This is a genomic window from Citrobacter sp. Ce129 (genome assembly GCF_030334545.1).
GTDB lineage: Bacteria > Pseudomonadota > Gammaproteobacteria > Enterobacterales > Enterobacteriaceae > Citrobacter > Citrobacter europaeus.
On record NZ_JAOWDS010000065.1, the window covers coordinates 56348 to 517720 of the forward strand.

Genomic DNA, 461373 nt, shown 5'->3' on the forward strand with positions numbered 1-461373 from the left:
CTACGCGGAACTGGATCACGCGCTCCGGTTCAACCAGACGTTCCAGCAATGACATCTGACGATAACGTGGGTTTTGTTCGAGGAAGGGCCACAGTGTCGTCATTACCTCACGAACGGCTTGCGCGAACTCGGTCTGATTCGGGTCGCGCTTTTGCACATGGTTAAGGAATGACTCCAGAGAACATGTCTGATCCATAGATATAAGAACCTCTTATGTATTGATATGGTTATATTTTTGATTTTTGTGTTAAGTGTTTTGCAGTTTTTGACTATAACATCAGCAGTGTGACGGGACGCAAGAAAAAATTAACCCCGCTAAGTAAATTAATATTGCGCCGCGGGTCATAACCAAAAACGATGACGGAAGGGGCTAAAGTTTCTGCCGATTTATACCGTTATACTGAGCATAACTGTCAGTCAAAAAGGAAAGAATATGCGCCGTTTAATCGTGGCAGGAGCGTTGGCAATAATGTCCAGCGCGACGCTGGCAAATCAGCTTTATCGCCCGGACGTGCAGGTGAATGTGCCGCCGGAAGTATTCAGTTCCAGCGGTCAGCGGGCGCAACCCTGTAGTCAGTGCTGTATTTATCAGGATCAAAACTACTCAGAAGGGGCGGTGATTAAGGCGGATGGCGTTCTGTTGCAGTGCCAGCGTGATGATAAAACGATCAGCACGAATCCGCTGGTCTGGCGGCGCGTAAAAGGATAAACGCTTTTAACAACGGGATATCGGCAGGCGCCAGCGGATAACGCAGCGCCTCTTCGGGCGAACACCAGACGATATCCTGATGCTCATACGCCTTCAGTTCTCCCTGATATGACGGCACATGCCAGGCATGTAAGTGAATCAGTCGGCCTGAAACCTCGCGTTGATGGCTGGCAATGTAGCGCCCAACGACCGCCTCGATGCCCAACTCTTCACGCAGTTCACGGACCAGCGCCTCAGGCTGACTTTCGCCAGACTCAACCTTACCGCCGGCAAACTCCCACATACCTGACTGATCCGCATGCTGCGGACGTTGAGCCAGTAAAATTTTGCCATCACGTTCTATGATAGCGGCGACCACGTCGAGGGTTTTCATTATATTCATCAAGATCTAACGGCAGAAAGTGACATACTATCGTTATCTTCGTTTTATCTAAAGTATTCAGGAGCAACAGTTGAACGATCCTCAGTCGTGGGTAAAACCGTTAACGCGTATCCCTTTCAGTTTAAACCCGCTCGTTGCGACGCAGAAAAAGCATTATGGCGATGTGCTGCATCCCACGCGCTGGTGGGGGCGGATGCCATTTCTGTTCTGGCTGGTAGCGCTGTTTGTTGGATTTCTGGAGCGTAAAAAGGCGCGCTTAACCCCGGTGATGCGCGCATTGCTAATGACCCGCGTATCTCAGGTGTGCCACTGCGCTTTCTGCGTTGATGCCAACAGTTTACGGCTGGCTGAACGCTGCGGCGCGCTGGATAAAGTCTTGCAGGTTGCCAACTGGCAAGAATCGACGCTGTTCAGTGCAGAAGAGCGCGTAGCGCTGGCCTATGCGGATGCGGTGACCGCAACGCCTCCACAGGTTGACGATGCGCTGAAAGCGCAGATGAAGCAGTATTTTACCGATACCGCCATTACTGAAATGACCGCGCTGATTGCGTTTCAAAATCTCTCGGCGCGTTTTAATGCCGCACTCGATATCCCCTCCCAGGGACTGTGCGACAGTTATAAAGGACGCCCGCATGCTTGACCGTCATCTTCACCCGCGATTAAAACCGCTTTTGCATCGCTGCGTGGGGGTCATTGATAAACCCGCGATTACTCCGGACGGACTTACGCTTGTCGGTTTTGCCATTGGTGTGCTGGCGTTGCCATTTCTGGCGCTAGGCTGGTATCTGGCGGCGCTGGTGGCCATTGTGCTCAATCGGCTGTTTGATGGGCTGGATGGGGCGCTGGCTCGGCGTAGAGGGCTTACCGATGCGGGAGGATTTCTCGATATCTCGCTTGATTTTCTGTTTTACGCTTTAGTGCCGTTTGGTTTTATTCTTGCCGCACCGGCGCAAAATGCGCTGGCAGGCGGCTGGCTGCTGTTCGCGTTTATTGGCACCGGCAGCAGCTTTCTCGCCTTCGCCGCGCTGGCGGCTAAGCATCAGATAGATAACCCTGGCTACGCGCATAAATCGTTTTATTATCTGGGTGGGCTGACCGAAGGAACCGAGACGATTTTGCTGTTTGTGTTGGGATGTCTGTTCCCGGAATATTTCGCTGTGATGGCGTGGGTCTTTGGCGCGCTGTGCTGGATGACGACGTTCACCCGGATCTGGAGCGGATATCTGACGCTGAAAGCGGTTCAGCGTCAGGCGTAATGTATTGCGTTGCCGGATGCGCTTATCCGGCAATCGTGACCATTTTACTTGCTGGCGTCCGGACCCCGTTCACCGCGGGCAACCGGGTTTTTCGGATTGCTGCTCCACTCATACCAGCCGCCGTCGTAAACAGAGACGTTTTTCCAGCCCATCGCGCGGGCATACATAAACGTTTCTGAAGCACGCCAGCCGGTGCCGCAGTAGAAAGAAACCTGCTGGTCTGGCGTGATATTCCACTGTTTCCACATGGCGGCGATGTCATCCGCGCTGCGCATGGTGCCATCCGGATTATGGAAATCTTCCATATGCGTGGAATCGCTGCCTGCGTGGCCCCAGCGTGCGCCTGCGATCTCACCTTTTGGCTTGATGTAGCTATAGCCGCTGGTAGTACCGATAAACTCCGGCCATGAACGAATGCTCACCAACGACGCATCCTGGCGATGCAGCAGGCCGCGAGCCTGTTCCATATTCAGCATCAACTGCGGCTGGGCAGGAATTTTTACGCCGAAATCAGGTTCTGGCTTCACCGTCGGCGGAGTACCACGTTTGACCGGTAAACCTGAGTCGGACCAGGTTTGCCAGCCGCCGTCGAGCAGACGAACATCTTTCACGCCTGCATACAGCATAATTTGCGCCACGCGCGCGGCGGCATAAACATCGCGGCCATATAAAATCACCGTAGTGTCGTGGCGAACACCGTGTTTCGCCAGCATCGCTTTGAGCTGCTCGTCGGAAACTTTATTCCACAGTGGTTCGCTTTCGACTTCGTTGGTATCAATATAGCCCGCACCGGGGATATGGCTCAGCAGATACAACTTCGGCGCGCCCCAGGCGGCTTCAATCACTTTCCAGTCACCGGTCGGTTTAGCAGTCACGTCTTTACCCTGCTGCAGGTCGTGCAGCCACTGCGGGTAAACCAGTTGTTCGAAGTGCGGCAGACGTTGCAGACGGGCAGGGTCCGTAAGCGCATCGCTGAGGGTTGAGATATGGCTAAAGCCGACTTTCTGCAGGCGAGATTTGACGGCCTGCATGTCGCTATCGCTGCCATACAGCGCCACCGGCGCGTCGGTTTTCAGCTGATGTGACTTAACCCAGGCGCTGAGTTGTGCATCATTCATCGTGTCGAGCCAGGCGGCAGACAGGTTCAGCGCGGAAGGTTCGTGTCCTGAAGGACCATTGAGCGACTGCGGCCAGCCGTTGTAAAAAGCGCTCTGACGGGTATCGATCGCCGCGCCTTGCTTTTGCTGTAACTGGTTGAGGGTGAGCGTTTGTGCTGTTTCAGCAGCCCAGGATGAAGCGCAAGCGAGCCCTAAAGCCAGTGCCAGCGCGGTCATTTGAGAAACACGTTTCATCGAATAGCCCGACGTTGAAAAAAGAGGACGACATTCTGTGCCGCCAGTGAAGTAAAAACCTTGCGTTAACGCAGCATATCGCTACATTCACGCCCAGCTTTCCATCTGTAATACACGGCCTGCGGGCGGAACGTCCTGCGCGTCATGGGTAACCTGGACCACCGGTATACCCAGCTTACGGACTTCAGTGAAGACCCACTGGCGAAAGGTATCGCGCAGTGACGCATCCAGCCTGCTAAAGGGTTCATCGAGTAACAGCGCCTGAGGCTGCGCCAGCAGCGCGCGAAGCAGGGCGACCCGCGAACGCTGCCCACCGGAGAGCGAAGCCGGATCGCGTGAATAAAATCCTGCCAGGTCCGCGCGCGCGAGGGCGCTTTCTACCTCATGACGCCTGGCGGGACCTTGCAGACTGGCGGGTAAGGCCAGCAGTAAATTCTGCCCAACGCTGAAATGGTCAAACAGCAGCGCATCCTGGAACAGGATGCCAATCTGGCGCTGCGCGGTAGGCAGGGTGTCAATGCGTCGTTCGTTGAGCCACAGTTCGCCTGACGCCTGAAACTGAGGAGACAGCGCTCCGATCATCCACGAAAATAGCGAAGACTTTCCGCTGCCGGAAGGCCCCATAATAGTGACAATGTCACTTTTATTTGCCTGAAAATTAACGTCCTTCACCAGCGCTGTCGCGCCCTGGTACAACGAAACGTCTCGTACGGTAAGCATTAGCGGAGTCCTTGTCGAAAGCGGCCAATCCACGCAGCGAGAAACGCCGTGAGTGCGAAAACTAACAGTGGTAACAGAAGCTGCCATAATGCCTGGGTAGCCAGAATCGCGGTGCTACCACCGCTGCTTAATGCCACCGCTTCGGTGGTCAGCGTCGGATAGCGTCCGGCACCTAACCACAGCGTCGGCATATACTGGGCAATACTGACAGAGAATCCAACCGCGAAGGCAATCAGCGCCGGGCGCACTAGCAGTGGGCATTTCACCTGCCAGAATATCCGCCCCCGCGTCCAGCCCAGCGTTTGTGCAATCAAAATCAATCGCGGATCAATACGTTGCCACGCCGGTTTGAGAACAAACAGCATCCATGGCATCACCCACAGCAGGTGGCCCCAGATAATGGTCGTCATCAACCCATCCTGTCCGCCATATAATGCCAACAGGTACTGTCCGGTCACCAGCGGCAGCGCAGGCAAAATGAGCGGTAGCCAGACCCAGCGGTGTCCGGTTTGTGGACCCCATTCCAGCCAGGCAAACAGTATCAGCAGCGCCAGCACGCTGGAAAGGAGTCCCAGTTGCAGGCTGTTGCTGAGCGCCTCGCTGTTTAGCGAGGAATAGTTGGCGAGAAGGGCCAGCACCAGCGCACATACCACACCGCTCACGGGTAAAAGCTGTACCAGCGGGCGTGCAGTCGTAGCGGATGGAAAACGCAGGCGTTCACCGTTGACTGCCGGAATAGTGCGTCGCCAGATGCGCCAGAACAGATAACCCACCAGCGCGATAATAAGGAGCAACAACACCAGCAGCAGGCTGGCGAGCGCACCTTTAGCCTGCTGTTCGACATCGCCCTGACTGAGCCATTGCCAGCTCAATACGGCAAGCGTTGGCGGATTGCCTGGGCCAAGAACGATTGCCACATCCACAACGGAGAGTGACCAGGCGACAATCGCCAGCATAGCTTTGCCCAACGCCGGGGCGATAGCGGGCAGAACCAGCCACTTCAGGCATTGCAGTCGGCTGTAACCCAGCGAATCCAGCACGATAACCTGCTGCGAAAGTTGTTTTTCACTTAGCAGGGCCGAGAGGATCCATAACAAAAAGGCGCTCTCTTTCACGGCCAGCGTCACGCCAAGTCCAATGCCGTAGCGATCCGGCTGGGGGCTGAAAAACGCAAGCCATTGCCAGAGCAGGCCGCCTTCGGCAAAAACTAACAGCACGCTGGTGGCAAAGGCAACGTGCGGAATTGCCAGCAGCCAGGGAAGACGCGTATACAGACGTACCCAGCCAGCGCCGGGCCACAGGGCGAGGATTGCCAGCAGAGCGATGAGCAGCGCGCCGCCAGCCGCGAGGATTACGGAAACCAGCGTTGCCAGTAACGCCTGCGGGAATTGAGGATCGGTGACTAACGCCAGCCAGTGTGCGGTGCTAAGCGCCGGTGCTATCAGCGACAATGCCGCTGGCGCCAGCGGCAGATAAACTGCCGCCATAATGGCCCAGAGTAGCAGTATTAATGCGTACCGTAGCGGCGTAGCCATTCTTGTTCCAGAGCGTTTACCCAGGCTGCATGCGGTTCTGGCAGTACGGCAGGGAGTCCTTGCGGGATCCGCGCCAGCAACGCATTACGCTGTTCGACAGGTAATTTTTGTGGATCAAGCACCGAAGGATCTCCCCAGACAGTCGGGTCGGCTTTGCGCAGTTGCGCTTCGGGCGAAAGCAGGTAGTTTGCCACGACTTTCGCTCCGGCGCTGGCGCGCGCATTCGCCGGAATGGTGACAAAATGCACGTTGCCGAGCATGCCCTGTGAGAAACCAAAACTATAGCTGCTTTTGGGCAATTCGCCGCTGGCCACTTTTTGCTGTGCGTGGGCAGGGTTAAAGGTTATTGATAAACGCAGAACGCCACTATTAAGCAGCGCATCCATTCGCGCAGGCGTGGGCGGAAAGTCTTTGCCTTCGCGCCAGAGTGCAGGATGCAACGCATCAAGATAGTACCATAACGGGGCAGTAACGTCGGCGAAGGTGGTTGCATCAGGAGCGATTTTCAACGCTTGCGGTTTGGTGGTGAGCGATAGTAACAACTGCTCAAGAAACGCTGTTCCGGTAAAATCTGGCGGGCGCGGATAGGTCACGGTACCGGGGTGCGCCTGCGCGAACTCCAGAAGCGCCTGCGGGGATTGCGGCGGCTGCGCGGTGAGATCGCGCCTGGCAATAAAGGTTAGCTGGGCGCCGCCCCACGGTGATTCAGCCCCCTCCGTTGGAACGGAGAAATCTTCCGTCACCGGTTTTTGGGTATCAACATAGCGCCAGTTAGGCAGCGTTTGCGCCCACTGAGTTTGCAGCAGTCCGGCTTCTTTCAGCGTACGGAAGTTTTCGCCGTTAACCCACAGTAAATCTACAGAGCCACCGGTTTTTCGCCCGGATGTCGCTTCCGTCTGAATGCGTTTTACGGCGTCGGCAGCATCCGCCAGGCGCACGATTTTTAGGTTAATGGCGTAGTGCGTTTTCATCTCACCGCTAACCCAGTCGAGATACTGATTAACTGCATTGTCGCCACCCCAGGCGTTGAACCACACCGTCTGACCGCGGGCATCTTTTTTGATTTGCTGCCAGTTGGCGTCCTGGGCAAACGTCGCCAGCGGGCAGAGCAACAAACTCAGGCACAATAAGCAGTAACGCATAATATCTCCATTGCTAAAAATGGGGGAAGTCTCAGGTTTTTTTCCGTTGATGCTCAAGATAAAGGCTTCTCGCCACGGATATCACTACGCTCAGGGCGAACAGAATGAACAGGCCGGTAACAAACCAAAATGTGCCGCCGGTTAACAGGCTACCCGCCCACGAATAGACGATAGTGGCAGGTAATTGTCCGATGCCGGTGGCGATGAAAAAATGGCGAAAGCGAATCGAGGTCAGGCCTGCTGCATAACTTACCGGGTCGAAGGGCACAAAAGGTAACAGGCGACAGATCAGAATTGTGTGCTTGCCATAGCGCTCGAAAAAAGCGTCCATGCTGTTTAGCACCGTTTTTCCGGTCAGTTTCTCCACCGCGCCGCGACCTAAAACGCGGGCAATAAAAAAGCACAGCGCCGCACCCACCATCGCGCTGCTCCAGGACAGTACGCCGCCCCAAAATGCGCCAAACAGTGAGGCATTGGCAAACGTAATAACAAAGGCAGGAAGGGGCGCGACGATGGCCTGCAGGATCATCAGGAAGAACGACACCACCGCGGCCTGGGTTCCGTAAGAACGAATGAAGTTCTCAACAGCATGCTGATCGAGCGTAGCAAACGCCGCCAGGCTGGCGTGGAGAAAGTCGCTCACGCCTGGTATCCACGCCCATGCGATTAGCGCGAGCAGCAGCAGAGCAAGCAAGCTTACCCGGTAATAGCGTGTCAGCCGCGGTGTATTCATTTTGAACATTTACCCGTGCACTCATGACGGGACGATGGATCGATATGCTTATACCTGGCCCAGGCTTTGGCGGCCTGAACGAGGGCGAATAACACCAGCCCCGCAATGCTGAGCGTACCGATAAATGCCCAGCTAATCCCTTCGCTGGCCAGTTCGTGCGACATCAGCGTATAAATGAAGATGCCGGGCAAGGTGGTTACCACAGATACCACGGTAAATGACCAGAACGGAATCGCCGTCAGCCCATAAGCGTAGTTTTGAATGTTATAGGGGAACAGCGGCACGAGCCGAGTCAGGATCAGAAAGTCTACTCCGCTATGCGCAATGCCTTTTTCGATAGCCTGAAACGTCGCTGTGTGCCCAACGTATTTTTGCAGTAGATCCCGACCAAGCCAGCGAGCCAGCAAAAACGACAGCGCCGAGGCAACGGTTGCCGCCACTAACGAGATGAGCGTTCCTGTCACGGGACCAAATAGCACCCCGCCGACGATCACCAGGATACTGCCTGGGATCAGACACAGCGCAGCAACAATAAACAACAGGATATAAAGCGTATAGCCGAACATACCGCTTTGGCGGATGACGTCTCGTAAATGATGGAAATTGGTTATCAGGTCGGTCAGACCATAATGATGGAAAACTCCCGCCAGAACGCAGAACAGGACCGCGACAATCAGCAGCCGGTATTCTGCTTTATGCGAACTTCTTTTTCATGGGGGTTCTCCTGTAAAACCGAGTGCAATGCAGCATTTTCGTCAGCGAAAAGTGCGCGGGAAGATATAATAAATTCCCGGCCGTAACAATGTATTACCGTCGCTTTATTGATTTTGCACAGAATAAACAGACTCTCCAGGCCGGGCCCGGAGAGTGAAAAGACGCAGAAGGTCAGACGCGGAATTTAGCCCATACAGGCGCATGATCGGACGGTTTTTCCATGCTGCGAATTTCATAGTCGATGCCGGTTTCTTCGCAGCGCTCCGCCAGTGGGTTGCTCGCCAGCAGAAGATCGATACGCAGGCCACGGTTATCGTCAAAGCCTTTTGAGCGGTAATCAAACCACGAGAACTGGTCGTTCTTTTCAGGATAAGCGTGGCGATAGGTATCTACCAGACCCCAGCCCAGCAGGCGCTCCATCCACTCGCGCTCTTCCGGCAGGAAGGAACATTTACCGGTCCGCAGCCAGCGTTTACGGTTCTCTTCGCCGATGCCGATATCGAGGTCGGTAGGGCTGATATTCATATCGCCCATGATCAACACCGGATTGTCGCGTTTCAGTTCTGTCTCCAGATAGTTTTGTAGGTTCTGATAAAACGCGGCTTTGGCCGGGAATTTAGTTTCATGGTCACGGCTTTCGCCCTGCGGGAAATAGCCGTTGATCACCGTGATGCTGCCCAGCGGGGATGGAATTTCCGCCATGATGATACGACGCTGCGCTTCCTCGCCATCGCCCGGGAAGCCACGACGCACCGCGATTGGCGTTTCTTTCGTTAACAGCGCCACGCCGTAATGACCTTTCTGTCCATGATAAAAGACGTTGTAACCGAGCTTTGCTACCTCTTCGAGAGGGAACATATCGTCGTGGACCTTTGTCTCCTGTAAGCCAATAACATCCGGTTGGTGTTTTTCGACAATGGCTGCCAGTTGATGGGGACGGGCGCGCAGGCCGTTGATATTAAAAGAGACAAATTTCATAGTCGCTGCCACTTTGCAAGATGAATAGTGCAAGGATGGTAGCAGAATTTCCGCAGGCTGACTGCTTCTTGTCACCTGATTCCAACAATGATTGCTAATGGCGTTAACGATGGAGCAAAAACTGCACCGTTTTGGCGCGAAGCGCGTCGGAATAGGGCAATAATTTCCGATAAATTTCGTATACGATCACAATTTCAGAATTATATTTGGCGACTGAATAAAACTGCGTTTTTTCCTCTGTTTAGTCGCCGGATGCGCAAACATATTCACTTTATATGCACATATAGTGAATATCGCCACGTTGTAACCTGTTGATATTCCGTTACCAACCTCTGTTTATGCACTTTTTTCGCTGGCTGGCACGAACCCTGCAATCTACATTTACACCGCAAACACTATATTTATTAACATACAGATAACTTTTTATTTACCGTTGAGGTCGCTATGTCTCTGTCAATTACGCGTGAAAATTTTGATGAATGGATGATGCCCGTATACGCTCCGGCCCCTTTTATTCCGGTGCGTGGTGAAGGTTCACGTCTGTGGGACCAGCAGGGCAAAGAGTATATCGATTTCGCGGGAGGCATTGCGGTTAACGCGCTGGGTCACGCCCATCCGGCATTGCGCGATGCATTAAACGACCAGGCGAGCAAATTCTGGCATACGGGAAATGGCTACACCAACGAGCCGGTGCTGCGTCTGGCGAAAAAGTTAATTGACGCCACCTTCGCCGAGCGCATTTTCTTCTGTAACTCTGGCGCAGAGGCCAATGAAGCGGCACTAAAACTGGCGCGTAAATATGCTCACGATCGTTTTGGCAGCCAGAAGAGCGGCATTGTAGCGTTTAAAAATGCTTTCCATGGCCGCACGCTCTTTACCGTCAGCGCCGGAGGACAGCCTGCCTATTCACAGGATTTCGCACCGCTGCCGCCGGATATCCGTCATGCCGTATACAACGATCTCGACTCTGCCAGCCAACTGATTGATGACACCACCTGCGCGGTTATCGTGGAGCCGGTGCAGGGTGAAGGCGGCGTGGTGCCGGCAACGAATGCCTTTTTACAGGGGCTGCGTGAATTATGCGATCGCCATAATGCACTGCTGATATTTGATGAAGTTCAGACCGGCGTTGGCCGTACCGGAGAACTGTATGCCTATATGCACTATGGCGTTACGCCGGATCTACTGACGACAGCAAAAGCGTTGGGCGGTGGCTTTCCCATCGGCGCACTGCTGGCGACAGAGCATTGTGCCAGCGTGATGACGGTCGGTACGCACGGTACAACGTACGGCGGAAACCCGCTGGCCACGGCGGTGGCGGGCAAACTGCTGGAAATTGTTAACACGCCGGAAGTGCTCAACGGAGTGAAACAGCGCCACGACTGGTTTGTGGAGCGTATTAACGCCATTAACGAACCTTTTGGACTGTTTAGTGAAATTCGTGGACTCGGACTGCTGATCGGCTGCGTGCTGAACGCGGAATTTGCCGGGAAAGCGAAACTTATCTCGCAAGAAGCGGCCGTTGCCGGGGTGATGGTACTGATTGCTGGTGCTAACGTGGTGCGTTTTGCCCCTGCGTTAAACGTCAGTGAAGAAGAAGTCGCCACCGGGCTGGATCGCTTTGCGCTGGCCTGCGAACGCATTAAAGCAGGAGGTTCATCATGATGGTGATTCGTCCCATTGAACGCGCGGATATCACTGCGTTGATGCAGCTTGCCAGTAAGACCGGCGGCGGATTGACTTCGCTACCGGCGAATGAAGCTACGCTAATGGCGCGTATCGAACGTTCGCTACAAACCTGGCGCGGTGAGTTGCCAAAAAGTGAGCAAGGATATGTGTTTGTGCTGGAAGACAGCGCCAGCGGAACCGTGGCGGGGATTTGCGCCATCGAGGTGGCGGTGGGGCTTAACGACCCCTGGTACAACTACCGGGTCGGTACTCTGGTGCACGCGTCGAAAGAGCTGAACGTATACAACGCGCTGCCGACGCTGTTTCTGAGTAACGATCATACGGGCAGTAGCGAACTTTGCACTCTGTTTCTCGATCCGGACTGGCGTAAAGAGGGCAACGGTTATTTGCTGTCGAAGTCGCGTTTTATGTTTATGGCGGCCTTTCGCGATCGATTCAATGAGAAAGTCGTGGCCGAGATGCGCGGCGTGATCGATGAGCATGGCTACTCTCCGTTCTGGCAAAGCCTCGGCAAACGATTTTTCTCGATGGAGTTTAGCCGGGCGGATTTTCTCTGCGGAACCGGGCAAAAAGCATTCATTGCTGAACTGATGCCTAAGCATCCGATTTATACCCATTTCTTGTCTGATGAAGCGCAAAGCGTGATTGGTCAGGTACATCCGCAAACGGCTCCTGCTCGGGCAGTGCTGGAGAAAGAAGGGTTTCGCTACCGTAACTATGTCGATATTTTCGACGGCGGGCCGACCCTGGAATGTGATATTGACCGGGTGCGGGCTATCCGTAAAAGCCGACTGGTGGAGGTGGCTGAAGGGCAGCCTGCGCCGGGCGATTATCCAGCTTGTCTGGTTGCCAATGAAAATTATCAAAACTTCCGCGTCATGTTGGTTCGTGCCGACCCGGATACTCAGCGTCTGGTACTGACGGCGGCGCAACTGGACGCCCTGAAATGCCATGCGGGCGACCATGTACGTTTTGTGCGTCTTTGTGCAGAGGAGAAAACAGCATGACATTATGGATAAACGGCGACTGGGTGACCGGGCAGGGTGAGCGTCGGGTGAAAACCAATCCGGTAAGCGGTGATGCGCTGTGGCAGGGCAATGATGCCGATGCAACTCAGGTAGCACAGGCGTGTCGGGCCGCGCGCGCAGCCTTTACCGGTTGGGCTAAACAGCCCTTTAGCGCCCGTCAGACTATTGTTGAAAAGTTTGCTTCATTGCTGGAAAGCAATAAAGCCGAGCTGACCCAGATTATCGCCCGGGAAACCGGTAAACCTCATTGGGAAGCCGCGACTGAATTGACGGCGATGATCAATAAAATAGCTATCTCCGTGAAAGCTTATCATGCCCGTACCGGAGAGCAGCACAGCGAGTTACCGGATGGCGCGGCAACGTTGCGCCATCGCCCGCACGGCGTACTGGCGGTATTTGGCCCGTATAACTTCCCCGGCCATTTACCCAATGGTCATATTGTTCCGGCACTGCTGGCAGGCAATACGTTGATTTTCAAACCCAGCGAGCTGACGCCGTGGACCGGCGAAGCCGTGACAAAGCTGTGGGAGCTGGCGGGATTGCCGCCTGGCGTGCTGAACCTGGTGCAGGGCGGACGCGAAACGGGGCAGGCGCTGAGCGCGCAGGAAGATCTTGATGGTCTGCTGTTTACCGGCAGTGCCAATACCGGTTATCAACTGCATCGACAGCTATCCGGCCAGCCGGAAAAAATCCTTGCCCTGGAAATGGGGGGCAACAACCCGCTGATTATTGAGAATCCGCAAGATATTGATGCCGCGGTGCATCTGACGATTCAATCCGCGTTTGTTACCGCCGGACAGCGTTGTACCTGCGCCCGCCGCCTGTTAGTTAAAAAAGGCGCGCAGGGGGATGCGTTCCTGGCGCGTCTGGTGGAGGTCAGCCAGCGTTTAATGCCCGGCAACTGGGATGCACAACCGCAGCCGTTTCTTGGCGGACTGATTTCCGAACAGGCTGCGCAGCACGTCTATGATGCCTGGCAGCGCCTGGAGTCGTTGGGTGGCCGTACGCTGCTGGCGCCACGTCTGGTGAAAGCCGGAACGTCACTGCTGGCCCCTGGTATTATCGAACTGACCGGGGCAGGAAACGTACCTGATGAAGAGGTTTTTGGTCCGCTGCTCGGCGTCTGGCGTTATGACAGCTTTGATGATGCAATTCGTATGGCGAACAACACCCGTTTTGGGCTGTCATGCGGCCTGGTGTCACCCGATCGCAGCCAGTTTGACCAATTGCTGCTGGAGGCGCGGGCTGGGATCGTCAACTGGAATAAGCCGTTAACTGGCGCGGCGAGCACAGCGCCGTTTGGCGGGGTTGGCGCGTCCGGGAACCATCGCGCGAGCGCGTGGTATGCCGCAGATTATTGCGCCTGGCCGATGGCAAGTCTGGAATCACCTGCCTTAACGCTGCCAACGGCGCTTAGCCCCGGACTGGATTTTTCTCGCGAGGATAAGCTATGAAAGCCCGTGAGGTAAATTTTGATGGTCTGGTGGGACTGACCCACCATTATGCGGGGCTGTCATTTGGTAATGAGGCCTCAACCAAACATCGTTTTCAGGTGTCGAACCCGCGTCTGGCGGCGAAACAGGGTCTGCTAAAGATGAAAGCGCTGGCGGATGCGGGATTTCCCCAGGCGGTGATCCCTCCCCACGAACGGCCTTATATTCCGGTATTGCGTCAGTTGGGGTTTCACGGCAGTGACGAACAGGTGCTGGAGAAGGTGGCGCGTCAGGCGCCTCACTGGCTTTCCTGCGCCAGCTCCGCATCGCCTATGTGGGTGGCGAACGCGGCAACGGTCTGCCCTTCGGCAGATTCGCTGGACGGGAAAGTACATCTGACAGTGGCGAATCTGAATAATAAGTTCCACCGTTCGCTGGAAGCGCCAACTACCGAAGCATTGTTACGGGCAATTTTCCGTGATGAGAATAGCTTTGCGGTCCACGGCGCGTTGCCTCAGGTTGCGCTTTTCGGTGATGAAGGGGCGGCAAACCATAACCGCCTCGGTGGAGATTACGGTGACCCTGGCGTACAGCTATTCGTTTACGGTCGTGAAGAAGGGAATGCCTCCCAGCCGAAGCGCTATCCGGCGAGGCAATCCCGTGAGGCCAGCGAAGCGGTCGCACGACTGAATCAGGTTAACCCGCATCAGCGCATTTTTGCCCAGCAAAACCCGGACGTCATCGATCTTGGCGTGTTTCATAACGATGTGATTGCGGTATCGAATCGTCAGGTGCTGTTTTGTCATCAACAGGCATTTGTCAGACAGCAGGCGTTGTTAGAGCAGTTACGCAGCCAGGTGGCTGGATTTACTCCGCTGGAAGTTCCGGCTGCGGAAGTGTCGGTGCAGGATGCGGTCACTACCTATCTGTTTAACAGTCAGTTACTCAGCCGGGTTGACGGTTCGATGATGCTGGTCCTGCCGCAGGAATGTCGGGAGCATGCGGGCGTGTGGCGGTATTTGAACCGTCTGCTCGAGGAAGACAATCCGATCGATGACCTACGGGTATTCGACCTGCGCGAAAGTATGTCCAACGGCGGCGGTCCGGCATGTTTGCGCCTGAGAGTGGTGCTTACCCCACAAGAGCTGCAGGTGGTGAACCCAGCGGTTATTATGAACGACACGCTGTTTAACACGTTGAATAACTGGGTTGACCGTTACTACCGCGATCGTCTTACCGCCGCGGATCTTGCCGACCCGCAGCTGTTGCGCGAGGGGCGTGAAGCGCTGGATACGCTGACGCAATTGCTCAATCTCGGCTCTGTGTATCCTTTCCAGCAGGAGAGGACCAGTCATGGATAATTTTCTGACCCAAACGCTTAACGGGAAAATCCCCGAGCAAATCCAGGGCACAGCACATGGTTTTACCTGGCAGTGGGTGGGGCGCGGGATTCTGGAACTGACGCCGAATGCACCCGTTGAACAGTCTCTGGTGCTGTCTGCGGGGATCCATGGCAATGAAACGGCCCCGGTAGAGATTCTCGAATCATTGCTTTCCAGGCTGTTTAGCGGCGAGCTGGCACTGACATGGCGACTGCTGGTGATTCTGGGAAACCCGCAGGCGCTGGCAGCGGGAAAACGTTATTGCCATAGTGACCTTAACCGGATGTTTGGCGGTCGTTGGCAGATTTTTGCCGCGAGTGAAGAAACGCACCGCGCCCACGAGCTTGAGCTGTGTCTGGAAGATTTCTATTCGCGGGCAAAAGAGCCAGTACGCTGGCATCTGGATCTGCACACCGCGATCCGCGGGTCACAGCATCTGCGCTTTGGCGTGTTGCCACAACGCAACGTTGCCTGGGACGAAGATTTTCTGGGATGGCTGGGTGATGCAGGGCTGGAGGCGCTGGTTTTCCATCAGAAACCTGGCGGCACGTTTACCCATTTTAGCGCCGAACATTTTGGCGCGCTGGCCTGTACGCTGGAGCTGGGTAAAGCGCTACCGTTTGGACAAAACGATCTGGCCCAGTTTTCGCAGACGTCAGATGCGCTGGCGAAGCTGCTGCGGGGCGAGCGAATGGCTTGCGGAGAAACATCCCCGCTGCGTTACCGCGTGGTGTCGCAAATTACGCGGCGTAGTGATGATTTCATTCTCCATATGGATAACCAGACGCTCAACTTTACCCCTTTTAAAGAGGGAACTTTGCTTGCGCAGGACGGGGATGAACGTTTTATCGTCACCCATGATGTTGAATACGTTCTCTTTCCGAACCCTAACGTGGCCTGTGGCTTACGTGCCGGATTGATGCTGGAAAAATTGTGACGAATATATTTGCCCTGCAGGTTTATCCTTAAGGGCATATTTTGCGTGCTGTTTTTATTTATTACAGATTATTCCTGGTGAATTGCTTTCTTAATAATCAGGGTTCAGGTATAGTTCTTCATAATCCCTTCAAAATCATCCTGTTGTAATTTTTCATTGCAACTCTGCGCAATTAATTCTTTTTTTCTCCATAATTGATGAAAGTTTGTTTTTTACACTTTCACTGTTTTACCGTTGCTCTGATTAATTGACGCTTAAGCCGGTAAAGTTAATCTCGTCAACACGACATCACATTGCATAAGAGTCGCATGAGTGTCGTAAAAATAACTGAAAGAAAGGATAGAAATTATGCGTAAACTGACTGCTCTGTTTGTTGCCTCTACCCTGGCGCTGGGCGCTGCTAACCTGGCACACGCCGCTGACACGACAACAGCTGCGCCAGCGGATGCCAAACCGATGATGCACCACAACGGCAAATTCGCCCCGCATCATGACATGATGTTCAAAGACCTGAACCTGACCGACGCACAGAAACAGCAGATTCGCGAAATCATGAAAGGTCAGCGCGATCAGATGAAACGTCCACCGCTGGAAGAGCGCCGCGCAATGCACGACATCATTGCCAGCGATAGCTTCGATAAAGCAAAAGCAGAAGCGCAAATTGCGAAGATGGAAGAACAGCGCAAAGCCAATATGCTGGCGCATATGGAAACCCAGAACAAGATTTACAACATCCTGACGCCGGAACAGAAAAAGCAGTTTAATGCCAATTTTGAGAAGCGTCTGACAGAACGTGCAGCGCAGAAAGGTAAAATGCCGCAAGCTGCTGAGTAATCGTTCAGCGTCTACACTAAATCATTCACGCTGTGTGTGCTGATTGCCGCGCAGTGTGAAACCAAACTCAAGACCGCCGCTCTTGTCCACAACACGTTTAACGAGGTGGGCAGGATCGGCGGTTTTTTCTTTACCGCCTCTTGCACCGCGCTTGTGACGCGTTATTCTCCTGAAGCCCGCGAAAATTCCACCTGGAAGGCGCTAATTTTTTTGCAAAACACCGGGTTCATCGCTAAGGCAAATCAACTCTGCTGCCGATAACAATAATCTGCAGGGTGAACAAAACAATGATGATTTATGGCTGCCTGTTATGGCGGGCTGCCGTGCTGCGCCTTTCTGGAGGGATGATGGAATACTTTGATATCCGCAAAATGCCGGTCAATCTGTGGCGAAATGGTGCGGGAGAAACGCGTGAAATTTGCTGTTTTCCGCCAGCAACACGAGATTTTCACTGGCGGGCGAGTATCGCCTCCATCGCAGCAAACGGTGAGTTTTCTCTTTTTCCCGGTGTAGAACGCGTGATTACCCTGCTGGAAGGCGGAGAAGTAACCCTGGAAGAGTCGAACACCTTCACGCATACCCTGAAACAGCATCAGCCTTTTACCTTTGCCGGTGACAAGGTGGTAAAAGCGAAGCTGACGGAAGGGCAGATGTCGATGGATTTTAATATCATGACCCGACGGGATGTCTGCCACGCGAAAGTCAGGGTGGCCGATCGCACCTTTACGACCTTTGGTTCGCGCGGCGGTGTGGTGTTCGTTATCAGCGGCGCCTGGCAACTGGGCGATAAGCTGTTGACGGCCGATCAGGGTGCAAGCTGGCACGATGGTAAACACACATTACGACTGCTGGAGCGTGAGGGGAAACTGCTGTTCAGTGAGATTAACTGGATGCCGGGGCATTCTCCGGACGCAGTTCAATAATATCATATTGACCAGACAGAACAGGCCGGCAGAGAATTTTGTAACCATCATGGTCAAAGCCGGCCGGCATACGCGCCAGTGTTGTCGCTTCATCCAGCGTAGAAACGGCCCCCAGCCACAGCCAGTTATTGATGATATGGTACTGCGTCATTTCAGCGCGGGTTTCCTGCAGCGCAATGGCATTGCTCCATGGCCAGCAGATCACGCGCACTCTTTCCAGTGCTTCTACCAGACGCAAATGATGCGCTTCAGGACTTTCCTTCCCACAGCAGGCTCCGGCACAGCGTTTAAGCGCGGAGCGAAAACAGGCGCGCCCGCGACTCAGGGGTTCCAGACCCAACAGGCCGTAGCACAGCTTTTGTTCATCGGCGAGACTTTGCAGCGTCTGTAGCGCCGCGCGGCGATTAGCAAACAGACCAAACAGATTGGGGGCGTGGGAGAAATCAATATCTCGTGCGTAGACAACCTGAACAGTCCGCTCGGTAAGCTGCAAGGCACAAAGTTGACGATTGCGTCGCAGTCGTTTGTTAAACAACGGCTGCTGTTCTTTGATAAGCCTTGCTTCCAGCAGCAGGGCGCCAATTTCTCCGGCCGTACAAATCCAGCTAATGCGTTTGGCCTGACGTAGCATGGCCGCTTCATCTGCGGTACGTAAATGCGCCAGCACGCGGCTGCGAATATTGACACTTTTACCAATATAAAGCGGCATGGTGTCGCTATCACTGTGAAACAGATAGACGCCGGGCGCGGTGGGAAGCTCACTCAAAAATGGGCGCAGGTGTTCGGGATATTCATAGATTGCCGCTGCCTCAAATGACAGGCGAGGGGCTGATTGACGCTGTACCACTGTTCACTCCGGATGCTGGTTATTCATCCAGTGTAGCAGCTTGAAGGCGATTAAAAAAGCGGCATGAGGTCAGCAGGCTAATGCCGGATTTCGTCAATACTGGCGCTATCCGGCATTATGAAGAGAAAAGGGTTACGCTTTTTTCCAGAAATCATCAAACACGGTGATCGGTGGACGGCGTTTGTGCTCAGTTTTTACGTACCAGCCTTCAATCTTTTTCGCGACGTCGGCAGCCAGCGCTTTTCCTTCCAGATAATCGTCGATGTTGTCGTAGGTGACGCCCAAAGCGGCTTCATCTGGCAGAGAAGGACGATCGTCTTCAAGATCGGCGGTTGGCGCTTTCTTATATAAATGCTCCGGGCAGCCCAGCGCCGCAAGCAACTGTTTACCCTGGCGTTTGTTCAGACGGAATAGAGGGTTAATGTCGGTACCGCCATCGCCGTATTTAGTGAAAAATCCGGTGATGGCTTCCGCTGCATGATCGGTACCCACAACAACGCCGCTGGTCATGCCGGCGATGCTGTATTGTGCCTTCATGCGTTCACGGGCTTTTTCATTGCCACGCACAAAATCGCTCAGCTCAATACCCGCCTCACGCAGAGCCTGCTCGCTGGCCAGCACCGCGCCCTTGATATTAACAGTGAGTACGCGGTCCGGTTGAATGAAGGCGATGGCGTCCTGACAGTCCTGTTCATCGGCCTGAACGCCATACGGTAGGCGCACGGCAATAAACTGCAACGCGTCATTCCCCGTTTCGTTGCGAAGCTCGGATATCGCCATTTGACACAGTTTTCCAGCGAGCGTCGAGTCTTGTCCGCCGCTAATTCCCAACACCAGCGATTTCAGAAAGGGGTAGGTCTGCAGATAGGATTTCAGGAAATCCACGCTGCGGCGAATTTCTTCTTCTGCATTGATGTGCGGTTTTGCGCCAAGCGCCTGAATTATCTCTTGCTGCAGAGTCATTTAACCCCCTCCTAAAATAAAAATGATCAAAAAAATGATGTGTTAAAGCTAACGCGTTGAGGCCCAAACGACAAGGGATCCGAGCCTGATATCGCAGGATTTTGTTTTAATATACCCGTCATACTTCAAGTTGCATGTGCGTTGGCTGCGCTCGTTCTCCCCGGTCACTTACTTTAGTAAGCTCCTGGGGATTCACTCCCTTGCCGCCTTCCTGCAACTCGAATTATTTAGGGTATAGAATTTTCCGAAACTACCTAAGTATCATCTGATTGCTTGAAAAATGCGTTGTTGTGCTCCAGGCTTATATAACACGCTGAAATAAAAGAGGACGGAATATGAACAAGAATCTAACAGGAATTCTGAGCGCAGCGGCTGTTTTGACTATGCTGGCAGGGTGTACGGCCTACGACCGTACCAAAGACCAATTTGTTCAGCCCGTGGTGAAAGATGTGAAGAAAGGGATGAGCCGGGCGCAGGTGGCGCAGATTGCCGGTAAACCTTCTTCTGAAGTCAGTATGATCCATGCACGTGGGACATGCCAGACCTACATCCTGGGTCAACGAGATGGTAAAGCTGAAACCTATTTTGTTGCTCTGGACGACACCGGACACGTGATTAACTCTGGTTATCAGACCTGTGCAGAGTACGACACCGACCCGCAGGCGGCGAAGAAGTAACAACTGTTTATTGCCTGAGCACACAGAAGAACCGGCCATCGCGCCGGTTTTTTTGTGCCACACGATCTTATTTATTGCCGCGAATTATTTGCCCGAAATGTGAGGGGGGTCATAACGACAGGTCAAGGAGAGACAATTTAGTTGGTCAAGGAAATACCATCCATCGGTGCAATCCCGTATACTCATTTCAGCCACCTAAAAAAGTAATTTAGCTGACGCAAGTTACCCAGAGCATGGATGCAGGTTATGGCTTGCGGAGTGTCTGGTTGACAGATAATCGCATATGAGGATCGTTTTAATGGAAAAGAAACACATTTATCTGTTTTGTTCTGCGGGCATGTCGACTTCATTGTTGGTTTCGAAGATGCGTGCTCAGGCCGAAAAATACGAAGTACCGGTTATTATTGAAGCGTTTCCTGAGACGCTGGCCGGAGAAAAAGGTCCAGCGGCCGATGTTGTATTATTAGGTCCACAAATTGCTTATATGTTGCCCGAAATTCAGCGCTTGTTACCCAACAAGCCTGTGGAAGTGATTGACTCGCTGCTGTATGGCAAAGTCGATGGTTTAGGCGTGCTTAAGGCTGCAGTTGCAGCAATTAAAAAAGCCGCAGCAAATTAATTATTTTATTTTAATTTTTCCCGTCAAAGAGTTATTTCATTAACATTCACCGTAATTATCAATTGCGGTATTTAAGGGTATTTTTCTATGAGTAACGCTATTGCTTCACTTGAAAAGGTACTCCTTCCTTTTGCTGTAAAAATTGGAAAGCAGCCACACGTTAATGCAATCAAAAACGGCTTTATTCGTTTAATGCCGTTAACCCTCGCAGGGGCCATGTTTGTATTAATCAATAACGTTTTCCTGAGCTTTGGGGAGGGGTCGTTTTTTTATTCAATGGGTATTCGACTTGATGCCTCAACTATTGAAACGCTGAATAGTTTGAAAGGCATTGGTGGAAACGTCTATAACGGTACGCTGGGTATCATGTCCTTGATGGCGCCGTTCTTTATTGGCATGGCGCTGGCAGAAGAACGCAAAGTCGACTCACTGGCAGCCGGGCTGTTATCCGTCGCCGCGTTTATGACCGTAACGCCATATAGCGTGGGTGAAGCCTATGCCGTTGGCGCAAACTGGCTCGGCGGTGCCAATATTATTTCCGGTATTATTATCGGCCTCGCGGTCGCGGAAATGTTTACCTTTGTGGTCCGTCGCAATTGGGTTATTAAATTACCTGATAGCGTACCGACATCCGTATCGCGTTCTTTCTCTGCACTGATTCCTGGCTTCCTCATCCTCTCCATTATGGGGATCATCGCCTGGGCGTTGAACACCTGGGGTACGAACTTCCACCAGATCATCATGGATTCCATTTCAACTCCGCTGGCGTCATTGGGCAGCGTGGTGGGCTGGGCCTACGTGATTTTTGTTCCACTGCTGTGGTTCTTCGGTATTCACGGTTCTCTGGCGCTGACCGCGCTGGACAGCGGAATCATGACGCCATGGGCGCTGGAAAACATCTCCATCTACCAACAGTTTGGTTCCGTAGACGCCGCGCTGGAAGCCGGTAAGACGTTCCACGTCTGGGCGAAACCGATGCTCGACTCCTACATCTTCCTTGGAGGGAGCGGGGCAACGCTGGGTCTGATTATCGCTATCTTCCTGGCATCGCGTCGTCCTGACTATCGTCAGGTTGCTAAACTGGCGCTGCCATCAGGTCTGTTCCAGATTAACGAACCTATCCTGTTCGGTCTGCCGATCATCATGAACCCGGTGATGTTTATCCCATTCATTCTGGTTCAGCCGATTCTGGCGGCGATTACGTTGGCAGCTTATTACTCAGGCATTATTCCACCGATTACCAACATTGCACCGTGGACTATGCCAACCGGTTTGGGCGCGTTCTTTAACACCAACGGTAGCGTCGCTGCTCTGCTGGTCGCGCTGTTCAACCTCGGTATCGCAACGCTGGTTTACCTGCCATTCGTGGTGGTAGCCAATAAAGCGCAGAACGTTATTGATCAAGAAGAAAGCGAAGAAGATATCGCTAACGCATTGAAATTCTAAATTTAATCCGGCATGGCTTCACGGTCATGCCGGACTGAACCAGAGGAAAAAAGTATGTTGGATATCGAAAACATCGTCGACACGCAGTCAGAAGCAGAAGAATTTGAAGAAGTGGTGATGGGCCTCATCATCAATTCCGGTCAGGCGCGTAGCCTGGCGTACGGCGCGCTCAAAATGGCCAAGCAAGGTGATTTCGAGTCGGCTAAGGCCATGATGGACCAGTCTCGCCTGGCGCTGAACGAAGCGCACCTCGTGCAAACGAAACTGATTGAAGGCGATCAGGGCGAAGGTAAAATGAAAGTTAGCCTGGTGCTGGTCCACGCGCAGGACCACCTGATGACATCAATGCTGGCGCGTGAGCTGGTGACTGAACTGATTGAGCTTCACGAAAAGCTGAAATAGCGAGGAGTGCATAATGCAGCTACAGATTAACGCACCGGAAATCAAGACCGTCTATGAGCAGCAGCTATTTAATGGCAAAAATTTCCATGTGTTCATCTATAACAAAACTGAGAGCATCAGCGGGCTGCATCAGCATGACTACTATGAATTCACCCTGGTGTTAACCGGGCGCTATTATCAGGAAATCAACGGCAAACGCGTACTGCTCGAACGTGGAGACTTTGTCTTTATCCCGTTGGGATCGCACCACCAAAGTTTTTATGATTTTGGTGCAACAAGGATCCTTAACGTCGGCATCAGTAAACGTTTTTTTGAACAGCACTATCACCCGCTGCTGCCATTTTGTTTTGTTGCATCGCAGGTCTATCACGCGAATAACGCGTTTCTTACCTATATTGAAACGGTTATTGCATCACTGAACTTTCGTGAGAGCGGACTCGATGAATTTGTAGAAGTGGTCACCTTCTATATTATTAATCGGTTACGCCATCATCGCGAAGAGCAGGTGTTGGATGATATTCCGCAGTGGCTCAAAATAACCGTCGAGACCATGCACGACAAACGGCAGTTTAGCGAGAATGCGCTGGAAAATATGGTACACCTGTCCGCGAAATCCCAGGAGTATCTGACCCGCGCGACCCAGCGTTATTACAGCAAAACGCCGATGCAGATCATCAATGAAATCCGCATTAACTTTGCTAAAAAACAGCTGGAAATGACTAACTACTCTGTAACGGATATTGCTTATGAGTCTGGCTACAGTAGTCCAAGCCTGTTTATTAAAACGTTTAAAAAGCTGACGTCATTTACACCTAATAGCTATCGTAAGAAATTAACTGAATTTAATCAGTAGATATTATTTGCCAATAACCCATTTTTTATAGCTTGCCCAAAATAGCGTCGGGACAGCCACGCTATACCTGACAAACGGGTTGAGCATAATACACGTCAGTGTTTTGACACTGAAGGGAGAAATTATGAGCCAGAAATTAAAAGTCGTCACTATCGGTGGCGGGAGCAGCTACACCCCTGAATTACTTGAAGGCTTTATTAAGCGCTATCATGAATTACCGGTTTCTGAGTTGTGGCTGGTTGATGTCGACGGTGGAAAAGAGAAACTGGACATTATTTTTGACCTTTGCCAGCGAATGATCGACAAAGCGGGTGTGCCGATGAAGTTGTTTAAAACACTGGACCGCCGTGAAGCGCTGAAAGATGCTGATTTCGTTACTACCCAGCTGCGCGTAGGGCAACTAAAAGCCCGTGAAAAGGATGAGCGCATTCCACTGAGTCACGGTTATCTGGGGCAGGAAACTAACGGCGCTGGTGGGTTGTTCAAAGGTTTGCGTACCATTCCGGTTATCTTTGATATTGTGAAAGATGTGGAAGAACTGTGCCCGAATGCGTGGGTGATTAACTTTACTAACCCGGCCGGGATGGTGACTGAAGCGGTCTATCGTCATACGAATTTCAAGAAATTCATCGGCGTGTGTAATATTCCTGTCGGCATGAAAATGTTCATTAGCGATGTGCTGGCGCTTAACGAGAGCGACGACTTATCCATCGATCTGTTTGGTCTCAACCATATGGTCTTTATTAAAGACGTACTGGTGAACGGCGTGTCACGTTTTGATGAGCTGCTGGATGGCGTCGCATCGGGCGAATTGAAAGCGTCTACCGTGAAGAACATCTTTGACCTGCCGTTTAGTGAAGGACTGATTCGTTCGCTGAAACTGCTGCCGTGCTCTTATTTGCTCTACTACTTCAAGCCAAAAGAGATGCTGGCGATTGAAATGGGTGAATACTATAAGGGCGGCGCGCGCGCTCAGGTGGTACAGAAAGTGGAGAAACAACTGTTTGATCTCTACAAAAACCCGGATCTGAACGTGAAGCCGAAAGAACTGGAGCAGCGCGGTGGAGCCTATTACTCCGATGCGGCCTGCGAAGTGATCAACGCCATCTACAACGACAAACAGACCGAGCACTATGTCAACGTTCCGCACCATGGGCATGTTGATAATATCCCTGCGGACTGGGCGGTAGAGATGACCTGCACGCTGGGACGTAACGGGGCTACACCGCATCCACGGATTACCCATTTTGATGAGAAAGTGCTCGGCCTTATCTATACCATTAAAGGCTTCGAGGTCGCGGCGAGCAATGCGGCGTTGAGCGGCGAGCTGAATGATGTGCTGCTGGCATTGAACCTGAGTCCGCTGGTGCACTCCGACAGCGATGCCGAGATCCTGGCGCGTGAGCTGATTCTGGCGCATGAAAAATGGCTGCCAAACTTTGCCGGGTGTATTGAAAAACTCAAAAGCGAACAACACTAACTGAGGTCGGCTATGGAACGCGTACTGATTGTAAATGCGGATGATTTTGGCCTGAGTAAAGGACAAAACTACGGCATTGTTGAAGCCTGCCGCAATGGCGTTGTCACCTCGACGACGGCACTGGTTAACGGCGCGGCAATTGACCATGCGGTACAGCTGAGTCGCGACATACCGGAACTTGCCGTCGGCATGCATTTTGTTCTGACGCTGGGCAGGCCGTTGACGGCAATGCCTGGTCTTACTCGTGACGGATTACTGGGGAAATGGATCTGGCAGATGGCTGAAGAAGACATCTTACCGCTGGATGAAATTTCTCAGGAGCTGGCCGCGCAGTATCAGCGTTTTATTGACCTGTTCGGGCGGGAGCCGACGCATCTGGATAGCCATCATCACGTGCATATGTTCCCGCAGATTTTCCCTATAGTGGCCGGGTTTGCTGCCCAAAAAGGGATTGCGTTACGGATCGATCGTCAGGCGGTATTCCAGGCGTCTGACTTTCCACAGACGTTACGGACTTCCCAGGGATTCAGCAGTGAGTTTTACGGCGAGGCGATTTCTGAAGCCCTGTTTTTGCAAACGCTTGACGCGTCAGCAGACCGGGGAGAGTCCTCGCTGGAAGTGATGTGTCACCCAGCCTTTATCGATGACATTATTCGTCAAAGTGCCTACTGTTACCCCCGCTTAACTGAGCTCGACGTACTGACGTCTTCGTCACTGAAATATGCTATTGCGGAGCGCGGTTATCGTCTTGGCAGTTTTCTGAACGTGTAATTCCTGAGTTTGCGGCGCTTAATGCGCCGCATTTTTTTAGGCAGGAATCGTGTCTATTTTTCCGGCTCGTGACCAGACGCGGTGCGCGGTCATCAGCGTCAGCAGGGTATCCATAAACTGTGCGTTTGCACTGTCCGCTTCAACCACGCCTTCCTCTCCATCATTTTTGATATTCAACGTTGCTTTAAACTGACGAGCATCGCCAGCCAGGGCGATAGGTTTTAAGTGTTTATACGCTTCGAGTAAGTAATATCGGGCATCACCGTTCGTAACGATATCCGCGAGATTGCCACACGGAACGATAACCGCATCGACCGTCAGGGATGGCGAACCCGCAAAAGTACCGGCGATCGTCAGGGCAGAACCATCATCGGCAACCACATTACCCATTCGGGAATAGAGCAATTTGGCATGTACGCCTTTAGCCTGTAGGGCTTGCATGATGGCGAGCAGGTCGCTCGATTTCACCTGGTCATTCAGTAGGATGGCGACCACACGGCCCTTAATCTCTCCCTGCGAACCCGCATATAAACTGAGTGACGGTGCATTTTTCAAACCGTTGACGTTGGGCGGCGGCGCAATGTTGGTCTGTTCCTTGGTTAGCTCAAAACCGAGATTATCGGCAACCGCTTTGGCGAGGGCCGTATCAATATGAGCTAACTGTTCGACCACTCTTTCACGAATATAGGGGCGCGTAACTTTACTGAGTTCAAAACTGAATCCACCGATAATATGCTGCTGTTCAATTGGCGTCTGACTTAGCCAGAACAGGCGAGGCTGCGCATAGTATTCGCCAAAAGAGGGGCAGCGTTCGCGGATTTTGTTTCCTTCAATACGTTCCTGATACGACTCGAATCCACCGCGTTTTGGTCCCGGCGGCGTTTCGCGCGGCCAGTTATCATTGATAGAGTTCGGTTCATAGTTGGCAGGATTGGTATCGATGTCCATACGATGCATGCCGTCACGCTGGAAATTATGGTACGGACAGGTTGGGCGATTGATCGGGATTTCATGGAAGTTTGGCCCGCCAAGGCGACTGATTTGGGTATCGGTATAGGAGAACAAGCGGCCCTGTAGCAGGGGATCGTTGGTAAAGTCGATGCCGGGGACGATGTGTCCGGGATGAAACGCGACTTGCTCATTTTCAGCAAAGAAATTATCCGGATTGCGGTTCAGCACCATTTTACCGACGCGTTGCACCGGAACCAGCTCTTCCGGGATCAGCTTGGTCGGATCGAGCAGGTCAAAATCGAACTTAAATTCGTCTTCTTCGGGAATCAACTGTAGCCCCAGTTCATATTCCGGATAATCGCCCGCTTCGATAGCTTCCCACAGATCGCGACGATGAAAATCGGGATCCCGACCGGTAAGTTTTTGCGCTTCATCCCATACCAGCGACGCTTTGCCTGCCAGCGGTTTCCAGTGGAATCGGACAAAGGTGGCTTTCCCTTGCGCATTGATTAACCGGAATGTGTGGATGCCAAAGCCTTCCATCATGCGATAGCTGCGTGGGATACCCCGGTCGGACATTGCCCACATGACGTTGTGCAACGTTTCCGGCTGTAATGAGACATAATCCCAAAAGGTATCATGCGCGCTTTGGCCCTGTGGGATTGCCCAATGCGGCTCCGGTTTAACCGCATGGACGAAATCCGGGAATTTATGGGCATCCTGAATAAAGAAAACAGGTGTGTTGTTTCCCACCAGATCGAAAATGCCCTCTTCAGTGTAAAACTTGGTCGCAAACCCCCGAATATCTCTGACTGTATCCGCGGAGCCTGCGCCGCCCTGAACCGTAGAAAAACGCACAAAAACCGGTGTGATTTTATTTTCATCACTCAGAAAGTCCGCTTTCGTCGTTGCGCTGAGGCTGGCATAGGGCTGAAAGTAACCGTGAGCGGCAGAACCTCGGGCATGTACGATCCGCTCAGGGATGCGTTCGTGATCAAAGTGGGTGATTTTTTCCCGCAGGATGAAGTCTTCCAGCAGGGTAGGCCCACGGTTTCCGGCGCGCAGAGAGTTTTGATCGTCCGCAATGCGCACGCCCTGATTGGTGGTCAGGGCAAAATCCTCGCTTCCTTTGCGAAAACTCTCCAGCGCGTTGAGTTTGTCACTTGTGACGTCAGGCGCTTTTAAGCTGCCGGACGTAGTGGGCTGCATGCCTGGTGGCGTAGGTTCAGGCGCTGGCCGATGTGAACCGTCTGCTGGCGCCAGTGAGTCAAGTCCTGGCTGGGATTCGCTGGCATCATGAACCGGCGCTGAGTGATGGAGTGGGTGCTTATCATTCTGTGACATTAAACTCTTCTCCTGCTTTCATCGCTTAAAGGGTCGTTGTTGCCGTCAAAAGCTTTAACTATAGACCACTCACTCAGTGGCGCAGGAACAGACCGATGGTGTAAAGCGCGATGAACCAGGCAAACAGCGCACGCAAGGCAGGACGTCAGGAGGCAAAATCGGCTAAGATAGCAGTTTTCTGATTTTTAGAATTTGTCTTTAGTGAAGCAACTGATTATGAAACCTCTTCGCCAACAAAATCGTCCGGTTATCAGCTATGTTCCTCGCGTGGAGCCTGCCCCACCAGAGCATGCGGTTAAAATGGATGCGTTTCGTGACGTATGGATACTGCGCGGAAAATATGTCGCTTTTGTCTTAATGGGGGAGGCGTTTCAACGTTCGCCTGCATTTACGGTCCCGGAATCAGCGCAACGCTGGGCTAATCAGGTTCGTCAGGAAAATGAACTGAGCGATTAATGGATATAAAAAAAACCGCCGGAGCATGACACTCCGGCGGTTTTTTGTTTTTCAACTAACAGGCTTAGCGATGCGCCAGTTCGGCGTTATCGTCGCTGTCCAGAATCGTTTTATCGGTCTGCTTCAGCCATTGGCTGGTCAGCGTACCGGCAGTCATAGACCCGCTTACGTTCAGCGCGGTACGACCCATATCGATCAGCGGTTCAACGGAGATCAGCAGCGCAACCAGCGTGACCGGCAGACCCATAGCAGGCAGGACGATCAGCGCGGCAAACGTTGCTCCGCCACCGACACCCGCAACGCCTGCGGAACTCACGGTCACGATACCGACCAGCGTGGCAATCCACATTGGGTCCAGCGGGTTGATTCCGACGGTCGGCGCGACCATTACTGCCAGCATTGCCGGGTACAGGCCCGCACAACCGTTCTGGCCAATCGTGGCGCCAAAAGAGGCGGCGAAAGAGGCGATAGATTCAGGCACGCCCAGACGACGGGTTTGCGCTTCAACGTTCAACGGAATTGAGGCTGCGCTGGAACGGCTGGTGAAGGCGAAAGTCAGTACCGGCCACACCTTACGGAAGTATTTCAGCGGGCTAACGCCGTTAATACCCAGCAGGATCCCGTGAACCACGAACATAATGCCCAGACCAAGATAAGAGGCCACGACGAAGCTACCCAGCTTAATAATGTCCTGCAGGTTGGAGCCTGCAACCACTTTGGTCATCAGCGCCAGAACGCCGTACGGAGTCAGTTGCATCACCAGACGAACCAGCTTCATCACCCAGCTTTGCAGGGTATCGATAGCGACCAGAACGCGCTCGCCTTTTGGTGCATCATCTTTCAGCAGCTTCAGCGCGGCAACACCCAGGAATGCAGCGAAGATAACCACGCTGATAATCGACGTCGGGTTCGCTCCGGTCAGATCGGCAAACGGGTTTTTCGGGATAAAGGATAACACCAGTTGCGGAACGCTGAGGTCGGCAACTTTACCAACATAATTGGTTTCAATCGCATTCAGGCGAGCGGTTTCGGCGCCACCTTGAACCAGACCTTCGGCGGTCAGGCCGAACAGGTTGGTCACCAGAACCCCTACCAGCGCGGCAATCAGCGTGGTAAACAGCAGGGTGCCGATGGTCAGGAAGCTGATTTTACCTAACTGAGAGGCGTTGTGCAGACGTGCGACGGCGCTGAGAATAGACGCAAACACCAGCGGCATGACAATCATCTGCAGCAGTTGGACATAACCGTTGCCGACAATGTTGAACCACTGTACGGAATCTTTAAGAACCTGGCTGTCGGAGCCATAAATGGTGTGCAGGGCGAGGCCAAACACGACACCCATGACCAGACCGACCAGTACTTTTTTTGCCAGACTCCACTGTTTGTGACGGGCTTGCGCCAGCAGCAACAGCAGCACTACGAACACGATAATGTTCGCGATTAATGGAAAGTTCATCCCCGTTCTCCTGATCTTATTATGCGTATCACCGTTTAAAGGTGATTCTGTTGGCGCAAGATTAGCAGAACTGTGACTTGCCTCTTATATTCAAATGGAATTGTTTATGCCAAAAATGACTTTTTGGCTGATTAATTAGTCAACCTGGTGCGTTATAAAACGATTAAACTGCATTTGCAGCGTATTTATCATCTGTGATGACCAGCGCACCGCACTGTTCTCTTGTACGGTCTGCGGCATCCAGATTGCCCACGCGAACAGCGCCATGCACAGAAACCGCTCCAGTTGATTACCTTTCTGCGGCACGAGGATCGGCAGACGAAAACGCCAGCGGCATGGCCAAAGCAGAGGAACGCCCGCCGGGGTTAGCATATCGGCCAGTATATGGCTGAGATAACCAAGAACCATACCTTGTAAGGCATCTGCCGGTATTATCCACGTGTCCGGGACTTTCAGGTAAAACGTGGCCAGCAGGGCAAAGACTGCCAGCAGGCTATGCGTAAACCCGCGATGACCAAATGCCCGGGCAATGGGTTTTGATATCCACTTCAGACGCTGCCCCAGCAGGGATTTGGGATGATCGATATCCGGCAGCAGGCACGTTAAAATGGCTGAAGGAACAATATGCCACCAGTCACCCTGCGCAAGAACGGGCGTTAGCTCGGCATTCTTGGCAAATACCGCACAGGCAATAGAAAAAAGAAGGTGACCTTCCGCCGTCATGATAAAACCCAATAAACTGTCGATTCATACAGTATAGGGGTTTTATACAGTAGGCGGAAGAGGTGACGTTGTAACCCTTTGTCACAAGTGCGCCTTTACCGCGCCAGCCAACCGCCATCCACGGCCAGCGTATAGCCATGTATATAGTCAGAGGCAGGACTGGCGAGGAAAACGACCGGGCCTTTCAGGTCATCTGGCGTGCCCCAGCGTCCGGCGGGAATACGATCGACAATCTCCTGATTACGCTCACTGTCTTCGCGCAACTGCTGTGTGTTATTGGTCGCCATATAGCCGGGAGCGATGGCATTAACATTAATCCCCAGGGGCGCCCATTCATTAGCCAGCAGGCGGGTGATACCCAGCACGCCGCTTTTTGATGCGGTATAGGATGGTACGCGGATACCGCCCTGAAAAGAGAGCATTGAGGCAATGTTAATGATTTTTCCGCCGTTGCCCTGAGCCAGAAACTGGCGCGCCACGGCTTGTGACAGAAAGAAAACGGATTTAAGGTTGAGGTTCATCACGTCATCCCAATCCTTTTCGCTGAAGTCCAGCGCATCCTGACGGCGGATGGTTCCCGCATTGTTAACCAGAATATCGACCCGGCCAAACGCCGCCACCGCTTGTGTCACAATGTTGGTGAGCGCATCCTGTTGGCTGAGGTCGGCCTGAATGGCCATAAAGCGCCGACCAAGGCCGTTAATTATCTCTGCGGTTTCATGCGGTATTTTACGATTCACGCCGACGATATCGCAGCCCGCTTCTGCCAGCGCCGCTGCCATACCTTGCCCAAGGCCGGTATCACATCCTGTGACGATAGCGATTTTACCCTCGAGACGAAAAGCTTCCTGAATCATGTTTACCTCAACTATATATGCCATTAACGCTTGCTCTGTAGGGCAAGGATAGGAGAGGTTAAACAGAAATACAATTGAAAATGAAACGATGTTTTAAAAAATCAAAAGCAGGGAAGGCGGGCAATCCGAACATTGCCCGTCACAGGATTAGCCGCGCAGATGAAGGGCGGTGAGTTCGGTGAGCGAGGTCAGTTTGACGTCGGCAAGAACGAAGCGAGGATCGTCCTGATTTTCATGCGCCGGCACCACGACGGAACGCATACGGGCGGCTTTCGAAGCAATCATACCGTTTACCGAGTCTTCCAGTGCTACGCAGTTTAAAGGATCGATACCCAGTAGCGCCGCGCAATCGAGATAAACCTGTGGGTGCGGTTTGCTGTAGGGCAGTTTTTCCGCAGAAGCCAGTGCGTCGAAGCTGCTGCGCAGCTCAAACATGGTCAGCACTTTTTCCAGCATATGCAGCGGCGAGGCGGATGCCAGTCCTACTTTGATTCCCTGAGATTTGCACAACGCCACGGCTTCACGCACGCCCGGCAGCAACGGCTTTGTTTCTTCTACTAACGCAATTGCCCGGGTAATGATGCGCTCGGTAACTTCCTGACGTGAGGGACCATTCCATGGTTGCTGCGCAAACCACAAATCAACCACCATGTCGATGCGTAAACCAAGGGTATCGGGAAGTTCATGGCGGCGGGAGATATCAACGCCTAAACTTGCTATCACATCCAGTTCAGCCTGATCCCAAAGCGGTTCAGAATCGACCAGTAATCCATCCATATCGAAAATTGCAGCAAGAATCTGACGCGGGGTTGACATCACAACCTCTCCTGTACGGTGATAAAAGGGATTAAGAGCCAGCCAGAACGGGCTCTAAGCGTTCATTATGGCTAATTCGGCAGTATACCGCCTTTAAAGATCAGGCGAAAACGGTAATCAACGGGTAAACTTAGGCCAAAATGACACGTCTTAATCAAGGGGAACTCATGACGTATCAACAAGCTGGACGCATTGCCATCTTGAAAAGGCTGGTGGGATGGGTGGTTTTCATTCCCGCGCTGATTTCAACGCTGGTTTCAGTACTGAAGTTTATGTATGCGCACAGCGAAAAGCAGGAAGGAATTAACGCAGTCATGCTCGATTTTGCCCATGTGATGATCGACATGATGCGGGTGAACACACCTTTTCTTAACGTGTTTTGGTATAACTCGCCGACGCCCGATTTTCAAAGTGGACTGAATCTCGTCTTTTGGCTGATTTTCATTCTGATTTTTATCGGTCTGGCGTTGCAGGACTCCGGTGCCAGAATGAGTCGTCAGGCGCGTTTTTTACGCGAGGGCGTTGAGGACCAGTTGATTCTGGAACAGGCAAAAGGCAGTGAAGGTTTATCGCGCGCGCAACTTGAGTCGCGTATCGTGGTTCCGCACCATACGATTTTTTTGCAAATATTCCCACTCTATATTTTGCCGGTGATTGTTATCGTGATCGGCTACTTCTTCTTTTCATTGCTGGGCTTTTTGTAAGTGCAGGTCTATCAGGCCTGCCGCGTTGTGAAACGCCAGGCCTGATAAGCAGGCTAAGCCGCCAGTAACCTGTCCAGCGCTTTCTGCGCGACCACCAGATGCTGTCCCCCGAACAAAATTGCCCGATTCAGCAGCGTATAGAGCTGGTAGACAGGCTGCCTGTCGAGAAAATCTAATGGTAGCGGCGAAACAGACTGATAGCCGTCATAGATTTGCGGCGGCTGGTCGGTATGCAACGGCAGCATGGCCAGGTCACACTCTCTGTCCCCCCAGTAGCAGGCAGGGTCGAAGATGTACGGACCGTTTGGACCGAGAGCGCAGTTCCCGGACCACAAATCACCGTGCAGAAGAGACGGCTGCGGTTGATGGGAAGAGAGACGCTGCTGAACATGCTCAACAATGGCGTCTATATTGCCAAACGCAATGCCTTTTTCAGCGGCGAGTTCCAACTGCCAGCCAATACGCTGCTCGGCAAAAAAGGTTGACCAGCGACGTTGCCAGGTGTTGGGCTGGGGTGTGGTAGAGAGCGCATTATCGAAGTCGAGCCCAAACTGCGGCTGATCGCTCCATTCATGCAAATGCGCCAGCTGTTGGCCGAGGATAAAAGCGTTGTGCGCATCAAGCGGACGGGGAGGGAGGAAATCCATCACCAGAAAGCTGTAATCTCTGTCTGCGCCTACCGCCCAGACTTTCGGTACAGATACAGTTTGACTGCGAGAAAGTAGCTCCAACTGATCGGCTTCCGCCGTAAAGCCGGTTAACAGCTCTCTTTCATCGCATTTGACGAAAAAATCGCGCCCCGCATAGCGTAAATGCCATGCGGCGTGGATCTCTCCGCCGGGCAGTTCGTTACGCAGTTCGATTTCGCCTTCACCTAGTTGCTCGCTTAAAAGACGACTGATAGCCTGCCACATGATGTCTCTCCCCATGTTGTCTGCCAGATCATAAGGTTAGCGCAAGAATGCGGTTAAAAAACACGAACTGACGCACACCACTGACGCGTCATCGCTGGAAAGGCACTTAATGTTTGTCGTTCTTCTTCACCTCGCATCGATGTGAAGACGTCCTGTTGCACATGATTCACTTCTTTGTAATCACGTGATTTTTTATCATAGACGTATAACACCCATGCCGACAGTTTTACGGGTAAATCCCCCTGAATCAATACAAGGGGGAAGGTGTCATTACTGAGTAAGATACGAATATATTTTTTGCGTATCGTCTAAGGCGCACAGACGCGTACCCTGATTCAGGGTAGCGGCGCTACCTGCTGCTACACCGTAGCGGACAATATCTTCAAAAGGTACGTTCTCAGCGAGTTTAAGCGTCATGGCGCCGACCATACTGTCGCCCGCGCCTACGGTACTTTGACTTTTCACCGGTGGCGGAACCACCTGGACACAGGTGTCGCGATCAACGCCCAGTGCCCCTTGCGGCCCAAGCGAGACCACTACGCGATGGGCTTTTCCGCTTTGCACGATTTCCTGTGCGGCTTTACGCACGTCATCGGGCTGGGTGAGTTCGCGGTTGACCAGCGCGCTCAGTTCTTTGAGATTAGGTTTGACCAGTTCGATATTGCCGATAGCCAATGCCGCCGCCAGCGCTTCGCCAGAACTATCGACAATACAGCGAATCCCTTGTTTTTGTGCCGTGGTAACGAGACGGGTCAGCTTCTCAAGCTGTACGCCAGGCGGCAAACTGCCACTAATAACCAGCAGCGCGCCAGACTCTATTTCCAGCACCTGATCCTGAAGTTGGTAGAACTCGTCATCGGTCAGCGCAGCACCTGGCATGACGAAGCGATACTGTTCGCCGCTGGACTCAACGTGCACATGGAGATTTTGTCGGGTCCAGTCTTTGGCTTCGACGGTGGATACGGGAACATTTTCGTCGGCGAGCAGAGCGACAAGATGCTCTCCGGTAGCGCCTCCCGCAGGGAAGATAGCCGTCGCGGTTCCGCCAAGATGGGCAATTGCGCGAGCGACGTTGATGCCGCCGCCGCCGGGTTCAAAAACCGGCGAGGTACAGCGAAGTTTACCTTCCGGGTAGATTTGCGGAGTGATTGTTGCGCTATCGAGAGAGGGCGCAAGTGTTAACGTATAGATACGTACCATCTTTACCTCCTGTTAGGCTGTCCTCAGTCTGGCACTTAACCTCGCGAAAGTGAAGTAATTAACAACATGATTTTTAATATCTTTATTTAAAACATTTGCGTCAAAGATATATAAATAAAAAAACGGTTTAGGAACGCTCTTATTCAAAAAATGAAATAAGAATTTATTGCTATGTTATTCGAGTCTTTTTATAATTTGTTACCTTTCAAGGGTCTTTTGTCATTGATCCATATGAAAGTTTCCGAGACCGTAATGGTCTCTTTTTTTGTTGTACGGACTCTTAATAAATGAAGCTTTTGAAGACAGTGCCCGCAGCATTACTGCTGACGGGTGGCCTGCTTGCGTCAATGCATGCTGCCGCCGATGATTCCGTTTTTACTGTCATGGATGACCCTTCCAGCGCGAAAAAACCCTTTGAAGGTAACCTGAACGCGGGATATCTCGCCCAGTCAGGCAACACAAAAAGTTCTTCTTTAACCGCAGACACCACCATGACCTGGTACGGTGAAACCACGGCGTGGTCTCTGTGGGGAAATGCCAGCAATACCTCTTCAAATGATGAGCGTTCATCAGAGAAATATGCCGTAGGTGGTCGTAGTCGTTACAACATGACCGACTATGACTACCTCTTTGGGCAGGCAAGCTGGTTGACCGACCGTTACAACGGCTATCGCGAGCGTGACGTGCTGACCGCCGGTTATGGTCGCCAGTTCCTTAACGGACCAGTACATAGCTTCCGTTTTGAATTCGGTCCTGGCGTGCGCTATGACGAGCATACGGATGGGACCACCGAAACGCAGCCGTTGGGCTATGCGTCCGGGGCCTATGCGTGGCAGATGACGGACAATACTAAATTTACGCAAGGCGTGTCGGTATTCGGTGCTGACGATACAACGCTCAACTCTGAAACGGCCTTGAACGTTGCCATCAACGAACACTTTGGGTTAAAGGTGGCTTACAACGTCACCTGGAACTCTGAACCACCGGCAACAGCGCCGGAACATACCGATCGTCGTACTACTGTTTCACTCGGCTACCGGATGTAATGACAAACCGGGTCAAATAATTGGCCCGGCTTTTATCTATTAAAGTTAAGGTTATTTAATAGTTAATCTGTGTTTTATTTTTAGCACTTATCAATAACGCGCTATTTTTCAGACAAATTCGATTTAATTGATAAATACATCCGAACCGGAACAGCGCGCCAGTATTTTAACCCCAGATCATCGCTGCCCAACGTAGCATTAGCATTGCCGCACAAATAACGAGTAGGATCACCACCATCTTCCAGTGTTTCTTTGCAAAGCGATTTGTTGGCATTGTTCTTTTCCTGCTCAGATTAGATGACTTTCTGCAAGTGTAACAAAGACGTCAGGGTGTCAGTGAATTGATTTACATCATAGAGTACGCGTTGATTGTTGCTTTGATCGGCTCGAAATGCCGTGTACACTGTGAAACGGTGTTATCAAAAAGCGGGTGTAGGTCCAGTGTAGCCATTGAGGCAATCAGTGACATATTTCGCAGAGTGAAGCGGGAATCAGCCCACACCTTTTTGATAATTTTAAATATTGAATCTTTGTATGTGATCTTACGTGTGGGTCACCACTGCAAATAAGGATATAACATGCCTGTTATTACTCTTCCTGATGGCAGCCAACGCCATTACGACCACGCTGTAAGCCCCATGGATGTTGCGCTGGACATCGGTCCAGGTCTGGCGAAAGCCACTATTGCTGGCCGTGTTGACGGTGAGCTGGTAGATGCTTCCGATCTGATTGAGCATGATGCGAAGCTCTCCATCATCACCGCGAAGGATGAAGAAGGTCTGGAGATCATTCGTCACTCCTGTGCGCACCTGTTAGGGCACGCGATCAAACAACTCTGGCCGCACACCAAAATGGCGATCGGACCGGTTGTTGATAACGGTTTTTACTACGATATCGATCTTGACCGTACGTTAACCCAGGAAGACGTCGACGCGCTCGAGAAGCGGATGCACGAGCTCGCTGAGAAAAACTACGATGTCATTAAGAAGAAAGTCAGCTGGTACGAAGCGCGTGAAACCTTCGTGAAGCGTGGCGAGACCTATAAAGTCTCTATTCTTGATGAAAACATCGCCCATGATGACAAGCCTGGCTTGTACCATCATGAAGAATATGTCGATATGTGCCGTGGCCCGCACGTGCCGAACATGCGTTTCTGCCATCACTTCAAACTGATGAAGACCGCTGGGGCATACTGGCGTGGCGACAGCAATAACAAGATGCTGCAGCGTATTTATGGTACTGCATGGGCAGATAAAAAAGCCCTGAATGCCTATCTGCAACGTCTGGAAGAAGCGGCCAAACGCGACCACCGTAAAATCGGCAAGCAGCTTGACCTGTATCACATGCAGGAAGAAGCGCCGGGTATGGTGTTCTGGCATAACGATGGCTGGACTATCTTCCGTGAACTGGAAGTCTTTGTTCGCTCAAAACTGAAAGAATACCAGTATCAGGAAGTTAAAGGTCCGTTCATGATGGACCGCGTGCTGTGGGAAAAAACAGGTCACTGGGATAACTACAAAGATGCAATGTTCACGACCTCCTCTGAGAACCGTGAATACTGCATTAAGCCCATGAACTGCCCAGGCCACGTGCAGATCTTCAATCAGGGTCTGAAATCCTATCGCGATCTGCCGTTGCGTATGGCAGAGTTTGGTAGCTGCCACCGTAATGAGCCGTCAGGCGCGCTGCATGGCCTGATGCGTGTTCGTGGCTTCACTCAGGATGATGCGCATATCTTCTGTACAGAAGAGCAGATCCGTGATGAAGTTAACGCTTGCATTCGTATGGTCTACGATATGTACAGCACCTTTGGCTTCGAGAAAATCGTCGTCAAACTGTCCACTCGCCCCGAAAAACGTATCGGCAGCGATGAAATGTGGGACCGTGCTGAAGCTGACCTGGCCGTTGCGCTGGAAGAAAACAACATCCCGTTTGAGTTCCAACTGGGTGAGGGCGCATTCTACGGTCCGAAAATTGAATTTACCCTGTATGACTGCCTCGATCGTGCATGGCAGTGCGGTACTGTACAGCTGGACTTCTCCCTGCCGTCCCGTTTAAGCGCCTCTTATGTTGGCGAAAATAACGAGCGTCAGGTGCCGGTTATGATTCACCGCGCAATTCTTGGGTCGATGGAACGTTTCATCGGTATCCTGACCGAAGAGTTCGCTGGCTTCTTCCCGACCTGGCTTGCGCCGGTTCAGGTTGTTGTCATGAACATCACCGATTCTCAGTCTGAATACGTTAACGAATTAACGCAGAAACTACAAAATGCGGGTATTCGTGTAAAAGCAGACTTGAGAAATGAGAAGATTGGCTTTAAAATCCGCGAGCACACTTTACGTCGTGTCCCTTACATGTTGGTCTGTGGCGACAAAGAGGTAGAAGCAGGCAAAGTTGCCGTGCGCACCCGTCGTGGCAAAGACTTGGGCAGCCTGGACGTAAATGAAGTGATTGAGAAGCTGCAACAAGAGATTCGCAGCCGCAGTCTTCAACAACTGGAGGAATAAGGTATTAAAGGCGGAAAACGAGTTCAAACGGCACGTCCGAATCGTATCAATGGCGAGATTCGCGCCCTGGAAGTTCGCTTAACAGGTCTGGAAGGCGAAGCTTTGGGTATTGTGAGTCTGAGAGAAGCGATCGAAAAAGCTGAAGAAGCTGGAGTAGATTTAGTTGAAATCAGCCCTAACGCCGAACCGCCAGTTTGTCGTATTATGGACTACGGCAAGTTCCTTTATGAAAAGAGTAAGTCTTCTAAGGAACAGAAGAAAAAGCAAAAAGTTATCCAGGTTAAGGAAATTAAATTCCGTCCTGGTACCGACGATGGCGATTACCAGGTAAAACTCCGCAGCCTGGTACGCTTTCTGGAAGATGGCGATAAGGCTAAGATCACGCTGCGTTTTCGCGGTCGTGAGATGGCCCACCAACAGATCGGTATGGAAGTGCTCAACCGCGTCCGTGACGATCTGAGTGAACTGGCAGTAGTCGAATCCTTCCCTACGAAGATCGAAGGCCGCCAGATGATCATGGTGCTCGCTCCTAAGAAGAAACAGTAAGGCCTTCAAGTAGCAATGTCTGTGGAGCCTGCGGGTTCCACAGCCGTTGTTCGCCTACGTTTCGTTTATTAACAATGCGAAGTGGAAGTTATTAAAATGCCAAAAATTAAGACCGTACGCGGTGCTGCTAAGCGCTTCAAAAAAACCGGTGGTGGTGGATTTAAGCGTAAGCACGCAAACCTGCGTCATATTCTGACCAAAAAATCTACTAAGCGTAAACGTCACCTGCGTCCAAAAGGCCTCGTGTCTAAAGGCGATCTGGGTCTGGTTATCGCGTGCCTGCCGTACGCATAAGCCGTTAACGTTTAATTCATTTTTTTACTAAGAATATAGATACAGGAGAGCACATATGGCTCGCGTAAAACGTGGTGTAGTTGCCCGTGCACGTCACAAGAAAATTTTGAAACAAGCTAAAGGCTACTACGGTGCGCGTTCTCGCGTATACCGCGTTGCCTTCCAGGCTGTTATCAAAGCTGGTCAGTACGCTTATCGTGACCGTCGTCAGAAAAAGCGTCAGTTCCGTCAACTGTGGATTGCGCGTATCAACGCAGCAGCACGTCAGAACGGTATTTCTTACAGCAAATTCATCAACGGCCTGAAAAAAGCCTCTGTTGAAATCGACCGTAAGATCCTGGCTGACATCGCAGTATTCGACAAAGTAGCGTTCACCGCTCTGGTCGAAAAAGCGAAAGCAGCTCTGGCATAAGCCGGTGAAAAGAGGGAGCCTGGCTCCCTCTCTTTTATTTGTAGCGCAATCAATTAGTTGACAATTTATCCGTAAGCCTTTTCAATAACGGTTGTCCGGTTTTTTTACCACACAAGGTAACGCAAGCATGAATGCTGCTATTTTCCGCTTCTTCTTTTACTTTAGCACCTGAACTCAGGAGGCTTGCGCGTGAAAGAAGAAACGGAAAACAGCGCCTAAAAGCCTCCCTGGTGGAGGCTTTTTTTATACGCGTCATCCTTCAAGTTGTCTCTGTATTGGCTGCATTTGCTCTTTTGCCGCGTTGATACAACTTGAATGGTTTTGCGTATAGACGAGCGACTAGTGAATATCGCAACATAACGAGGAAAACCATGTCACATCTCGCAGAGCTGGTTGCCAGTGCAACGGCCGCCATTAACCAGGCTTCAGATGTTGCCGCGTTAGACAATGTCCGCGTCGAATATTTGGGCAAGAAAGGGCACCTGACCCTTCAGATGACTACCCTGCGCGAACTGCCGGCAGAAGAGCGCCCGGCTGCAGGTGCAGTGATAAACGTTGCCAAAGAGCAGGTTCAGCAGGCACTGAACGCGCGTAAAGCCGAATTAGAAAATGCCGCGCTGAATGCCCGTCTGGCTGAAGAAACGATCGATATCTCTTTGCCTGGGCGTCGTATCGAAAACGGCGGTCTGCATCCGGTAACGCGTACTATCGACAGGATTGAAAGTTTCTTCGGTGAGCTGGGCTTTACCGTGGCGACGGGTCCAGAAATCGAAGATGACTATCATAACTTCGATGCGCTGAATATTCCTGGCCATCACCCGGCGCGCGCTGACCACGACACTTTCTGGTTTGACGCGACGCGTCTGCTGCGTACGCAAACTTCTGGCGTGCAGATCCGCACCATGAAGGAAAAACAACCGCCGATCCGTATTATCGCTCCGGGCCGTGTATATCGTAACGATTACGATCAGACGCACACCCCAATGTTCCATCAGATGGAAGGGCTGATTGTTGATACCAACATCAACTTCACCAACCTGAAAGGCACGCTGCACGATTTCCTGCGCAACTTCTTTGAAGAAGACCTGCAGGTTCGTTTCCGTCCGTCCTACTTCCCGTTCACCGAACCTTCTGCGGAAGTGGACGTGATGGGCAAAAACGGTAAATGGCTGGAAGTGCTGGGTTGCGGGATGGTTCACCCGAACGTGTTGCGTAACGTCGGCATCGATCCGGAAATCTACTCTGGCTTTGCATTCGGTATGGGTATGGAGCGTCTGACCATGCTGCGTTACGGCGTTACCGATCTGCGTTCTTTCTTCGAAAACGATCTGCGTTTCCTCAAACAGTTTAAATAAAGGCAGGATAAAACAATGAAATTCAGTGAACTGTGGTTACGCGAATGGGTAAACCCGGCAATTGATAGCGATGCGCTGTCAAACCAAATCACGATGGCGGGTCTGGAAGTTGACGGTGTGGATCCCGTTTCCGGCGCGTTCAATGGCGTTGTGGTGGGCGAAGTGGTTGAGTGCGCTCAGCACCCGAACGCTGACAAACTACGCGTTACCAAAGTGAATGTCGGCGGCGACCGCCTGCTGGATATTGTCTGCGGTGCGCCAAACTGCCGTCAGGGCCTGAAAGTGGCCGTGGCAACCGTGGGTGCCGTTCTGCCGGGCGATTTCAAAATCAAAGCCGCTAAACTGCGCGGTGAGCCGTCTGAAGGCATGCTGTGCTCGTTTTCCGAGCTGGGTATTTCCGACGATCATAACGGTATTATCGAACTGCCAGCCGATGCACCAATTGGCACCGATATCCGTGAGTACCTGAAGCTTGACGACAACACTATCGAAATCAGCGTTACGCCGAACCGCGCCGACTGCTTAGGCATTATCGGTGTGGCACGTGACGTTGCTGTACTGAACAAAGCCCCGCTGGTTGAGCCAGAAATGGCGCCAGTGGCCGCAACCATTAGCGACGTCCTGCCGATTCAGGTCGAAGCGGTGGAAGCCTGCCCACGCTACCTGGGGCGCGTGGTAAAAGGTATCAACGTTAAAGCGCCAACCCCGTTGTGGATGAAAGAAAAACTGCGTCGTTGCGGTATCCGCTCTATCGATGCCGTGGTTGACGTGACTAACTATGTGCTGCTCGAACTGGGCCAGCCGATGCACGCCTTCGACAAAGACCGCATTGAAGGCGGGATTGTTGTCCGTATGGCAAAAGAGGGGGAGACCCTGGTATTGCTGGACGGCAGCGAAGCGAAGCTGAATGCGGATACGCTGGTGATTGCGGACCATAACAAAGCGCTGGCGATGGGCGGCATCTTTGGTGGCGAACACTCCGGTGTGAATGATGAAACGCAAAACGTCCTGCTGGAATGCGCATTCTTTAGCCCGCTGTCTATTACTGGTCGCGCACGTCGTCACGGCCTGCACACCGATGCATCTCACCGCTATGAGCGTGGTGTTGACCCGGCTCTGCAGCATAAAGCCATGGAACGCGCGACACGCCTGCTGATTGATATCTGCGGCGGCGAAGCGGGTCCAATCATTGATGTGACGAACGAAGCTACGCTGCCAAAACGCGCAACCATTACGCTTCGCCGTAGCAAACTGGATCGTCTGATCGGACACCATATCGCGGATGAGCAGGTGAGCGACATTCTGCGTCGTCTGGGATGTGACGTGACGGAAGGGCAGGATGAGTGGAAAGCGGTAGCGCCGAGCTGGCGTTTCGATATGGAAATCGAAGAAGACCTGGTAGAAGAAGTCGCCCGCGTATACGGTTATGACAATATCCCGAACACGCCAATTCAGGCGGGTCTTATCATGGGTACGCATCGTGAAGCGGATTTGTCGCTGAAACGCGTAAAAACCATGCTGAATGACAAAGGCTACCAGGAAGTCATTACCTACAGCTTCGTCGACCCGAAAGTCCAGTCGCTGCTGCATCCGGGTGAAGAAGCGCTGCTGCTGCCAAGCCCAATCTCTATTGATATGTCGGCAATGCGTTTGTCCCTGTGGACTGGCTTGCTGTCTACGGTAGTGTATAACCAGAACCGTCAGCAGAACCGCGTGCGTATTTTCGAAACGGGTTTACGTTTCGTTCCGGATACGCAGGCCAACCTCGGGATCCGTCAGGATCTGATGCTGGCGGGTGTGATCTGCGGCAACCGTCATGATGAACACTGGAACCTGGCAAAAGAGACCGTTGATTTCTATGATCTGAAAGGCGATCTGGAAGCGGTTCTCGACCTGACCGGCAAACTGGCGGACATTCAGTTCAAAGCTGAAGCGAACCCTGCGCTGCATCCGGGGCAGTCTGCGGCGATTTATCTGAAAGGTGAACGCATTGGTTTCATTGGGGTTGTTCATCCTGAACTGGAACGTAAACTGGATCTGAACGGTCGCACTCTGGTGTTTGAACTGGAGTGGAACAAGCTCGCAGACCGCGTGGTGCCTCAGGCGCGTGAAGTTTCTCGCTTCCCGGCGAACCGTCGCGATATCGCGGTCGTTGTGGCAGAAAACGTTCCCGCTGCGGATATTTTATCCGAGTGTAAGAAAGTTGGCGTAAATCAGGTAGTTGGCGTAAACTTATTTGACGTGTACCGCGGTAAGGGTGTTGCGGAGGGTTATAAGAGCCTCGCTATCAGCCTGATCCTTCAGGATACCAGCCGTACACTTGAAGAAGAGGAGATTGCCGCTACCGTCGCCAAATGTGTAGAGGCATTAAAAGAGCGATTCCAGGCATCATTGAGGGATTGAACCTATGGCGCTTACAAAAGCTGAAATGTCAGAATATCTGTTTGATAAGCTTGGGCTTAGCAAGCGGGATGCCAAAGAACTGGTCGAGCTGTTTTTCGAAGAGATCCGTCGTGCTCTGGAAAATGGTGAGCAGGTAAAACTCTCTGGTTTTGGTAACTTCGATCTGCGTGATAAGAATCAACGTCCGGGACGTAACCCGAAAACGGGCGAAGATATTCCCATTACAGCACGGCGCGTGGTGACCTTCAGACCCGGACAGAAGTTAAAAAGCCGGGTCGAAAACGCAACGCCCAAAGAAGAGTGATTTAACGATACGCAGAGTATGACGCGTATAACTAAAAAGGCCGCTATGCGGCCTTTTTCCTTTTCACTACTGAATCAGCACCGTAGAATCACCTCCATCTCTTTTCAGCAGAATGGAAAACATGCTGACTTTCGCCCATCAACAGCAGCGACGTAACGTGCGCTGGATACTGTCACTGTCAGTACTGATGCTACTGGCAACGATTCTAAGCTTGTGCGCAGGAGAACAGTGGATCGCCCCCGGCGACTGGTTCAGCGCCCGCGGCGATCTGTTCGTCTGGCAAATTCGACTTCCCCGTACTCTTGCCGTTTTGCTGGTAGGCGCTGCGTTGGCCTTATCAGGAGCCGTGATGCAAGCTCTATTTGAAAACCCGCTCGCAGAGCCTGGATTACTGGGCGTGTCTAACGGCGCGGGAGTCGGGCTTATCGCAGCGGTGCTGCTGGGGCAGGGTCAACTCCCCGGCTGGGCGTTAGGCTTATGCGCTATCGCTGGGGCGCTGATTATCACGCTTATTCTGCTACGTTTTGCCCGACGTCATTTGTCTACCAGCCGCCTGTTGTTGGCGGGAGTAGCGCTGGGGATTATCTGTAGCGCGTTGATGACATGGGCCATCTACTTCTCCACGTCTTTTGATTTGCGACAGCTGATGTACTGGATGATGGGGGGCTTTGGTGGCGTAGACTGGCATCAGGCCTGGCTCATGGTGGCGTTGATTCCGGTGCTGGTGTGGATCTGCTGTCAGTCGCAGCCGATGAATATGCTGGCGTTGGGGGAGACTTCCGCACGTCAGCTGGGACTGCCCCTGTGGTTCTGGCGCAACCTGCTGGTGGTCGCCACTGGCTGGATGGTTGGCGTAAGCGTGGCTCTGGCCGGAGCGATTGGCTTTATCGGGCTGGTGATCCCACATATTCTGCGGCTGTGCGGCTTAACCGATCACCGCGTGTTGCTGCCGGGCTGCGCGTTGGCTGGTGCAATCGTACTACTGTTTGCTGATGTTGTCGCGCGTCTGGTGCTGGCCTCGGCTGAGCTGCCAATCGGCGTGGTGACGGCCACCATGGGCGCACCGGTATTTATCTGGCTATTGTTAAAAGCCGCGCGCTAGAACGCGTTGGTTCGGTCTATGATTAAAAACTGAAAATTCACCTGTTGTTCTGGAGATGCTATGCAAAACACTATTCTCGATACAGAAGTGACGACCATCGACGGTGAGGCTACCTCACTGCAGCCGTATTCCGGAAATGTGCTGTTAATCGTCAACGTGGCCTCAAAATGTGGACTGACGCCGCAATACGAGCAACTGGAGAATCTGCAGAAAGCCTGGCATCAACAGGGTTTTACTGTCCTTGGGTTCCCTTGTAACCAGTTTCTGGGTCAGGAGCCGGGCAGCGAAGAGGAAATAAAAACGTATTGCAGTACCACCTGGGGGGTTACCTTCCCAATGTTCAGCAAAATTGACGTTAACGGCGAGGGACGCCATCCGCTGTATCAGAAGCTGATTGATGCCGCGCCAACGGCCACTGCGCCTGCGGATAGTGGGTTCTATGAGCGTATGGCGAGTAAAGGTCGGGCACCGCTCTATCCGGACGATATTCTATGGAATTTCGAGAAGTTTTTAGTGGGGCGAGATGGTCAGGTATTGCAACGATTCTCACCCGATATGACGCCTGAGGATCCCATTCTGGTGCAATCTATCAAGAAGGCGCTGGCGAACTAATGTCTCGATTGATGCAGCTACAGGACGTAGCGGAATCGACCCGTCTCGGCCCGCTTTCTGGTGAGATAAAAGCCGGAGAGATCCTGCATTTAGTGGGGCCTAACGGTGCTGGAAAGAGCACGCTGTTGGCACGAATGGCGGGGCTGACGACCGGTGAGGGCAGCATCATCTTTGGTGATATGCCGCTGGACGAATGGCCGTCAGCAAAGCTGGCGCAATACCGCGCCTATCTGGCGCAACAGCAAAACCCGCCGTTTGCGATGCCGGTCTGGCATTTTCTGACGCTGCATCAGCCAGACAAAGCGCGCACCGATCTGTTACAGGAAATCGCTGATGCGCTTGGGCTTGGGGATAAGCTGGGGCGCAGCGTGAATCAGCTCTCCGGCGGTGAGTGGCAGCGCGTGCGTCTGGCTGCGGTTATCCTGCAGATTAGCCCGCAAGCGAATCCATTCGGCCAACTTTTACTGCTGGATGAGCCGATGAACAGCCTGGACGTGGCGCAACAAAACGCGCTGGACCGCTTGTTGAGTCAGCTGTGTCTGCAGGGCATAGCGATTGTCATGAGCAGCCATGACCTTAATCACACCTTACGTCATGCGCATAAGGCCTGGCTCCTCAAACGTGGGAAGTTGCTTGCCAGCGGCGCTCGTGATGCGGTACTCACGCCCGCCAATCTGTCTGCGGCTTATGGCGTGAACTTCCGTCGTTTGGATATTGAAGGCCACAGAATGCTCATATCAACCACTTAAGTTAAATGGGTTCTTGAAAATCATATAATTTCCACGCTAAATTGGCATAAAAATATAATTCAGAGGATTCGTCCTGAATGCGCTTTTGGCTTCTTTTCATCACAGCATTGTTTTTGGCGGGCTGCAGCAGCCATCGTGCTCCTGCGCCAAATGCCCGATTGTCGGATTCTATCGCGGTTATCGCCGGTCTTAATGACCAGCTACAAACCTGGCATGGCACACCCTATCGTTATGGCGGCATGAGCCGTAGCGGGGTGGATTGTTCTGGATTTGTTTTGATGACAATGCGCGATAAATTCGATCTGCAACTCCCGCGTGATACGCGCACGCAATCAAAGATTGGTACCGAAATTGATAAAGACGATTTGCTGCCCGGCGATCTGGTTTTCTTTAAAACCGGGTCTGGAGAAAGTGGTCTGCATGTCGGAATTTACGATACCAATAATCAATTTATTCATGCCTCCACCAGCCGCGGAGTGATGCGCTCGTCCCTGGACAACGTTTACTGGCGTAAAAACTTTTGGCAGGCGCGACGTATTTAATCCTCATTAGTCACAAGGCCGCCCAGGACTGTGCGGCCTCGGCATTTCCATTTGAAAGTCACTTTTTAATTCTACCATCAGCCGGACTATACCCCTGAACAGTAAGAGCGTATCTTGCTAAAAATATGATTTATCCCGAGATATTAAAAAGTGCAAAGCTGGATATTCGCTTATAATCAGGATAAGCTAAAAAAAAGGATTCGATTTACTGGCTATAAAGGGAAAAATGAAAGGGCCTCTACTTGCATCAGCAATAACGTATTTCTCCATCCTTTGCTACAGGATGCCGGATAACACCTATGCAGAGGGGCTGGCGCGATGATTGTTTCACTGGATACTCTTTACCATTCAGAGTTTTCTTTTTTGCCTGCGAGAAGCGAAAAAGGCGATCTTGAATACGTCGATATCATCACCAGTTTCGCCAGCGCGGATGGGGATGTGCGTATACCCACCGAGCTGGTCCTACCTCGGATGTCGGATGAAGAGCAATGTCGCTTATTTACCGAAAAGCTTGAATTAATCGAAACGTGCCAACATTTTTTTATTCAGCGAAATGTCCTGGCCTGGATTAATTTAACGCCGGCAATTGCTAATACTTTATTATCAGATGCTAAATTTGCTTCACAAGTTGAACGATTTTCATTTCTGGAACTGGCTATTAATGAAAACTATCCAGAGTTAAATAATGGAAAAGAGAATCCAACGCTGGCCGCGCTGGCGGCGAGATTTCCATTAGTTCTGACAAACTATGGTGCTGGCGGTATATCCACCCGGGCAATTTTTGATGGGCTGTTCAAACGCGTTGTGTTAGATAAAAACTTTGTTCAACAAAGGATTACACATATTTCGTTTGAGCCGTTTATGCGGGCTATTCTGGCACAGTTATCTCCCAGCAGTGAGTCAATCATCATTAGCGGTATCGATACGCCAGAGATGTTAGCGCGCGTACTGCCTTTGGGATTCAGCGCCATACAGGGCGCGCTGTGGCCCGCCGTGCCACCGGCACAGATAATTTCGTTATCCAGAATATAACCCTTTTATTTGCTGGTGTTTAACAGGCTTTTAACAGTCTACACTAGAGACAGGAGGCCCTATGACCCTGTCTTTTACCACTCGCTGGCGTGATGAATTACCAGCAACCTATACAGCACTTTCGCCGACACCCCTGAAAAACGCACGCCTGATCTGGCATAACGATGCGCTGGCGGAGCTATTAGCTATTCCTGAGTCGCTTTTTGATATTCCGAGCGGAGCGGGTGTTTGGGGTGGCGAATCGCTGCTCCCCGGGATGTCGCCTTTAGCGCAAGTGTATAGCGGACATCAGTTTGGCGTCTGGGCAGGCCAGCTTGGCGATGGCCGCGGGATCCTGCTGGGCGAGCAACGGCTCGCTGATGGCTCCACGTTTGACTGGCACCTGAAAGGCGCCGGACTTACGCCTTATTCCCGTATGGGGGATGGGCGCGCCGTACTGCGCTCAACAATTCGCGAAAGCCTGGCCAGCGAAGCGATGCACTACCTGGGCATACCAACCACGCGGGCATTGTCGATTGTTACCAGCGACACGCCGGTGTATCGCGAAACGGTAGAAGCAGGGGCGATGCTCATTCGCGTGGCGCAAAGCCATATGCGTTTTGGCCATTTTGAACACTTCTACTATCGCCGCGAGCCGGAAAAAGTGCGTCAGTTGGCTGATTTTGCAATTCGCCATTATTGGTCGCAATGGCAGGAAGAAGCCGATAAATACCAGCTGTGGTTTAACGATGTTGTCACGCGTACAGCGACGTTAATCGCTGACTGGCAAGCGGTAGGATTTGCGCATGGAGTCATGAACACGGACAACATGTCGATTCTGGGACTGACGATGGATTACGGTCCATTCGGTTTTCTTGATGACTACGAGCCCGATTTTATCTGCAACCACTCGGACAACCAGGGACGATACAGTTTCGATAATCAACCGGCCGCGGCGCTGTGGAACTTGCAACGTCTGGCGCAAACCCTGTCGCCATTTATCCCGGTCGAGACGCTCAATGATGCGCTGGACGGTTACCAACTGGCGCTGTTAACTCGCTACGGTCAGCGGATGCGGCAAAAGCTCGGCTTCTTTAGCGAGCAGAAAGACGATAACGAATTGCTAAGCGAACTGTTTAGTCTGATGGCGAGGGAAAGAAGTGACTATACGCGAACGTTTCGTATGCTCAGCCAAACGGAACAACACAGTGCGCAATCCCCACTGCGCGATGAGTTTATCGACCGCGCGGCGTTTGACGACTGGTTCACGCGGTATCGCTCGCGTCTGCAGCAAGACAACATTGCTGACGCAGTCAGACAAACGCAGATGAAGGCGGCTAACCCGGCGATGGTATTACGTAACTGGCTGGCGCAACGGGCGATTAGTCAGGCAGAGCAGGGGGATTACGCCGAGCTGCATCGGTTGCACCAGGCGTTGCGTACCCCGTTTACCGATCGTGATGATGACTATGTCAGCCGTCCACCTGACTGGGGTAAACGGCTGGAAGTGAGCTGTTCAAGTTAAGGGGCCAGAAACACCTGCGGAGATCCGTTGGCCGGATGCTGGCCAACGTGTACCTGAGCGCCATACCAGCGCTTCAGGTCATCGGCCTGTAGCACGCTCTCAGGCGTTCCCTGCGATACCAACCTGCCATCGTGCAGCAACACTATTCTGTCCGCCCATAGTGCGGCGAGGTTCAGATCGTGAAGCACAATGCACACATGTAGCTCTCCCGAAGCGGTTAGCGTCTTCAGCAAGCGCAACAGGTGCTGCTGGTGATAAAGATCCAGCGCAGAGGTGGGTTCATCAAGGAATAACCAACCGCGAGGCGCGCCGTGGCACCAAAGTTGCGCCAGTGCACGGGCCAACTGCACTCGCTGTTGCTCGCCGCCGGAAAGTGCGGCGTATTGCCGGCCCGCCAACGGTGTGCACCCGGTCATTTCCATTACCTGAGCGATAAGCCGGGGTTCCTGCTGTTGGGTCCAGGGCGCACGTCCCATCGCGATGACGGCCTCTACCGGCCAGTCAAATCCCAGTTGCGTTTGCTGGCGCATTACCGCCCGATGCCGCGACAACGTTTGGGTAGGCCACTCCTCCAGCGGTTTGTCCGCCAGCACGCAGCGCCCGGTTGCCGGTTTGAGAAAACCGGTCAGCAGGCGCAGCAGGGTGGATTTTCCTGCACCGTTTGGGCCGATGAGCGCCACCAGTTCACCTTTTGCGAGGGCGAGTGATACATCGTCAATTACCGCTCTGCCAGCCACGAGATAATGAAGCCCTTCAGCGATGAAATGTTCAGCCATGCGGTCCTCGCTGACGAAAAATAAGCCATAAAAACCACGGTGCGCCGAGAAGACTGGTCAACAGACCGACCGGCATCTCTGCAGGGGCAACCGCCGTACGGGCCAACGTGTCGGCAATCAGTAACAGAAACGCGCCCGCCAGCACGGATCCCGGAATAACGGCCCGATGATCTGAGCCAAGCCACATGCGCATCAGATGCGGGATAACCAACCCGATAAATCCAATTACGCCGCTTACCGCCACGGCTGCGGCAACCAGCAATGCGCTACAAAGCAGCAAAATACGCTGAACGGTACGAACATCTACGCCGAGATAATGCGCCTCTTCCTCACCCAACTGCAGCAGGTTCAGTGCCGGCGCCAGACGCCAGATAATCAGCACCGTCGGGATAGTCAGCGAGGTTACCGCCAGCAGCGTGGACCATTGCGCAGCCCCCAGACTTCCCATTCCCCATAGCGACAGCTGGCGCAGTTGCGCATCATTACTGACCCACGACAGAACGCCAACCGCCGCCCCGCAAAGTGCGTTGATGGCAATACCGACCAGTAGCAGACGCGAGAGTGATCCGTCGCGCTGTTGGCTGAGGATAAAAATCACCACCGTTGCCGCCAGGGCACCCATAAAAGCGGCCAGCATTGGGGCGTACAGCATCAGCAGCGCGGGCAAAGAGACAGGCAGTACCACCCACAGGGCGACGGCGCAGGCGGCGCCGCTGCTTATCCCCAGTAATCCCGGGTCAGCTAGCGGGTTGCGAAACAGTCCCTGCATCACGCAGCCTGCGAGCGCCAGAGAGCCGCCAATCACCAGCGCCAGCAGGACGCGCGGCAGACGAATTGTGAGCCAGATTTGACGCAGTGCCTCATCGCCATCATGCCAGAGCAGACTTACCGGCAGGCGCAACGCGCCAAAACCGGTAGCCAGGATTGTCATCATGACTAATATGAGTGCGAGCGCCCATAAAGAATAACTGATACGTCGGGACATCAGGGCAATTGCTCTGCTTTAGCGCGAAGCTGCAAAATGGCCTGCGGCGTACGCACGCTGAAGCCGAGTAGCGCCATATCATCCACCTGTAACACCTGTTTATTCCGCCCGGCAGGCGTTAGCGCAAGGCCCGGCAGCGCCCACAGGTTATCTTCGCCACCCATCGCCTTAACGCCGTCCTGTGAAATCACCACCAGATCGGGCTGGCTGGCAATGACGCCTTCCTGTGACAGCGGCTGATAGCGGTTAACGCCCTGCATGGCGTTGTGCAAACCGGCGGCACGAATAGCCGCATCGGCTCCGGTTTGCTGGCCCGCCGCCATTGCAGTCATCCCGCCATGATTAAGAATAAACAGCACGCGTTTATTTAGTTCAGATGACGGCAACGCCGCCATTTCCTGACGTAAGCTGGCGCGCAGCGTTTCGCCTTCGGCCTGCCGATGGGTTGCTTCGGCGATGACGCGAATTTTTTCATCAATCACCTCAAGATCGTTGCTCGCCGGGATCGTAACAACCCTGACGTTGCTCTGCTCAAGCTGTTTTAGCGCCAGAGAGGGCTGTGCCTGCGCGCTGGCAAGGACCAGCGTAGGGCGTGTAGCAAGGATCCCTTCGGCGTTGAGCTGGCGTAAGTAACCAACATCCGGTAGCGCGTTTGCTGCTTCAGGCCACTGGCTGGTGCTGTCTCGCGCCACAAGGGAAGACTGTGCTCCCAATGCGTATACAATCTCGGTAACATCGCCACCGAGTGCAACAACCCGTTCCCCGGCAGCAGCCAGCGCTGCAATGGGCAGCAGCGCGATCAGGACCAGCAGTTTTTTCATGCGGCCAGTCCTTTCGGCGTCAGCGCGTCAATCTGTGCACGCCATTGCGTCTGCTCCGGCTCGCCTTCCGTACGTTGACCGTACAACTGGGCAATTTGCGTGCCGTCGGCAGCAAACAGTTCCAGACTGGTGACGTGTCCATCGGCGGTCGGTTTGCGCGTTACCCATGTTTCTGCCACGCTCTCTTCCAGCAGGTGTAAGGTAAATGCCGGGTTGAATATATTCAGCCAGCCTTTCATCGGTACCAATTTTTCAATCACGCCGGTAAAAATCTGTACGCAGCCGCGATTACCCACAAATATCATGATTTCATTGCCATCCTGACGCGCGGTGTCGAGTAACTGCGCCAGTGCGCTATTAGAAACTTTACAGGCCAGATCGTCGCCCACCAGATTAAACGCCTGTTGGCGGGTGAGATCGTGGCGTTTCAGCAGACCGAAGAACTGATGGACATCGGTCATTGCTCGCCACTCTTGATCAACGGTCTGCGCATCGACCGTGACGACGGCGGGAGCAGAATTGTTGGCGGGTTGCAGCACCAGAGGCGGGTTTTCGGCAAAGATGAATCGGGTCAGCAACGCCGCCCAATCCTCAATGAGGGTATTCTGCGTGGCGTAGACCTTCAGCAGCGCATCTCCCTGATGGTCAAAGAACTGGATGCTCTGACGTTCGCCGTGGGCGGTTGTTTCGCTGATATGAAATACGCTTGCCCACTGATTGAGGAACAGGCGCAGGTCGAGGGCGCGCGGATTAAGAACCAGCCCGGCATGACCGTTGAGGTGCTGATTGGTAAAAGCACCCACCTGCTCATGTACCGCGTATTCGTTGCGGCAAATGCATTTGGTTTCGCCTACGGTTTCCAGTGCGCCGAGGATTTCGCGTACTTCGCCACGTAAGCGCCAGGCGTCATGACCGACGCGGGCGAAGGTCAGTTCGGCTTCGCTAATATTCATCAACCCCGCAATGTCACGTGCGTATTTGCCAGGATTTTCTTTCTTCAGTTCCAGCCAGCGTGTGTAATGATTCATTGTCTCTTCCTTCCAGATTGCTACCCCGGCGAACCGGGGAAAAGTGATTACCACTGATAACTCACGAAAATTTTGCCATTACGACCATCCTGCGGAATGCCTTGCGGCGACCAGTACTCTTTGTCGAAGGCGTTGCCCAGTACCAGTGTGGTGGTCATACCTTTCAGCGCTTGTTGGCCCTGATAGCTCACGTAGAAATCGTTTACCGCATAGCCGGGCTGTTTAGTGTAGCTGCTGCTGATATGCGTTGAACGATCGGCAAATGTCCCTATCCAGCCCACGGAGAATCCGCTGTGCGCAACCGGCACGTTCAGTTTGCTGGTGACCGTATCCGGGTTAATGCTGGAAATGTATTCTCCCGTGTCAGTATCTTTGCCGCGCGTACGGTTATAGGCCATGTCGAGGCTGAACAGATCGGCGGAATATTTCGCCATGACGTCCCAGCCCCAGATTTTGGCGTTGGGGACGTTATAAGACATCGTTGTTGCGGCGGCGAAGTCGACGCTGGTGGAGATGTAATCTTTCGCTTTGGTGTCGAAATAGCTGGCTTTAAATTCGAGCGCATCGCTTGCCATCAGCAGATCGTCAAAGCGCAGACCAAATCCGTATTCCTGCGTTTCGTTGGTTTCCGGACGCAGGTTAGGGTTTGGCACCCAGTAGTTGGTGTAGAAACGGCCAATCGAGAAGTGTTTCGCATCGTTATACATCTCGCCCATAGTCGGTGCACGGAAGGCCTGAGCGTAAGAACCAAACAGCATCAGCCAGTCTGCTGGCGCAACGGTGAGTCCGGCGCGGGACGACCATTTATCGGCATCGACATCTTCATAGCCGTCGCTGCTGCCGCGATAAGAGTCATAACGGGTACCGCCCAGCAGCGTAACCGGCAGATCGCGCAGGGTGATTTCATCCTGTAGCCAGCCGGAGCTGAAATCGATCTTTGCCTCTGGGAAACCGGTGGTTGTGCCACCTGGCTGTTGTTCCTGACGATAGTACTCACCGCCGTAGGTCAGCAGGTGAGATGCGAAAGAGTCGGTAAACAGGCGGGTACGGTTGTCGAGTTTACCGCCTTTGGTCGTCTGCTTGCGAAACTCGCCGGTGTTATCCGTGTTTTGTGCATTAATGCGCGCTTCGGACCAGTAAATACGAGCATCCGCGTTCAGCCAGTCATTGTCCGCCGGGGAGAGCGAGTAGGTCAGTTGCGCATCGCGCTGGATGGTTGAACGGTTGGTCATCGGGTTGCTGGTGGCATCCGCTGCGCTGGTTTGTGGATTTTTAGGTTCACGGGCGTCATTGTTGTAGTAACGCAGCGAACCGGCCAGCGTCTGGGCGCTGTCAATTTTCCAACTGCCTTTCGCCAGCATATTGTTGATCGCTTCGTCGTTTGGCGCTGTTGTACCGTCACTCTGACGCAAATCACCACGATCGCGACTCGACCAGGCAAGCAGTCCGTCCAGCGTATCGGTGCGCCCAAAAGCGCTGGCGCCCATACCGAGGCTGTGATCGCCGGTTGCCGCAGTACCAAACACGCGATAACCGCTGTTTTGTCCGGCTTCCAGCAGATCTTTGGCATCCGCTGTGTCATAGGCGATCACACCGCCCAGCGCACCGCTGCCGTACAGCAGTGCAGAAGGGCCGCGTACGACTTCGATGCGTTTGATAAGCGCCGGGTCGAGGAAGGTACTGTTCAGGTGTCCGGTGTCGGTGCCCTGACGAACGCCGTCAACCAGCACCAGAACGCCGCGTCGATCGTAGCCGCGTAGATTCACGTCCTGGCCATTGGTACGACCTGTGCCATCGAGGGTCAGACCCGGAACCGTCCGCAACAGATCGGCTGCCGAGCTGGCGGTCTGGTTTTCTGGGGCCGTGGCATCAATCACGCTGACCATCATCGGCGCTTCAAAGGCGCTACGGGCATTGCCAGTGGCGGTAACGGTCATATCTTCAACCGCCGCATAAGCGACGGCGGGCAGGTTACTGATAATCGCCAGCGCCAACAGTGATGGACGCAGGGATGCAGTGTGCAGGTGTGGCATAGCAACTCTCCATTAGGAAATCGAAAAGCGCTGGCTGCCTGGGGATTACCTGGGTGGCTGGCGAAAAGTGTTGTTTATTTAGTCAGAATGAGTTTTCCGGCTTGGGTCTGGCGCAGCAGATAGAGCTGACCATCGTGTTCTATGATCACGCGTCCCTCTTTGCCCAATAGACTTTTACTGTCAATTCGACGCTCGTTTGGCGCGACAGCAGGGGGGGCTTTCTCTTTTGCGTGCGTTGTTGTTGTGTTATCCATACGTGAAATAGTTTTTAAAAATAACAATCAATTTAACAATGATAATCATTATCATCAAACTGCAAATTTGCGGCAAGCATTTTTGTGAAATAATTGTGACGAGAATAGATTTTGTACAACAAGGAGGGGAAAAACAAAGGATTAGCACCGGGCAACGTGATGTTACCCGGCGAACAACATTAAAAACGGCTATCAACCGCAGAGGCGAGTTTTTCAACCAACAGTTCAGTATCTTCCCAGTTTAGGCATGGGTCGGTAATGGACTGACCGTAAACCAGCGGCTGGCCGCTAACGATTTTTTGCGTACCTTCACGCAGGAAACTCTCGGCCATAATCCCGGCAATCGCCGTCGAACCGTTGCGAATTTGCTGACACACGTCATCACAAACGTCCAACTGACGACGATGCTGCTTCTGGCAATTGCCGTGGCTAAAATCGACTACCAGATGCTCAGGCAGGGAAAATTCGTGCAGGGTATCGCAGGCGGCGGCAATATCTTCAGCATAATAATTCGGCTTTTTACCGCCGCGCATAATGATATGTCCGTAAGGATTACCGCTGGTTTGATAAATGGTCATCTGGCCGGTTTTATCCGGAGAGAGGAACATGTGGCTGGCGCGGGAGGCGCGGATCGCATCGACAGCGATACGCGTGTTGCCATCCGTGCCGTTTTTAAAGCCGACCGGACAGGAGAGCGCAGACGCCATTTCACGGTGGATTTGGCTTTCGGTGGTGCGCGCGCCAATGGCTCCCCAACTGATTAAATCGGCAATAAACTGACCGGTCACCATGTCGAGGAATTCTGTTGCCGTGGGTACGCCCAGTTCATTGACCTGCAACAGCAGCTTGCGCGCCAGTTCAATGCCGTGGTTCACGCGGTAGCTGCCGTTTAAATCCGGGTCGGAAATTAAGCCTTTCCAGCCCACGACGGTGCGCGGTTTTTCAAAATAGGTGCGCATCACGATTTCCAGGCGCGCCTGATGTTTTTCGCGCAGCCCCTGCAAGCGGGTCGCGTATTCCATGGCGGCATCAAGATCGTGAATCGAGCAGGGACCTACGATCACCAGCAAACGAGCGTCTTCACCATTTAATATTTTTTCTATCCGACGTCGGGATTCCGTGACATGACGGGCGACGGAGGAAGAAACAGGATGCCGTTGCGCAAGCTCTGCTGGAGTGACCAGATTGTCAATACGCGCAGTACGGAGTTCATCGGTTCTGTTCATTACTTGTCTCAGAAATTTGTTGCTTCAACGGCAGGACTACCGGGAAGTGATGTACATCACAATATCACACTCATCCTGCCTGGTGGCGAGCATAATAACAAAAAATCGAACCAATGCACTAGCATTCTAGTACATGCGGCGATTCAGCCCCATTATGTCGAGGATCTTGGTAGCAATCTCTTCTACCGAATAATTGGTACTGTTCAGCCATGGGATCTGATTTTTACGATACAGCGCTTCCACCTCAGCCACCTCCATACGGCACTGGCGCATGGAGGCGTAACGGCTGTTCTCCCGGCGCTCTTCGCGGATGGCCGCCAGGCGCTCAGGGTCGATGGTCAGGCCGAATAATTTATGCTGCAACGGCTTCAGTGACGCTGGCAGCACCAGATTATCCATATCATCGGCAATAAAGGGGTAGTTGGCCGCACGAATACCAAACTGCATCGCCAAATAAAGACTAGTTGGGGTTTTGCCGCAGCGAGAAACGCCGAGCAGGATCACCTGCGCCTGATCGAGGTTGCGCAACGAAATACCGTCGTCATGGGCCAGGGTGTAATCAATGGCGGCAATGCGCGCATCGTACTTGTTGAGGTTGCCGGGATTCAGACCGTGGGTACGATGGGCTATCGGCGTGGGATCGAGCTTCATTTCGTGCTGCAGTGGGGCAACCAATGCCTGCACGATATCCTGACAAAATCCTTCGCTTTGTAGAATGATTGAGCGAATTTCCGGCAAGACGATGGAGTAAAACACCAGAGGGCGCACCCCAGTTTGTTGGTAGATCGCGTCAATCTGGTCTTTGACCGCCCGCGCACGACTCTCATTTTCCACAAACGGCAGCGTAATGCTGCTGATCGTGACCGGAAATTGCGACATTACCGCGTGGCCCAATACCTCGGCGGTGATGGCCGTACCATCAGAAATATAAAATACGTGACGATCAACAGCATTATCCATTTTGCTCATCCTGGGGCTGACATAATTCTCTGAAAGCATAAATTAAAATTCGCCAGAAGCGAATATTGCTGCATCTATTTTATAAAATGAAACGGTATTTTTATATTTAATGAAAAGTACATTTCATTTTTCGGAACAAATGTTTATACCGATAGTTTTTGTGGTGATCCCCTGTGGCTCGCGGGTTTGCGCAAATGCGTAAACAATCTGAAAAAATAAAAAATAAAGTTGCTTGAACGATTCACCGTTTTTTTCGTTGAGGTAAATATGCAAAGATAATTACGCAAAATTGAGTTTCCTAACCTCGTTCATATATAAGGATTGTTCGATGTCCAACAATGGCTCGTCACCGCTGGTGCTTTGGTATAACCAACTCGGCATGAATGATGTAGACAGAGTTGGGGGCAAAAATGCCTCCCTGGGTGAAATGATTACTAACCTTTCCGGTATGGGTGTTTCCGTACCGAATGGTTTTGCAACGACCGCCGATGCGTTTAACCAGTTTCTGGACCAGAGCGGTGTAAACCAGCGCATTTATGAGCTGCTGGACAAAACGGATATTGACGACGTCACCGAGCTTGCGAAAGCCGGTGCACAGATCCGCCAGTGGATTATCGACACTCCTTTCCAGCCGGAGCTGGAAAATGCCGTTCGCGATGCCTACGCGCAGCTTTCAGCGGACGATGCCCATGCTTCTTTTGCTGTGCGCTCTTCCGCTACCGCAGAAGATATGCCAGATGCGTCATTTGCCGGTCAGCAGGAAACCTTCCTCAACGTCCAGGGATTTGATGCCGTACTGGTTGCTATCAAACACGTATTTGCCTCGCTGTTTAACGACCGCGCGATCTCTTATCGTGTTCACCAGGGCTATGACCATCGTGGCGTGGCGCTCTCCGCTGGCGTCCAGCGGATGGTGCGCTCAGACCTCGCGTCTTCTGGCGTAATGTTCTCCATCGATACCGAATCTGGTTTCGATCAGGTGGTGTTTATCACTTCCGCATGGGGCCTGGGTGAAATGGTCGTGCAGGGTGCCGTTAACCCGGATGAATTCTACGTGCACAAACCGACTCTGGCGGCTGACCGTCCGGCGATCGTCCGTCGCACAATGGGTTCGAAAAAAATCCGCATGGTCTACGCGCCAACCCAGGAACACGGTAAGCAGGTAACGATTGAGGATGTACCGCAGGAACAGCGCGACATTTTCTCCCTGACCAACGCAGAAGTGCAGGAGCTGGCGAAGCAGGCGGTACAGATCGAGAAGCACTACGGTCGTCCGATGGACATCGAATGGGCGAAAGACGGTCACACCGGCAAGCTGTTCATTGTGCAGGCGCGCCCGGAAACCGTGCGTTCCCGCGGCCAGGTCATGGAGCGTTATACGCTGCATGCGCAGGGTAAAATTATTGCTGAAGGTCGTGCTATCGGCCATCGCATTGGCGCGGGCCCGGTCAAAGTCATTCATGACATCAGCGAAATGAACCGTATCGAGCCAGGCGACGTACTGGTTACCGACATGACCGACCCGGACTGGGAACCGATCATGAAGAAAGCGGCGGCGATTGTGACCAACCGTGGCGGTCGTACCTGTCACGCGGCGATCATTGCCCGCGAACTGGGGATCCCGGCCGTGGTAGGCTGTGGCGATGCCACCGAGCGCATGAAAGACGGTGAGAAGGTAACCGTTTCCTGTGCCGAAGGGGATACTGGTTATGTTTACGCTGACATGCTCGACTTTAGCGTGAAGAGCTCCAGCGTGGAGACCATGCCGGATCTGCCGTTGAAGGTGATGATGAACGTCGGTAACCCGGATCGGGCTTTCGACTTCGCCTGCCTGCCAAACGAAGGCGTCGGCCTGGCGCGTCTGGAATTTATCATCAACCGTATGATTGGCGTACACCCGCGTGCGTTGCTGGAGTTCGATGATCAGACGCCTGAGCTGCAAAACGAAATCCGCGGCATGATGAAAGGTTTCGATTCCCCACGTGAATTCTACGTCGGTCGTTTGACGGAAGGGATTGCAACGCTGGGGGCGGCGTTTTATCCGAAACGCGTCATCGTGCGTATGTCGGACTTTAAGTCCAATGAATATGCCAACCTCGTTGGTGGTGAGCGTTATGAGCCGCATGAAGAGAACCCGATGCTGGGCTTCCGCGGGGCGGGCCGCTACGTTGCTGATAGCTTCCGCGACTGCTTCGCGCTGGAATGTGATGCAGTGAAACGTGTCCGTAACGATATGGGCCTGACTAACGTTGAAGTGATGGTACCGTTTGTGCGTACCGTTGCTCAGGCGAAAGCGGTAGTAGAAGAGCTGGCGCGTCAGGGTCTGAAACGCGGTGAGAACGGACTGAAGATCATCATGATGTGTGAGATCCCGTCCAACGCCTTGCTGGCCGAGCAGTTCCTTGAGTACTTTGACGGCTTCTCCATCGGCTCAAACGACATGACGCAGTTAGCGCTGGGTCTGGACCGTGACTCTGGTGTGGTTTCTGAACTGTTTGATGAGCGTAACGACGCGGTGAAAGCGTTGCTGTCGATGGCGATTCGCGCAGCTAAGAAACAGGGTAAATACGTGGGTATTTGCGGTCAGGGACCATCCGACCACGAAGACTTCGCGGCCTGGCTGATGGAAGAGGGTATCGACAGCCTGTCGCTGAACCCGGACACCGTCGTGCAGACCTGGCTGAGCCTGGCTGAACTGAACAAGTAACATCATGCCTTATCCGGCCTATTCAATGTAGGCCGGATAAGATGCAAGAGCGTCGCCATCCGGCATTTTATCCTGCAACGATCTCCACACTCTCCACGTTTAAACGCTGAATAATATCCTGACGCAGCTGGTATTTTCGTATCTTACCGGACGCCGTGCGCGGTAACTTCTCGACAATCACGACATGCTCCGGATATTTATACTTTGCCACCCGTTTGCGGCTAAAAAAGGCCACCACTGATTCCAGCGAGAGTGAGTGATGCGGAGGTTTCAGCACCACGTAAGCGCACGACCGTTCACCTAAGCGTTCGTCCGGCATCGCGACAACGCAGGCATCATGAATGCGTGGGTGCTGCATTAAAATGTCCTCAACTTCGCGACTGCTGATGTTTTCCCCTCCGCGCACAATAATATCTTTTTTTCGTCCGGTGATTTTGATGTATCCCGCGTCGTCCATTCGGCATAAATCGCCACTGTAATACCAGCCGTCCTGATCCAGCGCGCGAGCGGTTAGTTCGGGTTCGTCGAGGTAGCCCATAAAAACATTGGGACCACGCGAGGCCTCTTCACCTTCAACTCCTGCGGGCAGGGTATTGCGCGCTTCATCGACGACTTTAATTTCGACGCCTGCGGCAGCATAGCCGTCGGTTGTCATCATGCGGGAGGGTGAATCATCGAGATTGACCAGCGCATGCGGCGAGCTCTCCGTGGAACCATAAATACTTAACAATTTAATGCCTCGCTGTTGGCAGTCACGGGCAATCTTTTGCGGAATAGTGGTGCCTCCGCATAAGAAAAAACGCAGTGAGGTGAGATCGCAGGGCCGTTTTTCCATGCTACATAACATGTCGTAGACGAAGGGCGTAGCCCCGAGCACGCAGGTACAGCGTTGTTGCTCCAGCAGTTCAAGACAAGCTGTTGGGGTGAAAATATCCAACAATACGCTGCGCGCGCCGATTAAAAACGGCGCGGTAACGCCATGCAGAAAACCGGTAGCGTGTCCAAGTGGAGCGGGCATCAAAAACACATCCTGCCAGGTAAGGTTGAGGCGGGCGCAGTAGGCACGCTCGCTGGCAAGGATGTTGTTGTGGGTTAACATGACGCCTTTCGGCATTCCCTCGGTCCCGGAGGTAAACAGCACGGCAGCCAGTTCATCGGCGTGAACGTTAATCATCTGAGTTAACGGTGGCGCTAAAAGCAACTGGCTGAGCGCCAGCGAGGTTGTTGCTGGCGCCAGTTTATCTACGGCGACAATCTGTTGCAGATGCGGCAACTGGTTTTGTAAGGGGAGGATCAGATCGACCGGTCGGGTCTGCTTAAAAAGCGTTGGTGCGAAAAAAATCTTCGCCTGGCATTTGTTCAGTACCCATACCAACTCCGCTTCGCGCCAGGCAGGCAACAGTGGGACGGAAACCGCTCCAGTTTTCAGGCAGGCCAGATAGATAATGGTAAATTCGCACCAGCCCGGCAACTGAAAGGCAATGCGATCGCCGGGTTGAATACCGCAGGCTAAAAACCAGGTTGCCAGACTGCTGGCAGCACCGTCGAGTGCGGCGTAAGTGTACGAAGCGCCATGATTATCAACCACGGCGATTTTATCCGGCATGGCTCTGGCCGTTTGGCACCAGTAGTCGCTAAGCGAAGCATCTCCCCATAAACCCTGTTTTCGCCAGGCTTCGCGGCGTTCGGCGTTAAACGTTAGTGTGATACTCATGAAGTTATTCCCTGGATGATTTCGGCATACATCTGACCGGATGGCCAGCGGGGCCAATCCGGCGGACAACATGCAAAACCCGCTAGCCGTAGCGGAAATCGACGCCAAATGTTCCGAGCGGATATTCCCATTGTGTGAGGATCGTGTCGCCGCACAGCACCCGGCAGGTGCCGCACTCCAGACAGCCTGCGGAGTCAAAATGAATATTGCCACTCTCATCCTGCTTATACAGTCCGGCGGGGCAGGCTTTCAGCAGCTTGCGAAATTCATTAAGGTCGGGGTGCTCAGCCAGGATGATGTGCGGATGACCTTCATCGACATTAAATTTATTGACGCCCAGTTTGACGTCGACGTTAACGTTATTGTCCTGATTCATAGCGCGGTTGCCCCCATGATGCCGTCTTTCAGTAAGTTCATCAGCCCAACTTTTCTGGCATGGGACATGATCATCTTGCGAACCGGCTGATTTGGGCGTCCGTCAACGGTAAACATATCGCTCATAATATCGGCCACCATGCGAGGATACTGGGTGAACAGGCGCGGGTTTTCCATCAGCGCCGGGATCTTGCGAAAATGCTGCAAATCACGCATCACGCAGCCCTGTTCGAGGGCGCGTTTGTAGTCCATCAGGCTAGTGGCTGAGTAATCCTGACGTTCTTTGGCTGCAATGGCTGTCTTGGCGGCGGCTTCTGCGGAGGCTATCGCCAAATCCATGCCACGCACCGTGTAACCCAGATTCAGACAGAAACCAGCGGCATCGCCGACGATCATCACACCGTCATCAACCAGCTTCGGAACCATTGCCAGTCCACCTTCTGGTACCATATGTGCGGAGTACTCCAGCAGTTCGCCGCCGGCAATCAACGGACGAATTGTCGGGTGTTGCTTAAAGTCTTCCAGCATTTGTGGAATGCTTTTCGTCGCATGGGCAATCTCTCCCAGTCCACACACCAGACCCAAAGAGATGGAGTTCTGGTTGGTATACAGAAATCCTCCGCCCATCAGTCCATCTGACGGCGAGCCTGCAAACAGCCAGGCTGCACCTTCGTTGCCTGACAGGTTGAATCGATCCGCAATGACCGCCGACGGTAAGCCGATCAGCTCTTTCACGCCAACGGCATAGTGCTGTGCAGAAGAGGGAGGCACCATCCCCAGTGACCGTCCCAGGATAGAATTGACGCCATCGGCAAGGATAACCATATTGGCTTCCAGGATGTCGTCCCCGGCTTGCACGCCGGTGACTTTATTACCTTCGCGGATTAGTGCGTCGACGCGCACGCCGGGAATGAACTGTACGCCAGCCTGTTCCGCTTTTTCCATAAGCCATGGGTCGAGCCTGTTGCGCAAAACTGTCCAGGAATCCTGCGCTGGCGCGTTGTCTTTCTCACTATGGAAGTCGAGGGTAACGGCGCTTTCTTCGGTCAGAAAGGAGATTTTTTCGCGGGTCACTTTACGTTCGAGCGGTGCTTCCTGCGCAAATCCAGGCATGATGCGCTCAAGGCTGTGCGCGTAGAGTCTCCCACCGGTCATATTTTTACTGCCTGCGCTGTTCCCGCGCTCGATGACCAGTACGTCCAGTCCTGCCTGGGCCATAACGTAGCCTGCAATTGTACCCGCTACGCCAGCACCGACCACAATGGCATCAAATTTTTCATCTGACATGCTTTATGCTCCTTTCCCGCCGCGAGGCAGCGGGAGATGTGCGTTAAAGAGGATTAGCGGCTGAGATGTTCGATAAGCGCTGGAACGACTTTGTAGATGTCGCCTACCAGGCCGTAATCGGCGTAATTGAAAATAGGCGCTTTTTTATCTTTGTTGATGGCGACAATGACTTTCGCGCCGTTACCGCCGACCATATGCTGGATTTGTCCTGAGATGCCTAGCGTGAGGTAAAGGTCCGATTTCAATAACACGCCAGAAACGCCAATATAGCGTTCGCGCTCCATCCAGTTTTCGCCTTCAGCAATGGGGCGTGAACAACCCACTTCAGCACCCAGTACGGATGCCAGTTGGTGCACCATTGCCAGGTCGTTTTGCGCAACCAGGCCGCGACCCACACCCACCACGCGTTTGGCTTTGCTGAGGTCCACGCTGCTCACGGATTTGGCGCGACGCTCCAGGCACATAATTTCATGGTGCGGTGCGATGTAATTTGCTGAGACAACAGGGCAGTTGTGCGAGGCGTTTTCCGCTACGGGTTCAAGCAGGCCAGGGGCAAGCGTGACGATCGCCAGCGTGCTTTTGATTTTTTCTTTGCCAAATGCCAGCCCACCGTACATACGGTGTTCAGCGAACAGTGTGCCTGCATCAAGCGTTACTGATGTGGCATCGTTCACCATCGCGGCGTTGAGCTGAATGCTTAAGCGCGCGCCAAGGGATTTGGCCCGTTTGGTGGCGGGCATCAATAGCAGTCCGGCGTGTTCCTGTATCAGAGCGGCGATGGTTTCGGCATAATTTTCAACACGCTGCAAACCGGAGATTGCTTCGAGCACGACGATTTTATCAGCGCCCAGGGGTTGCAACTGCTTGGCCTGGTCGCTGCCTTGCACAATAAGGTGTACCTGCTCACCCCACTGGCGAGCGCCGGCCATTAATTCTGCATAGCGTTCTACGTTATCGCTGAACACCCAGACGTTGGCTAATTTACTCATGATGATTTCTCTCCGTTGGGCTTAGTTCAGAGCTTTTTTCAGATGTTCAGCCAGTTCGGCAATGGCTTCTGCTGAGTCATTTTCCAGAATGATGTGCTGACGTTCGGTTTGCGGCGGCACGGTGAGACTCACCAGTTCTGCTAACGGTGACGCAGGTATCCAACCAATATCGCTGGCTTGCCACGGAGTGACCGGTTTTTTACCTGCGCCCAGAATCGCTTTCATTGAGGGGATACGCGGTGTGTTGATATCCGACGTCACGCAAAGTACGGCGGGGAGCGGCAGATCAATCACTTCGACTTCATCTTCCAACGTGCGCTCAACCACCAGGCGATCGCCGTTACGTTGGATGCGGCTGACGGCATTAATCACCGGGAGCTGTAATAGTTCACCAACCAGTAAGCCGACCTGCTGCGCGTAGATATCCCCCGATCCTTCACCGAACAACATCAGGTCGACATCCATTTTTTTGGCCGCGCAGGCCAGCGCCTGAGCGGTATCGCGGGGTAATGAGTGCTCCAACTGTGGATCCTGCACCATAAACAAACTGTCCGGCCCGCGGGACAGCACGTCCTTACGCACTTTAGAGTTTTGTAGTAGCGAACCACCCACCGTTAAGGCGACGATTTCATCACCCTCGGCGCTAAGTTGCGCAGCGGCCTCTATCGCATTTAAATCAAACTGACTGATTTTGGCATCGGCCCGGTCAAAGTTAAGCGAGCGCTGTGGGGTAACAACAACGTCCTGTTCTTCAGGCACCAACTTAAAGCAGGTTATTATTTTCATGGCATCTCCAGTGATTCTCGTGTGGATGATGACGTGGCGCGTCATTATCGACAGTAGGGAAAATTGACTGAAAATAGTGTGCGACAGAGGGGACTGCATTTTCGACGGGACAATCTGTTTTCATTGCCAACAATCTTGCAAAAAAAACGACCAGGGATTACCGGGTTTATCAGCAATAATCAGACGTTGCGTACTGCAGGAAAAAGCGGGAAGAAAATGGCAGTGAAAATAATTGCGAAATGCATCATGTTTTTAATCGCTTTCATGCTTGATTTGTTTCTTATATGTAAATTATTAATGCAGGGTTAATAACATTTATTCTTTCTGATTATTATAAAACACAAATAATCAGTGGTGACAATGCACTGGAGCTGCCGGTGTCATCTTGCAGATGGCGCAAATAATTTTGTTTCGCCTGGAAGGAATAACGTTGTATAACGTCATTATCGTTTTTATTTTTTCATATTAATAATTCATAAAATTGCTGCCTTTAGGTGGAGGTTGTCATGTATCAACGCTGCTTTGATAATGCCATGGAGACCCTTTTTGAACAGGGGAAAAACCCGAGGTTTTCGCGATTCGTCATCAGTGATGACCCTAAGTGGGAGTCGGGGCATCATGTTCACGATAATGAAACGGAACTTATTTATGTCAAAAAAGGGGTCGCAAGATTTATTATCGATTCGTCGCTGTATGTCGCGCATGCCGGGGATATCGTGGTGATAGAGCAAGGGCGGCTTCATGCGGTTGCTTCAGATAGCAATGCGCCTGCTACCACATACACCTGTGCGCTCCACGATTTTCGTTTCAACGGTTGGCAGGACAATCAGCTATTACAACTGCACTCGTGTCCGGTCATAAGCGTGACTCAGGGTAAGGAGGTTATTAAGAGTATCTTTAATGAGTTGAGCGTCATGCTCCCCCAGAGCAAAAATAATTTGTCGTCTTCAGCTTACGATGCATTTGCTTATGCACTAACTGTTTTATATTACGAAAATTTTAAAAATGCATATCGTTCTGAGCAAGGTTATATCAAAAAAGATGTTTTAATTAAAGATGTGCTGGTTTATTTGAATAATAACTTCCGCGAAAAAATAACTCTCGATCAGCTCTCCAAAAAATTCCGTGCCAGTGTCAGTTATATCTGTCACGAATTTACTAAAGAGTATCGTATTTCGCCGATAAATTATGTGATTCAGCGACGGATGACCGAGGCAAAATTTGCCCTGACAAATACGGAAGCCTCGTTAGCGGAAATCTCCTGGCGGGTAGGGTATGAAAATGTCGATCACTTTGCCAAACTCTTCCAGCGGCATGTGGGTTGTACACCCAGTGATTATCGTAAGCAGTTTAAAAATAATCTGGCTGAGCAGGAATGCCTGATGCCAGAGGTCTGATTATCCTGGCTTGTGCCGGAAAACGCATTTGCGCTATCCGGCACGTATTACCGCTTATTTGTTCTGATAGTCTTTCAGAATTTGGCGACCAGCGACGTAAATCATAATTTCGTCGGTACCGCCGCCAATACGTTCGCAACGGACATCGCGCCAGAATCGGGAAACGCGAGCTTCATCGGTGTAGCCCAACCCGCCCATGATTTGAATGGCGTCATCAATCACTTCCATTGCCGTACGGGCGCAATACAGTTTTGCCAACGCCGCGCTGGTCCGCAGTGACTGTTCCTGATCGGCCTGCCAGGCAACTTTCAGCACCATGTTGCGCATGTTTTCGATTTTAATCGCCATCAGCGCCAGTTTTTCCTGGATCATCTGGTTATGGCCAATCGGTTTACCAAATGCGATGCGTTGGTTAGCGTAACGGGCGGCATCTTCGAAGGCGCACTCGGCAAAACCGGTACTGCGTGCAGCGTTGATCAACCGTTCCATTTCAAAGTTGTACATGACGTTAAGGAAACCCATGCCTTCTTCGCCGACCCTATCGCTTTCGTCTACTTCAACGTCATCAAGATAGACTTCGCAGGTGCTGAGCATGTGCCAACCAATCTTATGCAGTGGATTAACCTTAATGCCGGGTTTCTTCGAATCCACCCACCACAGCGTAAAGGCTTTTTTCGGATCTTTCGGCTCCGGATCGCGAGCCAGTACCAGCATATACGGGTACTCTTTCGCGCCGGTGATAAAGGTTTTTTGCCCGTTGAGATAGACCTTGCCATTTTTGCGAGTGTAGCTGGTGGTCGCGCTGTTGTTGTCTGAACCCGCTCCCGGCTCGGTTAATGCCAGTGCATAGGCCGGATCGCCCGTTTCCATGGTGCTTTCTGCCGTTTTACGTAACTGCTCGGCGGAGCCAAAACGGCGCATACTATGGATACACTGACCGTTCGTTATTAAAAAAGCGGGTGCGCCGCATTTGGACACTTCCATCAGCGCCAGCATCTGCGTGACGTAATCTGCCGGGATACCGCCGAACTCTTCCGGAACGCCCAGCATCGAAATACCATTGTCGGCAAGGGCGCGCATAAACTCTTTCGGATAGGTAGCTGTCTGATCGCAGGTACGGAAATATTCTTCCGGGAAATTACTGGTAATCAGTTCCCGAATGCTGGCAAGCAGCAGTTCTTGTTCTTCAGTTAATGAAAAATCCATTAGGGTACTCCTTTTAATTGGCAGCATCGGGTAATACAAAACCCATCGAGGTGTCGATAAATAATCTTTCGTCCATCAGTTTCAGCTCGGGGGAAATAACCGGAGAAAAATCCATTTTGTCCAGAATGTCTTCCTGTAAAGAGACTCCTGGGGCAATCTCGATTAAATGAAGGCCATCTTCTTTTAACGTAAATACAGCGCGCTCGGTGATGTAGCGCACATCAAGCCCTCGCTCGAGGGCAATTTTCCCGCTGAAGGTAACTTCAGGTAATTCATTGACGAATTTTTTTACCCGTCCTTCCTGAACGATATTTAATTTGCCATCGGCAACTTCTGTTTTCAGACTTCCGGCAGTTAATGTGCCGCAAAATATTATTTTCTTCGAGGTGGCGCTGATATCGATAAAACCGCCAGTACCCATGATTTTGCCATTGAATTTATGTACGCCGACGTTGCCGTGGCGATCCACCTCAGCAAAGCTTAAATAGCATACATCCAGCCCGCCACCGTGATAGAAGTCAAACTGAGAGGTCATATCCAGAATTGCGCGAGTGTTGACGTTGGCGCCAAAAGCGATGCCCTGAGAGGTAATACCGCCTATCGGGCCAGTCTCAACCGTCAGAATGAAGTCATCAGCGCAGCCTTCTTCGCGCGCGACGAGACCTATACCATCGGCGATACCCACGCCAACGTTGCCGACCGCGCCTTTACGCATTTCGAACAGGGCGCGGCGAGCCACCAGTTTACGCTGATTGAGCGCCAGAGGCGTTTGTTGGCTGTCATCGAGGACAAAATCGCCCGAGATAAAACGGTTAACTGGCGCACCGCCGTACAGTTGAGTTTGATCGGGGTCGATGACCACAATATCGACCAGATAGCCCGGGATACGTACCGCTTTCGGGTGCAGGGTGGCTTTCTTCACCATTTTTTGCACCTGCATCATGACGATGCCGCCGTTGTTGTGTACGGCCTGGGCAATCACCAGCGCATCGAGATACATCACTTCATCTTCAAAGGTGGCGTAGCCTTCGCTGTCGCAGGTGGTGGCACGAATAAAGGCGATGTTTGGCGCAATGGCTTTGTAATAGAGGTACTCTTTGTTATCGATTTCCACCAGCTTGATCAGATCGTCGGTGGTCACTTCATTCAGTTTTCCGCCCTGTTGGCGGGGATCGACAAATGTTCCGATACCAATCTCACTCAGAATGCCAGGCTGGTGGGCTGCCGATGCACGCAGGGTCTGGGTTAATACGCCCTGAGGATAGTTGTAGGCGGCGATTTTATTCTGTTCAGCGAGGTCGGAGATTCGTGGTGATTGTCCCCAGTGGCCGCATAATGCCCATTTGACTAAACCTTCCTGTGCCAGCGGGCTAATTCCACGGTCTGCACGGTCACCCAGTCCCGTAGGGCTAATCAATGATAAGTTTCGCGGTGACTGTTCATTTTTATATTTTTCAGCCAGCGCGTTAATTAATGTCGTTGCTTCGAGGATACCTCCGCCTGCGCCTAAAACACAGAGCGTTGCTTCATCAGGAATGTAATTAATGGCTTCAGCTGCGGATAATACGGGTACCCGACCATCAATGCGTTTTGGTCTTGATAATTTCATGTAAACTCCAGATTATATGCGTGCGACAGCCTGTCGCTATATTCGACAATAATAATTTGAGTTATTTAATAATGTCCGGCCAGCTGCCCGATATTCGTGAATGAGCGAATATCTGGGGCAGGGCATTACTGATATTAATATGAATAAATTTTATTATTACGCCTGATGCAATATGGTCAAAACGGTACGTAGATCGGTGACCGAAATTTGCCCAGGGGCAGAGGCTTTTTTTACCGCGCCAAAGGTTGCCGCTGAACCGAAAACCTCACCGGACAGGCGTGAAATCACCCCTGTTTTGGCCATTGACATGGTAATGATCGGCCGATCGGCATAGCGTTCTTGCATTTCCAGCGTGGCGCCAAGCAGGGTCAATACATCCGATGTGTTCTGCGGCATCAGGGCGATTTTAGGAATATCAGCGCCAAGTTCCTGCATTTTACGCAGACGTTGAATAATCTCTTGTGCGGCTGGCGTCTTATGGAAATCATGATTCGACATAATGACGGCGACATTTTTAGCGTGCGCATGTTCGACGGTGGCTTTAACCAACTCATCACCAGTGAAAAGCTCCAGGTCGATCATATCCACCAGACCGCTATCTACTGCCGCACGGTTTAGCTCGATATAGTTTTCAACAGATAGCGCCTGTTCACCACCTTCTTTAGCGCTACGAAAGGTAAACAGCAGCGGTTTGTCAGTCATTACATCGCGGATGGCGCGTGCAGCTTCCAGCACGCCATCTATGGAGGAGATATCGCTGAAATGGTCAACGCGCCATTCCAGAATATCGAAATCCGCTTCGCGATAGGCCAGCGCTTCACTTTTTACCGTTGCGATGTCTTTACCCATCAGCGAGACAATGATCTTCGGCGCACCCTCGCCAATCACGAGGTTTTTTACGGTTACGGTTTTCATCGATTACCCTATTAATATATTACAAATGCTTGTCCGTCAGGCTGCAAAACCCATAACCTGTTTCACATACTCCAGTGGGAAATCTTTCCCGGTCCAGAGTTTGAACTGTTCAGCCCCTTGCCATAACAACATGCCGTAACCATCAATCGTTTTGCAACCGGCAAGTTGTGCCTGCTGCAATAATTTGGTCATATGCGGGTTGTAGACGCATTCAGTTACCAGCAGGTCCGGTCGCAGCAGGGTAACGTCGGTTACGAGAGAGTCGTTCTCCAGCGGTTTCATGCCCACTTTCGTACCGTTGGTCAAAATATCTGCACTGGCCAGTGCGTCAGCAAAAGCCTGTCGATCGTCGAGATCGATAACGGTGACCACGCAGTCGGTATTCTCATTGACACGTTTAGCGAATTCTTGCGCTTTGGCAAAGAACTCATCCTGGCGGTTGAAGAGTTTGATTTCTTTGATGCCTTCAATCGCTGCCTGGGCGCCAATGGCCGTTGACGCGCCGCCTGCGCCCAACAGTACCATGGTTTTACCTCTGATATCGAAACCGCTTTCCTTGATTGCCCGAATATGACCGGTGCCATCGGTATTGTAGCCGCGCAGGTAACCATCGTCATTGACGATAGTATTGATCGCGCCGACCAGTTTGGCTGCAGGCGTTAATTCATCAACATATTCGCATGCCAGCTGTTTGTTGGGCATAGAGACTCCGGTACCGCGCATCTTTAAGGCTTTCAGCCCGGCAATTGCGTTAGCAAACGTTGAGTTATCAACTTCAAATGCCATGTAAGTAAAAGGCAATCCTGCTTTTTCTAATGCCTTGTTTTGCATTTCAGGCGACAGACTATGTCTGATAGGGTAGGCCATCAGACCAATCAGTTCATATTTTGCAGTTACGTCCATTTGATACTCCTTCTGAATAATTTATTGAAAATAACGTTCGCCCAACCGCACATCATTTTGGGGAATATCAAATACGCGGTAGTAACGAATAAAAACGATGATGGCGGTGACGAAGGCCAGCAAAGCGAATGCGAGGTCCAGCAAAATGATGTACTGCAGGCCAATGTTAGAAAGGTATCCGGTGATTAATGGGATAATAAAGTTGGCGACGCCACCCATCATCATATAAATACTGGTGACTTTGGCTTTGCTCCTGGGAAAAAACTCTGACATCACCGAAACGCCGAGCTGTAAAATCCCCCCTGCTGCAGAGAACCCAATCAGAAATGAACCGGCGTTACACACCAATGGAGATGGATATAAATAGATAATGGCAGCGGTGACGGTTGCCAGTCCGGCGTTAAAGACATTCGCCCAAATAGGTCGAACCATTTTCTTAAGCAGCGCTGCAAAAATAAACACGCAGACCAGCGATCCCATGCTGTAGTAAGAGATGGTTTTTAGCGCGTCGGCTTCTGCCATACCGGCAAATGCCATCGCGTATTTCGGCATCCAGACAACGATGACGTAAAAGGTCGAAAATGCGGCTACCCCGAACATGACGGATGCCACGCCTTCCAGCCAGACCAACGGTTTACTGTTCATCTGGGGGAGTTCTTTTGCAATGCCCGCATCCACCATCTGGCTGGGGAAGCGACTTCTTAGCAGCATTAAGGTGATGATGACAAACAATACGCCCGGGATAATGACCGCATAGCCGTACCAGATATGATTGAGCAGCATGGTGCTGACGACGATGGGGTAGACCATCTGCCCAAACGAGACCATCGCTTTAACCAGGATAACAGCGGATCCAGATGCCTTAGGGAAACACTCCATCAATGCCGGATAGCCGCCTGTATCCAGCGCCGAGTTTGCCACACCGACGCAAACAGCCAGAATAAAGGCAATCATCAGATTCTGGCTGGCGGGAATACCGAAGAAAAACAGCATGTACAGAATCGCACCTAACAGAATGATTGCCCGCCGACCAAATTTGTCTGAGAGCACCCCAAAGAATAAAATACTCACTAATCGACCAAGACCAATGCCGGAAATTAAATAGGCAATCCCGGCATTGTCGGTGGAGAATTTTTCTGCAAGCGAGCTCATATTTTGCGCCAATGTAATGACGCTAATGCCGTGTAAAAAATAACTTAAATAAATACAGCTTATCGCCAAAAGAAATGGCGTAGTAAAGGTCTTGTTTTGAGACATTTTCACAACTCCTTGCGGATTTTAAAATTGTTCTGTGCTCGTCGGTTTAGTTTAAATTGCGGCGACCTTGTGAATAATATACCGGTTGGTAACTATTGGGCCTACATAGCATGGCGTTTAACTTACCAGGGATGTTGCATGTCAAATTGTGAATTTAATACTCTGCGCCGACTTTTTGCTGAAATTTTAAAAATGCAGTCAATTATTTTGCAGGTATGAGGAACAATATTGCATCCGCGCTATTCTGCGACTTGAGTCATTTTTAATTGATGCTTTGATGCGATGTTGCTGCGATAACCAATAAACAGCGCCAACAGAAAACCTACAGCGGCTATGGCGGTATCAAACCACATGATGTGAGCGATGCTAATCTCGGAAAGTTTCGCTGTAATCAACGGGATGGTAAAAGTGGCTATGCTGCCTGCGCTGTAGTAAATCCCGGTGGCTTTGCCCTTTGCCTGCGGAAAGCGTGCCGCCATCAGCGTTAAACCGATTTGCACCACGCCTCCGGCTGAAGAAAAACCGATGACAAACGCGAAGACGATGACCACGTAGGTTGTTGGATGCAGACACACCATGAGCAGGGCGCAAAATGAAATGAACGTGTACAGCATCAATAACGATGTCGCGCGTGCTGCTTTGCGTACCAGTGGTGCAGTAATCAAAACGCACAACAGGGAACCGCAGGTGTAAATGCTTAAGAGTTTGATCGATAACGTATAGGACATCCCGGCGACGAACTGTCCGTATTGTGCCAGCCACTGGCTCACCAGATAAAATGTCGCCATAGCGATATAGCCGTATAAGGTATAACTGGCAAGGTCGAGCAAGGAGCATTGATGTTCAGGCTGTGCGGTTTCTTGTTTTGCAGGTTGTGTTCTGATGACGATATCAGGCCCGGGATGCGGCGGGAACCGGCAGCGAAACAAAAACACACCGTTGAATAACATAATGGCTGCAGCCAGCAGGAAGGACCAGCCAAACCAAAGTTCGGCCCACACCAGTAGACTGATAATCATAGGCAGTAAAAACTGGCCGCTGGAGACGAACGCTTTAATTAAAATATTGGCCGTGCTGGGTGTGCGGGGAAACGCCTCCATCAGGCTGGGGTAAGTACCTGCATCGAGAAAACTGTTTGCCATTCCTGCCAAAAACCCAAATGCATAGGCAATGTAAATACTATGAGTATTGACGATACCGACAAAGAAAATCAGGTAGCAGGTCATGCCGAAAATAATAAACGGTCTGCGGCCATAGCGATCTGAGAGCATGCCTGCCACCAGTAAGACGCTTAAACGGCCAATGCCGAGTGAGGAAATAACAATTGAAACACCCGCGGCATTGGTCTGCCACTGTTGTTCCAGTGCAGACATATTGAGGCTCATCAGAATCACCCCCATGCCGTGTACCAGGTAATTAAAGTACAGCCCTATCGCAGTGGAGAAATAGGTATTTTTCATAATATGTTACTCAGCGAAGAGGCTAAATGAGAGTGGTGTTGCTGTCTCTTAACACAAACGCTCAAGGTCGTGGGCATACAGCTCTGCAGCAGCAGATTGGTAGATTTTCCAGTCAAGAAAATTATCGTGCTGATAAACCGTCTGAAAAGAGATGAAATCGGGGAAAAAACGCATGGTGTTATTACCGATACGATTATTTATTTTGTCGATAATTGCGTTAATTCTTAACTTTCTCATGGCCTTCATTTCTGCACAAATTCGCGTGATGTCTTCCGGGATTTCCCTTTCGCCATTTTCCCATTGATGCCAGGCGGCAACATTATGATCCCGCGAGATATACATAGCGCTTTCTTCTACCGTCATAGCAAAAATATGGCGGATAGCCTGGAGTTCTAATGCGTTCATTATTTGATAACCTCATCAAAGACGGTGGAATAGTAATAACATTGCTGTGGATATTTCGGCTTGAAGAGAGTCACAGTATCTTGTGCAATATTATTTGTTCATCAACGGGGAAGTGGACGTGTAGAGCGGTTAGGTGGGTGGCGAGGCGTGCTAAGGACAAAAAAAAGCCCATCGTGGGAGATGGGCAAAGACTACACACAGCAATTCGTTGTTTCACTCAGGGGATTTCCATGCTTATAAATCAATGTGTTGATCTAAAGCCATGGGCTAATAGTAGGCATACTGGTTTTTTACGTCGATCAGATTCATCTCAATAGTTTAAAAACTGTAAAGAATTTGCGACACAAATGAGTATTTAAAGAGGGTGAGGTTCAGTCCAATACAGTAAGGGAAAGGAACTGATTAGCATTGTTAAACAATCAGGCGGCAGTGCCGCCTGAAGTGGGATTACTTATTGCGTTCCATTTCAGTAATTTCTTCGAGGATTTCATCCGGATTGCTGCCTGGTGCAGGGGCTTCGTTTACCCAGGCTGAGAACAGACGCCAGGAGACGGCCAGTACTACCGGGCCGATGAACAGACCAATCATACCGAAAGCAATCAGTCCGCCGATGACTCCAGAGAGAATCAGGATCAGCGGCAAATCGGCGCCCATGCGAATCAGCATCGGGCGAATAACGTTATCCAGTGTACCGACCACGCCGCTCCACACCAGCAGCACGGTGCCCCAGGTTGAATCCCCCGTCCAGTACAGCCAGATAATGGCCGGCACCAGCACCGGTAACGGCCCCAGTTGGATCAGGCATGACAGGATCATCAATACCGCCAGCAGCGTGGCATACGGCACGCCGGTTACCGCCAGACCAATGCCGCCAAGAACAGCCTGCACCAGGGCGGTGACCACAACACCTAATGCGACGGCGCGAATGGCCTGCGCTGCCAGCAGAATGGCAGCATCGCCGCGTTTGGATGCCAGGCGACAAGCAAAATGGCGAATACCTAACGCCACCTGTTCACCGCGCCAGTACAGCAGGGCGCTGAACAGCAGCATCAGACCACAGTGCATCATAAAGCGACCAATATGCGCAGCCTGTCCGACAAACCAGGTTGTCGTCGTACCAATATAAGGACGAACCTTGGCCATGATGGCCGAGCCGCCCATATCCAGCAGGCTGTGCCATGCGGCATACATTTTGGCACCGACCAACGGAATACTGTTCAACCACGCCAGATCCGGCAACGTCATATCGCCAGCGGTTACGGCATGGATCAACGGCCCGCTGCCATCAACAATGCTATTAACCAGCAGCGCGATAGGAATGATAAACAACAGCACCAGCAGCAGGGTCATTACCAGCACGGCCAGTGAGCGGCGTCCCCAAAGTAATTTTTGTAAGCGTAGCAGGATCGGCCAGGTTGCAATGACCACCGTACCTGCCCATGCAAAACCGAGGATAAAGGGTTGAACAATCCAGAGACAGGCCACAATCATGATGGCTAAAAACAGCACCGATAGCAGCACTTGTGCAATATCCCTGGGCTGACGGAAATTTACCATAAATACTTTTCACCTTTGTCTTTGCGCCAGAACGTTGACGCGACGTGAACACTTAAATGACACCCTGTAATGATGAGCAATTTCAGCGGTTTTGAACAGGCGGATTCTGCCTGTAAATCTGCTGAGCGTATTAGAAAAAAATGTGATACAACAAACAAAGCAACACGCAAACGATTAAATTCACAACACAGACCGCAGGAAAGGGTCACTATAATGATTCCACAAATTTCTCAGGCGCCAGGTGTCGTTCAACTGGTGCTCAATTTTTTGCAGGCGCTGGAGCAGCAAGGATTTACGGGCGATACGGCAACGAGCTATGCCGATCGCCTGACAATGTCGACGGATAACAGTATTTATCAGCTGCTTCCTGATGCTGTTGTTTTCCCGCGTTCAACCGCAGATGTGGCGCTGATCGCCCGTCTGGCGGCGGAACCTCTTTTCTCTTCGCTGATTTTTACCCCGCGCGGCGGCGGCACCGGGACCAACGGTCAGGCGCTGAATCAGGGCATTATTGTTGATATGTCCCGCTATATGAGCCGCATTATAGAAATCAATGTGCAGGAAGGCTGGGTGCGGGTCGAAGCCGGGGTGATTAAAGACCAGCTCAACCAGTTTCTGAAACCTTACGGCTATTTCTTTGCTCCCGAATTATCCACCAGTAACCGGGCAACGTTGGGGGGGATGATCAATACCGACGCATCCGGACAAGGTTCGTTGGTTTACGGTAAAACCTCCGATCACGTGCTGGGTATCCGCGCGGTGCTGATGGGCGGCGATATTCTTGATACTCAGCCAATGCCGGTCGAACTTGCCCAAACGCTGGGTAACAGCAATACCACTATTGGCCGCATCTACAAGACGGTTTATGAGCGTTGCCGCGATAACCGACAGTTGATCATTGATAAATTCCCCAAACTTAATCGCTTCCTGACCGGTTACGATCTACGGCACGTCTTTAACGATGAGATGACCGAATTTGATTTAACCCGCATTCTTACCGGCTCTGAAGGTACGCTGGCGTTTATCACCGAAGCCCGTCTGGACATCACGCCGCTGCCCAAAGTCAGACAACTGGTTAACGTTAAGTACGACTCTTTCGACTCGGCGTTGCGTAATGCCCCGGTGATGGTGGAAGCTCGCGCGCTGTCGGTAGAAACCGTCGACTCTAAAGTGCTTAATCTGGCGCGGGAAGATATCGTCTGGCACTCGGTAAGTGAATTGATTACCGATGTTCCTGATAAAGAGATGCTGGGTCTGAACATTGTGGAGTTTGCCGGTGACGACGAAGCATTGATTGATTCGCAGGTCAGCGCACTGTGTGAACGTCTGGATGGCTTAATCGCTCGTCAGGAAGCGGGCGTCATTGGCTGGCAGCTATGTACCGAACTGGCGGGTGTAGAACGAATTTACGCTATGCGTAAAAAAGCCGTTGGTTTGCTGGGGAATGCTAAAGGTGCCGCGAAGCCGATCCCGTTTGCCGAGGATACGTGCGTCCCGCCTGAACATCTGGCTGACTATATTGCCGAGTTCCGCGCGCTGCTCGATAGCCATGGTCTCAGTTACGGCATGTTTGGTCACGTAGACGCAGGCGTGCTGCACGTCAGACCCGCGCTGGATATGTGCGACCCGCAGCAGGAAGTGCTGATGAAACGCATTTCTGACGATGTCGTCGCGTTGACGGCAAAATATGGCGGACTGCTTTGGGGCGAGCATGGAAAAGGTTTTCGTGCAGAATACAGCCCGGCGTTCTTCGGTGAGGAGCTGTATAGCGAACTGCGTAAAGTAAAATCGGTCTTTGATCCGCAAAACCGACTGAATCCGGGGAAAATCTGTCCACCTGAAGGCGTAGATGCGCCGATGATGAAAGTGGACGCGGTGAAGCGCGGAACGTATGACCGTCAGATCCCGCTGGCCGTACGCCAGGAGTGGCGCGGGGCGATGGAGTGTAACGGTAACGGATTGTGCTTTAACTTCGATGCGAAAAGCCCCATGTGTCCGTCGATGAAAATCAGCCTCAACCGTATTCATTCACCGAAGGGGCGGGCCACGCTGGTGCGTGAATGGCTGCGTCTGCTGGCCGATCGCGGGATTGACCCGGTACAGCTGGAGAAAGAGCTACCGGAAAAACGCGCCAGTTTACGTACGCTGATTGCCCGTACCCGCAACAGCTGGCATGCGCGCAAGGGTGAATACGATTTCTCGCACGAAGTAAAAGAGGCAATGTCCGGCTGTCTGGCGTGTAAAGCCTGTTCCACACAGTGTCCGATTAAAATCGATGTCCCGGAATTCCGCTCGCGTTTCCTGCAAATGTACCACACGCGTTATCTGCGACCGTTGCGCGATCATATGGTGGCGACCGTTGAGAGTTATGCGCCGTTAATGGCGCGGGCGCCCAAAACGTTTAACTTTTTCATCAACCAGCCGCTGGTGCGGAATCTGGCTAAAAAGCACATCGGTATGGTCGATTTACCGCTGCTGTCTGCGCCATCGCTTCAACGTCAGATGGTTGGTCATCGTTCCGCCAATATGACGCTGGAACAGCTCGAGTTGCTCAGCATTGAGCAAAAAGCCCGTACGGTGCTGGTGGTGCAGGACCCGTTCACCAGCTATTACGATGCGCAGGTGGTGGCTGATTTTATACGCCTGGTTGAAAAGTTGGGTCTGCAGCCGGTATTGCTGCCTTTCTCGCCAAACGGCAAAGCTCAGCATATTAAGGGCTTTTTAAACCGTTTTGCCAAAACAGCGAAAAAGACATCCGAGTTTCTCAACCGGGTGGCGAAGCTGAACATTCCGATGGTGGGGGTCGATCCGGCGCTGGTGCTCTGTTATCGCGATGAATACAAGCTGGCGCTCGGGGAACAGCGGGGTGATTTCCATGTGCTGCTGGCTAACGAATGGTTATCGACAGTCCTGGAGTCACAGCCGGCAGTCACAATCGGCGGCGAACCGTGGTACTTCTTTGGACACTGTACTGAGGTGACGGCCCTGCCGGGCGCGCCTGCGCAGTGGGCGGCTATCTTTGCGCGCTTTGGCGCCAGACTGGAGAACGTCAGCGTGGGTTGCTGTGGAATGGCGGGCACTTATGGTCACGAAGTGAAGAATCATCAGAATTCACTGGGGATCTATGAGCTATCATGGCACCAGGCAATGCAACGATTGCCGCGTAACCGTTGCCTGGCTACTGGATACTCCTGTCGCAGCCAGGTCAAACGCGTTGAAGGCACGGGTGTTCGCCATCCATTACAGGCACTGCTGGAGATTATAGGATGATCTGGAAACGTGAAGTTACACTCGAGGCACTCAATGCTATGGGTGAAGGAAACATGGTGGGGCTGCTCGATATTCGTTTTGTGCACATTGGCGATGATACGCTGGAAGCCACGATGCCGGTGGATCACCGTACCAAACAACCTTTTGGTTTGCTGCACGGCGGCGCGTCCGTAGTGCTGGCGGAAAGTATTGGTTCGGTGGCTGGCTACCTGTGTACCCAGGGGGAACAGAAAGTCGTGGGCCTGGAGGTTAACGCCAACCATATTCGCTCCGCGCGGGAAGGGCGCGTCAGAGGGGTATGTCGCGCGGTACATACCGGCTCTCGTCATCAGGTGTGGCAAATCGAAATCTTCGATGAGCAGGGACGATTGTGCTGCACGTCGCGTCTGACAACCGCAATTTTGTGATGCATATTGCTTTTGGTCATTATCTGCACAGGGAATGTGTTATACTGTGCAGGTTTTGAACACAAGCGAGGATGATATGTCTACCCAATTAGACCCGGCCCAACTGGCAATAGAATTTTTACGTCGTGATAAAACCGATCTTTCACCGGCTCAGTACCTGAAAAGACTGAAACAACTTGAGCTGGAGTTTGCTGATCTGTTGGCGCTCTCTTCAACTGAATTGAAAGAAGAGATCTATTTTGCCTGGCGCATGGGCGTTCATTGATTCCGGTATGCTTATCGTAATAAAACCCCGACACGCGTTCGGGGTTATTTTTTGCCTTAGATCTTAATTACCACTTCATCTCACCGCTATTAACCTTCGCACTTAGCTCCAGAGAACTTGCGTCCGCAAGACCCGGCCATGCTGCGGTCATGGTTTTAATCACATAGTCTGAACCTTTCTTCGCCCCCAACGCCTGCTCAAACGACTGTAAATAGTCATGTGTGAAGCGAATGGCCTTATCGCCCGCAGGGCGTTCGCCAATGTAATGGCCCGGAACTACCTGAGTAGGCTGTAAATTCTGCATTTCGCTCAGTACGCTACGCCATGCGCTACGTTGTTCTGCAGATTGTGTATCCGCCGTCCAGACGTGAATCCCGGAAGCCACGCCGGTCCCGCCAATAATGGCACGGTTCGCCGGGATCCAGACATAGGCTGCATAATCGTCAGGATGACGCAGTTCCAGCGTTTCGCCATCAATCGTGAAATGCGTTTGCGTGGTCGCCTGTGGAACGGTGAGCGATGTTGGCGCGCCGTCCTTCATTTGCGGGCCCCAGAACTGCAGCTTAGCCTCTTTGGTGGCGCGGATATGGTCTACTACGTGCGGTGTTGCCAGAACTTTAACCTGCGGGAACGCGTTGACGATGGGCTGCAGACCGAAATAGAAATCCGGATCGCCGGAAGTGATCACGATAGCCTTCAGCGTTTTACCGCTGGCGCGAATCATCTGCACCAGTTGTTCGCCATCTTTGGTGCTGAACTGGGCGTCAAACAAAATCGCCTCTTTGGGGCCAGACACCAGCGTCGAAGAGACTGGGAAAATAGCCTTATCCTGCGGATTATAGACGTCGAGCTGTAGCGGTGCGGCAAAAGCTGAAGACGCAAACAGAGGTAATAACAGGGCCAGAGATTTAACTTTCATACCAGGTAACCTTATGCAGGGAATTGTCTTTTGATAGTCCCCGTATTTTAAGCATATTCGTATCTGTTAGAATTCCCTCATTAGGACATGCTGAGTTTCATAAAACGATCGGATGGGATGCAATGGACAGAGTGATGGCGGCAACGGTATTCAACCATATCTGTGATTTGGGCAGTCTGAGTGCCGCCGCGCGCGCATTGGGGTTGTCGCGCCCGATGGTCAGTCGATATCTCGACGAGATGGAGAAATGGGCGGGGACAAGGCTTATCCATCGTTCGTCGCGCCGTTTGACGATCACGCCAGCGGGTGAAGAGGCATTACTGAAAACACGTTCTCTGGCGCAACTTTCGCTGGATATTGGCGCCGCCAGCGCCGCACAAACGCCGTCCGGCACGTTACGTGTGGCCTGTGCACATTTTACTGCCTTGCATATCTTAGCGCCGGTTCTGCCCGCTTTTCTGGCGAGGTATCCGCAACTGCGTATCGAGGTGGAGATCAATAACCAACCGGTAAGCCTCGTGGGAGAACGTATCGATGTGGCGATCCGTATAACGGAAAACCCCGAGCCAGGGACTATCGCCCGTCGCCTTGGCGACTGTAAATCGGTGCTCTGTGCGTCTGTTGATTATCTGCATCAGCATGGCACTCCAGAGACTATCGATGATCTTACGCAGCATAATTGTCTCTACTACAGCGGTTTTGCTGGAAAATCCTGGCACTTTCTGGATGCCCAGGGCCAGGCTGTCTCTGCTGCAATCAGAGGTAATTTGAGCGCCGGGATCTCTTCGCTACTTTGTGAGTCGGCGTTGGCGGGAATAGGCGTTGCGTTGGTGCCTGAACTGGAGGCGCGGGAAGGGCTGGCACAGAGAAAACTGATTAGACTATTGCCCGAGCTTCAACCTAAATGCCTGCCGATATATGGTTTATACCTTTCTCGAGAGCATCAGCCAGCAGGGTTGCGCCTGTTGCTGGATGCGCTTAGTGAACCAGAGTGCTAACCGGGTGGCTAAACGTGCTTATAAAATAGTCAAACCGCCATTAGTGTTAAAAAAAACTGTTCAGTGTATGAGATTCTTCTTATCGCCCCTTCAAGAGCTAAGCCATCGTGAGTGCCGGAGATAAGCGCCGGATGGGGCCGGAACCCTTAAGCCTGCCAGCAAGCAGACTTAAGGGTTTTTTGTTGTTTGTCGTCGATACCGAAAACAGTAGGACGGAAGTCCTACTGTTAAGTAGGCATTTAATTTTTACATCTTTCCATTATCATTGACACGGATAATATAAAAATCCCGTTCAATAATAATGCGGCTATAAAAATAACAGTCATATGGGTATTGTCCCACGTATTTGGATCCATCTCTTTTATACTAGGGTAGATTAAATCAAATAATTTCTTTTCAGGTAGGTATCTAAATAACAGGAGAAAAAAACAAACCCAAGATATTGCAAATAAATACCAAGTGATGATTTTTTTGATATGCTTCATTAATACACCTGAACAGTGCCGTATGCACGAATGCTGGAGGTAACCAGTATTTGTGGAGTGTTTAAGAGAGCTTGTCTGAGTATGTTATAATGAGCTCTGCTGGGGAGCGTTATGCAACCATTACTGACACCCTTATACCCCGCTGGGTGCAATCTGAAATACCCCCGACTGACCTTACTATAGAACGTAACGTCATCTAATTTTTCATCCTCTCTGAATAATCCGAACCAGATATCGCGGTTTGAACCGCTAATCTCTGACGCAGTATAGTCTTTAATCGCGCTGAAAACCCCGCCTTTCGGACGTGAAACAATATAGTATTTACCAGGGGGAAGCGGACCTATATCCTTAATTGTTACCGAGTCAGGGTTATTTCTATGCTCACCATTGTTACCGGAATATGCAGGGAAGAAGCCAACACCAGGGCAGCTAAGATTCGATAGTTGTCCACCGTTTAAATGAAATGTACAACGAATCACCGCTCACTCCATGAATCAGAAAATATCAAGTTCCCGTCGCAGTGCTTCCAGGTTATTCGCTCATATCTAAGGGCAATGCTTTCAAGGTGATTATGTTTTTCAGTTGCTGCGTTTTTTACGTCGTGCATTAGGGGACAAATTGAAACCACCCTCACTGTTTCGAGTAGCATGTTGAAATATTCAACTTCCTGACCGGCGTCATTGATTTTGTACCATTTGAATTCAGCCTCCTTAAGGGTTTGCCCAGTGGCTACCGCTTTGTAAAGATATGGGCTGGAGCTATCGAACTCCTTTTCGAATACAAGTGCGCTATGCACTCGTGTCCCTGTTATTTTCCCTGTGTTGTTGTCGGTAGGGAGGTGCAGGCCATGACCAAAGCCCAAGATCTCAATGCTCCTCTCACGGTCGCGAACATCTACCGAGCCATTGATATTTGCTCCTCCATCATCTTTTAACCATAAATATGCAGGTATAGCCATTTCTACAATTCCATTTCATATAAGTAAGGAGACTTTAATAAACGACATATTGCATGAGAACACAAGGCAATTAATGCCATACATTTTCAATATATTTTATTTATATTTATGGGGGGGATGGAAAGCTTGAATTTAATATGAGCAGTAATAATAAATATATAAAAATTATTGATATTTTTTGGGGGGCATATAGCTTAATTTTGATGTTGAGAAGAACTTTGTTACGCTATCAAGTAGGAACCTAAAAGTAGCCGCACAAACAGTAACGTGGGTTATGTCTGGAAGGCGATGTGGTGTTTTTTATAAATCACCTCCACAGGAAGCATGAAAAATGGTGCAGCTCGTGAAGAAAAATCGCGCTGAGGGCTCAATTTTGGACGTTAAATAGTCCGTCCTTATCTATCACGAGAAAATACTAGGTTTCTGATTATAAAATAATCGCATGATTTAATTAAATTATCAAAACCTATCCCTTAAATAGACATTTTCTATACATCTTTTGATATTTGACCTGCCTGAACGATTGGATTTTTATAATCCATTGTTAATCAATGTATTGAACAAAAAATTCCATCCCTGTAAACCCACGCTGCAGGGTCTATGCTTAGTAAAAGTAGTCAAAAAGGGCGATTAACCCGAATGCCCCTGCTGTTGAGGGGTTGAAGTGATAATCATTATCACTAACATGGTGTTATAGCTTCAAAGCTAGTGACTCGAGGTAACTCTATGGAATTGCATTCAGGAACATTTAACCCGGACGATTTTGCCTGGCGTGGACTGACGTTAACGCCAGCGGCTGCGGCGCATATCCGTGAGCTGGTAGCAAAGCAACCCGACATGTTGGGCGTGCGTTTAGGCGTGAAGCAAACGGGATGTGCGGGATTCGGCTACGTGCTGGACACCGTCCGCGAGGTCCAAAAAGACGATCTGTTGTTTGAAACGGATGGCGCCAGACTTTATGTGCCGTTACAGGCGATGCCGTTTATCGACGGTACAGAGGTCGATTTCGTTCGCGAAGGATTAAATCAGTTATTTAAATTTCATAACCCGAAAGCCCAGAACGAATGCGGCTGTGGCGAAAGTTTTGGGGTATAGGCGGTACTATGTCTCGTAATACTGAAGCAACTGACGATGTCAACACCTGGGCTGGCGGGCACCTTAATTATAAAGAGGGCTTCTTCACCCAACTGCAAACTGATGAGCTGGCGAAAGGGATCAACGAAGATGTCGTGCGTGCGATTTCGGCAAAACGAAATGAACCCGACTGGATGCTGGAATTTCGCCTGAATGCCTTTAACGCATGGCTCTCCATGGAAGAGCCGCACTGGCTGAAAGCGCATTACGACAAACTGAATTACCAGGAGTATAGCTATTACTCCGCGCCGTCCTGCGGCAATTGCGATGAAACCTGCGCATCTGAGCCGGGAGCGGTACAGCAAACGGGGGCGAATGCGTTTTTAAGCAAAGAGGTTGAGGACGCATTTGAACAGCTTGGCGTGCCGGTCCGCGAAGGCAAAGAGGTGGCGGTTGATGCCATTTTTGACTCGGTGTCGGTAGCGACCACCTATCGTGACAAACTGGCGGAACAGGGCATTATTTTCTGTTCGTTCGGTGAGGCGATTCACGATCACCCTGAGCTGGTAAAACAGTATCTGGGCACGGTCGTACCAGGTAATGACAATTTCTTTGCCGCGCTGAATGCGGCGGTGGCATCCGACGGTACGTTTATCTATGTACCGAAAGGTGTGCGTTGCCCAATGGAACTGTCGACCTATTTCCGTATCAATGCGGAAAAAACCGGGCAGTTTGAACGCACCATTCTGGTTGCGGATGAGGGCAGCTACGTCAGCTATATCGAAGGCTGTTCAGCCCCGGTGCGTGACAGCTACCAGCTGCATGCCGCGGTGGTGGAGGTCATCATCCACAAAGATGCCGAAGTGAAATACTCGACCGTACAAAACTGGTTCCCTGGCGATGGTAACACCGGCGGCATTTTAAACTTCGTTACCAAGCGCGCTCTGTGCGAAGGTGAAAACAGCAAAATGTCGTGGACGCAGTCGGAAACCGGCTCAGCCATTACGTGGAAATACCCAAGCTGCATTCTGCGTGGCGACAACTCTATCGGCGAATTCTATTCCGTTGCGCTAACCAGTGGTCACCAGCAGGCCGATACCGGCACCAAGATGATCCACATCGGCAAGAACACCAAATCGACCATTATCTCGAAAGGGATCTCCGCCGGACACAGCCAGAACAGCTATCGCGGTTTGGTGAAGATCATGCCGACCGCCACCAATGCCCGCAACTATACCCAATGCGATTCGATGCTGATCGGCGCGGATTGTGGGGCGCACACCTTCCCGTATGTCGAGTGTCGTAACAATAGCGCCCAGCTTGAGCACGAAGCCACAACGTCGCGTATTGGTGAAGACCAGCTGTTTTACTGCCTGCAGCGCGGCATCAGCGAAGAGGATGCCATTTCGATGATCGTGAATGGTTTCTGTAAAGACGTGTTCTCTGAACTGCCGCTGGAATTTGCCGTGGAAGCGCAAAAACTGCTCGCCATAAGCCTTGAACACAGCGTCGGTTAAAAATTTAAGGAAAGCACATGCTAAGCATCAAAGATTTACAGGTCAGTGTGGAAGATAAGACGATCCTGCGTGGTCTCAGCCTTGAGATTCGCCCCGGAGAAGTCCACGCCATTATGGGACCGAACGGTTCCGGGAAAAGTACGCTTTCCGCCACGCTGGCCGGACGTGATGACTACGAAGTCACCGGCGGGACGGTAGAATTCAACGGTAAAGATTTACTGGAACTGTCACCGGAAGACCGGGCCGGTGAAGGGATCTTTATGGCATTTCAGTATCCGGTGGAAATCCCCGGGGTCAGTAATCAGTTTTTCCTGCAAACGGCGCTGAATGCGGTGCGCAGCTACCGTGGCGAGGAGTCGCTGGACAGGTTTGACTTCCAGGATCTGATGGAAGAGAAAATCGCGTTGTTGAAGATGCCGGAAGATCTGCTGACGCGTTCGGTAAACGTCGGTTTCTCCGGCGGCGAGAAAAAGCGTAATGACATTTTGCAAATGGCGGTACTGGAGCCTCAACTGTGCATTCTTGACGAGTCGGACTCCGGGCTGGATATCGACGCGCTGAAAATCGTCGCCGATGGCGTGAACTCGCTGCGCGATGGGCAACGTTCATTCATTATCGTCACCCACTATCAGCGCATCCTGGACTATATCAAACCCGATTATGTTCACGTTCTCTACCAGGGGCGAATTGTGAAGTCTGGCGATTTCTCGCTGGTCAAACAACTGGAGGAGCAAGGTTATGGCTGGCTTAGCGAACAGCAGTAACGTGCTGCAACAGTGGCATCATCTGTTTGAGACGCAAGGGGAGACGCGCTCGCATCATGCCCAGCAGCATCTGCAACAGATGCTACGTCTGGGACTGCCAACGCGTAAGCATGAGGACTGGAAATACACGCCGCTGGAGGGATTAACCAACAGCCAGTTTGTCAGCCATGTCGCTGAAATAACGTCAGCCCAGTGTGAAGCGTTAGCGCCGGCTATTGATGCTGTCCGACTGGTGTTTGTCGACGGGCAATTCTCTCCGACGCTCAGCGACAGCGCGGAGGGTAGCGGTTTTGAGATTGTCGTTGACGATGTGCGCCAGACGCTGCCTGCGGCTGTACAACCGGAAGTCTTTCTGCACCTGACGGAAAGCCTGTCCCGCAGCGTGACGCACATTCAGGTGAAGCGTAACCAGCGCCCCGCGAAACCGTTGCTGCTGCTGCACATTACTCAGGGACTGACGGGCGATGAGGTAAATACGGCGCACTATCGCCACCATCTGGAGCTGGCGGAAGGCGCAGAAGCCACCGTTATTGAGCATTATGTCAGTCTCAGCGAGCTTCGTCATTTTACCGGTGCGCGCTTAACGATGAACGTCGCGGCGAATGCGCATTTGCGCCATATCAAACTGGCATTTGAGAATTCGCTCAGCCACCATTTCGCCCATAACGATATTCAATTGGGCGCAGATGCCACCGCCGCCAGCCACAGCTTTTTACTCGGTGCTGCGGTGTTGCGCCATAACACCAGCACCCAGCTTAATGGTGAAAACACCACGCTTCGGCTTAACAGCCTGGCGATGCCAGTGAAAAATGAAGTCTGCGATACACGGACCTGGCTTGCGCATAACAAAGGATATTGCAACAGCCGCCAGCTGCATAAAACGATTGTCAGCGATAAGGGCCGGGCGGTATTTAATGGCCTGATCAACGTCGCCCAGCACGCTATTAAAACCGATGGTCAGATGACCAACAATAATTTGCTGCTCGGTAGACTGGCAGAAGTGGACACCAAGCCACAGCTGGAAATCTATGCCGACGACGTGAAATGCAGTCACGGAGCGACGGTAGGGCGGATTGACGATGAGCAGATGTTCTATCTGCGTTCACGCGGGATCGGCCAGCAGGATGCTCAACAAATGATTCTCTATGCGTTTGCCGCTGAGCTAACGGAAGCCCTGGGCGAGGAAACGCTGAAACAATTGGTACTGGCGCGGATCGCCCAACGCTTGCCGGGAGGCGTAGCATGACATTTCCCATTGAAAAAGTGCGGGCCGATTTTCCGGTCCTGGCGCGTGAAGTGAACGGTTTACCGCTAGCCTATCTGGACAGCGCCGCCAGCGCGCAAAAGCCTAATCAGGTGATTGATGCCGAAGCCGAATTTTACCGTCATGGCTATGCAGCGGTCCACCGCGGGATCCATACGCTGAGCGCGCAGGCCACAGAAAAAATGGAGAATGTACGCAAGCTCGCCTCGCTGTTTATTAACGCCCGTTCAGCTGAAGAGCTGGTGTTCGTGCGTGGTACCACGGAAGGTATCAACCTGGTGGCGAACAGTTGGGGCAGCAGCAATGTGCGGGCGGGCGATAACATTATCATCAGCGAAATGGAGCATCACGCCAATATTGTACCCTGGCAGATGCTGTGTACCCGCGTAGGCGCAGAACTGCGCGTCATTCCACTCAATACAGACGGTACGTTGCAGCTGGAAACGCTACCGACGCTGTTTGACGATCGCACGCAACTGCTGGCGATTACCCACGTATCTAACGTGCTGGGCACGGAAAACCCGTTGGGTGAGATGATTGAGCTGGCGCATCAATACGGCGCAAAAGTGCTGGTGGATGGCGCACAGGCGGTTATGCATCATCAGGTGGATGTGCAGGCGCTGGATTGCGACTTCTATGTTTTCTCCGGACACAAGCTTTACGGGCCAACCGGTATTGGCGTTCTGTATGCCAGAGAGTCGCTGCTGCAGGAAATGCCACCCTGGGAAGGCGGTGGTTCGATGATTGCGACAGTAAGCCTGAGCCAGGGGACGACGTGGGCCAAAGCCCCCTGGCGGTTTGAAGCCGGAACGCCAAACACCGGGGGCATTATTGGGCTTGGCGCGGCGATTGAGTACGTTTCAGCGCTGGGGCTTACTGAAATCAGCGAATATGAACAGTTCATGATGCGCTATGCGCTGGAACAACTGGCGGAAGTGCCGGATTTGACGCTTTACGGTCCGGATAACCGCCTGGGGGTGATTGCGTTTAACCTCGGCAAACATCACGCCTATGACGTCGGGAGTTTTCTCGATAATTATGGGATCGCCGTGCGGACGGGACATCACTGTGCTATGCCGCTGATGACCTACTACAACGTTCCCGCGATGTGTCGTGCGTCGATCGCCATGTACAACACCCACGAAGAAGTGGATCGCCTGGTAACGGGTCTCAAGCGTATTCATCACTTACTGGGATAACAGGGAGGCGTTATGGCTGCGCTACCGGACAAAGAAAAGTTGTTGCGTAATTTTCTGCGTTGCGCGAATTGGGAAGAGAAATACCTGTACATTATTGAACTGGGTCAGCGCCTGCCGGCATTAAACGACAACGATCGTAATGCGGAAAATAGCATCCAGGGATGTCAAAGTCAGGTATGGATTGTTATGCGTCAGAATGGCGAAGGTATTATTGAATTACAGGGCGACAGCGATGCGGCAATTGTGAAAGGGCTTATCGCTGTGGTATTCATTCTGTATGACCGCATGACGGCTCAGGATATTGTGAACTTTGATGTGCGTCCGTGGTTTGAAAAAATGGCGCTCGCACAGCATCTCACACCGTCCCGGTCACAGGGGCTGGAGGCGATGATTCGGGCGATTCGCGCCAAAGCTGCAACTCTTAGCTAAACTGATAAAACACGTCAACTTTCAGACCGTCTTGAAAGCGTTCGTGTAGGGCAACGCAGTGACTCGTAGGCCGGATCGGGCGCTTGTCGCCGTCCGGCAAGAACGCCAGGGGGGTGAGTGAGTATGAAACGCGCGTCTGTTATTACGTTAATGCTAATCGGCGCTTACAGCGCTATTCAGGCCGCATGGGCGGTCGATTATCCTTTGCCCCAGGCGAACAGCCGTCTTGTTGGGCAAAACCAAACCTACACCGTGCAGGAAGGCGATAAAAACCTCCAGGCGATAGCCCGTAAGTTTGATACCGCCGCAATGCTGATCCTTGAAGCCAACAATACCATTGCCCCCGTACCTAAACCTGGAACGCTGATTACTATTCCCTCGCAATTACTGCTGCCGGATGCGCCACGCGAAGGCATTATTGTGAATCTGGCGGAATTACGTCTGTATTACTTCCCGCCGGGAGAGAATATTGTTCAGGTATTCCCGATTGGTATCGGTTTGCAGGGGCTGGAAACGCCGGTAATGGAAACCCGGGTTGGGCAGAAAATCCCCAATCCGACCTGGACCCCTACAGCAGGCATCCGTAAACGCTCTCTGGAGCGCGGCATCACATTACCGCCGGTAGTGCCCGCCGGGCCAAATAACCCGTTAGGACGCTTTGCACTGCGTCTGGCGTATGGAAACGGTGAATACCTGATCCATGGCACCAGCGCGCCGGACAGCGTGGGCCTGCGCGTGAGTTCTGGTTGTATTCGTATGAACGCGCCGGATATCAAAGCACTGTTTGCCCAGGTCCGTACAGGTACGCCGGTCAGGGTGATTAATGAGCCGATAAAATATTCGATTGAGCCGAACGGCATGCGGTATGTCGAGGTGCACCGACCGCTGTCGCCGGAAGAGGAGCAAAACGTCCAGACCATGCCGTATGTGCTGCCAGCCGGTTTTACCCAGTTTAAAGACAGTAACGCCGTGGATAACAGCCTGGTGGAAAGAGCGTTGTACCGCCGCGCGGGCTATCCGGTCACCGTGACTGCCGGGCAAGCCTCGGTCGTTAACAATGGAGCGGAAGTGAAGTCTGCACAGAATGGCGCGCCGGGAGAGGGCGCAGAGGTGCGTATTACGCAATAACAGGGAAGGAAATTCGGGGCAAAAAAAATGGCGCACAATGTGCGCCATTTCTATTACACAGATACTATTACTTGCGGTATTTAGTAGCTGCGTTGTCCAGACGCTGGTTAGCGCGAGCTGCGTCATCTTTAGCAGCCTGAACGTCGGAACGCATTGCGTTCACGTCGTTGCTCAGCTGGTCAACTTTAGCGTTCAGAGTCTGAACGTCAGAAGACAGCTGATCGATTTTAGCGTTGCTGGAGCAACCTGCCAGCAGAGTAGAACCCAGGATTACCGCGCCCAGTACCAGTTTAGTACGATTCATTATTAATACCCTCTAGATTGAGTTAATCTCCATGTAGCGTTACAAGTATTACACAAAGTTTTTTATGTTGAGAATATTTTTTTGATGGGAATGCACTTATTTTTGATCGTTCGCTCAAAGAAGCATCGAATTGTTCAAAAACGGCTAAAAAACCGAGTGAAAACAGAAAGCTTCCATCGGATTCATCTTAGATAATCACGGATTAGATAGTGAAATCCGATTTGATTTTTTATTAATTGTGGCTATCGATAAAATAAAAAAAGCGCCACCAGGGCGCTTTTTTAAGCAAATTAATTCGTGTTGGAATTATTACAGCACGTGAACGGATGCGGTGTTAGTCGTGCCGCTCGGAACCAGTGCGCCGGAAACCATAACCACAACGTCACCTTTCTGAGCCAGACCGCTTTCCAGAGCGACTTCTTTACCCAGGCGATAGAAATCATCGGTAGAGCTAATTTCTTTAACCACTTGTGCAACAACGCCTTTGCTCAGCACCAGCTGACGCGCGGTCGTTTCGTTGGTGGTCAGCGCCAGGATGGTGGCATCCGGGAAGTATTTACGTACTGCGCGAGCAGATTTACCGCCCTGGGTAGCGACGACGATCAGCGGCGCGTCCAGTTTTTCTGCAGTTTCAACCGCGCCACGGCAAACGGCTTCGGTGATGCGAAGTTTGCGGCTGTCGTTATTGAAGTCCAGACGGCTGGTCATCACGCGGTCAGTACGCTCACAGATGGTCGCCATGATGGTGACGGCTTCCAGCGGGTATTTACCTTTTGCAGACTCGCCAGACAGCATTACTGCGTCGGTACCGTCGAGGATGGCGTTTGCTACGTCACCGGCTTCAGCGCGGGTAGGACGCGGGTTTTTGATCATGGAGTCCAGCATCTGGGTCGCAGTGATAACGACTTTACGTGCACGGATACATTTTTCGATGATCATCTTCTGCGCGAAGATAACTTCTTCTACCGGGATCTCAACGCCCATATCGCCACGCGCAACCATGATGCCGTCAGACGCTTCGAGGATTTCGTCGAAGTTGTTCAGGCCTTCCTGGTTTTCGATTTTGGAGATGATCTGGATGTTTTCGCCGCCGTGCGCTTTCAGGTGCTCACGGATTTCTACGACGTCAGAACGTTTACGGATAAAGGAGGCAGCAACGAAGTCAACGCCTTGCTCGCAACCGAAGATAAGGTCCTGTTTGTCTTTTTCAGCCAGGGCTGGCAGTGCGATGGAAACGCCCGGCAGGTTAACACCTTTGTTTTCGCCCAGGTCGCCGTTGTTCAGCACTTTACAGATAACTTTGTTACCTTCGATGGCGGTAACTTCCATGCCGATCAGACCATCGTCAACCAGAACGGTATTGCCGACGGACAGATCTTTAGTGAAGCCTTCATAAGTAACAGCAACGATTTCGTTGTTGCCTACGACAGATTTGTCGGTGGTGAACGTGAAGGTCTGGCCCGCTTTCAGGGAAACGTCGTTACCGCCTTCCAGTTTAATGGTACGGATTTCCGGACCTTTGGTGTCGAGCAGGATTGCGGCTTTCTTACCGGTTTTGCTCATGACGTTGCGCAAATTCTTGATGCGCTGACCGTGTTCTGCATAGTCGCCGTGGGAGAAGTTCAGACGCATGACGTTCATGCCCGCGTCCAGCATTTTGGTTAACATCTCTTCGGATTCGGTTTTCGGACCGATGGTGCAAACAATTTTCGTCTTTTTCATGACAGTCTTAGTCTTTAAGTTGAGAAGGATATGGAAATCTGGCTCCCGCCGCGCACGGACGGGAAGCTAAACCTGAGTTACGAAAGTTGTGATGCCTCGCTCTAAGGATAGGTGACATCGAAAGAGCGTGCAGAGGAATGTGTGCTTGTGTTTCAGCCCAACGGGATGGTGAGTTTTGTAGTCGTTGAGTTTTACAGGTCAATGTGCTGAAACCATTCAAGAGACAATTGGCGCGCATTATACGCTGAAAATTATCAAAAAGGAAAATGGAAACAGCGTTTCAAAACACATCTGTGCAGTTTTACAAAAATTATTCATTAATTTGTTCAGCTGTATGGATAAAGAAGCTGTTCGCAGCAGCGGTTTGTTGCGCAACAGGTCGTTATTGTCGTCCCACTGTCTGAATTTTTGGCATTTAACGCCGTCCAGGTAAGCATATTTCTAAAAGTTATATCAAATGCGTTTTAATTCATTTTAAAAGCCAATTCTACTGATTACACTCGTTTGGACATCCATACTGCTAAACAGCCAAAAGCGCTAGCAGAAGAACAATAAGCAGCAGCGGATACCCAAACGACATGATTGTCCTGAAAAATATTTCGAAAGTGTTTACGCCAGGCAGGCTTGCCATTACCGCTGTCGATAACGTCAACCTGACGGTTGAACAGGGACAGATTTACGGAATTATTGGTTACAGCGGGGCGGGGAAAAGCACCTTAATTCGTTTGCTCAATGGGCTGGAAAAACCGACCTCCGGCAGCGTAACGATCAACGGCCACGATATTTCTGCCGCCCGTGGGGAGTCATTACGCCAGGCGCGACTGAAAATCAGCATGGTGTTTCAGCATTTCAATTTACTGTGGTCACGAACCGTAAGCGAAAATATTGCGTTCTCAATGCAAATCGCCGGAGCGCCAAAAGCCTCTATTAAAGCGCGAGTTGCTGAACTGATTGCGCTGGTTGGGCTGAGCGGTCGTGAAAACGCGTATCCGTCCCAACTGAGCGGTGGGCAAAAGCAGCGGGTAGGAATTGCCCGTGCGTTGGCGAACAATCCGGACGTCCTGCTGTGTGACGAAGCCACCTCGGCGCTGGATCCGCAAACCACCGATCAGATCCTCGATTTACTGCTCGATATTAACCGCCGCTTCAAATTGACCATTGTGCTGATCACCCATGAAATGCACGTGGTACGCAAAATCTGCGATCGCGTGGCGGTAATGGAAAATGGCAAAGTTGTTGAGGAGGGCGACGTGCTCAGCGTCTTTACCCATCCGCAGCAGCCGATCACCCGACAGTTTGTGCGTCAGGTGAGCCAGTACACCGAGGAAAACGAATTTAATCCGCAGTTGGCAAGCGAGCTTGGCGGCGTAGTTATCAAGCTTACGTTCACCGGGCAGCGTACGCATCGGCCTGTGGTTGGCGAATTGACCCTGCGCTATGGCCTGCCGTTTAACATTTTACACGGCAAGATGACGCAAACTGCGCACGGTGTGTTTGGTCAGCTCTGGGTTCACGTTGTGGCCTCTGAAGAACAATTGAACAATATTTTGGCCGACCTGCGCCAGAGCGATATTGAAGGCGAGGTGATTCAACATGGCTGAAGAACTGTTTCCCCATCTGAAGTGGGAGCAACTGCTGGCGGCAACCCAGGAAACGCTCTATATGACAGCCCTTTCTGGTGCGGCGACCTTTGTACTGGGGATCGCACTTGGCCTGGCGCTGTTCCTGACCGCACGCGGCGGACTGTTTCACAATCGCGCGGTATATAGCGTTATTTCGCTGGTGGTGAATATCTTCCGTTCCATCCCGTTCATCATATTGATCGTGCTGCTGATCCCGTTCACCAAAGCGATGGTTGGCACCATTCTCGGTGCCAATGCCGCGTTGCCTGCGCTGATCGTGGGGGCCGCGCCGTTTTACGCGCGTCTGGTCGAAATTGCCCTGCGTGAAGTGGATAAAGGCGTTATTGAAGCGACGCGTTCGATGGGCGCACGGCTGAGCACGCTTATTTTTCGAGTTTTATTGCCGGAATCTTCTCCTGCTCTGGTGTCCGGGATCACCGTGACGCTGATTGCGCTGGTTAGCTACAGCGCGATGGCAGGGGTAATTGGCGCCGGTGGATTAGGGAATTTGGCTTATCTGGAAGGATTCCAGCGCAACCACAGCGACGTCACGCTGGTGGCGACGGTGACGATTTTGCTCATTGTCTTCATCATCCAGCTTTGCGGCGATGTGATCACCTCTCTGTTAGATAAACGCTAATAAAATACGGAAACCATTATCATGAAAAAATCACTGACGTTACTCGCCGCAGCAACCCTAAGCGCCCTGAGCTTTGCCTCCTGGGCTGATACTCTGACCGTTGGCGCATCTAACGTGCCGCATGCGGAGATCCTTGAGCAGGCTAAGCCGATTCTGGCGAAGCAGGGGATCGATTTAGAGATTAAACCGTTCCAGGATTACATTCTGCCGAACACCGCGCTGGCTGGCCGTGAGATTGACGCGAACTACTTCCAGCATATTCCGTACCTGAACAGCGTGATTAAAGACCATGCGGGTGATAAAACCTATGATTTCGTCAGCGCCGGAGCGATTCACATCGAGCCGATTGGTATCTATTCGAAAAAGGTAAAATCGCTTAAAGATCTGCCGGAAGGTGGCAAGATCATCATGCGCGATGCGGTATCTGAAGAAGGCCGTATTCTGTCGATTTTCGAAAAAGAGGGTGTGATCAAGCTGAAGCCGGGTGTGGATAAAGTGACCGCTCGCATTAGCGATATCGTCGAAAACCCGAAAAAACTGAAGTTCCTGCCTAACGTCGAAGCGGCGCTGTTACCGCAGATGTATAACAACGACGAAGGGGATGCGGTGGTGATTAACGCCAACTACGCGATCGATGCCGGGCTGGATCCGGTGAAAGATCCTATCGCCGTCGAAAGTGGTGAAAACAACCCGTATGCCAACATCATTACCGTGCATCGTGGCGACGAGAAGAAAAAGGATATCGTGGCGCTGGTTGATGTCCTGCATTCAAAAGAGATCCAGGACTGGATCCGCACCAAATATAAAGGCGCGGTGATCCCGGTAAATAACTAATTTGCTTTTTGCCGGATGGCGACTGTGCCTTACCCTGCCTACGACGTCCTGTAGGCCGGATAAGGCGCGTTGCCGTTGCCATCCGGTGCGAGAATTACACTCGCTCAATTCTCGCGGGTAACCCCTGGCGCACCGCCGCGCCCGATACCCAGTCAAGCCAGGTATTCGCTACCTGCCGGGTAGGATCCGCAAAGCCTAAATCGTTGAGATTAATCCCCGACCTTATTTGTGCATCAAACGCCATCGGTTCGCCGTCGAGCGTATGCTGCGCAGCGCCCATTTCTTTATGCCCATAACCGTGTTCAATGGCGATTACGCCAGGCATGACCCCATGCAGCAGGCTTATCTGCGCCAGCGCCTGACCGCCAGGCGTGGTGATCCGTACCTTATCGCCGTGCGCTAAGCCATATCGCTGACCGTCCTGCGGATTGAGCGCCACCAGATTTACCGGCTTCAGATGCTGCAGACGCGGGATCACCGCCGTGGCGCTGGACATTGTATTTGATTTAAAAGAAATCAGTTTCAGCGGCCACTCTTGTTCCGGGAACAACTCCTCGACAGCACGGCCATCTGACAGGCGCGAAGGATACCAGGCCGGGCAGCCGCTGAAGCGCTCGCCGGTAATCGCATGGCGGTGCGCGGCGACGTTCGCATTCCAGATTTGTAGCGGTTTTTCCCACGCATTGCCTACCCGATTCTCAACCCGCCCGCTGATGTCCGGCGCAAAGCGTCCGCCCCGGGAGTAGATAAATGCCACCCGGCTAATTTCATCGGCTTTCAGCGTTTGGGTCATCACAGGCACTATCCGCTGTACCCCGGTCAGCGCAATGTCTTCCGGCTGTGCCTCGGCGACCGGCGCTTTGCCCATAAACGCAATATTAGCGGCGAGTCGCAGGTAGTAATCTTCCGCACGGTTCAGTGGATAGCGGTTACCTTGCGGATCGGTGATCGCATTGTCGCCGAATCCGGGTAGCCCGATGCGTTTTGCTACAGCGATACAGAAAGACTCCATCGAGGCCGGTTGACCGTTGGCGGTAGTGCTGGTCGCGGCTCTGACTACCGGCCAACGCGCGGTTGTGGCTTTACTGGCCACGCCCGCCCATGGGGCGCTGAATCCCCAACTTTCGAAATTATGGGTATCTGGCACGATGTAATCTGCCAACGCCGTGGTTTCATTCATAAAGGCGTCAATCGCGATAAACAGCGGCAGACGCGCAGGATCCTTGAGTTTTTCTTCCGCCACGCCGCGCAACCCTGCAATGCCGTAGAACGGGTTGGTCATGTTGGAGATCCAGGCTTTCAGCGGATAAGGGTAACCTTCAAGCGCTGAGACGAGAAGTTCGGTTAGCTGACCGGCGACAAACGGATACCACGGGGCTTTGGCCGGGAAGGGGGATTGTCCGGCAGCCACCTTATTGCGGTACTCTTCGGAAGACTCATAAGCCGTTTTGCTGCGCGCGATGCTTAACCCTTTCGGTTTTACCTTCCCGGCGAAGCTGTCCATGTTGTAGCGCGGACCGTCGGTGGCGCCATTAAACTTGCCGCCGCCGACGAACACGCCGCCTTCAAGGCTGAGGTTGCCAATCAGTGCATTGAGCATCATCACCGACCAGGCATTATAAAATCCATTGCCTGCCATCATGCCACCGTGGGTGATCACCGCCGCTTTGCGTCCATGACGGGTAAACGCATCGGCCAGTGCGCTAATGTCTGCTTCAGACACGCCGCACTGCTGGCTGTATTGCGTGAGTGTTAGTTTCCCGGCGGACTCTTTCAGGCACTGGAGGCTGCTTTTGACCGTCACCGTCTGGCCGTCTGCCAGCATGACTTCGCGGCTGACAAACAACTGCGCACGCGGGCAACCGCTGGCGGCGACAATTTCGCCGGCCTCGTTAACGACTGCTGGCTCCTCGGCGGCATTTGCGTTCAAATGTGCGAGGGTTAAATGCTGTCCGGCAAGGGTTGGAAGCTCATCGGTAATCACCAGATGCGTGGCGTTAGTCCAGCTTTTTTCTTCGGCCTGCTGCATGGCCTGTATGCCGGGAATAGCGAGGTAATCGGCGTTATAGCGCTGTTTATCGATAATCCAGCGGATCATCGCCATCGCCAGCGCAGAGTCGCTTCCCGGACGTACGGGCTGCCAATGGCCGCGCTCGTCAGCCAGCACCGTAGTCAATGGCAGGGCGGGCGCCACCACAACATAACGGAAGTCGTCGCGTAACCGGGCGCTAGCCAGTTGCCGGGCCTGGCGCTTAAATGGATTACCGGATTGCGCCGGCGAAGTGCCCATAAACAGCGCGAATTCGACGTTATCCCAGTCGGGTTTCACGTGGGTGTTTTTATCCAGATCGCCCATTAGCGCACCGGAACCGGCACGATAGGCCAGACCGCAGTAAGCGCCATGCGCACCGAAGTTTTTACTGCCAAAACTGTTCAGCGCGAAGCGGCGCAAAAATGTATCACGTCCTTCATCGCTGGTATTCGTGACCAGCAGTTGATTGGACTTTGGGCCAAAGCCGGGATGCCCGGCATCAAGTGGCGTGTTGGTATCATGGATTGCCCGCAGACCGTCAACGTGGCCTTCACCAAACAGATCGCCGCCTTCCACCACTTCTTCGATCAACTGTTCGAAGCTAATGCGCTGCCATTTTCCCTCACCGCGTTTACCGACGCGCTTCATAGGTTCCAGAATACGTAGCGGGCTGTACAGCCCTTCCAGTAAGGTTGCACCACGGGCGCAAGCGGTGGAACGCGCGTCAAGACCCGATTCGCCCGCCAGTTGTTCCATTGCGGTGGCAAAGGGGACGGCGGAGTCAATATGATGCTCCTGAGACAATGGATGATAGGGGTTGCCCGTAATGCGCAGCACCTTGCCTTGTTCATTGTCGACGCGTACCCGCACGCCACACTGCGTCCAGCAGCCAAAGCACTGCGTCATGGAGATAACCTGCTGCGGGTTCTGCTGCCAGCGCGGCTGGGCATTGGCTTCGGGAATGAGGGCGTTACCAAAGATGCGATCACGGGTAATTTTGCCCGAGGTTCCGTCCAATAAACCGTCTATTGCGCGCTTTGCCACATCCCGATAACTCAGGCCAAAAGTCACCATGCCACCTACGGCAAGGCCTACTTTAAGCCACTGACGACGTGTTAAATTAGCCATGTTGCATTCTCCTTGCGATCGCGTTCAGGGCTTCACGAACAATAATGATCAGTGCAATCCACAGTCCAAAGGTGCCCAAAATGGCCAGCCAGCCATCGGTACCCCCAGGCAGGGTGTAAGGGTTAAACTGCGCGTTAAATTTCGGGATGGTCTGTACCTGGATGAGTAACGTCCAGCGCATCAGCCAGCACAGCGCCATCGCGCTAAATGCGAGTATTATGCGCAGCGGCAGCGACAGGGGGTTACGTAGCACCAGCCCACAAAGAGCAAGCGATGCAAGCCATAGCGCAACCCAGCCGATGGCGTAGTGTCGTGCCGAAGAGGCAACGTCGAGCCACTGGCGAATAGCTGAACCGGAAAGCGAATTGCCGCTCGCCCATATCACCACCACTCCAGCCAGCGCGATCAGGGTAATTGTCTGCCCCCATGCCAGTTTGCGTGCTAATGTTTCCTGGTTTTTGGTCGTTGCGATGAGCAGGGCGAGAAACGTTTGCAGCGCGCTGAGAAACATTGCAATCGGAAAGGCGTAGCTGAACCAGACCGGACGCGCCTGCACCACTGACACTTCTCGACCGGTGTAAACCAGCAATCCGATGGCCGACAGGGCGCTACCTATGGCTAACCATTTGGTGACGCTGTAACTTTTTAGCGTTAACCGTTTAACGTGCTGCGCCAAAAACCACAGACCTAAGAAGCCGGTGAATAGGGGTAAAAACAGCGCGCCCCATGGCATCCACGACCATGGCGTTGGCCAGGCGTAGAAATGCCAGACGCGGGCGGTTTGGTGTAAGTCAGCGGTCAGCGCCAGCGGCGCGGTAATCGCGCAGGTCAGGGCGATTAACAGCGTCAGGTTTTCCAGTTCCGCCGTCTCTTGTTTGCGCCAGTGAAGCAGACAGGCGAACAGCGCGGCGCAGGCGGCAATGCCGATGAAAAAGAAATATTGTACGGCCCAGGGTAACCAGCTTACGTCCAGGGGATGGGCCAGAACCTCTTCAATAACCAGTGAATGGTTCATTTAAACCTCCTGCCAGAGAGCGGGTTGAGCACGACCCATCAACGGGGTGACAAACGCCTCGTCCAGACCCAGATAGAACACGTGTGGTGCTGTTCCATTTTCTGGTTTCAGGACTTTAATGGCGTCATGGTATTCACGCAGCATTTGCGAGATTCGACTGTGCGGATCTTTGATATCGCCTATGATGCGCGCGCCACCGACGCAGGATTCCACGCAGGCCGGGAGCAGGCCGGCTTCGAGACGGTGAACACAAAAGGTGCATTTATCAGCGGTTTGCGTTTCATGGTTGATGAATCGCGCATCATAAGGACAGGCCTGCACGCAGTAGGCGCAGCCCACGCAGCGCGTGTTGTCGACTACCACAATGCCGTCTTCGCGTTGGAAAGTGGCCTGTACCGGGCAAACGGGGACGCAGGGGGGATTATCACAATGGTTGCACAGCCGCGGCAGCAGGACGTTGGTGACGCTCTGCTGGCCCTCAATCTGCACCTGATACTGGTTAACGAGGGTACGAAATTCGCCCTGCGGCGTCTGGTTTTCAATGGCGCAACTGACGGTACACGCCTGGCAGCCAATACAGCGACGCAGGTCAACCAGCATGGCGTAGCGGTGTTGAAGTGAGCCTTCATGGCGTTCAGGCGAGAAGGGGAATTGCGCCTGAGCTAAAGGTACCAGCGATGCGCCGGCGGTCAGGACGCCCAGTTGCTGGAGAAACTGCCGTTTACTGCTGTCCATATTTTCTCCCGTCACGATGCAACAACGAAACATTGGTCACGCCGTTGATTTGCTTGTGATGAATAAAGAATCTCGATGATTTACAGTGTAAAAATCGTGATGGGGGTACTCTATTGTGGTTAACCACATACCCGGCTTGTTGTTGATCTAAAACAACATAATTGACAGGGATAATTGAGTGGGACGCAACGTAGTAAAATGTCTGGTGGTGCTGGCGTCGCTATGGATGCTAAGCGGGGTGGTCAGGGCACAGACATGGAATATCGGCGTTTTGGCGATGCGTGGGGAGGTCTCCACACGTAATCACTGGCAGCCGCTGGAAACCTTGTTGAATCAGCAAATCCCCGGCGAACAGTTTCATATTCAACCGCTGGACCTGCACCAGATGCAGGAGGCGGTGAATCGTGGCACGGTACAATTTGTGGTCACCAATCCGGCGCAGTTTGTGCAGCTAAACAGCAGCGCTGCACTACGTTGGCTGGCGTCGCTACGTTCTACTCGCGGGGGGAAAGCCACCAGTAACGTGATTGGCAGCGCGATCCTCGTCAGACGCGACAGCGGGATAACCTCCGCACACGATCTGATCGGCAAAACGGTTGGCGCCATTGACGCTCAGGCATTTGGCGGTTATTTGCTGGGATATAAAGCGCTCAGCGATGCCGGTTTGCGCCCGGAGCGCGATTTGCATCTGATGTTCACTGGATTTCCCGCCGATGCCTTACTCTATTTATTACGCGAAAAAGCCGTGCAGGCAGTGATTGTACCGGTGTGTCTGCTGGAAAAAATGGATGAAGAAGGGCTTATTCGTAAAACAGATTTTATGGCCGTACTTAACCATCCAACGTCGATTCCCTGTTTAACCAGTACGCCGCTCTATCCTGACTGGTCGTTTGCGGCACTGCCTGCAGTAAGCGACGAGCTGGCCGATCGCGTCACGCGGGCACTGTTCAATGCGCCGCAGAATGCGACGTTTCGCTGGGGGGCGCCCGCCTCGACTCGCGAAGTCGAAGCGTTGCTGCGCGACGTCCGCCAACATCCGCAGCAGCGCCAGCTGTGGCTGGATGTCAAAAGCTGGTTTATTCAACATCGGCTGGCGATGGGAGGCGCGGCTCTCGTACTGCTGTTGCTGACGCTCAATTATATCTGGGTGATGCTGCTGGTTCGTCGACGCGGCAGGCAGTTGGAGCGAAACAACGTACTGTTGCGCAAACAGGAACAGGAACTGGAAACCGCTCGCCAAATGAGCGTGCTTGGCGAGATGACTTCAGGTTTTGCTCATGAGCTCAATCAGCCTCTGTCGGCTATCCGACATTATGCGCAAGGCTGTCTGATCCGCCTGCGTGGTCAGGATCAGCAGCACCCGCTGCTGCCCGCGCTGGAGCACATTGATAACCAGGCACAGCGAGGCGCTGATACGCTGCGTAATCTTCGCCAGTGGGTTAGCCAGGCGCAGGGCAATCCGGTAATTACCGACGACTGGCAAGTCGTCAATATTCACGATGCCATCCATCATGTCTGGCAATTATTGCGCATGCCTCAGCAATTCCCGGCGGTGGCGCTGCAAACGCAGATTGGTAAGGCGTTAACATTAACGCTGCCAGCCGTTCTCCTCGAACAGGTTCTGGCCAATCTGGTGCTCAATGCGGCCCAGGCAGGGGCAACTACAGTGTGGTTTAGCGCCGAGCGTGAGGATGGCGATGTGTGTATTCAGGTGCAGGATAACGCCGGAGGTATTGATGAGGCACAATTGTATCAGGCTTTTCAGCCGTTTATGACCACCCGTAAAGAGGGGATGGGGCTGGGATTAGCCATTTGTCAGCGGCTGGTGCGCTACGCGAATGGAGACATTGAGATCAATAATCATCAGGCTCCTGATGAAAAAGCGGGTGCGATGGTGACATTACATTTTAAGCAAAACCTGGAGGGAGGCCGTAGTGGCAATCATTCATCTGCTGGATGACGATATTGCCGTCACCCAGGCCTGCGCGTTTTTACTGGAAAGTCTGGGATATGAGGTGTGTTGCTGGGATCAGGGCGAAACATTCCTCGCCGAGGCAAATCTGCACCAGGTGGGCGTACTTTTGCTGGACATGCGTATGCCGGTTCTGGATGGGCACGCTGTCCATGAAGCCATGCGTCAGCAAGAAAGTACGCTAGCGGTGGTATTCCTCACCGGGCATGGCGATGTTCCGATGGCGGTTGAGCAAATGAAGCGCGGAGCGGTCGATTTTTTGCAAAAGCCGGTCTCCGCTGTGCCTTTACAAGCGGCGTTAGAGCATGCTTTGCAGGTTTCTCTCGCCGCCTTCTCGCGACAAGAGATCGTCGTCTGTTATCAGCAGCTCACGCCAAAGGAGCGAGAGCTGGCACAGCTGGTAGCAAAAGGGTTGATGAATCGGGAAATTGCTGACGCAATGAATATCGCCGTGCGCACGGTAGAGGTTCATCGGGCGCGGGTGATGGAAAAAATGCAGGCGGGAAGTCTTGCGGAGCTGGTAAATCGACTCCAGAAGATTCAGTAGAGTTATGACATTTGTTTGATTTTCATTGAATTTTGTCTAAACCGTCAGACTGATATATGCTGTTGGTTTGAGTTAATGACGAGCGGGAAAAAATGGGAAATCAGACCAAAGACGATGAGCTGTACCGTGAAATGTGCAGAGTAGTCGGTAAAGTAGTGCTGGAAATGCGCGATCTAGGGCAAGAGCCTAAGCATATCGTCATTGCGGGAGTACTGAGAACCACCCTCGCCAACCAACGTGTGAAGCGCAGCGAGCTAGAAAAACAAGCCATTGAGACCGTGATTAAAGCATTGGCCGGATAATCCACAAAAAGAGGGCGGTAGTTTCTCTCGCCGTCCTCTTATTCTCATTACGTTAATCTATCAATAATTATAATTTAGTGCTGCAATTAGCGTTATCAAACTCGCTGTATATTTAATTATATATCGCATGCGATATAAAAATATATATGAGAGTGGAGTCACAAATATTTGCACAGCATATGAAGTGCTATTTTAATTTATCTAAATGATAATAAATCTCACTCCGCATTAATTATTTCCCTTCCGTTTTTTAATTGATGACGATCAAGACTATGTATGCTGAATAACCACATTATTTCTACGCCTAACCCTAAAGAATTAGATTCATTCAGTTTAACCACCGTCATTTACGCGATCAGGTTAGGGCAAAATTTTACGTGTTGTTGGCAACATAAACCGCCCGAAATGGCTTGAGCTGGACTGGTTTAATTTAGCCTGGAGGTGTTGCTACCACAGCGTTTGCGAAGAGGATGCGAAATAAATGAACCAGGTTGATCGTCCATTTTTAGATTGTGGTTTAACGCGGCTTGAATTTCTGCGGATATCAGCAAAAGGTCTGGCGGGATTAACCATTGCCCCCGCACTGTTATCCCTTTTGGGCTGTAAGCAGGAAGATGTCGACAGCGGCACCGTGGGGCTTATCAATACGCCAAAAGGGGTGCTGGTAACCCAGCGAGCGCGCTGTACGGGCTGTCACCGCTGTGAAATTTCCTGTACTAATTATAACGATGGCGCCGTGGGCACTTTCTTTTCCCGTATAAAAATCCATCGTAATTACTTCTTTGGCGATGATGGCGTTGGTTCCGGCGGCGGACTGTATGGCGATTTAAACTATACCGCTGATACTTGCCGTCAGTGCAAAGATCCGCAATGCATGAAGGTCTGCCCCATCGGCGCTATTACCTGGAAACAGGAAGAGGGTTGTATTGTGGTGGATCACAAACGTTGTATTGGCTGCAGCGCGTGTACTACCGCCTGTCCGTGGATGATGGCGACCGTAAATACCGAAACCAAAAAATCCTCAAAATGTGTGTTATGCGGGGAATGCGCCAATGCTTGTCCGACTGGAGCATTAAAAATTATCGAGTGGAAAGATATTACTGTTTGATAGATAGCAGGTATGCCTGGTACGCGTCATTAATTGCCAAAAATATCGCAGTTTTGCAGATAAAAGCTACCTGGAAAATGGCGGGTATATCTATTAAACCTTCTTGCAAAGGAAAACATGATGGCTAATGGTTGGACAGGTAATATTTTACGGGTCAATCTCACCACGGGTAATATCACCCTGGAAGATTCCAGTAAATTTAAAAAATTTGTCGGCGGGATGGGCTTTGGTTATAAAATTATGTACGACGAAGTCCCGCCTGGCACCATGCCTTTTGATGAAGGGAATAAACTGGTTTTCGCCACCGGACCATTAACGGGTTCTGGTGCCCCTTGTAGCTCCCGCGTCAATATCACCTCCTTATCGACGTTCACCAAAGGCAATTTAGTGGTGGATGCCCACATGGGCGGCTTCTTCGCCGCGCAAATGAAATTCGCCGGTTACGATGCCATTGTTATCGAAGGAAAGTCCGCATCTCCGGTCTGGATCAACATCAAAGACGATAAGGTGAGCATCGAAAAAGCCGATTTCCTGTGGGGCAAGGGAACGCGCGCCACAACCGAGGAAATTTGCCGTATTACCAGCCCGGAAACCTGCGTCGCGGCTATTGGCCAGGCGGGTGAGAATCTGGTGCCGCTCTCCTGCATGATCAACAGCCGTAACCATAGCGGCGGCGCCGGTACTGGCGCGGTGATGGGCTCGAAAAACCTGAAGGCCATTGCGGTAGAAGGGACCAGAGGGGTCAATATTGCCGATCGCAAAGAGATGAAGCGGCTCAATGACTACATGATGACCGAGCTTATCGGCGCCAACAACAACCACGTTGTGCCAAGCACCCCGCAGGCCTGGGCAGAATATTCTTCGCCAAACTCGCGCTGGACAGCCCGTAAGGGACTTTTCTGGGGCGCGGCAGAAGGTGGGCCAATCGAAACCGGCGAAATCCCGCCGGGTAACCAGAATACCGTGGGTTTCCGTACCTATAAATCCGTGTTCGATCTGGGGCCAGCCGCTGAGAAATACACGGTCAAAATGAGCGGCTGCCATTCATGTCCCATTCGTTGTATGTCGCAGCTTAATGTCCCGCGAGTGAAAGATTTTGGCGTGCCGAGTACCGGTGGTAACACCTGCGTAGCGAACTTCGTTCACACCACCATTTTCCCTAATGGCCCGAAAGATTTCGACGATAAAGACGACGGGCGCGTGGTGGGAAATCTGATAGGTCTGAACCTGTTCGACGATTATGGCATCTGGTGTAACTACGGGCAGTTGCACCGTGATTTTACTTATTGCTATTCGAAAGGCGTCTTTAAGCGCGTACTGCCCGCTGAAGAGTATGCGGAGATCCGCTGGGATCAGCTGGAAGCGGGCGATCCTCATTTTATTAAAGACTTCTACTACCGCCTGGCGCATCGCGTGGGTGAACTCAGCCATCTTGCGGACGGCTCGTATGCCATTGCTGAACGCTGGGATTTGGGCGAAGAGTACTGGGGTTATGCCAAAAATAAACTGTGGTCACCGTTCGGTTTTCCAGTCCACCATGCAAACGAGGCCTCCGCACAGGTGGGGGCGATCACCAACTGTATGTTTAACCGTGACTGTATGACGCATACCCATATCAACTTCATCGGTTCCGGATTACCGCTGAAATTACAGCGCGAAGTGGCGGGCGAGTTATTTGGTTCGCAGGATGCCTACGATGAAACCAAAAACTACACCCCGATCAATGCCGCCAAGATTAAATATGCCAAATGGACGCTGCTGAAAGTCTGTCTGCATAACGCGGTTACGCTGTGTAACTGGGTTTGGCCGATGACGGTTTCACCACTCAAGAGCCGTAACTATCGCGGGGATTTGGATCTGGAAGCGAAGTTCTTCCAGGCGGTCACCGGTGATGAAACCACGCAGGCGAGTCTGGACCTGGCCGCTGAACGCATCTTTACTCTGCATCGTGCTTATACGGTCAAACTGATGCAAACCAAAGATATGCGCAATGAGCACGATCTCATCTGTTCCTGGGTGTTTGATAAAGATCCGAAGATCCCGGTTTTCACTGAAGGAACCGACAAGATGGACAGGGAGGATATGCGTCAGTCCCTGACGATGTTCTATCAGGAAATGGGCTGGGATCCAGAGCTGGGTTGCCCAACGCGTGAAACCCTGAACCGACTCGGACTTGAAGACGTAGCCGCTGATTTGGCTGCACAGGATCTGTTGCCGGCGTAAGGAAAGCAAGATGACTAACGTGAGCGACGTTCTGATACCCGTTGAGGCGTTTCCTGACGAGGTTGACAGTCAAAAGAGACAGTGGCTGCAGGCGTTTCACCCTCCTGTAGAGCAGGTGACTGCACCTCAGGTTCAGGAACCCGTCAGCCCGGAGTCGATTGTGGCAGATTTTATTCGTCAGCATTCAGCGTCAGGACAAGTTGTGGCGCGCAGCGTGTTTCTGCAGCCACCTTATTCGGTCCCTGAAACCGAGCTTTCTACGCTGTTGGATGCGCTGTGTCAGGACGCGAATGACGCGGATATTAGCCGTGTGCAGGGCGCGGAAGATGCGTATTTCTATTCGACGCAAACCATGAGCGCAAATTACGCCGATATGTGTGTGCAGGTGATGGAAAACGACATCTGCCGTGCGATTGCCGAAGCGGTACGCTTCGACTGTCGCACGTATCCTCGCCCCTATAAGGTCGCCATGCTGACGCAACCGCCGTATAGCTTTGAGTCTCAACAGCTTGCAGCTGCGCTCACAGCCATGGAAACGCATCCTGATTACGCAGATATACGGCCTGTGGAATCGTCAAATGCGGAGCCTTATTTGTTCAGCGAACGTTTTATGAGTTATGGCAAAGCGTACGGCCTGTGTGAATGGCTTGAGGTTGAGCAGTATCAGAACCCCTGAATTATTCAGGTTGATGTCATGGAATGTGTGGACGACCACTGTCACAGTATTAGAGGATAACCCGATGTCCTTCACCCGACGAAAATTTGTCATTGGCATGGGGACGGTGATTTTTTTTACCGGCCCAGGTCAAAATCTGTTAGCGAGTACCAGAAGCCCTAAAGACGTTCATTACGTCATGATTCACGACGAATCACTGTGTAACGGATGTAATCTCTGCGCCCGCGCATGCAGGAAAACCAACCATGTTCCTGCCCAGGGCAGCCGTTTGTCGATAGCGCATATTCCGGTCTCTGACAACGACAACGAAACACTGTATCACTACTTCCGTCAGTCCTGTCAGCATTGCGACGATGCGCCTTGTATTGAGGTGTGCCCGACCGGCGCCTCCTGGCGAGATGAAAACGGTATTGTGCGGGTAGACACGTCTTCCTGTATCGGCTGCAGCTACTGTATTGGCGCGTGTCCTTATCAGGTACGTTATCTCAACCCGCAAACCAAAGTGGCGGATAAATGCGACTTCTGTGCTGAAACTCGTCTGGCGAAAGGTTTTCCGCCGATCTGTGTTAACGCCTGCCCGGAACATGCGCTGATTTTTGGTCGTGAAGATAGCCCAGAAATTCAGAGCTGGTTGCGAGAAAATAAGTATTACGAACATCAACTTGCAGGCGCCGGAAAACCCCATCTGTATCGTCGGTTCGGTCAACATTTGATTAAAAAGGATAATGTATGAACGCGTCGCAGAATGCCGAACAGTTTCACGCCCAGCTTGCGCAGTATGTTCCCCTGTTTTCACCGGACTACTGGCCTGTGTGGCTGGTTATCGCTGGGTTAATGCTGGTGGGAATGTGGCTGGTGCTGGCGCTACACGCCATGCTGCGCTTTCGGGCGGCGCATAAAGCGTCGGCAGGGCACGGTGAGAAAGTCTATTTATACTCGAAGGCTGTACGTTTATGGCACTGGTCAAATGCGCTGCTTTTTTTACTACTTCTGGCTAGTGGTCTGGTCAATCACTTCTCCGCCGTCAGCGCATCGGTGATGAAAAGCCTGCTTACCGTACATGAGGTCTGCGGCTTTTTATTGCTTGCCTGCTGGATTGGTTTTGTCCTGATCAACCTGATTGGCGGCAACGGACATCATTATATTATTCAACGTCAAGGATGGATCGCACGCGCGCAAAGACAAACGCGATTTTACCTGTTCGGCATTATGCAGGGTGAATCACACCCATTCCCGGCATCAAAGCGTTCTAAGTTCAATCCGCTACAGCAGGCGGCCTATGTGGGCGTGATGTATGGTTTGCTGCCATTACTGCTAATCTCAGGGCTGTTGTCGCTCTATCCGACGGTTGTCGGCGATCTGTTCCCTGGCGTGCGTTACTGGCTGCTGCAGGCGCACTTCGCGCTGGCGATTGTCAGTCTGTTTTTCATTTTTGGGCATCTTTATCTCTGCACGACAGGTCGCACGCCGGGCGAAACCTTCAAGTGTATGGTGGATGGCTATCACCGACATTAAGCGATGATGATTACGCGAAGTGATTTACGGGCCTGGCGCGTTGGGCCCGTTATGTATCGCTGGTTTTTACGTACTTTTCCCGCTGGTGGAAGCTATGCCGATGTCCATCGTGCGCTCCAGCGAGAAGGGTATACAGACTGGGCAGACAGCCTGGTGGAATACGGCTGGTCAAAATGGCGGGAAGAGGCGAGTTTTGTCCAGCAGGATATTCGCGCGATGGGGAGTATTTCCCGTGTGCAAACGGCGGGGGAAACCCGCCGTCCGCTGGCGGATGCGGAAGATAATGCCCGGTTTAGTAGCGCTAGCGATAACGTTAAAATCGCCAGCGCAGGGTATGCCGCCCAGATTGCCAGCGCAGGTTATAGCGCACGCATTGGTAGCGTAGGCTACAACGTGCATATCGGCAGCTCAGGCGATCGCGGGCGAATTGCGGTTGCGGGAAATTCGGCACGTATCAGTAGCGTGGGTGACGGGACGCGTATCGCCAGTACCGGCATGCGCGTACGCATCAGCTCGCTCGGTGACCGAAACCGGATTGCCTGCAGTGGCGATTTAACCCAGTTGGCCTGTTTTGGCGCAGAGTCCAAAATCGCCAACTGCGCGGATAACATCCACATTATTGCCAGCGGAGAGAACGCCGTCGTTGCCAGTACAGGCGTTGTCGATTCGATAACGCTCGGTCCCGGCGGCTGCGCGGCGCTGGCCTACCACGATGGCGAGAGGATGCGTTTTGCGCTTGCCGTTGAAGGGGAAAATAACATTCGGGTAGGGGTGAAATATCGGCTCAACGAAGACCATCAGTTCGTGGAATGTTGAGCCGTGGTGTCATTTTAGCGCGAAGCGGCGTTGGGTGATTTTCTCCAGGCTCAGGCACAGCAGGTAATAGACCAGTCCGGTAAAGATAAAAATAGCTGCCGGGTAGATTTGCACCCGGCTGTTAACCTGACCGGCAACCGTCGTGAGTTCCGGCACGTTAACGATAAATGCCAGCGATGTATCCTTCAGTAATCCAATAAAGATCCCCGTGAGCGACGGCAGCACGTTACGCAGCACCTGTGGCAATAAGATAAGCCACAGTGCCTGATAAGGGCGAAAACCCTGAACCACTGCTGCATCATATTGCCCGCCAGGCAGTGCGCTGATTCCTGCGTACACTGAGTGCATCACCGAGGCGGCGGTGAACCATGCCAACGCCAGCGTCACGGTAACGGCACCGGGAAGATCGCTTCCGGTCAGCATGGGGAGCAAATACCACATCCAGAAAATCACAAAGATGAGCGGAATGCCGCGAATAAACTCCGCCCAGATGAACAATAGATTGCGAACCGCGCCAGGAAACCGCCAGGCGCAGCAGGCAAGAACTATTCCGCCCGGCAGGGCCAGCAGCGCCGCGCCGAAAGCCATCAGCAAAGTGAGCAGAACGCCGCCGGGTTGCCCCTGCGCCATACGTCCCCACAGGAGATAGTCAAGATTGTCGGTAATGACCGAAATATTAGCGATCACGCGGTATGCTCCTGACGCAGAAAATGCGCGTTCTTACCTTTGACGATTTACCCGACGCAGGCTGCGGGCCAAGACGTGTAAGCAGCATACCCAGAACGATGCCGGTGAACAGGTAAAGCGCCGTGCCAACGGCAAATGCTTCCAGCGCGTGCGCGTTGTAGCTTTCAATTTGCCGTACCTGGTAGGTGAGCTCGGCAAAACCAATACCGCTGGCGAGCGAGGAGAGCTTCATCAGGTTGAGATACTGCCCAACAATGGGTTGCCAGGCGTTTGCCAGCCCCTGAGGCAGCAGAATGTGAAGGAACGTCGTCCAGGATGAAAAACCCTGCGCCACGGCAGCCTCGCGTTGTCCGGCAGAAACCGCTTGTAAACCAGAGGCGATCTCCTCGACCAAAAATGCCGAGGTAAATACGCCCAGCCCCCATGCTGAACAGATAAATTCTGGTGTTAACCACCAGACATCCCCCGGCAGAATAGACCATGGATGCTCAGCATTGATAAAGGTAATGATGTCGCGGGGCAGCCAGTTCCATGCGGCAAAATACCAGAACATCAGTTGCACCAGTAACGGTGTGTTGCGAAACACCGAGACCCACGCGCCGACTACCGCTTTGGCAAGGCGATTGCCCGTCAGGCGCAGGCCGATCAGCGCGATGGCAATAAGCGTGGCGAGCACGATACCTGCCAGCGTCACCCAGAGCGTGGTGAGAAAGCCGGAAATTATCCATTGCAGAGGTAGCCCGCTCAGCACCCCCTGCCAGTCCATTGCAAGCATTATAGCGATGACTCCTGGTGTAACGGATCGAGCACTTTTTTCAGGAAACGCTGGGTTCTCGGGTGCTGTGGTCGGGTGAAAAAATCTTCTGGTGCGGCTACTTCAAGAATATCGCCGCCATCAATGAATACCACCCGATCGGCAATCTCACGCGCGAAATGCATTTCATGGGTCACGACGATCATGGTGATGCCGCTGTGGGCCAGGTTTTTCATCACTTGTAATACCTCGCCGATCATTTCCGGATCCAGCGCAGAGGTTGGCTCATCAAACAGAATGATTTGTGGCGACGAGGCCAGCGCACGGGCGATGGCCACGCGCTGCTGCTGCCCACCGGACAACTGCGCGGCATAGGCGTTGGCTTTTTCTGCCAGTCCCACCTTTTCCAGCAACTCGAATGCCCGACGCTCCGCTTCCGCCTTGTTCCAGCCATGAACATATTCCAGCGCCAGCGCGATGTTTGAAAGCGCTGTCAGATGCGCATAGAGATTGAATTGCTGAAATACGAAACCGATACGGCTGCGTAACTGGCGTAATGCTGCCCCGCGCAACTGACTAATCGGTTTGTCATCAATGAAGATTTCACCTCCGCTCAGCGACTCAAGCTGGTTGATAAGACGTATAAGAGTGGACTTTCCGGAGCCAGAAGGGCCCAGAATAGTCACCACTTCACCGGGTTCAACTGAGAGGCTGACGCCGTTAAGTACGGTGTGAGCGTCATACTGTTTGATGACATTGCGCAGTTCAACGCTCGCCTGACGCAAATGGGTAAAATCCGCAGCAGAAGCTGCGGACCGATGAAAAAGGGCTGAGAGCATATTATCTGGCTTCTATTTTAAAGGCGCGGGGTTGTGGATTCTTGGTTTCAGGACCAAACCAGACATCATAAATTTTGGCCGCCTGCCCGGTAGACTCCAGCTTCAAAAGCTCATCGTTGACGGCTTTTAACAGCGCAGGTTCACCTTTTTTCACCCCCACGCCGATCTCTTCTTTGCTCAGCAGATCCGGAAGAATTTTGAAATCTGCTTTATCCGGCGCGCCGCCTAATAAACCGGCCAGAATCGTACTGTCCTGGGTAATCGCCTGGACATTGCCGTTGCGTAGCGCGGTTAACGCCAGTGGAATATCGTCGTAGGCCAGCACACGCGACTGCGGAAAGCGCTGATGTAGCGCCTGCTCGCCGGTGGTACCTTTTACCGCGCCGATTCGCGCTTTACTGTATTCCTCGAGCTTGTCCGGAGATTTTGCTGGCACAAGGAACTGCTGACCGGTAACAAAATAAGGGACGGAGAAGTCAATCACCTGCGCCCGTTCAGGCGTGATCGTGATATCCGCGACGATTAAATCGGCTTTACCGGATTGTAATAACGGAATGCGGTTTGCCGGATTGGTCGCGACCAGTTCCAGTTTTACGCCAAGGGATTTGGCCAGCGCTTCGGCAAAATCAACGTCGTAGCCGACAATCTTATGCGTTTTCGCATCGATGGAGCCAAACGGCGGATTCGCGTCGAATGTCGCGACTTTTACTACGCCAGCGGCCTTGATATCAGCCAGTTGGTCGGCCTGTGCCTGCGAGACGGTAAGACCTGAAGCCAGCAGCACGCCGAGCGCCAGCAGTGTTTTTTTAGCGCGGTATTTTTTCGTTGCCATCATTGTATGAAATCCCTGTAGTTTTTGGTTTGTGCTTTTTACGCTCCCATAACTTACGGTTGGGACAAAATAAGAAAAAATTCTTATCTATATACAAAATGTTATTAGTGAAAAGGGTGTTAATTACGGGTGAAAATATTGCAATGGCGGAAGGCAAAATAGTGCATAACCCCGGCAGTAATTCACGTTTGGTTTTTGTATGAGGGTGCGCGTGAATATGACTGAAGTGTGCTAATGTCCAGAAACGCTACTGGAATATCCTCCTGACCTGTACCATGTGTCACAACAGGTCTGGATTGGGGAAATGCATGCTGCGTGATAATTTTAACGATCTCTATTATCTCATTATCGTGGCCCGCGAGCGGAGTTTTACCCGGGCAGCGGCAAAGCTTGGGGTTTCGCAATCCGCGCTAAGCCATGCGATTCGTGGGCTTGAGGAACGTCTGGATGTAAGACTTCTGACACGCACCACGCGCAGCGTTGCGCCGACCGAAGCCGGAGAACGGCTCATCAACAGTATCAGCCCGCGTTTTGATGACATTGAATCGGAGCTGCTGGCATTAACCGATGTCCGCCAGCGTGTGGCCGGTAACATCCGTCTGACGCTGGGCGAGCACGCGTTACAATCTACCGTCTGGCCCGCGCTGGAGCCTTTTTTACAGACTTACCCTGATGTGAATGTTGAAATGACCATCGACAATAGCCTGACGGATATTGTAACCGGCCGCTATGATGCGGGTATTCGGCTTGGCGAGCAGGTGGCGAAAGACATGGTCGCCGTCAGGATTGGCCCAGACTGGCGCATGGTAGTGGTGGGTTCACCGGCATATTTTGCCCGTCATGGCAAACCCCATACTCCGCACGACCTGCAAAATCATAACTGTATTAACATGCGCATGCCGACGTTGGGCGGTCTGTATGCCTGGGAGTTTGCCAAAGACGGGCAAGATTTGCGCGTGCGGGTGGAGGGACAGCTTATTTTTAACAATCTGCCCCCGCGGATCGGCGCGGCGATTGCCGGAATGGGGCTGGCATTTGTGCCGGAAGATACCGTAGAACGGGCCGTTGCGGACGGCGCGCTGGAAAAAGTGCTGGAGGACTGGTGCGAACCGTTTCCTGGCTATTATATGTACTACCCCAGTCGCAAACAGCATACCGCCGCTTTTGCGCAACTGATTGAGGCGTTGCGATATACGGGCTCAAGCAGGAAGGGGTAGCAGGCGATAAAAAACCGGCATTGCGCCGGTTTAGAAATCAGATTTTGCAGGCGTCGCCGCAGTCATTATCAGCAATAATTTCCTGCGCTTTCTTGTCTGCATCTTCCAGACGTTCAGCATTACGCTCTTGCGCTTCTTCCAGTCCATCAAAGACCAGATTATCGAGATCAATTTCCATCATTCACCTGCTCAGGTTCAGCGTTTAACATCCCGTTATTATATTGCAAAAATGTTGCTTAATAGCAGCGATTCTTGCTACTTAGCATCGAACGCAATCCGCTGTGCGTATTTATCCGCCAAAGTGGCCCACGGTTCGCAATTGCTAAAGAATCGTTGGTCGTAAATACCGCAAAATCCTCACTCTCTCTACCGTTTTGCCTTTATTTTTTCATTAACGTGATACGCGATCATTTTTAACAAATGCGCGACAAAACCACTATACATATAACTTAATATCTTTTATACATTAATTGTTCAACCCTGCGACTATTCCACAAAAGAGAAAGCTATATGGAACAGACTACTGATAAGAAAAACGATAATTTTCAGAAAGATGGCAAAGAACAGTTCAATCGCTCGATCGGTCTTATTTCAAACTTTGCGCTGGGTTTTACCTACCTGTCGCCGCTTACCGCCGTCTATTCACTGTTTGCGTTGGCCGTAACGCTGGCGGGGCCGCCTGCAGTTTGGTGGATTTTAATCGTCGCATGTGGACAACTTTTAGTGGCGTTAGTGTTTGGTGAGGTCGCTTCCCAGTATCCAATAACCGGCGGGCTTTATCCCTGGGCCAGAAGGTTGTGGGGCAAGAAGTATGCGTGGATCGCCGCCTGGATTTACCTGTGGGCGCTGGTGGTCACCATTACGTCAATCGCGGAATATACGTCTACGTTTGTTGAATCGCTCTTCCACTATGGTCAGACGCCAGCCACCATGTTGGTGACTTCCGTCCTGCTGCTGCTGTTGATGATGGCGGTTAATATGTCCGGGACTAAGAATCTGGCCCGTGTTGCGAAAATTGGCTTCTGGTGTGAAATCGTCAGCGTGATTGCGCTGGGGATTTATCTGCTGATTTTCCACCGTTCGCAGCCGTTCTCTGTCATCTTCGATTCGATGGGCGTGCTGGCTCATGACGGCAGCTATTCCACCGCATTTATGTCCGCCGCACTGATGGGGCTGTTTATGTTCTTTGGCTTTGAGGCCTGCGGTAACGTTGCGGAAGAGGTGCAGAATCCGAGTAAAAAGATCCCGGTCGCGATGATTTTAAGCATCGTATTTGGTGCGATTTCTGCGATTATTTCCGTAATGGGTTATTTGCTGGCTTCACCGAATCTGGTCAGTATCGTGAATGGCAAAACGTCCGATCCGATCCCGGCGATCCTGAACGAAGCACTTGGCGAAACCGGCGCAACCGTCTTTATCATCGTCGCGATTGTGGCGATGCTGTCTTGCATTCTGTCTCTGCAGGCTGCCTTAAGCCGCCTTATCTTTTCCTTCTCCCGCGACAGAATGCTGCCGGGTAGTGAATGGATGTCAAAGATATCTAAAAATGGCGTTCCGGATAATGCCATGGTCGTCAGTTGCTTGCTGCCGGTCATCATCTGTGTTTGGGTCTATTTTCAGCCAGATAATCTGTCGCGTATTACCGCGTTTGCCGTCATCGGGATTTACATTTCGTTCCAGATGGTTGTGCTTGCCGCACTGCGCCAGCGCCTGAAAGGCTGGAAACCGGCCGGGGAGTGGACTATTGGCGGTTGGGGCACAATTGTGAACGTGCTGGCGCTGGCCTATGGATTATGTGGGATTTGGTTGTTGGCGCAACCGGCAGACAGCAGCGACTTCATCGATCGTTGGACGGTATTGTTCGGCCTGGCGATTGTTGTTGGCTCGGGGCTTATCTATATGTTCCTGACCCGACCGTTTGGTCGTTCTGCGGCACCGGAAAATGATGCTATTGCTTACGCTAACAAGCTGAATATAGGCCAGGATAACTAGAAACTAAGGGCCTTCGGGCCCTTAGTTTTGATAGTGGTAAAGGATAAAGTAGTCGCTCTGATAAACCACACTACTGTTTGCTGGAGCGAGCAATTCACCCACGCGAAAGCGCGGCCAACTGGAGAAGATTATCCTGTTTTCCAGATTGGTCAGAATCACATAATCAGGGTGAGCGCAGGAGAGCAGTTCGGCTTCTATCTGACTAACCAGCAGGTCGACGGCAGCGACACCAAGAAACTGATCGTTGTAGTAGACCGGTACTGCCGAGGTCAGGGTATAGGAGATATTGCAGATATAGTCGACGTAGGGACCGTGGATATAGGCTTTTCCTGCCGGAGGTGAGTGTTTAAACCACTCGAAGGTTCTGAAATCCAGTCGTTGTTGTGTGGCCTGATCCAAATCGAGGTGCGCCTGACTCAAACCATTATCCTTTTTATACCACCATTCCAGCAGCCAATACTCTTTTGTTGTTGCGGTACTCTCAATATGGCTGGCAAACCCGGCTCCTGAACAGTAATGATTGTCGTTGAGCGTGCGCTTGATGTGTTGCTGAACGGTCGATCTCACCGAGGGATCGAGGACAACCTCTGCCGAGGGCTTTTGCACCCCGGAAATCGCCTCATGGATGCTCCTCGCCAGCGCAACGGTAGAATCTACGGTAGAGGCGGTAATATCATCAATTTTACGAATAAATGCGCTTAAGGATGTCGAAGAGCTCATTATCTGTCCTGCCTTCACTGATTGTCAGTTCGCGTTATATTTCAGCTTTTTTTCAATAAGGTAATAGGTAAACGTGTCGATGATCCGTGTGGCAAGCTGCACAGATTCCGCCTCGTTGTGCGCCGCCAGCGCATCGGCCAACGCCGAATAAAGCGCGATAATTTCGGCATGAATGTTGTCTGCACGATAAAGTATCGCCACCAGCGATGCCCATTCAGCCTGCACCTGCAGCTCCTGGTTGGCCAGCCGCGCCGAATGCGAACTGGCGGCTATCGCCAGCAGGCAACGCATATCGGCCTGGGTCATCAGTTCAGGTGAGTTTGCTTTACTGAGTACTTCAACAAACTCGCGAAATTTGGCGATATCCGCGCTGGTCATCCGTCTGGAGGCCAGCCTTGCGCTATGGCTGATAATGGCGCAATGCATTTCACCCAGATCAGAAAGGTAATCCGTACTGATCGCTTTGAACGGATGCAGAGCGCTGTTTTTGCCATCGATGTTTTCGCATACGAAGCTTCCGCCATTACGCCCACGAACCGTATGGATAAGATTATTAGCCCGAAGCGTGTTTAGCGCTTCTCTGATGGTGATATGTGAGACACCCATCATCTTTGCCAAATCAGTTTCGTTGGGGAGCTGTTCTTTTGGCTCCAGCAATCCCGTGATAATGGCGTTTGAAAGGCGCTGCACTATCTGGTCTGAACGACTGACCTGCCCGATAGGCGCAAATATGACCGCGTGAGTAATCATAATCTTTTCTGTACTCAATTCCCTGAAACAACGACCATTTTTAACACATGCCCGTCGGGCAAGGAAGGTAAGAATGGCCGAGTCATTTTACATGCCTGGGCGCAACATAACTGCACAGGCGAATGTGTGTCCCGATAACCTCATGATGAGCCGGGCATAACGCGTTGACTCACGATGAAAAACCTTACCTTGTAAATGTGAAAATTAAGTTAAAAATGCGAGGCTTATCATAGTGTCAATGTTGCGCATTTGAAAATGTTTTACAATATATATATTACATAAGATTCTTTATGTATTAACTGGCAGGAGACAGGTATGAAAACCCTGAAGCATTTTATTAATGGGCAATATGTAGCAGGCAGCAGCGAAGACACCTTCGAGCTGGTGAGTCCGGTTGACGGCGAAACGTACGCATTATCTCCTAACGCCAGCGCGGCAGAGGTGGAGCAGGCATATTCGGCGGCGGAGGCGGCGTATAGCATCTGGAGAAAATCGACGCCGGCACAACGGCAAAAGGCATTATTGCGCCTGGCGGATGAGATTGAACGCAATGTTGAGCGGTTAGTAAACGCGCAGAGCCAGGAAACCGGTCAGCTTCGCCATTTTATTGAGAAAGAAGAGATCGCGGCATCCTGCGATGCCATCCGCTTTTTTGCCGGCGCGGCGCGCTGTCTTGAAGGGAAGGCGGCAGGAGAATATTCCGCCGGGTTTACCTCAACTATCCGCCGCGAACCGCTGGGTATTGTTGGTCAGGTTACGCCATGGAACTACCCGTTCATGATGGCGGTATGGAAGATTGCGCCAGCGCTGGCGGCAGGCAACACGGTTGTATTAAAACCAAGCGACACCACACCGATCAGCACGCTGCTGTTGGCCGAACTGGCTGCCCCGTTGTTCCCGAGAGGAGCATTTAACGTCGTGTTGGGCAAAGCCAGCACCGGTTCGCTGGTGGTTTCAAACCCGAAAGCCTCGCTGGTTTCGATTACCGGTTCGGTCCGTGCGGGTCTGCAGGTTGCGGCTTCGGCTGCGGCAAACCTGACCAGGGCGCATCTGGAATTGGGCGGGAAAGCGCCCGCGGTGGTTTTTGCCGATGCGGATATGGACAAGGCGATTGCGACAATCGCCACGGCAGGCTTTTTCAATGCCGGGCAGGACTGCACGGCGGCTACGCGTATCCTGGTCGAACAGTCCATTTACGCTGAGTTTCTGGAAAAGCTGATCCAGAAAACGAAGAGTATTAAATTTGGACCGCCAGAGGACCAGGAGGCGCTGTATGGCGCATTAAATAGCAAAAATCAGTTGGAGCAGGTGAAAGGCTTCATTGAACGTTTACCAGCACATGCAAAAATTGAAACCGGTGGGCGCGCAGGATCTGGGCCAGGCTTCTATTTTGAACCGACGATCGTCTCCGGATTGCATCAAAATGATGAAGCTATTCAGCATGAAGTATTTGGTCCGGTAATGACTATTCAATCGTTTTCTACTGACGAAGAAGTACTACACAAAGCGAATGATGTGGAGTATGGTCTTGCCGCCAGCGTCTGGACCAGTAACCATGGTCGCGCGCAGCGCTTCAGCATTGACCTCGATTTTGGCACGGTGTGGATTAACAATCACATTCCTCTGTGCGCCGAAATGCCGCACGGCGGGTTCAAAAAATCGGGTTATGGCAAAGATCTCTCATCCTATTCGCTCGAAGAATACACTCGGGTGAAACATATCATGTGTGACATTTCTGAATAGAGAGGATAACGATGAAAACATTAAGAATAGCGGTGCTTTCATTAGTGATGTTCTCGGGCTTTAGTCTGGCAGAAAGCACCTCGCTGAATACCGTGAAAGAGTATATGGCGGCGTGGAATGCGCACGATGCTTCGCGAGCCGCTCAATATCTTGCTGATGATGCGGTCTATTATGATGCCGCTGCGGGCGAACCAATAAACGGCAGAGAAAAAGCGGAAAAAGAGGTCATCGGCGCTTTTATTAAGGCGGTGCCAGACCTGAGCTGGAAAATGGTGGGTAAACCCGTCTACGACGAAGATACCGTGGCATTCCGTTGGGAATTTTCAGGAAAAAATAGTGGTGAATGGGCAGGGAGTCCGCCGACAAATAATCCGATCAAATTTGAAGGCGTCAGCTATATTCATGTTAAAGCAGGAAAAATCACCTGGCAGGGTGACTATTATGATTCTAAAAAACTGGACGAAGAGTTAAAGCCAGTGAAGTAGTCGGCTGTACCCCTTTAATAATTTGAAGGGGTATATCTCTTATTTGTGTCGTATTAAGGGCAGTGTGTAGCAATAAGGAAAAAAGTTAATGGCAATTACCAGACGTGATTTTCTCAACGGCGTCGCGGTGACTATTGCGGCGGGGCTTACTCCGCTGGAATGGGTCAGGGCGGCAGGAAAGGGAAACGCATTTATAGATGGACACTATTATCCGCCCGCGCTGACGGGGCTGCGGGGTAATCATCCTGGATCGTTTGAAATGGCGCATGCGCTAGGCCGCGAGCATAAGCATTTTGATCTAAACGCTCTGCCCGTTGAGGAAGAGTACGATCTGGTAATAGTGGGGGGCGGGATTAGCGGGCTTGCTGCCGGATGTTTCTGGCGACAACTTGCCGGACAAAATAGCCGGGTCCTGATCCTCGATAACCATGATGATTTTGGCGGGCATGCCAAACGTAATGAATTTACCAGCTCGGGCAAGAAACTACTCGGTTATGGCGGCAGCGAAGCATTCCAGTCACCCGCGCATAATTTCAGTCCTGAGGTACAAAAACTGATGGAAACCGTGGGCGTCAGCGTCACGCGGTTAAAAGAGAGTTTTGACGTAAACTTCTACCCCGACTGGCAACTCAGTCGCGGCGTTTTCTTCGACAAAAAGAATTTTGGCGAAACAAAAATCGTCAGCGGCGATCCGGGCCGCGCGGTATCTGATGATATCCCGCCGGACAGGCTCAATGGGCGTAAAATTGAAGACTTTATCAATGATTTCCCGCTAAGTGAGAACGACAGAAAAGCACTGATCGACCTGCACGTACGTCCTGGCGATTACCTTCCGGGGATGACGGTCGATGAGAAAATGGAATGGCTGGATACCCACAGCTACAGTGAATTTTTAGCAACAAAAGTTGGTTTGAGCAAAATGGCGCTGCTCTATTTTCAGCAGCGTTCCAATGACTTCTTTGCCATCGGCATTGAAGGCATCTCCTGCAGCGATGCCAGGGCGTGCGCCTTACCCGGCATGGAAGGGATGGGGTTACCGCCGTTGGACGGAGAGTCGCTGGCCGACCTCGAAGAGCCGTATGTTTACCATTTCCCGGACGGTAACGCCGGTCTGGCCCGATTGTTAGTCAGGTATATGCTGCCGGATGCGCTACCGGGTAACACTATGGAAGACTCTGTTCTCGCCAGACTGCATTACGAAAAGCTGGATCTACCAGAAAACACCACGCGTCTGCGCCTGAACAGCACGGTGATAAATGCGGCCAACGTACAGGATGGCGTGGCGGTGACCTATCTGCGTGACGGCAAAATGCACCGTGTGCGCGGTAAGAACACCATCATGGCAGGCTATAACATGATGATCCCGTATCTGGTGCCCGAGATGCCGGAACAGCAGCAGGCGGATCTCAAACTGAACGTGAAAGCACCGCTGGTGTACACCAACGTGGTGGTCAAAAACTGGCAGGCGTTCAAACAGCTTGGCGTACATGAATTTTACTCTCCGGCTGCTCCCTATAGCAGGGTTAAGCTCGACTATCCGGTCAGCATCGGCGGGTACCAACATCCGGCCTCACCGGACGATCCGATGGTCATTCACATGGTCTATGTGCCTACCTATCCTGGCAGTAACCTGTCGGCCAGAGAGCAGTTCCGTCTGGGACGAGCCTATTTACTGGGGACCACATTTGCGGCGCATGAGGAGATGATTCGCTCCCAGCTGCAGGAAATGTTCGGCTCAACGGGATTTGATAATCAACGCGATATCGCCGCCATTACCGTTAACCGCTGGGCGCATGGCTATGCGTATTACCCCAACTCGTTATTCGATGATATGGATAAAATGCCAGAAATTATCGAGCGGGCGCGTCAGCCAGTCGGTCGCATCGCCATCGCTAACTCCGATTCTGACTGGAGTGCTTATGCCCATACGGCGATCGACCAGGCATGGCGTGCGGTTAATGAACTCAAGGATATGGGGTGATCTATGCGTAATGTAACCGTTCTTGCCGCCTGTTTATTTACCGCCTCTGTTAGCGCTGCGGAGTCTAATGGCGAATATATCGCGCGAATCTCAGACTGTGTGGCCTGCCATACCACTGAAGGTGGTGCTGCGATGGCGGGTGGCAAAAAGTTTCCTACCCCGGTAGGGGATATTTATTCGACCAACATTACCCCAGACAAGACGCAGGGTATTGGTAATTACTCATACGAGGATTTTGAAAAGGCGGTACGTCAGGGAATTGCCAAAGACGGTCATCCGCTCTATCCGGCTATGCCTTATCCCTCTTATGCAAAACTTTCTGACGCGGATGTTCAGGCGTTGTATCGCTATTTTATGCATGATGTCAGGCCGTCTGCGCAACCCAATAAAGAGAATGCTATTCCGTGGCTACTCTCCGCCCGCTGGCCACTGCATATCTGGAACTGGTTGTTTACCGACGCGCCAACAACGACAGCAGTGAATGCGAAACCAGATGACAACGCTGCCCTGGTAAAACGGGGCGCTTATCTGGTGGAAGGTCCTGGGCACTGCGGTTCATGTCATACACCGAGAGGCATGGCGATGAACGAAAAAGCGTATACCAATGCTGATGCCGAGTACCTGAGCGGCGCGATGATCGACGGCTGGTATGCGCCTTCGCTGCGGGGCAGCGGAATGTCAGAGCAGGCGTTAAAATCGCTGCTGCTGACCGGTAAAAGCAAACATGCCGCGGTTTCTGGTTCGATGGCTGAAGTCGTTACGCAGAGTACGCAGTATCTGACTGATGAAGATGCCACGGCGATCGCGCAATATCTGCTGAGCCTGAAAAGCGCGAAGCCTGAAGCGGGGCGTACCGCATCGACTACTGCATCCTGGTCGAATTCACCCGAGGCGGGCAAAGTGACCTATAACCGCTACTGCTCCACCTGTCACGGACTGGAAGGGAAAGGTACGGATGATAACGCGCCTTCTTTGATCAATAACCCGTTGGTCATGGTTGATGACCCGACGCCACTGTTCAGAGTGATTGCCCACGGCGCAGAAACACCGACTACGCGTGGCAACGTCTCCTTTAAGATGCCTGCGTACGGTGGCCTGTTAAACGACACCGAAATGCGCGACGTGATTAACTACGTGCGTAAGAGTTGGGGAGAAGGGAATGGCGAAGTAAGCCAGGAAGACCTGGCTGGCGTTAAAAAAGCGTCACATTAAACAGCATGCCGGATAAGGCGCTTACGCCGCTATCCGGCAGTGCTTATACGGCGTTTACTCTGATAATACCCACCAGTCGTGTAAACGCCGCCGCCATTTCATGCTCTTCGATACTGGCAAATCCCAGCAGCAGTCCGCTGCGCTTCTCTTCATTCACGTAGTAGCGAGACAGCGGGCGCACCAGCAGCCCTTGTGTGTTCGCCTGTTGGGCAATAACAACGTCATCGCTCCCGGCGGGCAACTGTAGAATCATGTGTAGCCCGGCGTTGCTGCTGAAAGAGCCAAGATAATGCTCACCAAGCTGGCGGCTGATAAGCTCCATCAGTGTCTGACGCCGACGACTGTACAGCTGGCGCATTTTACGTATGTGCGCCGCGTAGTAACCCTCACGGATAAACTCTGCCAGCGCGGCCTGAATCAGCAAATGTCCGCCACGATAGAGGTCGTTATGAACTTTCTTCAGCGGCGCGGCTAGCGGTTTGGGCAGCACCACATACCCGAGACGTAGCGCAGGATAGAGTGTCTTACTGAATGTCCCGATATAGATGACCGGCGTCTCTTCTTCCAGTCCCTGCAAAGAGGGGATCGGCTGACCTGAAAAGCGGAACTCGCTGTCATAGTCATCTTCCACTATCCAGCTTCGCGTTTCGCGTGCGCGAAACAGAAGTTGCTGACGGCGACTGAGGCTCATCACCGAACCGAGAGGATATTGATGTGACGGTGTCACAAAAATAAGTTTTGGCGCAGGCTCTCCAGCTTCCGGAGGGACCATGCCTTGTTCATCAACCGGGATAGCCGAAAAATTTACCGCATTGATGCGCAGAATATTTTTGATTCCCCAGTAGCCCGGCTCCTCAATCCAGGCATTATCACCGGGGTTGCATAATGTTCGGGTCACCAGATCCAGCGCCTGGTGAATACCTTCAGTAATCAGAATTTGCTCCGGCGAACACCGCACGCCACGCGCGGTTCGCAGATAGTCTGCCAGCGCTTCTTTTAGCTCATTCACGCCGCCTGCGGCATCGTAAGTGAGAAACTCCGGACGCAGGCGTCTCGCCAGCCTGTCCTGAATTTTTTTGAGTACCCGGTGAGGGAAATGCTCTACATCAGGTACGCCTGGAATAAATGCCCCCCACTGACGGGGACTGGCGCTGGCATGACCCAACAGCTCAAGGCAGCGGTTAGATAAGCGGGTGTGATCCTCCGGAGTGGCAGCAACAGGTTCTTTATTGGGACGCAGGTTGAGATTGTCCAGCACGCTGTCAGTGACAAATGTGCCGCTGCTGGTACGCGCAGAAATATAACCTTCGGCCTGCAACTGCTCGTAAACCCGCAGGACGGTATTGCGCGATAGCGTCAGCTCTCCTGCCAGGTCACGCGACGGAGGCATTCGGGTAGCCGGTTTCAGGCTACCTTCGAGGATGCAACTACAAATGGCGGCATACAGACGACGATGCAGTTTTTCATCTGGCTGCTGGCTAAATGCCTGCTTGATCACATCTCCGGCAAGTGAACGCATTTGGATCCTTAAAATAAAACGATTTGGCTCTCGATTAAAGTACCAGACGGCGTCTAAATTTAAAGGGTAATTCAACCTAAATGTATTAATGGACAAGGTGTAAGAATGAACAATAAAAACCTGCAACAACGTCGTCTGGATGCCACCCCGCGTGGCGTGGGTGTAATGTGTGATTTTTATGCCCAGTCGGCAGAAAACAGCACGATTACCGATATCGAAGGCAATCAGTACATTGATTTTGCCGCCGGGATTGCCGTGCTGAACACCGGACACCGTCATCCTCGCCTGGTGCAGGCAGTCGAAGCACAGCTTCAGGCTTTTACCCATACGGCTTATCAGATTGTCCCGTATGAAAGCTATGTGTCTTTGGCTGAGAAAATCAACGCCGTTGCGCCAGTCGATGGTAAGCGGAAAACCACGTTCTTCACCACCGGGGCTGAAGCGGTAGAAAACGCAGTGAAAATTGCCCGCGCGCATACCGGCCGTCCTGGCGTTATCGCGTTTGGCGGCGGTTTTCATGGGCGTACTTACATGACGATGGCGTTAACCGGCAAAGTAGCGCCCTATAAAAAAGGATTCGGCCCGTTCCCTGGCTCCATTTACCATGCGCCGTATCCTTCTGAATTGCAGGGGATTTCTACGGCAGACTCCATAAAAGCGATCGAGCGCCTGTTTAAAGCCGATATCGATCCAACCCAGGTTGCGGCGATTATCTTCGAACCCGTCCAGGGCGAAGGAGGCTTCGTAGTAGCGCCGCCGGAATTTGTGACCGCCATCCGCCGTATTTGCGACGAGCATGGCATTGTGATGATCGCTGATGAGGTGCAAAGCGGGTTTGCCCGTACGGGCCAGCTGTTTGCGATGGATCATTACGCTGATAAAGCGGATCTGATGACCATGGCAAAAAGCCTTGCGGGCGGCATGCCGCTGTCAGGCGTCGTGGGCAAAGCCGAAATCATGGACGCGCCAGCGCCGGGTGGTCTGGGCGGAACTTACGCCGGGAACCCGCTGTCGATTGCGGCGGCTCATGCGGTGCTGGATATCATTCGTGATGAACAGTTGTGCCAGCGTGCGGCGGCCCTCGGTGAACAACTGCGCGCCACTCTGACCGAGGCGCAAGCAGGGTGTCCTGAACTGGCCGAAGTGCGTGGCTTAGGCTCTATGATTGCCGCTGAATTCTGTGATGCAACGACGGGAGAACCCAACGCCGCCGCCGCACAGCGCGTGCAGAAGAAAGCCCTTGAGCAAGGATTGCTACTGCTGACCTGTGGTCAATATGGCAACGTTATTCGTTTCCTTTACCCGCTGACGATTCCGCAGGATCAGTTCGCCAAAGCGCTTGATATCATCAAAGCGGCAACCAAATAATCCATAAGTCAAAAGGATACTCATAGCCGACGGTCGTCATCACCGTCGGCTTTTTTGTTGCTATAAATTGACCAATTACACGTCGTTGTATATTTACATACATATCGATTGAGTCTATCCTATTTATCATACAAATATAACAACTGTACTCTTCAAGAGAAGGCGCTTGCGTTAGTGGCCTCCAGTCTTTCTACCTAACAAACTGAATTAACGAATGTTAAATAACAAAATTACCCCAGTAGCCTCTGGGTTGTTGACCTTTGCCTGTCTTTCCACCGCCGTAACCGCGCATGCTGAAGATACCGTCATCGTTTCGGCGCCCGCCTCGTCACAATCCTCGTTTTCGAAACATGAACCGCCGGCGAGTGAAAAAAAAGCAATGTTAGGTAGCCTTGGCGAGCGTGAGCTGATTGATGTTCCCTGGTCGGTACAGACCTTGTCGAAAAGAGTGCTGGATCAGCAACAGATCAAAGACGTGAAAGATGCCTATCGGTACCTACCTTCCGTTCAGGGGGACGGCGTCCGCCCGCAAACCCGCGGCATGCAGGGCAGTGTGGTACAGAACCATATGATTGATGGCCTGAACGCCGTCTCCACGACGGAATATTCGACTGAACAGTTCCAGAGCATAGACGTGTTGAATGGAATAGCCGGATCATTGTACGGCCCAGCCAATCCGGCGGGGATGTTTAATCTGGTGTCTAAACGACCTGTCGATACGCCGTTACATCGCGTAACCGTAGGGCAAGGTACAGGGTCGGGAACGCTGACGTCGATGGATTTCAGCGGCCCAATCGATGAGGGAGACCGGGTGAAATATCGCCTTAACTTGCTAAATGATGAGGGCCGTAGTTACACCACCGATAGCCATGTCCGTCGACAGTACGCAGGATTAGGGCTGGATTTTCAACTGACAGATCAAACGGTGCTGGAGAGTAATTTCAGCTATTACCATTACTATGAAAAAGGCATGCCAGGGAGTTTTGCCCTGGCGAAGGGCGTTCACTTCCCCACGGCATTTGATCCTACGAACAGTAAATATGGTCAGTCTTATGCGGGTCATGATGACGAAACGACCACCGCCGATATGCATATTAAGCATGATTTTGACGGTAACTGGATGCTGGATCTGGGGGTGCTACACCAGGTCGCAGATCGAGAATCGACGGCAGTGACTAACACTCTGACGAATAATCGGGGAGATTACACCACCACAACCGCCAATTCGGCGGCCAGTCGCTTTACCATCAACAGTTATTTAGCGAACCTGACCGGTAGCATTGATACCGGCTGGCTGACGCAGGACATTTCTACCGGAATGCGTGGATTTGTATGGAAAAACTATAATCCCAGAAACGGGGGAACCTTCACCCTTGGGCATTCTTCTCTTGATCAACATCCCGACTACCCACGACCACCATATCCGGACTTTAACGATCGCTATCATTCAGCAACGACCACTCAGCATGCGTTTTTGCTAAGCGATACGCTGCATTTTTCCCCGCAGTGGAGCTTGCTGCTTTCCGGTAGTGAGAACCTGTTTACCGTCAGTAACTACAACAAAACTGGGCATGAAAGTAGCCGGCAGAAAGACAATGGCATGAGCGGTTCTACCAGCCTGATGTATAAACCGGTGGAGAGCGTCACGCTGTATACCACCTGGGCGGACAGCTTGCAGCAGGGCGATACCGCACCCGCTGGGGCGCGCAATGCCGGGCAGGTATTAGATCCCTACCGTAGTCGCCAGGTTGAAGTGGGCGCAAAATATGCGCCAGTAAAGGATCTGCTGCTTACCGCTGCGCTGTTTGAAGCTAAACGCCCCTTTGCCTATACCAACGACAACGGTGATTTTGCCCAGGACGGAACGCAGAAAAACCGAGGACTGGAACTGATGGCTGATGGGCATATTACCCGAAATTTGCGCGTGTTAGGCGGCGGAGCCTGGCTTGATCCGGTGCTACATAATACCGCGGCCAGCAATGCGGATGGTAAGCAAGTTGTTGGTTTACCACGCTTCGCCTCGAATATCCTCGCGATCTACACCATTGAACGGGTTCCAGGACTGGATGTCGACACGAACGTGCATTATGTCGGGCGTCGGGCTACCGATAACGCCAATGACAGCTGGGTCGGGAGTTACACCACGGTGGATATCGGCACGCGTTATGCCACCAGGCTATGGAACACGCCAACCACCTTCCGGTTTGATATCACCAACCTCACCGATCGTCACTACTGGACCAATATTGTTCCGGGCGCATTGACCGGTTACACGGGGGCAGGGGCTGCCAGCGCGCAACTTGGCGCACCGCGTCAGGCTCAGATTTCTGTTCAGGTTGATTTTTAGAGGTTACTCATGAAAACGTGCCACACATGGCTGCTTTGTGTGTGGCTGGCGTTTCCTGCCCTGGCAACACGCCAGGTTGTGGATGATGCTGGTCACACGGTTACCGTTCCCATGCAAGTTGAGCGTATTGCTGATGGCTGGTTTGCTCATCATTCGGTACTGATGACGCTGGGTGCTGGCCGTAACATTGTTGCGACGGTGAACCATGAGGAGAACCAGCCCTGGATGTTCAAAATCAATCCTTCCCTGAGACAAGCCTTACAGATACGGGGAACATCATTCAATAGTGAGGATTTGCTGGCCCGGCACGTCGATGTGCTGTTTGTGGCAAAAGGAAAAGGGGATGCTCAAAGTTACAGCCAGGCGGGCATCCCGACTCTTGAAATGGCATTTACTGACTATGCTTCGATGGAAAAATCGGTCACTACAACCGCAGAAGTGCTGGGTACCGGGCAAGCGCGCGCCCGGGCGACGGCTTACAATCAGTATCTAAACCGTGTACTCGCTGACGTGCAGGCTAAAACGGCGGGATTAACGGCAAACCATCGTCCACGGGTACTCCATATTCAATCGCTGAATCCGCTTAAAGTCGACGGCAGGCACACGTTGATCGATACCTGGATTACGCTTGCGGGCGGATTGAACGCGGCAGGAGAAGTGAACGGCAATATGAAAGAGGTATCGCCTGAGCGGGTGCTTTACTGGCAACCGCAGGTCATTATTCTCGGGGCGGGTTGCGGTGATATCGGCAATTCACCCTACGCGGCATTGTTCAAAGAACTTGACGCGGTTAAGCAGGGTAACGTTTGGCGTAATCCGGCGGGCGTGTTCCCCTGGGATCGTTACGGTACTGAAAGTGCGCTGCAGCTGCAGTGGGCTGCATCAAAACTGCATCCTGCGCTGTTTAGCGGTTTGGATATGGTCAGCGTGACGCGAGATTTTTATCGCCAGTTCTTCGATTATTCGCTTACTCAGGAGCAGGCGATGCGAATTTTAAATGCGTTACCTCCACAGGAGTAGCGTCCACGTGTAAAGACTGGCGCGCTAGGGATTGCACGCCATATTTACCCCTTTTAAATGTGGGATTTGATGCGACGCATGATGATAATGGGTTGCCAGTTATCACGTTATATAATTTAATGCATATCGATTTTACTCCTCTATCCAGATGGTATCCCATGTTTACTTTCCGTTCTTTTGTGCTGGTATGCGCCAGCATGTTGTTTGCGTTTTCTGCCCAGGCCGACCGTACGATCACCGATCAGCTTGGTCGTCAGGTCACGATAGCGGATCACATCGACAAAGTGGTCGTGCTGCAACACCAGACCTTAAATATTCTGGTCCAGCTCGATGCGCAGCAGGACATTGTTGGCGTGATGTCGAGCTGGAAAAAACAGCTCGGGCCTGAGTTTGAACGCTTTATGCCGACAATTTCCACATTGCCGACACCGGGCGACCTCACCAGCGTGAATATCGAAAGCCTGCTGGCGATTCATCCACAGGTGGTGTTTGTCGCTAACTATGCGCCTGCGGAGATGATCCAGCAGATTCAAAGCGCCGGTATTCCGGTCGTGGCTATCTCGTTACGTAAGGACGCCGCAGGGCAACAGAATAAAATGAACCCGACCATGGCCGATGAAGAGCAGGTTTACAACGAAGGGTTAAAGCAAGGGATTCGCCTGATTGCGGACGTGGTTGGGCGTAAACCGCAGGCCGAGACATTAATCGACTACGTTTTTGCGGCACGGGCAAAATTTAATGCGCCGGTTGCAAAAATCCCGGATGCGCAAAAAGTCCGTATTTATATGGCTAACCCCGACCTGATGACTTACGGCTCCGGGAAGTACACAGGACTGATGATGCAGCACGCGGGGGGATTAAACGTGGCGGCTGCCAGTGTGAAAGGTGCCCGTCAGGTTGCGCTGGAGCAGGTACTGGCGTGGAATCCGCAGGTGATTTTTGTGCAGGATCGCTATCCGCAGGTGGTGACTGAGATCCAAAATGATCCTAACTGGCAGGGGATTGATGCGGTGAAAAATCATCGCGTCTGGCTGATGCCTGAATACGCTAAAGCCTGGGGCTATCCGATGCCGGAAGCGTTGGCGATCGGTGAGCTATGGATGGCCAAGAAACTGTATCCGGATGCTTTTAAAGACGTGGATGTTGATGCGCAGGCGCAAGACTATTATCAGCGTTTTTATCGCGTGAACTGGCAGTCTGATGCAGCTAAGTAACCGCTTTTTACCCCAGCAGCCGATTTTGATCGCGGCGGTCCTGTTGCTGGGCGTCAGTTCGCTGTGCCTCGGGCAGTATCCGCTTTCGTTGCGCGAGGTATTTTATCACCTGACGCACTTTAGCGATGCCGAAGGGATTGCCGGTCAGGTCATCTGGACGGTCAGGCTACCGCGTATTCTGATGGCGCTGCTGGCGGGTGGCGCGCTGGGTTTATGCGGCGCGACGCTGCAAGGAGTATTTCATAATCCGCTGGTCGACCCGCATATAATCGGCGTGACGTCCGGGGCCGCTTTTGGCGGCACGCTGGCTATTTTGCTCGGTCTGTCGCCGTGGTTGATGATGGGTTCAACGTTTTTCTTCGGCCTGACGGCGTTGATCCTGGTATATGCCATTGCTGCGCTGCAGGGGCTGGAAAATACGCTGGTGCTGATCCTGTCGGGTATCATTTTGAGCGGCTTTTTTGCCGCGCTGGTGAGCTTGATTCAGTATCAGGCTGATACTGAAGAGACGTTACCCAATATCGTGTTCTGGCTGCTTGGCAGCTTTGCGACGGCCAACTGGCATAAAGTACTGCTGCTGGCGATTCCGGTCGGTATTGCCGCGACGGTTTTGTACCAGCTACGCTGGCGGATAAACCTGTTATCGCTTAATGACAAAGATGCCAGAGCGCTGGGCGTCGCGGTTGTTCCTTTGCGACGCAGCGTTTTGGTGTGCTGCGCATTTTTAGTCGCCGCTCAGGTGGCGGTTAGCGGCAGTATTGCCTGGGTTGGGTTGGTTATTCCTCATCTGGCGCGTTTGCTGGTGGGCGTTGATCACCGTCGTCTACTGCCGTGCGCCTTCTGGCTGGGGGGCGGTTTTATGATTGTAGTGGATGATATTGCACGCACCCTGATGCATGCGGAGATACCGTTGGGGATTATCACCGCATTATTCGGCGCGCCGCTGTTTGCTTTTTTACTCATCCGCTCCAGCCGTCGGGAGAAATCATGAAACCTGCCGCACTGCGTGTAAATCAGCTGACTTATGGGTATCGCGCGCCGCTGTTTGACCCGCTTACGTTCTGCTGCCAAAAAGGCGAGATCTGGGCTGTGCTGGGACGTAACGGTCTGGGTAAAAGTACGCTGCTCGATACGCTAACCGGCACGCTGCCTGCTTTGGGAGGCAGTATTGAAAATAACGGTGGGATAGGGATTGTGGCACAGCATAGCCATCTGCCGTTTCCTTATACGGTGAGTGATGTGGTGTTGATGGGGCGAGCACAGCACGTGAAGCTTTTTGCGCAACCGAGCCAGCAGGATCAAAAAAGAGCAACGCAGGCGCTGGAGCAGTTAAATATTGCGCAGCTTGCTTCCAGCTCGTTTAGCTCACTTTCCGGCGGGCAACAACAACTGGTGATGATAGCCCGGGCACTGGTGACTGAGTGTCAGACGCTTTTGCTTGATGAACCATGTTCCGCGCTGGATCTTGCTAATCAGCAGGTGGTGCTTCAACTCATCAGCGATCTGGCCCATTATCAGGGATGCAGCATTCTCTTTTCAACCCACGATCCGCTGCATGCGCTACAGATAGCCACCCATACTTTGCTGCTGCTCCCCGAAGGCAAATGGCGGGCAGGACCTACGGACAGCATTGTGACGGAAGAAAATTTGTTCCTGGCCTATGGCTTACCACTGCGAAAACTTAGCGTGGAGAACCACCACACGCCGTTTATCGCGCCGTTGTTTTCTATTCGTCGTTAAGCGGTAAGAATCCTGCGGCGGTAAGAAACGCCTGCCCGTCGCGGGAAAGTATGAATTCAACCAGCGCCATCACTTCTTTGGATGCATCAAGCACCGCCAGTTGGTATTCGCAGTGAATATTGTGCTCATCAGGGATAGCCACGTAATGTACGTCGGGCAACGCGCGCAGCGTGTGTGCGTAATGCGCGTAACCGATAAACAGATCGGCCAACCCCTGGCGCAGGATCCAGGCGCTTGCTATTTCTCCTTGCGGGATTTTTATCGTATCACGACCACCAACCAGCGGGATGGCGCGCGTTCGAAGCTGTTGTCCGAGTCCCGGCTCCAGTACATCCATGTTGTCGAAAAATGCCCAGGTATAGTCTCCGGAAGGGTCACAGCCGGGCGTTGATGTACCTGGTCGCAGCGTTGGGTCGCGCAGCAAATCCAGCCAGGCGCCGGTTCGATTGCTGACCAGACTCAGTTGATTCCAGCTAAAGGTCTGCGTGAAAACCGCTTTCTTCTGAGCCAGCAGACGTTGCGGATGCTCCCGATTGGCCGAGGCAAAGAGCGCACAGGGTTCACCTGCTTCAATCCGCTCGCGCAATAAACCGGCCGGACCATATTCAACCTTAACGTCTATTCCGCTCTGGTGTGTGAACTGGCTTATCAGTGGAGTAAATGCCGGGCGTAAACTGCCTGCGGCGAACAGGAGGATGGAAGAGGGCATGGTATCCGTTCTCTGGCGAAAGACATTATGCGAAGAAGATGAATGATACGCGTTGATCATGGAACTTAGAATGATTTAGCGCAGTGCTATTGAATCATCATGGAAAATGATAAAACTGAAGGATACAAACCAGAGATAAAAAGAGAGTTTTGAAGGGAAATAGCACCAAATCAAAGAGATGATTTGGTGCGTCCGAGTGGACTCGAACCACCGACCCCCACCATGTCAAGGTGGTGCTCTAACCAACTGAGCTACGGACGCAAGATGGTGCGTTCAATTGGACTCGAACCAACGACCCCCACCATGTCAAGGTGGTGCTCTAACCAACTGAGCTATGAACGCAACGTTGTAGGTGACAACGGGGACGAATATTAGCGGCACAGACCGAATGAGGCAAGAGGGAAATAGCATTTTTCTTCCTGATCTCACGCGATTGCAGAGTAATTAAGCAAGTTGATTATATTTTGTTGATTTTGCAGCGTGTTTTTTATTCAGACAGCGAACTGGAGCATACCAGGGGCGGTTTGCATTACAGGGGCGCTCAGACTTTAAGCGCTGTAAGGATCGTGGCTTCTATTTTTTCTGGGGTAGTGAAGGGGGCAAAACGCTTGAGCGGCTTGCCGTCACGCCCGATCAGGAACTTAGTAAAATTCCACTTGATCCGCCCACCCAGCACGCCGGGTAATTCGTCTTTCAGGTAACGAAATACCGGGTGTGTAGCGGCACCGTTGACTTCCACTTTCTCAAGCATCGGGAAGCTCACACCGTAGTTGATGTGACAGGTTTGCGCGATTTCGTCTGCTCCACCGGGCTCCTGATTACCGAACTGGTTGCAGGGAAAACCAAGCACTACCAGACCCTGCGCGGCGTACTTCTTGTAGAGCGCTTCAAGGCCTGCATATTGTGGCGTGAAACCACAATGGCTGGCGGTATTAACCACCAGAACCAGTTTGCCAGCGTAGTCGACCATAGAGATGGGCTGGCCATGCAAACTGGTGGCAGTCAGTTGATGAAAGGGGGTCATGCCGGATTCCTCAAATAAGATAGCATTACTCATGTTGCCCGCGAGTGACAGGCTTCGCTGCGTATCTATTTATTATGATCGCAACTGCAGGATTAATAAACTTGCCATTGGTGCAGGGCAAAAAGAGAAATTTTCTGCGGTTCAGTTATGGACATTCCATAATTTATATTAACCAGGCTGACGAGCGTTCCATTCGTCGCGCGTGATTTCCCAGAGTTCAGAATCCAGCAAACCGCTGACATACTCTTTCTTTTCTGTCCTGATAAGCCGCATGCCGCTACTGTCTGAAATACGTCTGGAACGGATATGAGGATACTATATAGCGAACTATCTCCCAGCGTGGATAAAGCACCTGAATCTGCGAGGCATCTTCGGCTTCTAATGGTTTTAACAGCAAACGTTTCGTATGGAGTTTTGGTATTTTCATACTCACTTTTCCTGCTCAAGCAAGAGAAAAGAATCAATGTGGGGAGGATTTTGAAAAAATATTAATAACCAGAACCCCAGCACAAATAAGAAGCATGCCTGCGATCGCCGGAAAATCTAGCTTTTGCCCACTTACCAACCAGCCCAAAAGGCTGATTAATACGATTCCAGCACCTGACCAAATTGCGTACGCAATACCCGTTGGAATGGTCGACAGGGTCTGGGAGAGAAGATAAAAGGCTGTGCAGTAGCACACAATAGTTGCTACAGATGGCCATAAGCGTGTAAATCCGTCAGAGAACTTCATCAGGGTTGTTCCTATGACTTCCGCTACGATGGCCCCGGCAAGGAAAATGTATGAATTCAAAATCTGATCCCATGTAACAATCTAAAACAATTATCGTATCACATAGGGTGAGATGCGTTTGAACGCAACGCTAACTACTTTAGTTTAGTTTAAAAAATGTCATCTTCGTGGCACGTAACGGATCGTCTGAAGCGCCGTGAGGTGTTCTATCAGCAAGAAGCGGACGTGTACGCGTTTTCTGAGATCCTGTATATGCAGGAGGCGGACTATGCGTTGACAGCGAATTTTAGAATACGTATATTGTTATGTTATAACATAACTTGAATGTGGAATTATGAAACTCACTTTCCCCCTGTTGATGCCTGTACTGCTGTTGCTTCCCCTGACTGGCGCAACTGCCGGCAACTATCCACTGACAATCGAAAACTGCGGCGTTACAGAAACCTTTAACCATGCACCTTCACGTGTGGTGACAATTGGTCAACATGAAACGGAACTCATGCTGGCGCTGGAACTGAAAGATAAAATTGTAGGCACTGCTGTTTGGTTTGGTGCATTACCCGATGATTTGAAAAAGCAAGGGGCGGGGTTAAAGCGACTTGCTGAGAATGCGCCTGGATTCGAAGCCGTAGCGGCCCAGCGTCCTGAGCTGGTTCTTGCTCAGTACAGCTGGCACGTTGGCCCGCAGGGAGAGGTGGCTACGCGTCAACAATTTGAACAATTGGGGGTCAGGACCTGGATCTCTCCAGCCGACTGTACTGCAAAAACAGTCACAGCGAACTCCAACGGCGATGGCGCACGATCAAAACCTTACTCAATCGATATCATTCTTGATGAAATCTCGGCGCTGGCGCGCGTTTTTGATGTGCCAGCACGTGGTGAAGCTCTGAAGCAAAAGCTGTCTGAGCGAATTGTCGCCGCGCAGCAGCAAATCCACATGCAACCGCAAGCGCCGCTTAAAGTGGTTTACTGGTTTTCAAGTCCCCGGCTGAAAGGCGATCCATGGATAGCAGGCAGTAAAGGCGCGCCAGGCTGGATTAATAAAACACTTGGTCTGAACAATATCATCGATTCTGATGAGGAGTGGCCTGCGGTGACCTGGGAGCATATCGTTAAGTCTCAGCCTGATATTATTGTTATTGCGAGTATGGAAAGACGGCTTTATCCCGCCGATGACGTAGAGACTAAAAAACGGTTCCTGGAAACCGATCCCGTCGCCCGTGAAATGCCTGCGGTCAAACAAGGGAATATCGTGGTGGTTCCTGCCATGTCGCTCAATCCATCATTGCGTAACGTAGAAGCAGTAGAACTGATTAGCCAGCAGATGAACGCTTTCGCTCCCTCCAGATGATGAGCAAATCTGTTTTCTACTGGCAAATCAGCCTGATAATTTCCTGCGGGATACTCAGTCTGCCGGTCATGATGATCCTTGCTGCGGCAACCGGCGATATACCGGTAAGTTTCGCGACTGCCTTTCGCGCAATAACCAATGGTCTGGGGCTAACGCACTTTGATTTACCCGCCGTAGAAGCAGGGATTGTCTGGCAGTACCGGATGAGTCGTGCGCTGATGGCGGCCAGCTGCGGTGGAGGGCTGGCGTTATGCGGGCTGGTTCTGCAATCATTGTTGCGTAACGCGCTTGCCGATCCTTATTTGCTGGGGATCTCTGCTGGTGCCTCAACCGGCGCCGTCAGCGTGATGTTGCTTGGTATTGGCAGCGGCTCCATCACGACGGGTGTCGGGGCGTTTATCGGAGCCTGTACCGCTTTTATGCTGATCATATTGTTATCGGGTGGTATGCGCGTGAACTCTGCACGCATCATTCTGGCGGGTATCGCCGGTACACAGTTGTTTAACGCGTTAACATCGTACATTGTCAGTACGGCGGCCAATGCTGAACAGTCGCGCGGCGTTATGTTCTGGCTGCTGGGTAGCCTGAGTGGCGTACGCTGGGCTGATGCGCTGCTGTGCTTCGCTGTCGTCATCATCGGGTTGCTTATCGTGGTTTGCTATAGCCGCTCGCTGGACACCTTTAACTTTGGTATGGAAGTCTCCTCGACGCTTGGAACGCGAGTGCTTCAGGTACGCGTTATTTTACTGCTGACTACCGCGTTGATTACGGCGGTAATCGTCAGCGCCATCGGTGCTGTAGGCTTTGTTGGGCTGGTTATCCCACATATAACCCGCATGATCGCCGGGCATCGTCATTTGCTCACTATCCCTGTTGCTTTTCTTGCCGGATGCCATTTTATGATTCTTGCAGACTTGATCTCACGCACCCTTATTAGTCATCAGGTTTTGCCGATTGGCGTAGTAACGGCGCTTGTGGGCGCTCCTGTTTTTGCCATGATTCTGTACCGCAACCGGGATAAATAATTATGCATATCGTGGTTGATAAGCTAAGTGTGACGCTCCAGGCTCGTCGGGTGTTATCTGATATCAGTTTTGTTGCGCACCGTTCGCAAACGGTGGGGCTACTTGGTCCTAACGGCTCTGGTAAATCCACGCTGATTCGCGCGATCGCTGGCGTTCAGCCCTGCGCGTGTGAGGGGGTGAAAATTGGCGGCAAGCTGACAAGTAACTTGAGCCAGCGCCAGCTTTCCCGCACGCTTGCTTTTGTTCCACAGCATGCGGAGGCGGAAGCGGAGCTAAGTGTTATTGATATTGTTCGCCTCGGCCGCACGCCGCACCGTAATGCATTCACGCCATGGCGGCAAGCTGATGAAGATGCTGTACAACAGGCGCTTTCGATGATGAGGCTTGATGCTCTGACCCAGAGAACCTGGCAGCGTCTGTCTGGCGGCGAGCGTCAGCGCTGTCAGATAGCCCGTGCGCTCACCCAGCAACCGGATATTCTATTACTGGACGAACCAATTAATCATCTGGATATCCAGTTCCAGCTGGAGCTGATGCGCCTTATTTCCGCGCTGCCGATTACCGTGATTATGGCATTACACGATCTGAATCTGGCTGCAAAATATTGTCAGCACCTGGTCGTGCTGCGTGAAGGTCAGGTTGTGGCGTCCGGTGAGCCTGCTGCTGTACTTACCCCGGAACTGATTCAGTCTACCTGGCAGGTCGATGCGACCATCTGTCGAACTGAACGGGGAATGATGAATATCCAGTACGCCTGAAATAGGCCTACGCAGAAACCATTATCAATATTCAGCGTCCGCTGGATTAAATCACTGGAATGTCAGTTTTGAGCGAGAAGCGGACGCTATTACCAACTTCAGCTATTGCCGTTTACGAAATTGTGCTTACGGTGTTTCCCGGTTGAAGCTAGCGAGAAACATCGTTATTTTTCTTATCACATAATGCTTATATGGAGAGTAATTGAGGCTAAAGGAGGAATCAATGTCACATTCGTCATCAAGAAGAAAAGTTCTAGCCGCAGAAGGCCTTCTTACGCATAGAGCGTCACACGCGCGGAGTTGCGCTAACCATGTTGCGAATAGATTGGGCATAACCCGCAGCGAGCTATTGATGAAGGTTGAGAAAGATACAGGGCGAGTCTGGTATCGCCACTTACAGAAGATGAGTTAATGAAAGCGTTTTATTATATGGAAAACCTTTAAGAGCGACTGCTGTGAATTAAGAGCGGGGGAGAGCAATCGCTATCATGGCTGATGACGACTGCACCCGCGGTAAGATAGACAGTTTTGTCACTCAATCTATCCAGGGTACAGGTTCACCAATATAAGTGTGTGTGCAGCAACGACATGTCACCTTAACGTCATCTCTCGTGATTGAAGGATTTACCTGTTGCAGAATTCCATTCTCATCAACAAATAGACCTGGGTAAAAACTGCTTTCACCAATGCAGACTAAATCCCTTCGCTGATGCTCATGTAGCGCGACCAACCAGAATACCGGCTCGGTGGTATCAAGACGTCCACATACTTCGCTGAATATTTCATCCCACGGTTTGCCAATCTGTTTGATCAAAAAATAAAACAATGGTGTGTAGTCTCGACCACGTTTCTGTTTGCCATGCATTGTCTCGTGCTTTGCCAGTAGCTCATCTCCAACTTTTTTACGATTGCGTCCCCAGCGATACTCAGCACCTGGATTATTAGAATGGTGCCGCGTCGTCGTGTTGACGCTGCGATACAGTTTACGGGACTTTTTCAGTTGGTGAGTACGCATAACTCGACCTCGTGCATCCATTATTCTGTGAGTCAGTAACCCCTGCCGGAGCTAGATTCAATAGCTTATGGTTGCATATAAACGGTCATGTTTAAAGATAGTCTTATTCTGCTGAAATACCTTCCTGCTGACAACTACCAAAAAGTCCGCTTCTGGCACACAGTGGACATCGCTGACTGAGCTGAAGGTCCGCGGTTAGCGAAAAGCGGATGTTTACACTCATGATCACCGCTTATGTACGCATTACGAACATAGCGCTGTATTAATCATCGGTAGCAGTTCAACTTAGCCATGTACACTTGCTTTGTACTAATATGTTTATCTAACAGATGCTTTAAAAAATCGCCTCAAAATGGATTTATCAACATGACTAGAACAGAAAGGCTTCTCGAGTTACTACAAATATTAAGGGCACAAAGATATCCGATCACAGCATCCACACTCTCAGAAAGATTGGGAATAAGTGTACGCTCCCTTTACAGAGATATAAAAACGCTGCAGCATCAAGGAGTATGCATTGAAGGTGGAGCTGGAATTGGTTATATCGTTAAATCTGACTTTCATTTGCCTCCCTTAAATCTTTCTCATGAAGAAATAAATGCTATTACACTTGGGTTAAATTGGGTATCGCATAATACAGATTATAATTTCAAAATTACCGCAAAGAATGCGCTTGCGAAAATACACGCCGTCATTCCCAGTGAATTGAAAAATCTTATTGAGAGTCAATCCTATCTGATCGGTCCTTCAGAAAACAATGAGATTTTTTTTGAAGACATTCGCAATGCTATAAAAAAAAGAAAGAAAATCAAAATAAATTATTGTGATAAAAAAGATTCTTACACTTCACGAGTCATATGGCCCATCGGATTGGTATACATGGAGTCGTGCTGGCTTTTGGTTGCATGGTGCGAGATGAGAAATGATTTTCGTCATTTTAGAACTGACAAAATTGAAGATATTGTGCAACTTGACTCCAACTATAGTGAAAGCAGGACAATTTTATTGAAAAAATGGAGAATAAAAGAAGGGATCTGCGAGGGGAAAGAGTACTGACAAAAACTGTCACAGATGGTTTGTATACTATCCCAGATGAAAGACTCAATTCTACTTCATAGGGGGTGGTTATGAATTTCCAGAATAAAATTGCCGTTATAACAGGAAGCACTACAGGTATAGGTGAGGCCGTCGCAGAGCAATTACATAAGCATGGTGCAAAAGTTGTTATTGTATCCCGCTCGTCAGAACAGGCTAAACAAAAAGCGGAACAATTATCTTCACAGGGACAACAAGCCATGGGGATCGGATGTGATGTGTCACAGCCCGAACAAGTCCGGCAAATGATAGATGAGGTTATCAAACATTTCGGCAGACTTGATTATGCTGTAAATAATGCAGGCTTAACAGGTGAACATGGTAAAAATATAACAGAGCAGACAGTTGAAAACTGGGATAAGGTTATTGCTACCTCATTGAGCGGCGTTTTTCACTGCCTAAAATATGAAATACCCCAGATGATGAAGTTTGGTGGATCTATAGTTAATTTATCTGCAGTAAATGGTCTGGTGGGCATTCCTGGATTAGCACCTTACACCGTGGCTAAACATGGTATAATCGGTTTAACTCAAACCGCAGCGCTAGAGTTTGCATGTCAAGGCATTCGAATCAATGCAGTCGCTCCGGGCTATGTCCAAACCCCAAGAATGAGTGAGTTCCCTGAAAATATTGTAAGTAGTTTCGCAAATAGCCACCCTATGAAAAGGATGGCAAAAATGCAGGAAATAGCAGACTTCATATTGTTCTTGCTGTCAGACAGTTCTACATTCTGTACCGGAGGCGTTTATCCAATCGATGGCGGTTATTTAGCTGAATAAAAAAGCACATTATTTTGAAGTGTAAGAATTGCTTTGCCAAAGTGGTAGGCTCAATGGAAGCGTTAGAATATAAAATTAACGCTTCCATTACAGGGCTAGTGAAAACAATATTTTCGTTAGGGATCTATATGTGTATAGATGATCGGTTCTCCATTGGTTCATACATCATGCCATTAGCAACGTCCGCTCCTGGCACACAACTGACGTCGGTATCAAGCAAACCGACGCCCGTTAATATTAAGCTGAACGATTAATTAACCTATTCCCCCGTTTCGTCATCTTCTTGTTGAGACCCTGATACCATTACGGTCAGTGTCATCTACTTCACAACACACATCGGCCTGCCAGATGCCGGCTCGGGGTGTATCTCCGTATCCACGCTGAATACGGTTCTTAGCAATCCAGGGTTCATCACCTCTTCTGGTGTGCCTTGTGCCATAACATGTCCGTTCGCCATCACCACCAGATGATCGCAGTACCGGCTGGCCTGATTAAGGTCATGCAGCACTGCGACCACCGTTTTCCCTTGGGCCCGGAGTTCGCCCATCAACCGCATCAGTTCTACCTGGTGATTGATATCGAGATAGGTGGTTGGCTCATCGAGGAGTACAACGGGCGTATTCTGGGCCAGGACCATCGCCAGAAAGGCGCGCTGGCGCTGACCGCCGGAAAGTTCGGTTAACCGTCGTTCGGCAAGATGATGGATTAGGGTCTGGCTCATGGCGGTATTAACCCGCGTATTGTCTTCAGCGGAAAGCCGCCCCCAGAGTGACAACCACGGGTTGCGGCCGTACGAAACCAGCTCCCGGACGGTGATCCCCTCTGGCGTTAAATGGTGCTGTGGCAGCAACGCCAGCCTGCGAGCGAGCTGGCGCGATGAAAACGCGTTAATGAGATGATCGCCGAAAAATACGCTGCCGGACTGCGGCATTAACAGCCGTGAAAAACAGTTTAACAACGTCGATTTCCCGCAACCGTTAGGGCCGAGCAGGGCGGTTATCTTCCCCGCTGGCAGTGCGAGTGAAACGCCGTCAAGCACCTTATTTGTACCGTAACAGACCGTCAGATTCTCAGTTCGTAATGTCATTTATCGCATTCTCACAAGCAGCCAGACAAACCATGGCGCACCGATAATGGCAGTCAGCACGCCAGCTGGAAGCTCCAGCGGGGGATGAATAATTCGCGCCAGCATATCGGCAACCACCAGCAGCAATGCACCTGCCAGGGCCGAAACGGGCAGCAGCCAGCGGTGACGTCCGCCGGTAATGCTGCGCACCATATGCGGCACCACAAGCCCAATAAAGCTGATCGGGCCGCAGACGGCCACGCCGGTTGACGTCATAGCAACAGCCAGTAGCAAAGCCCGGAACTGGGTACGCGGTACCGACACACCGAGCGTGGTGGCGCGCGCATCGCCCAATGCCAGGAGGTCGAGATCGCGGCAAAAACTCAGGCTCAGCGGCAGAAACAACATCAGCAGCGGGAGGGCAATCTTCACAAAGCTCCAGTCACGGCCCCATAAACTGCCGGTTAGCCAGAGCAGGGCGCTGTTCACATCCTGCGGGCGCGCGAGCATCAGATAATCCGTCAGGCTGGCCCAGCAGGCAGAAAGCGCGACCCCTGTGAGCGCCAGCTTTATCGGTTGGCTGGAGTTTGCCAGCATTTTCAACAGGATCAGGCCCGCCATGCCACCGGCAAAGGCCAGCGGCGGTAGTGCAATCACCGGGAGTGACGGCAAGAGAAGCAGTGCGCCCACAGAGGCCAGGCTGGCGGCATGGTTTACGCCGAGTATATCCGGCGATGCCAGGGGGTTACGCACGATCCCCTGCACCAGCACGCCTGCAACCGCGAGGGCTGCGCCAACAAACAGCGCCAGCAGCAATCGCGGCAGGCGGTACGCCGTTAACACGTAATGATACTCGCGCCCGGTCTGCCAGTCGGTCAGCAGGGCGCGCCAGGGAACGGAGATCACTCCCATTTGCAGCGACAGCACTGAAAATCCTGCCAGCGCGAGGGCGATGAAAATAACTAGCGCAATTTTCATCCACGCCTCCTGACCAGCCAGACAAAGCAGGGCGCCCCAATCAGAGCCACCACGGCTCCCGCGGGTAATTCGCCAGGGAAGGCCAGTGCGCGGGCCAGAACATCGGCCAGTAGCAGCAGCGTGGCGCCCATAAGCATGCTCATCGGCAGGACTTTGCGCTGGTTGAATCCCACCCAGAAGCGAGCCAGATGTGGCATCAGCAGGCCGATAAACGCCACCGGGCCAGCCACGCTGACGCAGGTACCGACCAGAAGCAGCACCAGAATGTTGATGATTAAACGTAGCTTCGGCAGATTCACCCCCAGCGTGCGGGCGGTGCTGTCGCTGACGTTAAGCAGGTTCAGTTGATTAGCCATCAGCAACACCACCGGTACTGCAACCGCCACCACCGGGAAAAGCTGCCAGAATTCCTGCCAGCGTGCGTGGGATACGCCTCCCGCAAGCCAGTAAAAAATGCCGTAGGCGTGATCTTCCGTCAGCAGCAGGGTGATACGGGTCAGGGCCATACAAAAAGCCGAGAACGCGATACCCGCGAGGATCAGTTTGTTTCTGTCCTGGGTATGGCGGAATCCACCGCCTGCGGTCATCACCAGCAGCCAGCTTACGCCGCCGCCGCAGGCGGCGATAAAGGCGATGGAGTAACCCGTTATGGACACAGGGCTGATGGCGCTGGTGAGTGCCATCGCCAACGCCGCGCCGCTGTTAATGCCGAGTAGCGAAGGGGAGGCCATTGCATTATGCGTCAGCGTCTGCAGCAGCGTTCCCGCGAGAGCCAGGCTTGCGCCGATCAGAATGGCGACCAGGCTTCGCGGCAGACGAAGGTTTTGCACCAGCGCTTGTGGAAGCGTCGGCACATGACCCGGCAGCAGGGCGCGAATGGCGTCAACGCCAGAAACAGGAATGGCCGAGTAGCAAAACAGACTCAGCCAGAAGATTGCGATAAGCGCGACAAGGGGAAGTCCCCACTGCAACGCTGGATGTTTGAAAACTGTCATTTCACATCGGATAAAGGCTGGTGATGAAAGATTTTTACCGTGTCGCTGGCAATGCGTTCGGCCGCGAAAATGCCGCGCATTCGCGCCCAGGCGTTACTGTCGACCGACGCCGTCTGCTGTTTTTGCGCCGCGGTTAACATCTGCCATAGCGGGTCTTGCTGCCAGCGTTTAACGATGCTTTCTTCGCGATAGTGCGCGACCAGCAGCCATGCAGGATTGAGCGCCAGCAACTGTTCCAGTCCGATGGACGGCATAGACGCGCCCGACATCGCCGCAGGTACCGTCAGCCCCAGAGCGGTCAAAACGCTCCCGGTCCAGGTCTCCTGCGTGTGCAGGTTGAACTGCTGCTCCCGAGAGGTACCGAACAACACCAGCGTGCCTTTTGGCAACTGGCTGGCCCATGCCGACATCTGTTGTTTGTGTCGCTCCAGACGTAACTGCATCTGTGCCTTTTTGCCAACGACTTCACCGATGATGGCCGCAGACTGCAGATTTTCAGCGTAGGTTTCATTGCGAGACTTAAGCAGCAGCACCGGTGCGATTTGCTGTAATGCGCTGTAAATAGCCGCATGGCGGCTGCTGTCGGCAATGATCAGATCCGGTTTCAGCACGCTGATAGCTTCTAAACTTGGCTGTGCACGCGTGCCGACAGATTGCCAGGGGTTAAGACGGGCGCGAACCTCTGGAAGAATGCGCGCGGCGTCGTTATCGTCGGCAATGCCGACCGGACTGACATCGACGGCGGCCAGTGCGTCCGCGAACGACAGTTCCAGCACGACTATCCGCTGTGGCGTTTTATCAAGCGTAAAGGTGCCATGTTCGTCATGTATCGTGGCGGCAAAGGCGTGACTGGTGAGTAGCAGAGCGGCGAATAGCGTGCGTAATGGTGTGAACATGTGAGTTGCCTGTGTCTTGTGGCGCTGCGCTTACCCGGCCTGTAAAAAACAGCATTCAGGCCGGGCAAACGGGATTTAGAACTTCAACGACCCCTGCATATACAGCGTGCGCGGTTGGCCTGTGTAGATGCCTTTGTTGTTGTCGTCGTAAGAGCGGGTGAAATACGCCTGGTCGAAAATATTTTTCACGCCGAACGCCAGATTCAGGTCTGCCATCTGCGGACCAAAGTCATAGGCTACGCGTGCGCCCCAGAGCATGAAGCCAGGGATGCGGCCGGTGCTGCCGTCGGCGCTCTCTTTAACGGTATTGGCGTTATCCGCAAACTGGCTGGACTGGAAATCGCTGTTCAGGTTGAAGGTCCAGTTGCCCGGCTTATAGTCCACGCCCAACGTGCCTTTGTGTTTCGGCGAGAAAGGCACTTGATTGCCGTAGGTATCGCCTTTCTCACGAATCTCGGCATTCACATACGCATAGCTTGCGTAGATCGACACGTCGTCGAGCGTTGGCGTCAGCGTGCCGAGGTCATAGCGGGCCTGGGTTTCCAGCCCGGTATGGCGCGTTTTACCGCGTGCGGTAACGGTGTCGTTGGTCTGGTTAGAATCGTACTGATTATTAAAGTTAATCAGGAACAGCCCCATTTCCGCTGTCAGTGCGCCATCGTCATATCGGGTTCCAAGCTCCCAGGTTCGCGCTTTTTCCGGTTCCACATTGCCGCTTTGCACAGCCTTGCCAATTTGGCTGTACTGTACGGTGCCGAACGAGCCTTCGGTGTTTGCATAAAGATTCCAGCTGTCAGTCAGGTGATAGAGCACGTTTAGCGCCGGAAGTGGGGCGTTATAGCTCACTTCCTCATGTGTGCCTTTGATGGCGTTGTTCTGATATGACTCGATATGTTCAAAGCGCATACCCGGCGTGATAGTCCAGTTGCCGACGTCGATTTTGTCATCCAGATACCAGGCGTGCGCTTCGGTGCCGGAACGGGTGTCGCGATCGTAAGGGCTGGCGTTGGACGGCAGTTGTCCGCTGCTGGTGGCGGTGTAGTAACGCATTTCATGGGTCGACTCGTTCACATAGCGGTAACCTACGCCCACTTCGTGCGCGGAAGAGCCCATCATAAAGCTCTGACTGTAGCGAGGTTCAATGCCACGTACCCAGTAGTTACGCGGTGAAAGGGTGAGGCGTTTGCCCTGTTCCAGGTAGCCGCTGCGTAGGGTTTCGGTGTAGAAGCCGTGAATATTGAATTTATGCTGGCTGTCTGGCTGGAACTGATAGCCGAGGCTTGCCAGCTTGCGGCGTCCCCAGAAGCGATCGTAAGGGCGCGTGGATTGCCAGCGATCGGCGTTGTAATCCGCGCGAGACAGGCCACCGGGCATGTCGGCTTTACCGTCGTAGTATTGCAACAGACTGTTGAAGGTATGCACTTCGTTTGGCGCATATTTGCTTTTCAGCATCAGGTCGTCGATGCGCGTCGCGCTGTGTTCGCGCCAGTCGCTGCCGCGAGTGCCGGAGTATAGCAGGGCGGTACCAAAACCGTTATCTGCCGTACCGCCCATCATCAGGTTGTGTGTCTCTTTTGGATTATTCTGTGAGGACGTTGGGCTGAGCTGGCCTTCCACGCCGGCTTCGATACCGAAGTCTTGCGGAATAGCGCGGGTGACAAAGTTCACCACGCCGCCCACGCTCTGCGGCCCGTAACGCACTGCTCCACCGCCGCGTACCACGTCGATGGCGTCCATATTTCCGAGCGAGACGGGTGCCAGTGAAAGCTGTGGCTGGCCGTAAGGGGCAAACGGCACGGGAATACCGTCCATCAGTACGGTTGATCGACTGGCGAGGCGCGGGTTCAGACCGCGAATACCAAAGTTCATTGCCAGATCGTGGCTGCCGGTACCGTTGTTTTCCGGGGCGGTGACGCCAGGAATGCGGTTCAGCACCTCGCGCATAGTTGTCGCACCGGTTTTGGCGAAATCCTCACGGCGGATAACGTCACGTGCGCCAGCATGTTCGAATACGTCGTTTTCGCGCGCATCTCCCAGCCAGTCGCCCACTACGGTCAGAGCATCTTCTTGCGGGGTTGGCGCAAGCTCGAGCGTCCAGCTGTTATTGCCCAGCGATTTCACCTGCAGGCCGCTACCGCTCAGCAGGTGTTGCAGACCAGTTTGGACGTCGTAGTCACCGTGGAGACCGTCACTCTGTTTACCGCGCGTCAGGCTGGCGTCAACCGACAGGGTAATTCCGCTGAGCGCGGCATACTGGTTAAGGGTTTTGTCGAGCGAACCCGGAGCGATATCAACCTGTGCTGCGAAGGCGGATAACGATAACCCCGCCAGCGGCAGCAGGCTCAGGCGAATGGCGTTAACCAAAGGTGTTGTTTTGCGAAAAACGCGTAAAGGCGTCATACCTTCTCCATCATCATTTTTGTTGTGTTCAGCTATGAGTCGAACGAGAAGGGGAAAAAGGACAATCGAAATGAGAATTATTTTTCTTACAATGCGGATATATTTACCCAGTATCGTGTAACTGACTGAATTTTAACTGGAAGTGTCTGGGCAATCACATCCAGGATCGCATCAGTATTTTTCAACGGGAAAGTTCCACTCAGGCGCAGTCCGGCCACAGCCGGATCGCAACGCAGCACGCCGTTGCGATAACGGCCGAGCGCGGCAATCACTTCACCCAGCGGTTTATCGCTGAAGCTCAGAACGCCCTGGGTCCAGGCGGCGTTGTCATCATCCGCTGAAGCTATCGCACCAAACTCAGACGCGCTAAACAGCAGACTCTCACCAGCGTTGACGATGCGTTTTTCCTGCGGACGGTTTGCCAATATGACTTCAACAGCGTGCTGTTGAACGGTAACCCGCGTGGCGTTGAGCTGCTGGAAGACGGTAAATTTCGTGCCTAAGGCGGTGAGCTGACCCTGGCGGGTCATCACCCGGAAAGGCCGACGCTGGGCGTCTTTTGCCGTGGTAATGGCAATTTCACCGTACCAGAGGTGAATAGCGCGCTGTCGCGTATCAAAACGAACATCTGCGGCGCTTTGCGTGTTGAGCGTCAGCAGCGAGCCATCGTCCAGCCGCTGATGGCTGACCGCGCCTTTGGCGGTGCGGTAGTCGGCGCGCAGCCCTTCACCGGCTTCAGATTGCCAGAGCTGCCAGCCGCCGCCCACGCCCATCAGCAACAGTAACCCTTTCATGACGTGGCGACGGGTAAGGCGCGTATCGTGCAATGCCCGGCTGGCGACATCGCCCGGTACGTGGCTGAGTTGGCTGCGCAGGTTTTCAACCTGTTGCCATGCCCACTGATGATCTTTGTCCTCTTCATACCATTGTTGCCAGCGCGCTTCCTGCTGTGGGCTGACGCGCTCGCCGCTCAATACGGCATACCAGTGTGATGCCGATCGCAATGCCTGGCGGCGAGAATCGGTAATAGAAGCGTTCACAGGCCGTGCTCCAGACGAAACAGCAAACAATGTTCGATAGCCTTTGCCATATACTTTTTCACCGAGCTGACGGAAATACCCAGCTTCAGCGCGATCTCGCTGTATGTCAGACCATCCAGTTGCGAAAGCAGAAACGCTTCGCGTGTTTTGCCATTTAGTCCGTCAAGCATGCTGTCGATGAGTTGCAGGGCTTCGAGCTGGCTTTCCCGTACCTCGGGCGAAGGCGCCAGCCCCTCAGGCATAAGCGCCAGCATCTCCAGATAGGCTTTCTCCAGCGCGTGTCGGCGGAACAGGTCGACCATCACTCGTTTGGCGATAGTGCACAGGAAGGAGCGAGGATCGCGGATTGTCGAGAGCGTGTCGCTGCCCATTACCCGTAGAAAAGTGTCCTGGGCAATGTCATCTGCATCAAAGGCGGACTGGAGTTTGCGCGTCAGCCAGCTTTTCAGCCAGCCGTGATGTGCGCCATAAAGCGACTCGAGCGTAAATGAAGCAGTGGTAGTGGCGTGGTCAGACATGCGGAATGCATCAAAAGTTAATTATCACGCGGCCATATTAATATGAGAATGGTTATCATTACAATTAGAAATATAAATTGTATGTCGTTGAGGGTTTTAATATGTTGTTTTTTATAAAAAATAGTTTCAGAGACTCATTAGTATGAGCGGAGACTGCTATTTCGTCCTGACCTGACGACCAGAAAGCAGGATCACTAAATCTTCCATAAGCCCAAAACACCAAAAATATGATCTGACAGGTACATATGTCAATGTGACTGCCGCTGCCAGATCAATTAAATCTTACTATATGAAAAATAGGCAATTTCCGTATTATGCACTTAAGCTAACAATGATTAGGAGGCATAAACTGAAAGGAGCTCTTTAGCTGCCAGTTGACCAAGTGCATTGGCCGCAAAAGGACTGTCCCCAGTGAGCACCTTACGATCCTTGTAAACACTTCCTTTAATGTCCTCATTAACAATGTTCATCCCCATTTGCTTAAGCGCTTCGCCAAAATACCATGTGAGGTGACCAGGCATATAACCTATATCAGGCGTCTGCTTATCAGCTGAATCAGGGAAAGCACAAATAGAATAGCCTTTAAGAGGGTTATCGCCATTACGTAGCGAAAGGAATGCTGCAGGGCCATGGCAAAGGGATATGACGAAGCGGTCATTGTTCATGAACCAGCGAAGGGTATCGGCTACTTCGCTGCTTTCTGGCAGTCCAATCAGTGCGCCGTGGCCACCAGGAATAAACACGGCAGCATATTCACTTTGCTCGTTCAGGCTACTCAATATATTGGACAATTTTTCAGGATTTTGAAACTTAGCCCTATACCCGCTGAAAAATGGCATAATTTTTTCATCCTTATGCGGCATGGCCCAGTATTCGAACTTGGTCATGTAACCTGATATTGTCGCAATGTCAAAATCAAAACCGGCGGCATGCAGGTGATACATTGGAATCAGCGTTTCAACAGGATGGTTTCCTGTTGAGAACAGAGCCCCGCTATCAGTCATCAGGTAACGCTCATCCGCAGCGATGACCAGCACCTTTTTCTCTCCCATGTACTGTTTGGGATAGTTGTAGTCACTAAGGTCAGATACTGGGCTGGTAAACTGACTCAGAGAATAGTCAGAAGGGAAAAATGCGTTTTCTTCAGCATGATCCACTTTCGGGTGTTTACTTTTATCATCTGTCATTACGTATTCCTCGTTGATTGATGTTAACTCTCTTTCCCGGGTCTGAATTCGCCGGTTTTTACCATTAAAAGCCTTCCGTTCAGTTCACTTCAGCCCGGAGCATGCGTTCAGTGAATGGCCTCTACATGAACGAAACTGAAAAATAGGCTACAGTCAGAACCACACCATAAAGCAACTTCTCTCATATGCTGTTTCAGAGAATTCAGACCGCCCTCAGATATTCTTCATCTGAATAATAGTATTTATAGTTATCCTGATCACATCTGAAAGCGATTGTTGCTTATACCAGGCGCATGACAGATCCAATACCTGCTGGTTGGGTAACAAGCAGGTACGTATACCCATTTATTATAGTGAATTAGCATCCAGCTTCAGGTGACTGTAAAACTGCTGCTCCAGTTTCAATTCCAGTATTGAACGAATCTCAGATGCCAGGTTCTTATAAAATCCTGAAAGCTCATCATTCTTGCACAACAAAACAATTTTGCGACGCTCTTTGGGTTTATTGATCTGAATGATCTTCAGTGAGTCAGAGAAAGCTGGAAAGGTGGTAATAAATAACGGCGTAGTCAACGTCCATCCGTACCCGCAGGCAATTAGCTTTAAAATCTCATCAGCATTATCAATTTCAAACTGAATTGAAGGGGAGAAATTCTGCCATTTCAGCCAGTTGAGTGTCTGGATCCCTGTTGGCGTATTTTTGGTATAAGCAATGTAATTCCGTTGCTTACATAATTCTTCCAATTCTGTTTCCGGCCATCCTTTTGGGCAAATACAGAGGAATTCCTCCTCAATCAATGGGTACATTTTAACATTGGGCGGCATTTCCGTATGCAACATCGTTACAGCCAGATTAATATCCCCCTTATTCAGCGCCAGGAGCAATCCTGATGCTGTGCCAGTTACCTGTAAAATATGCTTCACCTGTGGTTGCAGGAACTTAAGGATATCCAAACCAACAGTTTTACTAATTGAATCCACAAAACCAATTTTCAGATGTGAGATATGTCCATCGCTTATAGCATTGATATGTTCTTGAAGGTGGACACCGTTATCAATAATTTTTTTCCCAAGTGGGTAGAGAGCCTGCCCGGCTATTGTCATCTGGATTGGGCGTTGAGAACGGTTAACCAGAGCAGTATTTAAGGCGAGTTCCAGGTTCGCAACCTGCTGTGAAATTGATGACTGGGTTACGCTAAGTTTCTTGGCTGCAGCTGTAAATGAGCCTGTATCTATCACGGCCAGAAATGCCTGTAATTGCTTAAAGTCGAAGTTGATATCCTTCATTTACACCCCGGATTATTACTGTTTTTAATAGTATCTATCTAACTTTTAAATGGTATTTTTTCTTTGAGCTACTTCAAACTATCTGTCATATCGGTAATTTAATGTATTGGCAACCTTAATACACAAGAGATAGAAAAATGCGTGAAGAGAAGGATCTATTAGGAACTTTAATGGTGCCAGACGAGGCTTACTACGGTATTCAAACACAACGTGCGGTGTTGAATTTCTCAGTGTCAGGAAAAACCGCAGGAGAAATCCCGCACTTTTTATGGTCTATCGCCGTAATCAAGCAAGCAGCAGCACAGGCTAACAGACAAATTGGTGCTCTGGATCAACAGAAGGCATCAGCCATCGTTAAAGCGTCAGAGGAGGTAATGGCCGGAGATTATGATGCCCATTTCCCTATTGATATATTCCAGGGGGGAGGCGGTACTTCAACTAACATGAATATGAATGAAGTGGTCGCAAACCGTGCCAATGAGATTATCACTGGCAAACGTGGATATGATGAGATTCACCCGAATACCCACGTTAATATGGGACAGTCAACCAATGACGTCATTCCAGCGGCGATGAAAATGACCAGCCGTATGAATATAAATCAACTGTTAGTTCAATTAGAAAGACTTGAAGCCGTGTTGTCAGAAAAAAGTTGCTTGTTCGCTGACAAGGTAAAGTTGGGGAGAACCTGCTTACAAGATGCAGTGCCGATGACGTTTGGCCAGCAATTTGGCGCTTATCGCACACAGGTCAGTAAACTTAAAGCGAAAATGGTGGAAGTAAGCGAAGAAGCATTATTTTTACCGTTGGGAGCAACAGCAATAGGTACAGGATTATCCACTCACGAAGGATATCTTCCGGCAGTTTATCAGTGGCTGGAAAGTATTACTGGAGATAAATATGCCCCAGAATCAGATTTCTTCGATGGTCTCCAACATGGTGATTTCTATATTGAATTTTCCTCGCAGCTAAAAAAAATAGCTGCATTTCTCTCAAAAATGGCTACTGATTTTCGTATTCAGGGTTCAGGACCAAGAGCCGGTTTTAATGAAATTATTGTTCCTGCTGTTCAACCCGGCTCGTCAATTATGCCGGGAAAAATTAATCCAGTGATGCCTGAATTGATAAATCAAATTGCGTATCAGGTAATTGGCAATGACCTGACGGTGACGATGGCTGTTGAGGGGGGGGAACTGGATCTGAACGTGTGGGAACCGGTATTGTTGAAAGCTCTCTTTGAGTCCTGCTCGTTATTGAGTAAAAGTATACCCTTATTTATTGATAACTGCCTGAAGGATATAGCGATCAACGAAGAAGTGAGCACGCGTTATGCAGAGGAAAGTACGGCGCTTTCGACCATCATCGCAACACTGTTTGGCTATCAGGTTGGGTCCAGAATTGCTAAGGCTGCGTATCAGCAGCAGACCAGTGTAAAACAGGTCGTGTTAGCAGAAAAGCTGCTGACGCCAGAACAGGCAGATTATTTGCTTGACCCAATGAATATGACTGACCCACAAAAAAGTACAGCAGTAATTAAACGGTATAAAAAGGAAATGAATATTTCGTAATCAACCGATGTGATAAACAACTCACTTTAACTTAAGGTAATGAATAATTATATTCATTACCTTTACATCCCTTTTGCGTGAATTATAATTTTAAATAGGTCAAATATATGGTGATTTTACATATCGCTTTATTGCTAGGGACTATCATGCTTGCCGCCCGTTGGGGAGGGATTGGCGTAGGGTTCGCTGGTGGGGTTGGATTAGCAATTGCAGTTTTTATTTTTGATGTTCCGGTTGGGAGCCCGCCTGTCGACGTTATGCTCATTATTCTGTCTACTATTGTAGCGCTCTCTGCAATGCAACAGGCTGGCGGAATGGATTATTTAGTAACTGTGACAGAGAAATTATTACGCAATAATCCAGGTTGCCTTAATATTCTTGCGCCAACTGTGACCTTTATCCTGACAGTACTTTCCGGGACAGGTTATACCGCCATGTCTGTCATGAATGTGATTCAGGAAGTTGCAAAAGATAACGGCATCAGACCCAGTCAGCCATTAAGCTCTGCTGTTGTAGCCTCACAGTTAGGGATTACAGCCTCACCAATCTCTGCCGCCACGGCAATTATGTATGGTACAGTAGAGGTAATGGGAGTCAGTTTTGCTGATGCTATGTTGATTGTTTTCCCCACCGCTTTTTTTGCTGTGTTAGTTGCAGCTTTCATCGCCAGTAAACAGGGCGAAAAACTGGCTGATGATCCCGTTTGTAGGAAAGTTATGCAGGAAAATAAAGTCGTTATAAATAAACATGTCAGCTATGAGACTCCCGCCAGCGCTAAATCATCGGTAGTGATATTCCTGATGGGTGTTTTATTTGTGGTTTGTATGTTGATGTTTAAGTCAGTTATTGGGCACAAAATTAACTCCCGCGATTTAATAATCATTGCCATGTTTGTTGTTTCCACGGTCATTATCTTTACATGCAAGTTGGATATGAAGGAGCTGAAGAATTCACCTATATTTAAATCTGGTGCTGAATCATTAGTAGTGGTATTAGGTATTGTGTGGTTAAGCAGTACGCTTATTGGCGCACACATTGACGAGATAAAAATACAAGCCAGTGATATGTTGCGTTTATATCCTGGTTTACTTGCAGTTGTTTTTTTCTGTACCAGTGCAATGTTATTCAGTCAGGGGGCAACGTGTGCCTTATTAATGCCTATTGCTGCTTCTATTGGCATTAGTGCTGATGCGATTTTGGCCAGTTTTGTCGCGGTTAGCGCACTTTATCTCACTAATATTTATCCAACAACTGCATTTGCTATTGCAACCGATGATACAGGTTCATTTTTAAGTAAACGATGGAATGGTTCTAAGATAGTTAATCATCCATTCTTTTTGCCAGGCTGTATCTCTATAGTGGTTGCGGTACCAGTCGGTTTCATTCTGGCAAAAATCATTCTTTAACTAATATCATTTCTAAGCAAGTTCAGGACATGCCAGGATGTAACGCAGAATATTTTAGCGGGTTAAAGATAACTAACTTTTACTGTATTTGACCAATAAGCTGCGTGTCAGCTTCTGATAACTCCCGACGATAGTAATTCGTCGGGAGCTATCTTTATTTATCGAAAAGGGTGTTATCAGCGCTCAGAATACCGGTAAACCCAGACCTTGCTTCACTTCTCTTAATGTCTGCTGCGTAATTTCGTGCGCCTGTTCGCTTCCTTTTTTGAGCATCGCCATCAGCATGCCTTTATCCTGGATGTAGGTTGCCCGCCGCTCGCGCATCGGGGCGATAAGCTCTTGCAGGCACATCTCCAGCTCGTTTTTACATGCCCGGTCACCCAGTCCACCGCGCTGATAATGCGCTTTCATCTCAGCCACTTTCGCTTTATCCGGATGAAAAGCGTCGAGGTAAGTGAATACCATATTGCCGTCAATTTTCCCCGGATCGGAGACTTTTAGATGATTAGGGTCGGTGTACATTGTGCTGACCGCATGATGAATAGCCTCTTCGCTGGCGGATAAGAGTAATGTGTTACCGAGCGATTTAGACATTTTGGCATTACCGTCAATCCCTGGAAGGCGGCTGGTTTCACTCAGCAACGCTTTACAGTGCGACAAGACGGGGGCTGGTAACAGGCTATTCATCTTATGTACGATCTCATTGGTCTGTTCAATCATTGGCAACTGATCGTCGCCGACGGGAACCACTTCGGCTTTGAAAGCTGTAATATCTGCTGCCTGACTGATGGGATAAACCAGAAAGCCAACCGGTAACGAGCGGGCAAAACCTTTCTGCGCAATTTCGTTTTTGACTGTGGGATTACGCTCCACGCGAGCTACGGTGACGATGTTCATATAAAGAGTGGTCAGCTCAGCGAGGGCGGGCAGTGCAGATTGCAGACAAATGGTAGTGAGTGAAGGGTCTATACCAGCGGCGAGGTAATCGGCCAGTACTTCGGGAATATTGTCCCGGATCTTTTGCGGCGTGCTGCCGTTATCGGTTAGCCCTTGCAGGTCAGCAACCAATATAAACTGCTGATAATCATGTTGCAGAATAGCACGCTGGCGCAGAGACCCAACATAGTGGCCAAGATGCAGCGGGCCGGTGGGACGATCGCCAGTGAGGATGATGGTTTTGTTGTTCATGTAAGACTCCTTAATCATAAAACCGAAAGGGGTCTTTAAATGCAAATAACCGCCTTTCGGCGGTTATCTAAAAATGGGGAAAACACATTCTGACCGCCTTTAAGAAGGCAGCCACCACTGGTTGTAATTAAAAGCGGTGATATCGTGTTTTATGTTCATCCAGTTAACATATCACCGCCTGGCGCAGAGGTAAAGCAATGCACGTAATGCCGGCGTAACTCAGCTTGCTTCCAGCATGCCAAAGCTAACGATGCGCGAACGTCCCAACTCTTTAGCACGGTACAGCGCGACATCTGCGGCGCGCAGCAAGTTGTCGCTCTGGGCGTGCTGTGGATAACTGGCAACGCCGATAGAGACATCGACGTGACCAATGTCAGAGACGCCAAAGCGCAGCGACAGTTCGCGTACGCCGTTGTAGATATCCGTTGCAAAGCGGTTAGCGGCCTGTTCATCCGTATTAGCCAGCAGCACCAGAAATTCTTCGCCGCCGTAGCGGAAGGCCATGCCGCTGTCGTGGACAACGCATGGAATAGTCGCCGCGATACTTTTTATCACGCTATCGCCTGCCTCATGACCAAAGCGGTCGTTAATATTTTTGAAATGGTCGATATCGATCATCAGGCAGCTTATCGGCTCTTTGTTACGTACTGCCTGGCTCATTTGGGTGCGTAGCGTATCTTCCAGATGGTGACGGTTGCGCAGTCCGGTTAGCGGATCGTAGAGCGCTTTCTCCAGCAACGCATCGCGCAGGCGCTGGTTGGCTAACGCCAGACCGAGTGCTTCCGCCATCAGCTCCAGATACGCCCGTGAGGGAGCAGAATCTTTGCTGAGGTTCTGGAATGAGAGCAGACCAATGGCTTCACCTTGGGCAATCAGTGGCACGCACAAAGTGTGCTGCTGGCATGACTCCGGCAGATGATAGCAGGCGATATCGGGTTCGCCTTGCAACGGGGGATGGCTCTGACCACGGCGCACAGCCCAGCACTCGTCCGGGTGGAAAGCGTCTGCTTTGCCCTGTGGTGAAAGCCATTGCGCAACGCAGCGCATCTGCCAGGGTTCGCGGTCCAGTATGTAAAGCCGCCCGGCAATACCCGGGGCAATATTTGGCGCAAACAGCTCGGCCACATTAATGACATCGGCAAAACTCTCGCAGCCCTGCAAACGTTGAGTCATGCGCGCCAGCAGCTCGCGGATAGCCCAGTCGGCATCTCGTTCTTTCTCCAGTCGTTGTCGTACCAGGCCGTTTTCGCGAAAAATTCGGATCGCCTGCGCCATATCGCCGATTTCATCGATCTGGTTAAAGCTGGGCGTTTCCACGGCGTAATCCTGCGACGCCAGACGGTTAACCACATCGCTCAGCCGTACAACGGGGCGTAATACGCGGCGTTTTAAAATAAAGCCGAGGACAAACAAAAATAGCAGTGCCGTTAGCCCGACCATCACTTCCGAGGCCGTACGTAGCGTGCGCGATGCCTGGGTAGCATCTTCAATGGTGTCGCGTACGCGGTTGTCGAGCAACTGACGGAAATGGTCTATCCGATCCTGGGCGCGCTCCAGTTCTTGTTCATAAGTTTTCCCGTACAGCAGGGCGATGGCCTGCGACTCTTCTCCGCGCGCGACGCTGGCAAGCGCCGTAGCTTGTTCATCCTGCAGGGCATCAACAATCTGTAGTCCTTCATGTAACAGCGCCAGCTCTTCATCCGTTGCCCCGATGTCTTTTAGCTTCGACAACCGCTGTTCCACCGCTTTTAGCGATGCTTCTTTCTGACGGTAGGCATTAAGCGCCTCAGGATCTTTTGCAATAACATATTCGCGTGCCAGATCGGACAGCGACCAGGCGTCGAGCTCTACTTCTTCGGTCAGCTGATCGAATTGGTATCGCTGCTCCACCACCTGGCGTTCGGTGTTATCGGCGCTGGAGGCCATCAACATGACAACGCCGGAGGCTATGGTCAGACATACCGTCGCGCTGTAGGCCCAGTTGGTGATTGTGGCAATTCGCACTGATTAGTTCCTTCTGCGACGATTAATGAATACGCATGATTGAAATTATAGGAAACGTATGATTTTGCGTGAAAATAAAAAAGGCGGTCCGAGGACCGCCTTCTGTTATCGTCCTGCCATCATAAATCTGGAGGATTTTTTCCTTCTTCCATAAAGGCTTCGTCGATTCCTTCCACGTTACCTGCATGGTCACGCCCGGAAAACAGGTTCCAGCAGGTGATGAACAGTGCGGCAATCAGGGGGCCAATCACAAAGCCGTTAATGCCGTAGATCTCCATGCCGCCGAGGGTGGTAATCAGAATCAGGTAGTCCGGCATTTTGGTGTCTTTCCCCACCAGCAGCGGGCGCAGGATATTGTCCACCAGCCCGACGATAATCACGAAGAAGCCTACGATAAACAGCCCTTGCCACAACTGGTGCGTAGCGAAGAGAAATATTGCCGCTGGTACCCAGACGATTGCTGAGCCGACGGCGGGTACGAGGGATAGAAACGCCATCAGCGCGCCCCACAGAACGCTGCCGTCGATATCAACAATGGCAAACGCGATGCCGCCCAGGATACCCTGAACCAATGCCACTACCGCCGTGCCCTTGACCGTTGCCCGCGTCACCCCGACGAACTTGGCAAACAGGTGCTGTTTGGCAAAATCAGAAAGCGGTAATGAGTCCAGAATCTGGCGCACCAGGTACGGTCCGTCCTTCAGTAAGAAGAACAGTAGATACAGCATGATGCCAAAGCTAATAGCAAAGCCGAATGTTCCTTTACCAATCAGGAACGCGCTGCCTGCGAGGTACTGTCCACCCTGCAGGACAATGTCGGACAGTTTTTTCTGAATCTGCGCGACGTTATCCAGATTATGTTCTGCGAGGAAACTTCTGGCCCAGTCAGGAAGATAAGAAATAATGGCGGTAACCACTTCGGGAAACTGAGTGTCGTTTTGTTGTAATTTGGCATATACCACGTTCAGCTCAATAGCTAACGAGGAGAGGATTATCATCAGTGGGATAAAGACAATCAGACAAATGATGCCGATGGTGAGCAGTGACGCCAGCCCGTTGCGTTCCCCAAGCGCCGTGCGCAGTCTGTTTTTCACCGGGTTAAAGATAGTGGTCAGGATTGCGGCCCACAAAATGGCGGAAAAGTAGGGGGACAATACATCGAAGAATGCCCAGGTCACGAGGGCAAGTATGAAAATGAAGAAACCTTTAGTCAGTCCGTTAAATCGCATTAGTGAACCCTGTAATGAGAAGCAGTCACGACTATAGAACCGTTCAGGGGAATTACCAACTTTAGCTGCAGATATTAAGAAGAAAGATGACAAGGCATGAGCGGACGCCCTGTCATATGAAGATTCTTTCCTGGCTTTTAAAGGTCAGCAGCGAAGGTCTGCTGCGAGCGAGGAGCGGACGTTGAGGCACCTAATAAATCGTCTTAACTTTCAACTTTTCTGACCCGTAATGTCCTGAGGAGCAAATCGTACAAACTATCCACTGCAGGAGAACCCTGGGAAGTATGGCTTCTGAACAATGAGACTTCCATGGGTTCAAGAGGCCCCAAAAGATGTTCACTGCCAAGAATTTGCAGATGAGGTGGCACGCTGCACTGGGTCAGAACGGCAACAGCCAGGCCACTTTCTACAGCTGTAATCTGTCCCGACAGACTGGAGCTGTTATACACCACCTTATATCTCCGCCCCTGCAGTGCTAGTGCGTTGATAGCACTACGTTTAGCAAGGCTTGTACTTTCATAAACCGCAATGGGTAATGGATCGCGCCGCCAGACCTCAAACTGTGGAGAACCCACCCACACCATCGGTTCATAAAACAGTAACGCGCCCTGGTTGGGTTGCTCCCGGGAGACCAGGGCCAAATCGAGATCGCCGCTCTCAACGCGAGGAATGAGTGACGTTGATTGCTCGCAGCTCAGTTCGATCTCGACTGACCCAAAGTTAGGGGCAAATCTCTTCAGCGCAGGGGTAAGGTATTTTGCTGCATAGTCATCAGGAACTCCCAGACGAATACGCCCTGTTAACTCCTTACCGTGAAATGCGGCCTGTGTTTCAGCATGAAGGTCGAGCATCCTTCTGGCATACCCCAGCAGTTTTTGTCCTTCAGACGTGAGTTGATGTTGACGAGGGCCGCGAAGTAAAAGCTGACACCCTAATGCAGATTCCAGCTTTTTAAGTTGCATGCTGACCGCAGATTGTGAGCGATGGACTTCAGGTGCCGCAGCCGAAAGCGATCCCGCATCCACTACCGCGACAAAACATTTAAGCCAGTCCATCTGGAGGTCTTGATGATGCACCTTTGAGCCTTGCATTCGATAATCAAATATTAATATCAATTATTATGCGTTTTTATCGATTCCACAATACTGTCATAGTGGCCCCCTGTTTGCTTTCACTGTTATGAAATTCATGAGGTCCCGGATGACGCATCACCAGCCCGATTTGTCTCAACTTAATCATTCGCTGATATGGGATGGTTTTCGGCAGCTTATCCCGGTTTCACTCTTTGTCGCTATTTTTGGTGCCGCCTTTGGCCTGGCCGCATCGCAGAAAGGAGTGGACCCGACGTCGGCGACAATGATGAGTTTGCTGGTTTTTGCCGGTTATGCTCAATTCGCCACCTTAGAGCTTTGGACCGATCAGGTTCCTGTATTAACCCTTATCGCCACCGTTTTTGCCATTAATGCCAGGCATCTGTTAATGGGGGCCACTTTATACCCGTGGTTGCGCGCGTTAACACCCGCTAAACGCTACGGGATCATGATGGTCGTTTCCGATGCTAACTGGGCCATGTCCATACAGGCATTCAGCAGGGGAAGCGCGGGGTTGGGATTACTCTTTGGTGGCGGTCTTGCGTTATGGCTTTTTTGGGGAGCAGGGACCCTGGCAGGACTGTATTTTGGGAGCGTTATCCAGGATCCCAAAAGCGTTGGTCTTGATATGGTCATGGGGTGTTTTCTCCTTTCTATGGTGTTCGAAGGGGAAAGAAACCTGAGGATGTTGATTATCTGGGCCGCAGCGGCCAGTGCCTCGCTGATAGCGTATAAATGGTTACCAGAAAATAGTCATGTGATCGCTGGAGCCCTCGCCGGAGGTATTACTGGAATTATCATGAGAGAGAAAAAATGAGTATTGAGACGGTAGGCACAGGACCTCTTATTATTATTTTTATTATGGCGTTGGTCACACTCGTTACCCGATGGGGTGGTGTCTGGATTATGTCCTTTGTGCCTTTTAATCACCGAATAAAAGCCTTTATTCAGGGGATGTCAGGCTCCGTTCTCGTGGCGATTTTAGCCCCCGTTGCCCTCACAGGCGACAAAGGCGCTCAGATGGCATTATTGACCACGGCCGTCGTGATGCTGGTTTATAAAAGACCTTTAATAGCTATCACCCTTGGGATTGTCGTTTCAGCCTTGGTCAGATATTTTTAAACCGTTCCTGAGCTAATCCTTCGATACATTTAAGCGAGTGCTATGAGCCTAATGCCACGAACGATCGTTTTAATTCCCGGGTATATGCTGAATGAAATGCTCTGGCATGAATTTGAAACATACCTGCCGGCAAACTGTATTGTTCATCATGCTTCCGTAACCGGAGGACTAACCCTCCATGATATCGCGCAGCATATGAGTACCTGTCTGCCTGACAAATTTACGTTGATAGGTTTTTCACTGGGAGGGTACATTGCCCGGCAGTTTGCTGCAGATTTTTCGGATCGTGTGGAGTCCCTGGTACTGATTGCCAGTTCGTTACGGGAGGATACGCCATTAGAGGCGGAATCAAAGCGGCAAAGCGTGCAGTCATTGTCACCCGCAACGTTTAAGGGGCTGAGCAGCAATGCTATTGCCCGGTCACTGCACCCCCTAAACGCATCAGATCGGGATATGATTTCTACTATCCAGCAAATGGGACGTTGTCTCGGATTTGAAGCCTTCATTACGCAATCGACCTTAACCCGACAAGGTAATCCTTCAGCAACGATAGGTTGTCCCACTCTGGTTATTGCCAGTGAAGATGACGCCATCCGTTCCATGCAGGAGGCGGAGGAACTGGTCGATGCCATACCTGGTGCATCGTTGAGAACCATCAAGGATTGCGGTCATATGATCCCGCTCGAACAACCTGAGGCGTTGGCGAGAACCATTACTGAATGGATCTCAGTCGGGTAAATTACTGCAGTGGGTAAGGTCTGCTATTGGCACGAAACGGACAGCCTGATGCATCGCAAGGTCTACTTCGAGCGGGAAGCGGATATAGAATAAGGGATTGACAAATTCCTCACACCAATGGTTGTATGATGCAACTATTGTTGCAGGGTAATGCTCATGATTTCTGAACTAAGTAACATACAAAACATACGTGCGGCATCACGCTTAATGGTGCGAGAGCTTGGGTTCATGAACCAAAACCTGGCTGCAACCGACTATCCTCCTTCAGCAGTTCACGCCATGCTTGAAATTGAAACACATGGGTCATTGACAGCCGCTCAATTGGTCCAGATCTTGGGGCTAGAGAAGTCCAGCGTTAGCCGCATGCTCGCTAAACTTGTTGAAGCCGGAGAGCTTAAAGAAGCTCCTTCTGCTGAAGATGCGAGGACAAAACGGCTAAGCCTTACCGGGAAGGGCGTGGAGACCGTACATAGCATCAATACTTATGCTGACGAACGTGTCGGAGCAGCACTTGGTAAGCTCGATCCGTTTACACAGCAAGCTGTATTACAAGGTCTTTCTTCCTATGCCAACGCGTTGAAAGCCTGTCGTGAAAGAAACGAGGGTAACCTGCGTAACAGCGTAAAAATAGTCACGGGTTATCATCCCGGCATGATAGGTCGTATTACTGAAATGCATGGCGGCTATTACGCCAGAGAACATAACTTCGGCAGTTTTTTTGAAGGGAAGGTTGCCGCAGGTCTTGCTGATTTTTCTGGTCGCCTGGACAAGCCATGTAATCAGATTTGGCTGGCAATCGTGAATGAGCGCATAGTCGGCTCAGTTGCAATTGACGGTGAGGATCTGGGGAATAATGAGGCGCATCTGCGTTGGTTCATCCTTGACGATGGGTGTCGTGGCAGCGGACTGGGTAGAAAACTTATTGGCGAAGCGATGAGATTTTGTGATGAGCAGAGATTCTCTTCGGTTCAATTGTGGACATTTAATAAACTTACTGCGGCAAGACGATTGTACGAATCATTCGGATTTGAATTATCGAAAGAATGGGAAGGCGATCAATGGGGTAATACTATTACTGAGCAACAGTTCACTCGAAAGGCATCTTAAAACCGCTAACCACTTCCCCTGGCGGCCAGGATTTTTTTGAGTACTTGCATCTATCAGTTGAACTCACAGCAGATATCGTACGCTATGATTTAATAGTGAAACCGTTATGTTTTTTCCCGAAAAGGGTCGTCAATAAACGAGGGGGTCGTTATGAACACTCAACCTGTCATCGGGATTAGTGGATGTTTAACCGGTTCAGCCGTGCGTTTCGACGGTGGGCATAAACGGATGGGGTTTGTGATGGATGAGCTGGCTCAGTGGGTGACTTTCAAACCTGTCTGCCCGGAGATGTCCATCGGTTTGCCAGTACCACGTCCCGCGTTGCGCCTGGTTCAAACCGCACAAGGGAATATCCGCATGTGTTTTAGCCATGCGCCAGGTGAGGATGTCACCGATAAAATGTCCGATTTCGCTGCTTCATATATCGATGGACTTGGCGGTCTGTCGGGTTTTATTGTCTGTGCTAAATCACCAAGCTGCGGTATGGAGCGAGTGAGGTTGTATGACGAAAAAGGAAATCGTGGCCGAAAAGAGGGTACTGGCCTGTTTACCGGCGCATTGATGGAAAGCTACCCGTGGTTGCCAGTCGAAGAAGATGGCCGTTTGCACGATCCGGTGCTGAGGGAGAACTTTGTCGAGCGAGTGTTCGCGTTACATGAGCTTAATAGGCTGCGGGCCGATGGTCTTACTCGTCACGGCTTACTCAATTTCCACAGTCGCTATAAGCTTCAGCTTCTGGCCCATCACCAGGCAGGTTACCGGGAGATTGGTCCATTCGTTGCATCGCTCCATCAGTGGGATGATCTGGACACTTTTTTTGTGGCTTATCGCGAAAAGCTCATGGCAATCCTTAAAAAGCCCGCCTCGCGGAAAAATCACACCAACGTACTGATGCATATCCAGGGCTACTTCCGCGATCGGTTAAACACCCGCCAGCGCGGAGAGTTACGTGACGTTATCCTCAACTATAGCGGCGGGCTGCTGCCAATACTGGCGCCACTGACGCTACTCAAGCACTATCTTGCTGAATACCCGGACAGCTATTTGCTTACCCAGAACTATTTTGATCCTTATCCGAATGATTTAGCACTACGGTTGATGATCAAGTAGCCTGATAGCAAATCAACATGGGGCCGATATAACCATGTTTGCGAAGGTTATCCTTGCGATCCCGCAGGGATAACGCTCGCAGTGTGCAGATGAGAAAAAACGCGGCCCTGTATCCACGAGTAAATGTGTCGTCCGTGATTTAACCGTTTCTGATTTCAGCATCAATGCAAGGCTGAGGTTTGCCAAACAGATATCCTTGTGCAAAATCGCAGCCCAGTGCCTGAAGACTTTCAAGTTGCTCCTGCGTTTCAACACCTTCTGCAACAGCCTTCATATTGAGGGATTTCGCCATGCCGGTGATCAGTTTGATGATATTAAGGGCGTCTTCCTGTGTGGATATCGAATGCACAAAGGATTTGTCTATTTTGATTTTATCGAAGGCAAGTCTGCTGAGGCGCGAAAGAGACGAGTATCCGGTACCAAAATCATCGATGGAAATTTTCACGCCCAGGGCTCTGAGCTTATTAAGCGTGTTCATTGGTGTCGTACTCTCAGTAAAGAGAGAAGACTCTGTCACTTCCAGTTCGAGGCGGTCCGGTGGAAGTCCTGTTTCTTTCAGTATGGTTAACACGATGCCGGCAAAGCCTTTGCTGCTTAGCTGAACAGGGGAGACATTGACCGAAATCTTAGCCGGAACCGCCCAACACGCCGCTTCCCTGCAGGCAATTTCAAGCACCGCTTTCCCCATCTCATTAATCATTCCTGTTTTTTCAGCAACAGGAATAAAGCTATCAGGCGACAGCAGACCTTTTAGAGGATGAATCCAGCGAATCAGCGCTTCATAGCTGTAAATTTTCTGGCTGAAAGAATCGACAATAGGCTGGTAATAGACCACGAATTCTTTGTTCACTATTGCCAATGCCATATCATGCTCAAGCGTTCTGCTTTCTTGCAGCTTTTCTAACATGCGTTGCCGAAAGACTTTTATCTTACCTGAGCCTTCATTTTTGGCCTCATACAGGGCCAAATCGGCAAATTTATAAAGATAGTCGGAGCGACGTTCAGTTTCTGAGATAACGATGCCAACACAGGTAGTTATGTTGATAATCGTGTTGTAAATAGTGTAGGGCTGGCTGATAAAATCACTTATTTTCTGGGCTCGTGAAACGGCCCGGCTTTCTGTCAGACCGCTCGACAGAAACGCAAACTCATCCCCTCCTAAGCGATACAGGGTATCCGAAGTCAGGCTCATCGAAATCAGACGGTCTGATATCTGGCGCAATAACATATCACCAGCATCATGACCATACGTATCATTTACCTCTTTGAATCGATCTAAATCGAACAACATCACGGTCACAGCATCGTTATTTTTTTCTGCTATCTCGATTGTTTTATTTAAATCGCTCCAGAATAGCTGGCGGTTATTCATCTCGGTAAGAGAATCATGGTAGACGTCATATTCCAGTTTAGCATTCTGGATTTGTAGCTTTTCTTTAGATTTCTGCAGTTCTTGGGCCAGACTCTTGACCTGAAGGTGCGCCCGCAGAATATTTCTGTTTTGATAGAAAATGAGCACGCCCAGAATCGCACTGAGTATTATCAACAATACAGAGGTAGCTGAGTAAATATAGTACAGCGTTTGAATTTTTTGGTTGGCGTTATTGATCGAGTTAACATCCTTGTTTAAGGCACCGGATGAAAGACGGCCAAGTGGTGCATCCAGAGCATGCATTTTTTTCAGATATGCCTGGAGTGCTGAACGATTCATGCTCTCAAGATTAACATCCAGATAACTAAGAGTATTTTCAAGTTTTACCGCCAGCTCACGGTGGGCTATATTGCTTTCTATGTAGCGCCCCAGGTCACCTTCTTTTATCAAATCACTCTGGCTGAGCATAATGTCGAGACGCATACGTACATCATCGAGATTCATCGTATCATCGATAGTGTAAAGACCAAGCAACGATTCAAATCGGTAATATTGTGATACCAACTGAGCAGCAGACCAGGAATCGGTGTAATGAGTCAGTTTCTGTAGCTCTTGTTGCCGTTCATGCACTAGGAAAGAGATATACCCGGTAGATATAAAAAGAAAAAAGATGATGCCAGCCAGTATTCTGTTCATGATGTTCCTCTGAACGTTTACTCAATATCCATACTACTGACCTGCCATGCAGACCTTGAATAATAAATCTGATTATTCAGTTCTGGCATGCTGTCATAGGGGTACACAATGAATAGCGGGCCTTTGTCACGGATGCGCATATATTTTCCGTTGATTTTTAAAGCAAGGATAGCATTGTATTTTTTGAAATCACTGAGAGGGATAACGGTGGTGTAGTCATTGAGCGCAGTGACCTTCACAACAGAGCCATTCGCCCCGACATAATCCATGATTTTTTGAAGTGGAATACCCGTAAAGGTAGTGCGTCCATTATACCAGGGGGAGGTGGTCTGGAAGCTGACCATGCCGAGCTTCTCGAGGCTGGCGGTATCAAAAACGGCTTTCCCATCAGCATTTGTATTTTCAATATTACCCGACAGCGTTAAAAGAACTTTACCGGTGGGCCTGGAAAGTTCACCTGCCCAAAGCTGGGTGGAGAGTACAAAGCTTACCAACATGACCATTAACCGCATTCTTACCTCACCAATCAGCCGGATGTAAAAGAATTATAATTTAGATATCACGCTATTTATATATATTGCATAGGTATTATTGGTGCAATAAATTCAGTATTTTTTAAATTCTTTTAAATCAGTGGGTTAGTTGTTATTTGTTCTATTGTGATGCATTAGCAATGCTGGTGGTGTTATTTGAGTAAAGCTAAATTTCACTGTGTACGTACAAAAATAAGTCATCTATTTACTCAGCGCCAATAAATACGCACGAAAATAAAGGTTTATTTTTTCACTGCAGCGGGATTTGGTTGTTTACTGGTGGATAACTATATCGGACACGAAATTGGGCACGAAGCCGCCCTTAGTATAGCGGGAGCGCTTCGTGTCGGTAATCAAGAGCAGACATTCTATGCTGCGGCAAGTGTGGTCTATCTGAACCCGTTTATTCACCCGCCTGAACTGACTGACGGGCATACAGATAAGCGGTAGCCCTGGAAACGCCCAAATGCTGCGCGACGGTATCCATAGATTTTCGTACGTTAAGCAAACCGTCTTTGCGTAATTGTTGAATCAGTCGCTTACGGTCTTCAGGTTTAAGGGCGCGGGCCGTTGTGGCGCGCTTAGCTGCAAAGTCATCGATACGCTGGCGGATGACTTCATTACTACCAGGATCGATATGTTCCTTAACAGGCGAGTCTGTGGTTTCAGTAAAACGCGCGAGGGCGCTCTGCATGCCACGAAACAGCGTCATATCCACATTCAGACACAGTGCTGCTACGTATATGCCTTTTTCATCCTTGATGCCTATGGACGTGCTTTTCACCGGGCGGCCATCGGCAAACTGGTTGCTGTAGTTGGCAATGATACTGGGAAATTCAGGCGATGCGATTCTGGCCAGGCCAAGCTCTGTTGCCGGTTGGCCGGGTTCACGTCCTGACAGGTTATTATGGATGGATAAAATGGCATGTTCAGGATTTTTGAGATCATGAACTACCACTTCGCAAAATGGAGAAAAGGTCTCACTCAAGCCCCTGGCGATAGTATCAATTTGGCAGAGAAGTGAATTGTTGTCGGTTTTTGGCATGCCAGTCTCCTGCGGTGATGCCTGTTGCCACGATTGCGAGCAGTTTACAGTGAGCTGGGCTCGCTTTTCCAGACGGGAATGTACAGACAATAGTAAGGTATCCGCTTAGCAGATACCTTTTCGATCACCCGGCAAGGAATTCACTGTAACGGCTGATATCCACGTTGCCACCGCTGATGATAATGCCGATTTTCTTACCACGCAGTTCAGCTTTACGCGCTCTGGCGGCGGCGAAACCCAGGCAACCGGTCGGCTCCACGACAATTTTCATTCGTTCAGCGATAAATTTCATTGAGGCGACTAATTCATCGTCTGAGACAGTCAGAATATCGTTCACGTTTTGCTGGATAATTGGAAACGTAATATTCCCAAGATGTTGAGTTTGAGCGCCGTCAGCAATGGTTTTAGGTGTATCGATATGAACAATTTTGCCGCTGCGAAACGACTGTTGACCATCATTTCCTGCTTCGGGCTCGACGCCATAGATGATGCAGTCAGGAGACAAATGTCGCGCTGCCAGTGCGGATCCTGAAAGCAGCCCGCCGCCGCCCAGACACACGAAAAGAACGTCTAACTGACCCACTTCCTCAATCAGCTCTTTTGTGGCGGTGCCCTGGCCCGCAATCACGTGCGGATGGTCGTAAGGCGGGATTAGCGTCAACCCGTGTTTTTCTGCCAGGTCCCGGCCAATCTTTTCACGATCTTCGCTATAGCGATCGTACATCACCACATTTCCGCCATAGCCTTTTGTTGCGGCAACTTTAGCTGCCGGGGCATCATGCGGCATGATAATGGTCGCCGGGATCCCCAACAATTTTGCCGACAGGGCAATGGCCTGCGCGTGGTTGCCGGAAGAAAAAGTAACGACGCCCGCAGCGCGTTGCTCCGGGGTGAACTGGCGCAACGCATTCATGGCGCCGCGAAATTTAAACGCGCCCATTCTCTGGAAGTTTTCGCACTTGAAGAAAACTTCAGCAGCAAATTCTTCATTAACCGTTCGGGAGGTCATCACCGGCGTTCTGTTGGCATAATCGGCGATGCGTTCTGCCGCAGCGGCCACATCGTTATAATCTGGCAGTGTCATTTCAGTCATTGTTGTTCACCTGTATGTCGTTAAACGTTACGCTTGTGGGGCCAACGCAATGGCTTCAATTTCCAGCGCGAAGCCATAATGAAGCTCAGCAACGCCTGCTACGGCACGGGATGGGCGAAAATCACCGATCCATTCTCCATAGATTTTGTTAAACGTCGGCCACTGGTTCATATCCGTCACATAGACGCGAACAGACACCAGATGCTGACGGGAAACTCCAGCACCCGCCAGACAAGCATCAATATTCTTGAGTACCAGTCGGGTTTGATCTTCAAAAGAGGCATCCGCTTTTTTCTCGCCATCAAAAGTAACCGGCAACTGCCCCGAAATGAAGACGAAGCCGCCAGCCGTTGTACTGTGCGAGTAATGACCTGCTGGCGGGAAGCTTCCGGCAGATGAGTTCAATGTAATGTCCACGGACATAAGAAATCTCCTGTAGCTGATGATAATTCACTTTGTGTAAAATAATACTGTTTGTCTTATTTATACGCTTTCATACTGCTTTCGGCTAGTGGTAGTTTTCGCGGGTGATAATTTTGTGAACTATTGCAAACGCGGCACACGCTATTTCGCCATCGTGAGGTGGCGAAAAGGGGGGGCTTTTGATGAGGGGGACGGCAGGAGAGTGTAGCAGCGCCCCGGAGCGGGGCGTCTGGGGGAAAATATTAGCCGATATGACCGTGGTTAATCTTACTTAATGGTTCATTGATATCGAAGATTTTGAACGTCACGTCTGTCACGCCTAAATGCTTCAGGCGGGCCGTGTGTTTTTTGATATAGGCCAGCGCGGTGTTTTCATCCTGGAACAAGTAAATGCCACCCGCTTCATTATTTGCTGCGTTTTCGGTCCAGATTTTCCAGATGAACCCCGGCTCCTGGTTGATTGACTCGGCCAATTCAACGAGCTGATTCGACATCTCAGCCCCAAACGGACCATGAAAATCAAAGTGTATCTGTACGAGTTTGTTCGACATAAATCCTCCATGGATGGGTTAATTCGGGTAAGGCTGTTAGCGCAACAGCACGTGACCCGTCAGATAAGTTACAGCTTGTCCGCCGATGTAAACACGCGTTCCTGTCAGTTGGCAGTGTAAATCCCCGCCGCGTGCCGAGACCTGGCGCGCCAGCATCTGTGTTTTGTTCAGTTTTGCAGCCCAGTAAGGGATCAGCATGCTATGTGCCGAGCCTGTGACGGGGTCTTCCGCTACGGCTTCGCCTGGGCAGAAGAAACGGCTGACGAAATCGTATTCCCCATCACCCGGTGCGGTGATACAAACCATTTTCCCCAGCGGAAGCATGGCGTGGATGTTTGGGCGCACAGCCTCAACCTGCTGTTGATTCTCCAGCACCACCATGTAATCGCGTGCGACGCGCACCTCTTTGTATTCTGTGATGCCTAATGTTTCCAATAATAAGGTGGGCGGCTCGACAGGTTCACTTTGCCAGGCCGGAAAATCAAGCGTCAGCCATTCACCGCTGCGTGTGACCGTCAGCGGACCCACAAACCGGGTAGCAAAATGGAGGGTAGTGTCCGGGTAATCCAGATGTTCAAAGATGACATGCGCGGCGGCCAGAGTGGCATGCCCACACAGATTGATTTCTCCCTGAGTGGTAAACCAACGCAGCTCAAAGCCATTTTCCTTGGCGACAAAAAAAGCAGTTTCAGACTGGTTATGCTGCTGCGACATTTTTAATAATGTTTCATCGGGCAGCCAGTTAACGAGCGGACAGACTGCTGCGGCATTACCGCCAAACGTCGTGGTGGTAAAGGCATCTACCATGTAAAAATCGATTTGTTGCACAGTGTAACCCTCTCATCGCACTCGGGATAATCCACACTCTATCATGCAATGATTGCCATGGGTTAAGCGCGCCGATTCGCCTGACTGGTCAAAATTCGTTATCATCCGTTCCCACACTTTATCCAGGCCGCTCATGTCTACGATCCTCGATACCTTCATTGCCCCACCTTGTCATGACGAGATAGAGATCCTCTATCAGGACGAGCACCTGGTGCTTATCAATAAACCCAGCGGGCTGCTTAGCTTGTCGGGGAAAAATCCGCAGAATCTTGATTCGGTACATTACCGGCTGGTACAGATTTACCCCGGCTGCACACTGGTTCATCGGCTTGATTTTGGGACTTCAGGGCTGATGGTGGTTGCCCGCAACAAGGCTATCAATGCCGCGCTTTGCCAGCAGTTTAGCCAGCGTACGGTCACTAAGGTATACAGCGCGCTGTTATGCGGACATCTGGAAAATGATGAAGGGATTATCGACGCAGCGATTGCCAAAGACCCGGCGCTGTTTCCACTGATGTCGATTTGCGCTCTTAACGGCAAACCTGCCCGCTCGCGCTATCAGGTTATTGAGCGCTTTTATCACCCCCAGGAGGAGGGGACTTTACTCCCCTTGACGCGCGTACAACTGACGCCTGAAACTGGGCGAACCCATCAACTACGGATCCACTGTCAGCAGTTGGGGCATCCTATTTTGGGGTGCGATTTGTATGGCGGGCGTCTGCTGCCAGGCACTGAACTAACCCCGCGGCTGATGCTGCATGCCAGTGAGTTGCATTTCAGGCATCCTGTCCACAAACAGTGGGTGAATGCCGAAAACGCCAGCCCCTTCTGAAGCGGTAAAAAAGCCGCCAGATGGCGGCTGTTATGGGGTTATCGCGCGGCGCGTTGTAAAATAACTGCTGATGGCTGGCGTTGTAGAAACCGCATGCGCAGCATCATCAGTACCGCCGCAGAGGTAAGACCGATAATAAAGCCCATCCAGAATCCCGCCGGTCCCATCCGGTCAACGACCAGGTCGGTCAGCGCCAGAATATAACCGCTTGGCAAACCCAGCACCCAGTATGCCGTAAAGGTAATAAAGAAAATGGAACGCGTATCTTTATAACCACGCAGGATACCGCTGCCAATAACCTGGATAGAGTCCGATATCTGATACAACGCGGCCAGTAACATGAGCTGCGCCGCCAGAGCGACTACTTCCGGGTTATTGTTGTAGAGCAGGGCTATGTGCTCGCGGAATGTCACGGTGAAAATCGCCGTTACCATCGCCATGCAGACCCCGACACCCAGACCCGTTCTGGCGGCAGTTTGCGCATCCAATGTCGATCCCTGGCCCAGACGATAACCGACACGAATGGTGACAGCTGCAGCCAGAGACATCGGCAGAACGAACATTAACGAGCTGAAGTTCAGTGCGATCTGGTGTCCGGCTACGTCGACAATCCCTAACGGGGAAACCAGCAGCGCCACCACCGCAAACAGCGTCACTTCGAAAAATAGCGCCAGCGCGATAGGCAAACCCAGTTGGATCAGACGTTTCATTACGGCGGTGTCCGGTTTCTGGAAACCACGCTCATTACGAATATCGCGCATCGAGCGTGCGCGTTTTACGTAAGACAGCATGGCGATAAACATCACCCAGTAAACCGCAGCCGTAGCTACACCGCAGCCCACGCCGCCCAGTTCCGGCATGCCTAAATGCCCATAAATGAAAACGTAGTTAACCGGAATGTTCACCAGCAGGCCGAGAAATCCCATCACCATCGCCGGTTTCGTCTTGGCCAGACCTTCACACTGGTTACGGGCTACCTGGAAGAACAAATACCCAGGCGCCCCCCACAGCAACGCGCGCAGGTAGCCGACGGCTTTATCCGCCAGCGCCGGGTCAATATTATGCATGGAGTGAATAATGTAGCCTGCGTTCCATAGCACTACCATTATCAGAATGGATACGCTGCCCGCCAGCCAGAATCCCTGGCGTATTTGATGGGCGATTCGATCCCGGCGTCCGGAACCATTGAGTTGCGCAATTACTGGCGTCAATGCCAGCAGTAGTCCGTGACCAAACAGAATGGCCGGCAGCCAAATGGACGTACCAATGGCGACGGCCGCCATATCCGTGGCGCTATATCCGCCCGCCATGACGGTATCAACGAATCCCATTGCGGTTTGAGCGATTTGCGCAAGAATCACCGGAATTGCCAGAGCTAATAACTGACGCGCTTCACTTACATACTTTTGCACGTGTACACCACTATATTGTTGTTATTTGAGAGACTAAAAAAGCCGCCTTATCTGGCAGCAAGGAGAAAATGCAGGGGAAATTTCAGTCTATTGTAGCGAGGAATACGTAATTCTCCAGTGAAAAAACAGGCAGGCGCGGCGCATTGCTGGCAACCTGAATTTCCACCTGCTATTGTGCTGTGCAGAGATGTCTTAATTGAGTTCAGGAGTTTGAAGTATGTTTACGGGTATTGTGCAGGGCACCGCGAAATTGGTGTCCATTGATGAAAAACCAAATTTTCGTACGCATGTCGTGGAGTTGCCTGAATATATGCTGGATGCGCTGGAGACTGGTGCATCGGTTGCTCACAATGGGTGCTGCCTGACGGTCACCGAAATTAACGGTAACCAGATAAGCTTTGATCTGATGAAAGAAACGCTGCGCATCACCAATTTGGGTGACCTGAAGGTCGGTGATTTGGTCAACGTTGAGCGGGCGGCAAAATTCAGCGATGAAATTGGCGGACATTTAATGTCGGGCCACATTATGACTACCGCCGAAGTGTCGAAAATTCTGACCTCTGAGAACAACAGACAGGTGTGGTTTAAGGTTCAGGATCCATCGCTGATGAAATATATCCTGTACAAAGGATTTATCGGTATTGACGGTATCAGCCTGACGGTCGGTGAAGTGACGCCGACGCGCTTCTGTGTGCATTTGATCCCGGAAACGCTGGAGCGTACGACGCTTGGCAAGAAAAAGCTGGGCGCGCGGGTCAACATTGAAATTGACCCTCAAACTCAGGCGGTGGTTGATACCGTTGAGCGTGTGCTGGCGGCGCGTGAATGCGCCATCAGTCACGTCACGGGCGAAGCGGGAGCGTAGTGTCAAGCCCCCGTTGGCTCGGGGGCGATAACGATTAGCGGGGAACACGCAGACCGTGTTCAACGCCGCGGGAAAATACCACCTGCCATAGCTGAATGTCGCGAGCACGAAACGCCCCGGCGCAGGCGTTCAGGTAATAGCTGAACATCCGTTTGAAACGTTCGGTATAGTTATCGGCGATTTCGGGCCAGGATCTCATGAAACGCTCGTGCCAGGCCATCAGCGTTGTATCGTAATCCGCGCCAAAATTATGCCAGTCTTCCATCACAAAATGTGGCTCGCTGGCGTTAGCTATCTGGCGAACTGACGGTAAACAGCCGTTCGGAAAGATATATTTATTGATCCACGGGTCAACGTTATTGTCGGTCTTTTTGGAGCCGATGCTATGCAGCAAAAAGAGACCGTCCGGTTTTAAATTACGATCGACCACCTCAAAATAGGTGGCGTAGTTCTTCGGCCCCACATGCTCAAACATGCCCACGGAGACAATGCGATCAAATTTGTCGTTCAGGTCGCGGTAGTCCTGCAGCAAAATGGTGACATCCAGCCCCGCGCAACGCGCCTGCGCCATTTTCTGCTGTTCTGCCGAAATGGTCACACCCACTACGCTAACGCCATACTGTGATGCCATAAACTGGGATAAACCGCCCCAGCCGCAGCCAATATCAAGCACCCGCATTCCTGGCTTCAACTGCAGCTTTTCAGCAATCATTTTTAGCTTCGCCTGCTGGGCAGATTCCAGGGTGTCGGCATCTTTCCAGTAGGCGCAGGAATACTGCATATAAGGGTCCAGCATGCGGGTAAAAAGGTCGTTGCCTAAATCGTAATGTTCTTTACCGACGACCCACGCACGTTTTTTGGTCTGTAAATTGAACAGGCGGGCCGTGGCGATACGTAGCGTATCTTTAAAGTGGCGGGGGAGTTGGTTTTCAAGACCCGCGCGCAGGACTTTACTAAAAAACATGTCCAGCCGGTCGCATTCCCACCAGCCATCCATATAACTTTCACCCAACCCTAACGATCCTTCCTGTAATACGCGTTTGAAAAAATCGGGGTTTGTTACGCGAATATCCGCCGGTGCCGGGCCATTAATGGTAATGCCTGCACGGCTCAATAATTCATTGGTGATGCGGTACCAGTCATCATCCGGTACGCTGACGTCTTCTATACACGATGAACTCATAGCTTCTCCATCACTGGTCGGTGATCAGAACCTTAAAACAGCGTAGACGCTTTTTTGGGCTTTGTGAGAAATCTCACGGAATTAATCCGCGAATCTATAATCCGACGTAGAACAGAGGAAGGGAGGAACCCTTGCCGAAAAGGCCATCCGTGGAAAAACGGGAACGTTCTTGTCACCGTTAATACATAGAAATTATCGTTATTTTTAACAACCGGAAATCAGTATAGGCCTGATTTTTTATCGATTCAACTGATAATTGTTAGCGGGCTAATTAATTGCCCGCAACAATCTTTAGTGAGACTCACCGTGGGCAATTTGTGCACGATCATCTGTTTGCGGGGCGTCAGCTTTCTGTGATTGCATTTTGTAACCCACGCCCGCCAGCAGCACCGTTGTCAGCATCACGCTGGTGGTGGTGAGCAGTGGGGTGGCGATTAACCAGGAAACCACAAGGCTTGCGAGGAAGCATAAACCCAGTTGCAGCGTGTTCTGCAATGCGGCTGCGCGTCCTGTTGCTTGTGGGAAAGGACGTAATGCTTGCGCGACGACGATAGGATAGATTGCCCCGTTAGCGATCGCCATCACACAGAATGGGATCAGGATTTCAGCCAGCGCAACATGATGAATAAAGCCGGTTGCCCAGGTGGCCACAACGCTGATGGCATACAGAATGAGTAACCAGGGCAGCAGTTGACGGCCCTGCCATTTTTGCAGCGCAGCGCGGCAGCCGTAACCACCGATTAAGAAAGCGATAGTTTGCGGAACATAGCTCAGGCCAATCACCGCTGGACTGTAGCCCATTTCGCTGAGGATGAACGGGGAACCCGTCAGCCATGCGAAAAAGCTTGCGGAACAGGCGGCATAAATCAGCACGTTTCCGCGGTAAGTTTTCGAGCGTAGCAAGGTGGCGAACGTCAGTTTGTCCTGGCTGTCGTCGCGTGCTTTAACCGTCGGTTTTAAGCGCAGTGCGGGAAGCATCAGAATTAGGGTAATGGCAAAAAGGGTGGCGAAAATGGCCTGCCAGGAAAAATGTACCAGGATCCAACTGCCTAGTAATGGTGCTAATGCCGGAGATAATCCGACCAGCGGCATAATGGTGGCAAAGATGCGGTTTACTTTTTGTGAAGGATAATAATCGGTGACCAACGCCTGCCAGATAACCGATGCAGCGCAAACACCAACGGCCTGGACAAAGCGCAGCACCAGCAGGCCGGTGGCGTTTTCAACCCACAGCATGCCCAGACTGCCCAGTGCAAAGATAGATAAACCCAGCAGCAAAATAGGTTTGCGACCGTAGTGGTCGGAAAGTGGCCCCCACAAAAGTTGCGCGACGGCAAAACCGGCTAAGAACAAGCTAAGGCTGGCGCTGACGGCAGATGCAGGTGTTTGCAAATCGGACTGAATTGCGGCAAAGGCGGGCAGATACATATCCGTTGCCAGAAAGCCGAGCACGCTAAGACCTGCCAGCCAGACTAAAAACCCTTTCCCAGGTTGCATTATCATTTCTCTTTTTTTAGCAATAGAACAATGCCGCTGAGTGTAGTGAGTGTAATTCTCGCTGTGAAACGCTAATATTTGCTTACTGATTTCAAATTTTTTGCAGGCAGAATATGTGGTCGGAATATTCACTTGAAGTGGTTGATGCGGTTGCGCGTAACGGCAGCTTTAGTTCTGCCGCCCAGGAGTTGCACCGTGTACCCTCCGCGGTAAGCTACACCGTACGTCAACTGGAAGAGTGGCTGGCGGTGCCGCTTTTTGAGCGGCGCCATCGGGATGTGGAATTGACGCCTGCTGGCGCATGGTTTCTCAAAGAGGGCCGCTCTGTTATCAAAAAAATGCAGATCACTCGCCAGCAATGCCAGCAAATTGCCAACGGCTGGCGCGGACAACTGGCGATCGCAGTCGATAACATTGTCCGCCCAGATCGTACCCGACAAATGATCGTCGATTTCTATCGTCATTTTGACGATGTGGAACTACTGGTTTTCCAGGAAGTCTTTAACGGCGTCTGGGATGCGCTGTCCGATGGGCGCGTTGAACTGGCAATCGGCGCCACGCAGGCGATTCCGGTGGGGGGCCGCTATACCTTCCGCGACATGGGAATGCTGAGCTGGAGCTGCGTGGTGGCTAGCCATCATCCGTTGGCGTCAATGCCCGGGCCGCTGAGTGATGACACGTTGCGCAACTGGCCGTCACTGGTGCGTGAAGATACCTCCCGTACGTTGCCCAAGCGTATTACCTGGCTGCTGGATAACCAAAAGCGCGTTGTGGTGCCAGACTGGGAATCTTCCGCTACCTGTTTGTCTGCAGGGTTGTGCGTCGGCATGGTACCGACGCATTTTGCCAAACCGTGGATCGATAGCGGCAAATGGGTTGCGCTACAGTTGGAGAATCCATTTCCTGATGCCGCATGCTGCCTGACATGGCAACAGAACGATACGTCGCCGGCATTGAGCTGGCTGCTGGATTATTTAGGGGATAGTGAAACGTTGAACAAGGAATGGCTGCGGGAGCCAGATGAGGCCCCCGCGCAACAGGCTTAGCGGCGGTAATCGCGGAACGGGCCGTCGGCAACCGAGCGGCGTTCTACCAGACGCGGATGCACCTCGATAGATTGTGACTCTTCGCGCTTATTCACGATACGGTCTAACAACATGTTGAAGGCCGTTTCACCCAGCGAATCTTTCGGCTGGTGAATAGTCGTCAGGGCCGGCGTGAAGAAGCGGGCGTTGCGCACGTTGTCGTACCCGATGAGCGAGACATCCTGCGGTACGCGCAGTCCCATCTCGTCAGCGGCGCACAGTGCACCCATCGCCATAATATCGCCACCACAGAAGACGGCGGTCGGACGATGCGACTGTGACAAAATTTGCTGCATGGCGCGATAGCCGGACTCAGGTTCAAAATCGCCCTGCACAATCCAGTTTTCAGGCACTTTAATCAGCGCTTCTTCCATCGCTTTCATGAAACCTGCCAGACGCCCGGCTCCGGTGTTACGTTCCATTGGGCCAGGGATCACGCCAATCTCACGATGACCACGTTCTACCAGATACCGACCTGCCATGTAACCGCCTTCGAAGGCGTTATCAATGACCGTATCGGTAAAGTCGGCTTTTGCTTCGCCCCAGTCCATGACGACCATCGGAATATGGCGATACTCTTCGAGCATCGTCAGCAGCGGCTCCGGATACTCGGAACACATCACCAGCAGACCATCAACGCGCTTTTGCGCCATCATCGACAGATAGGCCTGCTGTTTTTCGAGACTGTTCCATGCGTTACCCAGAATCAGGGTATAGCCTTTCTGGAAACAGTTTTTCTCAACGGCTTCGATAATTTCAGCGAAATAGGCCGCTTCGCTGCTGGTGGCCAACAAGCCAATAGACTTGGTGTGATTCACCTTCAGGCTGCGTGCCACTGCGCTCGGAGAATAGTGCAGCTCTTTGATCGCCGCCCAGACAGCATTACGCGTTTCTTCCGCGACAAAGCGCGTTTTGTTAATTACGTGTGATACGGTTGTAGTGGAAACGTTTGCTCGCTTCGCTACATCTTTAATTGTTGCCATTACATCTCACTCCAGACCATATCCTAAGCTCCTGAGAATACTCCAGGTAAACGTTTGCCTTTACACACCCTTAGCGCAACGTAAGGGTTGCGGCACGCCGGGAAAACGACACGGAACGTCAGGAAGGGGTCAATGGCCGGTACGCTAATCAAGTAAGCGTGGAATTTTGTCTGATCTTAACGAAAAGGGGAAGAGTTAAAAGCAGTTATCAATATAAATCGTGAGAGATTTTTGCTTTCAAGTGTGTAAAAATGCGCAATATCACTTTTTGTGTGGGAATAAAAAGGAGAAAACTTGATGAGCACCGATCTGAAATTTTCGTTAGTAACTACCATTATTGTTCTGGGCTTGATCGTCGCGAGTGGCCTGACCGCAGCGCTGCATTGATTTCCCCGAGGGAGTTAATTCTCCCTCATCCTTTCCGCTGGCTTTTCCCCTCTATTGTTTGCGAATAAGCAAAAGTCTTTTGCAGTTTTGTTAACTTTATTAATTTTGCGATCAATGTCATGCTTTTGACTCTTATTTTATGTCGCGCCATGGCTCGACGTTACGGAGTCGCAATATGAAACTCAATTATCCATTACTGGCGCTGGCGATCGGCGCGTTTGGCATTGGTACCACCGAATTTTCGCCAATGGGATTACTGCCCGTCATAGCCAAAGGTGTGGATGTCTCGATTCCGGCGGCCGGCATGTTGATCAGCGCGTATGCGGTTGGCGTAATGGTGGGCGCTCCGCTGATGACATTATTGCTGTCTCATCGTGCGCGACGTAATGCGTTGATATTCCTGATGGCGATTTTTACGCTGGGTAACGTGCTCTCGGCTATCTCACCGGATTACACCACGCTGATGTTATCGCGTATTTTGACCAGTCTGAATCACGGGGCATTTTTTGGTCTTGGCTCTGTGGTTGCTGCAAGCGTGGTACCCAAACATAAGCAGGCCAGCGCCGTGGCAACCATGTTTATGGGGTTAACCATTGCCAATATTGGCGGAGTTCCGGCGGCAACCTGGCTTGGTGAAACCATCGGCTGGCGCATGTCGTTTATGGCAACGGCGGGTCTTGGGGTCATCGCGATGGTCAGCCTGTTCTTCTCATTACCCAAAGGTGGGGCAGGAGAGCGCCCGGATGTCCGTAGTGAACTGGCGGTACTTATGCGCCCGCAGGTGCTGTCGGCACTGCTGACGACCGTTCTGGGCGCCGGGGCGATGTTCACGCTTTATACCTACATCTCACCGGTGTTGCATACTATCACCCATGCCACACCGGCATTTGTCACCGGTATGCTGGTGCTGATAGGCGTTGGCTTCTCGATCGGTAACTACTTTGGCGGCAAACTGGCTGACCGTTCAGTGAACGGTACGCTGAAAGGCTTTTTACTGCTGTTGATGGTTATTATGCTGGCCATTCCTTTGCTTGCGCGAAATGAGCTGGGCGCGGCGGTCAGTATGGTGGTCTGGGGCGCGGCGACGTTTGCCGTCGTTCCACCGTTGCAGATGCGTGTGATGCGCGTTGCCAGCGAAGCGCCTGGATTATCATCCTCAGTCAATATTGGCGCATTTAACCTGGGGAACGCACTGGGTGCCGCAGCCGGTGGGGCGGTGATTTCCGGTGGTTTAGGCTACAGTTTTGTGCCGGTGATGGGGGCGATTGTGGCGGGGCTTGCGCTGCTGCTGGTCTTTATCTCGGCGCGGAAACAGCCTGAAGAGGTCTGTACTGCCACTCATTAAAACTAAAACGCAGAAGGGGTTCCCTTCTGCGTTATCTTTTTATGCTGTGAAGTTCTTCGCAACAAATTCCCAGTTCACCAGCGCCCAGAAGTGCTCCAGGTAACCAGGACGGGCATTGCGATAATCGATGTAGTAGGCGTGTTCCCATACGTCAACGGTCATCAGCGGCGTCGCGTCGGTGGTCAGCGGAGTACCCGCGTTGGAGGTGGAAACGATAGCCAGTTTGCCATCCGTTCCTTTAACCAGCCAGGTCCAGCCAGAACCGAAGTTTTTGATAGCGGCGTCGGTAAACTGCGCTTTGAAATCCGCAAAGCTGCCAAAGGAGGCGGCAATTGCCTCGGCCAGTTTACCGGTTGGTTCGCCACCTGCGTTCGGTGCCAGGCAGTTCCAGTAGAACGTGTGGTTCCAGACCTGTGCTGCGTTATTGAAGACACCACCTTCAGAGCTACGTACGATCTCTTCCAGTGATTTACCTTCAAACGCAGTGCCTTTAATCAGGTTGTTCAGATTGGTCACGTAGGTTTGATGGTGTTTGCCATAGTGGTATTCCAGCGTTTCGGCAGAAATATGCGGTGCCAGAGCATCTTTGGCATACGGTAATGCAGGTAATTCAAACGACATTGCTTCTCTCCTTATTATTTATATTGAGTACACACAATAGCCTCATTGTGAGTAAGGATAGGGTAGCAAATTGAAAGGTTATGCAAAAGAAGAACTTACCCTACAGCATGTTCTGTAGGGTAAGTTTTTAGCGAATTGTTTTTGGCGTCATTACCCGACGAGCGCCCACATAGTGGCGCTGCCAGTAATCTTCACTCAGAGAGGTGATTTGAATTTCCTGCCCGCTTCGCGGTGACTGAATAAACTTACCGTTGCCAACATACACGCCAACGTGATCAGCGGTTCCGCGACCCTGGGTACGGAAAAAGACCAGATCGCCATTTTTCAGTTCGCCACGTTCGATCGGTGCGGCATCGCGCAGGTGATACATTTCGTTCGCGGTACGCGGAATGCGGAATTTCACCAGATCTTTATAGGCGTAATAGACCAGTCCGCTGCAGTCAAACCCGGTTCTTGGTGAGGTGCCGCCCCAGCGATAAGGTTTGCCGATTTGGTTCATCAAGGTAGACATGGCGGTTTTAGTCGCTTTCTGCACTTTCACTTTATGCGCGTCAGCAAGCGTCGTTGGGGTGGTGGTTTTCACCTTCACACAGCGCGGCTTATGGCCTTTGCGCGGTGTGCATTTTTCAGTCCAGGTAACGGCAGCAGTTTGTGCTGCGGCAGTTTTACCACGACGATTTACAGTTTTAGTCAACTTTGCCGGAGCGGCTGTGCGTTTTTTTGAAGAGGAAGCGGTTTTGGTGCTGGTTTTACTGGTGGTCTTTGTCGCCGTTTTCTTGCTGGTCTTTGTTGTTTTTTGGCTGGCTGTAGCGCTTTTCTTTTTATCTACCGTTTTGATGGTGTGAGAATTGGTAGGTGTCGTCCTGGCCTGCTTGGAAGCATGAGCCATAGGCGTAAAGGGCAGTGTAGTAAAAAGTAAAGCACAGAGCGTGATCGAGATTCGGTTTATCCGCGCCACTGAGCAGTCCTCTGGTAAGGCAGGTCTATCGTGCCTGCGTGTGATTTTCAAAACTTGATGATTCTAATCTATAGAAAGAGGGAAAGTTAATAGCTTTTTTTGTTTAAACTTATGTTTCGTAACCGACCGCAAAAAAAAACAGCAATTAACGTAGGAGTTGGTGAACGGATAATCAAATCCACAGCCTTTAAAGGGATAAATGAGATTGTGAATGCAACTTTTAGCGTCAGGGGATAAAATAATAACGCGTAATGAAAATGTTATTTTCCGTTGCCTGTCTGACCCGCTACAATGTCAGACTACTGCCGTAAAAGAAGTTTAAGGAAGCAAGATAATGAGCACCACTATCGAAAAAATCCAGCGCCAGATCGCTGAAAACCCGATTCTCCTGTACATGAAAGGTTCCCCTAAACTGCCAAGCTGTGGTTTCTCCGCACAGGCTGTGCAGGCGCTGTCCGCCTGTGGTGAACGCTTTGCTTATGTTGATATTCTGCAGAACCCGGATATTCGCGCCGAGCTGCCGAAATACGCAAACTGGCCGACCTTCCCGCAACTGTGGGTTGACGGCGAGCTGGTTGGCGGCTGTGACATTTTGATCGAAATGTACCAGCGCGGTGAGTTGCAGCAGCTGATTAAAGAAACAGCGGCGAAATACAAAACTGAAGAGCCGGACGCTGAGTAATATCAGCAGAAGTAAAAAAGCGACCTGAAATGGTCGCTTTTTTTATGTCGCCGTTACGCTTCTTCAGGTACGGGAAGAGGCCAGCCGCCGAGACGTTTCCAGCGGTTAACGATTTCACAAAACAGCACGGCAGTACGTTCGGTATCATACAGCGCCGAGTGCGCCTGATTCCCGTCAAATTCCATTCCCGCCGCCAGACACGCTTTTGACAACACCGTCTGTCCCAGTGACAAGCCGCTTAATGCCGCCGTATCAAAGGTGACAAACGGATGAAACGGATTACGTTTCAGCGAGGCGCGTTCTGCTGCAGCCATCATGAAACTGTGGTCGAACGTAGCGTTGTGCGCCACCATGATCGCCCGATTGCAGCCGCTGTCTTTAATGCCTTTACGCACCATTTTGAAGATGGCATGCAGAGCGTCATATTCGCTGACCGCGCCGCGTAGCGGATTGTTAGGGTCAATACCGTTAAAGGCGAGGGCCTCCGGCTGCAAATTCGCGCCTTCAAACGGCTCTACGTGGAAATGTAACGTCGTGTCCGGCATCAGCCAGCCTTGTTCATCCATTTTCAGTGTGATGGCTGCGATCTCAAGCAGCGCATCGGTTTTGGCATTAAACCCTGCGGTTTCGACATCAATGACGACAGGATAAAAACCACGAAAACGGTCACACAGACCGGAAAGTTGAGCGTTATCGGACATCTGGGTCTCTTAATACGGGAAAATTGCAGCGCGTATTATGGCAAAATGATGAGTATAAAACTACGGGCACAGACGATCTGTGCCCGAGGGGGAGGTTAGTCGCCCAGGCCGCGCCCGGCGTCTTTCTCTTCGATCAGCTCAATTTTGTAACCGTCGGGATCTTCAACGAACGCGATCACTGTGGAGCCGCCTTTTACCGGACCTGCTTCACGCGTAACGTTACCGCCATTCTGGCGAATGCGTTCACACGCCTCGGCTGCGTTGTCTACGCTCAGAGCGATATGGCCGTAGGCGGTGCCCAGCTCATACTTGTCGACACCCCAGTTATAGGTCAATTCGATCACGGCTTCACTGGTTTCAGGGCCGTAACCGACAAAGGCCAGAGAATATTTGTATTCAGGGTTTTCGCTGGTCCGCAGTAGTTTCATGCCCAGCACGTTGGTATAAAACTCGATGGAACGCTGCAGGTCACCCACGCGCAGCATGGTATGAAGTAAACGCATCTTTTTCCCCTTCGAAAATGGCTAATACATTCAAAATGTTGTTTTAGTATAGCGGCGTTGTTACGCCGCTATCAATGGCAGAACGGAGATTGTGACGTTAGAGGGTAGGATAATCGGTGTAACCTTCCGCGCCGCCGCCGTAGAAGCTTTCGGCACGTTGCGGATTCAGCTCAGCTTTACGCTGCAGGCGAGCCACCAGATCCGGGTTAGCGATATAGGCGCGACCAAAAGCAACGGCGTCGATCAGGCCTTTCTCGATCAGCGCTTCTGCTTTTTCAGGCGTGTAGGCGCCCGCGCCAATGATCGGGCCGTGGAAACGTGCGCGAACTTTTTCGCGGAACGCGTCGGAATACGGCTCGCCACCGGCCCAGTCTGGTTCAGACATGTGCAGGTAAGCAATTCCGCGTTTGCCCAGTTGTTCAATCAGATACAGCGCATCAGCTTCTTCGTTTGGGCCGTTGTCAACGTTCTGGAAAGAGCCAATCGGGGAGACGCGAATACCAATACGATCGGCGCCCCATTCCTTAATTCCTGCATCGACAACTTCCAGCACCAGCCGCGCACGATTTTCGACGCTGCCGCCGTATTGATCGGTACGCTGGTTAGACGTTGGTGACAGGAACTGGTGCAGCAGGTAGCCGTGAGCGGAGTGCAGTTCAACCATGTCGAAGCCCGCTTCGCGCGCGTTGGCAATAGCCTGACGGAAGTCATTAACGATGCCCGGAATTTCTTCGGTTTCCAGTGCGCGCGGCATTGAGGTATCGGCACGCGTTGCCAGACCGTTTTCATCGCGCAGTGAGGTGCGGGTACCGGCGCTAATCGCAGAAGGTGCAACAGGAGCCTGACCGTTTGGCTGCAGACTGGCGTGAGAAATACGCCCAGTGTGCCACAACTGGACAGCAATATGGCCTTGCTCCGCGTGTACGGCCGCGGTGATTTTCTTCCATGCGGCGATTTGCGCTTCGCTGTGTATGCCGGGTGCCCCTGCATAGCCTTTCGCCTGTGCGGAGATCTGCGTCGCTTCGCTGATGATAAGACCTGCGCTGGCGCGTTGACGGTAATACTCGACCATTAGCGGAGTAGGGATGTCGCCAGGCTCAATACTGCGCAGACGCGTCAATGGCGCCATGAATACGCGGTTTGCTGCCGTAATGGCACCCACCTTCAGCGGGGAAAACAGTTTTTCAGATGACATGTGACACTCCTGAATAGACCGGTCGTCTAGTAATAAAAGAAATAAAAACGCCTGTTAAACGGCAGGCGTTGTGATGATGGTTTTAACGTGTGCCAGCGCATTTTCCAGCGGGGTGGCGCTACGAGAAATCTTGGCCTGCAAATTGGCGCCCAGCCATAGCGCATACAACACTTGCGCCTGCTGTAACGGCTCGCCAACGAAGGACAGACAATGGTTTGCCTGACCTTTCTCCAGTGCCTGCGCTAACAGCACAATAATGTGCCGCGCGCCTTTATCCATTGCGGTGCGCATATCCTCTGAGAGATCGCACACTTCGGCAGACAGTTTTACAGTTAAACAGCCGCTAATAATGCCGTGCTGGCTAAACTGGTTCAGGGTTTCCTGATAGTAGGCCAGAATACGGTCGCGGTAGTTACCCGCCCCCGAATCAAAGTGCGTAGCCAGTCGCTGATGGTAGGCCGCATAGTGGCGTTCCAGCATCGCCACACCGAACGCTTCTTTGGAGCGAAAATAGTGATAAAACGAACCTTTGGGCACTTCAGCGGTTTTCAGTAATTCGCTTAAGCCCATGCCGGTGAAGCCGCGCTGCATACACAGCAGCTCGCCAGTCGCCAGAAGATGTTCGCGTGTATCGTGTTCAGTGTTTTTGTTCATGGAAACGAGTGTAATAGACCAGTCAGTCTAATGCAATAGCGCTTGCGAGAAATTCAGTTAACGTCTTCAATAGGTATATCAATCTTATTAAAGGAGGGGATGTGGCCGAACAGCTGGAGTTTTTCCCCGTCCAGAGCCCATGCCGTGGAATATGTCAGTCTGACGAACGCGGTTTTTGTCGTGGCTGTTTTCGCAGTCGGGATGAGCGTTTTAACTGGCAAAATATGAGCGATGCCCAGAAGCAGGAAGTGTTGCGGCTATGTCGTCAGCGACTGATGCGTAAATTACGAGCAAACAAAGCCAACCCTTCGGAAGAACCGCAACAACCTTCACTCTTTTAAAAGCGTAATTGCGTATACTCGATGCACATTCACTTATAAGGAAGCTGCTATGGTTCAGCGTATTACTATTGCGCCGCAAGGTCCGGAATTTTCTCGCTTTGTGATGGGTTACTGGCGCCTGATGGACTGGAATATGTCCCCGCGCCAGCTAGTCAGCTTTATTGAAGAACATCTGGATTTGGGCGTTACCACCGTCGATCACGCCGATATTTACGGCGGATACCAGTGTGAGGCGGCGTTTGGCGAGGCAATGAAGCTGGCTCCGCACCTGCGTGAAAAAATGCAAATTGTGACCAAATGCGGGATCGCGACGACGGCGCGCGCGGAAAATGCGCTGGGTCATTACATCACCGACAGCGCGCACATTATTGCCAGTGCGGAAGAGTCGTTGAAGTTGCTGGCGACCGATCATATTGATTTGCTGCTGATCCACCGCCCCGATCCGCTTATGGATGCAGATGATGTCGCTGATGCGTTTAAAAAATTGCACCACAGCGGCAAAGTGCGTCACTTTGGCGTCTCTAACTTTACCCCGGCGCAGTTCTCACTGCTGCAATCGCGTCTGCCGTTTACTCTGGCAACCAATCAGGTTGAGATTTCACCAGTACATCAGCCGCTCCTGCTGGATGGTACTTTAGATCAATTGCAACAGCTGCGCATTCGTCCGATGGCCTGGTCCTGTCTTGGCGGTGGTCGTCTGTTTAATGACGATGCCTTTCAGCCATTACGTAATGAACTTGCCGCGATCGCAGAAGAGCTGAACGCGCAGTCCATTGAACAAGTGGTGTACGCCTGGATTTTACGGTTACCGTCTCAGCCGCTGCCGATTATTGGCTCAGGGAAAATAGAGCGCGTACGTACCGCCATTGAGTCTGAGTCACTGAACATGTCTCGCCAGCAATGGTTCCGTATCCGTAAAGCCGCGCTGGGTTACGACGTACCTTAATCGCGTTTTTGATGCTTCTCCGCTCAAAATTGTGTCACTGGTTTACACTTAACAATCAGACACCTTTTGGATGGAGGTCTTATGAAGCGTTTGAGTTTGGCCATTATCACTTTACTGGCCTGTGCAGGTGCGCAGGCTGCCAGTGAAGAAAAAGTGACGATGAATCTGGTAACGTCGCAAGGCGTCGGTCAGGCGATTGGTACGGTCACTATTGCTGAAACCGGGAAGGGGCTGGAGTTTACGCCCGATCTGAAAGCCCTGCCGCCGGGTGAACATGGCTTCCATGTGCATGCGAACGGCAGTTGCCAACCGGCTATTAAAGACGGGAAAGCCTCAGCCGCGGAATCGGCTGGAGGCCATTATGATCCGCACCAAACCGGCAAGCATGAAGGCCCCGAAGGCGCAGGCCATATGGGCGACCTGCCGCTGCTGGTGGTGAATAACGACGGTATCGCTACAACACCCGTTGTTGCGCCGCGGTTGAAAACGCTCGATGAGGTTAAAGGCAAAGCGCTGATGATCCATGTGGGCGGCGATAATATGTCCGATCAGCCGAAACCGCTTGGTGGCGGCGGAGCGCGCTACGCCTGCGGTGTTATCAAATAATCAGTTGCTTAGCGTACCCGGCGGCGGCGCTTGTTCAAGTTGCGAAAGCGAGCAGTGTAGCCGCCAGACCAATGCCGACAGTTCCTGCGCAGCAGGTTGATGATGATGGGCAAGCGTATCGCAGATGCGCTGTAGCTCACTCAGCGTGGCATTCAGCGGACGTTGCTGAACGCCGCGTTCACTCATCACGTCGCGAAGCAGTGAGATACACACGTCCCTGACGCGAGCCAGCGGATCTGAACGCGCCTCCCAGGTGCGCAGTTGCCACACCACGTGCGAACAGTTCAGCAAGACAACCCCCCAGCGCAATAACCAGCGTCGCGCCAGCGCATCCTGACTGTTACTGAGTTGGCTGACATGATGATAGGTCAACGACTCAAATTCGTTTTCACTGAGTGATGGATGTCGGCTGAGCTGATCGACAAAATCCCGGCGCAGGGCGCGAATATGGCGGCGACTTTTCCGCGCATCCGATCCGGGACGCAGAATGGCGAAGGCCAGCCATGACAGCGCCACGCCAGCGATTTTTGCCATATTGTCATTCAGGAAACCAGCAAAATCGTAAACCGGTGGATTGGTCACCGCGATAAACGATCCCATAAACACGATCAACTGTCCCCAAAGACCTGCCAGAGCAGGCATTTGCAGCTTCAGAAGTTGCATGGTGGCGAGTAGCGGGAAAAGAAACAGAATGAATTGCCAGAGGTCAGAGATTTGCACCATCAGGCCAAACTTAACCACAAAGCTAAACAGCGACAGCAGAACCAGCGTGCGCATCAGTAAAGAAAGCGACTTGAAAGGCGTGGCAACGGCGGAATACAGCACGCTGCTGATGGCCGCGAGCGTGAGTGCGCCAGATCCTGATTCCCATTGTGCGCCAATGCTCCATGCGCCGATAAGCATCAACGTGCAGAACGTACGCAACCCGCTCCAGATAGCTTCCGCACTATCGGTATGACGGGCAAGTCCTGGTGTGCGGGCGATATTTATACGTTCGGCGGTAACGCCATTTTCCAGCAAATGCAGATACTGACTGCTGCGTAAATAGAGCCGACAAAAATAACGCAGTCGTTGCCAGAAGGCGACATGTCGATAGTCACGGGCATCGACGGGCCGCAGTGGAGCGATAATTCGTGCAACGGTGTAGCTGTCGGTATTGGATTTGACCAGCTCGCTGAGTAATTGTTCGATGATATCCCGGGTATTGGCCGGGGGATTAGGCCAGTTCAGCAGCATCCTGCGCAGACTGGAAATTACGCTGGTCATGCGCAGCTGCTGGTGCAACAGTGAATTGAGCAACGCATTTTGACGGCGAAAACGGTAATGGCTCCAGAACGCCTGAATACGTAGCAGGTTCATGGTCAAAATCTGGCCAATGACACCTTCATGAGCCGTGCGAATAGCATCCGTTGTCTCAGGTTGCCAGAGTAAGCTGGCATGTTCCAGTAAACGAGAATGCATGTTTTTCAGTGCAGTCAGTAACGCGGTGCCATCGGAAGTGCTGGGCAGGATCATCATCATCACGCCACCGCACAGGATACCGAGGATAACCTCGCATACGCGGGCCTGCGCGATGTCCCATAGCTGGGTTATCTCCACGGTATTGACCATGTGAAACGCAATGATCGCCGCCGTATAACCTGCCAGTTGAAAAGCGTAGGCGACGTTATTGGTGAAATGCGCGCAGGCCCAGGTACAAAAAGCGATCCACACCGACATACAAAGTAAAAACAGCCATGGTTCATTGAGGGTATGACCGGCGATAATCAACGCGGCGGTGGCGCCAAGCAAGCTACCCGCCATGCGACCCAGGCTTTTGCTGATAACTCCGCCGACGGTAGGAAAACTGACCACGGCCGCCGAGGTCATCGCCCAGTAGGGCTCATCCAGATTCAGATAATAGGCAAACGTCAACGCCAGACACATGGCAATGGTATTTCGCAGCGCGTAACGCCACTGCGCTGCTGTGGCTTTGAACCACGGCCAATTGCCTGGCGTCAGGAGGGGCAGTTTCATTTACGCTGGCCGACAGACACGCTGCAGGTCGTACCAGAAACCAGCGTGACATCATGCGGTAGCGCGTCGAATTCGATGCGTACTGGAACACGCTGCGCCAGACGCACCCACGGCACGTTAGGTTTGATGTCGGGAATCAGGCCGGAATCACTTTCCACGCTTTGATCGTAGATAGCGCGACCAATACTGGAAACGTGACCCTGTAACTTAATATTGCCGCTGTAGAGCGTGATAACCGCAGGCGCACCTTCACGAATGTGGCGCAGCTTGGTTTCTTCAAAATATCCCATCACATAAAAAGAGTGGCTGTCGACAAGGGCAAACAAGGGCTTACCGGTTGAGGCATAGTCTCCGGTACGGGTAGAAAGATTGGTAACCCAACCCGCCACGGGCGCTTTGACCACCGTTTGCGTCAGTTGCCATTGTGCCTGGCGCAGACTGGCCTCGGCTGCTTCAACGCTGGCCTGCATGGCTTTCACATTGAGATTAGCGGTATCCAGATCTTCGGCTGAGATGTAATTTTGCGATAAATGGCGGCGTCGGTTGGCCTCGTTATTGGCTTTCGCCAGGTCGGACTGAGCTTTCGCCAGCTGCGCTTGCGCATTCAGTTCAGCAATGTGAAACGGCGTCTTGTCGATGATAAAAAGCACATCGCCTTTATTCACGAACTGGTTATCTTTTATATTGAGTTCGCTAATGCTGCCTGAGACCTGCGGCGTGATGCTAACCTGCTCAGCACGCACTTTACCGTCACGTGTCCAGGGCGACTGCATATAGTAATTCCACATCCACCATCCGGCGAAAACTGCGATTGCAGCGACTATAATGGTGGAGAAGTATTTAACGGTTTTAAGCGACATAATCACCACGCAATCAGCATTACAAAGGCCAGACATACGCAAAGCGTAAAGAGTGACAGATCCATTAACAGGGGATGCCAGATCTCACCGGAATAAATCCAGTCGCGGAGCAGGCGATGGACAACCAGCCAGAGAAGGAATCCTGCTACAAACGCCTTGAAAACAGGGGGGAAATAAACAGACGCTCCGATCATTAAATCTTGTAGGGGCAATCCTGTTGCATTAAACATAAACTTCACGGGCAAAATCCTTGGCGGAAGAGAGCATTGCTATAGGTTTAGCAAAAAAGAGACAATGAGTCTCTGTAACGCATAATGTCTGAAAAAATGTCAGCCGGTAAGCAAATTTGGCAATACATTTGTTTTGGCAATACAAATGCTGCACACTATTCTAAAATCAGCACAATAACTTAGCAAGCTAATTATAAGGAGATGAAATTGGAATCGCCATTAGGTTCTGATCTGGCACGGTTGGTGCGCATTTGGCGTGCTCTGATTGACCATCGCCTGAAACCTCTGGAGTTGACGCAGACGCATTGGGTTACGCTGCACAACATTCATCAATTGCCGCCTGATCAATCGCAGATTCAGTTGGCTAAAGCAATTGGCATCGAGCAGCCTTCGTTAGTTCGTACGCTTGACCAACTGGAAGAAAAGGGACTCATTTCACGACAGACTTGCGCCAGCGATCGTCGGGCAAAGAGAATTAAACTGACAGAAAAAGCAGAGCCGCTGATCGCTGATATGGAAGCGGTTATCAACAAGACGCGTGGAGAAATTTTGGAAGGGATTTCAGCTGAGGAAATTGATCTGCTGATTAAACTGGTCGCCAGACTGGAACACAATATTATTGAGCTGCAGTCACAGAGCTGAGGCGCAAAGATGACGTGTGGCCAGGGTCTGACCACACGTGAATTTGATTAGCGTGGAGACACGGTAACCTGGCTGCCGTTGTTAGCCATAACAACGCGCTGGCCGGCGGAGAACTTGGTCGCACCCTGTTTCTGAACCACCATGATGGTATTACCGTCGTCCTTACGGATTTCCAGTTCCACACCCTGGGTTTTATTCATCGCACCTTGTACGCCTTGACCCGCTACGCCACCGGCAACTGCGCCAGCAGCCGTGGCTAACGAACGACCGGTACCGCCGCCGACGGTGTTACCAAGGAACCCGCCGAGTACCGCACCACCGATTGCGCCAATCACGTTTGCGTCATCGCCACCCTGGATTTGCACCGGACGAACATGAACAATCGTACCGTAGGTAACGTTCTGAACTTGTTTCGCTTCGGATGCAGTATATACGTCGCCTGAGAGGCTATCATTGTTAACGCAGCCCGCTAAAGATACGCCCATTAATGAAACAATCAGCACACGTTTAATCATTTACAAATCTCCTTTGTCACCACGAAACGCTAATTAAGCACTCTTCATGGCTAAATTATATGGCATTTGTGAGCCTAAGGTCACATGTTCTACTGGAACAATATGAAAATCTTAACCGAAATCGGATATACCGAGTATAAACGAATCATTCATATAATTGATGTAATAAAGCGTCCAGTGTAATGATTAGGCATTAAAAATCATTAAGGAAGCATGGCATTAGTCGGCACTTTATGGTTGAGTGTCAAGGCTAATTTGCTTAAAAGGATGACATATGAAATCGGGCCGTTTTATCGGTGTAATGTCTGGAACCAGCCTTGATGGCGTCGATGTTGTGCTGGCGACGATAGATGAAACGATGGTTGCGCAGCAGGCGAGTCTGACCTGGCCTATCCCCCTCCATATAAAGCAGGCGATTCTGGATATTTGCCAGGGCCAGCAGCTTACGCTCTCGCAGTTTGGCCAATTGGATGCGCAGCTCGGTTATCTGTTTGCCGAGGCGGTGAATGCGCTGCTGGCGCAGGAAAAATTGAAGCCCCAGGACATCGTCGCGATTGGCTGTCATGGGCAAACCGTGTGGCATGAACCCACGGGACGCGCACCGCACACGCTGCAAATTGGCGACAACAATCAGATCGTCGCGCGAACCGGCATCACCGTGGTTGGCGATTTTCGCCGTCGCGATATCGCCCTCGGCGGGCAGGGCGCGCCGCTGGTTCCCGCTTTTCATCAGGCGCTGTTGGCACATCCAACGGAACGACGGATGGTGCTGAACATTGGCGGAATTGCCAATCTGTCTCTGCTTATTCCGCATCAGCCCGTTCGCGGCTACGACACCGGGCCGGGTAATATGCTGATGGATGCCTGGATCTGGCGGCAATGCGGTCAACCCTACGACAAAGATGCGCAGTGGGCCAATTCGGGAACGGTGATCCTGCCTTTATTGCAAAATATGCTGAACGATCCGTATTTTTCTGCACCTGCGCCGAAAAGCACGGGCCGCGAGTATTTTAATTATGGTTGGATAGAACGTCATCTGGCGCATTTCCCGGGAATAAGTCCGCGCGATGTGCAGGCGACGCTTGCCGAACTGACGGCGGTCACCATTTCCGAGCAAGTCCTGTTGAGTGGCGGTTGTGAACGGCTAATGGTATGCGGTGGTGGAAGCCGTAATCCGCTGCTGATGATGCGTCTGGCGGCATTATTGCCGGGTACAGAGGTCACCTCAACCGATGAGGCCGGGATTAGCGGCGATGATATGGAAGCGTTAGCCTTTGCCTGGCTGGCGTGGCGCACGCTGGCGGGATTACCGGGAAATTTACCTTCCGTGACCGGTGCGTCAGAACCGAGCGTTTTAGGGGCAATTTATCCTGCTAACCCGCGAACTCAGAGTTAACTGAAATTATTCAGCGCCATATGCCGGTAAACTCGGGATATTAGGGAGGGTGCCATTACCCTCCTGGACCAGGAAAGTCTTCAGGATATGGCTATGAAAAAACTGTTATTAGTGTGTCTGCCGGTACTGCTTAGCGGATGTAGCGTGTACAACCAATTTGTCGAGCGTATGCAAACGGATACGCTGGAATACCGCTGTGACGAAAAACCGCTTACCGTCAAGCTGAACAATACCCGCCAGGAGGCGAGTTTTGTTTATGATAATCAGCTATTGAACCTCAAACAGGGCGTGTCAGCATCAGGCGCGCGCTATACCGATGGTATTTACGTCTTCTGGTCTAAAGGCGACGAGGCAACGGTCTATAAACGAGACAGAATTGTGCTAAATAACTGTCAGTTACAGAACCCGAAGCGTTGAGATTTTCACCTGGGCGGCGCACAATAGCGTCACCCACTGACAATCCGTAGCCAACATCATGTCTGATAACGACGAATTGCAGCAAATCGCGCATCTGCGCCGTGAATACACGAAAGGCGGCCTTCGCCGCCGCGATCTTCCCGCCGAACCCCTTGCGCTGTTTGAGCGCTGGCTCGGGCAAGCCTGTGACGCCAAACTGGCCGATCCTACCGCAATGGTCGTTGCGACCGTTGATGAAAATGGCCAGCCTTATCAGCGTATCGTGTTGCTCAAACATTATGATGATAAAGGTCTGGTGTTCTATACCAATCTCGGCAGCCGCAAGGCGCACCAGATCGAGAAAAATCCCCGTATCAGCCTCTTATTCCCATGGCACATGCTGGAACGGCAGGTGATGGTGATCGGCAAGGCTGAGCGTCTTTCCACACTCGAAGTGGTGAAATACTTCCACAGTCGCCCACGCGACAGCCAGATTGGCGCCTGGGTATCTAAGCAATCCAGCCGAATCTCCGCTCGCGGTATTCTCGAAAGCAAATTCCTCGAACTGAAGCAGAAGTTCCAGCAAGGGGAAGTACCACTGCCCAGTTTCTGGGGCGGCTTTCGCGTGAGTATTGAGCAAATGGAGTTCTGGCAGGGTGGTGAAAACCGTCTGCACGATCGTTTTTTATACCAACGCGAAGATAACGCGTGGAAAATTGATCGCCTTGCCCCCTAAAGATGCAAATTTCTTGTTTTAAGCGCTGGTGCTGAACAATCCGGCGCTTTATTCTATGTTTCTTTCGCATCAGGCGAAAAGTCGTGTACCGGCTAAGGTGCAGTCGTTTTATACATGGAGATTTTGATGGCAAGCAGTAACTTGATTAAACAATTGCAAGAGCGGGGGCTGGTGGCCCAGGTGACGGACGAGGAAGCGTTAGCAGAGCGACTGGCGCAAGGCCCGATCGCGCTCTATTGCGGCTTCGATCCTACCGCTGACAGCTTGCATTTGGGGCATCTGGTTCCATTGTTATGCCTGAAACGCTTCCAGCAGGCAGGCCATAAGCCTGTCGCACTGGTAGGTGGCGCAACGGGTTTGATTGGTGACCCGAGCTTTAAAGCCGCCGAGCGTAAACTGAATACCGAAGACACCGTGCAGGAGTGGGTGGATAAAATCCGCAAACAGGTTGCGCCGTTCCTCGATTTCGACTGTGGCGACAACTCGGCGATTGCTGCGAATAACTACGACTGGTTTGGCGGTATGAACGTACTGACTTTCCTGCGTGATATCGGCAAACACTTCTCCGTTAACCAGATGATCAACAAAGAAGCGGTAAAGCAGCGTCTTAACCGTGACGATCAGGGGATCTCCTTTACCGAGTTTTCTTACAACCTGCTGCAGGGTTATGACTTTGCCTGCCTGAATAAATTGCACGGCGTGGCGCTGCAGATTGGCGGTTCTGACCAATGGGGCAACATTACTTCCGGTATCGATTTGACCCGTCGTCTGCATCAGAACCAGGTGTTTGGTCTGACCGTTCCGCTGATTACTAAAGCTGACGGCACCAAATTCGGGAAGACTGAAGGCGGCGCTGTGTGGCTGGATCCGAAGAAAACCAGTCCGTATAAATTCTACCAGTTCTGGATCAACACCGCTGATGCGGACGTTTATCGCTTCCTGAAATTCTTTACTTTCATGGACATTGAAGAGATCAATGCACTGGAAGAAGAAGATAAAAATAGCGGTAAAGCACCGCGCGCCCAGTATGTTCTGGCCGAGCAGGTAACGCGTCTGGTTCACGGTGAAGAAGGTCTGGTTGCGGCAAAACGCATTACCGAAAGCTTGTTCAACGGCAATCTGAGCGACTTGAGCGAAGCGGATTTCGAACAGCTGGCGCAGGATGGCGTGCCGATGATCGAGATGGACAAAGGTGCCGATCTGATGCAAGCGCTGGTGGACTCCGAGTTGCAGCCTTCTCGCGGTCAGGCACGTAAGACTATTGCGTCAAACGCGGTAACCATCAACGGTGAGAAGCAATCCGATCCGGAATATTTCTTCCAGGAGAGTGATATCCTGTTTGGGCGCTACACCTTACTGCGCCGTGGCAAGAAGAACTATTGTCTGATTTGCTGGAAGTAAGATTTAGTTAGCAGGGGCGTGGGAAACTACGCCCCTTTATTTTTTCAGGGTTGTGGTAAGTAAAATGAAGAATATCCTCGCCATCCAGTCCCACGTTGTTTTTGGTCATGCGGGCAATAGTGCAGCAGAGTTTCCAATGCGTCGTCTTGGCGCAAATGTCTGGCCGCTGAATACCGTTCAGTTTTCTAACCACACACAGTACGGCAAATGGACCGGTTGCGTGATGCCGCCGAGCCATCTGACCGAAATCGTCCAGGGTATTGCCGATATCGATAAACTTCAGACCTGTGACGCCGTATTGAGTGGCTATCTTGGCTCGGCTGAACAGGGCGAGCATATTCTGGGCATTGTTCGCCAGGTTAAAGCGGCCAACCCGCGGGCGAAATACTTTTGCGATCCGGTGATGGGCCATCCGGAAAAAGGGTGTATTGTCGCGCCGGGCGTGGCGGAGTTTCATGTACGCCACGCGCTTCCGGCCAGCGATATTATCGCCCCAAACCTGGTTGAGCTCGAAATTCTGTGCGAGCATGCGGTGAGTAATGTCAATGAGGCAGTGGCGGCAGCGCGTGAGCTTATCGCTCAGGGACCAGAAATTGTGCTGGTGAAGCATCTGGCCCGCGCGGGTATCAGCACCGATCGTTTCGAGATGCTGCTGGTCACGGCTGAACGGGCGTGGCACATCAGCCGACCGTTAGTTGATTTTGGCGCTCGCCAGCCGGTTGGCGTGGGTGATGTTACCAGTGGCTTATTACTGGTGAAACTGCTGCAGGGCGCGTCTTTACAGCAGGCGCTTGAGCATGTGACGGCGGCGGTATACGAAGTGATGATTACCACCAAAGAAATGCACGAGTATGAGCTGCAGGTCGTGGCCGCACAGGATCGTATCGCGAAGCCTGAGCACTACTTCAGCGCGACGCAGCTGTAATCAATGCCCGATGGCGTTCACGCTTATCGGGCATATGTTTAGCTGTAGGCCGGGTTAGCGTCACCCGGCAACCACAATTAATTTAACCCTTCTGCTTTAAGCGCTGCGGCAACTGCCGGGCGTTCAGCCATACGGGCCATATACGCGTCGATATGGCTTAATCCTGCCATATTCAGCTTAACCGCATAAGCCCAACGCAGCACGGTGAACAGATAGGCATCGGCGATGCTGAAGCGCGGGCCGCAGATCCATTGATCGTCTTTCAGCGACTCGTTTACGTACTGCATTTTTTTCTCCAACTGCGCACGAACGGTTGGCTTGAAGTCTTCCGGCGTATCGGGACGGAACAGAGGCGTAAAGCCTTTATGCAGTTCTGTCGCAATGTAGTTAAGCCATTCGATGGTTTTGTAACGGGAGAGGCTGCTGGTTGGGGCAAGGAGCTGACGGTCTGGTACGGTGTCCGCCAGATATTGCATGATGGCGACGCCTTCGGTCAATAGCGTACCGTCATCCAGCAGCAGCGCGGGAACTTGACCTTTTGGGTTTACCGCGAAAAAATCATCGCCGTTTTCCAGACGTTTCTTCATCAGATCAACACCATCCAGCGTGAAATCATTACCACTCTCCCGAAGGGTGATGTGGGAAGCGAGAGAACAAGCGCCCGGTTTGTAGAACAGTTTCATCGGTAACTCCTTTTGGCTGAGGTATATCGTATGGTAGTGCTAGCTCAGGCAAAAAAAAAGCCGCTAACATCAGTTAGCGGCCTGAAAATGAGTTTCCCTGAGAATTACGCTGTCGCGGCCTTAGAGGCTTTCTCATTGACGTCATCGTCCTGAGTCATACGATTCAGTTTTGGCGCCGTCAGCAGCATCAGAACAGCGATAACCGCCGTTGCAACACCAATCTGCAGGAACACACGACCGTAGACTTCAAGGGACATCAGCGGGTCAGTCACGTTCTCTGGTACAGCCATCATGTTAGCGACGTAACCACCGATGATGTTTGCACCGGCAGTGGTCAGGAACCAGCTACCCATGATGAAGCCCATCAGGCGTTGCGGTACCAACTGAGCCACCATTGCCAGACCCAGACCGGAGATCATCAGTTCACCGATACTTTGCAGACCATAGCAGATGATCAGCCAGTTAACGGATACGATGCCCGCGTCGGTAGCGAATTTCGCGCCCAGCGGCAGGATCAGGAACGCACCGGAACACAGCACCATACCAATCGCAAACTTAGTCGGCATTGGCAGGGTATCGCCCATCTTGTTATAGATAGCGGCGAGGATTGGGCTACCAATGATGATCCAGAACGGGTTCAGCGCCTGATACTGCTCAGGTTCGAAAGCAATACCAAGAATAGAGTGCTCAACGTTACGAATCGCGAAGAAGTTCAGTGAGGTCGGCATCTGGCTGTACAGTACGAAGAAGATAATCGCTTCAAGCATCAGAATGAAGGCGACGATCATTTTACGACGTGCAGCACCGTGCATGGTGAAGGCTTCTTTACCGAAGATAAATACGATACCCAGCGCAATGACGCCCAGAACCATACGTGCGATCTGCTGGTTGTGCAGCAACCAGGTTGCAATGGCGATCAGTACCACAACGCCAGCAATAGTCAGCAGCAGGTTACGGAAGTTGATCGGCTCAAAGTCAGGTTTAGAACCGTACTGTTTAACCCAGCGCTGGCAGAATGCGAAGTTAACAACGGTAATCAGCATACCTACGACGCTCAGGGCGAACGCGGTGCTCCAGCCGTAACGCGCAGCTAACCACGGCGTTGCCAGCATAGAGAAGAATGAACCGATGTTGACGGACATGTAGTACATAGTAAATGCACCATCAAGACGCGGGTCATCTTTGGCATAGCAGGTAGAGAGCAGGGAGGATGGGTTTGCTTTAAACAGGCCGTTACCGACCGCGATGGCCGCCATGCCCATATAAACGATACCCGCATCATGACCGGACCATGCAACCAGTGCATAACCGATGGCCAGGACAATTGCGCCGAGCATAATGACGCGTTTTGTTCCCAGAACTTTATCACCTAACCAGCCGCCAATGGCAACCAGACCGTACACCAGGGCGCTAAAGGACGAGAAAAGGGTGATGGAATCCGCTTCTGACATACCCAGCTGTTTAACCAGGTAGACGGCCATAATCCCTTGCAGGCCGTAATAACCAAAACGTTCCCACAGCTCAATAGAGAAAATGAGATAGAACGCTTTTGGTTGTTTGAAGGCGTTTAAACTCACGCTTTCTGTTGGTTTATTGTTTGCAGTAGACACTTTTACCTCTTTTTTTACATCCCATATCAACGGGGGTGTTCAGGTACGTGATGAGTCAAGTTCATCCGTCCGATTGTTATAGTGGGAGGGGAAACGGCAAGTAATGTTCACTATCTTGACCCTTCAGACAAGTGCTTTGTAATAATCTGTTACATATATCATGACTGGTGAAATCGTCGGGGCTGCGAAATGTTATCTAGCGTTAAATTTCTTCATTTGAAAAATGGCAGATTTTTACACTGTTTAATCAGGCCAGAAACCGCAATGCGGCGATATGTTCTGCTATTTAAGGTTGAATCCAGTGATATAGGCCATTATCTGAAAAATAGCCAGTGTAATGTTTTGTTTAGAAACTGTTCAGTTAGGTCATCTGATTGTCACTTTAACTGAAAAATAAAAAATTATTAACATTGTGTTATCTGGGTGATCTGGATCACGTATAGATAGAAATTTCTTTTGCTAAAAAAACGATTAACCTGCTCAGGTGATAATTCACAAGAATATTACATTAGATATGAGCGCCAGAGCGGCATCATTGTCGGCAAAAGAAACTCAGGGGAGTGCATAACTAATCGTTATGTGTGCGAGGGGCAAACAGGATGCCCCGGCAGCATCAGATATCGACTTTCTCTTTGAATTCGCAGAGATCTTCGATAATACAGGAACCGCAGCGCGGCTTTCGGGCTATGCAGGTGTAGCGGCCATGAAGAATTAACCAGTGATGGCAATCGACTTTAAATTCACTGGGTACAACCTTCAGCAGTTTCTCTTCAACCTGCTCAACGTTTTTACCCGGAGCGAATTGCGTACGATTACAGACGCGAAAAATATGCGTATCTACGGCGATAGTGGGCCAGCCAAAGGCGGTATTTAACACTACATTTGCAGTTTTTCGTCCAACTCCGGGCAGGGCTTCTAATGCGGCACGGTCTTCAGGCACTTCACCATTATGTTGTTCCAGCAGAATGCGGCAGGTTTTAATCACATTCTCCGCTTTGCTGTTAAACAAACCAATTGTCTTGATGTAGGACTTAACACCTTCAACGCCGAGCTCCAGCATCGCGGCAGGGGTATTAGCGACGGGGTACAGCTTAGCCGTCGCTTTATTGACGCTGACATCGGTGGCCTGCGCGGAGAGCAAGACCGAAATCAGCAGTTCAAACGGCGATGTAAAATTAAGCTCGGTTGTCGGATGCGGATTGTTATCACGCAGGCGCGTCAGTATTTCCAGACGTTTTGCTTTGTTCATTACACATTCCCTGTTTCACCCACGGGACTGTCCGCGACAGCCGCCTCGGCACGACGTTTCTTCATTTTCTCATCAATCAGATACTTCACTGCCAGCATCAGACCCAGGCCAATAAACGCGCCCGGTGGCAGCATGGCCAGCAGAAACGGCGTATCAGTATGGAAGATCTCAACGCGCAAGACTTTGGCCCAACTACCCAACAAACCGTCTGCGCCATCAAATAGTGTACCGTTACCAATTATTTCACGCAGCGAGCCCAGAACAAACATGGCACCTGTTGCGCCCATGCCGATGGAGAAACCATCGAGTGCGGATAACGCAGGTCCCTTTTTGGCGGCGAAGGCTTCCGCACGACCAACAACAATACAGTTGGTCACAATCAGCGGGATAAAGATGCCCAGAGACTGATACAGTCCAAAAGCGTAGGCATTGATCAACATCTGCACCGCGCTCACCACGGAGGCGATGATCATGACATAAATCGGAATACGAATTTCTGGCGGTGTCCAGCGACGAAGTGCTGAAATCGTCAGGTTCGTCAACGTCAGGACGAGCGTAGTCGCGAGTCCCAGACCCAGCGCATTAGTGGCAGTAGAGGTGACGGCCAACAGCGGACACATCCCGAGTAGCTGCACAAGCGCGGAGTTATTTTTCCATAACCCCTGGACAATAACGTCTTTAATTTCGCTCATGGTTTATTCTCCACAGGCGCTAAGTTGAGGAAGTTGCGCGGGTAGCGTCTGCGCATACAAACCGGCGCGTTTTACTGCATTCACTACCGCACGCGGTGTAATGGTGGCACCTGTAAACTGGTCAAAGTCTCCGCCGTCTTTTTTCACCGCCCAGTGGGAATCATTACCCGCCGCGATCGTTTTGCCGCTAAAGTGGGTTATCCAATCGGACAGTCGCAGTTCGATTTTATCGCCCAGTCCTGGCGTTTCATGATGCTCGGTCACCCGCGTACCCAACACGGTACCGGTAAAATCGACGCCAACCAGCAGTTGAATAGCCCCGGAATAACCATCTGGCGCCGTAGCTTCAAGAACTGCTGCAACGGGGCGATCGTCCTGGCGGGCAATATACACCCGGTGACTGCCTTTGCCCAACGCTGGCGCATCGACCAGATAACAACTCTCAGACAAGTTATTATTGTAGCGATCGCCAGGCAGAACCTGATCGAACAGCGCTTTTTGCTGCAACGCGGCCTGTTCATCAATAGTGGACTTAGTTAATTGATTGATTGCCGCGGTTAACCCCGTCGAGCCCGCAGCAAATAGCGCCAGTGTAATACCGTGTTTACGAATCGTTTTCAGCATAGGGAATCCTTAGCGATGTCCGTACACGCGAGGGCGAGTGTAATAATCAATCAGCGGAACCGTGATATTTGCCAGTAATACGGCAAAGGCGACGCCATCAGGATAACCGCCGAAACTGCGAATCAACCACACGAGCAGGCCTGCAAGCGCGCCAAAAATCAGACGGCCACGGTTGGTGGTTGATGCTGTAACGGGATCGGTAAGAATAAAAAATGCACCTAACATGGTCGCGCCGGAAAGGAGGTGCAACTGAGGTGAGGCCAGCGATTCTGGCGAGAAAATCCAGCCTAAAGTGGCGCAAACCGCAAGCGACAGCAGGAAGCTAACCGGGATATGCCAGCGAATCGCTTTCTGCCATAACAGTATGACACCGCCGACCAGCCAGGCAAGGTTAACCCACTGCCAGCCAGCGCCTGCAAGCATGCCGCTGTAGATTGGGTATTGCATCACCTGCTCAACAGTATGACCCGCATGCAGCGAAGTCTTAAAGGTGTCGAGAGGCGTTGCCTGACTGATACCATCAATGCCCATACGCAACGTGTTCATATCCCCGCCGCTGGCGGTATGTCCACTAAATATAACGTTAAGGGCGTCAAAGAACCCAGGCACAGTAGCCGCAATTTCATGCGGCGGCAGCCAACTGGTCATCTGTACCGGAAATGAGATAAGCAGTACGACGTAACCAATCATGGCAGGGTTAAACGGGTTCTGGCCGAGGCCGCCATACAGTTGCTTAGCGATGATAACGGCGAATACCGTGCCTAAAACCACCATCCACCAGGGGGCGAGCGGGGGAATACTCACCGCCAGTAGCAGCCCGGTGAGTAATGCAGAGTTGTCTTTTAATACCGTGACAATAGGCTGTTTACGCAGTTTAAGTACGCCCGCTTCGGCAGCGATAGCGCTGACGGCTGCCAGAACTATCTGGAACAACGTTCCCCAGCCAAAAAACCACAGCTGAGCGGCGATCCCCGGCAATGCAGCAAGTAACACCAGCATCATGATACGCGATGTCTGGCGCTGGTTATGGGTATAAGGGGAGCTTGCTATTCTGAATACCATTTATTCCTCGTTTACAACCTGCTGCTGTGCGGCTTTCTTTGCCTGAGCGCGTGCGATAGCGGCCGCGACGGCGGCTTTACGCGGATCAACTGGCTCGGCTGTTTCCGTTACTGCCTGCTGCTCAAGCTTGCGGGCTTTAGCGCGGGCGATAGCCGCTTCCACGGCGGCTTTGCGCGGATCCACCGGTTCGACGGTTTCCGCTTCCGGCTGCTGCTCAAGCTTGCGGGCTTTGGCACGGGCGATAGCCGCTTCCACGGCGGCTTTGCGCGGATCCACCGGTTCGACGGTTTCCGTTTCCGGTTGCTGCTCAAGCTTGCGGGCTTTGGCACGGGCGATAGCCGCTTCCACGGCGGCTTTTCGCGGATCCACCGGTTCGACGGTTTCCGTTTCCGACTGCTGCTCAAGCTTGCGGGCTTTGGCGCGAGCAATAGCCGCTTCCACGGCGGCTTTACGCGGATCTGTACCCGCACTGTTGCCTTCAATTTGTGGTGGATTTTCAGTCCGGGCCGCGCGAGCTTGTGCCTTACGCGCCTCGCGTGCGGCAATCACGGCGCTATTGTCAGGTTTTTCGCCAGCCTGAATGACTACCGGCTGCATTGCCTGGGCCTGCTTTTCTTTTACGCGAGCCAGCGCGGCGGCAATGGCATCATGATCTTTAGCTGCAGGCTGAGCAGCGGCGCTTTTGTGGCGTTCAAGACGTGCAGCTTTTTCTCGTTCAAGGCGTGCCTGTCGGGCTTCGAATCGTGCTTTTGCTTCGGCGGCACGTTTTTCTTCCTGACTAATGGCGTAAATCTCGGCTTTTTCCTGGCGGAAATACTGCACCAGTGGAATGTTGCTAGGGCATACCCAGGCGCAGGCACCGCATTCAATACAGTCGGCGATATTGTGAGCCGTTGCTTTGTCGTGCTGTTGCCCTTTACTGAACCAATAAAGCTGCTGCGGCAGGAGATCGGCTGGGCAGGCATCGGCGCAAGCGCTACAGCGAATGCAGCCTTTCTCTTCCGGCGTTTCCCCCATTTCACTGGCAGAGGGCGCCAGAAGACAGTTGGTAATCTTTACCACGGGTACATCCAGCCACGGCAGCGTAAAGCCCATCAGCGGTCCGCCCATAATGACCATCTGGTCGGCGGAAGGGCAGAAGCCCGCGTCGTTGAGCAGATGACGAACCGGCGTGCCTAAACGCGCCCAGACGTTGCCCGGACGGCTGACGGCTTCACCAGTGAGCGTCACGACACGCTCGGTGATCGGTTCACCATCAATCACCGCGCGTTTGATGGCATAAGCGGTTCCGACGTTTTGCATCAGTACACCGATATCTGAGGAACGTCCGCCGTGGGGAACCTGCTTGCCAGTCAGGATTTGTGTTAATTGCTTGGCCCCGCCTGAAGGATACTTAGTGGGGATCACACGTAAGCTAATATCGTGTGAATCAGCCAGCACTGCGCGCAGCATAGAAATTGCCTGCGGTTTGTTATCTTCGATGCCCACCAAAATTTCGCGTGGCTGAAGAATATGCGCAAGGATACGGATACCTTCGACGACCTGCGCCGCGCAGTCCTGCATCAGGCGGTCATCAGCCGTAATGTATGGCTCGCATTCAGCGGCGTTGATGATCAGCGTTTCAATTTTATCTCCGCCGCCCTGTAGTTTGACGCCGGTGGGGAAACCTGCGCCACCCAGTCCGGCAACGCCGAACTGGTGAATACGCGCGATCAGCTCTTCCCGGCTGCGGGAGCGGTAATCGGTCCAGCCATCCCGCTCAATCCAGCGATCTTCGCCATCGGCGTCTATGATAACGCTTAACTCAGCCAGTGCAGATGGGTGTGCCGTAGAGTGCGGGGCAATGGCAACAACGGTGCCTGACGTTGGTGCATGGACCGGAAGCATTTTGCCTCGCCCGAGGGTTAACGCCTGACCTCGCAGTACGGTATCACCCACGTTTACGCACAGCTCACCTTCCGCGCCAATATGTTGCTTCAGCGGAATAACAAAGCGTGGCGCCAGCGGAACCTGCCGCAACGGCGTGCCGTTTGACTGGGTTTTCATTTCTGGTGGATGAATGCCGCCATCAAAGTCCCAGATTTTGTTTTTTCTGAATGCAGAGAATAACTTAAACATGTTGTTCCACGGGAATGATGCGCACAGGAATGGTGTTTAAATCCCATTTCCAGCTATCTGGTGTTTCGGCTACCGGACGTAATTCGATACATTGCGTTGGGCACGGATCAACGCACAGGTTGCACCCGGTGCAGAGATCGCTCATTACCGTATGCATGGCGCGCGTCGCACCCACAATCGCATCAACCGGGCAGGCCTGAATGCACTTTGTGCAACCGATACAGTTATTTTCATCAATGACCGCCAGCATACGCACGGGCGTAACGTCTTGTTCATCACCATCAATCGGCTGCGGATCGACGTTCAGCAGGGCGGCAATTTTTAACATCACCGCTTCGCCACCGGGGGCGCAACGGTTAATTTTTTCACCCTGAGCGCCGATCGCTTCAGCATAAGGATGACAGCCCGGATAGCCACATTGTCCACACTGGCTTTGCGGGAGAATTTCATCAATTTTCTCCACAACCGGATCATCTTCAACGGCGAAACGTCGTGAGGCATAACCCAAAATAGCGCCGAACGCCAGACCCAGTAGACTCACTGCGGCAACGGCAATCCAGATAGCATTCATTACAACTTCACCAAACCACTAAAGCCCATAAAGGCCAATGACATTAAACCGGCGGTAATCAGCGCAATCGCATTCCCGCGAAATGGCGCAGGGACGTCCGCCACGGCGAGACGTTCGCGAATTGCTGCGAACAGTACCATCACCAGCGAGAAGCCGACTGCGGCAGAAAAACCGTATAGCGCCGACTGTAAAAAGTTATGACCGAGGTTGATGTTCAGTAGCGCTACACCCAATACCGCGCAGTTAGTGGTGATCAACGGAAGGAAGATCCCCAGCAGGCGGTAAAGTGCAGGGCTGGTTTTGCGTACAACCATCTCGGTAAATTGCACCACGACGGCGATAACCAGAATAAAAGCCAGCGTGCGCAGATAGATGAGATTGAGCGGGATTAGGATCCAGGTATCAATCAGCCATGCGCAAATGGATGCCAGTGTCATGACAAACGTCGTGGCAAGGCCCATACCCATTGCGGTTTCCAGTTTTTTGGAAACACCCATAAACGGGCAAAGGCCCAGAAACTTGACCAGTACAAAGTTATTGACCAGTACAGTTCCGACAAACAGCAGCAGGTAATCAGTCATTTTTCGGCCTGAAATAAAAAAGCCGCCTATTATCTGACAATCTACAACAGGCGACAACAGGTTAACTGTAGGGTTATTACGGGTTCACAAACGTCGATTTAACGCGCTGCGATCGTTTGAAGTAGGGCACCAGCAGTGCTGCAGCCAGTAATGGGAACAGCAGTTGGCGCACGGCAAAGGCGTCCGGGACCGGTGAAAACGCAAACGCTTTAATCGCCAGCAACACGGAGATCAGCAGCCACAGAATATAATGTTTAGGCACACAGGCTCTGCGTTTGAAAAACGCAATCGTCAGCCACAGCGTGTAATACCACATGGCGATCGCGGTAATAAAGGAAACGCCCCATAACAGCAAATTGGCCGAACTTTGTTCACCCAGCATTTTGAAGGTTTGCGGTGTAGCCAGCGCAGTGACATAAAGTAGTAACGCCAGCGAAGCGCTCAACAACGCGACTAACAGCCAGGCCAGTGGCCCAAGGAGCCAGCCTCCGATACGTTGTGCCGGTGTGGTAGTCATCTCTTCTCCAGGTTTACGCGCGCAATCAATCATGCCATTCATTTTGGGGCAATTATTATAAAGCTTTTAACGTTGAGCGCTACTTTCTTCTTTATTGCACGTAATGCCAGACTGATTTAGGTACCTGACCGACATCAAACAGACGACCTCCCGAGATAAGCTCCGCACGGCGATGGTCTGCGGCACGGTACATATTGATAATGTCGCTATCGTCAGTGAGCGTGTAGTTAAGATGGTCGAACAGTTTTTCCAGACTATCGAGTGAACTGATTTTGCGGAATTTTAATAAGTAATCCTGAACAGTCATAAATGCAGATCCATATAAATAAAATAATACCAACGGAGTAGAAAATATAAAAATAAACAACGTGCACAGGTAAAAGCGGATTTACGTGCAAGTGTAAGAAGAGTGTTCATACCTGTGAAAAAGCAGGCGCTATACGCACCTGCAGCAAGGGTAACCCGCTTCGCCACAGCAGGCAATATGCGGCGGAGCGGGATGCGGCCTAATTCGCTTTTTTTGACAGAATTCGATCTTTTGCAGCTAAACCTTGCAGCTACTACATGTGAATTGCCGGGAATAAACGACTACCGACGCTTATTTCTTCTGCACAGCAGCAACGGGCTCCGGTGGCTGGTAATTGTCAATATGATTGGCAACACCCAGCAGGATTACGGAGACGGCGAGAACAATCCAACCTGTTAATTCAATAAGACGATTCATTACTGATGACATTTGCTTTGATTTATCCTTAAACACAGGCTGCAAATGTTACTAATCTCTCATTAATACAGCAAGATGATTGGGAACGATTTCTACCTCTTTTTCGCTGCAAGTTAAGCGTAAGTGGCATATGTTTGACTTAAGTTAAGAAACGACCTTTGTAGCGCAAAGGTTATTAAACTATTGAGACGTAGCAAGGTATGGTGTGAAATAGGTCAGTCCTGAATTGAGAGGCAATAACATGAGTGACAACATCCGCGTTGGGCTAATTGGCTATGGTTATGCCAGCAAAACCTTCCATGCCCCCCTGATTGTGGGCACACCGGGCCTGGAACTGGCTGCGGTTTCCAGTAGTGATGAAGCAAAAGTGAAGGCAGACTGGCCTACGGTGGCGGTTGTTGCCGAGCCTAAACATCTTTTTAACGATCCCAATATCGACCTGATAGTGATCCCCACGCCTAATGACACGCACTTCCCGTTAGCGAAGGCCGCGCTGGAAGCGGGCAAACATGTGGTTGTTGATAAGCCTTTCACCGTGACACTGTCACAAGCTCGTGAGCTGGATGCGCTGGCGCGCAGCCTCGGGCGCGTATTATCTGTGTTCCATAACCGTCGCTGGGACAGTGATTTCCTGACGCTGAAAGCCTTGTTGGCGGATGGCGTTTTGGGGGAGGTTGCGTATTTTGAATCTCATTTCGATCGCTTTCGCCCGCAGGTTCGTGACCGCTGGCGTGAACAGGGCGGCCCGGGAAGCGGCATCTGGTACGATTTAGCACCGCATCTTTTGGATCAGGCGATTAATCTGTTTGGTTTGCCCGTCAGCCTGACGGTAGACCTCGCCCAACTGCGCCCCGGTGCGCAGGCGACGGATTACTTTCATGCCATCCTGACGTATCCGCAGCGGCGAGTGATTCTACACGGTACCATGCTCGCTGCCGCAGAATCGGCCCGATATATTGTGCACGGATCGCGCGGCAGCTATGTGAAGTATGGTCTTGACCCGCAGGAAGAGCGTTTGAAAAATGGCGAGCGGTTGCCTCAGGAAGACTGGGGTTATGACATGCGCGATGGCGTATTGACGCGAATAGAAGGTGAAGAGCAGGTTGAAGAAACCTGGCTTACCGTACCGGGTAACTATCCGGCGTACTATGCTGGCATTCGTGATGCGCTAAACGGTAACGGTGAGAACCCGGTCCCGGCAAGACAGGCTATCCAAATTATGGAGCTGATTGAGCTGGGTATCGAATCCGCAAAACATCGTTCGACGCTGTGCCTTGCCTGATTGAACTAATGCCGGATAAGCGTTACGTCATCCGGCACTTTATCGTTACGCTGCGGCGACTTTCTCACGCAAGGCACGTTTTTCTTCGTTACTCAGGAATGCCATTTCCAGACCGTTGATTTGCGCCTGGCGGATCTGTTCGCGCGTAAGGCCTGCTGCTGGTGCGGCAATGGTGTACTCGTGAATAATATCCACCCCCTGAACAGCCGGGTCGTCCGTATTCAAACTGGCTAACACCCCATGCTCGAGGAACATTTTCAGCGGATGGGTCGCCAGAGAGGCAACGGTGCTGGTCTGAATATTTGATGTCAGGCAGGATTCGATGCCGATACGGTGCTCGGCGAGATAATCCATCAACGCACGATCTTCTACGGCTTTAACGCCGTGACCAATACGTTCAGCGCCCAGCTCTTTAATGGCCTGCCAGATGCTTTCGGGGCCCGCAGCTTCGCCCGCATGCACGGTGATACGCCAGCCGGCGTCGCGTGCCTGGTTGAAGTGAGACAGGAACAGACTGCCCGGGAACCCCAGTTCATCACCAGCCAGATCCAGTGCCGTAATATGGTCGCGGTGGGCTAACAGCGCATCCAGTTCCTGCAGACAGGCAGCTTCGCCGAAGGTACGACTCATAATGCCAATTAAGCGTGCTTCAACGCCAAAGGTCTTGCAACCTTCGCGTACGCCGGCAATGACAGCTTCAACCACGCCCGCGACGGGAAGCTGATGCGCCATCGCCATATAGCCTGGAGAAAAACGTAATTCTACATAGTGCAGACCGTTACGTGCCGCATCCTCAATATTCTCAAATGCCACGCGGCGACAGGCATCCAGCGAGGCCAGAACCTTCACGCCCCAGTCGAGCTTGGATAAAAAGCTCACTAAATCCGGCTCAGTTGATGTGACTTGCACATGAGGGATCAGCGTTTCCAGCGTTTGCGCCGGAAGCGTCAAGTTGAACTGACGACCCAGATCCAGGATCGTTTGGGCACGGATGTTACCATCAAGGTGTCGATGGACGTCGGTCAGGGGGAGAGAAGTATCAATCATGGTTGCACTCGTGTTTTTAGGTAAAGTGCAGGGCATTATACAACAGAAAAATGTTCCTCTAAAAACTTTAAAAAAAACAGTGCAGAGTTCGGGGTGTGAGGGAAGCAAGTGGTGCAAAATTGCTCGCCATGCTGCCAACGCACCAACAGAATGGGGTTCCGGCAGATCGTACCATGATGCTTTTGCCTGGCGGTGGTAAGACAGGCGTAAAGTTAGCAATAACGCATTTTCTACAGCATGTGTTTAATGACGGATTTTTTCTTTTTTTAAGATTATTTCCCTCGATTTTATTTAATCACTGCCTTTCAGTGTTAATTTATTCAAATATTAATTGGATAACATTGCTAATAGCGAAAAATGGACACTTTCCCATTTATGAATGCACAGCGAGGTATGTTATAAAAAACACAATAATGACTGAGGGTATTAATAAAGTGAAAAGTGTAAAGTTAATTATCAGTACAATGTTCTGTGGAGGTTTGCTTTTGGCAACCGTACCTGCGCATGCGGCGTATAAAGCGGATGAAACGCATGTGATCCAGTTTAAAAAAGGCACCAGCGGGGCAGATATCAAGGGTACAATTACGGGTGATAAAACAAAAGATTATACGTTTGTCGCCAAAAAAGGGCAGACCCTGCAAGCAGTGCTGAAAAGCGCCTGGCCTCATCCTTTCATGAGTATTATTGCACCGGGCGATCAATTCATTTTTGATGGCATGATGAGCGGTGATACTTATAAAAATACGCTGCCTGCCAGCGGTAAGTATACTATCAGAATATATCAAAAAGGCGCGGCGAAAGATGAAGGGAAAACCAACGCATTCCAGCTGCATATGAAAATTACCAACTAATAATGAGTAAAAGATCGCCCAAGTGGCGATCTTTTACTTTGCTATTTAACGTATTGTGCGGATGGCGTTAATCAAACCCTGAACGCCTTTTTCAAGCTTGGAGCGCGGGCATCCGGCATTGAGGCGTACAAAACCGCGGCCTTCTTCTCCGTAAGTGTATCCCGGCATGATGGCGACTTTCTGCTGGTGGATGAGCGCATCCTGCAGCGCGTGGTCATCAATATTGAGCGGGCGCAGGTCAATCCATGCCAGATAGGTGGATTGCGGAACCTGCCAGTTTAGCTCAGGGAATGCACTATTTAGCTCACGGGCAACAAAGTGCAGATTACTGGCAAGGTAATCGCGTAGCGCATCAAGCCAGCTAGCGCCTTGCTGGTAGGCTGCAATATGTGCAGTAAGCGCCAACACCGCAGGCGAGGAAAGGCCATCGCGGCCTTTTAACGCGCTGAGATAATCGTTACGGCTTTGCGCATCCTCAATGATTCCGTAAGCCCCGGTTAATGCCGGAATATTGAAACTCTTTGAACCGGAGGTGAGCAGCGCCCAGCTTTCGCGCGCGACGTTGCTCCACGGGATGTGCGGCTGGTCTGCCCATACCATATCCATATGGATCTCATCAGAGATGACTTTTACACCGTGGCGCTGACACAGTTCCGCCATGGTTTCCAGTTCGTCGCGCGTCCATACCTTACCGGTTGGATTGTGCGGGCTGCAAAGCAGGAGAATTTTGCTTTCAGGTAGGGACAGGGCTTGCTCCAACGCAGCCATGTCGCAAAACCAACCGTCAGCGCGTTTTTCCAGTCCGACAGCGCGCACCTGGCGCTGATTACCTTCAATCGCTTTGTAAAACGCGTCGTAAGCTGGCGTATGAATCACCACCGCATCGCCTGCTGAGGACCATTGGCGGATCAGCTCCGACACCATATAGATGACCGAGGGGCCATAAACCAGCGATTGAGGATCAATTTGGGTATTATGACGCGAGAGAAACCAGTGGCTAATCGCCGCCAGAAATTCATCATTTTTCCAGCGGCTGTAACCCAACACGCCATGTGACAGGCGCTGAGTCAGCGCCTCCAGAATGCAAGGTGCGGTGGCAAAATCCATATCGGAAATGGTGAACGGCAGCAGGTCTGCTGAACCAAAACGGTCGGCAACGTAATCCCACTGGGTACACCAGGTACCGTGTCTGTCCACAACCTTTGAGAAATCAAACATAATGTTGTCCTTACGCCTGTACGGTATTCATCAGAACCGCGATCTCGTCTTTTACCGACTGGACCTGTGGGCCGATAACCACCTGGAGGTTATGCTGATTGAGTTGTACTACGCCAATGGCTCGATTGTCCTTCAGAGCCTGTACGTTAACAAGCGACATATCTTTTACTGACAAGCGCAGACGGGTGATGCAGTTATCCAGGCTGACTATGTTTTCCGCGCCGCCGAGCGCCGCCAGAATGGCGGGGACGTTGTAACCCGATTTACCCGGCGCTCCAGCCATGACTTTTTCGATATTGCTGGCAATTTCGACTTCACGACCCGGTGTTTTGAGATTAAAGCGCGTGATAGCGAAGCGGAAGATAACGTAATACACCGCGAACCAAATAGCCGCCACAACAGGAACCAGGTACCACTTGGTGGACAATCCGTGCAGGATACCGAACACCACGAAGTCAATCAGGTTACCGTCCGTGTTACCGATTGTGACGCCAAGCACCGCCATCACGGTGAAGCCAAGACCGGTAAGCAGGGCGTGGATCACATACAGTACCGGGGCGACGAACAGGAATAAGAACTCGAGGGGTTCAGTGGTACCGCCAATGACACAGGCGATCAAACCAGAGATTAATAACCCTTTAATCTTATGACGATTCTCAGGACGTGCGCAGTGGTACATGGCTAATGCCGCGCCCGGTAAACCCCCGAGAAACGCCGGCATTTTACCCTGGGACAGGAAGCGAGTGGCGCTTTCAGAGAACCCCTGGGTTGTTGGGCAGCTCAGTTGAGCCTGAAAAATAGTCAGTGCGCCGCTTACGCTGTGACCACAGACTTCCTGCGTGCCGCCAGCTTCGGTGAAGCGAATCAATGCCACCAGAATATGATGCAGGCCGAAAGGCAGCAGCAGGCGTTCGCCTGTACCAAACAGCATAGGACCAAATTCTCCCGCGCTATTGATGATGTGGCCGAGTCCGGTAATGCCCATGGCGAAAACCGGCCAAATCAGGGGAATGACCAGGCCGACCAGACCCATCACCACTGAAGAGATAATAGGCACAAAACGGGTACCGCCGAAGAAGGCCAGCGCGTCCGGCAGACGAATGTTGTGGAAGCGTTCATGCAGCATCCAAACGATGATCCCGGCAATAACCGCGCCGAGGATCCCCGTGTCGATCGACTGGATCCCCAAAATGTTTTGCACGTTGTTGGCTTTGAGGATCGCCGCATCTGTGGTGGGTAAGATACCTTTGGCAGTTAACCAGAAGTTGACGGCAAGGTTCATGACCGCATAACCGACAAAACCGGCAAACGCCGCAACACCTTTGTTCTCGCGCGCCAGGCCCAGAGGAATGGCAATACAGAACATGACCGGCAGGAAGCTAAACGCAAACGAGCCAACTTTGCTCATCCAGGTGAAGATGGCCTGAAGCACAGGGTTTCCCAACGCCGGGATCAGCGTCAGGACATCATGGCTGCTTAACGAGCTGCCGATCCCCAACATGATCCCGCAAAATGAGAGCAGTGCTACGGGCAACATAAAGGTTTTGCCCAACTGCTGGAAAAATTCCCATAACGTTATTTTTGGTGTGGTTCTCGTCGTCATCAAACGACTCCTTGTAAAAGCTGGCTGACTAATGATGGCGAGAAGATAAAACGTTTTACCTAATTTTAGTGCGGTATAAATCACATTATCGAACGATAATAGGGCGTATAAATATAAGTGATTGATAAAACGTTTTATCCGTCACGTTATCAGGGAGTTTTCTGTTTTTATGGCTATAGCCAAAAAAATAACCATCCATGATGTTGCGCTGGCTGCAGGGGTTTCGGTCAGTACCGTCTCATTAGTGCTCAGTGGAAAAGGGCGAATTTCATCAGCGACCGGCGAACGAGTTAATGCTGCTATTGAGCAACTGGGGTTTGTGCGTAACCGCCAGGCATCAGCGCTGCGTGGCGGGCAAAGCGGGGTAATTGGTCTGATTGTGCGCGATCTGTCTACGCCGTTTTACGCAGAGCTGACGGCGGGGCTGACGGAAGCGTTAGAAGCGCAGGGGCGCATGGTCTTTTTACTGCATGGTGGTAAAGATGGCGAACAGCTGGCGCAGCGTTTCGCGATGTTGCTCAATCAAGGGGTGGATGGCGTGGTCATTGCCGGAGCTGCCGGCAGCAGTGACGCGCTGCAACAACTGGCCGCTGACAAAGGGATCCCGGTAGTATTTGCATCACGCGCCAGCTACATGGATGAGGTTGACACCGTCAGACCCGATAACATGCAGGCTGCCCAGTTATTAGTTGAACATCTTATCCGCCACGGGCACCAGCGTATTGCCTGGCTGGGGGGGCAGAGTTCTTCATTGACCCGCGCAGAGCGCGTCGGCGGCTATTGTGCCACGTTGCTAAAATATGGTTTACCGTTCCATAGCGACTGGGTGCTGGAGTGTTCATCCAGCCAGAAGCAGGCCGCTGAAGAGGTGACAGCGCTGTTGCGTCGCAATCCGACAATCAGCGCGGTAGTGTGCTACAACGAAATAATCGCCATAGGCGCCTGGTTCGGCCTGATGAGAGCTGGACGTCAGAGTGGTGAAATTGGCGTAGATCGTTATTTCGAACAGCAAATATCGTTGGCCGGATTCGCCGATGTGGCAGAAAACGCGCTGGACGATATCCCTATTATTTGGGCCTGTACGCCCGCTCGTGAAATGGGATATACCCTTGCTGAACGCATGCTCCAACGCATTGGCCACGATGAAGGCCATTCACGCAATCTGACACTTTCCGCTCGGCTGGTGGCAGCGAAATAAAAAAAAGCCCGATAAGCAATGCTATCGGGCCAGTCATAAAACAGTGATTACTGTTGCGGGATGGCAGGAACGTCCGGCTGTGTAAGAGAAGGCATACCGAACATGCCAACAAACTCATCCAGCGGCATTTTTTGTCCGTTCAGCGTTACCTGGCCGTTTGCATATTGCAGGCTGGAGCCGATAACGTTGTCCTGCAGCGTCGTAATACGGAACATCTGACCCATCGCCGCCAGGCCATTAACCTGTTGCTTCGCCAGACCTGCTGCTTCTTCCTGCTGATATCCTTCCAGTTTGGCAATCTGCGTCATGAACTCAGTCGCCATATCGACAGGAATTGTCAGTTTAGCGTCCAGTGATTTGACGGAGCGATCCACTTCCTGCGCCAGCGTTTGCGGCTCCACGGAGTTTGCGGTCGGATCTTTTAGCAGCAGGGACAGATTAAATGCGGTTTCACCTTTTGCGTTCTTCCAGCTCAGCGGGGCAATAGTAATGACCGGCTCGCCTTTCATCAGAATTGGCAGTGCATTGAAGAAGGCTTCGGTGACTTTCTGCTGATAAAGCTCAGGATTTTGCACCACGTCAATCTGTGACATCAGCGCTTTGGTTTGGGCGCTATACTGCTGGCTGAACTGGTGCAGCGCTTCACCGTCTATCTGGCCCACTTTCAGCGTCAGTTTACCGCTTCCCATATCCTGGCCCTGAAGTTTAAGACTGTTCAGGGTGTAATCCAGCTGGCTGTTTACGGTTTTGCCATCGTTGATCAGATCGGATTTGCCATCGATACCCATACCTTCCAGTACCGCCAGCTCTTTACCCTCGACTGAAATCGACAGTTTTTCGAGTGACAATTTCTGGTCGCCGATGCGCTCACCAAAGCTGGCGATACTGCTGGAACCTTCAGTTTTCAGGTTATTAAAAGTAACCTGTACTTTCTGATCGTACTCATTGACCGCATTAACCAGGCCACTTTGCGCTTCGCCAGTCAGCGATACAGCATTGCCGTCTTTGTCAGCCGTAAACTGGAACTCGCCGCCGCTAAAGGCCACTTTTTCATCGCCTTTCTCATAGTTCAGTGGCTTGAGAGAGAGAGCGGAACGGGTATCGCCACTGTAGCTAATACGGGAGTTAATGATGAATGGCGTCTCACCTTTGGCAATATCAAACAACGGTTTGGTAACGTCGTTATTGACCAGCGTCGTTTTCACGGAGGCCATTGCCGGAACCAGATTCAGTGATTTCAACTGAGCCAGCGGGAAAGGACCGTGATCCACGGTTTCATTCAGGACGATGCTTTGTCCCGGTTTCAGCCAGGAATCAGCCTGTCCGGCGATAGGTTTTACCACCAACTGCAGTTGGCTATTGAACACGCCGCGCTGGTAGTTTTGATAACTCAGTTCAATGCCCGCCTCAGGGGAGTAGCGTTTTAACTGATCGTTTGCCTGCGTCACCATCTCGGCGAGATGCGTTTCGAGTTTCTTTCCTGTGTACCAGGCTCCGCCCGTCCAGACGATACCCAGTGCAACCACCACACCCGCAGCTACCAGCGATTTTTTCATTTTGATATCCATAAAATAAAACCAGGCGTTTGAAGACGCCTGGAGGAGTGACATGTCTTTAACTCACTACAGCTTAGCAAGAGTTGTTAAAAATATCAGTATCTTGCTACAGCTTGTTATAAACCCGAGCTAAACGACCCTTGCCGCTGACGTTTACCGGCGATTCATTCGCGCTAATAAAGGCCGATTCACCCGGCAGCAGGACCAGACGCTGCTCGCCTTTACTCAGCACGGCTTCCCCCTCGATGCAGAACAAAATAGCCGCACTTTGCTGACTGATTTCTGTGCCATCGGCGGTCAGTTCATGCAGGGAGAAGGCGAAATCGTCGACAGGAATGGGGAAGTCCAGTTCGCCATCGGTCTTAACCGGTGTGGTCAGCAGCTGGTTTGCAGGTTTGGCGACAAACTTAACATTGGCGACCAGCTCCGGGATATCAATGTATTTTGGTGTCAGTCCGGCGCGTAGCACGTTGTCCGAGTTAGCCATTACCTCAAGCGCCACACCTTGCAGGTAGGCGTGTGGGGTTTCGGCAAACAGGAACATCGCCTCGCCTGGATTGAGCTTCACCACATTGAGCAGCAACGGGGAGAAGAGCCCGCTGTCGTTCGGGTAGAAGTCGGCTACCAGGCGAATGGTTTGCCAGGGTTCACCCTGCTGGCTGTTCAGCGCTGATTTCAGGATTGCCAGCGCATGGGATTTCTCCTCATCCTGCATATTCAGTAAGCTGGCGAAAAGATAGCTCAGACGTTCTGCGCTCGGTTCCTGCAGGAAATGCGCAATAGCCGGGTGCGCTGCACTAACCGGTTGTAACAGTGCAACAATGTCTGAGAACTCGCGAAATGCGTTCATCGCCAGAAATGGCGTTAAAGCAAAAACCAGTTCCGGCTTGTGGTTAGGATCTTTGTAGTTGCGCTCGGCGGCATCCATCGGGATCCCCGCCGCGTTTTCTTTGGCAAATCCGATTTCAGAGTTGCGCTTGTTAGGATGAACCTGAATCGAAAGAGGTTGCGCGGCGCAGAGCACTTTAAACAGGAAAGGCAGTTCACCAAAGCGTTTGGCAACGGCATCGCCTAACAGTGCGGATTTATCGTGTTCGATGACATCGCGCAGAGCGACCTTCTGGCCGTCAGCGCCCAGAACCTGCGAGCTGCTTTTCGGATGCGCGCCCATCCACAACTCAGCCATCGGTTGCTGAGTGGGGTTGGCAATCCCATAAAGTTCCGTTAACGCAGTTTTACTTCCCCAGGCGTAGTTCTGCACTGAGTTGATGAGTTTTTGCATTCTCAAGCCCTGTTTCAATGTGGAATTTTCTGCGGCTATTAAACCAAGAAACCCCGAGGGAAGTAACCTGCACATGTAAAAAGTCGTACTTGTCTCAGTTTTTGTTAAAAAATTGTGTAGGATATGGTGACTCGCTTTTAATACCCTGAGCAATTCCGGTTGCAGAAAGCCCTTACTTCTACAATCCGACCTGCGGCAGGGAAGCAGGGCAATGGAACATCTGCCCAGAGAATAACCAGACCGAGCAGTAAGTGAGAGCACAATGTCAAACAAACCCTTTCATTATCAGCATCCTTTCCCCCTCAAAAAGGATGATACCGAATACTATCTGCTGACCAGCGATCATGTCTCCGTTGCCGAATTTGAAGGGCAGGAGATTGTTAAAATAGCACCGCAAGCCTTAACCCTGCTGGCTCGTCAGGCCTTTCATGATGCGTCGTTTATGCTGCGTCCTGCGCATCAACAGCAGGTGGCCGATATTCTGCGTGACCCCGAAGCCAGTGAAAACGACAAATATGTGGCCCTGCAATTCCTGCGCAATTCCGATATCGCGGCTAAAGGTATTTTGCCTACCTGTCAGGACACCGGAACCGCGATTATCGTAGGTAAAAAAGGTCAGCGCGTCTGGACCGGTGGCGGCGATGAAGCTGCGCTGGCGCGGGGGGTGTATAACACCTACATCGAAGACAACCTGCGCTATTCGCAAAACGCCGCGCTGGATATGTATAAAGAGGTAAACACCGGTACCAACCTGCCTGCACAGATAGATTTGTATACCGTCGACGGCGACGAATACAAATTCCTGTGTATTGCCAAAGGCGGTGGTTCGGCGAACAAAACCTATCTGTACCAGGAAACCAAAGCGCTGCTGACGCCAGGCAAATTAAAAGATTACCTGGTTGAGAAGATGCGAACGCTGGGAACTGCGGCTTGCCCGCCGTATCACATTGCGTTTGTTATTGGTGGTACGTCAGCGGAGGCCACGCTGAAAACGGTGAAACTGGCCTCGGCTAAATATTACGATGAGCTGCCGACCGAAGGTAACGAACACGGCCAGGCATTCCGCGATGTCGATCTGGAAAAAGAGCTGCTGATTGAGGCGCAGAATTTGGGACTGGGCGCGCAGTTTGGTGGGAAGTACTTCGCACATGACATCCGCGTGATCCGTCTGCCGCGTCACGGCGCGTCGTGTCCGGTTGGTATGGGTGTTTCTTGCTCAGCCGATAGAAATATCAAAGCTAAGATCAACCGCGAAGGTATCTGGATCGAAAAACTGGAGCATAATCCTGGCAAATATATACCAGAAGAGCTGCGCCAGGCGGGAGAGGGGGAAGCGGTGCACGTTGACCTCAATCGCCCGATGAAAGAGATCCTGGCCCAGTTGTCGCAGTACCCGGTATCTACGCGTCTGTCGCTTAACGGTACAATCATTGTTGGCCGTGATATTGCGCATGCGAAACTGAAAGAACGGCTGGATAACGGCGAAAGTTTGCCGCAGTATGTTAAGGATCACCCGATCTACTACGCCGGTCCGGCAAAAACGCCGGAAGGCTATGCCTCTGGTTCGCTTGGTCCAACCACTGCCGGGCGTATGGACTCGTATGTTGACCAGCTCCAGGGCGCTGGTGGGAGTATGATCATGCTGGCGAAAGGCAACCGTAGCCAGCAGGTGACCGACGCTTGCCATAAGCATGGCGGTTTCTACTTAGGCAGTATTGGCGGCCCCGCTGCGGTACTGGCCCAGGGCAGCATCAAGAGTCTGGAGTGCGTGGAATACCCTGAACTCGGGATGGAAGCTATCTGGAAAATTGAAGTGGAAGATTTCCCGGCGTTTATCCTGGTGGATGACAAAGGCAACGATTTCTTCAAGCAAATTCAGACGTCGCAGTGCGCACGCTGCGTTAAGTAACGTCAGCCGCCCTTCGGGGCGGTTTTTTTTACCGCACGAACCACCAAACGACAGATTAATCCTCGTTAATACTCATAAGACCAATGCAAATGGGCAATGTCGAAACATAACCTAATCAATTGTTAATGTAAGGAGCAGGTAATGGTAACGGTACGCCGCGAGAATGATTCAATGGGGGCAATTGATGTCCCTGCCGATAAGCTTTGGGGGGCGCAAACCCAACGTTCGCTGGAGCATTTTCGTATCTCTACGGAGAAAATGCCGGTCTCGCTGATCCATGCGCTGGCGCTGACGAAACGCGCCGCTGCAAAGGTTAACCAGGATCTCGGGCTGTTGGCGGAGGATAAAGCCAGGGCTATTATGCAGGCCGCAGATGAGGTGTTGGCGGATAAACATCGTGATGAGTTTCCGCTGGCCATCTGGCAAACCGGCTCTGGTACACAAAGCAATATGAACATGAACGAGGTGCTGGCAAACCGGGCCAGCGAATTACTGGGCGGCGTACGAGGGATGGAACGCAAGGTACACCCCAATGATGATGTTAATAAGAGCCAAAGCTCGAATGATGTCTTTCCAACCGCAATGCACGTTGCCGCACTGCTTGCGCTACGTAACGCTCTGATCCCGCAATTAAATGTGTTGACCAAAACGCTCAGTGATAAGTCCCACGCTTTCGCCGATATCGTCAAAATTGGTCGTACACATCTACAAGATGCAACCCCACTTACGCTTGGCCAGGAGATTTCCGGCTGGGTGGCAATGCTCGAACATAATCTCAGACACATTGAAAACAGTTTACCGCACGTGGCAGAACTGGCGCTGGGGGGAACAGCGGTAGGCACCGGACTGAACACACATCCTGAATATGCCCGTCGGGTCGCGGATGAACTGCGGGTTATCACCTGTGCGCCGTTCGTTACCGCACCGAATAAATTTGAAGCGCTGGCCACGTGCGATGCCCTGGTTCACGCTCACGGCGCGCTAAAAGGGCTGGCGGCGTCGCTGATGAAAATCGCCAACGATGTACGCTGGCTGGCATCCGGTCCACGCTGCGGTATCGGTGAGATTTCGATTCCGGAAAATGAACCGGGCAGCTCGATCATGCCGGGCAAGGTCAATCCCACCCAGTGTGAAGCGCTGACCATGCTTTGCTGTCAGGTAATGGGCAACGATGTCGCCATCAATATGGGCGGGGCGTCAGGTAACTTTGAGCTCAACGTTTACCGACCGATGGTCATCCACAACTTCCTGCAGTCGGTACGTCTGCTGGCTGACGGTATGGAAAGCTTTAACCAGCACTGCGCGACGGGGATCGAGCCCAACCGTGAGCGAATCGATCAACTGCTCAACGAGTCGCTGATGCTGGTGACGGCGCTCAACACCCATATCGGTTATGATAAAGCCGCTGAAATTGCCAAAAAGGCGCACAAAGAGGGGCTGACGCTAAAAACCTCCGCTCTGGCGCTGGGATATCTGACCGAAGCGGAGTTTGACAGTTGGGTACGTCCGGAGCTGATGGTTGGCAGCATGCGGCCAGGCAGCTAATCAGCAACGTACAGGTGCAGTCGGGGAATTATCAATTTCAACGGCTGTGCCTGAGGTTTAAAACGATGCTGAACATTGTCGGCATCGTAATTCAGTAGCTCGCCGATATCCGGTACGGTCATACCGTTTTCGTTGTTAATTAGCGCGATCAATGGCGTCGGGCAGGCATATTGCACCTGCTTTTGCTCCCCTTTGTACCAGACGCGGGCGATAGGCTGCACTTTTACCGGTCGTTTGATTTTCAGACGAGCATGCTGCCCCAGGGCCGCGACATCCTGATATTCCCGCTCAAGCTTCGCCTGCCACTCTTCACGCGTCCAGGGGTGTACGCTACGCGGTGACGTCAGGCTTTTTTCCAGTAGCTGCAGAACTTCATCGCGTTTCAGATTTTTAATAATGTGCTTATTGGCCCAGCCGAATCGCAGGGTAGCAGGCTCTCTGACAAGTGTAAGTGTGCGATAGGCATTCAGCGTAATCAGTCCCGGCAGGTGGCGATGCACCCATTCGAAACGTGCTGCCGGCGCCAGCCCGGATTCCACCGTGACAATACGCTCGAATGTCGTTTTTAGCTGGTTAATACGCTGTATTTGCTCTTCCAGAACACGCTGGGCAGCGCTATCTACCTGATAACACAGCACTCCTGGCAGGCGGACGGCCGCTTTGCTGCTACGATTCTCGGATTGTTGCTGGATAAACAGGTGACGATAGTGGCCTAGCGCCAGCGTTTCAGCCTCTTTGCCTAAATGCTGCTTAACATCAATGCGTTGCAATGGGGCATGCTCTGCCTCCTTGACCACTTCCGGTAACGAAAAGACGCGCGCAATCAGCAGCGTCTGCTGCAACAGGTTTGCGTTCAGAAGCGCCAGCTCTTGTTCCATCTGGCGGAAGGTGCCGTTCAGGCGGTCGACGAGATCGTAACGGGCCATAAATTCACCATTTTAGTTACAACATACTTTTTTATAGCACAACATCTGCCACCTGACCACCGAGCAATGTGGGTCAGGCAGCTGAAAATTCAGGAATGTTATGCCATACGGGCCAACTGAACGTAAAACGGGCGCCGCCGAGTTCACCTTCATCACAGACGACCGTACCGCCCATTGCCAAAGCAATTGAGTGGACGATGGCTAACCCAAGTCCGCAACCACCGGTCGCCCGGTCGCGGCTGGGGTCAAGGCGAACAAACGGTTCAAAAATCTGTTCACGAGCATCGGGTGCAATACCGGGACCATCGTCTTCCACAACCAGCATCGCCTGACTGCCGTGCAATAACAGGCTCGCTTGCACCGTAGACTGGCAATAACGCAGGGCGTTATTCAGTAGATTATCCAGTACACGCTCCATCAGGCGCATATCCAGTGCACCGTAGTCGCCACTCTTGAGATGACGTAAACGTACTGCACGCTGGGGATTCACGCTTTGCACATCCTCCAGATGGGTTGTCAGCCAAACAGGGAGGTCCGGTACGCTGAGCTTTAGTTCATTTTGCGGACGGTCCAGCCGGGCGTAGGTCAGTAACTCTTCGATCAACGACTCCAGTTGGCCGATATCACGATTCAGTGCCTGAGATTCCTGCAGGGTGAGGTTATCACTCATTTCCAGCCGATAACGTAAGCGAACCAGTGGGGTACGAAGTTCATGGGCAATACCATCGATAAGCTGTTTCTTACTGGCGATAAGCGCGTTGATGTTGTCCGCCATCTGGTTAAACGCCACCCCCAGCCGCTCAAAGCTGGAACCGCTATCAAAATGGAGGCGTTCGCTCAGATGTCCCTCCCCAAAGCGTTGTGCAGCGGCTTCCAGTCGGAGCATTTCCTGCCAGTGTGGGCGCATCCAGATCAGTACCGGGAAGGCCAGCGAGATGGCAATGAACGCCATCAGCGCGACGTCCAGCAAGCGCATTTGATGGAGAAAATAGAGATAGGGGACCGGGCCGACAGCCAGTACATAATGGCTGCGGGGGATCCGTTGAATAAACGTGTACTGATCGTCAAGCGCAACGATATCGCCTTCGCGCAAACGCTGCATGGTAGGCGCGTCCAGTGTGTACTTATTCAGCGGTTCAACGCGCAGGTCAAAAGAGAGGTTCAAATCCATCTCCTTCAGCGTTTTCCCCCAGTCGCGTGGTGGGATCTCGCGCAGCTCACTGCGCATCAGGTACAACGAGCTTTTCATTAAATCGTCGAGCGACTGCCTGCCCGCGCGTTCTGCGGTGAATTTATATACCAGGCCGACCAACAGGGTCATCACCAGAAAGCAGACAAACAGCAGGAGATAAAACTGTACAAACAGCTTCTTCATATAAAATCACTCAACGTTCAATATATTAGCGTGTGCCTACGCCCCACAAGATACATCAGGGGAACAGGGTTGTATCAGCCGATAGCCAGGCTATCTGGCGTGTTATGCAGGCAGAGTACACTGTCTAACTTTTTCCTGCATTCTCACGACACATTTGACCTGAACTAAACACAGAAAGTACCAACTGAGAGTATCAATATGAATAAGTATGTAGGATGTGATATGGACGATGTCGGTAACACCTCATTATGCCTTATGACCGTGTTCCAGAGTGAGGCTATCGAATTAACAGAGTAATGATGCGGCTGTACGCCTATCTCTTGCCTTGACATGAATACGAAGCGGAATTGATGGCTTTCCATCTTTCAGAATTCACGCATCTGGATTTCGACAGGAACTATAGGAAGTGACTCGTTAATATATGTTGGGCCTTCATGACCTCACCTGTTGGTAACGCTACCATGATGCCACTGTGACAAACTTTTTATCCGCAGGAAGTGTATGATGGTTTCACACCTCGCTCGTTATGTTCAACTGAAGAGCTGTTATGAGCGAGGTGCGCATTAAGTTTCCAGGCTGGTTATCTTACAGTGTGTTCATTTACAATAAAATGAACATTGTTCCTATTTTAATTCGCACCGATTCTCAAGCAATTTCTGAAGCAGCATTAGAATATTCACAAAATCCTTAATCCATGGAATCCATCTTAATAATATGTCAGCCGCAGGAGAGTTTAGAGTTACTAAAATTTCATCGAGTGGTTTTTTTACATTTTTGCTGTAGTATATACATACATCTTCAAAATCTTTTGGAGTTGTACTGTTAACTGATTCACTTAGTTTTTTCAGATCGTCAAGGACATCGATTACAACACCTTGATTATTATTGTCAGACATAAAAACCTCGACTATATATATTAATGCTCAGTTGATTGCTATTCTCACCATTAACATGATAATTAACTGTCAGGTATTGTTATTAAAATATTATGGGTAGACGTACTCCATATGGTTAAGTTGGCGGTGCTAAATATTTCACAATATTTAGCTTCTGATTTTTGACAATTTTTTAGGACGAGCACGCCTAAATTTTTTCCTCAGTTTTAGGGTGAAGATCCACTTAGGTGGTGTGGTCTTACAAAGCGAATTGGTGTCTTATTAATATTAGTAAGTTTGCCATTCCAGGCGAGTTCATATAAATTTTTCAAATCTTTCTTGTCAGTGTCTGTTAGCTCACTAAGGGAACCATAGTTCATGATAGAAAATGCGGCATGTGTACCAAATATCTCAGCCGGCCAGGCTTGTTCCTGGAGTAATGCGAAGAAATGACGAAGCCCGAACACATGGCCAAATTCATGGGCGAGCGTATCTGTTTGCTCTTTCTCAGACTGCTCGAATATTTTGGGGTAGATAACCAACTCATGCTGGCCAGCATCTGGGAAGAAGGCACTTGCTAATGTACAGCCGTTGATATCGCAATCATCTACATTACGAATTGCTATTTCAAAATCCCAGTTATCTTTATGCTCGGAGAACATTACCGGAACAGCATCTCCCCATGCCAAAAGTGCTTTTCCAATAAGTACTCTGACTTTTTCTTTTATTCCTTCTGGGTCGGATAATGCCGCAAGTGATGCTTCTTGAAATCTCCAATGAAGTGTGCTTTCTTTTTCCCAGAGAGCAATGAAGCCAGCCGGTTTGTTAATTACAAGTTCCAACGGACTCTTATTGTTCGGAGTTATGTATCCCCGAGTTTCGGTTCGACACTTAAAACCTTTACCTAAGGTATGTACATGACTCTCTGTAGCTTTCAGCAGATTATCTCCAGTGAGAAACTGCAAGGCGTGGGTTGTGTTTGCTGCTGGTGTTGTTTTTTTTCTTTCCTTCATGTCATCCTCCCATTTCTTTTGATTTTGGGGTGATTCTGCACTGTAAGCTTGTTTAGCGCCCATCTCTGAAAGCCAATTATCATGAGGAATAAGAACATTATCCAAATATAACTAATGAAATTGAGATGTTAGCCAGAACCGATGAGATGAACTTTCATAAAAAGGTGTATAAATACACGCTTTAAAAAGTACTATCTGCGGTATTACTATTATGGTTTAGAGGTAAATTAAGGATGTAATACGATTATATTAATTTCATCTTTCACATCGTCATGATGTGGTATGTGCAAATGACAAGCTTTTTGCATTTTCATGATCACTCGGTGTTCTGGCGCGTATGACGTATAATGCGGCTTTGATACATTCTGAGATATTTCGCGCCTAAAGATATGAACCTTAATCGTTTCTGTTATTTGCTACTCATTTTCGCGGCGACAGGCTGCATTTTCACCTCGCATCCCCTGATTATATGGTTTTTGATCGCCAACATACTGACGTTGGCGATGTACGGCGCGGACAAAATGGCGGCGCGCAGGGCCTGGCGGCGGGTGCCGGAATCCACCTTGCTGTTGTTTGGCGTTGTGGGTGGTTGGCCTGGCGCGATAGCGGGTCAACAAATCTTTCGCCATAAAACACAAAAACAGCCATTCAAAACCTACTTCATTATCAGTGTGATAGTGAATGTATCTGTCATTGGAGCAGTCTATCATTTCTATCCCATATCATCCTGATGAGCGCCAATGACAGACAAACGGTCTGCTTATTTGAGACAGGAAACATACTTTTCACCTGAACGCTGCACGATTTCATCGGCATTTTGCGTGATGTCTTTTCCTTCAAACGCGCCGTAAAGCTGTTTAAATCTCACCGTGCTCAGGCGGTGGGTAATGTCGCTGACCGTTGCGGCCGGCAACGGTAGCATATTGGGATAACTCCACATAAACGAGACGGCATGCGCGCCAGGGGTAACCTGAACGATATCACCGGAAAGCACCACGCCTTCATCTCGTGCCCAGTGCAATACGCAGCCGCCAGCAAAGTGTCCGCCCAGACGTATCACACTAACGTCTCGTGTCAGTTCCAGGGTATCGCCATCCCAAAATCTAATCCACGGGCTGTTGCGCATTACCCACTTGCGGTCATTGGCATGAAGGTAAATCGGAGCGTTAAATTCTTCAGCCCAGTCCTGCATGGTGGTGTAGTAATGTGGATGCGATATCGCGATGGCCTTAAGCCCGCCCAGGGATGTTATTAGCATTTTTGTTGCATCGTCGAGCGTGGCAATGCAGTCCCATAAAATATTGCCTTCCGGAGTACGCAGAATAAACGCCCGTTGATCAATTGCAAAATCGGGAACGGTGCGGATACTGAAGAGAGCGCTATCATGTTGCCGCCACTTATTTGTGTGCGAAGCACAAAGGGCGGCAAAATCGACCCATTCCTGCCCGGTTGCGGGGACATACTGACGTTCATCCTGGCAGATATCGCAATGTTCTGGATAGGCGTTAGCAACGTCATAGGATGTTCCACAGGTTTTGCATATCGTGATCATCGGGTCTTCCTCATTGAAAAAAACACAGTCAGCATGGCACACCAATACGCAAGGGTGTGCTCGTTAGTGCTCTACCAGGTAAGCCAATGATGTTGACAGTGGGGGGGTAGCTCAACCAAAAGAAAACAGGAATAATGCTGAACCGGCATCTTTCGGTGGTTATCATCCGGCGAAAAAAAAGGATATTGTTTGGAAAAGAGTCTGTTCAACACCTGGCTCAACCGTTGGGGACTGACTCCTGATGGCGAACCCTTTGAGACGCACACATCACAGCTTTTGCCCGTGGTGGCTATCAAAGAGGGTCAGAAAGCCATACTTAAACTCACCGACGATGACAGTGAACGGAGCGGCTGCGAACTCATGGTCTGGTGGAACGGGAATGGCGCAGCGAAAGTGCTTGCTCATGCAACAGGGGCGATCCTGTTGGAACGTGCGACAGGGACGGGGTCTTTAGCGGACATGTCCTGGACTGGTAACGATGCGCAGGCGTGTCGCATTATTTGCCATGCAGCCAGTCGACTTCATCTTCCCCGGAATGCGTCAACGCCTGAGTTAACACCGCTGCATCATTGGTTTCGCGATCTCGCTCCTGCAGCGAAAAAGTATGGCGGTATCCTGACGCGTTGCGCAGAGGTGGCAGACGTGCTGCTCTCATCTCCCCTGAATGAAGTTGTATTACATGGCGACCTACACCACGGCAATATTCTGGATTTCGGAGCGAAAGGATGGCTGGCTATCGATCCTAAAGGGCTGGTGGGCGAGCGTGGCTTTGATTATGCCAATATTTTTACCAACCCCGATCTTGCCGACCCCTCCAGGCCTGTCGCCATTGAGCCAGAAAGATTCACCCAACGGGTCAACATCGTGTCTGAAACCGCCCGCATTGAACGGCAACGTTTGCTGATGTGGATTATTGCCTGGTGTGGGTTGTCGTCTGCCTGGTTCTTGCAAGAAGGGGACTGCGCCTCTGTACCCCAGCGCATCGCGGAGTTAGCGATGGCGGAGCTCGCTTCAGGTGGTAATCAACTTTGATCTACGACACTGGGCTGGTAATTCTTAAGAGTTATCATTAGCCGGGTAAACGTTTTATTAATCAATCAGTGAATGGCGGTGTGGAGTGTTGTTTAGCGCAAATTTGACAGGGTGGAAACAATGAAGGCATTGTTTTCATTATTAAAAAAACGCCCGAACATTCTTTTGTTGATGGTCTTACTCATCGGGGCAAACATCGTAGCTTGGCTGTGGGCTTTCAGCGCGTTTAGCAACAACACGTCGTTACTGGCGCTGAGTCTGATCGCGTGGTGCTATGGTTTGCGCCATGCCGTTGATGCCGATCATATCGCCGCGATAGATAGCGCTACGCGCAAACTCATGCAGCAGAAAAAACGCGCCCTGACGACGGGAGCCTGGTTTTCCCTCGGCCACTCCACCATCGTGGTGCTGGCCAGCATTGGCATTGCGTTGACCACCAGCGCGTTTAAGCAACACATGGCATGGTTTCAGAATATCGGCGGCCTGATTGGGACCACGGTTTCTGCCGTGTTTTTGCTGATTCTGGCTACTCTTAATCTCATTATTTTCTGCCATGTCTGGAAGGCCTTTCGCCATCTAAAGCGCACCGGAACTTACGATGGCACCACGGAAGACATTACGGTTTCAGGTCCACTGAGCTGGCTTTTCCGCTCGGCGTTTCGGTTGGTAGGCAAAGACTGGCATATGTATTTTGTCGGTTTTCTGTTTGGTCTGGGTTTTGATACCGCCACTGAAATTTCTCTGTTGGGAATTTCCGCTTCAAGCGCGTCCAGTGGTATGTCTTTATGGTCCATTCTCGTGTTCCCTGCGTTGTTTACCTGCGGTATGGCGTTAATTGATTGTCTCGACAGTATTCTGATGGTTGAGGCCTACGGATGGGCATTCAATAAGCCGCAACGTAAGCTCTATTACAATATGACCATTACCGGGACTTCGGTGATTGTCGCGCTATTTATTGGTGGGCTGGAGGCGTTGGGGCTTCTCTCTGACGCGTTTTCGCTCCAGGGTGGTTTGTGGGATACCGTCAGCGATTTAAGTGACCATATGGGGAATGTCGGATTTGCGATTATTGGCGTCTTTATCGGCTGCTGGATTATCTCCGCAGTAAACTATCGTTGGAGAAAATACGACGGACTGACGTTTAGTTGACGCAAAATAAAGCCTTCCGTGAACAGGAAGGCTTGTTTCTTACTAGAGGACAGGCTAATTCGCGTTCACGCGTTGTGGTTCTTCAGCACTCTTTTTCAGGATCCTGTTAGCCAACACGCCCGACATCATCGAACCGTTCACGTTTAGTGCCGTTCTGGCCATATCAACGACAGGCTCAATGGCAATGAAAATCCCGACCAGTGCAACCGGGAAGTTCAGCGTTGAAAGGACGATCAGCGCAGCAAATGTTCCGCCGCCGCCTACGCCCGCAACCCCGATAGAGCCGAGCGCAATTGCAGGCAGCATGGCGAGCAAAAAATGCACCGATAATGGATCAATTCCAATTGTTGGCGCAATCATCGCTACCATAATGGCCGGATAGATCCCGGCGCAGCCGTTTTGACCCATGCTGGAGCCAAATGAAGCCGCGATATTGGCAATGGTGTTTTGCACGCCAAACTTTTCCTGTGCGGAAATAGCCAGTGGAATAGATGCCGCACTACTGCGGGAAACAAATGCAAAGGTTAATACTGGCCAGACAGTTTTAAAATAGTGAACGGGATTATTGCCACTCAGCACCAGGATTAGCGCGTGGACGATAAACATCATCAGAATCGCAATGTAACAAGCGCCAATAAAGCCTAACAGACTGGCAAATTGTTCGAAGCGATACGCAGAAAATACGCCTGCCATTAATGCCATCACGCCATAAGGGGTGAGGGCAATAACGATGCGCACCATCTTCATCACCCAGATCTGGATGGCATTAATGCCTGCGCTTAACTTTTCACCTTCTTGCGGAGCATCTTGTTTGACTTTTAATAATGCCACGCCGGCAAGTAGGGTGAAGATAACAATGCCAATGATGGAAACGCTTCTGGCTCCAGTGAGATCGAGGAAGATATTCGTAGGGATTAGAGATGTAACCAGTTTAGGCAGTGAAATGGCAGCCGTTTTGCTCACATCGTCAGCCGTCAGCGTGGACTGCATATGAACAAATGCGCTGGCGTCCAGACCTAATACATGTGCAGTCAGCAACCCAACAAACCCGGCAATCATCACCAGACAGAGCATGCACCCGACGATGGTTAACGACATTTTCCCAATGCCAGCGCTATTTTCGAGTTTGTTAATAGCTGAGAGTATAGAAATGAAAATCAGCGGAACCGCGACCAGCTTCAGTAAATTTACATAGCCGTTGCCGATAATATTATACCAATCGATAACCGTTTTACTGTCGTCAGCAGCAATAAGATGCAGGGATAAGCCGATAACAGCACCCAAAAATATAGCGATGAAGACACTTTTTGACAGGGAGTGACTTTTTTGGTTGATTCTGAAAATTGCCCATGAACAAACCAAAAAGAATGCGATATACGCAAGCGTAACGAACATATTGTAGCCTCTTGCCTCATTCAGCACCTGAAATGCCGGAAAGAGTTTTGTTATTGCGAAATAAACCTATGAACCATAAGGGTTCAGGACCGCCACGGATTATAGGGAGGGGGGAGACCAACAGCCACACAAAAAATGTGGAACGTATCCGGATGGCGTTTGTATGCCTGTTCTGTAGACAATTTTACGTGACAGTGTAACGTATTGTGAGTAATCCAGCCGATCAATGAGATCGGCCCAGTGGCATTACTTCTGCGGCTTGTCGTCCCAGGCGTGGGGGGCAAAGAGATAACCTTTGTTGCGCACTGTTTTAATTCGATAAGGTTCAGTCGCGTTATCGAGCAGCTTTTTGCGTAACCGGGAAATCGCGACATCGACGCTGCGGTCCATGCCGTCATAACTTACGCCACGCAGGTTCTTCAGCAACGCATCGCGGTCCATAATCTGCCCTGCATGGGTTGCCAGCTCCCACAGTAATTCAAAATCAGCGGTGGAAAGAGAGACTTGCTCGCCGCCGAGTAGAACGGAGCGGTTGGTGGGGTCGATAGTGAGTGTGCCAAAGCGCAGCGTTGTGTGTGGAGTGATCGTTGCCGCCTGAATGCCTTTAGACTGGGTTGAATGTTCACTCTGGCGCAGATGCAGGCGCAGACGAGCCAGCAGCACTGCGGGTGGCGTTGTCTTCAGGATATAGTCACAGGCACCCATTTCCAGCGCCAGAATATGGTTCATGTCGCTGTCCAGCGAGGTGAGCAGGACAATCGGGCCCTGCCAGCGTCCACGTAAATCGCGGCAGATAGTCATCCCGTCTTTGCCCGGCAGCATGATATCCAATAACACCAGGTCGGGTTGAACTTGCAGGATTTTCTCCTCGGCCAGATCACCACGAGGTTCAAGGATAACCTCAATATCATGCCGGGCAAGGTAGGCCGCAATCAGTGAGCCAACTTCGGGATCATCTTCAACAAATACGATGGTGTTCATATCATTCATTTTGAATATAAAACGCCAACATACACCGCCCTGGTTTTTCCTTCCATTAATCTTTTCTAAACAAGAACGCTTCCGTTATGCTAGAGGCTGATGTTATTGATGTGTTAAGGCAGGGTGATGGGACTCGTTATAAAAGCGGCGCTCGGTGCGCTGGTGGTGGTGTTGATTGGTTTGCTGGCGAAAACAAAGAACTACTATATTGCCGGATTAATTCCGTTGTTCCCAACCTTTGCGTTGATTGCCCATTATATCGTGGCCAGTGAACGTGGGATCGAGGCGTTACGTACAACCATTGTCTTCAGCATGTGGTCGATTATTCCTTATTTTGTCTACCTCGTTTCGCTGTGGTATTTCACCGGATTTATGCGCTTACCCGTTGCGCTCGGCAGTTCAGTAGTATGCTGGGGCCTGAGCGCGTGGTTGCTGATTTTTTGTTGGATTAAACTGCACTAACGTAGATGACGCCCACCATCCAAGGCAAAACTACGTCCGGTGACAAAACAGCTGGTTAACAGATAGTCAATTAGGTCTATGACCTCTTTTTCACCCGGTGCTGTTTTCATCAGTGATTTGTTCAATGCCTGCTGACGATATTCTGCATCGTCACCCTCGTTAAACAGGATTAACGAGGGGGCAATCGCGTTGACTTTCACTTCCGGCGCCAGTTTGCGGGCGAACGAGCGGGTCATATTGTCCAGCGCCGCTTTGCTGGCAGCATAAGCAATGTGCTTATCGCTGCCTCGCTCCACCACGTAATCTGTAAAATGGATAATATCGCTGGCAGCGTGTCCGTGACCGCGCAACAATCCTTCCAGTGCGTGGTTGAGCAGGTAGGGGGTATTGACGTGAATCTGCATCATGGCTGACAGCACTTCGGTCAGCGGAGTACCGGGCTTTTCTGCAAGCCAGGCACTGGCATTATGCACAATGCCGCGCAGGCCATCTGTATGTGTTTTAACTTCATCAGCAAAAGCCAGCACGCCTTCATCGCTGGAAAAATCAGCCTGGATACACAGCGCACCGGCATCTCGCAGGCCGTCAATGGCCGGATAATGCGTGCGGTAGCTGACGATAACCGGCTGTTTTTGATTTATAAAATGCCATGCGACGGCGAGGCCGATACGTCGACCTCCTCCGGTGATAAGAATTGGCAAAGGGTTTTTTTTACCCATCGTAATCTCCATGTGTCGCGAACGATGGGGACAATGTTACCCCATCAACATCCAGGTCGCCGGAACAGCAGCAACAAGCAGCATGCCGATCAGCGCCATCTCCTGACGTTTTAATACATTTTCATGCGCGTGCGTTTTACGGGCATAAAGGAAAACCAGCAGTCCTGGCGCATACAGCACCACGGACAGCAGCAGGTGCATCGGACCTGAGGCATACAATAACCATATGCCATAAATACTCGCTCCGATACCAACAGCCTTATGAATTGGACGGGTGGCAATTTTCAGTAGAAAGGCGCCGACCAGCAAATAGGGCACCAGAATCATCTCTGAGGCGATGGTCAATAACGTATTGTAGTCCGAACCTGTGAGCCAGATCAGCACCAGGCAGATCTGAACGCAGATGTTGGTCAGCCACAGAGATGCTGACGGCGCGCCTTGCGCGTTCTGGCGCGCAAAAATGCGCGGAAACGCTTTGTGCGTCGAGGCGAGGAACGGTACTTCCGCCGCCATAATGGTCCAGCTTAAATAGGCACCGCACACTGAGACAATCAGGCCTGCGGCAATAATAATTTCACCCCATGGCCCCATCATTTCCACCATCAGGCCTGCCATTGACGGGTTGCGGATCTCCGCCAGTTCGGGACGCGCGACAACGCCCAGAGACAGCAGGGTAACCAGCAGGTAGACGCCCAGCGCGGCGAGTACCGCCAGCAGGGTAGCGCGTCCAACATCGCGTTTATTTCTGGCACGGGCAGAAACCACCACCGCGCCCTCCACACCGATGAAAACCCATAGGGTGATGAGCATGGTATTTTTAACCTGCTCCCAGACGGGAACGCCCAATGCAACGCCAGTAAAATCGAGGGTAAAGGTGTCGAGCTTAAACAGCATGAACGCCAGGACGATAAACAGGCCAAGCGGCAATAATTTTGCCAGCGTCGCGGCCAGGTTAATACTGGCAGCCGTTTGCACACCACGCAGTACCAGAAAATGGACTACCCACAACAGCACCGATGCGCCAACAATCGACTGCCAGGTATTACCGTCGCCAAACAGACGTAACTCTGGCGTATCGGTAAAGAAGCTGAACGCAGAGAAAACGATCACCAGATACGAAACGTTAGCGATAACAGCACACAGCCAGTACCCCCATGCGGAGCAGAAGCCAATCAGCTCACCGAAACCTTCACGTGCATAGGTAAAGATGCCGCCATCGAGTTCAGGACGGATACGCGTCAGGATCAGCATGGCAAAGGCGAGCAAAAGGATACCTGCACCGGTAATCGCCCAACCAATCAGTAATGCAGCCGGGCTCGCTACCGCCGCCATATTTTGTGGCAGGCTGAAAACGCCAGCGCCGAGCATTGAGCTTAAAACCAGCGCGGTGAGTGCGCTCAGACCCAATTTCTTTTCCATTTGTATCCAGTGACAAAAACGAGAGTGAGAGAATAATTATTTTGGCAAACCGCATAAAAATGGTGAAAGCCACTAAGGCGCGGGATTTTACGGAGAGAAGAGAACGCATGCAATGGGGATAGAGAGATTTGTGACTAATAGTGTGAAAAGTTGTCTTAATACTGCTGTTTTTGTTTTACCGGAAGACTGGGGGGCGGGAAATTATCAGGCCTACAGGGTTGTAGACCTGATAAGGCATTGGGTATTACTTATACAGGTCAGCGCTGATGGTCATGTTATTACCACGTTCAGACCACTGGCGGGTGATGTGATAGTACTTAGCGCCTTTCTTCGCTGCGCGTTTAGCTACCTGGTAAGAGATTTCGGTCATGTTGCCATAGTTACCGGTGAACTTGATGCTGTCGAATGGCACCATCATCGCGGCAGTTGCTTTGTTCAGTTCTTCAACTTTGGTTCCATCCGGAAGAGTGACGGTGTAACGTCCGCCTTTGGTGGATTGCGTTTCGAAGAAACGACCAACTTCAGCGCTCGGAGACGCGGTGGTCGCAACACCTGGGATCTCAACTTTCTTCGCGGCTTCGCCACCTGCAGCTAATGCGGCACGACCGGCATCGGAATCTGCTGGGATCGCATCAGGGCTTTGTACTACGCGTTTTTTCGCATCAGCTTTATAGATGAATGCAGTAATACGCTGGTTGCCACCCTGGTTAGCATCGACCTGGCGCACGATATAGAAGGAGTAGGCGCCTTTCTCTTTCGCTGCTTTGGTGATGGCATCGTTCACTTCAGGCTGGCTGCGGTAGAAACCCTGCACCGTAACGGTATCGAATGGTTCTAACAGAACGGCCTGATCTTTCGGTAATTCCATAACGCCGTTAATGACACGGTTTTTGGATGCTTCCGCTTTTTTAGCGTCGGCTTTATAGATGTCGGCTACAACGCGCCAGTTACCGCCGCTGCCAAAATCTGAGGTATCAACAACATAAAAGGAGGCTGCACCGTCTTTATCTGCACGGCGTGATACGGCGGTCACCGCATCACCGATAGCATTAAAACGACCGGTAACCACAATGCGGTCATAGGGTTTCAGTGCAGCCGCTTGCTCCGGCGTCAATTCTGTCGCTGCATTTACAGAAAAAGCAGTCGCAGAAATAAGTGCGGACGCCAGGAGAGTGTTCTTAAGCTTCATAAAAATAATCCTTCGCCTTGCGCAAACCAGGTACTGGTATTGTTATTGACTAGAAACGTCGCTGATTATTGCATTTAAATTGTGTCAGTGTCTGCGTCAATTTTCACTCATCGTGCCACCTGACGTAACAACATCGATAACATTTTGTGATATGTCGAAAATTTCGGCGTTTGGCGAGCAAAACTGATAAAGCAGTTGAATTTCATAAGTTAATTTAATGTTAATTAATTGTTTTTGGCAGGCACGTAATCATGTTTTGCCGCTTCGCTTGAGCGAATTATCGGCCTTTGTGGGCTATTTTTAGGGCATTTTATCTGCCTGCCGTTCGATTCATCTCTATTTTGCGAATTTCATAATAAATACTGTTTTTTGGCGCTAGATCACAAGCGTCATTTTCAGTAGGTTATACAGAGTTTGTTACTGTTTTATTTTATTGAGGTAACACTGACCTCTTTCGAGAGTGCGCGCATGCCTCGTGCGAACATTGATAAACCATCATCATAAATACAGATGGAAGGGAACATTATGCGAATTGGCATACCAAGAGAACGGTTAACCAATGAAACCCGCGTAGCAGCCACGCCGAAAACGGTTGAGCAGCTGCTTAAGTTGGGTTTCAGCGTCGCGGTTGAAAGCGGCGCAGGTCAACTGGCGAGTTTTGACGATAAGGCGTTTGTTCAGGCAGGCGCAGAAATTGTTGACGGAAATACCGTCTGGCAGTCAGAGATTATCCTGAAGGTCAACGCACCGGAAGAGACGGAAATTCCGTTACTCAATCCGGGCACGACGCTGGTGAGTTTTCTTTGGCCCGCGCAAAACCCTGAGCTGTTGCAAAAGCTTGCTGAGCGCAACGTGACGGTGATGGCGATGGACTCCGTGCCGCGTATTTCGCGCGCGCAGTCGCTGGATGCCTTAAGCTCGATGGCGAATATCGCCGGGTATCGCGCTATTGTTGAAGCTGCACATGAATTTGGTCGTTTCTTTACCGGCCAGATTACCGCCGCGGGCAAGGTTCCACCGGCCAAGGTGATGGTAATCGGTGCAGGTGTTGCAGGTCTGGCGGCTATTGGTGCGGCAAACAGCCTGGGCGCTATCGTTCGTGCTTTTGACACCCGTCCGGAAGTGAAAGAACAAGTTCAGAGTATGGGCGCTGAGTTCCTTGAACTGGACTTCAAAGAAGAGGCGGGCAGCGGCGACGGTTACGCTAAGGTAATGTCCGAGGCGTTCATCAAAGCCGAAATGGAACTCTTCGCTGCACAGGCGAAAGATGTCGACATTATCGTTACCACCGCGCTGATCCCGGGCAAACCTGCTCCGAAACTGATCACCCGTGAAATGGTTGATTCGATGAAGGCTGGCAGCGTGATTGTCGATCTCGCCGCGCAAAACGGCGGTAACTGCGAATACACGGTCCCTAACCAGGTAACCACCACCGAAAACGGGGTGAAGGTTATTGGTTATACCGATCTGCCAGGCCGTCTGCCGACGCAATCTTCCCAACTGTATGGCACGAACCTCGTCAACCTGCTCAAACTGTTGTGCAAAGAGAAGGACGGCAATATCACCGTCGATTTTGACGACGTGGTAGTACGTGGTGTCACGGTGGTACGCGAGGGTGAAATCACCTGGCCTGCGCCGCCTATCCAGGTATCTGCTCAGCCGCAGGCTGCGCCGAAAGCCGCGCCAGCGCCGAAAGAAGAGAAAAAGCCAGTCTCACCGTGGCGCAAATATGCGGTGATGGCGCTGGTGGTCATTTTGTTTGGCTGGCTCGCCGACGTTGCGCCGAAAGAGTTTCTTGGCCACTTTACGGTGTTCGCGCTGTCCTGCGTGGTGGGTTACTACGTGGTCTGGAATGTGTCGCACGCGCTGCATACTCCGTTGATGTCCGTGACCAACGCCATCTCCGGAATCATCGTTGTCGGGGCGTTATTGCAAATTGGCCAGGGTGGCTGGGTGAGTTTCCTGAGCTTTATCGCGGTGCTTATTGCCAGCATTAATATTTTCGGTGGCTTCACCGTGACTCAGCGCATGCTGAAAATGTTCCGGAAAAACTAAGGGGTAACATATGTCTGGAGGATTAGTTACAGCTGCATACATTGTTGCCGCGATCCTGTTTATTTTCAGCCTGGCGGGGCTTTCGAAACACGAAACCTCTCAGCAGGGTAACAACTACGGTATCGCCGGGATGGCGATTGCGCTGATTGCAACGATTTTTGGCCCGGATACCGGCAACGTTGCGTGGATCCTGGTGGCGATGATCATCGGCGGCGCGATTGGTATTCGTCTGGCGAAGAAAGTTGAGATGACCGAGATGCCGGAGCTGGTGGCAATTCTGCACAGCTTCGTCGGTCTGGCTGCAGTTCTGGTGGGTTTCAACAGCTACCTGTATCACGACACGGGCCTGGAACCGATTCTGGTGAACATTCACCTGACGGAAGTGTTCCTGGGTATCTTCATCGGTGCGGTGACCTTTACCGGTTCCGTGGTGGCGTTTGGCAAATTGCGCGGCAAGATCTCCTCTAAACCGCTGATGTTGCCGAATCGTCATAAAATGAACCTGGCGGCGCTGGTTGTTTCTTTCCTGTTGCTGGTGGTGTTTGTTCGTACCGAAAGCGTGGGCCTGCAGGTCCTGGCACTGCTGGTGATGACCATTATTGCTCTGGCTTTTGGCTGGCATCTGGTGGCGTCTATCGGCGGTGCGGATATGCCAGTCGTCGTTTCAATGCTCAACTCCTATTCAGGATGGGCGGCAGCGGCGGCGGGCTTTATGCTGAGCAACGATCTGCTGATCGTTACCGGTGCGCTGGTTGGTTCTTCTGGTGCGATCCTGTCTTACATCATGTGTAAGGCGATGAACCGTTCATTTTTCAGCGTTATTGCAGGTGGCTTTGGTTCTGACGGTTCTTCTACCGGGTCTGATGAAGAAGTCGGTGAACATCGTGAGATTACTGCGGAAGACACGGCAGAAATGCTGAAGAACTCGCACTCCGTGATAATCACCCCGGGCTATGGCATGGCAGTGGCACAGGCGCAATACCCGGTAGCGGAAATTACCGAGAAACTGCGCGCGCGCGGCATCAAAGTGCGCTTCGGTATTCACCCGGTAGCAGGGCGCTTGCCAGGTCATATGAACGTACTGTTGGCGGAAGCCAAAGTACCTTATGACATCGTGCTGGAAATGGATGAGATCAACGATGATTTCGCCGATACCGATACAGTGCTGGTTATTGGCGCCAACGATACGGTAAACCCGGCGGCGCAGGACGATCCACACAGCCCAATCGCCGGAATGCCGGTGCTGGAAGTATGGAAAGCGCAGAACGTTATTGTGTTCAAACGTTCGATGAACACCGGCTATGCTGGTGTGCAGAACCCGCTGTTCTTTAAAGAAAACACCCATATGCTGTTTGGCGACGCCAAAGCCAGCGTGGATGCAATCCTGAAAGCGCTGTAATCGTTAGCGAAAACTAAGACGGCCTCTGCGGAGGCCGTTTTTATTAATATGCCGTTATTGATGATTGCAGTTCATAAACCCATGCGGTTTTAGCTGTCTAATCACCATAATACGTCGTGTATATACTGCTGCCTGACTTTTTAGAACATGACAGGACGCTATGCGTACACGTGAACATGCTTCGCCGGTAGTTTCCGCAAGCCAGACCGGGCTTACTTTTATTCTGATCCTCAGCGGCCTGATGGCCTTTACCTCGCTTTCCACCGACATTTATCTTCCGGCAATGCCGACCATGGCCGAGGATTTACAGGGCAATGTGGAACTGACCGTCACCGGTTTTTTGATAGGTTTTGCCATTGCACAGTTGATTTGGGGGCCGATAAGCGATCATCTGGGAAGGCGTAAACCGCTGTTTATTGGCATGGTGTTTTTTATCATCGGCTCCGCAGGATGCGCGATGTCTACGAGTATCACGCAAATTGTATTCTGGCGGGTTTTTCAGGCCCTTGGCGCTTGTACCGGACCTATGCTGGCGCGGGCGATGATCCGCGATCTGTTTGCGCGCACTCGCGCGGCGCAAATGCTTTCAACTCTGGTGCTGGTAATGGCGATTGCGCCAATAGCGGGACCGTTGATTGGCGGACAAATAATTCGCCTGAGTACCTGGCACTCTGTTTTTTGGCTACTGGTGGTGATCGGCGCGCTGATGTTTATCTCTTTGAACTGGTTGCCGGAAACATTACCGGAAGAGAAACGGGTGAAAGCCTCTTTGGCTGGCGCATTTCGTCATTACCGGTCGTTATTAGCCAATGGCCATTTTATGCGCTACACCCTGAGTCTGACGTGTTATTACGTTGCAGCGTACGCGTTTATTACTGGTTCGCCGTTTGTTTATATTAGCTATTACCATGTTGACCCACAGCATTACGGCTGGCTGTTTGCGCTCAATATTGTCGGGGTCATGGCCATGAGCGTGGTAAACCGTCGTCTGGTGCAACGCCACGCTCTGGAACAACTACTAAAGTATGCGACGATGTTGGCGGCGCTGGCCGCAGTGGCGCTTGCGCTGCTGGTTAAATTGGAGTCAGGTGGCGTTGTTGCCATTATCGTCACCGTTTTTTTGTTTTTCTCGATGAATGGCATCATCGCTGCGACTTCAACCGCTGCCGCGCTGGATGCGGTACCGAACATCGCCGGTTCAGCCTCGGCGCTGATTGGCGCGTTACAATACGGTAGTGGCATTATCTCGTCGTTGCTGCTGACCGCCTTCAGCGACGGAACGCCATGGACAATGGCATGGATAATTGCGTTATTTACCTTGTTAAGCGCCATACTGGCGCTGCGCGCAAAACGATAAACAGATGCCCCGCGATGTCGGGGCAATCGTTCATTCTTTGTTGAGATCGCTGAGCAACACGGCAATGCTTTGACCGCCGTTGGTTTGTTCGAGAGCGATTTTCACGATGATGGTCAGCGGTACAGAAAGCAGCATCCCGACTGGCCCCAACAACCAGCCCCAGAAGATCAACGACAGAAACACCACCAGTGTAGATAACCCAAGCCCACGCCCCATGATCCGCGGTTCGAGGATATTTCCAAACACCAAATTAATGACCAGATAACCCGCCAATACGACCAGGGCATCGTAAAGGCCGCTAAATACCAGCACCTGAGCAATAGGCGGAATGGCTGCCAGCACCGAACCGATATTAGGAATATAGTTGAGAGCAAAGGCGAGCAATCCCCAGACAAAGGCGAAACGCACGTCGAGTGCTGAGAGCATGCCCCAGGCTACCAGCCCGGTCACAATGCTGATCGCCGTTTTTAGCACCAGATAGTGGGATACACTGTCGATAGCGCGTTGAATCGCCGCCATTCCCTCAATGGGACGACTCATCATTTGCTTGAGTTTGTTGGGTAGCTGCGGAACTTCCAGCAGCATAAACACCACCGTCAGCAGCAGCAAAAATATTGACGACATGGCATTAGACAGCTGCGTCAGTAAATTGGTCACCAGCGTCATTGCCGCGTTAGGATCGATATATTTGACGAGTTCGTCCACGGAAACGCCGATCCCTGCGCGCTGTAGCCACGGTTCGAGATTTTTAAGCGGGATAACCAGGGAAGAACGATACTGTGGCAGCGTACGCGCAAGCTCATTTAAGGATGTACCTAAATACGCTAACAGCAGCACCATTAGCATCACAATAATAACGATGAGCAATGACACCGCGAATACGCGCGGTATGCGAAGTTTGACCATCCGCTGCACCACGGGGTTTAGCACAACGGCAATAAATAACGCCAAAATAAAGGGGACGATGATATCTGCGGCAAAGCGGATGCCGCTCAGGATGATAACCAGCATGCCCAGCATAATGACTATTTTTAGGCCGTTAAGCGTGATGATCGGTTTCGCCATAGGTATTCCTGCGTTTTTCATTTTTGAATCTGAATAATAGTGTGATTTGCGTCGAGCCGTTATAACAAAAATCAAACGGGGCAGGTAAAGAAGTGAAAAGACTTTGAGTTCGTCTTGCAGCTATGATACAAATCATCTGTGTTTAACTACCGAGGACAATTATCATCCGCGATGATGAGAAGCAACACTGCGGATAATTGTAATATTATGGACAATATGTTCAGGATGTTTTTGCGTTTACCTACACTTCTTCGTACCTCCTCCACTTTCTTGCTTGCGGGTGAGCAACACTGGCGCAACGCGCTTTAGTCCCTTCTTCTGCCTGAGCTGGCGCTGTGCGCTGAGCTAACTAATTTTATTTTTTTGGTTTACTGCATGCAGTAGGCCCAAAGGACTATATTCTCAAGCAGGAGAAGCATCATGTTTTACTGGATATTATTAGGTCTGGCCATCGCGGCTGAAATTACTGGTACGCTGTCAATGAAATGGGCAAGCGTCGGTCATGGTAATTCGGGCTTTATTTTAATGCTGGTAATGATCGCCTTATCGTATATTTTTCTCAGTTTTGCCGTTAAAAAAATTGCCCTTGGTGTGGCCTATGCCTTGTGGGAAGGTATCGGTATTTTATTTATTACACTATTTAGTGTGCTGTTATTTGATGAAACCTTGTCCACAATGAAGGTGGCAGGTCTGGTCTCGCTGGTGTTAGGTATTGTACTGATTAAATCAGGTACACGAAAACCGACAAAAGCGGGTAGAGAGGTGACCCATGCAGCAGTTTGAGTGGGTTCATGGCGCATGGCTTGGTATGGCCATCGTGCTGGAAATTGTCGCTAACGTCTTTCTGAAGTTTTCTGATGGATTTCGCCGCAAGATTTATGGCGTATTGTCGCTGGCTGCCGTGCTCGCGGCCTTTAGCGCGTTGTCGCAGGCGGTAAAAGGTATCGACCTTTCAGTAGCCTACGCCCTGTGGGGCGGATTCGGGATTGCCGCGACGTTAGCGGCAGGCTGGGTGTTGTTTGGTCAACGCCTGAATAATAAAGGCTGGATCGGCGTGGCGCTGTTGCTTGCCGGGATGATAATGATAAAACTTGCCTGATATCCGTGCTGCCCGTTAATGCGGGCAGCATGTGTTATTCCTTCGCCAACGCTTCCAGCTTATCGCGAAAACCGGTTACGGATATAGCGCGATTATCGGCCCGCCAGCGATCTTTCGCCGCCGGAGCAGAGCTTTGTACTCCAATCAACTGCCAGCCTGAATCAGTCTTCAACATCAATGGTGAACCGCTGTCGCCCGGGAGCGTGTCGCACTGGTGTGACAGAACGGTATTTTGCGCCCAGCCGGTCACTACGCAATCCTGATGCGTGTATAAGTCGTCAAGATGATCTTCCGGATAGCCCGACTGCGTAACTTTACGATCTGCGGTTTTCAGCGCTGCGGTTAATGCTGCTTTATCACCTTCAAATAATGGCAGCGGTGTGATCCCAGAAGGTGGGTAACGCAGCACCACCAGACCAAAATCCCACGGGGCCGCGGAAGGCGGTACTATCCAGCCATCACCATCGGCTTTTAAACGTTTTCCGAGCGAAGGATCAACCCGGCCTTCGATTCCATGAATTTCATAGCGCCAGACTCCCTTTTTCGACACGAAGCGTAACACCACGGCTTTATCCGGCTTGCCTTTCGGCGGGGTGAGTAAGCAGTGTCCGGCCGTCAGTGCCAGACGCGGTGAAATGAGCGTGGCGGTACACAAGTTACCACTGGCGGTTTCCAGTTGCCCGATAGCGTCCCACGGAGATTGCGTTGGGTCGGTCACCTTTGTGCGATCGTCATGACCAAAAAATAACGTTTTTATGTTTTCTGCTTCAGCGCTGGCTGTTGCAGGCTGGTCCGCATGCGCAACGACAGGAAGTAAACAAATTGAACCCAGTAACACAGCAATGGTTTTATGCATATCACACTCTGGTGGGGAATTATGATTTTTAACAGCAAACCCTCAGTTAATACTATAGACGGGACGGCGGGAAAGTGGGAGTAAAATCAGATAACTACACTCAGGAAAGATAAAAATGCATGGCAATGAAGGCGCAAATTATTAAGGTAATAAGAATGAACTCAAAGCGGTAATGTGACACCATTTTACCCTCCGAAAGGCGGCGCTAAATCAGATCGATTTAGCGCCGTATGCTATGGCGTGGGGGACGCCATAGTGACTACAAATGTGTTATGCAGCAGGTTGAGCTGCTGGTTTAGCGGTGTCGTGTTTTACTGCTTTTTTGGTGTGTTTTTTAGCGGCCTGAGCTTTTTGCTCTGGTGCTTTTTGTTCTGCTGCTGGTTTGGTTGCAGCTTTTTTGGTGTGTTTTTTAGCGGCCTGAGCTTTCTGCTCTGGTGCTTTTTGTTCTACCGCCGGTTTTGTGGTGGATTTTTTAGCGTGTTTCTTGGCAGCCTGAGCTTTCTGCGGCGCTGCTTTGTGCTGTTTTTTATGATGCGTGGTTTTTGCCGGCGCAGCTTTAGTGGTTGCAGCAGCAGCCGGAGCGGTTGTAGCAGTTGTTTCAGCAGCAAATGCAGCAGAAGACAGACCCATAGCAGCGGCAACAACCAGAGCTAATACTTTTTTCATTCTCATACCCTCGATTTGGTTTTTCATTCAACCCCACTGCGGGGCCGTTGAAATAACTATATCGCTGTAATCACAGGGCTTCCGTGAGTCATTGGTATCGGCGTGTAACGATATGTACAATGACTCACGGTATGAGATTACAAATAGCGGGCTTCCAGGTGGGCGCGGAAATAACGGCTGCTAAGCGGCTCTCCGGTGGCCTGGGTAATAAGTTGTTCAGTGGTGAAACGGCTGCCATGCTGCCAGATGTTCTGACGTAACCAGTCAAACAGGGGACCAAACTCACCTTGCGCAATAGACTGATTCAAGTCAGGCAGTGCGCGGTTTGCGGCACTGAACAACTGCGCCGCATACATGGCGCCCAAGGTATAGGAAGGGAAGTAGCCAAAGCCGCCGTCGGTCCAGTGAATATCCTGCATACAACCATTACGATAGTTTCCGATCGTTGACAGCCCCAGCCAGGCCTGCATTTTCTCATTCCACAATGCCGGGATATCATCCACTTCAATATCGCCATTGATGAGCGCGCGTTCGATTTCATAACGCAGGATCACGTGAGCGGGATAGCTCACCTCGTCGGCATCAACACGAATAAATCCGGGTTTAACCTGCTGGTTCCAGGCGATGAAATTGCTTTCTTCAAATGCAGCCTGATCGCCAAAGTGGCGCGTTACAGCAGGAATTAACCGTGTCAGAAAGGCTTTACTGCGTCCCAGTTGCATCTCGAAGAACAGACTCTGGGACTCATGAATGGCGGTTGAACGTGCCAGAGCGATAGGTTGCCCTAACCAGTTACGTGGCAAATTTTGCTCATAGCGGGCATGACCGGTTTCATGGATCACGCCAAACAGTGCGCTGAGCAATTCATTTTCATCATAGCGAGTGGTAATACGAACGTCTTCAGGCACGCCGCCACAGAAGGGGTGTGCGCTGATATCCAGTCGGCCAGCCGTAAAGTCAAATCCCAACTGCGCCATCGTTTCAAGCCCCAACTCTCGCTGGATATCGGTTGGGAAGGGGCCAACCGGGGCGATGAGCGACTGCTGAGACTGTTTTGCCACCACCTTGTTTAGCAGATCGGGCAGCCAGCTTTTTACATCTGCAAACAGGACATCCAGTTGGGCGCTGGTCATTCCGGGCTCAAAGATGTCCAGTAGCGCGTCATAAGGCGAACAGCCTTTTGCGTCTGCGCGTAGTCGGGCTTCTTCGCGGCTGTACTGCACGACTTCTTTCAGGTTTTCGGCAAATCCTTCCCAGTCATTCGCGGGTCGCTGACTACGCCAGGCATGCTCGCAGCGGCTTCCCGCAAGAGATTTTGCTTCTACCAACGATTCGGGCAATAGGGATGCCTGGTGATGTAGCCGCGACATTTCGCGAAGGTTCGCTTGCTCAACATCGTTGAGATCTTCCTGTTGCGCTGCGGCGATCCACGTTGCCACCTTCGGGTCGGTTAACAGCTGATGCTCAAGCACGCTCAGCTCGGCAAGCGCTTCGCCGCGAGCTTTGCTGCCGCCTGATGGCATCATGGTAAACATGTCCCAACTGGCTATTGCCGAGAGGTGGGAGAAGCGAGAGAGCCGCAGGAACGTGCGGGTGAGCTGATGGTAATTATCATTGTTACTCATTTTTTGTTCTCGTTCTGCTTAGGTGTAGTGAGAAGTTTACCGTGATTTATACACGATTTATGCACCCATCTTAGCGGCTACAGAAAAGAAGGCTACCAGTGGAGAAAAAACAGTACGCTTAGTTTTCTTGCTCATTCAGTCACCTTTTTTGCATCGTGCTTAAGGTTCCATGACACACCGCGCCGTGTTCCTGGCTTGCTTGTCGTCATAACTGCGTGAAACTGTTGGTGCCCCCCCATGTGCACTCATGGACTGGGAGCGGACCACTCTGTCGTTCTTATATTTATCGTTATCAGCCCAATAACCTGTCTCCTGATAAATATCACGCGTCCACTCATCTCCGTTGCTGGCTAGATCATAGAGCCCAAGTGGGTTTGGAGGAAACTTCCCGACGGACATCAGTTTATATTGCAACACCGAATAGTCTGTTCGCTCTTTGTCAGTTTCCAATGGTACATTCTTTCCGGGTTCTACGATGCCGGTGTCCGTGGGGTAGAGAATAAACTGGCCTCGGCTACGGGCAGCATATTCCCACTGTTTTTCGGTAGGTAGATCCATTGTCTTCCCAGTTGTTTTGCCCAACCAGTGACAATAATCTCGTGCTTCTTGCCAGGTGAGTAAAACCGGGACACGGTCCTCTTTCAGTTCTTTTTGATTTGGATCGGTGACCTCTACAGGATCTTTGCCGTTGACTTGCGTGTAGATAGCATAATCCCCGTAAGTAACCTGATATTTTGTCATTGAAAAATTATCAATGGTAACTTCTCTCAGTTCTAAAGGGTAATTGAACCGCAGTTCGGCATAACGTTGTTTGCCATATTCAGTATCAAACTTACCAAAGTAAAATGAGCCACCCTTAATCTCGATCATATCGGCCTGGGTTTGCCTGACCAGGCCGTTGGTATCGTTGGTTGAAAATATTGAGCCAACACGGGCGAACAGTCGGCTGACGTTATCGTGCAAAGCATCAGAAAATAACAGCCATGGCAACAACGCGGCGATAAGAAATGAAATCCATAAATATTTTTTACTCATGAGTCGCTATCCTTTGCGAATGATTAATAACGCAGCGGGCCGTGTAAGAACTGGCGGAGTCAACAGAAGCAGAAACGGCAGCATAATAACGATCGTGCACAGTCACGCCAAATCCTGATGAATCAGTATTGGGTTGATAAGGGCGTAAGACTTTCGCAGGGCCTTCACTGTCTAAATACCCTATTGCCGGTCCTTTAGGGTCAATGAAAGGGCCGTTGCCGTCAGGTTTGTCTCTCGAATACCAGTCATTAACCCACTCAAGGCCATTGCCGGAGAGATCGTATAATCCAAGTGGTGAAGGTGGGAATTGCCCAACAGGAGTAAGATAACCGTCCTTGATTGCTTGCCTCATTTCGAAAGAAGAAACATTAACTCCGGGTTCTATTGTATTATTGTCGGTCATAAACCCAACGTACTGACCACGATTTCTTGCGGCATATTCCCACTGTGCTTCAGTGGGTAACGCAACAGGCAAATCCGTTAACTTCCCTAACCACTGACAATAATCATTAGCCATATTCCAATTCAGGATGGCAGGAAGATTGCCATGTTGATGAATTTTCTCCCAGCGTTCAGAATCAAAACGGTCATGATGCGGATTGATAAATTGATCATTATCAGCCTGAAAAGTATCAAAATCACGGTTGGTGATTTTAAACTTTAACAGTGAATAATTACTTAACTTGACCTGATAGACAGGAGCTCCAGCGCACTGAGAAAGCGTTGGCGCATAATTATCACAGTTATCCGGACCCATAGTAAATTCGCCGCCCTCAATAAAAATGGCGTCATTCGTGATGCTTTGCTTAATAAGTGATTTGTTCTTTTCGACAGTTTCCGGCGTCATCAAGGCGGTGACAGATGAGGAGGGGCCTTGTGTGTGCTTCCGATAAAGCCCGTCAAGCCAAATAGCGCTTTTATATAAGCCGTTGCTGTAGAACATTTGCATCAAAAAAACGAAGAATAATAAGAATATAATACCGCACCTCTTAAGAATGCGGCTAAAACTGAGCCTTTTCATCATGAAATCCTTTTCCTGGTTCATCTGATCAAGCTCAGGGTAACATACTCAAGACACAACGAATTCCGAAAGTAGGTTGCGAAATGCCTTCTTGTCCGCCGCTGTTAGTTTTTCAGGATGGCGAACCTGTTGAATGTCTGAGTAAGCTGATGGTAATTATCATTGTTACTCATTTTTTGTTCTCGTTCTGCTTAGGTGTGGTGAGAAGTTTACCGTGATTCACTCACTTTTCATAAACACACCTTTATACCTGGTTTTCCGTAACAGCTTTTTATAGCGAAAAGCCAGCAACACGACAAAACAAATGGCGTAGATAATGGGGAGCGGTGATAACACTTTTACCGACCACAGGTAATGCAGCGGTAGCAAAATGGCGGCCAGGTAGACGTAGTTGTGCAACGTTTGCCAGCGTTTGCCCATTTTACGTTGCGCGGCTTGCGTGGAGGTCAGCGTCAGCAGGAGTAAGATAATCCAACCCGTCATGCCCAGCGTTAGCCATGGGCGTGAAACCAGTTCATGTCCTAGCAATCCCAGATTTTGCATACCCAACTCCAGCAGCGCATAGCTGAGCATATGCAACGTAGCCCATGCAAAGCACCACAAGCCTAACAACCGTCGGGTGCGAAATAACAAAGGCTGCTTTGCGTATCGTGCGAGCGGTGATACCAGCAGGGTAGCCAGCAAAAACTTCAGTGCGGTGATGCCTGTAAAGTGCTGGATATCTTTTCCCGGGTCGGCCCCCAATCCGCCATGCTGTGTGGCCCAGAAGAGCCACAGCAGGGGTAAAAAACCGGCGAGATGCAGCAGTACTTTCAGGCCGGTTATCTGTTTTGCGGTTAGCCTCACTTAAAAGTACTCCCGTAGATCCATACCCTGATATAAAGAGGCCACCTCATCTGCATAACCATTGAAAGGCAATGTGGGTTGTCGCTGTACATCGAGAATGCCACCCGAACCGATAAAACGCTCTGTGGCCTGAGACCAGCGAGGGTGATCGACCTGCGGATTTACATTGGCGTAAAAACCGTATTCGTTCGGCGCTGACATATTCCAGGTGGTCGGCGGCTGCTCGCGCGTGAGCTTAATACTGACTATCGATTTAATGCCCTTGAAGCCGTACTTCCAGGGTACGGTCAGGCGTATCGGCGCCCCGTTTTGCGGCGGCAACGCTTTGCCATACACGCCCACGGTCAGCAGTGTCAGTGGGTGCATAGCCTCATCCAAACGCAGACCTTCAACATAGGGATATTTCAACCCACCACCAATGAAGCGATCTTTCTGGCCGGGCATTTCATCAGGAGCGTAGCGAGTTTCAAAGGCGACGTATTTGGCGTGGCTGTTTGGCTCAACCAGCGCCAATAATTTATGCAAAGGAAAACCGACCCATGGCACAACCATCGACCATGCCTCAACGCAACGCATCCGGTAAATACGCTCTTCTAATGGAAAACGAGTGGTCAGCGCATCATGATCCAACGTTAACGGTTTGTTCACTTCACCGCTGATGGTCAACGTCCAGGGATCGGTTTTCAGGCTACCGGCATTAGCGGCAGGATCGGCTTTATCCAGACCAAACTCGTAGAAATTGTTGTAGCCCGTCACTTTGTCTTCCGGCGTCAGGGGCAGACTGTTTTGCCAAAGCTCGGGTTTTGTAAACCCGAGTGGTTTGCCCGCCGGTGCAGGCGGACGATCGTTGCCTTTAAACCAATTTAACAAACTGGCTTGTGTCGGGGCAGACAACGACGCCGCCGCTGCGCCTATCCCAAGTGCTTTGAGGATCTGTCGTCGTTGCATAAAAAATACTGACTCGGCTGTAACATCAGCTTCCCGAAGTGGACGTTTTTTCAGCATAACGTTTCCTTTTTATTTTCATAGTAGGGAAGACAAAGCGACGTTTCCCTGTTGATGTCTGGCGTGTCGATAACGACATACTGTGCGCCTGCGTATCCCAGGATCCTCACGAAAAGTTAAAAATTTTGTGATAACTTCCGCCCCTTGCCTGAGGTAAGCTTTCAGCATGATGAGAGGGGGATGACACTGATGGCTGGCGCAAAAAAGATATTTTTGGTGGAAGATGACAGCGATATTGCCGCACTTTTGCAACTGAGCCTGAAGGATGAAGGGTACGAAATTATTCATGAGGCTGATGGGGCACGAGCGCTTGAGCAACTTGAGAAGCATGTCTGGGATGCCGTTATCCTCGATTTGATGCTGCCGGGCGTGGACGGTCTGGAGATTTGTCGTCGGATCCGTCAAATGAGCTTCTATCTTCCGGTCATCATTATCAGCGCTCGTACCAGTGAAACTCATCGCGTATTGGGACTGGAAATGGGGGCTGATGATTATCTGGCCAAACCTTTCTCGGTGCTCGAGTTGATGGCCCGGGTGAAAGCACTGTTTCGCCGTCAGGAGGCTATGAGTCAGAACCTGCGTATGGAAGCGGGGATTATCACCCTCCATGGCGTAGAGATTGATCCATTAGCCCGGGAAGTCCGCCAGCACGGTAAATCGCTTGATTTAACGCCGCGTGAATTCGATCTGCTCTATTTTTTCGCTCGTCATCCAGGGGAGGTCTTTTCGCGTCAGGCGCTGTTAGATCAGGTGTGGGGCTATCAGCACGAAGGATATGAGCATACGGTGAACAGTCATATCAATCGCCTGCGGACCAAAATTGAAAAAGATGCTGCGGAGCCGGAAATTATTCTCACGGTTTGGGGACGGGGCTATAAGCTTGCTGCGGTTAACGCGGAGCATCAGCCATGATTTATCGCCTGTCGCTAAGCCAGCGCCTGACCCTTGTCTTTACCGCCATTATGCTGATTTGCGCTGTTACCGTCAGCGTTGTCCAGATCCGCAGCAGTAAACAGTATGGCGACGCCATGGTGCAGAGACTTTCACTGGAGCTGGCGAGCAAGATTGTCAAAAGTGAGTCGCTTATTGATGCCAGTGGTCAGGTTAATCGCCAGATCTTAAAAGGACTTTTTAATCACCTGATGACGCTCAACCCAAGCGTGGAGTTGTATCTGGTCTCTCCGTCAGGTGAAATACTCGCCGATGCCGCCCCGCCCGGGCATATTCAGCGACAGAAAATTAGCGTACAGCCGATTCAGGTTTTCCTTAATTCGGACGAACTGCCCGTATACGGCAACGATCCGCGCAGCAGCCAGCAAAAAGTATTCAGCGCCGCGCCAGTTTTATTGAACGGTGAGCTGCATGGCTATTTGTACATTATTTTGCAAGGCGAAGACCTGAATACGCTGGCGAATACCGCCTGGCAAAAAACGCTCTGGAATACCGTGGCCTGGACGTTAATACTGGTTTTATTAGCCGGCGCAATCGCTGGATTCCTGGTGTGGCGATGGGTGACGAACCCGGTGAAAAGACTGACAGGACAGGTGGTTAAACTGGAGCAAGACAGCATTAGCGTCATCAAACAGCTGGCGCAAAAAGATCCCGAACCGGCACCGGCGAATGAAATAGCATTGCTGAACAATGCGTTTATCGAATTAGCGCAGAAAATTGCCCTGCAATGGGATTTATTAGCGGATAGCGATCGTCAGCGCAGAGAATTTATAGCCAATATTTCGCACGATTTACGTACGCCGCTGACTTCCCTGCTGGGATATCTGGAAATGCTGTCGCTGAAAGCCGATACCATGACGCCGGAGGAAAATCGGCATTATCTTAGCATCGCGCTGCGCCAGGGACATAAGGTTCGCCATCTGTCACAACAGCTGTTTGAACTGGCGAGGCTTGAGCATGGCGGTATAAAACCGCAGCGTGAACGATTTGCTATTGGCGAGCTGATCCAGGATGTGGCGCAGAAATTTGATCTCCCTGTTGCCACGCGTCATTTGCAGTTGCACCTTGAGGTAATGGGACCGCTACCGCTGGTGAATGCAGATTTGTCGATGATGGAAAGAGTCGTGACGAATTTGCTGGATAACGCTATCCGTCATACGCCTGATGGGGGTGAGGTGCGGTTGAAAGTCTGGCGTGATGCAGACCGCCTATTAGCAGAAGTGCAGGACAGTGGGCCAGGAGTAGAAGAGGCTGTACGAGAAGTATTATTTCAACGCCCGACCGCGTTAATTCCCCATGAGCAGCGGGCAGAGCGCGGCGGACTGGGCTTACTGATTGTGCGTAGAATGCTCGAACTGCATGGGGGGGATATCAGCCTGGTTAATTCCACGGCTGGGGCCTGTTTCCGTTTTTCATTGCCGCTGGCGGATTCTCCACTAAATAGCTGACGATAATGTTCTGGCGATAAGCGCTATACCGCAATCCTCGTGTGAACCCGTGGCCATTGCGTAAAAGTTGGTAGGTTGTCAGTGATAATGAGAATTTTTATCATATATCGATAATTCATCAACTTATCTTTGATAAGCGCAAGGAGATCGTATGTCACAGGATGCCGACAACCTGTATATCGTCAGAACCAAAGCGGTTGCTGGCTGTTTTTCCATGTTTTTACTGATGTTTGGTCTCACGTTTACCCCGTTATTTTTCCCCGCGAGCCAGACACTGCTTGCCAAAGGGCTACTTTTTCCGCTGCTGTTTGCGCTGGAATTTGTTGTGCTGGTTCCGCTGTATTATTTCTTCTTCAGAAAAAGAGAGGGGTTGGGCAAAGGAATTTTCAACGCCAGGTGGTTTACCATTTTGTTCGTGGCGCTGTTGTTTATTCAGCTCATCCTGCCATGGATTCTGGGCCTCAGACAAACCGAAGCGTGGGTGACCAGCCAGATATCCCTAAACAGCTACGCGCTGTGGTTATCCACTCTGACTCTGATATTTATTGCGCCAGTTTATGAAGAAATTGTTTTCAGGGGCTGTTTATTCAACGCATTCCAGTACTGGTTCAATAATAAAACCTGGCTGTCGTCGGTGGTGGTATCGGTCATTTTTGCCATCATGCATACACAGTATGTGGATTTGCGCACGTTGCTGATGTTGTTTCTTGTGTCGCAGGTTTTGATCATCGCCAGACTGAGAAGTAACGGGCTGTTGATGCCGGTTATGCTGCATATAGTGATGAACGGGACGGTTATTGCCCTGCAAATGGCGGCTCAGACGTTACAGCCTGGTTGATGAAGGTGATGCCCGGAATCCGGGCATCGTAGATTAAACGTGCAGACGATGGTGCAGACGAGTGCCGACCAGCAATGCCAGCACCAGCATCAGGGCGATAAATCCACCCACGCCGTTCCAGCCGTAGCTGTGCCAGAATACGCCGCCCAGCGTACCGGCAATGCTTGAACCCAGATAATAGCTGAACAGATACAGGGAAGACGCCTGGCCTTTAGCGCGTTTTGCCCGCGGTCCAATCCAACTGCTTGCCACAGAGTGCGCGGCAAAGAACCCGGCTGAAAAGAGCAGCATCCCGGCAAAGATCAACCACAGCGAAGTGAACAGAGTCATCAACAGTCCAGCCAACATTACGCCGGTTGAAAAGAGCATTACCGGGCCACGTCCATAGCGGGTAGTCATAGAACCCGCTTTCGGCGAACTCCAGGTCCCGGTCAGATACGCTACGGAAAGCAGGCCGACCACCGCCTGGCTGAGTTCCCACGGAGAGAGCATCAGACGGTAGCCGATGTAATTAAACAGCGTGACAAACGACCCCATCAGTAAAAAGCCTTCCGCAAACAGCAGCGGCAACCCTCTGTCGCGCCAGTGCAAACGAAAGTTGATAAATAACGTTTTCGGGCGTAGCGACGTTGGTCTGAAATGACGTGATTCCGGTAAGATTTTCCAGAACATCAGCGCGGAGGCGAGGGCAAAACACCCAATCGCCGCCAGCGCGATACGCCAGTTAAAAAAGTCGGTAAAAACGCCGCTGATCAAACGACCACTCATACCACCAATTGAGTTACCGCTGATATATAAGCCCATTGAAAAGGCGACGAAGCTGGGGTGAATTTCCTCGCTCAGATAGGTCATTCCCACTGCCGCCACGCCGCTGAGCGAAAGCCCTATCAGCGCGCGCATGATTAAAATACCGTGCCAACTGGTCATCATCGTCGAAAGCAACGTACAGCAGGACGCGAGCAGTAGCGCCGTAACCATTACCGGCTTGCGGCCTATCGCATCGGAAAGTGGACCGGTAAACAGTAAACCGATCGCCAGCATCGCCGTTGAGATGGAAAGCGAAATACTGCTGCTGGCAGGAGAGACTCCAAACTCGTTTGAGAGCACTGGTAGTATGGGTTGCACACAATAGAGGAGAGCAAAAGTCGCCAACCCGGCGGAAAACAGCGCCAGAGTGACGCGCATAAATGGGGATGTTCCGCGTTTGATAAAACCATCCGGCGGGGTAACTATCTGTTCATCAACATCGCTGGTTGGCGCGGTATCGACAGTTGTTGTACGGCTCACTTGAAATCCTTGCTCAATCAAAACTTCTACAGGACTAGCCTTAAGAGTATGAAAATCACAATATTCTGTCTAATATATTAATAATCTCAAATGATATCTTAAAAATATGAATATCGAACTGCGTCATTTACGTTACTTTGTAGCGGTTGCCGAAGAGCTGCATTTTGGTCGGGCGGCGGCGCGGCTGAATATATCGCAACCGCCGCTTAGCCAGCAGATCCAAATCCTGGAGCAGCAGGTCGGCGCCCGGCTTCTGGCGCGGACTAATCGCAGCGTGGCGCTGACCTCTGCCGGAAAGCAGTTCCTGGCGGACAGTCGGCAAATCCTCGGTTTGGTTAATGAAGCCGCTGCCAGGGCTGAGCGGCTTCATCTGGGAGAAGCGGGGGAATTGCGTATCGGTTTTACGTCTTCGGCACCGTTTATCAAAGCGGTTTCAGATACCTTATCCGTGTTTCGCCAAAGCTACCCTGCAGTGCATATGCAAACCCGCGAAATGAATACGCGCGAGCAAATTGCTCCGCTTAATGAAGGAACGCTGGATTTGGGACTTCTGCGCAACACACAGCTTCCTGAAACGCTGGAGCATGAAATCATTCTGCATGAGCCGCTGATGGCGATGATCCCGCGTACGCATCCGCTGGCGCAAAAGCCCGTGGTCACATTGGCGGAACTGGCCAATGAGCCATTTGTCTTTTTTGACCCCCATGTAGGGACGGGGTTGTATGACGATATTCTTGGCCTGATGCGTCGCTATGGACTGAAGCCGACTATCGCTCAGGAGGTTGGTGAGGCGATGACTATCATCGGGCTGGTGGCCGCAGGATTAGGTGTCTCCATTCTTCCCGCTTCCTTTAAACGGGTGCAATTGTATGAAATGTGTTGGATCCCGATAGCGGAGGAAGATGCCGTTTCAGAAATGTGGTTAGTGTGGCCAAAGCATCATGAGCAAAGTCACGCCGCGCAACGCTTTCGGGAACAGCTTCTGGCGGTCGTTAAGGCGATTAATTTAGTTTAAAAATGAGCGAAAATGTGCAGTAAATCACAAGGCTAAGTAAAAAGTTGACGGAAGCCATTGAAGTGCTTCACCATAGCCCGCAGATTATTTCGGAGCGCGAAAATAAAGGGAGTAAGTGGTGGTTGCTGATAGTCAGCCTGGGCATATCGATCAAATTAAGCAGACCAATGCTGGCGCAGTTTACCGCCTGATTGATCAGCTGGGTCCGGTATCGCGTATTGATCTCTCTCGCCTGGCGCAACTGGCGCCAGCCAGTATTACTAAAATTGTCCGCGAAATGCTCGAAGCGCACCTGGTGCAAGAGCTGGAAATCAAGGAAGCGGGCAGCCGTGGGCGTCCGGCTGTTGGGCTGGTTGTTGAAACGGAAGCCTGGCACTATTTATCCATTCGTATCAGTCGCGGCGAGATCTTTCTGGCACTGCGCGATCTGAGCAGCAAACTGGTGGTAGAAGATTGTCTCGAAATGGCGCTGGTCAGTGAAACACCGCTGCTGGAACGTGTTATTACTCAGGTCGACCAGTTTTTCATCCGCCACCAACAAAAGCTGGAACGCTTAACCTCCATCGCCATCACCTTACCCGGCATTATTGATACTGAAAACGGTATCGTGCATCGCATGCCATTTTACGAAGATGTCAAAGAGATGCCGCTGGGTCAGGCGCTTGAGAACCATACTGGCGTACCGGTCTATATTCAGCATGATATCAGCGCCTGGACCATGGCTGAGGCGCTTTTCGGCGCATCGCGCGGCGCGCGCGATGTCATTCAGGTGGTGATCGATCATAACGTGGGTGCCGGGGTGATCACTGACGGTCATTTACTGCATGCCGGTAGCAGTAGCCTGGTGGAAATTGGCCATACGCAGGTGGATCCGTACGGTAAACGCTGCTACTGCGGTAACCATGGGTGTCTGGAAACGATCGCCAGCGTCGACAGCGTGCTCGAACTGGCGCAGGTGCGCTTGAAGCAGTCAATGAGTTCTTCTTTACACGGACAACCGCTGACGGTAGACGCACTGTGTCTGGCGGCAATGCAGGGTGATTTATTGGCGAAAGATATCATTAGCGGCGTAGGGACCCACGTCGGACGCATTCTGGCCATCATGGTGAATTTGTTCAATCCGCAAAAGATATTGATTGGTTCTCCGCTCAGTAAAGCGTCGGATATTCTGTTCCCCACTATTGCTGACAGCATTCGTCAGCAGGCGCTCCCGGCCTACAGTCAGCATATAGTCGTTGAAAGTACGCAATTCACCAATCAAGGGACGATGGCGGGGGCCGCGCTCGTTAAGGACGCGATGTATAACGGTTCTTTGTTGATTCGTCTATTACAGGGTTAACATTTTTTAACTGTTGTACGAAAAATTGCGCTATCTCAAGCTGATTCTCGTCATCATACCTTAGACTTTCTCCACTGTTTTATTTTCCTGATTTATATTTTCAAAGCATAACGGTGGAGTTAGTGATGCTGAAGCGTTTCTTTATTACAGGTACAGACACTTCTGTTGGGAAGACCGTGGTTTCCCGCGCATTACTACAAGCGTTAGCGTCAGGGGGTAAAAGCGTTGCGGGTTACAAACCCGTAGCCAAAGGAAGCAAAGAGACACCTGAAGGCCTGCGCAACAAAGATGCGCTGGTGCTGCAAAGCGTGTCCACTATCGAACTACCTTACGAAGCGGTCAACCCGATTGCGCTCAGCGAAGACGAAAGTAGCGTAGCGCATAGTGGTCCGGTCAATTACACTCTGTTATCCAACGGTCTCGCAAGCCTCAGCGAAAAAGTCGATCATGTTGTCGTGGAAGGTACCGGAGGCTGGCGCAGTCTGATGAACGATCTGCGTCCGTTATCGGAGTGGGTGGTGCAGGAACAACTGCCGGTGCTGATGGTGGTGGGTATCCAGGAAGGCTGTATTAATCATGCCATCCTCACCGCACAGGCGATTGCCAGCGACGGACTGCCGCTGATTGGCTGGGTCGCGAACCGAATCAACCCGGGGCTGGCGCATTATGCGGAAATCATTGATGTGCTAAGTAAAAAATTACCCGCTCCGTTAATCGGCGAACTACCTTATCTGCCTCGGGCAGAGCAGCGCGAGCTGTCTCAGTACATCCGTCTGTCAATGCTCGGCAGCGTGCTGTCGGTAGATAGAGTCCTGGCGTAACGTTCGCGACAGCACTGACGCCAACACGCAGGCAATCAGCAATCCGGGGAGTAGACGATACTCCCCGGTCATTTCACAAACCATCAGCGTCGACATTATTGGCGCATGCGTAGTTGCTGCCAGCAGCGTGGCCATCCCCGTTAATCCCAGCAAAATGGCAATCTCATCCGGACCCGGAAGCCACAACCCCCATACCCGTCCCAGCAGCATGCCCACCGACAGACCGACAAACAGCGTTGGCGTGAACACGCCGCCTGGCGCGCCGGATCCACTGCTGGCAAGCACAGCCAGTAATTTGCAGATGAAGATCCCGCTCACCACGGCCAGCAATGGTGGGGAAAGTAAATATGACTGCACCACGCTGTAGCCATTACCCCAGACTGCTGGTGTGAGTAATGACAGCAGGCCAACGATCAGCCCGCCAAGCGCCAGTTGCCACGGGGGCGAGAGTTTAAAGCGTAAAAAAACATTATGACTGGCGGTCATTAACCACATAAAAAGCGGTCCGCAAACGCCGGCAGCCAGACCCGTACTGACGATCATGACGTATTCCAGCACATGCAGCTCCCGTGTGAAGTGCACGGCATACAGCAGCGCATTGCTGTCGCTCAGCACATTGGTGGTGAGCAGAGCGACGACGGCGGAGACCACCACCGGTCCCAATGACGCCAGGATCAACGTGCCGAACAACACTTCGGCAATAAATAAACTGCCTGCCAGCGGAGCATGGTACGCTCCGGCCATACCCGCAGCGGCGCCGCAGGCAATCCATAACTTCCATTCTGTACGCGGGGTAAAACGTTGAGCAAAGCAGGAGGCCGCAAGCGCCGCCAGTAAAATCATGGCGCCTTCACGCCCGATGGCGCTCCCGCTGGCAACGACCAGTAACGAGGCCAGCGATTTCACCAGGCTTGCACTGACGTCAAATTGTCCGTCGGTTTGCAGGGCCTCCATATAATCAGTGGGAGCCTGCGGGCGTAAACGGTTGAACTTTTGCCATCCCCAAAGCAGCAATCCTGCCGCCAGCCCCCCTAATGCAGGCGTCAGCATACGTCTTAAAGGGGAAAGGTTTGTCGCTGCATTGACCAGACTCCCGGTGTCGTTGCTCAGGAACAACCATTCGAGAAGAAACATAGCATGACGAAATCCTGCGACGGCCAACGCAGCGAGGATACCAATCAGCGCGGCAATCAGCAGGCGGCGAAACATGGCGCGCAAGTCAGGATAAGCATGTAAATGATGCATGTGTGGCCAGAGAGGAAGTTTCAGACGCTGTATTTTGCGGCTATTTGACAACAGAAGCAAAAGCTCAGCGTGCGCAACAGGATGCACGACAGGCAGGATGCATCCTGCCTGTCGTGAAATTAACGAAACAGGGGCTTATCAGCTATCGGGATCAGTAACTGCGACTGCCACTGGGCCAGCGTCAGGCGCGCCAGCTCACCCAGCGCCTGGTAAAACGGGTGGTCAGCTTTTTCGATAAACACCTCAAGGAAGCGAGATGACCACGGGAAAAGATGCCAGGCCAGCAGCTGTTCGCACTCGGTGTGGCGTTCGTTCTCAGCAAGCCAGGCTGTCAGCAATAGCAGCGAACCAAAGTGATCTTCTGGCTCATTTTGCTGCATGGCAAACTGGATGCCGTTGTCCCGCATCCACTGACGCAGAGCCAGCGTGGAGTCGCCAAACAACACATTTTCACGATCCAGCCAGACGGATCCCCAGGGCGGAGAAGGTAGCGCATACGGACCGACAAACAAGCGTTGCCAGGCCTGCGGCAGAGGCTCATCGGTCTCGGCTTGCAGTTGTACTGCCAGCGGGGAGAGTGTTGCTTGATCAAGCGGCCATTGCGCCTGCCAGCCATCGGCCCTTAACGCACTGACTACTGCAGAGGCTTCCACGCTGTCTGGCGCATAGTAAAACAGCGCGCCAAGCACGCGCGCTGCGGTAGAAAAGTTGTCACCTTGCGAAAAATGGGTCATGCAAAAAATCCTGAACAGTGCGGGTTACCCCGCACCCAAAAGTTAACCTGCAACAGTCATGCCGACTGTCATATGTAAACCGTAAAACAAACCCCGGCCGATGATTTCACCGCCAAGTACTAAAACCAGGCCCAGCGCCAGTCCGCCGACTGACGGCTCTTTGCGACGGATTAACGGACATATCCAGCAACCCAGACCCGCAGCCAGCAACAGGACACGCCAGACCTGTAAACTGCCATAGTCGGGAACCAACGCGCTGGCGTTTTGTACCGAGCTGTGAATATCACTGAGCGATACACCCTGCAGGACAATAACGGCCACCGCCACCAGCAGGGCCACAACGCTGATACTGGCGAATCTGGCGGCGTTAAAAGAAACACCCGCGGCGCGCAGCAGCAGGGCGGCAAACAGTGGTCCGCTTAGCAACAGTGTCATAAAAAATGCCAGCGTGGTGTAGCCATTATACCAGGTCGGAACGGTATCTATCTGGTAGACGCTGGTCATCGCCAGCACAAAAACCAGGCCCAGCAGCATGCCTGCCAGCAGCCAGATTTTACCTAACGCTGCAGGCATTTTACCGAGAAACGCCACCAGCCACCACAGACCGCCGACGGCGAAAAACAGAGAACCGCTGGCGATTTCATTACTCAGCGCAGATGCGCCGACCCTGTTCAGCGAGTTAAAGGCGCGCAGCGGTGAACCTAAATGCATTACCGAGGCGAGAAAGGCGATGCCCATCACCAGCCACAGAAAAAACATGCTGCGCACGATACGTTGTTTTGCCATTCCGTCTTTAGCGGTCAGCCAGCCATAGCCACTCACTATCAGCGCGCCAGCCACGCACTGGCCGAGCACCGTAAACAGGACCAGCGGCCATTCATGCCATCCATTGCCCATGTTACACCTCCTTCGGATTTGCCAGATAACCCGTGGTATCCCCGGTCGGGCGGCTATTGGCGTTGGGTTTGATCACAATGCTCGGTTTGGTGAAATGCGCGCCCGGCAGCGGAGCGACTGCCGCCAGTTCACCGTGTTTTTTGCGCAGCGCATCAATGGGACCAAAGTCCAGCGCGCGCAGCGGGCAGGACTCGACGCAGATGGGCTTTTTGCCGTCGGCGACGCGGTCATGACAACCGTCACACTTGGTCATATGTCCTTTGGCGGCATTGTATTGCGGCGCACCATACGGGCAGGCCATGTGGCAGTAGCGACAGCCGATGCAAACGTCTTCATCAACCACCACAAAACCATCTTCACGTTTATGCATGGCTCCACTGGGGCAAACCTTGGTGCAGGCTGGATCTTCGCAGTGGTTACAGGCAATGGAGAGGTAATAGGCGAAAACATTCTGGTGCCAGACGCCGTTATCTTCCTGCCAGTCACCACCTGCGTACTCGTAAATCCGCCGGAAACTGACGTCGGGGGTGAGGTCTTTGTAGTCTTTGCAGGCCAGCTCGCAGGTTTTACACCCGGTGCAACGGCTGGAATCAATAAAAAATCCATACTGAGTTGTCATGGGTTAGTCCTTATACCTTTTCAACCTGAACGAGATTACTGTGGGATGGATTCCCCTTCGCTAATGGAGAAGGTCGATGCGACGTGAGAATGTTAATGGAACCACCATGATCGATCCGATCGCCGAACATATCGGCATTGAGCCAGGCACCTTGTCCGATAGCTGTGACGCCGGGCAAAATGCGCGGTGTAACTTTCGCGCTGATCAACATCTGGCCATTATTGTTAAACACCCTTACCGTGTCGCCGTTACGAATACCACGTGCATTGGCATCAATGGGGTTTATCCAGACCTCCTGCGGGCAAGCCTGCTGTAAAACATCGATATTGCCGTAGCTGGAGTGGGTTCTCGCCTTATAGTGGAACCCCGTGAGCTGCAGTGGATACGTTTGGCGCTTAGGATCGTCCCAACCGTCAAAGCCTGGGGCATAAGCAGGAAGAGGATGAACAATTTCGTCGTCTTTGAGTTCCCATGTTTCTGCGATGACGGCAAGCCGTTCAGAGTAAATCTCAATTTTCCCTGATGGCGTTTTCAATGGGTTAGCGGCGGGATCTTCCCGGAAAGAACGAAAGGCAACATAGTGTTCTTCGGGACATTTTTTCTTGAATATGCCAGTCGTTTTCATTTCCTCGTAATCCGGCATTTCCGGGTTACGCTCTTTGGTTTTGGCATGCAGGTATTTCACCCATTCATGTTGTGTACGACCCTCGGTGAATTTTTGGTACACATCCGGGCCCAAACGTTTGGCGACTTCACTGAGCATCCAGTAAATGGGTTTACGTTCAAATTTTGGCGAAGTCGCAGGTTGACCAAGGATGACATACCCCATATTCCCGGCAGACTCGTGGGAGATGAGATCTTCCTGTTCGGTTGGCATCAGGTCAGGCAGCAGGATGTCGCAGTATTTTGCGGAGGCAGTCATAAAATGCTCAATACCGACGATCATCTCGCACTTGCTGTCATCCTGTAAGACTTCGTGGGTATGCGCGATATTGCCATGCTGGTTGACGAGCGTATTACTGGCATAACACCAGATAAATTTGATAGGCACGTCCAGCTTATCTTTGCCGCGAACACCATCTCTGGTCGCGGTCATCTCTGCGCCATGATCGATAGCATCCGTCCAGGTAAAGACAGATATCTGCGTTTTAACCGGATTTTCTAACATGGAGAACCATTCCACGCCCAGATCCCACGTCCCTTCACGCATCCCTGAGTTACCACCGTTTATCCCCACATTGCCGGTTAAAACGGAGAGCATCGTAATCGCGCGAGCGGTTTGTTCACCATTGGAGTGACGCTGCGGTCCCCAGCCCTGGCAGATATAAGCGGGTTTCGCTGCGCCGATTTCACGCGCTAAGTGGATAATTTTCTCAGACGGAATGCTGGTAATGTGAGAAGCCCATTCTGGCGTTTTGGCAACTCCGTCTGGCCCATCCCCCAGAATGTATGCCTTATAGTGCGCATTACGCGGTGCACTGGCGGGAAGAGTGGTTTCATCGTAGCCGACGCAGTATTTATCAAGAAAAGGTTTATCGATGAGATCTTCGGTGATCAACACCCAGGCAATTGCCGCAGCCAGTGCAGCGTCAGTTCCTGGTCGAATAGGAAGCCATTCATCTTCACGACCAGCGGCAGTATCGTTATAACGAGGATCGATAACGATCATTCGTGCGTTAGAACGTTCGCGGGCTTGCTCAACATACCAGGTTACACCACCGCCGCTCATACGGGTTTCGGCAGGGTTGTTGCCAAACATGACAACCAGTTTTGTATTGGCGATGTCGTCCGGGCTGTTGCCGTCGTTAGCACCAAACATATAACTCATGGCGGCGCTGATTTGCGCGGTACTATAGCTACCATAGCGACTCAAATAGCCGCCGCATGAATTCATCAAGCGATAGGGGACGTTGGAGTTTGTAATATTCCCACCATCTACACCTGTACCGTACAGCACATGGACCGCTTCGTTGCCGTAATCCTTCAGGATCCGCTGCAAATTACCGCTAATAGTGTCCAGCGCTTCATCCCAGGTGATCCGCTCAAATTTTCCTTCTCCACGCTTGCCTACGCGTTTCATTGGATATTTCAGGCGGTCAGGGTGATTCATACGGCGACGGATCGATCGGCCGCGCAAGCAGGCGCGTACCTGGTGATTACCATAGGTATCATCGCCCGTTGTGTCAGACTCTACCCAGTAAACGGCATCATCTTTAACGTGCAGACGTAAAAGGCAACGGCTGCCGCAGTTAACGGTACAGGAACTCCAGACAGCCTTCTCTTCAACCGGTTGCATCGCTTGTTGTACTGCCGCGGCAGCGGATCTCATACCAAAGGGTAAGGACAGGCTACCCGCGGCAAGCGCCAGTGAACCGATAGCTGAGGACTTCACTAACGTCCTACGGCTGATGCCTCCGGATTGTTCGGTTTCAGACATAACTCACTCCATTGAAATTATCGCTATATATCTAATTATATAATGAATAAATAGCATGCTAATTGTAGGACGAGTTTACCCATTTATAGGTATGTTTTATTAATGCGTATCAAAGTGTGGGGCGATCTTATTAATGTGTCTCGAAATGGACTTTCAACTACTGGCAATACTAAGCCCAGCGCCAGCCCTGAAAACTTCCTCATCGAGAACGTTTCGTCCTCTTTGCAACGGCTGGGATCAATAAAAAATCCATGCTGAGTTGTCATAGGGTAGTCCTTAAACCTTCTCGATCTCGACCAGATTGGTATGCTGTGGATTGCCTTTTGCCAGAGGAGACGGGCGCTGAGTGGTCAAGGTGTTGACGCAGGCGCCATGGTCAATCTTATCGCCGGCCATATTGGCATCGTGCCATGCGCCCTGGCCCATTGCGCTTACGCCGGGCAGGATCCGCGGCGTCACTTTCGCAGGGATGCGCAGTTCACCGCGATCGTTAAAGACCCGCACCATATCGCCATTTGCAATCCCCCGTTTTTGGGCATCGACCGGGTTTATCCACACTTCCTGACGGCAGGACGCCTGGAGAACATCAATATTGCCGTAGCTGGAGTGCGTACGGGATTTGTAGTGGAAGCCAAACATTTGCAGTGGGAAAGAACTGCGTTTTGGGTCATCCCATCCTTCAAACGTTGAGGCGTAAACGGGAAGCGGGCTAATCACTTCATCTTTTTGCAACTCCCAGGTGTTGGCAATCTTCGCCAGTCGGCTGGAGTAAATTTCAATCTTACCCGACGGTGTTTTAAGCGGATTGGCCTGCGGATCGTCGCGGAATTTTTTATAGGCGACAAAGTGCCCGTTTGGATCTTTGCGTTTATAGATCCCCATTTTTTTCAGCTCGTCATAAGAAGGGAGAGCGGGGTCCTTAGCCAGCATTTTCGCGTACAGATACTGAAGCCATTGCTCCTGGGTACGACCTTCCGTAAACCGTTGATACACATCTTTGCCAAGACGCTTTGCAACTTCACTCATTATCCAGTAAATCGGTTTGCGCTCGAACTTAGGCGACGTCGCAGGTTGAATAAAAATGAGATACCCCATATTGCCCGCGTAGTCGTTAGGAATGATGTCTTCCTGTTCAACGGTCATTAAATCAGGCAGCAGAATATCGGCATATTTGGCTGAAGAGGTCATGAAGTTTTCAATGACAACTATCATTTCGCATTTCGTGTCGTCCTGAAGGATCTCATGCGTTTTATTGATATCTGAGTGCTGATTGGTGATGGTATTGCCCGCGTAGTTCCAGATAAATTTAATCGGCACGTCGAGCTTATCTTTTCCGCGTACGCCATCGCGGGTAGCGGTCATTTCCTGACCCCGGGCGATTGCGTCCGTCCAGCTAAAACAGGATATCTGGGTTTTGATGGGGTTCTCTGGTAGCGGCATACGTTCAATCGTGATGGTGTAGGTTGATTCTCGTGCACCACTATTGCCGCCGTTGATGCCGACGTTGCCGGTGAGGATTGGCAACATGGCGATTGCGCGTGAGGTCAGTTCACCGTTAGCCTGACGTTGCGGCCCCCAACCCTGACAAATATATGCCGGTTTTGTACTGCCGATTTCCCGTGCCAGTTTAATAATGCGTTCGGCTGGTATCCCGGTGACATGTGAAGCCCATTGCGGAGTTTTGGCAATACCGTCATCACCGTTGCCCAGAATATAGGCTTTGTAGTGCCCGTTAGCCGGCGCGTCGGCGGGCAGGGTTTTTTCGTCATAACCAACGCAGTACGTGTCAAGGAATGCCTGGTCGACGAGATCTTCGTTAATCAGGACCCAGGCGATTCCCGCCACTAATGCAGCATCAGTTCCCGGACGAATAGGGATCCACTCATCTTCACGACCCGCTGCGGTATCAGTATATCGCGGGTCAATGACGATCATCCGGGCATTAGAGCGCTCCCGGGCCTGTTCAAGGAAATAAGTTATTCCGCCGCCGCTCATACGCGTTTCGGCAGGGTTATTGCCGAACATCACTACCAGCTTCGTGTTTTCAATATCGGAAGTGCTGTTGCCTTCGTTAGAACCGTAGGTGTAAGGCATTGCCGCCGCGATTTGCGCGGTACTGTAGGTGCCGTAATGGCTCAGGAAACCGCCATAGCAGTTCATCAGGCGAGCCACCAGCGAGGCATAAGGTGAGGAGCGAGTAATGTTGCCGCCTACAATGCCAGAGGTGTAGTTGATATACACGGCCTCGTTACCGTATTTGTGCACGGTATTTTTCAAACTGGCACTGATGGTATCCAGCGCTTCCTGCCAGGTTATGCGCTCGAATTTCCCTTCACCGCGTTTGCCCACGCGCTTCATTGGGTAATTCAGGCGATCCGGATGATTGATCCGTCGACGAATTGAGCGCCCACGCAAACAGGCGCGAACCTGGTGTTGACCGTAAATGTCGTCTCCGGTCGTATCGGACTCCACCCATACGACTTCGTCATCTTTGACGTGGAGTTGAAGGGCACAACGGCTGCCGCAGTTCACCGAACAAGCACCCCAAACCACTTTTTCTTCAGCAGGTTGTAGCGCCTGTTGTACCGCAGCGGCTGCAGTGCGCATTCCGAAAGGTAACGACAGCCCACCTGCAGCAAGCGCCAGCGAACCGATTGCCGAGGATTTCACTAACGTCCTGCGGCTGATGCCTCCATATTGCTCAGTTTCAGACATAACTCACTCCATTATAGTTATCGCTATATATTAATTTCTATAACGAAATTAATAGCATGCTAATAATGGTTTGAGTTTACCTGGTTATGAGTATGTCATATTAATGCATATCAAACTGGAGTGACCCTCCGCGCACGGAGGGTGTAATTTATTGCGGTTCGGCGACGTGTCCATCCTGTGCTGGGGTGCTATTGGCTGGGGCGTTGCCACTGTTGGTACGGGTATAGAGAATTTTATGTGTGTCGTTTGCACAATGGCCCACGACCAGTGAATCAGGCTGATCGGCCTGATCGTTGGGGACAATGTTCAGTGTAAAGCTGGATTCTGCCACGCCGTTATTAATGATGCGCTGTTCGATATCGCTTTTCACGCGTTCACATGACGCCGGTGCCGCCAGAACCTGCGGGGACGCGACTACCAGTAAGAGCGCGGCAATTCCTGTTATGTATTTCATCATCAGCTCCTTTATTATCGACATAGACTAAGATTAGCATTTCTGGTGTAAATAACTGTATTTGCTAATATGATTGAGAATTATCTTCTTATCCCGGTGAAAAATGTGAAGAAACAGACCCTGTTAGGATTCCTGTGTGTCGTGCTGGTCGGGTGTGATAACGCCAAAGGCCTGGATTCCTTTACGCCGGAAATGGCCAGTTTTTCCAATGAATTTGATTTCGATCCTCTGCGCGGGCCGGTAAAAGATTTCAGCCAGACGCTGCTTAATGACAAAGGTGAAGTCACCAAACGCGTTGTCGGTACGCTCTCACAGGAAGGGTGCTTCGATACGCTTGAGTTGCATGATATCGAAAACAATACCGGTATGGCGCTGGTCCTGGATGCTAACTATTATCGGGATGCCGAAACGCTGGAAAAACGGATCCGCTTACAGGGTAAATGCCAGTTAGCAGAGCTGCCTGCGGCGGGTGTGGTGTGGGATACCGACGATAACGGTTTCGTTGTTTCTGCCACGGGAAAAGAGATGAAAGTGAAATATCGCTATGATGCGGAAGGCTACCCGTTGGGCAAAACAACCGTCAATAAGGACAATACCTTGCAGGTAGATGCCAAACCGTCGGTCGACCCGTTGAAGAAACTGGATTATACCGCAGTGAGCCTGCTCAACAATCTTCCGTTAGGTAATGTCAAACAAACGTGCAAGTACGATGACTATGCTAATCCGGTCAACTGCCGGCTCGTTATCGTTGACGAGAGCGTTAAGCCGGCAGTTGAACATCATTACTCAATTGAAAACACTATCGATTACTACTAATCGCCTTTACTGAGCGGTAGGTTGCAACAGGTTAGGACCTGACGTTTTATGTTCTGCCAGATACTGCTGCTGGAAGATGCACATGCGGATAGTGTTGCGGTATTGGCCGTTGATAAAGAATTCATGAATCAGCTCACCTTCGACCATAAAGCCGAGTTTACGATAGATATGGATGGCTTTTTCGTTCTCTTTATCAACGATCAGATACAGCTTATATAAGTTGAGTACGGTAAAGCCGTAATCCATTGCCAGCTTTGCCGCGCGCGTTGCCAGACCTTTGCCCTGATAGTCAGGCGAAATAATGATCTGGAATTCGGCCCGACGGTGCACATGGTTAATTTCAACCAGCTCCACCAGACCGGCTTTTTCACCGTCACACTCCACCACGAAGCGACGTTCGCTTTGGTCGTGAATATGCTTGTCGTACAGGTCTGACAGCTCAACAAACGCTTCGTAAGGTTCTTCAAACCAGTAACGCATTACGCTGGCGTTATTATCAAGCTGATGGACGAATCGTAAATCTTCACGCTCCAGCGGGCGCAACTTAACACTGAGGGCGCTAGTCATATCGTATCCTTTCAATATCCTTCAAAGTGCAATGATTATGGGGCAACGGTGCGGCCAGTACGGCGGTCAAGGCAGCGCAGGGTGTTGGGTTCCCAGTACGCATTAATATTAGCGCTCTGTTCGCACTTATCACGGCTATCGAACGCCGCGTCGGTTTTGTCCCACTCTTTCTCTACACGTTTATTAACTTTCTGGCGTAGCTGACGCGTATCGTTCCATTGTTCCTTTTCCATTGCTGCCTGTTGACGACTTTGCGCACTGTCTCCGGATTCAATGATCAGTTTACTGGTTTCAGCGAATGCGGAAGAGGTGTACACAGCCGCGGCCAGCGTCAGCATAGCCGTCAGGCACAGGCTTTTGGTCAGTGTAATTTTCATGGCGAATTCCTTTTATGGGAAAGGGAAAAAACGATAAAACAGGGTTAAATTCTACACTATTCCGGCTTCCGGGCATACCCACTCAGCGGATATGGATACGCTGGCAATATTCTGTCGTATCATGCTTAAACCTAAGGTAACTGAATAACATCAATGCTTAAGACTACTTTGCTTTTTTTCGTCACCGCATTATGCGAAATCATTGGCTGCTTTTTACCCTGGCTCTGGCTTAAGCGAGGGGCTACGGCCTGGCTACTGATACCCGCCGGGGTGTCACTGGCGTTATTCGTCTGGTTGCTGACGCTGCATCCGGCAGCAAGCGGACGTGTTTATGCAGCCTATGGCGGGGTGTACGTGGTGACCGCGCTGCTATGGCTACGCATTGTCGATGGCGTAAAATTGAGCCTGTATGACTGGTCAGGCGCGGTGGTGGCGCTGTGCGGCATGCTGATCATTGTGGCTGGATGGGGGCGCGCATAGCGCCTTTTTTGTGATCAATCAGCGCTTTTTTGATCATTATACTTGTATGGTAGTAGCTCAGTTAGGTAAATTTCCTGCATCACAAGAACAGATGTAAGGGATAAAAAATGAAGATTGTTGGGGCTGAAGTGTTTGTCACCTGTCCGGGGCGTAATTTTGTAACGTTGAAAATTACGACAGAAGATGGCATCACCGGACTGGGAGATGCCACATTAAACGGACGCGAGTTGTCCGTGGCGTCCTATCTGAAAGATCATGTTTGCCCGCAGCTAATTGGCCGGGATGCACACCGAATCGAGGACATCTGGCAGTTCTTCTACAAAGGCGCGTACTGGCGTCGTGGTCCGGTCACCATGTCGGCGATTTCCGCAGTGGATATGGCGCTATGGGACATCAAAGCGAAAGCGGCAAATATGCCATTGTACCAGTTGCTCGGCGGTGCTTCTCGTGAAGGGGTTATGGTCTACTGTCACACCACAGGCCATACCGTTGATGACGTACTCGAAGACTATGCGCGTCATAAAGAGATGGGCTTTAAAGCCATTCGCGTACAGTGTGGCGTACCTGGCATGAAAACCACTTACGGCATGTCTAAAGGAAAAGGACAGGCCTATGAACCGGCCACCAAAGGGCAATGGCCGGAAGAGCAGTTGTGGTCAACGGAGAAATACCTGGATTTCACGCCAAAACTGTTTGCTGCCGTACGCGATAAGTTTGGTTTCAACGAACATCTTCTGCACGATATGCACCACCGTCTGACGCCTATTGAAGCGGCCCGTTTCGGCAAAAGCATTGAGCAATACCGTCTGTTCTGGATGGAAGACCCAACCCCGGCTGAAAACCAGGAGTGCTTCCGCCTGATCCGCCAGCATACGGTCACGCCGATTGCGGTAGGGGAAGTGTTCAACAGTATCTGGGACTGTAAACAGCTGATTGAAGAACAACTGATCGACTATATCCGTACCACCATCACCCATGCGGGTGGTATCACCGGTATGCGCCGGATTGCCGATTTCGCCTCGCTGTATCAGGTACGTACCGGTTCACATGGGCCTTCCGATTTGTCACCAGTATGCATGGCCGCCGCGCTGCACTTTGATTTGTGGGTGCCGAACTTTGGCGTACAGGAATATATGGGATATTCCGAGCAGATGCTGGAAGTGTTCCCACATAACTGGACCTTTGATAACGGCTATATGCACCCAGGAGACAAACCCGGTCTTGGGATCGAGTTTGACGAAAAACTGGCGGCGAAATATCCGTATGATCCTGCATATCTGCCCGTTGCTCGCCTGGAAGATGGCACATTGTGGAACTGGTAAATATACATTTTACGTACGAAAGATGTTGATTAACCCAATACCCTACAGAAGGTTAAACTTATGGTTAGTTCAGTCGATATTAAAAATAACGTAGATAATAAGCCCATTATTCGTCGAGTGGCTTCAGCATCCGCAATTGGTACTGCTGCTGAGTATTATGATTTTTTTGCATACGGGACAGCAGCTGTACTCTTTTTTGGTCATCTATTTTTCCCAAGTGACGATCCGTTAATAAGTACTCTCGCTGCTTTTGCAACCTATGCTGTTGGTTTCCTCGCAAGACCATTAGGAGGAATTGTCTTTGGCCATATTGGCGATAAGGTTGGGCGTAAAAAAGCACTGGTTATTACTATATTAATTGTTGGTTTGGGGACGTTCTGTATAGGGTTATTACCTACATATGAGAAAATAGGTGTCTGGGCTCCAGCTTTACTTATTTTTATTCGTGTATTACAGGGATTTGGCGTTGGAGGCGAGCAAGCCGGTGCAGTACTGATGACGGCTGAATATTCTGAACCCAAACATCGTGGATTTTTTTCCAGTTGGGTTCAAATCGGTGCCCCGGTTGGTTTCCTTCTGCCGTTAGCGCTCTTTGCGCTGTTAAATGCCACACTTTCTCCAGAGGCAATGATGGATTACGGGTGGCGTATACCGTTCCTGTTGAGTCTGTTACTGGTTATTGTTGGGCTGTTTATCCGCTTAAAAATTGATGAATCACCGGTCTTTGCTCAGATTAGGGAGACAAAAGCAGAAGAATCACGTCCATTAGTTGAAGTTATCCGCGATTTTCCTGGCATTGTTGTCAAGGGGGTCTGCGCGAAACTGATTGAAGCTTGTACATTTGCAATGTTCACAGTGATTGTTTTGGCTTACGGTAAGGCAAACAATCTTGATGCTAATATTTTGATGGAGACAATGATCGTTGCGGTCATAATAGAAATCATTGCAATACCGTTGATGGGGTCGCTATGCGATAAAATTGGACGTAAACCGGTCTATATTATCGGTGCGCTGCTGCAGGTTGTTATGATTATTCCTTTCTTCCTTGCGATTAATCAAGATAGTTTTTGGCTTACACAAATAGTAATGATCCTGGTGCTGAGTGTTGGGCATAGTATGTGTTATGCACCTCAGGCTTCTTATTTTCCGGAGCTTTTCCCAACTCATATTCGCTGTAGCGGAATAGCATTAATTTGGCAACTGGGGTCGCTAATAGGCAGTGGCATTCTTGGCTTGGTGGCAGTAAAAATTCTGCAAGTAACAGGTGGACATTACTATGGACTTGCAACCTATGTGATTGTACTTGGAATTATCTCAATTATTGGTTTGTTGATGATGCCGGAAACCGCTCCGCAAAGACTTAAGCGTGAATACCAGCAGTGGCAGAAACATTAATATCCTTTGGCGGCAGTATGCCGCCAAATTCACTGACTTTGGTACATAACTAAACAAATGATGTCATACCAATCATAAAAAGCTTAATGCAAATCAAAACATACAACCATACAGGCGTTACTCTGAGACAGTCCTGATTCCATTGATAAGTAGGCCATACCATGCAAAACAAGCTCCTGGCAGCAAAGGCTGTGCTTCCCGACTACGATCGTACAAAACTGGTTCCGCGTATTGTCCATCTGGGTTTTGGCGCGTTTCACCGCGCACATCAGGGGGTTTACGCTGATATTCTGGCTGCAGAACACGACAGTGACTGGGGTTATTGCGAAGTGAACCTGATTGGCGGTGAGCAGCAGATTGCCGATCTCAAACAGCAAGATAATCTGTATACCGTTGCAGAAATGTCTGCGGATGCCTGGACTGCAAGAGTCGTGGGCGTGGTGAAAAATGCCCTGCATGCGCAGGTTGATGGTCTGGAAAGCGTACTGGCCGCGATGTGCGAACCGCAGGTTGCGATCGTTTCCCTGACCATCACCGAGAAAGGATATTGCCACTCTCCGGCGACCGGTCAGTTGATGTTAGACAACCCAATGATTGCCGCCGATCTGCAAAACCCTACACAACCAAAAACTGCGCCAGGCGTTGTGGTTGAGGCTCTTGCGCGTCGCAAAGCTGCGGGTTTAGGCGCCTTTACCGTGATGTCTTGCGACAACATGCCAGAAAATGGTCATGTGATGCGCAATGTTGTCACTGCGTATGCCCGGGCGGTAGATGCTGATCTGGCTGCGTGGATTGAACAACATGTGACATTCCCGTCAACAATGGTTGACCGCATCGTCCCGGCGGTTACCCAGGATACGCTGGACAAAATTGAACGCATCACCGGCGTTCGCGACCCGGCAGGCGTGGCATGCGAACCGTTCCGTCAGTGGGTTATTGAAGATAACTTTGTCGCCGGTCGGCCTGAATGGGAGAAGGCTGGCGCGGAGCTGGTCGCTGATGTTATTCCGTTTGAAGAGATGAAACTGCGTATGCTTAATGGCAGTCACTCTTTTCTTGCTTATCTTGGCTATCTGGCTGGGTATCAGCACATTAACGACTGTATGGGCGATGAAAACTATCGTCTTGCCGCCCGCGCGCTGATGCTGCAGGAACAAGCGCCAACCCTGAAAGTTAAGGGCGTGGATCTACAGCACTATGCCGATCTGTTAATTGAGCGCTACAGCAACCCGGCACTGCGTCATCGTACCTGGCAGATTGCTATGGATGGCAGTCAAAAATTGCCGCAGCGTATGCTCGATTCCGTTCGCTGGCACATTGTACACGGTAGCTGCTTTGAGTTACTGGCCCTGGGCGTGGCAGGCTGGATGCGCTACGTCGGCGGTGTGGATGAGCAGGGCCAGGCGATTGAAATTAGCGATCCACTGTTGCCGGTGATCCAGAATGCAGTGCGTGGCAGTAACGAAGGTGAAGAGCGTGTTCAGGCGCTGCTGGCTATCGATGCTATATTTGGGCGTGAACTGCCGCAGGTTGAACGGTTCCAAAACCAGGTCACACAAGCGTATCTTGCTTTACTGGCAGAAGGGGCGAAGGCAACGGTTGCGAAGTATGCTGCAAAACTGAAGTAAAGAAGAACACCTTTCAGGTCGCCATCTGGCTGTAAACGGGCCAGATGGCGCATTGTTTTCTGGCATTCACACCAATTAGTTCATGCCCAAACGAATCAGTTCGAGGGGGGCATATTTACCTTCACACCCTTCGATTTCCACTGTTTTTCCGCGGCGAATTTGCTCAGCGGTCAGGCCATCGGTATCTATCGCTGTAATGCGGCCTGTGAGTCCGGAGTCGCTAATCATGACGCGGCTGCCAGTGGTGATTGCGTTGCGGTTACGATCGTATGTTTTCATGGTGTTTTCTCCTTTCCAACTTACCGTCAAAGCCCGTGGGCTTTTAGTCCCACGTAACGGGCGCAATATAAATACGCTTCTCGTTAATGATTTTTTTTGTTTTCGATCAAAATCACAGCTTTTTTTATGCAGATGTGCGGGAGAGGGAAAAATACAGGAGAAACTCACCTCGATGTGAGGTGAGTGTGGTATTAATCTTCGCTGAACCAGTCGCTATTTTCCTGACGGATCAACTGAACGGACTCACCAATTTCCTGGAGGTGCAGCATCATTGCACGCTCAACGGCATCGCCATCATGTTTCTCAAGTGCGGCAAAGATATCGTGATGCTGACGCAGCAGCATTTCTGGCGGGGAAATATGATCCAGGCTCATATAACGAACGCGGTCGATCGTGGCCTTAATATTCTCGACGGTGTCCCAGGCAAGCTGGCACTCGGCGATGAGAGCCAGTTTCTGATGAAACTCGTCATCAAGCTGGAAGAAATCATTAATTTGCTTGCGGTCAATCGCAATGCGCTGCTGATGCAGGTTTTGCTCGAGCTGATAACACTGTTTATCGGTGATCAATGATGCGGCGCGGCGGACCACGGCACATTCAATTGCCTGGCGAACAAAACAGCCGTTTTGTACCTGCGACAGCGAAATTTTATTCACGTAGCTGCCACGCTGCGGACGGATCTGAATCAGGCCATTCTCTGCCAGTTTAATGAATGCTTCTCGTACCGGCTGGCGTGACACATTAAAGCGTACGGAAACCTCTTTCTCCGACAACGGGGTACCGGGCGCAATCAGACAATGCACGATATCACGACGAAGAATACGGTAAATCTGTTGATTTACTGGCTGTGTAGGGTTGAGCTGCGTTTCTACGGTCATTCATTCTTACTTTTTAGAGAGTTAACCCGGGTATTTTATCACTTATTTCAGGCTATCTATACCCGGCGCAAGGCCGGGCAGAGAAATTAGCCACGATGAATACTCAGTCCGGCAAAAGACTGTGCCACAGGCATCATTTCAAGGGTGTTAATGTTGACATGAGCGGGTAAAGACGCCACCCACCATACCGCTTCAGTGACATCTTGCGGGGTCAGCGCTGTGGTATTTTCGTAAGCTTTTTCAGCTTTAGCGTCATCGCCTTTGAAACGGACATTTGAGAACTCCGTACCGCCAACCAGACCCGGTTCAATGTCGGTGACGCGAATCGCAGTACCGTGTAAGTCAGTACGTAAATTCAGGCTAAACTGGCGAACAAACGCCTTGGTTGCACCGTAGACGTTACCGCCAGCGTATGGCCAACTGCCCGCCGTAGAACCAATATTGATAATATGACCGCGGTTGCGCTCAACCATACCAGGCAGAACAGCACGGGTCATATAAACCAAGCCTTTGTTGTTAGTGTCGATCATATTTTCCCAGTCTTCAATGCTGGCTTTATGAGCAGGCTCAAGGCCCAGCGCCAGACCCGCGTTGTTGACCAGAATATCAATATTGCGCCATTCAGCAGGTAAGGCGTCCAGCATCTCTTCAATTGATGCACGATTACGTACGTCCAGTTGCGCAGTATAGAGACGGTCACCCAACTCATCTTTGAGTTCCTGCAGGCGCTCCTGGCGGCGTCCGGTGGCAATAACTTTATGCCCATTCTCAATAAAACGACGCGTAATGCACTCACCAAAACCTGCGGTTGCTCCGGTTACTAAAACGATCATCTCACTGTTCCTCAACGCTTTTTATGTAGTACTACCATAGCACGTCACTTCCGTTCAGAGCTATTGCTGCTTAACACGATTGCGGTCGATTCGTGGGAAGTCTACTCTGGTAAACAAATCGTTTTCAGGAGTGAAAGATGTCGTTAACGAATCCTTTTTTACGCCACAGCACATTACCTTATCAGGCGCCGCAGTTTGATCAGATTGACGTGCAACATTATCGTCCTGCGTTCGATGAAGGTGTGCGGCAAAAGCGCGCAGAGATCGAAGGGATTGTGCAAAACCCGCAGCGCCCTGATTTTGCGAATACTTTACTGGCGCTTGAGCAAAGTGGCGCGCTGCTCACGCGGGTGACCAGCGTTTTCTTTGCGATGACGGCGGCGCACACCAACGATGAACTACAACGCCTTGACGAAGAGTTTTCCGCAGAGTTGGCGAGCCTTGCCAATGATATCTATCTCAATAGTGCGCTTTTCGCCCGCGTCGAAAACGTCTGGCAACGGCGCAGTTCCTCAGGACTGGATAGCGAATCAATACGCCTGCTGGAAGTCGTCTACCAGCGTTTTGTATTGGCCGGCGCCTGTCTGAATGAGACGGATAAAGCCCGCCTTAAAGCGCTTAATACGGAGTCAGCCACGCTGACCAGCCAGTTTAATCAACGCCTGCTGGCGGCGAACAAGTCTGGTGCTATGGTGGTGGATGATGTCCGGCATCTGGACGGGCTCAGCACAGAGGAAATTGCTGTTGCCGCCGAAACTGCAAGGGAAAAAGGGCTTGAAGCGCGTTGGGTTATCCCGTTATTAAACACCACTCAGCAGCCAGCGCTTGCGGTATTACGCGATCGTCAGACCCGTGAAAATCTGTTCACCCGCGCATGGACACGGGCTGAAAACAATGATGCTAACGACACTCGGGCTATTATTCAGCGACTGGTGGAGATCCGGATGCAGCAGGCGAAACTGCTCGGTTTTGCTAATTACGCTGCATGGAAAATTGCCGACCAGATGGCAAAAACGCCGGAAGCGGCACTGACATTCATGCGGTCTATTGTTCCGGCCGCGCGAGCGCGAGCGTTAGATGAGCAGGCTGAAATCCAGAAAGTTATCTTTCAACAAGACGGGCAGTTTAGCGCCGAGGCCTGGGACTGGTCGTTTTATGCCGAGCAGGTCCGTCGTGAGAAATATGCCCTTGATGAGGCTCAGCTCAAACCTTATTTTTCCCTGGATTCGGTACTGAACGAGGGCGTTTTCTGGACGGCCAATCAGCTCTATGGCATCAAATTCGTGGAGCGATTCGACATTCCTGTTTATCACCCGGATGTACGGGTATGGGAAATATTCGATCATGATGGCATAGGGTTGGCGTTATTTTACGGTGATTTCTTTGCCCGGGAATCAAAAAGCGGTGGAGCCTGGATGGGTAATTTTGTTGAGCAATCGCTACTTAACGAAACCAGACCGGTTATTTACAACGTCTGTAATTATCAAAAACCTGCAAAAGAGCAGCCCGCGTTACTGCTGTGGGATGATGTTATTACGTTATTTCATGAGTTTGGACATACGTTGCACGGTCTGTTTGCCACTCAGCGTTATGCCACACTTTCAGGAACCAATACTCCGCGGGATTTTGTCGAGTTCCCTTCGCAGATCAACGAGCACTGGGCGAGTCATCCGCAGGTCTTTGCCCGTTTTGCCCGGCATGTCGATACCGGGGAGCACATGCCGCAGGCATTGCGAGATAAAATGCAGCAGGCAAGTCTGTTTAACAAAGGTTACGACATGACTGAACTGCTCAGCGCCGCATTGCTGGATATGCGCTGGCACTCTCTGGAAATGAGCGACGCATCTTATCCGGTCGATCAATTTGAACAGCAGGCGCTGGTGGCAGAAGGGTTGGATCTCAAGGCCGTGCCGCCACGTTATCGCAGTAGTTATTTTGCCCATATTTTCGGCGGCGGCTATGCCGCTGGTTATTACGCCTACCTGTGGACGCAAATGCTGGCCGACGATGGCTATCAGTGGTTTGTAGAGCAGGGCGGATTAACCCGGGAAAACGGGCAGAAATTCCGCGATGCGATTTTGTCGCGCGGGAATAGCACTGATTTAGCTGTGCTTTATCGCCACTGGAGCGGACGCGATCCACAAATGGAGCCGATGCTCAAACATCGTGGTTTGAGCGCGTAAGGTTTGTTTAGATGACGAGAAGAACCGGGCGTGATGCCCGGTTTTTTATCTTGTGTTCATCGTTCCAATTGATAACGCTTATTCTCATTTTAACTATGCTGTCCGAGTTGTATATTGTTTTGCTTGATATGTTTTCGTTTCATTAAATATGAAACAAGGAAAGGGGTAGTTAATATATCTCATTGATATTTAATGGTTAAGTGTGAGTTTCAATCATCTTGCGACCTATAATGAAGGAAGCGTTAATTTGTTGTCTAATAACTACTATTAAAAAATTTACATAAATTTTCTTTTTTGTCGTTAAGATAATTATATCTTAGACGCTCGAACAGGGAGGGAGGTCGTGATGATGAAAAATACGGCGGAAATAGATGCGATTTTGCTAGCATTGAACAAGTCCATTGATGCTCACTATAAATGGATGGTGAAAATGTTCCGCTGCGTTGTGTCCTCCGATGTCACTCAGCCGGATATTGTAGGTGACAACTCTCATTTTGTTTGTCAATTTGGACAGTGGCTTAATTATCATCCATTGCACAATGAGGATGATTGTAGTTATGTAAGTAAGATAAATGCAGCCCATGAAAAGATGCATTTATTAGGAAAGGAGTTGCTATTGGCAATAGTGGAGAATCGTAGCCATTCATGGCATTTCGACAGCTTCCAGGACGCGTTACTGGCATTTACGTCTGCTGTAATGGACTACAAAATATATTTACTGAACATCCGCAGTAATATCGATGTATTAACAGGCTTACCCGGCAGAAGAATGCTCGATGAGTCTTTTGACCAGCAGTTACTCGATGCCGAGCCGCTTAACCTCTATATCTTGTTGCTGGACATCGACCGTTTTAAGCACATTAACGATACTTATGGTCACCTGGTGGGGGACGTGGTACTACGCGCTCTGGCATCAAATTTGTTGTCATGGACACGATATGATGAGGTGGCTTACCGCTACGGTGGTGAAGAGTTTATTATCATCATCCGCACAAAAACGGATGAACAGGCTGGCCAGGCAGGTTTGCGATTGTGTCAGCTTATTGGCCAGAAAAAAATACCCTATGCTGATGGAGAGATCGGAATCACGGTAACGGCTGGAATAACACGAGTTCAACAGGGAGAAGCGCTGGATACCGCTCTTGGTCGGGCTGATAACGCGATGTATCAAGGAAAACAGGCCGGCAGGAATCGCTGTATGTTCATGGATGAACGCGAGCGGATCACTCTGGTTGACGCCAGTGATGAGATCTCATACCCCTTGAGCGCGTGAGATTTGCGAACACCGTTTCAAGGTAGTTGCGTTTCGTTTAACTTTCATTGGGGTTGTCGATGATAGATTAGCCAAATATCCGTTATCTTCGCAGGGAATTGCCAGATAGCGTATAAAAGCAAAACACAAATCTATCCATGCAAGCATTCACCGCTGGTTTATCCGGCGGTTTTTTTTATCTGTAAACCAGGGAAAAAGTGCCAGGAGGGCGATTCAGGTAAAAAAAAATGGCCCCTTGTGCAGTTACGCTACAAGGGGCCGGGTCGGTGCAGGACTATCTCCGTTCATCAATCATCCCATCTGTGGCTAAAATACGCGGCCAGGAAACCGGAAAATAAAATAATTCCCAGAACAGCCATAAAAATATTCATATTACCCAGCATAGTAAATGCTCCTTTATCTGTGAGTTTCCTCTCTTACCTTAAGTTCACCTCGCTTATGACTATAGTAGCAATTCAATCTTAAACAAAGGCTGAACTGTGTGATTATTTTGGCTGAAAAGTAAAATTTTGACGTGATGGCGTCGGGAAAAATAAATAATAGTGACGAGACACATTTATCTGCAGGCAAATAACCCTGCTTTTCAACCCGGAGACGCCGTTATCACGGTGTGCTGCAGACACAGACTGTTGCACGTTTATAATGCAGAGTTGTCTCATGGTGGTTCAATTTTTCGTTTGATTAATCCTTCTGGTGGGGAATTTTAATACTAATTTTTGTACATGACGCGCTAATTTATTGATTTTATGTGATGTTTTAATATCTGGCATCGTTTTTGCCTTATCACTTCTGAATACCCTTAATTTGCACCGTTTTGTCTGCCCGGCTGCACCGGAGCTTTCAGCAAGTCTAATTTCAGGAGTGAAACTATGCAGCGTCGTACATTTTTAAAAGCTTTTGCGCTTTCCGCCTCTGTAGTAGCAATGGGAATGAGTTTTAGCGTTCAGGCAGCCGACACCATTAAAGTTGGCATCATGCATTCGTTATCCGGCACGATGGCTATTTCCGAAACGCCGCTGAAAGATGTGGCGTTGATGACCATTGATGAAATCAATGCGAAGGGTGGTGTGTTGGGTAAAAAGCTGGAGCCTGTAGTGGTTGACCCGGCCTCGAACTGGCCGTTATTTGCTGAAAAAGCACGTCAGTTGCTGAGTCAGGATAAGGTGGCGGTGGTTTTCGGCTGCTGGACATCGGTTTCGCGTAAATCTGTTTTACCGGTGTTTGAAGAATTAAACGGTCTGCTGTTTTACCCGGTGCAATATGAAGGTGAGGAGATGTCGCCTAACGTCTTCTATACCGGCGCGGCGCCTAACCAACAGGCGATCCCGGCGGTTGAGTACCTGATGAGTGAGGACGGCGGCAGCGCTAAGCGCTTCTACCTGCTGGGTACGGACTATGTCTATCCGCGTACGACTAACAAAATTTTACGCGCCTTTTTGCATTCGAAAGGCGTTGCCGATAAAGACATCGAAGAGGTGTATACCCCATTCGGACACAGCGATTACCAGACCATTGTCGCCAGTATTAAAAAATTCGCCGCAGGGGGGAAAACGGCGGTGGTATCAACCATCAACGGGGATTCTAACGTTCCATTCTATAAAGAGTTAGCGAACCAGGGGCTGAAAGCCACCGATGTTCCGGTGGTGGCATTCTCCGTGGGTGAGGAGGAATTACGAGGAATTGATACCAAACCGCTGGTGGGCAACCTTGCTGCGTGGAACTACTTTGAGTCCGTAGATAATGCGGCCAATAAAAAGTTCGTCGCGGATTACCGGGCGTATGCCAAAGCCCATAAGCTACCAAACGCGGATTCGGTGGTAACGAACGATCCTATGGAAGCCACCTGGGTAGGCCTGCATATGTGGGCGCAAGCGGTAGAAAAAGCCGGAACTACCGATGTGGATAAAGTTCGCGCCGCTATGGCGGGGCAATCATTCGCTGCGCCATCAGGTTTTACCCTGACCATGGATGCAACCAACCATCACCTGCATAAACCCGTCATGATTGGCGAGATTGAAGGCAACGGCCAGTTTAACGTGGTGTGGCAAACCGATGAGCCGGTCCGCGCCCAGCCGTGGAGTCCGTACATCGCCGGTAATGATAAAAAATCTGACCAGCCCGTGAAAACCGCCAGCAACTGATCTTACGCCCTCCCGCGGGAGGGCAACGCTTTGGAGAACGCTTATGAAAGCTATGCGTTTTATTCGTGGTGTGCTGTTGCTGATGTGGTTTATGCCGTGGATAGCGCAGGCCGCAGATGCCGATACCTTTACCGCCGGCAGCCGAACTCAGCAGGCCGCCTTGCTTGAACAATGGGCGGTGAATCCAGACGTTCAGCGTATGCCGCTGCTTAGCGCGCTGCGAGATGAGAACCTGCTGACCGATGACGCGAAAAATGCGTTCATCGTGGACGACTCGCACGTACAGCCGTTAGGAGCCGCGGCATCTCCGTCCGGCGAGCTTAAAAAAGTCCGCCTGACTAACCGCCTGCGTAATCTGGTGGCCGGAACGTGGGCCGTTCATCAACTTTTAAGTGACAGTGTCACCATGAGAAAAGGGGCAGCACGTACATTACAACGTGAGGCACAGCCGGGCATGCTGCCGTTTTTGCAGCTACAACTGGCCCGGGAGCCAGATGCTGGCGTGAAATCCGCGCTGGAGATTGCACTGGCAAACCTGCAACTAACCAGCACCTTGCCAGAGGTCAGACGGCAGGCCGTCGAACTTCTCGGGGCGTCAAACGATCCTGAAACCCAGGCGCGCCTGCTGCCATTCACCCGGGCTGAACATGAACCTGATGCGCGCGTTCGTGCGGCCGCTGGCGAAAGCCTGAATTCCATCGCGCATCGCATGAAGGTTGGCGATCTTCTTGGACAGGCATTTATGGGGCTGTCGCTGGGCTCAATTTTGCTGTTGGCGGCACTGGGGCTGGCTATTACCTACGGGCTACTCGGCGTCATTAATATGGCGCATGGCGAGATGTTAATGCTTGGCGCTTACTGTACCTGGATGGTGCAACAGATTATCGGCCAGTTTTTCCCGCAATGGTTGGCCTGGTATCCGGTTATTGCGCTTCCGGTCGCCTTTTTACTTACCGCGGCGGTGGGAATGCTGCTCGAGCGCGGGGTGATTCGCCATTTATACGGACGTCCACTCGAAACACTGCTGGCGACATGGGGGATCAGTCTGATGCTGATCCAGTTGGTGCGTATGACCTTCGGCGCGCAAAACCTTGAAGTCGCCAATCCGGCATGGCTTTCCGGCGGCATTCAGGTTTATGCCAATCTGATTTTGCCGTGGAACCGAATTGTGGTGCTTGGCTTTGCCATGCTGGTGCTGTTCTTCACCTGGCTGTTGTTGAATAAAACGCGTCTCGGGCTGCGCGTGCGTGCAGTGACGCAAAATCGCAATATGGCGGCCTGCTGCGGCGTACCTACCGGACGCGTCGATATGCTGGCTTTTGGTCTTGGTTCAGGGATTGCCGGGTTGGGGGGCGTCGCGCTCTCGCAATTAGGCAACGTAGGACCGGAACTGGGGCAAAGCTACATTATCGATTCGTTTCTGGTGGTGGTGCTGGGCGGTGTTGGGCAACTCGCCGGGAGTGTGGCCGCCGCGTTTGGGCTGGGGATCTTCAACAAAATTCTTGAGCCTCAGGTGGGGGCGGTTCTCGGCAAAATTATGATTCTGGTGCTGATTATTCTGTTTATTCAGAAACGTCCTCAAGGGCTGTTCGCGCTAAAAGGGAGGGTTATTGACTGATGACGATGCCAATGACATTGACGCTGGCGCGTAAAGCGCCGCGGGCGACATGCGTCCTGGGACTGTGCTTACTGCTCGCGTTGATTGTTCTGCCGTTTCTGGCGCTGTTACCTGCGGAACATCCGCTGGCCATATCGGTGTGGACGCTGACGCTGGCCGGAAAAATTCTCTGCTATGCCATTGTGGCGGTCGCGCTGGATCTGGTGTGGGGTTATGCGGGAATGCTTTCGCTGGGCCACGGTATCTTCTTTGCGCTTGGGGGCTATGCGATGGGAATGTACCTGATGCGTCAGGCCTCCGGCGAAGAGTTACCAGCCTTTATGTCGTTCCTGTCGTGGACCGAGCTGCCCTGGTTTTGGTGGGGGACGCAACACTTTATCTGGGCGATGCTGCTGGTTGTGCTGGTGCCGGGCCTGCTGGCCCTGGTATTTGGTTGGTTTGCCTTCCGTTCAAAAATCAAAGGGGTCTATTTTTCCATCATGACCCAGGCCCTGACTTTCGCCGGAATGCTGCTGTTTTTCCGTAACGAAACCGGCTTTGGAGGAAATAACGGTTTTACTGGCTTTACCACCATTCTGGGATTCCCTGTGACCGCGACCTCAACCCGTATTGCGCTGTTTCTGGCGACAGTCCTGCTGCTGGTACTGGCAATATGGCTGGGGATGGCGCTGGCCCGCAGTAAGTTTGGTCGTATTCTGACTGCCGTACGCGACGCCGAGAATCGTCTGATGTTTTGTGGATACGATCCAAAAGGTTTCAAGCTGCTGGTGTGGACGCTTTCCGCCGTGCTGTGCGGTCTGGCGGGTGCGCTGTATGTTCCACAGGTGGGAATCATTAACCCCAGCGAAATGTCGCCGACTAACTCGATTGAAGCGGCGATTTGGGTTGCGCTCGGCGGGCGTGGAACCCTGATCGGCCCGGTTTTTGGCGCCGTACTGGTGAATGGCGCTAAAAGCCTGTTTACCGTCATCATGCCGGAATACTGGCAGCTGTTTCTTGGCCTGATCTTTATCGGCGTTACGCTTTTTTTACCTCGCGGCGTGATTGGCCTGTTTCGCAAGGGAGACAAATAATGCAGCCAGATGAAGGACTTTTCACTCGCCAGATGCCTGGGGATCGGTTTCGCGACCAAACGGACCCCGTGTTACAGCTGGAAAAAATTAACGTAAATTTCGATGGATTTCAGGCGTTAACGGATCTCACGCTCAATATTGGCGTTGGGGAGTTGCGTTGCATCATTGGTCCCAACGGCGCCGGAAAAACGACGCTAATGGATGTCATTACCGGCAAAACCAGGCCGCAAAGCGGTCGTGCGATATACGATCAGTCAACCGACTTAACAACGCTGGATCCCATCGCCATTGCACGTCAGGGGATTGGGCGGAAATTTCAGAAGCCCACGGTATTTGAAGCGTTAACGGTGGAGGAGAACCTGGAGCTGGCGCTGAAAAGCGATAAATCTGTCTGGGGCTCTCTACGGGCGCGCCTAACAGGCGAACAGCGGGATCGTATTGATGAAATACTGGCGCTGTTGCGCCTGGGTAACGAGCGGGCCCGTCGCGCCGGGCTGCTTTCGCACGGGCAGAAACAATTTCTTGAAATTGGCATGCTGCTGGTTCAGGAACCTCATTTACTGCTGCTGGATGAGCCTGCTGCGGGTATGACGGATGCGGAGACGGAATACACGGCGGAGCTGTTTCGCCAGCTTGCCGGGAAGCACTCCCTGATGGTTGTTGAACACGATATGGGATTTGTCGAAACCATCGCCGATCGCGTCACGGTATTACATCAGGGACGTGTACTGGCTCAGGGGAGTCTGCGTGAAGTGCAGGCCAATGAGCAGGTTATTGAAGTTTATCTCGGACGTTAAGGGGTGCAGATGTTGCAGGTGAAAGAACTGAATCAATATTATGGTGGCAGTCATATTCTGCGAGGTGTGAACTTTGACGCGCGTATCGGCGAGGTGACATGTCTGCTGGGGCGTAACGGCGTGGGGAAAACGACGCTTCTGAAGTGCCTGATGGGGCTTATTCCTGCCCGTAGTGGAAGCGTGCTCTGGCAGGAAAAAAATGTCACTCAGTGGAAACCACATCAGCGGGTCAGGGCCGGTGTGGCGTATGTCCCACAGGGGCGCGATATTTTTCCACGTCTGACGGTGGAAGAGAATCTGTTGCTCGGCCTTTCCCGTTTTTCAGCACAGGAGGCCCGATGCGTTCCGGATGATATCTACGCGCTCTTTCCGGTTTTACAGGAGATGAAGCACCGGCGGGGCGGTGATTTGTCCGGTGGGCAACAGCAGCAGCTGGCGATTGGACGGGCGCTGGCAAGTCGCCCGCAGCTGTTGATCCTCGATGAACCCACTGAGGGGATCCAGCCGTCAGTGATTAAAGAGATTGGTCAGGTGATTTCTCAACTGGCGCACCGGGGAGATATGGCCATTTTACTGGTGGAGCAGTTCTATGATTTTGCGCAGCAGTTGGCCGATAAATACCTGATTATGTCGCGCGGCAGTATTATTCAAAGCGGCGACGGCAAAAATATGGAGACCGAGGGCGTCCGGGGACTGGTCGCCATTTGAAATATGCGACAGAGCGGCTCCGGCTCTGTCGCTTTACTCATTAGCAGACCGCTGTCTGTCCCCAGGGTTTGGTGCGCATGCCTTTTATCATTAGCGCCCAGGCAAGGATGATTGCGACCATCAGCGCCACAAACAGCGACCACGGCGGCAATGTAGTTAAAATGACGCCGCTGACTAATGGGTTTACCGCTGCGCCCAGCCAGCCTAACGACTGAGCGGAAAAATAACTGGCTTTCATGCCAACTGGTGCGATGTTGTCGATGAGCATGTATTCACCTGGCGCGTAAATAACTTCACCAATAGTGAAAAAGGCGGCAGATATCCCCCATAACAACAGACTATTACCGGAGAAGGTGAAGCCAACCAGGCCAACCACAAAGAACAGCGTCGCCACCGTCATTAACGGTCGGATATTCGTGGCGGTGAGCCTGCGGCCGAAGGCATATTGCAGTGATACCACAATAGCGGCGTTGACGGGCAGAACCACTGCCACCACCTTCTCGGCAAAATCGCCGTCAGCAACCACCATGACGTATTGTGAAATACAGGACGCAAACGCGCCGCTAACGAATGACGCCAGGAATGCGGATAGCGTAAACCAGCATAATGCTCTGTCGCGTAGTAGTACCGAGGGGGACCAAACCGCGGCGTTTAAACCTTCTGATGCTGCCGGTGAACGTTTTACCCAGGTCTGGATAAACACCAGTGGTAGGGCTGAACAAGCCGCAGCGAGCCAAAACGGCAGGTTAATGCTTTGCATCACCAGCAGCGTGCCCAGCGGTGGGCCAACGGTCCAGCCAATGTTCAGCACGGTATAGTTAAGCGAGAAAATTTTCGTTTTGTTGGTCGCGGAGAGGTTATCGGCAAACCAGGCCTTCAAAACCGTGGCGAAGACGGAGTAGGCGCAGTTGATCAGAGCGAAAAGCAGAACCACCACCACCACGTTATGCACCAGTGGAATAGCAATAAAGCCTGATGCAAAGCCGCAGATAGCCAGCAGCATGTAGCGTTTTTTATCGAACTTGTCGGCCAGAATACCAAAGCCAAGGCTGAACACCACGCCAATGGTCAGAGCGACCGTCATCGCATAACCGATCAGGTCGACGCTCAGGTTGTACTGTCGACTGAGGTAGATAGTCATAAATGGCAGCGTGGCGCCACGGCCAATCGTTAATAACAATGATGATGCGAGTAACGCGAGAGTGGACCTTCTCAAAGAGATATTCATTTTCCTGCCCGACAATGCATGTTGTTATGTTTTTTTAGATATCAAAAACAAATAGCATGCTAAAAGTGTGATGTACACTCAATAAGTTGTCCGAAAACGCCCTGTGTGGCCTACCTGAATTAATGATCTGTTACGGCACAACGATTTCCGTTACTTTAACTTGTTTACAAAAATTTAATATTTGCAGGGGCGGTGGTATGTCGCGTAAAGACGGGTTATTAGCGTTACTGGTCGTTGTGGTTTGGGGGCTGAACTTTGTTGTCATTAAAGTGGGGCTGCACAATATGCCCCCCTTAATGCTGGCAGGACTGCGATTTTTACTGGTGGCGTTTCCGGCGATATTCTTTGTTGCCCGTCCGAAAATACCGCTTTCGCTACTACTCGGTTATGGACTAACCATCAGTTTTGGGCAGTTCGCGTTTCTCTTTAGCGCCATCAAATTCGGTATGCCTGCCGGGTTAGCTTCTCTGGTATTACAGGCTCAGGCATTTTTCACCATCATTCTGGGGGCATTTGCCTTTGGCGAGCGTCTACAGGGTAAACAACTGGTAGGAATTGCGCTGGCGGTCTTTGGCGTGCTGGTGTTGATTGAGGCCAGTCTGAACGGACAGCATGTCGGCATGCTCGGTTTTATGCTGACGCTGGCGGCGGCGCTAAGCTGGGCCTGCGGTAATATCTTTAACAAAAAAATCATGCAGCACCCGTCACGCCCGGCCGTGATGTCGCTGGTGGTATGGAGTGCGTTGATTCCTGTTGTTCCATTCTTCCTGGCCTCATTACTTCTCGATGGACCGGCGCAAATTACCCACAGTCTGGTGGCAATAGATATGACCACCATTCTGTCACTGGTCTATCTGGCGTTTGTGGCGACCATTGTGGGTTACGGTATCTGGGGTTCTTTACTCGGGCGTTATGAGACCTGGCGTGTCGCGCCGTTGTCGCTGTTGGTACCGGTGGTTGGACTGGCGAGCGCGGCCGTGCTGCTGGATGAAACGCTGACCGGATTGCAACTGCTCGGTGCGCTACTGATCATGGCGGGGTTGTATATCAATGTGTTTGGCTTTCGGTTGCGTAAGACTGCGCAGGCGAGAGGATAAAAAAAGCCCCGCAGTGACGGGGCAAAAAAATCACAGGTTGCGCATATTGTAATAAGGCACACCTAATTCGTCGGATTTGTCGCTGCCTGCACCCATATGATTAAAATCGAACGGGGACTGATCGTGCGCTGGCGGCATAATCATCGCGTCGCGACTGTTTTGTGTGGCAGGCTGCGCGGTCTGTTCCGCCATGCTCTGGCCCGAAACAACAAACAGCAGGGCCAGCATTGCATAAGACAGAAGTTTCATGATTTCCTCGGTTACGTCGTTAACTGGCGATTAGCAATTACATTGATTGAGTGGAAGCAAATAGCGCGATTCGCCGTGCATATTCGTCATACGGTATTTATGCGGCGGAACATCAAAATAGTTTTTGAATGTTCGGGTCAGCGTTTGCTGAGACTCAAAGCCGTAACGTTCCGCCAGATAAAGGATCGGCTCGTTACTCTCTTTTAATTTTTGTGCTATTTCAGTCATTTTACGGCTGCGGATGTATTGGCCCAGTGAATGACCGGTTTCTTTTTTAAACATCCGTTGCAGGTGCCATTTGGAGTAACCTGAACGCTCTGACACTTTTTCCAGTGAGAGCGGCGATTCAAGGTTATTTTCGATCCAGTCCAAAATGCTATGAATAGTGATTGTGTCAGTATTGCGTCTGGACATCGTCATACCTCTTTCTGTTTACGGCAGGATTTTCTTAAGCAAATGCTCAAGCGTGGTCACTTCATCCGCCGTTAAGTTTTTTGTTAGTTCCTGGTGTAGGTCTTGCCCTACTAATTGATGACACTGCTCGCAAATTGCTGCGCCATGCTCGGTGAGTTTCACCAGCACGCCCCGCTTGTCATGTGGATTCGGAAGCCTTTCAATCCAGCCTTTACAGGCCAGTCTGTCCAGCATCCGCGTCAGAGCGCCGAGATCGACAGACAGCACTTTTTTCAATTCGACAGGGGTGATGCACACCGCGCAACGGATGGAGCAAAGCACCTTGAACTGCGATGCCGTGATATCCAGCGGTGACAGATAGTCGTTTAGCAAACGATCTTTTTTCTGATTAACCATGTAGATCAAACGACCCAGTGGGATGATTTCGTTAAACAGATCACTGGTGCTTTTCACAATGGTTGCCCTGGCAAGTAGTTAGTCACGGCTGATATTATTGCTTAGGCAAATATAAGTCAAATGAATGAGTCGGCAAATGCCACGTTTTGCTAAAGCATCAGGCCGAACACCTGGCGAGTGTAAATTTAACGGTTTGATAATTATGGTTTATACCTGCAGATGAAAAATGAATCCTCACAGCGCGAAAATGGCTTATCTCCCGGATTTCACCGTATACTTGCCGTTGACGATTAACGCACAGGAAAGATGACATTATGATGGACTTGTTTAAAGCAATAGGGCTGGGGCTGGTAGTCCTGTTACCGTTGGCAAACCCGTTAACCACCGTGGCGTTGTTCCTTGGCCTTGCCGGCAACATGAACAGCGCAGAGCGTAACCGTCAGTCACTCATGGCGTCCGTTTACGTGTTCGCTATCATGATGGTGGCTTACTACGCCGGACAACTGGTGATGAACACCTTTGGGATTTCGATTCCCGGGCTACGTATTGCGGGTGGGTTAATCGTTGCGTTTATCGGCTTTCGGATGTTGTTTCCACAGCAGAAGGCGCATGATTCTCCGGAAGCGAGAAGCAAATCAGAAGAACTGGAAGACGAACCGACGGCCAATATTGCATTTGTTCCGCTGGCCATGCCAAGCACCGCCGGTCCGGGTACGATTGCAATGATCATCAGTTCGGCGTCAACCGTACGTCATGGTTCCGAGTTTCCAGACTGGGTGATCATGGTCGCGCCGCCGATTATTTTTGCGGCAGTCGGGGTGATCCTGTGGGGCAGTTTGCGCAGTTCCGGTGGGATTATGCGCCTGGTCGGTAAAGGCGGGATTGAGGCGATTTCCCGTCTGATGGGCTTCCTGCTGGTATGTATGGGCGTGCAGTTTATTATTAACGGCGTGCTGGAAATCATTAAAACTTACGCTTAAAACAACGCGCCCGGCATGGCCTGCCGGGCACGGTTTTTTTTACGAATGTTGAGGCTGTTCTTCCAGTGATACTGGCCATTTACGGAAGATAATTATCGACCAGATCAACGCCAAAACGGCAGGCAATGCGCCGACATAACCAATCGTAGACATTGACCAGTGCAGACTCACCTGATTTCCTACCAGCGCGCCAGCCCCTATACCGATATTAAAAATGCCTGAGAACAGGGCCATTGCGACGTCGGTGGCATCCGGGGCCAGCGCCAGCACTTTGACCTGCATACCCAGACCTATCAACATAATGGCGATGCCCCAGAATATACTCAGGACGGCCAGATGCAGTTCGCTGTTTGCGGCGGGAAGTAACAGCACCAGGCACACCGTCAGCAGGGCAATGGCGCTGCTAATCAGTACGGATGCATGTTGATTACCCAGCTTGCCAAAAATGACGCTACCGACAATTCCCGCCCCCCCCAGAACCAGCAGTAGCACGGTTGCAAAGTTTGCGCTCAGCCCGGCGACGGTCTGCACAAACGGTTCGATATAGCTGTAGGCCGTGTAATGCGCGGTGACCACAATCACTGTCAGCAGATACAGGCTCATTAACGCCGGACGATGAAATAACACGGGCAGGCTTTTCAATGAACCAGAATGCTCGCTGGGTAATTTGGGCAGGAGCTTAATCAGGCAAAGCAGGGTAACTAACGCCCCCATACCGATGGCGAAGAAGGTGGTGCGCCAGCCAAAATACTGGCCAACGATCCGCCCGATAGGCAGACCAAGCACCATCGCCAGCGCGGTGCCGGTCGCAATCAGACTGAGCGCCTGCGCGCGTTTCCCGGCAGGAGCCAGGCGAATCGCCAGCGAGGCGGTGATCGACCAGAAAATGGCGTGCGCAAAAGCAATACCAATACGGCTAATTACCAGCACGGTAAAATTCCATGCCAGGAAAGAGAGTACGTGGCTGGCGATAAACACCACAAACAAGCAGATCAGAAGTTTACGGCGTTCTACCTGGCTGGTAAGCAGCATGAAAGGCAGCGACATCAGAGCCACAACCCAGGCGTAGATCGTCAGCATGATCCCGACCTGCGCGGTCTGCATATTAAAACTTTGTGCGATGTCGGACAGCAAACCGACAGGGACAAACTCAGTGGTATTGAAAATAAAACCGGCAATGGCAAGCGTAACTACCCGTAGCCACGCGACCTTGCGGGAAACAGTGTCTGTTGTCATATCAAATAGGTGGATTAGCTGCGAAAAGGTAAGGTCACGATCTTAAAACGTTTGCTGGCGAAAATACAATCATTTCGTGATTTATATCACATTATTCTGCTGAATGTTTGGCGGTTTTTCGGGGAACCGGTCAGTACGATGACTGACCGGGAAACAGAGCAAAGTGATTGCAGGTGTTAATGCTGTCGTGCCTGGTTCATGCACAATGCGTCATACTCGCTGTCAACGATGGGTTCGACTTTGCCCATTAAAAACAGGTAATTCAAAATACCCAGTACGACGAGTGCCGCGGAAAATACAAGGGCCCACGTAAATGAACCCGTGGCAGCGACGATTGCACCTGTAATAATCGGGCCGACTGCACCGCCCATGTTTGAGACGGTATTCTGTAACCCGGCAACAATCGACACGCTGTTTTTGGGGGCAACATCGCCTGGTAATGCCCAGACCTGTGAGGCCGCGACGGTAGTTCCTGATTTAGCTACACACAGTAAAAAGACAGTCATGAAAACGGAGTCAGTAAAGGGGGCAAAACCAATACATAAAGCCATCAATAAACCAATAGTCAGGAATAATTTTCTTGTAGCGGTGAGCGATAATATCCGTTTATGTACCATGCGATCCGACGCCCAACCTGCGAACACTTCAATCACCATTCCGCAAAGCAATGGAAGGGCCGCGACCATACCCATTTTGATAAAATCCATACCTTTGTCTTTTACCAGATAGGTCGGCAACCAGGTAATAAAGAAATACGAAGTGTAATTGATGGTGAAAAAACCGATACACATTGCCCAGATATTGCGATAGCGTAGCAACTTATACCATCGCATGGGTAATACAGATTTATCACCATGTTTCTGTTTTTGCCCCTCGCGAATATGTTTCACTTCCGCCGGGCTGATTTTTTTGTGATCTTCCGGGTTTTCGGTATAAATAAAATACCACGCAATGACCCATAAAATTCCCACGCTACCAATAATAAGAAACGTTAATCGCCAGTCGAATTGATAAATCATCCAGACGATCAGCGGCATGGCAACGGCTCCGCCGAATTTTGAGGCACTGTCAAACAACCCGGAAACAGTTGCTCGCTCTCTGTCAGGGAACCATCGTGCGGCGATCCCCGCATTGCTTGGGTAGGCAGCGGCTTCACCCACGCCCAAAGCCAGTCTGAGTGCCAGCAGCGACTTAAAACCAGTGGCCAGCCCCATCATTGATGTGGCTATTGACCACCACGCTACGGCAATGCCCAGACCTTTTTTCTGGCCGAAGCGATCGGCGAACCAGCCTGCAGGTATTTGCAATAAGGAGTATGACCAAAAGAATGCTGCCATTATAAACCCCATCATTTCGGGATCGAGCTTAAGCTCATCAATAAGATGCGGAGCAGCAGCTGATAATACCGTTCGGTCAATATAGTTAATTGCAATAGCAAGCCACATTAATCCCGCAATCCACCAGCGAATTCGGGATTTTTCAGCTAAATTATTCATATATTTGGCCCATGGTAGATGTTTATTGTTTTAGTATGAAGGGTACATTTTCACCGTTCTTTTAGAGTGAGTTCATAATGTTTTGCGGCTTATGTTGATGTATGACGCACGCAATAATATTGTGTACGCATTGCTCTCCAATATTGCTCACCGCACCTTCGGTATATCCTGCGATGTGCGCCGTCGGAATAAAGTTTTCAAGGGCAAACAAAGGATGTGAATTGCAGGGCTCCTGTATAAAGACATCGGCTGCAGCTCCTTTAATAACGCCCTGAGTCAGCGCCTGGAACAGATCCTCTTCATTAACGACACCACCGCGTGAAACATTGATTAAATAGCTGCTTTTCTTCATTTTCTGCATGCGGGCCAAATCAAAGAGATTTTTTGTTTCAGGGGTTAGCGGTGTATGGAGGGTAATAAAATCACTGTTTTCTGTTAAAGCATCTAATGAGACATACTCAACGCAATTTGCTTTGGCGAATGACTCATCCTGCCAGGCATCGTGTGCCAGTATGCGCATGTTGAAACCGCGGGCACGTAGCGCGACCTGTTTACCTATGTTGCCCAGCCCAATGATACCTATGGTTTTGCCATAGACATCAGAGGCGAAAATACGTGGCCAATTTCCGGCGCGAGTTTGCTCAATTGCACCGGGTAATTGTCGAGCACAGTTAAGGATCAATGAAAAAGCAAAATCGGCGACGGCATGTTTGTTGGCATCCGGCACATTGGTAACGTAAATGCCTTTTTCCCGGGTGGCATCCAGGTCGATGTTATCGACACCGACGCCATGCTTACAGACGATTTTCAGCTGAGGGGCCGCTGCCAGCAATTCAGCATTAACCTCTGTGAAGGCAACGATCATCGCCACCGTGTCTGCAAGGTATGGTTCGAGTTCTTTTCGTCCGATATCTGCGGGAAGCATGATTAATTTAAGACCCGCATCCTGCAGTTGCTCGATTGGCTGCCGATCGTATTTGGCAAATGACGGAGAAGTACAGATGACGTTCATAATACAATCCTGTTAGTTAAGCGGCGTTACCGCCGCTGTAAAAGAGGTTATTGCAGATAGTTATTGATAATCTGTTGGATCAGATTTTCCTGTTGTGCGTTAAACGTGACAGCGTAACGACTTGCGCCAACCTCATGCCCCATGATTTGCAACGCTTTTTTGACTGCAGCGGGCGAGAAGGCAACTTTATAGAGATCGGTTCGCAAGCCCGTGACGCTTTCCTGTGCCTCATGCGATCCGGCAATATCACCGGCCTTGAATCGCGCCCAGATAGCATTAATTTCTTTTGGCGCCACGTTTGCCAGACCAGAAATACAGGCAGAACAACCGTCAACGAATCCCTGGTGAATCAGCGAATCCGGCCCATTCAACACATCAAAACCTTCAATATCTTTGACGGCGTCAAGGAATCCACCGAGGCTTTCATAGCTACCGGCGCTGTCTTTGATGCCAATGATGTTGGGATGCGCCGCCAGCACTCTTGCGGTTGCCGGTTCAATGGTGTTACCCGTACGTGCCGGGATGTTATAGAGAAATACCGGCACCGATAGCGCATCGGCAATCGCGGTATAGTGGGCGATCAGTTCCTGCTGCTTGAGCGGAACAAAATATGGGGTAATCACCGATACGGCATCGACGCCCAGTTTTTCTATTTGTTTACCCAGACGAATGGTTTCACGGGTTGAGATTTCACCAATATGCGCCACCACATTTGCCCGTCCAGCAACTTCCTCAACGCAGGTACGGGTCACCGCTTTTTTTTCTTCCTCGTTAAGTACAAAAAACTCGCCATTGGTGCCGCCGCAGAAAATACCGTTTCCAGCGTTTAGCTGGCGATTAACCTGGTTTTTGAGTTCGGTGAGGTTTAATGCCCCTTCGTTATCGAAAGGGGTGACGATTGCCGTCAGTACGCCACAGATTTTTTTACTCATGATTCACTCCTTTGGTAATCAGTTCTGGAAAAAGTGTTTGATAAATAGCCTTAACATCGTCATGGCTCACCTGACAGGGCGCGTTGTTCATAAGACGTTTTACGTTAAGCGCGGCATCGGCCAGCGCGGAAAGGTCAGTGGAGGGCACGCCAAGCGTTGCCAGGTTGTCGGGCAGGTTGAGCCGTTTCACGAGCGCGGAGAAGTACTCCACCAGCGCGAAAGATTTTTCTTCAGCGCTGAGTGTGCGATCGGCGTCAGGTAGCAGATCCCAGACCTGGGCAAATTTGTTGACCGCGTGAGGGCGAACCACCTTCATGCAGGGTGCTAACAGAATCGCGTTAGCGACACCATGTGGGAGATGGTATCGCCCCCCCAGCGGATAAGAGAGCGCATGAACCAGATGTGTACCGGCGTGATTAATCGCTACACCGCCATAGTATGACGCCCACAGCATTTCCAGTTTAGCCAGCAAATTGTTCGGTTCATTAACCGAGGTTTCGATGTTTTTCAATAATTTCTGTAAACCGATGAGCGCAGCGTTGTCGCTGATTGGGTTGGCGATAGTTGCTGTAAAGCACTCAATCAGATGACAGAGCGCGTCAATGCCGGTGGATGAGGCGATGTGCGCTGGCATGCTGGTGGTGAGTTCCGGTAGCAAGGCGACATAATCCGGCAGCAGCACCGGGGAGATGATACCCACCTTGGTGTTTTGTTCGGGGATGGCCAGTATCGCGTTTGGAGTGGCTTCTGAACCCGTGCCTGCTGTGGCGGGGATTAGCACGGAGGTCACACGTTGTTGCGGTTTTTCACCTGCCAGCATGGCGTCAAGCGTCGGGGACTCAGGGTGACATAAGACGGAGAGCAGTTTCGCCACATCCAGTACGCTACCGCCGCCAATGCCTATCACCATTTCCACATTGAGGTCAGCCACGCGTTTGACGAGTTTGCTGACGTCATGATGTCCCGGCTCGGCGGGTACGTTATCAATCAGTGTCACCTGACGGCCATCATTAGCCAGCAGGGTACGGATCTGCGCTACTGCATCCAGTCGAACAATATTTGCATCAGTTACCAGCAGTAACTGGCGTTTACCGCTCAGTAATGGCTCCAGAGCGGGGATGGCATGCGAACCGCTGATCACGGTGCTATTAATTGTTGCCACAACATTCTCCTGTTGTTTGAGTGATTGAATTCGCTCACTGTGATTCAGGAACGATGACATCATGGGCTAAATTTATAATTTATCTCGGAACTGAATAACTTGAGCTTGCTCACACTTAATCAATTGTGATTGAATATAATCATTAACAACACATAACGACCCGGAGCATGGATGAGTAAACAAGTAGCTAGACCGCAAATCCTGGTTATCGCCGATGACTTTACCGGGGGGAACGATGCGGGGGTCAGCCTTGCGCTGACGGGAATGACGGTGAATGTCGCCTTCACGTTACCCTCCACCGAGGAGACCGACGTACTGGTCGTTAACAGTGATAGTCGTGCGTTTGATGCACCGCAGGCATCTTCCCGCGTGAGAGCTTTAGCGCTTGCCTGTCATGCAGACTCGCGGGCGCTGTGGCTAAAGAAAATGGATTCCACATTACGTGGCAACCCAGGGGCCGAAGTTGAGGCGTTAATGCAGGTCACCGGTAAAAATCTGGCCATTGTTGCGCCAGCGTTTCCCCTGGCCGGTCGGACGACTGAAGAAGGTCTTTGCCTTATCAACGGTGTCCCGGTTACCCAAACCGAATTTGCCAGTGACCCGAAAACCCCGGTAGCTAGCGCTGATATTTGTGCGGTACTTCAGGCACAAACCACCATCACATGCCGGGCTATGTCACTGAGTGACTATTTGCAACGCCTGACAGAACCTGCCGCTGATATGCCGCAAATTTGGGTGGTTGATGCGCAGAGTAATGCCGATCTCGATGCCATTGTTGTTGAAGCAATGGAGCGAAATGATACGCCGCTTTTGGTGGGGTCAGCAGGAATCTGTGACGCACTGGCTCGCCATATCCAGACGGCATCTTCCCGGCGTTTACTGGCGATTGTGGGCTCAATGAGTGAAATTGCTCAACGCCAGATTGCTGTTGTGCGCAGAAACCCGCAGGTAGAGACGGTATTCATTGATATCGAAGATATGTTGAAGGGGGCTGTGACGGGGTACGTCGCCCGCATTATTGGCGTTCTGGCATCCGGTAAACACTGCATTGTTCACACTTGTCCTGATACTGATGCGCGGCACCATATTCCGCATCTTTGCGCCCGCTGGCAGGTAAGTCGCGCTCAGTTGGGCGAAAAAATCTGCCAGTTCCTTGGGCAACTTACCCGACAGGTTGCTGATGATATCTCACCCGCTGCGCTGTATCTCTCTGGCGGCGATGTTGCTATGGCGGTTGCTGAAGCGCTCGGAGCAACAGGATTTCGTATCAGCGACCGTGTGGCCCAGTGCGTGCCGTATGGTCATTTTGTTGGTGGATACTGGCAGCGCCCGGTTATGACAAAAGCAGGGGGATTTGGTGACGAAACGACCTTGCGTCAGGTTTTGAATTATGTTGAGGAGAAAATGAGTGAATAACACTATTGCGGTAACCATGGGCGATCCGGCGGGTATTGGACCGGAGATCATTCTTAAATCACTGGCGGAGGGAGAGCTTTCTGGCGCGCCGGTCATTGTTGTTGGATGCGTGCAGACGCTGCGACGGATCCAGTCATTGAATATAACACCACCAGCGGAACTTCGGGTGATTGAAAGTGTAGCCCAGGCGCAATTCGCCGCAGGTGTAATCAATGTCATTGATGAATCGCTTGCCGATCCAGATTCTCTCCAGCCCGGTGTAGTGCAAGCACAGGCCGGGGATCTGGCATATCGCTGTATCAAGCGTGCCACGATGTTGGCGCTGAATGGCGAAGTTAAAGCGATAGCCACTGCGCCTCTGAATAAAGAAGCATTACATCTGGCGGGTCATCATTATCCTGGGCATACCGAACTGCTGGCGCAACTGACCAACAGTAAAGATTATGCAATGGTGCTGTATACCGACCAGCTCAAAGTCATCCATGTCACCACCCATATTGCGCTACGAAAATTCCTGGATACGCTCAGCGAACAGCGGGTGAAAACTGTTATTCAGGTAGCACATGATTTCCTGCGTCGCGTTGGGTATGAAAATCCGCGTATTGCGGTGGCAGGGGTGAATCCACATGCTGGAGAAAATGGTCTTTTTGGCGATGAAGAAATCAAAATAGTTGGACCCGCAATCCAGACTATGCAGGCGCTGGGACTAAATGTCACCGGGCCGTGCCCACCGGATACGGTATTTATGCAGTGCCACGAAGGAATGTACGACATGGTGGTAGCGATGTATCACGATCAGGGGCATATTCCGCTAAAATTGCTTGGATTCTATGATGGGGTGAATATCACCGCCGGGTTACCGTTTATTCGCACCTCTGCAGACCACGGTACGGCGTTTGATATTGCCTGGACAGGTAAAGCCAAGTCTGAGAGCATGGCGGTGTCCATCCAGTTAGCAATGCAAATCACGCGGGATTAAAATGAAGGGATATAATCGGTTAGAACAGATTATGGATTATCTGAAAGGGCATAATCTGGCGACGGTAGAACAGTTGGTTGCCGTGACGGGCGCCTCTCCGGCGACTATTCGTCGCGATCTGATTAAACTCGATCAGGAAGGCGTGATCAGCCGTACCCATGGTGGTGTGACGCTTAACCGATTTATCCCATCGCAGCCTACTACGCATGAGAAAATGCAACGCAGCCTGCAAGAAAAACAAGCGATCGCCAGCGCGGCAGCAAGCCTGGTGAAGGCAGGGGATTCTATTGTTCTGGATGCAGGTACGACAATGATTGAACTGGCTCGTCAGCTCACCCATCTGCCGCTGCGGGTCATCACCAGCGATCTGCACATCGCACTTTTTTTCTCCGAGTTTAAACAAATTGAAGTGACGATCATTGGCGGGCGGATTGATGACTCCAGCCAGTCATGCATCGGCGAGCATGGGCGTAAACTGTTGCAGAGCGTCTGGCCGGATATCGCGTTTTTAAGCTGTAACGGTTGGGATCTGGCGCGTGGGATCACCGCGCCGACGGAAGAGAAGGCCGGGGTAAAACGTGACCTGATTGCCAACGCCAGTCGCCGGGTACTGCTGGCAGACAGTTCAAAATATGGCGCGTGGTCATTGTTTAATGTTACCCATTTGAATGCGCTGACGGATATTGTGACCGATGCCCGGCTCAATGAGGGCGTGCGCGAGCAACTAGAACAGTTACCCTGCCAACTGACGATTGCCAGTTAATCCCTATTCTGCGACAACTGGGGGTTCAAGACCTCAATAAACGCTTCCAGTTGCCTCGTCATTGCGCCTCTGCGCCAGACCAGCCACGTATTCAGCCAGCGCCAGTTTTCGCTTAGCGCCCAGGCGTTGACCTGATGATGCCCAGGCATGCTCTCCAGCATCGAGCGCGGGATCAGCGCGATACCCGCGCCGGCAATAACGCAGGCCAGCATTCCGTGATACGACTCCATTTCATGAATGGTGCCGGGCATTGCGCGATCGGCATGAAACCAGCTTTCAAAATGGCGGCGATAGGAACAGTTGGCGCGAAAGGCGTAAATACTACAACCGTTAACATCACTGGCCCGCTGGATGGGAGGGTGACCGTGCGGCGTGACAATCATCATCTCTTCACGGTAGACCGGCATTCCTTCAAGGCCAGGATGGGTAATCGGACCGTCAACAAAGGCGGCGTTCAGCGTCCCCTCGAGCACACCATCCAGCATCGTGCCCGAAGGGCCTGTCGCCAGCGCAAACTGAATTTTGGGGTAACGCTGGTTATATTCCGCCAGCGTGGCGGGGATTCGCACAGCGGCAGTACTTTCCAGCGAGCCAAGAGAGAACAACCCCTGAGGCTCATCCCCGGCAACGACCATTCTCGCTTCCTCAACCAGTGCGAGGATCCGCTGGCTATAGCGCAAAAAGTTGTGCCCGGATGGGGAAAGCCGCAGACGCTGGTTTTCACGAATAAACAGATCGACGCCAAGGTCGGCTTCAAGCTGGCGAATGCGGGTGGTGAGATTAGATGGCACGCGATGCACCTTTGCGGCCGCCTGCGTAATACTGCCGGTCTCTGCGACGGCATTGAACATTTCCAGTTGCGTCAGATCCATGTTGTTCTCTATTCGTGAATGGTATGGTTAATATTATTCATTTTTCAGAAAGAGTAAATATGCGCATGATATAACCATACCCTGCGATAAAGAGAGGCAACTATGACTATCACAGCAGCAACACATGCGATTTCTGTTAATCCTGCTAATGGAGAAAGGCTGGCAGCGATGCCATGGGCGAGCGCTGAAGAGATTGCACATGCGCTGAACCTTGCCGCGAAAGGCTACAGCGAATGGAAACATACTTCCGTTGAACGCCGTGCGCAAACGCTGCGTGATATCGGGCAGGCTCTGCGTCATCGTGCGGAAGCGATGGCGCAATGTATTTCCCGTGAAATGGGCAAACCCATCAAGCAGGCACGGGGTGAAGTTGCCAAATCGGCCGCATTGTGCGACTGGTACGCCGAACATGGCCCGGCGATGCTCAATCCGGAACCTACGCTGGTGGAAAACAATCAGGCGGTGATTGAGTATCGCCCCGTAGGAACCATTCTGGCGATCATGCCGTGGAACTTCCCACTCTGGCAGGTACTGCGTGGCGCTATTCCGATTCTGCTGGCCGGAAATGGCTACCTGTTAAAGCATGCACCGAATGTAACAGGCTGTGCTGCGATTATCGCCCAGGTTTTTGCTGATGCAGGCGTTCCCGCCGGGGTTTACGGTTGGGTGAATGCCGACAACGCTGGGGTAAGTCAGATGATCAATGACCCGCGTATTGCGGCGGTAACGGTGACGGGCAGTGTTCGTGCCGGTGCGGCGATTGGCGCTCAGGCAGGGGCGGCGTTGAAGAAATGTGTGCTTGAGCTGGGTGGTTCCGATCCGTTTATTGTCCTTAATGATGCTGATCTTGACCTGGCCGTTAAGGCGGCAGTTGCCGGGCGTTACCAGAACACTGGGCAGGTGTGTGCGGCAGCCAAGCGTTTCATTATTGAAGAAGGTATTGCGGCAGAATTTACGGCTCGTTTTGTCGCGGCCGCGAGCGCGCTCAAAATGGGCGATCCGCTGAACGAAGAAAACGATCTGGGTCCGATGGCGCGATTTGATCTGCGTGATGAGCTTCATCAGCAGGTTGAAGCCTCCCTTGCTGAAGGAGCGCGATTACTTCTCGGCGGGGAAAAAATTGCAGGCCACGGCAATTACTATGCTGTGACGGTACTGGGTGATGTCACTCCAGAGATGACGGCTTTTCGTCAGGAGCTGTTTGGTCCGGTTGCAGCGATTACCGTGGCAAAGAATGCGGAACATGCCTTAGCACTGGCGAATGACAGTGATTTCGGTTTATCCGCCACGGTGTTCACCGCAGATGAAGCGCTGGCGCAGAATATGGCGTCACGCCTGGAATGTGGAGGCGTATTCATCAATGGCTTCAGTGCCAGCGATGCTCGCGTTGCATTTGGCGGCGTGAAGAAAAGTGGTTTTGGCCGCGAGCTCTCTCACTTTGGCCTGCATGAGTTCTGTAACGTGCAGACCGTCTGGAAAAACCGCCTCTGATGGTGTGGGTGCCTCCATCGGGGGCACCTGTCTTATTTCTGCAATTTTTCTGTCATTTACTCTCCGTATATTCGCGTCTAACGCTTTGATACAGAAGAGTAATATGAACATAACGCAAATTTTTCAACGACTGATCCCCCGTCAGTTTGGTTTGTTAACCGGTATTTTCTGCATAATTGCACTGTTCTCTGTATTGCAGGTCGCGTCCTCTTTGATGCTCTCGGCCTCTGTCAGCGACGCGCAGCATAATGAAGGTCGTAATCAGCTCGCGCTAATACAGCAGGCGAAGATCGATGAAGCGCGGGTGGCATTATTGTCTGCCAGCGATCTGCTTAACCGGGCTGGAGTTTATTTTATGCAGGATGCCGCCACCGGCTCTGATGGAAGTTGGCGGCCATTAATGGAGGAGGCTCATCGGGCGCTGACACAGTCAAAAACCGCATGGGATGCATGGAGTCATTTAAAACCGCAGCCGGATCCAGAACTCACGGAGAGCTATCAGCGCTTTTATAGCGGCATTCAGGAACAGGCGGACGGGCTGATGCAGTCCGGTTCGATTGACGCTTTTTTTGCCGTGCCCGTACAGGCGTTTCAGTCAGATTTTAACGACAACTACGCCCGCTTTCAGCAGGAAAGTGGGCGACATGCGGAAGTTGGGCGTCAGCAATTGTTGACCAGTCTTGAGCGTTTACAGCATCTGTTTTTGTTTATTCCTCTGGTGCTGGTGGTTATCGCTGTGCTGGTCTGGCGCAGTATGTCTCGTTGGGTGATAACACCGCTGCGACGGCTGATCGATCATATCGATATTTTAGCGGCAGGCGATCTTTCCCGACCAGCTCCGCAGGTGAGTCAGTTCAATCGGGAAGTGATGCAATTAAGTTTGCGAATTGCTGCAATGCAGCAGGGACTCTGCGCGCTGGTACAGCAGGTGAATGACGCCACAACCGCAATGGTGGGGAACATCAGCGAACTTGCGCAAAATAATAAGCAGTTGTATCAGCAATCGGCGAAGCAAAGTGAAGAGTTGAGTACCGTGACTTCGCATATTGGTTTTCTTGAAACGCATGTTGAGGATAACAGTGGCTTTGCTCAACTGGCGAATCAGCGTGCTGTGCAGGCCCGTGATATTGCGGCGGGCGGAGACCGAATGATGGCGACGGTAAATGCGTCAATGCAGGCGATTGTGACGCGCTCGTCTGAAATGCGCGGAATTATAACGCTAATCGACAACATCGCGTTTCAGACAAACATCCTCGCACTGAACGCGGCAATCGAGGCTGCACATGCTGGGGAACAAGGGCGCGGGTTTGCAGTGGTCGCCAAAGAAGTTGGACTTCTGGCGCGAAAAAGCGGTCAGTCGACGCAGAATATTCAGGCGCTCATTCAACACTCTTTACAGGGCATTGAAGAGGGCTTTCATGCCGTAAACGGGCTGGATGAGAATCTACAGCAGGTTATTTCGCTGGTGGAAAACCTCGGCGCATTGCTGAACGATATTTCGGCGGCAACGTTAAATCAGGGGGACAGTATTCACCAGTTGACTCGTAAGCTTCATGTTCTGAACGGAGAGGCCCGGCAAACCAGCGATCTGGTGAATGCCGCATCCAATTCTTCCTTGCAGCTACATCATGAATCTCACCAGCTTATGCAGGCAGTGGCCAGATTCCGCCTTCCGGCCTGACGCTGCGTATTCAGCTCTGTTATACTCGCAGGCCTTTCATACCTGCGAGCAAGGAGCATGTTGTGGCCAGGGCCATGGACAATTCAATTTTAGAGACCATTGTGCAGCAGGTTCGTCCGCTGATTGGTCAAGGTAAAGTCGCTGATTACATTCCTGCATTAGCTTCCGTGGACGGTTCAAAACTGGGTATTGCCATTTGCACCGTCGATGGACAGCATTATCAGGCGGGGGATGCGCAAGAGCGCTTTTCTATTCAGTCAATTTCAAAGGTGCTCAGTCTGGTCGTGGCGATGCGTCATTATCAGGAGGATGAGATCTGGCAACGTGTCGGCAAAGATCCATCCGGTCATCCTTTTAATTCCCTGGTACAGCTGGAAATGGAACAGGGGATCCCGCGTAATCCCTTCATCAATGCCGGGGCGCTGGTGGTTTGCGACATGCTGCAAGGGCGACTGAGCGCACCGCGTCAACGGATGCTGGAAGTGGTTAGGGCGTTAAGCGGCGTATCGGATATCGCCTATGATTCGACAGTGGCGCGTTCTGAGTTTGAGCACTCGGCGCGTAACGCGGCTATCGCCTGGCTGATGAAATCATTTGGCAATTTCCATCATGATGTGACCACCGTTTTACAAAATTACTTTCACTATTGTGCGTTGAAAATGAGCTGTGTAGAACTGGCGCGTACGTTCGTCTTTCTGGCGAATCAGGGACACGCCTTTCATCTTGCGGAGCCCGTGGTTACGCCCATGCAGGCCAGGCAGATCAACGCGTTGATGGCTACCAGTGGCATGTATCAGAACGCAGGGGAATTTGCCTGGCGAGTAGGTTTACCGGCGAAATCTGGCGTTGGCGGCGGTATCGTGGCTATCGTTCCCCACGAGATGGCAATTGCCGTCTGGAGTCCGGAACTGGATCCTGCGGGAAATTCGCTGGCGGGTATCGCCGTGCTGGAGCAATTAACACAACAACTGGGGCGCTCGGTTTACTGATGAATACGCTCGATCCTCTTTTTGCCAGGCTGGCGAAATCAACGTTTCGCTCGCGGTTTCGTCTTGGTCAGAAAGAAAGACAGTATTGTCTGGATAAAGGTGCGCCGGTTATCGAGCAACACGCTGCGGATTTTATTGCCAAACGGCTGGCTCCGGCGTTACCGGTCAATGATGGTAAGCAGACGCCCATGCGTGGGCATCCGGTCTTTATCGCTCAACATGCTACGGCCACCTGTTGTCGGGGCTGTCTGGCGAAATGGCATGATATTCCTCAGGGTGTCGCGCTTAACGATGAGCAGCAACGTTACGTTGTCACGGTTATTTATCACTGGTTAGTGCTTCAAATGAATAAGCCATAGATAACATAATCCTATGATATGTCTCCTTGTGTTGTGCTTTTGTTAAAAGCAGTATAAAGAGGTCAATCTAAGGAGAAAAAATGGCTATCTGCAAACCCTGCTTTGTGATGAGTACGGCACAGATTCTGTCGAGAATCGACGAGCTCAGCGACATCCTTGAAACATGCGTCAATGACGGCGCCTCTGTTAGCTTTATGCTGCCTTTTACGAGTGAAAAGTCACGACCTTTCTGGATGAGCGTCGCGCAAAGTGTCGACCGTGGAGAAAGGATTGTTCTGGGGGCGCAGGACGCACAGGGGGTTCTTGTTGGTACCGTCCAGCTCATTATCGATCAACCCGAAAACCAACCCCATCGTGCAGATGTCGCCAAACTACTGGTTCACACCTCTGCGCGACGGGGCGGTGTGGCTCGGGAATTGATGAACGGACTCGAACGTTGCGCGCATCAACAAGGTAAGACGCTGCTGGTGCTTGATACGGCCACGGGCAGTTCCGCTGAGTTGTTCTACCACAATTGCGGATGGCAAAAAGTTGGGATGATACCCGACTATGCCAAAATGCCCGACGGGACGCTGACCGGGACCACACTTTTCTATAAAACGCTCTAATTTGTTATCGGGAATTGATCAAAACAGGGTTTCAATGTATTAAAGTTTGCTAACCTATTGGACCAATTCAATCAGGTTGTATGACTAATCATAAAGGGAACCCATTGTGCAAACACTTAATCGTCGCGATTTCCCCGGTGCTCAGTATCCTGAACGCATCATTCAGTTTGGTGAAGGAAACTTCCTGCGCGCCTTCGTTGACTGGCAGGTTGATCTGCTGAATGAGCATACCGATCTGAACGCAGGTGTGGTCATTGTTCGTCCTATCGAAAGTACCTTCCCACCATCGCTGAGTACACAGGATGGTCTCTACACCACCATTATTCGTGGCTTGAATGAGAAGGGCGATGCCGTAAGTGATGCTCGTTTAATTCGTTCAGTTAACCGCGAAATCAGCGTCTATAGCGAATACGATGAGTTCCTGAAGCTGGCGCATAATCCAGATATGCGTTTTGTTTTTTCTAACACCACTGAAGCAGGCATCAGTTACCACGCGGGCGATAAGTTTGAGGATGCACCGGCGGTGAGTTATCCCGCTAAACTGACCCGGCTGCTGTTCGAGCGGTTCAGCCATTTCAATGGTGCGTCGGATAAAGGCTGGATTATCATCCCTTGCGAACTGATTGATTACAATGGTGATGCGCTGCGTGAACTGGTCCTGCGCTACGCTCAGGAGTGGGCGCTACCGGAAGCATTTATTCAGTGGCTGGATCAAGCCAACGCATTTTGTTCCACGCTGGTGGACCGCATTGTTACCGGTTATCCGCGTGACGAAGTAGCGCAACTTGAAGCTGAGCTTGGCTATCATGATGCATTCCTGGATACGGCTGAACACTTCTATCTGTTTGTCATTCAGGGGCCAAAGTCATTAGCCGCCGAACTACGTCTGGATAAATATCCGCTCAATGTCCTGATAGTTGATGACATCAAACCGTACAAAGAACGGAAAGTGGCCATTCTCAACGGCGCGCACACCGCACTGGTTCCTGTTGCCTGGCAGGCAGGGCTCGATACTGTGGGTGAGGCGATGAATGACGCAGAGATTTGCGCCTTCGTTGAAAAAGCTATTTATGAAGAGATCATTCCGGTACTGGATTTACCTCGCGATGAGCTGGCATCTTTCGCCAGCGCGGTGACCGGTCGATTCTGCAATCCGTACATTAAGCATCAGCTGCTGTCGATTGCCCTGAACGGCATGACTAAATTCCGTACCCGTATATTGCCGCAGTTGCTGGCAGGGCAACAGGCCAGCGGCAAACTGCCGGCGCGCCTGACGTTTGCGCTTGCCGCGCTGATTGCCTTTTATCGTGGAGAGCGTAACGGTGAGTCATATCCGGTTCAGGATGATGCGCACTGGGTGGAGCGCTTTCAACAGCTTTGGTCCCAGCATCATGACCGCCAGATAAACACCGAAGATCTGGTTAAATCTGTACTGGGCGTTAAAGAGCACTGGGAGCAGGACCTGACTCAGGTTTCTGGGCTGGTGGAGCAGGTTTCTGCCGATCTGGATACCATTCTGGCAAAAGGCATGCGTGAAGCCGTTAAACCACTGTGCTAAGAAAACAGCCCGGCTCAGGCCGGGTTTTTTGCAAAACAATTATTAGTTACAACATACTATTGTATGTTAAATACTAAGCCATTCTGTAACTCAGGTGCGGGAATTGTCTGGCAGGAAAAAGATGTTTAGTTAATGTTGCGATTAACTTGCAACATTGATCACTATCGCGTCTAATGTGACGGGTTTCACATTTTTCCGAAGATAACCATGATCGTTCGCCCCCAACAACACTGGCTACGCCTGATTTTCGTCTGGCATGGTTCCGTATTATCAAAAATCTTTTCACGTCTGTTGCTGAACTTCCTGCTCTCCATCGCCGTTATTATCATGCTTCCGTGGTATACGATGCTGGGTATTAAATTTACGCTGGCGCCGTTCAGCATTCTCGGCGTGGCTATTGCTATCTTTTTAGGCTTTCGCAATAACGCCTGCTATTCACGTTACGTTGAGGCCCGCCACCTTTGGGGGCAGTTGATGATTGCTTCCCGATCGCTTTTACGAGAGGTAAAGACCACCTTACCGGATGACGTCGAACTGGGGCAGTTTGTTCGTCTGCAAATCGCGTTTGCCCACTGTTTACGCATGACTTTACGCCGAAAACCGCAGGCAGCGCCGTTGGCGAAGTACCTCAGCGAGAAAGATCTGCAGACGGTATTTGCCTCACAATCACCAGCAAACCGCATATTGTTGCTGATGGGGGAGTGGTTGGCCGTGCGCAGGCGTAATGGACAACTATCAGATATATTATTCCATAGTTTAAACAATAGGTTAAATGATATGTCTGCGGTGCTGGCAGGTTGTGAGCGGATTGCGAATACTCCGGTCCCGTTTGCGTATACTTTGATCCTTCATCGCACGGTGTACCTGTTTTGTATCATGTTGCCATTCGCCTTAGTGGTGGATCTGCACTACATGACACCTTTCATTTCAGTGCTTATTTCCTACACTTTTATTTCGCTCGACACGCTTGCAGAAGAACTGGAAGATCCGTTTGGCACAGAGAACAACGACCTGCCGCTGGATGCGATTTGCAATGCTATCGAAATCGATTTACTGCAAATGAACGATGAAACAAATGTGCCAGCAAAACACATGCCGGATAAACATTATCAACTCACTTAGCGACGTTCGTTTTGCCACCAGGCGGGTTGCATATCGGAAAACGAATGAAACTCTGGGGCCAGATCTTCATCGTTAGGATCGTCAAAAGCTCCGGCTAAAAGTGCAATTACCGGGGCGTCATCAATGGCGCCCACGGAACTCCCGCACTGAGGGCAAAAGGCCCGACTGGTCGTTTCAGATGAGCGCCAGGTTGTCGGTTTTCCGGCTTTTCCCGTCCATTCTACATTTTCTGCAGCAAACTCAATCCAGACGACGGTCGGCACGCCAGTATGTTTCCGGCATATATCGCAGGAACAGGTATGGGAATTATTAGGACTGCTGGCAGTGAAGCGGATCGAGCCACACAGACACCCACCAATGTAGACTTTAGACATAACAACTCCCGTCAGAAATACGTGGCAAGACACTAGCAGATGCACGCCATTGCCACTAGAACCTTATAATAAAAAGGCGAGGGCGCGCATAGACGATAGTTCATTCCTGTGATCTGTCTGATGATTAACGCTTAACTATTGCGTCTGGCAACCATAAACATTCGCGGAAACGCCAGTAAAATTTTGCCATTTTCCTGTAATGGATATTGCTCCTGCAGGAGTTCGTGGTAGCGCGCCAGGTACTGGCGTTGCTCTCTTTCGCTCAAATCCTGCAACCAGGGGCGCAGGCCTGTAGAACTTACCCAGTCGATAATCGCCTGATGAGAATCCATAATGTGATAATACGTTGTGCGCCAGATATCTACCTCACAACCTGCCTCGCTCAAAATATCATAGTAGGCGTGTACGCCTGGAAGTGGCGTCCGGCCCCGGTCGGGATAACCCTGTTCATAAGCTACTTCGCGCATCAGAACATGCGTGGGTTCCAGCCAGTTATCCGGCATTTGCACGGCCAAAACGCCGTTGCGACCAAGAAGCGATACCAGATTTGGCAACAGTTCATAGTGATTGGGTACCCACTGTAATGACGCATTGGCATAAAGCAGATCTACGGGATGCTCTACCTGGAACTTACTGATATCCGCTTCAATAAAACGGCATGTCGGTAATACGTTTCGCGCCTCATTAAGCATGGCGGGTGAGGAATCAACTCCGGTTATTACAGCCGAGGGCCAGCGCTGATATAGCAATGCCGTACTGTTTCCCGGACCACAGCCAAGATCGACGACTGAACGGACACTCTCTAACGCCACTCTGCTGAGTAATTCCGCAGCGGGTCTTGAACGTTCAGTTTCATATTGCAGATAAAGCGAAGGGTTCCAGTCGGCCATGAATGAATCTCCAGTATGAGAGAAAAAGGCGGAAAGGGTGCATAAATCCTTGCCGATGAGCCATTTCTTTTAGAAGATTATATGAAAATGAAAGATAAGGGCAGAAATATGCTGGAAACATCGAGACTGGTTTTACGACAGTGGGAAGCCAAAGACAGAGCCCCGTTTGCTGCGCTAAATGCCGATCCGGACGTGATGCGTTTCTTTCCGACTCCGCTGCAACGAACGGAAAGCGACAACCTGGCTGCAAGGTTCGAGGAAGGCATTACAGAGCGCGGTTGGGGATTCTGGGTCGTTGAACTTAAAGAAACACACCAGTTTGTGGGGTGTGTAGGTTTACATCCACAGCCTGATAAATTTCACTTTTCACCCTGTACCGAAATAGGCTGGCGTCTGGCTAAAGACCACTGGCACCAGGGGCTGGCATTGGAAGCCGCCGAGGCATGCCTGACGTTTGCTTTCGAGGAGCTGGGGTTAAGTGAGGTGGTTTCATTTACTTCCGTACTGAATAAACAGTCAGAGCGCCTGATGATACGGTTGGGCATGAATAAGACTGAAGAGTTCCTGCATCCCGCGTTGCCGACTGATCATCGGCTAGCACAACACGTCCTGTATCGTCTTTGCCGATAATTAGTCAGACTATTTTGAACCCTTCCTCATATCAGAAAAAATAACTAAGCCTATTCCAGCTAAAATAATAATGCTTGCAAGAAGGATCCTGGCGGTGAGCGTTTCACCCAAAAACACGATCCCGCCGAGCGTGGCGAGACAAGGAACGCTGAGCTGGATGGTACTGGCCGTCGTGGCTTTGAGCAACGGAAGAAGCGAGTACCAGAGCAGGTAAGCGCCTCCCGATGTTAGTGCGCCTGATAATACTCCCAGCATTATTCCGTTTATATCAATGTGAAGATGGGTATGAAAGATGAGGGGAATAATCAGTGCAACCGGGACCGTCAGGATGAAATTACCACTCGTTGAGGCTACGGCATGCGTGATTTTTTTCCCTGCGATACTGTACATAGCCCAGGCAACACCGGAAATAATCATCATGACTGAGGCATACAAGGAAGGCCGCTCAGCACCAGGAAGTAGCAATATCGCTATTCCAACCAATGCTCCCAGAATCCCTGTTATTTTTAATATTACGAGTTTTTCTTTCTGAACTAATCCCCATACCGTCATGACGAGCTGAACGGTACCAAAGAGCAGCAGGGCGCCGGTGCCGGTATTGAGCGAAACATAGGCAACGGAGAATGAGAAAACATAAATGCAAAGTAGCAGGGCGTTTAACCATCTAAACTCTATTTTTTTACTCTCAGATGCTATCGTGATGAATAAATAAAGGGCAATCGCACCACTGATTAACCTTAGACTGCTAAAAGAAATGGCATCGGCGTGCATACCCTTTAGCGCGATTCGGCAAAGCACTGAATTTCCTGCAAATGCGCTCATTGCGATAACGATTTTGATAAGCAAGTTAGCGTCCTCAATCTAATACAACAGTCAGTGCCGGTGCCGGTGCCGGTGTTCAGGTTTCAAAAACAGGTGTTTTGATCGATGTATTTACCCACATCTACGACGTTGTTCGTTTCAGGATCGACATTGAGAACCACAAAACGCGTTTGCGGACAAAATTGCTCAGCACTTTTCTTGCTGCATTCAGTTTGCAGCCATCGATGTTGACCATAATCGGTGACAACCGTATTGAGATTGCTATATTCGCTGCATACAAAACCTTTTTCAGTCGCTCTTTGTCTCGCGGCATCCAGACTCAAACCAATAACATTCAAACTGTCGACCTCTTTGGCATGTGCGCTGTCGGAAACACGGGTCAATACGCATCCCGTTAGCGTACAGGCAAAGAGCAGTAAGAGTGCCAGGCGTTGGATGGGTTGAGCATTTTTATTACGCATTGTCTGGATAGTGGTCAATTTTATTACCGTTTTTCTGAAAGTGAGCGATGCCTCATGGAGCAGTATATAACGATTACATGCATCTGCTTTAGAATCGCCGACATGCTGCTTTCCGTTTTTAAATGAAACATTTCAAGTTAGGTCGCGGCGCTTTAAACAACGGTTCGACATCATTATTGAGCAGCACAAGGACTACCATAAAACCTTAGATTCTTCCCCATTCCATCTTAGTGCGCATAATGTATATTATGTTAAATCATGTTGATTGCTAACTTACTTCATGAACCTCTCATTGATCGCTTGTCTTTACGTTCCGAATCCACGCAGTCATCTACGCTACAGGCTCTAAAATTTTTTTATGAGTACTTGTATCAAAAACATGATGTTACTTTCTGTTTGAGTTTCCATCTGTCTGGATACAATCCTTCGATTGCAACTAGTGAGCTTGAAGCATGGGCTTATTTGATCTTAAAGAGAGTCTATACTGATAAATATCAGTCTGTTATGAGAAGTTGCCGGCTTGCAGAAGTTGATTTCGCTATGCTTCGGCTCAACGCATATGGTTAAAAACCCACCAGGAAAATTGTCTCTCTGCTTCCATTCTTAGTTCTGGGTCAGTTTTCATCGATGCTGTACCAGGCATACCATCCGGACAAAAATCAGCAAGCTGACTTTGAATAAACTTTAGCTTTTCTTCTTTTTCCCCTGCGTTCTCAAACACCATGAATGGCAGCTCGATAATCGGCGGTTTGGTTTGGGTGGTTAACGGCATGGTTATGCCTGAATTACGGCCAGGCAGTGAGTGTAATTCTCTGATATGACTCAACAGATTGTAGGGTAAGGTGTTTTTTACGAAGTAAAAAACGTCTGCATAATAATCAGTTACGAATCCATCCCTTTTTCCTGGATAAGCCAGCGTATCCATCTCTGGAAAGGGAAACTGTAAACCCTCATTTCTGTAATGTACGATTGGCACTCGTTCAAGTACACGCCCACGGTATTTGAGGATGTATTCATAGTGACAAGGTTGCTCAATGCTAATCGTTGACCACCAGTGTTGTCCTCCTATATCTTTTTCTGTGTCGCCAATATGAATGGCATAATCCGGGTCCAACCGATAATAGGCCTCACTGTTACCGTCATATTCCCAATTGTCGTAATCCAGAAGCAGTCTGACTATGCGGTCAGCGGGTGCCAGGTCCAGGTTAAAGCGCTCTCTCCACATTGCCATGACATCTCCAGGGCTGGCACAGCTAGTTACGGGCGTATTGGCATCTTGTTGCCGGGTGTAAACGACACCGGCTCTGACAGTTTTTCCCTCTTTTATATAGTCCTGGGTCAGATAGTAGGGTTTAATTCTGACGTTACGAATTTGTAGAATAGCCAGCACCTTATGCTGGAGTGTGATGTGGTGCAGCTGAATATCCGGACAATGGTGCTCTGCAAAACTGACTTTTCTTAACAGATCGATTAAATTTGCCTGGTTAAGTTGCTTACCATCTTCCTGCACGCCGGTAATCACCCCTTCATCATTCACGCCAAAAATCAGATACCGGTCACCGTCATGCAGGACGTTTGCCATGCAGAGGATATCGTGAACAAGGGCTGCATTGTTTTGGTGGTAGGTTTGTTTAAAGTCCCACCATGGCCCTTCCTTGCCACTGGCAATCAGTTTTTCGATGGTTTCGTTCATAGTCCCCTCTATCAAAATATCCTCTGTTAGCAAAACGGCGATGTATAAGCTCTTCACCTGTTATGGACAGATAGGCGTTCAATGCCGAACGATGGATGAAAAGTCCGCGTTGTTTTACACCTTTTTGATGGAAGGCGATAAGTTTGCCAGAATGATCAACCCAACCGCTTTGACAATCCCATAAAAGTTCGAGTTTTTGAATGATTCCCAGGCATGGCGCAATGAGGTTATCTTGGCGCTCGGGCATGGTATATGAGTAGTCGTATTCCCATTCGTTTCCGCGCAGTAAACTGACTTCTGTAAAATTAAACGCTTCACTATCTTCATCACTATTAAGAAGTTGTTTGTATATCGGGCTGTCAGGATATTCAGCAAGATAACCGCGATAACAACTACTTCCCTGATTATATTGGAAAATATCGCGTGCTCTTTTCTGTTTAAAGGTCTGGATGCTTTCATTTATGAGTGCGCTTGAGTAGGAAGCACGCACTCCCAAGTACGGGGAATCCCAGCTATTTTCATTCGGCGCTTTATCGTCATCCCAACAGCTATGTGAAAGCGCTACCCACTGCTCTCCTTCCTCGTCAGTTCGAATAAGACAAGCTTCATAAGGTGGAAAATCATCGGTCCGAACCCAACCTTTGATATCTGAATTGTGGTCAGGGAATGCATAATTTGTTTCCTCCATCAGTACTGGATAGACACCTTCTGCGGTGATATCGCGTACATCGGTCAGGTCAACTTTACGGACGTCGACTGACCATAGATGATCACTTGTAGGTTCGTAGTCGGAATATGGGTCTTCCAGTGCGGGAACATTACTGGCCAGAATGCCCAGTAGTCGATGTAAGGCGATCCAGTAATATTTTTTACCGAGTCGGTCAGCATACCCTTTTCTACCCCGTCCCGAGCCATACTGACTCCCGATATGGCGATCATAATTGAGCGCGCAGTGGTTATAACCGGGATATCCTAAATTAAGTGCTTCTCGCATTAACCAACAGGCAATGTTTTCATGGCTGATATTGGCGCTCTCCAAGTCAAAGCCGGAAATCTTCGATTCCACCTGATAACGCCAGAAATCCGGGGACATGGATTCTCCCCAGAGCACCATGTTTGATGGTAAATGTTCCAGATCTAGGAGGGGTTTGACATCCGCCAGTACAGGCCATCGTGATGGTAATGATACGTTTGTCTGGTAATGCTGTAATTGGCTTGTTACGGCTGTGGGAAATTCTCCTGTTTTCAACAAGTTTACTAATAGCTGAACCGTATCCCGGAGCAGAATATTCTTGCTATCTGACGCAATGCTTAATAGACCAGGGAGCGCTGGCATAAACGCATTTCTGCGTTGGTGTGACAATAAGCATGCACTGTAGATAGCAAGGCTAATACGCTCTAATACGTAATCATCATCACAATATGCAAATTCACTGATTACTGTTTGGCAGTTCTCAGGGTAGTTTGCCAGGATTCTGCTTAGCCCTTTTGAGGATAAATCTCTGATTCGGCGGTCAGCACACGAAGTGAGCCAGGCAAGTGTTAGACTGGCCAGCCTCCGGCTTTCAGCAGGCCAATGGGTTATGTCAGCAAATAGTGCTGCATGGATGAGTGAATAGACAGCATTCTTGTTATCAAATGATCCCAGCGCAGCTAATGACAAGTAGGTGTCACGTTCAGCTAAGGATGACTGCCGTAAAAATGGCCCCAGCCAGTTAGTTGCGTTTAGACGATGGTCAGGAACCAGACTAAGTGAAAACAGCGCTTCATAAACCGACTCCCATAATCCAGGTGTATGCAGTGCTGCATGGATGTGTTCATCAATTTCTTCCACTACACTTTGTCGGGAGCGCCAAACCAATGACTGGATGAACAGCTTATGGGCTTGTTCGGATGGTAATCCTACTTCTTCAGCAGTAATTTCAAGAGCAGTTTTCTCTGGCAGCACGGCGGCAAGAGCTTCCAGCAATCCAGCATCTTCTTCTGTTAACGCTGCAATTTTCTCCGCTAGTTTTGCTGTATCCGAATCAAGAGCTTCCACAAGGCTGATAGCACGGAGTATGTCACCGTAGCGTTGATAACCCAGACGGATTAGGAAGGTATCCTCATCTACAACAGAAAGGATAATGAGGCCTTCATGTGCCAATGCATTTAAAAAGGATTCAGGTGTGGTCTCAGTTCCCACTATTTTGCTCAGTGCTTCGCAACAGGTTTCCCAGGTTCGGTTCTGCGGCAACTCATGTGTCAGGGTATTCGCGAGTGCCATCATTGCAGCCCTTACCAGATTGCGAGGGTTTGCGTAGTGGAGGCGTTCTCGAATTAAAACATCGCAATGTTTGAGATGTCCTTGAAACAGAGAGGTAAAACCCGGCAAAGAAAAATCCAGACTGTCACGGCCTTCGCCCTTTAGCGTTTTACAGGCCAAGTGTAAAAATAAAGGATTACTGAGTTCGGGTGAAAAAAGTGGTGTAATCTCTGCATCCAGCCCATAGTAGGCTGCGAAAGCTTGTACCGCTTCGAATTGATGTCCTGAAAAACCGATGTGTTCGAAAGCAAACCCTGGAAAGCGTGAATCGACCACAAGATTGCGATAGGTATCTCGGGTTGAAACACAGATTTTGATGTCTGGATAAGACTTGCATTGAGCGAGCAATTCGGGAAGCTTGTCCTTCCAGCGCACTTCTCGCGGGCTTTCGTTCAAGGCATCGATATAAATGACAAAAGGTAAGCCAGTATGTTCGGCGCAGGCCTGTATGCATTCAAATAATGTCGAACGATCGATGGCGGCACCCAGCCCTATTTTACTGCGTAGCACTTCCCAAGGTTCTGCTTTGCCAAAGTCGTCTCCAAAGACGACCAGGGAAAAACCACCATGTTCCAGTCGACGCAATGCTGCGCTGACAATCGCGTGGGTTTTGCCGATACCCGCTGGCCCAACCAGCAGTAAGGAATGTGCTGTTGCGGCACCAATGACCTGAGAAGTCAGCAAATTTTGCAGTTGCTGCGCCTGCTCTTCCCATTTTCTCGCCGCATCCATATCTCCGGCAGGAAATGCACACATATACTCTGCGTGGAACTGTCGGAACGATTCTGTATCACTATGCTTGCCATGCTTTTCATAAAATTTATCTTCTTGAGCATGGCGGGCATCAGCGAAAAGTGTCAATAGGGATGACAGAGCGAAGCAAAGATCTGTAACCGATGTGGCCGTGACATTGTTATCTCTCATGCTCTCACAGTAGGTAATTATTTCTTCAATCAATGCCGTGGCAGATGTAGCACGGGTTTCGCCGAGTATATCCAGCGATTTGCGTCCGTATCCATTCAGTGAATGGAACTCTCGAACGATTGGTGTTAATGATGTTTCGTACCACTCGCAAAAGTCACCAGTCCCACCAAAAAAATCTAGGCCGACATGAGCATTCGTCACCACATCCAGCATTGAAGTATATCTTGGCCCGGCAAAAGCAATGGCGTCATCCAGACATTGTTGAATTTGAGCTGTTGTCAGCAACGTGTCATCAAACCAATACCTGCGCATCCCTCCGTAAGGGTCTATCTCAAGTAATTGATTGCAGATAACAGCAGCGGTACAAAGGACAATAGAAAGTGACTTCCCTTCCGCTGACGCTTCCGATTCGACTTTACTTTTCCATTCTTCAAAGCGTTCCGCCTGGCTTTTTCCTCGCTTTCCCGCAGCAACACGCCCGGTCAGGTCAAACGGTATATAAATCCAGTATTCGGTTAGTGTGGGATGGTTGCTTAGCGCAGCTTTAAGGGAACTATCAATCTGTGTAAGCTCTGCGGAAGCAAGCTGGAAAAAGTATTTTGCCTGAACACCGAATACGGCACCGTCCGGTGAGCGGAAATATGCCTCAACGCCACCGTCTCCACCATCTCCACGCAGACTAATAAATGTTGAATTTGTCGGTACTCGACAGGTTTTCCTAAACAACTGTACGGCGAGTGCTTCAAAGCTATCGTTACGGCTTTTGGGGGCGCTGCGAATTAAACTGAAATCAATATTCATCACCAGTCCTTGTACCTGTCAATAATGCGGCAAAAGCAGTCACATATTATACCCATTAAAAATGTATTGGTATTGAAGCGAGGTAAGATGTTCGCTGTTATCAGGCTTGATAGCCCGTAGCCACTTGTAGAGGCTGTGCGCAGAAACGCCCAGACGGTCTGATACTTCGGCAACAGAATAACCGCGCTCCGTTATCTGGCGGACGGCTTCTTCCTTAAATTCAGGTGTAAATCGTGGTGTGTCCATACGCTCCTCCTATGCTCAAACTATAGGGCAGGATCGTCTACCGGGGTGGGGTCAGTCCATTACTCACTGACGGTTGTATTTAATACTGGGGGGCAGGTCACATGGTATTTTACCTGTTCAGAACGCTGAATGAAGTACGGGAAATTACGGAACACTCGCAGAATCTGAGTACAACAGCGAGCGTCCCTATGGTTCCCTTAAGAACCTGACGCCGAAGGAATACCGGCTGTTGGCTGATTAAACGGAACTCTCAAAAGTGAGTGAAGTAAACTAGGTTTGCTTACACTACTTGTCTTTGGCCTCAATATGTATGGACTCCTTTAGTGAGTTAGTATCGGGTAGAGCTTTAGTCCACATATGATGGGCTTCTGTAGCAAAACTAATCACTTTTGATATAAGTAACTTATCAGCACCTACATCGCTGGTTTCCTCGTAATCCTCTGTTTTGTATTTGTAATGAATTAGAGTAGTTTCGATTTTTCTCTGTGCTGTTCTGTAAACTGACCAAAGATTTTGAGGTTTTCTTAGCTGAAGCCATGCGGTAGAAAATGCGGCTATCGCCGATAGTACTGATGGAATAACCTTTGACAACCACACGCCTTCCCCGAGACTGACGAATAAAGGAGCAAGTAACGAACAAATCATTACTCCACGAAAGCACCAAATACTTTCAGCTTTGTTGTGATCTGCTTTCGATTGAAAATGCTTTGCTTGACCTAAAGCGTAACTCGCCGCTGATTCTGTGCCTAAATTGTTTAAATTAGACATACATTACCTCAATTTATAGTACTTGTTTGTTGTTTATTCTACAGTTTCTAGCTAATAGAAATTTAAGCGATAATCCTAACCAATAGAATAATTCAAAACTTTAAATAAGTTCTTTTATTAACCCATACACAGCCTTAGCAGATATCAAAGCGGCTACTCTATGATACTCATCTCCCTTATTAGTATTACCGTTATCTACGACAGACTTAGCACTGAAGTAGTTTGGTTTTAATGGAGAGCGTCGTGCAGCTTCATAAAGTGCGTAAGATTCCATTTCAAAGGCAGTCTTTTTTCTATGTTGTGAAGTAATGTAGTCCAACATCTTCTCGTCAGCAATTACACTACTACCACTAGATGTTGTTGCGGTATATATTTTCACATCTAAAGTTGATGACCCATCAACCATTTCAGATTCTGAAAGATGCACACCTTGCGCGACTGCATCAACAAACCCATCTTCTTTTACAATTCTATTGATAGCGATTTCGGTATCGTGAATCAGTGGAATTGAATAACTTTCTGGTACAAAACCTTTACTTGTCCATTTACCTGCATCATGCTGATCGCACTGCGAAGGAATGACTATGTCGTAAATGTTGGCATTCCCCTCTATACCAGCACAAATACCACTCATGCAGATAATTTTGGGTTCGAATAAATCAATAGCTCGCGCACTAACGATAGATGTATTAACCAATCCCATTCGTGGAGGGACAATTATAAGGCCTTTATGTCCTTCAATCATCATATCCTGACAAGAAAGTCCATGCTTGATTGAAGTCTTGGGCTTTGCGTAACCGGCCTCGATATAAGCAGCTGCTTCTTTCTCTAAAGCACAAACAATAATAAAATCATAAGTAGTCTTTGGGATGCATAACTCGATCTTCCTAAAAAAAGCCGATTTCCATTCGTCAGACCCCTGCTCATAAGTTATTACATTGATGTCATATTTATTGAGGTTTGAAAAATTACTTTCAGCTGAGTCTGAAAATTGAGTGATTGCAATAACTGGTGTCTTATAGTTTTTAGACTCATAATCTCTAATTAGCTCTATAATTTTCGAAGTAACATCTTGAGGCTCTTCCTCATCCTTACCAAATATAGGCAGAACCAAATCAGCAACTACTAAATCAAATTTTTCCTTGGTTATTTCTGTGTTGAATTTAAAAATAGAATCGCATTCTTTAATGTTTATCTCAAATCCAATCCCATTTAAGACACCCTTGATTTCCGATAACTTCTGCGGATTATCTTCTACAACTAAAACTTTCATAAATTATCCAATATGCTTTTCAAATGTTCTTGCCAAGACGATTCTTCCTCTTTGTACTCAATACAAGCCATGACATTACACCCTAACTGCGTCTTGAATTCAATTTTAGCTTGAGTTAAATCGTAAAACTTACCTGAGATATCTATATCAGGGTATTGAGTTACGACGATACATGGGTCATTCCTCTCTAAATAATTTAGTTCGAGCAGCACATCAATCCCTCCTGTTAGAAGAGATGTGGGAGAACCGCCGCCAATAACGGAAGGATGACTGGGCAGCGCCATATCCACTAAAATCAGATTAAAAATGTCACTATTCACAATGTTAATAGCTTCAGCTAAGCTTCCAGCTATCTTGATTTCTGGATCCGAATAGTAGCCAATCAAAAATTGGACTAAGCTGTCAGCCTTGAAACTATCGTCTTCGATAATCAATATATTTTTCATAGATGGCCCAACCTGTAAATCATATCGATGCAAACTTTTCGTTTAACACATTCTATGGTAATTATTTCAAAGTTCTCGTCATACTTGTCTAGGTGGTAAAGTTTTTTGATGCCACTCAAGTTTTCGACAGTTTGGGCTGTATCAATCTCAGCATCATCTAAATCGACTTTAAGTAATTGATTAATAGTAAATTCACTCGAAGAATCACAGATTTCTGAATCAAATTTCACACGGACAAGTGCACTTAATTCATCACGCTCAATTGTGAAATTTCTATAAACACTACCTGCATTTTTACCATGTTTTGCAGCATTGAAAACAATGACGTAGAGAGCATCATAGAGTACATGATAAGCACCTCCTATTAATTCGATGTCGTGGTCTTCATCAAAACTAGTGTCTGGTTGAAAATTTGGAAAGCTCTGCTTAACTTCAGTTACCACTACTTTATATAACAGGTTCAATGATGCTTTAGGTGATATACTTTGAGGTTTTTTGAACCAACTATACATATCAGTCAATTTGTCATTTACTAGGCGCTGAACTTCCCTATAAAAACTAGACACCCTCGATTCGTCCATTTTTGTTTGTAGCGCTTTTCTCTTAATTTCATTCAACAAATCTAAATCTACAAGATAATTTTTTCTACTTTTCAAAAAGCCATGAACAGATCTCATATCAATCTCAGCCAGCCTCCAACAATACTCATTAATTAATAAAATAGCGTTGTATGAGCTTTTACTTTTATCGAAATCAGAATAGATATTGTTAATGCAGCCGTTCAGAACTTCTATTTTGTTATGCCCTGTGATTTCTGGAGAAAGAAATCCTTCAAATGTACTGCCATTCTTTATATGAAGTTTATTTTTAACAATAGAGTCCACTTCATTTTTGTAACTTTCTTTAAAAGCTCCCCATAAAGGGAATATTAAAGGATCATCAATAATATCATCATAAGTTTGCTCTATATCATTAACTACGCTATGATACAAATGGCCTTTAAAAGTACCATGTCGAAGTCTTCTACCTAAATAAGATGCTATACCAAATAGGTTATTAGAGCAAAACTCTGAATAACACTTGGAAATTATTTGAATGATTTGTGGTTCATTTGTATTAATCACTTCCTTATCATGCAGTGAAAACGAAAGCACTGTCGTTAGGTCTTGCGCTATTTCATCTTGCATCCACTCCAAAAACTTAGAAGTATCTACATATATTCGATTGTCGTCTAGTTCACCTTTGACGAGGTTAATCTTGTGATCTATTCTTAGGTTTTTTGCTCTCACCTTATAGTTAGTATCACCAGTTAGATCCCCCATCCAATCATGAAGACTAGCTCTAGTTTCTGTAATTTTCTCAGTCGTACCTATGACATGACTAAGCTTAGATATAAAATCTTCCGTACATACCTCATATGTGAATTCAGCAACAGCTTGAGACTTTTTAGCGACACTATCTATAAAATTAACTAAGTTTGATTCATTATACTTAATTATATAGTTTTGTAGCTTTCTACGTAATTTATAATGGTCAGCTTCATTTTTGCTTCTCTTGTAAATCAACAATAACAACACAATCTCGGATAGCTCGCTTGGTGAAGACAGTATAAAATTTTTGATAAAACTGATATTTATTGTTCGTGCTAAATCTCGAGTGTTCTCCATTAATCGGAGCAATACATCTTCAGTGGTAATTATCATGCCTTCATTTATATGAATCATTAAATTTAGGAGCGCTGAATTTGAAATTGACGACTTATTTACGGACAACTTGCTCCCACCAAACTCCAATAAATTCTCACTGGTAAGAATTTCTTCAATACCTTCAACTCTTACATTTTTGATTATTCTCAATACTAATTCATCATTCATTTCAAAGTATGGAGATTCAGGAGAGTCATTAAAGTGGTCAATAAGCAATCTATACTCAACAACTTCATCATTCTCTAGCCAAGCACAACTACGTTGGAAAAAAACTCCTTCTGAATCTTCATATTGCTCTGTTAGATTTACAATTTCCTGAATAGGCTTTGAGTTATTGTTAATTAATTTAAAAACCCAATCGATATTGATGTATTTAGATTTATCAAAAAGATTACTATTCACTTTCGTAATAATGATGGCATCCACTAAACTTGACTGCAAACAACTTTGCGTCAATTGAATCAGGTCTGCAGTGTTTTTGGCATGTGGATGAAATCCAATCCGTAGTAAGTCTCTTGTAAATTGATTGAAAACTCCTCGGTCTTTCGTAGACATTACAGATTTTTTAACGCTTAAATAGTCTTGTTCTTCTTTAAAACAATAAAGCAAAGTGTTTACTACGTTACTTCTTACTCCATATGATGTAATAATCCTTGAAAGGCTATCAAATTTAGACATCTCATCACTGGATATAACAAATATTGCTTTCCTTAATAAAAGATGACTATGACCATGATTTTCTATAGCTTTGTTTATTAGTTTTTCTGCTAAAAAAAGATCATTTTGATATATGCTTTCGTTTATCTCAAATAAATCCTCAAGGAATTTTTCAACTTTTCTTTTATTTAACTTTATTGCGTTATCTATATACGAAAGATTTTTTTCCAAACCTAAATCATCTAGCCTTATGAAGTCATCTTTGAACTGAGGCTCTTTAGGAAATAAATCTGGAAGTAACTTGCGACCTATTGACAACGCCTTGACTGCATTTTCTGCTTGGTACAACTCAGTGACATTACATTTTTCTCTTAGATTATTCATCAAATCTATAGAGTCTGTATCACTTCCAGATGCAATCGCCCTAACTTTATTTCGTGTAGAGTTCTTTAACATTCTTAGAACGGCAGAAATATTACTTTTATTATCAAATGGAAAAATCATTATATACCTATTTTTTAATGCTTTTGGCAATTGAAGTGCCGTTACGTTAGAGACGATAAGCTATTTACAAATACCTAACCTATCAGCCGCAGGACGCTGAGCCTCATTGCGACAGGTCGACAGGGACAAACCACTACTTGCCCAAAAGCTCATGCACGCAATTGTGCATTGCCTGAACATTCCTAACAGAGATAGTGGGCAGCTTGCGCGCCTGAGCTGGGACAATCGGAGAGTCATCTAGATTGAAAAGCCATACCTTAATCTTGCCATATTCCTGCTGATTTATTGCCAGACTCATTTCGTCATAACACCACGGGCTCTGGGCATACTGACGGCTCCAAAGAACTGCACAAACATCGCTGCGAAGAACCGCTTGCTCAATGGTTGCTGTGATCATCTGATCTGACCTGATCTCATCGTCACCAACTAGGACCTCAATACCCTCTTTTACTAGTACGGCCCGTAGTGCATTGGCCATTTCGGCGTCCTGATGAGCAAAACTAACAAAAACCATTTTCGGTCTCTCTAAGAGACGGCTCGGCTGCATTCGATCTAACATGAGTCGATTAGCTATCTCAATCGTATGTTCAACACCATCGACGTCGCACAAAACGCTTGGGTCAAAACCTGGATTAAGTCTCGACCAATCTCGGCGCTCGTATGAGCGCTTCGCCACTCCACCGAGGAATGCAAACGGAATGATCGGAAGGCCCCTGGCCTCAGCAAGATGCAAAAGTGTACTAGCCGTTTGCGAAACCTTCCCTCCCAGAGCAACAACCACATCAGCTTTCTCCAGCGCCTGAATCTGGGCCAAAAACCAGGACTGGAACCATGCGTCTTCCTCATTGCCCTCTGGACCAGGGTAGTTCCAATCCTGGATTACGAGGCCAGGTCGTCCAAGCGTTTTGCGTAGAAGGCATCGCTTTTCCTCAACTGTTGGATGACTGGGACTATGGAACTGGATTAATCCACCACACTTAGAGTCCGCATAGCCCATTGCTGCGTAGTAGTCGACCGAATCAGTAAATGGGCTGCATATAAGTAGCTGTGCTCCCGCTTTCGCGAGAACATGCCCAAGGGTCAACGACGCCTTGTTCAAACGTGGGAGTTCAGCATCAACATCTGCGGTCTCACCGGTGTGACCACCTATGACGAATACAGATTTCACCCGAGAATCAAGCTGCAGATGTGGCGATGGCGATAATGCGACCTGCGCCAATTCTTCCTCAGCTCCGAACATCCCAGCTTGGACAGTGTGAATAAAAAACGAAACAGCGTTTCTAGCGGACAAATTTCGAAACTTACCTTTAGCTGTGTCTTCAATTTTTTCTTTTCGAGCGTCCGCGTAGTCAGAAATGCCGCGGATGGCCACGGTTCGTGGAGCCGTTGTGCGAACAGTCGCGGCATCGTATACACCTGCCGACTCCATTTCTAGGGCCGCAACCTTACGATCATGTTCACGGATGATCCAATCCACAAAACCCTTGCCTTTACCTACTGCTGGGCCGCTGGCCAACTTACGGTCGTCACCGGCAAAGAGCTTACAGCTACCTCGTAGGATCAGTTCATTACTAGCAAGGGCAAGCTGTACCTCTTCTGAAATGAGTTCAGCCTTGGCAATCTGAGTGTCTTGCTGCCAACGTTTGTAATAGTCGCCACTGGTGTGTGCGAAAAATTGAAACCTATTGAGTAGTCTCAAAGAGCTTTGAAATTGGTTACCTGAGGTAGTAAAACTCCAGTTTTTACCTTCCCCATGGGTCGCTGAATTTGCCATGTACTCATTCACAGTGTCCGGTATAAATACATCGCCAGGTTCCATGTCGTTTACCAGTGATCCTGCTATGCCTAGCACCACGATGTTGGCCGGATTCAGCTTCTCGATAAGTGCTGAAGTAAGACTAGCGGATCGGGTATTGCCCATTTTTCCTGCCGGGAACACAGCAACTTCGAAGCTTCTGTTAAGAACAGGCGAGTCGATATTGCCGAAGAAACCTGTCAGTGCAACACCTACCTGCTCTTGGGATTTAAAATCTGATCCTAGCATATCTATAACGACATCAAACTCCTCGCTTAGAGCCACGTAAAGCAAGATATCGATAGCCTTACCCATACTTATTACCTTCCTAAAGTTGATGTAGGCGGCTGGATCTGCGGCGCGCAGCAACCACTAAACTGAAACGTTCGTGTTGTTCTTAAAATCAATAGCTTGAATTTTATTGCACTTTATCAAATTCATTAAGCGGTAAGTGTGACGGACATAACCTACATCCGAACCCACGAAGGCTGGATGAATCTGGCCCTGGTGGTTGACCTGTTCTCCCGAAAAGTTATCGGCTGGTCAATGCAACCCCGCATGACAAAAGAGATTGTCTCGTATGTCGGAATTCTTTTTCTGAATGGATCAGGATATCGGGTCAGGGACAAAGGCCTCATGCAAATCCAATCAACCCTGACAATGCTACCGCCCTCAGAGAGCTGTTCTGATTAGATTTTGGTGTATCTAAATATTACTAAGATTCATAAATTATTCAAGAAGACAATCAGATACAACCTAAATCTTGATTTGCCGGGTTATACGATTAATTTGGGAAATGCTGTAACTAAGTAAGTTGCCGAGAAATGCACATTAGGCGCCCATTTCCTACTAGTTCATGAAGTTATCTGGAGGTAGACTCAACTATATATAGTGAATATACATTGAAATCATGTGGATAGCTAAATTTTGGTTTATGAACTAAATTCTCTTATAACATAAGTTAAATGCAAAATAATGGTCTCTCAGTTCATGGCCCTCAGCATATGGTGCTCACTCGCGTGCTTACCCTTCCCCAATCCGGCTTCGGTTAAAGCGAGTAAGTTTTCTATCCGTTCTGGTGCCGGAAACATGGCGTGAGTTTCTGTTCCACGAACTCATACATGCGGTTCTGGCCACCAACTGTCTGCCAGCAATCTTCACAGAATCCTTTAATGAAACTAACTTCAGCGTAAAATCGCTTCTGCTATTTGTTCCTGCTCATCAATGCGCTGAGCAACCCGTGTGTTTGCTTGCGGCTGCTGCGGTAAAGCTTCAGTCAGATCCTTAGTATCTCTGATGCGATATCCGCTGTTACGAATTAGCCCGACCCAGCTATCCTTTGGATACATTTTCAAGGGTTGGTAACGGTGATGATAAACGACAAGGTCAAAGCTATAGTCGCATTTGAACGTGGAGGCGGTTTTTGATTACCGGGAAAGGAACGCCCTGACTCATCCTGTGGGCAAACAGTGAACATGACTGTCTGCTTTGAGTGTAAAACAGACAGTCACCTGGATTTTCTACGTAAACTTTATCTATTTCTTATAATCAATGCATCTGGCTGGATGTTTTTATAACAAATTTGTAAGTTCAAAATCAGCCACAATGACACTTCCCTTTTAATTTACAATTAAAGGTTTGCAACGTTATGATATACTTTTTGAACATCATCGTCAGCCTCAAGAGCGTCAACGAGTCCTTCAAAGATTTCTAAATCTTCAGGTGAAAGTTCAATTTCTGATTGAGCAATCATTTCTAATTCTGTTGTTGAGAACTCAGTAATGCCAGCTTCTTTTAAAGCAGCAATTCCTTTGTGGAGATCTGTAGATTCAGTATAAACAACGATGTTCCCTTCTTCTTCGGTTACATCGCGGACATCTACTTCGGCATTAAGCAAAACTTCAAAAATATGGTCAGGGTCTGTTCCTTTAAATACAATCACCCCGGTATTGTCAAACATATAGCTGACTGCACCTGCTGCTCCAATATTCCCGCCTTTTTTATTGAAGATTGAGCGGACATTAGCAATTGTACGATTAACATTGGAAGTCAATGTTTCAGCGATAATCAGTGAACCACTTGGGCCAAAGCCTTCATAGCGCCCTTGCACGAACGTTTCATCACTGCCACCTTTGGCTTTATCGATTGCTTTATCAATAACGTGCTTAGGAACCTGGGCTTGTTTTGCACGCTCAATAACGAATTTTAAAGCTGAGTTTGATTCTGGGTCAGGCTCACCTTGCTTAGCGGCAGCATAGATTTCTACACCAAATTTTGCATATATATTAGACGTTGCACCGTCTTTAGCTGTTTTTTTAGCAACAATGTTTGCCCATTTACGTCCCACTGGAATGGTCTCCTCAGAAATTCATTTATACTACGGACAGGTTAATAACCTGCATATTTTTCCGCCGCATTATATCATGATACACAAACTCTCGTCCATGAAAACAAAAATATACAGATTATATGGTGTGTTACTTTAATTACATTAATTATTAACATTATGGATAAAATATTTCCACATTATATTTTAGATCTTTTATATTCTTAATAATTGAACCGCAGCAATAATAAAAAACCCGCCATTGCTGACGGGTTTTTACATGATTTCTATCTACAATTAAGGTGTCACAATGTTAAACCAGAAATCAAAACTGTCTAAATATCCGACGAACTCGTCAAGTTTGGCGTGATTGCCAGTGATCTGTACCTCACCCTTCTCTTCCGCTTGCTTCAGCGATTCTTCCTTCAGGATAATTTTGTTCAACGTCGCCCGATTCAGCGTAATGGAGGCATCAGCATGACTGGCCTGAGTATCAACACTATGGTTAAGAACACCGTTTTCCAGTTCCAACTTGTATTTACCACCGTCAGCGCCTAAATCAACGTTGAAGATCGCCTGCGCATTTGCCGCTTTTTCGCCATTAATATGTACAGCCAGATAATCGAAGAACATTTCCGGCGACATAGCTTTAACCGTATCCGGGCTGGCGGTATTGGGGGTTGCGCCTTTTACCACACCGTTGCGTAATTCTTGCGCACCAGTCAGATAAAAATTACGCCATGGGCCGGACTCTGCCTGGTAACCCATCTGCTCAAGAGCATCGGCTTCCAGATTACGAGCCTCTTTATTGCTCGGATCCGCAAAGACGATATTGTTAGTCACCTGCGCCACCCAACGGTAATTACCCTGGGCATAATCCGCTTTTGCTTTTTGCATGATGGCATCGGCCCCTCCCATATAATCGACATATTTCTTCGCGGCATCTACTGGCGGTAGTTCGTTCAGCGTTGCCGGGTTACCGTTGAACCAACCGAGGTAAAAGACATAAGTTGCTTTCACGTCATGGCTAACGGAACCATAGTATCCGCGGCTGGCCCATGATTTTTCCAGACCAGACGGCAGTTTGAAGTTAGCGGCGATTTCGTCACGAGTCAGACCCTGGTTAGCCATTCGTAATGTCTGATCGTTGATGTAACGGTACATATCGCGCTGGCTCTTCATTAACTTCACAACATTTTCATTACCCCAGGTTGGCCAGTGGTGCTGAGCAATAATAATGCTCGCCTTACCTCCCCAGCGGCCAATAACGTCATTGATATATTTTGACCATGCCAGCGGATCGCGGATCTTCGCGCCCCGCAGCGAATAGGTGTTATGCAGCGTGTGGGTTACATCTTCAGCGGCCTCAATCATTCCCTTCTCTTCTACATACCACAGCATTTCAGAGGGCGCTTCTGAACCCGGCGCCATCATGAAATCATAGGTTAGACCGTCGATAACTTCTTTCTGCCCGGTGCGGGTAATGTAATTAGTAGGTTCAATCAGCGTCACCGTACCCGCAGAGGTTGTCGTACCAAGGCCTGCACCTACCTGACCTTTTGCATCCGGTTTTAACAGATTGCCATACATATAACTGGCCCGGCGACTCATGGCGTTACCTGCCATAATATTTTCAGATACGGCCTCCTTCATAAAACCAGCCGGTGCATATACCTTCACTTTGCCGGATTTAACATCAGCTTCATCCACGACACCACGTACGCCGCCGTAGTGGTCAACATGGCTGTGCGTATAAATGACGGCAACAACGGGTTTTTTACCGCGATTTTTATAATAAAGATCCATTCCGACTTTTGCCGTTTCTGCCGATACCAGCGGATCAATGACCGTAATTCCCTCTTTCCCCTCCATTATGGTCATATTCGAGAGATCCAGATTACGGATTTGATATACACCATCGGTTACCTGGAACAGACCACCGATATTGATCAACTGCGACTGGCGCCACAGGCTTGGATTAACCGTAGCGGGAGCTTTTTCGCCTTCCTTGATAAAAGCATATTGCTGCGGATCCCAAACGATGTTCCCTTGCTTTCCTTTGATTAGTTCATCGGGAAGCGGAGCGATAAATCCCTTATGGGCATTTACGAAATCTGTTTTATCAGTGAATGGCAATTGCCCGTATAAGGCATCATTCGCGCTTTTGGTTTGAGCTGTAGCATCTTTTGCCCCTTCCTGTGCGATTGCAGGAAGTGACATTAACGATGTCGAACAGACACCGGCTAAAGCCAGATAGCTTACTCGTTTATTTAGTTTCATAAATTCTCTGCTAATAATAAATTTTCAAGCAGGATCAAAACTGCTTCATTGATTATTGACATGCATCTGCGATGCGATGTTTATCAGGACGGCGTGATTGAGTATTGAAAGGTTAACATAACCTTATAAGCCAGTATCATTAAAAAATATTTAATTATAAATTTTTATTTAAATAAATCATCCGTAGACAATGGATTGTTTAAAAAGATAATGACTGGCATCCATCTCCTTAGGTCAATAAATATGCGTGCACTTTATCTATTACTCATCATTGGAACCCTCTCTGGTTGTAGCTCTTCGCCACCGGAGAAAGTAATTAGAATTAATAAAATGATTATTCCTGTTATCCAGAATAACTCCGTGACTAAATCGAGCAGTAATTCGAGATCCTTGTCGTTATATCAAGAAAATAAACTGCAAATTGAAAACGTGGCAAACACGCTAAAAAGTGATTATCTTCATGATGTTAAGCGTAATGAGATGTTTGATGTTCATAGCCAGGCATACCAGGTGTATGCTTCATTATCTAAGCTTGAGCAAATGCAACAGATGAACAATTTTTATTATAAGGAGCATAATCAAACGGGTCTGTTGAGCATCAATCAGTCGGTTAATTCTCTTATTGAATAATAAAAGAGCCTCCTCATTGATGAATGAGGAGGCTCTTAAATATGGGCTGTTTGATTAACTAAGGTTAGTCATGCTGGCCAAAACGATATGACAGTCCCGCCGTAACAGAACTGACATCGCTGGTTGCTCCAATCTGGTTTTCGTTACCGACATTGCTGACCCATTGATACTCAAGGCGCCCTGCCCAATTATTATTAAAGGCATATTCAGTACCTACCGCAACTACCGGACGGACACCGGTATCAAAACGATTATTCCCTTTAATATCGGACTCTGCGCGATATCCCATGGCACCTGCCCGACCATATACATCCCAGGCGTCGTTCAGACCATAACTTGCTTTCAGTGTGAGTTGCAGTCCCTGGCTTTTCATTTGCGAACCTGATGCGCCATTTTTACCATTGAACTGCATATTACCTAAATAATCATAACCACCTTCAACGGCGAGCCATGGTGTAATTTGATAACCGGTGAATACACCGCCACCAACATTATCGCCATCGGTGCCAACATTACCAAATTTTTCACCGTGATTATTGCTCTGTTGAGTGGTGCTGGAGTCAAAATAGTGTGACCAACCAAATTTTCCGCCAGCATACCAGGTTCCGACATCCGCTGCAGCAAAAGCGGTTGTGGCTGTAAAAGCGTTAGCAATAATAAGTGTAATAAGCGTCTTTTTCATGATTTTCCTATCGAGGCTTTCAGTTACGATTGATACAAATAACGTGTGGCTACAATAGGGTATTTAAGTTGTGGTGATAATTGCTTTTTAATTTATTTTTGGATTTCCTCAAAATCGCTCAGGTAATTTATTGATGGTGGTAAGATATCCCCCGCGTTCAAAATCAATATAGCCTCCTTTTTTTAGGGCTGAAATGACATTTAAAACGCTGCTGCGTGATAAGTGGGTGCGATCCTGAATGTAATCCAAAATAGACATGCGTTTGCGGGTCTCTTCCGGTAACAAAATCATTTCCTCGAGATGGTTTCGTATCACCGAATAGGTACGTTGCTGTACCACTAAATCATCGCGATAAAAGAGATAACCCGTGTGATATGAAAGCACAGCCGCCGCATCTTCCCACAACCCTTGTTGATGGAAGAGCTCTCGCGCTTTATCGGCATCCACGCGTAATATTGTCGACTCGGCTTCTGCGCGTAATAAGTGACCATGGACCGGCTGGATCATCTCGGCAATACCGAACAGATGAGGTTCATAGACAGTCACAATTAACAGGCCATCAGACGAACGTAAAATGGAGAGTTCTCCTTGCAGGAAAAGATATAGCTGAGGCTTATTTTTGTATTTCCACATGATACGGCGTCGAGGTACAACCTTAAGCTTTTCTGCAATCGGCTCAAGCACTTGTATTAAACGTTGTATACTTTGTTCAGGGCGTACCGGTGGTGAAATTTGCATGTTCAAACCTGTATTCTTTTGATTGAGATAACGCTATGATTCTATGTATATTCCATGAAGAATAGTACAGCCTCATATTAAAACCATAGGTTGCGCAATACTAAAAGTACAAATTTATTTTTATTTAAATGATTTTTTTAGAAGGCCACCAGCAGACGGTCACTGAACATTAGTGCATGGATGCTTTGCTATGGTGATTATTGACAATACATAACATTTCGACTTGATAACAACGATGCTAAAACTGATAGCTGTAGTTAACGCTGGCAAACCAAAGCCACGGATTTTTATACTCACCGGCATAGATATCAGATTTAACGCTGGATGACTGCATATGCAAATACTCAACGGCTACCCCGATATTACTGGCTGGGGTAATCTGGTACTGAGCTCCGGTGGCAAATCGCCATTCATCCCCGGTCGGTAACGAAAGCGCGGCATTACTTTGTGTTTTGTACGGTGAACTGTCAAATGCGACCCCGGCATTAATTCGCCACTGCTCATCGGGATGATATTGCACACCCACCGCCGTATGCCATGTATCTTTCAGCCTATTATCACGATCGTCAGGTTGACCATTTATTGTAACCTGAGGGCTACCAAACTGACTCCAGTCCTGCCAGCCAAGATCCCCCATCACTGACCATCTTCGGTTAATATCGTGAACCACGCTAACCATTACCTGCTGTGGCGCGCGGACCTGGGCGGAAATCGGCAGGTCATAGCCAATATTAGGTAGATGTGGGAAACGCGCTTTGCCGTCAATATTGAAATGATAATCAGTCTTGCTGCTCCAGGTTATGCCCGCCCGTGTTTTGTCATTTAAATCCATCAATAAGCCAAGGCGGTAATTCATCGCCCAGTCATGATCGCTTTGTTTTTCATCGTGGCCGTCGACATTTCTTTTTAAAGACAGAAAACCGTAGTTCAAACCCGCAGCAGCACCAACCGACACCTTGTCACTCAGTTTCCATGCAACGCCTGGACTCAGCGTCATCGCAACCAGGGTGCTTTGTTTAATCAACCGATCCCCGGCCCAGTTGCCAAAATCGATACCCAACCCATAGTTGCCATATAATCCCAGCCCGGCTGAAACGGTATCGCTCAGGCGTTGCGCATAAAACATACTGGAATTGGGGAACAGCGTCATTACGTTCCCCGGACTTTGCCTTTCGTCAGCGCTATTGTTCAGCGTATAGGGAATATCTCCCCCCATCGCCTGCAACCCTCCGGTGACCATATGGTCAGACAGACGGGTCATTCCCGCTGGGTTCGTTAATAGCGTTGAGGCATCCTGAGCGCGAGCGGCCTGCCCTGCACCAGCGAGTGCTGTATCCTCCGTTCCGACTTCATAAAAATAGAGCGTACTGGCGTTACCGAACGCCGAAAAGAGCATTCCGGAAAGAAGAATTATATTTTTTTTCATTGTATTACCTGTCTGGATGGGAACTTAACAAAACGTAGGCCAGTTATCACACAGTATTGATTTACGCTAATAGCTTAATCAGGCCTCTGGAATGATGTCGCGTTAAGTTTCATCCAATATTAAATTTATAATCTGCCTCTGCTCTCTTAAATATCGCCTTAATGAGAATTCTTCTTAATAAGAAATTTGGCATTAATTCAAATGTAAAGAAATGAAAATTTAATGTTTTCATAAAAAAGTATGAGTGAAGTCGGCAACGGAAAAACCATAGTTATGATCATCACATAAATGTAATCTGAGTTTAAAAAAACCTACACATTCATTGCTTGAGAAGACCTCGTCTTCTCAAAACTTCGCGCCCCGAATATGCCTTTAATTTCAATAAGGCACGGTTAGCATCGGTCACTAAAACCCAATTCATAAGTGAGGTGAATATCTTATTGGTCTGGTTAAATATCTGGAGAATAACACCAACCCGGTCGTGGATATCGTTTGTGTTTTAAAATACGGAGCTTAATCATGTACTAACAATCAGATATCTGATGCGACTCATTCTTCTGTCAGCTTTTGTAAGCAGAAGAAAAGAGTGATGATAGCTAATACAGGTAAAGATAGGGGTAATGACTTATGGCCTCACAATATGACTTTACTGTCACTCTGCACGATCTGGCTTTTATTCTTAAGCAGATCAAAATATCCGAAGCGGCAACTAACGCGGATGGTAGCGTTAATGATGAAATGCTTCGAGAATTAGTCTCCAGTCCGCTATTACCTTATGGCCTTCGTACGGTGGATGGTTCATGGAATAACCTTTTACCGGGTCAAGAGTTATACGGCTCAGCCGACCAGACTATGCCAAGATTAACCGCATTAAACTGGCAAGACGCGGATGAAATGACCAGTTATATCCAAATTGGCGGGATGGTTATTGATGCTGACCCGCGAATTATCAGTAACTTAATTTCGGACCAGACGGCTTCAAACCCGGCGGCTCTGGAGGTATTCAACGCATTAAAAGATGCGCCTGGCGGCGGTACTATTACAGGAGAAGGCAGCTTATCTATTCCCAACCAGTCTCCGGATATTGGACTTTCCCCCGCTTTTAACGGCTGGATGACCTTCTTTGGTCAGTTTTTCGACCACGGTCTGGATTTGATACCGAAAGGTGGCAACGGTATTGTTTTCATTCCGCTACAGCCAGACGACCCTTTATATGTTGAGGGGTCGGATACAAACTTTATGCTATTAACCCGGGCGACGGTCAACGAAAACAGAGAGACGGTAAACCTGACAACCCCTTTCATTGATCAAAACCAGACCTACACCTCCCACCCTTCACATCAGATTTTCATCCGCGAATACGTAATTATTGACGGTAAACCCGAGCCAACGGGAAATCTGTTAGGCGGCGCTAACGGAGGACTGGCGACCTGGGCTGACGTTAAAAATCAGGCTGAAACTCTACTGGGTATAAAACTCACCGATCAGGATGTTTTTAATGTTCCTCTGCTGGCAACGGACCGCTACGGTAATTTGATTTTAAGTGAAAACGGGAAGGTACAGATTGTGACCACCAATGGCCTGGTTGAAGCCAATGGCGGCCTGTTACCTGCGGAGACGTTCCGCACCGGCCACGCGTTTCTGGATGATATTGCTCATACTGCCGCGCCAAAAGCGGGCCTGCTGGCGGATGATGACAGTGCTATCGGCGGCGAAGGAGCGCAACCTGCGGGAACCTATGATAACGAACTGCTCGATCGTCACTTTATCACCGGCGATGGGCGTGGTAATGAGAACATTGGCTTAACCGCTGTGCATGCCGTTTTTCACAGCGAACATAATCGCCTGGTTGAACAGTATAAAACCACACTGCTGGAAACCGGCGACATCGACCTCATTAACCAGTGGTTGATGCCGAATCACCAAATCACTGAGATGCCTGCCAATACCAGTACTCTGGTATGGAATGGCGAGTACTTATTCCAGGCCGGTCGCTTCTCCACGGAAATGCAGTACCAGCACCTCGTGTTTGAGGAGTTTGCGCGTACCGTACAACCCGCCGTTGATCCGTTTGTCTTCTCCAACACGGCGGATACTAACCCCCTTATCTTTGCCGAGTTTGCGCACGTGGTTTACCGTTTCGGACATTCAATGCTGACAGAAACCGTGGCGCGTACCGACATTGATATGCAAAGCGGCGATATTGGCCTGATAGCCGCGTTCCTGAATCCTGTGGCATTCAATGAAATCAACGGTGCCACCGTCACTGACGACCAGGCCATCGGCGCGATTGTGCGTGGTATGACGCGTCAGGTGGGCAATGAAATTGATGAGTTTATTACCGATGCTCTGCGTAATAATCTCATCGGCCTGCCCCTTGATTTAGGCGCGCTTAATATTGCCCGTGGCCGTGATACGGCAATGCCTTCGCTGAACCAGGCTCGCGAGCAGTTTTTTGCATTAAGCGGTGATAGCCAACTGAGGCCCTATACCAGCTGGGCTGACTTTACCACCTACCTGAAAAACCCGGCCTCTATCATTAACTTTATGGCTGCTTACGGTCAGCATGAGTTAATCCTCAATGCCACCAGCCTTGAAGGTAAACGCGCGGCGGTAAACTTCCTGCTGTTTGGCGATGCCAATAACGCCCCACCTGCGGATGCAATGGATTTCTTTAATAGCACCGGGGCGTGGGCAACGAAAGAAACCGGCCTGAATATGGTCGATTTCTGGATTGGCGGACTGGCTGAGCGCAAAAATGAATTTGGCGGCATGCTGGGTTCAACCTTCAACTTTGTCTTTGAAACGCAAATGGAAATGTTGCAGGACGGCGATCGTTTCTACTACCTGAGCCGCGTTCAGGGGTTGAACTTACTCAATGAACTGGAGGCCAACTCGTTTTCCGCGCTGGTAATGCGTAACAGCGATCTTGGTGAGGAGGGTTCCTCTCACCTGCCCGCCAACCTGTTCCAGACGCCGGACCATATTTTTGAAGTGAACCGCGTGCTGCAAACGGAAATCGACCCGAAATGGGGTAATCCGCTGAAAGATCTGCTCTCGCCGTTGTTGGTGCGTCGCGACCCTGGCGCGGATGTTGACGGCGATAGCTTTGCGGACGGTGGTTATCTGAAATATACCGGTGATGGGCATGTGGTGCTTGGCGGAACGGCGGGCAACGATACGTTAATCGGCGGTAAAGGGATCGACAGCCTGTGGGGCGATGGCGGAGATGACCGACTGGACGGCGGTGACGAAGCCGATGTGGTCCACGGCGGTGACGGTGATGACATTATTACCGATACCGGTACCCCCGTTGGCGATGCTGACTTCTTGCACGGCGATGCCGGACATGACGTTATTTTCTCCGGAAATGGCAATGATTTGGTCTTTGGCGGCAGCGGCAGCGACTTCGTGGTGGTCGGTGAAGATGCGCAGGAGGTCTTCTCGGGTCAGGATAACGACTTTGCGCTTGGCGGCTCGGGTGGTGATTTCCTGATGGGCAACGAAGGCGATGACTGGCTGGAAGGCGGCGACGGGTTTGACACGCTGGCGGGTGATAACTCTGAGCTGTTCTTCAACAGTACCATTATCGGTCACGATGTCCTTAACGGTCAGGGTAACGACACCGACTACGATGGCGAAGCCGGTGACGACATCATGGTTCAGGGCGCGGGGATCCAGCGTAATAATGGTATGGCTGGTTTCGACTGGGCTATCCATAAAGGTGACCCAAATGGCGCGAACTCTGATCTTGGGATCCCCATTTTCGTTAACCAGCAGGAATTTATTCTGCGCGATCGTTTTGACCTGGTTGAGGGGCTGTCGGGCTGGAAATACGACGATATCCTGACCGGGACGGAACAGCCGATAGGCACCGCCCCGGTTCAGGGTGTTCCCCTCTCTAACAACCTGACCCAGGAAGGTGCAGACCGGATCAACGGGCTTCAGGCCATTCTCGGCGTAGAACGTTCTGCTAACCCGGACGCGGTGCTACTGAACCCTGATGATGGTAGCGATATTTTACTCGGCGGCGGCGGTAGCGACCGCATTATGGGTAAAGCCGGTAACGATATTATTGATGGCGATGCGTGGCTCAACGTGCGTATTGCCGTTACCGGTATGGCAGGACTCACCAGCGCCGAAGGCATGGCCGAACTGAAGTCGTACATGCTTGCTGGCACGCTGAAACCGAATCAACTGTCGATTGTGCGCGAAATTCTGCATGAAGGTAACGGCACGGAAACCGACGTTGCGGTGTACCGTGATGTCAGCAGCAACTATGTCTTCACCCGTATGGCTGACGGTAGCCTGCGTGTCGATCACGCTACGCCCAATGCCGCGCTGAACCTGAATGATGGCATTGATCGTTTGTTGAACATCGAAAAACTGGAGTTTGGCGATGCTCAGCAGTTGTGGGTGACGGCGCAGCAAGCGACGGGCGATCTCACCATCAGCAATCCTAACCCTTCGGTGGGCGATCTGCTGCGCGTCAACGTGGCGAATTTGCTGGACGGTAATGGGCTGGCAGCGGATGTGGCCATCACGATGACCTGGCAGGCATTCGTCAACGGCCAATGGCGGGATCAGGCAATCGGTGCGGAGTTCAGAGTGCCTGGCGCTATTCAGGGCGCGCCGCTGCGTGTGGTAGCCAGTTTTAACGACCGTATGGGTGACGCAGAAACGCTGGTGTCGGCACAAACTCAGGCAATCCTGCCGAGAAATCAGGCCACCACCGGTGCGCCGATAATTAATGACCTCACTCCGACTGAAAGTCTGACGCTGACCGCGGTGGTTTCGGGCATTGCGGACGCAGACGGTCTGAGCGGCGGTAATTTCACCTATCAATGGAGAATGAGTTCGCCAACCGGATTCGTCAACATTAACGGCGCGACATCCGCGACCTATACGCCGGGCCAGGCCATGGTCGGTCGAACGCTGCAGGTGGTGGTTACCGTCGTCGACGATGAAGGCAACCCCCCTGTTGTTCTGACCTCGACCACCACACAGCCTGTGGGCGATCTGATTGTCGGTACCAACGGCGCGAACACGATCGTCGGTACTGCATGGAGCGATATTCTGCGCGGTGAAGGTGGGAATGACACTTTGTTGGGCGGCTCAGGTGACGATCTGCTCGTGGGCGGTGCGGGTAACGACAGTCTGTCTGGTCAGGCGGGGCAAGATATCCTGCAGGGGGATGCGGGTAATGACACGCTTGATGGTGGTCTTGGCGCCGACAGTATGACCGGCGGCGCGGGCGATGATACCTACATCGTTGATGATTTCGGTGATGTGGTTATTGAAGGTGTGAATGGCGGTACTGACATTGTGCGTACCGGCCTCAGCAGCTATGACCTCACTGACAACGTGGAAGAACTGGTCTTTACCGGCAGCGGCAGCTTTATCGGTACCGGGAATGCTATTGCTAACACCATTACGGGCGGTTCCGGCAATGACTATCTGTTTGGTATGGGAGGTAATGACCAGTTGTTTGGCGGTACCGGGAATGACTTCCTCGATGGCGGAGATGGCGCTGATAACCTGCAGGGCGGAAACGGCAACGACGTCATGATTGGCGGCGCGGGCACGGATACCCTCTCCGGCGGTAGCGGCGACGATATTCTCAATGGCCAGGGGGGCAACGACATTCTTGACGGAGGGGCCGGGAGCGATATCTTCGCCTTCGGTGCTAACTTTGGGCAGGACCGGATCACCGGTTTTGACAGTAACCCCAACGGCGGCCAGGACTTCCTCGATCTCGTCTTGTTAGGCATCAACGCGGGTAATTTTGCCAGCAGCGTGTCTATCACCGGAAACAATGGCAACACCATTGTGACTATCGGCACTGACACCATCACATTAGTGGGCGTCAATTCGACCACCGTGAATATTGGTGACTTTTATCTGGAAATGCCCACCACCCTTGCCAGCAACAATGGCAATAGTTCATTGATCGTATAAGGAGAAGACTATGTCGCGCCAGCATACGCCAACAGAACTGAATGATGCATTAAAAGGAACGAAACCCACTTTTCTGATGCTGCTGTTTTTTAGTTGTGTGATTAATATGCTTATGCTGGCGCCGGCAATTTATATGCTACAAGTATACGACCGCGTGCTGGTGAGTAAAAATACCACCACGCTGTTAATGCTAACCTTATTGATTGTCGGCTTGTACATCGTTATAGCCATGATTGAATCCGCCCGCGCGCAGGTCATGGTCAGGCTTGGCAACCGGCTGGATATAAAGCTAAGCCAGTTAGTCTTTAATGCGGCATTTAAAAGAAAGATGGTTACCGGTGATAATAACCCGGCGCAATCTTTAGCCGAACTGGATCAGCTCCGTCAGTTTCTTTCCGGGAATAGTCTGTTCGCCCTGCTGGATATTCCCTGGACGCCGATATATCTGTTCATCGCCTTTCTGGTCCATCCTCTGCTGGGCTATCTCTCCCTCGGTGGAATAACGTTATTATTCATTCTGACGCTGGTCTCGGAAATCGCTACCAAGCGCCCTATTCAACAAGCACACGCCTTAACGATTAACAATGCCAGTAAACTGAATAAACAGCTACAAAACTCCGATGCCATTGAGGCGATGGGAATGCTCTCAACCCTGAAGTCCAACTGGCAGGAACAGCATAACAAAGTGCTGGCGTTACAAACGCTGATTGCCGACAAAACGGCCGGGTTAAGCAGTCTCAGCCGCTTTGTGCGGGTGTTGCTGCAGTCGATTGCGCTGGGCGCCGGGGCTTTACTGGTGATCGGCGGCCATATTACCCCGGGCCTGATGATTGCCGCGTCGATTATTCTTGGCCGCGTCCTCAACCCGGTAGAACAGGTGATCGGCAGTTGGAAGCAGTTTGTGCAGTTTCGTAGCGCCTGGCACCAGCTCTCTGACCTGCTGAAAGAGTATCCGGCACCGAAAGAGGTGCTGACCCTGCCTCGTCCGAACGGCAACATCAGCGTTGAAGGTGTTTTTGCTGCGGCTCCCGGTCAGTCTTCCCCACTATTGCGTAATATCTCATTCCAGTTGGAACAAGGCGAAGTGCTGGGGATTATCGGTCCCTCTGCCTCAGGGAAGACATCGCTGGCCAAGGTTTTGGTTGGCGTCTGGAAGCCGTTATCAGGAAAGGTCAGATTAGACGGGGCGGATATTTGTCAGTGGGATAAAGCACTGCTGGGTCCGTCCATTGGCTATCTGCCGCAGGATGTTGAACTGTTTGACGGCACCATCGCGCAAAACATTGCCCGTTTCACCACAAATGACAGTGAGCTTATCGTCGCTGCCGCCCTGCTGGCCGGCGTACATGAGATGATTCTGCGTTTGCCGCAAGGATACGACACACCGCTTGGCGCAGGTGGGTACCAGCTCTCCGGCGGGCAGCGACAGCGTATCGGGCTGGCTCGCGCCGTTTACAACAACCCTGCGTTTATCGTGCTTGATGAACCGAATGCCAATCTTGACGACGCGGGGGAATTCGCACTCATTAAAGCCATCAATACCCTGCGCACGCAGGGACAAACTACCGTCATTATCTCGCACCGACCCACGCTGCTCGGCGTGGTCAATAAAGTTTTGCTGCTTAACGATGGCGCTATACAGGAGTTTGGCACCCGCGATCAGGTTTTTGCCCATTTGCGTCAGGCCAACGTACTGAAACCGGTGGCTACGCCTTCTCCATCCACTACTGAACAGCAACGTGAGGCCTGATGATGAAAAAGAATCCCCACAACGCGGCCTCCGCTGGCGTAGATACCAATATCTGGTCGCCGATTATTCGGGGCGTGATCGTCATTATGCTGGGTGTCGGCAGCTTTATCCTCTGGGCGGTACAAGCACCGTTAGATGCGGGCGTGGTCGCCGATGGCACGGTAACCGTATCGAGTAACCGCAAAACTATTCAGCACCTGAGTGGCGGTCGGGTAACGGATATCTTTATCAAAGAAGGCGACCTGGTGAAGAAAAACCAGGTTCTCGTCCGGCTGGATAAAATGCAGCTCGAAATGCGTTTCAGCGCCTTAAATGCCCAGTATATTTCTGCTAAAAGTATTGAAGACCGCCTGCTGGCAGAACGCGATGGTCTGGAAACAATCGGCTTTAATACGACGTTGACGCAGCAGTTCTCCGGCAATAAACGGCTGGCGGAAGTGAGAAATCTGCAAGCTAAACTTTTCGATACGCGCCGCAAGACCATTCAGGACGAACTGTCGATGATTCAGGAGACGCTCGATGGCCTGGTGGGACAAACGGATAATCTTTATAAAATAAAAGGCTATCGCGACCGCCAGTTCAATCTGATTAACAGGGAACTGGGTGCTATTCGCGCACTGAGTGAAAAGAACTATTACCCCAAAGCGCAGTTACTGGTGCTTGAGCGCGAAGCAGCAGAAATATCCAGCAGCGTTTCAGAAGATATACTTAATATTGCAAAACTGAAATCCCAGCAGAATGAATTAAAAATTAAAGCCTACCAGGTGCGTCATCAATATTTACGTGAAGTTGAGTCTGAACTGACCGAAAACCAAAAAGAGGTGGCAATGTTGGAGGATGAACTGGTATCCACGCGTCATGAACTGGATAACACCGAGATCCGCTCGCCGATTAACGGCATCGTGCTGGATGTTAAAGTCAGTACCGTTGGCGGCGTCATCCAGCCTGGAGAACATTTAATGGATATCGTTGCCGCCGGGCAACCGATGCAAATCGATGCCAAAATACCGGTGCACGCCATTGATAAACTGGTCCCCGGTTTAACCGTTGATGTGCTATTCCCTGCCCTTAACCACGCGCTGTTACCGTCGGTCCCGGCCCGGGTTCTCACCATCTCGGCGGATCGTTTAATTGATGAGGCCACACAGCAGCCTTACTACCTTGCTGAAGTACAGGTTTCAGCAGAGGGCGCGCGTTTGCTGGGTGATTACAAAATTAAAGCGGGAATGCCCGCCAGCGTGACGATCAAGACCGGTGAACGAACCCTGATGAGTTACCTGTTTAAACCGTTGATTGCCCGTCTGGAACTGGCCTTTAAAGAGTATTGATCCATCCATTGCCGGTTGGGTGCTCGTCTTGTGGCGCCATGCCGGTTTCTGCCATTGCTGGCAGCTTTGCTTTCTTGTAACCTTCTTCCCGTAAAATCTGGAACCACTGAACTGGACTTCATATGAATGCTCATATTTCTAAAGACCCATTACATGGCGTAACGCTTGAAATGCAGGTCAATGCCCTGGTTGATCGTTATGGTTGGGCTGAACTGGCGCAACGCATTAATATCAACTGCTTTAAAAATGAACCGAGCGTTAAATCCAGTCTGAAGTTTTTGCGCCGTACGCCGTGGGCGCGGGCAGAAGTCGAAGCGCTGTACCTTGATTCGCTGCATGACCAGGTCTCAAACACCCCCCCCGAACCGGCCTTCGACCCATGGGCTAACAGCCGCAACAAGAAGAATTAAGAGCAAAATCTGATGTCAGCATCCGGTTTTATTTCAGGAAATTATCAGAAAAAACTGGCGAATGTTCTCGCCCGTTCCCGCGCCAGGCTGCCGCTAACCAACATGAAGTGGTTCGCGCTGCTGGTAGGCAGTATGTTGCTACTGGGCAGTTGTTCATCGCAACCGCCCGGCTCCAGAGTTACGCCACAGCCTCCGGTGAGTAAACCACAGCAAAGCAAGGAGCCGGTGCGTGGTATCTGGCTGGCAACGGTTTCGCGTCTGGACTGGCCGCCGATTTCATCTGTCAACATCAGTTCGCCTGCCGCTCGCATCAGCCAGCAGCAAAAAGCGCTGACGGACAAGCTGGACAACCTGAAGCGGCTTGGTATTAACACCGTTTTTTTCCAGGTGAAACCTGATGCCACCGCGTTGTGGCAGTCTAAAATCTTGCCATGGTCAGATACCCTGACCGGTAGGATTGGTCAGGATCCGGGTTACGATCCGCTCCAGTTTATGCTCGATGAAGCGCATAAACGCGGCATGAAAGTCCATGCCTGGTTTAACCCCTACCGTGTGTCCGTGAACACCAGGCCTTCGACGGTCACCGAACTAAACAATACCCTGACGCAGACGCCCTCCAGCGTTTATGTCCTGCACCGGGACTGGATCCGCACCTCGGGTGAGCGTTTTGTGTTAGATCCCGGTATTCCCGAAGTGCGTGACTGGATAACCAGCATCGTGGCTGAAGTCGTTGAGAATTACCCGGTTGACGGCGTGCAGTTTGATGATTACTTCTATACCGAGTCTCCCGGATCTGCGCTCAACGACACTCAGACCTTCAGAAGATACGGCCAGGGATTCGCTTCCAAAGCGGACTGGCGGCGGGATAACACGCAACGTCTGATCGCTCAGGTTTCGCGAACCATCAAGAAACTCAAACCTGAAGTCGAGTTTGGCGTCAGTCCTGCGGGCGTGTGGCGCAACCGTTCGCACGATCCGGCAGGTTCCGACACGCGCGGTGCGGCAGCGTATGATGAATCGTATGCTGACACCCGTCGTTGGGTGCAACTAGGTCTGCTGGACTACATCGCTCCGCAGCTGTACTGGCCTTTTGCCCGCGACGCGGCGCGCTACGATGTACTGGCAAAATGGTGGGCTGATGTCGTCAAATCAACCAACACCCGCCTGTATATTGGGGTGGCGCTGTATAAAGTCGGCGAACCGTCGCGAAAAGAGCCGGACTGGACGGTCAAAGGCGGCGTACCGGAGCTGAAAAAACAGCTCGATCTGAACGAGTCTGAACCGCACATTAATGGCACAATTCTGTTTCGCGAAGATTACCTTAATCAGCCGCAAACGCAGGAAGCCGTGACCTACATTCGCAATCGTTGGGGGCGCTAATGGTTGTCCTGACCGCGAAGCCTGAGCCAGACGCTCACGTAGCGGCTAAATTTCCCCACAAAAACACCGGCGAAGATGCCGCCAGTAATGATAGCCATGGCACTCATTGCGGGCTGGCGTAAAACGTCGGGGGAAACGGCGTTAAGTACGCCAAGTACGTACTTAACGCTGAATGCCAGCAGCATAAACGGCAATGCGGAATAGTCCGCCGGACGGTGAATACTCCGCGGTGCGCTACCTCGACTCAAACGGCTGGGGTTAATCAACATGTAGCCAATTATCGCGCCACTGATAATACCTATTACCCACTGTATATAGGTAATGAGGGTCGGATCACGATAAGTGATTAAATCGTAGATATCCCAGAACAGAAAAATAGCGGGGATTAGCGCCAGTTTTTCCAGCGTGACGGTGGCGGGCGTTCTGGCTTTAATCCCCCGGTAAAGCAGAAAGACAAACAACAGATACACCCAAACTGGTGTGTGTTGCAGCATACCCAAGACAAATTCAGCCATAACATTGCCCCGCTCAGCTTTAATTCTCCGGTAAGTGTAGCGGCTATATCTGCGTCACCGGGACATTAACCGGCGGACATTATCATTAATTTGTTTCTGTATCGTATTCAGCGTGGATTGCGTTATCTGATCGGGATATTTATCCCTGGCGACAGCGCTCAATCCTGTGGCAGAGTGACAGACCTTTTCGATTATGCCGTTCACATGATCAGCAGATAACTCAGCTTCCTGAACGCCTAGCGACAGAAGGTGCTTTCTTTCGATATCCAGCGCCTCTCCCAGTACGTCCATTTGGTGATATCCACCAGGCCCTTCACACCAGGTGACGTCGTAGGCCGGAGCCAGAGTCCAGTTTCCATCGGCTGACATTAAATAGGCAAAATTCTTCGGATGATCGTCGCGATTGTTAAATGCCACGTTGAAAACCACGCGTTCGAACGCTTTTGCCTTTTCTCTGACATCATTGGTACAAATCTGCGTAGCGCGCAGAAAATCCCGGTAGTCTAAAGCGCCGGGTATCTGGTAATTTGCCCCGGTAAGTGCCGCCAGGCTCTGCATAGGAATACGTATCGACTGGTCACGGTCGAAACGGCGAGTGGCAAATGCAGCCTGTCCGCCGGGCAGATTAAAATACGCCGTGTCTGGCGTGGTGATCCCACATTGGCGCAAGCATTCAGCATAAACCGCTTCGATGGCACATACCTCAGCATGCTCATGCCTGGCGGGAAATTTAATCAGCCAGCTTTCGCTCCCGGGTAGCGGCGCCGTGGTGAATTTAGACGTGACAGTGTCACGATAAAGTAGCGCCTTAGGCCTTGCTCCCTGTGGCGAACCGCCCATCTGGAGTAGTTTTTGCAAGAATTCCCCGCCTTCCCCGCTCAGGACTTCCTGAACCTCCGCGGCCAGTTGTGCGAGAGGAACATCCTCTTTTGACAGCGTCTCGACATCTGACTGAACGGGCTGGAATGTCATGGCGCCCATCGCGTTGTTGCCGACCCAGGTTAAGCGCTCCAATGGACCGATGCGTGCTGCGTTGAGCCCGCGGCGTTTAAATAGTCGGTCCATCAGCAGCATACCCCAGCCATCAGGTAGCGAATCATAGACCGGCCCAGGTAATCCCAACTGATGAGCCGGGAAATCCCTGCGTAAACGGGGACCGTTTAGCGGTAACATCAGTCGGGACAGTTCCAGCCCCTTACGTAAGGCCTCTTCACTGTATTCAAAGGCGATCAACGGACGTCCGGTCAGGGCTGTGGAAGACACCAGTTTGCCCCACAGCCATTTCTCACCCCAGCCTTCATAGAAGACATCAACTTGCTCAGGCATCAGAATTTTTCCTTTTGATCCGCTGACGTGCCGCGCTCTTTTCGTAACGCAAAATATCATCGAGACTATCAATCCTGGGTTTGAATAACCCCTCCAGCGCATCGCCATAGCCTAACACCATCGCGACTTTGACCAGATTCTCAAATCCTACATTTTTCCCCGCTTCCAGATTTGAAACGGTATTCACACCGACCCCTGAACGCGCGGCAACATCAGCTTGCGTCATTTGCCGGGCGAGTCGTTCTTTACGCAACCTGTCGCAAAGTAGTTTGACGATATCGGCTGCAGTATTTAGCGTTAAATCCATAATATTGGCTCTTATTGGGATAAAAACGACTTTACACCCAATATTATAGAGTTAAGCGGGGAATGATTCAAAGCCTTATAAGGCACAATAAAAGGGAGTTAAACCGGAAAATCTTGCTTAAGGGCCATTATACTGGAGTTATCCGGGTACATTGCCTGTACCCGGATAGGGTGTGGTTATCCGGCAACGCCAGGCTCAGGTAATCTGAAGGATGAGACCAGCAGTGCCAACTGTTCCGCCTCCTCTTTCAGCGCCTGCGTCCGTGCTGCGGCATCATCAATTAATGAGGCGTTTTGCTGAACGGTGCTGTCCATTTCGGTAACGGCCAGTGTAACTTCGGAAACGCCCTTACGTTGTTCTTCACCCGCAACGCGTATTTCCCCCATCAACTGGCGCACCTGACGCACATTGCTCACCAGTTCTCCCAGACGTTCGCCGGCAGTGTGGATTTGCTGACTTCCGCTACCTACATGAGAAACGGATTCATCAATCAACGCTTTAATTTCCTGGGCAGCAGTGGCACTGCGCTGAGCCAGCGTGCGCACTTCTGAGGCCACGACGGCAAACCCTCTGCCAGCATCACCCGCTCTGGCGGCTTCAACCGCGGCATTCAGGGCGAGAATATTGGTCTGGAACGCAATGCTGTCGATGACCGCGACAATTTCCACCATTCTGCCGGATGAGGCGCTGACGTTATCCATCGTAGAGATCACGCCCTGCATCACATCGCCGCAACGGTTTGCCGTTTGCGCGGTACTGTCGGATAGCTCATCCGCCAGTTGTGTGTTACTGGCATTTTGATGAACGGTCGCATTTAACTGCTCCATAGCCGCCGAACTCTCTTCCAGAGCAGCAGCCTGCTGCGTTACGCGAGATGAAAGCTCCATATTACTGTCAGCCAGGCTAACGGCGTTATTCGCCACCACTGTGCTACTGCTTCTGACGGTGATCAGAATGGCTGAGATTTTATCGACGAACAGGTTAAACGCCTCGGCAATAGCAGAGATCTCATCTTTGCCGCGAACATCCAGACGACGGGTAAGATCGCCTTCGCCCTGCGCGATGTCATCAAGAGCCTGACGGGTATCATCGAGACGTGAAATCAGTCGGCGAACCACCAGCCAGGATCCCACCAGCAACAACGTCATTATCGGGATTAATACTTCCAGGACGTCCTGCATCATTACTTTGGCAAGGCCGACGATACGCGACTCAGGTGTCACCAGACCGACAACCCAACCGGTATCCGCCATCGGGAACAGCATTACCCGTGACGCCGTATTCAGAACGTTGTCGTTTGCAAGCGTAATCGTCTTCACCCCATCGGCCGGGCGCAGAGATTTCAGCCCCTTTTCCACCGGGATAAGCCATTGCGCGCTTTGCGCCAGATCGTTAATGGTTTTATATTTTGCCAGGTCGGCCTGCGGGAAATAGAGAATTTGTCCCTGCTTGTCTACCACAAACGCGTAGCCGCCGGTGCTGTTGCCCTGCTGCTGCATGAAAGTAGCGACATTATCCAGGCGAATGTCGGTGGTGGCGACCCCGGCAAACTTGCCCGCCAGTTGATAAGGCACGCTGCATGTCACCATGTTGACGCCAGAACTGGCATCCTGGTAAACATCAGACCATAGGCAGTTGTTTTGTGATTGCCCTTTGGCGTGCTGATACCAGCTTTCATTGTGGTATCCGCTTGATCCTTCGACATTGTAGTCGTTGGAATACACCAGTTTTCCTTCAGCATTACGCGCCCAGAAAAAGCTTCTTTTCTCTACACCAGCGGTGAATGCATCAGGTTCTGGCCAGATGCCGCCGCCGGTGATAATCGAGTCTTTACCTTCACCAATCAGATGTGGAACGACGTTTTGGTACAGAGATTCATCATTTGGCAGCACCTCAGCCAGCCGTGACAGGCTGACGGTCTCGCCTTCAATTCTGGACAATACGGTACTCAATTGACGGGTTAAACCTTGCCCTGTTTCTTCGATCAGGGCGGTGTTGATTTCAACGACGCGCGGCTGACCACGCCAGAGCATAATCACCACTATCACAAGGCTCGTGACTACAAGCAGCAGAATGCCGCCGATGGTTAAACGCGTTGAAATACGAGTAGGATACCAGGCCATACAAACTCCTTCTGCAAAAGGCTAACTTTTATCCAGTATCGGCACAGGAGTTTATATCTTTATAAAGTTTTCTTAAGTATTACAAAACAAATAAGTGACGTTGTCACGAATAGCAAAACCCAGCACTCTGGCTGGGTTTTAATAACAACTTAATCTTATTTGGATAATTCTTTTTTGATTTCGTCTTTTATTTTGCTTAATTCACTCTGAGGATGTTTTTTACAAAGTTCAACGGTCAGGGGAACAGCAGTCGTCACGGTTTCGTTATAGTCTACGTAATCGCCACCTTTGAAGTCTTCGTCTTCATTGAGCACCCAGAAAGCCACCGGAGCCATAGTTTGCGGGTTCAAATCAATAAACTCCTGGCAGCTCATGCCTTTCGGAGTCACTTCAGTTTTAGCGTTATCAGTTGCTGCATTGACGCTGACACTGGTTAACAGCGCTGCGACCAGAATACCAGCTGTAGAAAGAGAAAATTTATTCATTGTAGAACTCCATTTATAATATAAATAATATCTACACTTGCGCTTCAAACCGTTAATGTAGTTCGCAAAAATAATACCCCTACCATCATGAGAATAAAGATTGCCGCCATGGATATAGCTGAAATTTATATTTCACATTACTGATTCTGATGTTTGGGCGTAAAACGTGGCCACAATGTGATCGTTCCGACGAAATCAACAGAATCCTGCCCCGCTCCCCCTGCCGTTGCACCAAAACTGAACTACGCTGCACAAATGTTGATCATTAGTTAACGAATATGAGTTTGTTTTAACAAAAACAGCCAGTGTGCCGCTGTTACCGACCTGGCACGCGTCCTGCATTGTTAATTTGCTAACAGTGAACCGTAATCTGACAGACAACTAACAGCGAGAAGGTAATGACAGCGAAACCTGAGTTATTTACCCGCATAGAGCAGACCTTTAGCCAGCTGACGCCCAGCGAAAAGCGCGTGGCCGGGTGGCTGTTAGCCCATGCTGTACAGATCCCTTTTGAAACCGCGGATGGTATCGCTAAAGCAACCGGAACCAGCGGTATTACCGTTGGACGCTATCTGCGTAAACTGGGGTTTCGCAATCTGGAAGATGCAAAAGCCAGTCTGCGAGAGCTACCCGTTGTCCCGTATCAGCCCTGGGGAATGAACGAGCGGCTGGACTCCTGGCACCAACAGCAAAGCCTGCCGGATCGCGCGCAGCAGTCGCTGTTACTGGAAATCGACGCCATTACCCACGTCTATCAACTTGCACAAGGCGAAACGTTTTTACGCATTGCGCAGCAGCTGGCGCATGCGGAAGCCGTGTATATTCTCGGGATCCAGTCCACCCGTGGGATCGCCAACGCCTTTTTTAGTCACCTGGAATACCTGCGACCTAAAGTTAGCTACTCCGAAGGGCTTTCCGGCAGTTGGGTGGAGTCGCTGAATTCGGGATTCAGCCAGCCTTACGTGGTGATCACCGATATGCGCGCCTATTCCGCTATCTCGCGACAATATTGCCGTGTCGCCACGGAACGTTGCATTCCGCTGGCGCTAATCACCGATGTGTGGTGTCCATGGGCCAGAGACTATTCTATTGATTTACTTCAGGTAAAAACCGACACCGGACATTTCTGGGACTCACTGGCGCCGGTGAGTTGTTTGTTCAATTTATTACTCTCTGCGGTGGTGGCCCAACTGGGTGACTCCCTCGCAGGACGCCTGCAAACCAATCGCCAGTTACAACAACAATTTGGTCAATTCGAACAATGAACAGGAAACGTGCTATGTCAGAAACCCCAGAACTGGTCGATCTGTCGGTGATATTTCCGTCGCTGCATATCGATCTTAAATACGCCACTGCCGACAACATTACCGGTGCACCTATCTATCGGGAAGCGCGCTGCCTGTTGCACGCCGAGGCGGTAACCGCGCTGGCTAAAAGCATTAGTATTGCGCAACTGGCGGGATTGTCGCTGGTGGTGTACGACGCGTATCGCCCTCAGCAGGCGCAGGCAGTACTGTGGAATGCCTGTCCTGATCCCCAGTACGTTGTTGATGTGGCGATAGGATCCAATCACAGTCGCGGAACGGCCATTGACGTTACGTTAATGGACGATCGTGGCGTTCTACTCGATATGGGGGCCGGTTTTGATGAAATGCACGACCGTTCCCATGCCTGGCACCCTTCTGTTCCTCCGGCTGCGCAGCGCAATCGGCTGCTGCTCAATGCCATTATGTTCGGGGGCGGTTTTGTCGGTATCAACAGCGAGTGGTGGCATTTTGAATTACCTGATGCCGCTCGTTATCCGCTGCTTGACGACCAGATAGCCTGTTTCCCTGCTTCACCCATAACAACACAACATCCCCTTTAATTCTGGAGCCTGGTTATGAAGACTACACCTGCGTTAAACGCGTTTTTTCGCCCCGCTCTGATAGCCGTTGCGTTGGCGTTTGCCCTGCCCGCCGCGCAGGCCGCCGTGCCTAAAGACATGCTGGTGATTGGCAAAGCCGCCGATCCTCAGACGCTCGATCCCGCCGTGACCATCGATAACAACGACTGGACGGTCACCTATCCCTCTTATCAGCGGTTGGTTCAGTACAAAACCGATGGTGGCAAAGGTTCCACGGAAGTTGAAGGCGATTTAGCCAGCGGTTGGAAAGCCTCGGACGACCAGAAAGAGTGGACGTTTACTCTGAAAAACGATGCCAAATTCGCCGACGGAACGCCGGTGACGGCTGATGCGGTAAAGCAATCCTTCGAACGTTTGCTCAAAATTGGTCAGGGTCCCGCAGAAGCGTTCCCGAAAGACCTGAAGGTTGAGGCGATCGATAACACCACGGTGAAATTTACCCTGAGCCAGCCGTTTGCTCCGTTTCTGTATACGCTGGCAAATGACGGGGCTTCAATTATTAACCCGGCTATCTTAAAAGAGCATGCCGCAGACGATGCCCGCGGATTCCTCGCGCAGAACACGGCGGGTTCCGGGCCATTCATGCTTAAAAGCTGGCAAAAAGGACAACAGCTGGTGCTGGTGCCTAACCCGCATTATGCCGGCACTAAACCGACGTTTAAGCGGGTTTCGGTAAAAATCATCGGTGAAAGCGCCTCCCGCCGCCTGCAATTATCGCGTGGCGATATCGACATTGCCGATGCGCTTCCTGTTGACCAACTGGCTGCCTTAAAACAAGAAGGCAAAGTGAACGTGGCGGATTACCCCTCATTGCGCGTGACCTATCTGTATCTCAACAACAGTAAGGCCCCGCTCAATCAGGTGGATTTACGCCGCGCCATCTCGTGGGCCACCGATTATAAAGGCATGGTCAACGGGATCCTGAGCGGCAATGGGAAGCAAATGCGTGGCCCGATCCCTGAAGGCATGTGGGGTTTTGACGACAAGGCCATGCAGTACAGCTTCGATGAAGCCAAAGCGAAAGCGGCCCTGGACAAAGTTGCCACCAAACCTGAAAGCCTGAGCTTCCTGTACTCTGATAATGACCCTAACTGGGAACCTATCGCGCTCGCGACCCAGGCAAGCCTTGGCAAACTGGGCATTAAGGTGAAGCTGGAAAAACTGGCGAACGCCACCATGCGTGACCGCGTGGGTAAAGGCGATTACGACATTGCCATTGGCAACTGGAGCCCGGACTTCGCCGACCCGTACATGTTTATGAACTACTGGTTTGAGTCAGACAAGAAAGGCTTGCCGGGTAACCGTTCGTTCTATGAAAACGCTGAGGTCGATAAACTCCTGCGTAGCGCGCTGGCCACGACCGATCAGGTTGCCAGAACCAATGACTACCAGCAGGCGCAAACCATCGTGATTGATGAAGCAGCCTACGTCTATCTATTCCAGAAAAACTATCAGCTGGCGATGAACAAAGACGTCAAAGGATTTGTATTCAATCCGATGCTGGAACAGGTCTTCAATATCTCCACCATGAGTAAATAAGCCACGTTGATGCGGAGCCGCTCTGGCTCCGCAAGGGGAAGCTAATGACGTTCTGGAGTATTTTACGCCAGCGATGCTGGGGACTTGTTCTGGTGGTTATCGGTGTTTGCGTAATCACCTTTATTATTTCACACCTGATACCAGGCGACCCCGCGCGGCTGCTGGCGGGCGATCGCGCCAGCGATGAAATTGTCGAAAATATTCGCCAACAGCTGGGGCTGAATCAGCCGCTGTATGTGCAGTTTTTTCGCTATGTCAGCGACATTTTTCATGGCGATTTAGGCATCTCTATTCGCACCGGACGTCCGGTACTGGATGAGCTACGCATTTTCTTCCCCGCTACCCTTGAGCTGGCTTTCTGCTCCTTGTTGCTGGCGCTGATTATTGGGATTCCGTTAGGTATTTTATCTGCAGTATGGCGCAACCGCTGGCTTGATCACCTCGTTCGCCTGATGGCGATCACCGGCATCTCCACGCCTGCATTCTGGCTGGGGCTGGGGGTTATCGTGCTGTTTTATGGGCATCTGCAAATTTTACCTGGCGGAGGGCGTTTAGACGACTGGCTGGATCCGCCTGCTCACGTTACCGGGTTCTATCTGATAGATGCACTGCTGGAAGGCAATGGCGAAGTCTTTTTCAATGCGCTTCAGCACCTGATCCTGCCATCACTGACGCTGGCATTTGTGCACCTGGGGATTGTCGCTCGCCAGATTCGCTCCGCCATGCTTGAGCAACTGAGTGAAGATTACATTCGTACCGCTCGCGCCAGCGGGCTGCCGGGCTGGTACATCGTATTGTGTTACGCATTGCCCAATGCGCTTATCCCCTCGATAACCGTTCTCGGCCTGGCATTAGGCGATCTGCTCTACGGCGCGGTGCTGACTGAAACGGTCTTCGCCTGGCCAGGCATGGGCGCGTGGGTGGTGACGTCGATTCAGGCGCTCGACTTCCCGGCGGTAATGGGATTTGCCGTAGTGGTCTCTTTCGCCTATGTGCTGGTTAACCTGGTGGTGGATTTGCTCTATTTGTGGATAGACCCACGAATTGGACGTGGAGGCGCACAATGATGCTCACACAAGAAACGCCGACCGCCCCTCAGACAACACGCCGCCGCACGGACTGGGCTAAACTGTTCTGGATGATGAAAAGCAGCCCACTGACGATGGTTGGCGGGGTCATCATTGTACTGATACTACTTCTAATGGTGCTGTCGCCGTGGCTAACCCCTTACGATCCCAATGCTATCAATTTGAGTGCACGTCTGCTGCCCCCGTCAGCCGCGCACTGGTTTGGTACCGATGAAGTTGGCCGCGATCTGTTCAGTCGCGTTCTGGTGGGAAGTCAGCAGTCGGTCGTTGCGGGGCTGGTGGTGGTGGGTATTGCCGGAGGATTGGGTTCGCTGCTGGGGTGTCTGTCTGGCGTCATGGGCGGACGTGCCGATGCGATTATTATGCGGATAATGGACATTATGCTGTCTATTCCCTCGCTGGTGCTGACGATGGCGCTGGCCGCCGCGCTGGGTCCAAGCCTGTTTAACGCCATGCTGGCGATTGCCATCGTACGTATTCCGTTTTATGTGCGCCTCGCCCGCGGTCAAACGTTAGTGGTGCGCCAGTTTACCTATGTGCAGGCCGCACGAACCTACGGGGCTTCACGCTGGCATTTGATTAGCTGGCACATTTTACGTAACTCTCTGCCGCCGCTCATTGTGCAGGCGTCGCTGGACATCGGCAGCGCGATCCTGATGGCCGCCACGCTCGGGTTTATTGGTCTGGGCGCACAGCAGCCCAGTGCTGAATGGGGGGCGATGGTCGCAATTGGCCGCAACTACGTGCTTGATCAGTGGTGGTATTGCGCTTTTCCTGGCGCCGCCATTCTGATTACCGCCGTGGGTTTTAATCTCTTTGGCGATGGTATTCGCGATCTGCTGGATCCGAAAGCCGGAGGAAAACAGTCATGACACAACCTGTGCTGGAAATTGAAGATTTGCATCTGAGTTTCCCCGGCTATAAAGCTGACGTGCATGCGCTGAACCATGTATCGCTGCATATCAACCGCGGAGAAATCGTTGGCGTGGTGGGTGAATCCGGTTCCGGTAAGTCCGTGACGGCTATGCTCACCATGCGTTTGCTGCCGGAGGGAAGCTATCATATTCACCAGGGGCGCGTTTCGCTGCTGGGTGAAGATGTGCTCAACGCCAGCGAGAAGCAATTGCGCCAATGGCGCGGCGCACGTGTGGCGATGATCTTTCAGGAACCCATGACGGCGCTGAATCCGACCCGACGTATAGGTCAGCAAATGGTGGAAGTTATTCGCCATCATCAGGCGTTAAGCCGCACGGATGCTCGTCAGAAAGCCATCGCTTTACTCGACGAAATGCAAATCCCGGACGCGTCGGAAGTCATGAAACGTTTCCCGTTTGAGCTTTCCGGCGGGATGCGTCAGCGGGTAATGATTGCCCTGGCCTTTTCGTGCGAGCCGGAGCTTATCATTGCCGATGAACCGACCACCGCGCTGGACGTCACGGTACAACTGCAGGTGCTGCGTTTGCTGAAGTTAAAAGCGCGCGCCAGCGGGACAGCCGTATTATTTATCAGTCATGATATGGCGGTGGTTTCACAGTTATGCGATCGGTTATACGTCATGTATGCCGGGAGTGTGATTGAGAGTGGCCCGACGCAAACTGTTATTCAACGCCCAACGCATCCCTATTCCATTGGTCTACTGAAATGCGCGCCGGAACACGGTGAGCCACGCGCATTACTGCCCGCAATTCCCGGTACCGTGCCGAACTTAACCTGTTTACCGGCCGGATGCGCATTTCGCGAGCGCTGCTTTGCCGCTGGCCCACGTTGTGAAGAAACGCCTGCGTTAAGCAGTCAGGGAGGCGCGGATCAACAATCTGCCTGCTGGTATCCGCAACTGGAGACAACACATGTCTGATTTTTTACTGGCGCTGCAGGATGTTCATGTCAACTTCCCTGCGCGTAAAAACTGGCTCGGCAAAGTAACGGAACGGGTGCATGCGCTCAACGGCCTGGATTTACAGATCCGTCAGGGAGAAACGCTGGGGATTGTCGGTGAGTCCGGCTGCGGAAAAAGTACACTGGCGCAACTGCTGATGGGGATGCTGAAACCCAGTCAGGGTAACTATGCTTGCCGGGGGGACACGCAGCACAACGGTATGCAGATGGTCTTTCAGGATCCCCTTTCATCGCTGGATCCGCGCTTACCGGTGTGGCGGATAATGACCGAGCCGGTGTGGATCCAAAAGCGGAGTCCGGAGCGTGAGCGACGCATGCTTGCCGAGGATTTGGCGCGCCAGGTGGGGATTCGCCCGGAATACCTCGATCGCCTGCCGCATGCGTTTTCTGGCGGACAGCGTCAGCGTATTGCCATCGCCCGGGCGCTATCATCAGAGCCCAATGTGATTGTTCTCGATGAACCTACCTCGGCGCTGGATATCTCCGTGCAGGCGCAAATTCTCAACCTGCTGGTGTCATTGCAGGCGCGCAGGAATCTGACTTACGTGCTGATATCGCACAACGTGTCGGTGGTCCGCCATATGAGCGACCGGGTGGCGGTAATGTACCTCGGGCAAATTGTCGAGCTGGGCGATGCGCAGCAGGTACTCACTCAGCCCGCTCATCCCTACACGCGATTATTACTGGACTCGGTCCCCAAAACGGGCGCACCGCTGGCGGAAGATTTGGTGTTGCGCAAAACCGAACTCCCGGGGAACCGTACGCTGCCTCAGGGCTGCTTTTTCCGTGACAGATGTCCGCTGGCAACCCGCGGTTGTGAGCAGAAACAGCCATTGCTGAAAAGTGACACCGGATGTGAGGTTCGCTGCTGGCGGGCGGTGGCATAACCTTAACGGCTGGCGTAATGCGTGAGAGCATCAGGCGCAATAGGCCTTTTTCAGTGAATCCACCAACACTTCTGAGGCGGTGGACAACTTATGATGCGCCGAACGCAAAACGCCGATCCGCCGCTGGATCACCGGCGTATCCAGATCGATACAGGTTGCGCCCAGCTCGGTCATTTGCGTGCGGCACAGGGCGGGTACGGCACTGCCGCCCAGTCCGTTGGCTACCAGCCGGCCAATGGTCACCAGTTGATGGCTCTCCAGCGCCACCTCCAGCGTATGTCCACTTTGCACCAGTTGTTCTTCCAGCATCAGGCGCACGGCAGAAGGACGTTGCAGTGTGATGAAATCCAGCGTTAACAGTTCGCGCCACGCAATACGATCCCTGCCCGCCAGCCGACAGGTTGGCGGCACAATGGCGATAAAACGATCCACACCGAGCGGCGTGAAATGCAGATGACCTGAATAGTCCGGCTCAAAGGCAATCCCCATCTCTACCCGCCCTTCACTGACCATTTCAATTACGTGTTCGTTAATCACATCGTGAACCGTTACGTTGATACCGGAGTAGGAGTCCCGAAACGTTTTTAGTACCGATGGCAGGACGTTAGCAGCGAATGAGGGCATGGCGGCAATAGAGATTTTCCCGCGCTGTAGCGTAAAGCGCTGGCGCATTGCCTCTTCCGTATTTTCCCAGTCCGCCAGCAGTTGTCGCCCCATGTTCAGCAGCGTTTCGCCCTCTTGCGTCAGGGTCACTTTGCGTGTGGTTCTCAACAGTAACGCCCCGCCCAGCGAATCCTCCAGTCCTTTAATCGCCAGACTTAGTGCGGGTTGCGACATATTCAGTCGTTCACTGGCATGAGCAAAATTCAGAGTGTGAGCTACCGCTAAAAACGCGCGTAACTGTTTGATGCTCATTCCCATTTCGCATTTCCTTAACTTGTTGAATACCTTTAATTAACATTAAATTGATAAAAAAACCCAATGAGTGAGTCACAAATTTAAAATTAACAAATCATTTTTCACCCCCAATGATGTCAGCAAGGACAACAGAAGGGGCAAGTGTATGGCTGGACTGGATAAACGGGTTGCCACTTATCAAGAGGCGCTGGAAGGACTAACCGATAACATGACGTTGCTGGCTGGCGGTTTTGGCTTATGTGGGATCCCTGAGAACCTGATTGCCGAAGTACGTCGTCGGGAGGTTCAAGGGCTTACGGTTGTGTCAAACAACTGCGGCGTGGATGGTTTTGGCCTTGGTGTACTGCTGGAAACGCGCCAGGTACGCAAGGTTGTCGCATCTTATGTGGGTGAAAACGCCCTCTTTGAGCAACAGGTACTTAATGGTGAACTGGAAGCTATCCTGACGCCGCAGGGCACGCTGGCAGAGCAACTGCGTGCGGGCGGTGCGGGGATCCCGGCATTCTATACCGCAACCGGATACGGGACCCCGGTTGCGCAAGGCAAAGAAGTTCGCGAGTTTGCCGGACGCCCTTACATCTTAGAACAGGCGATAACCGGTGATTTTGCGTTGGTTAAAGGCTGGAAAGCCGACTGGTACGGCAACGTTATTTATCGCCACACCGCGCAGAATTTTAATCCGCTGATGGCCGCCGCCGGGCGTATTACCGTTGTGGAAGTCGAAGAAATTGTCCCTCCCGGAGAGCTGGATCCCGCCGCAATTCACACCCCAGGAATTTTCGTTAACCGCCTGATTCAAGGGCAGTTTGAAAAACGTATTGAACAACGCACCCTGCGCCAGAAAGGAGCCTGACCATGTTAACGCGTGAACAAATGGCGATGCGTGTTGCCCGCGAACTGCGCGACGGTTATTACGTCAACCTTGGGATTGGTATCCCCACTCTGGTGGCGAACTATATTCCCGATGGCATGGACGTAATGCTGCAATCGGAAAATGGTTTGCTGGGTATGGGCCCGTTTCCTACGGAAGATGAAATTGATGCTGACATGATCAACGCCGGGAAACAGACCGTGACGGCGCGCAAAGGTGCGGCGATCTTCGATTCGGCGCAATCTTTCGCCATGATCCGCGGCGGCCACGTTGATCTTACGGTGCTTGGCGCATTTGAAGTGGATGTTAACGGCAATATCGCCTCATGGATGATCCCCGGAAAAATGGTGAAAGGCATGGGCGGCGCGATGGACCTGGTTGCCGGAGCCGACAACATCATCGTGGTGATGACGCATGCCTCCAAAAGCGGAGAGTCGAAACTGCTCCCAGCCTGCACCCTGCCGCTGACCGGCGTAGCCTGCATTAAACGCGTGCTTACCGATCTGGCGCTACTGGAAATTGCCGACGGCGCGTTCATTCTGCGTGAGCGTGCGCCGGGCATCAGTGTGGATGAGATTGTCGCCAGAACCGCCGGCAAGCTGATCGTTCCCGAAAATGTCCCCGAAATGCACTTTAGCTGAGGAGCTGACCATGCAGGATGTTGTTATTGTCGCGGCAACGCGCACCCCGATTGGCAGTTTTCATGGCGCACTGGCGCCGCTTTCGGCGGTTGAACTGGGTTCGGTGGTGATCCGTTCGTTGCTGGAAAAAACAGCCGTGACCCCTGAGCAAATTGATGAAGTGATTTTAGGTCAGGTCCTGACGGCGGGCTGCGGCCAGAATCCGGCCAGACAAACGGCATTACGCGCAGGCCTGCCGGTAACTACGCCGGCGTTAACCATTAATCTGGTGTGCGGCTCGGGCCTTAAAGCGGTGCATCAGGCGGTACAGGCTATTCGCTGCGGCGATGCGCAAATCGTGATCGGTGGGCAAGAGAGCATGAGCAATGCGCCCTATTTTCTCGATGGCGCTCGGGCGGGCCTGCGACTGGGTCATGCCAGCATGAAAGACAGCGTGGTGCATGACGGTCTGTGGGATGCGTTCAACGACTATCACATGGGCATTACCGCCGAAAATCTGGCGGATAAGTTTGCCATTAGTCGTGAGCAGCAGGACGCTTTTGCCCTTCACTCCCAGCAAAAAGCCGCCGCCGCCATTGAAGGTGGTCGTTTTAACGCGGAAATCACGCCGGTCAACGTCCCACAGGGCAAAAAACCGCCGCGTGTAGTGGATCATGACGAACAGCCACGTCCGGATACTCAGGCCGATAAACTGGCGCAGCTCAAGCCAGCATTTCGCCCAGGTAACGGCACGGTGACCGCCGGGAATGCCTCGTCAATCAATGATGGCGCCGCCGCGGTAATGTTGATGAGCGCCGCCAAAGCGGCAGAACTCAACCTGCCGGTTATGTGCCGGGTGGCGGGCTACGCCGTCTCCGGCGTCGACCCTGCGATTATGGGCATTGGGCCAGTAGAAGCGTCACTCCAGTGCCTGAAGCGAGCGGGCTGGACGTTAAATGATGTCGATCTCATTGAAGCCAACGAAGCCTTTGCCGCACAAGCGCTGGCGGTTGGCGAATCCCTGAACTGGGACGGTAATCGGGTGAACGTGAACGGCGGAGCGATTGCGCTGGGCCATCCCATTGGTGCCTCAGGTTGTCGAATTCTGGTGACACTGCTGCATGAAATGTCCCGCAGCAATGCCGTCAAAGGGCTGGCTACGCTGTGCGTAGGCGGCGGTCAGGGCGTAGCACTGGCGGTGGAACGTTCGCAGGAGGCATCTCATGCAAAGTAAACCTATCTGCGTACTGGGTGCGGGTTTGATGGGCGTCGGTATTGCCACTCACTTCGCCCGGTATGGTCACGATGTCTGGCTGTATGACACCGACAGCAGCCGCATTGCGGACATTGGCGCCGTTGCCAGCGGCATTGTGGATGAACTGATTGCTACCGAACAGTTTGCCGCAGACGAAAAAACACAGGTTGTGAGCCGTCTGCATGGCACTACCTCGCTAAAAGATATTGCCGCGTGTGGGTTGCTGATTGAAGCCATCCCGGAGCGACTCGAACTCAAGCACGCGTTGTATGCGCAACTGGAAGAGCTGATCGCGCCGGAGGCCGTGATTGCCAGTAATACCAGCGGCCTGCCGCCGGATGCGCTGGCAGAAAAGCTCGCCCATCCCGAACGCTTGCTGATCGCCCATTTCTGGCACCCGCCGCATTTTATTCCGTTGGTCGAAATTGTCCCCGGCACGGCCACGAAGCCAGAATACCTGCATGCGCTGCAACAGCGACTGCTTTCAATGCAACTGGAAGCCGTGGTGCTCGATCGCGCCGCACCGGGGTTTGTTGGTAATCGCCTGCAGTTTGCCCTGCTGCGCGAAGCGTTGCATATCGTCAAAAGCGGTATCGCCAGCGCAGAGGTGGTGGACCAGGTCATGCGCGCCTCGCTTGGTCGTCGCTATGCGATGGTTGGTCCGCTGGAGGCGGCAGATATGACCGGACTTTCTACGGTGCAGGATATTTGTCGGCATCTGCTACCGGAACTGGCAACCGGTAGCGACATGATGTCGCTGGTCGCTGACAAAGTTGCCAACGGTGATACCGGTTTACGCAGCGGTCAGGGATTTTATCGTTGGGATGATTCGCGCAAGGAATATATCCAGCAACGCAGAGAGCATCAGCTGCGCTTTGCCCTGAAACCGTAACTTCTCTTTCTGTACCCCACTATAACAATGATATTGAGGAGTCATGATGAGTGTATTAATCGCCCTGGCAGCGCTGGGCCTGCTGATGCTGGCAGCCTATCGCGGATATAGCGTCATACTTTTTGCCCCCATCGCGGCATTAGGTGCTGTATTGCTTACCGAACCCAGCGCCGTCGGACCTGCTTTTACCGGCCTGTTTATGGAAAAAATGGTCGGTTTTGTGAAGCTTTACTTCCCGGTGTTCTTGCTGGGAGCGGTGTTTGGCAAGTTAATCGAGTTATCTGGTTTTTCCCGCTCTATTGTTGCCGCCGCCATCAATATCCTCGGGCGGCGTCACGCCATCCCGGTAATTGTGCTGGTGTGCGCGCTGTTAACCTACGGCGGGGTTTCGCTGTTTGTAGTGGCGTTTGCGGTGTATCCATTTGCGGCGGAGCTGTTCCGCCAGAGTAATATTCCTAAGCGCCTGATCCCGGCCACCGTCGCGCTGGGCGCGTTCTCCTTCACGATGGACGCCTTACCTGGCACGCCGCAGATCCAGAACATTATTCCGACCAGCTTCTATGGCACTAACGCCTGGGCCGCGCCGTGGCTGGGTTTGATAGGTTCCGTGTTTATTATCGTTGTCGGTCTGGTTTATCTCGAGCGCCAGCGTCGTAAAGCCCAGACGAAGAATGAAGGATATGGCACTGAACTGTTAAACGAGCCCGAAACGCCAGATAACATTAATCTGCCGAACCCGATAATTGCTATCTCTCCGCTGATCCTGGTTGGCGTATTTAACCTGCTGTTCACCCGCTGGATCCCCCAATGGTATGGCGCCACGCATCAGTTGGAGCTTCCGGGTCTTGCCAAACCGATTACCACCGAAGTCGGTAAAATCACTGCTATCTGGGCGGTAGAAGCGGCGCTGATTTCTGGAATTTTACTGGTGGTACTCTTCGGCTATCGCAACATTAAAGGTCGCCTGGCGGAAGGGAGCAGAACGGCGGTTGGCGGTGCGATCCTCGCAGCGATGAATACCGCATCAGAGTACGGCTTTGGCGCAGTGATCGCCGCCCTGCCGGGTTTCCTTGTGCTGTCCAAAGCGCTGGCGGCCATTCCCGATCCACTGCTCAATGAGGCTATCAGCATCACCACGCTTGCCGGGATCACCGGTTCGGCGTCTGGCGGGATGAGTATTGCCCTCGCCGCCATGTCTGACACTTTTATTGCCGCTGCCCATGCCGCCAATATCCCACTTGAAGTCTTCCACCGCGTGGCGTCAATGGCCAGCGGTGGTATGGACACCCTGCCACACAACGGCGCGGTCATTACCCTGCTGGCCATTACCGGTCTCAGCCATCGTCAGGCGTACGGTGGGATTTTCGCCATTACCGTCATTAAAAGTCTGGCCGTGCTGTTTGTTATCGGCGTCTTCTACACCACCGGAATTGTTTAAGGAGAATCATCATGAACTTAACGGGAAAAACTGCCCTTGTAACCGGTTCAACCAGCGGTATCGGATTAGGCATCGCACAGGTGCTGGCGCAAGCGGGAGCAACCCTGATCCTTAACGGGTTTGGCGATGTTGAAGCCGCCAAAGACGCCGTGGCGCAGTATGGCAAAACGCCGGGCTATCATGGCGCAGACCTGAGCGATGAAGCGCAAATTGCTGACATGATGCGCTATGCTGCAAGCGAATTTGGCGGTGTGGATATCCTGGTCAACAACGCCGGGATCCAGCACGTTTCACCGGTGGAAACCTTCCCGGTTGATAAATGGAACGCGATTATCGCCATTAATCTCTCTTCTGTCTTTCACACCACACGCCTGGCGCTTCCCGGCATGCGTAAACGTAACTGGGGGCGCATTATTAATATCGCTTCTGTTCACGGGCTGGTGGCCTCAAAAGAGAAGTCCGCCTATGTGGCTGCGAAGCATGGCGTGGTGGGACTAACCAAGACCATTGCGCTGGAAACCGCGCAAACGGGCATCACCTGCAATGCGCTGTGCCCCGGTTGGGTGCTCACACCGCTGGTCCAGCAGCAGATTGATAAACGAATTGCCGAAGGCGCTGAGCCTGAAGCCGCGCGTGACGCCCTGCTGGCGGAAAAGCAGCCGTCGCGCGAATTCGTCACGCCGGAACAGTTGGGTGAGCTGGCGCTATTTTTGTGCTCAGACGGCGCGGCGCAGGTGCGAGGCGTTGCGTGGAATATGGATGGCGGTTGGGTAGCGCAATAACATCATCTGGTGCCGGATAAGACGCTGTCGCATCCGGCACGCCACGATTAAGACTTCAGTTGATAATCCAGCGTAATTTCCGCGTTCAGCACCTGCGATACCGGGCAGCCCGCTTTCGCTTTCTGGATAATGCCGTCAAACGTGGCGGCATCGATCCCCGGGACGCTCACCTCGCTGTGCAGCGCGACTTTGGTGATAGCAAACCCGGCATCCACTTTATCCAGAGAAACATCGGCAGTGGTATCAATGGCATCTGGCGTAAAACCCGCTTCGCCCAACATCAGAGAAAGCGCCATTGAGAAGCAGGCCGCATGGGCCGCGCCAATCAACTCCTCTGGATTGGTGCCTTTCACCCCTTCGAATCGGGTATTAAACCCATACGGTTGCTGATTCAACACGCCACTTTCGGTCGATACGGTACCTTTACCGCGCTTAATGTCGCCTTCCCAGTGTGCCTGACCTTTCTTATGGATAGTCATTACCGTTCTCCTGTGTTGTCGTTGGAGTTACAAGTATAGGACGGCTGAGAAAAAGCATGGCACATACGGGAAAGTTCTCATTTGCCGCTTAAGCATTGACCTTTCAGATAAAATGACCGACCATCCAGAAAGCCGTTATTTTGAACATCGGCTTTCTATCAGGTTGTATTTCGTCCGTTGTCATACGGGCTCGCCCTTGAAACCAGTAACAGGATTAAGGAGTTAGAATGAAATCGAACCGTCAGGCCCGTCATATTCTCGGACTGGACCACAAAATCTCAAATCAACGTAAATCCGTGACCGAAGGTGACAAAACCAGCGTGGTCAATAATCCTACCGGAAGAAAGCGCCGCGCTGACGGCAAGTAGACCTTTCGCACGTCTGACTGAATAACGAGATAAACACCATTGCAACCGCAGTGGTGTTTTTGCTTATAAAACCCCTTTACCCATTCACAATGCTTTATACTTCGCCCGTTTCCCTGGCGAACAGGCCACATACGATCATAAAGAGTGCCAGGGACGGTTATTCAAAAAAGAGTGAGTGACATGGAAAACGAAACTAAAAAACTGCGTTCCCTTTACATCCCTTACGCTGGCCCGGTACTGCTGGAATTCCCCTTACTGAATAAAGGGAGCGCTTTCAGTGTGGAAGAACGCCGTAACTTCAACCTGCTGGGGTTACTGCCGGAAGTGGTCGAGACGATTGAAGAACAGGCCGAACGCGCCTGGATCCAATATCAGGGATTCAAAACTGAAATTGATAAACACATTTATCTGCGTAACATCCAGGACACCAACGAAACCCTGTTTTACCGACTCGTGCATAATCACCTCGATGAGATGATGCCGGTTATCTACACCCCAACGGTCGGCGCGGCCTGTGAGCGTTTCTCTGAGATCTATCGTCGCGCGCGCGGCGTATTTATCTCTTATCAGAACCGCCACAATATGGACGACATCCTGCAAAACGTTCCTAACCACAATATCAAGGTTATCGTCGTTACCGATGGCGAACGTATTTTGGGTCTTGGCGATCAGGGCATCGGCGGAATGGGGATTCCAATCGGTAAACTGTCGCTGTATACCGCGTGTGGCGGAATTAGCCCGGCCTACACCCTGCCAGTGGTACTTGACGTCGGGACCAACAATCAGCAACTGCTCAACGATCCGCTGTATATGGGCTGGCGTAATCCGCGCATCACTGATGATGAGTACTACGAATTTGTCGATGAATTCATCCAGGCCGTGAAGCATCGCTGGCCGGACGTACTGTTGCAGTTTGAAGACTTCGCGCAGAAAAACGCCATGCCTCTCCTGACCCGTTATCGCGATGAAATCTGCTCGTTTAACGACGATATTCAGGGTACCGCGGCGGTAACCGTTGGCACGCTGATTGCTGCCAGCCGCGCGGCCGGTAGCCAGTTGAGCGAACAAAATATCGTCTTCCTCGGGGCGGGTTCCGCCGGTTGCGGGATTGCCGAGCAGATCATCGCGCAAATTCAGCGTGAAGGCTTAAGCGAAGAAGCGGCACGTCAACGCGTATTCATGGTCGATCGCTTTGGCCTGTTAACCGATAAGATGCCGAACCTGCTCTCTTTCCAGACCAAACTGGTGCAAAAACGAGAAAACCTCCAGCACTGGGATACGCAAGAAGATGTGCTGTCGCTACTCGACGTGGTACGCAACGTTAAGCCGGATATCCTGATTGGTGTTTCCGGACAGACCGGCCTGTTTACAGAAGAAATCATTCGCGAAATGCATAAACATTGTCCGCGTCCGATCGTCATGCCGCTGTCTAACCCGACTTCCCGCGTAGAAGCCACGCCACAGGATATTATCGCCTGGACAGAAGGTAATGCGCTGGTTGCGACCGGTAGCCCGTTCGCACCGGTACTGTGGAAAGAGAAAATTTATCCGATCGCCCAATGTAACAACGCCTATATCTTCCCGGGTATTGGTCTGGGGGTTATTGCTTCTGGCGCGTCGCGCATCACTGATGAAATGCTGATGTCGGCAAGCGAAACGCTGGCGCAGTATTCACCGCTGGTGCTCAACGGCGAAGGACTGGTGTTACCGGAGCTGAAAGACATTCAGACGGTGTCGCGCGCCATCGCTTTTGCCGTGGGGAAAATGGCCCAGCAGCAAGGCGTGGCGGTTAAAACGTCCGCCGAAGCGCTACAACAGGCGATTGACGATAATTTCTGGCAGGCGGAATATCGCGACTACCGTCGTACTTCTATCTGACGCTTTGCCCGGCGGCAAACTGCTGCCGGGCAATGTTAAGCGTTTGATGAACAAAAGGCTGTATGTGGATTACTGCTCTGAAAGTTCAAGCTCAGCAATAACCGGCAGGTGATCGCTCGCCGTAGACCACGTAAATTCGGATGAATTATGTGGGATCTGCAGATTTTTGACGTTCCACTTTTGCCCTTTAAATGTGAAAATATGGTCTATATCAATCGCTGGGTTAACGGCTGGCCAACTGCGCGTATCAATTCCCTCTTTCGTCACTTCATTGAAAAAGTAACGTATTTCTTTTAGGGGTTGTTCATCCCGGGTTGAATTGAAATCGCCCGCCAGGATTTTAATTGAAGATGCGATATCCGGGAAATCTGTTGTTGCGTCACCAATGCTAATATCTAACAGGTAACGCGCCTGCTCAGTTCGCATGGTTGGATCTTTTTGCCAGTCGAGGTGAGTTACCATGATGATCGGTGCGGAATCAAAGCCGGGAACATCAATCTGCGCCAGTAATGCCACACGTTGTTCTGCATCACCCGACGGTAATTTCACGACCTGCGAATGCAGTATTTTATATTTGGAAAGAAGACCTAAGCCGTATTCACCGCCGTCAAAGTCGATAGCTTTTCCAAAGACATAATGCAGTTTATTGGCATCAGCGATTTTTTTGAGTTGATCAATTTTTTGGCTACGACCTGTTTTATTATCAACCTCCGGAACCGCAATAATATCGGCATTTATTCTTTCAATCGCCGAATTAAGTGCAGTAAAATCCGCTACATCAGCAGAGGCTTCATTTTTACCAATGTTATAGGTGGCAATCTTTAAATGAGGTTTTTGTTGCGTGTAAATTTTGTCGGGAACCCCACCTTTTTGAACTTTAAGTATCTCATTACCCGCAAGTTTTTCACTTGCCTGTGCATTTGCAAATAAACATCCCAGCGCAATCATCGTTAATGTAATTGTTTTTTTCATGTTATCTATTCTCCAAATAATAAAATAGTGTGCAGAGGATACTGGAGAATGTAGATCGTTGTTGTGATCCTTAACTCATACTTTTGACGCGATGAAAATTAACTTTCGCATGAATAATCTGCGTTCATTTCTTCTGAATCAAGGTAACTGTTCCTGTATCAGTGTTTACGGTTCCAATGCTGTCGCGTGCAAAGCTTGCGCGACTGCGTAACTTGCGATTACACTTTCGCTACCGATCAACATTCTGAAAAACAAAAGGAGGATACTTATGCTGTACTGTGAACGTTTTATCGTTTCACATGCTTTTGGCGATCGCCAGTGCTCAAGCGTTATCGGTATCGTGCTGCGATAACTTCTGCTTGAGCGAAGCTAACTTCTAAATCCCCTTCTCTCGGGCTTACCGGGTTATCGTCAGCGATGTTTGACGAGGCGTTTTCACGCCTGTAACTCTTGAGTAAGCAACAATGAGCACATTACTAACCGCACAATCCTTACACGTTGATACGGCATTCGGCACGCTATTCGACGATCTTTCCTTTACCCTGAAAAAAGGCGACCGCATCGGGCTTATCGGTTACAACGGCTGCGGCAAAAGCACGCTGTTAAAACTGCTCGACGGCACGATCTCGCCCACCAGTGGGGCAATCGCGCAGGCGAATCACTGTCATCTCGCTCGTGTGGAACAACATCTACCTGACGATATACTGCCGCTTACGCTGCAGGAAGCCGTTCTCGCTCAACTTCCCGAGCATGAACGCGCAGCTCAGCAGTGGCGGGTTGAAGCACTGCTTGCCGAAATGGGGTTCACGCCGGAGAATTTATCCCTGACAGCACAAACGCTGAGCGGCGGCCAACATACGCGTCTGCTATTAGCGCGGGCGCTGATGCGAAATCCTGACTTACTGCTGCTGGATGAGCCGGGTAACCACCTGGATTTGCCCACATTACTGTGGCTGGAACAGTTCTTACAGAACTGGTCTGGCAGTTTTGTGGTGGTTTCTCACGACCCGCAGCTGCTGGACGCGGTGACTCACGGAACGTGGATCTTGCGCGATCGCACTCTCCATGCTTTTGATCTGCCCTGTAGCGCGGCGCGTCAGGCGCTGGTAGAAAGAGACGTCAGCGATGCTTTGCGCCATAAGGCTGAACAAAAGGAGATCGACCGTGTGGCCGCCAGCGCCAGGCGGCTGGCTACCTGGGGGCGGGTCTACGACAACGAAGATCTCTCCCGCAAGGCCAAACAGATGGAAAAACAGGTACAACGCCTGAAAGAGGTACAGACGGAAGTGACGTCAGGGAGTCAGTGGACGCTAACATTGCAGGGGGATGCTCTGCGTGCGGATCGTTTGCTGGAGATGACAAATCTGTCCGTAGCCCCCGCTCCCGGCGCTGATACGCTATTTTCCATTGCCGGTATCCGGTTAAAAAGTGGCGATCGCGTGGCGATTGTCGGGCGTAACGGTTGCGGGAAATCGTCGCTGTTAAGGCTTATCTGGCAACAGTTTCAGTCACAGATGGCATCACCTTCACTGGTGTTACACCCGCGCGTTACGCTGGGGTATTACGACCAGACGCTGCATCAGCTCGCAGACAACGATTCGTTATTTGACGCGCTGGAAGCGTTTGCCCCGCAGCCGGAGATTCGCAAGATGGCGCTGATTAGCGCGGGTTTTCCGTGGGTCCGACATGCGCAGCGAGTCAGTACATTAAGCGGCGGTGAACGATCCCGGCTGCTGTTTGTGGGTCTGACGCTTGCGCGCTACAGCCTGCTGATGCTCGATGAACCCACCAACCATCTGGATATGGAAGGTAAAGAGGCGCTGGCAGAAACGCTGCAAAGTTATAACGGCGGCGTGTTGCTGGTCAGTCACGACCGTCAGCTTATCAGCCAAAGCTGTAACCGGTTTTGGTTAATCGACAATGGCGAACTGAGCGAATGGCACGATCTGGACGCGGTCAATGCGCGTATTCGGGAAACATCCTCTGAGATAACTGTTCCCAAAACGGTGGTCGAAGCGAGGGCCGAAATCAGCGTTGACAGCGATGGATTGCTGGAACAACTCCTCGAGCTGGAGCAACGTCTGGCCGACGATCTTGCGCGCAAGCCAAAACATCAAAAGCCGTTGTTACAGGCACAATGGCGAAAGGAGATTGAGCGTCTGAACTCACAACTGGAGTAAACTCTGGTGCCGGATGGCGAACGCTTATCCGGCCTACATCAGCAAAATGCGCGTGTAGGCCAGCCATCCGGCAATTCTTGCGTGACGCTTTCCAGATATTCCCCTTCTCCCTTTTTCTTTTTGCACATTCGCCGCAAAATTTAAAACATCGCAATCCTGGTGTTGCGCTTAAAGGAACATTAATGGTAATGTTCCTCTTGAAGGAACAAGGAAGATATGGATGATCATGAACTTCAGACACAAAGGATTGCGCGATTTGTTTCTTCATGGGCGAACATCAGGCGTTATGGCGAAACATGTCCGACGATTACGACACAGGCTTGCCGTTATTGATGCGGCTAGTAAGGTTACAGATATCAATATGCCCGGTTATAAGCTGCATCCTCTGGTGGGTGAGCGTGACGGCATATGGGCAATTTCTGTTTCAGGTAACTGGCGTATTACGTTTGAATTCGTCAATGGCGATGCGTACATACTGGACTACGAGGACTATCATTGATGAAGATGGCAAATCATCCCCGTCCTGGGGATATCATTCAGGAAGCGCTGGACGAACTCAATGTCAGCCTGCGCGAGTTTGCCAGGGCTATGGAAATTGCACCTTCAACGGCAAGTCGACTATTAACCGGGAAAGCGGCCCTGACGCCTGAGATGGCGATTAAACTCTCTGTGGTGATTGGCAGTTCACCCGAAATGTGGTTAAACCTGCAAAATACCTGGAGTCTGGCAGAGGCCCAAAAAAGCGTGGATATTTCACGCCTGCGTAAGCTGGCAGTACAATGATAAAAGTAAATGCCGGATCAACTTTTGCCATCCGGCATGCTAATTATTGCTGCGGTTTTTTCTCTTTCCAGGCCTCCCAGGCCTGTTTGATCTCTTGCTTCGCCGTAACGGCATCGTTGAAACCGTTTAATTCGACCTTCTTGCGCCCTTCCGGCAGATCTTTGTACACGCGGAAGAAAGATTCCAGACGTTGAACTTCAATCTTTGGCAGATCGCTCAGCTCTTTGATGTTGTCATAAGTAGGGTCAATTTTACTGGCCGGTACGGCAACAATTTTGTCGTCCTTTTCACCGCCGTCGATCATCTTCAGTACGCCAATAGCGCGCAGCTTAATCAACGTTCCCGGAGCCAGCGGCGCGCGGGTATAAAAGATAACATCCAGCGGGTCGCCGTCACCGGCTAAAGACTGGGTCAGAGAACCGTAGTTGGCGGGATAGGCAACCGGCATGGACTGGAAGCGATCGGCAATGATAAAACCGGTTTTGGCGTCAGTTTCATATTTGATTATTCCACCTGCCGGGATTTCGGTCACGGCATAAAACTCTTCCGGGTTATTCTCCGGCTGCGGAAATTCGAGGACATTCTGCGCCTGAGCGGATGCACAAAGAAATAGGCTGACTGCGAGTAATTTTTTCACCAGATGCATTGTCTTTTAACTCTTCTATTATTGGAAAGACAACACCTTACGTTCAGCAGATGACAGAAACATGACGTTTTTTTGGCAAAAAAATGGCGCTACATCGGTAGCGCCATTACGTACAGGGAACGTCAGGAGTTAGTTAACCCCTTCCTCGCTCTCTTTTTTCGCTTCTTGTCTTTCAACTTCGCGATACCAGCGTGGGTGATGTTTCTTCGCCCAGCGACGGCTCACTTTCCCTTCAACCATGCCTTTAATCGATCCTTTCACCCAGAATGCCATATACATATGGATGAGGATGGCGTGCATCAGGATAATCCCCGCCGCCGCATGGATCAGCAGGCTATAGCGCACAACCTGCATCGGGAAGAACTGCGCAAAGTACGGACGCCAGATAATGATACCAGTAATCAACAGCACGAAAATCATGCTCATGATTGACCAGAACATCATTTTCTGCCCGGCGTTGTACTTGCCCACATCCGCCACTTTATGTTCATTGCCTTTCAGCACTTCCACAATGTTTTTCAGCCACGGGATATCTTTTTTATCCGGGATGTTATGGTGAACAAAGCGTACAAACATGAACATCAGCGCCACGAAGATCAGTATGCCGAAGAACGGGTGCAAAATGCGTCCCATCTGCGGCGTACCGAAGGTCTGCGTCAGCCATTGCAGAGTCGGGAAGAAAAAAGAAATCCCCGACAACGCCACCAGGAAGAAGCAGATCACCACCGTCCAGTGACAGGCGCGGTCGATAAACTTCGTGCGCACAATCATTTTCGACTTACTCATGATGATCCTCCTCGTCGTCGTCCACTTCCTTATTCGGGCCGATACCAATGTAGTGGTAAATCAGCCCGGCGAAGGTGGCGATAAATCCGGCAGCGGCCAGCGGTTTCAACGCCCCTTTCCACAGATTGATAGAGGTATCGATCTGCGGATCTTTCGGCAGGCCATGATACAGCTCCGGTTGGTTGGCATGATGCAGAACGTACATAACGTGCGTACCACCCACACCTTCCGGATTGTAGAGACCGGCGTGTTCGAAACCGCGTGCCTTCAGTTTTGCCACGCGCTGTTCGCCCATTTCCAGCATTTCCTGCTTAGTGCCGAAATGTATTGCTCCGGTCGGACAAGTCTTCACGCAGGCAGGTTCCTGCCCGACGCTGACCCGGTCCACACACAGCGTACATTTATACACGCGGTTATCCTCTTTATTGAGGCGCGGAATATTAAATGGACACCCGGCAATACAGTAGCCGCAGCCAATACAGTGTTCTGACTGGAAATCGACAATCCCGTTGGCGTACTGGATGATAGCTCCGGCAGACGGGCATGCCTTCAGGCAGCCCGGATCTTCACAGTGCATACAGCCGTCTTTACGAATCAACCACTCCAGCTTGCCGTTCTGTTCGGTTTCGGTAAACCGCATCACCGTCCAGGACTTGGCGCTGAGATCGGCGGGGTTGTCATACACCCCGACGCAGTGGCCGACTTCATCGCGGATATCGTTCCACTCTGAGCATGCCACCTGACAAGCTTTACAGCCTATACAGGTGGAAACGTCTATCAGCTTCGCGACCTCCGCTTTATAATCACGGGCCTGAGGCGGCGGCGTGATGGAGTTTGTTGCGGACCTTTTGATGATGTCCTGCGTTTCCATAGACATATGTTCGCCTCCCTTACGCCTTCTCGATGTTAACTAAAAACGCTTTGTATTCCGGCGTTTGCGAGTTTGCATCACCGACATTCGGCGTCAGGGTGTTGGCGATATAGCCTTTACGCACGACTCCTTCAAAGCCCCAGTGGATTGGGATCCCAACCGTTTCAACCTGCTGACCGTTGACGTTCAAAGTACGCAGACGACGGGTCACCACGGCAACTGCGCGAATAAATCCACGCTTGCTGCTGACTTTCACGTGATCGCCGTTGTTGATACCTTTCGCTGCCGCCAGCGTTTCGCTGATTTCCACAAACTGCTCTGGCTGGGCAATCGCATTCAGCAATGCGTGCTTGGTCCAGGTATGGAAATGTTCGGTCAGACGATAGGTCGTCCCGACGTACGGGAAGTCCTGTTTCGTACCCATGCGGAGCTTATCCGCTTCGTACAGACGCGCTGCCGGGTTGGAGATCACGTTCGGGTGCAGCGGGTTAGTACCCAGCGGAGTTTCCATCGGCTCGTAGTGTTCCGGGAACGGACCTTCCGCCATCTTATCGATAGCAAACAAACGCCCCAGCCCTTCCGGCTGCATGATAAACGGATTGGTACCGCTGCCTGGTGCCGCAGTATTGAAGTCCGGGATATCGTTCCCCGTCCACTTCGTACCGTTCCACTGGATAAGCATGCGTTTTGGATCCCACGGTTTACCCTGTGGATCCGCCGAAGCGCGGTTATACAGCACGCGACGGTTCAACGGCCATGCCCAAGCCCAGCCCAGCGTATTACCGAGACCTGACGGGTCGGCATTATCGCGATTGGCCATCTGGTTGCCCTGCTCGGTCCAGCTACCGGTATAAATCCAGCAGGATGATGAGGTAGAACCATCATCACGCAGCAACGCAAAGCTGTTGAGCAACTGACCTTTTTTCGCAACCAGCACGCCGTTAGCATCATAGAGGTCTTCCAGCGCATAGCCGTTGTTCTCTTTTGCCACTTCCTCTGAGTGCGGTTCGTCCGGCTGCTTATAGTTCCAGCTCATTTTCAGAACGGGTTCTACCGCTTTACCGCCTTCAGTGCGATACATGTCGCGCAGACGATGGTAAATACCGGCCAGAATTTCGCCGTCGTTGCGGGCTTCACCCGGTGCGTCCTGACCTTTCCAGTGCCACTGCAGCCAGCGGCCGGAGTTGGCGATGGAGCCGTCCTCTTCCGCAAAGCAGGTCGATGGCAAACGGAAGACTTCGGTCTGAATAGATGCCGGATCGACGTCGTTTGATTCACCGTGGTTCTGCCAGAACGTTGAGGTTTCGGTCACCAGCGGATCGATAACCACCAGATACTTCAGTTTGCTCAGGCACTGCACCACTTTGTTTTTGTCCGGGAAGGACGCAACGGGGTTAAAGCCCTGACAGATGTAGCCGGTGACTTTTCCGCTATCCATCATGTTGAAGTATTTGATGACGTCGTAGGACTGATCCCACTTCGGCAGCCACTCAAAGCCCCAGTCGTTCTCTTTCTGCGCCGCATTGCCGTAGAAAGATTTCATTAGACTGACGAAGAACTTCGGATAGTTACCCCAGTAGTTAACCTGGTCGGCCAACGTCGCTTTTGGCGTATTAGCAGCCAGATAGGTTTGCAGATCCGTCTGTTTCTCTGACGGCAGCGTCAGGTAACCTGGCAGACTGGTAGAGAGCAGACCTAAGTCGGTTAATCCCTGAATGTTGGAGTGACCACGTAAGGCGTTAACCCCGCCACCTGCCATCCCCATGTTGCCGAGCAGCAACTGGATCATCGCCATGGTACGGATGTTCTGCGCCCCTACGGTATGCTGTGTCCAGCCCAGCGCATACAGGAACGTAGTGGTGCGATCCGCCGCGCTGGTGGAAGCCAGTACTTCGCAGACTTTCAGGAAGTCTTCTTTCGGTGTACCGCAGATGTTTTCCACCACATCTGGCGTGTAGCGGGAAACGTGCTGTTTTAGCAGATTCCACACGCAGCGAGGATGGCTTAACGTTTCATCGCGTTTCGCGTAGCCGTTTTCATCGAACTGGTAGTTCCAGGACGATTTATCGTATTGGCGTTTTTCCGCGTCATAGCCGCTGAACAGACCGTCTTCAAAAGCAAAGTCATCCCGCACCAGCAGGCTGGCGTTGGTGTAATGCCTCACGTATTCAGCGTTAATTTTGTTGTTTTCAATCAGGTACAGCAAGACACCGGACAGGAACGTAATGTCCGTGCCGGAACGAATTGGCGCATAGATATCCGCCACCGAGGCTGTACGAGTAAAACGAGGGTCAACAACAATCAGCGTGGCATCATTGTTGTTTTTGGCTTCCATCGCCCAGCGGAATCCCACCGGATGTGCTTCAGCGGCATTACCGCCCATCACCATCACGACGTTAGCGTTTTTAATATCAACCCAGTGGTTGGTCATCGCACCGCGACCAAATGTTGGAGCAAGACTTGCTACCGTTGGTCCGTGTCAGACGCGCGCCTGGTTGTCTACTGCCAGCATGCCGAGTGAGCGCACAAATTTTTGCGTCAGCATGCCAGTTTCATTACTTGCCGCAGATGCGCATAGCATCCCGGTTGAAAGCCAGCGGTTTACCGTTACGCCCTGCTCATTCTTCTCAATAAAGTTGGCGTCACGGTCAGTTTTCATCAGCTTCGCGATGCGGGTGAATGCTTCATCCCAGCTGATACGCTGCCATTTGTCGGAACCAGGAGCGCGATATTCCGGGTAACGCAGACGGTTTTCACTGTGCACGTAATCCAGTAATCCTGCGCCCTTAGGACATAATGCCCCGCGGCTCACCGGATGATCCGGATCCCCTTCAATATGGTAAATCGACTCTTTGGCGTTTTTTGCTCCATCTCCCAGGCTATACATTAATAGCCCGCAACCTACGGAACAGTATGTGCAGGTGTTTCGGATCTCTTTGGCGCGTAACAGCTTATAGTTTCGCGCCTGAGCCAGTGCCATTTTGGGTGCAAAACCCAGAGCGGCTACTGTTGTTCCCGCCATACCGCCCGCGCAGATTTTAAAAAATTGTCTGCGGCTGACGTCCATTGCTTTCCTCTTTTTTGCAGGGGTTCGTACAGGAAATCTCTCAAATTGCGCGAGCGCGGCAGTCTGAAAGATGCCATGTACAACTTCGCGACGAAACTATCAGCTATATCCATATTTTTTTTGCGTCAAATCAATAACGAAACGGTTCCGCTACTAAATAGTGCACTTTGTTTAACCTTTGTACCCATAAGGGAGTATGGGAAAGGCAATTGATTAGCGCGCTACGGTATAAAAGTGCTATAAATTTCAGCTTAATTTTTTGCCAGCACCATGGACAGACAATCAGAATGACAAAACAAAAAGCAACGTTAATTGGGCTCATTGCCATAGTGCTCTGGAGCACTATGGTCGGACTCATGCGTGGAGTAAGTGAAGGGCTGGGTCCTGCGGGCGGCGCGGCAATGATTTTTTCGTTAAGCGGCCTGTTACTGATTTTTACCGTCGGCTTTCCGAATATCAGGAAAATACCTGTTCGCTATTTAATCGCCGGTAGCGTGCTTTTTGTTAGCTATGAAATCTGTTTAGCGCTGGCTCTCGGTTATGCGGCTACTCGTCACCAGGCTATTGAAGTCGGTATGGTTAATTATCTCTGGCCAAGTCTGACGATATTGTTTGCTATTTTATTTAATGGTCAGAAAACAACCTGGCTGGTAATCCCTGGATTAATTATCGCATTGACCGGGGTGTGTTGGGTATTGGGTGGCGAAAATGGCCTTAATCTTGATGAAATTATCAGCAATGTTGCCAGCAGTCCGCTCAGCTATTTTCTCGCCTTTCTCGGCGCTTTTATCTGGGCAACGTATTGTACGGTGACCAATAAATATGCAAAAGGCTTTAACGGCATCACCGTATTCGTTTTACTGACGGCAGCAACTTTGTGGGTTTACTATTTTATTACCCCTCAACCGGAAATGGTTTTCAGTACTTCGGTGACGATTAAAATGTTCACTGCAGCATTAACGTTAGGATTTGCCTATGCTGCGTGGAATATTGGCATTTTGCACGGCAACGTGACCGTCATGGCTGTTGGGTCTTATTTTACCCCGGTGCTCTCCTCCGCGCTGGCCGCTGTGTTGCTCAGCGCCCCGCTGTCGCTTTCGTTCTGGCAAGGTGCGCTGATGGTCTGCGCAGGCTCTCTGCTTTGCTGGCTGGCAACGCGACGCGCCTGATAAAAAGTCGGGTTTTATCACAAACAAATAAAACCCGGCTATACTTTAGGCAAATTGATGAATAATATTTGTCCATTCCACCTGCGATTATGTTTATATTTGTTTAATTAAATGTTAAATATATGGTAACTAATTAACATTCGAAAGTATTACCTGGTTATTTATATCTCTTCACTTGTATATATTACACCTGCGAAATTAACACCATTTAAACCATAGCCTGCACAATAGTCCCGTATGTAAATATACCCATTCAGATCTGTCACATATTATGATTAATACAATCAGCTATATTATGTAGATCTGGATCACACAACTCCAAATATTTCGCAATAATATGAAACTTATTATTGAACTTATACCACTGCGTCATTTAAAAATAGTTTGCCATTGACGAACCCCTTCGTTTAGCAATGGTTTAGGAAACACACCAAGAAAAAATTATAAGGATTATTTAGAATGAAACTTAAATTAGTTGCAGTGGCAGTGACTAGCCTGTTGGCGGCAGGTGCGGTAAACGCAGCTGAGGTATATAACAAAGACGCAAACAAACTGGATATCTACGGTAAAGTTCACGCTCAGCATTACTTCTCTGACGACAACGGCAGCGATGGCGACAAAACCTACGCGCGTCTGGGCTTCAAGGGCGAAACCCAGATCAACGACCAACTGGTTGGTTTCGGTCAGTGGGAATATGAATTCAAGGGCAACCGTTCTGAAGATCAGGGTTCCGAAGCAGACAAAACTCGTCTGGCATTCGCTGGCCTGAAATTCGCTGAATACGGTTCTTTCGACTACGGTCGTAACTACGGCGTAGCATACGACATCGGCGCATGGACCGACGTTTTGCCAGAGTTCGGTGGCGATACCTGGACCCAGACTGACGTCTTCATGACCCAGCGTGCTACTGGCGTTGCAACCTATCGTAACACCGACTTCTTCGGTCTGGTTGAAGGTCTGAATTTTGCCCTGCAGTACCAGGGTAAAAACGCCCGTAGCAACGACAAAGAAGCTAACGGTGACGGCTTCGGTCTGTCTACGACTTATGAGTACGAAGGCTTCGGTGTAGGTGCAACCTATGCGAAATCTGACCGTACTGATTCTCAGAACAACCACAATGGTCTGTTCAAAGCTGACGGTAAGAACGCTGAAGTTTGGGCTGCTGGCCTGAAATATGATGCGAACAATATCTACCTGGCAACTACCTACTCTGAAACCCGTAACATGACTACCTTTGGTGGTACTGTTAACGGTAGTAAGATCAACGGTATTGCAAATCAAGCACAGAACTTTGAAGCTGTTGCTCAGTACCAGTTCGACTTCGGTCTGCGTCCGTCCATCGCTTACCTGAAATCCAAAGGTAAAGACATTGCATTCTTCGGCGACCAGGATCTGGTTGAATACGTAGACCTGGGTGCTACCTACTACTTCAACAAAAACATGTCTACCTTCGTTGATTACAAAATCAATCTGCTGGACGACAACAACTTCACCCGCGCTGCCGGTGTAAGCACTGACAACATCGTGGCTGTTGGTCTGAACTACCAGTTCTAATTTTGTTGTAGCCTGAATAAAAAGCCAGTCCTTCCAGGGCTGGCTTTTTCTCTTAATGTAGACTCGGTCATAAGGAGTATGCCGTGCAGACATTCACTGGTCGTTGTCTTTGCGGACAGAGTCATTTTACCGTCGACGTCGAAATGCTGGATGTCTATGCCTGCCATTGCACCCTGTGCCAGAAGTGGTCGGGCGGCATCGCTATGTATCTGGAAGCCAGCAGTCATCCGCTGATGTCGCCAGATTCAGCAGAACCTGCGCACTTTCCTTCTTCAAATCGTGGTGAACGTTTCTTTTGTTCTGGTTGCGGGTGCCCGCTGTGGTTTACCCTGACGGGCAGCGATCGCTATTTTGTGCCGTGGACGCTGCTGGAGCTTAATGAGGTAGATCGCCGCCGCCTGGTGTTAGCGGCAGAGATCTATACGGAAACGCAGCCCGCATTCTGGAGACTGACGGGGCAATACGCTCGACTCAGTGGGAAAGAAGTTGAAGAGATGGATTACCCCTGTCATTTAGCTCATTAGTTATTGACGCTGTACCTTTGCCAGACTGAACCACATTCCTACCGCTAATACGATAAGCATGCTGCCGGCGCTGCTTAAGGCTACGCTGTGCGACCAGGTAAAGGCTTCTTTAGCAGCCGACAGCAACGCCTCACTCAGCGACGATGGGAGCGAATGCGCCAACTGCACCGCCTCCCCCATTGACGATGAGGCTCGTTCTATCTCCTGCGGATTAAGGCCAACTGGCGGCAGAATCGAGGCTGAAAAGCTGCGGCTTAACAGCAAACCAAAGATAGCGATCCCAAGCCCGGCGCCCAGTTCATAAGCCATCGTCTCAATGGCGCCCGCGGCTGCGGCTTTTTCTGCCGGAGCTGCCGCCATGATAGCCGCCGTTGAGGCCAGGAGCGCACTCGCCGCGCTAAAACCGAGCAACGCCATTAATATCCAGGCTTGAATCTGCTGAGTGCTGAAATCCGTCATCGCCAGACCGTAAAAGCTCACAGCGCTCAGCGCCATACCCGCCGTGGCCACACACCGTAATCCCAGACGTGACACCAGCATGCCGGCAATCGGTCCGCTGAAGCCGCTTGCCAGCATCACCGGCAGCATAAAAAGGCCCGCCTGATAAGGCGTTAAACCATGAACAAACTGTAGCTCCTGAGCCATCAGTAACTCGAACCCTACCAGAGTTATCATCGCGGTCATCGCCATCACTACGCCGCTTAAGATAATGCGATGCGTGAACAACCGCATATCAATCATCGGGCGGGAAGCAGCTAGCTGGATACGGACAAACTGCCACAACAATAAAGCGCCGGTTAACAACGTCAGCGCGATCGCAACGGTCGCCGTATGCCCTTTCAGGGCGGTTTTAGCGCTGTAGACCAGCAGCAGAATGGCGACAATCAGCATTATCGCATGACCAAAATTTAACGATTGATCGCGACGTCCGGCCTGACGCGGCACTAAGCGCGCAGTTAAGGCCATTACCACCAGGACAATCGGCACATTAATTAAGAACACGGATCCCCAGTAGAAGTGCTCCAGCAGCATCCCGCCAACGAGTGGGCCAAATGCCGCACCGCCAGAACCGACCGCGGCCCAGACGCCGAGCGCCATATTACGATGCCGTTGCTCTGCGAACGTGGCGCGAATCCCCGCAAGCGTTGCCGGCACAATCATCGCCGCGCCAATCGCCAATACCGCCCGGGTGGCTATCAGCCAGCTTGCGCTGTGGGCAAAAGCGGCCGCCAGCGATGCGAGACCAAACAGTCCAGCGCCTAATAGCAGCAGGCGTTTAAAGCCGATGCGATCGCCCAGCGCGCCCATTGGCAATACCATACCGGCCATTACCAGGGAATAAATATCAATAATCCACAGCAGCTCGTTACCACTGGCACCCAGCGTCATACTCAGCGTGGGCGCGGCAACGTGCAGCACCGTTGCATCAATCGCAACAGGGATGTAGACCAGCACAATAATGACTAACGTTAACCACTGACGAAACATAAAACTCCCTAACGAAACTTAAACTGGACACATGTCCAACTTGAGCGATCCTACGGAAAATTGAACATATGTCCAACTTTTTGTTAGACTGCGTGATACACGAGTACAGGAGGAAAGATGAGCTATCTGAATCGGGATGAACGTCGGGAAGTTATTCTGCAGGCGGCCATGCGTGTCGCGCTTGAGGAAGGGTTTACCGCGATGACGGTGCGACGCATTGCAGCTGAAGCACATGTGGCAACGGGCCAACTACACCACCACTTTGCCTCTGCCGGCGAACTTAAATCCCAGGCATTTGTACGTCTGATCCGTACCCTGCTCGATGCGGAACTGGTCAGTGAAAATGCCAGTTTTCGTGAGCGACTGCATGCCATGCTGGGCAGCGAAGATGGCGGATTCGAACCCTATATTAAGCTATGGCGTGAAGCGCAGGTTGTGGCGGGTAAAGATCCAGAAATCAAAAGCGCCTACCTGTTGACCATGCGGATGTGGCACGAAGAAACCGCCAACATCATCACTCAGGGACAGAAAGCCGGTGAGTTTTCCTCCACCCCAGATGCTGCCGACGTCGCCTGGCGCTTAATCGCATTGGTCTGCGGTCTGGATGGTATGTACATATTAGGCATTGAGGAAATGGCCGATCCTGCATTCGATCGCCATCTTGACCGTATGATTACGCTGGAGTTATTTATTTGACGCAATAGATGAATTAACAATACATCTTTTATGTTTACAATTGGTAACACTTAAGCAACGTGTAATTCTCCCATCACGCCGCGTTATTGCGCTTTTTTATCTATTCTTTCAGTCAATATTCCTAAAACTTTTCAATAGTTTCTAAAAAGAAGCCGCGCGGCGCTGCATGCGTTTATTTCTTTTTCATGAACGGCATGTGCATGGAGAATAATATGTCATCATCAAATGAGAAAAATAATCGTTATCTTTTAACTGACTGGAAACCAGAGAACCCCGGCTTTTGGGAAAACAAAGGCAAGCACATTGCACGCAGAAACCTATGGATATCAGTGAGTTGTTTGCTGCTTGCTTTCTGCGTCTGGATGTTGTTCAGCGCCGTTGCCGTCAATCTGAATAAAATTGGCTTTAATTTCACCACCGACCAACTGTTTTTATTAACGGCATTGCCCTCTCTTTCTGGTGCAATATTGCGCGTTCCCTACTCCTTTATGGTACCTATATTTGGTGGGCGCCGTTGGACCATTTTTAGTACGATCATTCTGATTATTCCCTGCGTCTGGCTCGGATTTGCCGTGCAAAATACCGCTACTCCGTTTGGCGTATTTATTATTATTGCGCTGATGTGTGGTTTTGCTGGCGCTAACTTTGCCTCCAGCATGGGCAATATCAGCTTTTTCTTCCCCAAAGCGAAGCAAGGCAGTGCGTTAGGCGTAAACGGCGGTCTCGGCAACCTCGGCGTCAGCGTAATGCAGTTGATTGCGCCTTTGGTTATCTTTCTGCCCATCTTTACCTTTTTGGGCGTTCAGGGCGTACCGCAAGCTGACGGCTCGTTATTGTCGCTAGCCAATGCCGCATGGATTTGGGTGCCGTTACTGCTGATAGCCACCGTGGCGGCAGGTATGGGAATGAACGACATTGCCAGTTCGAAGGCTTCGATCGCTTCCCAATTACCGGTCCTCAAGCGTTTTCATCTGTGGTTATTAAGCCTGTTGTATCTTGCCACCTTCGGTTCATTTATCGGTTTTTCTGCAGGTTTTGCCATGCTGGCGAAAACCCAGTTCCCTGACGTGAATATCCTGCAACTGGCGTTCTTCGGCCCTTTCATCGGCGCGCTTGCGCGATCGGCGGGCGGCGTTATCTCTGACAAGTTCGGCGGTGTACGCGTCACGTTAATTAACTTCATCTTTATGGCGCTGTTTAGCGCCCTGCTGTTTCTCACCCTGCCAGGATCAGGCGAAGGGAACTTTGTCGCTTTCTACCTGGTGTTTATGGGCTTGTTCCTGACCGCGGGTCTGGGAAGCGGGTCGACCTTCCAGATGATTGCGGTGATCTTTCGCAAAATCACGATTTACCGGGTGAAGCTGCATGGTGGTACCGAAGAGCAGGCTCAACGTGAAGCGGTAACCGATACCGCCGCCGCCCTGGGATTCATCTCAGCCATTGGCGCTGTAGGGGGCTTCTTCATCCCTAAAGCGTTTGGCTCATCACTGGCGTTGACCGGCTCTCCGGTGGGTGCCATGAAAATATTCCTCGTGTTTTACATCGTCTGCGTGCTGGTGACCTGGCTGGTCTATGGCCGTAAATCACAAAAAAAATAACGAAATGGATACCGCAGGATCGGACATTCGGCCAGGCCGGGAGTTCGATTCACCGTCGGCAATATTATCGAAGCAGGAGTTATGTCATGAGTAAACTGTTAGACCGCTTTCGCTACTTTAAACAAAAGGGCGATACGTTTGCCGAGGGGCACGGGCAAGTGATGCACACCAACCGGGACTGGGAAGACAGTTATCGTCAGCGCTGGCAGTTCGACAAAATTGTGCGTTCTACCCACGGTGTTAACTGTACCGGCTCATGCAGCTGGAAAATCTACGTCAAAAATGGACTGGTAACCTGGGAAACGCAGCAAACCGACTACCCACGAACCCGCCCTGACTTGCCAAATCATGAACCCCGCGGCTGCCCGCGCGGCGCCAGCTATTCCTGGTATCTTTACAGCGCCAACCGCCTGAAGTATCCGCTGGTGCGTAAACGTCTGATAGAACTGTGGCGCGATGCCCTGTCCCGCCAGCCCGATCCGGTGCTGGCCTGGGAATCCATTATGAACGACCCGCAAAAATGCCAGAGCTACAAGCAGGTACGCGGGCGCGGAGGTTTTATCCGCTCCAACTGGAAAGAGCTTAATCAGTTGATTGCCGCCGCTAACGTCTGGACAGTGAAAACCTATGGCCCGGACCGCGTGGCTGGATTCTCCCCGATCCCTGCGATGTCGATGGTCTCCTATGCTGCAGGTACACGCTATCTCTCGCTACTGGGCGGAACCTGCCTGAGTTTCTATGACTGGTACTGCGACTTACCGCCCGCCTCACCAATGACCTGGGGTGAGCAAACCGATGTGCCAGAATCCGCCGACTGGTATAACTCCAGTTATATCATCGCCTGGGGCTCTAACGTGCCGCAGACCCGTACCCCGGATGCGCACTTTTTCACCGAAGTACGCTACAAGGGCACCAAGACGATTGCCATTACGCCGGATTACTCGGAAGTCGCTAAACTGTGCGACCAGTGGCTGGCACCTAAGCAAGGCACCGACAGTGCGCTGGCGATGGCAATGGGCCACGTCATCCTGAAAGAGTTCCACCTCGACAATCCCAGCGATTATTTCCTCAATTACTGTCGTCGCTATACCGATATGCCGATGCTGGTTTTACTGGATGCCCGGGAAGATGGCAGCTATGTGCCTGGACGCATGATGCGCGCCTCAGACCTTGTCGATGGTCTGGGTGAAAGCAACAATCCGGAGTGGAAAACGGTAGCCTTTAACAGTGCTGGCGAACTGGTTGTCCCGAACGGATCTATCGGTTTTCGCTGGGGTGAGCAAGGCAAATGGAACCTGGAACCCCTGGCGGCTGGCGCGGAAACTGAGCTTACTCTCTCGCTGCTCGGTCAGCATGATGAAGTGACCGGTGTGGCATTCCCCTATTTTGGCGGAAATGAAAACCCGCATTTTCGCAGCGTAAAACAAGAACCGGTGCTGATCCGTCAACTGCCGGTAAAACATCTTACTCTCGCCGATGGCAGCCGTTGCCCGGTGGTGAGCGTCTATGATCTGGTATTGGCGAATTACGGCCTCGACCGTGGTCTGGATGACGTTCTTAGCGCGCAAGATTACAGCGAAGTGAAAGCATATACCCCTGCCTGGGGCGAGCAAATTACCGGCGTGCCACGCCGTCATATCGAACAAATCGCCCGCGAGTTTGCCGATACGGCGCATAAAACGCATGGCCGTTCGATGATCATTCTCGGGGCTGGCGTCAACCACTGGTATCACATGGATATGAACTACCGTGGCATGATTAACATCCTCGTGTTCTGTGGATGCGTGGGGCAAAGCGGCGGCGGCTGGGCGCACTATGTGGGCCAAGAGAAACTGCGACCGCAAACAGGTTGGTTACCGCTGGCCTTTGCGCTCGACTGGAACCGACCACCCCGTCAGATGAACAGCACTTCGTTTTTCTACAACCACTCCAGCCAGTGGCGTTATGAAAAACTCACCGCGCAAGAACTCCTCTCTCCGCTGGCCGATGCGTCGAAGTTTACCGGACATTTGATTGACTTTAACGTGCGTGCAGAAAGGATGGGCTGGCTGCCGTCCGCGCCGCAGCTTAACCTCAACCCACTGACCGTTAAAGCAAAAGCCGAACAGGCGGGGCTGTCTCCTGCGCAATACACCGCCCAGGCGCTGAAATCGGGGGATATTCGTTTTGCCTGCGAGCAGCCGGATAGCGGTAGCAACCATCCGCGCAACCTCTTCGTCTGGCGCTCTAACCTGCTCGGCTCCTCCGGTAAAGGGCATGAATACATGCTCAAGTATTTACTGGGTACCGAAAGCGGGATCCAGGGGGAAGCGCTTGGCTCAAGCGAGGGTATCAAACCTGAAGAGGTTGAATGGCAGTCGGCGGCGATAGAGGGCAAACTTGATCTGCTGGTCACGCTCGATTTCCGTATGTCGAGCACCTGCCTGTTCTCCGATATCGTTTTGCCAACCGCTACCTGGTATGAAAAAGACGATATGAACACCTCGGATATGCATCCGTTTATTCATCCGCTGTCGGCAGCGGTCGATCCCGCGTGGGAATCGAAGAGCGACTGGGAAATTTATAAAGGCATCGCCAAAGTATTCTCTGAAGTTTGCGTAGGACATCTTGGACAAGAAACGGATGTGGTATTGCAACCGCTGCAACACGACTCCCCGGCAGAGCTGTCACAGCCGTTTGACATTCTGGACTGGCGCAAAGGCGAATGCGATCTTCTCCCGGGGAAAACGGCGCCGAATATCGCCGTTGTGGAACGCGATTACCCTGCTACCTACGAACGCTTTACTTCACTTGGTCCACTCATGGACAAGCTCGGCAACGGTGGGAAAGGCATAGCGTGGAATACCCAGGCGGAAGTCGATTTCCTCGGCAAGCTTAACTACACCAAGCGCGAAGGTCCGGCGAAAGGAAGACCGCTAATTGACACCGCGCTGGATGCCTCTGAGGTGATCCTTGCCCTGGCGCCGGAAACGAACGGTCAGGTGGCGGTGAAAGCCTGGGAAGCGCTGGGGGCGATGACCGGACGCGACCATACGCATCTGGCGTTGAACAAAGAAGACGAGAAGATCCGTTTTCGCGATATTCAGGCCCAGCCGCGCAAAATCATCTCCAGCCCTACCTGGTCTGGGCTGGAAAGTGAACATGTCTCTTATAACGCTGGCTATACCAACGTCCATGAGCTGATCCCCTGGCGTACCCTGTCCGGTCGCCAGCAGCTGTATCAGGATCACGCGTGGATGCGTGCGTTCGGTGAAAGTCTGGTGGCGTATCGCCCGCCTATTGATACCCGCAGCGTCAGCGAAATGCGCGAAGTTCCGCCTAACGGCTTCCCGGAAAAAGCGCTCAACTTCCTGACCCCACACCAGAAATGGGGGATCCACTCTACCTACAGCGAAAACCTGCTGATGCTGACGCTGTCACGTGGCGGACCCATTGTCTGGATCAGCGAGACCGATGCCAAAGAGTTGGGCATTGAGGATAACGACTGGATTGAAGCCTTCAACGCCAACGGCGCGCTTACCGCGCGTGCAGTGGTGAGTCAACGCGTGCCGCCGGGAATGACCATGATGTATCACGCTCAGGAGCGAATCATGAATATCCCCGGCTCGGAAGTCACCGGAATGCGTGGCGGGATCCATAACTCGGTCACCCGCGTCTGCCCGAAACCCACGCATATGATTGGCGGCTATGCGCAACTGGCATACAGCTTCAACTATTACGGTACGGTCGGCTCTAACCGCGATGAGTTCATCATGATTAGAAAAATGAAAAATATTAACTGGCTGGATGATGAAGGTCGCGATCAGGTACAGGAGGCGAAAAAATGAAAATACGCTCACAGGTAGGCATGGTTCTTAATCTGGATAAGTGCATCGGCTGCCACACCTGCTCCGTTACCTGCAAAAACGTCTGGACCGGACGTGAAGGGATGGAATACGCGTGGTTTAACAACGTCGAGACCAAACCGGGTATAGGTTATCCGAAGAACTGGGAAGATCAGGAAGAGTGGCAAGGCGGCTGGGTTCGCGATGTTAACGGCAAAATAAGACCGCGTCTGGGCGGCAAGATGGGCGTAATCACCAAAATTTTCGCCAACCCGGTGATCCCGCAAATTGACGACTACTATGAACCGTTTACCTACGATTATCAGCATCTGCATAGCGCGCCGGAAAGCAAGAATCAGCCCACCGCACGCCCACGTTCGCTGATTGATGGTAAACGGATGGACAAGATTATCTGGGGGCCCAACTGGGAAGAGCTGCTGGGTGGCGAGTTCTCAAAACGCGCCCGCGACCGTAACTTTGAGAAAATGCAAAAGGAGATGTACGGCCAGTTCGAAAACACCTTCATGATGTATCTGCCGCGTTTGTGTGAGCATTGCCTGAACCCAAGTTGCGTCGCCACTTGCCCGAGTGGTGCTATCTATAAGCGTGAAGAAGATGGCATCGTGCTGATCGATCAGGACAAATGTCGCGGCTGGCGCTTGTGTATCAGCGGTTGTCCGTACAAAAAAATCTACTTTAACTGGAAGAGCGGTAAGTCTGAGAAGTGCATTTTCTGCTACCCGCGTATTGAGTCTGGCCAGCCGACGGTATGTTCGGAAACCTGCGTTGGACGTATTCGTTATCTCGGCGTATTGCTGTACGACGCCGACCGTATTGAAGAAGCGGCCAGCACCGAGCATGAGACCGATCTCTATGAGCGTCAGTGCGATGTGTTCCTTAATCCGCACGACCCGGCGGTCATTGAAGAAGCGTTAAAACAAGGTATTCCGCACAACGTCATCGAAGCGGCCCAACGTTCGCCAGTTTACAAAATGGCGATGGACTGGAAGCTGGCGCTGCCGCTGCACCCGGAATATCGCACCCTGCCGATGGTCTGGTATGTTCCGCCGTTGTCACCGATTCAGTCGGTCGCTGACGCGGGCGGACTGCCGCACAATGGCAACATTCTTCCTGCGGTTGAATCACTGCGAATTCCGGTTCAGTACCTCGCCAACATGCTAAGCGCAGGCGATACCGGTCCGGTGCTACGCGCGCTCAAACGGATGATGGCCATGCGCCACTATATGCGCGCGCAAACCGTCGAAGGCGTGACGGACACCCGGGCGATTGAGGAAGTGGGTCTGACCGTTGAGCAGGTTGAGGAGATGTACCGCTATCTGGCCATCGCCAACTATGAAGACCGCTTCGTGATCCCAACCAGTCACCGTGAAATGGCGCGTGACGCCTTCCCGGAGAAAAATGGTTGCGGGTTTACCTTTGGTGACGGCTGCCATGGTTCAGATACCAAATTCAACCTGTTTAACAGCAGTCGTATTGATGCCATCGACATCACCGAAGTGCGCGATAAAGCGGAGGGGGAATAATGCAAATCCTGAAGGTTATCGGCCTGCTGATGGAATATCCCGACGAGCTGCTGTGGGAGTGTAAAGACGAGGCGCTGGCGCTTGTGGCCAGCGATGCCCCTATGCTTACCGAATTTAGCCAGGGGTTGCTCAATGCCCCACTGCTGGATAAACAAGCCGAATGGTGCGAAATATTCGACCGGGGCCGGGCCACCTCTCTGCTGTTGTTTGAACACGTCCACGCCGAGTCCCGTGATCGGGGCCAGGCGATGGTTGATCTGCTGGCACAGTACGAAAAGGTCGGGCTACAGCTTGACTGCCGCGAACTGCCGGATCATTTGCCGTTGTATCTGGAGTATCTGAGCGTGCTGCCGGAGGCCGAGGCCAAAGAAGGACTGCAGAACGTCGCACCGATTCTGGCGTTACTGGGTGGGCGCTTAAAACAGCGCGATACACCGTGGTATCAACTGTTCGACGCCCTGCTGCTGTTTGCCGGAAGCCCTCTTTCAAGTGACAGTGTCACCAAACAGGTTGGCGCGGAAACCCGCGATGATACCCGTCAGGCGCTGGATGCAGTCTGGGAAGAGGAACAGGTGAAGTTTATCGAAGATAACGCCACCGCCTGCGACAGTTCACCGTTACAAAACTATCAACGACGCTTTAGCCAGGACGTGGCGCCGCAGTATGTCGACGTCAGCGCGGGAGGCCCGAAATGATACAGTACCTGAACGTCTTTTTTTACGATATCTACCCGTATCTGTGTGGGACGGTGTTTATCCTCGGCAGTTGGCTACGCTATGACTACGGGCAATACACCTGGCGCGCCTCTTCCAGCCAGATGCTGGACAAACGCGGTATGGTGTTATGGTCCAACCTGTTCCACATCGGCATTCTGGGGATCTTTTTCGGACACCTGTTCGGCATGTTAACGCCGCACTGGATGTATGCCTGGTTCCTGCCGATTGCGGTAAAGCAACAGATGGCAATGATTGCCGGTGGGCTATGCGGCGTGCTAACGCTGGTTGGTGGCGCAGGTTTGCTGGTGCGCCGTCTGACCAACCCGCGTATTCGTGCGACATCTTCTACCGCCGATATTCTGATCCTCTGCGTTCTGTTGATTCAGTGTATCCTCGGCTTAACCACCATCCCGTTCTCTGCGCAACATCCAGACGGCAGTGAAATGCTGAAACTGGTCGGTTGGGCCCAGTCAGTGGTGACCTTCCAGGGCGGCGCGTCTGCGCATCTGGATGGCGTGGCGTTGATTTTCCGTGTGCATCTGGTTCTTGGGATGACAATCTTCCTGCTGTTCCCGTTCACTCGCCTGGTCCACGTCTGGAGTGCGCCGTTTGAATACTTTACCCGTCGCTACCAAATAGTGCGTTCCCGCCGATAATTTCCTCTGCTACCCGGTAGCGCTTGCGCTTACCGGGCCTGGATAGCGCATGATGGGGAAACGTTACGTGTATAGGGACATCAGGGCCGCGCGCTCGGGCGCGACGGGATTGTTGATGTAACGGTGACTATCCGTGAAAACCTGCCGGAAAAAGTCACCATTACCGGTTCGGCGGTGATCTTGTTTCACGCAGAATGGGCAATAGATTTTTAATCATTTCCGTAAGCCGGATAAGGCGATGACGCCGCATCCGGCATGACTTCCGATGCCCCTATTTTCCCGCCTCCGGATGCGTATCAAACGCCGCCATAACCGTCGCCAGCTCACCGAGTGTAAACCCATGCTTCACATCATCCACGCCTAGTCCAAAACGTTCTTGCAACAAAGCATACAGGCTGGCGACGTCCGGCAGATTAATCTGCTCCACCGCGTGTCCATCCTGATAATGGGTAAAATGAAAATTGGTTAATGTTAATTTCCCGCCGTCAGGCAGATGACGACACATCAGCAGATGATGGCGAAAATGCGATTGTGGCCAGTGAGCAGACCAAAAGTTGCCCATCAGATAATCGCTCTGGTGCTGTACCACCAGGTCGAAATGGTACATCGATTGCCAGTGTTCATGATGACGGAACTGCAGGATCCAGTCTTCACCCTCCTGAATCAGCCGATACTCGCCGTGTGGCGTCTTCTGCTCAATGTTAGCCTGCAGACGAATCGGCGCCGTCAGCGTTTGCCCGCCGAAGCCAACGTCGGCAATCCACTGTTCCCCCTGTAACTCGACCAGCAACAAACGATGCGTGCGCGGCGGCAGGCTTGACGGATTTGCCAGTACCACACGCCCGAGCAGACTGCGTACGTTAAAACCGATCTCACGTAGCGCTCGTTCAAACACTCCGTTCTGTTCAAAGCAATAACCGCCGCGACGCGCCGTTACCAGCTTCTCTTCCAGCGACAAATCGTCAAGCTGCATTTCACGGGGCAGCAATACATCCAGGTTTTCAAAAGGTATGGCGGCGTTGTGCAATAAATGCAGCGCTCGTAAGGTTTCAATGTCGACCCTGGCCAAATCTGACCAACCAATACGGGCAAAATAAGCGGTTAAAAAAGGCGTCATACGGAGTTCCTGTTCGGTTAATGCAGTACTTATAACGCATTTTTAAATTTACGCCGTCGATTTTGTGCGTTGTTCCTCCTGGTGAGGCGACAAAATCGCTAATACCGTTAATATCTATGTTTATTGTGGTGTGTTATCTCTCAGCCAAGGAGCATCCATGAGCCATTTTCGTCCGATCGAATTAAAACACGCCAGTCGGCTACTCAATCACGGTCCTACGATATTGATAACCAGCCGGGATGAGCATACCGAGCGGCGAAATGTGATGGCAGCAGCATGGTCAATGCCCGTGGAGTTTGAACCACCGCGGGTAGCAATTGTTGTTGATAAGACCGCCTGGTCGCGTGAACTAATCGAACGTAGCGGTAAATTCGGCATCGTTATTCCGGGCGTTGCCGCCATCAACTGGACCTGGGCCGTAGGCAGCGTTTCCGGTCGCGTGGAAGATAAATTCAACTGCTACGGCATTCCCGTAGTGCAAGGACCGGTCCTGGGTTTACCGCTGATAGAAGCGAAATGCCTGGCCTGGATGGAGTGTCGCCTGTTGCCAGCCACTGCGGCACAGGAAAAATATGACACGCTGTTTGGGGAAGTCGTCTCGGCTGCCGCTGATGAGAGAGCCTTCGTCGAAGGACGCTGGCAGTTTGATGATGGCAAGCTCAATACGTTGCATCACCTTGGGGCCGGAACGTTTGTCTCCAGCGGGAAGCGCATTATCGCTGGTGAATGATACTCTGCCAACGGATGGCAGTTCTCCGCTGTCATCCGCAACTGTTTTCTTAAAACTGCTGAAAAACCAATCAGATAAATTCTCCCTCCTTCCTTGCTGAATCATTCGCGTGAATTATAGTTAATCTTGCACTAACGCAAATATCTAATCAAAACACTATCCGTGAAAGCAGCATCCCCCAACTGTACTTATGAAGTGTCAGAGAGGTTTTACGATGCAACTTAATAGAATCGCACAGAGTTTTATACTGGCTGGGTTACTCACATCGTTATCTGTTCCCGTTATGGCCGCTGAAGCTCCCAAAGACGCCACCGCCTCCACGCAACAAGCCAACAACGCGCTATACAACCAACTGCCATTCTCCGATAACACCGACTTTACCGACGCCCACAAAGGCTTTATCGCTCCACTCCCGCAGGAAGTGATCAAAGGTGAAGAGGGAAATGTTATCTGGAATCCGCAGCAATACGCGTTCATCAAAGAAGGCGATAAAGCGCCGGATACGGTAAACCCGAGCCTGTGGCGCCAGTCCCAGTTGATCAACATCAGCGGGCTATTTGAAGTAACGGATGGCGTTTACCAGATTCGTAACCTCGATCTGTCGAACATGACCATTATTGAAGGTAAAGAAGGCGTTACCGTCGTTGACCCGCTGGTTTCTGCAGAAACGGCTAAGGTCGGGATGGATCTTTACTTTAAAAACCGCGGTCAAAAACCGGTTGTCGCGGTGATTTATACCCACAGCCACGTTGACCATTACGGCGGCGTACGCGGCGTTGTTGATGAAGCCGACGTTAAAGCGGGCAAAGTGAAAATTTATGCGCCTGCCGGATTTATGGAAGCTGCGGTCGCTGAGAATATCATGGCAGGTAACGTCATGAGCCGCCGCGCGAGCTACATGTACGGCAACCTGCTAAAACCTGATGCCAAAGGTCAGGTCGGCGCGGGACTGGGAACCACAACTTCTGCGGGAACCGTTACCCTGATTGCGCCAACGAATATCATTGAGAAAGATGGACAAAAAGAGGTCATTGACGGCCTGACCTATGATTTCATGCTGGCTCCGGGTTCTGAAGCGCCTTCGGAGATGCTGTGGTACATCGAAGAGAAGAAACTGATTGAATCTGCTGAAGATGTCACCCACACCCTGCACAATACCTACTCTCTGCGCGGAGCCAAAATCCGTGAACCGCTGCCGTGGTCCAAATACATCAACGAAGCGATTGTCCGCTGGGGTGATAAAGCAGAAGTGATGATGGCGCAGCACCACTGGCCTACCTGGGGTAATGACAAGGTTGTAAGCCTGCTGAAAAGCCAGCGCGATTTGTACCGTTACATCAACGACCAGACGTTGCGCATGGCTAACGAAGGTCTGACCCGCGATGAGATCGCCGCAAACTTTAAGCTGCCGGACTCACTGGCCCACACCTGGGCTAACCGCGGTTACTATGGCTCCGTGAGCCATGATGTAAAAGCAACCTATGTGCTCTATCTTGGATGGTTTGACGGCAACCCGGCAACGCTGGATGAACTGCCGCCGGAAGAATCTGCGAAGAAATTTGTCGACTATATGGGCGGCGCTGACGCTATTTTGCAGAAAGCAAAAGCCGACTATGACCAGGGTAACTACCGTTGGGTAGCTCAGGTGGTGAGCAAAGTGGTGTTTGCCGATCCGAATAACCAGGCCGCGCGTAATCTGGAAGCGGATGCGCTGGAGCAATTGGGGTATCAGGCTGAATCCGGCCCGTGGCGTAACTTCTATCTTACCGGGGCGCAAGAGCTGCGTAACGGCGTAGTCAAAGGCCCAACCCCGAATACCGCCAGCCCGGATACCGTTCGCGCCATGACGCCGGAAATGTTCTTCGATTATCTGGCGGTGCATATCAACGGACAAAAAGCGGGCGATGCGAAGTCGGTGTTTAACATCGACCTTGGCAGCGACGGTGGTAAATATAAACTTGAGCTGGAGAATGGCGTACTGAACCATACCGCCAATGCCGAAGCAAAAGACGCCGACGCCACCGTCACGCTGAATCGCGACACGCTGAACAAAATCATCCTCAAGGAAGTGACGCTAAAACAGGCGCAAGACAGCGGTGACGTGAAGATAACCGGTGACGGCACCAAGCTTGATGCCATGCTCGGCTATATGGATAAGTTCGAATTCTGGTTCAACATCGTTACGCCGTAATCACAACGAAAATGGGCGGATTATCCGCCCGTTTTTTCTTACATACTGTAGCCGGGTTTTTTAATCAACTTTGCCATCTGCGGCGCTATTTCCGCATCCCACACGCCCTGCCACGCCTCGGGCTCAATTTCATTGAGCGCCACGCTCACGGAACTGTCTTTGCTTTGCAAATGACGAATAATGACCTCGGTAATATCCGCCGCCAGCGCATTTTTTTGTTCGTCGGTAAGGGAGCGGGGAAAACATTTAATATCAACGTGCGGCATAGCAGATTCCTTAATGTTTTGGGATGCAGGTAACTTATGCGGACTCTCGTTCAACCAGGTGAAATCCGACATCAATAATATCGTCTTCACGCGGAATTTGTTCGATACGATCGGCAAGCAGAGAGGCGGCACGTTGTCCAATGGCCCGTCGGTCGACGCTGACGGTGGTGATGGCTGGTCGGTTACTGGCAGCAAAATCGAGATCGCCAAAACCGATAACCGCTAACTCCTGCGGCACGCGCAGACCACGACTTTCGGCTTCCATGATCGCCCCCTGGGCTAGCGTATCTGAGCTACAGACAATGACATCAAAAGCGCCTTCAGCCAATAGTTGAGCTAATCCGCTGCGCCCCAATGCCAGAGAGGCCGGTAGCGGGACATCCACCTGAGCCTCAGCGGCAATACCATGACGACTCAGCGCATCGCACAGTCCTTGTTTACGCTGGCCTGCCCGACGATCGGCTGTCCATAGCAAGCCAGGACGGCGATAGCCTTTTTCCAGCAAATAATCTGCCACCGCCATCCCGACTTTTTCATGCGAAAATCCGACCAGCATATCAATAGGTGTTGGCGTTAAATCCCAGATCTCCACGACCGGAATGGCTGCATTAAGAATCACCTTTTTCAGTTCGGCGGTATGATGAATGCCGGTGAGCAGTACGCCATCCGGGCGGCGAGAAAGCAGTGTCGCCACCAGCTCAGCCTCTGTTTGCGGCGTATAACCCGACACGCAGAGTAAGATGTGGTATCCGCGTTCAGCCAGTTCATCGCTCAATGACTGGATGGTATCGACAAACATATTGTTGTTAATTTGCGGGACCACCACGGCGATAAGCTTACTGCGTCGTGACGCCAGTCCGCCGGCCAGCGCGTTGGGAATATAGCCGGTGGCGCGTACCGCTTGCATTACTTTTTCCACCGTTTTCGGGCGCACCAGCTGCGGGGTATTCAACGCCCTGCTCACCGTCATGGGTGACAATCCCGCGGTACGGGCAACATCTTCCAGCGTGGGGGCGCGCGGAGGTCTGGAGTTTTTCACTGTCGATGCCCTTGTCAAAAATCGCCGATGTATCCTGGCATTATTCATCATGATTTGGGCTATTGCCAGCGTCGCTCGGTGATAATGCAGGGAAAACAGCAGCTTAGTTAATTATCGCAGCTCAAAATGATAGCGCAATCACAACGATTTGTGCATTTCTCCATAAAGTATTGGAATGTGACGTCGTTTATAATTTACCACCCTTTTCTCTCAGTATTTGTGAGCGATTGTTCAAATCGCAGTCAATTCACTGGCGCAGTGATTGCGCTAACATTAAAAATGATAGCGCAATCATTTGTTATAACCAGGAGAGAACATTATGTCTTTAAGTGCCAATTCTGATGCCGTGACCTATGCCAAATCGGCCAATGCAAAAACCGCGGCAGAAACCGGCGATCGGATCGAATGGGTTAAGCTATCCCTCGCTTTCCTTCCCCTGGCAACACCAGTAAGCGATGCCAAAGTGCTGACCGGTCGTCAGAAACCTCTAACCGAAGTCGCCATTATCATCGCCGAGATCCGCAGCCGTGACGGGTTTGAAGGCGTTGGATTCAGTTACTCAAAGCGGGCTGGCGGTCAGGGGATCTATGCGCATGCCAAAGAAATTGCCGATAACCTGTTAGGCGAAGACCCAAACGATATCGACAAGATCTACACCAAGCTGTTGTGGGCTGGCGCCTCCGTGGGACGTAGCGGCATGGCGGTTCAGGCAATCTCCCCTATCGATATCGCCTTGTGGGATATGAAGGCCAAGCGTGCAGGGTTGCCGCTGGCAAAACTGCTGGGTTCGCATCGGGACTCCGTGCAGTGCTACAACACCTCCGGTGGATTCCTGCATACCCCGCTGGATCAGGTGCTTAAAAACGTGGTTATTTCCCGTGAAAACGGCATTGGCGGTATCAAGCTCAAGGTTGGTCAACCAAACTGCGCTGAGGATATTCGTCGCTTAACCGCGGTGCGTGAAGCGCTGGGTGATGACTTCCCGCTGATGGTCGATGCCAATCAGCAGTGGGACCGGGAAACCGCCATCCGTATGGGACGTAAAATGGAGCAGTTCAATCTGATCTGGATTGAAGAGCCTCTGGACGCCTACGACGTTGAAGGTCACGCCCAACTGGCCGCCGCGCTTGATACCCCGATTGCCACCGGTGAAATGTTGACCAGCTTCCGCGAACATGAACAGTTGATCCTCGGAAATGCCAGCGATTATGTGCAGCCCGATGCTCCGCGTGTGGGGGGAATTTCACCGTTCCTGAAAATTATGGACCTGGCGGCGAAACACGGACGCAAACTGGCTCCGCACTTCGCCATGGAAGTTCACCTGCATCTGTCCGCAGCGTATCCCCTTGAGCCATGGTTGGAACATTTTGAATGGCTGAACCCGTTATTTAATGAACAGCTTGAGTTGCGTGATGGCCGGATGTGGGTTTCCGACCGTCACGGCCTGGGGTTTAGCATCAGCGAGCAGACGCGCCGCTGGACACAATTGACCTGCGAGTTTGGTAAACGTCCTTAATTTATTTGGCGGGTAAGTAATACCCGCCCTCTTCCCTACAGAAACGCTCTCAACCTTATGAAAGGAGTGGGTGATGAACACAATAATAAAGCGTACAAAAGTGCGTTACGGCATTCTGATATTTCTGTTTCTTGCTACCGTATTTAATTACGCCGATCGCGCGACATTATCCGTCGTGGCTCCGATTATGAGCAAAGAATTAGGTTTTGATCCTGAAGCAATGGGGCTGGCCTTTTCTGCCTTCGGTATTTCTTATGTCATTATGCAACTGCCCGGCGGCTGGCTCCTGGATCGCTATGGTTCTCGTCTGGTATACGGCTGCGCATTGATTGGCTGGTCGCTGGTAACGATGTTTCAGGGCACCATGTATCTGTACGCCAGCCCACTTGTCGTATTGATTATCTTACGACTACTGATGGGGGCGATTGAAGCTCCAGCCTTTCCAGCCAACAGCCGATTAAGCGTGCAGTGGTTTCCTAATAACGAACGGGGCTTTGTTACCTCTGTCTATCAGGCCGCACAATATATCTCGTTAGGGATTATTACGCCGTTAATGACGATTATTTTGCATAATCTAAGTTGGCACTTTGTTTTTTATTACATTGGGGCGATTGGCGTTATTCTTGGCATTTTCTGGCTGGTGAAGGTCAGAGACCCTATGCATCACCCGAAGGTAAACCAGCAGGAAATTGACTATATCAGGGAAGGCGGTGGCGAACCGTCGCTGGGTAATAAAAAAGAGCCACAGAAAATTACCTTTGCGCAAATTAAAAGCGTCTGCGTCAACCGCATGATGATTGGCGTTTATATTGGACAGTTCTGCGTGACGTCAATCACCTGGTTTTTCCTGACCTGGTTTCCTACCTATCTGTATCAGGCTAAAGGCATGTCGATCCTTAAAGTAGGATTTGTCGCCAGTATCCCTGCCATTGCCGGTTTTATCGGTGGATTGTTGGGCGGCGTTTTCTCCGACTGGCTTTTAAAACGCGGCTACAGCCTGACAATTGCCCGTAAGCTGCCGGTTATCTGTGGGATGTTGCTTTCCTGCGTCATCGTTATCGCGAATTACACATCGTCAGAATTTGTGGTTATCGCCGCGATGAGTCTGGCGTTCTTCGCCAAAGGCTTTGGCAATCTGGGATGGTGCGTTCTCAGCGATACCTCACCAAAAGAAGTGCTTGGCATTGCAGGAGGCGTATTCAATATGTGCGGCAATATGGCCAGTATCATCACACCACTGGTGATCGGCGTCATTCTGGCGAATACCCAGTCCTTTGATTACGCCATCCTGTATGTCGGCTCGATGGGGCTGATCGGCCTGGTTTCCTATCTGTTTATCGTGGGTCCGTTGGATCGTATTACGCTCACCCCTTCTGTTGCGTAATTTAAACTTATGGCGATAGTCCGCCCGCTGTTCCGGGAATTGCACTCCTGCGGAACAGCGTTTTTTTTAATCAAATAATCTTATTGTTTTTCAGTACAGTACGCAGCCGTGGGTGCTGACAAACCGCATCGGCGATAGCGCTAATATTCGGCGTGTTGTCCTGAAACCAGTCATGACCCGGTCCCCAGGTGCGCATAACGGCAATATAAACGTCCAGCAGCGTTAACTGCTCCCCGAACGCGTACGGCTCGGCGCTTAGCTGGTCGTTCAGCCATATATAAAGCGATTTACGGTACTCAATACAGTTCTTTTTCAACTGCGCCGGGGCGTCCGGTGCCCAGCGTTGTGGGTAATCGGCATAGGTAAACGTGGGATAGACATTTGCCACCAGCCATATCAACAGACGCTGAAACTGCTGGCGTTCGGCGTGCCCAACGGGTGGTGAAAGTGCTGGACAACGATCGAGGATCATCAGCGCGATCGCCGCCGTTTCCGTCATCACGCTGCCATTTTCCAGTATCAGTGTGGGCACCTGGCATAGCGGATTCATTGTTTTTAGCAACTCCCGCGAAGGACCATCGCTGTCAAAACCGTCCACATCAATAAAGCGGTAAGGGATATCCGCCAGTGTGAGTATCACTTCACTGATGGCCGATCCCCAGCCCGGTACCCCATAGACCTTAATCATGCTGCACCCCACAAAGTTAAAACCCTAAGTGTAGAGCAGCATTCGACATCCTATGCAGACATGCCCATCTTTCCCTGAAACTCACAGCACTTTCGACAAGAACTGCTGGGTACGTGTGTGGCGTGGATGATTCAACACCTGCTCGCTGCTGCCCTGCTCGACGATTTTGCCATCGACCATAAACACCACCTGATCCGCGACTTCCCGGGCGAAGCCAATCTCGTGCGTCACCACAACCAACGTGGTTCCCGACTGTGCCAGTGCTTTAATGACATCCAGCACTTCACCGACCAGTTCAGGATCCAGCGCAGATGTCGGTTCATCAAACAGCATAACGCGCGGATTTAGCGCCAGCGCACGGGCAATAGCGATCCGCTGCTGCTGACCGCCGGACAGATGCCGCGACCAGGCATCGGCTTTATTCCGCAGCCCTACCGCATCAAGCAGAGTTAATGCTCGCTCGGTGGCGGCTTTTCGCGATGCCAGACCGTGCGCAATGGGCGCTTCAATCAAATTCTCCAGCACGGTTAAGTGCGGGAACAGATTAAAATTCTGGAACACATAGCCGACGTTAACGCGCTGGCGCAAAATTTCCGCCTCTTTCAGCTCATACAGCGTGTCTCCCTGCCGACGATAGCCAATGTAATCACCATCGATTTGAATAAATCCCTCATCGACGCGTTCCAGATGGTTGATGGTCCGCAGGAGTGTGGATTTCCCTGACCCGGACGGCCCGAGAATGACCGTTACCGTACCAGGAGGGATCTCCAGCGACACATTATCCAATGCTTTGTGGCGGCCAAAGTATTTGCTGACGCCGGTAATGGAAATATGGCCTTCAGGCAAGTGGGACATGGACGGCCTCCTGCTGTGGATGTTGACGACTGCGTTTTTCTGCACGACTCACCCGGGCAGTATTGATGGCTGAACGTCGTTCGCTGCGCGCCAGCGCGCGTTCGACCAGGTGCTGAATTAGCGACAAAACGCTGGTGATCACCAGATACCATACCGCGCCCACCATCAGCAGCGGGATCACTTCCTGCGTGCGGTTGTAGATCATCTGGATGGTATAGAACAGCTCCGGCATTGCCAGCACGTATACCATCGCTGTCCCTTTTGCCAGACTGATGATTTCATTGAATCCAGCAGGCAAAATGGTGCGCAGCGCCTGCGGCAGAATAATCCGCAGCGTACGTCGCCATGCCGGTAAACCCAGCGCTGCCGCTGCCTCATACTGACCGTGATCGACCCCTAAAAATCCACCCCGAATAATTTCAGCGGTATAGGCGCTTTGCACCAGTGTCAGGCCAATCACCGCAGTGGAAAACTGGCCGAGCACATTGATGGTCTCAAAACTTCCCCACTGAATGGGCGTAAACGGAATACCAATCGCCAGCGTGTCGTACAGATAGGAGAAGTTGTATAAAACGATCAGCACCACAATCAGCGGTAACGAACGAAACAGCCAGATGTATCCCCATGCCAGAAAGTTCAACAGCCAGGAAGATGAAAGCCGTGCCAGCGCCAACAGACCGCCGATAAGAATACTCAACAGCGTCCCGATAAGCGTCAGTAACAGCGTTTGCCCGAGGCCGGACAAGATAACCGGATCAAAGAACCAGCGGGCAAACACGCCCCATTCCCAGCGCGGATTAAACGCCACAGACTGGATAATCACCGCCAGAACAAACAAAGCAATGACCGCGCCAACGGTGCGCATGGGATAACGCGCCGGTACGACTTTAATGCTATCCGTCGTTTTCATCTTCTCTCCTCAGGCGATTCTGGCCTGACCGGCGATAGTTAACAGTTTGGTAAAGCGCAGCCGGCCATCAAACGGCGGCAGGCTGTACTCTTCGGGATCGCGCGTCGTATCAAATTGCGGATCGTAGCCCTGACTTAAGTAAAGCCGGACGGCTTCCGGCTGGCGAAATCCCGTGGTCAGATAAATCCGGCTGTAGCCCGCGAGCAGCGCCCGGCGTTCCAGCTCCTGCACCACACGCGCCGCCAACCCTTGCTGACGCAGGCTGCTTTTCGTCCAGATGCGCTTAATCTCAGCGGTGTCCTTGTCGTAAGGTTTGTAAGCTCCGGTGGCGATAATCTCACCGCGGCGCTCCAGTACCACGAAAAGTCCCTGAGGCGCCAGATACCATTCCTTCAGTTCTACTTCAGCGTCGCGAGAAAAATAATCGCCATAGCGGGCGGCATATTCACCGAACAGACCGTTCAAAATGGGCTGCAGTTCGCTGGCTTCAGGTGAGACCACGCGAAATTTATCGCTCACGATGACCTCCTTAGTCGCCTAAACCGGCCGGATTTATTTCAGATTGCGGAATACGTTCCACCCCTTCACCCCAGCGATTCAGCACCTTGTCATAGTCGCCGTTGCCAATGACCCCGTTGAGGGCAGTTTGTACTGGCAAAACCAGACCGCTGTCCTTTTTCAGCGTCACGGCAATATGCGCCGCTTTTGGCCAACCGCCATCAACGCTACCCACTAATTGTGTTTTACCGTTGAGCGCGGCTTTCCACGCGCCAATAACGTTAGGCCCGAAGTAGGCATCGGCACGGCCCGACTGCAGTGCCAGGGTTTGCGCGGCATCGTCTTTGGTATACACCGGCGTAAACGGCTGCAACCCTTTCTTCACGTTCTCATCGTTCCAGGCGAGCAGGATGGCTTCCTGGTTCGTCCCCGAACCGACGATGATGCGCAGACCGGCAATATCTTCCGCCTGATCGATTTTCTTCAGCTTGCTGCCGGTTTTGACATAAAAGCCAAGAGAGTCTTTCCGGTACGTCGCGAAATCGAATTTCTCTTTGCGCGCTTTGGTAACGGTAATATTGCTGATCGCGGCATCGTATTTGCCGGAAGTGACGCCCAACGGCCAGTCTTCCCATGACGTGGGTACAACGTTGAGCTCCAGCCCCAGACTGTCAGCCACCAGACGCGCGATGTCCGCCTCGCTGCCGATCAGCGTTTTATTGTCATCGGCAAAGACGGTCAGCGGCGGCTGGCTGAGCCCGGCAATCGCCACGGTGAATTTGCCCGGTACGGCCAGGTGCAGGTTTGCTGGCAACTGTGCAATCGCCTGCGGATTTTTTACCGTATTAATCGGCGCTTTATTCGCTTCCAGGCTTACGCCCGTGCCATTAATCGTCACCTCATTTGCCCAGACGGTAGCGCTGAAAGCCAGTGACAGCGCGAGGAATAGTGATTTTTTCTGCATAGCGTTTTTCTCTTATTGTGTGAATTGATTTGCAGGTGTCGCTAATCCCAGGCTTGCGCGCAGGGTCGTACCGGGATATTCATGGCGGAACAGGCCGCGCGCCTGAAGCACGGGGACAACCTGTTCGACAAACCGCGGGAAGGTATCCGGCGTTCCGCCCTGGATGATAAAACCGTCAGCGGCTTTTTCGTCGAACCACTGCTGAAGGCCGTCGGCAACCTGTTGCGGCGTGCCGCTGAAGCGCGGACGTGGGCTGGCCGCCTCCAGTGCAACCTGGCGGAGAGTTAAGCCACGCTCACGCGCAGTGCGTTTGATCTCATCAGTCGTACTGCGAAAGCTGTTTTGCCCGAGAGAGCCCAGATCCGGAAACGGTGCATCCAGCGGATATTGGGCAAAATCATGATGTTCAAAGTAGCGACCAAGGTAGTTCAGTGCGTCGGTAATAGAGACCAGCGCAGCGGTAGTCTGATACTGCTGCTCAACGTCTTCCGCGCTGTCGCCAACAATAACGCTAACGCCCTGGAATATATGCAGTTGATCGGGATGTCGTCCGGCGTTTTCCAGCTGGCTTTTTACATCCTGATAGAACGCTTTCGCCTCTGCCAGCGACTCCTGATGGGTAAAAATGGCATCAGCATGCTCCGCCGCTAATTTCTTGCCATCTGCTGAAGCGCCCGCCTGAAATATAATCGGGCGGCCTTGTGGCGTACGCCCAATATTTAATGGTCCGGCGACCTGGAAATAATCTCCATGATGGTTAAGTGTGTGCAGTTTTTGCGGATTAAAAAATTCCCCGCTTGTTTTATTACGGGTAAAAGCATCGTCTTCCCAGGAATCCCACAATCCTTTCACTACCTGTAAATATTCATCGGCAATACGATAACGCTGAGCATGCTCTGGATGCTGAGCGCGGGAATAGTTTTTTGCCGATCCTTCCAGAGGCGACGTAACCACGTTCCATCCTGCGCGCCCCTGACTGAGGTGGTCCAGACTGGCGAACTGCCGTGCGGTCGTAAACGGCTCGCTGTATGAGGTGGACACCGTGCCAACCAGCCCCAGATTCTGGGTGATGCTGGCCAAAGCGGATAATACCGTTAACGGCTCAAAACGATTTAAAAAGTGCGGGATTGATTTTTCATTAATATACAGACCATCGGCGACAAAAATAAAATCCAGCTTCCCTTTTTCCGCAATAAGCGCTGTCTCTTTGACAAAATCAAAATTAATACTGGCATCGGCCTGAGCCGCTGGATGACGCCATGCGGACATATTTCCCGATGCGCCATGCAGAATAGTGCCGAGCCGTAGTTGCCGATTTTCAGCCATAATAACCCCTACCCAACAGGTAAACTTAAAGATGTGCGAATGCCGTTTTTGCTAACTGCGCAAAATAATGCGCGGCAGGTTCAATTAAACGCTCGTCCGGTTTGAATCCCGGGTGATGTAATCCGTATTCACTGGCGCTGCCAATACTGACGAATGCGCCTGGCGTATTTTGCAGGTAGACGGCAAAATCCTCTCCGCCCATATGCAGATCGGCATGGTGGGTGGTATAACCTGACTGTTTCGCCACCGCGGTGGCAATACCGGCCCAACGATCATCATTTACCAACGCGGTCGGTCCCGCATGCCAGATTACGTCGATTTGTGCGCCAAAGGCGTGAGCAAATCCGGCAGCGATGTCATTAACCCGGGCCTTAACCTGCTGCTGTACCTGGGTTCTGTGCGTTCTGAGCGTCCCTTCCAGCTCAACGGACTCTGGTAATACGTTCCATGTATTTCCTCCCTGAATACGGGTTACGCTTAGTACGACTGAATCCAGCGTGTTAACGTCGCGACTGGCAACGCTTTGCAACACCGTTACCAGTTGACTGGCGAGCAGGATGGCATCTTTGCCTTCATGCGGACGCGCCGCATGTGCGCCTTTGCCATTAATGCGCAGTACGAAGCGGTCGACATTGGCATAAAATGCGCCGCCGCGTGTGGCAAATTCGCCCACCGGTAAACCCGGCTCATTGTGCATACCAAAAATAGCCGCTACGTTTTGTAGCGCGCCGGCGCGGATCAGCGTTTTTGCGCCACCGAAACTCTCTTCAGCTGGCTGAAATAAAATACGTACTCGCCCCGGTAGGTATGTTTCCTGCTGTTTAAGCAGCAGCGCAGCGCCAAGCATGACGCTGGTGTGAACATCGTGCCCGCAGGCATGCATCACACCCGGCGTGAGGGAGCGAAACGGAACATCGGCGCTTTCTTCTATTGGTAGCGCATCGATATCCGCGCGCAGCGCGATGATATCTTCTCCCTGGCCGATTTCCGCGACCAGACCGGTTTTCAACTCAAGCGGCAAAATGTCGACGTCCGCTGCGCGCAACCAGGCGTGAATGCGCGCCGTGGTTGCTTCCTCCTGCAGGGAAAGCTCTGGATGCTGATGTAATTCACGACGCCAGTCGATAAGCGTTGAGCCGAGGGTCATCAGAGCACCTCCACGGCGTTATGGGCTTGCGCCAACAAACGCAGCGATGTCAGACGCGCGTGCCCTTCCGCCACTGGCGTGTCGATAATGAACTCGTCAATACCAAATTGCGTATGCAGAGCATTCAACTTTGCCATCACTTCCTGAGCGGTGCCGTGTAACAACGCCAGCTCACGACGCGCTATTTTGCGTGGGGGACTGCCAGCCTGTGCGGCAAATGCCAGCGCCTGTTCTTCGCTGGCTACTGTGACACGTTGACCATCTTCCAGCTCTACGCCCCAGATTTGTACGTTTTCCGCCAGTTGCGCAGCGGTGTCGTGACTGTCCGCCACAATCACCTGGACGGCGACTATCGTCGGGCGTGTGCTGTGGGCCTGCCAGAAAGACAAAACGTCATGCAATAACGCTCTGTCACCGTTAAGGTGCGCAGCGAAGATAAAATTCCAGTCGGATTGCGCTGCTAATTGAGCGCTTTGCACACTGGCTCCCAGCACAAATCCTTCCGGCGGTAACGGTGGAATTGGCGTTGGGAATACCGTCACCCCACTTTCCGTTCCACGAAGCACCAGCCAGTCGTTAAGCTGGGAAAGCTGGTCAGCAAAACTGCCTTTTTCATCCTGATGTAGTCCCTGCTGTAACGCCTGGGTCGAAAGCGGTAAGCCGCCAGGGGCTTTCCCTACGCCGAGATCGACACGTCCAGGGGCCAGTGATGCCAGAAGATTGAAGTTTTCCGCCACTTTGTACGGGCTGTAATGTTGCAACATCACGCCGCCGGAACCTACGCGGATACGCTGGGTTTGCCCGAGGATCCAGGCGATCACCAACTCCGGCGATGGACTGGCCAGCTGTGGCGTATTATGGTGTTCCGCGATCCAGAAACGATGGTATCCCCACTCTTCTGCCAGTTGCGCCAGACGTAACGTCCGGGCAAGCGCCATCGCGGCGGTTTCACCTTCCCCGATGGGGCTTTTATCCAGAATACTCAGGCGATATGACATGTTACGGGCCTATGCTTGTTAACATGTCTTTATTATTAATTTATTGAATAACCATACAGAAACATTTAATTCACATTTGTTCAGCTAAAAAGTAGATAACCAACCCTGTTGCCATCAGGGATAATACCAGGGGCTTGCTTTACTGGTCGGAACACTCAGCGGAACACATCCGGACTTTATGGCCTACAAAATATAATAGGGTTGCTGGTTTCACAGAAATAGCATCAAAATAATTTCATACCAGTTTTCTTTTTACGAAAACGTTTTTTAGCGCGATTTACGTTAAGTCAGGTTAAACGACTTGCAACGTTATGCGGTTGTATTAAATGTTTCACTTTTATGACGCTGAATGAATAGTTCACCTGGTTTTTTTAAATTTAAATACTTCCACAGCAATGATGATTAGTAGAGAATGCAGCGTTTCTTATTAAAACGGTTTAAAACAGCTTTTTAATATCCCCCGATTTTATTGCGGGGATTTTTGTATGGATTATACATACCATCATGGGGCCTCTATGAAAAGTAACATGCCCGTTACACAAATTGAGCACACACTTAACGGCAAAGCGACGCTGCTTTCAACGACGGATAAAGAAAGTCATATTACCTACGCCAACTCTGCTTTTATTGATGCCAGTGGATTTGACGAACATCAGTTAATGGGCGAACCGCATAATATTATTCGCCATCCCGACATGCCTCCGGCTGCTTTCGCCGATATGTGGTACACGCTACAGCAGGGAGACAGCTGGACAGGGATGGTGAAAAATCGCCGGCAGAATGGCGACCATTACTGGGTTCGCGCCAACGTTACGCCGGTCTGGCACAATGAAAAGCTCACTGGCTACATCTCGGTGCGTACCGTTCCTTCGCGCGATGAAATAACTCAAAGCGAAAGCTTATATCAAAAAATTAATAATCAGCAGCTTAAAGGATTTCAACTTTTTAAGGGCATTATGATTCGTCGCGGCATATTGTCATGGGCATCAATGTTTAAATGGTTGAGTATTAGTCAGCGCGTCAATTATTCTTTAGGGGTAATCTCCCTGTTCTCTTTGTTATTTATCTTCGCCCCTGTCAATCCATTTATTCAGGCGGGTGGATTGTTGTTCTTATTTCTAATGCTTGCTATTTACCTTAAGTATCAAATTTGTCAGCCAGTTAATACGCTACTGACGCAAATGAAGAAAGTGGTATCGGGGCGAAAACCTGATAACTGTCATTTAAATCGGGTGGATGAGATCGGAATGCTGATGCGTCTGGTTAATCAATCCGGGCTTAATCTGAATTCTCTGGTCGATGACGTCAGTAAGCAAATAACCGGTATTCGCGCTATCAGTCAGCGGGTATCAAAAGAAGGTACAGCGCTGCATAAGCGTTCAGAAGAAACCTCTGCCGACCTGCAACAAACGGCTGCAGCCATCGAAGAAATTGGCAGTGCGGTACAGCAAACCGCTGAAACCGCGGCACATACTATGACTATGGCCGATAAAACCAGCGCCAACGCAGCAGAAGGTGGCGATATCATGAAACAAACTATCGCCATGATGCAGGCGATATCGCGTGACAATGGACAGATCGTCGACATCATTGGCGTTATCGACAGCATCGCCTTTCAGACCAATATTCTGGCGCTCAATGCCGCGGTTGAGGCCGCACGAGCCGGGGAATCAGGGCGCGGCTTCGCCGTTGTCGCGGCAGAAGTTCGCAATCTGGCGCAGCACTCGGCGTCGGCGGCAAAAGAGATTAAACAGCTTATTGAGAAGAATGTCGCTAACGTTAACAGCGGCGTCAAAATGGTGGAGCAAACGGAAACGCATCTCACCGGGATGATTGGCGATGTAATGCAGATGTCGATGATGATCAAAGACATTAGTCTGGCCACGCGCGAGCAAACCCAGGCGCTGGATCTGATTAACGATTCGATTTCACGCGTTGGCACCATGACACACAATAATGCCGAGATGGTGGAGCGCGTTACCGATGCTACCGCCGATCTGACCCAGCGTTCATCGCGCTTACAGCAGGCCGTTCAGGTCTTTGGCGTATCAGCATAACGTTGTAGCGCTTATCGGGTAAATGTCTCGATAAGCGCACGCCTCTCCATGTATTAATACCCTTCTCTTTTATTGGCTGAATCGAGGCCACACCGCACCAGCTGTGGCTGCATAAAAATGCTGAATTCTTGTTATCGGGGCTTTGCGGAACCGATCAATTGAATGTAGGATGCTCGGCCGGCCGTTTTACTCCGTAACACCATGAAGGGTAAGGCTGTTTTCGCCGCAACTGGTGCGGCAAAAAGGATTTTGTATTTTTGTCAGGTCAACAGGAATCGTAATGAACACAAACAACACGCAAGCCGCGGAGCAACATGCGGCGAAACGACGCTGGTTGAATGCCCACGAAGAGGGGTATCACAAAGCGATGGGCAATCGACAGGTACAAATGATCGCCATTGGCGGCGCAATTGGTACCGGGCTGTTTTTAGGCGCTGGCGCACGCTTGCAGATGGCCGGCCCCGCTCTGGCGCTGGTCTATCTGGTGTGTGGTATTTTTTCGTTCTTTATACTGCGCGCGCTCGGCGAGCTGGTTTTACATCGCCCTTCCAGCGGCAGTTTTGTCTCTTACGCCCGCGAGTTTCTCGGCGAAAAGGCCGCCTACGTGGCGGGCTGGATGTACTTCATCAACTGGGCAATGACCGGTATTGTCGATATCACCGCGGTGGCGTTGTATATGCACTACTGGGGCGCCTTTGGTGATGTACCGCAATGGGTGTTCGCTCTCGGCGCGCTGGCCATTGTCGGCACCATGAACATGATCGGCGTGAAATGGTTCGCAGAGATGGAGTTTTGGTTTGCGTTGGTGAAAGTACTGGCAATTGTCATTTTCCTTGTAGTGGGTACCGTCTTTTTAGGCACCGGAAAACCGCTGGACGGTAACGCCACGGGTTTTCATCTGATTACCGACAACGGCGGATTCTTCCCGCATGGCCTGCTGCCTGCGTTGGTTCTGGTACAGGGTGTGGTTTTCGCATTCGCCTCTATTGAACTGGTGGGTACAGCCGCCGGTGAGTGCAAAGATCCGCAAACGATGGTGCCGAAAGCGATCAATAGCGTCATCTGGCGTATTGGTCTGTTCTATGTGGGTTCTGTCGTACTGCTGGTTCTGTTATTGCCATGGAACGCCTATCAGGCGGGGCAAAGTCCGTTTGTTACTTTCTTTTCCAAACTGGGCGTGCCGTACATTGGCAGTATCATGAATATTGTGGTGCTCACCGCGGCGCTTTCCAGCCTTAATTCAGGATTGTACTGCACCGGACGTATTTTACGTTCCATGTCGATGGGCGGATCGGCGCCGAAATTTATGGCTAAAATGAGTCGTCAACAGGTGCCCTGGGCTGGGATCCTCGCCACGCTGGTCGTGTATGTCGTCGGTGTTTTCCTGAACTATCTGGTGCCGTCGCAGGTATTTGAGATCGTGTTGAACTTCGCGTCATTAGGCATTATTGCGTCGTGGGGATTTATCATGATCTGTCAGATGCGTCTGCGCCGGGCCATAAAAGAAGGCAAAACGGCAGACGTCAGCTTTAAACTGCCGGGCGCGCCATTTACCTCCTGGTTAACGCTGCTGTTCCTGCTGAGCGTTCTGGTGCTGATGGCGTTTGATTATCCGAACGGCACCTATACCATCGCCTCATTACCGCTGATTGCTATCCTGCTGGTTGCGGGCTGGTTCGGCGTTCGTAAACGCGTTGCAGAAATCCACCGCACCGCGCCATAACGGCAGAAGGCCTGACAGGTTACCCCTTCAGGCCTTCTTTTTTAGTTCGCTTCAATCAACTGCGCAACGTCGTTGCTGTTAATTTCCCGCGCATTCCCATCCTGATCGGTATAGCTGGTCATTCCCGTGTCTTTATCCAGTTTTGGCTTACCCTGGGTGGTGATGGTTTGTCCGCTTTTCGTCGTCATGACGTAATCGGTGGTGCATCCTGCCAGGGTAAACAGCATCACGCCTGCACACAGACAGATAAGTGGCTTTTTCATGGTATTCCTGCGTTATTCAGTTAGCCGTTGAGGGCGTAGTGTAAGTCCCTGAAGTGGGTGAGGCTACTGGCGGGGTGTAACGAGGCGTATCGTGGGGTTTAGAGAAATGACAGGAGGGGTTTCCCCCTCCATTTATATTACAGCGCAATACGAATAACATCGTCCGGCTGAGTGGCTTCCTGCTCGCGAGTGGATTTTTGTTTCACGCTGACGTACAGGGTTTTACCATCGGCGGAGAGCGCCAGGCTGTTCGGGAATGTTGGGGTCTCGAACGTTTTAACGACTTTATAGCTTTTCGCGTCGATCACGCTCACTTTGCCGGCCTGACGATGGGTCACGTAGGCTTCATTACGTGCCGGGTTAAACAGTACGGCCAGGGATTCCGGCGCAGCGACTTTTGCCAAAACGTTGCCATTACGGGTGTCGATGACCAGCACTTCCGCCGCTTTAGAGTCGGTGACAAAGGCGCGGTTGCCCGCGGTGTCCAGGCTCAGATTGATGAAGAAATGCTCTTTTCCATCATCCAGCAGCTTTTTACGGCTGAGAATTTTGTTGGTGGTAGTATCGACGGTGATGAATTCACCGTCCGCATTGGCGGTGTACAGGCGCTTAGCTTTACTGTCGACAGCCAGAGCGGTGCTCATTTTGCCGGTATTTTGAATGGTGTCCTTCAGTTTAATAGCATCACCGTCCACAACCCAAATCACGCTCTCTTTACCAATACCGCTAATGTAAACGGTGTTGGTAGCATCATCGGCGACCAGTTCACGCGGCTGCAGCGGGCGAACATCTTCAGAACGCTTACGCGCATCAAGTACCAGGCGTCCTTTCACCGCGCCGGTTTTGGCATCCATCGCCGTTACCGCGCTGTTTACCGTGTTGCCGAACCACAGCGTTTGCGTGGCGTTGTTGATGGTGGCGCCAAACGGTTTGAGATCGTTATGAATAACCTGAGTCACTTCGAGGGTGACCGGGTCAAGACGATAAACCACCCCGCCGGTATCCAGTTTGCGGCTCTGTGAGGTCGCCAGCCACAGTGCGTTCTCTTGCTGGCTGTATGCCATTTCATAGGCACCTTTGCCCACGGCTTTGCGCAGCAGTTCTTCTGCAGCCTGCGTAGTAAAAGATGATGCAACGAGCAGTGAACCTAACAGTAAAGAACCACGCAGACGCGGTGAAAACAGATGACGTAAAGACATGACGACTCCCTTTGATAAATTCGTTTGTTACTGCTTCACATAGCTTCAATGAGCAAAATCATGGTTTTGCTTTTTTAGGAATGAGAATAGTAATCATTATTCATCGCAAAGTGGAGCACTTCTTCACATATTGACTACAATCGTTTTCATTGCCCGAAAAATTACCGCAATTACGCAGCGCTAAAATTCATCTTTTATAAAAAAATTCACATGCTTACCGTTAGTTTTTTAACGTAAGCATCATAACTGGCCTTATTCATGACGATTTTTTCAGCCCGCTATACTGTTGTTCCTGTTTCTTTATTGCCTGCCTTCTTCTCGCCTTTTGCCCTGGCAGAAAGTGAGATAAACGATCAAACGCTGATCGTGAGTGCGACGCCACAGTCTGTTTCTGAGCTGGACACCCCTGCTGCCGTCAGCGTTGTTGACGGGGAGGATATGCGTCTGGCAACGCCGCGCATTAACTTGTCTGAATCCCTGACCAGCGTCCCGGGGCTACAGGTACAAAACCGACAGAATTACGCCCAGGACCTCCAGCTATCGATTCGTGGATTTGGTTCGCGAACCACTTATGGTATCCGCGGTATTCGTTTGTACGTCGATGGTATTCCAGCAACCATGCCGGATGGACAGGGTCAAACATCCAATATCGACATTAGCAGCGTACAAAACATTGAGATTTTACGCGGCCCCTTCTCTGCTCTGTATGGCAATGCGTCCGGCGGAGTAATGAATGTCAGTACTGAAACGGGACATGAGCCGCCAACCATTGAAGCCAGTAGTTATTACGGCAGCTTTGGCACCTGGCGCTACGGGTTAAAAGCAACGGGAGCTCTGGGCGATGGTACTCAGCAAGGCGATGTGGATTACACCGTTTCAACCACCCGGTTTACCACCCACGGTTATCGCGATCACAGTAGCGCGCAAAAAAATCTGGCCAATGCCAAACTTGGCGTGCGCATTGACGATGCGAGCAAACTGACTCTGATTTTCAATAGTGTAGACAGTAAAGCCGACGATCCCGGCGGTCTTACCGAGTCGGAATGGCAGGTCGATCCGCAGCAATCGCCCCGCGCTGAGCAATTCGATACGCGAAAAACCATCAAGCAGACCCAGGCGGGATTGCGCTATGAACGCCAGCTTAGCGCGCAGGATGATATCAGCATCATGACCTATGCGGGGGAACGTGAAACCACTCAGTATCAGTCTATCCCGATGGCTCCACAGTTAAAACCGTCTCATGCGGGAGGCGTCATTATCCTGCAACGTCATTATCAGGGGATAGACAACCGCTGGACTCATCGGGGTGAGCTGGGCATACCCGTGATCTTCACCACCGGTCTGAATTATGAAAACATGAGCGAAAACCGTAAAGGCTACAATAACTTCCGTCTTGATGATGGCGTGCCGGAGTATGGGCAAAAAGGCGACTTACGCCGTAACGAACGCAACCTGATGTGGAATGTCGACCCCTATCTGCAAACCCAGTGGCAATTAACGCAGAAACTCTCACTGGATGCCGGCGTTCGTTACAGTTCAGTGTGGTTTGATTCTAACGATCGCTATATTACGCCCGGTAACGGAGATGACAGCGGTGACGCCAGCTATCACCAATGGTTGCCTGCCGGATCGTTAAAATATGCCATCACCGATGCCTGGAACGTCTATCTGGCCGCGGGTCGCGGGTTCGAAACACCCACCATCAACGAACTGTCCTACCGTTCCGACGGCCAAAGCGGCATGAATTTTGGTTTACAGCCGTCCACAAATGACACCGTTGAAATCGGTAGCAAAACACGTGTTGGCGATGGATTGTTTACCGCGGCCTTGTTCCAGACTAACACGGACGACGAAATCGTCGTTGACAGCAGCAACGGCGGACGGACAACGTATAAAAACGCCGGAAAAACTCGCCGTCAGGGAGGCGAGTTATCCTGGGACCAACGCTTTGCCGCAAACTGGCGCGCAAAAGCGTCATGGACCTGGCTGGATGCCACCTACCGCAGCAACGTTTGTGGGGTTCAAAACTGCAATGGCAACCGACTGCCCGGCATAGCGCAAAACATGGGATTTGCGTCACTGGGCTACGTTCCTGATGAAGGTTGGTATGCGGGAGCAGATGTTCGTTATATGGGCGACATTATGGCCAATGATGAAAATACGGCGAAAGCCCCGTCATATACCGTTGTTGGCTTGAATACCGGTTATAAATTTTATTACAGCAGTCTCATGGTAGACCTGTTCGGTCGGGTAGATAATTTGTTCGATAAAACTTATGTCGGCTCGGTGATTGTGAATGAGTCAAATGGCAGATACTACGAACCGGCGCCAGGACGAAACTATGGCGTCGGTATTAATCTGGCCTGGCGTTTTGAGTAAAACTGGCGGGAATGACTCCCGCCATCAGTTTTTACGCATCATCGGCAAGACGAATAACCACCTTGCCGAAGTTTTTACCGGTCAGCAAACCGATAAAAGTCTGCGGTGCATTTTCCAGACCGTCGGTGATTTGCTCGCGGTAATGGATTTTGCCCTCTTTAACCCAGCGCCCCATCTCCCGCTGAAACTCATGAATGCGGTGACCGTAATCCTGACCAATAATAAAGCCCTGCATGCGGATACGCTTTTTCAGTAGCGTTGCCATCAGCAAAGGTAATCTGTCAGGTCCTGCCGGAAGCGATGTGGCGTTATAACCGCTGACCAGTCCGCAAAGCGGAATGCGCGCAGAGGTGTTGAGTAACGGCAGGACTGCGTCAAATACCTTACCGCCAACGTTTTCGTAATAAATATCAATCCCCTGCGGGCAGGCTTTTGCCAACTGTTGCGCAAAATCTTGCGCGTGGTGATCGAGACAGATATCAAAACCCAGTACTTCGGTGGCATGTCGACATTTCTCTGCCCCGCCAGCAACGCCGATCACCCGGCAGCCTTTGAGCTTACCAATCTGCCCTACCGTTGCGCCAACCGGGCCGGTCGCGGCGGCTACCACCAGCGTTTCTCCCGCTTTCGGCTGACCGATATCCAGCAGCCCCATATAAGCGGTAAAACCGGGCATCCCCATAACACCCAGCGCCCAGGAGGGATGCTCGGGATTTTCGCCAAGTTTCACCAGACCGCTACCATCGGAGATGTCATAGTCCTGCCAGCCGCTGTAGCTCAGCACCCACTCGCCAGGCTGGTAGTCAGGATGGTTGGATGACACCACTCGACTTACGGTGCCGCCCACCATAACGCCGCCAATCTCTACCGGTGGGGAGTAAGATGGCTCATCGCTCATACGGCCACGCATGTACGGATCGAGGGAAAGAAAAACGGTACGCAGTAAAACCTGGCCTTCACCCGGCGTTGCCACCTCATCTTCTTCAAGACGGAAGTTTTCCGCAACCGGCGCGCCATGCGGGCGGGAAGCCAGTACCCAGCGACGATTACGATTAGTCTGTTGACCCATGATGTGCTCCTCTGCTTTTGGCATGAATCCATCAATAGTAGCAGCCTGTGCCTGCCATTTAGCTGACGGCATGATTTAACCGCACAACCAGGTAAACGCAGGGTTGCGCGGTTTCATTGATAAATCGACAGTCATTCGGCGGGCCAAGTTCCAGACAATCGCCCGCCTGCATTTCATGACGTACGTCTCCTTCTACAAAGACGAGTTCTCCCTGTTGTAGCCAGATAAGCTGTCTGGCCTGCACGTAGGAAGAGGCTGGCATTGGGATATCGCTACCGGCAGGCAATTCTATCTGCACCAGATCGATAGGCAGATCGCTGCGCGGTGAAACATGGCGGCGCAGATAGTGGCTTTGCGGGTCGTGCCATACGGGCTGGTCAGCGAAGCGCAGCAGCTTGCCCTCCTGCATTTCGGCCCGCGCAATCAGCATAGACATGCTGATACCAAAGGCTCCGGAGAGCCTGCCCAGCAGCGTGGCCGTTGGGCTGCTCTCACCGCGCTCTATTTTGTGGATCATCGCCCGCGACACCCCTGCTCGCTCGGCAAGTTCCGTCAGTGACCAGCCGCGAGATTCCCGCTCAATGCGAATTCTTGCTCCGATCCGTTGATTTATGCTGTCTTCAATAGTATTCATATTGTAATACTATAGTGAACAATCCCTGAGGTTCAACATGTCAATTCGATTTGCCAGCAAAGAAGACTGTGCCGCCATTGCAGAAATCTACAACCACGCGGTACTGCATACGGCGGCTATCTGGAACGATCAAACCGTCGATGCCGAAAACCGTATCTCCTGGTATGAAGCCCGCCAGTTGATGGGCTATCCGGTGCTGGTGAGTGAAGACCGTGGCGTGGTCACGGGGTACGCCTCCTTTGGCGACTGGAGAAACTTTGATGGATTCCGTCATACTGTTGAACATTCGGTATACGTACATCCGGATCATCAGGGAAAGGGCCTGGGACGAGCGCTGCTCAGCAGACTGATAGCAGAAGCGCGCGAGTGCGGCAAGCACGTGATGGTGGCGGGCATTGAGTCTCAGAATCAGGCGTCGCTACATCTGCACAGCACGCTGGGTTTTAAAATTACCGCGCAAATGCCGCAGGTTGGCACCAAATTTGGTCGCTGGCTGGATCTGACCTTCATGCAATTACAATTAGACGATCGCCGCGATCCGGATGCCAGCAGATGAACCAGACGCTGAGCCTCTCCTTTCTGATTGCCGCAGGTATTGGTCTGGTGGTGCAAAATACCTTGATGGTACGCATTACGCAGACATCCTCGACGATCCTCATCGCCATGTTGCTTAACTCGCTGGTCGGGATCGTGCTGTTTGTCAGCATACTGTGGTTTAAGCAAGGTGCGGCGGGATTTGGTGAGCTGGCTTCCAGCGTACGCTGGTGGACGCTAATCCCCGGATTACTGGGATCGTTCTTTGTTTTTGCCAGTATCAGTGGGTACCAAAATGTGGGGGCTGCGACCACTATCGCGGTGCTGGTGGCCAGCCAGTTAATCGGCGGACTGGTGCTGGATATTCTGCGCAGCCACGGCGTGCCGCTGCGAGCGCTGGTGGGTCCGGTCTGCGGCGCGGTACTGCTGGTCGTCGGGGCATGGCTGGTGGCGAGACGCTCATTTTAATTACGCTTATCCGGCCTACGAAACGTGCATGCAGGCCGGATAAGAGGCAACAAAAAGTCAGAGAATAGAGCCGCCTTTGGTCAACTGTTCGCGACGGGATTCCATATCCTCTTTATGCTGACGGCCATGATGTGCGATCGCCGTACGCAAACGCTGTTGCTGGGTATAGCGTTCTTCCCGGCTCAGCGCGGCATCATCGCTGAGTTCAATCAGCAATTCGTTCATATGCGTAATGACGCTCTCTTCAATGGCGGCATCAACACGTGCGCTAACCTCATCCAGATGCGACATAACCTCTCCTTAACTCATTAATTTAATTTTGCTTTTGAAAAATCACTGCCCATCAGGCTGACGCTGTATCCGCTAACGTTGCTGCGCGTAGCGTAGAACGTTTTGCCGTTTGCCAATGCAATCCACGGAGCCTGCTGGTAAAAAATCTCTTGCGACTGCTGGTAAAGCGCGGCGCGTTCCTCTGGTTTGCTTACCAGTTTCGCCTTTTGCACCAGCGAATTATACTCTTTATCGCACCAGCGCGCGGCGTTAGATCCGGTTTTAATGCTGTCGCAGCCCAGCAGTACATCGGCGAAGTTATCCGGATCGCCGTTGTCTGACATCCAGCCGAACAGCGCGGTGTCATGCTCACCTTTGCGCATTCCGGAGAGATATTCGCCCCACTCGTACGACACAATTTTCGCCTTCACGCCAACCTTTGCCCAGTCGCTCTGGATCATCTCAGCAATTCGTCGGGAGTTCGGGTTATATGGGCGCTGAACCGGCATTGACCACAGCGTCGCTTCAAAGCCATTTTCCAGCCCAGCCTGCTTCAGCAGGTCTTTCGCTTTTTGCGGGTCGTAAGCGTAATCCTGCAGATCTTTATTAAAGCCCATCATATTCGGTGGAATCGGCGATTTTGCCACCGTACCGGAACCTAAAAAGACAGCGTTAATAATGGCCTTTTTATCGGTCGCGTAGTTTAGCGCCTGACGTACCAGCACGTTATCAAACGGTTTTTTCTCGGTATTAAACGCCAGATACCCGACGTTTAGCGCTTCAACTGAATGCAGCGTCAAATCTTTATTCTTTTTAATCTCGTCAAATTGTACGGGGGCTGGCGCCGGGATTATCTGGCATTCATTGGTTTGCAGTTTTGCCAATCTGGTCTGAACGTTTGGCGTGATGGAGAAGATCAGGTGCTTCGTTGGGACAGCGCCATCCCAGTAGTTCGGGTTGGCGAGATAGCGGATTTGCGAATCCTGCTTGTACTGCTGCAACACGTATGGCCCGGTGCCAATCGGCCAGTTATCGACATTTTCCGGGGTACCTTTTTTCAACATCGCCTCGGCATACTCGGCAGAGAGGATGGAGGCAAAATCCATTCCCCAGTCGGCAAGAAATGCGGCGTTAGGTTCATTGAGGACAAACTGAACGTGATAGTCATCGACCCTCTTAACTTCTTTAATCAGTTTATCCAGACCGACATCGTTAAAGTATTCGTAGCTTCCCTGAGAAATCTTATGATACGGATGATCGGCATCTTTCTGCCGTAATACCGAGAAAATCACGTCATCAGCGTTGAAGTCGCGGGTCGGTTTAAAGAATTTATTACTGTTAAATTTTACGCCCTGACGCAGGGTAAAAGTGTAGGTTTTACCGTCCGGGGAAATCGTCCAGTCCGTTGCCAGAGAGGGTACTGGCGTATTTTTTACCGGGTCGAAGTTGATGAGTCGGTTGTAGAGCACTTGTGAACTGGCCACAAACGATGGACCGGAACTGGCAATTTGCGGGTTAAAAGATTCCGGCGATGCTTCTGAGCAGTAGATGATGGTGTCAGTATTGGCCGCGAACGCTGCGCCTGACGGTAAGACGGCGCTGAGAGCCAGCGCGAGTAACGTTTTCCTTGCAATCATGGTTATAAGCCTTCTTATTTTATTATTAACTGGAATATCAGAGCATAGCTGACAAAAACTGACCAATAACAAATCACTATCAGGTTATTCTAATCTGGTGTATTTCGCTGAATAATTCATCAGCCTGAGCGAATTAATTTCCCTTAAGTCTTTTTCAAAACGTCAAGATTTTTCCCGGCACTCTATGCCATGAAAATTCGCCCCTTTTTGCCTCTCTTCCACCGTTTGCTCGTTTTTATAAAACGTAAAGTAGATACGTGAAGAAGTCTAAGGGGTAACAACGTGGCAAAAACTCTCTTGCGCAGCGGCAATTTGGATGACTATCAGGCCGTGGGCGGCGGCGGTCAGGCCGTGTTTGATTCAGCATTGCAAATTCGTGAAACGCTTCGTCTACGCAAACAGCAGGCGATGGTGGATTGTCTGGCAATCCCACAAATTAACGACAGCGGCGATCGGGTGGACTGGTACTCGCCGGTTGAAGGGAAAGCCGTTGCGTGGAAAGCCGCTGATGAAGAGGCACGTTTTCGTGCGCTGCGCTATCTGGGGAGCACGCTGGAAAATGCGGCGGCCCTGAGCCGTAAAAGCCTGCAATCGGGTAAAACCTCCCTGCAGCTATTTGGCTCACTGCTCGAAAAAGCCATCCAGTTTCCTGGTGAAAACCACGTGTTTCTGGTTGATGGCAAACCCGTTATTACGTTCTGGGGCTTCGTCAATCTGAATGAAAATCCTCGCGACGATGTGCTTGATTGCCTGCGCCTTATTGATAATCCTCCGGTCATCACCGTAACAGAGCCTGAACCGGAAGAAGAAACCACCGCGGAAATCACCTTCGCCGAGGCCGACGCGCCTTTGCTGACCCCGGTCGTTGAGCTGCCTAAACCGGCAGAGCCTGAACCTCAACCCCCGGTCGTTGTTAACGAACCTGAAGTTACACCGCCGCCGGTACAGAAAAAGCCCGCACGCCGCCTGCCACTGTGGAGCCTGCCCGTTGCCGCAGTGATCGTTGCCGCCATTATTGGACCACTGCTGTGGAAGCAACAAACCGCCGAGCCCGTACCCGTAGTGCCTCACGGCGAGGTTGCGAAAGCCGATGTGGCGCCGCTGCCAGAACTGACATCGGCACTGCCGCTGCATCGGGCTGAAGTGATCCCGGCTGCGAAAAAAGAGAAACCCGTCGAAGGGCCGGTTGTGATCGCCGCTATTCCAAAAGATGCGCTGGTGATGGACGCCAACCAGATGAAGGCTGGAACGACGCGTTTTCTTAACGGCAGCTGGCGCGTCATAGTTGATGTTAAAGATCCGGTCAGCGGTAAAGCGCCGTCGCTGCGCTATCAGATCCAGACCAATAAAGGCACTGCGCGCGTGGTTCATGGCGACAATATTGTTTGTCGCGCCGAGATTTTCTCCGGTTTGCACCAGTCAGGTGAATTAATGATTAAGAGTCGCGGCAATGCCCGTTGTACGGACGGTTCTCGTTATCCGATGCCTGAAATTACCTGCAAAGCGGGAACCAATGACGTCGCCGCCTGTACCGCACGATATGACGCTCACGCGGAAATCCCTCTGACGATCAAAAAGATAGGTGCCTGATTTTATGTTGGTGAATCTGTGTGACTACAAACAGAGCGTGACGCTCATCGCCAATAGCGGTGTGCAATTTCTGGATTTTGGCCTGACGCCGCAGGAGTCTGCGCATCATGGCCGCTTTGTGCGCAAAACGGCAAACGGCCCCCTGCTACGGCTGGACTTCGATCTGACAACGGGACGCTATACCCTGCCAGGCAGCACCGGCGGTCAGCCCGAAGTCGTAAAGCCGGAAAGCACCCAAATGCTGCATTATTCCCTGGACGTGCTCGACGGCGTCTGGCTGCCGCTGCCGTTCCTGCGTTTTAACCCGCCGCGAACGTTTGTTGAAGGCCCGGATAACTGGGCGCGCGTACAGGTACGAAAACTGGCGCAACCTGACAGCGCGGGCAACACTCACCGCCTTACCGTGGCGCTGGACAGCCAGCTCACTGAAAATGCCCCTGCGGCATTAACCCCCAACGAAAATGACTTGCTAAACGGTACACGGTTTGCGCTAGCCTGGCATGACAACGAAATTGCTGATTTCCTCGACCAGACCTGGATTGACGGCTGGTTGCGCGAATCCTTTATGCATCATGTCACTCAACATGAGAATCGCTCTGAACAAGAGATCCAGCAGGCGCTGCGTAACTTTGAATACCAGGCGCACTGGTTGAATGTTCTGACCCTGTTAGGCGAGCAGCTTTCTGTCCCGGAAGTGAAACTGGTCACCCATACCCTCAGCACGCCCGCCATTCCGGTCGATCTTATCCTGGATATCGGTAATACCCATACCTGTGGCGTCCTGATTGAAGATCACGGCGATGCCAATGACGGACTACGCCAGACCGCTGAATTGCAGGTGCGTTCCTTAAGCGAGCCACAGTTCCTTAACGATCCGCTGTTTACCAGCCGGCTGGAGTTTTCCGAAGCCCGTTTTGGCAAGCAGCACTTTTCCGTTGAGAGCGGTCGTGATGATGCCTTTATCTGGCCGTCGATTGTTCGCGTTGGCGACGAAGCCCGAAAGCTGGCGATGCAGCGCATGGGCACCGAAGGCAGCAGTGGGATCTCCAGTCCGCGGCGTTATCTGTGGGATGAAACGCCGGTACTGCATGACTGGCGCTTTAGCCAGATGAATGGCAAAACCCAGCGCGAACCGCTGGCTACCGCCTTCCCGCTGATGAACCTGATGAACGATGACGGTCAACCGCTGTTCAGTCTGCCGCAGGACGATCGTCTGCCAGTGTTCTCACCGCAATACAGTCGCAGCACGCTGATGACGCATATGCTGTGCGAAATACTGGCCCAGGCGCTGGGGCAAATCAACAGCGTGGCGACGCGTTTGCGCCTCGGATTCCCGGCGTCTCCTCGTCAGTTGCGGACGCTGATCCTGACTCTGCCGTCGGCGATGCCCAAACAGGAGCGCGAGATTTTCCGCCTGCGCATGTTTGAAGCTATTGCGCTGGTCTGGAAAGCGATGGGCTGGCATCCGCAGGATGAAGATTTTACGACCCGTAAGCAGCAGGAAAAGAGCGTGGTTCCCGTACCGGAGATCCAGATGGAATGGGATGAGGCCAGCTGTGGGCAACTGGTGTGGCTGTATAACGAAGCTATCTCTCACTACGATGGTCACACCGAATCATTCTTTAACGCCCTGGCCCGCCCGGACCGTTTGCCGGAGCCTGGTGAGACTAAAGGCCGAGCGTTGCGCGTGGCATCGATCGACATCGGCGGCGGGACAACGGATATGGCCGTCGTCCATTATCAGCTTGATGACGGCGTTGGCGCGAACGTCAAAATTACCCCGCATCTGCTGTTCCGTGAAGGTTTTAAGGTCGCGGGCGACGACATGCTGCTGGACGTGATTCAGCGCTGCGTGTTGCCAGCGCTGCAAACCCGCTTACAACAGGCTGGCGTGACCGATGCCGCCGCATTGTTGGCCACGCTATTTGGCGATTCCGGGCGTATCGACACTCAGGCGATTCTGCGTCAACAAACGGCATTACAGCTCTTTATGCCGCTCGGTCATGCGGTACTCTCAGCCTGGGAACAAAGCGATATTAACGATCCGGTAGCCGGGCTGCATGCCACCTTTGGCGAACTCCTGAGCCAGCAACCCACGCGCAATGTAATGAATTACATTCAGCAAGCTATCGATCATGCGTTGCCAGCAGGATCGCCAGCGTTTGATGTCCTGAGTGTACCGCTACAGGTGCAGTTCAGACAGTTACAAGAGGCGTTACTGGCGGGGCAATTTACCCTGACCTCCCCGCTACACGCGGTCTGTGAGGCCATTTCACACTATCGCTGCGATATTTTATTAGTAACAGGCAGACCCGCCTGTTTACCGGGCGTACAGGCGTTGATCCGCCATCTGCAGCCCGTTCCGGTTAATCGTATGATCTGGATGGATAACTACCGCGTACATGAGTGGTATCCGTTTAGCCAACAGGGGCGGATTGGTAACCCCAAATCCACCGCGGCAGTCGGTGCTATGTTGTGCAGCCTGGCGCTGGATTTGCGCTTGCCGCGCTTTAACTTTAAAGCTGCCGACATCGGTGCTTACTCAACCGTACGTTATCTCGGCGTGCTGGATAATACGGTCAATACCCTGCGCGATGAGAACATCTGGTATCACGATATCGATCTGGATAAACCCGGCGCGAAGTTGGATGCCCGCCTGCATTTCCCATTACGTGGCAACGTGACGTTAGGTTTCCGCCAACTGGCAAACAGCCGCTGGCCTGCCACGCCGCTGTATACGCTCAGCATAAATTCTGCCGAACTGGCAAAAACCATCGCCGGAGATGGCGTGTTGAATGTACGGCTGCAGCTACGAGGCGGTAGCAAAGAAAACGGCCCGGAATTCTTCGTGCTGAGCGATGCCTGGTTACAGGATGGCACCCCCGTTGCCGCCAATGCCTTAACGTTAAAACTGAATACGCTGGCAGACCGTCGCCATAGCGGTAGCCATTACTGGATTGATAGCGGGAGCGTGTACCTGAAATGAGTAAGATGTTAAACACCGCGCAGGCCGCCATCACATGGGTCGCTGATACCCGTCAACGTTCGGCGCGTCTTGATGATGAAGCAGATGCCCTGCTGGCGCAGCTCACCCTCGCCGCCGTGAATGAAGCTGCGTTGAAGACGACCTTTTCATCGCAAGGATGCGTTGGGTTATACGGGCATTCGCAATCGGCAAAAGCTCACCTGCTCGCGGCGTTGTGCAGCAATGCCAATGGCAAAGTGAATATCGTTACCCCGGATCGCAGTTTTGATTATTTTTCGCATATTAATCCTGGCCATGCGCCAACCAATATGGCGATCCGCTTTACGCGTGATGAAAATCCGCTCGATAGTGAATGGCCGTTGCGTCTGCGATTACTTAGTGAAGCCGAACTGGTACAGCTTTTTATTACCCAGTTTTGCGCCCTCCCGGACAACCGCCAGGTTGAGAAATCGATTATTGAGGCGCGCCTGGAAAAATGGCAGACGCTGCGTCAGCGTCATCCGGTACCGGGAATTACCGCGCACGATGTTGCGGCAATTGGCCGTTTCTGGCGCTCCAGCGTGCCAGCCAACCAGCAGCAAATCGACGATGCGCTTTGGCATCAGTTTGCCACACTGCTGCCGGCACTGGATCTGACGACCCGGGCAAACGCCTGGGCGTTACTGTGGGGAGAACAACCAGAGCTCACGCAGCAGTGGCTGGCGCTGGCGCATACGCTGCAACAAACCGGGAACGCGCAGGAACTGGCGGCTCCGTTGAGCCTGCTGGTTGACCATTTTGGTTTACCTGCCGAGAGTTTCCTGACTCAGGTGGCATTGACTGGCAATGAGGCGCAGAGCGATGTGGTGGTTCATCCCATTGAAAACCATCAGTTGCTCAATGCGGTCAGTCTCTCCCAGGCGTCACTGGCGCTGCTGACGCGCGAACTGGTCCTGACGGTTGAAGACGCCGTACTGGAGAATGTCGATCTGCTCGATATCCCCCTCGCCCCGGATGCGCATTCCCATCCGCTGTGGCAGGCCAAATTAGGCTGGATGCTGGAATATTATCGCCAGCATCTGCAACCGGATGTGCTCTTAATCTGTAATGCGGTATCGACCCGTTCCCAGACTCCTGCTATCACCCGCAAGCTACTGGGCTGGGTTAACGATACTCAGCCTGTCCATGATGCCGCATTACCGGGCGTGGTTTGGGCCATTACCCCGCAGGATGCACGCTTTAGCACCCAGCAAAATCTTGATGAGTCCGTGCAGCAATTAATGGGCAAACCCGGACTACATTGGGGCACGCTGCAGGCGCTGGATAAACATAGCTTACAACGCCTTGTCGAATGGCTGACTCAGGCAACTTCGCCACAGCAGCGTCAGGCCAGATTGACCTCCCTGCGTGAGCAGCACCAGCAGCGCGTACGCGAAACCCTGATCGGCTGGATTAATCCCGTTGAGACCGAATCTGGAGGCAATGAGTGGGTGATCCGCCAGCTACAAGCTCAGGCGGCAAAGCATGGTGAACTCCTGGATGGTTTGCTCCCACCGATGCGTCTCTTTGAGTCGCTGCTGCGGGTTCAGCAGCCACGCGAGGAACAGGTAAGCGGGTTATTTAATGAGGAGATTGACCTGTTTGCCGAGGTGCGTGACACACCGCTCTCACCGGATAGCAAAGAGAGCGGTTATCAGGCGCACAAAATGTGGGTTAATCACGTGCGCCAGTGGTGTCGCGATGAGAATAATGCCCGTCGTTTACGTCTCGAACCGCGTACGCTAAGGCAGGTCGCCGATATCCTCGTCACCGCCAGCTATCGCCTGGAGATGCCGCAACGCTTACAGCGCATTATGCAGCGAGAAAACGTCTGCGCCGCGCAGCTTCACGCCGATATTGGTGATTTTATTACCTGGCTTGGATTTGCCAATGTCGCCGAAGAACAGCGTCCTGCCAGCAGGATCCAAAAAGGATCGGCTATTTTTAGCGCGCCGAAGCAACAGCCGATGTTACGCCTGACGAAGCTGGATGAACAACCTTCGCACGGCGCAAGCCGGTACGTTTACGACTGGCTGGTCGCGTTGTATACCCGCGCCAATGAAAACGTGGGATATCAGCATCCGCAGGATGTCAGCGAAGCCGATAAAAAACGATTAGATGCCCTGTTTTCCTCCTGAAACGGCGTTAACGCCGTCATCAAAAGAGAGAAAACATTAACGCGACGGGAAAACTCATCGGCCAGGTCGCCCCGACTAATACCGCGCTGAGAAAACGAATTCGCTTTTTATCGCGGGAAAGAAACCAGGTGATGATTGCCGTGATAGCGGCCATCACCGCGTAAAAAACCAACATTTTTTGGTACAGAGACATGTAAGGCGTCCGGGCCGAAAGGTAAAATCGCGCGCAATATGCTCTTTTTCATGACCCACATCAAGGTTTATTAATTATTTTAAGGGAAACAGCGGGAAAACAAGCCGTTTTCATTATGTTCAGAATCCGTACTATTGCGGATAGTTATAACCCGTACTATACCCATAGGGGTTATAACGAAAGGTGGCACAAATGAATGTTTCCAGTAAAACTGTGGTGCTGATAAATATATTTGCTGCTGTAGGACTTTTCAGTCTGATTTCCGCAAGGTTCGGCTGGTTTGCTTGATGTGATTCTTGTTGATTAATTGCAGCGTCCGCTGGCAGAGGGGGTCTTCTCTCTGCCATTAGTGCACGATCTTCCCACTCTCCCGCCGCCGGGTAAATTATCCTTAGTATGTAATGTCCCTAATCCTTCTGCGGCATTATATTGCCCGAATAACGGCTCGGCGTTGTGCCGGTATGTTGATGGAAGAACGCGATAAAAGCGCTGTCGCTGACAAACTCCAGATATTGCGCCACCTGGCTAATAGGGCATCCATCCGCCAGCATCTCCATGGCTTTTAGCAACCTGAATTGCTGCCGCCAGTTCTGATAATTCATCCCGGTATCCCGGGTAAATATTCGACCGATTGTTCTCTCACATGCCCCAACCCGTCGGGACAATTGATTCAGTCGCGGTGGGAGTTCGCCCATACGTAATCCCTCTAGCCACACGTTCAACCGCGGATCTGAGGGAAACTGCAACGTCCAGTTTTCACTGCGGGCGGCGCGTATTTCCTCACAAAAAACGGTGATGAGGCTGGCCTGCTGCGCGGCTGGCATATCCCATGGCCAGAAAGCCATACGTTCTATCACTTCAAAAAAGAGAGGGTTAACCTCGACTATCTGCAGCGGTAACTCAGATAATGGCAATGCGGTTGAAAAGTACAAAGAACGATAAGCCATCCCCCCTCGCATTATGGCGCGATGTACCGTCCCGGCCGGGATCCAAACCGCACGCCGTGGCGGTAACAGACACAGAGCCTGCTCCAGCTCGATCGTAATGCTCCCCGCAGCCGAAAAAAGTAGCTGATGACGAAGGTGGCTGTGCCGTCCTGAATCATGTAGCCCCATATCGGCGGCTATACCGATTACCGGTTTGTCAAAGCTATCCGCATCGAAAGCATCATCAGGCGCAATTTTCATTATCTGTCCGATATTTGATATTTAATGTCCTGATAATGGTAATGAGACACACCCCTTTCAGCAATAATGCCCGCCTGTTTTGTTTCTCTGGATATTGTATGAATACGCTTCGCCGCCCGCCGCTGTGGCTTCTTACGCTACTGATTATGTTCCCGCAACTGGTGGAAACCATCTACAGCCCAGCACTGCCAGGTATCGCCACTGCTTTTCACATCAGCAGTGAGCGTGCGGCTCAAACACTCTCCGTTTACTTTGCTGCCTTCGCCGTCGGTGTGGCGATGTGGGGTTGGTTGAGCGACTGCATCGGGCGACGTTGGGCTATGCTGGCAGGACTTACTTGTTATGGAACAGGCTGTGCCTTAGCCATTGTTGCCGCCGACTTCAGCGTTTTACTGCTGGCACGGATGGTCTCCGCCATCGGAGCGGCTGCCGGGTCAGTGGTGGTACAGACCATGCTAAGGGACAGTTATGAATCACCCGCGCTATCCCGCGTCTTTTCTGTGATGGGCGCCGCACTGGCATTGAGTCCGGTTTTCGGCCTGCTAAGCGGAGGTTGGCTGGTAAGCCTGTACGGTCATACTGGTGTATTTGTTGCCCTTATGCTGCTGGCGCTGCTACTGCTAATACTGACAGCGACCATACTGCCAGAAACCCGGCCCGAACATACGCTCAACCCGAGGCTTATCGCACTGCTCTCCCGTATGAGGCGGGACAGCGATCTTTGGAAAAATATCATGCTGGTTGCTCTGCTAAATACCATGCTGTTTAGCTATTACAGCCTGGCACCGTTTCTTTTCGGGCAATTAGGATGGAGTTCCCGAGCCTTTGGCTGGACGGGGTTGTTGCTTGCGTTTGCTTCACTGTCGGGTAGCCTGCTGAACCGGAGGTTGCTAACGTCAGGTCTTACACCGGAACAACTGGTACGTTATGCCTGTGCGCTGGCAGCGTTGTCAGGTCTCGTCGCGTGGTGGCTACAGCACTGCGCGTGGATCTTGTTGCCGGTGTTCGGCGTGGTGTTAGCCTATGGGATCGCGATTCCTAATGTGCTGAGTCAGGCGCTGCGTCACTACCGTGAACAAGCCGGTGCTGCCGGTGCGTTGTTCGGGTTGAGCTATTACCTGTTACTGGGAATGATGCTGGGGTTGGCAGGCATGGTGCAACAGTTGGGGCTGGTTCTGAGCGTCTGTGCGCTACTCGCCTGGCTTTGCAGCTTACGCCGCTGATACCCGGACGGTAAACCAGAAAGCACAAAGCCCCGACATTAAGCTGGGGCTTTGTTGTTTCAATTAGCCTGACCTCGCGGATATTTCCAACTTACCGCCGTCCGATGGCGACGAGGCCAGTGGCGCGAATAGTATAGACACACGTTTGCCAGTATTTAGCTATCCGTGCCCCCTTTACCGTTCGCGCTTAAGAAATTACTCATGCTTGATCATGACATGGCGAACAATCGTGTAATCCTCCAGTCCATAAACCGACATATCCTTGCCATAACCAGACTGTTTTTGCCCACCGTGAGGCATCTCACTAACCAGCGTGAAGTGAGTATTGACCCAGGTGCAACCATACTGCAGGCGAGCGCTAAATCGATGCGCGCGTCCCACATCCCGGGTCCAGACGGAAGAGGCCAGGCCGTATTTCGAATCGTTAGCCCACGCCAGCACCTGATCCTCATCCTCAAATACGGTTACGCTGACCACCGGGCCGAAAACTTCCCGCTGCACGATGGCATCATCCTGCTTTGCCCCGGCCAGCAGCGTCGGAGCAAAGTAGTAGCCTGCGCCATCCACTTTTTTACCACCGGTGATGACTTTGATATGCCCCAGCGCTTTGGCTTCATCGACCGCTTTCGTCACGCGATCGAGATGCGCCTGCGAGCTTACCGGTCCCAGCTCGGTAGATTCGTCATTCGGTGCGCCGATTTTCAGGCTGGCTACCGCAGCGCCAAGTTTCTCAACCAGCGCGTCATAAATGCCTTTCTGGGCATAGATTCGACAAGCCGCGGTACAATCTTGTCCGGCGTTGTAATAGCCAAAAGTTCGCACGCCGCTCACCACAGCATCCAGATCGGCATCATCAAAAATGATGACCGGAGCTTTGCCGCCCAGTTCCATATGCGTGCGCTTAATCGAAGGCGCGGTATGCTGGATAATGTGTTCACCGGTCGCAATGGAGCCTGTCAGAGAAACCATCCGGACTTTTTCATGACCGGTCAGCGGATCGCCTACCGTTTTGCCACGGCCAAACAGCACGTTGATAACGCCAGCCGGATAAATATCTTTGGCAAAATCAGCCAGCTTAAGCGCCGTCAGCGGGGTAATTTCTGACGGTTTAATCACCACACAGTTACCCGCCGCCAGTGCCGGCGCCAGCTTCCACGCCGCCATCATCAGCGGATAGTTCCACGGTGCAATAGAGGCCACCACGCCCAGCGGATCACGACGAATCATCGACGTATGCCCTTCCAGATACTCTCCGGCCGCCTGTCCTTGCAGGGTACGAGCCGCCCCGGCAAAGAAGCGGAAAACATCGACAATTGCCGGAATTTCATCGTTGAGGACGCAGTGCAACGGCTTACCACAATTGAGTGATTCCAGCTCTGCGAAGGTTTGCGCGTTATCGGCGATTGCGTCAGCCAGTTTCAGCAGCAGTTCTGAACGCACTTTTGGCGTGGTTTGCCCCCAGGCGGCAAACGCGCTGTCGGCTGCGCGTACCGCGGCATCAACCTGCGCGGCTGAGGCTTCGGCAATCTCCAGAATGAGTTCACCAGTGGCAGGGTTATAGACTGGCTGCTTTTCACCTTCACCGTTGACCAGCTCGCCATTAATCAGTAATTGATGTTGCATAGCAATTTCCCATATCGTCGTTTATTTACCGTTTCCAGCGAGAGTGTCGCCTTCACGCGTTAGCCACCAGGCCCCTAAAATTGGCAGTGTCGTCACCAGCATTACCAGCAATGCCACAACGTTGGTGACAGGCACATCTCGTGGTCGACCCAACTGATTGAGCAGCCACAAAGGAAGTGTTCTTTCATGTCCGGCGGTGAACGTTGTCACGATGATTTCATCAAACGACAAGGCAAACGCCAGCATCCCCCCCGCCAGCAGCGCCGATGCCAGGTTTGGCAGCACGACATAACGAAAGGTTTGCCAGCCATTGGCGCCAAGATCCATAGACGCTTCAACCAGACTCCATGAGGTACGGCGAAAACGCGCCACGACGTTGTTAAATACCACCACCACGCAAAACGTCGCATGGCCCACGACGATCGTAAGAAAACCGGGTTCCAGGTTGATGGTTTTAAACGCCGTCAACAGCGCCAGGCCGGTAATAATCCCCGGCAGCGCGATCGGCAACAGCAGCAACAGCGATATTGCGCTTTTACCAAAAAAGTCCCTGCGCCACAGTGCTGCAGCGGCCAGCGTCCCCAGAACGAGGGCGATAGCTGTCGACAACGCAGCGATTTTAAGTGACAACGTCACCGATTCCAGAATATCGCCACGCTGCGCTGCAACGCTAAACCACTTCAGCGTTAACCCCTGCGGTGGAAAACTAAAAGCAGCCTCCTCAGTATTAAAAGCATAGGTGGCGATGATGAGGATGGGAAAGTGCAGGAAAATAACCCCACCCCATGCCGCCAGTTTGAGTAACCAGGGTGCGCGTTCAGAGTGCATCAAAAGCTCCCAGACGCTTCACGAACGCCAGATACAGTGCGATTAATACAATCGGCACCAGAGTAAATGCCGCCGCCATCGGCATATTGCCAATCGCCCCTTGCTGCGAATACACCATGTTGCCGATGAAATAGCCCGGCGGCCCCACCAGTTGCGGCACGATAAAATCGCCCAACGTCAGAGAGAAGGTAAAAATCGAGCCTGCCGCAATACCGGGTATCGCCAGTGGGAGGACCACATAGCGGAAAGTTTGACGCGGACGTGCGCCTAAATCAGCGGAGGCCTGTAATAGCGACGGCGGGAGTCTCTCCAGCGCGGCCTGTACCGGCAGGATCATAAACGGCAGCCAGATGTAGACGAACACCAGAAAGCGCCCTAACCCTGAAGTCGACAGCGTATTGCCGCCGACGGCAGGCAGCGTCAGAAACGAGAGCAGCAGCGGCTCCAGCCCCAGATGGGTTAAAAACCATTGCGCCACGCCGTCTTTAGCCAACAGTAACGTCCATGCGTAGGCTTTAACGATGTAGCTGGCCCACATCGGCAACATCACCGCAATGTAAAAAAAGGCTTTCATTTTGCCGCTGGTATAGCGCGCCATATACCACGCCATCGGAAACGCCAGAATCGCGCTGGCAATGGTGACCGCCACCGCCATCGTCAGGGTACGCAAAATGATGTCGTAGTTGGCCGGATTAAACAGCGCCTGCAAATTCGCCAGCGTCAGGTCCGGCGTGACCGACATGGTGAAATCGTCGAAGGTATAAAAACCTTGCCATAACAGCGTCAGCAATGAGCCGAAGTAGACAATGCCAAACCACATCAGCGGTCCGAGGAGCAGCAAAAACAGCCCCAGCCCCGGATTACGCCAGAAGAAACCTGAAATCCGGTTCAGACCTGTCGACTGTGGAGGCGAATGTAAGACATTCATAGCCATTCACCTCTCCTCAACCAGCGGTACCATCACGTCGCGTGACCACGACGCCATCACCTGCTGACCTGGCGACAACGTTGAGGGCAGCATTTCGCCCGTCAGATTCGCCTGGCTAACCAGCAACTTTTCACCACCGGCCAGTTTCAGTTCAAATCGTGTCGCCGCGCCCTGGTACTGCACCGCCTGGATAACTCCCGTAGCCTGGACTTCTCCCCCGGAATCATTCAAACGAATATGTTCCGGGCGCAGGGAGAACATCCCCTGTAACCCGCAAACGTTCGCTGACATCGTGGTATCAAACACATTGGACGTCCCGACGAAACTTGCCACAAACGGTGTCCGCGGACGCATGTACAGTTCGCGCGGAGAATCCACCTGTTCGATGCGACCGTTATTAAACACCGCCACACGATCGGACATCGACAGGGCTTCCCCCTGATCGTGAGTGACAAAAATGAAGGTGATACCAAGAGATTGCTGTAATTTTTTCAGCTCCAACTGCATCTGTTCACGCAGCTTGAGATCCAATGCCCCGAGCGGTTCATCCAACAGCAGGACGCGCGGCTCATTGACCAGCGCCCGGGCAATCGCCACGCGCTGCCGCTGACCACCGGAAAGTTGCGACGGTTTGCGTTCATAAACGAAACCGAGCGCTACTTTATCCAGCGCCTCTCGCGCTTTGGCGTGGCGCTGTTTTTTATCAATGCCTTTGACCATCAGCCCGTAGGCGACGTTGTCGAGAATCGACATATGCGGGAACAACGCGTAATCCTGAAATACCGTATTGACGTCCCGTTCCCAGGGCGGCAATTCGCTGGCCTGCTTACCAAAAATGGTAATTGCGCCGCCTGACAGCTGCTCAAACCCTGCAATCAGGCGCAGACAGGTGGTCTTGCCGGAGCCGGATGGCCCCAGCATAGAGAAAAACTCACCGTCATTAATCGCAATACTTACGCCATCAACTGCACGAACATCCCCGTACAGACGCGAGACGTTATGAAACTCCACTGCGTACGTCATAAAACCCCCAGCGGAATTAACGACCGCCCATAATGGCGATGTAATCCTGCGTCCAGCGACTGTAAGGAACGAATTTGCCACCTTCTGCGATCGGCGTTTTCCAGAAGGCAATTTTGTCAAAGTAACTATAGCCGTTGGTTTCACAGCCCTTTTCACCCAGCAACGGGCTGGCTTTACAGCCTTCAGGCACTACTGGCAGAGAACCAAACCAGGCCGCAACGTCGCCTTGAACTTTCGGGGTTAATGACCAGTTCATCCATTTGTAAGCACATACCGGGTGTTTCGCTTCGCTGTGCAGCATGGTGGTATCAGCCCATCCGGTAACCCCTTCTTTTGGGAAAACCGTGGCAATAGGCTGGCCTTCCCCTTTCAGAGCGTTAGCCTGATAAGGCCATGCGCTTGACGCCACCACACCTTCGTTTTTAAAGTCGCTCATTTGCACGGTGGTATCATGCCAATAGCGATGGATTAGCGCGTGCTGATCGCTCAGAACTTTGATAACCGCCTGATACTGCTGTTCGGTGAGCTGATAGGGATCGGTAATGCCCAGCTGCGGCTGAGTTGCTTTAACGAATAACGCGGCATCGGCAATATAGATCGGCCCATCGTAGGCCTGAACGCGCCCTTTATTGCTTTTCCCGTCCGCAAGTTTTTGTTCAACAAAAACCACGCTCCAGCTATCTGGCGGCGTTGGGAAGATTTTGGTGTTATACATCAGCAGGTTTGGTCCCCACTGGTATGGCGTGCCGTAAACTTTTCCGCCAACGTTGAACCACTCGCCTTTTACCACGCGTGGATCGATGCTTTTCCAGTTTGGGATCAGCGCGGTATTAATCGGCTGAACGCGTTTACCCATAATCAGACGCAATGAGGCGTCACCGGAAGCGGTAACCAGGTCGTAGCCGCCTTTTGCCATCAGGCTGACCATCTCATCAGATGTGGCCGCCGTTTTGACATTGACCGCGCAGCCAGTATCTTTCTCAAACTGCGAGACCCAATCATATTGTTTATCGGTCTGTCCACGTTCGATGTAGCCCGGCCAGGCAATAATATCCAGACGGCCTTCCGGTTTATCTAATGATGTCGGGGGTTCGGCTGCCTGTGCAGTCATCAGCGTCATACTGAGTGCGCACAGGCTACTGAGGGCAAACTGCTTGCTCATAACGTCTTACTCCTGTCTAAAAAATATTGAGCGGCAGCCTTGCCGTAAATATATGTCCTTTCCTAAAAATAGTCGGGGTGTGGTAAGCGTTCCTGTTGGCGCAAGGAAATTTAATCAGGTTGTGAGCTAACGCTCATTACGCTACTGACGCTGACCGGGGATTTTTATCTTCTGGAGAATAGACAAGGAGTTAGATGCGATGGCGGCAATAGTAATAACTATTGATTTTTTGTATGGTAGCGCCCGATATAAATAACATCAGGGCGAGGTATCCTCTATTTCTGAAATATGAACGCGCCATTCTTTTATATTAAATAGCGCGTTATGTTTTATTTCATCATCTCGCGAATTAATTTTCCCAACTGTTTTACAGCCTGTTCCTCACGTTCCCCCCAGTGCCATGCGGTATTAAAACGGAAGAAACGAGTCCAGCTCCCCGAGGTCGAGAACATTTTTCCCGGCGCAATGCTGATATGGTGCGCCAGCGCCTGGGTACTGAGCACGCCTGCATCAAGCGGCTCTGGCAGTTCCAGCCACAGGAAATAGCCGCTGTCGTTGTGGTGAATTTTGACTTCCGCTGGAAGATGACGCAGCAGCGTTTGCCAGGCTTGCTGTTTGCGCTCCGCCAGCTGTCGGCGTAAGCGACGCAGATGTGCGTCATAGCGCCGGGTTGAGAGGTAATCCACCAGTGCAAGCTGCATGGGGGAACTGGTGGATAAGGTGCTCATTAGCTGGAGTCGCTGAATACGCCGGGCATGCTTCCCGGCCGCTACCCAGCCAACGCGAAATCCGGGCACCAGGCACTTCGAGAAAGACGAACAATGCAAAACGCTGTCGGCGCGATCCCAGGCTTTGGCGGGCAGTGGTTTTTCACGGCCAAAATACAGCTCGCTGTAGACATCATCCTCTATCAGCATTACATGATATTTCTCCAGCAATGCGACCAGATGCGCCTTCTTCTCTGGGTTGAGCGTAAAACCAAGCGGATTTTGGCTATTGGTCATCAGCCAGCAGGCTTTGACCGGATACTCCTGCAACGCCTGCTCCAGCGCGGTAAGATCGATCCCCTCTTTTACGTCGGTGGCGATCGAAAGCGCCTTCAGGCGTAATCGTTCAAGGGCCTGCAACGCCCCGTAAAAACAGGGGTTTTCGACAATCACCCAGTCACCCGGTTCAGTAACTGCCTGCAGGCTCAGGTTGAGAGCTTCCAGCGCACCGGTAGTGATGACTATTTCATCAGGTGAAATGGTCATCCCCTGTTGAGCATAGCGACGGGCAATGGCATGGCGCAGTTCAGCATTTCCCGGCGGCAGGTTTTCGATCACGCTCATGGCGGTGGCGGTTTTACTCACCTGCGCCAGCGAGCGGTTCAACTGCTGGAGGGGAAACAGACGCGGATCGGGGAATGCAGAGGCAAATGGCATCACTGACGCATCCCGGCTGGCCTGCAACATATCAAAAATATAGGTGTTGATATCCACCGCTTCATCGCGCATTACCTGCGCCTGCGGCGCGGCCAGTTCACGTTCAGGGCGCGCAGCAACGTAGTAACCCGACTGTGGTCGGGCGATAATTCGCCCCTGACTCTCCAGCAGCTGGTAGGCGTGTCCGACGGTCATAAAACTCATGCCGCTGCTGACCACCTGTTCACGCAATGATGGCAAGCGATCGCCGGGCTGCCATACGCCAGACGCGATTTGATCGCGAATTTGCTCAGCCAGTCGCTGGTATTTTTTCATTTTTTGTCCTGATTATCGGTGTCGGTGACAACCACTGTATATATCAGTTTACATAATCAAGATATTTTATATAACTGTTATAGTTAACAGTTTTACAACATCGCTAATGATAGTTCTTTGCCTAAGGCGCGGGCAGCTATCTGCACAGCATCAATTTTTGTCGCGTGCTTTAAATCGAATAAGCGAGTGATTTCCTGCTTAGGCCTGCCGATCCTGTTTGCCAGCTCCTGCTGGGTAATATTCGATTCAAGGAAGGCATTTAACAACAGAACTTTAGACGCAACGCTCAGTGGTATTTCCACATAGTCAGCGCCAGCGACAACCGCCGAAGGCAAAGGAATCGGTTCGTTATCGTCGAAATAGAATTCAAAAGCGGTGACCAATGCGGCTTGCGCAGCCTGCAAAGCATCATGACGGGTTTCTCCCTGAGTTAATGCTTCAGGAATATCCGGAAAAGACACCACAAACCCACCTTCCACGGCGGGTACTAGATTAACGGGATAACGCATGATTTTCTCAAAATTTCTCATATAATCAGCCTTATATTGATGATGATTACTGTAAGCCTGGCTGCTTTTGGATCGCTTTTCGCAGAGCCTCTTTTATCTCATCACCAGGATGCCTGGGCATAACGCTACGCCTTCCCTGATACCTCAACTTCAGATGATTTGAGCCGTTTGTAACTTCAACTCCCTGAGATTCAAGCCAGCGTCTGAACTCACTTTGCTTCACTGCGCCTCCCTGTCGTCTATTATACACACAAAGTAAACATTTATGATTACTCTTTAATTACCTTGCTAGTAATATCGCAAAATTACTAGCGTGGGGAGGACGCTATTCAATAACGGGAACCCAGCTTCCAGATTTCATATCAGCCGGGCCAATCTATAACAGCGCGACAACTGTTATGGTTAAAAAGAACTGTTCTGTTTCTGCCTTCCAGTGCTTCGCAGCCTTAGAATTGCGCTAAATCAATTTTGCCTGCGGAGTTAAGCATGTTCGGTCTTGACGCGTTTCACCTGGCAAGGATCCAGTTCGCGTTTACGGTATCCTTTCACATCATCTTTCCGGCCATTACCATTGGCCTCGCCAGTTATCTGGCGGTGCTCGAAGGGTTATGGCTAAAAACGAAAAATCCCGTCTGGCGCTCGCTATACCATTTCTGGTCGAAAATATTCGCCGTAAACTTTGGGATGGGCGTAGTTTCCGGGCTGGTGATGGCCTATCAGTTCGGCACCAACTGGAGCGGTTTTTCCGAGTTCGCCGGTAGCATCACCGGGCCGCTTCTGACCTATGAAGTGCTCACCGCCTTCTTCCTTGAAGCAGGTTTCCTCGGGGTAATGCTGTTTGGCTGGAACCGGGTTGGCCCGGGGCTTCACTTCTTCGCGACCTGTATGGTTGCGCTGGGTACTATTATTTCTACCTTCTGGATCCTCGCCTCCAACAGTTGGATGCAAACGCCGCAGGGTTACGAAATAGTTAACGGCCAGGTCGTTCCCGTCGACTGGTTCGCCGTTATTTTCAATCCTTCATTCCCTTATCGTTTGCTGCATATGTCCGTTGCCGCTTTCCTGAGCAGCGCGCTGTTTGTCGCAGCGTCGGGCGCATGGCATTTATTGCGCGGGAATAACACTCCGGCTATTCGCGCCATGTTCTCAATGGCGCTATGGATGACGTTAATCGTCGCCCCACTGCAGGCTTTGATTGGCGATATGCACGGTTTGAATACACTGAAGCATCAGCCTGCAAAAATTGCCGCGATTGAAGGACATTGGGAAAATCCGCCCGGTGAACCTACTCCGCTATTGCTGTTCGGTTGGCCGGATATGGAGCAGGAGCGTACCCGCTATGGACTGGAGATCCCGGCGCTGGGCAGTCTGATCCTGACCCACAGCCTGGATAAACAAGTCCCGGCCCTAAAAGAGTTTCCTAAAGAAGACAGGCCCAACTCAACCATGGTGTTCTGGTCGTTTCGCATAATGGCCGGACTGGGCATGCTGATGATCCTGTTGGGCGCATTTGCTCTGTGGCTGCGCTATAAGCAGCGTTTATACACCTCGCGCCCTTTCCTGCGCTTTGCCTTGTGGATGGGTCCCTCCGGACTGATTGCCATTCTCGCTGGCTGGGTGACTACTGAAGTTGGCCGTCAGCCGTGGGTGGTTTACGGGTTGCAGCGTACGGCGGATGCGGTTTCCGCCCATGGCGATTTACATATGAGCATCAGCCTGCTGTCCTTCTTTGTGGTGTACAGCTCGGTGTTTGGCGTCGGTTACAGCTACATGATCCGCCTGATCCGCAAAGGGCCGCAGGAAGATGACCCGACCGTTCCGCCCACCGGCACGCCTGCCCGGCCGCTTTCTGCTGCAGTTCTTGATTCTCAACCGGAGGCTCACCGCTAATGGGTATCGATTTATCAGTTATCTGGTTTGTAATTATCGTGTTCGCCACGTTGATGTATATCGTGATGGACGGTTTTGATCTTGGGATCGGTATCTTATTCCCGGCGATTCAGGACTCTGATGACCGTGATGTGATGGTCAACAGCGTCGCCCCGGTATGGGACGGCAATGAAACCTGGCTGGTGCTGGGCGGAGCTGGATTATTCGGCGCTTTCCCCCTGGCCTATGCGGTGATTGTCGATGCGCTGACGATCCCGCTGACGCTGATGTTAATCGGCCTGATTTTTCGCGGCGTCGCCTTCGAGTTTCGTTTTAAAGCCACGCCGGCGCATCGACCATTCTGGGATAAAGCTTTTCTCGGCGGTTCAATCCTCGCCACATTCACCCAGGGTGTCGTGGTGGGTGCCGTACTCAATGGATTTTCCGTCACCGGACGCAGCTACAGCGGCGGTCCTTTCGACTGGCTGACCCCGTTTACGCTGTTCTGCGGCGTTGGCCTGGTTGTAGCCTACGCTCTGCTGGGAGCGACGTGGTTGGTGATGAAAAGCGAAAATCCGTTGCAGGAAAAAATGCGCCGTGTGGCAAAAAAACTGCTGCTAGCGATGCTGGTTGTCATTGCCATTATCAGCCTGTGGACGCCGCTGGCGCACAGTGCGATTGCCGAGCGTTGGTTTAGCCTGCCCAACCTGTGGTTCCTGATGCCGGTTCCGCTGCTGGTTGCGCTTATCAGCATCTGGCTGTGGCGTTCACTGGGGCAGCATCACTGCCATACGCTGCCTTTTGCATTGACGCTGGGGTTGATTTTTCTTGGGTTCAGCGGGCTGGGGATCAGTATCTGGCCACATATCATTCCGCCGTCCATTACGCTCTGGCAGGCGGCGGCTCCGGCGCAAAGTCAGGGCTTTATGTTGGTTGGCGCACTGCTGATTATCCCGATAATCCTGGTGTACACCTTCTGGAGTTACTACGTTTTTCGCGGCAAAGTTCAACATGGTGAGGGGTATCATTGATGCAACAAACAATCTGGAAACGCCTGATGTGGCTGGTGATCCTCTGGGGCGGCAGCGTGCTGGCTCTCGCCGCCGTTGGTATGTTCTTTCGTCTCCTGATGACGGCCGCCGGATTTAAGTCCTGAATCTCTCCCTGATAACAACCGGGCAGCGTCGCGCTACCCGGTTGTGACAAATCCCAACGTTGGCTAAACAAAAATGTAAAAAACATCGAAATGACAAAACAGAGATTGTCATTATGCCGATTAAAATATTGAATAGTCACCAGGCGAAATTATCGCCAATTCCGCAGCTAACGTACCAGAGGGTGCATGATGTTTAAGAAAGGGTTAACGGTGTTATTGCTGGCCAGCGCGCTTTTTTCCGGTCAGCTTTTCGCTACTAATCAGGGACATGAGTATCTTCAGGTGCAGGATGCCGATCATTTACTACGACATACCGCCGACAGCGATGAACTGCGAGTGACGGCGGAAGAATCCGCCGCCGATCTTCGCGAACACCATTACTGGCAAAAATCACGCAAGCCCGATACTCATCTGAGCTGACCTTTAGTTTTTACGCTTTGGCAACGTTTTCAGCAGTTCTTCGGGGCTGACGGAAGCCACCACGCTGCCCGGCAACGGCATCTTCAGAATGTGATGTTTCATCTTGCCGATCACGTGCATTTCGCATGGTCGGCAATCAAATTTCAGCGTCAGGACCTCATCGCCGTTAACCAGTTGCATCGGCGTGGCTTTCCAGCTTTTGATATTCCCTTTCGCCTGTTTCGGACACAGGTTAAACGCAAAACGCAGGCAATGTTTAGTGATCATCACCGGCACATCGCCCTTTTCTTCATGTGCTTCATAAGCGGCATCAATCAGCTGAACGCCATAACGGTGATAAAACTCACGCGCTTTATGGTTATAGACGTTAGCCAGGAAGCTCAGATGCGTTTGCGGATAAACCGGCGGCGGCTGTACAACCGGTTTACGGCGACCACGCTGATAGTTTTGCAAACGTGCAGCATCCAGCATGTCGACCGCTTCACGTCGCAACTGATTCAGTTGACCGTTCGGCACAAACAGCGCTCCCGGCAGATTCACCTGAATGTTGCGGGCGTAATAAAGCGTTTGTCCAAGCTTTGCCAGACCATCCTGCAGGTTGCTCAACGCTTTTTCCGCATTGTTCGCTTCCTCGAACTGGCCATCCAGCGTATGGGTAATACTCACCCCCTCCTCACTGGTGAGCGTCAGAATCAACTGCTCCTGCCAGCCACCCAACTCAATATCGACCGCGACGCGCCTCTCGCTGGAGGTTCTGGTCAATGCCTGCTGCCAGTTATGATCGAGGTTGCGGTTCAGCGGGTGATTGGCACGTACTTTGTGCAGATCGACGGGCATTTCATTCGGCCATACCCGATAACGATTGTGCCCCGTTTTTTCTACGGTGTTGGCGCGAAATCCGACCACTTCGCGTTTGATTAACACGTTCAGGCCATCCCCGTTAGCCAGCGGTTCTGTCACTTCAACATCGAGATGATCTTTTGCCACCTTCAGGACTTCGCCGACCGGCAAACCGATAAACTTTGGTGAGTCGAATGCGCCGATATCACCTTTACGAGCATTCACAAAGTAATCGGTACTGCCGCGATGGAAGGTTTTTTCCGTGGATGGCGTAAAGAAATGTTCGGTACGCCCGGCTGAAGAACGGGCCAGATCGCCGCGCTCTTCAATGATTGCGTCCAGCATCTGACGATAATGCGCGGTAATATTCTTCACATAGCTCATGTCTTTGTAGCGCCCTTCAATTTTGAAGGAACGCACACCAGCATCAATCAATGCGCCGAGGTTGGCGGTCTGATCGTTATCTTTCATCGACAGCAGGTGTTTTTCATAGGACACCACGCGCCCCTGATCGTCTTTCAGGGTATACGGCAAGCGACAAGCCTGAGAGCAGTCGCCGCGGTTAGCGCTGCGTCCGGTTTGCGCATGTGAAATATAACACTGGCCTGAATAAGCGACGCACAGCGCCCCGTGAATGAAAAATTCAATAGTCGCATCCGTAGCCTGATGGATGGCCTTGATCTGCTCAAGGCTCAGTTCGCGCGCCAGGACAATCTGGGTGAATCCGACATCAGCAAGAAACTTCGCCTTCTCGACGCTGCGAATATCACATTGAGTGCTGGCATGCAGCTCAATGGGCGGAATATCCAGCTCCAGGATTCCCATGTCCTGCACAATCAGGGCATCAACGCCGGTCTGATACAGATCGGTAATTAACCGCTGCGCGGGCTCCAGCTCATCATCATGCAAGATCGTATTTAGCGTCACAAAGATTTTCGCCCCGTAACGATGAGCGAAAGGCACCAGTTCGGCGATATCTTTCAGGCTGTTACTGGCGTTATGGCGCGCGCCAAAACCCGGTCCGCCAATGTACACAGCGTCTGCGCCGTGTAATATGGCTTCACGCGCAATGGCGGTATCCCGGGCCGGGCTTAACAATTCAAGGTGATGAGGCTGCTGGCGCATACAGTTGTTATCATCCACAAGCGATAAAAATGGCGGCTATTGTAGTCACAAGCGCGGCTTTTCGGAATAGTTTTCCCGATTAACTACGCGGGTAATGGATCAGCGAATGAAAGTGCGCTGTTTGTTCGTGACCGTTACGGTAGCTATGCGCCCTGTCTCCGGCAAAACGCACCCCCTCGCCGGGTTTAATGGTGCGCCATTGTCCCTCAATACACATATCCAGCAGCCCATTTATCACCACCACGTGTTCTATCACGCCGGTTTCATGCGGAGTCGATTCACTGAGCGCGTCGGGTGCCAGCAGTATCGAAAAATGATCGAAGCACAACTGCGGATCCCACGGAAACAGCGGTGTGACGACCATCGCCTGCTGCTGGGGATCAAATATTGGCGCACTGTCTGACTCCGGTGGTGAAATGAAGGTCGAAAACGGGACGTTCAGTCCGGTGGCAATTTTCCACAATGTCGCCACCGTTGGGCTGGATTCGTTGCGCTCAATTTGCCCCAGCATGGCTTTCGACACGCCGGTTTCCTCCGCCAGACGCGACAGACTCCATTCCCGCTGGTGACGTAGCGTCTTGAGCGTTGTGGCCAGATAGTGGGTTAAGTTATCCATTTTTCTCCTTCCTAACTATCCCTTCTCAGGGCTACAGCTTAACACTTGTACGCTATAACGCACAGTGCTACAGTGATTGACCGTTATAACGCACACGGAGTCACTATGCGTGCATTTTCCATCCCTCTGCCCACCGTACTATCGGGCTTCGTGGCTGTCCTGGTCGGCTACGCCAGCTCGGCTGCCATTATCTGGCAAGCGGCTCTGGCCGCAGGTGCGACGACTGAACAAATCGCGGGCTGGATGACCGCGCTGGGAATAGCAATGGGTGTCAGTACGCTGGCGCTGACATTATGGTATCGCGCCCCTGTGCTCACAGCCTGGTCAACGCCCGGCGCTGCGCTGCTGGTGACGGGCCTGCAAGGCGTCACAATTCAGGATGCCATCGGCGTTTTTATCGTAGCTAATGCGTTGATTGTGTTGTGCGGCGTAACCGGGCTGTTTGCCCGTCTGATGAAAATAATCCCCCATTCACTGGCATCAGCCATGCTGGCTGGGATCCTGCTGCGTTTTGGTCTGCAGGCGTTTAATAGCCTCAACAGTGAGCTTATTTTGTGCGGTAGTATGCTGGTGGCATGGCTGGTATTTAAAGTCACAGCCCCACGGTATGCAACGATCGCCGCGATGCTGGCGGGTATTGCTATCGCACTGATGAAAGGTGACGTTGTCACTAGCGGAGTGGATCTGTCGCCGGTGATGCCAGCGTTTATTGCCCCCCACTTTTCTTTGGCCCACAGTATCAGCATTGCACTACCGCTGTTTCTGGTCACTATGGCTTCGCAAAATGCTCCAGGTATTGCCACTATGAATGCGTCGGGTTATTCGTTACCCGTTTCACCACTCATTGTCTTTACCGGCCTGCTGGCCATGTTGTTTTCACCGTTTGGCGTCTATTCCATTTGCATTGCCGCTATCACCGCCGCAATTTGCCAAAGCCCCGAAGCGCATCCTGATGCTAAACGGCGCTGGCTCGCCGCCGCCGCTGCTGGTGTTTTCTATCTTCTGGCTGGGGTGTTTGGCGGTTCGGTCACAGGAATGATGGCGGCCCTGCCGGTAAGTTGGATCCAGATGCTGGCCGGTCTTGCTTTGCTCGGGACGATTAGCGGTAGTTTATATCAGGCATTGCATAATGAAGCAGAGCGCGATGCAGCTATTGTTACGTTTCTGGTCACGGCCAGCGGCCTGACGTTACTGGGTGTTGGCTCTGCATTCTGGGGATTAGTGGTCGGCGGTATCTGCTACGCAGTGTTGACGTTATTTCGCCGCACGTAACTGCGTTGGCGTTTTACCCGTTACCTGTTTAAACCGATTACTAAAATGGCTCGCAGAACTGAATCCGCAGGCCATCGCAATGTCCGACAAACTGCGTGAAGAATAACAGACCAGATGCTGCGCCAGCGCCATACGGCGTTGCATCACGTACTGATGCGGTGCCGTTTTCATCGACTGGCGAAACATTCTGGCAAAGTGGAATTCACTAAGCGCCGCCTCGCTTGCGAGGTCGCTCAGGGTTATTGGGTACGCCAGATGCGCGTCAATATAGGCCAGCACGTTGCGTAAGGTGGCCGGCGCCAGTCCTCCAGTGACGGTAGGCAGTCGCCATTGAACATTACTGTAATGCTGGATCAGATGCGTTAACAGCAGCGAAGAGGCAGCGCTGAGCGTGAGATGATTGGCCGGTTGCTGCCAGTCGTTACCAAGCAAAAACTGACGGTAAACCGCCGTGATCCCCGGGTCACTGCCAAATGTATGCTCGTCCAGCGTAAAGCTATAGGGGCTTTTGTCCCAGACTTTTTCACCCACTTCGCGCAGATGAGCGTCGGTACAATACAGGTGAACAAAGGAGAGATCGTCGCGGATATCCCAACTTGACTCGCTTTCTTTCGGCATCAGGCAAAAACGGTCAGGTCCCCCGCCATTCTTCCAGCCTCCCGCCGTTTTGTGGTAACTCTCGTAGCCATCCGCGATGTATAAACTGAGCGTATGGTGATCGCAATACTGAGTGATGGTATCACGCTTATTTGACCAGGCCGCCAGTTGGATCCCTGAATGTAACGCAACCGATTCATGCAGCACGGCATTATGTTTGCGTAAGTTTTCAAAGGCATCGTAGGGCTGAGGCATACCATCACATTCAAAATAAGTTAGCAGGCTTTCAGTCTATAACAGCCACATATTGTTAACAGCTGCCTTTTCGCTTTTACGCTAAAAAAGCGCAAGATTTTGCAAGTCCGCCGCAAGCCGATGAAAGCCTCCTGCCACCAGACATGACACAGTGTGAGCCTGACGACAAAAAGAGAGAGTTGTATGAACGCACTGTTGTACTGCCTGGTGGTGGTCATTTGGGGAACGACATGGATTGCGATTTATTTGCAGCAAGGCCCGGTTTCTGCGCCGGTTTCTATTTTTTGGCGCTTTGCCGTTGCCAGTTCGGTGATGATAGTTATCCTGCTGGTTAGCGGTAAATTACGCAAACTGTCTGGCCGCGATCATCTGTTTTGCCTGTTACAGGGCGGATGCGTTTTTTGCTTCAATTTCTGGTGCTTTTATTCAGCTGCAGCGTGGATTAATACCGGCCTGGAGTCGGTGATTTTCTCAATGGCAGTCCTGTTCAATGCGGTCAATAGCTTCATCTTTTTTGGGCAAAAACCACCGCTGCGCTTTTATATTGCAGCCGGTCTGGGACTGACGGGCATTGTTACCCTATTCTGGCAAGATTTGCTTAACAGCGGGTTCAACCATTCACTGATGCTGGGCATCGGTTTAAGCGCTTTGGGAACCTTCGGCTTCTCATTGGGTAATATGATCAGCCTGCGTCACCAGAAAAAAGGGCTGGAAGTGTTAACAACCAACAGTTGGGCCATGCTGTACGGTACGCTGCTGATCGCCGCCATTGCGCTGGTGCGCGGTGACAACTTCACGCCGCAGTGGACATTTAGCTATCTTAGCGCGCTGTTGTATCTGGCTATTTTTGGCTCAGTGATTGCCTTCGGCGCGTATTTCACACTGGTAGGTCGCATTGGCCCCAGTAAGGCGGCATACAGTACGCTGCTTTTCCCGCTGGTCGCGCTGACGCTATCAACATTGTATGAAGGATACGTCTGGCAGGTTAATGCGATTGCCGGACTCGTATTGATATTACTGGGGAATATGGTGATGTTTGCCCGACCAGAAGCGCTGATGGGTAAACTATTATATCGACGCCGGACGGCATAAAAAAACGCACCATCCAGGGATGGTGCGTTCTTCATTATTATTATGGTTTTTTATTCACGTCAAACATGGTGGCATCAGTCGCCATGTCATCAACAACTTTCTTCAACGTCTCGAACGCCATCGGCGTGCTTTCGTTGTTCAGGTCCTTGCCTTCACCCTTACGTACAACTTTAATCACTGGTTTATTGGTCGCCGCATCAATCAACTCACCCTCGAAATAGAGGTTGGTATCCATGGTACGGTGACCCGTCGCCATTTGCGTTCCTGCAACGAGCAGGGCAACCGGAACCACTTCATAGAACTGCAGCCCTTCTTTGCTGGTCGCAACACCGGTAATCGCTCCGCGGAAAATCAGGCTACGTGGTCCAGGGGTAGCCACCAGCGGTTTACGCTTGCTGATAGCGGATTTCAACTGTGTATTGGTATAGGTCAGCAGTTGATCAAGAACCTGCTGCCCTACCTGCGTAGTAGGCTTAGGAACCGGATAATACGTTACCGGGTTATAAACAATGTTGTCATATTTGGATTCGTTGTAGCTCGGATCAACCCAACGGAGTACCGTTTGTCCCGATGCTGATTTTGTTTCCTTCAGATCAGAGTAATTTTTTAAAAACCCAGAATATTTTTCCGGCTCGGTTACTTTTGACGCACAGCCGGATAATGCCAACAAGCCAGTAAGCACTGCAACTTTAAATAAAGTTTGAGTACGCATGAAACGATCCCTTTAGTTTTCGCAATGATGCCTAAAAAGGATAGCAAAACAGTTTCATTTTAGATGTACTAAAAATGGTAAGCACCGCACAATTTTATCTCTGCGCTCAGCACAAAAAATGCTGAACGCAGAAAGAGTTAACCCAGACGGGAGACTCAGGCAGTTTTACGTGCCAGCATTGTGGCAAAGCGCAGTTTAATTCGATTACCGTTTTCATCCGTGCGATGAAGTTCGCCCACGTCTTCGTTATATTTCAGCAGATCCCACCCGTTGTAATAGTTGCGTAATTCTCCGGCTTTAAATGCGAACGGAAAACCAACGGTGCACGGGAAATCATCGGTATCCATCGCCGCAACGATTAAGTTATATCCACCCGGTTTCGTGCAACGTTGCATATTTTCAATAAGGCCAGGGATAGTTTTGGCTTCAAGGAACATCAGCACAACGGTAGACAGAATAAAATCATATTCGCCATCAAAGCGTAATGCGTTGAGGTCCGCAACATTCGCCTGCAGATTAGTCAGCCCTTCAGCGGCTTTGATCCTTTCAAGATTAGCGATGCTCATGGGGTTTTTATCCCATGCTGTCACGTCATAACCGTTTGCCGCAAGGTACAGGCTGTTACGACCGTTACCGCAGCCCAGATCCAACGTTTTGCCCGGTTTTACAATTTTTGCCGCTTCAACGACATCGGAATGTGTACGGGTTAAATCGTATTTCTCAGTAAAGTAGTTTTCGTCGCAAAGGGTCATTATTTATCCTCAGATTTCAGTAATGCAGTACGCTCCGTGCGGATGAGCAGTTTTCCCTGCATCAGCAATGCAAACGTACGTACCAGTAATAATGCAATGATAAAATTGGTAAAAATAAACAGTGGGATCGACAGCGTATGAAAAAATCCCGAATCGCTTCCGTGCCCCAGGTGCAGCCCTGTTGTCGCCAAAGCCGACACGCCAAACGAGAAGCTCCAGAAAGACGCATTAAATGGCTGTGACAAATACCACGGCATAAGGCGTAGCATGAACAGAAGTTGCAGCAAACCATAGCCGAATAGCATTTTAGCTAACGTATCGCCCTCGCCGCCGTTGACGCTAAGCCAGGCGCTGCAAGCGACCAGCGCAGGCGCCAGTTGAATGCCAAGTGAGGTTCGTAAAACCGCAGGCAGCTCGCCGCAGCTACGTAAACGTTGCAGAATCACTGGCTCCAGGCTGAGCCAGGAAAATACCCCTGCGCCCAAAAAAACCAATCCTGCATCATTGAAACCAAGCGCTCCACAGGCCATTGCGCTGATAAAGTTATTGGCGACGGTTGGCAGATACAGACCCGGCGTGGTGGCTTCCTCTGGATGCGCACCGCGCCATAACCCTGCCGTTTGCCAGGCCGCGTATGCCAGCTGTATCACCACCCCAATGCTGAACAATCCAATAGCCAGCGGTCGATACCATGGGACAAAACCAATCGCTACCAACATCGTGGTGGCCGGAAACAGACTGACAAAGCTACTCATCACCGGGTGACGAATTTCCGCCAATACGCTATGTGGAAAACGCAGTAAACGGCTCAGAAAGGCCAGCGTCAGCAGCCCCCAAATGACCATAGCGAGGATCACTAAACCGTCGCCAATCCGGTGGCTCACTGGCCACACCTGACTGGCATAACGCCACGCGAATCCCATCCCGATGATGCCCAGTACCATGCCAAAATAACCGGCCGGAAGATTGAGGACCCGCTCACTCTGTTTGTTCTTACTCATTTTGTTTATTTTTTAAAGTATATTTGAAATGCATTTTATGGAATTTCCGCTGATTTAGCCAGTGCGGAAAACTTTGCTACGTTTAACTAAGGTGCGCCACACGGAAATGAGCTATGACCAAATATCGTCTGGGCGATGAGCCTCGTTCCTTTAGTTACCAGGATAATGGCAATAAAAAAAGCGTATTACTACGCCAAATCATTGCGCTCACTGATTTTAGTGATGTCCAGGCCGGTACACCGGGCGGCTGGGTTGATGACGAATGCGTATTGTCGCAAAGCGGCGACTGCTGGATTTACGATGAAAACGCGCTCGCGTTTGCCGGGGCGACGATTACAGGAAACGCCCGCATTACCCAGTCAAGCGTAGTCAGAGATGGCGCGCAGATTAGCGATGCCGTGTGGATTGACCGGGCTGAAATCAGCCATAACGCGCAAATACGTGACAACGTCACCATTCAGGATTCGGTGGTTCGCGGTGAGTGCCTTCTCTTCGGTGATGCGCGCGTTATGTGTGGCTCTGAAATCATCGCTGCCAGGGGGCTAACCCATGAACGCGACCAGCTTCTGCAAATTTACGAACGGGCCACCGTCAGTCATTCTCGGGTGGTTCATCAGGCGCAGATCTATGGCGATGCGCAAATCAACTATGCGTTTATCGAACATCGGGCGGAAGTTTTTGAGTTCGCCCAAGTGGAAGGTAATGAAGAGAACAATGTCTGGATTTGCGATTGCGCCAAAGTCTACGGCCATGCGCGCGTCGTCGCCGGAACCGGAGAAGACGCTATTCCTACCCTGCGCTACAGCTCGCAGGTAGCGGAGCACGCGGTGGTTGAAGGTAACTGCGTGCTGAAACACCACGTGCTGGTCGGCGGTCACGCGCATTTACGCGGTGGGCCGCTCCAGCTTGATGGTCATATCCTGATTGAAGGTCACGCCTGCGTGCAGGGCGAAGTGCTGATCGAGCATCATATCGAAATAACCGGCCAGGCGCACATTGAAGCGTTTGATGGCGATGCTATTCATCTGCGCGGGCCGAAGGTGATCAACGGTGAGCAGCGCATTACGCGCACACCTATCGCAGGCTTATTCTGAGGGACCATCAATGATGCGGGCATAGAGATTCACATCATGGTAATCACCGTTAAGGAACTCCGCCTGTTGCATACACCCTTCCAGTTGGAAGCCATTGCGCAGCGCCACCTGGTTGCTCTCAACGTTCTCCACACGACATTTAATCACAAAGCGGCGGATCTCCTGACGCTGTGCAAAATGATGAATCAATGCCTGTAACGCCAGGGTCATGATGCCTTTTCCCTGCTGCTCCTTATCCAGCCAGTAGCCAATATAAGCCGCTTTGTTCAGCGGTTCTATCTGGTTAAACGAGATGACGCCCACCACAGTTTGTTGCGCAAAAATAAGGAACATTTTGGCGTAACCGCGCTGGTGCAGCATCATATTGCCCTGCACGTTCTTGCGGGTGTCTTCCTCAGAGGCAACAAACTGCGGCCAGTTTAGCGACTGCTGGAGCCAGGTTTTATTTTTAAGCACCAACTGATGCAGAGGTGTGACGTGTTGCTCTTCTACGGCACGCAGTTCTAACGTGTCATTGATGGTAATCACTTCTGACATTTTCATTCCGTTATGCTGGTTAATCTCATTAAATAAAAACAGGAAGGGCTTCCCTTTTGGAAGCCCTTTTACACAGCAAGTGCCGTTTTGCTTAGCTCTCGCTGACACTCTCTTTTTGCAATATTTTGAGCAGATCTTCCTTCAGGTGGAGTTTCTGTTTCTTAAGGCGAACAATGTCCAAACTATACCCCCGACCATCCGAACCTTCCAGTCTGGAGATCTCATGATCAAGGCTGTTGTGTTTTTCGAATAAGGACAGAAAGCGAGGGTTCTCGGTTTTCAGTCGGGAAATAAGGTCTCTGTATTCTGGAAACATACTTTCTCCCTGTTAGTGGACAAGAATGTGTATAAGAAATACACACCCACAGAGTACCCATTTGGCATACAGAAAAATGCGAACAGGATCGAGTAAATAGTGTACAGAGTCGTTATGAGGAGGATTGCAGGTACGGCTCCCCATCTGGAGAGCCGTAAAGGAAGTGATTAACGCATCTCGCGGTCGTCAACGTACTGACGTTTATCCGGCGCTGGCGGGAAGTACTGATACAGCCAGGTTTCGCTGATGGCGTCGCCCTGACAACGCAGGAACATACGCATATCTACCGGATCGGTTGAGTCAGAGGTCGGATACCAGTCAAACTGAATGCGATAACCGTCGATAGGTTCCACGTAGAGGATCTCAATCTGTTTCGCTTCACCGCTGGAGAGCGTAATTACCGGTTCAATACCCTTCGGCGCAGCCGCTTTCAGGTCGCCGCCGACGAAATCAACGGCAAAACGACGCGCCCATTTTTCCGGGTAGTGCTCGCCCGGCGCCCATCCTTCCGGGAAACCGCCCATGCCAGTCCGGGTCGCCATCACGCGAGCCAACGGCGAACGTACCGGCGGCTGAGCGCTCCAGTACAGGCGATATTTGAATTCCAGCTCATCGCCGGCTTTGATCTTCTTATCCGGCTGCCAGAAGCAGACGACGTTATCCAGCGTTTCACCGGTCGTTGGGATCTCCATCAGGCCGATGGTCCCTTTGCCCCACTGGTTACGCGGTTCGACCCACAGGCTTGGACGTTTGTTATACCAGCCCATGATGTCCTGGTAATGGGAGAAGTCGCGATCGAGCTGCAGCAAGCCAAACCCTTTCGGGTTGTTATCGGTATAGGCGTTGAACTGCAGTTTTTGCGGGTTATTCAGCGGGCGGCAGATCCACTCGCCATTGCCCCGCCACATCGCCAGACGATCGGAGTCATGAATTTGCGGGTGAATAGTGTCGCACATCCGACGTTCATTATTGCCGCAGCTGAACATGCTGGTCATCGGCGCAATGCCGAGCTGCTTGATGTCTTTACGCGCGTAAATATGGTTTTGTACATCCATGATCACCTGCGTTTTCTCGCAGTGGATCACAAACTTGAATGCGCCCGTTACGCTAGGGCTGTCGAGAAGCGCATACACGGTAAAGGAGGTTGCGCCCGGTTTAACCGTTTCGAACCAGAAAGAGGTGAAATCAGGAAACTCTTCTTTGCTGTCGGTGTAGGTATCTACCGCCAGACCGCGGGCCGATAAACCGTACTGGTAGGTGTCATCCACGGCGCGGAAATAGCTGGCGCCCAGGAAAGAAACAACATCGCGGCGAGCCAGTTCTGGCGCTTTAAACACGCGGAATCCGGCGAATCCGAGGTCAGTCTGCCCTTCCAGCTGTTTGGTATCCACACCCGCATCGTTGTATTTAAACAGTTCCGGACGGAAGTGAATTTCACGCGCCATATGCGTACTGCCATCAACCGAGAACATGCGTACACGGCGACGGAAGCCCATTCCCACATGGAAGAACTGTGCATCAAGCTGACGATTTTCAACGTTGTTCCACAGAGACTGCTCTGCGTCATATTGAATGCTGTTGTAGGCCTGCGGCGTCAGTTTCGCCAGCGTGTCCGGTAACGCGCGCGGTGCGCCGCCCCAGGGCTTCTGTGCTAAGTCATGGGCCATCGATTGCAGAACGGAAAAATCAAAACGTACGGTTTTTCCGTCTGCAATGTCAGACTCTGCCGCAAAGGCGGCGCGGGAAAAGAGTGATGCAATACCACTGGTTCCGCACACGGCGGCCACTGCCATTGAACCTTTAATAAATCGTCTGCGATTCATGCCTGAAAGTGAGTCCTTCTGGTCGTGTAAATGGTCCCGCGCCGGTCAAAATCAGCGGCAAGAGAGTGCACATTTCTGACCGCTCACTCTAGACAAAATTCATTAATAATCCAATTGTTGGTCGCCGATTATCTGTACAAAATCGAAAATATTTTATGTCGATGGGAACAGACCGAATCCCATGTAAATTCCATTAAAGTAAACCACACCGACGTTTACTTCGATCTTGCGCCTCCTGATACAGCGCGAACTCATCATAAACCGCGCACCCCAATGCCTGTTCAAACGCGTCGCGGCTGGAATTCCCGTGGCTGCGAGCCTGAGTTTCATTCCCCAGATTAGACTGGAAAATTCCCGCGGCGCTCACCGGTAAAAAATCTTCGTAGGTGATGGGTTGCGCAACCAGCCAGCCCCGTTCAATGAGCGGCTGCGGGTCGTCATCCGGGCGAATAGCCTGCCGATGCGCTTCGCCTGATGGCGTCAGACGATAGCGGAACCAGGCGAGTCCCTGCTGGCGCAGCAGGAATTCGCTGTCCGGGAAGGCTTTGAACACCTCCTGAAGATGTAGCTGGTGTGTCAGGTTGTCTTTTCCCGTTCCCGCGTTATTCAGCAACTCGTCGTACAACGCTCTGCCTTTCGGCGTCAGGGCCACGCCGCGCTGTTCGATCTCGCCAAAACGCGCCGTGTGAGTGCCGCGCATTTCTCCGGCAAACAACACCGGTTCTTCCAGCGCTTTGAAACTGGTCTGACGTAATAAAATCGGCACCTCGCGGCGCGGCGGCCCTTCAATCAATATTTTCGGCTCAATGCCGCATTCCGGCATCATTGACTGTACCCGGTCAATATCCAGCGTACGCGGCGTCAGATGGTTGATATGACAACCGGGGAAACACACCACATCGGCAATCAGCCGGTGTTCGTTGTGTAATGCGTGATAGGTCGCTTCATCGACCGTGGCATGCTGATGCCAGCGAAAAGTTTCCAGCGCCTCATGCACAAACTCCTGCGCCTGCTCAGGCGTAAAACTGCCCTGCGCATCAAACTCATCCAGCAGTGCATGACAACGCCGGGTGAAAATGTCGCGTTTTGCGAGGATCTCCGCGGCCTTCTGCCGCAGCGCGGCGTTTTCGATTAATTCGAGTCGTAATAACGAGGTGAATACCCGAAACGGGTTGCGCGAAAGCGACGCATCGTCGATGGGACGAAAAGCGGTGGAATGTACAGGCACGCCGGCCTGGGAGAGATCGTAATAACTCACCGGATACATGCCCATAATGGCAAACATCCGGCGCAGCGTAGAAAGTTCTTGCGCAGTCCCCACCCGAATAGCGCCGTGGCGCTCAACGTTGAGTCGGGCCAGCTCATCTGCATTGGCCAGTTTTTCATGCAGCGTGGGATTATTTTCCAATACCGCCAGATTCACATCAGCGACAAGTTCCAGCAACGTGCCATATTGCGGGACTTCCTGCTGGTACATTGCTGACATTGCCTGCGAAAATTGTTCCCGAATCTCATCTGCCGTGATGGTGTTCGCCATAATGTCATGTCTCCAGTGAATATTACCTGGAGTGTAGAAAACACCGCTGACTCCGGTGGGAAGAATTTACAAAGTGTGACCCCGCGTAAACTTCCCACCTATACAGACGGCGAACAAAACCTACTGGCGTGGTTTTAAATGACTTTCCAGCCAGGGCAGCATCTGTTTTTTACGGCTGAGCATACCTTCAACTTTGCAGGGCTGCGGGATGTCTGCGAGCTCAGAACCGGCGAACCACAAGCTGGTGTCGCCCAGATTAATATCGGTGAGCATCAGTACCACCAGCGCAGCATTCTTTTCCTCTGCATAGCGCGCCATTTCCAGACGAAGATCGGCCAGCACGGCATCCACCTGTTGCAGCGCATACAGTTCAAGCTGCGCCACACAGACCGAATGTCCATGGATGGTGAAAGTTTTAATGTCTTTGTGCAGAAGTTCGCGGGCGCTCATCCCATCCACGCTGGTTTTGGCAGACAGCAGGTCGCGACTAAAAGCGTCAAGGTCCACACCGGTTTTTTGGGCCAGCTCATCCACGGCCAGGCGATCGTCGGAGGTGGTCGTTGGCGAACGAAGCGTGACAGTGTCACTAAGCGCGGCGCCCAGCAGTAAAACGGCCTCAGCGGCAGACAGCTGGTTACGCTCATCTTCCGTCATCAGTTGCCATAACAGCGTCGCGCTGCTGCCGACGGGCTTCACCCACACTTCTGGCGGCAGGCGAGTCACTAATCCACCGAGTCGGTGATGATCGATAATTCCCACCACGTTACTTTCTGCCAGCGATTCCGGCCCCTGGGCCGGCTCGGTAAAATCGACCAGCCAGACATCACTATCGGTCAGTTCGAACGTCAGCCGTTCAGGCATTTCCAGCCCCGCATGCTCAAAAATAAATTGCGTTTCGCGGTTCGGTTCGCCCAGACGCCATGCCGTCGCCTGTTGGCCACGTAAAGTAAGCCAACGCGCCGTCATGGCAGCAGTACAAATGGCATCGCTGTCGGGGTTAAGGTGCCCTATTACATGTATCATTAATCAGTGCCTTGTGAAGAGAATGGTTCAAAAGCAAACAATAACTACAGTATATCGACCTGGCCCATTCCCTTCCATGATCCCATCCCCCAGCAACGCTGTACAAAACATAAGCAAAATAAATTAGTTGTAAGTAAAACATGATAAATGTTAATAATATTTTGCTATCAGGTTATCAAAAACGAACAACTTCACTTGTCACCGATACGGCTCTGTTTTTAACATCGCTTATGGAAAAAAATGTTCTGTTCAATCAGCGCATTCGCTTGCGCCACCTTCATACTTTTGTCGCCGTTGCACAGCAGGGAACGTTGGGGCGCGCGGCTGAGACCCTTAACCTGAGCCAACCGGCCCTCTCCAAAACGCTAAATGAACTGGAGCAACTGACCGGTACCCGGCTCTTTGAGCGTGGCCGCCTCGGTGCACAGTTAACGCTGCCCGGAGAGCAGTTTCTTACCCACGCAGTAAGAGTGCTGGATGCGCTTAACACCGCCGGGCAAGCGTTAAACCAGCGTGAAGAGTCGCAGACTGATGTCGTACGGGTTGGCGCCTTACCCACCGCGGCTCTGGGCATCCTGCCGGCGGTCATTGGCCCGTTTCATAAGCAGCAAATGGAAACCACGCTGCAGGTTGCCACCATGAGTAATCCCATGATCCTGGCGGGTTTAAAGTCAGGGGAAATTGACCTCGGCATTGGCCGTATGGCCGATCCGGAATTGATGGTCGGTCTGAACTACGAATTATTGTTTCTGGAATCGCTCAAACTGGTTGTCCGCCCTAACCACCCGTTGTTGCAAGAAACCATTACGCTGAGCCGGGTCATGGAGTGGCCGGTGGTGGTTTCACCAAAAGGAACCGCGCCTCGCCAGCACGCAGAGGCATTGTTGCAAAGTCAGGGCTGTAAAATGCCGCCTGGCTGTATTGAAACGCTGTCAGCATCGCTCTCCCGCCAACTGACAGTTGATTACGACTATGTATGGTTTGTCCCTTCAGGCGCGGTTAGAGAAGATTTACGCCAGGCGACGCTGGTGTCATTACCGATTCCCACCCACGGTGCGGGTGAACCCATCGGGATTCTTACCCGGGTCGATGTGCAACTCTCTCAGGCCGCGCAGATCCTTATCGCCGCAATACGTAAAACCGTACCGTTTTGATGCCAAAAATAAAGGGACCATCTGGTCCCTTTATTTATTGTTAAAACGTTTCCCAGTTATCGCCGCTGGCCGTTGCCGCCTGCGGACGAGAATGATCCGCAGTAGTGGTCACCGGAGCGCGTTTAATTGCGCTTGTCCCGGTTAACCGGAATGTGCCAACGGCTTGTGTTAAGCGTGCCGCCTGCTCTTCAAGAGAGGCTGCCGCAGCTGATGCTTCTTCAACCAGCGAGGCATTTTGCTGCGTAACCTTATCCATTTCTGATATCGCCTGGCTCACCTGTACGATACCCCGGCTCTGCTCATCAGAGGCTGCCGCAATTTCCAGCATGATGTCGGTGACGCGTTTTACTGCATCGACAATATCCGTCATCGTATTGCCCGCCGCGACGACTTCTCCGGAGCCCTGGTCAATCAGTCGGACCGATTCGCTGATCAATCCTTCAATCTCTTTTGCCGCCTGAGCGCTGCGGCTTGCCAGCGTACGTACTTCACTGGCAACGACGGCAAACCCGCGCCCCTGCTCTCCTGCCCGCGCCGCTTCGACCGCTGCGTTCAGCGCCAGAATATTGGTCTGGAAAGCAATGCTGTTAATCACGGCGGTGATTTCGGATATTTTCTTCGAACTCGTTGAGATATTGCCCATGGTTTTCACCACACCAGAGACCATCTGACCACCCCGGCTGGCCTTGCCGGAAGCATCTTCCGCCAGCTTGCTCGCATGATGCGCGTTGTCGGCGTTTTGCTTCACCGTGGCCGTCAGCTCTTCCATGCTGGCCGCCGTTTGTTCAATCGCCGCGGCCTGTTGTTCGGTACGTGAAGACAGATCAGTGTTCCCTGCCGAAATCTCACTGGTACCGCGATAAATTTCTTCCGCCCCCTGACGTACAGTGCCCACCGTTTTCCCAAGCGATCGTTGCATTGTCTGCAGATGGCGGCTCAGGCGACCAATTTCGCTGCGCCCGGTCGGTTCCTCCTGCATGGTCAAATCCCCTGCGGAAATTTGCTCAATACGCAGGGCTGCGCGCAACAGAGGATGAATGACGGTACGACGCAGAACAATGAACGTCATTACGGTCAGCGCCAGCGCAAGAACAAATGCACCCAGCATAAAAGCCATGCCGAGCTGTGTACGTTGGTGCGCCTGTTCGCTTAACTGGTTCGCCCTTGCGGTACGAATGTCGATCGCTTTTAACAACACCTTGTTGTAAGCAGAGTCCAGCGGTCTGGCCTGTTCATTTTCATGGTTGATGATCGCTTCAAACATGCCGTTTTTAGCGTACTTCAACATAGGCTGTAAGCCGTCGGTATAGGCTTTGAAGCTGGCGCTCAGTTCAGCATCTAACGCTTCATCGGCAGAGGTTTTTACCGCGCGTGACATATAAGCATTGAAACCGTCCTGCGACTGCTTAATCCGTTTTTCTGCCTCGGCAATATTGGCCTTCATGTCATCCATTTCGGCAATACGGCTCGCCGCGCCGGCGTGGATCATGTTGATACGTGCGGTACGTAAATGGTTAGAGCTGTTAGATAACCCCATCCTGACCTGAATCTCATCGGTCACGTCGCGCTGATCGCGATCGGCCTGCATAAGAAAATAGCTTGCCAGTCCGGAACTTAAGGCGAACAGCAGAAGGATGCCACCGAGAATGGAGGAAAACAGCGGAACCAGCCGGATTTGATGCAGAAAGCCCAGTTTATTCTGGGCTTGCATCGATGTAGTGTTGTCCATGACCGTCGACTCTCTTGTAGGGTTTATGCGTGAAAACACGCCCGTTAGATAGTCATCGGCAATCCGGGAAGTTTACTTACCGTGAAAAGCGCCGGATTCGTCACACTTTCACAACATAATTCTAAAAAATTCAGGAAAGTGCCAGCGGTGAAATCCGCTGGCCAATGAATCAGTTATCGCCAAAGTGGATAACGGTACGGATGGACTTACCCTGATGCATTAACTCAAACGCTTCGTTAATCTGCTCCAGCGGTAAACGGTGGGTAATAAAGGGATCCAACTGAATTTTCCCGCTCATAGCTTCTTCAACCATGCCTGGGAGCTGGGTACGGCCTTTCACGCCGCCAAACGCAGAACCGCGCCAGACGCGCCCGGTTACCAACTGGAACGGACGCGTTTTGATCTCTTGCCCTGCTCCCGCCACGCCAATGATGATGCTTTCGCCCCATCCTTTATGGCAGCATTCCAGCGCCGCGCGCATCACGTTAACGTTACCGATGCATTCAAAGCTAAAGTCCACGCCGCCGTCGGTAAGCTCGACAATCACATCCTGAATCGGTTTGTCGTAATCCTTCGGGTTGATGAAATCGGTCGCGCCCATTTCACCTGCCAGCTTAAATTTTTCCGGATTGGTATCAACGGCCAGAATACGCCCGGCTTTCGCCTGCACCGCGCCCTGAATGACCGCCAGACCAATACCGCCCAGACCGAATACGGCTACGGTATCGCCTTCTTTCACTTTTGCGGTGTTATGGACCGCTCCAATACCGGTGGTCACGCCACAACCCAGCAGACACACTTTGTCCAGCGGAGCCTGCGGGTTAACCTTCGCCAGAGAGATCTCCGCGCAAACGGTGTATTCGCTGAAAGTACTGGTGCCCATATAGTGATAAATCGGCTCACCGTTGTACGAGAAGCGCGTTGTGCCATCCGGCATCAAACCTTTGCCCTGGGTCGCGCGTACGGCCTGACACAGGTTAGTTTTACCCGATTTACAGAACTTACACTCGCCACATTCAGCGGTGTACAGCGGGATCACATGATCGCCCGGTTTCAGGCTGGTGACGCCTTCTCCCACTTCAACCACAATACCGCCACCTTCGTGGCCAAGTACCGCCGGGAACACACCTTCCGGATCGTCGCCGGAGAGCGTGAAAGCGTCAGTATGACACACGCCGGTGTGGGTAATTTTAACCAGCACTTCACCTTTCTTTGGTGGTGCGACGTCGATTTCGACAATTTTTAACGGTTGGCCGGGGCCGAATGCAACTGCTGCACGTGATTTCATTTGTCTCTTCCCATTATTGCGAGGTGATGGTGTTATTTTAGATAAGCACGCAGAAGATGGCCGATTTCAGCCATACGCACGGCACGCTGGTCTGGCGTCGTTTCCCCGCTGACCAGTTCGTCTTTCAGGTGGATCTCAACCATTTCGCCCATCAGGCCATTGGATGCGCCGCGCACGGCGGCAATTTGCTGCAGGATAGCCAGGCACGGTTCGCCGGACTCCAGCGCGCGCTCAAGCGCATCAACCTGACCGCGAATACGGCGTACACGGGTGAGAATGCGCTTTTTATCTTCAGGTGAATGCGGCATACGCCCTCCTAATACTATAGGGGGGTATACTATCAGATTTGTTATTTAGCTGTAAAATATATGATTTATTAAATATCAATGAGTTAGTTTAAACGTTTAGTAACCCTCTTCCACTCTCCAGTTTTGTCATAAGTGGATTCGAAGGCATTTGATATTGTCAGGTCCTGAATACACCATTCATCGAACGTATCGGCAACCAACCTGACATGATCAATTTTTTACTAATCTATATTCCAGGCTAACAGCACTAATACTCTCTCACGTCAATAACCACTAAAAGTTAATGGTTTATAAAACAATTTAACCTTACAATAACCATCCTTTTTCATGTCTTAAGTTTAAGCAGGAGAAAAAATGGAGCTCAGCCGGAGGCAGTTCTTTCGAATCTGTGCGGGCGGTATGGCAGGAACAACTGTTGCATCTCTCGGATTCTTATCATCTTTTTCCGTTCACGCGGAAACCCGTCAATATAAACTCTTAAAAGCAAAAGAGACGCGTAATAACTGTACGTACTGCTCAGTAGGCTGCGGCATGCTGATGTACAGCCTTGGCGATACAGCCAAAAACGTCAAAGAAAGTATCTACCATATTGAGGGCGATCCGGATCATCCGGTGAGCCGTGGATCGTTGTGCCCGAAAGGCGCTGGTGTGCTGGATTATATTCATAGTGAAACGCGTCTGCAGTATCCCGAATATCGCGCACCGGGTTCGGATAAATGGCAACGTATTAGTTGGGACGATGCGATTAACCGTATTGCCCGACTCATGAAAGATGACCGCGATGCCAACTTTATTGAGAAAAACGCCCAGGGCGTTACCGTCAACCGCTGGCCCACTACAGGCATGCTATGTTCTTCAGCGGCAAGCAATGAAACCGGGATCCTCGACGGTAAATTTACTCGGGGATTAGGGATGGTCGCTATCGACTGTCAGGCACGATTATGTCATGGCCCCACCGTTGCTGCTCTTGCACCAACTTTTGGGCGTGGCGCAATGACCAACAACTGGGTCGATATCAAAAACGCCAACGTAGTGCTTATTATGGGTGGCAATGCCGCTGAGGCGCACCCGGTAGGTTTTAAATGGGTGGTCGAAGCGCAAACTAAAAACGACGCCACCGTGGTGGTGGTCGACCCGCGCTTTAACCGTAGCGCCGCAGTCGCTGATTTGTACGCACCAATTCGCGCTGGTTCCGACACCGCATTCCTGCTAGGCGTGATCCGCTATCTGCTGAAAAACGACCGAGTACAGCACGACTATGTTCGTCATTACACTAACGCCAGTCTGATTATCCGTGATGACTATCAGTTCCATGACGGCTTGTTTAGCGGCTACGACGATAAGAAACGTCAATATGATAAGTCGAGCTGGTTTTATCAGCTTGATGAGCAGGGTTACGCCCTGCGTGATGACTCGCTAAACCACCCACTTTGCGTGTTGAATCTGTTGAAAGCCCATGTCGAACGCTATACGCCCGAAATGGTTAACCGCTTGTGTGGGACCTCATTGGCAGACTTCAATCGTATCTGCGAAATTCTCGCCAGCACCAGTGTGCCTGACCGCACTGCAACTATCCTTTACGCTTTGGGTTGGACTCACCACTCCGCCGGAGCGCAAATTATTCGCGCCGCCGGTATGCTCCAATTACTGCTGGGCAACATAGGCATGGCGGGCGGTGGCGTTAACGCCCTACGTGGCCACTCCAATATTCAGGGCTATACCGATCTTGGCCTGTTATCGACGAACCTGCCGGGTTATATGCCGCTACCATCGGAAAAACAGCCAGACTACCAGACCTATATTTCTCAAATCACGCCGCCTGCGCTAGGCGTGAATGAGGTCAACTACTGGCAAAATACGCCGAAGTTCTTTGTTAGCATGATGAAAAGTTTCTGGGGCGATCGCGCAACCGCGAAAAATAACTGGGGTTACGACTGGCTGCCTAAATGGGATCGCCTGTATGACGTAATGACTCAGGCCGAATTGATGCTTGAAGGGAAAATTAATGGTTACATCGTTCAGGGATTTAATCCGCTGGCGGCGTTTCCCGATAAAAACAAATCATCCCGCTCGCTTTCAAAACTGAAATATATGGTGGTTATCGATCCCCTGGTCACTGAGTCTTCCAATTTTTGGCAGAATCATGGCGAAATGAATGATGTGAAACCGGCAGATATTCAGACCGAAGTTTTCCGTCTGCCCTCTTCCTGCTTTGCTGAGGAAAACGGCTCAATTGCTAACTCCGGGCGTTGGTTACAGTGGCACTGGGCGGCAGCAGAACCACCTGGGGAAGCCTTACATGACGGGAAGATCCTTGGCCGCCTGTTTATGCGGCTGCGCGAGCTATATCAGCAAGAAGGCGGCGCGAATCCACAGCCCTTGTTGAATATTGCCTGGAATTATAAAGATCCCTACGACCCGCACCCGGAAGAGATTGCGCGTGAAGCAAATGGCCAGGCACTTGAAGACCTTTATGATGACAAAGGCCAGCTTATTGCCAAAAAAGGCCAGCAGCTCAGCAGTTTTGCACAACTGCGCGATGACGGTTCGACCAGCAGTTTCTGCTGGGTTTACTGCGGAAGCTGGACAGAGCAGGGTAACCAGATGGCCAATCGCGACAACAGCGATCCGTATGGTCTGGGCTGCACACCGGGCTGGGCGTGGTCCTGGCCTGCCAACCGCCGTATTCTCTACAACCGCGCTTCGGCCGATCCATCAGGAAAACCATGGGATCCAAAACGCGCCCTGCTGCACTGGGATGGCAAAAAATGGGCCGGTATGGACGTAGCCGACTACGGCCAGGCCGCACCGGGCAGCAACGTTGGTCCGTTTATCATGAACCCGGAAGGCGTAGCGCGTCTGTTCTCCATCGACAAAATGAACGACGGGCCATTCCCGGAACATTACGAACCCATTGAGTCGCCTATTGGTACCAACCCGCTACACCCGGATGTTGTATCCAGCCCGGTTGCACGTATTTACCATGACGATATCGCCAATATGGGTAAAGCGGATGCCTTCCCGTACGTCGCCACAACTTACTCTATTACCGAACTGTTCCGCCACTGGACCAAACATGCACTGCTCAACGCCATCGCTCAACCCGATCAATTCATCGAAATCGGTGAGGCGCTAGCGAGCGAAAAAGGCATTGCGGCAGGTGATACAGTGAAAGTGACGTCGAAACGCGGCTTTATCAAAGCAAAGGCGGTAGTCACTAAACGTCTACAAACGCTGATGATAGATGGTAAGCAGGTCGATACTATCGGTATCCCTTGTCACTGGGGCTTTGAAGGTGCTACGCGCAAAGGGTTCCTCGCTAATACCTTAACGCCATCGGTGGGTGATGCCAACTCGCAAACACCGGAATATAAAGCGTTTCTGGTCAACATCGAGCGAGCGTAAGGAAGGGAACTCATGACAATGCAATCACAAGATATTATTAAACGCTCGGCGACGAACAGTATCACGCCACCGCCCCAGGCGCGGGATTACCGTGCTGAAGTGGCGAAACTGATTGATGTCACCACCTGTATTGGCTGTAAAGGCTGTCAGGTGGCCTGCTCAGAGTGGAACGATATTCGCGATGAAGTAGGCTACTGCAACGGCGTCTACGACAATCCGACCGATCTCAGTGCTAAGTCCTGGACGGTAATGCGCTTTAGCGAAACCACCCAGAACGACAAGCTGGAATGGCTTATCCGCAAAGACGGCTGCATGCACTGTGCCGACCCGGGATGCCTGAAAGCCTGTCCATCCGCCGGAGCAATCATTCAGTACGCCAACGGGATTGTCGACTTTCAGTCAGAGCACTGCATTGGCTGCGGCTACTGCATTGCTGGCTGCCCGTTCAATATTCCACGGCTTAATCCTGAAGATAACCGGGTCTACAAATGTACGCTGTGCGTCGACCGGGTCAGCGTAGGTCAGGAACCTGCCTGTGTGAAAACCTGTCCGACCGGCGCCATCCAGTTTGGGACTAAAAAAGAGATGCTGAACGCGGCGGATACTCGCGTTATGCAGCTGAAAAAACGCGGCTATGCCAATGCGGGCGTCTACAACCCGCAAGGGGTCGGCGGCACTCACGTGATGTATGTGCTTCATCACGCGGACCAGCCGTCGCTGTACCACAACCTACCGGACGATCCAACGATCGCCGCGCCGGTGAATCTGTGGAAGGGGATCCTAAAACCGCTCTCCGCCGCTGGATTTATCGCCACCTTTGCCGGGTTGATTTACCACTACGTGGGCGTCGGGCCAAACAAAGAGACGGATGATGATGAAGAGGAGAACGGTCATGAGTAAACGCAAAATGATTCTGCGCACCAAATTCATCGACCGGGCCTGTCACTGGACGGTGGTGATAAGCTTCTTCCTTGTGTCGCTTTCCGGTATTGCGCTGTTCTTCCCGACGCTGCAATGGCTCACCGAAACCTTCGGTACGCCGCAAATGGGGCGAATTTTACATCCGTTTTTCGGGGTGATGATTTTCGTCGTGCTGATGTTTATGTTCGTCCGTTTCGTACATCACAATATTCCCGATAAACAGGATCTCCCCTGGATTAAAGGGATCGTTGAGGTACTTAAAGGCAATGAGCACAAAGTTGCTGATGTTGGAAAGTATAACGCAGGTCAGAAAATGATGTTCTGGAGTATCATGAGCCTGATTCTGGTATTGCTGGTTACCGGCGTTATTATCTGGCGGCCCTACTTTGCCCATTACTTCTCAATTACCATAGTTCGCTGGAGTTTGTTAATCCATGCGACAGCAGCAATTGTGCTAATCCACGCCATACTGATTCATATGTACATGGCGTTCTGGGTGAAAGGTTCAATTAAAGGCATGATCGAAGGGAAAGTGAGTCGACGTTGGGCGAAGAAACACCATCCTCGCTGGTATCGAGAGGTTGAACTTAATGAAAAAGAAACGCAGGAATTAGGGCCTAAATAAAATCAATAAGACCGCTATTATTTAGCGGTCTTATTCTCTTAATTGCCCAATGATATGCTACGGCGCTGCGTGACCTGAGTATGGAGCTGATAACAAACCCTACCCCACGCGCAATAAATCACTGTATCTCGTGGTATAACGCGGCGAAAGCATATCCCGCTTCATCGCCCACGGTTGCTGTATACCTTGCCCGGCAAAATAGAGCGTTCCTTTACCTTTTTCCGCATTAAGCGTATCCAGTACGTCCATCAGTTTATCGCTGTTACGCCGCGGCGCGTTGTCATCAAAAAGATTAAGCTGCGCAACGCCAGAGCTAAAAAAGTCTCCCAGCATGACCCCGGCTTTTTGATAACGCCGCCCCTCTTGCCATATTGCGTCCAGGCTGCGCGTGGCGGCAGCAATAATTTCCCGACTGTCCTGAGTTGGCGTCAGCAGTTTTATCGACGCGCTGTTACCGTAATAAGGTTCATTCAGGACAAACGGACTGGTTTTGATAAACGCAGAGATAAACCGACAATACTGGTGTTCTCTGCGCAGCTTTTCCGCCGCTCGTGAAGCATAAGTGCAAATTGCCTCTCTCATGGCGTTGTACTCGGTAAGTTTTTCACCGAACGATCTTGAGCAGATAATTTCCTGTTTAACCGGCGCAAACTCTTCCAGCGCCAGACAAGACTCACCGCGTAATTCCCGTACGGTGCGCTCGAGCACGACGTTGAAATGTTTGCGAATAAAGCGAATGTCGGTATCCGCCAGATCGAGGACCGTTTTAATGCCCATGGCGTCCAGTTTCTTACTGATACGGCGTCCAACACCCCAGATTTCATCAACCGGGAGTGCAGCCATCAGCTTACGCTGACGTTCAATATTGGAGAGATCCACGACTCCGCCGGTTTGTTCCTGCCACTTTTTGGCAGCATGGTTTGCCAGTTTGGCCAGCGTTTTGGTCTGGGCGATGCCGACCCCAACCGTGAGACGTGTTTTCTGTAAAATGGTTGCTCTGATTTCCCGACCAAAATCCGTAAGATCCCGACAGTTTCGCACGCCCGTTAAGTCACAAAAGGCTTCATCAATACTGTATATCTCCACGCGTGGAGACAACTCCTCCAGAATCGACATCACCCTGCTGCTCATATCCGCATACAGCTCGTAGTTCGAGCTAAAGCAGAACACGCCGTAGCGCCTGAACAGATCTTTCTGTTTGAAGTACGGAGCGCCCATATTAACGCCAAGAACCTTCGCTTCCGCGCTGCTGGCAATGACGCAACCATCGTTATTTGAAAGAACGACAACGGGTTTGCCCTTCAGATCGGGTCGGAATGCCGACTCACAGCTAGCATAAAATGAATTAACATCCACCAGAGCAAACATAATCAGCCAGCCGCTTTAACGATAAATGTCACCACGCCAAATATATCCAGCGAGTCCTCGCTGCCGATCATGATCGGCGCGTAGGCGCTGTTCTCTGGTTTCAGCATCACCACCGGATGTAATTGCAGGCGTTTAACGGTGAACTCGCCCTCAATAGCGGCAATAACGATATCTCCGTGAGTGGGCTTTCTGGCACTGTCGACAATCAGCAGATCGCCCTCACCAATCCCTGCTCCTGTCATGGATTCACCAGATGATTTTACAAAATAGGTTGCGCTCGGATGGCGCACCAGCAGGTCATTGAGATCGATTCGTTTCTCAACGTAGTCCTGCGCCGGAGAAGGAAAGCCACAGGGTACAACGTCTCTGAATAGCGGTAAGCATTTGATTTCGCGGTGTTGCGCAGGCTGGAAAAACAACATAATAATCTGCCTCTTATTCACTGTGTTTATATACAGTAGTTTTAATAAGCGCAGCAATCAAGTGACGTGAGTGGCGAACTGAGCGTTGTTTAGCCATCTCGTCGGTAAGCTTTTATCGCATCTGGAAAAATAATTTCTGTTTTATTCCGCAGAGGAGGATGTTCATTTAACCGGAACGATAAAGACGGTATTGGCGTAGGTAATAAACATGCTATTTCAGGGAAAGGCTTCCGTTCACCTCAGCCGTATCGCTTCTCTGTACACTGAACGCCAGTGAACGTGTTAAGGGTGCTATCGCCGCACCCTTAACAATCCCGGCTCCCGGCGGGAAAATTGCCACTTCGTGGTTCCCTCCGCTTATTCCTTCAGGCTTCCGGGCCGGGCGCGATGAAGCGTCCTTGCAAAGCGCGCCCTGAACCCGCATCCCTGCGGGTTCTCCCGGCCTTACGGAAACACGTCGGCAATTTTCAGCCGGGCCAGCCCACACCTCACCATCTGCGTTTTTGGTCTGAACAGCAAAACAGATTTAACTGGAAGTCAGAGCGTTGAAGCAATGACTCCGGTCCGGCTGAAAATCGATGAGTCGTTGACGGCTGACCGGGTCTGCCCGCAGGGATGCGGGCAGAGGGGACGGCCTACAGGGACGCAGGCTCGGCCCCGACCCGACAGGCAGACGGCATAAGACGAATAACTCGCGCAGCGACGATTTTCCCGCCGGGAGCCTGGGATGCAAGGGAGGCGGCGGTGAGCCTCCCTTGCACGTTCACGGGTATCTGTGCTTTAGAAAAGTGATACGGCTGAGGTGAACGGAACCCTGATCAAGAATCACATGTTCAACCTGAACGACATTGCGCATTTGCGGGGCGTGACCTCAGGAACGCTTACGCGGCATCATGCGCAGCAGCGTATTGTCCTTCCAGAAATAGTGGTGCATCAGGGCCGCGGCGGCATGCAGAGCAATAACAAAATAGCCCAGATTTGCCAGCGTCACGTGCCAGGACTTCAGCATGTCCACTAAATCAAAGTTGGCCTCTGCCGCATGCGGCATAACGATGCCGAATGCAATCCACGGGTTACCCCGGTTGTACATCATCACCAGCCCAATAATCGGCAGAACAATAAACAACAGATAGATAACCAGATGCCCCAGATGCGCCATTCCGGTCATCATCGGCTTCGGTTTTGGCACAATCGGCGGAGCCGGGTATTTCAGTCTGACCAGCAGACGCGCCACCATCAGCGTTAAAATAGTGATACCGCAGGAGACGTGCACCATGTTGAACAAGGGGCGATAGCTGCGCGGGAAAAATCCGCGAAACTCCATGGCGCTGTACGCCACGATAACCAACAAAAAGACCAGCCAGTGAATACCAATTTGCAGGCCAGAATACTTATTCCCCATAACACTTCCTGAATAAAAACAATAATGCGTCAACATAACGGGCTTTTGTTAAAAATTCATTAACTTTTGTTCACCCATTTTCAGTCGCTTACGCTTAACCGCAAAAACAGCTATTGCCCTGAATGCCTGTCTGAACTAAGCCTGGTAGGGAAAATATGTCGTAC

At 51.3% G+C, this 461373-nt stretch carries 428 protein-coding genes, 2 tRNA genes, 1 other RNA gene, 9 pseudogenes and 1 other annotated feature (1 of these 441 running past the window's edge); of the genes and pseudogenes, 206 read left to right on the forward strand and 234 right to left on the reverse strand.

Going from position 1 to position 461373, the window contains the following annotated elements; genetic code table 11:
• On the reverse strand, positions 1-196 hold the 5' end (the start) of the coding sequence (gene gdhA, locus OGV77_RS14165) for an NADP-specific glutamate dehydrogenase (protein ID WP_003832501.1). Its footprint begins 1148 nt before the window's first position; 196 of the gene's 1344 nt are visible here — the first part of the coding sequence; the start codon lies at positions 194-196; its stop codon lies beyond the left edge, outside the window.
• Positions 197-433: 237 nt separating this feature from the next.
• On the opposite strand from gdhA, the gene OGV77_RS14170 reads away from it, so the two are divergent.
• Complete coding sequence (locus tag OGV77_RS14170) at positions 434-709, forward strand: YnjH family protein (protein WP_043016626.1); 276 nt, start codon at positions 434-436, stop codon at positions 707-709.
• Here the strand turns inward: OGV77_RS14170 and OGV77_RS14175 are convergent.
• Positions 669-1082, reverse strand: a complete 414-nt coding sequence (locus OGV77_RS14175) for a pyrimidine (deoxy)nucleoside triphosphate diphosphatase (protein ID WP_047411768.1) — start codon at positions 1080-1082, stop codon at positions 669-671. The genes OGV77_RS14170 and OGV77_RS14175 overlap by 41 nt on opposite strands.
• A gap of 79 nt (positions 1083-1161) precedes the next feature.
• Here OGV77_RS14175 and OGV77_RS14180 point away from each other — a divergent pair, with 79 nt between their 5' ends.
• Together OGV77_RS14180 and OGV77_RS14185 are read left to right on the forward strand one after the other, a co-directional pair.
• The gene (locus OGV77_RS14180; RefSeq protein WP_087050661.1) at positions 1162-1731 is read left to right on the forward strand and encodes a carboxymuconolactone decarboxylase family protein; all 570 of its coding nucleotides are present in this window, start codon (positions 1162-1164) and stop codon (positions 1729-1731) included.
• Positions 1724-2347 (forward strand): CDP-alcohol phosphatidyltransferase family protein, encoded by a 624-nt coding sequence (locus OGV77_RS14185; RefSeq protein WP_087050660.1) that lies wholly within the window; start codon positions 1724-1726, stop codon positions 2345-2347. Before OGV77_RS14180 ends, OGV77_RS14185 begins: the two co-directional genes overlap by 8 nt.
• 44 nt (positions 2348-2391) lie before the next feature.
• Here OGV77_RS14185 and OGV77_RS14190 read toward each other — a convergent pair whose 3' ends face one another.
• The 7 genes from OGV77_RS14190 to xthA form a co-directional block, all read right to left on the reverse strand.
• A complete protein-coding gene (locus OGV77_RS14190) occupies positions 2392-3699 on the reverse strand; it encodes a sulfurtransferase (RefSeq protein ID WP_087050659.1) in 1308 nt (435 codons plus the stop codon).
• An 87-nt stretch (positions 3700-3786) separates the two neighbouring features.
• A complete protein-coding gene (locus tag OGV77_RS14195) occupies positions 3787-4419 on the reverse strand; it encodes an ATP-binding cassette domain-containing protein (protein WP_080625076.1) in 633 nt (210 codons plus the stop codon).
• Positions 4419-5954: an ABC transporter permease family protein gene (locus tag OGV77_RS14200; RefSeq protein ID WP_087050658.1), complete on the reverse strand. Its 1536-nt coding sequence runs from the start codon at positions 5952-5954 to the stop codon at positions 4419-4421. Before OGV77_RS14200 ends, OGV77_RS14195 begins: the two co-directional genes overlap by 1 nt.
• Positions 5927-7096 (reverse strand): ABC transporter substrate-binding protein, encoded by a 1170-nt coding sequence (locus OGV77_RS14205; protein WP_087050657.1) that lies wholly within the window; start codon positions 7094-7096, stop codon positions 5927-5929. The genes OGV77_RS14200 and OGV77_RS14205 overlap by 28 nt, the downstream gene beginning before the upstream one ends.
• 31 nt (positions 7097-7127) lie before the next feature.
• A complete protein-coding gene (locus tag OGV77_RS14210) occupies positions 7128-7838 on the reverse strand; it encodes a TVP38/TMEM64 family protein (protein ID WP_075146054.1) in 711 nt (236 codons plus the stop codon).
• Positions 7826-8491, reverse strand: coding sequence for a TVP38/TMEM64 family protein (locus OGV77_RS14215; protein WP_170928009.1), 666 nt, complete (start codon positions 8489-8491; stop codon positions 7826-7828). Before OGV77_RS14215 ends, OGV77_RS14210 begins: the two co-directional genes overlap by 13 nt.
• A gap of 223 nt (positions 8492-8714) precedes the next feature.
• The gene (gene xthA, locus OGV77_RS14220; protein ID WP_043016615.1) at positions 8715-9521 is read right to left on the reverse strand and encodes an exodeoxyribonuclease III; all 807 of its coding nucleotides are present in this window, start codon (positions 9519-9521) and stop codon (positions 8715-8717) included.
• Positions 9522-9965: 444 nt separating this feature from the next.
• On the opposite strand from xthA, the gene astC reads away from it, so the two are divergent.
• The 7 genes from astC to ves all read left to right on the forward strand — a co-directional run bounded on the left by astC (position 9966) and on the right by ves (position 17747).
• Positions 9966-11186: a succinylornithine/acetylornithine transaminase gene (gene astC, locus OGV77_RS14225; protein WP_075146056.1), complete on the forward strand. Its 1221-nt coding sequence runs from the start codon at positions 9966-9968 to the stop codon at positions 11184-11186.
• On the forward strand, positions 11183-12217 hold the full coding sequence (astA, locus tag OGV77_RS14230; protein WP_043016613.1) for an arginine N-succinyltransferase: 1035 nt from the start codon (positions 11183-11185) through the stop codon (positions 12215-12217). Before astC ends, astA begins: the two co-directional genes overlap by 4 nt.
• On the forward strand, positions 12214-13692 hold the full coding sequence (gene astD / locus OGV77_RS14235) for a succinylglutamate-semialdehyde dehydrogenase (protein ID WP_087050655.1): 1479 nt from the start codon (positions 12214-12216) through the stop codon (positions 13690-13692). Before astA ends, astD begins: the two co-directional genes overlap by 4 nt.
• Complete coding sequence (astB, locus tag OGV77_RS14240; protein WP_087050654.1) at positions 13689-15032, forward strand: N-succinylarginine dihydrolase; 1344 nt, start codon at positions 13689-13691, stop codon at positions 15030-15032. The genes astD and astB overlap by 4 nt, the downstream gene beginning before the upstream one ends.
• Positions 15025-15990 carry a succinylglutamate desuccinylase gene (gene astE, locus OGV77_RS14245; RefSeq protein ID WP_087050653.1) on the forward strand — a complete coding sequence of 322 codons (966 nt, stop codon included), beginning with the start codon at positions 15025-15027 and terminating at the stop codon, positions 15988-15990. Before astB ends, astE begins: the two co-directional genes overlap by 8 nt.
• A 348-nt stretch (positions 15991-16338) precedes the next feature.
• The gene (spy, locus tag OGV77_RS14250) at positions 16339-16824 is read left to right on the forward strand and encodes an ATP-independent periplasmic protein-refolding chaperone Spy (RefSeq protein WP_003030629.1); all 486 of its coding nucleotides are present in this window, start codon (positions 16339-16341) and stop codon (positions 16822-16824) included.
• Between the two features lie 347 nt (positions 16825-17171).
• On the forward strand, positions 17172-17747 hold the full coding sequence (gene ves, locus OGV77_RS14255) for an environmental stress-induced protein Ves (protein WP_087050689.1): 576 nt from the start codon (positions 17172-17174) through the stop codon (positions 17745-17747).
• Here the strand turns inward: ves and cho are convergent.
• Together cho and nadE are read right to left on the reverse strand one after the other, a co-directional pair.
• Positions 17707-18594, reverse strand: coding sequence for an excinuclease Cho (gene cho / locus OGV77_RS14260; protein ID WP_080625083.1), 888 nt, complete (start codon positions 18592-18594; stop codon positions 17707-17709). The two genes, ves and cho, sit on opposite strands and share 41 nt — an antisense overlap.
• Before the next feature lie 132 nt (positions 18595-18726).
• Positions 18727-19557: an NAD(+) synthase gene (gene nadE, locus OGV77_RS14265; protein ID WP_043016607.1), complete on the reverse strand. Its 831-nt coding sequence runs from the start codon at positions 19555-19557 to the stop codon at positions 18727-18729.
• Between the two features lie 335 nt (positions 19558-19892).
• On the opposite strand from nadE, the gene osmE reads away from it, so the two are divergent.
• From osmE to chbG, 7 genes are all read left to right on the forward strand, one after another.
• A complete protein-coding gene (osmE, locus tag OGV77_RS14270; RefSeq protein ID WP_003030621.1) occupies positions 19893-20234 on the forward strand; it encodes an osmotically-inducible lipoprotein OsmE in 342 nt (113 codons plus the stop codon).
• 298 nt (positions 20235-20532) lie between these two features.
• Entirely contained in the window at positions 20533-20853 is a 321-nt protein-coding gene (gene chbB / locus OGV77_RS14275; protein ID WP_003030620.1) for a PTS N,N'-diacetylchitobiose transporter subunit IIB, read from the forward strand.
• Positions 20854-20940: 87 nt separating this feature from the next.
• The gene (gene chbC / locus OGV77_RS14280; protein WP_003030619.1) at positions 20941-22299 is read left to right on the forward strand and encodes a PTS N,N'-diacetylchitobiose transporter subunit IIC; all 1359 of its coding nucleotides are present in this window, start codon (positions 20941-20943) and stop codon (positions 22297-22299) included.
• Between the two features lie 54 nt (positions 22300-22353).
• Positions 22354-22701: a PTS N,N'-diacetylchitobiose transporter subunit IIA gene (chbA, locus tag OGV77_RS14285; RefSeq protein ID WP_286502819.1), complete on the forward strand. Its 348-nt coding sequence runs from the start codon at positions 22354-22356 to the stop codon at positions 22699-22701.
• A gap of 10 nt (positions 22702-22711) precedes the next feature.
• Positions 22712-23554, forward strand: coding sequence for a transcriptional regulator ChbR (gene chbR / locus OGV77_RS14290; RefSeq protein WP_087050652.1), 843 nt, complete (start codon positions 22712-22714; stop codon positions 23552-23554).
• Positions 23555-23678: 124 nt separating this feature from the next.
• Positions 23679-25034, forward strand: coding sequence for a 6-phospho-beta-glucosidase (locus OGV77_RS14295; protein ID WP_100194466.1), 1356 nt, complete (start codon positions 23679-23681; stop codon positions 25032-25034).
• 12 nt (positions 25035-25046) lie between these two features.
• Positions 25047-25805, forward strand: coding sequence for a chitin disaccharide deacetylase (chbG, locus tag OGV77_RS14300; protein WP_087050650.1), 759 nt, complete (start codon positions 25047-25049; stop codon positions 25803-25805).
• A 36-nt stretch (positions 25806-25841) separates the two neighbouring features.
• Here chbG and katE read toward each other — a convergent pair whose 3' ends face one another.
• Entirely contained in the window at positions 25842-28100 is a 2259-nt protein-coding gene (gene katE, locus OGV77_RS14305; protein ID WP_286502821.1) for a catalase HPII, read from the reverse strand.
• Positions 28101-28292: 192 nt separating this feature from the next.
• Here katE and cedA point away from each other — a divergent pair, with 192 nt between their 5' ends.
• Positions 28293-28556: a cell division activator CedA gene (gene cedA / locus OGV77_RS14310; protein ID WP_072025560.1), complete on the forward strand. Its 264-nt coding sequence runs from the start codon at positions 28293-28295 to the stop codon at positions 28554-28556.
• A gap of 64 nt (positions 28557-28620) precedes the next feature.
• On the opposite strand, the gene tcyP is transcribed toward cedA, so the two are convergent.
• From tcyP to hxpB, 4 genes are all read right to left on the reverse strand, one after another.
• Positions 28621-30012 (reverse strand): cystine/sulfocysteine:cation symporter, encoded by a 1392-nt coding sequence (gene tcyP, locus OGV77_RS14315; protein WP_043016601.1) that lies wholly within the window; start codon positions 30010-30012, stop codon positions 28621-28623.
• Between the two features lie 135 nt (positions 30013-30147).
• Positions 30148-30747, reverse strand: coding sequence for a metal-dependent hydrolase (locus tag OGV77_RS14320; RefSeq protein WP_087050648.1), 600 nt, complete (start codon positions 30745-30747; stop codon positions 30148-30150).
• A gap of 83 nt (positions 30748-30830) precedes the next feature.
• The gene (kduD, locus tag OGV77_RS14325; RefSeq protein ID WP_043017928.1) at positions 30831-31592 is read right to left on the reverse strand and encodes a 2-dehydro-3-deoxy-D-gluconate 5-dehydrogenase KduD; all 762 of its coding nucleotides are present in this window, start codon (positions 31590-31592) and stop codon (positions 30831-30833) included.
• Positions 31593-31739: 147 nt separating this feature from the next.
• Entirely contained in the window at positions 31740-32408 is a 669-nt protein-coding gene (hxpB, locus tag OGV77_RS14330; RefSeq protein WP_087050647.1) for a hexitol phosphatase HxpB, read from the reverse strand.
• 167 nt (positions 32409-32575) lie between these two features.
• On the opposite strand from hxpB, the gene OGV77_RS14335 reads away from it, so the two are divergent.
• A complete protein-coding gene (locus tag OGV77_RS14335; RefSeq protein WP_043016599.1) occupies positions 32576-33112 on the forward strand; it encodes a YniB family protein in 537 nt (178 codons plus the stop codon).
• Between the two features lie 53 nt (positions 33113-33165).
• Here the strand turns inward: OGV77_RS14335 and OGV77_RS14340 are convergent, their stop codons facing one another.
• Both OGV77_RS14340 and pfkB read right to left on the reverse strand, forming a co-directional pair.
• The gene (locus OGV77_RS14340) at positions 33166-34026 is read right to left on the reverse strand and encodes a fructosamine kinase family protein (protein WP_043016598.1); all 861 of its coding nucleotides are present in this window, start codon (positions 34024-34026) and stop codon (positions 33166-33168) included.
• Positions 34027-34296: 270 nt separating this feature from the next.
• Complete coding sequence (gene pfkB / locus OGV77_RS14345; protein WP_043016597.1) at positions 34297-35226, reverse strand: 6-phosphofructokinase II; 930 nt, start codon at positions 35224-35226, stop codon at positions 34297-34299.
• A gap of 287 nt (positions 35227-35513) precedes the next feature.
• On the opposite strand from pfkB, the gene OGV77_RS14350 reads away from it, so the two are divergent.
• Positions 35514-36272, forward strand: a complete 759-nt coding sequence (locus OGV77_RS14350) for a DUF481 domain-containing protein (RefSeq protein ID WP_003030592.1) — start codon at positions 35514-35516, stop codon at positions 36270-36272.
• A 166-nt stretch (positions 36273-36438) separates the two neighbouring features.
• Here OGV77_RS14350 and yniD read toward each other — a convergent pair whose 3' ends face one another.
• Positions 36439-36546, reverse strand: a complete 108-nt coding sequence (gene yniD, locus OGV77_RS14355) for a small membrane protein YniD (protein WP_003030590.1) — start codon at positions 36544-36546, stop codon at positions 36439-36441.
• 304 nt (positions 36547-36850) lie between these two features.
• Here yniD and thrS point away from each other — a divergent pair, with 304 nt between their 5' ends.
• The 14 genes from thrS (at position 36851) to selO (ending at position 49634) form a co-directional block, all read left to right on the forward strand.
• Entirely contained in the window at positions 36851-38779 is a 1929-nt protein-coding gene (thrS, locus tag OGV77_RS14360; protein WP_003832572.1) for a threonine--tRNA ligase, read from the forward strand.
• Positions 38780-38782: 3 nt separating this feature from the next.
• Positions 38783-39325: a translation initiation factor IF-3 gene (gene infC / locus OGV77_RS14365; RefSeq protein WP_048997935.1), complete on the forward strand. Its 543-nt coding sequence runs from the start codon at positions 38783-38785 to the stop codon at positions 39323-39325.
• A 96-nt stretch (positions 39326-39421) separates the two neighbouring features.
• On the forward strand, positions 39422-39619 hold the full coding sequence (rpmI, locus tag OGV77_RS14370) for a 50S ribosomal protein L35 (RefSeq protein ID WP_003030583.1): 198 nt from the start codon (positions 39422-39424) through the stop codon (positions 39617-39619).
• 55 nt (positions 39620-39674) lie between these two features.
• A complete protein-coding gene (gene rplT, locus OGV77_RS14375) occupies positions 39675-40031 on the forward strand; it encodes a 50S ribosomal protein L20 (RefSeq protein WP_003030578.1) in 357 nt (118 codons plus the stop codon).
• Positions 40032-40153: 122 nt separating this feature from the next.
• Positions 40154-40278: a sequence feature (Phe leader region), on the forward strand.
• Complete coding sequence (pheM, locus tag OGV77_RS14380) at positions 40159-40203, forward strand: pheST operon leader peptide PheM (protein WP_001386830.1); 45 nt, start codon at positions 40159-40161, stop codon at positions 40201-40203. It overlaps the preceding feature by 45 nt.
• A 124-nt stretch (positions 40279-40402) precedes the next feature.
• Positions 40403-41386 carry a phenylalanine--tRNA ligase subunit alpha gene (gene pheS, locus OGV77_RS14385; protein ID WP_043016596.1) on the forward strand — a complete coding sequence of 328 codons (984 nt, stop codon included), beginning with the start codon at positions 40403-40405 and terminating at the stop codon, positions 41384-41386.
• Positions 41387-41401: 15 nt separating this feature from the next.
• Positions 41402-43789 carry a phenylalanine--tRNA ligase subunit beta gene (pheT, locus tag OGV77_RS14390; RefSeq protein WP_043016595.1) on the forward strand — a complete coding sequence of 796 codons (2388 nt, stop codon included), beginning with the start codon at positions 41402-41404 and terminating at the stop codon, positions 43787-43789.
• Positions 43790-43793: 4 nt separating this feature from the next.
• Positions 43794-44093: an integration host factor subunit alpha gene (gene ihfA, locus OGV77_RS14395; RefSeq protein WP_003030571.1), complete on the forward strand. Its 300-nt coding sequence runs from the start codon at positions 43794-43796 to the stop codon at positions 44091-44093.
• A gap of 121 nt (positions 44094-44214) precedes the next feature.
• The gene (gene btuC / locus OGV77_RS14400) at positions 44215-45195 is read left to right on the forward strand and encodes a vitamin B12 ABC transporter permease BtuC (protein WP_043016594.1); all 981 of its coding nucleotides are present in this window, start codon (positions 44215-44217) and stop codon (positions 45193-45195) included.
• 60 nt (positions 45196-45255) lie between these two features.
• Positions 45256-45807, forward strand: a complete 552-nt coding sequence (locus tag OGV77_RS14405) for a glutathione peroxidase (protein ID WP_075146064.1) — start codon at positions 45256-45258, stop codon at positions 45805-45807.
• Positions 45807-46556: a vitamin B12 ABC transporter ATP-binding protein BtuD gene (gene btuD / locus OGV77_RS14410; RefSeq protein WP_087050646.1), complete on the forward strand. Its 750-nt coding sequence runs from the start codon at positions 45807-45809 to the stop codon at positions 46554-46556. The genes OGV77_RS14405 and btuD overlap by 1 nt, the downstream gene beginning before the upstream one ends.
• Positions 46557-46633: 77 nt before the next feature.
• On the forward strand, positions 46634-47098 hold the full coding sequence (locus OGV77_RS14415) for an NlpC/P60 family protein (RefSeq protein ID WP_003832591.1): 465 nt from the start codon (positions 46634-46636) through the stop codon (positions 47096-47098).
• Positions 47099-47416: 318 nt separating this feature from the next.
• Entirely contained in the window at positions 47417-48130 is a 714-nt protein-coding gene (locus OGV77_RS14420; protein WP_047411698.1) for an EAL domain-containing protein, read from the forward strand.
• Between the two features lie 61 nt (positions 48131-48191).
• Entirely contained in the window at positions 48192-49634 is a 1443-nt protein-coding gene (selO, locus tag OGV77_RS14425; RefSeq protein ID WP_087050645.1) for a protein adenylyltransferase SelO, read from the forward strand.
• On the opposite strand, the gene OGV77_RS14430 is transcribed toward selO, so the two are convergent.
• The 8 genes from OGV77_RS14430 to ppsR all read right to left on the reverse strand — a co-directional run bounded on the left by OGV77_RS14430 (position 49631) and on the right by ppsR (position 57717).
• The gene (locus OGV77_RS14430) at positions 49631-50410 is read right to left on the reverse strand and encodes a heme ABC transporter ATP-binding protein (protein ID WP_087050644.1); all 780 of its coding nucleotides are present in this window, start codon (positions 50408-50410) and stop codon (positions 49631-49633) included. The two genes, selO and OGV77_RS14430, sit on opposite strands and share 4 nt — an antisense overlap.
• Positions 50403-51395, reverse strand: a complete 993-nt coding sequence (locus OGV77_RS14435) for a FecCD family ABC transporter permease (RefSeq protein WP_043016588.1) — start codon at positions 51393-51395, stop codon at positions 50403-50405. Before OGV77_RS14435 ends, OGV77_RS14430 begins: the two co-directional genes overlap by 8 nt.
• Positions 51395-52216 (reverse strand): heme/hemin ABC transporter substrate-binding protein, encoded by an 822-nt coding sequence (locus OGV77_RS14440; RefSeq protein WP_043016587.1) that lies wholly within the window; start codon positions 52214-52216, stop codon positions 51395-51397. The genes OGV77_RS14435 and OGV77_RS14440 overlap by 1 nt, the downstream gene beginning before the upstream one ends.
• Positions 52213-53244 (reverse strand): hematinate-forming heme oxygenase ChuS, encoded by a 1032-nt coding sequence (gene chuS, locus OGV77_RS14445; RefSeq protein WP_047411688.1) that lies wholly within the window; start codon positions 53242-53244, stop codon positions 52213-52215. Before chuS ends, OGV77_RS14440 begins: the two co-directional genes overlap by 4 nt.
• 47 nt (positions 53245-53291) lie before the next feature.
• Entirely contained in the window at positions 53292-55277 is a 1986-nt protein-coding gene (locus OGV77_RS14450; protein WP_075146068.1) for a TonB-dependent hemoglobin/transferrin/lactoferrin family receptor, read from the reverse strand.
• Positions 55278-55351: 74 nt separating this feature from the next.
• Complete coding sequence (gene hemP / locus OGV77_RS14455; protein WP_072033381.1) at positions 55352-55540, reverse strand: hemin uptake protein HemP; 189 nt, start codon at positions 55538-55540, stop codon at positions 55352-55354.
• Between the two features lie 170 nt (positions 55541-55710).
• A complete protein-coding gene (gene aroH, locus OGV77_RS14460; protein ID WP_047411681.1) occupies positions 55711-56757 on the reverse strand; it encodes a 3-deoxy-7-phosphoheptulonate synthase AroH in 1047 nt (348 codons plus the stop codon).
• A gap of 126 nt (positions 56758-56883) precedes the next feature.
• Positions 56884-57717 carry a posphoenolpyruvate synthetase regulatory kinase/phosphorylase PpsR gene (ppsR, locus tag OGV77_RS14465; protein ID WP_043016583.1) on the reverse strand — a complete coding sequence of 278 codons (834 nt, stop codon included), beginning with the start codon at positions 57715-57717 and terminating at the stop codon, positions 56884-56886.
• Positions 57718-58045: 328 nt separating this feature from the next.
• Here ppsR and ppsA point away from each other — a divergent pair, with 328 nt between their 5' ends.
• Entirely contained in the window at positions 58046-60424 is a 2379-nt protein-coding gene (gene ppsA, locus OGV77_RS14470; RefSeq protein WP_043016582.1) for a phosphoenolpyruvate synthase, read from the forward strand.
• 67 nt (positions 60425-60491) lie between these two features.
• On the opposite strand, the gene fadK is transcribed toward ppsA, so the two are convergent.
• The 5 genes from fadK to OGV77_RS14495 form a co-directional block, all read right to left on the reverse strand.
• Positions 60492-62138 carry a medium-chain fatty-acid--CoA ligase gene (fadK, locus tag OGV77_RS14475; protein ID WP_087050642.1) on the reverse strand — a complete coding sequence of 549 codons (1647 nt, stop codon included), beginning with the start codon at positions 62136-62138 and terminating at the stop codon, positions 60492-60494.
• Between the two features lie 82 nt (positions 62139-62220).
• Positions 62221-62514 (reverse strand): ferredoxin family protein, encoded by a 294-nt coding sequence (locus OGV77_RS14480; protein ID WP_043016580.1) that lies wholly within the window; start codon positions 62512-62514, stop codon positions 62221-62223.
• Positions 62511-63800 (reverse strand): FAD-dependent oxidoreductase, encoded by a 1290-nt coding sequence (locus OGV77_RS14485; RefSeq protein ID WP_087050641.1) that lies wholly within the window; start codon positions 63798-63800, stop codon positions 62511-62513. Before OGV77_RS14485 ends, OGV77_RS14480 begins: the two co-directional genes overlap by 4 nt.
• Positions 63801-63853: 53 nt before the next feature.
• Positions 63854-64789 (reverse strand): electron transfer flavoprotein subunit alpha, encoded by a 936-nt coding sequence (locus tag OGV77_RS14490; RefSeq protein ID WP_080625095.1) that lies wholly within the window; start codon positions 64787-64789, stop codon positions 63854-63856.
• Between the two features lie 21 nt (positions 64790-64810).
• Positions 64811-65575 (reverse strand): electron transfer flavoprotein, encoded by a 765-nt coding sequence (locus OGV77_RS14495; RefSeq protein WP_075146072.1) that lies wholly within the window; start codon positions 65573-65575, stop codon positions 64811-64813.
• A gap of 506 nt (positions 65576-66081) precedes the next feature.
• Between OGV77_RS14495 and OGV77_RS14500 the strand changes: the two genes are divergently transcribed.
• Positions 66082-66972 (forward strand): AraC family transcriptional regulator, encoded by an 891-nt coding sequence (locus OGV77_RS14500; protein WP_047411666.1) that lies wholly within the window; start codon positions 66082-66084, stop codon positions 66970-66972.
• A gap of 54 nt (positions 66973-67026) precedes the next feature.
• Here the strand turns inward: OGV77_RS14500 and OGV77_RS14505 are convergent, their stop codons facing one another.
• From OGV77_RS14505 to ydiK, 9 genes are all read right to left on the reverse strand, one after another.
• Positions 67027-68178, reverse strand: a complete 1152-nt coding sequence (locus OGV77_RS14505; protein WP_047411663.1) for an acyl-CoA dehydrogenase — start codon at positions 68176-68178, stop codon at positions 67027-67029.
• Positions 68179-68191: 13 nt separating this feature from the next.
• A complete protein-coding gene (locus OGV77_RS14510; RefSeq protein ID WP_087050640.1) occupies positions 68192-69787 on the reverse strand; it encodes an acyl CoA:acetate/3-ketoacid CoA transferase in 1596 nt (531 codons plus the stop codon).
• 156 nt (positions 69788-69943) lie between these two features.
• Entirely contained in the window at positions 69944-70702 is a 759-nt protein-coding gene (gene aroD, locus OGV77_RS14515; RefSeq protein WP_043016573.1) for a type I 3-dehydroquinate dehydratase, read from the reverse strand.
• 36 nt (positions 70703-70738) lie between these two features.
• On the reverse strand, positions 70739-71605 hold the full coding sequence (gene ydiB / locus OGV77_RS14520; protein WP_043016572.1) for a quinate/shikimate dehydrogenase: 867 nt from the start codon (positions 71603-71605) through the stop codon (positions 70739-70741).
• 21 nt (positions 71606-71626) lie between these two features.
• Entirely contained in the window at positions 71627-72862 is a 1236-nt protein-coding gene (locus OGV77_RS14525; RefSeq protein WP_080625100.1) for an MFS transporter, read from the reverse strand.
• 239 nt (positions 72863-73101) lie between these two features.
• Positions 73102-74322: an MFS transporter gene (locus OGV77_RS14530; protein ID WP_080625101.1), complete on the reverse strand. Its 1221-nt coding sequence runs from the start codon at positions 74320-74322 to the stop codon at positions 73102-73104.
• Between the two features lie 48 nt (positions 74323-74370).
• Positions 74371-74727 carry a YdiL family protein gene (locus OGV77_RS14535; RefSeq protein WP_075146078.1) on the reverse strand — a complete coding sequence of 119 codons (357 nt, stop codon included), beginning with the start codon at positions 74725-74727 and terminating at the stop codon, positions 74371-74373.
• Between the two features lie 156 nt (positions 74728-74883).
• An RNA gene (rprA, locus tag OGV77_RS14540) (antisense sRNA RprA) lies at positions 74884-74991 on the reverse strand.
• Between the two features lie 183 nt (positions 74992-75174).
• Positions 75175-76284: an AI-2E family transporter YdiK gene (gene ydiK, locus OGV77_RS14545; RefSeq protein ID WP_286502827.1), complete on the reverse strand. Its 1110-nt coding sequence runs from the start codon at positions 76282-76284 to the stop codon at positions 75175-75177.
• A 213-nt stretch (positions 76285-76497) separates the two neighbouring features.
• On the opposite strand from ydiK, the gene ydiJ reads away from it, so the two are divergent.
• From ydiJ to OGV77_RS14560, 3 genes are all read left to right on the forward strand, one after another.
• Positions 76498-79554 (forward strand): D-2-hydroxyglutarate dehydrogenase YdiJ, encoded by a 3057-nt coding sequence (ydiJ, locus tag OGV77_RS14550; protein WP_087050639.1) that lies wholly within the window; start codon positions 76498-76500, stop codon positions 79552-79554.
• Positions 79551-79961 carry a 1,4-dihydroxy-2-naphthoyl-CoA hydrolase gene (gene menI, locus OGV77_RS14555; RefSeq protein ID WP_016152900.1) on the forward strand — a complete coding sequence of 137 codons (411 nt, stop codon included), beginning with the start codon at positions 79551-79553 and terminating at the stop codon, positions 79959-79961. The genes ydiJ and menI overlap by 4 nt, the downstream gene beginning before the upstream one ends.
• A 76-nt stretch (positions 79962-80037) precedes the next feature.
• Entirely contained in the window at positions 80038-80226 is a 189-nt protein-coding gene (locus OGV77_RS14560; RefSeq protein WP_003030540.1) for a YdiH family protein, read from the forward strand.
• A gap of 67 nt (positions 80227-80293) precedes the next feature.
• Here OGV77_RS14560 and OGV77_RS14565 read toward each other — a convergent pair whose 3' ends face one another.
• On the reverse strand, positions 80294-81145 hold the full coding sequence (locus OGV77_RS14565) for a Vmh family MBL fold metallo-hydrolase (RefSeq protein ID WP_075146082.1): 852 nt from the start codon (positions 81143-81145) through the stop codon (positions 80294-80296).
• A 122-nt stretch (positions 81146-81267) separates the two neighbouring features.
• Here OGV77_RS14565 and OGV77_RS14570 point away from each other — a divergent pair, with 122 nt between their 5' ends.
• Positions 81268-82143, forward strand: coding sequence for a LysR family transcriptional regulator (locus OGV77_RS14570; RefSeq protein WP_043016564.1), 876 nt, complete (start codon positions 81268-81270; stop codon positions 82141-82143).
• A 484-nt stretch (positions 82144-82627) separates the two neighbouring features.
• Here OGV77_RS14570 and OGV77_RS14575 read toward each other — a convergent pair whose 3' ends face one another.
• Both OGV77_RS14575 and OGV77_RS14580 read right to left on the reverse strand, forming a co-directional pair.
• Positions 82628-83107, reverse strand: a complete 480-nt coding sequence (locus OGV77_RS14575) for a DUF2778 domain-containing protein (protein WP_043016562.1) — start codon at positions 83105-83107, stop codon at positions 82628-82630.
• Positions 83104-83586 (reverse strand): Hcp family type VI secretion system effector, encoded by a 483-nt coding sequence (locus OGV77_RS14580; RefSeq protein WP_043016561.1) that lies wholly within the window; start codon positions 83584-83586, stop codon positions 83104-83106. Before OGV77_RS14580 ends, OGV77_RS14575 begins: the two co-directional genes overlap by 4 nt.
• Positions 83587-84312: 726 nt before the next feature.
• Here OGV77_RS14580 and sufA point away from each other — a divergent pair.
• The 7 genes from sufA to ldtE all read left to right on the forward strand — a co-directional run bounded on the left by sufA (position 84313) and on the right by ldtE (position 90961).
• Positions 84313-84681: a Fe-S cluster assembly scaffold SufA gene (gene sufA / locus OGV77_RS14585; RefSeq protein WP_043016560.1), complete on the forward strand. Its 369-nt coding sequence runs from the start codon at positions 84313-84315 to the stop codon at positions 84679-84681.
• A gap of 8 nt (positions 84682-84689) precedes the next feature.
• Positions 84690-86177, forward strand: coding sequence for a Fe-S cluster assembly protein SufB (gene sufB, locus OGV77_RS14590; protein WP_043016559.1), 1488 nt, complete (start codon positions 84690-84692; stop codon positions 86175-86177).
• 17 nt (positions 86178-86194) lie between these two features.
• On the forward strand, positions 86195-86941 hold the full coding sequence (gene sufC, locus OGV77_RS14595) for a Fe-S cluster assembly ATPase SufC (protein WP_087050637.1): 747 nt from the start codon (positions 86195-86197) through the stop codon (positions 86939-86941).
• Positions 86916-88187 carry a Fe-S cluster assembly protein SufD gene (gene sufD, locus OGV77_RS14600; protein ID WP_087050636.1) on the forward strand — a complete coding sequence of 424 codons (1272 nt, stop codon included), beginning with the start codon at positions 86916-86918 and terminating at the stop codon, positions 88185-88187. The genes sufC and sufD overlap by 26 nt, the downstream gene beginning before the upstream one ends.
• Positions 88184-89404, forward strand: coding sequence for a cysteine desulfurase SufS (gene sufS / locus OGV77_RS14605; RefSeq protein ID WP_087050635.1), 1221 nt, complete (start codon positions 88184-88186; stop codon positions 89402-89404). Before sufD ends, sufS begins: the two co-directional genes overlap by 4 nt.
• Positions 89405-89416: 12 nt before the next feature.
• Entirely contained in the window at positions 89417-89833 is a 417-nt protein-coding gene (gene sufE / locus OGV77_RS14610) for a cysteine desulfuration protein SufE (protein WP_087050634.1), read from the forward strand.
• 123 nt (positions 89834-89956) lie between these two features.
• The gene (gene ldtE, locus OGV77_RS14615) at positions 89957-90961 is read left to right on the forward strand and encodes a L,D-transpeptidase LdtE (RefSeq protein ID WP_075146085.1); all 1005 of its coding nucleotides are present in this window, start codon (positions 89957-89959) and stop codon (positions 90959-90961) included.
• 67 nt (positions 90962-91028) lie between these two features.
• On the opposite strand, the gene lpp is transcribed toward ldtE, so the two are convergent.
• The 3 genes from lpp to ynhH form a co-directional block, all read right to left on the reverse strand.
• Positions 91029-91265 (reverse strand): murein lipoprotein Lpp, encoded by a 237-nt coding sequence (gene lpp / locus OGV77_RS14620; protein ID WP_003029373.1) that lies wholly within the window; start codon positions 91263-91265, stop codon positions 91029-91031.
• A 309-nt stretch (positions 91266-91574) separates the two neighbouring features.
• Positions 91575-92987, reverse strand: coding sequence for a pyruvate kinase PykF (gene pykF / locus OGV77_RS14625; protein ID WP_003029366.1), 1413 nt, complete (start codon positions 92985-92987; stop codon positions 91575-91577).
• A 7-nt stretch (positions 92988-92994) separates the two neighbouring features.
• A complete protein-coding gene (ynhH, locus tag OGV77_RS14630; RefSeq protein ID WP_242637968.1) occupies positions 92995-93189 on the reverse strand; it encodes a protein YnhH in 195 nt (64 codons plus the stop codon).
• 376 nt (positions 93190-93565) lie between these two features.
• Between ynhH and OGV77_RS14635 the strand changes: the two genes are divergently transcribed.
• Genes OGV77_RS14635 through OGV77_RS14645 form a run of 3 tightly spaced genes read left to right on the forward strand, consistent with a single transcriptional unit; the run spans position 93566 to position 96083 of the window.
• Entirely contained in the window at positions 93566-94588 is a 1023-nt protein-coding gene (locus tag OGV77_RS14635; RefSeq protein ID WP_087050633.1) for a methionine ABC transporter ATP-binding protein, read from the forward strand.
• A complete protein-coding gene (locus OGV77_RS14640) occupies positions 94581-95249 on the forward strand; it encodes a methionine ABC transporter permease (protein ID WP_047411615.1) in 669 nt (222 codons plus the stop codon). Before OGV77_RS14635 ends, OGV77_RS14640 begins: the two co-directional genes overlap by 8 nt.
• 21 nt (positions 95250-95270) lie before the next feature.
• Positions 95271-96083, forward strand: a complete 813-nt coding sequence (locus OGV77_RS14645) for a MetQ/NlpA family ABC transporter substrate-binding protein (RefSeq protein ID WP_047411612.1) — start codon at positions 95271-95273, stop codon at positions 96081-96083.
• Between the two features lie 94 nt (positions 96084-96177).
• Here the strand turns inward: OGV77_RS14645 and ttrA are convergent, their stop codons facing one another.
• Genes ttrA through ttrB form a run of 3 tightly spaced genes read right to left on the reverse strand, consistent with a single transcriptional unit; the run spans position 96178 to position 100993 of the window.
• On the reverse strand, positions 96178-99243 hold the full coding sequence (ttrA, locus tag OGV77_RS14650; RefSeq protein ID WP_087050632.1) for a tetrathionate reductase subunit TtrA: 3066 nt from the start codon (positions 99241-99243) through the stop codon (positions 96178-96180).
• Entirely contained in the window at positions 99236-100258 is a 1023-nt protein-coding gene (ttrC, locus tag OGV77_RS14655) for a tetrathionate reductase subunit TtrC (protein ID WP_087050631.1), read from the reverse strand. The genes ttrA and ttrC overlap by 8 nt, the downstream gene beginning before the upstream one ends.
• Positions 100259-100993, reverse strand: coding sequence for a tetrathionate reductase subunit TtrB (ttrB, locus tag OGV77_RS14660; protein WP_233602754.1), 735 nt, complete (start codon positions 100991-100993; stop codon positions 100259-100261).
• A 226-nt stretch (positions 100994-101219) separates the two neighbouring features.
• Here ttrB and ttrS point away from each other — a divergent pair, with 226 nt between their 5' ends.
• The 9 genes from ttrS to ydhT all read left to right on the forward strand — a co-directional run bounded on the left by ttrS (position 101220) and on the right by ydhT (position 110152).
• A complete protein-coding gene (ttrS, locus tag OGV77_RS14665; RefSeq protein WP_087050687.1) occupies positions 101220-102953 on the forward strand; it encodes a tetrathionate respiration histidine kinase TtrS in 1734 nt (577 codons plus the stop codon).
• The gene (ttrR, locus tag OGV77_RS14670; protein ID WP_075146090.1) at positions 102928-103512 is read left to right on the forward strand and encodes a tetrathionate respiration response regulator TtrR; all 585 of its coding nucleotides are present in this window, start codon (positions 102928-102930) and stop codon (positions 103510-103512) included. The genes ttrS and ttrR overlap by 26 nt, the downstream gene beginning before the upstream one ends.
• 92 nt (positions 103513-103604) lie before the next feature.
• Entirely contained in the window at positions 103605-103814 is a 210-nt protein-coding gene (gene fumD / locus OGV77_RS14675; protein WP_003029345.1) for a fumarate hydratase FumD, read from the forward strand.
• A gap of 481 nt (positions 103815-104295) precedes the next feature.
• Positions 104296-104922: a ferredoxin-like protein gene (locus OGV77_RS14680; protein WP_043016545.1), complete on the forward strand. Its 627-nt coding sequence runs from the start codon at positions 104296-104298 to the stop codon at positions 104920-104922.
• Positions 104923-105042: 120 nt separating this feature from the next.
• Complete coding sequence (locus OGV77_RS14685) at positions 105043-107145, forward strand: aldehyde ferredoxin oxidoreductase (protein WP_043016544.1); 2103 nt, start codon at positions 105043-105045, stop codon at positions 107143-107145.
• 10 nt (positions 107146-107155) lie between these two features.
• On the forward strand, positions 107156-107821 hold the full coding sequence (locus OGV77_RS14690; protein ID WP_047411593.1) for a YdhW family putative oxidoreductase system protein: 666 nt from the start codon (positions 107156-107158) through the stop codon (positions 107819-107821).
• A 64-nt stretch (positions 107822-107885) separates the two neighbouring features.
• Complete coding sequence (locus tag OGV77_RS14695) at positions 107886-108554, forward strand: 4Fe-4S dicluster domain-containing protein (protein WP_051642705.1); 669 nt, start codon at positions 107886-107888, stop codon at positions 108552-108554.
• The gene (gene phsC / locus OGV77_RS14700; RefSeq protein WP_043016542.1) at positions 108551-109336 is read left to right on the forward strand and encodes a thiosulfate reductase cytochrome B subunit; all 786 of its coding nucleotides are present in this window, start codon (positions 108551-108553) and stop codon (positions 109334-109336) included. The genes OGV77_RS14695 and phsC overlap by 4 nt, the downstream gene beginning before the upstream one ends.
• A gap of 51 nt (positions 109337-109387) precedes the next feature.
• Positions 109388-110152 carry a protein YdhT gene (gene ydhT, locus OGV77_RS14705; protein ID WP_502873698.1) on the forward strand — a complete coding sequence of 255 codons (765 nt, stop codon included), beginning with the start codon at positions 109388-109390 and terminating at the stop codon, positions 110150-110152.
• Between the two features lie 9 nt (positions 110153-110161).
• On the opposite strand, the gene OGV77_RS14710 is transcribed toward ydhT, so the two are convergent.
• The 4 genes from OGV77_RS14710 to OGV77_RS14725 are packed head-to-tail and all read right to left on the reverse strand — an operon-like array spanning position 110162 to position 113267.
• Entirely contained in the window at positions 110162-110839 is a 678-nt protein-coding gene (locus tag OGV77_RS14710; RefSeq protein WP_087050628.1) for an amino acid ABC transporter permease, read from the reverse strand.
• Positions 110829-111614, reverse strand: coding sequence for an amino acid ABC transporter permease (locus tag OGV77_RS14715; protein WP_087050627.1), 786 nt, complete (start codon positions 111612-111614; stop codon positions 110829-110831). The genes OGV77_RS14710 and OGV77_RS14715 overlap by 11 nt, the downstream gene beginning before the upstream one ends.
• Positions 111614-112432, reverse strand: a complete 819-nt coding sequence (locus OGV77_RS14720; protein WP_047411580.1) for an amino acid ABC transporter ATP-binding protein — start codon at positions 112430-112432, stop codon at positions 111614-111616. The genes OGV77_RS14715 and OGV77_RS14720 overlap by 1 nt, the downstream gene beginning before the upstream one ends.
• 1 nt (position 112433) lies before the next feature.
• Positions 112434-113267: an ABC transporter substrate-binding protein gene (locus OGV77_RS14725; protein ID WP_043016537.1), complete on the reverse strand. Its 834-nt coding sequence runs from the start codon at positions 113265-113267 to the stop codon at positions 112434-112436.
• A 305-nt stretch (positions 113268-113572) separates the two neighbouring features.
• Between OGV77_RS14725 and OGV77_RS14730 the strand changes: the two genes are divergently transcribed.
• Positions 113573-114481 carry a LysR family transcriptional regulator gene (locus tag OGV77_RS14730; protein ID WP_043016536.1) on the forward strand — a complete coding sequence of 303 codons (909 nt, stop codon included), beginning with the start codon at positions 113573-113575 and terminating at the stop codon, positions 114479-114481.
• Positions 114482-114518: 37 nt separating this feature from the next.
• Here the strand turns inward: OGV77_RS14730 and OGV77_RS14735 are convergent, their stop codons facing one another.
• Positions 114519-114659, reverse strand: a complete 141-nt coding sequence (locus OGV77_RS14735) for a hypothetical protein (RefSeq protein ID WP_003832695.1) — start codon at positions 114657-114659, stop codon at positions 114519-114521.
• 332 nt (positions 114660-114991) lie between these two features.
• On the opposite strand from OGV77_RS14735, the gene OGV77_RS14740 reads away from it, so the two are divergent.
• Positions 114992-116473, forward strand: a complete 1482-nt coding sequence (locus tag OGV77_RS14740) for an APC family permease (protein ID WP_043016535.1) — start codon at positions 114992-114994, stop codon at positions 116471-116473.
• Positions 116474-116494: 21 nt separating this feature from the next.
• On the opposite strand, the gene OGV77_RS14745 is transcribed toward OGV77_RS14740, so the two are convergent.
• A complete protein-coding gene (locus OGV77_RS14745) occupies positions 116495-117193 on the reverse strand; it encodes a cache domain-containing protein (RefSeq protein ID WP_087050626.1) in 699 nt (232 codons plus the stop codon).
• 24 nt (positions 117194-117217) lie between these two features.
• Positions 117218-117943 (reverse strand): FadR/GntR family transcriptional regulator, encoded by a 726-nt coding sequence (locus tag OGV77_RS14750; RefSeq protein WP_043016533.1) that lies wholly within the window; start codon positions 117941-117943, stop codon positions 117218-117220.
• Between the two features lie 315 nt (positions 117944-118258).
• On the opposite strand from OGV77_RS14750, the gene OGV77_RS14755 reads away from it, so the two are divergent.
• From OGV77_RS14755 to OGV77_RS14770, 4 genes are all read left to right on the forward strand, one after another.
• Entirely contained in the window at positions 118259-119686 is a 1428-nt protein-coding gene (locus OGV77_RS14755; RefSeq protein ID WP_087050625.1) for a gamma-aminobutyraldehyde dehydrogenase, read from the forward strand.
• Positions 119687-119697: 11 nt separating this feature from the next.
• Positions 119698-120171, forward strand: a complete 474-nt coding sequence (locus OGV77_RS14760) for an ester cyclase (protein WP_087050624.1) — start codon at positions 119698-119700, stop codon at positions 120169-120171.
• A gap of 88 nt (positions 120172-120259) precedes the next feature.
• Positions 120260-122152 (forward strand): NAD(P)-binding protein, encoded by a 1893-nt coding sequence (locus tag OGV77_RS14765; RefSeq protein ID WP_087050623.1) that lies wholly within the window; start codon positions 120260-120262, stop codon positions 122150-122152.
• Between the two features lie 3 nt (positions 122153-122155).
• Complete coding sequence (locus OGV77_RS14770) at positions 122156-123364, forward strand: cytochrome c (RefSeq protein ID WP_087050622.1); 1209 nt, start codon at positions 122156-122158, stop codon at positions 123362-123364.
• Between the two features lie 43 nt (positions 123365-123407).
• Here OGV77_RS14770 and pdxR read toward each other — a convergent pair whose 3' ends face one another.
• A complete protein-coding gene (gene pdxR, locus OGV77_RS14775; protein ID WP_087050621.1) occupies positions 123408-124883 on the reverse strand; it encodes a MocR-like pyridoxine biosynthesis transcription factor PdxR in 1476 nt (491 codons plus the stop codon).
• Positions 124884-124988: 105 nt separating this feature from the next.
• Here pdxR and puuE point away from each other — a divergent pair, with 105 nt between their 5' ends.
• The 6 genes from puuE (at position 124989) to OGV77_RS14805 (ending at position 132572) form a co-directional block, all read left to right on the forward strand.
• Complete coding sequence (gene puuE, locus OGV77_RS14780; protein ID WP_087050620.1) at positions 124989-126251, forward strand: 4-aminobutyrate transaminase; 1263 nt, start codon at positions 124989-124991, stop codon at positions 126249-126251.
• A 214-nt stretch (positions 126252-126465) separates the two neighbouring features.
• Positions 126466-128598, forward strand: a complete 2133-nt coding sequence (locus OGV77_RS14785) for a TonB-dependent receptor (RefSeq protein WP_087050619.1) — start codon at positions 126466-126468, stop codon at positions 128596-128598.
• A 9-nt stretch (positions 128599-128607) separates the two neighbouring features.
• Positions 128608-129618 carry an ABC transporter substrate-binding protein gene (locus tag OGV77_RS14790; protein ID WP_043016525.1) on the forward strand — a complete coding sequence of 337 codons (1011 nt, stop codon included), beginning with the start codon at positions 128608-128610 and terminating at the stop codon, positions 129616-129618.
• A 158-nt stretch (positions 129619-129776) separates the two neighbouring features.
• Complete coding sequence (locus OGV77_RS14795; RefSeq protein WP_100194444.1) at positions 129777-130832, forward strand: ABC transporter substrate-binding protein; 1056 nt, start codon at positions 129777-129779, stop codon at positions 130830-130832.
• Positions 130819-131823, forward strand: a complete 1005-nt coding sequence (locus OGV77_RS14800) for a FecCD family ABC transporter permease (RefSeq protein WP_043016523.1) — start codon at positions 130819-130821, stop codon at positions 131821-131823. Before OGV77_RS14795 ends, OGV77_RS14800 begins: the two co-directional genes overlap by 14 nt.
• Positions 131820-132572, forward strand: a complete 753-nt coding sequence (locus OGV77_RS14805; protein WP_043016522.1) for an ABC transporter ATP-binding protein — start codon at positions 131820-131822, stop codon at positions 132570-132572. The genes OGV77_RS14800 and OGV77_RS14805 overlap by 4 nt, the downstream gene beginning before the upstream one ends.
• Here the strand turns inward: OGV77_RS14805 and OGV77_RS14810 are convergent.
• The 6 genes and pseudogenes from OGV77_RS14810 to OGV77_RS14835 form a co-directional block, all read right to left on the reverse strand.
• Positions 132559-133281 (reverse strand): substrate-binding domain-containing protein, encoded by a 723-nt coding sequence (locus OGV77_RS14810; RefSeq protein WP_087050618.1) that lies wholly within the window; start codon positions 133279-133281, stop codon positions 132559-132561. The two genes, OGV77_RS14805 and OGV77_RS14810, sit on opposite strands and share 14 nt — an antisense overlap.
• 184 nt (positions 133282-133465) lie before the next feature.
• Positions 133466-133542 (reverse strand) — tRNA-Val (locus OGV77_RS14815).
• A gap of 4 nt (positions 133543-133546) precedes the next feature.
• Positions 133547-133623, reverse strand: a tRNA-Val gene (locus OGV77_RS14820).
• A gap of 199 nt (positions 133624-133822) precedes the next feature.
• Positions 133823-134305 (reverse strand): glutathione peroxidase, encoded by a 483-nt coding sequence (locus OGV77_RS14825; RefSeq protein ID WP_087050617.1) that lies wholly within the window; start codon positions 134303-134305, stop codon positions 133823-133825.
• Between the two features lie 168 nt (positions 134306-134473).
• A pseudogene (locus OGV77_RS14830) lies at positions 134474-134732 on the reverse strand (hypothetical protein).
• Positions 134733-134765: 33 nt separating this feature from the next.
• Positions 134766-135098, reverse strand: a complete 333-nt coding sequence (locus OGV77_RS14835) for an EmrE family multidrug efflux SMR transporter (protein ID WP_063941528.1) — start codon at positions 135096-135098, stop codon at positions 134766-134768.
• 274 nt (positions 135099-135372) lie between these two features.
• Here OGV77_RS14835 and OGV77_RS14840 point away from each other — a divergent pair, with 274 nt between their 5' ends.
• The 3 genes from OGV77_RS14840 to OGV77_RS14850 are packed head-to-tail and all read left to right on the forward strand — an operon-like array spanning position 135373 to position 138172.
• Complete coding sequence (locus tag OGV77_RS14840) at positions 135373-136389, forward strand: ABC transporter substrate-binding protein (protein WP_087050616.1); 1017 nt, start codon at positions 135373-135375, stop codon at positions 136387-136389.
• Positions 136389-137414 carry a FecCD family ABC transporter permease gene (locus OGV77_RS14845; protein WP_370638288.1) on the forward strand — a complete coding sequence of 342 codons (1026 nt, stop codon included), beginning with the start codon at positions 136389-136391 and terminating at the stop codon, positions 137412-137414. The genes OGV77_RS14840 and OGV77_RS14845 overlap by 1 nt, the downstream gene beginning before the upstream one ends.
• A gap of 2 nt (positions 137415-137416) precedes the next feature.
• The gene (locus tag OGV77_RS14850; RefSeq protein ID WP_043016475.1) at positions 137417-138172 is read left to right on the forward strand and encodes an ABC transporter ATP-binding protein; all 756 of its coding nucleotides are present in this window, start codon (positions 137417-137419) and stop codon (positions 138170-138172) included.
• A gap of 535 nt (positions 138173-138707) precedes the next feature.
• Here OGV77_RS14850 and OGV77_RS14855 read toward each other — a convergent pair.
• Positions 138708-139187 (reverse strand): hypothetical protein, encoded by a 480-nt coding sequence (locus tag OGV77_RS14855; RefSeq protein WP_087050614.1) that lies wholly within the window; start codon positions 139185-139187, stop codon positions 138708-138710.
• A 366-nt stretch (positions 139188-139553) separates the two neighbouring features.
• On the opposite strand from OGV77_RS14855, the gene OGV77_RS14860 reads away from it, so the two are divergent.
• Together OGV77_RS14860 and OGV77_RS14865 are read left to right on the forward strand one after the other, a co-directional pair.
• Complete coding sequence (locus tag OGV77_RS14860) at positions 139554-140243, forward strand: helix-turn-helix transcriptional regulator (RefSeq protein WP_075146102.1); 690 nt, start codon at positions 139554-139556, stop codon at positions 140241-140243.
• Between the two features lie 71 nt (positions 140244-140314).
• Positions 140315-141061: an SDR family NAD(P)-dependent oxidoreductase gene (locus tag OGV77_RS14865; RefSeq protein WP_043016469.1), complete on the forward strand. Its 747-nt coding sequence runs from the start codon at positions 140315-140317 to the stop codon at positions 141059-141061.
• A gap of 319 nt (positions 141062-141380) precedes the next feature.
• Here the strand turns inward: OGV77_RS14865 and fecE are convergent, their stop codons facing one another.
• The 9 genes from fecE to OGV77_RS14910 form a co-directional block, all read right to left on the reverse strand.
• Positions 141381-142148, reverse strand: a complete 768-nt coding sequence (gene fecE / locus OGV77_RS14870; RefSeq protein ID WP_080625121.1) for a Fe(3+) dicitrate ABC transporter ATP-binding protein FecE — start codon at positions 142146-142148, stop codon at positions 141381-141383.
• Positions 142149-143105, reverse strand: coding sequence for a Fe(3+) dicitrate ABC transporter permease subunit FecD (gene fecD, locus OGV77_RS14875; RefSeq protein WP_080625122.1), 957 nt, complete (start codon positions 143103-143105; stop codon positions 142149-142151). It abuts the gene before it with no gap.
• On the reverse strand, positions 143102-144100 hold the full coding sequence (gene fecC, locus OGV77_RS14880) for an iron-dicitrate ABC transporter permease FecC (RefSeq protein ID WP_080625123.1): 999 nt from the start codon (positions 144098-144100) through the stop codon (positions 143102-143104). Before fecC ends, fecD begins: the two co-directional genes overlap by 4 nt.
• Positions 144097-144996, reverse strand: a complete 900-nt coding sequence (locus OGV77_RS14885; RefSeq protein WP_043016465.1) for a Fe(3+) dicitrate ABC transporter substrate-binding protein FecB — start codon at positions 144994-144996, stop codon at positions 144097-144099. The genes fecC and OGV77_RS14885 overlap by 4 nt, the downstream gene beginning before the upstream one ends.
• Before the next feature lie 75 nt (positions 144997-145071).
• Positions 145072-147396 (reverse strand): TonB-dependent Fe(3+) dicitrate receptor FecA, encoded by a 2325-nt coding sequence (fecA, locus tag OGV77_RS14890; protein WP_087050613.1) that lies wholly within the window; start codon positions 147394-147396, stop codon positions 145072-145074.
• Positions 147397-147482: 86 nt separating this feature from the next.
• A complete protein-coding gene (gene fecR / locus OGV77_RS14895; RefSeq protein WP_087050612.1) occupies positions 147483-148436 on the reverse strand; it encodes a ferric citrate uptake sigma factor regulator FecR in 954 nt (317 codons plus the stop codon).
• Positions 148433-148954 (reverse strand): ferric citrate uptake sigma factor FecI, encoded by a 522-nt coding sequence (fecI, locus tag OGV77_RS14900; protein WP_047411508.1) that lies wholly within the window; start codon positions 148952-148954, stop codon positions 148433-148435. Before fecI ends, fecR begins: the two co-directional genes overlap by 4 nt.
• 335 nt (positions 148955-149289) lie before the next feature.
• Positions 149290-150141 carry a glyoxalase III HchA gene (gene hchA / locus OGV77_RS14905; protein ID WP_043016461.1) on the reverse strand — a complete coding sequence of 284 codons (852 nt, stop codon included), beginning with the start codon at positions 150139-150141 and terminating at the stop codon, positions 149290-149292.
• A gap of 348 nt (positions 150142-150489) precedes the next feature.
• The gene (locus tag OGV77_RS14910; protein WP_087050611.1) at positions 150490-151428 is read right to left on the reverse strand and encodes a LysR family transcriptional regulator; all 939 of its coding nucleotides are present in this window, start codon (positions 151426-151428) and stop codon (positions 150490-150492) included.
• Between the two features lie 137 nt (positions 151429-151565).
• Between OGV77_RS14910 and OGV77_RS14915 the strand changes: the two genes are divergently transcribed.
• Positions 151566-152996, forward strand: a complete 1431-nt coding sequence (locus OGV77_RS14915; protein ID WP_043016459.1) for an aspartate ammonia-lyase — start codon at positions 151566-151568, stop codon at positions 152994-152996.
• Positions 152997-153103: 107 nt separating this feature from the next.
• The gene (locus OGV77_RS14920; RefSeq protein WP_087050610.1) at positions 153104-154402 is read left to right on the forward strand and encodes an anaerobic C4-dicarboxylate transporter; all 1299 of its coding nucleotides are present in this window, start codon (positions 153104-153106) and stop codon (positions 154400-154402) included.
• A gap of 183 nt (positions 154403-154585) precedes the next feature.
• Here OGV77_RS14920 and trpS read toward each other — a convergent pair whose 3' ends face one another.
• From trpS to OGV77_RS14940, 5 genes and pseudogenes are all read right to left on the reverse strand, one after another.
• Positions 154586-155590 (reverse strand): tryptophan--tRNA ligase, encoded by a 1005-nt coding sequence (gene trpS / locus OGV77_RS14925; RefSeq protein ID WP_087050609.1) that lies wholly within the window; start codon positions 155588-155590, stop codon positions 154586-154588.
• 219 nt (positions 155591-155809) lie between these two features.
• On the reverse strand, positions 155810-156865 hold the full coding sequence (locus tag OGV77_RS24860; RefSeq protein ID WP_502873699.1) for a sensor domain-containing diguanylate cyclase: 1056 nt from the start codon (positions 156863-156865) through the stop codon (positions 155810-155812).
• A pseudogene (locus tag OGV77_RS24865) lies at positions 156845-157522 on the reverse strand (HAMP domain-containing protein); the annotation flags it as partial. The pseudogene OGV77_RS24865 and the gene OGV77_RS24860, both read right to left, overlap by 21 nt.
• 191 nt (positions 157523-157713) lie before the next feature.
• The gene (locus tag OGV77_RS14935; protein ID WP_047411496.1) at positions 157714-158823 is read right to left on the reverse strand and encodes an AI-2E family transporter; all 1110 of its coding nucleotides are present in this window, start codon (positions 158821-158823) and stop codon (positions 157714-157716) included.
• A 203-nt stretch (positions 158824-159026) separates the two neighbouring features.
• Positions 159027-159878, reverse strand: coding sequence for a LysR family transcriptional regulator (locus OGV77_RS14940; RefSeq protein WP_228084740.1), 852 nt, complete (start codon positions 159876-159878; stop codon positions 159027-159029).
• Between the two features lie 145 nt (positions 159879-160023).
• Here OGV77_RS14940 and OGV77_RS14945 point away from each other — a divergent pair, with 145 nt between their 5' ends.
• The 5 genes from OGV77_RS14945 (at position 160024) to OGV77_RS14965 (ending at position 163991) form a co-directional block, all read left to right on the forward strand.
• Positions 160024-160731, forward strand: a complete 708-nt coding sequence (locus tag OGV77_RS14945; protein WP_087050607.1) for an AzlC family ABC transporter permease — start codon at positions 160024-160026, stop codon at positions 160729-160731.
• Positions 160728-161036 (forward strand): AzlD family protein, encoded by a 309-nt coding sequence (locus tag OGV77_RS14950; protein WP_087050606.1) that lies wholly within the window; start codon positions 160728-160730, stop codon positions 161034-161036. Before OGV77_RS14945 ends, OGV77_RS14950 begins: the two co-directional genes overlap by 4 nt.
• A 42-nt stretch (positions 161037-161078) precedes the next feature.
• Positions 161079-161774, forward strand: coding sequence for an alpha/beta fold hydrolase (locus OGV77_RS14955; RefSeq protein ID WP_087050605.1), 696 nt, complete (start codon positions 161079-161081; stop codon positions 161772-161774).
• Positions 161775-161930: 156 nt separating this feature from the next.
• Complete coding sequence (locus tag OGV77_RS14960; protein ID WP_170928002.1) at positions 161931-162881, forward strand: bifunctional helix-turn-helix transcriptional regulator/GNAT family N-acetyltransferase; 951 nt, start codon at positions 161931-161933, stop codon at positions 162879-162881.
• A 150-nt stretch (positions 162882-163031) separates the two neighbouring features.
• Positions 163032-163991 carry a YbgA family protein gene (locus tag OGV77_RS14965; protein WP_087050604.1) on the forward strand — a complete coding sequence of 320 codons (960 nt, stop codon included), beginning with the start codon at positions 163032-163034 and terminating at the stop codon, positions 163989-163991.
• Between the two features lie 139 nt (positions 163992-164130).
• On the opposite strand, the gene OGV77_RS14970 is transcribed toward OGV77_RS14965, so the two are convergent.
• The 7 genes from OGV77_RS14970 to OGV77_RS15000 all read right to left on the reverse strand — a co-directional run bounded on the left by OGV77_RS14970 (position 164131) and on the right by OGV77_RS15000 (position 170532).
• On the reverse strand, positions 164131-166059 hold the full coding sequence (locus OGV77_RS14970; protein ID WP_087050603.1) for a putative bifunctional diguanylate cyclase/phosphodiesterase: 1929 nt from the start codon (positions 166057-166059) through the stop codon (positions 164131-164133).
• A gap of 17 nt (positions 166060-166076) precedes the next feature.
• Positions 166077-166571 carry a putative pterin-binding protein gene (locus OGV77_RS14975; RefSeq protein ID WP_043016451.1) on the reverse strand — a complete coding sequence of 165 codons (495 nt, stop codon included), beginning with the start codon at positions 166569-166571 and terminating at the stop codon, positions 166077-166079.
• Between the two features lie 424 nt (positions 166572-166995).
• Complete coding sequence (locus tag OGV77_RS14980; RefSeq protein ID WP_087050602.1) at positions 166996-167637, reverse strand: helix-turn-helix transcriptional regulator; 642 nt, start codon at positions 167635-167637, stop codon at positions 166996-166998.
• A 124-nt stretch (positions 167638-167761) separates the two neighbouring features.
• Positions 167762-168730, reverse strand: coding sequence for a threo-3-hydroxy-L-aspartate ammonia-lyase (locus tag OGV77_RS14985; RefSeq protein WP_080625134.1), 969 nt, complete (start codon positions 168728-168730; stop codon positions 167762-167764).
• 27 nt (positions 168731-168757) lie between these two features.
• Positions 168758-169153 carry a RidA family protein gene (locus OGV77_RS14990; RefSeq protein ID WP_075146120.1) on the reverse strand — a complete coding sequence of 132 codons (396 nt, stop codon included), beginning with the start codon at positions 169151-169153 and terminating at the stop codon, positions 168758-168760.
• A 242-nt stretch (positions 169154-169395) separates the two neighbouring features.
• Positions 169396-169704 carry a monooxygenase gene (locus tag OGV77_RS14995; protein WP_043016447.1) on the reverse strand — a complete coding sequence of 103 codons (309 nt, stop codon included), beginning with the start codon at positions 169702-169704 and terminating at the stop codon, positions 169396-169398.
• A gap of 36 nt (positions 169705-169740) precedes the next feature.
• The gene (locus OGV77_RS15000; protein WP_087050601.1) at positions 169741-170532 is read right to left on the reverse strand and encodes a PhzF family phenazine biosynthesis protein; all 792 of its coding nucleotides are present in this window, start codon (positions 170530-170532) and stop codon (positions 169741-169743) included.
• A 133-nt stretch (positions 170533-170665) separates the two neighbouring features.
• Between OGV77_RS15000 and OGV77_RS15005 the strand changes: the two genes are divergently transcribed.
• The gene (locus OGV77_RS15005) at positions 170666-171364 is read left to right on the forward strand and encodes an RluA family pseudouridine synthase (protein ID WP_043016445.1); all 699 of its coding nucleotides are present in this window, start codon (positions 170666-170668) and stop codon (positions 171362-171364) included.
• Between the two features lie 38 nt (positions 171365-171402).
• Here the strand turns inward: OGV77_RS15005 and mdtK are convergent, their stop codons facing one another.
• Positions 171403-172776, reverse strand: a complete 1374-nt coding sequence (gene mdtK / locus OGV77_RS15010) for an MdtK family multidrug efflux MATE transporter (protein WP_043016444.1) — start codon at positions 172774-172776, stop codon at positions 171403-171405.
• Between the two features lie 217 nt (positions 172777-172993).
• Here mdtK and OGV77_RS15015 point away from each other — a divergent pair, with 217 nt between their 5' ends.
• On the forward strand, positions 172994-173641 hold the full coding sequence (locus tag OGV77_RS15015) for a riboflavin synthase subunit alpha (protein WP_087050600.1): 648 nt from the start codon (positions 172994-172996) through the stop codon (positions 173639-173641).
• A gap of 34 nt (positions 173642-173675) precedes the next feature.
• Here the strand turns inward: OGV77_RS15015 and cfa are convergent, their stop codons facing one another.
• Positions 173676-174824 (reverse strand): cyclopropane fatty acyl phospholipid synthase, encoded by a 1149-nt coding sequence (gene cfa, locus OGV77_RS15020; RefSeq protein ID WP_043016442.1) that lies wholly within the window; start codon positions 174822-174824, stop codon positions 173676-173678.
• 291 nt (positions 174825-175115) lie between these two features.
• Positions 175116-176321, reverse strand: a complete 1206-nt coding sequence (gene punC, locus OGV77_RS15025) for a purine nucleoside transporter PunC (RefSeq protein WP_043016441.1) — start codon at positions 176319-176321, stop codon at positions 175116-175118.
• A 113-nt stretch (positions 176322-176434) separates the two neighbouring features.
• Here punC and punR point away from each other — a divergent pair, with 113 nt between their 5' ends.
• On the forward strand, positions 176435-177367 hold the full coding sequence (gene punR / locus OGV77_RS15030; RefSeq protein ID WP_043016440.1) for a DNA-binding transcriptional activator PunR: 933 nt from the start codon (positions 176435-176437) through the stop codon (positions 177365-177367).
• Here punR and purR read toward each other — a convergent pair.
• Positions 177364-178389: an HTH-type transcriptional repressor PurR gene (gene purR / locus OGV77_RS15035; protein ID WP_043016439.1), complete on the reverse strand. Its 1026-nt coding sequence runs from the start codon at positions 178387-178389 to the stop codon at positions 177364-177366. The two genes, punR and purR, sit on opposite strands and share 4 nt — an antisense overlap.
• Positions 178390-178686: 297 nt before the next feature.
• Here purR and cydH point away from each other — a divergent pair, with 297 nt between their 5' ends.
• Positions 178687-178776 carry a cytochrome bd-I accessory subunit CydH gene (gene cydH, locus OGV77_RS15040; protein ID WP_072036634.1) on the forward strand — a complete coding sequence of 30 codons (90 nt, stop codon included), beginning with the start codon at positions 178687-178689 and terminating at the stop codon, positions 178774-178776.
• A 175-nt stretch (positions 178777-178951) separates the two neighbouring features.
• On the forward strand, positions 178952-180121 hold the full coding sequence (locus OGV77_RS15045; RefSeq protein WP_043016438.1) for an MFS transporter: 1170 nt from the start codon (positions 178952-178954) through the stop codon (positions 180119-180121).
• A gap of 39 nt (positions 180122-180160) precedes the next feature.
• Here the strand turns inward: OGV77_RS15045 and sodB are convergent, their stop codons facing one another.
• Together sodB and OGV77_RS15055 are read right to left on the reverse strand one after the other, a co-directional pair.
• Positions 180161-180742 carry a superoxide dismutase [Fe] gene (gene sodB / locus OGV77_RS15050; RefSeq protein WP_087050599.1) on the reverse strand — a complete coding sequence of 194 codons (582 nt, stop codon included), beginning with the start codon at positions 180740-180742 and terminating at the stop codon, positions 180161-180163.
• Positions 180743-180869: 127 nt separating this feature from the next.
• The gene (locus tag OGV77_RS15055) at positions 180870-181700 is read right to left on the reverse strand and encodes a C40 family peptidase (protein ID WP_286502843.1); all 831 of its coding nucleotides are present in this window, start codon (positions 181698-181700) and stop codon (positions 180870-180872) included.
• A gap of 334 nt (positions 181701-182034) precedes the next feature.
• Between OGV77_RS15055 and grxD the strand changes: the two genes are divergently transcribed.
• A complete protein-coding gene (gene grxD, locus OGV77_RS15060) occupies positions 182035-182382 on the forward strand; it encodes a monothiol glutaredoxin 4 (protein ID WP_003832760.1) in 348 nt (115 codons plus the stop codon).
• A gap of 53 nt (positions 182383-182435) precedes the next feature.
• On the opposite strand, the gene rnt is transcribed toward grxD, so the two are convergent.
• The 4 genes from rnt to OGV77_RS15080 all read right to left on the reverse strand — a co-directional run bounded on the left by rnt (position 182436) and on the right by OGV77_RS15080 (position 185435).
• Entirely contained in the window at positions 182436-183083 is a 648-nt protein-coding gene (gene rnt, locus OGV77_RS15065) for a ribonuclease T (protein ID WP_003029200.1), read from the reverse strand.
• 95 nt (positions 183084-183178) lie between these two features.
• Positions 183179-183586, reverse strand: coding sequence for a lactoylglutathione lyase (gene gloA, locus OGV77_RS15070; protein ID WP_043016435.1), 408 nt, complete (start codon positions 183584-183586; stop codon positions 183179-183181).
• Between the two features lie 97 nt (positions 183587-183683).
• Entirely contained in the window at positions 183684-184781 is a 1098-nt protein-coding gene (locus OGV77_RS15075; protein WP_043016434.1) for an alkene reductase, read from the reverse strand.
• A 54-nt stretch (positions 184782-184835) separates the two neighbouring features.
• Positions 184836-185435: a TetR/AcrR family transcriptional regulator gene (locus tag OGV77_RS15080; protein ID WP_087050598.1), complete on the reverse strand. Its 600-nt coding sequence runs from the start codon at positions 185433-185435 to the stop codon at positions 184836-184838.
• A 101-nt stretch (positions 185436-185536) separates the two neighbouring features.
• Here OGV77_RS15080 and OGV77_RS15085 point away from each other — a divergent pair, with 101 nt between their 5' ends.
• The 3 genes from OGV77_RS15085 to sodC all read left to right on the forward strand — a co-directional run bounded on the left by OGV77_RS15085 (position 185537) and on the right by sodC (position 187328).
• On the forward strand, positions 185537-185776 hold the full coding sequence (locus OGV77_RS15085) for a DUF1289 domain-containing protein (RefSeq protein ID WP_043016432.1): 240 nt from the start codon (positions 185537-185539) through the stop codon (positions 185774-185776).
• Positions 185777-185825: 49 nt separating this feature from the next.
• Positions 185826-186722 carry an aldo/keto reductase gene (locus OGV77_RS15090; RefSeq protein WP_043016431.1) on the forward strand — a complete coding sequence of 299 codons (897 nt, stop codon included), beginning with the start codon at positions 185826-185828 and terminating at the stop codon, positions 186720-186722.
• 81 nt (positions 186723-186803) lie between these two features.
• A complete protein-coding gene (gene sodC, locus OGV77_RS15095; RefSeq protein WP_047411451.1) occupies positions 186804-187328 on the forward strand; it encodes a superoxide dismutase [Cu-Zn] SodC in 525 nt (174 codons plus the stop codon).
• Here sodC and OGV77_RS15100 read toward each other — a convergent pair.
• From OGV77_RS15100 to OGV77_RS15110, 3 genes and pseudogenes are all read right to left on the reverse strand, one after another.
• Positions 187304-189344: pseudogene (locus OGV77_RS15100) on the reverse strand (FUSC family protein). The gene sodC and the pseudogene OGV77_RS15100 overlap by 25 nt on opposite strands.
• Positions 189341-190204 (reverse strand): efflux RND transporter periplasmic adaptor subunit, encoded by an 864-nt coding sequence (locus tag OGV77_RS15105; RefSeq protein ID WP_043016428.1) that lies wholly within the window; start codon positions 190202-190204, stop codon positions 189341-189343. The pseudogene OGV77_RS15100 and the gene OGV77_RS15105 overlap by 4 nt, the downstream one beginning before the upstream one ends.
• A 2-nt stretch (positions 190205-190206) precedes the next feature.
• A complete protein-coding gene (locus OGV77_RS15110; protein ID WP_047411444.1) occupies positions 190207-190443 on the reverse strand; it encodes a DUF1656 domain-containing protein in 237 nt (78 codons plus the stop codon).
• Between the two features lie 192 nt (positions 190444-190635).
• On the opposite strand from OGV77_RS15110, the gene slyA reads away from it, so the two are divergent.
• On the forward strand, positions 190636-191076 hold the full coding sequence (gene slyA, locus OGV77_RS15115) for a transcriptional regulator SlyA (protein WP_043016426.1): 441 nt from the start codon (positions 190636-190638) through the stop codon (positions 191074-191076).
• A gap of 47 nt (positions 191077-191123) precedes the next feature.
• Here the strand turns inward: slyA and slyB are convergent, their stop codons facing one another.
• Positions 191124-191591 (reverse strand): outer membrane lipoprotein SlyB, encoded by a 468-nt coding sequence (gene slyB / locus OGV77_RS15120; RefSeq protein ID WP_003029175.1) that lies wholly within the window; start codon positions 191589-191591, stop codon positions 191124-191126.
• 274 nt (positions 191592-191865) lie between these two features.
• Here slyB and anmK point away from each other — a divergent pair, with 274 nt between their 5' ends.
• From anmK to pdxY, 5 genes are all read left to right on the forward strand, one after another.
• Positions 191866-192987, forward strand: coding sequence for an anhydro-N-acetylmuramic acid kinase (gene anmK / locus OGV77_RS15125; RefSeq protein ID WP_087050596.1), 1122 nt, complete (start codon positions 191866-191868; stop codon positions 192985-192987).
• Positions 192988-193074: 87 nt separating this feature from the next.
• On the forward strand, positions 193075-193404 hold the full coding sequence (gene mliC, locus OGV77_RS15130) for a C-type lysozyme inhibitor (protein WP_087050595.1): 330 nt from the start codon (positions 193075-193077) through the stop codon (positions 193402-193404).
• Between the two features lie 58 nt (positions 193405-193462).
• Positions 193463-194119 carry a pyridoxamine 5'-phosphate oxidase gene (pdxH, locus tag OGV77_RS15135; protein WP_043016423.1) on the forward strand — a complete coding sequence of 219 codons (657 nt, stop codon included), beginning with the start codon at positions 193463-193465 and terminating at the stop codon, positions 194117-194119.
• 126 nt (positions 194120-194245) lie between these two features.
• A complete protein-coding gene (tyrS, locus tag OGV77_RS15140) occupies positions 194246-195520 on the forward strand; it encodes a tyrosine--tRNA ligase (protein ID WP_003029168.1) in 1275 nt (424 codons plus the stop codon).
• A 64-nt stretch (positions 195521-195584) separates the two neighbouring features.
• Entirely contained in the window at positions 195585-196445 is an 861-nt protein-coding gene (pdxY, locus tag OGV77_RS15145) for a pyridoxal kinase PdxY (protein ID WP_087050594.1), read from the forward strand.
• Between the two features lie 77 nt (positions 196446-196522).
• On the opposite strand, the gene gstA is transcribed toward pdxY, so the two are convergent.
• The 12 genes from gstA to blr form a co-directional block, all read right to left on the reverse strand.
• Positions 196523-197128, reverse strand: a complete 606-nt coding sequence (gene gstA / locus OGV77_RS15150) for a glutathione transferase GstA (protein ID WP_087050593.1) — start codon at positions 197126-197128, stop codon at positions 196523-196525.
• A 104-nt stretch (positions 197129-197232) separates the two neighbouring features.
• Positions 197233-198738, reverse strand: a complete 1506-nt coding sequence (dtpA, locus tag OGV77_RS15155; protein ID WP_047411438.1) for a dipeptide/tripeptide permease DtpA — start codon at positions 198736-198738, stop codon at positions 197233-197235.
• A gap of 613 nt (positions 198739-199351) precedes the next feature.
• Positions 199352-199987 carry an endonuclease III gene (nth, locus tag OGV77_RS15160; protein ID WP_003029161.1) on the reverse strand — a complete coding sequence of 212 codons (636 nt, stop codon included), beginning with the start codon at positions 199985-199987 and terminating at the stop codon, positions 199352-199354.
• Positions 199987-200679 carry an electron transport complex subunit E gene (locus OGV77_RS15165; protein ID WP_043016420.1) on the reverse strand — a complete coding sequence of 231 codons (693 nt, stop codon included), beginning with the start codon at positions 200677-200679 and terminating at the stop codon, positions 199987-199989. The genes nth and OGV77_RS15165 overlap by 1 nt, the downstream gene beginning before the upstream one ends.
• A 3-nt stretch (positions 200680-200682) precedes the next feature.
• On the reverse strand, positions 200683-201303 hold the full coding sequence (rsxG, locus tag OGV77_RS15170) for an electron transport complex subunit RsxG (protein ID WP_043016419.1): 621 nt from the start codon (positions 201301-201303) through the stop codon (positions 200683-200685).
• Positions 201304-201312: 9 nt separating this feature from the next.
• Positions 201313-202365, reverse strand: coding sequence for an electron transport complex subunit RsxD (rsxD, locus tag OGV77_RS15175; RefSeq protein ID WP_047411434.1), 1053 nt, complete (start codon positions 202363-202365; stop codon positions 201313-201315).
• On the reverse strand, positions 202366-204483 hold the full coding sequence (gene rsxC / locus OGV77_RS15180; RefSeq protein WP_172863062.1) for an electron transport complex subunit RsxC: 2118 nt from the start codon (positions 204481-204483) through the stop codon (positions 202366-202368).
• A complete protein-coding gene (gene rsxB / locus OGV77_RS15185; RefSeq protein ID WP_080625148.1) occupies positions 204476-205054 on the reverse strand; it encodes an electron transport complex subunit RsxB in 579 nt (192 codons plus the stop codon). The genes rsxC and rsxB overlap by 8 nt, the downstream gene beginning before the upstream one ends.
• On the reverse strand, positions 205054-205635 hold the full coding sequence (rsxA, locus tag OGV77_RS15190; protein WP_003029144.1) for an electron transport complex subunit RsxA: 582 nt from the start codon (positions 205633-205635) through the stop codon (positions 205054-205056). The genes rsxB and rsxA overlap by 1 nt, the downstream gene beginning before the upstream one ends.
• Positions 205636-205711: 76 nt before the next feature.
• Positions 205712-206152 carry a DUF2569 domain-containing protein gene (locus OGV77_RS15195; protein WP_047411424.1) on the reverse strand — a complete coding sequence of 147 codons (441 nt, stop codon included), beginning with the start codon at positions 206150-206152 and terminating at the stop codon, positions 205712-205714.
• Positions 206153-206243: 91 nt separating this feature from the next.
• Positions 206244-206459, reverse strand: a complete 216-nt coding sequence (ydgT, locus tag OGV77_RS15200) for a transcription modulator YdgT (protein ID WP_043016415.1) — start codon at positions 206457-206459, stop codon at positions 206244-206246.
• A 291-nt stretch (positions 206460-206750) separates the two neighbouring features.
• Positions 206751-206876: a division septum protein Blr gene (gene blr, locus OGV77_RS15205; RefSeq protein ID WP_003029134.1), complete on the reverse strand. Its 126-nt coding sequence runs from the start codon at positions 206874-206876 to the stop codon at positions 206751-206753.
• Between the two features lie 241 nt (positions 206877-207117).
• Here blr and OGV77_RS15210 point away from each other — a divergent pair, with 241 nt between their 5' ends.
• The gene (locus OGV77_RS15210) at positions 207118-208158 is read left to right on the forward strand and encodes an oxidoreductase (protein WP_043016414.1); all 1041 of its coding nucleotides are present in this window, start codon (positions 207118-207120) and stop codon (positions 208156-208158) included.
• Positions 208159-208203: 45 nt separating this feature from the next.
• On the opposite strand, the gene add is transcribed toward OGV77_RS15210, so the two are convergent.
• Positions 208204-209205 (reverse strand): adenosine deaminase, encoded by a 1002-nt coding sequence (gene add, locus OGV77_RS15215; protein WP_087050591.1) that lies wholly within the window; start codon positions 209203-209205, stop codon positions 208204-208206.
• Between the two features lie 95 nt (positions 209206-209300).
• On the opposite strand from add, the gene OGV77_RS15220 reads away from it, so the two are divergent.
• Positions 209301-210056, forward strand: a complete 756-nt coding sequence (locus OGV77_RS15220) for a hypothetical protein (RefSeq protein ID WP_231130595.1) — start codon at positions 209301-209303, stop codon at positions 210054-210056.
• 45 nt (positions 210057-210101) lie between these two features.
• Here the strand turns inward: OGV77_RS15220 and OGV77_RS15225 are convergent, their stop codons facing one another.
• Positions 210102-211274, reverse strand: coding sequence for a MalY/PatB family protein (locus OGV77_RS15225; RefSeq protein ID WP_087050589.1), 1173 nt, complete (start codon positions 211272-211274; stop codon positions 210102-210104).
• A 10-nt stretch (positions 211275-211284) separates the two neighbouring features.
• Positions 211285-212877, reverse strand: a complete 1593-nt coding sequence (gene malX, locus OGV77_RS15230; protein ID WP_075146134.1) for a maltose/glucose-specific PTS transporter subunit IIBC — start codon at positions 212875-212877, stop codon at positions 211285-211287.
• Between the two features lie 169 nt (positions 212878-213046).
• On the opposite strand from malX, the gene OGV77_RS15235 reads away from it, so the two are divergent.
• Positions 213047-214075 (forward strand): Mal regulon transcriptional regulator MalI, encoded by a 1029-nt coding sequence (locus OGV77_RS15235; RefSeq protein ID WP_043016409.1) that lies wholly within the window; start codon positions 213047-213049, stop codon positions 214073-214075.
• 47 nt (positions 214076-214122) lie between these two features.
• Here the strand turns inward: OGV77_RS15235 and OGV77_RS15240 are convergent, their stop codons facing one another.
• Both OGV77_RS15240 and manA read right to left on the reverse strand, forming a co-directional pair.
• On the reverse strand, positions 214123-215631 hold the full coding sequence (locus OGV77_RS15240) for a YdgA family protein (protein ID WP_181231391.1): 1509 nt from the start codon (positions 215629-215631) through the stop codon (positions 214123-214125).
• A 106-nt stretch (positions 215632-215737) separates the two neighbouring features.
• Positions 215738-216913, reverse strand: a complete 1176-nt coding sequence (gene manA / locus OGV77_RS15245) for a mannose-6-phosphate isomerase (RefSeq protein ID WP_043016408.1) — start codon at positions 216911-216913, stop codon at positions 215738-215740.
• A gap of 262 nt (positions 216914-217175) precedes the next feature.
• On the opposite strand from manA, the gene fumB reads away from it, so the two are divergent.
• Both fumB and fumC read left to right on the forward strand, forming a co-directional pair.
• Positions 217176-218822, forward strand: coding sequence for a class I fumarate hydratase (fumB, locus tag OGV77_RS15250; RefSeq protein WP_043016407.1), 1647 nt, complete (start codon positions 217176-217178; stop codon positions 218820-218822).
• 141 nt (positions 218823-218963) lie between these two features.
• A complete protein-coding gene (gene fumC, locus OGV77_RS15255) occupies positions 218964-220367 on the forward strand; it encodes a class II fumarate hydratase (RefSeq protein WP_087050588.1) in 1404 nt (467 codons plus the stop codon).
• Here fumC and tus read toward each other — a convergent pair.
• The 4 genes from tus to OGV77_RS15275 all read right to left on the reverse strand — a co-directional run bounded on the left by tus (position 220364) and on the right by OGV77_RS15275 (position 224661).
• Positions 220364-221293 (reverse strand): DNA replication terminus site-binding protein, encoded by a 930-nt coding sequence (gene tus / locus OGV77_RS15260; protein ID WP_087050587.1) that lies wholly within the window; start codon positions 221291-221293, stop codon positions 220364-220366. The genes fumC and tus overlap by 4 nt on opposite strands.
• Positions 221294-221366: 73 nt before the next feature.
• Positions 221367-222668 carry a two-component system sensor histidine kinase RstB gene (gene rstB / locus OGV77_RS15265; protein WP_087050586.1) on the reverse strand — a complete coding sequence of 434 codons (1302 nt, stop codon included), beginning with the start codon at positions 222666-222668 and terminating at the stop codon, positions 221367-221369.
• Between the two features lie 623 nt (positions 222669-223291).
• On the reverse strand, positions 223292-223564 hold the full coding sequence (locus OGV77_RS15270) for a hypothetical protein (protein ID WP_141110890.1): 273 nt from the start codon (positions 223562-223564) through the stop codon (positions 223292-223294).
• 206 nt (positions 223565-223770) lie between these two features.
• Positions 223771-224661, reverse strand: a complete 891-nt coding sequence (locus OGV77_RS15275; protein ID WP_196781241.1) for a matrixin family metalloprotease — start codon at positions 224659-224661, stop codon at positions 223771-223773.
• Positions 224662-224945: 284 nt separating this feature from the next.
• Between OGV77_RS15275 and OGV77_RS15280 the strand changes: the two genes are divergently transcribed.
• Positions 224946-225287, forward strand: a complete 342-nt coding sequence (locus OGV77_RS15280; RefSeq protein ID WP_286502849.1) for a DUF1294 domain-containing protein — start codon at positions 224946-224948, stop codon at positions 225285-225287.
• 29 nt (positions 225288-225316) lie between these two features.
• On the opposite strand, the gene OGV77_RS15285 is transcribed toward OGV77_RS15280, so the two are convergent.
• Positions 225317-226108: an MBL fold metallo-hydrolase gene (locus OGV77_RS15285; protein ID WP_087050584.1), complete on the reverse strand. Its 792-nt coding sequence runs from the start codon at positions 226106-226108 to the stop codon at positions 225317-225319.
• A 189-nt stretch (positions 226109-226297) separates the two neighbouring features.
• On the opposite strand from OGV77_RS15285, the gene OGV77_RS15290 reads away from it, so the two are divergent.
• Positions 226298-227140 (forward strand): aminoglycoside phosphotransferase family protein, encoded by an 843-nt coding sequence (locus OGV77_RS15290; protein WP_087050583.1) that lies wholly within the window; start codon positions 226298-226300, stop codon positions 227138-227140.
• A gap of 120 nt (positions 227141-227260) precedes the next feature.
• On the forward strand, positions 227261-228289 hold the full coding sequence (locus OGV77_RS15295; RefSeq protein WP_075146138.1) for a HoxN/HupN/NixA family nickel/cobalt transporter: 1029 nt from the start codon (positions 227261-227263) through the stop codon (positions 228287-228289).
• A gap of 54 nt (positions 228290-228343) precedes the next feature.
• Here OGV77_RS15295 and OGV77_RS15300 read toward each other — a convergent pair whose 3' ends face one another.
• The gene (locus tag OGV77_RS15300) at positions 228344-229684 is read right to left on the reverse strand and encodes an L-cystine transporter (RefSeq protein ID WP_087050582.1); all 1341 of its coding nucleotides are present in this window, start codon (positions 229682-229684) and stop codon (positions 228344-228346) included.
• 246 nt (positions 229685-229930) lie between these two features.
• Positions 229931-230674 carry a two-component system response regulator RstA gene (rstA, locus tag OGV77_RS15305; RefSeq protein WP_087050581.1) on the reverse strand — a complete coding sequence of 248 codons (744 nt, stop codon included), beginning with the start codon at positions 230672-230674 and terminating at the stop codon, positions 229931-229933.
• A gap of 117 nt (positions 230675-230791) precedes the next feature.
• Here rstA and OGV77_RS15310 point away from each other — a divergent pair, with 117 nt between their 5' ends.
• Entirely contained in the window at positions 230792-231127 is a 336-nt protein-coding gene (locus OGV77_RS15310; RefSeq protein WP_043016398.1) for a GlpM family protein, read from the forward strand.
• Here the strand turns inward: OGV77_RS15310 and folM are convergent.
• The 3 genes from folM to ydgH all read right to left on the reverse strand — a co-directional run bounded on the left by folM (position 231124) and on the right by ydgH (position 234454).
• A complete protein-coding gene (gene folM / locus OGV77_RS15315; protein WP_043016397.1) occupies positions 231124-231846 on the reverse strand; it encodes a dihydromonapterin reductase in 723 nt (240 codons plus the stop codon). The two genes, OGV77_RS15310 and folM, sit on opposite strands and share 4 nt — an antisense overlap.
• Before the next feature lie 36 nt (positions 231847-231882).
• On the reverse strand, positions 231883-233265 hold the full coding sequence (locus tag OGV77_RS15320; RefSeq protein WP_087050580.1) for an amino acid permease: 1383 nt from the start codon (positions 233263-233265) through the stop codon (positions 231883-231885).
• A gap of 244 nt (positions 233266-233509) precedes the next feature.
• Entirely contained in the window at positions 233510-234454 is a 945-nt protein-coding gene (ydgH, locus tag OGV77_RS15325; RefSeq protein WP_087050579.1) for a DUF1471 family protein YdgH, read from the reverse strand.
• A 525-nt stretch (positions 234455-234979) separates the two neighbouring features.
• Here ydgH and pntA point away from each other — a divergent pair.
• The 3 genes from pntA to OGV77_RS15340 all read left to right on the forward strand — a co-directional run bounded on the left by pntA (position 234980) and on the right by OGV77_RS15340 (position 239265).
• Positions 234980-236509, forward strand: coding sequence for a Re/Si-specific NAD(P)(+) transhydrogenase subunit alpha (pntA, locus tag OGV77_RS15330; protein WP_047411381.1), 1530 nt, complete (start codon positions 234980-234982; stop codon positions 236507-236509).
• Between the two features lie 10 nt (positions 236510-236519).
• A complete protein-coding gene (gene pntB / locus OGV77_RS15335) occupies positions 236520-237908 on the forward strand; it encodes a Re/Si-specific NAD(P)(+) transhydrogenase subunit beta (protein ID WP_043016393.1) in 1389 nt (462 codons plus the stop codon).
• A 160-nt stretch (positions 237909-238068) separates the two neighbouring features.
• Positions 238069-239265 carry a multidrug effflux MFS transporter gene (locus OGV77_RS15340; RefSeq protein WP_047411378.1) on the forward strand — a complete coding sequence of 399 codons (1197 nt, stop codon included), beginning with the start codon at positions 238069-238071 and terminating at the stop codon, positions 239263-239265.
• Positions 239266-239295: 30 nt separating this feature from the next.
• On the opposite strand, the gene OGV77_RS15345 is transcribed toward OGV77_RS15340, so the two are convergent.
• Positions 239296-240330 (reverse strand): AI-2E family transporter, encoded by a 1035-nt coding sequence (locus OGV77_RS15345; RefSeq protein ID WP_043016391.1) that lies wholly within the window; start codon positions 240328-240330, stop codon positions 239296-239298.
• A 138-nt stretch (positions 240331-240468) separates the two neighbouring features.
• On the opposite strand from OGV77_RS15345, the gene OGV77_RS24870 reads away from it, so the two are divergent.
• The 3 genes from OGV77_RS24870 (at position 240469) to mdtI (ending at position 241429) form a co-directional block, all read left to right on the forward strand.
• The gene (locus OGV77_RS24870) at positions 240469-240639 is read left to right on the forward strand and encodes a protein YdgV (RefSeq protein WP_087050578.1); all 171 of its coding nucleotides are present in this window, start codon (positions 240469-240471) and stop codon (positions 240637-240639) included.
• A gap of 108 nt (positions 240640-240747) precedes the next feature.
• Positions 240748-241113 (forward strand): multidrug/spermidine efflux SMR transporter subunit MdtJ, encoded by a 366-nt coding sequence (gene mdtJ, locus OGV77_RS15350; RefSeq protein ID WP_167373452.1) that lies wholly within the window; start codon positions 240748-240750, stop codon positions 241111-241113.
• Entirely contained in the window at positions 241100-241429 is a 330-nt protein-coding gene (mdtI, locus tag OGV77_RS15355) for a multidrug/spermidine efflux SMR transporter subunit MdtI (RefSeq protein WP_043016389.1), read from the forward strand. Before mdtJ ends, mdtI begins: the two co-directional genes overlap by 14 nt.
• 34 nt (positions 241430-241463) lie before the next feature.
• On the opposite strand, the gene OGV77_RS15360 is transcribed toward mdtI, so the two are convergent.
• The 8 genes from OGV77_RS15360 to msrP form a co-directional block, all read right to left on the reverse strand.
• On the reverse strand, positions 241464-242285 hold the full coding sequence (locus tag OGV77_RS15360) for a trypsin-like serine peptidase (protein WP_043016388.1): 822 nt from the start codon (positions 242283-242285) through the stop codon (positions 241464-241466).
• A 100-nt stretch (positions 242286-242385) separates the two neighbouring features.
• On the reverse strand, positions 242386-242469 hold the full coding sequence (gene ydgU, locus OGV77_RS24875) for a small membrane protein YdgU (protein ID WP_100194403.1): 84 nt from the start codon (positions 242467-242469) through the stop codon (positions 242386-242388).
• Positions 242470-242555: 86 nt separating this feature from the next.
• Entirely contained in the window at positions 242556-242951 is a 396-nt protein-coding gene (gene asr / locus OGV77_RS15365; RefSeq protein ID WP_003028934.1) for an acid resistance repetitive basic protein Asr, read from the reverse strand.
• A gap of 137 nt (positions 242952-243088) precedes the next feature.
• Positions 243089-244576, reverse strand: coding sequence for a carboxypeptidase M32 (locus OGV77_RS15370; RefSeq protein WP_213731827.1), 1488 nt, complete (start codon positions 244574-244576; stop codon positions 243089-243091).
• Between the two features lie 159 nt (positions 244577-244735).
• Positions 244736-245611 carry a formylglycine-generating enzyme family protein gene (locus OGV77_RS15375; RefSeq protein ID WP_087050576.1) on the reverse strand — a complete coding sequence of 292 codons (876 nt, stop codon included), beginning with the start codon at positions 245609-245611 and terminating at the stop codon, positions 244736-244738.
• Complete coding sequence (locus tag OGV77_RS15380) at positions 245604-246635, reverse strand: formylglycine-generating enzyme family protein (RefSeq protein ID WP_170928001.1); 1032 nt, start codon at positions 246633-246635, stop codon at positions 245604-245606. The genes OGV77_RS15375 and OGV77_RS15380 overlap by 8 nt, the downstream gene beginning before the upstream one ends.
• 216 nt (positions 246636-246851) lie before the next feature.
• Positions 246852-247478, reverse strand: a complete 627-nt coding sequence (gene msrQ, locus OGV77_RS15385) for a protein-methionine-sulfoxide reductase heme-binding subunit MsrQ (RefSeq protein ID WP_075146142.1) — start codon at positions 247476-247478, stop codon at positions 246852-246854.
• Positions 247479-248483 carry a protein-methionine-sulfoxide reductase catalytic subunit MsrP gene (gene msrP, locus OGV77_RS15390; protein ID WP_087050574.1) on the reverse strand — a complete coding sequence of 335 codons (1005 nt, stop codon included), beginning with the start codon at positions 248481-248483 and terminating at the stop codon, positions 247479-247481. It lies immediately after the preceding gene.
• Between the two features lie 189 nt (positions 248484-248672).
• On the opposite strand from msrP, the gene OGV77_RS15395 reads away from it, so the two are divergent.
• The 3 genes from OGV77_RS15395 to OGV77_RS15405 all read left to right on the forward strand — a co-directional run bounded on the left by OGV77_RS15395 (position 248673) and on the right by OGV77_RS15405 (position 251720).
• On the forward strand, positions 248673-249395 hold the full coding sequence (locus OGV77_RS15395; RefSeq protein WP_043016384.1) for a winged helix-turn-helix domain-containing protein: 723 nt from the start codon (positions 248673-248675) through the stop codon (positions 249393-249395).
• Positions 249392-250882, forward strand: a complete 1491-nt coding sequence (locus tag OGV77_RS15400; protein ID WP_087050573.1) for a sensor histidine kinase — start codon at positions 249392-249394, stop codon at positions 250880-250882. Before OGV77_RS15395 ends, OGV77_RS15400 begins: the two co-directional genes overlap by 4 nt.
• Positions 250883-251033: 151 nt before the next feature.
• Positions 251034-251720, forward strand: coding sequence for a CPBP family intramembrane glutamic endopeptidase (locus OGV77_RS15405; RefSeq protein ID WP_043016382.1), 687 nt, complete (start codon positions 251034-251036; stop codon positions 251718-251720).
• A 33-nt stretch (positions 251721-251753) separates the two neighbouring features.
• Here OGV77_RS15405 and ynfM read toward each other — a convergent pair whose 3' ends face one another.
• Positions 251754-253007, reverse strand: coding sequence for a multidrug efflux MFS transporter YnfM/SxtP(Kp) (gene ynfM / locus OGV77_RS15410; protein ID WP_043016381.1), 1254 nt, complete (start codon positions 253005-253007; stop codon positions 251754-251756).
• A gap of 106 nt (positions 253008-253113) precedes the next feature.
• Here ynfM and ynfL point away from each other — a divergent pair, with 106 nt between their 5' ends.
• The 3 genes from ynfL to bioD all read left to right on the forward strand — a co-directional run bounded on the left by ynfL (position 253114) and on the right by bioD (position 256182).
• Entirely contained in the window at positions 253114-254022 is a 909-nt protein-coding gene (gene ynfL, locus OGV77_RS15415) for a multidrug efflux transcriptional activator YnfL/SxtR(Kp) (protein ID WP_047411352.1), read from the forward strand.
• Between the two features lie 118 nt (positions 254023-254140).
• The gene (gene mlc, locus OGV77_RS15420) at positions 254141-255361 is read left to right on the forward strand and encodes a sugar metabolism global transcriptional regulator Mlc (RefSeq protein WP_047413493.1); all 1221 of its coding nucleotides are present in this window, start codon (positions 254141-254143) and stop codon (positions 255359-255361) included.
• Positions 255362-255486: 125 nt separating this feature from the next.
• Entirely contained in the window at positions 255487-256182 is a 696-nt protein-coding gene (bioD, locus tag OGV77_RS15425) for a dethiobiotin synthase (protein ID WP_043016378.1), read from the forward strand.
• On the opposite strand, the gene clcB is transcribed toward bioD, so the two are convergent.
• The 7 genes from clcB to OGV77_RS15460 all read right to left on the reverse strand — a co-directional run bounded on the left by clcB (position 256138) and on the right by OGV77_RS15460 (position 265286).
• Positions 256138-257427 (reverse strand): voltage-gated ClC-type chloride channel ClcB, encoded by a 1290-nt coding sequence (gene clcB / locus OGV77_RS15430; RefSeq protein WP_087053421.1) that lies wholly within the window; start codon positions 257425-257427, stop codon positions 256138-256140. The two genes, bioD and clcB, sit on opposite strands and share 45 nt — an antisense overlap.
• Positions 257428-257546: 119 nt before the next feature.
• The gene (gene dmsD / locus OGV77_RS15435; RefSeq protein WP_043016376.1) at positions 257547-258161 is read right to left on the reverse strand and encodes a Tat proofreading chaperone DmsD; all 615 of its coding nucleotides are present in this window, start codon (positions 258159-258161) and stop codon (positions 257547-257549) included.
• A gap of 42 nt (positions 258162-258203) precedes the next feature.
• A complete protein-coding gene (locus tag OGV77_RS15440) occupies positions 258204-259058 on the reverse strand; it encodes a dimethyl sulfoxide reductase anchor subunit family protein (protein ID WP_087050572.1) in 855 nt (284 codons plus the stop codon).
• Between the two features lies 1 nt (position 259059).
• Positions 259060-259677, reverse strand: coding sequence for a dimethylsulfoxide reductase iron-sulfur subunit DmsB (gene dmsB, locus OGV77_RS15445; protein WP_043016374.1), 618 nt, complete (start codon positions 259675-259677; stop codon positions 259060-259062).
• Positions 259678-259687: 10 nt separating this feature from the next.
• Positions 259688-262114, reverse strand: a complete 2427-nt coding sequence (ynfF, locus tag OGV77_RS15450) for a selenate/tellurate reductase subunit YnfF (RefSeq protein WP_080625166.1) — start codon at positions 262112-262114, stop codon at positions 259688-259690.
• A gap of 276 nt (positions 262115-262390) precedes the next feature.
• On the reverse strand, positions 262391-264829 hold the full coding sequence (gene ynfE / locus OGV77_RS15455; protein ID WP_087050571.1) for a selenate/tellurate reductase subunit YnfE: 2439 nt from the start codon (positions 264827-264829) through the stop codon (positions 262391-262393).
• A gap of 148 nt (positions 264830-264977) precedes the next feature.
• The gene (locus OGV77_RS15460) at positions 264978-265286 is read right to left on the reverse strand and encodes a DUF1161 domain-containing protein (protein ID WP_087050570.1); all 309 of its coding nucleotides are present in this window, start codon (positions 265284-265286) and stop codon (positions 264978-264980) included.
• A 102-nt stretch (positions 265287-265388) separates the two neighbouring features.
• On the opposite strand from OGV77_RS15460, the gene OGV77_RS15465 reads away from it, so the two are divergent.
• A complete protein-coding gene (locus OGV77_RS15465; RefSeq protein ID WP_043017906.1) occupies positions 265389-266099 on the forward strand; it encodes a YnfC family lipoprotein in 711 nt (236 codons plus the stop codon).
• Positions 266100-266105: 6 nt separating this feature from the next.
• On the opposite strand, the gene speG is transcribed toward OGV77_RS15465, so the two are convergent.
• Together speG and OGV77_RS15475 are read right to left on the reverse strand one after the other, a co-directional pair.
• Positions 266106-266666 (reverse strand): spermidine N1-acetyltransferase, encoded by a 561-nt coding sequence (speG, locus tag OGV77_RS15470; protein WP_043016370.1) that lies wholly within the window; start codon positions 266664-266666, stop codon positions 266106-266108.
• Between the two features lie 35 nt (positions 266667-266701).
• Complete coding sequence (locus OGV77_RS15475; protein WP_087050569.1) at positions 266702-267043, reverse strand: DUF1283 family protein; 342 nt, start codon at positions 267041-267043, stop codon at positions 266702-266704.
• 153 nt (positions 267044-267196) lie between these two features.
• On the opposite strand from OGV77_RS15475, the gene OGV77_RS15480 reads away from it, so the two are divergent.
• The 4 genes from OGV77_RS15480 to OGV77_RS15495 all read left to right on the forward strand — a co-directional run bounded on the left by OGV77_RS15480 (position 267197) and on the right by OGV77_RS15495 (position 271868).
• Positions 267197-267523, forward strand: coding sequence for a YnfA family protein (locus tag OGV77_RS15480; protein ID WP_075146147.1), 327 nt, complete (start codon positions 267197-267199; stop codon positions 267521-267523).
• A gap of 107 nt (positions 267524-267630) precedes the next feature.
• The gene (rspA, locus tag OGV77_RS15485) at positions 267631-268845 is read left to right on the forward strand and encodes a starvation-sensing protein RspA (protein WP_043016367.1); all 1215 of its coding nucleotides are present in this window, start codon (positions 267631-267633) and stop codon (positions 268843-268845) included.
• A 60-nt stretch (positions 268846-268905) separates the two neighbouring features.
• Positions 268906-270240, forward strand: a complete 1335-nt coding sequence (locus tag OGV77_RS15490; protein ID WP_080625168.1) for an MFS transporter — start codon at positions 268906-268908, stop codon at positions 270238-270240.
• 161 nt (positions 270241-270401) lie between these two features.
• On the forward strand, positions 270402-271868 hold the full coding sequence (locus OGV77_RS15495; RefSeq protein ID WP_080625169.1) for a mannitol dehydrogenase family protein: 1467 nt from the start codon (positions 270402-270404) through the stop codon (positions 271866-271868).
• Between the two features lie 75 nt (positions 271869-271943).
• Here the strand turns inward: OGV77_RS15495 and ydfZ are convergent, their stop codons facing one another.
• The 3 genes from ydfZ to ydfG all read right to left on the reverse strand — a co-directional run bounded on the left by ydfZ (position 271944) and on the right by ydfG (position 273858).
• A complete protein-coding gene (gene ydfZ / locus OGV77_RS15500; protein ID WP_005121144.1) occupies positions 271944-272147 on the reverse strand; it encodes a putative selenium delivery protein YdfZ in 204 nt (67 codons plus the stop codon).
• A gap of 191 nt (positions 272148-272338) precedes the next feature.
• Positions 272339-273025 carry a GntR family transcriptional regulator gene (locus tag OGV77_RS15505; RefSeq protein ID WP_043016365.1) on the reverse strand — a complete coding sequence of 229 codons (687 nt, stop codon included), beginning with the start codon at positions 273023-273025 and terminating at the stop codon, positions 272339-272341.
• A gap of 86 nt (positions 273026-273111) precedes the next feature.
• Entirely contained in the window at positions 273112-273858 is a 747-nt protein-coding gene (gene ydfG / locus OGV77_RS15510; RefSeq protein WP_043016364.1) for a bifunctional NADP-dependent 3-hydroxy acid dehydrogenase/3-hydroxypropionate dehydrogenase YdfG, read from the reverse strand.
• A 137-nt stretch (positions 273859-273995) separates the two neighbouring features.
• Between ydfG and dcp the strand changes: the two genes are divergently transcribed.
• Positions 273996-276041, forward strand: a complete 2046-nt coding sequence (gene dcp / locus OGV77_RS15515; RefSeq protein WP_080625170.1) for a peptidyl-dipeptidase Dcp — start codon at positions 273996-273998, stop codon at positions 276039-276041.
• A gap of 346 nt (positions 276042-276387) precedes the next feature.
• Positions 276388-277314: a diguanylate cyclase gene (locus OGV77_RS15520; protein ID WP_087050568.1), complete on the forward strand. Its 927-nt coding sequence runs from the start codon at positions 276388-276390 to the stop codon at positions 277312-277314.
• A 287-nt stretch (positions 277315-277601) separates the two neighbouring features.
• Here the strand turns inward: OGV77_RS15520 and mgtS are convergent, their stop codons facing one another.
• A complete protein-coding gene (mgtS, locus tag OGV77_RS15525; protein ID WP_003032406.1) occupies positions 277602-277697 on the reverse strand; it encodes a protein MgtS in 96 nt (31 codons plus the stop codon).
• Positions 277698-278183: 486 nt separating this feature from the next.
• Here mgtS and urtA point away from each other — a divergent pair, with 486 nt between their 5' ends.
• The 5 genes from urtA to urtE are packed head-to-tail and all read left to right on the forward strand — an operon-like array spanning position 278184 to position 283651.
• Positions 278184-279455, forward strand: coding sequence for an urea ABC transporter substrate-binding protein (urtA, locus tag OGV77_RS15530; RefSeq protein WP_043016362.1), 1272 nt, complete (start codon positions 278184-278186; stop codon positions 279453-279455).
• A gap of 43 nt (positions 279456-279498) precedes the next feature.
• Positions 279499-281073, forward strand: coding sequence for an urea ABC transporter permease subunit UrtB (gene urtB, locus OGV77_RS15535; protein WP_087050567.1), 1575 nt, complete (start codon positions 279499-279501; stop codon positions 281071-281073).
• Positions 281073-282146, forward strand: a complete 1074-nt coding sequence (gene urtC / locus OGV77_RS15540; RefSeq protein ID WP_087050566.1) for an urea ABC transporter permease subunit UrtC — start codon at positions 281073-281075, stop codon at positions 282144-282146. The genes urtB and urtC overlap by 1 nt, the downstream gene beginning before the upstream one ends.
• Positions 282146-282943 (forward strand): urea ABC transporter ATP-binding protein UrtD, encoded by a 798-nt coding sequence (gene urtD / locus OGV77_RS15545; RefSeq protein ID WP_043016359.1) that lies wholly within the window; start codon positions 282146-282148, stop codon positions 282941-282943. The genes urtC and urtD overlap by 1 nt, the downstream gene beginning before the upstream one ends.
• Before the next feature lie 9 nt (positions 282944-282952).
• Positions 282953-283651, forward strand: coding sequence for an urea ABC transporter ATP-binding subunit UrtE (gene urtE, locus OGV77_RS15550; protein ID WP_043016358.1), 699 nt, complete (start codon positions 282953-282955; stop codon positions 283649-283651).
• 40 nt (positions 283652-283691) lie between these two features.
• On the opposite strand, the gene ydeE is transcribed toward urtE, so the two are convergent.
• Entirely contained in the window at positions 283692-284879 is a 1188-nt protein-coding gene (gene ydeE / locus OGV77_RS15555) for an efflux MFS transporter YdeE (RefSeq protein WP_087050565.1), read from the reverse strand.
• 197 nt (positions 284880-285076) lie between these two features.
• Here ydeE and eamA point away from each other — a divergent pair, with 197 nt between their 5' ends.
• Entirely contained in the window at positions 285077-285976 is a 900-nt protein-coding gene (gene eamA / locus OGV77_RS15560; RefSeq protein WP_087050564.1) for an O-acetylserine/cysteine exporter, read from the forward strand.
• Between the two features lie 30 nt (positions 285977-286006).
• Here eamA and marB read toward each other — a convergent pair whose 3' ends face one another.
• The 3 genes from marB to marR are packed head-to-tail and all read right to left on the reverse strand — an operon-like array spanning position 286007 to position 287092.
• Positions 286007-286225 carry a multiple antibiotic resistance protein MarB gene (gene marB / locus OGV77_RS15565; RefSeq protein WP_003832934.1) on the reverse strand — a complete coding sequence of 73 codons (219 nt, stop codon included), beginning with the start codon at positions 286223-286225 and terminating at the stop codon, positions 286007-286009.
• 30 nt (positions 286226-286255) lie between these two features.
• Positions 286256-286639 (reverse strand): MDR efflux pump AcrAB transcriptional activator MarA, encoded by a 384-nt coding sequence (gene marA / locus OGV77_RS15570; RefSeq protein ID WP_003032424.1) that lies wholly within the window; start codon positions 286637-286639, stop codon positions 286256-286258.
• A gap of 18 nt (positions 286640-286657) precedes the next feature.
• Positions 286658-287092, reverse strand: a complete 435-nt coding sequence (marR, locus tag OGV77_RS15575; RefSeq protein ID WP_016156485.1) for a multiple antibiotic resistance transcriptional regulator MarR — start codon at positions 287090-287092, stop codon at positions 286658-286660.
• 257 nt (positions 287093-287349) lie between these two features.
• On the opposite strand from marR, the gene OGV77_RS15580 reads away from it, so the two are divergent.
• Positions 287350-288015 carry a MarC family NAAT transporter gene (locus OGV77_RS15580; protein ID WP_043016355.1) on the forward strand — a complete coding sequence of 222 codons (666 nt, stop codon included), beginning with the start codon at positions 287350-287352 and terminating at the stop codon, positions 288013-288015.
• A 39-nt stretch (positions 288016-288054) separates the two neighbouring features.
• On the opposite strand, the gene OGV77_RS15585 is transcribed toward OGV77_RS15580, so the two are convergent.
• The 5 genes from OGV77_RS15585 to OGV77_RS15605 all read right to left on the reverse strand — a co-directional run bounded on the left by OGV77_RS15585 (position 288055) and on the right by OGV77_RS15605 (position 293853).
• Positions 288055-289251 carry a sugar transporter gene (locus OGV77_RS15585; RefSeq protein ID WP_087050563.1) on the reverse strand — a complete coding sequence of 399 codons (1197 nt, stop codon included), beginning with the start codon at positions 289249-289251 and terminating at the stop codon, positions 288055-288057.
• Between the two features lie 176 nt (positions 289252-289427).
• Positions 289428-290747, reverse strand: coding sequence for an MFS transporter (locus OGV77_RS15590; protein WP_043016353.1), 1320 nt, complete (start codon positions 290745-290747; stop codon positions 289428-289430).
• Positions 290748-290808: 61 nt separating this feature from the next.
• Positions 290809-291759: a phosphoglycerate dehydrogenase gene (locus tag OGV77_RS15595; RefSeq protein WP_043016352.1), complete on the reverse strand. Its 951-nt coding sequence runs from the start codon at positions 291757-291759 to the stop codon at positions 290809-290811.
• A gap of 47 nt (positions 291760-291806) precedes the next feature.
• Positions 291807-292691 (reverse strand): dihydrodipicolinate synthase family protein, encoded by an 885-nt coding sequence (locus OGV77_RS15600; RefSeq protein WP_080625174.1) that lies wholly within the window; start codon positions 292689-292691, stop codon positions 291807-291809.
• On the reverse strand, positions 292684-293853 hold the full coding sequence (locus OGV77_RS15605; protein ID WP_043016350.1) for an iron-containing alcohol dehydrogenase: 1170 nt from the start codon (positions 293851-293853) through the stop codon (positions 292684-292686). The genes OGV77_RS15600 and OGV77_RS15605 overlap by 8 nt, the downstream gene beginning before the upstream one ends.
• A gap of 171 nt (positions 293854-294024) precedes the next feature.
• Between OGV77_RS15605 and dtnK the strand changes: the two genes are divergently transcribed.
• Genes dtnK through OGV77_RS15620 form a run of 3 tightly spaced genes read left to right on the forward strand, consistent with a single transcriptional unit; the run spans position 294025 to position 297011 of the window.
• Positions 294025-295269, forward strand: coding sequence for a D-threonate kinase (gene dtnK / locus OGV77_RS15610; RefSeq protein ID WP_087050562.1), 1245 nt, complete (start codon positions 294025-294027; stop codon positions 295267-295269).
• A complete protein-coding gene (locus OGV77_RS15615) occupies positions 295262-296248 on the forward strand; it encodes a D-threonate 4-phosphate dehydrogenase (RefSeq protein ID WP_075146158.1) in 987 nt (328 codons plus the stop codon). The genes dtnK and OGV77_RS15615 overlap by 8 nt, the downstream gene beginning before the upstream one ends.
• 1 nt (position 296249) lies before the next feature.
• Entirely contained in the window at positions 296250-297011 is a 762-nt protein-coding gene (locus OGV77_RS15620) for a DeoR/GlpR family DNA-binding transcription regulator (RefSeq protein WP_043016347.1), read from the forward strand.
• On the opposite strand, the gene ptrR is transcribed toward OGV77_RS15620, so the two are convergent.
• Complete coding sequence (ptrR, locus tag OGV77_RS15625; protein WP_043016346.1) at positions 297008-297883, reverse strand: putrescine utilization regulator PtrR; 876 nt, start codon at positions 297881-297883, stop codon at positions 297008-297010. The genes OGV77_RS15620 and ptrR overlap by 4 nt on opposite strands.
• 102 nt (positions 297884-297985) lie before the next feature.
• On the opposite strand from ptrR, the gene sad reads away from it, so the two are divergent.
• The 7 genes from sad to OGV77_RS15660 all read left to right on the forward strand — a co-directional run bounded on the left by sad (position 297986) and on the right by OGV77_RS15660 (position 305691).
• The gene (sad, locus tag OGV77_RS15630) at positions 297986-299374 is read left to right on the forward strand and encodes a succinate-semialdehyde dehydrogenase (protein WP_075146159.1); all 1389 of its coding nucleotides are present in this window, start codon (positions 297986-297988) and stop codon (positions 299372-299374) included.
• Positions 299375-299477: 103 nt separating this feature from the next.
• The gene (locus tag OGV77_RS15635) at positions 299478-301055 is read left to right on the forward strand and encodes a methyl-accepting chemotaxis protein (RefSeq protein ID WP_043016344.1); all 1578 of its coding nucleotides are present in this window, start codon (positions 299478-299480) and stop codon (positions 301053-301055) included.
• A 62-nt stretch (positions 301056-301117) separates the two neighbouring features.
• Entirely contained in the window at positions 301118-302044 is a 927-nt protein-coding gene (glsB, locus tag OGV77_RS15640; RefSeq protein WP_043016343.1) for a glutaminase B, read from the forward strand.
• Positions 302044-302403 (forward strand): DUF4186 domain-containing protein, encoded by a 360-nt coding sequence (locus OGV77_RS15645; protein WP_043016342.1) that lies wholly within the window; start codon positions 302044-302046, stop codon positions 302401-302403. The genes glsB and OGV77_RS15645 overlap by 1 nt, the downstream gene beginning before the upstream one ends.
• 80 nt (positions 302404-302483) lie before the next feature.
• A complete protein-coding gene (locus OGV77_RS15650) occupies positions 302484-303011 on the forward strand; it encodes a GNAT family N-acetyltransferase (RefSeq protein ID WP_087050560.1) in 528 nt (175 codons plus the stop codon).
• A 106-nt stretch (positions 303012-303117) separates the two neighbouring features.
• On the forward strand, positions 303118-304569 hold the full coding sequence (locus OGV77_RS15655) for a tagaturonate reductase (protein WP_043016340.1): 1452 nt from the start codon (positions 303118-303120) through the stop codon (positions 304567-304569).
• Positions 304570-304776: 207 nt separating this feature from the next.
• Positions 304777-305691, forward strand: a complete 915-nt coding sequence (locus OGV77_RS15660) for a bestrophin family protein (RefSeq protein WP_043016339.1) — start codon at positions 304777-304779, stop codon at positions 305689-305691.
• On the opposite strand, the gene OGV77_RS15665 is transcribed toward OGV77_RS15660, so the two are convergent.
• Positions 305688-306065, reverse strand: a complete 378-nt coding sequence (locus OGV77_RS15665; RefSeq protein ID WP_047411299.1) for a GFA family protein — start codon at positions 306063-306065, stop codon at positions 305688-305690. The two genes, OGV77_RS15660 and OGV77_RS15665, sit on opposite strands and share 4 nt — an antisense overlap.
• Positions 306066-306196: 131 nt before the next feature.
• Complete coding sequence (gene tam, locus OGV77_RS15670) at positions 306197-306955, reverse strand: trans-aconitate 2-methyltransferase (RefSeq protein WP_043016337.1); 759 nt, start codon at positions 306953-306955, stop codon at positions 306197-306199.
• 108 nt (positions 306956-307063) lie between these two features.
• Between tam and OGV77_RS15675 the strand changes: the two genes are divergently transcribed.
• Entirely contained in the window at positions 307064-307585 is a 522-nt protein-coding gene (locus OGV77_RS15675; protein WP_087050680.1) for a GNAT family N-acetyltransferase, read from the forward strand.
• Positions 307586-307594: 9 nt separating this feature from the next.
• On the opposite strand, the gene OGV77_RS15680 is transcribed toward OGV77_RS15675, so the two are convergent.
• Together OGV77_RS15680 and OGV77_RS15685 are read right to left on the reverse strand one after the other, a co-directional pair.
• Complete coding sequence (locus OGV77_RS15680) at positions 307595-308431, reverse strand: DMT family transporter (RefSeq protein ID WP_087050559.1); 837 nt, start codon at positions 308429-308431, stop codon at positions 307595-307597.
• Between the two features lie 59 nt (positions 308432-308490).
• Positions 308491-308886 carry a hypothetical protein gene (locus tag OGV77_RS15685; RefSeq protein WP_231130594.1) on the reverse strand — a complete coding sequence of 132 codons (396 nt, stop codon included), beginning with the start codon at positions 308884-308886 and terminating at the stop codon, positions 308491-308493.
• A 240-nt stretch (positions 308887-309126) separates the two neighbouring features.
• On the opposite strand from OGV77_RS15685, the pseudogene OGV77_RS15690 reads away from it, so the two are divergent.
• Positions 309127-309336, forward strand: a pseudogene (locus OGV77_RS15690) (hypothetical protein); the annotation flags it as partial.
• 82 nt (positions 309337-309418) lie between these two features.
• Here the strand turns inward: OGV77_RS15690 and OGV77_RS15695 are convergent.
• The 3 genes and pseudogenes from OGV77_RS15695 to OGV77_RS15705 form a co-directional block, all read right to left on the reverse strand.
• On the reverse strand, positions 309419-310561 hold the full coding sequence (locus OGV77_RS15695; protein ID WP_087050557.1) for an ATP-binding protein: 1143 nt from the start codon (positions 310559-310561) through the stop codon (positions 309419-309421).
• Entirely contained in the window at positions 310500-314591 is a 4092-nt protein-coding gene (locus tag OGV77_RS15700; RefSeq protein WP_286502863.1) for an NACHT domain-containing protein, read from the reverse strand. Before OGV77_RS15700 ends, OGV77_RS15695 begins: the two co-directional genes overlap by 62 nt.
• A gap of 90 nt (positions 314592-314681) precedes the next feature.
• A pseudogene (locus OGV77_RS15705) lies at positions 314682-314837 on the reverse strand (transposase); the annotation flags it as partial.
• Between the two features lie 107 nt (positions 314838-314944).
• On the opposite strand from OGV77_RS15705, the pseudogene OGV77_RS15710 reads away from it, so the two are divergent.
• A pseudogene (locus OGV77_RS15710) lies at positions 314945-315078 on the forward strand (integrase core domain-containing protein); the annotation flags it as partial.
• Between the two features lie 44 nt (positions 315079-315122).
• On the opposite strand, the gene OGV77_RS15715 reads toward OGV77_RS15710, so the two are convergent.
• From OGV77_RS15715 to OGV77_RS15735, 5 genes are all read right to left on the reverse strand, one after another.
• Positions 315123-315605 (reverse strand): DUF4231 domain-containing protein, encoded by a 483-nt coding sequence (locus OGV77_RS15715; protein WP_087050555.1) that lies wholly within the window; start codon positions 315603-315605, stop codon positions 315123-315125.
• Between the two features lie 100 nt (positions 315606-315705).
• Positions 315706-316878, reverse strand: coding sequence for a phosphorylase family protein (locus OGV77_RS15720; RefSeq protein ID WP_087050554.1), 1173 nt, complete (start codon positions 316876-316878; stop codon positions 315706-315708).
• On the reverse strand, positions 316875-317324 hold the full coding sequence (locus OGV77_RS15725; RefSeq protein WP_010431201.1) for a DNA-binding transcriptional response regulator: 450 nt from the start codon (positions 317322-317324) through the stop codon (positions 316875-316877). The genes OGV77_RS15720 and OGV77_RS15725 overlap by 4 nt, the downstream gene beginning before the upstream one ends.
• Complete coding sequence (locus OGV77_RS15730; RefSeq protein ID WP_196781240.1) at positions 317321-320221, reverse strand: hypothetical protein; 2901 nt, start codon at positions 320219-320221, stop codon at positions 317321-317323. Before OGV77_RS15730 ends, OGV77_RS15725 begins: the two co-directional genes overlap by 4 nt.
• 103 nt (positions 320222-320324) lie before the next feature.
• Positions 320325-322301 (reverse strand): TIR domain-containing protein, encoded by a 1977-nt coding sequence (locus tag OGV77_RS15735; RefSeq protein WP_087050553.1) that lies wholly within the window; start codon positions 322299-322301, stop codon positions 320325-320327.
• Positions 322302-322439: 138 nt separating this feature from the next.
• Here OGV77_RS15735 and OGV77_RS15740 point away from each other — a divergent pair.
• A pseudogene (locus OGV77_RS15740) lies at positions 322440-322559 on the forward strand (DDE-type integrase/transposase/recombinase); the annotation flags it as partial.
• A gap of 1057 nt (positions 322560-323616) precedes the next feature.
• Here OGV77_RS15740 and OGV77_RS15750 read toward each other — a convergent pair.
• A complete protein-coding gene (locus OGV77_RS15750; protein WP_043016333.1) occupies positions 323617-324333 on the reverse strand; it encodes a YebC/PmpR family DNA-binding transcriptional regulator in 717 nt (238 codons plus the stop codon).
• Positions 324334-324609: 276 nt separating this feature from the next.
• Positions 324610-326592 (reverse strand): alkyl/aryl-sulfatase, encoded by a 1983-nt coding sequence (locus OGV77_RS15755; RefSeq protein WP_087050551.1) that lies wholly within the window; start codon positions 326590-326592, stop codon positions 324610-324612.
• Between the two features lie 243 nt (positions 326593-326835).
• Here OGV77_RS15755 and OGV77_RS15760 point away from each other — a divergent pair, with 243 nt between their 5' ends.
• Positions 326836-327222 carry a KPN_03583 family lipoprotein gene (locus tag OGV77_RS15760; RefSeq protein ID WP_075146383.1) on the forward strand — a complete coding sequence of 129 codons (387 nt, stop codon included), beginning with the start codon at positions 326836-326838 and terminating at the stop codon, positions 327220-327222.
• 64 nt (positions 327223-327286) lie between these two features.
• On the opposite strand, the gene OGV77_RS15765 is transcribed toward OGV77_RS15760, so the two are convergent.
• The 3 genes from OGV77_RS15765 to OGV77_RS15775 all read right to left on the reverse strand — a co-directional run bounded on the left by OGV77_RS15765 (position 327287) and on the right by OGV77_RS15775 (position 330068).
• Complete coding sequence (locus OGV77_RS15765) at positions 327287-327904, reverse strand: outer membrane beta-barrel protein (RefSeq protein ID WP_047411283.1); 618 nt, start codon at positions 327902-327904, stop codon at positions 327287-327289.
• Between the two features lie 108 nt (positions 327905-328012).
• On the reverse strand, positions 328013-328642 hold the full coding sequence (locus tag OGV77_RS15770; protein ID WP_047411280.1) for a winged helix-turn-helix transcriptional regulator: 630 nt from the start codon (positions 328640-328642) through the stop codon (positions 328013-328015).
• Between the two features lie 238 nt (positions 328643-328880).
• Entirely contained in the window at positions 328881-330068 is a 1188-nt protein-coding gene (locus OGV77_RS15775; RefSeq protein WP_087050550.1) for an OmpP1/FadL family transporter, read from the reverse strand.
• A gap of 627 nt (positions 330069-330695) precedes the next feature.
• Here OGV77_RS15775 and OGV77_RS15780 point away from each other — a divergent pair.
• The 5 genes from OGV77_RS15780 (at position 330696) to OGV77_RS15800 (ending at position 340894) form a co-directional block, all read left to right on the forward strand.
• The gene (locus tag OGV77_RS15780) at positions 330696-336026 is read left to right on the forward strand and encodes a peroxidase family protein (protein WP_087050549.1); all 5331 of its coding nucleotides are present in this window, start codon (positions 330696-330698) and stop codon (positions 336024-336026) included.
• A gap of 10 nt (positions 336027-336036) precedes the next feature.
• Positions 336037-337776: a type I secretion system permease/ATPase gene (locus tag OGV77_RS15785; protein ID WP_080625185.1), complete on the forward strand. Its 1740-nt coding sequence runs from the start codon at positions 336037-336039 to the stop codon at positions 337774-337776.
• Positions 337776-339104 carry an HlyD family type I secretion periplasmic adaptor subunit gene (locus OGV77_RS15790; protein ID WP_170928000.1) on the forward strand — a complete coding sequence of 443 codons (1329 nt, stop codon included), beginning with the start codon at positions 337776-337778 and terminating at the stop codon, positions 339102-339104. The genes OGV77_RS15785 and OGV77_RS15790 overlap by 1 nt, the downstream gene beginning before the upstream one ends.
• 122 nt (positions 339105-339226) lie before the next feature.
• A complete protein-coding gene (locus OGV77_RS15795) occupies positions 339227-339514 on the forward strand; it encodes a VF530 family protein (RefSeq protein WP_087050548.1) in 288 nt (95 codons plus the stop codon).
• Between the two features lie 12 nt (positions 339515-339526).
• Positions 339527-340894, forward strand: a complete 1368-nt coding sequence (locus OGV77_RS15800; RefSeq protein WP_087050547.1) for a glycoside hydrolase family 10-like protein — start codon at positions 339527-339529, stop codon at positions 340892-340894.
• Here the strand turns inward: OGV77_RS15800 and OGV77_RS15805 are convergent.
• The 5 genes from OGV77_RS15805 to hdeB all read right to left on the reverse strand — a co-directional run bounded on the left by OGV77_RS15805 (position 340891) and on the right by hdeB (position 345650).
• Complete coding sequence (locus OGV77_RS15805) at positions 340891-341409, reverse strand: DUF6622 family protein (protein ID WP_075146170.1); 519 nt, start codon at positions 341407-341409, stop codon at positions 340891-340893. The two genes, OGV77_RS15800 and OGV77_RS15805, sit on opposite strands and share 4 nt — an antisense overlap.
• A 54-nt stretch (positions 341410-341463) precedes the next feature.
• Positions 341464-342735, reverse strand: a complete 1272-nt coding sequence (locus OGV77_RS15810; protein WP_047411265.1) for a type II toxin-antitoxin system HipA family toxin — start codon at positions 342733-342735, stop codon at positions 341464-341466.
• Positions 342728-343042: a helix-turn-helix domain-containing protein gene (locus OGV77_RS15815; RefSeq protein ID WP_032943458.1), complete on the reverse strand. Its 315-nt coding sequence runs from the start codon at positions 343040-343042 to the stop codon at positions 342728-342730. The genes OGV77_RS15810 and OGV77_RS15815 overlap by 8 nt, the downstream gene beginning before the upstream one ends.
• 176 nt (positions 343043-343218) lie before the next feature.
• A complete protein-coding gene (locus OGV77_RS15820) occupies positions 343219-345165 on the reverse strand; it encodes a methyl-accepting chemotaxis protein (RefSeq protein WP_087050546.1) in 1947 nt (648 codons plus the stop codon).
• Between the two features lie 155 nt (positions 345166-345320).
• Positions 345321-345650 carry an acid-activated periplasmic chaperone HdeB gene (gene hdeB, locus OGV77_RS15825; RefSeq protein WP_043016321.1) on the reverse strand — a complete coding sequence of 110 codons (330 nt, stop codon included), beginning with the start codon at positions 345648-345650 and terminating at the stop codon, positions 345321-345323.
• A gap of 398 nt (positions 345651-346048) precedes the next feature.
• Here hdeB and OGV77_RS15830 point away from each other — a divergent pair, with 398 nt between their 5' ends.
• From OGV77_RS15830 to OGV77_RS15860, 7 genes are read left to right on the forward strand one after another with little or no spacing between them, the layout of a single operon-like run.
• Positions 346049-346915 (forward strand): MurR/RpiR family transcriptional regulator, encoded by an 867-nt coding sequence (locus OGV77_RS15830; protein ID WP_080625189.1) that lies wholly within the window; start codon positions 346049-346051, stop codon positions 346913-346915.
• A gap of 14 nt (positions 346916-346929) precedes the next feature.
• Positions 346930-347517: a D-alanyl-D-alanine dipeptidase gene (ddpX, locus tag OGV77_RS15835; RefSeq protein ID WP_087050545.1), complete on the forward strand. Its 588-nt coding sequence runs from the start codon at positions 346930-346932 to the stop codon at positions 347515-347517.
• A gap of 15 nt (positions 347518-347532) precedes the next feature.
• The gene (locus tag OGV77_RS15840; RefSeq protein WP_043016318.1) at positions 347533-349095 is read left to right on the forward strand and encodes an ABC transporter substrate-binding protein; all 1563 of its coding nucleotides are present in this window, start codon (positions 347533-347535) and stop codon (positions 349093-349095) included.
• A 44-nt stretch (positions 349096-349139) separates the two neighbouring features.
• Positions 349140-350162: an ABC transporter permease gene (locus OGV77_RS15845; RefSeq protein WP_043016317.1), complete on the forward strand. Its 1023-nt coding sequence runs from the start codon at positions 349140-349142 to the stop codon at positions 350160-350162.
• Entirely contained in the window at positions 350159-351055 is an 897-nt protein-coding gene (gene ddpC, locus OGV77_RS15850; protein WP_043016316.1) for a D,D-dipeptide ABC transporter permease, read from the forward strand. Before OGV77_RS15845 ends, ddpC begins: the two co-directional genes overlap by 4 nt.
• The gene (locus tag OGV77_RS15855) at positions 351052-352038 is read left to right on the forward strand and encodes an ABC transporter ATP-binding protein (RefSeq protein WP_080625192.1); all 987 of its coding nucleotides are present in this window, start codon (positions 351052-351054) and stop codon (positions 352036-352038) included. Before ddpC ends, OGV77_RS15855 begins: the two co-directional genes overlap by 4 nt.
• A complete protein-coding gene (locus OGV77_RS15860; RefSeq protein ID WP_043016314.1) occupies positions 352031-352966 on the forward strand; it encodes an ABC transporter ATP-binding protein in 936 nt (311 codons plus the stop codon). The genes OGV77_RS15855 and OGV77_RS15860 overlap by 8 nt, the downstream gene beginning before the upstream one ends.
• A gap of 30 nt (positions 352967-352996) precedes the next feature.
• On the opposite strand, the gene OGV77_RS15865 is transcribed toward OGV77_RS15860, so the two are convergent.
• Positions 352997-353887: a LysR family transcriptional regulator gene (locus tag OGV77_RS15865; RefSeq protein ID WP_043016313.1), complete on the reverse strand. Its 891-nt coding sequence runs from the start codon at positions 353885-353887 to the stop codon at positions 352997-352999.
• Between the two features lie 142 nt (positions 353888-354029).
• On the opposite strand from OGV77_RS15865, the gene OGV77_RS15870 reads away from it, so the two are divergent.
• From OGV77_RS15870 to OGV77_RS15895, 6 genes are read left to right on the forward strand one after another with little or no spacing between them, the layout of a single operon-like run.
• The gene (locus OGV77_RS15870) at positions 354030-354737 is read left to right on the forward strand and encodes a CoA transferase subunit A (RefSeq protein WP_043016312.1); all 708 of its coding nucleotides are present in this window, start codon (positions 354030-354032) and stop codon (positions 354735-354737) included.
• Between the two features lie 2 nt (positions 354738-354739).
• The gene (locus OGV77_RS15875; protein WP_047411246.1) at positions 354740-355396 is read left to right on the forward strand and encodes a CoA transferase subunit B; all 657 of its coding nucleotides are present in this window, start codon (positions 354740-354742) and stop codon (positions 355394-355396) included.
• A 10-nt stretch (positions 355397-355406) separates the two neighbouring features.
• Positions 355407-356609, forward strand: a complete 1203-nt coding sequence (locus OGV77_RS15880) for an acetyl-CoA C-acetyltransferase (RefSeq protein WP_286502867.1) — start codon at positions 355407-355409, stop codon at positions 356607-356609.
• On the forward strand, positions 356599-357522 hold the full coding sequence (locus OGV77_RS15885; RefSeq protein ID WP_087050543.1) for a 3-hydroxyacyl-CoA dehydrogenase family protein: 924 nt from the start codon (positions 356599-356601) through the stop codon (positions 357520-357522). Before OGV77_RS15880 ends, OGV77_RS15885 begins: the two co-directional genes overlap by 11 nt.
• Positions 357523-357565: 43 nt before the next feature.
• Positions 357566-358960 (forward strand): GntP family permease, encoded by a 1395-nt coding sequence (locus tag OGV77_RS15890; RefSeq protein WP_286502868.1) that lies wholly within the window; start codon positions 357566-357568, stop codon positions 358958-358960.
• Between the two features lie 11 nt (positions 358961-358971).
• On the forward strand, positions 358972-359742 hold the full coding sequence (locus OGV77_RS15895) for a 3-hydroxybutyrate dehydrogenase (protein WP_043016307.1): 771 nt from the start codon (positions 358972-358974) through the stop codon (positions 359740-359742).
• Positions 359743-359789: 47 nt separating this feature from the next.
• Here the strand turns inward: OGV77_RS15895 and osmC are convergent, their stop codons facing one another.
• On the reverse strand, positions 359790-360221 hold the full coding sequence (gene osmC / locus OGV77_RS15900; protein ID WP_042308368.1) for a peroxiredoxin OsmC: 432 nt from the start codon (positions 360219-360221) through the stop codon (positions 359790-359792).
• 227 nt (positions 360222-360448) lie between these two features.
• Here osmC and sra point away from each other — a divergent pair, with 227 nt between their 5' ends.
• Positions 360449-360589 carry a stationary-phase-induced ribosome-associated protein gene (sra, locus tag OGV77_RS15905; protein ID WP_043016306.1) on the forward strand — a complete coding sequence of 47 codons (141 nt, stop codon included), beginning with the start codon at positions 360449-360451 and terminating at the stop codon, positions 360587-360589.
• Between the two features lie 180 nt (positions 360590-360769).
• Positions 360770-362467: a malate dehydrogenase gene (gene maeA / locus OGV77_RS15910; protein WP_043016305.1), complete on the forward strand. Its 1698-nt coding sequence runs from the start codon at positions 360770-360772 to the stop codon at positions 362465-362467.
• 69 nt (positions 362468-362536) lie between these two features.
• On the opposite strand, the gene OGV77_RS15915 is transcribed toward maeA, so the two are convergent.
• Positions 362537-363439: an endonuclease/exonuclease/phosphatase family protein gene (locus OGV77_RS15915; protein ID WP_043016304.1), complete on the reverse strand. Its 903-nt coding sequence runs from the start codon at positions 363437-363439 to the stop codon at positions 362537-362539.
• A gap of 464 nt (positions 363440-363903) precedes the next feature.
• On the opposite strand from OGV77_RS15915, the gene OGV77_RS15920 reads away from it, so the two are divergent.
• From OGV77_RS15920 to OGV77_RS15930, 3 genes are all read left to right on the forward strand, one after another.
• Positions 363904-365619: an ABC-F family ATP-binding cassette domain-containing protein gene (locus tag OGV77_RS15920; protein WP_087050542.1), complete on the forward strand. Its 1716-nt coding sequence runs from the start codon at positions 363904-363906 to the stop codon at positions 365617-365619.
• Positions 365620-365839: 220 nt separating this feature from the next.
• On the forward strand, positions 365840-366118 hold the full coding sequence (locus OGV77_RS15925) for a type II toxin-antitoxin system RelE/ParE family toxin (RefSeq protein WP_003833016.1): 279 nt from the start codon (positions 365840-365842) through the stop codon (positions 366116-366118).
• Positions 366118-366402: a HigA family addiction module antitoxin gene (locus tag OGV77_RS15930; RefSeq protein WP_043016302.1), complete on the forward strand. Its 285-nt coding sequence runs from the start codon at positions 366118-366120 to the stop codon at positions 366400-366402. The genes OGV77_RS15925 and OGV77_RS15930 overlap by 1 nt, the downstream gene beginning before the upstream one ends.
• A gap of 45 nt (positions 366403-366447) precedes the next feature.
• On the opposite strand, the pseudogene OGV77_RS15935 reads toward OGV77_RS15930, so the two are convergent.
• From OGV77_RS15935 to fdnG (OGV77_RS15950), 4 genes and pseudogenes are all read right to left on the reverse strand, one after another.
• A pseudogene (locus OGV77_RS15935) lies at positions 366448-367048 on the reverse strand (inorganic diphosphatase); the annotation flags it as partial.
• 129 nt (positions 367049-367177) lie between these two features.
• Positions 367178-367834 carry a formate dehydrogenase-N subunit gamma gene (gene fdnI, locus OGV77_RS15940; RefSeq protein WP_003020054.1) on the reverse strand — a complete coding sequence of 219 codons (657 nt, stop codon included), beginning with the start codon at positions 367832-367834 and terminating at the stop codon, positions 367178-367180.
• Positions 367827-368711 carry a formate dehydrogenase N subunit beta gene (gene fdnH / locus OGV77_RS15945; RefSeq protein ID WP_003833024.1) on the reverse strand — a complete coding sequence of 295 codons (885 nt, stop codon included), beginning with the start codon at positions 368709-368711 and terminating at the stop codon, positions 367827-367829. The genes fdnI (OGV77_RS15940) and fdnH overlap by 8 nt, the downstream gene beginning before the upstream one ends.
• A gap of 13 nt (positions 368712-368724) precedes the next feature.
• Positions 368725-371772, reverse strand: a complete 3048-nt coding sequence (fdnG, locus tag OGV77_RS15950; protein ID WP_141110889.1) for a formate dehydrogenase-N subunit alpha — start codon at positions 371770-371772, stop codon at positions 368725-368727.
• 287 nt (positions 371773-372059) lie between these two features.
• Here fdnG (OGV77_RS15950) and yddG point away from each other — a divergent pair, with 287 nt between their 5' ends.
• The 3 genes from yddG to OGV77_RS15965 all read left to right on the forward strand — a co-directional run bounded on the left by yddG (position 372060) and on the right by OGV77_RS15965 (position 375019).
• Entirely contained in the window at positions 372060-372941 is an 882-nt protein-coding gene (yddG, locus tag OGV77_RS15955) for an aromatic amino acid efflux DMT transporter YddG (protein ID WP_043016299.1), read from the forward strand.
• 459 nt (positions 372942-373400) lie between these two features.
• Positions 373401-374495: a porin OmpC gene (ompC, locus tag OGV77_RS15960; RefSeq protein WP_043016298.1), complete on the forward strand. Its 1095-nt coding sequence runs from the start codon at positions 373401-373403 to the stop codon at positions 374493-374495.
• 83 nt (positions 374496-374578) lie between these two features.
• Positions 374579-375019 (forward strand): GFA family protein, encoded by a 441-nt coding sequence (locus tag OGV77_RS15965; protein WP_047411200.1) that lies wholly within the window; start codon positions 374579-374581, stop codon positions 375017-375019.
• Here OGV77_RS15965 and OGV77_RS15970 read toward each other — a convergent pair whose 3' ends face one another.
• The gene (locus OGV77_RS15970) at positions 375020-376507 is read right to left on the reverse strand and encodes an MFS transporter (protein ID WP_043016296.1); all 1488 of its coding nucleotides are present in this window, start codon (positions 376505-376507) and stop codon (positions 375020-375022) included.
• A 117-nt stretch (positions 376508-376624) separates the two neighbouring features.
• On the opposite strand from OGV77_RS15970, the gene OGV77_RS15975 reads away from it, so the two are divergent.
• The 7 genes and pseudogenes from OGV77_RS15975 to OGV77_RS24880 all read left to right on the forward strand — a co-directional run.
• Positions 376625-377203: a TetR family transcriptional regulator gene (locus OGV77_RS15975; RefSeq protein ID WP_043016295.1), complete on the forward strand. Its 579-nt coding sequence runs from the start codon at positions 376625-376627 to the stop codon at positions 377201-377203.
• A gap of 212 nt (positions 377204-377415) precedes the next feature.
• Positions 377416-378801, forward strand: a complete 1386-nt coding sequence (locus OGV77_RS15980) for a NarK family nitrate/nitrite MFS transporter (RefSeq protein WP_043016294.1) — start codon at positions 377416-377418, stop codon at positions 378799-378801.
• An 86-nt stretch (positions 378802-378887) separates the two neighbouring features.
• Positions 378888-382628 (forward strand): nitrate reductase subunit alpha, encoded by a 3741-nt coding sequence (locus OGV77_RS15985; RefSeq protein ID WP_087050540.1) that lies wholly within the window; start codon positions 378888-378890, stop codon positions 382626-382628.
• Entirely contained in the window at positions 382625-384169 is a 1545-nt protein-coding gene (gene narH, locus OGV77_RS15990; RefSeq protein WP_008784807.1) for a nitrate reductase subunit beta, read from the forward strand. The genes OGV77_RS15985 and narH overlap by 4 nt, the downstream gene beginning before the upstream one ends.
• Positions 384169-384864 (forward strand): nitrate reductase molybdenum cofactor assembly chaperone, encoded by a 696-nt coding sequence (narW, locus tag OGV77_RS15995; RefSeq protein ID WP_043016292.1) that lies wholly within the window; start codon positions 384169-384171, stop codon positions 384862-384864. Before narH ends, narW begins: the two co-directional genes overlap by 1 nt.
• A complete protein-coding gene (narI, locus tag OGV77_RS16000; protein ID WP_003833047.1) occupies positions 384861-385541 on the forward strand; it encodes a respiratory nitrate reductase subunit gamma in 681 nt (226 codons plus the stop codon). The genes narW and narI overlap by 4 nt, the downstream gene beginning before the upstream one ends.
• A 42-nt stretch (positions 385542-385583) precedes the next feature.
• A pseudogene (locus OGV77_RS24880) lies at positions 385584-385754 on the forward strand (PhzF family isomerase); the annotation flags it as partial.
• 58 nt (positions 385755-385812) lie between these two features.
• Here the strand turns inward: OGV77_RS24880 and nhoA are convergent.
• Positions 385813-386658: an N-hydroxyarylamine O-acetyltransferase gene (gene nhoA / locus OGV77_RS16010; RefSeq protein WP_043016291.1), complete on the reverse strand. Its 846-nt coding sequence runs from the start codon at positions 386656-386658 to the stop codon at positions 385813-385815.
• A 157-nt stretch (positions 386659-386815) separates the two neighbouring features.
• On the opposite strand from nhoA, the gene OGV77_RS16015 reads away from it, so the two are divergent.
• Positions 386816-387388 carry a flavin reductase family protein gene (locus OGV77_RS16015; protein ID WP_043016290.1) on the forward strand — a complete coding sequence of 191 codons (573 nt, stop codon included), beginning with the start codon at positions 386816-386818 and terminating at the stop codon, positions 387386-387388.
• A gap of 214 nt (positions 387389-387602) precedes the next feature.
• Positions 387603-389579 carry an alkyl/aryl-sulfatase gene (locus tag OGV77_RS16020; protein WP_043016289.1) on the forward strand — a complete coding sequence of 659 codons (1977 nt, stop codon included), beginning with the start codon at positions 387603-387605 and terminating at the stop codon, positions 389577-389579.
• A 38-nt stretch (positions 389580-389617) separates the two neighbouring features.
• Here the strand turns inward: OGV77_RS16020 and pptA are convergent, their stop codons facing one another.
• A complete protein-coding gene (gene pptA, locus OGV77_RS16025; protein WP_043016288.1) occupies positions 389618-389845 on the reverse strand; it encodes a tautomerase PptA in 228 nt (75 codons plus the stop codon).
• Between the two features lie 34 nt (positions 389846-389879).
• Positions 389880-390932, reverse strand: coding sequence for a LacI family DNA-binding transcriptional regulator (locus OGV77_RS16030; RefSeq protein WP_370638287.1), 1053 nt, complete (start codon positions 390930-390932; stop codon positions 389880-389882).
• A 271-nt stretch (positions 390933-391203) separates the two neighbouring features.
• Between OGV77_RS16030 and OGV77_RS16035 the strand changes: the two genes are divergently transcribed.
• The gene (locus OGV77_RS16035) at positions 391204-392400 is read left to right on the forward strand and encodes an L-talarate/galactarate dehydratase (RefSeq protein ID WP_043016286.1); all 1197 of its coding nucleotides are present in this window, start codon (positions 391204-391206) and stop codon (positions 392398-392400) included.
• Positions 392401-392473: 73 nt separating this feature from the next.
• Entirely contained in the window at positions 392474-393784 is a 1311-nt protein-coding gene (locus OGV77_RS16040; RefSeq protein ID WP_286502872.1) for an MFS transporter, read from the forward strand.
• 70 nt (positions 393785-393854) lie between these two features.
• Here the strand turns inward: OGV77_RS16040 and OGV77_RS16045 are convergent, their stop codons facing one another.
• From OGV77_RS16045 to OGV77_RS16075, 8 genes are all read right to left on the reverse strand, one after another.
• Positions 393855-394472, reverse strand: a complete 618-nt coding sequence (locus OGV77_RS16045) for a glutathione S-transferase family protein (RefSeq protein ID WP_043016284.1) — start codon at positions 394470-394472, stop codon at positions 393855-393857.
• Positions 394473-394553: 81 nt separating this feature from the next.
• Positions 394554-395327 carry an amino acid ABC transporter ATP-binding protein gene (locus tag OGV77_RS16050; RefSeq protein ID WP_087050537.1) on the reverse strand — a complete coding sequence of 258 codons (774 nt, stop codon included), beginning with the start codon at positions 395325-395327 and terminating at the stop codon, positions 394554-394556.
• Complete coding sequence (locus tag OGV77_RS16055; RefSeq protein WP_043016282.1) at positions 395311-396237, reverse strand: amino acid ABC transporter permease; 927 nt, start codon at positions 396235-396237, stop codon at positions 395311-395313. The genes OGV77_RS16050 and OGV77_RS16055 overlap by 17 nt, the downstream gene beginning before the upstream one ends.
• A gap of 9 nt (positions 396238-396246) precedes the next feature.
• Positions 396247-396756, reverse strand: a complete 510-nt coding sequence (locus tag OGV77_RS16060; RefSeq protein ID WP_286502873.1) for a GNAT family N-acetyltransferase — start codon at positions 396754-396756, stop codon at positions 396247-396249.
• A gap of 10 nt (positions 396757-396766) precedes the next feature.
• Complete coding sequence (locus OGV77_RS24885; RefSeq protein ID WP_043016280.1) at positions 396767-397699, reverse strand: ABC transporter substrate-binding protein; 933 nt, start codon at positions 397697-397699, stop codon at positions 396767-396769.
• A 12-nt stretch (positions 397700-397711) separates the two neighbouring features.
• Positions 397712-399025: an LLM class flavin-dependent oxidoreductase gene (locus OGV77_RS24890; RefSeq protein WP_075146188.1), complete on the reverse strand. Its 1314-nt coding sequence runs from the start codon at positions 399023-399025 to the stop codon at positions 397712-397714.
• 25 nt (positions 399026-399050) lie between these two features.
• On the reverse strand, positions 399051-400172 hold the full coding sequence (locus OGV77_RS16070; protein WP_075146189.1) for an amidohydrolase: 1122 nt from the start codon (positions 400170-400172) through the stop codon (positions 399051-399053).
• Positions 400172-401170: an MsnO8 family LLM class oxidoreductase gene (locus OGV77_RS16075; protein WP_087050536.1), complete on the reverse strand. Its 999-nt coding sequence runs from the start codon at positions 401168-401170 to the stop codon at positions 400172-400174. Before OGV77_RS16075 ends, OGV77_RS16070 begins: the two co-directional genes overlap by 1 nt.
• A 515-nt stretch (positions 401171-401685) precedes the next feature.
• Here OGV77_RS16075 and OGV77_RS16080 point away from each other — a divergent pair.
• Together OGV77_RS16080 and ansP are read left to right on the forward strand one after the other, a co-directional pair.
• Positions 401686-403227, forward strand: coding sequence for a methyl-accepting chemotaxis protein (locus OGV77_RS16080; protein ID WP_075146191.1), 1542 nt, complete (start codon positions 401686-401688; stop codon positions 403225-403227).
• A 280-nt stretch (positions 403228-403507) separates the two neighbouring features.
• The gene (gene ansP, locus OGV77_RS16085) at positions 403508-404950 is read left to right on the forward strand and encodes an L-asparagine permease (protein ID WP_047411154.1); all 1443 of its coding nucleotides are present in this window, start codon (positions 403508-403510) and stop codon (positions 404948-404950) included.
• A gap of 41 nt (positions 404951-404991) precedes the next feature.
• Here ansP and OGV77_RS16090 read toward each other — a convergent pair whose 3' ends face one another.
• Together OGV77_RS16090 and yncE are read right to left on the reverse strand one after the other, a co-directional pair.
• The gene (locus OGV77_RS16090) at positions 404992-405213 is read right to left on the reverse strand and encodes a YgdI/YgdR family lipoprotein (RefSeq protein ID WP_043016274.1); all 222 of its coding nucleotides are present in this window, start codon (positions 405211-405213) and stop codon (positions 404992-404994) included.
• A gap of 137 nt (positions 405214-405350) precedes the next feature.
• Positions 405351-406412 carry a 7-bladed beta-propeller protein YncE gene (gene yncE, locus OGV77_RS16095; protein WP_043016273.1) on the reverse strand — a complete coding sequence of 354 codons (1062 nt, stop codon included), beginning with the start codon at positions 406410-406412 and terminating at the stop codon, positions 405351-405353.
• Between the two features lie 258 nt (positions 406413-406670).
• Here yncE and pqqU point away from each other — a divergent pair, with 258 nt between their 5' ends.
• Positions 406671-408791, forward strand: coding sequence for a TonB-dependent receptor PqqU (gene pqqU, locus OGV77_RS16100; RefSeq protein WP_087050535.1), 2121 nt, complete (start codon positions 406671-406673; stop codon positions 408789-408791).
• Positions 408792-408822: 31 nt separating this feature from the next.
• On the opposite strand, the gene curA is transcribed toward pqqU, so the two are convergent.
• Positions 408823-409860, reverse strand: coding sequence for an NADPH-dependent curcumin/dihydrocurcumin reductase (curA, locus tag OGV77_RS16105; protein WP_080625207.1), 1038 nt, complete (start codon positions 409858-409860; stop codon positions 408823-408825).
• A gap of 58 nt (positions 409861-409918) precedes the next feature.
• Complete coding sequence (locus OGV77_RS16110) at positions 409919-410494, reverse strand: helix-turn-helix domain-containing protein (protein WP_047411144.1); 576 nt, start codon at positions 410492-410494, stop codon at positions 409919-409921.
• Positions 410495-410531: 37 nt separating this feature from the next.
• Here OGV77_RS16110 and OGV77_RS16115 point away from each other — a divergent pair, with 37 nt between their 5' ends.
• Together OGV77_RS16115 and OGV77_RS16120 are read left to right on the forward strand one after the other, a co-directional pair.
• Positions 410532-411050: a GNAT family N-acetyltransferase gene (locus tag OGV77_RS16115; RefSeq protein ID WP_047411141.1), complete on the forward strand. Its 519-nt coding sequence runs from the start codon at positions 410532-410534 to the stop codon at positions 411048-411050.
• Entirely contained in the window at positions 411047-411496 is a 450-nt protein-coding gene (locus OGV77_RS16120) for a DMT family transporter (protein WP_087050534.1), read from the forward strand. The genes OGV77_RS16115 and OGV77_RS16120 overlap by 4 nt, the downstream gene beginning before the upstream one ends.
• Positions 411497-411553: 57 nt before the next feature.
• Here the strand turns inward: OGV77_RS16120 and OGV77_RS16125 are convergent, their stop codons facing one another.
• Both OGV77_RS16125 and OGV77_RS16130 read right to left on the reverse strand, forming a co-directional pair.
• Positions 411554-411787 (reverse strand): YdcY family protein, encoded by a 234-nt coding sequence (locus tag OGV77_RS16125; protein ID WP_043016267.1) that lies wholly within the window; start codon positions 411785-411787, stop codon positions 411554-411556.
• A gap of 17 nt (positions 411788-411804) precedes the next feature.
• Complete coding sequence (locus OGV77_RS16130) at positions 411805-413403, reverse strand: ABC transporter substrate-binding protein (protein WP_087050533.1); 1599 nt, start codon at positions 413401-413403, stop codon at positions 411805-411807.
• Positions 413404-413685: 282 nt separating this feature from the next.
• Between OGV77_RS16130 and OGV77_RS16135 the strand changes: the two genes are divergently transcribed.
• From OGV77_RS16135 to OGV77_RS16145, 3 genes are read left to right on the forward strand one after another with little or no spacing between them, the layout of a single operon-like run.
• Positions 413686-414993, forward strand: coding sequence for an SrfA family protein (locus tag OGV77_RS16135; protein ID WP_087050532.1), 1308 nt, complete (start codon positions 413686-413688; stop codon positions 414991-414993).
• 4 nt (positions 414994-414997) lie between these two features.
• Positions 414998-417979: a virulence factor SrfB gene (locus OGV77_RS16140; RefSeq protein WP_087050678.1), complete on the forward strand. Its 2982-nt coding sequence runs from the start codon at positions 414998-415000 to the stop codon at positions 417977-417979.
• Positions 417976-420135: a virulence factor SrfC family protein gene (locus OGV77_RS16145; protein ID WP_047411131.1), complete on the forward strand. Its 2160-nt coding sequence runs from the start codon at positions 417976-417978 to the stop codon at positions 420133-420135. The genes OGV77_RS16140 and OGV77_RS16145 overlap by 4 nt, the downstream gene beginning before the upstream one ends.
• Positions 420136-420154: 19 nt before the next feature.
• Here the strand turns inward: OGV77_RS16145 and OGV77_RS16150 are convergent, their stop codons facing one another.
• A complete protein-coding gene (locus OGV77_RS16150) occupies positions 420155-420328 on the reverse strand; it encodes a GhoT/OrtT family toxin (protein ID WP_016153148.1) in 174 nt (57 codons plus the stop codon).
• Between the two features lie 192 nt (positions 420329-420520).
• Here OGV77_RS16150 and yncL point away from each other — a divergent pair, with 192 nt between their 5' ends.
• Positions 420521-420616, forward strand: a complete 96-nt coding sequence (gene yncL / locus OGV77_RS16155) for a stress response membrane protein YncL (protein WP_071524268.1) — start codon at positions 420521-420523, stop codon at positions 420614-420616.
• A 119-nt stretch (positions 420617-420735) separates the two neighbouring features.
• On the opposite strand, the gene OGV77_RS16160 is transcribed toward yncL, so the two are convergent.
• The gene (locus OGV77_RS16160) at positions 420736-421515 is read right to left on the reverse strand and encodes an AraC family transcriptional regulator (protein ID WP_043016263.1); all 780 of its coding nucleotides are present in this window, start codon (positions 421513-421515) and stop codon (positions 420736-420738) included.
• Positions 421516-421613: 98 nt separating this feature from the next.
• Between OGV77_RS16160 and OGV77_RS16165 the strand changes: the two genes are divergently transcribed.
• The gene (locus tag OGV77_RS16165) at positions 421614-422738 is read left to right on the forward strand and encodes a multidrug effflux MFS transporter (protein WP_075146198.1); all 1125 of its coding nucleotides are present in this window, start codon (positions 421614-421616) and stop codon (positions 422736-422738) included.
• Positions 422739-422933: 195 nt separating this feature from the next.
• Here OGV77_RS16165 and patD read toward each other — a convergent pair whose 3' ends face one another.
• The 8 genes from patD to OGV77_RS16205 all read right to left on the reverse strand — a co-directional run bounded on the left by patD (position 422934) and on the right by OGV77_RS16205 (position 430773).
• Positions 422934-424361 (reverse strand): aminobutyraldehyde dehydrogenase, encoded by a 1428-nt coding sequence (gene patD, locus OGV77_RS16170; RefSeq protein ID WP_043016261.1) that lies wholly within the window; start codon positions 424359-424361, stop codon positions 422934-422936.
• Positions 424362-424382: 21 nt separating this feature from the next.
• Positions 424383-425189 carry an ABC transporter permease gene (locus tag OGV77_RS16175; protein WP_043016260.1) on the reverse strand — a complete coding sequence of 269 codons (807 nt, stop codon included), beginning with the start codon at positions 425187-425189 and terminating at the stop codon, positions 424383-424385.
• Positions 425179-426123, reverse strand: coding sequence for an ABC transporter permease (locus OGV77_RS16180; protein WP_043016259.1), 945 nt, complete (start codon positions 426121-426123; stop codon positions 425179-425181). Before OGV77_RS16180 ends, OGV77_RS16175 begins: the two co-directional genes overlap by 11 nt.
• On the reverse strand, positions 426124-427140 hold the full coding sequence (locus OGV77_RS16185; protein ID WP_080625211.1) for an ABC transporter ATP-binding protein: 1017 nt from the start codon (positions 427138-427140) through the stop codon (positions 426124-426126).
• 16 nt (positions 427141-427156) lie between these two features.
• Entirely contained in the window at positions 427157-428302 is a 1146-nt protein-coding gene (ydcS, locus tag OGV77_RS16190) for a putative ABC transporter substrate-binding protein YdcS (RefSeq protein ID WP_043016257.1), read from the reverse strand.
• A 329-nt stretch (positions 428303-428631) separates the two neighbouring features.
• Positions 428632-430041 (reverse strand): aminotransferase-like domain-containing protein, encoded by a 1410-nt coding sequence (locus OGV77_RS16195; RefSeq protein WP_043016256.1) that lies wholly within the window; start codon positions 430039-430041, stop codon positions 428632-428634.
• A 92-nt stretch (positions 430042-430133) separates the two neighbouring features.
• Positions 430134-430550, reverse strand: coding sequence for a type II toxin-antitoxin system HicB family antitoxin (locus tag OGV77_RS16200; RefSeq protein WP_123915356.1), 417 nt, complete (start codon positions 430548-430550; stop codon positions 430134-430136).
• A 46-nt stretch (positions 430551-430596) separates the two neighbouring features.
• Positions 430597-430773 (reverse strand): type II toxin-antitoxin system HicA family toxin, encoded by a 177-nt coding sequence (locus OGV77_RS16205; protein WP_043016254.1) that lies wholly within the window; start codon positions 430771-430773, stop codon positions 430597-430599.
• A gap of 263 nt (positions 430774-431036) precedes the next feature.
• On the opposite strand from OGV77_RS16205, the gene OGV77_RS16210 reads away from it, so the two are divergent.
• From OGV77_RS16210 to OGV77_RS16225, 4 genes are all read left to right on the forward strand, one after another.
• Entirely contained in the window at positions 431037-432440 is a 1404-nt protein-coding gene (locus OGV77_RS16210; protein ID WP_047411117.1) for a cytochrome ubiquinol oxidase subunit I, read from the forward strand.
• On the forward strand, positions 432440-433450 hold the full coding sequence (cydB, locus tag OGV77_RS16215) for a cytochrome d ubiquinol oxidase subunit II (RefSeq protein ID WP_043016252.1): 1011 nt from the start codon (positions 432440-432442) through the stop codon (positions 433448-433450). The genes OGV77_RS16210 and cydB overlap by 1 nt, the downstream gene beginning before the upstream one ends.
• Positions 433450-433575: a DUF2474 domain-containing protein gene (locus tag OGV77_RS16220; protein WP_003020230.1), complete on the forward strand. Its 126-nt coding sequence runs from the start codon at positions 433450-433452 to the stop codon at positions 433573-433575. The genes cydB and OGV77_RS16220 overlap by 1 nt, the downstream gene beginning before the upstream one ends.
• 189 nt (positions 433576-433764) lie before the next feature.
• Positions 433765-433995 (forward strand): DUF2554 family protein, encoded by a 231-nt coding sequence (locus tag OGV77_RS16225; protein ID WP_043016251.1) that lies wholly within the window; start codon positions 433765-433767, stop codon positions 433993-433995.
• A gap of 3 nt (positions 433996-433998) precedes the next feature.
• Here the strand turns inward: OGV77_RS16225 and OGV77_RS16230 are convergent, their stop codons facing one another.
• Entirely contained in the window at positions 433999-435960 is a 1962-nt protein-coding gene (locus tag OGV77_RS16230) for a peptidase U32 family protein (RefSeq protein WP_087050529.1), read from the reverse strand.
• Between the two features lie 79 nt (positions 435961-436039).
• A complete protein-coding gene (locus OGV77_RS16235; protein ID WP_087050528.1) occupies positions 436040-436576 on the reverse strand; it encodes a helix-turn-helix domain-containing protein in 537 nt (178 codons plus the stop codon).
• Between the two features lie 105 nt (positions 436577-436681).
• On the opposite strand from OGV77_RS16235, the gene OGV77_RS16240 reads away from it, so the two are divergent.
• Entirely contained in the window at positions 436682-437848 is a 1167-nt protein-coding gene (locus OGV77_RS16240) for a benzoate/H(+) symporter BenE family transporter (RefSeq protein ID WP_080625217.1), read from the forward strand.
• On the opposite strand, the gene OGV77_RS16245 is transcribed toward OGV77_RS16240, so the two are convergent.
• Positions 437831-438700 (reverse strand): helix-turn-helix domain-containing protein, encoded by an 870-nt coding sequence (locus tag OGV77_RS16245; RefSeq protein ID WP_043016247.1) that lies wholly within the window; start codon positions 438698-438700, stop codon positions 437831-437833. The genes OGV77_RS16240 and OGV77_RS16245 overlap by 18 nt on opposite strands.
• Positions 438701-438883: 183 nt before the next feature.
• Here OGV77_RS16245 and OGV77_RS16250 point away from each other — a divergent pair, with 183 nt between their 5' ends.
• Positions 438884-439792 (forward strand): DMT family transporter, encoded by a 909-nt coding sequence (locus tag OGV77_RS16250; protein ID WP_080625218.1) that lies wholly within the window; start codon positions 438884-438886, stop codon positions 439790-439792.
• Positions 439793-439832: 40 nt separating this feature from the next.
• Here the strand turns inward: OGV77_RS16250 and OGV77_RS16255 are convergent, their stop codons facing one another.
• The 3 genes from OGV77_RS16255 to tehA form a co-directional block, all read right to left on the reverse strand.
• On the reverse strand, positions 439833-440504 hold the full coding sequence (locus tag OGV77_RS16255) for a DUF3313 domain-containing protein (protein WP_043016245.1): 672 nt from the start codon (positions 440502-440504) through the stop codon (positions 439833-439835).
• 155 nt (positions 440505-440659) lie between these two features.
• Complete coding sequence (gene tehB / locus OGV77_RS16260; RefSeq protein WP_043016244.1) at positions 440660-441256, reverse strand: tellurite resistance methyltransferase TehB; 597 nt, start codon at positions 441254-441256, stop codon at positions 440660-440662.
• A complete protein-coding gene (gene tehA / locus OGV77_RS16265; protein WP_047411105.1) occupies positions 441256-442257 on the reverse strand; it encodes a dicarboxylate transporter/tellurite-resistance protein TehA in 1002 nt (333 codons plus the stop codon). The genes tehB and tehA overlap by 1 nt, the downstream gene beginning before the upstream one ends.
• Positions 442258-442370: 113 nt before the next feature.
• On the opposite strand from tehA, the gene ydcK reads away from it, so the two are divergent.
• A complete protein-coding gene (gene ydcK / locus OGV77_RS16270; RefSeq protein ID WP_087050526.1) occupies positions 442371-443351 on the forward strand; it encodes a YdcK family protein in 981 nt (326 codons plus the stop codon).
• Here ydcK and rimL read toward each other — a convergent pair.
• From rimL to OGV77_RS16295, 5 genes are all read right to left on the reverse strand, one after another.
• Positions 443343-443888 carry a 50S ribosomal protein L7/L12-serine acetyltransferase gene (gene rimL / locus OGV77_RS16275; RefSeq protein ID WP_043016241.1) on the reverse strand — a complete coding sequence of 182 codons (546 nt, stop codon included), beginning with the start codon at positions 443886-443888 and terminating at the stop codon, positions 443343-443345. The genes ydcK and rimL overlap by 9 nt on opposite strands.
• 91 nt (positions 443889-443979) lie before the next feature.
• Positions 443980-444204 carry an HP1242/YdcH family protein gene (locus OGV77_RS16280; protein ID WP_043016240.1) on the reverse strand — a complete coding sequence of 75 codons (225 nt, stop codon included), beginning with the start codon at positions 444202-444204 and terminating at the stop codon, positions 443980-443982.
• Positions 444205-444371: 167 nt separating this feature from the next.
• The gene (locus OGV77_RS16285) at positions 444372-446027 is read right to left on the reverse strand and encodes a glucan biosynthesis protein D (RefSeq protein ID WP_087050525.1); all 1656 of its coding nucleotides are present in this window, start codon (positions 446025-446027) and stop codon (positions 444372-444374) included.
• A 193-nt stretch (positions 446028-446220) separates the two neighbouring features.
• Entirely contained in the window at positions 446221-447564 is a 1344-nt protein-coding gene (hglS, locus tag OGV77_RS16290; RefSeq protein WP_043016238.1) for a 2-oxoadipate dioxygenase/decarboxylase HglS, read from the reverse strand.
• A gap of 120 nt (positions 447565-447684) precedes the next feature.
• Positions 447685-448587, reverse strand: a complete 903-nt coding sequence (locus OGV77_RS16295) for a manganese-dependent inorganic pyrophosphatase (protein ID WP_043016237.1) — start codon at positions 448585-448587, stop codon at positions 447685-447687.
• A gap of 230 nt (positions 448588-448817) precedes the next feature.
• Here OGV77_RS16295 and pcaQ point away from each other — a divergent pair, with 230 nt between their 5' ends.
• A complete protein-coding gene (gene pcaQ / locus OGV77_RS16300; protein WP_043017902.1) occupies positions 448818-449741 on the forward strand; it encodes a pca operon transcription factor PcaQ in 924 nt (307 codons plus the stop codon).
• 40 nt (positions 449742-449781) lie between these two features.
• Here the strand turns inward: pcaQ and OGV77_RS16305 are convergent, their stop codons facing one another.
• The 3 genes from OGV77_RS16305 to OGV77_RS16315 form a co-directional block, all read right to left on the reverse strand.
• The gene (locus OGV77_RS16305) at positions 449782-451470 is read right to left on the reverse strand and encodes a methyl-accepting chemotaxis protein (protein ID WP_043016236.1); all 1689 of its coding nucleotides are present in this window, start codon (positions 451468-451470) and stop codon (positions 449782-449784) included.
• A 169-nt stretch (positions 451471-451639) separates the two neighbouring features.
• Positions 451640-452758: an S-(hydroxymethyl)glutathione dehydrogenase/class III alcohol dehydrogenase gene (locus OGV77_RS16310; RefSeq protein WP_043016235.1), complete on the reverse strand. Its 1119-nt coding sequence runs from the start codon at positions 452756-452758 to the stop codon at positions 451640-451642.
• A gap of 32 nt (positions 452759-452790) precedes the next feature.
• Complete coding sequence (locus tag OGV77_RS16315; RefSeq protein ID WP_003833178.1) at positions 452791-453066, reverse strand: metal/formaldehyde-sensitive transcriptional repressor; 276 nt, start codon at positions 453064-453066, stop codon at positions 452791-452793.
• Positions 453067-453420: 354 nt separating this feature from the next.
• Here OGV77_RS16315 and fdnG (OGV77_RS16320) point away from each other — a divergent pair, with 354 nt between their 5' ends.
• The 3 genes from fdnG (OGV77_RS16320) to fdnI (OGV77_RS16330) are packed head-to-tail and all read left to right on the forward strand — an operon-like array spanning position 453421 to position 458017.
• Positions 453421-456471, forward strand: coding sequence for a formate dehydrogenase-N subunit alpha (fdnG, locus tag OGV77_RS16320; protein ID WP_072033335.1), 3051 nt, complete (start codon positions 453421-453423; stop codon positions 456469-456471).
• A gap of 12 nt (positions 456472-456483) precedes the next feature.
• A complete protein-coding gene (fdxH, locus tag OGV77_RS16325; RefSeq protein WP_043016234.1) occupies positions 456484-457371 on the forward strand; it encodes a formate dehydrogenase subunit beta in 888 nt (295 codons plus the stop codon).
• Entirely contained in the window at positions 457364-458017 is a 654-nt protein-coding gene (gene fdnI / locus OGV77_RS16330) for a formate dehydrogenase-N subunit gamma (RefSeq protein WP_043016233.1), read from the forward strand. Before fdxH ends, fdnI (OGV77_RS16330) begins: the two co-directional genes overlap by 8 nt.
• Before the next feature lie 99 nt (positions 458018-458116).
• Here the strand turns inward: fdnI (OGV77_RS16330) and OGV77_RS16335 are convergent, their stop codons facing one another.
• The 3 genes from OGV77_RS16335 to cybB form a co-directional block, all read right to left on the reverse strand.
• On the reverse strand, positions 458117-459385 hold the full coding sequence (locus tag OGV77_RS16335; RefSeq protein WP_080625223.1) for a Y-family DNA polymerase: 1269 nt from the start codon (positions 459383-459385) through the stop codon (positions 458117-458119).
• A 2-nt stretch (positions 459386-459387) separates the two neighbouring features.
• Positions 459388-459807, reverse strand: coding sequence for a translesion error-prone DNA polymerase V autoproteolytic subunit (locus tag OGV77_RS16340; protein WP_043016231.1), 420 nt, complete (start codon positions 459805-459807; stop codon positions 459388-459390).
• A gap of 871 nt (positions 459808-460678) precedes the next feature.
• Positions 460679-461209 carry a cytochrome b561 gene (cybB, locus tag OGV77_RS16345; protein WP_003020322.1) on the reverse strand — a complete coding sequence of 177 codons (531 nt, stop codon included), beginning with the start codon at positions 461207-461209 and terminating at the stop codon, positions 460679-460681.
• Positions 461210-461373 lie beyond the last annotated feature (164 nt).

Bases quoted from the DNA above. Each gene is read 5' to 3' on its own strand.
- OGV77_RS14920 (WP_087050610.1), top strand. From the start codon at position 153,104: ATGGTGATTTTACATATCGCTTTATTGCTAGGGACTATCATGCTTGCC.
- dmsD (WP_043016376.1), bottom strand. From the start codon at position 258,161: ATGACCCATTTTTCGCAAGGTGACAACTTTTCTACCGCAGCGCGCGTG.
- pykF (WP_003029366.1), bottom strand. From the start codon at position 92,987: ATGAAAAAGACGAAAATTGTTTGCACCATCGGTCCGAAAACCGAATCC.
- fdxH (WP_043016234.1), top strand. From the start codon at position 456,484: ATGACAATGCAATCACAAGATATTATTAAACGCTCGGCGACGAACAGT.
- yncL (WP_071524268.1), top strand. From the start codon at position 420,521: ATGAATGTTTCCAGTAAAACTGTGGTGCTGATAAATATATTTGCTGCT.
- osmC (WP_042308368.1), bottom strand. From the start codon at position 360,221: ATGACTATCCATAAGAAAGGTCAGGCACACTGGGAAGGCGACATTAAG.
- ddpC (WP_043016316.1), top strand. From the start codon at position 350,159: ATGATGCTCACACAAGAAACGCCGACCGCCCCTCAGACAACACGCCGC.
- OGV77_RS14970 (WP_087050603.1), bottom strand. From the start codon at position 166,059: ATGAACAGAATACTGGCTGGCATCATCTTTTTTCTTTTTATATCTACC.
- OGV77_RS16165 (WP_075146198.1), top strand. From the start codon at position 421,614: ATGAATACGCTTCGCCGCCCGCCGCTGTGGCTTCTTACGCTACTGATT.
- OGV77_RS14800 (WP_043016523.1), top strand. From the start codon at position 130,819: ATGCAGCTAAGTAACCGCTTTTTACCCCAGCAGCCGATTTTGATCGCG.
- OGV77_RS14635 (WP_087050633.1), top strand. From the start codon at position 93,566: ATGATTGTCCTGAAAAATATTTCGAAAGTGTTTACGCCAGGCAGGCTT.
- OGV77_RS15380 (WP_170928001.1), bottom strand. From the start codon at position 246,635: ATGATGAAAAGGCTCAGTTTTAGCCGCATTCTTAAGAGGTGCGGTATT.
- OGV77_RS15665 (WP_047411299.1), bottom strand. From the start codon at position 306,065: ATGTCTAAAGTCTACATTGGTGGGTGTCTGTGTGGCTCGATCCGCTTC.
- ansP (WP_047411154.1), top strand. From the start codon at position 403,508: ATGAACACAAACAACACGCAAGCCGCGGAGCAACATGCGGCGAAACGA.
- OGV77_RS15015 (WP_087050600.1), top strand. From the start codon at position 172,994: ATGTTTACGGGTATTGTGCAGGGCACCGCGAAATTGGTGTCCATTGAT.
- OGV77_RS14430 (WP_087050644.1), bottom strand. From the start codon at position 50,410: ATGGCTGAACATTTCATCGCTGAAGGGCTTCATTATCTCGTGGCTGGC.
- OGV77_RS16285 (WP_087050525.1), bottom strand. From the start codon at position 446,027: ATGAATCGCAGACGATTTATTAAAGGTTCAATGGCAGTGGCCGCCGTG.
- OGV77_RS14730 (WP_043016536.1), top strand. From the start codon at position 113,573: ATGCTGCGTGATAATTTTAACGATCTCTATTATCTCATTATCGTGGCC.
- ydhT (WP_502873698.1), top strand. From the start codon at position 109,388: ATGTATCGCTGGTTTTTACGTACTTTTCCCGCTGGTGGAAGCTATGCC.
- OGV77_RS16040 (WP_286502872.1), top strand. From the start codon at position 392,474: ATGAACACAATAATAAAGCGTACAAAAGTGCGTTACGGCATTCTGATA.
- OGV77_RS16070 (WP_075146189.1), bottom strand. From the start codon at position 400,172: ATGACCCTCGGCTCAACGCTTATCGACTGGCGTCGTGAATTACATCAG.
- OGV77_RS16075 (WP_087050536.1), bottom strand. From the start codon at position 401,170: ATGTCATATCGCCTGAGTATTCTGGATAAAAGCCCCATCGGGGAAGGT.
- OGV77_RS16235 (WP_087050528.1), bottom strand. From the start codon at position 436,576: ATGGATAACTTAACCCACTATCTGGCCACAACGCTCAAGACGCTACGT.
- fecI (WP_047411508.1), bottom strand. From the start codon at position 148,954: ATGTCTGACCACGCCACTACCACTGCTTCATTTACGCTCGAGTCGCTT.
- OGV77_RS15820 (WP_087050546.1), bottom strand. From the start codon at position 345,165: ATGGCCTGGTATCCTACTCGTATTTCAACGCGTTTAACCATCGGCGGC.
- OGV77_RS15780 (WP_087050549.1), top strand. From the start codon at position 330,696: ATGGCCTCACAATATGACTTTACTGTCACTCTGCACGATCTGGCTTTT.
- OGV77_RS14335 (WP_043016599.1), top strand. From the start codon at position 32,576: ATGACGTATCAACAAGCTGGACGCATTGCCATCTTGAAAAGGCTGGTG.
- OGV77_RS14195 (WP_080625076.1), bottom strand. From the start codon at position 4,419: ATGCTTACCGTACGAGACGTTTCGTTGTACCAGGGCGCGACAGCGCTG.
- yniD (WP_003030590.1), bottom strand. From the start codon at position 36,546: ATGCCAACAAATCGCTTTGCAAAGAAACACTGGAAGATGGTGGTGATC.
- asr (WP_003028934.1), bottom strand. From the start codon at position 242,951: ATGAAAAAAGTATTAGCTCTGGTTGTTGCCGCTGCTATGGGTCTGTCT.
- yncE (WP_043016273.1), bottom strand. From the start codon at position 406,412: ATGTCTTTACGTCATCTGTTTTCACCGCGTCTGCGTGGTTCTTTACTG.
- OGV77_RS14745 (WP_087050626.1), bottom strand. From the start codon at position 117,193: ATGAGCTCTTCGACATCCTTAAGCGCATTTATTCGTAAAATTGATGAT.
- nhoA (WP_043016291.1), bottom strand. From the start codon at position 386,658: ATGACGCCTTTTTTAACCGCTTATTTTGCCCGTATTGGTTGGTCAGAT.
- gloA (WP_043016435.1), bottom strand. From the start codon at position 183,586: ATGCGTTTACTTCATACCATGCTGCGCGTGGGTGACCTGCAGCGTTCC.
- OGV77_RS14735 (WP_003832695.1), bottom strand. From the start codon at position 114,659: ATGGAAATTGATCTCGATAATCTGGTCTTTGATGGACTGGAAGAAGCG.
- OGV77_RS15870 (WP_043016312.1), top strand. From the start codon at position 354,030: ATGGCTGGACTGGATAAACGGGTTGCCACTTATCAAGAGGCGCTGGAA.
- astB (WP_087050654.1), top strand. From the start codon at position 13,689: ATGAAAGCCCGTGAGGTAAATTTTGATGGTCTGGTGGGACTGACCCAC.
- OGV77_RS15375 (WP_087050576.1), bottom strand. From the start codon at position 245,611: ATGAGTAAAAAATATTTATGGATTTCATTTCTTATCGCCGCGTTGTTG.
- OGV77_RS14680 (WP_043016545.1), top strand. From the start codon at position 104,296: ATGAACCAGGTTGATCGTCCATTTTTAGATTGTGGTTTAACGCGGCTT.
- OGV77_RS16030 (WP_370638287.1), bottom strand. From the start codon at position 390,932: ATGAATAATGCCAGGATACATCGGCGATTTTTGACAAGGGCATCGACA.
- OGV77_RS15920 (WP_087050542.1), top strand. From the start codon at position 363,904: ATGAGCACATTACTAACCGCACAATCCTTACACGTTGATACGGCATTC.
- tus (WP_087050587.1), bottom strand. From the start codon at position 221,293: ATGGCCCGTTACGATCTCGTCGACCGCCTGAACGGCACCTTCCGCCAG.
- hchA (WP_043016461.1), bottom strand. From the start codon at position 150,141: ATGACAGATGATAAAAGTAAACACCCGAAAGTGGATCATGCTGAAGAA.
- OGV77_RS16150 (WP_016153148.1), bottom strand. From the start codon at position 420,328: ATGTCTCTGTACCAAAAAATGTTGGTTTTTTACGCGGTGATGGCCGCT.
- OGV77_RS14495 (WP_075146072.1), bottom strand. From the start codon at position 65,575: ATGAAAATAATAACCTGCTTTAAGTTGGTGCCTGAAGAACAGGACGTT.
- OGV77_RS15800 (WP_087050547.1), top strand. From the start codon at position 339,527: ATGTCAGCATCCGGTTTTATTTCAGGAAATTATCAGAAAAAACTGGCG.
- sodC (WP_047411451.1), top strand. From the start codon at position 186,804: ATGAAGCGTTTGAGTTTGGCCATTATCACTTTACTGGCCTGTGCAGGT.
- OGV77_RS14440 (WP_043016587.1), bottom strand. From the start codon at position 52,216: ATGAAAAAACTGCTGGTCCTGATCGCGCTGCTGCCCATTGCAGCGCTG.
- OGV77_RS14560 (WP_003030540.1), top strand. From the start codon at position 80,038: ATGTCTACCCAATTAGACCCGGCCCAACTGGCAATAGAATTTTTACGT.
- OGV77_RS14965 (WP_087050604.1), top strand. From the start codon at position 163,032: ATGAACACTCAACCTGTCATCGGGATTAGTGGATGTTTAACCGGTTCA.
- OGV77_RS15650 (WP_087050560.1), top strand. From the start codon at position 302,484: ATGGCTATCTGCAAACCCTGCTTTGTGATGAGTACGGCACAGATTCTG.
- ynfL (WP_047411352.1), top strand. From the start codon at position 253,114: ATGAATATCGAACTGCGTCATTTACGTTACTTTGTAGCGGTTGCCGAA.
- OGV77_RS14485 (WP_087050641.1), bottom strand. From the start codon at position 63,800: ATGTCAGATGAAAAATTTGATGCCATTGTGGTCGGTGCTGGCGTAGCG.
- OGV77_RS16035 (WP_043016286.1), top strand. From the start codon at position 391,204: ATGTCTTTAAGTGCCAATTCTGATGCCGTGACCTATGCCAAATCGGCC.
- OGV77_RS16185 (WP_080625211.1), bottom strand. From the start codon at position 427,140: ATGACGTACGCAGTGGAGTTTCATAACGTCTCGCGTCTGTACGGGGAT.
- OGV77_RS14530 (WP_080625101.1), bottom strand. From the start codon at position 74,322: ATGAAAAATACCTATTTCTCCACTGCGATAGGGCTGTACTTTAATTAC.
- OGV77_RS15045 (WP_043016438.1), top strand. From the start codon at position 178,952: ATGAAACTCAATTATCCATTACTGGCGCTGGCGATCGGCGCGTTTGGC.
- lpp (WP_003029373.1), bottom strand. From the start codon at position 91,265: ATGAATCGTACTAAACTGGTACTGGGCGCGGTAATCCTGGGTTCTACT.
- OGV77_RS15240 (WP_181231391.1), bottom strand. From the start codon at position 215,631: ATGAAAAAATCGCTGGTAGCTGCGGGTGTGGTGGTTGCACTGGGTATC.
- speG (WP_043016370.1), bottom strand. From the start codon at position 266,666: ATGACTAGCGCCCTCAGTGTTAAGTTGCGCCCGCTGGAGCGTGAAGAT.
- OGV77_RS15080 (WP_087050598.1), bottom strand. From the start codon at position 185,435: ATGAACAAAAACACTGAACACGATACACGCGAACATCTTCTGGCGACT.
- OGV77_RS15875 (WP_047411246.1), top strand. From the start codon at position 354,740: ATGTTAACGCGTGAACAAATGGCGATGCGTGTTGCCCGCGAACTGCGC.
- fecC (WP_080625123.1), bottom strand. From the start codon at position 144,100: ATGACAGTTTTCAAACATCCAGCGTTGCAGTGGGGACTTCCCCTTGTC.
- malX (WP_075146134.1), bottom strand. From the start codon at position 212,877: ATGACGACGAGAACCACACCAAAAATAACGTTATGGGAATTTTTCCAG.
- ihfA (WP_003030571.1), top strand. From the start codon at position 43,794: ATGGCGCTTACAAAAGCTGAAATGTCAGAATATCTGTTTGATAAGCTT.
- rsxG (WP_043016419.1), bottom strand. From the start codon at position 201,303: ATGCTGAAAACGATTCGTAAACACGGTATTACACTGGCGCTATTTGCT.
- spy (WP_003030629.1), top strand. From the start codon at position 16,339: ATGCGTAAACTGACTGCTCTGTTTGTTGCCTCTACCCTGGCGCTGGGC.
- OGV77_RS14685 (WP_043016544.1), top strand. From the start codon at position 105,043: ATGGCTAATGGTTGGACAGGTAATATTTTACGGGTCAATCTCACCACG.
- OGV77_RS14435 (WP_043016588.1), bottom strand. From the start codon at position 51,395: ATGTCCCGACGTATCAGTTATTCTTTATGGGCGCTCGCACTCATATTA.
- OGV77_RS14420 (WP_047411698.1), top strand. From the start codon at position 47,417: ATGATTGTTTCACTGGATACTCTTTACCATTCAGAGTTTTCTTTTTTG.
- OGV77_RS15580 (WP_043016355.1), top strand. From the start codon at position 287,350: ATGATGGACTTGTTTAAAGCAATAGGGCTGGGGCTGGTAGTCCTGTTA.
- yddG (WP_043016299.1), top strand. From the start codon at position 372,060: ATGACAAAACAAAAAGCAACGTTAATTGGGCTCATTGCCATAGTGCTC.
- fadK (WP_087050642.1), bottom strand. From the start codon at position 62,138: ATGAGTATCACACTAACGTTTAACGCCGAACGCCGCGAAGCCTGGCGA.
- OGV77_RS14940 (WP_228084740.1), bottom strand. From the start codon at position 159,878: ATGGACTGGCTTAAATGTTTTGTCGCGGTAGTGGATGCGGGATCGCTT.
- pqqU (WP_087050535.1), top strand. From the start codon at position 406,671: ATGACGATTTTTTCAGCCCGCTATACTGTTGTTCCTGTTTCTTTATTG.
- OGV77_RS14950 (WP_087050606.1), top strand. From the start codon at position 160,728: ATGAGTATTGAGACGGTAGGCACAGGACCTCTTATTATTATTTTTATT.
- OGV77_RS15815 (WP_032943458.1), bottom strand. From the start codon at position 343,042: ATGGATTTAACGCTAAATACTGCAGCCGATATCGTCAAACTACTTTGC.
- OGV77_RS16220 (WP_003020230.1), top strand. From the start codon at position 433,450: ATGCAACAAACAATCTGGAAACGCCTGATGTGGCTGGTGATCCTCTGG.
- curA (WP_080625207.1), bottom strand. From the start codon at position 409,860: ATGGGTCAACAGACTAATCGTAATCGTCGCTGGGTACTGGCTTCCCGC.
- nadE (WP_043016607.1), bottom strand. From the start codon at position 19,557: ATGACTCTGCAGCAAGAGATAATTCAGGCGCTTGGCGCAAAACCGCAC.
- tam (WP_043016337.1), bottom strand. From the start codon at position 306,955: ATGGCCGACTGGAACCCTTCGCTTTATCTGCAATATGAAACTGAACGT.
- narW (WP_043016292.1), top strand. From the start codon at position 384,169: ATGCAAATCCTGAAGGTTATCGGCCTGCTGATGGAATATCCCGACGAG.
- OGV77_RS15855 (WP_080625192.1), top strand. From the start codon at position 351,052: ATGACACAACCTGTGCTGGAAATTGAAGATTTGCATCTGAGTTTCCCC.
- OGV77_RS14910 (WP_087050611.1), bottom strand. From the start codon at position 151,428: ATGAAGGATATCAACTTCGACTTTAAGCAATTACAGGCATTTCTGGCC.
- OGV77_RS15970 (WP_043016296.1), bottom strand. From the start codon at position 376,507: ATGTTTCGTCAGTGGTTAACGTTAGTCATTATTGTGCTGGTCTACATC.
- OGV77_RS15785 (WP_080625185.1), top strand. From the start codon at position 336,037: ATGTCGCGCCAGCATACGCCAACAGAACTGAATGATGCATTAAAAGGA.
- OGV77_RS14500 (WP_047411666.1), top strand. From the start codon at position 66,082: ATGTATCAACGCTGCTTTGATAATGCCATGGAGACCCTTTTTGAACAG.
- OGV77_RS16160 (WP_043016263.1), bottom strand. From the start codon at position 421,515: ATGAAAATTGCGCCTGATGATGCTTTCGATGCGGATAGCTTTGACAAA.
- OGV77_RS16125 (WP_043016267.1), bottom strand. From the start codon at position 411,787: ATGTCGCATCTGGATGAGGTTAGCGCACGTGTTGATGCCGCCATTGAA.
- gstA (WP_087050593.1), bottom strand. From the start codon at position 197,128: ATGAAACTGTTCTACAAACCGGGCGCTTGTTCTCTCGCTTCCCACATC.
- ydeE (WP_087050565.1), bottom strand. From the start codon at position 284,879: ATGAATATCTCTTTGAGAAGGTCCACTCTCGCGTTACTCGCATCATCA.
- OGV77_RS14845 (WP_370638288.1), top strand. From the start codon at position 136,389: ATGAGCAAATCTGTTTTCTACTGGCAAATCAGCCTGATAATTTCCTGC.
- rplT (WP_003030578.1), top strand. From the start codon at position 39,675: ATGGCTCGCGTAAAACGTGGTGTAGTTGCCCGTGCACGTCACAAGAAA.
- OGV77_RS24890 (WP_075146188.1), bottom strand. From the start codon at position 399,025: ATGGCTGAAAATCGGCAACTACGGCTCGGCACTATTCTGCATGGCGCA.
- OGV77_RS16090 (WP_043016274.1), bottom strand. From the start codon at position 405,213: ATGAAAAAGCCACTTATCTGTCTGTGTGCAGGCGTGATGCTGTTTACC.
- OGV77_RS15980 (WP_043016294.1), top strand. From the start codon at position 377,416: ATGTCATCATCAAATGAGAAAAATAATCGTTATCTTTTAACTGACTGG.
- OGV77_RS14885 (WP_043016465.1), bottom strand. From the start codon at position 144,996: ATGTTCACACCATTACGCACGCTATTCGCCGCTCTGCTACTCACCAGT.
- punR (WP_043016440.1), top strand. From the start codon at position 176,435: ATGTGGTCGGAATATTCACTTGAAGTGGTTGATGCGGTTGCGCGTAAC.
- OGV77_RS14840 (WP_087050616.1), top strand. From the start codon at position 135,373: ATGAAACTCACTTTCCCCCTGTTGATGCCTGTACTGCTGTTGCTTCCC.
- dmsB (WP_043016374.1), bottom strand. From the start codon at position 259,677: ATGACAACTCAGTATGGATTTTTTATTGATTCCAGCCGTTGCACCGGG.
- narI (WP_003833047.1), top strand. From the start codon at position 384,861: ATGATACAGTACCTGAACGTCTTTTTTTACGATATCTACCCGTATCTG.
- patD (WP_043016261.1), bottom strand. From the start codon at position 424,361: ATGCAACATCAATTACTGATTAATGGCGAGCTGGTCAACGGTGAAGGT.
- add (WP_087050591.1), bottom strand. From the start codon at position 209,205: ATGATTGATACTTCTCTCCCCCTGACCGACGTCCATCGACACCTTGAT.
- astA (WP_043016613.1), top strand. From the start codon at position 11,183: ATGATGGTGATTCGTCCCATTGAACGCGCGGATATCACTGCGTTGATG.
- OGV77_RS16310 (WP_043016235.1), bottom strand. From the start codon at position 452,758: ATGAAATCACGTGCAGCAGTTGCATTCGGCCCCGGCCAACCGTTAAAA.
- eamA (WP_087050564.1), top strand. From the start codon at position 285,077: ATGTCGCGTAAAGACGGGTTATTAGCGTTACTGGTCGTTGTGGTTTGG.
- pfkB (WP_043016597.1), bottom strand. From the start codon at position 35,226: ATGGTACGTATCTATACGTTAACACTTGCGCCCTCTCTCGATAGCGCA.
- OGV77_RS15760 (WP_075146383.1), top strand. From the start codon at position 326,836: ATGCGTGCACTTTATCTATTACTCATCATTGGAACCCTCTCTGGTTGT.
- ydiK (WP_286502827.1), bottom strand. From the start codon at position 76,284: ATGGTAAATTTCCGTCAGCCCAGGGATATTGCACAAGTGCTGCTATCG.
- OGV77_RS14190 (WP_087050659.1), bottom strand. From the start codon at position 3,699: ATGAAACGTGTTTCTCAAATGACCGCGCTGGCACTGGCTTTAGGGCTC.
- cfa (WP_043016442.1), bottom strand. From the start codon at position 174,824: ATGAGTTCATCGTGTATAGAAGACGTCAGCGTACCGGATGATGACTGG.
- OGV77_RS14935 (WP_047411496.1), bottom strand. From the start codon at position 158,823: ATGCGATTTAACGGACTGACTAAAGGTTTCTTCATTTTCATACTTGCC.
- OGV77_RS15720 (WP_087050554.1), bottom strand. From the start codon at position 316,878: ATGAAAGTTTTAGTTGTAGAAGATAATCCGCAGAAGTTATCGGAAATC.
- OGV77_RS14790 (WP_043016525.1), top strand. From the start codon at position 128,608: ATGAAAACGTGCCACACATGGCTGCTTTGTGTGTGGCTGGCGTTTCCT.
- urtE (WP_043016358.1), top strand. From the start codon at position 282,953: ATGTTGCAGGTGAAAGAACTGAATCAATATTATGGTGGCAGTCATATT.
- ydgT (WP_043016415.1), bottom strand. From the start codon at position 206,459: ATGACTGTTCAGGATTACTTATTAAAATTCCGCAAAATCAGTTCACTC.
- sufB (WP_043016559.1), top strand. From the start codon at position 84,690: ATGTCTCGTAATACTGAAGCAACTGACGATGTCAACACCTGGGCTGGC.
- tyrS (WP_003029168.1), top strand. From the start codon at position 194,246: ATGGCAAGCAGTAACTTGATTAAACAATTGCAAGAGCGGGGGCTGGTG.
- OGV77_RS14955 (WP_087050605.1), top strand. From the start codon at position 161,079: ATGAGCCTAATGCCACGAACGATCGTTTTAATTCCCGGGTATATGCTG.
- mliC (WP_087050595.1), top strand. From the start codon at position 193,075: ATGGCTATGAAAAAACTGTTATTAGTGTGTCTGCCGGTACTGCTTAGC.
- punC (WP_043016441.1), bottom strand. From the start codon at position 176,321: ATGCAACCTGGGAAAGGGTTTTTAGTCTGGCTGGCAGGTCTTAGCGTG.
- OGV77_RS15310 (WP_043016398.1), top strand. From the start codon at position 230,792: ATGGGACTCGTTATAAAAGCGGCGCTCGGTGCGCTGGTGGTGGTGTTG.
- OGV77_RS14185 (WP_087050660.1), top strand. From the start codon at position 1,724: ATGCTTGACCGTCATCTTCACCCGCGATTAAAACCGCTTTTGCATCGC.
- grxD (WP_003832760.1), top strand. From the start codon at position 182,035: ATGAGCACCACTATCGAAAAAATCCAGCGCCAGATCGCTGAAAACCCG.
- ydiB (WP_043016572.1), bottom strand. From the start codon at position 71,605: ATGGACGTAACTGCAAAATATGAACTGATTGGTCTGATGGCCTACCCT.
- OGV77_RS15755 (WP_087050551.1), bottom strand. From the start codon at position 326,592: ATGAAACTAAATAAACGAGTAAGCTATCTGGCTTTAGCCGGTGTCTGT.
- hglS (WP_043016238.1), bottom strand. From the start codon at position 447,564: ATGGCGAACACCATCACGGCAGATGAGATTCGGGAACAATTTTCGCAG.
- OGV77_RS16120 (WP_087050534.1), top strand. From the start codon at position 411,047: ATGAACCAGACGCTGAGCCTCTCCTTTCTGATTGCCGCAGGTATTGGT.
- pheT (WP_043016595.1), top strand. From the start codon at position 41,402: ATGAAATTCAGTGAACTGTGGTTACGCGAATGGGTAAACCCGGCAATT.
- OGV77_RS14765 (WP_087050623.1), top strand. From the start codon at position 120,260: ATGGCAATTACCAGACGTGATTTTCTCAACGGCGTCGCGGTGACTATT.
- OGV77_RS15645 (WP_043016342.1), top strand. From the start codon at position 302,044: ATGAATACGCTCGATCCTCTTTTTGCCAGGCTGGCGAAATCAACGTTT.
- fecD (WP_080625122.1), bottom strand. From the start codon at position 143,105: ATGAAAATTGCGCTAGTTATTTTCATCGCCCTCGCGCTGGCAGGATTT.
- OGV77_RS15860 (WP_043016314.1), top strand. From the start codon at position 352,031: ATGTCTGATTTTTTACTGGCGCTGCAGGATGTTCATGTCAACTTCCCT.
- OGV77_RS15520 (WP_087050568.1), top strand. From the start codon at position 276,388: ATGATGAAAAATACGGCGGAAATAGATGCGATTTTGCTAGCATTGAAC.
- OGV77_RS15805 (WP_075146170.1), bottom strand. From the start codon at position 341,409: ATGGCTGAATTTGTCTTGGGTATGCTGCAACACACACCAGTTTGGGTG.
- OGV77_RS14490 (WP_080625095.1), bottom strand. From the start codon at position 64,789: ATGAGTAAATTAGCCAACGTCTGGGTGTTCAGCGATAACGTAGAACGC.
- aroD (WP_043016573.1), bottom strand. From the start codon at position 70,702: ATGAAAACCGTAACCGTAAAAAACCTCGTGATTGGCGAGGGTGCGCCG.
- dtnK (WP_087050562.1), top strand. From the start codon at position 294,025: ATGAGTAAACAAGTAGCTAGACCGCAAATCCTGGTTATCGCCGATGAC.
- kduD (WP_043017928.1), bottom strand. From the start codon at position 31,592: ATGATTCAGGAAGCTTTTCGTCTCGAGGGTAAAATCGCTATCGTCACA.
- manA (WP_043016408.1), bottom strand. From the start codon at position 216,913: ATGCAAAAACTCATCAACTCAGTGCAGAACTACGCCTGGGGAAGTAAA.
- sufA (WP_043016560.1), top strand. From the start codon at position 84,313: ATGGAATTGCATTCAGGAACATTTAACCCGGACGATTTTGCCTGGCGT.
- OGV77_RS14720 (WP_047411580.1), bottom strand. From the start codon at position 112,432: ATGCTCTCAGCCCTTTTTCATCGGTCCGCAGCTTCTGCTGCGGATTTT.
- pdxH (WP_043016423.1), top strand. From the start codon at position 193,463: ATGTCTGATAACGACGAATTGCAGCAAATCGCGCATCTGCGCCGTGAA.
- OGV77_RS15590 (WP_043016353.1), bottom strand. From the start codon at position 290,747: ATGAATAATTTAGCTGAAAAATCCCGAATTCGCTGGTGGATTGCGGGA.
- OGV77_RS14770 (WP_087050622.1), top strand. From the start codon at position 122,156: ATGCGTAATGTAACCGTTCTTGCCGCCTGTTTATTTACCGCCTCTGTT.
- chbB (WP_003030620.1), top strand. From the start codon at position 20,533: ATGGAAAAGAAACACATTTATCTGTTTTGTTCTGCGGGCATGTCGACT.
- urtD (WP_043016359.1), top strand. From the start codon at position 282,146: ATGCAGCCAGATGAAGGACTTTTCACTCGCCAGATGCCTGGGGATCGG.
- OGV77_RS15695 (WP_087050557.1), bottom strand. From the start codon at position 310,561: ATGAACGAAACCATCGAAAAACTGATTGCCAGTGGCAAGGAAGGGCCA.
- OGV77_RS15675 (WP_087050680.1), top strand. From the start codon at position 307,064: ATGCTGGAAACATCGAGACTGGTTTTACGACAGTGGGAAGCCAAAGAC.
- astC (WP_075146056.1), top strand. From the start codon at position 9,966: ATGTCTCTGTCAATTACGCGTGAAAATTTTGATGAATGGATGATGCCC.
- sufE (WP_087050634.1), top strand. From the start codon at position 89,417: ATGGCTGCGCTACCGGACAAAGAAAAGTTGTTGCGTAATTTTCTGCGT.
- OGV77_RS14785 (WP_087050619.1), top strand. From the start codon at position 126,466: ATGTTAAATAACAAAATTACCCCAGTAGCCTCTGGGTTGTTGACCTTT.
- katE (WP_286502821.1), bottom strand. From the start codon at position 28,100: ATGTCACAGAATGATAAGCACCCACTCCATCACTCAGCGCCGGTTCAT.
- ydcS (WP_043016257.1), bottom strand. From the start codon at position 428,302: ATGAGCAAGCAGTTTGCCCTCAGTAGCCTGTGCGCACTCAGTATGACG.
- OGV77_RS16210 (WP_047411117.1), top strand. From the start codon at position 431,037: ATGTTCGGTCTTGACGCGTTTCACCTGGCAAGGATCCAGTTCGCGTTT.
- blr (WP_003029134.1), bottom strand. From the start codon at position 206,876: ATGAATCGTCTTATTGAATTAACAGGTTGGATTGTTCTCGCCGTCTCC.
- chuS (WP_047411688.1), bottom strand. From the start codon at position 53,244: ATGAATCATTACACACGCTGGCTGGAACTGAAGAAAGAAAATCCTGGC.
- cydH (WP_072036634.1), top strand. From the start codon at position 178,687: ATGAGCACCGATCTGAAATTTTCGTTAGTAACTACCATTATTGTTCTG.
- OGV77_RS16130 (WP_087050533.1), bottom strand. From the start codon at position 413,403: ATGATTGCAAGGAAAACGTTACTCGCGCTGGCTCTCAGCGCCGTCTTA.
- OGV77_RS15700 (WP_286502863.1), bottom strand. From the start codon at position 314,591: ATGAATATTGATTTCAGTTTAATTCGCAGCGCCCCCAAAAGCCGTAAC.
- OGV77_RS15235 (WP_043016409.1), top strand. From the start codon at position 213,047: ATGGCTATAGCCAAAAAAATAACCATCCATGATGTTGCGCTGGCTGCA.
- dcp (WP_080625170.1), top strand. From the start codon at position 273,996: ATGTCGTTAACGAATCCTTTTTTACGCCACAGCACATTACCTTATCAG.
- rimL (WP_043016241.1), bottom strand. From the start codon at position 443,888: ATGTCAGAAGTGATTACCATCAATGACACGTTAGAACTGCGTGCCGTA.
- OGV77_RS15810 (WP_047411265.1), bottom strand. From the start codon at position 342,735: ATGCCTGAGCAAGTTGATGTCTTCTATGAAGGCTGGGGTGAGAAATGG.
- OGV77_RS14810 (WP_087050618.1), bottom strand. From the start codon at position 133,281: ATGCCCTCTTCCATCCTCCTGTTCGCCGCAGGCAGTTTACGCCCGGCA.
- fdnG (WP_072033335.1), top strand. From the start codon at position 453,421: ATGGAGCTCAGCCGGAGGCAGTTCTTTCGAATCTGTGCGGGCGGTATG.
- slyA (WP_043016426.1), top strand. From the start codon at position 190,636: ATGAAATTGGAATCGCCATTAGGTTCTGATCTGGCACGGTTGGTGCGC.
- OGV77_RS14350 (WP_003030592.1), top strand. From the start codon at position 35,514: ATGAAGCTTTTGAAGACAGTGCCCGCAGCATTACTGCTGACGGGTGGC.
- OGV77_RS16250 (WP_080625218.1), top strand. From the start codon at position 438,884: ATGAACGCACTGTTGTACTGCCTGGTGGTGGTCATTTGGGGAACGACA.
- rstB (WP_087050586.1), bottom strand. From the start codon at position 222,668: ATGAAGAAGCTGTTTGTACAGTTTTATCTCCTGCTGTTTGTCTGCTTT.
- tcyP (WP_043016601.1), bottom strand. From the start codon at position 30,012: ATGAACTTTCCATTAATCGCGAACATTATCGTGTTCGTAGTGCTGCTG.
- OGV77_RS16340 (WP_043016231.1), bottom strand. From the start codon at position 459,807: ATGTTGTTTTTCCAGCCTGCGCAACACCGCGAAATCAAATGCTTACCG.
- OGV77_RS15340 (WP_047411378.1), top strand. From the start codon at position 238,069: ATGCGTACACGTGAACATGCTTCGCCGGTAGTTTCCGCAAGCCAGACC.
- OGV77_RS16145 (WP_047411131.1), top strand. From the start codon at position 417,976: ATGAGTAAGATGTTAAACACCGCGCAGGCCGCCATCACATGGGTCGCT.
- OGV77_RS15790 (WP_170928000.1), top strand. From the start codon at position 337,776: ATGATGAAAAAGAATCCCCACAACGCGGCCTCCGCTGGCGTAGATACC.
- tehB (WP_043016244.1), bottom strand. From the start codon at position 441,256: ATGACCCTTTGCGACGAAAACTACTTTACTGAGAAATACGATTTAACC.
- OGV77_RS14510 (WP_087050640.1), bottom strand. From the start codon at position 69,787: ATGAAATTATCAAGACCAAAACGCATTGATGGTCGGGTACCCGTATTA.
- ldtE (WP_075146085.1), top strand. From the start codon at position 89,957: ATGAAACGCGCGTCTGTTATTACGTTAATGCTAATCGGCGCTTACAGC.
- OGV77_RS14205 (WP_087050657.1), bottom strand. From the start codon at position 7,096: ATGCGTTACTGCTTATTGTGCCTGAGTTTGTTGCTCTGCCCGCTGGCG.
- ydfG (WP_043016364.1), bottom strand. From the start codon at position 273,858: ATGATCGTTTTAGTAACCGGAGCAACCGCAGGTTTTGGTGAGTGCATT.
- OGV77_RS14340 (WP_043016598.1), bottom strand. From the start codon at position 34,026: ATGTGGCAGGCTATCAGTCGTCTTTTAAGCGAGCAACTAGGTGAAGGC.
- OGV77_RS15370 (WP_213731827.1), bottom strand. From the start codon at position 244,576: ATGAGTAACAATGATAATTACCATCAGCTCACCCGCACGTTCCTGCGG.
- OGV77_RS15195 (WP_047411424.1), bottom strand. From the start codon at position 206,152: ATGACTACCACACCGGCACAACGTATCGGAGGCTGGCTCCTTGGGCCA.
- OGV77_RS15895 (WP_043016307.1), top strand. From the start codon at position 358,972: ATGAACTTAACGGGAAAAACTGCCCTTGTAACCGGTTCAACCAGCGGT.
- OGV77_RS14855 (WP_087050614.1), bottom strand. From the start codon at position 139,187: ATGCGTACTCACCAACTGAAAAAGTCCCGTAAACTGTATCGCAGCGTC.
- ompC (WP_043016298.1), top strand. From the start codon at position 373,401: ATGAAACTTAAATTAGTTGCAGTGGCAGTGACTAGCCTGTTGGCGGCA.
- OGV77_RS24860 (WP_502873699.1), bottom strand. From the start codon at position 156,865: ATGGCGCAGGCGATCCGAATTTTTCGCGAAAACGGCCTGGTACGACAA.
- bioD (WP_043016378.1), top strand. From the start codon at position 255,487: ATGCTGAAGCGTTTCTTTATTACAGGTACAGACACTTCTGTTGGGAAG.
- astD (WP_087050655.1), top strand. From the start codon at position 12,214: ATGACATTATGGATAAACGGCGACTGGGTGACCGGGCAGGGTGAGCGT.
- ydcK (WP_087050526.1), top strand. From the start codon at position 442,371: ATGACCAAATATCGTCTGGGCGATGAGCCTCGTTCCTTTAGTTACCAG.
- ppsR (WP_043016583.1), bottom strand. From the start codon at position 57,717: ATGGATAATGCTGTTGATCGTCACGTATTTTATATTTCTGATGGTACG.
- OGV77_RS16295 (WP_043016237.1), bottom strand. From the start codon at position 448,587: ATGATACATGTAATAGGGCACCTTAACCCCGACAGCGATGCCATTTGT.
- OGV77_RS14210 (WP_075146054.1), bottom strand. From the start codon at position 7,838: ATGTTCAAAATGAATACACCGCGGCTGACACGCTATTACCGGGTAAGC.
- thrS (WP_003832572.1), top strand. From the start codon at position 36,851: ATGCCTGTTATTACTCTTCCTGATGGCAGCCAACGCCATTACGACCAC.
- sad (WP_075146159.1), top strand. From the start codon at position 297,986: ATGACTATCACAGCAGCAACACATGCGATTTCTGTTAATCCTGCTAAT.
- OGV77_RS15400 (WP_087050573.1), top strand. From the start codon at position 249,392: ATGATTTATCGCCTGTCGCTAAGCCAGCGCCTGACCCTTGTCTTTACC.
- fumB (WP_043016407.1), top strand. From the start codon at position 217,176: ATGTCAAACAAACCCTTTCATTATCAGCATCCTTTCCCCCTCAAAAAG.
- OGV77_RS15295 (WP_075146138.1), top strand. From the start codon at position 227,261: ATGAAGGCATTGTTTTCATTATTAAAAAAACGCCCGAACATTCTTTTG.
- fdnI (WP_003020054.1), bottom strand. From the start codon at position 367,834: ATGAGTAAGTCGAAAATGATTGTGCGCACGAAGTTTATCGACCGCGCC.
- OGV77_RS14480 (WP_043016580.1), bottom strand. From the start codon at position 62,514: ATGAATCAGGACAATAACGTTAACGTCGACGTCAAACTGGGCGTCAAT.
- trpS (WP_087050609.1), bottom strand. From the start codon at position 155,590: ATGAACAACAAAACCATCATCCTCACTGGCGATCGTCCCACCGGCCCG.
- hxpB (WP_087050647.1), bottom strand. From the start codon at position 32,408: ATGTCAACCCCGCGTCAGATTCTTGCTGCAATTTTCGATATGGATGGA.
- slyB (WP_003029175.1), bottom strand. From the start codon at position 191,591: ATGATTAAACGTGTGCTGATTGTTTCATTAATGGGCGTATCTTTAGCG.
- sufD (WP_087050636.1), top strand. From the start codon at position 86,916: ATGGCTGGCTTAGCGAACAGCAGTAACGTGCTGCAACAGTGGCATCAT.
- ydiJ (WP_087050639.1), top strand. From the start codon at position 76,498: ATGATTCCACAAATTTCTCAGGCGCCAGGTGTCGTTCAACTGGTGCTC.
- OGV77_RS24885 (WP_043016280.1), bottom strand. From the start codon at position 397,699: ATGCAGAAAAAATCACTATTCCTCGCGCTGTCACTGGCTTTCAGCGCT.
- OGV77_RS16315 (WP_003833178.1), bottom strand. From the start codon at position 453,066: ATGCCGCATTCACCTGAAGATAAAAAGCGCATTCTCACCCGTGTACGC.
- OGV77_RS14535 (WP_075146078.1), bottom strand. From the start codon at position 74,727: ATGAACGCATTAGAACTCCAGGCTATCCGCCATATTTTTGCTATGACG.
- OGV77_RS16020 (WP_043016289.1), top strand. From the start codon at position 387,603: ATGCAACTTAATAGAATCGCACAGAGTTTTATACTGGCTGGGTTACTC.
- OGV77_RS15300 (WP_087050582.1), bottom strand. From the start codon at position 229,684: ATGTTCGTTACGCTTGCGTATATCGCATTCTTTTTGGTTTGTTCATGG.
- OGV77_RS14505 (WP_047411663.1), bottom strand. From the start codon at position 68,178: ATGGATTTTTCATTAACTGAAGAACAAGAACTGCTGCTTGCCAGCATT.
- rsxC (WP_172863062.1), bottom strand. From the start codon at position 204,483: ATGTTTAAGTTATTCTCTGCATTCAGAAAAAACAAAATCTGGGACTTT.
- pntA (WP_047411381.1), top strand. From the start codon at position 234,980: ATGCGAATTGGCATACCAAGAGAACGGTTAACCAATGAAACCCGCGTA.
- rsxD (WP_047411434.1), bottom strand. From the start codon at position 202,365: ATGGTATTCAGAATAGCAAGCTCCCCTTATACCCATAACCAGCGCCAG.
- OGV77_RS15660 (WP_043016339.1), top strand. From the start codon at position 304,777: ATGATCGTTCGCCCCCAACAACACTGGCTACGCCTGATTTTCGTCTGG.
- OGV77_RS16045 (WP_043016284.1), bottom strand. From the start codon at position 394,472: ATGATTAAGGTCTATGGGGTACCGGGCTGGGGATCGGCCATCAGTGAA.
- ttrA (WP_087050632.1), bottom strand. From the start codon at position 99,243: ATGGCTAATTTAACACGTCGTCAGTGGCTTAAAGTAGGCCTTGCCGTA.
- OGV77_RS14725 (WP_043016537.1), bottom strand. From the start codon at position 113,267: ATGATGGCAACGAAAAAATACCGCGCTAAAAAAACACTGCTGGCGCTC.
- puuE (WP_087050620.1), top strand. From the start codon at position 124,989: ATGAACAATAAAAACCTGCAACAACGTCGTCTGGATGCCACCCCGCGT.
- OGV77_RS15280 (WP_286502849.1), top strand. From the start codon at position 224,946: ATGAACCTTAATCGTTTCTGTTATTTGCTACTCATTTTCGCGGCGACA.
- urtB (WP_087050567.1), top strand. From the start codon at position 279,499: ATGAAAGCTATGCGTTTTATTCGTGGTGTGCTGTTGCTGATGTGGTTT.
- OGV77_RS15985 (WP_087050540.1), top strand. From the start codon at position 378,888: ATGAGTAAACTGTTAGACCGCTTTCGCTACTTTAAACAAAAGGGCGAT.
- OGV77_RS14525 (WP_080625100.1), bottom strand. From the start codon at position 72,862: ATGTCTCAAAACAAGACCTTTACTACGCCATTTCTTTTGGCGATAAGC.
- OGV77_RS15345 (WP_043016391.1), bottom strand. From the start codon at position 240,330: ATGGCGAAACCGATCATCACGCTTAACGGCCTAAAAATAGTCATTATG.
- cybB (WP_003020322.1), bottom strand. From the start codon at position 461,209: ATGGGGAATAAGTATTCTGGCCTGCAAATTGGTATTCACTGGCTGGTC.
- OGV77_RS15285 (WP_087050584.1), bottom strand. From the start codon at position 226,108: ATGATCACGATATGCAAAACCTGTGGAACATCCTATGACGTTGCTAAC.
- OGV77_RS16305 (WP_043016236.1), bottom strand. From the start codon at position 451,470: ATGGACAACACTACATCGATGCAAGCCCAGAATAAACTGGGCTTTCTG.
- ddpX (WP_087050545.1), top strand. From the start codon at position 346,930: ATGTCAGAAACCCCAGAACTGGTCGATCTGTCGGTGATATTTCCGTCG.
- OGV77_RS15865 (WP_043016313.1), bottom strand. From the start codon at position 353,887: ATGGGAATGAGCATCAAACAGTTACGCGCGTTTTTAGCGGTAGCTCAC.
- urtA (WP_043016362.1), top strand. From the start codon at position 278,184: ATGCAGCGTCGTACATTTTTAAAAGCTTTTGCGCTTTCCGCCTCTGTA.
- OGV77_RS15090 (WP_043016431.1), top strand. From the start codon at position 185,826: ATGGTTCAGCGTATTACTATTGCGCCGCAAGGTCCGGAATTTTCTCGC.
- OGV77_RS15715 (WP_087050555.1), bottom strand. From the start codon at position 315,605: ATGTCTAATTTAAACAATTTAGGCACAGAATCAGCGGCGAGTTACGCT.
- sodB (WP_087050599.1), bottom strand. From the start codon at position 180,742: ATGTCGTTTGAATTACCTGCATTACCGTATGCCAAAGATGCTCTGGCA.
- OGV77_RS14945 (WP_087050607.1), top strand. From the start codon at position 160,024: ATGACGCATCACCAGCCCGATTTGTCTCAACTTAATCATTCGCTGATA.
- fdnH (WP_003833024.1), bottom strand. From the start codon at position 368,711: ATGTCTATGGAAACGCAGGACATCATCAAAAGGTCCGCAACAAACTCC.
- OGV77_RS14995 (WP_043016447.1), bottom strand. From the start codon at position 169,704: ATGTCGAACAAACTCGTACAGATACACTTTGATTTTCATGGTCCGTTT.
- OGV77_RS15595 (WP_043016352.1), bottom strand. From the start codon at position 291,759: ATGAACGTCATCTGTACTTCTCCGTCATTTGCCAAATACGATCGGCAG.
- marA (WP_003032424.1), bottom strand. From the start codon at position 286,639: ATGTCCAGACGCAATACTGACACAATCACTATTCATAGCATTTTGGAC.
- anmK (WP_087050596.1), top strand. From the start codon at position 191,866: ATGAAATCGGGCCGTTTTATCGGTGTAATGTCTGGAACCAGCCTTGAT.
- OGV77_RS16335 (WP_080625223.1), bottom strand. From the start codon at position 459,385: ATGTTTGCTCTGGTGGATGTTAATTCATTTTATGCTAGCTGTGAGTCG.
- OGV77_RS14295 (WP_100194466.1), top strand. From the start codon at position 23,679: ATGAGCCAGAAATTAAAAGTCGTCACTATCGGTGGCGGGAGCAGCTAC.
- OGV77_RS15845 (WP_043016317.1), top strand. From the start codon at position 349,140: ATGACGTTCTGGAGTATTTTACGCCAGCGATGCTGGGGACTTGTTCTG.
- OGV77_RS14690 (WP_047411593.1), top strand. From the start codon at position 107,156: ATGACTAACGTGAGCGACGTTCTGATACCCGTTGAGGCGTTTCCTGAC.
- OGV77_RS15225 (WP_087050589.1), bottom strand. From the start codon at position 211,274: ATGTTTGATTTCTCAAAGGTTGTGGACAGACACGGTACCTGGTGTACC.
- OGV77_RS15210 (WP_043016414.1), top strand. From the start codon at position 207,118: ATGAGTGACAACATCCGCGTTGGGCTAATTGGCTATGGTTATGCCAGC.
- OGV77_RS14755 (WP_087050625.1), top strand. From the start codon at position 118,259: ATGAAAACCCTGAAGCATTTTATTAATGGGCAATATGTAGCAGGCAGC.
- OGV77_RS14200 (WP_087050658.1), bottom strand. From the start codon at position 5,954: ATGGCTACGCCGCTACGGTACGCATTAATACTGCTACTCTGGGCCATT.
- ttrS (WP_087050687.1), top strand. From the start codon at position 101,220: ATGCTAAGCGGGGTGGTCAGGGCACAGACATGGAATATCGGCGTTTTG.
- OGV77_RS16230 (WP_087050529.1), bottom strand. From the start codon at position 435,960: ATGCGCCAGCAGCCTCATCACCTTGAATTGTTAAGCCCGGCCCGGGAT.
- OGV77_RS15925 (WP_003833016.1), top strand. From the start codon at position 365,840: ATGATCATGAACTTCAGACACAAAGGATTGCGCGATTTGTTTCTTCAT.
- fumD (WP_003029345.1), top strand. From the start codon at position 103,605: ATGGGAAATCAGACCAAAGACGATGAGCTGTACCGTGAAATGTGCAGA.
- OGV77_RS14825 (WP_087050617.1), bottom strand. From the start codon at position 134,305: ATGACCCCCTTTCATCAACTGACTGCCACCAGTTTGCATGGCCAGCCC.
- OGV77_RS14985 (WP_080625134.1), bottom strand. From the start codon at position 168,730: ATGACTGAAATGACACTGCCAGATTATAACGATGTGGCCGCTGCGGCA.
- OGV77_RS14580 (WP_043016561.1), bottom strand. From the start codon at position 83,586: ATGGCTATACCTGCATATTTATGGTTAAAAGATGATGGAGGAGCAAAT.
- OGV77_RS16055 (WP_043016282.1), bottom strand. From the start codon at position 396,237: ATGAAAACGACGGATAGCATTAAAGTCGTACCGGCGCGTTATCCCATG.
- OGV77_RS15830 (WP_080625189.1), top strand. From the start codon at position 346,049: ATGACAGCGAAACCTGAGTTATTTACCCGCATAGAGCAGACCTTTAGC.
- pdxY (WP_087050594.1), top strand. From the start codon at position 195,585: ATGAAGAATATCCTCGCCATCCAGTCCCACGTTGTTTTTGGTCATGCG.
- folM (WP_043016397.1), bottom strand. From the start codon at position 231,846: ATGGGTAAAAAAAACCCTTTGCCAATTCTTATCACCGGAGGAGGTCGA.
- OGV77_RS14175 (WP_047411768.1), bottom strand. From the start codon at position 1,082: ATGAAAACCCTCGACGTGGTCGCCGCTATCATAGAACGTGATGGCAAA.
- OGV77_RS14980 (WP_087050602.1), bottom strand. From the start codon at position 167,637: ATGCCAAAAACCGACAACAATTCACTTCTCTGCCAAATTGATACTATC.
- OGV77_RS15975 (WP_043016295.1), top strand. From the start codon at position 376,625: ATGAGCTATCTGAATCGGGATGAACGTCGGGAAGTTATTCTGCAGGCG.
- OGV77_RS15005 (WP_043016445.1), top strand. From the start codon at position 170,666: ATGTCTACGATCCTCGATACCTTCATTGCCCCACCTTGTCATGACGAG.
- ynfE (WP_087050571.1), bottom strand. From the start codon at position 264,829: ATGTCTGAAACTGAGCAATATGGAGGCATCAGCCGCAGGACGTTAGTG.
- OGV77_RS16140 (WP_087050678.1), top strand. From the start codon at position 414,998: ATGTTGGTGAATCTGTGTGACTACAAACAGAGCGTGACGCTCATCGCC.
- OGV77_RS15075 (WP_043016434.1), bottom strand. From the start codon at position 184,781: ATGTCATCTGAAAAACTGTTTTCCCCGCTGAAGGTGGGTGCCATTACG.
- OGV77_RS14795 (WP_100194444.1), top strand. From the start codon at position 129,777: ATGTTTACTTTCCGTTCTTTTGTGCTGGTATGCGCCAGCATGTTGTTT.
- OGV77_RS15505 (WP_043016365.1), bottom strand. From the start codon at position 273,025: ATGACCGTAGAAACGCAGCTCAACCCTACACAGCCAGTAAATCAACAG.
- OGV77_RS15165 (WP_043016420.1), bottom strand. From the start codon at position 200,679: ATGAGCGAAATTAAAGACGTTATTGTCCAGGGGTTATGGAAAAATAAC.
- mdtI (WP_043016389.1), top strand. From the start codon at position 241,100: ATGCAGCAGTTTGAGTGGGTTCATGGCGCATGGCTTGGTATGGCCATC.
- OGV77_RS15885 (WP_087050543.1), top strand. From the start codon at position 356,599: ATGCAAAGTAAACCTATCTGCGTACTGGGTGCGGGTTTGATGGGCGTC.
- OGV77_RS16080 (WP_075146191.1), top strand. From the start codon at position 401,686: ATGAAAAGTAACATGCCCGTTACACAAATTGAGCACACACTTAACGGC.
- chbC (WP_003030619.1), top strand. From the start codon at position 20,941: ATGAGTAACGCTATTGCTTCACTTGAAAAGGTACTCCTTCCTTTTGCT.
- rnt (WP_003029200.1), bottom strand. From the start codon at position 183,083: ATGTCCGATAACGCTCAACTTTCCGGTCTGTGTGACCGTTTTCGTGGT.
- OGV77_RS15395 (WP_043016384.1), top strand. From the start codon at position 248,673: ATGGCTGGCGCAAAAAAGATATTTTTGGTGGAAGATGACAGCGATATT.
- OGV77_RS16175 (WP_043016260.1), bottom strand. From the start codon at position 425,189: ATGCACTCTGAACGCGCACCCTGGTTACTCAAACTGGCGGCATGGGGT.
- ydgU (WP_100194403.1), bottom strand. From the start codon at position 242,469: ATGGTGTCACATTACCGCTTTGAGTTCATTCTTATTACCTTAATAATT.
- OGV77_RS15440 (WP_087050572.1), bottom strand. From the start codon at position 259,058: ATGGGCAATGGATGGCATGAATGGCCGCTGGTCCTGTTTACGGTGCTC.
- rpmI (WP_003030583.1), top strand. From the start codon at position 39,422: ATGCCAAAAATTAAGACCGTACGCGGTGCTGCTAAGCGCTTCAAAAAA.
- ttrB (WP_233602754.1), bottom strand. From the start codon at position 100,993: ATGGACAGCAGTAAACGGCAGTTTCTCCAGCAACTGGGCGTCCTGACC.
- rspA (WP_043016367.1), top strand. From the start codon at position 267,631: ATGAAGATTGTTGGGGCTGAAGTGTTTGTCACCTGTCCGGGGCGTAAT.
- aroH (WP_047411681.1), bottom strand. From the start codon at position 56,757: ATGAACAGAACCGATGAACTCCGTACTGCGCGTATTGACAATCTGGTC.
- btuD (WP_087050646.1), top strand. From the start codon at position 45,807: ATGTCTCGATTGATGCAGCTACAGGACGTAGCGGAATCGACCCGTCTC.
- ydgH (WP_087050579.1), bottom strand. From the start codon at position 234,454: ATGAAGCTTAAGAACACTCTCCTGGCGTCCGCACTTATTTCTGCGACT.
- OGV77_RS14960 (WP_170928002.1), top strand. From the start codon at position 161,931: ATGATTTCTGAACTAAGTAACATACAAAACATACGTGCGGCATCACGC.
- OGV77_RS14860 (WP_075146102.1), top strand. From the start codon at position 139,554: ATGACTAGAACAGAAAGGCTTCTCGAGTTACTACAAATATTAAGGGCA.
- OGV77_RS14170 (WP_043016626.1), top strand. From the start codon at position 434: ATGCGCCGTTTAATCGTGGCAGGAGCGTTGGCAATAATGTCCAGCGCG.
- OGV77_RS16015 (WP_043016290.1), top strand. From the start codon at position 386,816: ATGAGCCATTTTCGTCCGATCGAATTAAAACACGCCAGTCGGCTACTC.
- OGV77_RS15735 (WP_087050553.1), bottom strand. From the start codon at position 322,301: ATGGGTAAGGCTATCGATATCTTGCTTTACGTGGCTCTAAGCGAGGAG.
- OGV77_RS16225 (WP_043016251.1), top strand. From the start codon at position 433,765: ATGTTTAAGAAAGGGTTAACGGTGTTATTGCTGGCCAGCGCGCTTTTT.
- pntB (WP_043016393.1), top strand. From the start codon at position 236,520: ATGTCTGGAGGATTAGTTACAGCTGCATACATTGTTGCCGCGATCCTG.
- OGV77_RS14740 (WP_043016535.1), top strand. From the start codon at position 114,992: ATGGAACAGACTACTGATAAGAAAAACGATAATTTTCAGAAAGATGGC.
- OGV77_RS14990 (WP_075146120.1), bottom strand. From the start codon at position 169,153: ATGTCCGTGGACATTACATTGAACTCATCTGCCGGAAGCTTCCCGCCA.
- xthA (WP_043016615.1), bottom strand. From the start codon at position 9,521: ATGAAATTTGTCTCTTTTAATATCAACGGCCTGCGCGCCCGTCCCCAT.
- OGV77_RS15915 (WP_043016304.1), bottom strand. From the start codon at position 363,439: ATGAAAAAAACAATTACATTAACGATGATTGCGCTGGGATGTTTATTT.
- urtC (WP_087050566.1), top strand. From the start codon at position 281,073: ATGACGATGCCAATGACATTGACGCTGGCGCGTAAAGCGCCGCGGGCG.
- sufC (WP_087050637.1), top strand. From the start codon at position 86,195: ATGCTAAGCATCAAAGATTTACAGGTCAGTGTGGAAGATAAGACGATC.
- OGV77_RS16255 (WP_043016245.1), bottom strand. From the start codon at position 440,504: ATGCGTACTCAAACTTTATTTAAAGTTGCAGTGCTTACTGGCTTGTTG.
- OGV77_RS14915 (WP_043016459.1), top strand. From the start codon at position 151,566: ATGCGTGAAGAGAAGGATCTATTAGGAACTTTAATGGTGCCAGACGAG.
- OGV77_RS16110 (WP_047411144.1), bottom strand. From the start codon at position 410,494: ATGAATACTATTGAAGACAGCATAAATCAACGGATCGGAGCAAGAATT.
- OGV77_RS15585 (WP_087050563.1), bottom strand. From the start codon at position 289,251: ATGACAACAGACACTGTTTCCCGCAAGGTCGCGTGGCTACGGGTAGTT.
- menI (WP_016152900.1), top strand. From the start codon at position 79,551: ATGATCTGGAAACGTGAAGTTACACTCGAGGCACTCAATGCTATGGGT.
- OGV77_RS15360 (WP_043016388.1), bottom strand. From the start codon at position 242,285: ATGCATAAAACCATTGCTGTGTTACTGGGTTCAATTTGTTTACTTCCT.
- OGV77_RS16200 (WP_123915356.1), bottom strand. From the start codon at position 430,550: ATGCGTTATCCCGTTAATCTAGTACCCGCCGTGGAAGGTGGGTTTGTG.
- chbG (WP_087050650.1), top strand. From the start codon at position 25,047: ATGGAACGCGTACTGATTGTAAATGCGGATGATTTTGGCCTGAGTAAA.
- OGV77_RS14975 (WP_043016451.1), bottom strand. From the start codon at position 166,571: ATGCGGTTAATGGTCATGTTGGTAAGCTTTGTACTCTCCACCCAGCTT.
- OGV77_RS15105 (WP_043016428.1), bottom strand. From the start codon at position 190,204: ATGTCGCTTAAAACCGTTAAATACTTCTCCACCATTATAGTCGCTGCA.
- OGV77_RS14565 (WP_075146082.1), bottom strand. From the start codon at position 81,145: ATGAAAGTTAAATCTCTGGCCCTGTTATTACCTCTGTTTGCGTCTTCA.
- OGV77_RS16195 (WP_043016256.1), bottom strand. From the start codon at position 430,041: ATGAAAAAATACCAGCGACTGGCTGAGCAAATTCGCGATCAAATCGCG.
- OGV77_RS15795 (WP_087050548.1), top strand. From the start codon at position 339,227: ATGAATGCTCATATTTCTAAAGACCCATTACATGGCGTAACGCTTGAA.
- ppsA (WP_043016582.1), top strand. From the start codon at position 58,046: ATGTCCAACAATGGCTCGTCACCGCTGGTGCTTTGGTATAACCAACTC.
- OGV77_RS14405 (WP_075146064.1), top strand. From the start codon at position 45,256: ATGCAAAACACTATTCTCGATACAGAAGTGACGACCATCGACGGTGAG.
- fdnI (WP_043016233.1), top strand. From the start codon at position 457,364: ATGAGTAAACGCAAAATGATTCTGCGCACCAAATTCATCGACCGGGCC.
- OGV77_RS14415 (WP_003832591.1), top strand. From the start codon at position 46,634: ATGCGCTTTTGGCTTCTTTTCATCACAGCATTGTTTTTGGCGGGCTGC.
- OGV77_RS15620 (WP_043016347.1), top strand. From the start codon at position 296,250: ATGAAGGGATATAATCGGTTAGAACAGATTATGGATTATCTGAAAGGG.
- pptA (WP_043016288.1), bottom strand. From the start codon at position 389,845: ATGCCGCACGTTGATATTAAATGTTTTCCCCGCTCCCTTACCGACGAA.
- cydB (WP_043016252.1), top strand. From the start codon at position 432,440: ATGGGTATCGATTTATCAGTTATCTGGTTTGTAATTATCGTGTTCGCC.
- OGV77_RS14865 (WP_043016469.1), top strand. From the start codon at position 140,315: ATGAATTTCCAGAATAAAATTGCCGTTATAACAGGAAGCACTACAGGT.
- hdeB (WP_043016321.1), bottom strand. From the start codon at position 345,650: ATGAATAAATTTTCTCTTTCTACAGCTGGTATTCTGGTCGCAGCGCTG.
- OGV77_RS16050 (WP_087050537.1), bottom strand. From the start codon at position 395,327: ATGTCCCACTTGCCTGAAGGCCATATTTCCATTACCGGCGTCAGCAAA.
- fecA (WP_087050613.1), bottom strand. From the start codon at position 147,396: ATGACGCCTTTACGCGTTTTTCGCAAAACAACACCTTTGGTTAACGCC.
- sra (WP_043016306.1), top strand. From the start codon at position 360,449: ATGAAATCGAACCGTCAGGCCCGTCATATTCTCGGACTGGACCACAAA.
- ydfZ (WP_005121144.1), bottom strand. From the start codon at position 272,147: ATGAAAACATACGATCGTAACCGCAACGCAATCACCACTGGCAGCCGC.
- OGV77_RS15475 (WP_087050569.1), bottom strand. From the start codon at position 267,043: ATGAAAATTACACTGACCAAAAGCCTGTGCCTGACGGCTATGCTGACG.
- OGV77_RS16115 (WP_047411141.1), top strand. From the start codon at position 410,532: ATGTCAATTCGATTTGCCAGCAAAGAAGACTGTGCCGCCATTGCAGAA.
- marB (WP_003832934.1), bottom strand. From the start codon at position 286,225: ATGAAACTTCTGTCTTATGCAATGCTGGCCCTGCTGTTTGTTGTTTCG.
- OGV77_RS15840 (WP_043016318.1), top strand. From the start codon at position 347,533: ATGAAGACTACACCTGCGTTAAACGCGTTTTTTCGCCCCGCTCTGATA.
- OGV77_RS15770 (WP_047411280.1), bottom strand. From the start codon at position 328,642: ATGCAAATTTCACCACCGGTACGCCCTGAACAAAGTATACAACGTTTA.
- rsxA (WP_003029144.1), bottom strand. From the start codon at position 205,635: ATGACTGATTACCTGCTGCTGTTTGTCGGAACTGTACTGGTCAATAAC.
- OGV77_RS15930 (WP_043016302.1), top strand. From the start codon at position 366,118: ATGAAGATGGCAAATCATCCCCGTCCTGGGGATATCATTCAGGAAGCG.
- OGV77_RS16280 (WP_043016240.1), bottom strand. From the start codon at position 444,204: ATGTTTCCAGAATACAGAGACCTTATTTCCCGACTGAAAACCGAGAAC.
- selO (WP_087050645.1), top strand. From the start codon at position 48,192: ATGACCCTGTCTTTTACCACTCGCTGGCGTGATGAATTACCAGCAACC.
- OGV77_RS14640 (WP_047411615.1), top strand. From the start codon at position 94,581: ATGGCTGAAGAACTGTTTCCCCATCTGAAGTGGGAGCAACTGCTGGCG.
- OGV77_RS15490 (WP_080625168.1), top strand. From the start codon at position 268,906: ATGGTTAGTTCAGTCGATATTAAAAATAACGTAGATAATAAGCCCATT.
- clcB (WP_087053421.1), bottom strand. From the start codon at position 257,427: ATGCATCATTTACATGCTTATCCTGACTTGCGCGCCATGTTTCGCCGC.
- OGV77_RS14760 (WP_087050624.1), top strand. From the start codon at position 119,698: ATGAAAACATTAAGAATAGCGGTGCTTTCATTAGTGATGTTCTCGGGC.
- OGV77_RS14570 (WP_043016564.1), top strand. From the start codon at position 81,268: ATGGACAGAGTGATGGCGGCAACGGTATTCAACCATATCTGTGATTTG.
- OGV77_RS15775 (WP_087050550.1), bottom strand. From the start codon at position 330,068: ATGAAAAAAAATATAATTCTTCTTTCCGGAATGCTCTTTTCGGCGTTC.
- OGV77_RS16240 (WP_080625217.1), top strand. From the start codon at position 436,682: ATGCGTGCATTTTCCATCCCTCTGCCCACCGTACTATCGGGCTTCGTG.
- fumC (WP_087050588.1), top strand. From the start codon at position 218,964: ATGGTAACGGTACGCCGCGAGAATGATTCAATGGGGGCAATTGATGTC.
- nth (WP_003029161.1), bottom strand. From the start codon at position 199,987: ATGAACAAAGCAAAACGTCTGGAAATACTGACGCGCCTGCGTGATAAC.
- OGV77_RS16245 (WP_043016247.1), bottom strand. From the start codon at position 438,700: ATGCCTCAGCCCTACGATGCCTTTGAAAACTTACGCAAACATAATGCC.
- pdxR (WP_087050621.1), bottom strand. From the start codon at position 124,883: ATGCGTTCACTTGCCGGAGATGTGATCAAGCAGGCATTTAGCCAGCAG.
- btuC (WP_043016594.1), top strand. From the start codon at position 44,215: ATGCTGACTTTCGCCCATCAACAGCAGCGACGTAACGTGCGCTGGATA.
- osmE (WP_003030621.1), top strand. From the start codon at position 19,893: ATGAACAAGAATCTAACAGGAATTCTGAGCGCAGCGGCTGTTTTGACT.
- rstA (WP_087050581.1), bottom strand. From the start codon at position 230,674: ATGAATGATATGAACACCATCGTATTTGTTGAAGATGATCCCGAAGTT.
- OGV77_RS15270 (WP_141110890.1), bottom strand. From the start codon at position 223,564: ATGTCTGACAATAATAATCAAGGTGTTGTAATCGATGTCCTTGACGAT.
- ynfF (WP_080625166.1), bottom strand. From the start codon at position 262,114: ATGTCTGAAACCGAACAATCCGGAGGCATCAGCCGTAGGACGTTAGTG.
- OGV77_RS15890 (WP_286502868.1), top strand. From the start codon at position 357,566: ATGATGAGTGTATTAATCGCCCTGGCAGCGCTGGGCCTGCTGATGCTG.
- OGV77_RS15405 (WP_043016382.1), top strand. From the start codon at position 251,034: ATGTCACAGGATGCCGACAACCTGTATATCGTCAGAACCAAAGCGGTT.
- rsxB (WP_080625148.1), bottom strand. From the start codon at position 205,054: ATGAATGCTATCTGGATTGCCGTTGCCGCAGTGAGTCTACTGGGTCTG.
- pcaQ (WP_043017902.1), top strand. From the start codon at position 448,818: ATGGAAAAAAATGTTCTGTTCAATCAGCGCATTCGCTTGCGCCACCTT.
- mgtS (WP_003032406.1), bottom strand. From the start codon at position 277,697: ATGCTGGGTAATATGAATATTTTTATGGCTGTTCTGGGAATTATTTTA.
- OGV77_RS16180 (WP_043016259.1), bottom strand. From the start codon at position 426,123: ATGGCTATGAATGTCTTACATTCGCCTCCACAGTCGACAGGTCTGAAC.
- OGV77_RS15765 (WP_047411283.1), bottom strand. From the start codon at position 327,904: ATGAAAAAGACGCTTATTACACTTATTATTGCTAACGCTTTTACAGCC.
- OGV77_RS15600 (WP_080625174.1), bottom strand. From the start codon at position 292,691: ATGAGTAAAAAAATCTGTGGCGTACTGACGGCAATCGTCACCCCTTTC.
- OGV77_RS15880 (WP_286502867.1), top strand. From the start codon at position 355,407: ATGCAGGATGTTGTTATTGTCGCGGCAACGCGCACCCCGATTGGCAGT.
- OGV77_RS14750 (WP_043016533.1), bottom strand. From the start codon at position 117,943: ATGATTACTCACGCGGTCATATTTGCGCCTATCGGGCAGGTCAGTCGT.
- sufS (WP_087050635.1), top strand. From the start codon at position 88,184: ATGACATTTCCCATTGAAAAAGTGCGGGCCGATTTTCCGGTCCTGGCG.
- OGV77_RS14450 (WP_075146068.1), bottom strand. From the start codon at position 55,277: ATGCCACACCTGCACACTGCATCCCTGCGTCCATCACTGTTGGCGCTG.
- OGV77_RS15725 (WP_010431201.1), bottom strand. From the start codon at position 317,324: ATGAAAAATATATTGATTATCGAAGACGATAGTTTCAAGGCTGACAGC.
- astE (WP_087050653.1), top strand. From the start codon at position 15,025: ATGGATAATTTTCTGACCCAAACGCTTAACGGGAAAATCCCCGAGCAA.
- maeA (WP_043016305.1), top strand. From the start codon at position 360,770: ATGGAAAACGAAACTAAAAAACTGCGTTCCCTTTACATCCCTTACGCT.
- purR (WP_043016439.1), bottom strand. From the start codon at position 178,389: ATGGCAACAATTAAAGATGTAGCGAAGCGAGCAAACGTTTCCACTACA.
- OGV77_RS15495 (WP_080625169.1), top strand. From the start codon at position 270,402: ATGCAAAACAAGCTCCTGGCAGCAAAGGCTGTGCTTCCCGACTACGAT.
- OGV77_RS14695 (WP_051642705.1), top strand. From the start codon at position 107,886: ATGTCCTTCACCCGACGAAAATTTGTCATTGGCATGGGGACGGTGATT.
- ptrR (WP_043016346.1), bottom strand. From the start codon at position 297,883: ATGGATCTGACGCAACTGGAAATGTTCAATGCCGTCGCAGAGACCGGC.
- chbA (WP_286502819.1), top strand. From the start codon at position 22,354: ATGTTGGATATCGAAAACATCGTCGACACGCAGTCAGAAGCAGAAGAA.
- pheS (WP_043016596.1), top strand. From the start codon at position 40,403: ATGTCACATCTCGCAGAGCTGGTTGCCAGTGCAACGGCCGCCATTAAC.
- narH (WP_008784807.1), top strand. From the start codon at position 382,625: ATGAAAATACGCTCACAGGTAGGCATGGTTCTTAATCTGGATAAGTGC.
- msrP (WP_087050574.1), bottom strand. From the start codon at position 248,483: ATGCTGAAAAAACGTCCACTTCGGGAAGCTGATGTTACAGCCGAGTCA.
- OGV77_RS15635 (WP_043016344.1), top strand. From the start codon at position 299,478: ATGAACATAACGCAAATTTTTCAACGACTGATCCCCCGTCAGTTTGGT.
- fecE (WP_080625121.1), bottom strand. From the start codon at position 142,148: ATGACATTACGAACTGAGAATCTGACGGTCTGTTACGGTACAAATAAG.
- ttrC (WP_087050631.1), bottom strand. From the start codon at position 100,258: ATGAACCATTCACTGGTTATTGAAGAGGTTCTGGCCCATCCCCTGGAC.
- OGV77_RS14850 (WP_043016475.1), top strand. From the start codon at position 137,417: ATGCATATCGTGGTTGATAAGCTAAGTGTGACGCTCCAGGCTCGTCGG.
- OGV77_RS14715 (WP_087050627.1), bottom strand. From the start codon at position 111,614: ATGCTTGCAATGGACTGGCAGGGGGTGCTGAGCGGGCTACCTCTGCAA.
- tehA (WP_047411105.1), bottom strand. From the start codon at position 442,257: ATGAGTAAGAACAAACAGAGTGAGCGGGTCCTCAATCTTCCGGCCGGT.
- ves (WP_087050689.1), top strand. From the start codon at position 17,172: ATGGAATACTTTGATATCCGCAAAATGCCGGTCAATCTGTGGCGAAAT.
- OGV77_RS15480 (WP_075146147.1), top strand. From the start codon at position 267,197: ATGCTTAAGACTACTTTGCTTTTTTTCGTCACCGCATTATGCGAAATC.
- OGV77_RS14645 (WP_047411612.1), top strand. From the start codon at position 95,271: ATGAAAAAATCACTGACGTTACTCGCCGCAGCAACCCTAAGCGCCCTG.
- OGV77_RS15320 (WP_087050580.1), bottom strand. From the start codon at position 233,265: ATGGAAAAGAAATTGGGTCTGAGCGCACTCACCGCGCTGGTTTTAAGC.
- phsC (WP_043016542.1), top strand. From the start codon at position 108,551: ATGAACGCGTCGCAGAATGCCGAACAGTTTCACGCCCAGCTTGCGCAG.
- OGV77_RS15460 (WP_087050570.1), bottom strand. From the start codon at position 265,286: ATGATGAAATACATAACAGGAATTGCCGCGCTCTTACTGGTAGTCGCG.
- OGV77_RS14805 (WP_043016522.1), top strand. From the start codon at position 131,820: ATGAAACCTGCCGCACTGCGTGTAAATCAGCTGACTTATGGGTATCGC.